Source organism: Actinacidiphila alni, from assembly GCF_900112845.1.
In the GTDB taxonomy this organism is placed as follows: Bacteria; Actinomycetota; Actinomycetes; order Streptomycetales; family Streptomycetaceae; genus Actinacidiphila; species Actinacidiphila alni.
Genome location: NZ_FONG01000003.1, coordinates 56,080 through 509,055 on the forward strand (window position 1 = coordinate 56,080; position 452,976 = coordinate 509,055).

Below are 452,976 nucleotides of genomic sequence, written 5' to 3' on the forward strand. Positions count from 1 at the left end.
TCCACGGCGGGCGCTCCGGGGGTCCGCCGCGCCAGGTCCGCGAAGAGCGCGGGCACGGAGGTGTCGCGCGGATAGTCCGCCCCGGTGCGGTTGATCAGCCGGTGCGCCGCGAGCGCCGTCGCGGACGCGGTCACCCGGCGCAGCGCCGACACCCCCGGACGGCGGCGGCGCGGCGTCGGCGGTCTGCTCGACGAACCATCACGTCCCGTGCTTCTCCAGGTTCGGCTCACTCTCACGGGCCGGCCCGCGGGCCGGGGCGGAACGCGGCGCGGGGACGGCCCGGGCATCGTAAGCCGCGACGCCGACCGGGCGCGCGCCAATTCCGATACCCGGACCGCCCCGGGTCCGAGCGGCCGGGCGCCCCTGTGAGGGCGCCGGGGGCCCTACTTGAGCAGGCTCTTGTACTTCGGGCAGAGATAGGTGATCGCGTCCTTGGCGTCCGCGATCTCGCCGTCCGCGATGGCCTGCTTCGCCAGTTTCGGGCTGGCGTCCGCGGTGTTCGCGATCCGGTCGCAGGACTCCTGCCCGGTCTGCAGGACCGCCGCCGGGTCCATGCCCTTGGGCACCTTGCCGACCAGGTAGTCCTTCTGCTGGTCGGTGAACGTGCCGGTGGCCGGGGTGAGTTGGGACTTCGGCAGTGTCGCCTGCTTCGAAGAGCCGGAGGAGCCGGACGTGTCGGAGGAGCCGGACGAGCCGCCGTCCTTGCCGCCGCCGGTCGCCGTGTCGGTCGGTTCCGCCGTGCCGTCCGGGCCGATCGCGGGCGCCGAGACGGCGGGCCGCTCACTGGCGGTCGCGCGGTTCTCGCCCCCGTGCCCGCCACCGCCGCAGCCGGCCAGGACGGCCGTGGCCGCCGTCATCATGACGGCGGCCACGGCACGCCGGGCCATCGGCCCGGTCACGGCTGTCCGAAGGTCAGGACGAGCTGCGGGTGTCCCGACGTGCCGGGCGCGTCCTTCGACCAGAACCACGCGTTGTCCGTACCGGTCGACGTCACCGCCAGGTCGTACGTGCCGCCGAGTCCCGCGGCCAGCGCCGAGGTCGTCAGCGTCGCGGTGTAGTCGGTCTGCAGCGCGCTCGGCGCGGGCAGGGTGCCCAGCACCGTCGGGTCGAGCGCAGGACGATTGCTCCAGGTCGCCCCGGTCTCCGTCCAACTCCCCGTCACGTGCTGCACATCGAGCGTGTCGGTGGACGTGGCGATCGCGTCGGAACTGGTGCGCAGCGTCAGGTGCGCGCCCTTGAGCACCATGCCGCTGGGCGCGGCCGGCAGGGTGAACCGCAGATACGTGTTGTACCCGGAGGTGCCGCGCACCGCGAGCTGCTGATTGGTGCCGTAATTCACCGACGGCGCACCGGCGTTGACGTAGGTGTCGGCGGTGGTGTCGAGCGTCACCGTCGAGGACGTCGGAGTGCCGGGCGTCGTGACGCTCGCCGCCGCCGACTTGGCGCTGGTGTTGCCCGGCGCGTCACCGGCCGTCACCTGGTACGCGTAGGTCGTCCCCGGCTGCGCGGTGGCGTCGGTGAAGGTCAGCGTCGGCCGGATCCAGAACTTGGAGTCGCCGCTGACCGTGCCGACCTGGGTGCCGTCGCGGTAGATCTTGTACGTCAGCGTCGTGTCGTCGAGGTCGAGGCTGGCCTGCCAGTTGACCCGGACCTTGCCGGAGACATTGGCCGCGGTGACCTGGAGCGGCACGGACGGGGCACGGGTGTCGGGGCCGCTCGGGAAGCGGACCAGGCCCTGCTGGAGCCGGTTGCCGTTGCTGGCGATCCGGGTGAATTCGCCGCCGACCCACATGTAGTCGGTGCCGCCGCTGGAGGCGGTGGTGATGGTGCGCGGGCCGATCTGCTCGGTGCCCGCCGGGCCGTCGTCGGTGTCGGGGAACCAGCTCAGGAGCGGCTTGGGATTGTTCACCGACTCCGCGAGCAGGTGCTGCCGGTCGTTCTTGAGCTGCGGGAACTGCTGCATGCTGGAGCAGTCGTGGGCGTGCGAGCCGCTGTACAGCACGCCGTTGTACACCGTGACGGCCTGTGTCGCGCCCAGGCAGGTGTCGCGCCACCGCTGGTTGAGATCGCTGAAGTTGAGCGCTATCCGGCCGTCGAAGACGCCGCCGCCGGTGCCCTCGTTGCCGGTGTAGAAACCGGTGGCGTCCTCGGCGAGGGTCTGCACGGTCGACGTCGCGGATATGAAGCCCGGGTAGGTCTTCACATTCGCGCCGGTCGTGGCGTTGACCACCGCGAGCGCGTGCGAACTGGCGCCGTTGACGGTGTTGAAGTCACCGCCGATGACGACCTTGGTGCCGTCCGGGCTGACCACCAGGGCCTTGCCCGCCTTGTCGGCGTTGGCCGTGAACGGCTTGAGCGCGCCGGTGGTCGACACCGCGGCGAAGTGCTGCCGGGTCTGGCCCGCGACCGTGGTGAAGTTGCCGCCGAAGTACACGGTGTCGTCGGTCACCGTGATGCCGCGGACCTGCGCCGAGACCGACACCTTGAAGGTGGACTTCACCGAGCAGGAGGCGATGTCGATCGCCGCCAGATTGCTCGACGGCACGCCGTTGACCGAGCCGAAGGTGCCGCCCGCGTACAGCGTGGACTGGTCGGGCGAGACGGCCAGCGCCCGCACCGTGGCGGTGCCCGAGCCGACCGTGAAGGACAGCTTGCACGCGGTCGGCGCGCCCGTCGCGGCGTCGAACGCCTGGAAGTTGAGTGCCTGCTGCTCGCCGGTGCCCGCCGCGGCGCCCGGCGGCCGTACCGCCGAGAAGGTGCCACCCGCGTAGACCACGCCGTGCGCCTGGGCCAGCGCCCACACCACGCCGTTGGTCTGCCAGGTCGGCAGGTCGTCCGCGGTGATGCTCACCGGCGGTGTGAGCGCGCTCGCGGACTGTGCCGCGGTGAAACCGATCATCGACCCCGCTGCCAGTGAGAAGGCAGTGGTTATCGCTCCAGCTCTTCGCATGAGCCCCCCTGAGCCCTGTGCCGTTCCCCCGCGGCCCCGAACGGCCGCCACGTGGGGCAAGGCTAACGTTCCGGACACAGCGGGGTGCGCTCCCCGTAACGACTGTTGCAGTCCTGTCACCCGACGGCCGGGGAGAGGGACGCGGCGGGTGCGCAGTGGCGCCCGCGGGTTCCGCTTCGGCCGGATCCGGTCCCCACCGGTCGGTCCGGGCGGGCCGTGCCGCGTTGCCAGGACGACTATGACCCCGTATGACCAGCGCGCACAAGGGCCCGTAGGCACCGCGTGCGCCGACCGGGGCGTGGCGCGCGACACGTCGGGCGGACTCCGCTTCGCCGCGCGAACACCGCCGCGGGGCCGCCCCGGCGGCTGTGCGACAATCCGCCGATGACCTCGGACAAGACGATCACCGCGGACGCCGCGGGCACCTGGACACTCGGCGATCTGACCGTCAACCGGATGGGCTTCGGCGCCATGCGGCTGCCGCAGCAGGGCACCGCCTTCGCCGCGGGCAGCGCGTCCGGCGACCGCGAGCGGGCGATCGCCGTACTGCGGAACGCGGTCGAGCTCGGGGTGAACCACATCGACACCGCAGCTTTCTACTTCTCGGCGCTGCGCTCGGCGAACGAACTGATCAACAGCGCGCTCGCGCCGTACGCCGACGACCTCGTCATCACCACCAAGGTCGGCCCCGGCCGCGACCCGTCGGGCGGCTTCCTGCCGCCCGCCACCCCCGGGCAACTGCGCGGCCAGGTCGAGGAGAATCTGCGGCAGCTCGGCCGCGACCACCTCGACGTCGTGAACTACCGCAATCAGGGCGCCGATTCGATCGCCGAGCACTTCGGCGCGCTCGCCGACCTGCGCGAGGCGGGGCTGATCCGGCACCTGGGGATCTCCAACGTCCAGGCCCGGCACCTCACCGAAGCGCTCGCCATCGCGCCCGTGGTGTGCGTGCAGAACAAGTACGCGCTCGGGCTGCCCGGCCAGGACGACGCGCTGCTCGACCTGTGCGGCGACAAGGGCGTCGCCTTCGTGCCGTTCTTCGCGATCGCCGGGGCGGGCCGGGAGTCCGGCGCGGGCGCCGCGGAGAGCGAGGAGGTGCTCGCGGTGGCCCGCGCGCACCGGGCGACCGCCGCGCAGATCCGGATCGCCTGGACGCTGCGGCGCGGCCCGCACGTGCTGGCCATCCCCGGCACCGGCAACCCCGACCACCTGGTGGAGAACGTGGCGGCGGGCGCGATCCGGCTCACCGACGACGAATGGGCCGCGCTCAACGCCCTGCACCGGGCCGCGCCCGAGGTCTGACCGGGCCCGGCCCCGTGGGCGCGACGCCTCGCAGGGCCCGGCCCCGGACCAGGCTTGGGCCGGCGCCTGACCGGAGTTGGCCCGAGCACAACGACACGGCGATCACCCGGCACAACATCGCCTACTGGCGGGAGGAGTCCGAGGTCGTGACGCTGCGGGTGCGACGCGACCCGGCGGGCTGAGCCGTACGGGCCGAGTCGTACATGCCGGGCCGTACGGGCCGGCGCGCGGGTCAGCCGACCGTCACCTTCACGCCCGCGGCGGCGATCCCGGCCAGCTCGGCGTCGGGCGCGGTGCCGTCGGTGACCAGGTCGTCGATCCCGGTCAGCGGGCAGATCTTGGCGAGCGTGGCCCGGCCGATCTTCGTCCGGTCGGCGACCACCACCGTACGGCCGCTGTTGTCGGCGAAGGCGCGGTCGGTGGCGGCCTCCAGTTGGTCGTGGGTGGTGCAGCCGTGCGCCGCGCTGATGCCGTCGACGCCGAGGAAGGCGATGTCCGTGTGATAGCTGGCGAGCGTCTTCTCGGCGATCGGGCCGACCAGTTCGTAACTGGCGTTCCTGGCGTTGCCGCCGATCACGATCAGCGTCACATGCTTGTGCAGCACCAGCTCGGCGGCGATGTTCACGGCATTGGTGACCACGGTGAGCGGCCCGCGGGCGGCCAGCAGCCGGGCCACCTCGGTGACGGTGCTGCCCCCGTTCATGCCGACCACGGCGCCCTCCGGCACCAGGGCGGCGGCGGCCTCGGCGATCGCCTGCTTCTCCGGCCTGCTGCGCCCGGCGCGGTGCTGGAGCGGCATCTCCAGGTCCATCGGGCCGACCGCGGCGCCGCCGTGGGTGCGGCGCAGCAGCCGCAGCCCGCTCAGGTGCTGGAGGTCGCGGCGTACGGTGGCCGTGGAGACGTCGAGCAGCCGGGACAGCTCGTGGACCTCGATGCCGCCCCTGGCGGTGACATGCTCAAGTATGCGCGCATGACGCTCAGTTCTCAGCATGCGTGCAGCATAATGCGCACTCGCCCCGAGAAGTGAGCATTAATTGAGCAGAAGAGGGCTGTTGACATGACGAATTCTGCGCGGTTAACTCCTGGCGAACGCCGGAGTTGAGCACCGGCGTCAGAGGTACGCCTAGCCGGTGGGCGGCCGTGAGCGCCGCAAGCCCGGACAAAGTCGCCAGGATCGCTGTCAGCGTCCGAGGCGGGGACGTACCCCCCATCATCAGGAGCTCGATGATGCGCATCAACCGTGTCAGAACCCGTCGATGTCTGGCCGCCGCCGCAGCCGTCGGCGCGATCGCACTGGTCCCCTCACTCGCACCCGACTCCGCAGGGGCCGCGCCCCAGTCCGTCTCCCCGCCCCCGGCCCACGCGGGTTTCGACTACCAGATCGGGGGCCCCTACACCCCGCCCGCCGGTGTCTCCGTGGTCAGCCGGGACCACTCCGCGTCGCCCGCCGCCGGCCTGTACAACATCTGCTACGTCAACGCCTTCCAGACCCAGGAGGGCGCCGAGGGCGAGTGGGACTCCGACCTGCTGCTGCGGGATTCCAACGGCAAGGTCGTCAAGGACGACGGCTGGGACGAGGCCGTCCTCGACATCCGCACCGCGAGCAAGCGCCAGCGGATCGCGGACAAGGTCAACGGCTGGATCGACGACTGCGCCGCCAAGGGCTTCCAGGCCGTCGAGCCCGACAATTTCGACACCTTCGACCGCTTCCCCGACTACCTCACCCAGGGCCAGGCCGAGTCGTACATCAAGCTGCTGTCCGCGCACGCGCACAGCAAGAACCTCGCCATCGCCCAGAAGAACACCGCCCAGCTCTCGGACGACCGCACCGCCAACGGCCTGGACTTCGCCGTCGCGGAGGAGTGCGCCGACTACAACGAGTGCGGTGACTACACCGCGGCGTTCGGCAATCACGTGATCGTCATCGAGTACAGCGCCAAGGGCCTGAAGAAGGCGTGCTCGAACTGGGGCTCCCAGCTCAGCGTCGTCCGCCGCGACCTGGACGTGGTGCCCAAGGGCACCTCGGGATACCTGCGCCAGACCTGCTGACCGCCGGGCGCGGCCCGGTGCGTCCGCCGCTCCCCGGCGGCGCACCGGGCCGCGCACCCGCCGTCCCGCCCTCGCTCCCCGTCCAGCCCAGCACACCCCGCCTTCCGGAGGCACCGATGACTGAAGGCCCCGCCATGCCCGGCGGCCCCCCGCCACCCGCAGGACCCGCCCGCCCCGCCCGCCCGTCCCGCCGGGACGTGCTGCGCGGCGGCACCGGACTGCTCTCCGGCGCGGCGGCGGCCACCCTGCTCGCCGGGTGCGGCAGCGGCGGGGGAGACGGTGTCGGCGCCGACGGCCGGGTCACCGTCGAGCTGTGGCACGGCCAGACCGACACCGGCCGGGCCGCGATCCAGAAGCTGGTGGACGAGTTCAACCGCACCCACCCGAAGATCCGGGTCGACCCCGGCGGCGGCGTGCTGTCCGACGCGATGCTGCAGAAGGTCACCGCCGCGCTCGCCTCCGGCTCCTACCCGGACATCGCCTACATCTTCGGCTCCGACCTGGCCAGCATCGCCCGCAGCCCCAAGGTCGCCGACCTGACCGCGACCGTGGCGCACGGGCCCACCCCGTGGCGGCAGTTCTGGACCCCGGCACGCGAGGCGGTCACCGTCAACAAGCGGGTGCGCGCCGCGCCCGCGCTGATCGACTCGCTCGCCGTCGTCTGCAACAAGAAGCTCTTCGCGCGGGCCGGGGTGCCGCTGCCCGAAGCCGGCTGGACCTGGGACGAGTTCACCGCCACCGCCAAGAAGCTCACCAGCCACGCCGACGGCACCTTCGGCACCGGCTGGCCCGGCGTCGGCGACGAGGACACCGTCTGGCGGCTCTGGCCGATGATCTGGGACCTCGGCGGCGAGGTGATCGCCGCCGACGGCCACGGCATCGGCTTCGAGGACACCGGGGTGCGCGCCCTGGAGACCGTCGCGCGGCTCGCCGCCGACAAGAGCGTCTACATCGACCCCAAGCCCGGCAGCGAGCAGATGTACCAGGTCTTCCTCTCCGGCCGGATGGGCATGGTCGTCACCGGGCCCTGGCAGCTGCCCGACATCGCGCAGGCCAAGGTCGACTACCACGTGGTGCCGCTGCCCAGCTACAGCGGCAAGGCCATCACGATCTCGGGACCCGACACCTGGACCGTCTTCGACAACGGCTCGGCGCGCGTCGCCGCCGCCCGCACCTTCGTCGAATGGCTGATCCAGCCCGCCCAGGACGTGCGCTGGGACATCCAGGCGGGCAGCCTGCCGCTCAGCCGCAGCACCCAGGCGCTCGGCGCCTGGCGGGACCGGACCGCCAGTACCGAGGGCCTGTCGGTCTTCACCCAGGCGCTGGAGACCGCCCGCGTACGCCCCGCACACCCCGCCTACCCGCAGATCTCCGAGGCGCTCGGCCAGGCGATCACCGCGGTGCTGCTCGGCCGCAGCACCCCCGCCAAGGCGCTGCGCGGCTGTGCGCACGAAGCCAACGCCGCGCTGCTCATCCCGCGTTGAGGAGACGACCATGTCGAAGACCACGCCAAGAACCGCGCCGCGGCAGCGGCCGGGACCTGCCGCGCCGCGCCGCCCCGCACCCCTGACCCTGTCCGACCACGACCAGGAGCGCTCCTACGAGCACGCCAGGCAGCTGCGGGCGCGCCGCCGCCGCGCCCGCGGCGAGACCGCCACCGCCTGGGCGTTCGTCTCGCCGTCCATCCTGGTCATCCTCGGCCTCAGCGTGGTGCCGGTGATCTGGTCGCTGCTGCTGTCCTTCCGGGCCGACGACCTCGTCACGCCCAGCCGCTGGGTGGGCCTGGCCAACTACCGGGCGCTCAAGGAGGACCCGCACTTCAGCCAGGCCGTCCGCAACACCCTGGAGTACACCGCGCTGTACGTGCCGCTGAGCATGCTGCTCGGCCTGGCGCTGGCCCTCGCGCTGAACCGCAGGATCAAGCTCGTCGGCCTCTACCGCACGCTGATCTTCGTGCCGTTCGTCATCTCCGCGACCGCGCAGGGCGTGCTCTTCTCCTTCATCCTCGACCCGCAGTTCGGCGCGGCCAACTCCGTCCTGCACTCGCTGGGCATCTCCCAGCAGGGCTTCCTCACCGACCCCGGCCAGGCCCTGCTGGTGCTGGTGGCGATCTCGCTGTGGAGCGGCACCGGCTTCTGCGTCGTGGTCTACCTCGCCGCGCTCCAGGACGTGCCGCAGTCGCTCATAGAGGCCGCCCGCCTCGACGGCGCCGGCCGCCGCCAACTGCTGCGCCACGTCGTCCTGCCGACCCTCACACCGGTCAACGTCTTCCTGCTGCTCTGGCAGATCATCAACTCCCTCCAGGTCTTCGACCTGGTCTACGTCACCACCAAGGGCGGGCCGCTCGGCTCCACCACCGTCATCGTCTACTTCATCTGGGAGCAGGCGTTCAAGAACTTCACCGCCGGATACGGGGCCGCCGCGGCCTATGTGCTGGCGCTCGTCCTGCTGGTGATCGGCGTCGGCCTGCGGCTGCTGCGCCGCCGCGGGCCCGCCGGCCTGGAAGGAGCCACCCGATGACCGCGACCTCCACCCTGCCCGACGCGGCGCCGCCCGGCTCCGCGTCCGACGCCGGCGGACCGGGAGTCCGGTCCCGCACCGGACGCCTGCGGCTGCCCTTCAGCGGCTGGCACCTGCTGCTCGCACCACTCGCGCTGCTCTTCGCGATCCCGCTGATCTGGCTGCTGATCAGCTCGGTGATGAGCAACGCCGAGATCAACCGCTTCCCGCCCGCCCTGTGGCCCTCGCACATCGACCTCGGCGGCTACCGCTATGTGCTGGGCAACGCGATGTTCCCGCGCTGGTTCGCCAACTCGCTGATCGTCTCGGTCGTCGCGGTCGTGTCCAACCTCGTCTTCGGCGCGCTCGGCGGCTACGCCTTCGCCCGGATGCGGTTCGCCGGGTCGCGCACCTTGATGGTGCTGATGCTGGCCACCATGGCGATCCCGTTCCAGCTCACCATGATCCCGACCTTCCTGGTGATGAAGCGGCTCGGCCTGATCGACACCCTCGGCGCGCTGATCGTGCCTTCCCTGGTCACCCCCTTCGCGGTGTTCCTGCTGCGGCAGTTCTTCCTGTCGCTGCCTCGGGAACTGGAGGAGGCCGCGTGGATCGACGGCTGCTCGCGGCTGCGCGTGCTGGTGCTCATCGTGCTGCCGCTGTCGCGCCCGGCGCTGAGCACGGTCGCGGTGCTGACCTTCCTCAGCACCTGGAACGACCTCACCTGGCCGCTGATCGCCATCAACCACGACACCCAATACACCCTGCAACTGGGCCTGACCACCTTCCAGGGCCAGCACCACACCCGCTGGTCCGCGGTGATGGCGGGCAATGTGCTCACCGTGCTGCCGGTGCTGCTGGCCTTCCTCGCCGCGCAGAAGTCCTTCATCCAGTCGATCACCTCCAGCGGCCTCAAGGGCTGACGCGGACCGTCGCCCCCTGCTCGCCACCACCACCACAGGAAGCCAGCTCATGCCGGACACCTTCGACCTGCTCGTCATCGGGGACGCCAACCCCGACATCGTCCTCGGACCGCTGGACGCGCCGCTCGCCTTCGGCCAGCGCGAACAGCTCGTCCCCACCGGCCTGCTGACCCTCGGCGGCTCGGCCGCCATCATGGCGTGCGGCGCCGCCCGGCTCGGTCTGAAGGTCGCCATCGCCGGACGGATCGGCGACGACGACACCGGCCGGTACGTGAGGACCGCCCTCGCCGAGCGCGGCGTCGACACCGGCGCGCTGCGCGTCGATCCGGCCGCGGCCACCCCGCTGACCGCCGTGCTCACCCGCGGCGACGACCGGGCCATCCTCACCGCGCCCGGCACGCTGGCCACCACCCGGGGCGAGGACGTACCGTCGGAACTGCTCGGCGCCTGCCGTCATGTGCACGCCGCCTCGTACTTCCTGCTGCCGCAGTTGGCGGGCGCGCTGCCCGACCTCTTCCGTACCGCCCGCGCGCACGGCGCCACGACCTCCCTCGACACCAACGACGACCCGGCCGGTGCCTGGGACCCGCGGGGACTTGCCGCGCTGCTGCCCGTCACCGACATCCTGCTGCCCAACGCGCGCGAGGCGTGCGCCCTCGCGGCGAGCACCGACCCGGGCGCGCCCGTACCGGACGGCGACCCGAAGCCCGCCGACGTCGAGCGGGCGGCGGGTGCCCTGACCGCGCGCGGCCCGCTGGTCGTGGTGAAGAACGGCGCGGACGGCGCGCTCGCCCACGACGGCCGCGCCGCGCTGCACGCACCGGCCGTCCCCGTACGCCCGGTGGACACCGTCGGCGCGGGCGACAGCTTCGACGCCGGATTCGTCGCCGCGACCCTCGCCGGCCTGCCGCTCGCCGACGCCCTCGCCTTCGCCGCCGCCTGCGGCGCCCTGTCCACCCGCGCGCACGGCGGCACCCCCGCCCAAGCCACCTGGGACGACGCCATGAGCCATGTCGTCACCACCCGCAATGGAGAGAACCCGTCATGAGCACCACCAAGATCGCCTTCATCGGCGCCGGCAGCGTCGTCTTCACCCAGGGCCTGCTGGCCGACCTCTTCGCCTTCCCCGAGCTGAAGGACGTGCACATCGCGCTGCACGACATCGACCCGGAACGGCTGGAGACCGCGTACGGCGCCGCCCAGCACATCGCGGCCGAGCGCGGCGCGGCCCCGCGGATCACCGCGCACGCCGAGCGCCGCGCCGCCCTGGCGGACGCCGACTTCGTCATCAACATCATCCAGGTCGGCATGGGGGAGGCGACCCGCACCGACTTCGAGGTGCCCGCGCGGTACGGGCTGCGCCAGACCATCGGCGACACCCTCGGCGTCGGCGGCATCTTCCGCGCCCTGCGCACCTTCCCGGTCCTGAGGGAACTGGGCCGGGACATCGCGGAGGTCTGCCCGGACGCCTGGCTGCTCAACTACACCAACCCGATGGCGATGAACGTGCAGTACCTGGCCCAGGCCACCGGCCTGACCCGGGTCGTGGGCCTGTGCCACTCGGTGTACTGGACGATGCACGACCTGGCGGAATTGCTGCGGCTGCCGCTGGAGGAGGTCACCTACCACGCGGCAGGCGTCAACCACCAGGCGTGGGTGCTGCGCTTCGAGTACCAGGGCGAGGACGTCTACCCGCGGCTGGACGCGCTGATCGAGAGCGACCCGCAACTGCGCCGCCGGGTCCGCGTCGACATGTACCGGCGGCTCGGCTACTACCCGACCGAGACCAGCGAGCACTCCTCCGAATACGTGCCCTGGTACCTGCACCACGACAGCGAGATCGAGCGGCTGCGGCTGCCGGTCGGCGCGTACCTCGGCATCGTGGACGAGAACGTCGCCGCGTACGAGAAGACCCGCGCCGCGCTCGCCGCCGGACTGCCGCTGCCGGTCGAGGGCACCATGGAGTACGCGCCGCAGGTCATCCACAGCATCACCACGGGCACCCCCCGTACCGTCTACGGCAACGTCCCCAACCACGGCCTCATCGACGACCTGCCCGCCGCGGGCACCGTCGAAGTGCCGTGCCTGGTCGACGGGCTGGGCGTGCAGCCGACCCGCGTCGGCGCGCTCCCGGCGCAGTGCGCCGCGCTGAACCGCACCTATCTGAGCACCACCGACCTGGTCGTCCGCGCCGCCCTGGAGGACGAGCCCCGGCACATCCGGCACGCCGCCATGACCGACCCGGCGACCGCCGCGTCCCTGCCGGTGGAACGGATCTGGGAGCTGTGCGACGACATGGTGCGCGCCCACGGCGACGCGCTCCAGCCGTCGCTGCGGGCCGTCCTGGGTACCTGATCCCGCGCACGGCAGGTGACGCACGAACGGCGTGCGGCCCGGCCCGCACCGGATACGCGGGCCGCACCGAACGTGCGGCCCGTACCGGACGCGCCGCGTACGCCGGCCCCTTGCGCGCGCCGGCCGAGCGACGTACGCCGGAAACGCGGGGGGCCGCCGCACCGTTCACGACAGACAAGGATTCCCATGCCAGAAGTGACCCTGGCCCTGGTCGGAGCCGGACAGCGCGGAATGACCTACGCGCGGCACGCCGTCGCGAGCGGCGCGGGCCGCGTCACGGCGGTGGCCGAACCGGACCCGGCCCGCCGCGCCGCGGCCGTCGCCGAATTCGGTGTCGCACCCGGCCGGGCGTACCCCGGCTGGGCGGAACTGGCCGCCGCGGGCCGGACCGCGGACGCCGCGATCGTCGCCACCCAGGACCGGCAGCACCGCGACCCGGCCGTCCGCCTGGCCGACCTCGGCCACCACCTCCTGCTGGAGAAGCCGATGGCCACCAATGAGGCCGAGGCGGTCGACATCGCGGAGGCCGCCGAGCGCAACGGCATCCTGCTCGCGGTCTGCCATGTGCTGCGCTACACGCCGTACACCGAGGCGCTCAAGCGCGTGGTGGACGAGGGCCGGATCGGCCGGCTGATCAGCGTCGAGCACCTGGAACCGGTCGGCTGGTGGCACCAGGCCCACTCCTTCGTCCGCGGCAACTGGCGGCGGCAGGACACCTCGGCGCCGATGCTGCTCACCAAGTCCTGCCACGACGTGGACTGGCTGATGCACCTCTTCGGCCGGGCCCCGGCCCGGGTCGCCTCCTTCGGCAGCCTGTCCCACTTCAGGGCGGCGGACCGGCCGGCGGGCGCGGCGGCGTGCTGCGTGGACTGCCCGGTCGAGCAGAGCTGCGCCTACTCCGCCAAACGCCTCTATCTGGACTGCCTCGGCGACCCGGGGCGGGAGTCCTGGCCGCTGTCGGTGGTCACCGACGCGCGCGACGAGGCCGGTGTCCTCCAGGCGCTGCGGACCGGACCGTACGGCCGCTGCGTGTACGACTGCGACAACGACGTGGTCGACCACCAGGTGGTGTCGATGGAGTTCGCCGACGGCGCCACCTGCTCCTTCACCATGAGCGCCTTCACCCCGATGGACCACCGCAAGACCCGGCTGATGGGCACCACCGGTTTCGTGGAGGGCGACGGCAGCACGCTGCGGATCGTCGACTTCCTGACCGGGCGCGAGCAGGTGCTCGACCCGCTGACCGGAGCGGGCCCTTCGGCGGGGGACGGCCACGGCGGCGGCGACGAGGCGCTGACCGACGCCTTCCTGACGGCCGTCGCCACCGGCGACCGGGACCTGCTGCACACGGACGCGGCACGCAGCCTGGCCAGCCACCGGGTGGTCTGGGCGGCGGAACGCGCCAGGACGACGGGCACGGTGGTGACGCTCCAGGGGTGAGCGGGCCGCGTCGCCGGGGGAGTCGGGGGAGCTGAGAGCGTCGGGGAGTCGGGGGATCAGTGCCGGAGCGACGCCATCAGGGTGCGCATAGTCGGAACGAGGGTGCGGCGCAGCGCGGTGGTGTCGGCCGGGGCGGTGCGGATCGGGGAGCCGTCGGTGTTGACGGGGCCGCGGCCCGCGCCGTCCCACTGCTTGACGCCCTGGATGCTGAGCGAGAAGACGGCCCCGCCGTGCCGCACGGTGAGCGCCTGCCGGGTCGTGCCGTAGACCGTGTACGCCTCGTCGCCGATGCCGTCCAGCGGCCTGGTGACCTCGTGCGAATCGGACATGAAGCCGAAGTCGGCGGAGTCGACGGGCGTGGGCGCCGGCACCAGCACATGGGTGAGGTCGGCGAATTCGCCGCCGACGCCGGACCTCTTGTGGAGGTCGACGGTCAGGGTGAGGGTGTCGAAGGTGTCCCAGCCGGTGTTGTCCGTCGAGCCGGTGGCCATGCTGCACGAGACATGGTCCAGGCCCGGGCCCTTGGTGATCACGGGTGTGCTCGGGTAGAAGCCGTCGCCGACCGATGTGGTGAGCGGTTCGAGCCGCGCGATGGTGCAGGGATTGCCGGTGACGCGGTAACCGTGCAGATCGGGACGGTCGCGGTCGCCGATGCCGGTGAGGGCGAGGACCGCGACCCAGACCGCGGACGCCGTGACCAGGCCGACCAGCGTCCACACGACACGCGTGCCGCGGCCCTCGGACCGCGGACGCCACGGACGGCCGCCCGGCGGACCGGACCGCGGGTCCCCGGGACCGCCCGGGTCACGCGGATGGTACGTGTCGGGGGTGCGCGGCAGCGGCAGCTGCATCCGCAGCCGGGAGAGCGCCGAACGCAGCGCCGGCGGGACGGGCTCGGCGCCGCTGAGTACCTCGCGCGCGGGATCCGGGTCGGGCTCCCCGACCAGCTCCGGTTCGGTGATCATGCCGATCCCCTCCCTCGTACCCGTCGTCGCGGCGCACGGCCGGTCCGCCGCAACTGTACGGCGCGCCGGCCCCGCCGGGACATGGCTCAGCCGCCGGCCGCGCCGCCGTCCCCCTCGGGGGTGACCTCCAGCGCGACACCGTTCGCGTGGGCGATCCGCAGCGCGTCGTCCAGTTCGTCGGACGCCACCGCCAGCGCGTACGCGTCACCCGACCGCCGGGCGGCGGCCACCGCCTCCTGAGCCACGCGCACCCGCTCCAGCATCGCCTCGGCGAATCCGTCCACCCGGACCTCCATCCGACGTCATCGGCCGGTCCCCGCCCGCTCCCTCCCGTCGCCGCGCGAGGGCGGCCGGAAGCGCGGGGGAGATCGTGGATCACCGTCCATGCTAACGAGGCCCCCGGGCCGTCGCGCCACCCGAACCCCCGTATGGCGTAAGGAGGTTCACGGCCCGTCAGCCACGGGCAGGGGGTTGCCGGCGGTCGGTGGCGGACCGCACGGGGAGGCGGCGGAAGACCGCACGGGGAGGCGGCCCGCGGAGGCGGGGGCGGGGGCGGACCGTGCGCGGCGGACATGATCGGATCGGCCGCCGATAGGAGAAGTCGATCAGCTGGCCGGAGTGCGCCGGTCCCAATCCGCGCCGCGCCGGGGTGAATTGACAGTGTTAGGCATGCCTAACTTAGGCTCGTCGCACCCCAGGCCACCGGTCCTCCGCGGACCGTCGGCCGACGACCGCACGCCCGGAAAGTGGTCCCTCTCATGCGGCTCCATGTGCTGGCTCTGAACCCGACCGACTCGGTCACCGAGGGATTCCTCCCGGCCGCCCGCCGCCTCGGCCTCGACGTCACCCTGCTCACCGACCAGCCGGCCGCGCACCGGGCCGCGTACGGCGCGGACACCTCCGTGCGGATCCAGGAGTGCGACGTCCGCGACTTCCGCGCGGTCGTCTCCCGGCTGTCGGCGGGCCGGCCGCCGGACGCGGTCTTCACCAACAGCGACCACCTCCAGGTCCAGGCGGCGCTCGCCGCCGACTACTTCGGGCTGCCCGGCAAGGACTGGCGGGCAGCCCTGCGCTGCAAGGACAAGGCCGAGACGCGGCGCCGTCTCGCCGCCACCGGCGCCGACACGGTGTGGTCGGCAGAACTGCCCGCCGACCGGGACCCGGCCGACACGCTCGCCGGCCTCGACGTGCCCTTCCCGTGCGTGATCAAGCCGCGGGAGGGCGTGGCGAGCGAGGACGTCGTACGCGCCGAGGACCCGGCCGACCTGGCGGCCCGGGCGAAGGAGATCCGCGCCAACCGGCCGGGCGACGCACTGGTCGTGGAGGAATTCCTGCCCGGTGAGCTCCTCACCCTGGAGACCCTCGGCGACGGCACGGTCCGCCATGTGCTGGGCGGCTTTCGCACCACACTGTCCCCGCCGCCGTACTTCATCGAGGAGCGGCTGACCTTCGTCCCCGCGCACCCCGCGCCCGTCGTGGCCCAGGTGCTGGCCCAACTCGACGCGCTGGGCGTCGGATTCGGCGCCTGCCACACCGAATTCGTGCTGCACGAAGGGCGCGCGCGGATCATCGAGGTCAACTACCGCGCCATCGGCGACCAGTGCGACCTGCTGCTCGCCGAACTGCTCGGCCTGCCGCTGTTCGAGTACATCCTCCGAACCCATCTGGGTGAAGCTCTCCCGGCCGTCCTGCCCGCCGCCACCGGCCGTGCCGCCCGGCTCGACTACCCCTACGCGCGGCAGGCGGGTACCCTCACCGCCGCGCCGGACCCGGCCGACCTGACCGTGGACGGCGTCCGCCTCGCCTACCGCCCGCTGCGCGCCGTCGGCGAGCGGCACCCGCTGCACCGCACCAACCGCGACCTGCTCGGCGTCGTCCGCGCCATCGGCCCGGACGACGACACGGTGGAGCGGGCCGTCACCAGTTTCCTCGCCGGGCGGACCTGGGAGATCACCCCATGACGGCGACCGACTCGGCCCCTCGTACGGCCGCCGACGCGACGGAACAGGCCCTGCTGCGGGACGTGTTGAGTGCCCTGCTGCGCGAGGACGTCGCCGGGCTGCGCACCCGCGGCACGCTGCTGCACCGCCCGGACGGCGACTGGCTCCGGCTCGCCCCCGAGACCGCGACCGGCACCGCGCTGCTGCTCCCGGTCGAACCGGACGGCTTCCAGTACGCGTACGCCGCCCGCCTGCCGCTGCTGCGCGAGGAAACGGCGCGATCGGCAGGCGAGGCGTCAGGACGCTCGGCGTCCACGGGTGACACGTCCAGGGGTGACGCCTCCATGAGCGCCGCGTCCACCGGAGAAGCGGCTACCGGAGAAGCGGCTACCGGAGAAGCGGCTACCGGAGAAGCGGCTACCGGAGAAGTGGCTACCGGAGAAGTGGCTACCGGTGAAGCGTCCACCGGCGCCGTGCACCGCGACCTGACCACAGGCGAAGAGGTTCTGGCGGCGCTGCGCGCCCTCGCCCCGCCCGAGGACCGGGCGGGCCACGCCGCCTTCGCCGAGGAGTACCGCGACGCCCTCACCGCCCTGCGGCTGCGCGCGGACTGCCGCGCCGCCACCATGGACCGGCTCACCGCACGGCACGGCGCCGACCCCGCCGGGTGGACCGGACCCGTCGGCGCCCTCGCGTACGAGACGCTGGCCGCCCGTACCGACCACCCGGTGCACCCCACCGGCGCCGGCCGCAGCGGACTGACGGCACGTCAACTTCGCGCCTACGCACCGGAATTCGCGCCGCGCTTCACACTGCGCTGGCTCGCGTTGCCTGCGGGCGCCGTCGTCACGCACGGCCCCGACGCCGACCTCGGTCTCGGCGCGCTGCGCCCGCCACCGTCGGCGCTCGGCCTGCCGCGAGACCTCGACGTGAGCCATGTCACGCTTCCCGTGCACCCGTTGACGGCGGACGGGCCGTTGCGCGAGGCGCTGCGCGCCGCGGGACTCGACAGCGGGGCGCTGCTCGCGGACCGCCCCTGGCTCGATGTGGCGCCGACACTGTCGATGCGCACGGTCGCGGTGCTCGCCGAGCCCGGCGTCCACCTCAAACTGCCGCTCGCCACCTCGACGCTCGGCCTGCTCAACCGGCGCACCATCAAGCCCGGCAGCCTGACCGACGGCGCCGCGGGCCAGCGCCTGCTGGCCGAGGTCGCCGCGCGTGAACCCCGGCTGCGCGACCGGGTCCTGCACGCCGACGAGAGCCGCTTCGTGCACGCCGGGCACGAGTTGCTCGCCGTCCTCGTCCGGCGCCACCCGCCCGGCCTCGACGGCGCCGCCGTCCTGCCACTGGCCGCGCTGCTCGCCGACACCCCCGACGGGCGGCTCGTCCTGGACCACCTCGCCGACCGCTACTACGACGGCGACCCGTCGGCGCTGCTGACCGCGCTGCTCACGCTGCTTTTCGACTGGCAGACCACGCTGTTCGGCTACGGCATCGCCCTGGAGTCCCACCAGCAGAACATCTCCCTGCTGCTGGACGACGCCGACGGCCGTACCCGGTTGCGGCTGCTGTTCAAGGACGACGACGGGCTGCGGGTCCACCGGGCCCGGCTGCGCGCCGCCCTCGGCCCCGACGCGCCGGAACGCGCCGGCTTCGACGACCCGCGCATCCTCGTGGACGACGACGCGGCGATCGCCGACCTGTTCACCACGATCACCGTCCACCTGTGCGCGGGCGCCTACGCCTTCGCCCTCGCCCGGCTCGGCCGCGCCCCACTGGTCGATCTGCTCGGCCTCGTCCGTGAGTTGCTCGACCGGGCCGTGCGACGGCTCGGCACCGGGCCGGGCGAGGCCGGCGCCGTGCTGCGCGACCGGGTGCTGGACGCCCCGTACCTGCCGATCAAAGCGATGGTGAGCGCCGGGACGCTGCTCACCAAGAACCGCTCAGGAGCCACCGACATCAACAAGCACTACACCACCGGACCCAACTACCTGCCGCGGAGCCGCTGATGACGCTGCCCACCATCACCGGTCCCGCCGACTGCGCCCGGCACGCCGGACTCCCCGACGCCGACCGCGCCGTGGCGCACACCCTGCTCAACTGCCTGCTCCGCGAGGTGTCGGGGCCCGGGCACCGGACCGCCGTCATCGACGGCAGCCTGCTGGTACGGCTGCCGCGTGCCGGAGTCAGGCTGCGGGTCGCACTGCGCCGCACCTCCCTGCTCGGCGCGCACCGCTTCGCCGGACCGGTCACGGAACAGGCCGCCGACGGCGACTGGACCGAGATCGGCTGGCAGCGGCTCGCCGACCACATCCACACCGAACTGTCCGCGCTCACCGGTGTGCCCAACGACGAATTCCTCGACCAGGTCCGCTCCAGCCACCACGGTGTCGCCACCGCGCTGCGCGCCCCGCGCCCCGTCACGGCCGGGGTGCCGCTGGCCGGCTACCTCGCCTCGGAACGCTCCCTCGTCTACGGCCACCGCTTCCACCCCGCGCCCAAGGCCCGGGGCGGCGACCCCGGTTCGTGGGCGGCCTACGCCCCGGAGACCTCGGCGTCCTTCCCGCTGCGGCTGCTCGCCGTCCGCGAGGAGCTGACGGCGCAGGAGTGCGCGGAGCCCGGCGCCGCCGACCCGCTGGACCGGCTCGCGCCCGTCCCGGCCGGCTACCGGCTGCTGCCGGCGCACCCCTGGCAGTACGACCTGCTGCACCGGCACCCCGGCCTGCGCGCCGCGCTGCGCCGCCGGGACGTGCTCGACCTCGGCCCCGGCCGCACCCGTTTCGCCGCCACCGCGTCGGTCCGCACCCTCTACGACGGCGACACCTTCCTGAAGTTCAGTCTGAACGTACGTATCACCAACTGCCTGCGGAAGAACGCCCGTTACGAACTGGCGGGCGCCGTCGCGCTGACCCGGATGCTGCGGCCCGCCTTCGCCGACCTCGCCGCCCGCTTCCCCGGCGCCGATGTGCTGCGCGAGCCCGCCTACCGGGCCATGGCGCTGCCCGGCCGCGACGGCCGCCCCGACGTGTCGCTGCTCGAAGGCTTCGGTGTGATCGTCCGGGAGGGCCTGGACCGGCGGCTGGCACCCGGCGCCACCGCGCTGCTGGCCGCCGCCGTCGCCGACGAGTACCCGACCGGGCCCGCGCACATCTCCCGGCTGGTCGCCGGCGGCGGCCCCGCGGCGGCGCTGCGCTGGTGGCGGGCGTATCTGCGGCTGCTCGTGCCGCCGGTGCTTGCCGCCTACTTCGACCACGGCGTGGTGCTCGAACCCCACCTGCAGAATGTGCTGCTCTGTGTGGACGCCGACGGCAGCCCCGTGCAGGTGCTCTTCCGCGATCTGGAGGGCACCAAGCTGCTGCCCGGGCACCACGCGCGGGCGCTGGCCGCCCTGCCGCCCGATGTCGCGGGCCCGCTGAGTTACGACGCCGACCGCGGCTGGGACCGGATCGTCTACTGCCTGCTGGTCAACCACGTCGCCGAGATGCTGGCCGCCCTCGCCGATCTGCACCCGGAGACCGAACCCGCGCTGTGGGCCGAGGTGCGCCGGGTGATCCGCGAGCACGCCGACACGCACGGCGGCCACCCCCGGCTCGACGCGCTGCTGGCCGGCGCCCCGCTGCCCGCCAAGGCGAATCTGCTCACCCGCTGGGAACGCGCCGCCGACCGCTTCGCGGGCTACGTACGCCTGCCGTCCCCCCTGGCCGAGGACGTCTCGCCCGCCCCGCCGAAGACCCGTATCCCGCGCCCCTCCCCACCCCGCTCCGACGGCACGAGGAGCCCGCGATGACCACGCCACTGCCCGTGCCCCACGCCGTAGGCGATGTCGCCGGCCACGCCGACGGATCGGATTCCGCACGCCGCGCCGCCCCGGTCCGACAGGAGGAGGAGCCCGCGATGACCACGCCACTGCCCGTGCCCGACGCCGTACGGGACGCCGCGCGTGCTCAGCCGGACGGTCAACTGCCGCTGTACGTCTACGACCTGGGCGGGCTGCGGGGGCACGCGGCGGCCGTACGGGCGGCGCTGCCGGAGCGGGTCGAGTTGTACTACGCCGCCAAGGCCAATCCGGAGCCGCCGGTCCTGGCGGCCCTCGGGCCCTTCGTGGACGGCTACGAGGTGTCGTCCGGCGGTGAGAGCGCCCATGTCGCGGCGGCGGTGCCCGGGCGGCCCCTGGCCTTCGGTGGCCCCGGCAAGACACCCGGGGAGATCGCTGCCGCGCTCGACCTCGGTGTGAACCGCTTCCATGTGGAGAGCGCGTACGAACTGCGCATGCTCGCGCACCTCGTGGCCGCCCGCGGCACCCACGGCAACCCCGTCAAGGTGCTGCTGCGCTTCAACCCCGCCGTCTCGGCGGGGGAGGTGGCGACCGGCGCGCTGGCGATGGGCGGCGGCCCCTCGCCGTTCGGCCTCGACCCGGCGCAGGCCGACGACACCGTCCGCGCGCTCACCGACGGCAGCCATCCGCAGCTGGAATTCCTGGGCGTGCACGCCCACTTGGCGAGCGGTCTCGCGGCGCCGCAACTGCTCGCCGTCGCCGGGTCCGTCGTCGCCTGGGCGACGGAGCTGGCGGGCCGGCACGGTGCCGCGCTGCGCGAGGTCAATGTCGGCGGCGGCATGACCGTCGACTACCGCCGTCCGGCGGACCGCTTCGACTGGGCCGCCTACGGCGCCGGCCTCGCCCGGTTGCTCGACGAACACCCCGGCCTGCGGCTGCGGATCGAGCCGGGCCGCGCCCTGACCGCCTACTGCGGCTGGTACGTCACCGACGTGCTGGACGTGAAGCCCAGCCACGGCGAGGAATTCGCCGTACTGCGCGGCGGCACCCACCATCTGCGCACGCCCGCCGCCAAGGGCCACGACCAGCCGTGCGCGGTGCTGCCCGTCGCGGACTGGCCGCACCCCTGGCCCCGGTCGGCAGCGTCGGGCGAACTGGTCACGCTCACCGGCCAGTTGTGCACACCCAAGGACGTACTGGCCCGGCGGGTCCCGGCGGCGGGACTGCGCGCGGGCGACCGCGTGCTGTTCGGCCTCGCCGGTGCCTACGCCTGGAACATCTCGCACCACGACTTCCTGATGCACCCCGGGCCGGCCGTCCGCTTCGTCTGACGGCCCGTCCCCTCCCGGCCCGGCGGGTGCCGGGGCGGGAGGGGACGGGCGATGCCATGACCGGGTGGAGTCAGGAACCGTCCACCGTGATGGTGTGGCTGCCCGCCTTCACGCCGTGCAGCGTGACCCGGCCGTCCTTGGCCGCGGCCTGGAAGCCGTGCGCCTTGGACCCGTCCCAGACGACCTTGCCGTCCACCCGGACGGTGACCCGCGACCCGGAGGCCGGCACATCGATGTCGCCGGACGTCCCCTTGGGCGCGGTCACGTTCAGCGTGAACCGCTTGCCGCCCTTGCTCTGCTTCCAGTCCACCGTCAACGGGCCGTGCGGGGTCGGCAGTTGGCCCCGCGCCCAGGTGACGGAACCGGGGTGCGGCGCCACGTTCCAGGTGCTGAAACCGGGGCCGGTGGGCGTCGCGCCGAGCAGGTCGTTGGTCAGCGCGGGCACGACACCGGTCGACCAGCCGTGCGCGGCCGACGTGAAGCCGCCCTCGTACATCGAGCCGTTCGGGCCGATGCCCTCCCAGTCGGTGACGCCGGGGCCGTGCGTGGCCATCCAGCCGTACAGCCGCTTGATCTCGTCGATCGCGGAGTCCGCCTTCCCGGCCAGGAAGCGCGCCTGGATCTCCGGGTAGGAGGTGAAGGCGTAGACCCGCTGGGAGCCGTCGGAGACCAGGGTGTTGTTGTCCATGAAGGCGTTGCCGTACGGCTGGGCCGTGGTCTTCGACAGGTGGTCGAGCGCCGAGGACGCCCTGTTCGGGTCGGCGACACCGGCGACGACCGCGAGACCGTTGCCGTCCTGCCCGTGCCGGACGTCGCCGGTGGCCGAGTCGAGGTAGGCGCCCGCGTCGCTGTCCCACAGATGCGCGTTGATCGCCGCGCTCACCGTGCCGGCCCGCTGGGTCCAGCGGTCGGCGTCCGCGCCGTGCCCGAGCGCCGTCGCCATCGCGGCGGCGTCCTTGAGCGCCTGCACGTACAGGGTGTTGTAGTACGTGACCTCACCGCTGCGCGGCAGGAAGGCGTAGTCGCCGTAACCGCCGGTCCCGTTCAGGCCCTTGGAGAGCAGGCCGTTGGAGTCGGTGACGCTCGGGTACCAACTGTCCAGCGTCTTCACGAGGTTGGCGTAGTAGTCACGGGCGTAGTCGGTGTCGCCGGTGTACAGCACATAGTCCCAGCTGCTGGTCACCCACCACAGCGGGTAGTCGAAGAGGTGGAGCGTGTAGTTGTTGATCGAGGCGGGCGGGATCCAGCCGTCGTCGCGCTGGTGGTCGGCGAGGTCGGCCAGGACGTTCTTGGCCGCGACCGCCGAGTCGTGGGTCAGATACGTGGTGCGGCCGGAGACCGCCACATCGCCCACGTACGGGTCGCGGTCCCGCTTGGCGCCGTCGTGCAGCACGAGCTTGCCGTCCAGCGTCGGGCTGTCGGCGTTGCGCGGGTCGACGTCGTCGGAGCGGAAGGTGTCGGTGACCAGCTCATTGGTGTACGAGGCGTCGTACCAGTACTGATTGAGCTTGGTGTCGGAGGACTCGAACCAGCCGGTGTAGGAGTCGGGCGTGCCGAGGAAGGGCGTGAAGTCCAGGGACACGCCGTCGATCCGGACCGTGCCGGACGGCTGGGTCAGCGGCGCGTCGGAGGCCAGCGCGTCCAGGCTGATCTTCATGTAGCGGAAGCCGTGCAGCCCGTCGGAGCAGACCTTCGTACCGCTCAGGCAGTTCTTGGTGTCGGTCCAGATGCCGCCCTGCTGCGGGACCGCGTACTGATCGGTGCCGGGGCCGCCGGAGACGTCGGAGCGGGTGTAGTCGGACCGGTCGGTGAGGTAGTCCAGCGTCTCGGAGAAGGCCACCCGCACACCGGGGTTGTTGCCCGAGGCGCCCGCGAAGCTGATCCGCGGATAGCCGGAGACGACCTTGCCGAAGTCCAGCGTGACGCTGGGCACGTCGTCGCCGCTGACCAGGCCGGGCCACACCTCGTTGACCCGGGTGAACTCGCCCTTGCCGGACGGCTGGTCCTTGGTCACGGTGATCCGCACCTTGGCGGTGGTGACCGTGGAGGGGAAGGCGACCGCCCGCTGGACGGCGGTGTTGCCGGTCACCGTGGCGCGCGTCGTCCAGGCCGAGCCGTCCCAGGTCTCGACGGTGAAGTCCTGCGGTACACCGTCGGCGTTGGACAGCACCGTGATGCCGGGCAGCGGGACCGCGCTGGGGCTGGTGATCTCCAGCCAGGCGGGGTAGGTGGCGGCGTTGGCGTCGTTCCAGAAAGTGTCGGTGTCGCCGTCGACCGCGTTGCCCGCCACATAGGTGCGGGGCTTGCCGTCGTTGCCGTTGTTCCCGTCGTGGAAGGAGGAGGCCGCCGCCGTGGTGCCGGCGGGCCACTTGGGCTTGGGCGCGGGCGTCGGCCGCTCCAGGGTGGCGGTGCCCTTGCCGAGGACGCCCTGGGGGTGGGTCACCCGGCCGGTGGTGGAGACCACCGACACCGGCCGTACGTCGCGGCTGGAGGGCGCCTGGACGTACTTCTGCCAGGAGGCGGAGTGCGGGGAGCGGGCGGAGGCCGGGCCGGTGACGGCCATGGCCGCGGTGAGCGCGCCGACGACGGCGACGGCCTGCGCGATGCGGACCGAACGGCGGGACAGGCCCCGGGAAATGGGTGCGCGGGGCACCGAGCTACGAGAGGGATGCGCAGAGGACAAGGAGGGCTCCAGGGGTTTCACGAGCCGCGTCCCGCAGCCCGCACCACTAAGAACGATTCAATTCGGCGCCGCCGAACCTAAGGGTCAACTGAGCTGGGGGTCAAGGGATCTGTCAGCCCGGCCCCCGCTTTTTGCCGACCCTCGAATTGAAACGTCATTGAAACGCCTCGGGCGCCGGGCGTCCGGCGGTCGCAGCCGGGTCGGGCGCCGGATCCGTGCCGACGCGCCGCCGAAAGTGTCGAAGCCGCCACCTGCTCGGTTCGGCGGCCCGATCGGCGCAGGGATCACGCTTTGGTAACCCGCAGCAGGAGGCTTGACCCCTCAACAGCCGCACTTTAACGTCGCAGCGCGCAGCAAATTTCGGCGACGATGCCGAATCTTTCGAAAGGCTGGACGATGATGAAGCGCGTATTGCTCCCACGTGCCGTGGCCGGCGGCGTGGCGCTCGTGCTCGGGCTCTCCCTGGCGGCCTGCGGCGGCAGCGACTCCGGCAGCGGCGGTTCCGGCTCGTTCAAGGTGCTGGTCTACGGGGACGCCTCCAACAAGGTCGAGAAGCAGATCGTCGCGACGTTCAACAAGACGTCCAAGGTCAAGGCCGTGCTCCAGACCATCCCCGGCGCGGACTACCAGCAGAAGCTCCAGACGATCATCAACACCAAGCAGGCGCCGGACGTCTTCTTCAACTGGGGCGGCGGCAGCATCCAGCCCTTCGTCAAGGCCGGCCTCCTCCTGCCGCTGAACGACATGATCGCCAAGGACCCGCGGCTGAAGGCCGACTTCCTGCCGTCGGTGTTCAACAGCGCCGTCGTGGACGGCAAGCCGTACGGCATCCCGATGCGCGGCACCCAGCCGGTCCTGCTCTTCGACAACAAGAAGGTGCTGGCCGACGCGGGCGTCTCGGAGCCCAAGACCTGGGAGGACCTGCTCAGCGCGGTCAAGGTGCTCAAGGCCAAGCACATCACGCCGATCGCGCTCGGCGGCGGCGACCAGTGGCCGACCCTGATGTGGTACGAGTACATGTACGACCGCATAGCGGGCCCCGGCCTGTTCGACAAGGCGATGAGCGGCGACAAGAGCGCCTGGGCCGCCCCCGAGAGCCGTACCGCGCTGTCCAGGCTCAAGGAACTGATCGACGCCGGAGCGTTCGGCAGCAACTACGACTCGGTCAAGTACACCGACGGCGGCTCGGTGGCACTGGTCGCGCAGGGCCGGGCCGGGTTCGAGCTGATGGGCTCCTGGTACTACTCCCAGCAGCAGCAGGACAACCCCGACTTCGCCAAGACCGGCCTGGGGTACACCTCCTTCCCGACCGTCAGCGGCGGCGCGGGCGACCCCAAGGACATCGTCGGCAACACCAACAACTTCTACTCGGTGCTGAAGAAGACCAAGTACCCGGACGCCGTGGCGCAGTTCCTCAAGCTCATGTACTCCGACGAGTTCGTGAAGGCGCACATGGCGATCGGCAATCTGCCGACCACGACGAACACCACGAACTTCCTGAACACCGCGACCGATCCGGCCTACGCCAAGTACCAGTACGACCTGGTCAAGGCCGCGCCCTCGTTCCAGCTCTCGTGGGACCAGGCGTATCCGCAGTCCGCGAGCGAGGCCATGCACACCGCCGTGCAGCAGTTCTTCGACGGCAAGCTCGACGCCGACGGCTTCATCAAGGCCATGCAGGCCCTGCCCACATCCTGAACCGGGACCTCACATGACCACCACCGCTGAACCCAGGGTGGCGAGGCGGCGACCGGTACGCCGGACCGGCGCCGCCGTGGTCCGCCCGGGCTTCGTCTGGGCCGTGCCCGCCACCTTGTTCTTCCTGATCTTCGCCGTCCTCCCGCTGATCCTGGTCGCGGTGCTCTCCTTCGCCAGCTGGGACGGCATCAGCGCGCCCCGGTTCGCCGGCCTCGACAACTGGCGCACGCTGATCCACGACCACGTCATGATCCAGAGCCTGTGGCTCAGCGTGCTGATCACGGTCCTCGGAGTCGTCGTGCAGACCCCGCTGAGCATCCTGCTCGGGGTGTGGGCGGCCGGACACCAGCGCAACCGTGCGGTGCTGTCCGCGATCTATTTCGTACCGCTGCTGCTGTCCGCGACCGCGGTGTCCATCCTGTGGCGGGCGCTGCTCGACCCGAACTTCGGCGTCCCCGCGCAGGCGAAGTGGCTCTTCGGCGACGGCAATCTGTTCGGCAGGCAGACCAGCGCCATCGGAGTGCTGGTGTTCGTGGGGGCCTGGCAATACACGCCCTTCCACACCCTGATCTACCAGGGCGCGGCCCGCGCGATCCCGCAGGTGCTCTACCAGGCCGCGGAGATCGACGGGGCGGGCCGCGTACGGCAGTTCTGGCACATCACCCTGCCGCAACTGCGCAACACCATGATCACCTCGATGATCCTCATGGTGGTCGGCGGCCTCACCACCTTCGACACCGTGCTGATCCTGACCCAGGGCGGGCCCGGCACCGACACCACCATCAGCGCGTACTACATGTACCAACGGGCGTTCAAGAGCTTCGACTTCGGCGGCGGCTCGGCCATCGCCCTGGTCCTCGTGCTCATCGCCACGGTCATCTCGCTCATCGTCGTCAAGGTCTCCGGCTACGACAAGATGCGCGGCACCACGGAGGGCCTGTGATGAAGCGCCGTCCCAACTACCTCGCCGGCCTGGGCTCCCTGGTCTGGCTCTTCCTCATCGGACTGCCGCTGTACGTGATGCTGGCGGCGACCCTCCAGGACCGCGCCGACTACTCCGCGAACGGTCCGCTGGCCTTCCCCGAGCACGTCACGTTGCACAACTACACGCAGGACTTCTCCAACGGCTTCGGCCACTTCTTCCTCAACACCCTGCTGGTCACCCTCGCGGTGGTCGCCATCGTGCTGCTGCTGGTGCCCCCGCTCTCGTACGCCATCGTGCGCAGCCGAGGCCGGATCACCACCGGCGTCTTCCGGCTGTTCCTGCTGGGCCTGGCCATCCCCGCGCAGGCCGTGATCGTGCCGATGTTCTACGTCATCAGCAAGGCCGGCCTCTACGACAACCTGATCGGCGTCATCCTGCCCACCGCGGCCTTCTCGCTGCCGGTGTGCGCCCTGATCCTCACCGGGGTCATGCGGGACATCACCCCCGATCTGTACGAGGCCATGGCCATGGACGGCGCCTCCCCGTGGCGGGTCTTCTTCCAGCTGGTGGTCCCGCTGTCCAAGGGCGGGCTCTCCACGATCATGGTCTTCTCCGCGCTCCAGGCGTGGAACGGCTTCCTCTTCCCCCTGGTGCTGACCCAGTCCGACTCGTCCAAGGTCATCACCCTCGGCCTGTTCAACTTCCAGACCGAGCACGGCATCGACATCCCCGGCCTGCTGGCCGCGGTGGTCCTGTCGATGCTGCCCATCTTCGTCGTCTACCTGTTCGCCCGCCGCGCCCTGGTCCAGGGCCTCATGGGCGTCGGAGGAAAGTGACCGGCACCGTGGTCGAAACGACAGAACCCGTCACCCCGCCCTGGCGCGACAGCGCGCTTCCCCCCGAGACCCGGGCGGACGCGCTGATCGCCGCGATGACCCTGCGCGAGAAGGCCGCCCAACTCGTCGGCGTCTGGGTCGGCGCGTCCGACGACGGCGGCGAAGTCGCCCCGTACCAGCACGAGATGGAGGAACCCGTCGCACTGGAGTCGCTGCTGCCGCAGGGACTCGGCCAGCTCACCCGGTCGTTCGGCACCGCGCCCGTCGACCCGGCGCTCGGCGCGCTGTCCCTGCTGCGCACCCAGCGCGCCATCGCCGCCGCCAACCGCTTCGGCATCCCGGCGCTCGCCCACGAGGAGTGCCTGGCCGGCTTCGCCGCCTGGGGCGCCACCGCCTACCCCGTGCCGCTGGCCTGGGGCGCCACCTTCGATCCCGCGCTGATCCGCCGGATGGCCCGCGCCATCGGCGACGACCTGCGGTCGGTCGGCGTCCACCAGGGACTCGCGCCCGTGCTCGACGTGGTGCGCGACGCCCGCTGGGGCCGGGTCGAGGAGACCATGGGGGAGGACCCCTATCTCGTCGGCACGCTCGGCACCGCCTACATCCAGGGCCTGGAGTCCGCGGGGATCGTCGCCACCCTCAAGCACTTCGCCGGATACTCCGCCTCCCGGGCCGGCCGCAACCTCGCCCCGGTCGGCATGGGCGCGCGCGAGCGGGCCGACGTGATGCTGCCGCCGTTCGAGATGGCGGTCAGGGAGAGCGGCGCCCGCTCGGTCATGCACGCCTACACCGACACCGACGGCCTGCCCTCGGCCGCCGACGCCGGGCTGCTCACCGAACTCCTCCGCGACACCTGGGGATTCACCGGCACCGTCGTCGCCGACTACTTCGGCATCGCCTTCCTCAAGACCCTGCACGGCGTGGCCGGCACCCTCGGCGAGGCGGCCGGCGCCGCCCTCGCGGCGGGCGTGGACGTCGAGCTGCCCACCGTCAAGGCGTACGGCGAACCCCTGCTCAAGGCCATCACCGACGGCGTGGTCCCCGAGGCGCTCGTCGACCGCGCGGTGCGCCGCGTCCTGGTCCAGAAGGCGCAACTGGGCCTGCTCGACGCCGACTGGGACCCGGTACCCGCGGCGCTCGCCGGACTCGGCGTACGGTCCGCGGACAACGCCGCCGACGGCGCCCGTACGGCGGAGGAGGACGGTACCGACACCGGGGCCCTGCGCGGCCGGGTCGACCTCGACCCGGCGGGCAACCGGGCGCTCGCCCGGCAGGTCGCTGAGCAGAGCGTCGTCCTGCTGCGCAACGACGGCACCCTGCCGCTCACCGCACCGGCCACCATCGCCGTCATCGGGCCCAACGCCGACACCCCGACCGCCGTCCTCGGCTGCTACGCCTTCCCCGTGCACGTCGGCGGACAGCACCCCGAGGTCCCGCTCGGCATCGAACTGCCCACCCTGCGCGAGGCGTTGACCGCCGAATTCCCTGCCGCGCGGATCGTCTCGGTGCCCGGCGCGAGCGTGGACGGCGCCGACACCTCGGGCTTCGCCGAGGCCGTACGGGTGGCGGGCGAGGCCGATGTCGTGGTGCTCGCCCTCGGCGACCGCTCCGGGCTCTTCGGCCGCGGCACCAGCGGCGAGGGCTGCGACGCCGAATCACTGGCCCTACCCGGCGTCCAGGAACAGCTCCTCGACACCCTCCTGGACGCGCACCCCGGCACCCCGCTGGTGGTGACCCTGCTCGCCGGACGGCCGTACGCGCTCGGCCGCGCCGCCACCGAGGCGGCGGCCGTGGTGCAGTCCTTCTTCCCCGGCGAGGAGGGCACCACGGCCATCGCCGCCGTGCTCAGCGGGCGGACCGAGCCCTCGGGCCGGCTGCCGGTGAGCGTCCCGGCCCGCCCCGGGGCCCAGCCGTCCACCTACCTGGCGGCGCGGCTCGGCCGGGCGAGCGAGGTCTCCAGCATCGACCCGACCGCGGCCTTCGCCTTCGGCCACGGCCTGACGTACACCCGCTTCCAGTGGACCGACCTCGACGTGCCCCGGCTGCACACCGCCACCGACGGCGGGATCGACCTCGCCTTCACCGTCCGCAACACCGGTGACCGGCACGGCACCGAGGTCGTCCAGCTCTATCTGCACGACCCGGTCGCCTCCGTCGTACAGCCCGTGCAGCGGCTGATCGGCTACCGGCGGGTGCCGCTCGCGCCGGGCGGCGCGGCACGGATCCGGGTCACCGTCCCCGCCGATCTGGCGAGCTTCACCGGGCGCGACGGGCGGCGCGTGGTGGAACCCGGCGAGCTGGAGCTGCGGCTCGGCGCGTCCTCCACCGATCTGCGGCTCACGGTCGTCTGCACCCTGACCGGCCGGGCCAGGACGGTGGACCACACCCGCAGGCTGCACCCCGAGATCACGACGGTGCCCCAGCCGTAGCGGACCGGCGGCGGCGCGGGTACGGGCCCGCCGTGTTCCCCCGACGACGGGGACACGGCAGGCCCGCCTCTTCCTACGCGGACGTGGGCCCAAGGCGTCTCGCCGGGGGAGCGGCGGCTTCTTCGCGCAGGGGCGCAGCCGGACCCTCCGCGGCGGCCCGGGCCTCCAGGTGCCGCCACATCGCCGCGACGTTGAAGGCCGAGCCGAGGTCGGGGAGTTCGGCCAGATCCTCGTCGGGGATCGCCCGCAGCGGCGCGCCCGTGGCGGCCACCGCCAGGGCGATCCGGGCGAGCGATTCGACGGCCAGCGCCCGGGTGACGGCGGCGGCCACGGCGTCCGCGGGATCGCCGGTGCCGACGCTGACCAGGCCGTGCCCCCGCAGCACGACCACCGGTCGGTCGCCCATCGCCGCGACCATCGACTCGGCCAGGTCCCAGCGGCGCACCAGGGCCGAGCGGGGCCAGACGGGAATGCCGTCGTGGGCCAGGCGCGCGGCCGGAATGTCGTACGAGCCCACCAGCGGAAGCCAGGGCAGACCGGCGACGGACGCGGCGACCACCGCCGGGGGATGGGTGTGCACGACGGCGGTGACCTCGGGCCTGGCCCGCAGGACACCGGTGTGGATGGGCAGTTCATTGGGCGCCGACCAGCCGGCGGGTACGTTCCCGGCGCCGTCGAGATCCACCCGCTGGACGTCGGCGACGGTGGTGAAGGCGAGACCGCGTTCGCGCGGGCCGCGCCCGCGCACCAGCAGCGCGTCCGGCCCGACGCGCGCGCTGACGTGCCCGAGGATGTGCTCGACCAGACCGGTCACCGCCAGCACCCGGCAGGCGACGGCGATCCGCTCGCGCAGGGCCGCCGTGTCCGTGGTCTCCGCCGTGCCGGCGGCGCCCGCCGCGGGCCGTGCCGCCGACCCCGAAACCACGGCGCCACCCGGACGCGGACCCGTACCCGTGTCCGTCATCGCGCCGCCCGGGCCGGTCCGCCCGCCGTCAGGGCCGGCGCGGTCAGCTCCGCGGCGGCCTCCTCGGCCGCCGCGTACAGATCCGCCGCCGTCAGCAGCGACGGATCGCGCGCGGTGGCCAGTCGCAGGGCGAGGGCGCCGTGCACGGTCTTGCGGATCCGCCGCCCGTCGAGCCCGCGGAGCAGCTCGCCCATCCGGCCGTGCACCGCGTCGTCGGCCGCGAGTGCCGCCAATTCCGGCCACTGCGCCGCCAGTTCGCGCAGCGAATCGGCGACGATGAGCGGGATCACCTCCTTGTCGGGCAGTTCGGTGCGGACGATCAGATCGGCCCGGGACAGAAAGGCGTCGTCCACCGCCTCGGCGAAATTCGTGGTGACCACCAGCAGCGTGCCGGGACGCTGCGCGCGCAGCACGTCGAGACCGCTGAGCACCGCGTCCGTGGCCCGGTGCACATCGACCGGATTGGTGTCGAAGGACGCGGCCTGCCGCCGTACCGCCAGGGCCTCGACCTCGTCCACCAGCACCAGGGTGTGCGGGCGGCGCGCGGCCAGTTCGGGCAGCGACTCGCGGAAGAGCCGGGACACCGCCCGCTGGCTCTCGCCGAGCATCTCGCTGGGGAAGGCGTGCGGATCGACCTCGACCAGTGTCGTCGCGCCGTGCGGTGCCAGGGCCCGCGCGGCGGCCTGGGCCAGGCCCTGCGCGAGCGTCGTCTTCCCGGTGCCCGGCGGTCCGGCGAGCACGATCAGGCCGTGCGGGGCGACGGCCGAGCCCGCGAGCCGCCGCCCGTGCCGGAGCACGAGCACGGCGGTCGCGAGCAGCCGCTCCTTGACCGCGGGATCGGTGACGACCGCGTCCCAGGGGCCGTCGTGGTGGTCGGCGGGGAGCGCGTGGACCGCGGCCACGCCCTGCGGCAGCGCGCTGGTCACGGCGTACGGCCCCCGCTCACGGCCACGTCGGGCGGTCGAGCGCCGGCCACTGGATCGTGGTCGGATCACCGGCCTGCGCGTCCCGGATGTGCTCCGGCGGCTCCTCGAAGAGCACCAGCGGATCGGCCAGCACCCGCATCGTCTCCAGCAGGCTGTCGAACATGTGGATGCGGACCACCTTCGCGGTCTTCTCCGGGTCGGTGTTGAAGTGCTGGTGCCACAGGAAGTGGTCGACGACGATGATGTCGCCCTTCTTCCACGGGTGCCGCTCGCCGCCCTCCGGCTCGGTGCCGAGATAGCTCTCCCCGCTGCCCTCCACCACGTACAGCCACGCCTCGCCCGGATGGCGGTGCATCGACTGGCCGCGCGCCGGGCCGATCTCGAACATCGCCATGGTGATGCCCGACGCCTGGTAGCCGATGGCACGGTCGAGCAGGAAGGTGGTGCGGGTGCCGCGCGGGGTGTTGCGCAGTTCCAGCTCGTCCCAACTGGTGTGCAGCCGCCCGGAGCGGCGCGCCTCCTGCTCGCGCGCCAGCCGCCGCAGCCGGGCCGCGTACGGATCGGCGCCGTCCCGGCCGGGCGAGAAGGGCGGGCGCGGCGGAAGTTCGGCGACCGGGGTGTCGCCCGCGTCCTCCAGTACCGCCATGCCCATCGTCTCCAGCATCGGCTGGCTGGAGAAGGTCAGATAGCGGGCGGTGACGTCGCCGTCGTTGCCGCTGCGGTGCCAGGACCAGGCCGGCAGGTGCAGCGAGTCGCCGGGACCCCAGTCGATCCGCCGCCCGTCGATCTCCGTCCAGCCGCGGCCCGCGACGACGAAGACCATCGCGTCCCAGGAGTGCCGGTGCACCGTGGTGGCGGTGCCGGGGTCGAACTCGTGGGCCAGCGCGTCCATCGTGCGGGTCGGCCGGTCGCCGTCCGCGCCCGCGTACACCCCGATCCGGCTGCGCCGCTCGGTGGGGTGCATCGTCACGTCCTCCAGCGCGACGACGGTGCGGTGATTGTCCCGCCACTGTTCCAGGAATGCGGCGCGGCGCTGTTTCTGCACGTGGTAGTGGGTGACTTCGGTGGTGGTACGGGTGCTCACGGTGCCTCCAGAACGGCGTCGTGCGGGGCGGCGGTCGGGGTGCGGGTCACGCGCCGGGGACGAGGGTGACCTTCTCGGGGGCCACCGACAGATGGACCTCGGTGCCGGGCTGGATCGACACCGTCGGGTTGGAACGGCAGTGGATCTCCTGCTTGCCGACGGCCACGATGTGGTCGACGACATCACCCATGAAGGCGCGGGTCACGACGGTCCCGGTCCACTCGGTCGGCACGTCGCCGCGCCGGGTGGTGGAGATGTCCACCGACTCCGGCCGGATCGACACCAGCACCGAGTCGCCGACCGCGGGCGGCGACTCCACCTGCCGGGCCACCAGCCGGCCCTGGGCGCAGTCGACCACCACCTCGTCGCCGGTCACCGACAGCACGGTCGCCTCGATGAAGTTGGCGGTGCCGATGAATTCGGCGACGAAGCGGCTGGCGGGCCTGGTGTAGATCTCGCGCGGTTTGCCGATCTGCTCGATCCGCCCCTTGTCCATCACCGCGATCCGGTTGGACATCACCAGCGCCTCGGACTGATCGTGCGTCACATAGATCGCGGTGAGGTTCAACTCCCTTTGCAGCCGCTTGAGTTCGAAGCGCATCGTCTCGCGCAGCTTGGCGTCCAGATTGGACAGCGGCTCGTCGAGCAGCATCAGCTCGGGCTGGGTCACCAGCGCGCGGGCCAGCGCCAGGCGCTGCTGCTGGCCGCCGGAGAGCTTGGTCGCGGGCCGGCGCGCGTACGAGCCCAGCTCGATCACGTCGAGCACCCGCTCGACGCGCTCCTCGATCTCCTTGCGGCCCGGCCGGCTGGCCCGCGGCATGACCTCCAGCGGGAAGGACACGTTCTTGAAGACCGACAGGTGCGGCCAGATCGCGTACGACTGGAACACCATGCCGAAACCACGGCTGTTGGCCTTGAGATTGATGCCCTTGCCCGCGTCGAATAGCACCCGGCCGCCGAGCGTCACCCGGCCCTTCGTCGGGCGTTCCAGGCCCGCGATCGAGCGCAGCGTCGTGGTCTTCCCGCAGCCGGACGGGCCGAGCAGCGTGAACAGTTCGCCGTCGTGCACCTCGAAGTCGACTCCGTCCACGGCGAAGTGACGGGTGGTCCCTTCCGCGGCGCGGCGGGATCTGCGGCCAGGGGAATCTTCGTAACTCTTGGCGAGGGATTCGACGGTCAGCATCCCCGACACCCTTTCCTCTCGTGCGTGCGGTTGCGCGCGGGTTGCGCGCGGTGGCGTACGGCTAGTTCGTGGAGTCGCCCTGGAGGCCGAAGCGCGCTCCCAGGCGGTAGGCGACGGAGACGAGCAGGACGAGGATCACGACCATGCAGACACCGAGCGCGGCGAGCGTGGTGAACTGCCCGTTCTCGAACTGCTCCCAGATCAGCACCGACAGCACCTCCTTGCCGGGGCTGTAGAGCAGGATCGTGCTGGACAGTTCGCGGAAGGACACCACGAGGATGTAGACCCACCCGGCCAGGAAGCCGCTGCTCATCAGCGGCAGTACCACCCGCCGGAAGGTCTGGAACCACGAGGCCCCGGACACCGCCGCGGACTCCTCCAGCTCCGGCGAGATCTGCGCCATCGCCGCCGAGGAGTAGCGCATGCCGTACGGCAGATAGCGCGTGCAGTACGAGATCAGCAGGATCAGCAGCGTCCCGTAGATCGGCAGTGAGCTGCGCAGATAGACGAAGGACAGCGCCAGGCCGAGCACCAGCCCGGGGATCACGATCGGGGTGAAGGCCAGCATGTCCAGCAGGCGCCGCCCCGGCGCCTTGGTGCGCAGCACGACCCAGGAGACGATCGCGGTGAGCAGCATGACCACCGTGGCCGCGCCGACGCCGAGGACCAGCGAGTTCTTGAGCGCGGTGAAGGCCAGCGGGGTGTGCAGCACCTCGCGGTAGTTGTTCAGCGACATCGTCTTGATCGCCTTGCGCGACGGCACCGCGTAGTACTTCAGCAGCGAGGCGTAGATGAGCACCGCGATCGGCAGCACCACGGTGAGCAGGAAGTAGCCGATCACCGCGGCGCCGGCCAGCGGCCTGGCCCGGCCCAGCTCCACCGGGCGCGGCCGGAACGCCTTGCCGGTGACCGTCTGGAAGTTGCGCGAGGAGCGTTGCAGCCAGGCCGACAGCAGCACACCGGCCGCCGCGATGGCCAGCAGACCGATGGCGTACGCGCCGGCCGCGCCGTAGTCGATCGGGTAGGCGCGCAGCACGAAGTAGATCCGGCTGGTGAAGACGTAGGTGCCGTTCTGCAGTCCGAGCAGGCCCGGCACCTCGAAGCTCTCCAGCGACTGGACGAACATCAGCAGCGCGCCCGAGATCATCGCGGGCCGCACCAGGGGAAGGGTGATCCGCCACAGGATCGTGCCGCGGCCCGCGCCCGACATCGCGGCCGACTCCTCCAGCGACGGGTCCATCGCACGGAAGGCCGCCACCATCAGCAGGAACGCCACCGGCGCCAGGTGCAGGCCCTGCACCCAGATCATGCCCCACACACTGAAGATGTTGATCGGCGACGCCCCGAACAGCGGCTTGAACACCAGGGTGTTGAGCAGCCCGATCGTCGGGTCGCCGAGGAAGATCCAGGAGGTGGCGTAGAGGATGCCGGGAATGATCAGCGGCACCAGCGACGCCGCGAAGAACAGCCCCTTGAACGGGGTGTCGGTGCGCACCTGGACGTACGCCAGCGCGGTGCCGAGCAGCAGCGCGAGCGCGGCGGAACCGAAGGCGAACCAAAGCGAGTTGAGCATCATCGAGCCGGACTGCGAGTCGCCGCCGTAGGCCCGGCTGAAGGCGTCGAAGGAGAAGCCGCCGCCGCTGAGGAAGGTGTCGTGGAAGAGGTAGCCGAGCGGGACGAGCGCGAGATAGCCGACCACCACGACCGAGCCGCCGACCAGCAGGGTCTGGAAGGTCAGCAGCCGGCGCAGCAGCCGGACCGCGCGGCCGGGGGTGGCGGCGCCGTCTCCGGCCGGACCGTCGTCGGGCATCGGTTCGCCGCCGCGCGGCGCGGTGGGAGCGGGTGCGATCGCCATCGACGCCTCACTTCCCCGCCGACGCGCCGCGCAGCAACTGGTCGTACTTCTTGTCCCAGTCGGCGCCCTCCTTGGTCAGCCCCGTGACGTCGAACGGGACGAGCGTGGTGCCCTTCAGGCTCTGGTCGCCGGGGATCTTCGTGGACGGCGTGAGACCGAGGTCCACCAGCTCCTGCTGACCATCCGTCAACAGCCAGTCGTAGAAGAGCCAGGCGGCGGCCGGGTGCTTGGCGTCCTTGATCATGCCGACCCCGTTGGGCCGCGCGAAGGCCGGGATCTTCGAGACGCCGTCGGCCGGCAGGTGCGTGACCGGCGCGCCCTTCTTCTCGGCGCGGTCGGTGATGTACGTGTAGTTCATCGCCTCGATCGGGCTCTGCCCCGCGCTGAGGAACTGCATCATCGTGGTGTGTCCCTTGGACACCTTGGAATTGCCGATGATGGCCTTCCACAGGGCGTCCACCTGGGCCTGTGTCTTGCCGTGGTCCAGCCAGTACTTGGTGAGGTTCTCGTACCAGTCGCTGTCGCTGATCTCGACGGTCAGCTTGCCCTTGTACTTGGGGGAGGCCAGGTCCTCCCAACTGTGCGGCTCGTCCGCGGGCTTGATCAGATTGGTGTTCCAGGCCGGCTGGAAGACGTTGAAGCGGCTGGCCGTCCAGTGGGTGAACCTGCCGCTAGGATCGACCTTGTCCAGACCGGAGCCGGCGTAGTCGGCGAGGAATCCGTTCTGCGCCATGGCCGCCATCTCGACGAAGTCGGTCTCCACCGCGTCGCCGCCGGGCCGGCCCGCCTGCTCCTCCTGGGAGGTCCGCTGAAGGACCGTCTCGGAGTTGGCGCGGAAGACGCTGACGTGGATGTCGAACTTCTTCTCGAACGCCTTGGCCACCGGGGTCGCCACGTCCGCGGTCATGGAGGTGTACAGCGACAGCGTGTTGCCCTCCTTCTTGGCCAACTCCTGCGCCTTGGCGCGCTGCTGGGCCTTGGGCAGCGCGCTGATCTGCGAGTAGGCGGAATTCGCGGTACCGGACGAGGCGCCGGGCGAGCTGCCGCCGCAAGCGGTGACGAGGGCCGCGGCCACCAGGGCGGACACGGCGAGCGCCGCGTTACGGGTGGTTCTCATGAGGGTGCGCTCCTGGGGAGACTGTGGTGAGGTGTCGGGACCGGCCGGAGGGGCCGGCCGGTGGGATCAGCTGGTGGGACCGGCCGGAAGGATCGGATGGTGGGACCGGCCGGAGGCTGGCCGCGGGGATCGGCCGGGGAGGATCAGCCGGTCTTGGCGACGCCGCGCAGAAGGGCGTCGTAGGCGGCGTTCCACTTGGCGCTGTCGGTCTCGGCGGATTCGGGGACGTTGTAGGTGGTGGTGCCGGCCGGGATCGGATCGGTGTAGCCCTTGACGGTGGTGGCCGCCGGGATCCGCAGGGACTTCGCGATCGCCTGCTGGCCCGCGCTGAGCACCCAGTCGGTCCACAGCAGGGCCGCGGCCGGGTGCCGGGCGTGCGCCATCAGGCCGACGCCGTTGGGGCGCAGGATCACCGGCTGCACGGTGGGCCGCCACGCCACCGGCGCGCCCTTCTTGGCCGCCTTGTCGATCGTGTGGCTGTAGACCGACAGGGCCACGCCGAACTGCCCCGCGCTGAGGAGTTCGCCCTGGACGGTGTGGCCCTTGGTGACCTTGCTGTTGGCGACGATCTTCTTGAAGAGCGCGTCCACGTCGGCGGCGCTCATGTGCTGATTGTCCGTCAGATAGGTGTGCATGGAGGCGTACCAGTCCCAGTCGCCGACCTCCAGCGACAGCTTGCCCTTCCACTTGGGATCGGCGAGGTCGGCGAAGGTCTTCGGCGGCTGCCCCTGCGGGATGACGTCGGTGTTCCAGCCGACGACGAAGGCGTTGAAGCGTTCCGCGGTCCAGCCGCCGAAGGTGGTCGCCGACGGCCGCAGTCCCGCCTTGGACGGGCCGTCGTAGGGGGTGAGCACATGCTGCTTGTCCATCGACCGCAGTTCGGAGTCATTGGTGTCCACGACGTCGTTCTGCGGTTTGCCGGCCTGGTCCTCCTGGAGCACGCGCTGCAGCACGGTCTCGGAGTTGGCCCGGAAGGCGTTGACCTTGACGCCCGGATACGCCTTCTTGAAGCCGTCGACCAGGTCCTGGATGTCGGTGTTGGAGGTGTAGAGGTCGAGCACGCCGCCCTCGCTCTTGGCGTCGGCGAGCAGCTTCTGGGTGCGCTGCGCACCGGTCAGCGAGGCGTAGGGGGCGTACGGATCGGAGGCCGCCTTGCCGGAGCCGCCGCTCGAGGCGGGCGAGGAACCGCAGCCCACGAGGACGAGACCCGCGGCGAGGAGGCCGGCGGTGAGGGCACCTGGACGCATCGCACACTCCTGAAGCGAGAGCCGGACAGGATCCTCAAGAGGCGGACGGCATCGGAGCGGTGGCTGTCCCGTCGGGGTGTCATCGTCCGGTGGCCGCGTTGAAGGTGACTGCATGAAACACGACCATCGGTCTTATGGTCTAACCATGGAACAGGAGTGTTACCGCATCGTTACCCATGGGCGAATCGATGCCGTATCACCCGATTCGTCGGGGAATCGCAAGCGGACGGTGGAACGGTCTCCGGTAATCCTGTGCGAAGCATTGCGCCATGGGTCGAATGGACCTACCTTTTCGCACCACCCGCTCACCGTGAGGACCCCGATGACGCTGTCCCACTCCACGGATCGACCACGGAACACCCCGCGCACCAGACCATCGCGGCGCCCGTACCGGACCCGGCGCGTCCTGGCCGGCGCGTCCGCGCTCACCCTGTTACTCACCGCCGTCGGTGCCTGCGGCCACAAGGACGCCGGCGCCGCCGAGGCCGCCGACAGCGCGCGCTCCTTCTACAACGGCAAGATCCTCCAGGTGATCGTGCCGTACGGACCCGGCGGCGGATACGACCAGTGGGCCCGCGCCCTCGCGCCGTACCTGCAGAAGTACCTCGGCGTCGCCACCGTGCACGTCGACAACAAGCTGGGCAGCGGCGGACTGCTGGGCACCAGTGAGATCTACGACGCGGAGCCCGACGGCCTGACCATCGGCGACACCAACGCCGGCGGCGACGTCTTCAACCAGATCGACGACACCCTCGGCCTGCACCTGGACATGTCCAAGGTCAACTGGATCGGCCGCCCGGACGGCGACCCGCATCTGATCGTCACGCACGCCGACGGCCCCTATCCGACCTTCGCGAAACTCGTCGACGGCGGCCACCGGATCACCGCGCTCGCGACCGGCAAGGGCAGCGCCGACTACAACGCGACCGTGATCGTCTTCAACGCCTTCAAGGTGCCGTTCAGGATGAGCGCCGCCTTCACCGGCAGCAGCGACGAGAAGGAGGCATTCGTCGGCGGCAAGGGCGCCACGGCGTCACTGTCCGCCTCCGACGCCCTGGAGATCACGGACAAGGCCAACAGCGTGCTGCTCATGTCGGAGACACCCTTCGACGAACTGCCGCACGTGCCGACCGTCATCCAGGAGGCCGAGAAGCGCGGCGTCGACAGCGGCACGCTCCGGGCGCTGCACGCGCTCAGCGACGTCATGGACCTCGGCCACGCCTTCTTCGCCCCGCCCGGTGTGCCGCCCGCCCGGCTCGCCGTCCTGCGCGACGCCTTCCGGCAAGCGGTCCGCGACCCCGGATTCGCCGCCGCGGTCAAGAAGGCCGGCCTCTTCCTCGAACCGGAGTCGGACGCCTTCCTGACCAGGACCGTCGACACCGCCCTCGGCCAGCGCGCCCTGTTCGAGGAACTGCTCCGCACCGGCTGACGCATGCCTGACGCACCGTCACCAGCCGTCCGTGGTACGGCGGAACGCCGCCATACGCCTGCGCCGCCCGACCCCCTGCGGATAGCCTCCGAAGGAGTCACGCACCATCGACGCACCGTAAACCCATACGGACGGGGGCAGTTCACGTGTCGAGCTACAAGGACACGAAATACCGTGCGATCTCGGCGTTCCAGCGCACCCTGGAGAATCCGCTCTTCCGCCGGGTTCCGTTCCAGACACTGGTGGAGACCACGGGGCGCAAAACAGGGCTGCGGCGCAGCACCCCGGTGGCAGGGCGGCGCGAGGGACGCGTGTTCTGGTTCGTCGCCGCGCACGGCCCCCGGGCGCAGTACGTGCGCAACATCGAGGCCGATCCCCGGGTGCGGGTGCGGTTCCACGGCCGCTGGTACACCGGCACCGCCCAGTTGCGGCCCGAGGACGACACGACGCGGCGGCTGCGGACGATGCCGCGCCTGAACACCGCGCTGCTCCTGCTGCTCGGTACTGACGCGATGACGATCCGCGTCGACCTCACCTCGCGCGAGGACCGGAAGTGGTCGCTCGCCGCGGTGGGCGGCGGCAGCAAGTAGCGGCAAACGCCGGGGCCTTCGGCCGGATCGGACGATCCGGCCGAAGGCCCCGGCGCACGAGCGGCCCTGCTTCTTAGGGCACCGCCCGGTCGGGGCGCCTCAGCGGCGCAGCGACAGCCGGTGCACACCGCCTTGCGTCGTGCCCACGTACAGCGCGCTGCCGTCGGCCGGCGCGGCCAGCGACAGCACATCGGTGTTCCGCAGCCCGCCCGAGACGCTGTGCCAGGTGCGGCCCCCGTCGGTGGAGCGGAGCACGCCCCGCGCGCCGTACGGGACTTCGCCCGGTACCCAGCGGCTCGTGGTGCCCGCGTACCAGTCGCGGCCGACCTTCAGCAGGTCCGAGACCTGGATCCGCAGGTCCCCCGAGTCCGCGTCGTGGAAGGTCCGGCCGCCGTCGGAGCTGTAGCGCAGCGACGTACCGCCGACGATCAGCGTCGAGCCGGTGAAGGACAGCGCCGAGACCTCGCCGCCCGCCGCCTTGGTGAGCGTCGCCCCGAAGTCGTCGGAGTAGTAGACGCCGTTGTAGCCGCCGAGCCAGATCCGGCCCGGCCTGTTCGGGTCGGCCGCGCAGGCGCGGAAGACGTCGTCCTTGCGCAGCCCCTTCCAGTGCCCGCCGCCGTCGGTGGTGGTGTAGAGACCCACCGCGTCCAGCCGCTGGTAGCCGACCGCCACCTTGTCCGGGTCGTCCTTGTCGATCAGCAGCGAGGTCGCGGTGCCGTCGAGGGTGCCCCGCGACTCCCACGTCCGGCCGCCGTCCACGGACTTCTGCAGGTCCAGGCCGAAGAGGTTCTCGAAGACCCGCCACACGATCCGCGGGTCCTTGGCGTACGTCCGCAGGAAGGAGATGCGGGTGCCGGTCGTGCCCTCGTTCTCCGCCGCGCCCCACTCCGGGCTCGTGGCCGGCAGCCGTGTGGAGTACATCCCCACCGAGGTGCCCGCCATCAGCCGGTCGCCGGAGACCGCGAGCGACGGCACGCTCTCGCCCTGCACACCGATCCGCCGGTAGCCGCCGTCCCCGGTGGACCGGTAGACGCCCGAGGCACCCGCGCTGACGGTGTACGAACCGTCCGCCCAGCGGTCGTAGTCGAAGACGACCGACGTGGCGTTGGGCTGCGTCACCGGGGTCCAGGTCGCGCCGCCGTCCCTGCTGATCCGCGCGCCGGACGACAGCCCGTCGTAGTAGATGTCGCCCTGCGCGACCTTCACCAGGCCGCCGCCGCTGCCGTACGGCGCGGCCCATGTGCGGCCGCCGTCCTTGCTGACGATGACGCCGCCGCCCTTGCCGAGCAGTTGCACCGCGACCAGCTGGTCCTCGGCGGAGAAGCCGGCGATCACCTGCGAACGGTCGCCGGGCAGCGTGAAGACCGGCTGCGCGGGCCGCGGATGCGCGCCCGACATGCCGCGCACCGCCCAGACCGACTGTCCGGCCCACACATAGAGGTCGTCGCCGCCGAAGGCCACGGACAGGATGTCGCCCTGGATTCCGAGGTCCTCGGCGGTCCAGGTGGCACCCGCGTCCCTGCTCACGTACAGACCGTCCTCGGTCTGCGCGACCAGCACCTTGGTGTCCTTGTCCGCGACGAGGCCGCGGTAACCGGTGTCCGGGGCGTTCAGCCGCTGCCACGTACGGCCGTTGTCGTCGGTGCGCATGATGCCGCCGGCGTTCACCGACCAGGAGGCGGCGGACAGCGCCGACCACCAGCGCTTCGGGTCGTGCGCGTCGATCACGACACTCGGTGTGTCGGTCGCGGCGCCCGCGAAGGGCGTGCGGGTGATCTGCGACCAGTCGCGTCCGCTGTTCGTGGTCAGCCAGGCGCCGGTGTCGCCGCCCTGCGTCATGACGGCCTCGCCGGGCGCGCTCGGCGCCAGGGTCACAGGACCCGAGGCGCTGTTCGGGCCGACCGGCTTCCAGTCGGCGCCGCGCGAGTCCGCCGGGGTGACCTCGTAACCGCCCGTGCCGTACTGCCGCGCTCCGGTCGTCGCGGTGCCGCGCGCGGTCAGCCGGTAGACACCGGACGCCGTGCCGGTGAGCGCCGCGGTGAAGTAGTGCGGGTCGGCGGTGGGGCGGGTGGTCACGGTGTACGTCCGGCCCGCGGGCGGGTCGACGGTGAGCAGCGGCGGCGTCGCGAGCGGGGCGCCGCTGTAGACGTACGCGGTCGACGCGCCGTCGGACGGGTCGGGCGTGGCGTCCACGTGGAGCGGGATCGCCTCCAGCAGATACGGAACGGCCAGCGGGTGGCCCGTGGCCGGGGTGACGGTGATCGCGCCGCTGAAGTGCGTGGTGGCCTCCGGGCGCCGGTCGCTCACCGTCAGCCGGACGGTCGCGGTGCCGCCTGCGGGAATCCTGACCCGGCCCGGGGAGACCCGGGCGCCTGGCCCGTCCACGGTGACCCGGCCGGTCACCGTGCGCGGGCCGTCATTGTGCAGGGTGACCGTCCGGCTCGCGCCGATCCGGGACGAGCCCATGTCGGCCAGGCCCAGCGAGACGCTGGTGGGGGAGGCGGTCAGGGTCTGCGCCGCCGCGGCGGGGACGTCAAGCCGCCCCGCGCCCTGCGCGATCCGGTCGACCCCCGGCAGCTGCTTCGCCGAACCGATCAGATCGGCGCTGATCGCCGCCGCCGACCGGTCCGGGTGCAACTGCCGCAGCAGCGCGGCGGAACCCGCGACCAGTGGCGAGGCCATCGAGGTGCCCGACATCTTCCAGACGCCGGAGGGCACCATCGCGGTGGGCACGGTGGAGCGGATGTCGACACCCGGTGCGACGATGTCCGGCTTGAGGTCGAAGTCCGCGTCGGGGCCGCGCGAGGAGAAGGAGGCGATCTGGTCGGAGGAATCGCGGCCGGAGAGCGTCAGCTTCCGGTCGGTGCCGGCCAGCGCGGCCAGGTCCTGGCCCTGGAAGCGGTCCACGCCCAGGACGACCAGGCGGTCCATCCACGGGTAGTCGTCGCCGGTCTCCGAGATCGTCATGCCGCTGCTCGCGCCGACCCTGACCTCGCCCTGTCCGATCGCACGGGTCGTCAGGTCCGGTGCCTGCGCGCGGTCGCCGAAGACCACAGGGCCGCCGCCCCCGCCGCCGGAGGCGCCGCCGACCAGGGCCAGCGCGCCGCGCTTCTGCGCCTCGCGGTAGACCGCCAGATCCTCCGGGTAGAGCGGATCGGCGTCACCCGCGGCCGGCGGATACGCGTACAGCACGATCTTGCCGCTGACGTCGCCGACCCGCTCCCAGTCCTCGGGGGTGCCCGCGCCGATGTCCACGACGGTGCCCGAGACCGGGGCGGCGGGCGGATTCGCCGAGACCAGGCCGCGGTAGGTCTGGAGCAGCTCGGACCGCCCGGCGGGCCGCAGTTCGGGAATCCGGATGCCGCTGGTGGAGGCGCCCACCGCGATCACACCGCGGGCGGCCGCCGGGGCGCCGACCGTATATGGCCCAGGCCCCTCGTTGCCCGCCGCGGTGACCACCACGACGCCCGCGTCCACGGCCGCGCCCGCGGCCAGGCTCAGCGGGTCAGAACCGTCGCCGGGGCCGCCGATGCTCATGTTGATGACGTCGGCGCGGTGCGGATTGGCCGGGTCGACGGCCGCCTCGATGCCCGCGATGATCGTGGAGGTCAGGCCGGAGCCGTCGGCGTCCATCACTTTGTACGCCAGCAGTTGGGCGTCCGGCGCCGCCCCGGTGACGCCGCCCTTCTCGGCGGCCTTGCCCGCGATGATGCCCGCGACATGCGTGCCGTGCGCGTTGTCGTCCATCGGGTCGGCGTCGCCGTTGACGAAGTCGTAGCCGCCGACGACCTTGTGGCCCTCGCCGAAGCCGCCGCCGAGGTCGGGGTGGGTGTAGTCGACGCCGGAGTCGATCACGGCGATGGTCGTGCCCTTGCCCGTCACATTGGCGCCGGCCGGGTCGTGCTGCTTCCAGACCTGCGGCACACCCGTCAGCGCGTTCGCGTCGTCGTCGGTCACGTGCATCACGGCGTCCGGCACGACGGCCTTCACGCCCGGCATGGCCTTGAGCTTGTCCACATCGGCCGCGGGGACGGTCATCGCCACCGCGTCGACCAGCAGGCCCAGTTTCCGTACGGACTTGGCGGCGGGCTCGATGCCCGCCCGGTCCGCCGCGGCCAGGAAGTCCCGCTGGCGGTCGCCGACGGCGCGCCGGCGCTCGGCCAGTCGCGCGGTCGCCGCTCCGGTGCCCGCCGTGCCGGACGCGGCGGCCGAGGGGGTGGCGGCCGGCGCGACGGCGGGTGCGCCGTCGAGTTCGACGATGACGTGCCGGGTGCCGCCCGCCTCGGGCGCCGCGCCCGCGCTGCTCTGCGGGACGGCTATCAGCAGGCCGCCGAGCACCGAGGCGGTGAGGCCGACGTGCAGTGTTCTTCGGGAGGGACTTCTGGAGGACCTTCGCAAGGAGTACGCCATGCACCGAGGTCCTATCGAGGCCGGTGAGGGATCTGCAACGATTCAGGACGGCCCATTGCTGCCGCTGGCACGAGTGGGCCACGATCCGCGGTATGACCCATGACCTGGCGGCGGTCGGTATCGACCGGTTCGACGAGACCGTCTACCGCGCGCTGCTGGCCCGGCACGCCGCCGCCCCGGCCGACCTGGCGGCCGAACTCGACTGCTCCGCCGACCGGGTGGGCCGCGCGCTGGCCCGGCTGCACGACCGCGGTCTGGTGGGCCGGATGGCCGGTACGCGCCGCCGGTACGCCGCGATCGAGCCGCAGCACGCGGTGGAGACGCTGGTTCGCGCCAGGACCGCGGAGCTGGACCGGGTCCGGGTGGCCTCCGCCGAGTTGTCCCGGCTGTTCGCCGCCACCCAGCACGGCGACGCGGAGGCGGTCGAGATCATCCAGGGCAGCGAGGCGCTCGGCCGCTGGTTCGTCCGGCTCCAGCAGGAGGCCCGCGAGGAGGTGCGGACGCTGGACCGGCCGCCGTACGCGCTCACCACCAGCAATCCGGTGGAGGAGAGCGCACTCGGCAAGGGGGTCAGCTACCGCGTCGTCTACGCGCCCGAGGCGCTGGAGTGGCCCGGTGTGCTGGACGACATCCGGCATCTGGTCGCCCGGGGCGAGCAGGCCCGGGTGCTGCCGGGCCTGCGGGCCAAGATCGCCATCGCCGACCGGCGGATCGCCCTGATGCCGCTCTCCCTCGACCTGACCGACGTCCGGGCCGCGGTGATCCACCGCTCGGCGCTGCTGGACGCGCTGGTGGACTACTGGCAGTTGTGCTGGCAGCAGGCGACCCCGCTGAACGCCCCGGCCGACGACCCGCTGTCGCAGGAAGACCGCTTGATGCTCTCCCTGCTGGTCGGCGGCCTCAAGGACGAGGCGATCGCCCGCCAGCTCGGCTGGTCGATCCGTACGATGCGGCGGCGGATGAGCCGGCTGCACGAACTGCTCGGAGTGACCAACCGCTTCCAGGCCGGGGTGGCGGCGACCCGGCGCGGCTGGATCTGACGGGCCGTCAGGAGGGCGTCGCCGGCTCGCGTTCCGCGTCGTCCAGGGCGCGCAGCCGCTCCAGTGCGGGGACGGCCGCGGCCAGCGCTGCCGCCTCGTCGGCCGGCAGCCGGTCGACCAGCCGGGCGAAGACCTCGACGCCGGAGCGGCGCCGCTCGGCGAGGTAGTCGAGACCGGCGTCGGTGAGCGCGACCAGGACGACCCGCCGGTCGGCCGGGTCGCTGCGCCGCTCGACCAGGCCCGCCCGCTCCAGCGAGGTGACCAGTGCGGTCACCGACGGCTGCGTGACGCCCTCGATCGCGGCGAGGTCGGTGATCCGGCGCGGGCCCGTACGCCGCAGGGTGGCCAGCGCGGACGCCGAGGTGAGGCTCACGTCGCGGCGCGAGTGCCGGACGAGCGTGGACACCAGTGCGTACACCGCGTCGGCGGGACCGACAGCGCCGTCCTCGGGACCGGCCGTGTCGTCTTCGGGCTCGACCACGCCGTCCTCGGGGTGGTCCGCGCCCGTCCTCGTGCCGGCCTTCGCGCTGGTCCCCGTGCTGGTCACGGCGGTGGATCCGGTCATACGCGCAGCATAGCCGCGGTCGCGCCAGGCAGTCCATTGACCATCTATATAGATGGTCGATACAGTTGCTCCCGTTCCTACGGAGGAAGACCTATGACGCACATCGAACCGACCACGGCCACCGCGACCCCCAGCCCCTTCCGCCAGCCGAAAGCGGTCTGGGCGGTGGCGTTCGCCTGTGTGATCTCCTTCATGGGCATCGGTCTGGTCGACCCGATCCTGCCGTCGCTCGCCACCAAGCTGGAGGCGAGTCCGAGCCAGGTCGAACTGCTCTTCACCAGCTATCTGGTCGTCACCGCGATCGCGATGCTGGTCACCGGCTGGGTCTCCAGCCGGCTCGGCGCCAAACGCACCCTCATCACCGGTCTGGTGCTGATCGTGGTGTTCTCCGCGGTCGCCGGGGCCAGCGGCAGCATCGGCGAGATCGTCGGCTTCCGGGCCGGCTGGGGCCTGGGCAACGCGCTGTTCATCGCGACCTCGCTCGCCGTCATCGTCGGCTCGGCCAGCGGCGGCTTCGCCGGGGCGATCGTGCTCTACGAGACCGCGCTCGGCGTGGGCATCGCGTGCGGCCCGCTGCTCGGCGGCCTGCTCGGCAACGTCAGCTGGCGCGGACCCTTCTTCGGCGTCTCCGCCCTGATGCTGATCGCCCTCGTCGCCACCGCCGTCCTGGTCCCCGCGACCCCGCGCCCGGAACGGCCGTCCTCGATCAGCGAGCCGATCAAGGCGCTGCGGCACCGGAGCCTGGCCACCACCAGCGTCACCGGACTGCTCTACAACTGGGGGTTCTTCACCATCCTCGGTTACGCCCCCTTCCTGATGCACCTGTCACCGCTGAAGCTCGGCGGCGTCTTCTGCGCCTGGGGCGTGCTGGTCGCACTCTTCGCCGTCTTCGGCGCCCCGATGCTCAAGTCCCGGCTCGGCACCGCCCGTACGCTGTACGCCACCATGCTGCTGATGGCGCTCGACACCCTGGTCATCGGCATCTTCCCCGACCACCGCGGGGTCGTGATCGGCGCGACGATCGTCTCCGGCATCTTCATCGGCACCAACAACACCCTGGTGACCACCGCCGTGATGAGTATCGCCCCGGTGCCGCGCCCGGTCGCCTCGGCCACCTACGGCTTCGTCCGCTTCATCGGCGGCGGCCTCGCCCCTTACGTGGCGGGCAAGTTGGTCGAGCACTACAACACGCATGTGCCGTTCGTGCTCGGCGCGGTCGTGGTCGCGGCGGGCGCCGCCGTTCTGAGCACCGTCCACCGCGCCCTGGACGCGGCGGACAAGGAGGAGGCCCACGCGGGCCCGTCCCACGAACGCGCCGACGCCGAGGCCGCCGTCCGCGAGACGCCCGGCCTCCCGGAGGAGGCGGTGCTGGCCGAACTGGCCCTGGCCGAGGACCGGTCGGCGGCCGACGACCGCGCGGCGGACACGCCCTAGGATCTGCCCGGCACCCGCCCGCCGTCCGCCCGCCCGCCGCCCGCCCGCCCGCCGTCCGCCCGGCGCCGGCCGTGCCAGGCGCTGTCGCGCAGCAGGCGCAGCCCGTTGAGACCGACGATGACCGTCGAACCCTCGTGACCGAGGACGCCCAGCGGGAGCGGTAGCGTGCCGAGCAGGTCCCACAGGACCAGCGCGGTGATGAAGACCGAGGCGACCACGAGATTCTGCACCACCAGGCGGCGGGCGCGGCGGGAGAGGGTCACGAGAGCGGGGACGGCGGCCAGTTCGTCGCGGACGACGACCGCGTCGGCGGTCTCCAGCGCGAGGTCGGACCCCGCGCGGCCCATCGCGAGGCCGGTGAAAGCGGCGGCCAGCGCCGGCGCGTCATTGACGCCGTCCCCGATCACCATCACCTTGCCCCCGGCCGCCTGCCGTTCCCGCACCGCCGCCACCTTGTCCCGCGGCAGCAGCCCGGCGCGTACGTCGGTGATACCGACCTCGGCGGCCACCAGCGCGGCGGCGCGCGGATTGTCGCCGGTGAGCAGGACGGGCGCGGCGCCGGTGAGCGCGGTCAGGTCGCGGACGGTCGCCGCGGCGTCGGGCCGGAGCCGGTCTGCGATGCCGAGGACGCCGACGGGCGCCCCGTCGCGGAGCACCACGACCGCGGTACGGCCGCGGCGCTCCAGGTCCGCGGCGGCGTCGGCGGCCGCGGTGCCGCCTGAGGCGGTGGTCTGCACGGCGGTGGTCTCCGAGGCGGTGGTCTGCGCGGCGGTGCCGGTCGGCCGGGGCGGGGCGCCGACCGCGATCGTGCGGCCGAGCACCGTCGCGGTCACCCCTTCGCCGGGGGTGGAGGCGAAGTCCGTGGCCTCCGGGACGGCGACGCCCTCCTCGCGGGCCGCCGCCACGATCGCCCGGGCCAGCGGGTGCTCGCTGGACCGCTCGGCCGCCGCCGCGAGGGCGAGCAGCCCGGCCCGGCCGAGTACGGGCCCTCCGGAGCGGGTGCTTCCCGGGCCGGTGTTTCCCGGTCCCGCGCTTTTCGGTCCGGACAACGCGGGCCCTGCGCCCGGCAGTTCGACGACATCGGTGACCCGCGGTGTGCCCTCGGTCAGGGTGCCGGTCTTGTCCAGGGCCACGGCGTCGACCCGGCCGAGACGCTCCATCACCACCGCGGACTTCACCAGCACGCCGTGCCGGCCCGCCGTGGCGATGGCCGACAGCAGCGGCGGCATCGTGGCGAGCACCACCGCGCACGGCGACGCGACGATCATGAAGGTCATGGCCCGCAGCAGCGCCCCCGTCGGGTCCGCGCCCAGGGTCAGCGGGACAAGGAACACCGCGAGCGTGGCGGCGACCATCGCCAGCGAATAGCGCTGCTCGACCTTCTCGATGAACAACTGCGTCGGCGCCTTGGTGCGCGACGCCTCCTCGACCATCGCCACGATCCGGGCGATCACGGAATCCGCGGGGTCCCGGCGTACGGCGATCCGCAGTGCGCCGGTGCCGTTGAGCGTCCCGGCGAACACCTCGTCACCCGGCCCCTTGGCCGCCGGCAGCGGCTCGCCGGTGATGGTCGCCTGGTCCACCTCGCTCGCCCCGGCCAGCACCATGCCGTCGGCGCCGACCCGCTCGCCCGGCCGGACGAGCACGGTGTCGCCGATCCGCAACTCCCGACTGTCGACGGTCTGTTCACCGCCGTCGGCGGTGATCCTGACGGCCGTGGCGGGGGCCAGGTCGAGCAGCCCGCGTACGGAGTCGGCCGTACGTGCGGTCGCCAGCGCCTCCAGCGCGCCGGAGGTGGCGAAGATGACGATCAGCAGCGCGCCGTCCAGCACCTGCCCGATGGCGGCGGCGCCGAGCGCCGCGCCGATCATCAGCAGGTCCACGTCGAGGGTGCCCGACCGCAGCGACCGCAGCCCGGCGAGCGCGGGCTCCCAGCCGCCGGCGGCGTACGCGACCGCGTACAGCGGTCCCCACCACCAGGCGCCGAGGCCGGACAGCTGCAGCGGCAGCGCGAGGAGGAACGCGGCGGTGGCCGCGGCCGCCCACCGGGTCTCGGTCAGCGCGAAGGCCGGGGTACGGCGCCGGGGGAGTGCGGCGGCCCGGCCGGTGGCGGCCGGCGCCGGGCGGTCGGCGCGCTCGTCGAGCGTGGGCGTGGAAGTGGAGGTGGACGGGGACGGGGACATGGTCACGGTGGCGGTACCTCCTGCGCGTCCGGGCACGGCGGCGCGCCCGCGATCGGGGAGCGCGGACGATGCGACCGGTCCACCGTACAGGAACAAATGAACAGGTCTTCATGTGTCATCGCTACGATGAGGTCATGGGTCACGGAGTCGAGGACAGGAACCGCGTCAGCGCACGCGAACGGCTGGAGACCGTGGGCGCCGCCGATGTCGCCGCCACGCTCCAGGCGCTGGCCACACCGTCCCGGCTGCGGATCCTGGCCAGGCTCCAGGAAGGGCCGTGCGCGGCGACCGACCTCGCGGCGGCGGTCGGCATGGAGCAGTCCGCCTGCTCCCACCAACTGCGCCTGCTGCGCAATCTCGGCCTGGTCACCGGCGAACGCAGCGGCCGTTCCGTGGTCTACAGCCTCTACGACAACCACGTCGCCGAACTCCTGGAACAGGCCCTCTTCCACGTCGAGCACCTGCGCCTCGGACTGCGCGACGCGCCCGGGAATTCCATCGCCTCCGGCTGATATGGCGCAGGTCACATTCACGGGCTGAAATAACCGGGGACCCCATCCCCGTTTGCACCCACGTGGCCGTAAGCGGGGAACGGATCCCCGCTTGTGTCCGGCGGACGAACGCGGGATATCGCGGGCCGCGCATCAGCTCGGAAGGAGGGTCTGTCGTGACTGTCGTCACCGACGCGCCGGAATCGGCCGTAGCGGCCGGACCGGCGGTGCGCAAAGCTCCGCGGACACGTGCGGACGCCCTTCGCAACCGGGAACGGATCGTGGCCGCGGCGCGGGAGATGTTCGTGGAGTACGGGCCCGAGGCCCCGCTCGACGAAATAGCCCGCCGGGCCGGCATCGGGAATGCCACGCTCTACCGGCATTTCGCCGACCGGCAGGCACTGCTGCACGACGTCCTGCTCTCCGTCATGGGCCGCACCATGGAACACGCGGAGCGGGTCGCCGTTCAGCACAGCGATCCCTTCACCGCGCTGCGCGACTTCGCACACATGGCGGTCGACGAACGCGTCGGCGCTCTGTGCGGGATGCTCGTCGGCGGCCCCGAGCGCGATTGCGCGGAGCTGGCCGCCAAGGGCGAGCGCCTGGAGCACGCGGTCGAGGCGCTGATGGAGCGCGCACGGCAGGCGGGCCAACTGCGTCCCGACGTGACCGTGGGCGATCTGCTGATCGCCCTGTCGCTGCTCACCCGCCCGCTGCCCGGCCTGGACTGTCCGAACGTCGACGAGGTCGCCCACCGGCATCTGCAACTCTTCCTCGACGGCCTCCGTTCGTCCACGCCGTCCGAACTCCCGGGCACGGCAACAGTTCTGGAGGATCTGCGCCGACGCGCCTCATGACCGCCGACCGCGTACGCCCCCGGACGCCGGTCCCCACGCAACCGGTCCCAGAAATTCAGTCCCAGGAAATACGTCCCAGTAATACGTCCCCGTAAAGCGTCTCGCTTTTCCGTCCCGTAACACGTGTGTCCCGCAACACCTTCAGACGTCCGGCGTGCCCACAACCGCGCCCGCGTTTCTCCGCACTCCCGAAGTGGATACCCTCATGTCTCGAACGGTCGACAGCCGTCTTCCGGATCCCAGCCGCTGGAAAGCGCTGGTATTCATTTCCCTGGCCCAGTTGATGGTCGTTCTCGACTCCACGATCGTGAACATCGCGCTGCCCAGCGCGCAGCGCGATCTCGGAATCTCCGACGCCAACAAGCAGTGGGTCATCACCGCCTACGCCCTCGCCTTCGGCGGTCTGCTGCTCTTCGGCGGCCGGATCGCCGACCTGTGGGGCCGCAAGCGGGCCTTCGTCGTCGGCCTGACCGGTTTCGCCCTCGCCTCCGCGATCGGCGGCGCCGCCGCCAACCAGGCGATGCTGCTCGGCTCCCGCGCCGCCCAGGGCGCCTTCGGCGCGCTGCTCGCGCCCGCCGCCCTCTCGCTGCTCGCGGTGACCTTCACCGACGCGCGCGAACGCGCCAAGGCGTTCGGCATCTTCGGCGCGATCGCCGGTGGCGGCGGCGCGGTCGGACTGCTGCTCGGCGGTGTCCTCACCGAGTACCTGAACTGGCGTTGGACGTTCTTCGCCAACATCCCGTTCGCCATCGTCGCGGCCCTCGGCGCGTACTTCGTGATCCGTGAGCCCGAAGGCGGCCGGAACCGTTCCGCGCTGGACATCCCCGGCGTGGTGCTCTCCACCCTCGGCCTGGTCTCCCTGGTGTATGGCTTCACCCGCGCCGAGACCAACGGCTGGTCCGCGCCGTCCACGATCGGCCTGTTCGTGGCCGCCGGCGTGCTGCTGGCCGCCTTCGGTCTGGTCGAGTCCAAGGTGAGGGCCCCGCTGCTGCCGATGCGGGTGGTTACCGAACGCAACCGCGGCGGTGTCTACGCCTCGCTGGGCCTGGCCATCATCGGCCTGTTCGGTGTGTTCCTCTTCCTGACGTACTACCTCCAGGTCGTCCAGGGCTACTCGGCGATCAGGACCGGTTTCGCCTTCCTGCCGATGGTCGCGGCCTTCGTGGTCGGCTCGACGCAGATCGGCACCCGGCTGGTCACCCGGGTCCCGGCCCGCCGGCTGATGGCGCCCGGCTTCGCCGTCGCCGCCGTCGCGATGCTGCTGCTGACACGGCTGGACATCGGCTCGTCATACCCGGGCGTGATCCTGCCGGGCCTGGTGCTGCTCGGCGGCGTTGTCCCGACCGCGCGGCGCACGCGGACCGGCCCGAATGCGACAACCTAGACGCAAGCCGCCGCAACCCATAGCGACCTGTCTGTACCCGGCGTAGACTCGCACCTCCTCGCGTCGCTCCCGTATCGCTACATCTCGGAACGCACGCCAGAGGTCAGTGCGCAGGTTGACCCGTCTGGACGGAAGGCGCCATGTCTACCACCGAAACGCACACGACTACGTTCAGTGCCCGTCTCGATCTCCAGTGGACCGCGAGCATCCGCCCCGGACTCCTCCACGCCCACCCCGACGACTTACCGAGCCTTCTCGGCCCACGCGACTGGTCATCACGCCGATTACCGATCATCGATGAGCACGTGCATGCGATCTACGGCGAGCAGATCCGCGCACTTCTGGCCCGCTACGGCATAGACCACCCTGACCCCCTCGTGTTACCGGGCGGCGAGTCCGCGAAAACCGCAGACACCGTCGAGCGCATCCATCGGTACATGGAGACGCACGGCGTGCCCCGCTTCGCGGAACCCCTGCTCGTCTGGGGTGGCGGCGTCGCCCACGACGTGGCCGGATACGCCGCCGCGACGTACCGGCGAGGAGTTCCCTACATCACGTTCGCCACTACGCTCGTCAGCGCCATCGACGCGATGTTCGCGCTCAAGGTGGCGATCAACTCGCAGTACAAGAACCGCGTTGGCAGCTACCACCCGCCCGCCACCGCCTACGCCGACCCGGCGTTCTTCTCCACCCTCGACCGTGGCCAGATCCTCGACGGCACAGGGGAAATCCTCAAGATCGCCATCGCCCTGGACGGCGGCCTCTTCCCGGTCCTAGAGCAACACGGCCCGCGAGCGGTGGCCGAGCACTTCCAGGGTCGCGACCCCGCCACGCTGGCGATCCTCCATCGCAGCGTCTCGGCGATGGGCGAAGAGCTGAGCAACAACCCATTCGAGCACGATCCCCAGCGCGCCAGCTACGCGGGGCACGGCATCTCTCCCGGTATGGAGCCCGAGGTCAGCCATGGAGTCGCGGTCGCGCTGGATCTCCTCGTCACGACGATGATCGCGTGGCGGCGGGGCGCTGTTGCTACTCCCTACCGAGACCGGATCGTGCGCCTCGCCCACGCCCTGGGCCTGCCGCTATGGCACCCCGTGCTCGAACGGCCACAGGTCCTCTTCGACGCGCTCATCGACACCGCCCGCCATCGCGGCGGCCGACAGCGCATCCCGGCCCCCGTGCATGAGCCCGGCCGCGTTCGCTACCTCGACGGAATCGACCTCGCCGAGTTGCACCGCGCGCTCAACGACCTCCACCACGCCGCATCTCACGACCGAGCCCGGAGGACCCAATGGACCTCGACCACCGGAGAATGACGCCACCATTCATCCGCGAATCGCACCGCGCTAGGTCGGGCGAAACAGATGTGATCGTGTGGGATCTCCGCATCGGACAGCCCAACGTCAGCCGGGTGCCTGCTCCCGTCATGCACTCGATGGAGCATGCGCTGATCGCCTATCTCCGCCGGGACGGTCCGGCCGTCATCCACGCCGCGCCGATGGGGTGCGGCACCGGTCTCTATCTCGTCACGTTCGTCCTCGACTTCGAGGAGATCGCCCGACTCGTCGCGAGTGCCCTCGAATCGCTCTTGCGCGCAACCGAGGTGCCGATGGCCGACACCGCGCAGTGCGGCGCTGCCGAGCACCACACGCTGAGTGGCGCGCAGGAGGTCGCCCGATGGCTTCTGCGTCATCGCGCCGAATGGGCGCAAGCGCTCGACCACCCCGACGACGACCGCTGAGGAGCCCCGGTGTCGATCCACGCCCAGCACTACACGCGCTATACCGAGTCCGCGACGATCCTTCAGCGCGCGCTGAAAGTCATTCCCGGCGCGGCCAACTCGTGGACCAGATGGACGGACATCCCGATCAGCCCCGCCCGCGCCCAGGGCGCGCGCCTGTGGGATGTGGACGGCCGTGAGTACCTTGACTTCCACGGTGCGTTCAGCGCCATCGTCCTTGGCCACGCATATCCCGATGTCGCTCAAGCTCTGACCGACCAGGCTCACGGGCTCGTGCTCGCGGGCATCGGCCGGACTCCTGCCGAGGTCGAGTTGGCGGAACGGCTCGTGCGCCACATCCCCAGCGCCGAGCAAGCGTTGCTTGCGCCATCTGGATCGGATGCGACGTATAGCGCGCTCCGCCTCGCCCGCGCCGTCACCCGGCGCGACTGCATCGTCAAGTTCGCCGGGAGCTTCCACGGGCCGCATGACTACGCGCTGCGCAGCGCCAACGACGCGGGCGAGGGGGGCACCGTTGGGCCTGACGGCGTGCTCAGCGCCGCCGCCCGCACCGTCATCACGTGCGAGTACAACGACCTTGAGGCCGTGGCAGACCTGTTCGCCCGGCGCGGCGAGGAGATCGCGGCCGCGATCGTAGAGCCGATCGCGTTCAACGCGAGCCTGCATCCCGAACCTGGGTTCCTCGATGGGCTCCGCAAGCTCACGACCGAGCATGGCGCGCTGCTCATCTTCGATGAGGTGATCACGGGCTTCCGCCTCGGGCTTGGCGGCGCGCAAGCGCAGTTCGGCATCACGCCGGACCTGACGACGCTCGGCAAGGCGCTCGGCAACGGCGTGCCTGTCGCGGCACTCGTCGGCCCCGAGCGCCACATGTCGCGCTTCGGCACCACGCCACATGGCACGGTGCCGTACTCGGGCACGCACAACGGCAACGGGCTTGCCGTAGCGGCGGCGAATGCGACCCTCGGCGTGATGGAGCGCGAGCCGGTTCATGAGCATCTAGCCCGGCTCGGCGACCGGATGCGCGCGGGTCTCCGCGAGATCGCGCAGGACTGCGACGTGCCCGCCGTGGTGACGGGCTCCGCCTCGATCTACAACCTGCTCTTCACCGACACGCCGCCGAGGACGTTCGCCGACATCCTGAGCGTGGACGAATCGCTGTTCCTCGCCTACCGCAACGAGATGGTCAGGCGCGGAATCCTGGAGATGCCTTTACCACTGATGCGCGCTCAGGTCACCTACAGCCATACCGACGCGGACGTTGACAGAGCCCTGGAGACCGCGCAGGTCGCGCTTAGGGCTGCGCGGGACCAAGCCGTGAACTCATGACCTCAGACCGGAGGGATCGCACCGATGGACAGCTTCGAAGCGACGCGCGCCACCCAGGGGCGGGCGTTACGAGCCCTCGCCCGGACGCTGGGGGCGGCCTCGCCTGGCGCTACGACGTACGACAGTGACGGCGTCACGGCATGCATCGTCCCGGCAGCGAAGAACGATGCAGACGCGAACTTCGCCGCCTACACGGCACCCGCTGCCCTCGCCTCCGCGCTTCCCGAGATCGCCGAAGCGTACGAAACGGCCGGCGTCGGGTCATGGGAGATCTACGTGCCCGAATCCGACGATCAGACGGCGCGTGGCCTTGCCGCCGCCGGATACCGCAGACGTGACCGGCTCCCCGCCATCATCCTCGACCTGGCGACATTCGAGCCGCGCTCGATCGGGGACCTGGACTACGACGTACGCGGCGACGTTGCCACCCTGGGCCGCCTCAACGCCGCCGCCTACGACCGGCCCGAGCTGGCGCGGGCATTCGCTCAGACGCCAGACGTTCCTGGGCTCCGCGTCTACCGCGCCCGGCTCGACGGTGAACCGGCGTGCGCGCTACTGACGATCGACGTGCCCCACGCCGATGGCCTCGATTGCGCGGCGTACTTCCTGGCGACCGTGCCGAACGCGCGTCGCCGGGGGCTCGCTCCCCGACTGTTCACCGCCGCGTTGCTCGATGCCCGCGAACGTGGCTGCGACACATGCTCGGGGCAGGCGTCGCCCATGGGTGCGCCGATCTACGCCCGCATGGGCTTCCGCACGGCCTTCCACTTCGACCGGTACGAGAAAGGCTAGCCACGTGTCCAACGTTGCTCGGCAGCTTCCCGAATCCCAAGGCTGGTCGCTCGATCGCGCTATTCAGCTGCTACCAGCGCAGTTCGCAGCTCGCCTAGACCTACGACGGCCGCACCTGTATCAGACGGAGGGTGGGCCGATGAATGGGCAGACAGGACGACAACAGATATTCAGGGAACTCGTCCGGACAATCGACTTCCAGCAGGTGATTGAGACGGGGACACATCGAGGGGCCACTACGGAGTTCCTCGCCGCTATCACCGGGGTGCCCGTCGCAACCGTTGAGTTGGCAGACCGCTACCGTCAGTTTGCGCAGGCCCGCTTCGCGAGCAACCCCAACGTGCAAGTCTCTGATGGCGATTCCCGCGATTTCCTGCGGCGGCTAAGCGTGACGCGATCGGATGCCCTCACGCTGTTCTACCTCGACGCACATTGGTTGGACGATCTACCGCTCGCCGACGAGTTGCGGATCATCTCGGGTTCGTGGTCGAAGGCCGTCGTCGTGATCGATGACTTCCAGGTACCCGGCGATGCCGGATACGCCTACGACGACTACGGCCCCGGCAAGGCGTTGGCGGCGGACTACCTGCCCGACGAGATCCGGTCTTGGACGCTCCTCTATCCCGCGATGGAGTCGGCTTCCGAGACTGGCGCCCGCTGCGGAGCCGCGTTTCTAGCCAGCCCATACCTCGCTGACGTAGTCGGCAAGCTTCGGACGCTGCGTCGTGCCCCGACGAGCCCGCCTGCCGGAACCCGCTCCCCTTCCGTCTAGTCTGTGGCGCGGTCGCGGCGGTCGGAGCCGTGGAGGCTTCGACCGCCGCGACCGCGCCTTGACCGGCGGTGTCCACCGACTACGGCGGTGCCGTAGTCGGTGGCGTGGGAAGTAGCCGCTACGGCTTGGGCTGCGTCCGTTCGCGCGCGGTGGCATACGGTCCTTCTAGCGGACGCCAATTCTCCGGAGCGCGGATCTCACCGGAGTCCCATAGGGCATAGCACTGGTTCAGCCACTCCCTTGCACCCTCGACCGTGCCCCGCTCGATGTACCAGCCGGGCCCGCCGGGCTGGCGCGGGAAACCGCAGAACTCTCGAAATCGTCGGTCGTACACCCCGAACGTGCGGCCGGGCCTGATCCGCGCGACGACGTAGCGACTGGCCGACGCGCTCATAGGACCACCTGATTCGACTCCCAAGGAGACCAGGTGCGCCACTCGTCCGGTGCCGGAGTCGTGCCGCTCTCCCACCGCTGATAGCACTTCTGAAGCCAGGCTTCGGCGCCGTGTGGAGAGCGCCACTCCAACGGCAGCAGATTCGGGTGTGGCTCGGCCGGGTCATCGGGCAGAGCGCAGAACGCGTCTGCGGCTCGGTCCAAGATGACGTACCGGGTGGTACTACCGGGCAGGTTTACGACGGAGTATCGCGCCATTCCACAGGCCCTTTCGTCTGCGTCCCCTGAGGGACCGCGCGGTGATAACGAGTGTCAGCGGTACCGTGTCGAGCGTCATGCGCCATGAACCTGACGTCTCGATCGTCACGCGCGTCATGGGATCGAGCAGCGCCTGACGCAGCCTCGGTACATCTAGCTCGTATGCCTGCTGCTGAGCCTCTTCGAAGTCGCCCAGAGCATCTTCGACGGCATCTCCGACAAATGCGCGTACCTCGGACCACCCGGTGACCGCCCGCTCGCGTGGCGACTCATCGTCGCGCAGGATCGAGATCCGATAGCGCGGCGCGGACCTCCAGGGGAAGGCAGGCACGTTGCTCCTACGGTGCTAGATGAACACTCCTGGCCTCTAGCCTAGTCCCGAAGCGGCCCCCGGTGCACTTAGATCGACACCAAGAAGTCCGTCCAGGCTGGTGGACTATCCGCCATCCGTCATACGTGGGGACATCCCCTGCTCGGCCTCGGCATGGGCACGGCCTTCATGCCCGCCATGTCCCTGGCCACGCACGGCATCCAGCCGCAGGACGCGGGTGTCGCCTCCGCGATGGTGAACACCTCGCAGCAGGTCGGCGGCGCCATCGGCACGGCGCTGCTGAACACCGTCGCCGCCTCGGCCACCACCAGCTACCTCGCGGCGCACACCGCGGGTGCGGGCGGTCCGAAGCTGCTCCAGGCGCAGGGCCTGGTGCACGGCTACACGCACGCCATCTGGTGGGCGGTCGGCATCGAGGCCATCGCGGCCCTGATCGCCCTCACCTTCATCAACGCCGGCCGTCCCGGCTCCACCCGCGTCGCCTCCAGCGACGGCGACGGTGCGGGCAGCGCGGCCACCCAGGACGAGGCGGCGGTGCCGGTCGTCATGCACTGACGACACCCCGGCCGTACGGCCCGTCGCCGTACGAACCGTCAACCGCCCCGGTTCCACTCGCAGACGAGTGGGGCCGGGGCGGTCTCGCGTGCCGGCCTCCGTGGCCGTGTGCGATCACCGTCACGCCCGCGGGCATTGTCCGTACGGCGGGCGCCGGTTACCGTAATGGCTGTTCCATGGCGGACCGAGGAGAACGGGAGGGCGGACGATGAGCGCGCACGAGCACCGCAGTACGCCCCGTCCCGGCGGTTCCTTCCACCTCCAGGTGGCCCGGCGCCATGTCGACCTGCTGCGGGTGAGCAGCGCCCTGTGTCCGGAAGTCCTCCCGGCCCGCTGACCGACCGGCCGGGCGCCGACGCGCCCGCGCGACGCCGTAGCGGCAGCGTTTCCCCGTAGTAGCAGGAATCGACTCTTCCCCCGCGCCAACATGCCCGCCGTACCGGGCCGTTGACGTCGTCCCACGCTGCCGCGACCACCGCCAGACGGGAAGCACCGACCATGGAGCCCCACCGTACGTTTCCGCGTGCCCGCGCGGTCCCCGACCATCCGCCGCACACCGCCGACGCGTTGGTGAAAGCGCCGGGGCCGCGGGGCCCGTCCGATCCGCCGCCGTCCGCCGATGAGCCGCGCATCCCGCGACCGCTCGATGTCCGCCCCACCGACCGGGAGTTGCTGTCCGCCCGGCTCGTACCGCTGCGCAGGCCCGGCCAATGGGCGTCCGCGCTCGTGCTGTTGGTACTGTTCGCGATGCTCGTGCACACCCTGCTGACCAACAAGCGGTTCGAATGGGGCACGGTCGGCGACTACTTCCTGCGCGGCTCGATCCTGCACGGCCTCGAACTCACCCTGTGGCTGACCGGCGCGGTCATGGCCAGCGGCTATCTGCTCGGCATCGGCATCGCCGCGATGCGACTGTCCCGCAACCCCGTACTGCGCGCCCTCAGCTTCGGCTACGTCTGGCTGCTGCGCTCCGTACCGCCCCTGGTGCAGCTGCTGTTCTGGTATGAACTCGCCTCGCTGTACCCGCGGATCTCGCTCGGCATCCCCTTCGGCCATGAATTCGTCACCGTCAAGACGGCGCACCTGTTCAGCGGCATCCTCGCCGCGTACGTCGGACTCACCCTCGACGTGGCCGCCTTCTCCTCCGAGATCGTCCGCGGCGGCATCCTGTCCGTCGACCCCGGACAGGCCGAGGCGGCCCAGGCACTCGGCCTCGGCAACGGGCGGATCTTCCGGAGGATCGTGCTCCCGCAGGCCATGCCCGCGATCATCCCCGCCTCAGGCAATCTGCTGATCGGCATGCTCAAGGCGACCTCCATCGTCAGCGTCATCGCGGTGCAGGACCTCCTCTACTCGGCCCAGCTGATCTACAACCAGAACTTCCTGATCATGCCGCTGCTGCTGGTGGCGACCGTCTGGTACGTCATCCTCACCACACTGCTGTCGGTCGGTCAGTTCTACGTCGAGCGGTACTACGCCCGGGGCAGCGGACGCGGCGGCGGGCGGGACGGCGGCCGGTCGGCCGGGGCCTCCGGGCGCCGGCTGTGGCAGATCGCCCGCGGTAACATCCCGCTGTTCGGCCGCACCAGGACCGACCTGGCGGGGCTGTCATGACCGGGGCCGTCACGACCGGCGCCGCGCCGGCCGGGGAGAAGCGGGACCGGCCGCTGGTCAGGATTCGCGGCCTGCGCAAGAGCTTCGGCGGCCACCTGGTGCTGGACGGCATCGACCTCGATGTGCGCGAGGGCGAGGTCACCGTCCTGCTCGGCCCCTCCGGCTCCGGCAAGTCCACGCTGCTGCGCTGCGTCAACCACCTGGAGCGGCCCGACGCGGGCTTCGTCGAGCTGGGCGGCGAGATCGTCGGCTACCGGCCGGGCCGCGGCCGGCTGCACGAATTGCGTGCCCGCTCCCTGACCCGGCAGCGGGCCCAGGTCGGCATGGTCTTCCAGCAGTTCAACCTCTTCCCGCACCTGACGGTGCTGGAGAACATCACCGAAGCGCCGGTCGCCGTGCGCGGCGTGCCCCGCAAGGAGGCCGCCGCCCGGGCGCGCACCCTGCTGGAACGGGTCGGCCTGGCCGGCCGGGAGAACTCCTATCCCCGGCAGATGTCCGGCGGCCAGCAGCAGCGGGTCGCCATCGCCCGCGCGCTGGCGATGGAGCCGCGGCTGCTGCTCTTCGACGAACCCACCAGTGCCCTCGACCCCGAACTCGTCGGCGATGTGCTCGCCGTGATGCGCGACCTCGCCGTCAGCGGCATGACGATGATCGTCGTCACGCACGAGATCGGCTTCGCCCGCGAGGTCGCCGACACCGTGGCCTTCCTGGACGGCGGCCGGATCATCGAGTCCGGCACGCCCGCCGACGTGCTGGCCGACCCCCGGCACCCGAGGGCGCGGGCCTTCCTGTCGGCCGTCCTGTAGCCCCCGCGTCCCGAATTCCGCCGGCCGTCCGGCTCGCGCCCCGTGCCCTCTACCCCATGCCCCTCGGCCCTCGGCCCTCGGCCCTCGCCATCGCCCATCGCCCCTCTCCTCTTGCCTCCCGCCGACCGGTCGCGCGCGTCCGCGCACCGGTCCCCGTACCAGCGCTGAGAAAGGCCCACCGTGACCACCGAAAGACGCCCCGCCCGCCGCCTCCCGCGGCCGCTCGCCGCCACCACCGCGACCGTGCTCGCCGCGGCCCTCGGTCTCGCTCTGCTGACCGCCTGCGGTGACTCGTCCGACTCCGCCGGCACCTCGGACTCCTCCGCCTCCGACGCGGCGGCCGGCGGCGCGTCGCCGAAGGCCGCCGGATCGCCGGGTGCCGCGGACCCCGAGTCATCGACGGCCATACCGACCGAGGACGTCGTGTCGGGCGTGACCGCCGACCCGGCGCTGGCCGCCGAACTGCCCGCGGCGGCCAGGAGCAGTCACACCCTGACCCTCGGCACCACCCGCGCACCCGGCACCACCGGCCTGCCGCACGGCGGCGAGGACGCCAAGGGCACGCCCATCGGTCTCGACGTCGACCTGCGCGATGCCGTGGGCAAGGTGCTCGGCATCACCTGGAAGGTGCAGTACGGGACCTTCCCGACCGTCATCCCCGGTGTGCAGAACGGCCGTTACGACGTCGGCCAGGACAACTTCGGTGTCACCAAGGCGCGCGAGCAGGTCGTGGACTTCGCGACCTACCTCAACGACGGCCAGTCCTTCCTCGGGGCCAAGGACGTCCCCGTCGACTCGGTGACCGCGCTCACCGACCTGTGCGGGCTGACCGTGGCCACCAGCCCGGGCTCGACCTTCCAGCAGATCCTCACCGACGGCGCCTCCAAGTGCGCGGGCGCCGGCAAGAAGCCGTACAAGGTGCAGTACTTCACCGACACCGCGCCGATCTTCCTCGGCCTGGCGAACGGCAAGGTGGACGTGTTCTTCGGCCCCACCCTGGGACTGAAGTACGACGCCACCCATGTGCCGAACACCAAATTCCTCGGCGAGATCAGCACCACTCCGGTCGGCTTCGTGACGGCCAAGGGCTCACCGGTCGGCAAGGCGCTGAGCGACGCGGTGAACAAGCTGATCGCGGACGGCACTTACGCGAAGATCTTCGCCAAGTGGGGTGTGCCGGGAACGGGGATCACCAAGTCCGAGGTCAATCCGGCGGCCACCTTCTGACCCAGGGCTGACACCACGTCACATCGCCCCGCCACGGCCCGGTCCCCGCGCGCGTTCCGCCCGGGGACCGGGCCGAACGCCGTGCCCGGGCGGTTCCGCGGACATGCCGACCACCACGAACACCTCCGGATCCAGAACCGTCTCGTCCCGCCGCCACCGCGTGCCGAATTTCCCACGTTGTAAAGCACGTTGGACCAGCATCCGGGAGCTGTCAAGCGTCCGCGCATGTACGGGCCGCGCTCGGCGGTACGGCCGACTCCGCTCGTCCGGCGACAGGATGAATCCCGTCCGCCCCGGAAAGGCCCAGGTCGCAAGGCCCTTGGTGAACGCGCCGACACCGGCGGCTGCGGTCACCATCACGGGAGCCCGCTGTGAGGATGTGCGCGAAGTGTGGACAACGCGGTGGCGCCGTGCTCTCATTCCGATGCCGAATTCCAACGTTGTCATGGCGGCGCCGCCCCGCAGTCACACACTCTCGGCTCCACATACCTCTTCAGGAGGATCTGATGTCCGACACGATCAACACGCCCGCGGAGCCCGGACCGGAATCCGGCCGACTGCCGTCGTCCGGCGGCGGAGTGAGCCGCCGGGGCCTGCTGCGGAGCACGGGCGTGGTCGGTCTCGGCGCGGCCGGCGTCACCCTGCTGCCTGGCATGGCGCAGACCGCCCGGGCCGAGCAGCCGAACGGCGTCCCCGGGTCCGCCCCCGCCAACAGCGGCCACTCGGCGTCCGGTTCCGTTCTTCCGGTGTTCGACCCGATCCGCCCGCCGGCCGTGCCGCTCGCGGTGCGCTCCCCGTACCTGAGCACCTGGCTGGCGGGGGACCTGCTCGCCGGGCGCTGGCCGTCCTTCTGGACCGGCCGCACCACCGCCATGACGGGCCTGGCCAGGATCGACGGCACCGACTTCCTGTTCATCGGCGCGCCCAACATCCCCGACCACCCGCTGCCGCGCGGCATGGCGCAGCACTCGCTGACCCTCACCGCGACCCGCTCGCAGTACGTGCTGGCCGCCGGCGGCGTGGAGCTGACGCTCACCTTCCTGTCGCCGATCGAACCCGGCGACCTGCGGCGGCAGTCGATGCCGCTGTCGTACATCACGGCCGAGGTGCGCAGCACGGACGGCGCCGCGCACGACGTCGGGCTGTACTTCGACATCTCGGGGGAGTGGCTGCACGCCGACTCCGGCACCAAGATCCGCTGGGCGCGGGAGGAGGTGCCGGGCACCGCGGGCGGCCCGTCCCTGACGTCGCTGTCCTTCACCCCGGACACCCCGCGGGTGCTCGCCGAGAACGGCGACATGGCCACCTGGGGCACCACGGTGTGGAGCGCCGCGCAACAGCCGGGTCTCACCTGGCAGATCGGCGCCGACACCGTCGTACGCAAGGCGGTGGTCACCGACGGCAAGCTCGGCAACGTTGTCGACGACGGGCAGCCACGCGCCATCAACGACCGCTGGCCGGTCTTCGCCTTCCACTTCGACCTCGGCTCGGTGCGCCGCTCGCCGCGCACCGCGACACTGTCGGTCGGCCATGTCCGCGAGCCCGCGGTCAGTTACCTCGGCACCCAACTCCCGCCGCTGTGGCGCTCGTACTGGCCGGACTGGCAGCACATGGCCGCGTACTTCCACGCCGACGCCGGCGCCGCGGCCCGGCGTACGGACGCGCTCGACCGGAAGATCCGGAAGGACGCGACCGCGGCCGGCGGCGCCGAATACGCGGCGCTGTGCGCGCTCTCGCTGCGCCAGGCGTTCGGCGGCACGGAACTGGTGAGCAGGGACGGCAAGCCCTGGGCGTTCCTGAAGGAGATCTCCAGCGACGGCAATGTCTCCACCGTCGACGTCACGTATCCGGCGATGCCGGTCTTCCTCTACCTGGACCCGGCGTATCTGGGCCTGCTGCTCGGCCCGTTGCTGGACTACGCGGAACACGGCGGCTGGCCCAAGGAGTTCGCCGAGCACGACCTCGGCTCCAGCTATCCGAACGCCACCGGGCACAACGACGGCAACGAGGAGTCCATGCAGGTCGAGGAGTCGGCCAACATGGTGCTGATGAGCGCCGCGTACATCGCGCGCGTCGACTCCGCCAAGGCCCGCGCCTTCGCCACCGACCACTACGCGATCCTCAAGCAGTGGACGGACTACCTGGTCACCAACGCGCTCGACCCCGGCTACCAGAACCAGACCGACGACTTCACCGGCTTCATCGCGCACAGCGCCAACCTCGCGCTCAAGGGCATCCTCGGCATCGGCGCGATGAGCCGGATCGCCGCCGCCGCGGGCAACTCGGCCGACGCCACCCGCTACCGGGCCACCGCCCGCGACTACATCGGGCAGTGGGTGACCAAGGCCCAGGACACCACGCCCGACCACCTCAAGCTCGCCTACGACCAGCCCGGCACCTGGAGCCTGAAGTACAACGGCTACCCCGACGCGCTGCTCGGCCTCGGCCTGGTCCCCGCCGCCGTCGCCCGCGAGGAGGCGGACTGGTACGCCACCCAGGTCAACCAGTTCGGGGTGCCGCTCGACCCGCGGCACTCGTACACCAAGGGCGACTGGGAGATGTGGACCGCCGCGTGGCTGCGCGACCACCCGGTCAGCGACCGGCTGATCGGCGCGCTCTACGCCTTCGCCACCTCCACACCGTCCCGGGTGCCCTTCACCGACCTCTACGACACGGTGTCCGACAACCAGTCGGGCTTCCAGGCGCGGCCGGTCGTGGGCGGCATCTTCGCGCTGCTGAGCCTGGACAAGTAAGGGGCGCGACGGGGCCGGCGGCCGTCGGCGGACGGGCGGAACACTCGTACGGGCGACGCCCGTGACATCCCGCCGACGAGCCGCCGACACCCGGCCCTACCGCGTGCTACGGTCCCGAAGTCCCTTCGCCACAAGAGGATTTCGATGCCGTATCAGCCGCCGGTGTGGCCGGTGCACGTGAAGGCCGTGGTGCTCGACGCGGAAGGCCGCGTCCTGCTGTCGAAGAACGACCGCGAGGAGTGGGAACTCCCCGGCGGCCCGCTGGACAGCGGCGACGCGGAGACCGGCAGGAGGCCGGACGCCTCGCCCGAATCCGCCGTGGAACGCCATGTGCTGGAGCGCACCGGCCTGCTGGTGGAGGCCGACGCGCTGATCGACGACGGCGTGTGGATCCTGGAGACCACACCCGTCGAACGGTCCCTGATCGTCACCTACGGCTGCTCGCTGCTGCCGCCGGACCAGCCGCCGCCGGACCCCGAGGACCGTATCGGCGACGACCACAAGGGACACGCGCTCGTCCGGCTCGACCGGGTGCGGGACCTGGAGATGGCCGCCCCGTACAAGCGGGCGATCCTGTCCTGGTCCCGGCGCCGCTAGGCCGCGCGAGGCGCCGCGAGCCAAGCGCGACATTGCGGACACGCCCTAGCGCCCGGACCCGCCGCGGACCCTACTGTTCGTCGTTCCGGTCGGCGGCGCTCTCGTCGGCGGCGCGATTGGCGCGGTCGATCTCCGGCATGTGCTGCTCGGCCCAGGCGCGGACCGCGGCCAGCGGCGCGTCCAGGGACAGGCCGAGCGGGGTGAGGCGGTAGTGGACGCGCGGCGGCACCGTCGGTTCGACGCGGCGCGCGACCAGACCGTCCCTGGCCAGGCTCTGCAAGGTGGCCGAGAGCATCTTCTGCGAGACGCCCGGCATACGGCGGCGCAGTTCGGCGAAGCGCACCTCGGCGGGGTCCGCCTCCGCGAGCACCTTCACCACCATCGAGGTCCACTTCGTGCCGATCCGGTCCAGCAGCCGGCGGGTCGGGCACAGCGGGTCGAAAAGGTCGCCGCGCGCGCCCACGGCGTGCGGGGCGGGGTCCGGCGCCGCCGGTGAGGAGGTCACCTCGGGCTCACCACCTGTCGGGGAAGTGCGGTCTTGGCAGCCTCGACGCCGTTTCCTAGCGTGAGGTGGTCACCAATCGTAACCCGGGAGGCCACCGTGACGAACAGGCAGAGCACCACCGAGCGGACCAGCGCCCCGACCCCGGCTCCGCCCGCGCCGGACGTCGAACTGCGCCGTGTCGACGTCAACGGCGTCACCTTGAACGTCGCCCTCGCCGGGGCGGGCCCTGCCGTCCTGCTGCTGCACGGCTTCCCGCACACCTGGCGGCTGTGGAGCGACGTACTGCCCGACCTGGCGGCACGGCACCGGGTGATCGCCCCGGACCTGCGCGGCTTCGGGGACAGTACGCGGGCGGCCGACGGCTACGACGCGGGCACGCTCGCGTCCGACGCCGCCGCGCTGCTGGACGCGCTGGGGGAGACCTCGGCGTCCGTGGTCGGCATCGACGCGGGCGCACCGCCCGCCTTCCTGCTCGCCATGCGCCGGCCCGGGCGGGTGCGGCGGCTGGTGCTCATGGAGTCGCTGCTCGGCAGGCTGCCGGGCGCCGAGGAATTCCTGGTCGGCGGCCCGCCGTGGTGGTTCGGCTTCCATGCCGCGCCCGGCCTCGCGGAGTCCGTGCTCACCGGGAACGAAGGGGCGTATCTGGACTGGTTCCTGGACAACGGCACCCTCGGCGACGGGGTGCGCCCGCAGCTGCGGGACGCCTTCGTCGCGGCCTACACCGGCCGCGAGTCGCTGCGCGCCGCCTTCTCGTACTACCGGCAACTCCCGGTCAGCGCACGCCAGATCGAGGCCGCCGACGCGTCCGGCCGGCTCACCGTGCCGACGCTGGCGATCGGCGCGCACCCGGTGGGCGCCGCACTGGAACGCCAACTGCGCCCGCTGGCCGACGACCTGACGGCACATCTGATCGAGGACTGCGGGCACATCATCCCGCTGCACCGCCCGGCCCAACTCCTCGCCCTGATCCGGCCGTTCCTCGCGGCCGGCTGAGCGCCGCAGTGGCGGGGCGGCAGTGCCGTTCCTGCGTACTCCCGACCGTCCGGCGGCCTGGCCGGGCGCGGACGACGCCCCCGCTGAACTGTGGGCGCGGCACCGGCCGGAGGTCCGGGAGGGGGCGCTGTGGGTGAAGAGTCCGAAGCCTGGCGCCGCCTTCGAACCAGCCGTCTCCGGATGTGGGTTCCGGCAGGTCGGCGGCTGTGCGTCCGCGCGTTCCGCGCCTGCGATGTGTGCCATGTTGCCCCGGTGTGCCGCCCGTTCCTGGCTCATTCTGCGAATTGCACTCTGTGGCTTGCGAGTTGGGGGTGGCGACACCATAGTGGTGACGGCGGCGCAGTCGGTCGGCCAGATGACTACGTTGTCAGGACCCCTCCGCGCGCCCGGTCGTTCGTCACGTCGTCATCGCGGGAGCCCCCGACCCACGCGATGGCGGCGCAGGCCGAATCCGGTGGCAACGCCGCCGGGCGTGCCACCGCGACCCCACATACGCGGCCCCCACGAGAGGTGACGGCCATGGCATCTTCGACGGGCAGACCATCGGTCACCGGCACACCGCGGATTCCGGCTCCGCGCCGCGCCGACGAGGCGCACACCGTCCTGCGCGCCGCCGCAGGCGACCGCGCCGGGGTCGCCGCCGTACGTCACCGGGCCCGTGCCGAACTCGGCCGCTGGGGGCTGCCGGAGGGCGTCGCGGACGACGTCGTGCTCGTCGTCTCGGAACTGGTCACCAACGCCGTCGTGCACACCGTCGGCGACGGTGTGGTCTGCTCCCTGCGGCGCGCCGGGAACGAGGTCCGGGTCGAGGTCGGCGCCGAGGGGCACAGCGAGGCCCGGGCCGATGCCCGCCCGCCGGACGAAGGTGGGCGCGGCCTGGTGGTCGTGGCGGCACTGAGCACGGCATGGGGCGCGGGACCAGCGGCGCCCGGCGGCGGCTGGGCGCCCTGGGCGGCCTGGGCGGCCTGGGCAACGATCGCGGTGCCGCCCGCGGCGGTGCCGGCCGTGCCGCCGACGGCGTCGGCGCTGCCGGTCGGTCCGTCCGCGAGGGCCGTGCCCGTCGCACCGGTCGGACTGTCCGTGAGGCCCGGGCCCGTGGCGCCTGGCGGGCCGTCCGCGAAGGCCGCGGCGGGCGTGCCTGCGGTGCCTTTGGTGCCGGTCGATCCGTCCGCGGCCGTGCTGCCGTCCGTACCGGCTGCGCCCGCCGGGCCGGCCGCGCCCGCCCTGGAGGCCATGCCGTCGGCGGCGGTGGTTCCAGCCGCCCGGCGCGCCGGCCCTCGCGGGCCGCGTCTGGTCGCGGGGGCGGTCCGATGAAGCGGATTCCGCCGCCGGAGCGGCGGGCCGCCGCCGCGTCGTGGAATCTGCGCCGCGACAGGCTGCCGCTGGACGCCGGGGACGCGGCGGCCGCGCGCGAGCGGATCGCGGTGCCGACCGTCGGCGGCTTCCCGCCGGGCCTCGGCTGCGACGTGGTCGAGACGTCCGCCGAGCACGGCCTGCGGATCCTGGACTGCCTGCCCAGCTCCGGCTGCGTCCTCGCCCGCGGCCGGCAGTGGTCCTGGATCGTGCCCACCGGCTCCGACATCGACGTACAGTGGCCGCCCGCCACCCGCTATCTGCCCGACGCGGCCGTCCTGGTCTCCGCGTACGAGCCGCGCGCCGCGGGCGCCACCCACAGCCTGGTGCACCTGCCGGACCAGGCTGTGCCGTACACCCACCCGATCCTGCTGTACTTCGCGGCCTGCTGCATTTCCGGTGTGCAGCCCGCGATGACGGTCGAGTAGCCCGCGGCGCGGCCGGCGGCGTACGGCCGGCCCGACGACTCAGTGGCCGGTCTCCTCCGGGGCGCGCCTGGGCATCAGCGCGACGGCCGGGAGGCAGGCGGCGCCGAGTGCCAGGACGACGATCAGGCTGATCGTCATGGCGTGGCCGAGACCGGCGCCGGCCGTGGTGAAGAACACCGAGGTGACGGCCGCCGAGCCGATGCCGGAGGCGAGCTGCTGGATCGCCGAGAGAGAGCCGCTGGCGCTGCCCGCCTCGTCGGGATCGATGTCGCCGAGCGCGATGTCGAAGATCGTGCCGTAGCAGGCGCCCATGCCGAGGCCGGTGACGAAGACCGGCGCGGCCAGCGTCCACAGCCCGAGGCCCGTACCGGAGTGGACGACCAGCGCCAGCAGCCAGCCGCCGCCCGCCAGGACGACCGCGATCCCGGCGAAGATCAGCGTCCGGCCGAGCTTCTTGATCAGCGCCATGCAGGCGCCCGCCGCCACGATGATGCCCAGCGTCAGCGGCAGCAGCGCCAGCGAGGCGGTGCGCGGCGAGGCGTGCAGACCCTCCTGGATGAACAGCGACAGGACGTAGATCAGGCCGCTGGTGCTCGCGAAGACCACCAGGCCGACGACGAGCCCCGAGCCGAAGCCCCGGTTGCGCAGCAGCGACGGCTTGAGCAGCGGGTCGGACGCGGTGGTCTGGCGGCGCGCGAAGGCGGCGAAGGCCGCCAGGCCCACGGCCAGCGAGGCGATCGGGGCGGCCGTCCAGCCGTTGGTGGAGCCCTCGACCAGACCGAAGAGCAGGCCGAACATGGTGAGGCCGAGCAGCGCGGAACCCCGTCCGTCGACCACCACCGTACGGTCGCCGTCGTCGCGCGGCAGCAGCCGGAAGGCCAGCGTGAGGCCGATCGCGCCGAGGATCAGATTGATCAGGAAGACCGGCCGCCAGGAGAGGCCGAACAGGTCGGCGTCGATGATGAATCCGGCCAGGATCGGGCCGCCGACCGAGGCGATGCCGAGCAGCGGCCCGAAGAAGGCGAAGGCTTTGCCGAGCATGTCCCGGGAGAAGGTCTTGGTCATGATCGCCATGCCCTGCGGGATCATCAGCGCGCCGAAGGCGCCCTGCACCACGCGGGCGACGATCAGGAGCGCGGGATCGGGCGAGAAGCCGGCGACCGCCGAGGCGAGCGTGAACCCGCCCATGCCGATCAGGAACATCCGGCGCTGGCCGAATTTGTCGCCGAGCCGGCCGCCGACCACGAGCAGCACGCCCATGGCCAGCATGTAGGACGATCCCAGCCACTTGATCAGGCCCTCGCCGCCGTGCAGATCGGCGCTGATGGTGGGGGCGGCGATGTTGGTGACCGTCGAGTCGATCATGTCGAGGGCGTCGGCCAGCAGCACCAGCCCGAGAATCGCCCACATCAGGCGGGTCGATGCGCTGGTGCCCGCCGAGCGGGTGGGAGTGGGTGTCGTGGCGGTCATGGCGGGACCTCCTTCCGGCGTGGGGTCGGGTCTGTCGCCCGGTCCGGCCGGGCATACCCCCACCGTACACGAACATGTTCGTCACGAACATGTTCAGATCGCTGCCGCTCGCCCACGACAAGGCAAACCCGCAGGTGGGAGTGGTGCGGAGCGCGCGGAATGCGGCGATTTTCTGACGAACGTGTTCGTTCCCGTTCGTTATGCTGGAGCGATGACGCCTGGGAAGACCGCTCCGATCAGCCGCCGCGAGCGGCCCGCCAAGCCCGCGCTGTCCCTGGAGGGCATCGTCGCCGCCGCCCTGGGGATCATGCGGGCCGAGGGCCTGGAACGCGTCACGATGCGACGGCTCGCGCAGGAACTGGACACCGGTCCCGCCTCGCTCTACGTCTACGTCGGCAACACCGCGGAGCTGCGCGCGTACATGCTCGACGATCTGCTCGGCGGCCTCGACCTGAGCCCGGTCACCGCGCCGGGGGACTGGCGCGAGCGGCTGGTCACGGTGCTCTGGTCGTACGGCAGCGCCCTGATGGAGTATCCGGGCCTCGCGCAGTCCGCGCTGGTCACCCGGCCGGCCGGTCCCGGCTATCTGCGGATGGTCGACGGGCTGCTCGCGCTGCTCGCCGAGGGCGTCCCCGAGGACCGCACCGCCTGGGCCGTCGACCTGCTGCTGCACTTCGTGACGGCGACGGCCACCGAGCAGGGCACCCGGAAGGTCGCGGACGACGCCCGCCGTGAGGAGAGCGACCTCACCGCGGCCATCCTGGCCGCGACGCCGCGGACGTTCCCGCGGATCGCCGCCCTCGGCATGGACCTGGTCAGCGGCACGGGCGAGCAGCGGCTCGGCTGGGCCTTCGACGTCCTGCTCAACGGCATCCTGGAGACGCCGCGGCCGGAGGGCTCACAGGATGTGCCGGGTGCGGACGGGGCACCGTAGCGCTCGTGGCTACGGGTACGGGTACGGCTACGGCTCGGACAGCCGGTGGTCGCCGACCGCGTCGTACGTCTCCTTCAGGGCGCGCCGGGCGCTGTCCTGGTGGCGCTGGGCGACACCGATGAACAGGCAGTCGATCACGGTGAGTTGAGCAATCCGGCTGGCGGTGGCGCCGGATCTGAAGGTCGTCTCGGGGGCGACCGTGGTCAGCAGATGGTCGCTCACCTCGCGGATCGGCGAGCGGGGGAAGCTGGTCAGCGCCACGGTCGTCGCACCGTGCCCGCGCGCCACCCGCAGCGCCTCGACGGTGTCGGCGGTGGCCCCGGTGTGCGACAGGCCGATCGCGACATCGCCCGGGCTGAGCACGGCGGCCGACGTCAGCATGATGTGGGTGTCGCTCCAGGCGAAACTGATCCGGCCGATACGGTGCAGCTTCTGCTGGAAGTCGGCCGCGACCAGGGCGTTGGCGCCGACGCCGTAGATGTCGACCCGGCCCGCGGCGGCGACGGCCGCGACCACCCGGCGCAGCGTCCCCACGTCGAGCTGCCGCGCGGTCTCCTCGACCGCGCGGGCGTCGGCGAAGGCGACCTTGCCGACCACCTCGGACAGGTCGTCGCTCGGCGTGATGTCGCTGCCCAGGTGCCGGTCGTCGCGGGCCTCGGCGCGTGCCGCGGCGGCGGCGAGCGCGATCCGCAGCTCCGGGTAGCCGCGCAGGCCCACCGACTTGCAGAAGCGGATGATCGTGGTCTCGCTGGTGGCGGCGGCCTCCGCCAGCTCGCTGATGCTGCTGCGCGCCGCGAGCGCCGGATTGGCCAGCACCGCGGCGGCCACCCGCCGTTCGGCGGGCGCGAGGCTCGGCAGCAGCGACCTGACCCGCGTCAGGGGGCTCGCTTCGGGGGAGTCGCTGTCGGAACCGGCTGGCACGGGGGAAACGTATCCACCGTGATCGCCGGGGTCAACGCCGCCTCGGGCGGCCCGGTGCGGGCCGCCCGAGGCGGGACGTGCTCGGGCTGCCGGCGTGACTGTCAGCGTGCGGCGGGCAGTTGCCGCCAGGCGCCGGACGGCGTGAGGCCCGCGGACCGCAGCAGATCGTGGTGGCCGGAGGTCACCGACAGGGCCGCGAGGTCCACACCGCGGCCCTCGTAGACCGGGTCGGTGGTGTACCGCCAGCGCAGCAAGGTGCTTGCCGCCTGCGGGAGTTCGGCGTGCACGTGCCACCAGGCGCGGACCGACTGGCCGGACAGCGCGGTCGGGCTCCCGGCCGGCGCCCCGCTGCCGGTCACCCGCAGCGGCAGCGGCTGCCAGGTCGTACCGCCGTCGGTGGAGGACTCCACGGAGAGCAGGTCGGTGGACTCGGTGTTGACGAAGGCGGAGAAGTCGACGTCCACGGGGCCGGTGGAACCGAGCGCTCCGGTCGTGAGGGTGCTGGTGGTGCCGCCGCCCTGGCCCGAGTACCAGGCCGGGCCGCGGCCGGGCGCCCGTACGGGGATCGCCTGCGCGAGGGCCGTGCCGATGGCGCGGCGCGGCGGATTCGTGGACGGCGTGTTGCGCGTCGGGTGCACCCGGTTGCTCAGCAGGATGGCGAAGGACCGCGACTGCGGGTCGATCACCAGCGAGGTGCCGGTGAAGCCGGTGTGCCCGAGGGTCTGCGGCCCGGACAGGCCGCCCATGTACCAGATCTGGTCCAGTTCGAAGCCCAGGCCGTGCGAGTCACCGGGGAACGCCTGGTTGAAGTTCCGCTCCATCAGCGTGACGCTGTTCCGGTCAAGGATCCGACGGCCCTTGTACGTACCGCCGTTGAGGATCGTCTGCGCCAGTACGGCCAAGTCGTCCGCCGTGGAGAACACGCCCGCGTGCCCCGCGACCCCGCCCATCGCCCAGGCGTTCTCGTCGTGCACCTGCCCGCGCACCATGCCGCGCGGCGGGCTCGCCTCGTACTCCGTCGCCGCGATCCGCGGCAGCTTCGAGGCCGGCGGGTTGTAGCCGGTGTCGGTCAGCCGCAGCGGCCCCGTGATGCCGTCGCGCACCAGCGTGTCCAGCGGCTTGCCCGTCACCTTCTGCAGCACCAATTGCAGGCTGAGCATGTTGAGATCGGAGTACAGATACGTGGTCCCCGGCGGGTTGATCGGCTTCGCGTCGAGGATCGCCTTCTCGCGGGACGGCAGGTCCGGGTAGCCCTGCCACAGCGACGGCACCGGGTCGGCGTCGAACCCCGAGGTGTGCGTGAGCAGTTGCTCGATTGTGATGGCGCCCTTGCCGTTGGTGGCGAACTCCGGCAGGTAGTGCGCGACCGGAGTGTCCAGATCGATCCGGCCCGCCTCCAGTTGCTGCATCGCCACGATCGAGGTGAACAGCTTCGACAGCGACGCCAGGTCGTAGATCGTGTCCGTCCGCGCCGGCACCCACTGATCGGCGGGCAACTCATGCGTGGCGTCCGCGTACTTGACGGCGTATCCGCCCGCGCCGCGCTCCACCACCACACCGTCGTGCGCCATCAGCGTCGTCGCCCCGGGGAAGAGGTAGTTCGCCCCCGAGGCCGGGTTCTCCCACTGCGCCATCTGCTGCTCGAAGGCGTCGATCGGCGCCGCGTCCAGCCCGGCGGACCGCGGCGTCCCGCGCCGCAGCACCGTCCCCGCGGGCGCGAACCCCGTGTACGGCCGGTCGAACCCCCGCCCGGCCGGCCCGTGCCGTCCGTGCCCCCCGTCCGCGCCCGACGCCGATACGGGCGCCGCGCCGGCGCTTCCACTGAACACAAGGGTGAGAGAGGCGAGCAGCGCCGCGGCTGCCGTCAGTGCAGGGGTCCGCATGGAAACCTCGTCCGGGTCGGATCCGCAAGGGGGCTGGAGCAAGCGCCCGGTGAAGGATTCCTACCGTGCGCCATCTGGCGTCGGTAAGTTACTCACCACCGCGTGCACAGGTCAACCATCCTGCGACGTGCGGCAGTTCCGGCGAGGTTGGTGCCGGTCCGGGGCGGCAGACCGGCCTGACCCAGTCTGCTGCGCCCCGGACCGGGGCTCGGTGTCCGGCCGGTGCGGCCGGTGGCGGGGGTCAGGCGGGGACGACCTCCAGGCTGACCAGGCGGGCGTCCGTGGCCCGTCCGCCGGAGACGGCGAGGGCCACGTAGCGGGCGGTGGCGTCGGTGCCGAGGGTGGCGGTGCGGCCGCGGCGGCGCAGTTCGCCCGCGCCGCTGTACGTGAGGCCGTCGGTGCTGAACTCGATCGCCGCCGCCGGTACCCGGCCGCCGGTCCAGGCGGTGCGGATCTCCCGGACGGCGACCGCGGCGCCCAGGTCCACGACCATCCGGCCGTTCGCCGAGCCGGGCCGCCAGGAGGTGGCCGGATCGCCGTCGACCGCGGCGGCCGGGTCGGACATGCCGGCGGGCAGCGGCCGGGTCGGGAAGGTCTCCCGGCCGCGGGCGATGTCGGCCAGCGGATACGGTGTGGCACCGCGCACGGTCACCTGCGCCGTACGGCCGGCCCGTACGTCCACCGCGGCGCTCGCGCCCGACGGCGTGCGGACCAGCAGCCGGGCGGCGGGGCCGCTGACCCGGACGGTCGCGGCGTCCACCACCTCGATCCGCAGCCCGGTGGGGACCGGACCCCAGGCACGGGAGGTCAGGGTGAAGCGGGCCGGGGCGACGGCGGCGGACGCGGCGGCCAGCTCGACGCTCACCTCGGTGCCGTCCGCGGTGACGCGCTGCGTGCCGGCGTACAGCGTGAGCCGGGACCGGCTCTGCGGCACCGACACGGTGGTCGCGACGGCCTCGGCCGAGAGATTGAACAGGCTCAGGTGCCCGCCCGCCGTGCTCGCCCGCACCGCCGCGCTGCCGGCCCGCGGCGCGGGCAGCGCCGCGGCGGCCCGCACCTTCCGCGGGTCGCCGGACGGCAGGCCCTCCACCAGCAACGGCTCGGCGGGACCGTCGGACAGCAGCACCTGATCGCCGTACACCGACAGCGGGTTGGCGGCGCCCCGTACGACCAGGCCGGCGCGCCCGTCGACCGACAGCCAGCCGCCGTGACTGGTCAGATCGGCCTCGGGGAAGCGGACCAGATCCGTCCAGGTCTGCCCGTCCGCCGAACCCTGCACACGGTAGGCGCGCGCCGCCGCCGTCTCCCAGCGCAGCGTCACCCGGTCGAAGGTGCGCGCGGCACCGAGATCGACGGCCAGCCAGCTGTCCGCGCGGCCCCGGTCGCCGACCGACACCGCCCAGCGGGTGGTCGCGTTGCCGTCCACGGCGAGCGCGGCGCCCTTGCCGCTGTCGGCGGACGAGGCCGTGGCCGTACCGCCCTGCGCGAGGTCGGGTCCTGACGCGCCGTCACGGACCTCGAAGGCGTACAGCGAGTAGCCGTAGGTGGTGTGGCCTGCCACGCCCAGCATGCGCACATAACGCCAGGAGCCGCTCGGCACCGACAGCTCGTCGACCCGCGGCCCCGGGCCGACACCGGCGTTGCCGCTGTCCTGCGAGGCGACGGTGACGCTGCCCTCGGCGGCGGTGTACGTCCGCCCGCCGTCGAGCCCCGCGACCCCGGGCATGGTCAGATTCTGCACCCGCAGCGAACCCTCGCCGGCCGCCGTACCGCTGGTCGCGTAGACCACCTCGCCCGACGGCAGGGTGGTGAAACCGGCGGTGCCGGAGTCCAGGGTCAGTACGGTCGCGGTCGCGTCGAAGCCGTCGCGGACCGCGCGATAGGTCGTCACCGACCGCTTGAGCACCTTCGCCGCCGTCGCGGGCAGGAACATCGGCGTCGGACCGCTGAGCGCGAACAGCCAGTCGTCGTGCGCCGGCTGCCAGGCGAACTTCACAAAGCCCGGCTTGCTCACCGCGCCCGCCCAGGCGGCCGGGGTCTGGTGCGCCACCAGGCCGGGGCCGGTGCCGAAGTCCTGGAGCCCGGAGGCCCGTTGGAACATCTCGGTGTCCGACAGCGGCCGGACGACACCGCCGTGCGCGGCCCGCCACTCGTGCAGCAGATAGCTGATCGCCACCTCGGCGCGGGCCTCCGGCTCGTACTTCGCCTCGCCCGAGAACTTCGCCAGCCGGTAGAGCGGCGCGTACGCCTGGTACGGCGCCAGCCGCGCCGCCATCGCGGCCTCGCCCCACGCCGCCGTACGGTCGCCCGCGACCTGGGCGAGGAACGCCAGCGGGATCACGTCGCGGCCGTACAGATGCTCCCGGTCGTTGACCATCGGCATCAGCGGCTCGCCCGCGTCGCTCATCACCATCAGCAGAGTGCGCCACAGCTGATCGGCGTTCGGCTGCGCGGTCAGCACCTCCGGCAGCGGCCGGCCCGCGGTGATGAAGTGCGCCGAGTTGCGGCCCGAGGTGCGCCACAACTCCTGCTGGTAGTGCGGCCCGAAGGAACCGTGATTCTCCACGATGAAGGTGTCGTACAGATTCTGCGCGGTGTTCTCGCTGACCGCGACACCGTCCACCACCGCCGGATTGGCCCGGTCGGCGGCCGGGAGCCCGGTCTCGTTGCGGCTCCACCGGCCGTACGCCGCGCTCCAGTCGGCGTGCCGCGGGTCGTCGGCGGCCCACGCGAGACCGGGCGCCAGCGACTGGGCGTAGACGCCCATTTCCTCCAGCTTGGTGTCGCCGACGAAGCCGCCCTTGAGCCCGTTGGGCGTCCACGTACCGGACGCCGGGTCGTTCCCGGTGCCCAACGACGTGGTGAAGGCGGCCTGTTCGCGCACGATCGTGTCGATGTACCCCTGCGTCTGCGCGTCCAACTGGTCCCAGAGCAGCCGCGCGGCGAGCACGAAGTAGAGCTGGAAGGTGGTGTCGAAGAAGAGGGTGCGGCCCCATTCGGTGCCGCCGGTCAGCCGGTTGGACGCGGCGAAGTGCTTGATCGTGGCCAGCGTGTGCGAGCGCAGCGTCTCCTTGTCGACGCCAGCGCTGTCCGCGTCGTACGTGCCGCGGGTCAGCAGCACCGCATTGCCGAGGACGACGACGAAGTTGTAGTCGGTGCGGGTGTAGTACCCGGCCTTGGCGTCCCACTGCGTCTCGGCCCAGCGGGTGTGGGTGAGCAGCGCCTGGTAGTACGCGGCGGCGACGTCGTCGTCCGGGGCGTGGCCCGGCCCGTGGCCCGGCGTCCATCCGCCGGGGGAACTGTGGCCCGCGGGCGCGGCGTCTGCCGAGGCCGCGCCGACCGACAGCGGGGTGGCGACGGCCAGCGAGGTGAGTGCGGCCAGTTGGGCGAAACGCCGACGGCCCAGTCCTGCGGGGTCAGTGGCCACGGTAGTGCTCCTCGTTTAGACAACGTTGTCATCCCGTTGCCCGTCATTCTTTGCGGTCGTGGTCGCGCGCGTCAAGACATGAGGGGCAGCGGATCGGTGTATCCGCCCGCCGTCACCCGGCAGAGACCGGACTCAGGTGGCGGTCGGGATGCACGGGGCTGCCGGGGCGGCTGTGACGCTACGGCGCCGGATCCGCGCGCCCGGACGTCCCGGCATAGGGTGCGCTGGTGATCTCCTCCCCGCGGCCCCCGGCCGGCGCCGCTCCCGTCACCCTCGACGACGTCCGTGACGCCGCCGCCCGGATCGCCGGTGTCGCGCACCGCACCCCGGTACTGCGCTCGCGCACCCTGGACGCGCTCGTCGGCGCCGAAGTCCATCTGAAGTGCGAGAATTTCCAGCGCATCGGCGCCTTCAAATTCCGCGGCGCCTACAACGCCGCCTCCCGGCTGTCACCGCGGCAGCTCGCCAAGGGCATCGCCGCCTACTCCTCGGGCAATCACGCCCAAGCCGTCGCGCTCGCCGCCCGCGAACTGGGCAGCAGCGCCGTGATCCTCATGCCGGAGGACACCCCGCGCTCCAAGCGGGAGGCCACCGAGGGCTACGGCGCCAAAGTGGTCACCTACGACCGTTACACCGGTGACCGGGTCGCCATCGGCGAGGCGCTGGCCGCCGAACGCGGCCTGTCCCTCATCCCGCCCTACGAGCACCCGCACGTCATCGCGGGGCAGGGCACCGCGGCGCTCGAACTCCTCGACGAGACCGGCCCGTTGGACGCCCTCGTCGTCCCGGTCGGCGGCGGCGGACTGATCGCGGGCAGCGCGACCGCCGCCAAGGGACTGCACAGCGGCATCCGGGTGATCGGCGTCGAGCCGGAGGCGGGCGACGACACCCGCCGCTCCCTCGCGGCCGGCCGGCGCGTCTCCATCCCCGTCCCGCGCACCATCGCCGACGGCCAGGCCGCCGACATCCCCGGCGAGCTGACCTTCTCTGTCAACCGGCGGCTGGTCGACGACATCGCCCTGGTCACCGACGACGCGATCCGCGCGGCCATGCGCTTCGCCTTCGAACGCCTGAAAATCGTCCTCGAACCCAGCGGCGCCTCCGCACTCGCCGCCCTTCTCGCCCACAGCGTCACCCCGCTCCCGCCGCGCGTCGGCGTCATCCTCTCCGGCGGCAACATCGACACCGGCCGCTTCGCGGAGCTGTGCGGGACGCCCCCGGCGCAGGACTGAGGACCGGAGACCACGGTCTTTCGGACCGGGAGCACAGCGGTACGGGCCCGCACGCGGTCGCGTGCGGGCCCGTCACTCCGGGGAGGGGATTCAGGAGCGGTAGCCGATGGCCACCGGCGCGTGCACACTGCGGGACGGCAGGGTGACCGTCAGCGAATGGGCGGCGCTGTCGTAGTGGTAGGCGTCAGGACGCAGGGTTCTGCCGCCCGCGGTGACATGACCCGGATCGGTCACGCCGAGCAGCGTCACCGTCCATTGGCGGCTCGTGACCTGGCCGCGGAAGGAGCCCACGGCCGGGCCGATGGTGACGGTGTGCCGTGAGCCGCTCTCGCGGTACTGGATCCTCGTGGTGGCGCTGCGGCCCGGCCCCGTCGAGACGCCGTTGTCCTCGTAGAGGGTCGAGGTGCCGGAGGCACCCGCGGCGACGGTGAGCGTCACCTTGTTCAGCGGCGCCTTGTCGTTGGCGGTGACATTGCTCGTGCGGGTCGGGATGGTGGCGCCCGCCTTGACGAAGACGGGCATCCGGTCGAGGCCGGTGGTGATGTTCTGCGTGGTGCCGCCGGCGTAGGTCTGCCCGGTGAAGTAGTCGGTCCACTGGTGGCCCGGCGGGAACCACACGGACGTCGTGGCGGTGTCGCCGGGCGACGTCACGGGGGCGACGAGCATGTCCGAGCCGTAGAAGTACTCACTGCCGGCCGTGCTGTACGCCTGCGGCTCGTCCGGGTACTCCAGATAGGTGGCGCGGACCACCGGCACACCGGTGGTGGCCGCCTGCTGCGCGAGGGAGTAGGTGTAAGGCACCAGATTCTCGCGGAGGTTGAGGAATTTGTCCGCCGACTGCCGGGCCTGCGCGCCGTACTGCCAGGGCAGCCGGTCGCTGTGGTTGGAGTGCAGCCGGTCGATCGGCTGGAAGGTGCCGAGCTGCACCCAGCGGGCGTACAGATCGTCGGGCAGCTTGTGCGTGGTGTGCGTGCCGCTGCCGTCGGTGTACGTCTCGGAGCCGGTGAGGCCCGTCATGTCGTTGTGGCCGCCGATGTCGTGGCTGACCGCGGACATGCCGGTGGCCGCCGACTCGCCGGGCGTGTAACCGACTTCGGAGCGCAGCGTGCCCCAGTCCGAGGCGGTGTCACCGGTGAAGTGCACCGTGGTGCGCTTGTCGGCCCACGGCCCGGTCGGCAGTCCCTGCTGGCCGCTGTAGCCGCCCGCCTGGAGCGAGCCGTACGCCCGGGAGGTGACGAAGCCGCGGCCGATCGCCGGAGCGGAGTCCAGGGCGTAGGCCTGGTTGATCCACGCGTCGGGCGTGACGCCCTGGAGCGAGGACTGCGAGTTGTCGCAGCACCAGTCGAGCCACCAGAAGTCCACGCCCTGCTGGTCCATGGTGCGGTGCAGGTCCATGTACGCCTGGAGCTGGTTGGGGTCGCCGAAGTCGAAGGTGTAGCAGTCGCCGCCGGCGCTCGCGCCGCCCGCGCAACCGCCCTTGGACAGCTTGCCCTTGGCGGTCGCCTGCGCCTGCGCGAACCGCGGGTCGGAGGCCAGGATGCTCGGGTGCGTGTTGAGCGTGTTGTGCAGGCCCTGCGACTGCGACCAGTCGAAGAACGCCTTCGGGTCGGGGAATTTGGCCGGGTCGATCTCCCAACCGCTCCAGGTGTTGGGCGACTTGAAGTCCGTGTCGGTCACCAGCACGTCCAGCGGGACGCCTTCGGAGCGGAAGGCGGGCAGGATCGTGTTCTCGTAGTCCGCGGCCGTGCGGTCGATGTACTCCGAGTACCAGACGCCGTACGCCCACTGCGGCAGCAGCTCCGGCGGACCGGTCAGCGTGGCCAGATCCGTCAGCGCCCGCTTGTAGTCGTGGCCGTAGCCGAAGACATAACCGTCCTGGTACGGGGCGCCGCCCTGCGTCGCGCGCTGGGTGACCTTGCGGGTGGCCGGGTCGTAGAGCGCGGAGGAGGTGTCGTCCAACAGGTACCAACCGTCCTTGTAGAGCAGGCCGGGCGTGGTGGTCGGGTCGCCGTTGTCACCGTTGAGCCCGTCCAGGCTGCGCCGGTAGCCGCCCAGCGCGAGGTGCGGCTGCGGGGCCGCCGCGCCGGACGCGGTCACCGACACGGTGTCCAGATTGATGTGGCAACTGGCCGCGTCGGGGCAGCCGATGGCCAGGTCGTTGTCGCCGGCCTTGAGCGTCACCGGCACCGAGGCGGTCTGCCAGGTGTCCCAACTGCCCGTCGCGGGAAGGGACAGCGTGCTCGTCGTACCGCCGGAGGTCACCGACGCGGTACGGGTCTGGTTCAGGCCGTCGCCGCCCGTGGAGTTGGCGTACCGCACCTGGAGGTCGTACGTGCCGTCGGCCGGCACACCGACGACGTGCGTGGTGACGCCGGAGCCCTGGTTGAGTTCGGCGAGGAAGCCGCTGCCGGAGTAGCCACGGTGATCGGTGGCGATCTTCGCGGAGCCCGCGATCCTGGTCGCCTCGGCCTCGCAGCTCGCGCCGTAGGCGCAGTCGGTGATCGCGGTCGTCGCGGTCGACGGGAAGCCGCCGCCCGGCGTCACGAGGGCGACGCTGTCGACGTTGACATTGCCGGAGTCCGCCGCGGCCTTGGTCAGCGTGATCGAGTGGTGGCCGGCAGGAAGCTGCACCGAGCTGCTGACCTGGCCCCAGGTGTCCCAACTGCCGGTCACCGGCAGGCTGAGCGTCCTGGCGGCGCCGCCGTCCACGGTCAGGGTGAGGGTGCGGGTGGTGTTCTGGCCGTCGCCCGCCTGGGAGTTGGCGTACCGCGCGTCGAATTGGTAGGTGCCCGCGGTCGCGACGTCCACGTCGGCCGACATCGAGCTGCCGGTGCCCTGGAAGCCGGCGAGGAAGCCGGCGCCGGTGTAGCCGGTGTGGTCGGATGCGACGCCGAGCCCGCTGTACGACAGGCTCTCCGCCTCGCACAGGGCGCCGACCGCGCAGCTGATCCGCTGCCAGGGCGCCGCCGTCACCGGCATGGAGCCGGCCGTCAGCCGCACCGACAGATTGCGGGCGGTGAAGGGACCGGAGCCCACCTGGTAACGCAGCGTCAGCGCACTGGTCCTGACGGTCAGCCAGCCGTTGGCGGTGCTCGAGGTGTACGAGGCCGGGGTGAAGTCGCCGCGGCCGATCGCGTTGAAGGTCGCGCTGTCGGTGAACTTCCCGTTCTGGGCGTATTCGGTGCGGATCAGGGTCGGGGACAGCACCTGGAAGCGGGCGTCCCCGGAGGTCACCGTCGGAATACGGTGCCCGGCGGAGTGCCCGCCCGACCCCGCCGACGCCTGTCCCGTCCCGGCCACGGTCATGGCCGCCGTGCACGCGGCGAGGGCGACGACGGTGAGGTGCCGCCGTATCCGCATGCCGTGCGTCCCGCGCCACGCTGGTCTTCTTCTCACGGACAACTCCGTCCTGAAGCGGGCCTCTCGGCCCGTCGTGAGGTACCGCCGGTCGTCCCGGTCGCTCGGCCCGCACCGTCCTGACACCGTTGTCAGCCCCGCCCCTCGCGGGGCGGCGGACGCAGGCGGCGCAATCGGCGGAACGGCTGTACGGGGAGGTGCAGCGGACACCTCCCGGGCCCGTTCCATCGTTGGAAACGATGCCCGAGGCATGACAACACAGCCGCAGGCGGGTGTCCAGGTCCCGGGCGGACAACGTTCCGCTCGCGCGGGGCGGTGCCGGATCCGGGGTGCGCCCCGGGCTCCGGGCCTTCGCGCGGGCGGTGCCGGATCTGGGGCGCAGCCTGAGCGCGGGGCGGTTGCGCGGGTGGTGCCGTATCCGGGTGGGCGCCGGGCGCCGGTCGCTCGCGCGGGTGTGCGGATCCGGGACTCCAGGCCCGGCCCGCCTGTTCGGCTGCCGCAGGACCCGAGCGGGCCTCGTATGCCAGCCGCTCGCGGGTGGTGCGGATCTGGGCCCTGGGCCGGGCGCGCCTGTTCGGGTGTCGCAGGACCCGAACGGGCCTTGTATGCCGGCCGCTCGCGGGTGGTGCCGATCCGGGGCCCCGGATCGGGCGCGCCTGCTCGCGTGTTGCCAGGCCCGAGTGGGCCTCGGACATCGGCGGCTCGCGCGGGCGGTGCCGGATCTGTGCGGGACCGGGGTGGCTGCGCGGGTGTCGCGGGATCCGAGTGGGCTTCGGGCGCCGGCCGCTCGCGGGTGGTGCGGATCCGGGGCGCCGGGTACGGCTCGCCTGTTCGGGTGTTGGAGGACCCGAGCGGGCCTCCGCCGCCGGCCGCTCGCGCGGTCGGTGCCGGATCCGGGGCCCCGGAGCACGGTGCCTGCCCGGGTGTTGCCGTACCCGAGTGGGTCTCGGACGCCGGCCGCTCGCGCGGTCGGTGCCGGATCTGTGCGGGCCTGGCGGCGAAGGCCGTCAGGCGATTCCGTATTCGGCGGCGTATGCGGTGAGGTGGTCCGACAGTTGGTGGGGGTGGCTGAGGGCGGGGGTGTGGCCGCCGGGGAGGACATCGGGGGTGAGGGACAGGCGGGTGCGGGTGACGCGGTGTTGGAAGGCGACCGGGAGGAGGCGGTCGTCGCGGCAGATCAGGACGCGGGTGGGGACGTCGGGCCAGGCGCGGAACGGGGACGGCTCGGCCATCCGGGCCTCGGACTGGCACCGGCCGCGGCGGAGCGCGGCGGCGGCCAGGTCGGGCGGCACGTCCTGGTAAAAGAGTGCGACCGTGTCGTCGAAGCCCACCCGGGCCTCCTGCTCGTACGCGGTGTGCGCCCAGAAGTCGGCGGGCGCCTCGCCCGGCGCGGGGATCATGGGCGCGACCAGGACCAGCAGGCTCACGGGCAGCCGCTCGCAGACCAGCGGCGCGGTGAAGGCGCCGAGGGACTGCGCGACGACGACCGGCCGCGGCAGGTCACCGATCGCCTCGGCCACCGCATCCGCGTACTCCGGCAGGCCGGCCGCGTCGTCCTCGCAGGGCAGATCGGGCGCGACGGTCAGGTGCCCGCGCGCCCGCAGGTCGGCCTCGACCAGATGCCAGTACCAGCCGACGTCACCTGCGCCGTGGATGAACGCGAAGACCGCCATCCTCGCCACCTCCCGATCAGGGTCCTCGTCACGACCCTAGGCGACCCCACCGACAACGGCCGTGACCAGGCCGGACGTCGGCGCCGCGCCGCAATTCGATTGCGGCCGGGACCATGGCTTGGCAGCCTTCGAGGCACCGTCCGACCCCCGGGCGGCCCGAGGAACGGAGGCGCGGCGCGATGGTACGTCCGGAACGGCGCCTGGCCCTGCTCGGCGGCGGCTTCTCGAGCGACGACGACGGTCTGCTGGACGACTGGGTGCTCGGCGCCGCCGCGGCGCCCCGCCCCGCGGTCTGCTTCGTCCCGACCGCCAGCGGCGACGCGCCCGCGTACGCCGAGAGGTTCCTCGCGGCCTTCCGGGACCGGGCCTGCGAGCCGAGCGTTCTGCCGCTGTTCCGGCGGGAACTGGACGACGAGGGCCTGCGCGACTTCCTGCTCGCCCAGGACGTGGTGTACGTGGGCGGCGGCAACACCGCGAATCTGCTGGCGGTGTGGCGCGCGCACGGCGTGGACCGGCTGCTGCGCGAGGTGTACGACCGGGGCGGACTGCTCTGCGGCATCAGCGCGGGCGCCAACTGCTGGGCCGACGGCTCGCACACCGACTCCTTCGGGCCACTGGCTCACCTGCCCGACGGTTTGGGGCTGTTGACCGGTTCCGTCTGCCCGCACTACGACAGCGAGCCGGGCCGCCGCCCCTCGTACCGCGCGGCGGTGGCCCGGGGCGCGCTGCCGGCCGGCTGGGCGGTAGAGGACGGCGTCGGCGCCCTCTTCGCGGACGGCGCGCTGACGGACACGGTGACCCGCACCCCGCACGCGCGCCTGTACCGTGTGGCGCCGGACGGCGCGGGCGGCACGTCCGAAATCCCGGTGCCGTGCCGCCTGTTGGGCGGGCCGGGGCGGACGGCCGGGCCCGCGTGAGCCGTTGCCGCGAGCCGCGGGACCCACGGCCGTTCCGTAGCATCTGACGATGCGTCAGGGGCGGTTGAGCGAGATCGAGTTCACCGGGGTGAGGTTCTCGATGTACGCGGCTCCCTCGGGAAGGACATCGAGCGCCGAGCCGGTCGCGTTGTAGCCGCTCCACAGCGTCGCCGAGGCGCCGCCGTATTGATTGTTGACGACCATGTGACTGCCGAACTGGCCGCTGAGATTGTGCGCGCCGTAGCTGTAGAGGGCGAGCGACGGATGGTCGTTGTTCCAGCCGGTGCCCGGGTAGACGCAGACCGCGCCGGTCGGACAGCCGTGCACGCCCTCGGCGTGGGCCTGCGTCGCGCCGAGCACGGACACCGTGGCAGTGGCGGCGGCGAGGACCGCGGCACTCCGCGTGATCTTGCGCATGGTCGTATCTCTTCCTCTTCGCGTGGTGGCCCGGCCGGGCCACCACGACCGTAGGAGCGGCGCCCGGGCCCGCGCTCCTGACGAATGACAGGGACGCCGGAGCCCACCGCGTACGGGCCCGTGCCGTACGGGAGTTGGCGCATGTGACGCGGGCGGACCGGATGGACCGGCTGCCCGGTACGGTCGGTGCCCAGGGCCTGCCGGCGGGGCGGGTGCGACGGCGGGGAAGAGGCGGTGCGGCGGTGGGCCGGCTCAGCGACCGGCGCGCTGAACGCGACCGGCGGAATGCCGAGGCGGGACCCGACGCCTATCGGGGCGAGGCCGTCGAGATCCGCCGTATCGGCCGCGGCCTCTTCCACGAGGGCGGCGGCCTGTGGATGGTCGCCGTCGCCGCACGGACGACCGAACTCCACCCCGTCTCGACCAGCCGGATCACCGCCGCCTGGAAGGGCATCGGCGACTGGTGAGCGGCTGACGCGGGCCCCGGGCGCGGGACCGCGTACCGGCCGGGGCCCGTGACGTGCGCCATACGGGGTGTATACGGCCACGTGGACGCACGTCGGCGGCCCGCGCGGCGGCCAGGCGGTTTTGATGGTGCGACATGCCATGACCACCGCTGCCGGAAGGTCCGTGATGCAGGAGTCGTCGACGAGCGAACCCGGTGCCCTGCTGCTGCGGACCGGCCGCTGGTTCCGGCGCGGGACACCGGCCGCCGACCTGCACAGCGTGCGGATCACCGGCGGCCGGCAGGGCGACACCTTCTACCGCGACCGCTGGAACCACGACAAGGTCGTCACCTCCACGCACGGCGTCAACTGCACCGGATCCTGCCGCTGGAAGGTGTACGTCAAGGACGGCGTCATCACCTGGGAGACCCAGGCCACCGACTACCCGTCCGTGGGCCCTGACCGCCCCGAGTACGAACCGCGCGGCTGCCCCCGCGGCGCTGCCTTCTCCTGGTACACCTACTCCCCGACACGGGTGCGCTACCCGTATGTGCGCGGCGTGCTCCTGGAGATGTACCGCGAGGCCAAGCGGCGGCTGCACGACCCGGTGCTCGCCTGGGCCGACATCCAGGCCGACCCGGAACGGCGCCGCCGCTACCAGTTGGCGCGCGGCAAGGGCGGCCTGGTGCGCGCCGATTGGGACGAGGCGGTCGAGATCGTCGCCGCCGCACATGTGCACACCATCAAGGCGTACGGCCCCGACCGGATCGCCGGCTTCTCGCCGATCCCGGCGATGTCGATGGTCTCGCACGCGGCCGGCGCCCGTTTCCACTCGCTCATCGGCGCGCCGATGCTCTCCTTCTACGACTGGTACGCCGACCTGCCGGTGGCCTCCCCGCAGGTGTTCGGCGACCAGACGGACGTACCGGAGTCCGGCGACTGGTGGGACGCGGCCTATCTGATGATGTGGGGGTCCAACGTCCCGGTGACGCGGACCCCCGACGCGCACTGGATGGCCGAGGCCCGCTACCGCGGCCAGAAGGTCGTGGCCGTCGCGCCGGACTACGCCGACAACGCCAAATTCGCCGACGAGTGGCTGCACCCGCACCCCGGCACCGACGGCGCGCTCGCCCTGGCCATGGGCCATGTGGTGCTCAAGGAGTTCTTCGTCGACCGGCAGGTGCCGTTCTTCACCGACTACGTCCGCACCTACACCGACCTGCCGTTCCTGGTCACCCTCGACGAGAAGGACGGCGCTTTCGTGCCGTCGAAATTCCTGCGCGCGGCCGACCTCGGGGACACCGGCGAGGGCGCCGAGTGGAAGACCGTCGTCCTGGACGAGACCACCGGGCAGGCGGCCGTGCCCAACGGCTCGCTGGGCTTTCGCTGGACGGAGTCCGGCAAGGGCAGGTGGAATCTCGACCTGGCGGAGCTGCGCCCCCGGCTCTCGCTGCACGGGCTCTCGCTCCATGGCGCGGACGTCGTGGCGCCGGTGGAGGTGCTGCTGCCGCGCTTCGACACCGAGGGCGGCGACCACGGGCAGGGCCGCGGCGACGTGGTGCGCCGTGGTGTCCCCGCCACCCGCCTCGGCGGCGAGGAGGGACCGCTGGTCACCACCGTCTTCGACCTGCTGCTCGCCCAGTACGGGGTCGGCCGCGACGGACTGCCCGGCCGCTGGCCCGAGTCCTACGAGGACGCCACGACACCCGGCACCCCGGGCTGGCAGGAGGCGCACACCTCGGTGCCCGCCGCCAGGTGCGTGAAGATCGCACGGGAGTTCGCGCGAACGGCCGAAGAGTCCAAGGGCCGCTGCATGATCCTGATGGGCGCGGGCACCAACCACTGGTTCCACTCCGAGACCATCTACCGGGCCTTCCTCGCACTGCTCCAGCTCACCGGCTGCCAGGGCCGCAACGGCGGCGGCTGGGCGCACTACGTCGGCCAGGAGAAAGTCCGCCCCTTCACCGGCTGGTCCACGCTCGCCGCCGCCACCGACTGGTCACGGCCGCCGCGCCAGATGATCGGCACCGCCTGGTTCTTCCTCAACACCGACCAGTGGCGCTACGACCGCTTCGCCGCCGATGTGCTCGCCTCGCCGCTCGGCGAGGGCCGCTTCACCGGCATGACCGGCGCCGACCTGCTCGCGCAGTCGGCGCGCGCGGGCTGGATGCCGTCGTACCCGACCTTCGACCGCAATCCGCTGGACCTGGTCGACGAGGCCCGCGCCCTCGGCAAGGAACCGCGGCAGCACATCGTGGACGAACTCACCGCCGGGCGGCTGCGGTTCGCGTGCGAGGACCCCGACGCACCGGCCAACTGGCCCCGGGTGATGACCCTGTGGCGGGCCAATCTGCTCGGCTCCTCGGGCAAGGGCGCCGAATACTTCACCAAGCACCTGCTCGGCACCCAGTCCTCGCTGCGCGCCGAGGAAGCCGCCCCGGACGAACGCCCGCGCGACGTCACCTGGCACGAGCGCGCACCCGAGGGGAAACTCGACCTGCTGCTGTCGATGGACTTCCGGATGACGTCCTCGACGATGCTGTCCGACGTGGTGCTGCCCGCCGCCACCTGGTACGAGAAGCACGACCTGTCCTCCACCGACATGCATCCGTACGTGCACGCCTTCACCCCGGCGATCGACCCGCCGTGGCAGGCGCGTACCGACCACGAGACCTTCCACACCATCGCCGGACGGTTCAGCGAACTCGCCCGCGGCCACCTCGACACCCGGCACGACCTGGTCGCGACCGCGCTCCAGCACGACACACCGGGGGAGATCGCGCAGCCCGGGGGAGTGGCCCCCGACTGGCGGCGCGACGGCACCGCGCCCGAGCCCGGCAGGACGATGCCGACGCTCACCGTGGTGGAACGCGACTACACCGCGATCGGCGCCAAGATGGCCGCGCTCGGTCCGCTCGCCGAACAACTCGGCCTGCCCGTCAAGGGCATCGCGCTCCACCCCGACCAGGAGATCGAGGACCTGCGGGCGATGGGCGGCGTCGTACGCGGCGGACCCGCGGACGGCCGCCCCGCCATCGACACCGAGGTCAAGGCCGCCAACGCCATCCTCACGCTGTCCGGCACCACCAACGGTCGGCTCGCCACCCAGGGCTTCCGCACCCTGTCCGAGCGCACCGGCCGGGACATGGCGCACCTGGCCGCGGAGCAGGAGGGCAAGCGGATCAGCTACGCCGACACCGAGGCCGCGCCCGTCCCCGTCATCACCTCGCCCGAGTGGTCCGGCAGCGAATCCGGCGGACGGCGCTACGCCCCCTTCACCCAGAACACCGAACACCTCAAGCCCTGGCACACCCTGACGGGCCGTCAGCACTTCTTCGTGGACCACGACTGGATGCACGAACTCGGCGAGGCGCTGCCGGTCTACCGGCCGCCGCTGGACATGCACCGGCTCTTCGGCGAACCCGTCATCGGCCCGGACGGCGAGAAGGCGGTGACCGTCCGCTATCTCACCCCCCACAACAAATGGTCCATCCACTCCGAGTACCAGGACAACTTCTTCATGCTGGCGCTGTCCCGCGGCGGCCAGGCCATCTGGATGTCGGTCGAGGACGCGGCGGCCATCGGCGTCAAGGACAACGACTGGATCGAGGCGGTCAACCGCAACGGCGTCGTCGTCGCGCGGGCCGTCGTCTCGCACCGCATGCCGGCCGGCACCGTCTACATGCACCACGCCCAGGAACGCACGGTCGGCGTGCCGAAGACCGAGACCACAGGCCGGCGCGGCGGCATCCACAATTCGCTGACCCGGATCCTGCTGAAACCGACCCACCTCATCGGCGGCTACGCCCAGCTCTCCTGGGCCTTCAACTACCTCGGCCCCACCGGCAACCAGCGCGACGAGGTCACCGTCATCCGCCGCCGTTCGCAGAATGTGGAGTACTGACATGCCCTCAGGCGCGGCCCCGGTCGGCCGGGTGATGGCGCAGCTCGCCATGGTGATGAATCTCGACAAGTGCATCGGCTGCCACACCTGTTCCGTCACCTGCAAGCAGACCTGGACCAACCGCTCCGGCATGGAGTACGTGTGGTTCAACAACGTCGAGACCCGGCCGGGCCTGGGCTATCCGCGCCGCTACGAGGACCAGGAGCGCTGGCGCGGCGGCTGGAAGCTCAACCGGCGCGGAAAGCTCCAACTGCGCCAGGGCGGCCGCCTGTTCAAAATGGCGTCGATCTTCGCCAATCCGGTGCTGCCGGTCGTCAAGGACTACTACGAGCCCTGGACGTACGACTACCGCAATCTCACCAACGCCCCGCTCGGCGACGACTATCCGGTGGCCGAACCGCGGTCGCTGATCACCGGCAAGCCGATGAAGATCGTATGGTCGCCGAACTGGGACGACAATCTCGGCGGCGGCCAGGAACACGCCCCGCGCGACCCCAATGTGGAGAAGATGCGCGCCGAGGTCGGCGAGAAGATCCGCTTCAGCTTCGAGCAGACCTTCATGTTCTACCTGCCGCGGATCTGCGAGCACTGCCTCAACCCGGCCTGCGCGGCGGCCTGTCCGTCCGGCGCGATCTACAAGCGCACCGAGGACGGCATCGTCCTGGTCGACCAGGACCAGTGTCGCGGCTGGCGGCAGTGCGTGACCGGCTGCCCGTACAAGAAGATCTACTTCAACCACCGCACCGGCAAGGCCGAGAAGTGCACCTTCTGCTACCCGCGCGTCGAGGTCGGGCTGCCCACCGTCTGCTCCGAGACCTGCGTCGGCCGGCTGCGCTACCTCGGCGTCGTGCTGTACGACGCGGACAAGGTCACCGCCGCGGCCTCGGTGAAGGACGAAAAGGACCTGTACGAGGCCCAGTTGGGGGTCTTCCTCGACCCCGAGGACCCCGAGGTGCGGCGGGCCGCGGAGCGCGACGGCATCGCGCACGACTGGATCGAGGCCGCCCGCCGCTCCCCGGTGCACGCCCTGATCAGCACCTACAAGGTGGCGCTGCCGCTGCACCCGGAATACCGCACCATGCCGATGGTCTGGTACATCCCGCCGCTGTCCCCGGTCGTCGAGGCCGTCAGCGAGAGCGGTCACGACGGCGAGGACGCGGGCAATCTCTTCGGCGCCATCGACGCCCTGCGCATCCCGCTGGAATACCTCGCCGAGCTGTTCACCGCGGGCGACACCGCACCGGTCAGGGCGTCACTGGACAAGCTGGCCGCGATGCGCTCCCACATGCGTGACGTCAACCTCGGCCGTACGCCCGACGGTTCGGCCGCGGAGGCGGTCGGCATGACGCCGTCGCAGATCCAGGAGATGTTCCGTCTGCTGGCCGTCGCCAAGTACGAGGACCGGTACGTCATCCCGACCGCCGCCCAGGCCGACGCCCGCCGGCTGGAGGAGTCGGCGGTGCCCGACCAGTGCAGCCTCGACTACGAGGACGGCCCCGGCATGGGCGCGCAAGGACCGGCCGACGCGGACGGCCCCTTCGGCGCCGACTCCGGCCGCAAACCACTGCCCCTGGTCACCATCGAGAACTTCCACGCGATGCGCAGACGGCAGACCGCGGACGAGGAAGAGCCCCTGTCATGACCGGACGACACGCACCCGAGGCCCCTGCGGACACCCGGGTCCTGCACCAGGCCGCCGCGATCTGCCTGGCCTACCCCGACGCCGCCTTCCGCGCCGGACTGCCGCTGCTGCGCCGCGCGCTGGCCGCCGTACGCCATGACGCAGGGCTGCCGCTGCGGGAGTTCACCGACCACGCGGCGGGGGAGCCGGAGGCTGCGCTGACCGCGCACTACGTGGAGACCTTCGACTTCACCAACCGGCATAGCCTGCACCTGAGTTGGTGGACCGACGGCGACACCCGGCGGCGCGGCGAGGCGCTGCTGCGCTTCAAGGACGCCTACCGGGAGCACGGCATGGAACACGCGGGAGAGGACCTGCCGGACTTCCTGCCCGCCGTCCTGGAATTCGCCGCCGCCACCGGCTCCGACGCCCTGCTGCGCGACCACCGCCCTGCCCTTGAACTCCTGCGGCTCGCGCTCACCGAACGCGGCACCCCCTACGCCCGTGTCCTCGACGCGGTCTGCGCCACACTGCCCGGCGCCTCGCCCAAGGACCGCGCCGCCGCCCACGCGCTGGCCCGCGGCGGCCCGCCCCGCGAGGACGTCGGCCTGGACTCCGCCCCCTACGGGCACCTCGGCATGCTGCCCGTCCTGACCGGAGAGCGGTGACACCGCGATGAACACCTTCCTGTGGGGCGTACTGCCCTACGCCGTCTTCGTCCTCCTGGTCTCCGGCCTGGTCTGGCGGCACCGCTACGACAAATTCGGCTGGACGACCCGCTCGTCGGAGGTCTACGAATCCCGGCTGCTGAACATCGCCTCGCCGATGTTCCACTACGGCATTCTCTTCGTCCTCGTCGGCCACCTGATGGGCCTGTTCGTCCCCGCCTCGTGGACGGACGCGGTCGGGATGAGCGAACACACCTACCACCTGCTGTCGCTGTTCGGCGGCTGCGCGGCAGGACTGCTCGCCGTCACCGGCATCCTGATGCTGATCTACCGCCGCCGCACCAACGCCGCGGTGCTGCGCGCCACCACGCGCAACGACAAGCTGATGTACGTCGTGCTGCTCGCCGCGATCGTGATGGGCATGACCGCCAAGCTCATGCACTCCGACATCCACAGCGGCTACGACTACCGCACCACCATCGCGCCCTGGGCCCGCAGCCTGTTCACGCTGCACCCCAGGACCGGGCTGTGGGCGGGAGTGCCGCTGGCGTACCGGATCCACGCGGTGATCGGCATGGCGCTGTTCGCGCTGATCCCGTTCAGCCGGCTGGTGCACATGTTCAGCGCGCCTCTTCAGTACTTCTTCCGGCCGTACGTCGTCTACCGCAGCCGTGACCCCGAGCAGCTCGGCGGCCGCGCTCCACGCAGGGGCTGGGAACGTGTCGACTACTGAGCGCGGGGCCGGCCCCGCACCGGCCGCCGCCGCGCCCCGCCGGCCCGCGGTGCCCCCGGCGGCCGGCGCCATCGTCATGGCGACCGGCATCATCTCCGTCGGCTTCCACCTCATCGGCGACGACACCCTGTCCGCGATCCTGCTGGCCGTCGCGGCGGCCGTATGGGTGTGGCTGGCCGCGACCTTCGCGGCCACGCTGCTGCGCGACCGGGCCCGCTGGCAGGCGCAGGCCGCCAACCCGCCCGCCCTGACCGCCGTCGCCGCGACCTGCGTACTCGGCACCCGGCTCTCGCTGTCGGGCCACCGCACCATGGCGCAGGCGCTGCTGGTCATCGCGGTCGCGGTCTGGCCCTGGCTGCTGGTGTCAGTGCTCCGGCACTGGAAACGCCCGGCGCCCGGCGCCGCCTTCCTCGTCTGCGTCGCCACCCAGGGCCTCGCGGTCCTGGCCGCCACCCTCTCGCTCGCCGACGGCACCGCGTGGCTCGGCCGCGCCGCGGTGATCGCCTTCTGCCTCGGCGTCTTCCTCTACGGCGAGGCGCTCGCCCGCTTCGACATCCGGCAGGTGCTGACCGGCTCCGGCGACCACTGGATCGCCGCCGGCGCGCTGGCGATCTCCGCGCTCGCCGGCTCCAAACTCACCGCGTCCCCGCTGTGGTCGGGCGGCACCCACACCACCTTGAAGATCGCCACGCTGGTGCTGCTGAGCCTGGACTTCGCCTGGTACGCGGTGCTCGCGGTCTGCGAGATCCTGCGGCCGCGGCCCCGCTACGACATCCGCCGCTGGTCCACGGTCTTCCCGCTCGGCATGACCGCGGTGGCGACCCTCTCCACCTCCGCCGCCGCGGACCTGCCGGGCCTGCACGGCCTCGGGACGGTCCTGTTGTGGATCGCCGCCGCCGTCTGGCTGCTCGTCCTGCTGGGCCTCGGCCGCTCCCTGGCCGCCGCCGCGCAGCGCTGAAAACCATCGCCTACCTGGGGTGATATGCCAAACGCATTGCTTGCTGCGCAACAGGTATTGGACCGCGCCGATCACCCGCTCCGACGATGGAAGCGCCGCACGGACACCGGTGAACGTCACGGGCGGCGCCGCGCACGAGCGCGGCAGGACCACGCGGATGTGTGCGGCGGAGAGGCAGTGCGATGCGGGAGATCTGGATTCTCGGGGCGACGGGCCGGACGGGGCGGTCGATCGCCGCGCTGCTCGCGGCCGAGGGCGAACCGCTGGTCCTGGTCGGGCGGGACGCCGGACGCCTCGGCGCCGCGGCCGGGACGGTCACCGCGGTGGGCGGCACCGCGCGGACCGTGGTCGCCGGATCGGTCGAGGAGACCGCGGCGGCACTGCGCGGGGAGACCCCGGCCGTGGTCGTCAACACCATCGGACCGTTCGCCGAGACCGCGCCGCCGATCGTACGGGCCTGCCCGCCCGGCACCCACTACGTCGACCTGACCAATGAACTGCGGTCGGTCGCCGCGACCCTCGACCTGCACGAGGCGGCCGTGGCCGCCGGGCAGACACTGGTGGCAGGCGCCGGATTCGGGGTGCTCGCCACCGAGAGCGTGGTGCTCCGGCTGTGCGAGGGCCGGCCCCCGGCGGAGCGGGTGCGCGTGGACGCCCTGGCCGCCGTCGGAACCGAACCCGGCCTCATGGGGTACGCGCTCGCGGCGGCCCTGGTGGACGGCGTCGCGGCGGGCGGCGGGCGGTACGCGGACGGCCGGTTCGTACGGGACCGGCTCGGTGGCGCCGTCGAGCGGTTCGCGCTGCCGGACGGCACGGCGGTCTCGTCCGGCAGCGCGCCGTCCGGTGAGCTGGAGGCCGCGCGGCGGGCCAGCGGGGCGGGCACCGTGACCGCCGCGTCGGGCGCGATCCCGACCGGGCGGGCGGCCCGCGCCGTGCTGCCGCTGGCGTCGCTGCTGCTGGCCAGGCCGGCGCTCGGCGGGGCGGCGAAGCGGCGGCTGGCCCGGGTGAAGCTGCCGGAGCGTCCGGCGGCCAGGGAAATCTCCTGGGCGCGCGCCCGGGTGGGCTGGGCCGACGGCAGTGTCCGGGAGGGCTGGCTGCGGGCGGGGGACGGGATGGACTTCACGGCCGCGGTCGCCGCGGAGACGGCCGGCCGGCTGGCCCGGGGAGAGGGCCGCCCCGGTGCCTTCACGCCCGGCGCGCTCTTCGGCGCATGTCTGGCGGAGAGCGCGGGCGGCAGCTTCGTCATGCCGTCCGGGGTTTCGTGACGGCTGAGGTTTCGTGGCGTCCGAGGGTCCTGGCGTCCGAGGTGTCCTGACCGGCCGACGTCAGTGGGCCGGGGCCGTCACTCGTCCTCCGTCGTGTCGCCCTCCGGTTCCGGGACGGTCGGTACGGCCGGGGCGGGCTCGTCGGCGCGCGGCGGCCTGATCACCACCGAGCCGGAGTCCAGGTCGATCATGCCGCGCCCGGGGTCATTGCTGCCGGCGTCCTCGCGGGTCAGCTCCAGGCGGTTGCGCTCGTCCTCGGTGTGCTTGCGGCCCGGCACAAAAAGCTCATCCATGAAGTTGAACATGCAACTCCTCTTCGGCTTCTCGGCGCACCGCGTCCCGGACCGTCGCGGCTCCACTTCAGGCTACGCCCGGAATCCCCCGAATGGGTGACGGGTACATGCGTCTTCCGACAACCGGGGGTTGACACTGTCAACCCCCGGTTGTCAGGATGGTGGCATGGCGACATCCCGAGATCTCTCGACGCACGAAGCGGCCTTCACCCGGATCAAGGAGGCCCGCGCCCAGGCCCTCCACCACGCCCGCCTGGCGCAGCAGTACGCGGCCGAGCGTCGCGAGCTGATGCAGCAGCTCATCGACCAGGGCGTCACCCAGTCCGACATCGCCCGCGAGCTGGGGGTGTCCCGGCAGGCGATCCAGAAGATGCTCGCTGTTTAGGGCCGCCTAGGGACGTCTGGGGCCTTCCGGCGTCGCAGCCGCTGGCGGACGGCGTCCGCGATCGCCGGGCCGAACCAGCGTTCCGCCGCGGCGCGCAGCTTCTCCAGCGCCTCCGGACCCGGACGCGGCTCGTCCGAGGCCCAGGCCACGTACGCATCCGGCCGGATCAGAAGGGCGGCGGGACCGGGGCGGCCGGACGGCGCGGGCCGTGCGGTGACCACCTCGACGCGGCCGCCCCACGGACCGAGTGCCGCGGCGGCCGACGCGTCGTCGGTCAGGTCGAGCAGCAACGGCCGCGCGGACCGCGCCAGTTCGGCCAGCCGTACGGCGCCGCCCGTGGTCACCACGTCCAGGTCCGGCGCGAACCGGCCGACCAGTGAGTGCGGTTCGGGTTCGCCCATGTCGTAGCGGACATCGGTGCCCGCCGTCAGATCCGCGAGGTGCTGAACGGTGGCGGGCTGCGTGAGGAGTTCGCCGAACAGCTCCCGAAGCGCCGTGACGTCCTGGCCCGGTGCGGTCAACGCGGCCTGGGCCTGGGCGTAGACGACCATCCGCCGCGCCGCCTTTCCGCGCTCCGCCTCGTAACTGTCGAGCAGACCCGCGGGTGCCTCGCCGCGGATCTCGGCGGCGAGCTTCCAGCCGAGATTGACCGCGTCCTGGAGTCCGAGGTTGAGGCCGGGACCGCCGCCCGCGGTGTAGACATGGGCGGCGTCCCCGATCAGGAACACCCTGCGGTCCCTGAACCGTTCGGCGACCCGCGTATTGCCGCCGGTCAACCGGCGCAGGACGTACGGGCCTTCACCGGCCGGCGGGCCGAGCGGCACGTCGCACCCCAGCACCCGGCGGATGCTCTCGGCCATCTCCGTCAGGCTCATCGGCGCCGCCGTCTCCGGCTGGTCCCACTCCGTGGTGCTGACCAGCGCCGGGCGGCCGGGGAAGGGCGCGTAGGAGAAACCGCCGCGCTCGGTCCGCAGCGGCAGGAACGGCAGGACGGGACCGTGTCCCGGCACGTTCAGCGCGCCGCTGGCCGGATCGATCCACTGCTCGGGGACGGCCGCGTGCGCCGTCCTGCTCGTCCTGCGGTCGTAGCTGACACCCGGGAAGCCGATGCCCGAGAGCTTGCGGGTGACGCTGTGGGCGCCGTCCGCGCCGACGACGTAACGGGCCCGCAGCCGGTGGCCGCCGTCGGGACCCGTGACGTCCAGCGCGACGGTGTCGGCGCCGGCCCGCTCCCCGGCCGGCTCCTGCGCGAGGGCGACCACGTCATGACCGCGCCGGATCTCCACGCCCAGCTCCGTCGCCCGCTCCTCCAGGACCGCGACGATCCGCTGCTGCGGCGCCGCCAGGGTGTGAACGGGGCTGTCCGGCAACAGACTCAGGTCGAGCGGCAGCGCGGCGAACATGAAATACGCGGAATTCGGCCGCGGCGGTCCCGGCACGCCGCCGATCCGCTCGTACAGCCCCCGGCGGTCGATCAGCGGCACGACCTGGCCGAGCAGACCGTTCGCCTTGGGTTCCGTGCTCGGCTCCGGCAGCCGCTCCAGGACGAGCGGCCGCACCCCGGCCAGTGCCAACTCGCAAGCCAGCATAAGGCCGTTGGGGCCGCCGCCGACGACGACAACATCCGGTATGTCGGTCGCGTCCATGGATCGGCGGGGCGTCATGCGGTCCTCCGGGGCGGTACGGGCAGGCCGTGCGCGAGCGCGTCGAACGCCTCGCGCAGGACATCGGCGAGCGGGGCCGGCGGGTCGGCGTTCATCGCGTGCTCGACGGCCACGGCGCTGCACGCGCCGACCACGGCGGCGAGCAGCTTCGGATACAGGTCCCGCGCGGCGTCGGTGCCGGTGCGCTCGGCGATCGCCGCGGCCAACTCCGCCTGCGCGACGGCGTTCGCCTTGACGATCTCGCCGTGCAGGGCCGGTTCCGCCAGCATCAGGCGGAGCCCCTCCGCCCAGCGCTTGCGGTCGCGCGCCGGCCCGGCGCCGGGTGTGCCCCGCGGCGCGAACTGCTCCTCCACGGCCCGCACCACCGAGTTCCAGAGCGGTTCGTCGTCCGGCCGCGCCCGCAGCCGGTCCGCGACCCGTCCCATGCGCTCCAGATGGCTGGCCGCGATGGCCTCCGCCTTGCCGGAGAAGTAGTTGCGGAAGGTGCGCTCGGAGACATTCGCGGCGGTGGCGATGTCCTCCACGCTCACATTCGCCCAGCCGCGTTCCACGCAGAGGCGGATCGCCGCCTGGCTGAGCGCGACCCGCGTCTCCCGCTTCTTGCGCTCCCGCAGACCGGGACCGGGGTCAGAAGCGGGGTCAGAACCGGCGTTTGCATCCGTCGTCATGCGGCCCACCGTAGGAGAAAAATGCCGGATCGGCAAGATTACGTATCCGGCAATATTGCTGATCCGGCACGTATCATGGCGCTGTCGAGGCGCGGGTGCTACCGGCGATGATGGCGGGCATGACCTTGTCGACGCGGTTCACGCGGATGTTCGGGATGCGGCATCCGATCGCGCTGGCCCCGATGGGAGGTTCGGCGGGCGGTGAGCTGGCGGCGGCCGTGTCGCGCGGCGGCGGCCTCGGCCTGGTCGGCGGTGGCAGCGGGGAACGGGCGTGGCTGGCGCGGGAGTTGCCGATCGCGGCCGGGAGCGGGCTGCCCTGGGGTGTCGGCTTCCTGTGCTGGGCGGCCGAAGTGGCCGCCGTCGAGCGGGCGTTGGAGTACGGCCCGGCCGCGGTGATGCTGTCCTTCGGGGACCCGGCGCCCTTCGTCGGGCTGGTGCGGGACGCCGGGGCCGCCGTGATCGTGCAGGTCACCGATGTCGCGGAGGCCCGGCGGGCGGTGGCGGTCGGCGCCGACGTGATCGTGGCGCAGGGCACCGAAAGCGGCGGGCACGGGGCGCGGCGGGGGAGGTCCACGCTGCCCTTCGTGCCGGTGGTCGCCGACCTCGCCGCCCCGATTCCGGTGCTCGCGGTGGGCGGCATCGCCGACGGACGCGGTGTGGCCGCCGCCCTGGCGCTGGGCGCCGAGGGCGCGCTGATCGGCACCCGCTTCCAGGCGACGGCGGAAGCGCTGGCCGACCCCGCCGCCGTCGAGTCGATCGTCCGCGGGAGCGGCCAGGACACCGAGCGCACCAGCGTGCTGGACATCGCCCGTGAGTCGCCGTGGCCGAGGACGTACACCGCCCGGACCCTCGGGCATCCGTATCTGGACCGCTGGCGCGGCCGGGAGGCGGAATTGGCCGCCGATCCGGGGGCGCGCGCGGAATACCGCGCCGATGTGGCGCGCGGCGCGGCGCGGTGCCGGTGCTTCCGGTGTGGGCCGGTGAGGCCGTCGATCTCGTCACCGATGTGCCGCGCGCGGCGGACCTCGTCGGCGCGCTGGCCGCGCAGGCGGAAGAAGCCCTCGGCCGGGCGGGGCGGACCGGCAAGCACTGACGGCGCGGAGCCGAGGCCAGGTGTCCCCGGCCCGGGGTTCGCCGACCGGTGGCAGGATACTTGCGGCAGGGGTGAGTGCCGCCAGGCCCGTACGGCACGGGCCGCCGGGGCGGCGGGATCCCCCTCAGCGGCGGACAGCCCGTACGCGGCCGGCAACCGTACGCGTACGGCAGCCCGTCACGGGCGCGGCGGAAAGGGAGCGATCCGATGAGCCGGAAGAACCACCAGGTGGCCGTCCTCGTGCTGGAAGGCGCGAAGCCGCTGGACGTCGGCATCCCCGCGCAGGTCTTCTCGCGCCGGCCGAGCATGCCGTACGAGGTACGGGTGTGCGGGGCCGCGCCCGGTCTGGTGACCGGCGGCGACGGCCTGTCGTACCACGTGGCCGACGGACTCGACGCGATCGGCGAGGTGGACACCGTCTTCATCCCCGGCTACCGCGAACCGGCGGTCACCGAGCCCCCGGCGGCGGTGGTCGACGCGCTGATGGCGGCGCACCGGCGCGGTGCGCGGCTCGCGGCGATCTCGACCGGCGCCTTCGCCCTGGCGGCGACCGGACTGCTGGACGGCAAGCGGGCGACGACCCACTGGCACTACACCAAGGCCCTCGCCGAGCGGCATCCGCTGGTGCGGGTGGACGAGAATGTGCTGTTCGTGGACGAGGGCTCCGTCCTCACCTCGGCGGGCGCGGCCTCCGGCATCGACATGTGCCTGCACCTGGTGCGGCGCGACCACGGCGTGGGCCTGTCCCACCATGTGGCCAGACGGCTGGTGGCGGCGCCGTACCGCAGCGGGGGACAGGCGCAGTACGTGCCCAGGAGCGTCCCGGAGCCGCTCGGCGACGTCTTCGCCAGTACGCGCGAATGGGTGCTCGCGCACCTCGCCGAGCCGTTGACGCTGGACGCGCTGGCCCGCAACGCGCGGGTGTCCGCGCGGACCTTCTCGCGGCGCTTCGTGCAGGACACCGGCTACACGCCGATGCAATGGGTGCTGCGGGCCCGGGTGGACCTGGCGCGCGAGCTGCTGGAACGCACCGACCTGGGTGTCGAGCAGATCGCCGACCGCGTCGGTCTCGGCACGGGCGCCAATCTGCGGCTGCACTTCCAGCGGATTCTCGGCACCTCGCCGACGGAGTACCGGCACACCTTCTCGGCGTGAGCGCGCCCGGGTTCCCGGTCCGGGCGCGCCCCGGGCATGTAACCGATCGCCAGGTGGCGGGATCCTTGCGGCCGATGGCGGAGAGTCTGGCGAGACACTTGCGCACACTGGCATTCAGGCCACTGTCCGCGCGGCCGGCGGCTGCCGACCATGGAGGAAGTGACGAAAGGAGTCCCCCCTCATGACCCGCATCGCCGTCAATGGATTCGGCCGCATCGGCCGCAGCACCCTGCGTGCCCTGCTCGCCCGCGACACCGACCTCGACGTGGTCGCCGTCAATGACCTCACGGCGCCCGAGACCCTTGCCCAGCTGCTGGAATTCGACAGCACCCTCGGCCGGCTCGACAAGGCCGTCGAGGTCGACGGCACCGACCTACTGGTCGACGGCCGCCGGATCAAGGTGCTCGCCGAGCGCGAGCCCGCGAATCTGCCGTGGGCCGACCTCGGGGTGGAGGTCGTGCTGGAGTCCACCGGCCGCTTCACCTCGGCGGACGCCGCCCGTGCGCACCTCAAGGCCGGCGCCAAGCGCGTCCTGGTGAGCGCGCCGTCCGACGGTGCCGACGTCACGCTCGCGTACGGCGTGAACACCGCCGATTACGACCCCGCCGCGCATGTCATCGTCTCCAACGCCTCGTGCACCACGAACGCGCTGGCGCCGCTGGCGTCCGTGCTCGACGACCTCGCCGGCATCGAGCACGGCTTCATGACGACGGTGCACGCCTACACCCAGGAGCAGAACCTCCAGGACGGTCCGCACCGCGACCTGCGCCGCGCCCGCGCCGCGGGCGTCAACATCGTGCCGACCACCACGGGCGCCGCCAAGGCCATCGGCCGGGTGCTGCCGAGGCTCGACGGCAAGCTGTCCGGCGACTCGATCCGGGTGCCGGTCCCTGTCGGCTCGATCGTGGAACTGAACACCACCGTCGCCCGCGAGGTCACCCGCGACGAGGTCCTCGCCGCCTACCGGGCCGCCGCCGACGGCGCGCTCAAGGGCATCCTCGAATACACCGACAAGCCGCTGGTCTCCTCCGACATCACCGGCCGCCCCGTCTCCGCCGTCTTCGACTCGGCGCTCACCCGCGTCGACGGCAAGCACGTCAAGGTGGTGGCCTGGTACGACAACGAGTGGGGCTTCTCCAACCGCGTCATCGACACCCTCGAACTCCTCGCCCGCGCCTGACCGTTGCCGCCCCCGGGCGCGGCCGTCCCGGACCGCGCCCGACCCGCCCCCCCCCGTGCCGCCGTGAGGAACGCCTCCGGCGGCCGCGTCGTTGACGAGACATGTCACCCCGTCGGCCTCTTCTTCATGAATGCCGCGGGGCAGCCTCCGGCACCGAAGGCACCGAAAGGGGCCGGGGATCTACGGGCCGGAGAGCCGCCGCGTTCACCGCGAAGCCGCACTTCAGCGGCCGACTTCGTCACATTGACGCGATCAGTTAGGCATGCCTAACCTAACGCGCCCCCTGTTTCGAAGTTCTCGTGCGAGGACGGATTCGTCATGCCCCTGCCCAGCCAACTCCCCGGCCACCTGCTGCTGTCCGCGCCCTCGCCGGCCGCGCCCTCCACCCCGCTCGGTCCCTTCGAGGACAGCGCCGTCGCCTGGACGACCTGGGTGACCCTGATGGGCTTCGTCGGCGTCACCGCGCTCGCGGTCATCGCCGTCGGTCCCGTCGCCCGCCGCATCGGCCCCGGCGCGCTCGCCGTCACGACGGCGCGGCTCGCCCGGGTGGCCGTCGCGCTTGGTGCGCTGGCCGTCCCCGCGATCCTCACCGACCTCGCCCACTCCGCCTCGCCGGACGGCGGCTACGACTACGGCGCCGCCTGGAACACCCTCTACGACGGCAGCAACAGCGGTCGCCTGGCCGGACTCGAAGTGACACTCGTGGCCGTCGGCGCCGTGCTCCTCGCCCCGCTCGCGGCGCGCAGGACCGCGGCCGGCGCCGCCCGCCCCTGGCTGTCGGCCGCCGCACTCGCGGCTGGCGCCGTCGCGCTCGGCACCACCAAATTCCCCGACGCCGTGCCCGACGACTGGGGGCGTACGACGTTCGAGACGGTGATGTGGATGCTGCACCTGATCGGCGGGGCCGTCTGGCTCGGGGGAGTGGCCGGGCTCGCGGCGCTCGCCCTGCCCGGCGGCACGGCAGACGCCGACCGCGGCGCCTTCTGGTCGCCGGTCATCCGCCGCTTCTCCGCCGCCGCCATGAGCTGCGTCGCGGCGATCACCCTGTCCGGCCTCTTCCTGTACTGGGAGCACGTCGACGGCCTGTCGCAGCTGGTCTCCACGATGTACGGCCGGGTCCTCGGCGTGAAGATCCTGATCTTCGGCACACTGCTGCTGCTCGGCGCCTTCAACCAGTTCTGGCTGCACCCGCGGGTCGAGGCACTGCGGGCGGCCGGCGACGAACGGCCGCTGCGTACCCTCCTGGTCCGTGAATTCCCGGTACTGGTCGGCGCCGAGGCGGTGCTCGGCATGGCGGTGGTCTTCGTCGCGCCCTTCCTGCACGGCTCCGCCCGCAACCAGGCGTTCCAGGCCGACGCCGTCAAGCACGTCGGCGCCTCGCTGGACGCGCTGCCCAAGCTGCCCGCCAAGGACGTCTCGACGGCCACCTGGGTCTGGGGCACCGGCGAGACCCTGCTCGTGCTCGCCGTGATGATCGCCGGCTACTGGGCCTCCGGTGTCCTCGCCCGCCGTCAGTCCGCCGCGAAGGCGTCCACCAGCAGGTCGGTGAGGAGCGCGGCGCCCGCGCCGTCCGGGTCGAGATCCGGGTCGTAGATGGTGACATTGATGCCGACGCAGCGCTGCGAGCGGACCAGGGTCCGCAGCAGCGCCGCGAGTTCGTCCGGCAGCAGGCCGCCGGGGTCCGGGCTGTCGACGGCGGGCATCACGGTCGGGTCGAGCACGTCCGCGTCCAGATGCACCCAGAAGCCCTCGGTCACGGGCACTTCCAGCGTCTGGAGCACGGCCCGCGCCAGCTCCGGCGCACCCCACTCGCGGATCTCGCCGACCGTGGCGTTCATGATCTTCAGCCCGGCCAGCTCGGCCCGCTCGGTGTCATAGTCCCGGATGCCCATGACGCGGACGTCGTCGTCCCGCAGATACGGGCGCAGCCCCTCGATGTCGGTGAGATCCGGCTGGCCGCGGCCGGTGCCGAGCGCCAGCTCCTCACCGCCCGCGGCGCCCACATGGTCGGCGTTGCCCGGGTGCCGGAAGTCCGACGACCCGTCGAGCACGGCCAGGCCGTACCGCCCGATCCGGCGCAGTGCCAGCGAGGCGCCGAGCTGGATCGAGCAGTCGCCGCCCAGGACGACCGGGAAGTCCCCGGCCCGCACGTGGTGTTCGATCCGGTCGGCCAGCTTGCGGGTGTAGCCGGCGATGGCCGCCGCGTTGAACACCCCGTCCCCCGGCCGCCATCCGGCCCTGTCGTACCGGGGCGGTACGACCACCCCGCCCTCGAACGCGCCGAGCCGCCGCGGCAGACCCTGCTCGCGCAGCGCGCCCGCGAGCTTGTAGCAGCCGGGCACGGTGCCTTCGGCGGGCGGCCGGAGACCGAGGTTGGACGGGGCGTCGATGATCACGAGGCGGCGCATACGGACAGTCTGCCAGCGGGGTACGACAGCCGTCGGACCATGAACGGTCGGAACGGTCGGAAGGGCCCGTGACGGTCAGAACGGCTCGTGATTGGCCCAGACGACCTGGTACGGATAGCGGGCCTGCCAGCGGCCGATCAGCTCCTCGACGCCGGGCACGGCGAAGGCGGCGTCGAGCGCGGCGCGGTCCTCGACGTCGATCCGGACGATCGCGGTGGCCGCGAAGACGGGGCTGTGGTCGTCGGCGGCGACCCGAATGTGGCGCCGGGCGGCGAAGGAGCCGATCCGCCCGGACTCCCGCATCACGGCTTCGATGTCCTGGAGATATTGATCGAGGTCGGCGTCGGGGATGGTCGGGGGGAAGGAGACAATCATCGTGTGGCTGATCATGGCTCCATCGAACCGCCGTCCCGCGCCGGTGTCCAAGACCGATCGGATCTCCGGCGATAACCTGGAGGCATGAGTGAGCTGGAGACGCGGGAGCTGGAGTATTTCGTCGCAGTGGCCGAGGAACTGCACTTCGGCCGGGCCGCCGTCCGGCTGTCGATCGCGCAGCCCGCGCTGTCCAAGGCGGTGCGGCGGATCGAGTCGCGGCTCGGCGTCCTGCTGCTCGTACGGTCCAGCCGCCATGTCTCGCTCACCCCGGCCGGGGAGGCGCTGCTGCACCACGGCAGGCACGCCATCAACGCGGTCGGCGCGGCGGCCGAGGCCGCCCGCAGGGCCGGTGCGCCGGAGGAGCACCTGCGGCTGGTGATCAAACCGGGCGGCGACGCCGATCTGCTGTCCGCGATCCTGGCGGGCTACGCGGAACGGCCCGGCGCCGGCCGGGTGGACATCCTCTTCGGCGGCGCCACCGACCGGGCGGACCACCTGCGCGACGGCCGGGCCGATGTCGCCCTGCTCTACCGGCCGTTCGACGATCTGACCGGCCTGGAGTCGCGGACCCTGGTGGTCGAGGACCGGGTCGCCGTCCTGCCGCGCGGCCACCGGCTGGCCGGGCGCGACCAGGTGCGGCTGGCCGACCTCGCGGGCGAGGCGCTGCCGCGCTGGAAGGGAGTGCGGTGGACCGGCGTGCCCGGTGAACCGACCGGGCCGGAGATCGAGGACGGCCCGCAGATGGTCCAACTGATCCTGCTGGGGCGGATGATCGCCGTGCTGCCGCGCTCGCTCGCCGGCCCCGGCCACCCGGACCTGGTGCGCGTACCGGTGGCGGACGCGCCGCCGAGCCGGCTGGTGATCGCCTGGTCGCGGCCCGACGAGCGGCCGCTGGTGGCCGACTTCGTGGCGGCGGCCGTCGCCGCGAGTGGGCGGGCGGCGGCGTGATCCGGCCGGGCCGTGCCCCGGCAACGGCGAACCGCCGCCCCCGCCACGACGGGCGGGGACGGCGGCCGTGCGCGGCGCGGGCCGCGCGGTGCCGGACGGGCCGGCGGGGTACGACGAGTGGTCAACGGCCCACGCGCGGCAGGCTGTTGAGACGGCCCGGCAGGACGGTGTTCGTCTGCTGCGCGCGCATCAGCGCGATGACCGCGCCGACACCGGCGAGGATCAGGCTGATCCAGAAGCTGAAGGCGTGGCCGCCCGCGGGACCGAAGTCGGAGTGGGCGAAGATCGCGATCAGGTAGAGCACGAAGCCCACCGCGAAGCCGACGAAGGACAGCATCCTGGGCGGCGCGGGCAGCGTGACGGTCGGCACGAACAGGCTGACCGCGAGCACCGCCGCGCTCAGCACGGTGATGACCATCGCGAACCAGGCTATGAACAGCCCGTGGCTGAAGTGCCAGGCGCTCCAGCTCTGGCTGACGTTGATCCCGTACCCCTTGAAATCCCAGGAGTAGTAGTCGAAGAACGAGAAAATGAGAACGACGGCGCCGATTCCGAGAATCGCCCAGTCGAGTTTGTTGACCGAGGCCGGATCGAAGGAACCCCTGGACGGGCCGCCGGCGTAGGGCGGCTGACTCGGCGGGCCGGCCGGCGGCACATCGTGTGACATGGCTACTTGTCTCCTAGCTGACGTTGCTCGACAAACATTCGGAGGGAGAGCGTAGCGGTACGCCGACCTGCGCCGTAACCAACTTGGACCGCTTTGGATCGGGTGGGTCCAATTCGTTGTCCTGATGCGTGTGGGGTTTGCGGCTCTTCTGCTCAGGCGGGCGGCGGAGTGACGCCGTAGGACCAATTGCGGCCGAGTTCCGTTTCGCGCTCGCCGACGACGGTGAGATCGTCGAGGCGCTTGATCTCCTCGTCGGCGAGGGCGAGTTGCGCGGCCGCGGCGTTCTCGGTCAGGCGCGAGACATGGAGGGTGCCGGGGATCGGCACCACATCGGGCGCCTTGGCCAGCAGCCAGGCCAGGGCCACCTGGCCCGGGGTGGCGCCGTGCGCGGCGGCGATGTCCCGCACGGTGCGCACCGCGGCGAGATTGGTCTCGAACGTCTCGCGGGAGAAACGCGGCATCCGGCGCCGGTAGTCGTCCGCGGGCAGGTCGTCGTAGGACGTGAGGGTGCCGGTGAGCATGCCGCGCCCGAGCGGGCTGTACGGCACGATCGCGATGCCCAGGTCGCGGCAGAGCGGGAACACCTCGTCCTCGATGTCGCGCGACCACAGCGACCACTCGGTCTGGACCGCGCTGATCGGGTGGACGGCGTGGGCGCGGCGGATGGTGTCGGCGGCGGCCTCGGACAGCCCGAGGTGGCGCACCTTGCCCTCCTGGACCAGTTCCGCCATCGCCCCGACGGTCTCCTCGATGGGCGTGTCCGGGTCGACGCGGTGCTGGTAGTAGAGGTCGACATGGTCGGTGCCCAGCCGGGTCAGCGAGCGCTCGATCCGCTCGCGGACGTACTCCGGACGGCCGTTGATCACCGGTGGTCCGTCCGGGCCCGGGCCGCGCACGATGCCGAATTTGGTGGCCAGCACGACCTGGTCGCGGCGCCGCGCGACGGCCTTGCCGATGACCTCCTCGCTGCTGCCGTAGATGTCCGAACTGTCGACGAGCGTCACGCCGAGGTCGAGGGCCCGGCCGATCAGGGCGTCGCCGGAGTCGTCGGTGGTCTGCTCGGCGGTCTGGCCGTACGGGCGTGCGAAGCCCATCGCGCCGTAGCCGACGGCGCCGACGAGCGGACCGTCGGTGCCGAGCCTGCGCTGGGGAAGAGACATGGAGAGGTCCTTGTCCGCGGGGGATCCGCAATCGGCGAACCGGTAAGTCCGCACTTGAGGACAACCGTAAGTCCACGGGTGAGGACATGCAACCGCGCAGGTGGGAGCGGTCCGCGGGAAGGCGGCGGGTCCTGTGAGGCCGGCCCTAGGCGCGTACGGGGGTGGGCAGCGGCATCGGCGGCACGCTCGGGCGGGCCGGGGCGCCGGACTCGATGGCGGTGATCAACTCCCGCAGGGCGATGGCGATATCGGGGTTGTACGCCTCGCCGTGCAGCGTGGCCAGCGCGCGCTGGGCGCGGCGCCAGGCGCGGCCCGAGCGGCCCAGGCGGTGGTCGGCGAGCGCGGCGGCGTAGCGCGCCAGGACGGCCGCCCACGCGTCGCCGCGGGAGGCCGCCTCGGCACAGGCCAGCCGGGCGCTGCGCTTGGCGGCGGCCGGCGCGAAGCCGGACTGGGCGAGCGCGAGCGCGGCCAGGCTGAGCGCGGGCGACGGGCCACCGGGGGAGCCGGGCGGCACGGTGCTCGCCGCCTCCTGGAAGTGCCCGGCGGCGCCCTCGGCGTCCCGGTCGTCCATGGCGAGCAGGCCCTGGACGTGCGCGATCCGGCCCACGGCCGCGTCGTCGCCCGCGAGGACGGCCGCGGGCCACGCGCTGCGCAGCAGTTCGGCGGCGCCGTCCGGATCGCTGCCCGCGGTCAGCCAGGCCGCGAGCCACAGCCCGCGCGCGACCAGCGGATGCTCCGGCTCGCACAGCGGCAGCAGTTGCAGCAGATAGCCGCGGCCCTCCTCGGCGCGGCCGTACACCGCCCACAGGAACCACAGATTGACCACCGTCTCCAGTGCCGCCTCCACCTGGTGGCCGTGCTCGACGGCGTACCGCATCGTGGAGTCCAGGTCGGCCAGTTCCTCCTCGGCGAGCCACACCGCCTGCGGCTGGGAGCCGGTGCTCCACAGGTTCTCCGCCACCGTGGCGACACTGCGGCAGTGCACCAGCCGGCGCTCGGCCGCGACCGGGAACTCCCCGGCCTGGCTGAGCCGTTCCGCGCCGAATTCGCGGGCGGCCCGGGTCAGCCGGTAGCGGGCGCGCCGCGCGCCGCCCGGCTCGCCCGGGCAGTCCAGCACGCCCATCGCGGTCAGCCGGGCCAGACAGCCGGGGATCAGCGCGGGATCGACACCCTCGCCGCCGCACATCAGCACCGCCGTGCCCTCGGTGAACCAGCCGTTGAGGATGCTGATCCGCCCCCACACGATGCGCAGCACCGGCTCGCACAGCACGTACGTGGCACCGATCGCCTCCCGCAGCGACCGGTGCCTGCGCAGCACCGGATACGGGCTGCTCAGCCAGCCCTGGTGCTCCTCCAGGCGCTTGGCCAGCTCGCTCAGCGTGAAGTGGGCGGTCTGCTCCGCGGCCAGCTCGATCGCCAGCGGCACACCTTCCACGGCCCGGCAGATCGCCGTCGCGTGGTCGAGGTCGGCGCTGTCGACCGGGAAGTCCCGCACGGCGGTCCGCACCCGGTCCACGAAGAGGTCCACCGCCGGCGCGCGCCCGTCCCCCGTGCCGCCGGTGCTCAGCGGCGGCAGCCGCAGCACCCGCTCGTCACCGAGACCGAGCGCCTGCCGCGAGGTCACCAGCACCCGCAGGGTGGGCACGGCCATCAGCACCTGCTGCACGATGCCCACGCACTCCGGCTGCACGGGATCCACATCGTCCAGGAACAGCAGCGTCGGCGCCGCGGCCAGCCGCCGCAGCACGCCGGCCATGCCCATCGCCTCGCCGCCGAGCGCGCCGCCGGACAGCGTCCTCGCCAGCTCGGTGAGCAGGGCGCCCGGCTCGGCCGCGCCCGGACCGTGCCAGCGCACCTGCACCAGCGATTCCCACAGCCCCATCGGCATCGGCAGGACGACCCGGGCCGCCAGATGGCTCTTGCCGACCCCGGCAGCGCCGGTCACCGACACCAGGCGGTTGCGCGCCAGCAGCCCGCGCAACGCCGCCGACTCCTGCTTGCGGCCGATCAGATCCCTGGAGCCCCAACTGCGCGACCGCGGCAGTGATCGGGGGCTGCCGAGGCTTGTCCACACGTTTCGTCACTCCAGTTATGTCGAGCAGAACCGTTCCTGCTGCGGTCCTACGGGAGTTTCAACTCCCCGCCGACCCACCTGGTGGCGCGCTCGCGGAACGGATCACCCGCCACGACGACGGCTCGAACGGCCGTCCGTTCAGCGGCCCTTGACGCGGCCGGACAGACGGAAGGGGCGAATCCGCGCCGACCCGCCCCTTCCGTCCTCGCGCGGGCGGCTCAGACGGTGTGGACCGTCCCCGCGTACCGCCGCGCGAAGCGCGTTCCGGTCGTCGCGGTGACCGTGACGTCGTAGCGGCCCTGGCGGTCGGTGCGCCAGGACGCGGTCTCCCGGGTGCGCGGCTTGACCCGCACGGTCTTGGCGTCGTCGCCGAAGTCGTTGGCGGTGAGCGTGAACCACACCTCGGTGTCACCGTCGTTGACCAGCCGCAGCTCGACCTTCGCGTCCTTGGGGTCCTGGGCGCCGGTCAGCTTGGCCGTCACCGACGGCAGCGCCACATCGGTCTGCCCGTCCGGGATCACCGTGCCGGCGAACCGCGACACGAAACCGTCGGCGCCGTACAGCGAGAAGTCGTACCGCCCGTCGGTCGCCGTGGTGTCCCAGACGTAGGTGCGCGAGGTGCCCGGCGCGACCAGGAACGGGGTGCCGGTGAAGGGCCGCGCGATGTTGGGCAGCAGCGTGAAGACATAGGCGGCGCTGCCCTGATTGGTCATGGTGCAGGTGACCTTGCCGGTGCCGCGGTCGACCGAGACGTCCGCCCACGGCCGGTACGGCAGCGGGCGGTGCGGGCGCTCGCCGGGCTCCTGCGCGGGCATCGCCTGCTCGCCGTCCGCGGGCGCCTGTACGGCCGGAAGGCCGTGCTGGGCGGTCGCCCGCGCCTTCAGCTCGTCGGTGTCCGGCAGCTTCGGGATGCTGAAGTCCGGGTCGGCGAAGTCGAAGCAGGTGGTGAGGTCGCCGCAGACGGTACGCCGCCAGGCGGAGATGTTCGGCTCCTGGACGCCGGTGACGACCTCCAGGAAGCGCAGCACCGAGGTGTGGTCGAAGACCTGCGAGTTGACGTAACCGCCGCGCGACCACGGGGAGCACACCCACATCGGCACCCGGCTGCCGAGCCCGATCGGCTTGCCGCCGACGAATTCGTCCGCGGTGCCCGCCTCGGGGTACGGCGGCACGACGTGGTCGAAGAAGCCGTCGTTCTCGTCGTACATCACCAGGAAGACGGTGTTCTTCCAGACGTCCGGGTTGGACATCAGCGACTGCAGCGCCTTGTTGACCCACCACGCGCCCCAGTCCGGGCCCGCGCTCGGGTGTTCGCAGTAGTTGAACGGCGCCACCAGCCAGGAGACGGTCGGCAGCGCGCCGCTGCGGCAGTCCGCGTCGAAGGCCGTCAGATCGTGCTTGGTCATCGCGTTGAGGTACAGCGGCGAGTCCTTCGGCGCGTTCGCGAACTGCCGGAAGTACGACAGGGCGTTGTCGTCGTAGTCGCCGTTCTCATTGTCCGAGCCATTGGGATTGTGGTAGACGCGCCAGCTGACCCCGGCCGCCTCCAGCCGCTCGGCGTACGTCGTCCAGTCGCCCACCGGATTCTCGGTGACGATGCTGTTGTCGGTGAACGGGCCGGTGGTGCCGTCCGTGCCGGGGCCCGGCGTACCGGTCCACAGATACAGCCGGTTGGGGTCGGTCGGGCCGTTGAGCGAGGTGAAGTAGCTGTCGCAGACGGTGAAGGCGTCGGCCATGGCGTACTGGAAGGGAATGTCCTCCCGGGTGAAGTACCCCATGGTGTAACGGCCCTTGGCGGCGACCCACTGATTCTGCGCGCCGTTGTTGACCGCCTGATGGCCGGAGTCCCAGCCGTGGTCGAGGCCGCCGAAGTCCTGCGCCTTGAAGGTCTCGGTGTCGAAGCGGAAGGGCAGCGAGTAGCCCTCGGCGCGGCCCGCGTCGGGCTGCCGGAAGACGGACGTGCCGTTGGGGAACACGACGCCCTGCTTGTCGTCGAAGCCGCGGACACCGCCCAGGCTGCCGAGGTAGTGGTCGAAACTGCGGTTCTCCTGCATCAGGACGACGACGTGCTTGACGTCGGCGATGCTGCCGCTCGGCCGGGGCCTGGCCTGCGCGGTGCCGGTCAGCCCCGGCAGGCCGACGGCGGCGGTGGCGCCGGCCGCGGCGGCGGTCCCGACGAAGGTGCGGCGGCTGATCGGTGTCATGGGTGCGAGTCCTTTGCGGTCGTGCCGGTCCGTCGTACGGAGCCGTCGGGCGGTGGCGGCGTCATGGGCGCCGTGGGGCGGGGTCGTCATGCGGGGTCCCCTGCCGCTCAGCGCATGCGCAGCGAGAAGGTGACGACCGCCGCCGCGTGGTCCGAGGGCCAGCCGTTGGCACCGGTGCCTGGCACCGGCTGCGGCCTGCCAGTGGTGAGGCTGTGCGCCTCCACCACCTCCAGCCGGCCGGCGTACTGCACCTGGTCGATCCGGTCCCGCGGCTCCGCGCCGCCGCCGTCGTGCACCGGCCGCACCGGGGACCAGGTGGTGCCCGGCGCCTTCACCGGATCGGGGTGGGCCTCCCGGAAGGCGTCGGTCAGACCCGCCTTCTGCAGCGCCTCGGTGACCGGCCAGGCCACCGCCCCCACGCCGCCGTGCGCCGCCGCCGTCCGCGCGGTCCAGTCCAGGTGCGAGGGCGAGGCGAGCCCGGCCGCGAGGATCACCGGGGTGGCCGCCGCGAGATCCCGCTTCATGGCCGCGGCCAGCCGCTGCGCCTGCTGGAGGCGTACGGTCGTCCGCTCGGCGGCGACGAGCCCGGCCGCGTCCAGTCCGGCCGCGACGCCGTACGGCCCGTAGTCCGCCTCGTCGAGCTGCGCGACCCACAGCCGTACGGTCCTGCCGCCGGGCAGCCGGACCGTCGCCGACAGCGCGGGCAGGTCCGCGGTGGCCTCGGTGACGTCCTCCAGCGGGTGGCGGCTGACGACGCCGAGACCGTACGCACCCTGATGCGCGCTCCAGCCGAGCGCCTGGCCGAGCGCGGTGGCGGCGCCGGTGCCGCTCTCCTGGAGGGCCACGATGTCCAGGTTCTGGGTGAGGACGACCCGCGCCTGCTTCTCCAGCGGGCCGTCGATGTGCGTACCCGCGTCCCACAGATTGAGCGAGGCGACCTTGAGGACGAGGTCGTCGCGGACCGCGCGCACCGGGACCTCCACGGTCACCGTGTCGAGTGCGTTGCCGCTGTCCTCGACGGCGGTGACGATCCGGCCCGGCTTGCTGGAGGCGGTCGCGGGCGCCCGGCCGGTGACCGTGCCGTCACCGCTCACCGACAGCCAGGAGTCGCCGGAGACCCGGCGGTAGGCGGGCGCGCCGGGCCGGTTGCCCTCGGGCCGTATCCACAGCCTGCCCAGCGGGACGCTGATCTCGTCGCCCACGGTCGCGGGCGCGATCACCGCGTCGACCGCCTCGTGCGGCGGCTGCACGGCGGCGAAGCCGAACGGCTCGGTCTTCGCGAGGATCGCGTACCGGTCGTCGTAGAGCAGATAGGCCGTGTACGGGCCGCCGGTGAGCCCGGAGGTGTCCAGGGTGAGGGTGCCGGACGCGGCGGCGGAGTACGCCCACACGATCGAGGTGCCGGTGCCGGGGAGTCGGTCGCCGTCGTAGACGCCGATCCAGTTCTTGGCCTTGGGCGTCCCGGTGCTCCAGGTGAAGGTCAGCTTCTGGCCCTCGCGCGGCGCCGTCGGCGAGGCGAGGACGAGGCTGTCGCCGGAGCCGGCGGCCGCGAAGGTGACCGGCGCGGCCCGGGCGAGGATCTCGTGCCCGTCGTCGTGGAGCAGATAGGCGGTGTACGGGCCGCCGGCCAGCGTCGAGGTGTCGACGGTGGTGGTCCCCGACGTGCCCGCCGATATGTAGGCCCACACCCAGTACGTGCCGCTGCTGGGGGAGGTGCCGGGACCGTAGACGGCGATCCAGTTCTTGGCGTTGGGCCGGTCCGTCGTCCAGTCGAAGGTCAGCCTGTCGCCGGCGTGCGGTGCCGCGGGCGAGGCGAGGGCGAGGGTGCTGCCGGTGGACGCCGCGGCGGGTTGGGGTGGCATGGGGCGCTGGTCCTCTCCGTCCGGTCCGGGCCCGGGAGGTTCCCGGCCGGATAGTTGGCTATACAACTCTGTCGGGCCGCGCTCATGAAGCGGTGCGCGCGGGAAGATTCCGTGAACAGCGCGTGCCGGGCGTTCCGTCGCCGGCCCCCTCAACCGCCCGCACCCGGAAGCCCGTTGGGCGACCGGGCTCGCGGTCAGTGCGAACCGTGCACATTCAGCACGACCACACCGACGATGACCAGCGCGATACCCAGCCACTGGAGCGGGCCCAGCGCCTCGCCGAACGCGACGGCGCCGATGGCCGCGACCGCCGCGGTGCCCGCGCCCGACCAGACCGCGTACGCCACCGACACCGGGATGTCCTTCAGCGCCCTTCCGAGCAGCACGAAGGACACGACGTAGCCGACCGCGACCGCGATCGTGGGCAGCAACCTCGTGTAGCCGTCGGTGAGTTTGAGGCAGCTGGTGGCGCCGACCTCGGAGACGATGGCGAGGGCGAGTAGCAGATAGGGCATCGGGACTCCGCGGGCGTGGACGTGCGGGGGACAGGCGGCAGGGCGACCGGGCGGCCGGTGCCGCGCTCAGGCCGGGGCGGCGGCGAACGCCGACAGCAGCACGAGGTCGACCTGCTCCAGGCTGGGCAGCACCATGATCCCCGGCGCCCGCGCGATGGCCACGGTCGAGGGCACCGCGACCACCGGGCAGCCCGCCGCACGCGCCGAGTCGACGCCCAGCGGACTGTCCTCCACGGCCACGCAGTCCCCGGGCGCGACCCCGAGCCGCTCGGCCGCCGTCAGATACGGGTCGGGCGCCGGCTTGGTGCGTACGGTGTCCTCGGCCGCCACCGTCAGCGTGAACCACCGCTCGCCGAGCGTGCGCAGCACCACCTCGACCACCCGCCGCGGCGAGGCCGTGACCAGCGCCACCGGCACGGCGGCGGCCCGCAGTTCGGCCAGCAGCCGCAGCGCGCCGGGCCGCGGCCGTACCTCCGCGGTCACCTTCGCCACGAAAGCGGCGTCCAGGTCCCCGGCGATCCGCGCCTGCGGCACCCCGGGCCCGGCGGCGCGCCGCAGATGGCCCGCCGTGTGCGCGACCGGCCGGCCGAGCACCTCCGGCAGGTCGGCGTCGGTCACCCGGTAGCCAAGACCTTCCGCGACCTCGGTGACGGCCTGCCACCACAGATGCTCGGTGTCGACGAGAGTGCCGTCCATGTCGAAGAGCACGGCGGCGGGTTGAGCGGGACCGGGGGCATGACGGGGGTGCACGGGCGCCTTTCGTCGGGGGAGTGCGCCGCACCGGTCCTGACCGGCCGGTACGGCACCGCGGGCGGGCACGGCCGGGCGCGGGTCCGCGCCCGGATCGGGACACGGACCCGGGCCGCGGCCGGCCGGGGGAGTCGGGTCAGACGCTGCTGCGGCGGTCCACCAGCACCGGGCGCTCCGGGAGCGTCAGTGCCGCCGAGGCGCCGACCGGCAGACCGGCGGCGGCCTCGGTGGGCACATCGGCCTTGACCTCGGTGCCGTCGGCCAGCCGCAGGGTGATCCGGGTGACCGCGCCGAGGAAGGACGCGGCCACCACGATGCCGGGACCCTTCGGATCGGCGGTGACGCGTACCGCCTCGGGCCGTACCAGCGCGTCGAGTTCGCCGTCGGCGGGCAGCTCGCCCTCCACCGGCAGCCGCAGTCCCAGCACATCCACCCGGCCGTCGGCGGCGCGCACCGCCGGGACCCGGCTCGTCGTGCCGACGAATTCGGCGACGAAGACGGTGGCCGGACGGGCGTACAACTCGGCGGGAGCGGCGACCTGTTCGAGCCGTCCGGCGCGCAGCACCGCGACCCGGTCCGCCATCGACAGGGCCTCCTCCTGGTCGTGCGTCACGAACAGCGTGGTGATCCCCAGATCCTGCTGGAGCCGGCGGATCTCCTCGCGCAGCGACAGCCGCACCTTGGCGTCCAGCGCCGACAGCGGCTCGTCCAGCAGCAGCACCCGGGGTTCGAGCGCGAGCGCCCGAGCCAGGGCCACCCGCTGCTGCTGGCCGCCGGACATCTGGTGCGGGAAGCGGTCGGCGAGCGCGGAGAGCCCCACCAGATCCAGCAGTTCGCCCGCGCGTCCGGTCCGTGCCGCCTTGCTCCTGCCGCGCATCCGCAGCCCGAACGCCACATTCTCGACGGCCGTCAGGTGCGGGAAGAGGCTGTAGGACTGGAAGACCATGCCGGCGCCGCGCCGGTGGGCGGGCACGGCTGTGATGTCCTCGCCGTCGACCAGCACGTCGCCCGCGTCGGGGTGCTCGAAGCCGGCCAGCATGCGCAGCGCGGTGGTCTTGCCGCAGCCCGACGGGCCGAGCAGCGCCAGCAGTTCGCCGGGGTGCGCGGTCAGGTCGAGCCCGTCCAGCGCCACCGTGGCGCCGAACCTCCGGTGCAGGCCGCGGAATTCGACGGTGGCGCCCGCGGCGCCGCGGACGGCCGCGGCCGTGCTGACGGTGGTGGTGGTCACGAGTTCTCCTGGACGGTGACGGTGACGGTGACGGTGACGGGCGCGGTCGCGGCGCCGCCGCGGGACGTGCGCGGGCTACGGTGCGAACGGCCGCGCCCCGCGGCGGCGAGCAGCAGCAGAAGGACCCAGGTCAGGACGAGGCTGAGCACCGAGACCGCCACCGACAGCTGCGCGTTGCTGCCGCCGACGGACACGATCCACACCGCGAACGGCTGGAAGCCGAGAATCGAGGCGACGGTGTACTCGCCCAGCACCAGGGCCAGGGTCAGGAAGGCGGTGTTCAGCAGCGCCGCGCGCAGATTCGGCAGCACGACCCGGAGGACGGTGCGCGGCCAGCTCGCCCCGCAGTTGCGGGCCGCCTCGACCAGTGTGGCCAGGTCCAGCGCGCGCAGACCCGCGTCGAGCGTGCGGTAGGCGAGCGGCAGCGACATCAGCACATAGGCGAGCAGCAGGACGACGGGGAAGTCCGGATTCTGGATCGAGTTGAAGGTGTCGAACAGCGGGGTGTTCGCGAAGTCGTCGGGCCCCCACTGGAGCACCGAGCCGATACCGGCCGTCAGCGCCACGGCGGGCACCACCAGCGGCAGCGAGCAGAGCACCTCCAGCAGGATCCGCAGCCGGGGCGCGGTCAGCCGGACCGCGATCATCGCAGGCACCAGCAGGAGCAGCGTCAGCGCGATGGTCGCGCCGGCCAGCTCCAGGGTCAGCCGCAGACTGTCCCAGAAGCCGTCGGCGCCGAGGATCCCGGTGTAGGAGCCGAGCGTGAAGCCCTCGCCCGGCACCTTCACGGTGAAGATCACCGAGAAGACCATCGGCCCGAGGAAGTACAGCGCCGCGATCAGCCCGACGGCGCCGCGCCACACCCGGGGACGGGCGCGCCGCCGTACGGACTTCGGCCCGGGCGCGGTCGGTACGGCGCCGGTGGCGGGCGGGGTCAGTGCAGCCATCGTGCGCTCCTGCGCTGGAGGGGGAGGTAGAGGGCCATCACGACACCCGCGATCACGATCATGTCCAGGCTCAGCGCGAGCGCCACATTGCCCTGCCCGGCCAGCACGTTGCCGGACAGCGCGTTGGCGATCTGGAGGGTGATCAGCGGCACCGAACTGCCGACGATCGCGGCGGCGGTGGCGTACGCGGCGAAGGCGCTGCCGAAGAGCAGCACGAATCCGCCGAGCAGTGACGGGGTGAGGATCGGCAGGGCGACGTGCAGCCAGTACTGGCGGGTGGTCGCCCCGTTGTTCTGCGCCGCCTCGCGCCACTGGGTGCGCAGGCCCTCGAGGGCCGGGGTGATGGTGAGCACCATCAGCGGGACCAGGAAGTACAGATAGACGACGCTCAGGCCGGTGAAGGAGTACAGGCTCCAGCCGTGGTCGCCCAGATGCAGCGCCCTGGTCAGCTCGCCGGAATTGCCGAGCGTGGCGACGAAGGCGAACGCCAGCGGCACACCGCCGAAGTTGGCGAGCACACCGGAGGCGGCCAGCACCGCCTCGCGCAGCGCGCGGAAGCGCGAGGTCACGACGGCGTGGGCCAGCGGAAGACCGAGCAGTACGCCGATCGCCGCGGTGAGCGCGGACAGTTTGACGCTGCCCCACAGTGCGGTGAGGTAGGCGCCGTGCACCGACTGGCTGATGTTGCCGGTCGTCCAGTGCACACCGCCGGGCGCGCCCGGCGCGGTCTTGAACGCCTTGGTGACGATCGCGAACGCCGGCAGCCCGAAGACGACGGCGACGAAGACGATCAGCGGCAGGACGGCCAGCCAGCCGGCCGAACGCGGCCGGCGGCGGGTGGTGGTCCCGCTCGGGGTGGGGGTGAGGGCGGTCCCGGCGCCGCCGGCCGCGTCCGAGGACGGGCCGGCGGCGGTGGACGGTGCTGTTTCGCGAGCCGTGGTCATGGGGACGGTCAGCCGATGGCCTTGGCCCAGCCGGCGAGCACGGCCTTCTGGGCCGCGTCGACCTGTGCGGTGGTCGGGAACGTCGGGCTGCCGGTGACCGCCGGGAGCGCCGCGGCGGCGGCCTTGTCGACGGTGCCCTTCTGCGTCATCGCGGGCAGTTCGACCGGCCGCGAGAAGCCCTGGAGCCACAGATTCTGGCCCTCGGTGCTGTACAGGAACTCCTCCCACAGCCGGGCCGCGGCCGGGTGCGGGGCGTACTTGTTGATCGCCTGGCTGTAGAACTGGGCGTACTGCCCGTCGCTGGGCACCGCCACCTTCCAGTCCAGGCCCTTGGCCGAGAACTCCTTGGCGTAACCGGCGTTCAGGTAGTCCCAGTCGATGCTGATCGGCGTCTCGCCCTTCTCGACGGTCGCCGGGGTGGACTCCACCGGGTTGAAGTTGCCGTTCTGCTTCAGCTTGTGGAAGAAGTCCAGGCCGGGCTTGATGTCGTCCAGCGAACCGCCGTTGGCCAGCGAGGCGGCGTAGACACCGCCGAACGCCGAACCCGACTTGGTCGGGTCGCCGTTGAGCGCGACCTGGCCCTTGTACTGCGGCTTGAGCAGGTCGGCGAAGGTGGTCGGGCACTGCTTGACGCGCTTGGCGTCGCAGCCGATCGACACATAGCCGCCGTAGTCGTCGTAGCGCAGGCCGGTCGCGTCCTTCTGCCCGGCCGGGATGTCGTCCCAGGTCGCGACCTTGTACGGGGCGAGGATGCCCTGCGAGGCCGCGTTGAGCGCGAAGGAATTGCCGAGGTCGACCACGTCGGGGGCGCGCTTCTGCCCCTTGCGGGAGGTGATCGCGTTGATCTCGTCCTGGCTGGCGCCGTCCGGATTCTCGTCGGCCACCTTGATGCCGTACTTCGTCTCGAACGCCTTGATCAGAGCACCGTAGTTGGCCCAGTCCGGGGGCAGGGCGATCGCGTTGAGCGTGCCCTCCTTCTTGGCCGCGGCGATCAGCGCGGTCATCCCGCCGAAGTCGGCGGCGGAGACGGCGGTCGCCGCGGACTTCTTCCCGCCGTCGCTGCCGGCGGCCGTCGTGGAGCCGGAGGAAGAGCCGCAGGCGGTCAGGGCGAGGGCCGCGGCGGTGAGCCCGGCAGCCACGGCGGCGGCGCGGGCACGAGGGACTATCACGGAATTCCTCCTGGAAGAACGGCTGATCGGCGCGGCGGGACCATGGCGGCACCGCCGTCGCTGTGCCATGTTGGCTATACAACTTCCGTCAGTACGCCCGATGCCGGTGACCAGGAGGTGAACAGTGCGCCGACTGCCGGGGGATGGCGTCGGAATCTCGGCGTCCACGGGGCGCCGCGGAGCGGGCGCGGCGGACGGGTGGGAACGGAGAGCCGATAGTGTCCAGCGGGACGCGCCGGGCGCGGCCGTGACGGTGCGAGGGCGGACGAGGAGGGACGTTGCTTGACGACGGTGCGCAGCCCCCGGGGGGCGCGCTCTACCGCAAGGTGGCGGCGGACCTGCGCGAGTCCATAGCCGCGGGGGAGTACGGATCCGGCGGCAAGCTCCCCGCCGAGAGCGCCCTCGCCGAACGCTACGGGGTCTCCCGCGGCACGATCCGGCAGGCGCTGTCGGCGCTGCGCGCGGACGGCCTGGTCACCTCGCGGCGCGGCACCCGGCGGGTGGTGCTTGGCACCACCCGGGTGCAGAGCTTCGCCGAACTGGTGAGCTTCACCAACTGGGCCAGATCGCTCGGCGAGGAGCCCGGCGGCCGGGTGGAACTGCTGGAGCGGCGCCCGGCGGACGCCGAGGAGTGCGAGCAACTGCGCCTGGACGACGGCGCGGACGTGGTGCTCGTGCTGCGGGTGCGGACCCTGACGGGCCGGCCAGTGATGGTGGAGCGCAGCGTCTACCCGGTGTGGGTCGGCGAGTTGCTCACCGGGATTCCCGCCGACGCGGTCTCGCACACCGAGCCGCTCCAGGAACAGGGCGTGGTCTTCGCCGACGCCGACCACACCATCGATCTCGTGCTGGCCGACGAGGAGGACGCCCGGCTGCTCGGCTGCCGCGCAGGGGAGCCGCTGCTGCGCGAGCGCCGCCGCTCGACCGACCCGGTCGGCGCCCCGCTGGAATGGTCGGAGGACCGCTATCTGCCGGGCACCGTCGCCTTCACGGTGCACAATTCGATCGGCCGCTCCGCACTCTCGCGGCGGCACCGCAGCGCGCCCTGACAGACGGCCGGCGGGCGCGTACGGCCGGTCCGTACGGGCGGTCCGTACGGTCGGTGCTCAGTCCCCGTACATGTCGTCGGAGTCCGGCACCGCTGACGTGGAGCAGCCTGGCCTGCGGGCAAGGAGAACGGCCTCAGCGGAAGCGCAGGCGGACGACGAGCCCGCCACCGGGACCGGGGGCGGCCGTCAGGGTCACGTCGTGGGCGGCGGCGATGGAGGCCGCGATGGACAGGCCGAGGCCGTGGCCCTCGTCGCCGGTCCGGTCGGGGGCCAGGCGCCGGAAGGGCTCGAACAGATCCGGGATCCGGTTGGCGGGCACCCGCGGCCCGGTGTTGGTCACCGTGACGGTGCGGTCCTCGCACCGCACGTCGACCCGGCCGCTCCGGTGGTTGTACTGGACGGCGTTGCGCACCAGGTTGGTGAGCAACTGCCGCAGCAGGACGGGGTCGCCGGGCACGGTCAGCGGGGCGTCGGCCGCGATCCGTACGTCCACGCCCGCACGTGCTGCCCGTTGGGCGGTCTCGGCGGCGACGAGTCCGGCCACGGCGGTCAGGTCGACGCTCTCCGTACGCTCCAGGCCGCGGTCGCTGCGGGCGAGCAGCAAAAGAGCGTCGATCAGCAGCTCGGCCTCGCGATTGGTGGTCAGCAGATCGTCGCGGACCTCGGCGAGGTGCTCGGGCAGCGGACCGGCGAGGCCGACCTGGACGGTGGCGCGCTGCGCCGCCAGCGGGGTCTTCAGCTCGTGCGAGGCGTTGGCGATGAAGCGCCGCCGGCTGTCGAACGACTTCTCCAGCCGGTCGAGCATCGCGTCGAAGGTGTCGGCGAGCCGGTGGAGTTCGTCGTCCGGTCCGGTGAGCGCCAGGCGCTGGTGCAGATTCTGCTCGCTGATCCGGCGCGCGGCCTCGGTCATCCCGGTGACCGGGCGCAGCGTCCGCCCGGCCAGCCACCAGCCGACCAGACCGGCGAGCAGCGCCATCAGCAGCAGGCCGACCGACGACCACAGGACCATCTGACGCAGCGCGGTGTCCTGCACGGCCCGCACCGTCTCGTCGATCTTGCTGATCTCGATGCTCCGGGGGAGCGCGCCGGGCGAGGCGGGGCCGCCCACCGCGGGCCGTACGGTCGCGAAGGGCCCGACCGGGCCGGTGGGTGTGTCGGCGTACTTCACCGCGAGCCCCTGGACCTGCCGGGCGGTCCCGTCCCGGGCCAGCAGGACCACGAAGGCCAGCAGCGCGAGCCCGGAGAGCAGAAACAGCGCGGAGATCGAGGCGGCGAGGCGGGCCCGCAGTGGCAGCCGGCCGGTGAGACGGGCCCGCAGCGGCGGGCGGCCGGCGGGCCTGCGGGGCCTCAGTCGCACAGCCGGTAGCCCCGTCCCGTGTCGGCGCTGATCAGACCGGGATCGCCGAGCTTGCCCCGCAGCCGGCTGACGGTGGCGCGGACCGCGCTGGTGCGCGGATCGAGATTCTCGTCCCACAGGGTGCGCACGATCACGTCGTGCGGCACCGGCGCCCCGCCGGCCTCCAGCAGCAGGTGGAGGACGGCGAATTCCTTCGGCGTCAGATCGAGGAGCCGCCCCTCGACGGTCGCCTCGTGCCGCGCCTGGTCCAAGGTGACGCCGCCGTGCCGCAGTACGGGGGAGGAGGACACCGCGGGCGTACGGCGGCTCAACGCGCGGACCCTCGCGATGTGGCTGATCGGCCTCGCCGGCGCCGCCGTCCTCGCCCTGCTGATCAATCTCGCCGTCAAGCAGCGGCGCAGGGAGTACGGCGTCCTGCTGGCCATGGGCGAGAAGCGGGGCAGGGTCATCGGCCAGCAGGCGCTGGAGATCATCGTGGTCGCGGCGCTGGCGATCGTCCTGGGCTCACTGTTCGCGCCGGCCCTGACCCAGCACACCGGTCAGTCGCTGCTCGGCAAGGAGGCCGGTTCCGCCCGGCACAAGCTCGACTCCTGGAAGCCGCCCGCACCCGGCAGTACGGGCCTCGGCGAAGGCATCGACCAGGACGACAAGCCGGTGGAGAACGCCGATCCCACCGACCGCATCACCGTGACGCTCGCCCCCTCCGACCTGATCACCGTCGGCGCCGTCGGCCTCGGCATCGGTCTGCTCGCCACCGCGATCCCCGCGGCCTCGGTGCTGCGCCTCAGCCCCCGCACCATCCTCACGAAGGGCAAGTGATCCCGCCATGGCCCGCGCCACCGACACCCCCGACACCACCACCGACGCCGCCGTGCTGCGACTGCGCCGCGTCAGCCACACGTACACCGGCCGGCGCCGCAGGACCACCGTCCTGAAGGACATCGACTACGCCTTAGAACGCGGCACGCTCTACGCGATCCTGGGCCCGTCGGGCTCCGGCAAGACCACCCTTCTCAGCCTGGCCAGCGGTCTGGACACACCCACCAGCGGCACCGTCAGCTTCGACGGCCGGGACCTGAAGGAACTGGGCCTCGGCCGCTACCGCAACAAGCACGCCGCCACCGTCTTCCAGCAGTACAACCTGCTGACCTACATGACCGCCCTGCAGAACGTCACCTGTGCCATGGAGATCACCGGCACCAGGCCCACGTCCGGCAGCCGCCGGGCCCGGGCTCTCCACCTGCTCGAGCAGTTCGGCATCGACAGGGCGATGGCCACCCGCAACGTGCTGCGCCTGTCCGGCGGCCAGCAGCAGCGGGTCGCCATCGTCCGGGCGATCGCCTGCGACGTGGACATCCTCTTCGCGGACGAACCCACCGGCAGCCTCGACGAGGACACCGCACAGGGCATCATCGACACCTTCCGTGCCCTCGCCCACGACGAGGGCACCTGCGTGGTCGTCGTCACCCACTCCCAGGCGCTGGCCGCCCGGTCCGACCGCACCCTGGTCCTGCGCAAGGGGCGGCTGACGGAACAGCCGAAGACCCGCTGACCGGCCCGTTGCCCGCTCGGCCTGCGGGCGGCCGGGAAGGAGCGGACGGGCACCGGCGCCCGTAGCCGTCACGCGGGGCGGGCGGTGGGGCGGAGGCCGTCCATCAGGAGGTCAAGCAGGCGGGCGGCCTGGGCCTCCCGTTCGGGGCGGGGCATCACGGTGTAGATGCCGATGAGGGAGGCGGCGATGTCCTCCGCGAGGACGTCGGAGCGGAGGTCGCCCGCCGCGCGGCCGGCGTCGAGGATCGTGGTGATGGCCGCGAGCAGTTCGGTACGGGTCCGCGCGTGGGCGATCTCGCCCGACTCGATCATCGCGAGCAGGGTGTCGAGCATCCCGTTCTTGGTCGCGATCCAGTCGCCGAACAGGTCCATCCAGCGCCGCATCGCGGCGGCCGGCGGCAGGTCGCCGAGCAGTTCCCGGGCGCCGGCCGTCAGCCGTACGACCTGGCCCCGGTAGACCGCGTCGACCAGCGACTCGCGGCTCGGGAAGTGCCGGTAGAGCGTGGCGATGCCGACCCCGGCCTCGCGGGCGATCGCCCGCATCGACGGCTCGGCGTCGGCGTCGGCGGACGCGAAGACGCGGGTCGCCACCGTGAGCAGTTGGTCGCGGTTGCGGGCCGCGTCCGCGCGCGGCGCGCGGATCTCCCCCTCGGTCAAAACGGATCACGCTCCGGTTGTGTGTTACGGTCGTTCCGGTAAACGGAGCATAGTCCGTTTCCGTGCTTTCCCTCGACCCCAAGGAGACCGGCGTCCATGCAGCAGCACAGCGATCAGCAGCCGACCGACACGGGCAGGGCGGTCCGGCTCGACACCTTCGGCGGCCCCGGCGTCCTGGACGTCCGCGAGATCCCCGCTCCGCAGGCCGGTCCCGGGCAGCTCCGCGTACGGGTCGCCGCGGCCGGTCTGAACCCGATGGACTGGATCATGACCGCCGACGCGGACACCGCCGCCAGGTTCGGCCTGAGCCTCCCGGCCGGATTCGGCACCGACTACGCGGGAGTGGTCGACCAGGTCGGCGACGGTGTGACCGGCTTCGCCGTCGGCGACCGGGTGTTCGGAGGCGCCCTGTCCCGCGCGGTCGCCGACTTCGTGGTGGTCGACCCGGCCGGGTCGACCGCGGCCAACGAGGCCCATCACACCCCCGACGACGTCGACGACCGTACGGCGGCCACCCTCACGATCGCCGGCCGTACGGCATCCGCCGCCCTCGCCGTGATCGCCCCGGGCCCGGACGACACCGTACTGATCGGTGGCGCGGCGGGCGGGGTCGGCGTCTTCGCCGTCCAACTGGCCAGGATCGCCGGGGCCCGCGTGATCGGCACCGGATCGGCGACGTCGGCCGACTTCCTCCGCGATCTCGGCGCTGAGCCCGTCACCTACGGGGACGGCCTCGTCGAGCGCGTCCGGGCCCTCGCCCCGGACGGTGTCACCGCCGCCCTCGACCTCCACGGCACGGACACCGTGACCGCCGCCCGCGCACTCGGCGTCCCGGACGACCGCATCTGCGCCATCGCCGCGCAGATCGACGGCATCACGTCCGCGAACGGCGCGAACGCCGTCCCCGGCGCCCTGGAGGACATCGCCCGCCTGGTCGCCACGGACCGGCTCCGCGTGCCCGTCGCGGCGACCTTCCCCATCGACCGCATCCGCTCCGCCGCCGAACTCCAGGCCGCCCGCCACGTCCACGGCAAGGTCGTCATCGACCTCTGAAGCGCGTCGGCGAGCGCGTCGCCCTCGCGGGACCGCCGACGTGCCGTCAACTCTCCGCGTCCCCTGCCTGCTCGTCTCCCGCCGTTTCGGTGCGCATCTCCTCCGCCCACCGCCGGCTCCAGGCGGTCAGCGGCCCGAGCGCGCCCATGAGATCCTCGCCGAGCCGGGTGAGGTGATAGGCGTCGTCGTGCAGGGTGAGCACGCGTGCGCCGGTCAGTTCACCCAGCCGGGTACTGAGGACGCTCGACGACATAAGCTCACAGCGGCGCTGCAACTCCCGGAAGCCCACGGGGCTTTGACTCAGCTCCCACAGGATGCGCAGCGTCCAGCGCCTACCGCGCCGTCTCCGACCCCGAGAAGCTCGCCGCCTACAACAAGCTGGCCGGCCCCGCCGTCCGCGCCGCGGGCGGCCGCACCATCGTCCGCGGCGGCCGCACCGTCGCCCACGACTCCGGAATCGCCGAGCGCACTGTCCTGGTCGAGTTCGACACCTTCGAGCAGGCCGTGGCCGCCCACGAGAGCGCCCCCTACCAGGAGGCCCTCGCCGCCCTCTCCGACGGCGTCGAACGCGACTTCCGCATCGTCGAAGGCATCGACTGACCGCCGGGCCGACGCTCGTGCCGGGGCTTGGCCGAGATCGCCGTCACTGGGTACGGACCTGCCGCGGCTCGGCCCCGTGCCGTCAACCTGCCGGGAAATAGTGGCCGTTGTCCAGGTCGGCGAGCAGGCCGGGGCGGGTAAGGTGCCGATGGCCTCGGCGACGTCGCGGATGTGCACGGCGTTCCACAGGTTCGTGCCGTCGCCGGGGTAGCCGACGTAGCCCTTCTCCTTCGCGAGCGCGATCAGTTGCACCAGGAAACCGGCGCGACGGTCGTACTGTGCGCGATGTTGGCGATGCGCACGACCCAGGACCGCACTCCCCGGTCGGCGAGGCCGATGACGGTGGTTTCCACGACGTTCCTGACCCGCAAGGCGCCCTGATACGCGGCGCCGCCGGGAAGGGCCGGGTCGTCCTCGGTGACCGGGCGGCCCAGATCGCCGGGTGAGCCGATGCTCCCCGCCGCGACCAGCGGCTTCCCCGTGCCCGCCAGCGCCTCGCCGTACGCGAGCATGATCGGGAGTTCCGCGGCGGCCCCGCCGCCGCGCACCGCGACTGAGCGACCCGGCCGACAGCGGCGCCGATTACCGGCACGCGTTCGGGGCACCGCTGTGGTGGCGGTGCCCCGGGGGTGGTCTGGCGGTTCGTTGGGGTTACTTGAGCCAGGGGTTGTGGGCGACGAGGGGGATGCGGTTCCAGAGGCGGCCGAGGCCCCAGGTGGTGCCGGCGGCGGTGAGGGCGAAGGCGATCATCGCGAGGGCGTAGAGGAGGTGGTAGTCCATGAAGGGGTTGGAGGACATGCTGGGTTCGCCGGTGGTCAGGTGCTGGGCGGGGGGCCATTCGGCGGCCCACATCATGGCCATGAGGATGGTGCCGGCGGCGGCGGTGAGGCGCAGGGCGATGCCGCTCATCAGGGCGACGCCGATGCCGAGGAGGGCGAGCATGAACAGCCAGTCGGTCCAGCCTTTGCCGGCGATGTCGTGGAAGAAGGTCTGGAGGGGGCCGGCGGAGACGCCGGACAGGAAGCCTTTGGTGGGGGAGCCGCCGTCGGTCCAGCCTTTGCCGGAGGCGGTGGCGTAGTGCCAGCCGAAGGTCTTGTCGAGGAAGGCCCACAGGAAGATGAAGCCGGTGGCGATCCGCAGGACGGCCAGGGACTTGGCGGCTGCCCCGGCGGTGGTGGTGGCCGTGGTGGCGTCGTGGTGGTCGGTGGCGGGCGTCTTGAGCCAGGCAGGGAGGTGGATTCCCGTGTGCTGCCGGGTGGTGGGGTGGACGGCCATGACGGCTCCCTGGTGGGTGGTGTGTCGTTCGGTGACGTGATGACTGTCCCGCGGGGCGGGTGGGTGGCGCTGGGGGCCTGCGGCCCGTATCCGCGGGGCCGACCGGCCCTTCCTCCGGGCCCGCCAGGACCCGCGACCGCACGGCGGCCTACGGCTCCGGCACCGGTACGACGGCCACCGGGCAGTGCGCGTGGTGCAGCAACGCCTCGGTGACCGGACCGAGTTGAATGCCCGGCCGGTGGGCCCGCCGATGAGCGGCGATCACCACGAGCTGGGCGCCGGACGTCGCCGCGATGAGGGCACGGCAGGGCGTGGAACGGACCGACCGCGTCTCCACGGCAAGATGCGGGAAGTGCCGGCGCAGCGGCGCGACGAAGCCGCGCGGCAACTCCGCGGCGGCCGACGCCTGGCGGGCGACGGCCTCGCGCACAGGCTCATGCACGGGCTCATGCACGGCCTCGCCCACGTGCTCGCGCACCGGCTCGGCGGCGGGAGCGCCAGGGGAGGGCGGCACCGCCTCCCGGTAGGTCCAGGCGTGCAGCACCTCAAGCCCGGTGCCGCGCAACTCCGCCTCCTCGAAGGCGAAAAGAGCCGCGTCCAGGTCACCGTCGCTCTCCAGCCCGAGCAGGACCGGGCCCGTACCGCGCCCCCTGGCGGCGTCCCGCGGGTCCGTACCGCGTACGACGAGCAGCGGCGCTCGGGTGCGGGCCGCCACCCGGCGGCTCACCGACCGCATCAGCAGGGCGGCGACACCGCCGATCCCCCTGCTGCCGACCACGACGAGGCCGGCGTCCCGGCCCCGGTCGACCAGCACATCGGCGGGATCGCCGACCGCGGGCCACAGCCGTACCGTCAGCCCGGGGTGGCGCACGGCCATCCGCTCCTGGGCGGCCCGCAGCACGGGACCGGGTTCGTCGAGACCTCCGACGCACGTGATCACTTCGAGGGATCCGGCACGGCGTCCGGCCTCCGCGGCCGCGGCGTCCAGCGCCGCGAAGGACACCGGTGAACCGTCCACCCCGACGACTACTCGTTGCGTGCTCATGCTCGCCTCCGTCCGGCGACGGGTGCTCCCGTACGCCCGTATTCAGGTCCTCCCGCCGATCCTTCGACCGCCCCCGTCCGCCGGCCAGGGCCCTTCGTGCCCCCGCGCGAGGACACCCGCGGTCCACCCATGGGGCCGTTCGGCCCTAGTGCGTACGGGACGTACGGGCCATGATCGAAGACCTGGGACCGCATGCGACGGGGCGAGGGAACGGCGGAGATGACCGAAGCACGAGAGTTCTCGGCACAGGCACCGATCAGGGTGTTCCTGCTCGACGACCACGAGGTCGTACGGCGCGGTGTGCACGATCTGCTGGACGCGGAGCCGGACATCGAAGTGGTCGGTGAGGCGGCGACCGCGGCGCAGGCCGAGGCGCGGGGTCCGGCGCTGCGGCCGGATGTGGCGGTGCTGGACGTACGGCTGCCGGACGGTGACGGGATCACGGTCTGCCGTGAGCTGCGGTCGCGGATGCCGGGACTGGCCTGTCTGATGCTGACGTCGTTCGATGACGACGATGCGCTGCTGGACGCGATCATGGCCGGTGCGGCGGGTTATGTGCTGAAGCAGATCAAGGGTTCGGACCTGGTCGCGGCGGTGCGTACGGTGGCCTCGGGTCAGTCGATGCTCGACCCGGCGACCACGGCGCGGCTGATGAGCAGCCTGCGCGGGGCGGGCGAGGCCGACGCGACCGCGCAGCCGGAGGCCCAGGCGCTCGCCTCGCTGTCGCCGCGTGAGCGGGAGATCCTCGTGCTGGTCGGCGAGGGCCTGACCAATGGGCAGATCGGCAAGCGGCTGTTCCTGTCGGAGAAGACGGTCAAGAACAACGTGTCGCGGCTGCTGGCCAAGCTGGGCGTGGAACGCCGTATCCAGGCGGCCGTCATCGCCACCCAGGGGACCGCACAGCACGGCGACACCGGCCACGGCCAAAGCCACCGCTGACCGCTCCCCGGACCGTGGAGCCTCGGCCGTGGAGCCCCGACCGTGCAGCACCGCCCATGGGCACCGACCGTCCGGGGCCGCCGCCCGGTAAGGGCCGCCCAGGTCCCGCCAGGCGCGGCCGGCTCCGTGGAGCGCGCGCCGACCATGACCGACCAGGGCCGACCGGCCCCGTACGGGGAACGACCGGCCCCTCCCGTCGGCCGTCCCGCGCCGCGAACCTGGGGAAAGACAGCGGCCGGCGGCCGGGAGGAGAAGGACATGCGGACCACAGCGCTGGACGCGGCGACCCTGGAGAAACTCGTCTCCGCGGCCATTGCGGCGCCCTCGATCCACAACACCCAGCCGTGGCGGTTCCGGCTCGACCCGCTCACCACCACCGTCGAGGTGCGCGCGGCCACCGAGCGGGCGCTGCGCACCACCGACCCGCTGGCCCGCGCGCTGCACCTGTCGGTGGGCGCCGCGGTCTTCAACCTGCGCGTCGCCGTCGCCCACTTCGGCTGGGAGCCGGTGCCGCGGCTGCTGCCCGACCCGGCCGAGCCCGGCCTGCTGGCGTCCGTACGGCTGGCGGGACCGGTGCCGGGCGACCGGTCACCCGGCGGCCCGGACGAGCACCACCCGGCCCACCGTCCGCCCCACCGGCCCGAGCTGTACGACGTGCTGTGGCGCCGGCACAGCAGCCGCCTCCCCTTCTCCGACCGGCCGCTCCCCGCCGACGTGCTCGCCGAGCTGACCGAGGCCGCGCACGCCGAGGGCGCCCGGCTGACGCTGCCCGACGCACTCGCCACGGAACGGCTGATGGAGCTGACCGCCGAGGCCGAACGGCGCAGCGTCGGCGACCCGGCCCGCCGGCAGGAGAGCCGCCGCTGGATCCGCGAGGGCGCTCCGGACGGCATGCCCGGCCGGGTCCTCGGGCCGCAGGACGTGACCGGCCGGGTGCCGCTGCGGGACTTCTCCGCGCTGCGGCCCGAGCACTACCGGCCCGCCGTCGCCTTCGAGCGGAATCCGGTGATCGCGGTGCTGTCCACCGCGCACGACCGCCGCGCGGACTGGCTGCGCGCCGGCCAGGCACTGGAACACGTCCTGCTGGTCGCCACCGCGCACGGCGCCCGTACCTCGCTCCTCCACCAGGCCCTGGAATGGCCGGACTTGAGGTGGGTGCTGCGCGACCCGCGGGACCGTATGGAGCACGTCCAGATGCTGATCCGGCTCGGCTACGGCCCCGACGGCCCGGCGAGCCCGCGCCGTCCCGCGGCCCAGGTCACGGACGAGGCCCGCGGCACCGCCGCCACCTGAACCGTCCCGGCCTGAACCGTACCGGCGCGCCCGTACGGCTCAGGCGGGCGGCCCGGCCGACGGCGGCGTGGCGGGGACGCGCCACGTCAGCCGGGTGCCGCCGGGCGCGCTCTCGGTGACGGTCAGTGTGCCGCCGTGCCGCTCGGCGCGTTCCGCGAGATTGCGCAGCCCGCTGCGGCGGCCGTCACCGGACGGAATGCCGACGCCGTCGTCGTCGACGGTGACCGTCAGGGTGCCGCCGCCGACCGCCAGGGAGACTTCCGCGCTGCCGGCACGGGCGTGCCGGGCGATGTTGGAGAGGGCCTCGACCAGGACGGCGACGGTGTCCTCGGCGACATCCGCCGGGACATCGGTGTCGATCAATCCCTCCATGCGCACGGCCGGCGTGAAGCCGAGCGTACGGGCGGCGTCCGCGACGGCCGTGGACGCCCGGACCCGCAGGCTCTGGGCGGCGCGGCCGGGATCGTGGGACCGCAGACCGAAGATCGTGGACCGGATGATCTTGATGGTCTCGTCCAGGTCGTCCACCGCCCGCAGCAGCCGTTCGCTGGCTTCGGGCCGCTGGACGAAGCGGACGGTGCTCTGGAGCGTCATGCCGGTGGCGAACAGCCGCTGGATGGCCAGGTCGTGCAGGTCGCGGGCGATCCGGTCGCGGTCCTCCAGCAGTGCGAGCTGCTCGGCGCCGCGGCGCTGCTCGGCCAGTTCCAGGGCGAGGGCGGCCTGCGCGGCGAAGGTGAGCAGCGGAGCGGACTCGGCGTCGGTGAACGGCGGCGAGCCGTCCTCACGGGCCAGCAGCAGCACGCCCCGGACGGTGGCGTCGGTGACCATCGGCACCGCGACCGCGGGACCGAGCGCGTCCCAGCGTGGTGGGCCCGCCGTGACACGGGGATCCTTGGCGATCTCGGTGGTGGTGATCGGGTGGCCCGCGGTCATCGCGGCGCCCATGAAGGTGCCCTCGCGCGGCAGGACCAGGCCGCGGTGCCGGTCCGCGTCGGTACCCAGCGCGATCATCACCTGAAGGTCCCCCGCGCCGGAGCCGGTGAGCGCGACGACGCCGAGATCGGCGTCCAGGATGCTCCGGCCGTGCTCGACGATCAGCTCCAGCACATCGCGTTCGTCGGCGCCCGACAGCAGGGAGCTGACGACCTCCGCGTTGGCGGCCATCCAGCGCTGGCCCTCGCGGGCGGCCTTGTACAGCCGGGCGTTCTCCACCGCGACACCGGCGGCGACGGCGAGTGTGGACAGCAGTGTCTCGTCCTCGCCGTCGAATTCCCGGCCGCCCCGCTTCTGCGTGAGGTAGAGATTGCCGAAGACCTCGTCACGGACCCGGATCGGCACACCGAGGAAGGAGTGCATCGGCGGGTGGTTGGCGGGGAAGCCGTACGACGCCGGGTGCTCCGACAACTCCGCCAGTCGCAGCGGCTGCGGGTGCCGGATCAGTTCGCCCAGGATGCCGTGCCCCGACGGCAGCGGCCCGATCGCCTTGACCTGCTCCTCGCTGACGCCGACGGTCAGGAATTCCGACAGCCGCGCGTCCTCGCCGATCACGCCGAGCGCGCCGTACTCGGCGTCCACCAGCACCACCGCGGTCTCCACGATCCGCCGCAGCACCTGCGCGAGGTCCAGCTCCCGGCCCACCGAGAGCACCGCCTCCAGCAGGCTGTGCACCCGGTCCTGCGTGCCCCGTACGGCGTCGATCCGCACCTGCAACTCGTCCAGCAGCTCGTCGAGTTGCAGCCTGGGCAGGGCGCGCTCCGCCCCGTCGCCGTCCTCACTCACCGGAAACCACCGGAAATCACCGGACCTCCACCACGACCCCGCCGCCACGCCGGCCCGTGCATGAGCCTGTGGCATCCACCGTATCGGTATGCCGCGCGCGTCGCCCATCGGTTCGGGGCAATCCCCGTCCTGCCGTCAGCCGGCCAGGCTGCCCGACTCCGTCCTGAGCAGGTAGCCGCTCACCGCCGCCACCAGCCGCTCCACCGCCGCGTGCGCCTGCGGCCCCTCGGCCACAGGCGCGCCGACGGCTCCGACGGCTCCGACGGTGAACACATTGGGCGCGGTCCCGGACACCGGCACCCCGGGCCGCGCGCCGGTGGCGACCACCAGGACGTCGTAGCCGAGCGTGGTCCCGTCGCCCAGGCAGACCTCCTGCCGGGCCGGGTCGACGGCACCGATCTCCGCGCACCGGAAATCGATGCCCGCGCGCAGCCGCCGGTCCTCCGGCGGGAGCAGGGCGTGCGGTCCCATCACCCCGATGGCGACGAGGAGTTCGACCTCCGGGTCGCGGTGGTCGTCCCTGTCGACCACGACGATCCGGACGTCGTCGTCGAAGTGCCGGCGCAGCCTGTTGGCCGCCAGCGTTCCGGTGCTGCCGTTCCCCAGGATCACGATGCGTCTGTTCATGCCTCCACGGTCGCGCCGGAACCGCACCGCCCCCATGGGCCGACCGGCCCACGGCGGCGGGTCCCTCGGGCACAACCGCCGACTGCGCACCGGGGCGCGCCACTTGAGACCTCCCGCCGTCGGGCCCGCGACGACCAGGGGCGGCACGGCCGCGGGACCACCGCATCGGCCACTCAGCTGGGGCGGGTGACGAGCCGGGTTCGCATGCGGGCTCCCGGGAGTGGGGTGGGCCGCCGATCCCAGTGCGTGCGTCGAGAGGCGTTCAAGGAACGGATGTTACGGGCGTGGCGCGGGCGGCGGCTCGGACGACTCCCGAGCCGACCGGGACGGTGAAGCCGTCCGGATGGCGAGGAGTTCGAGCCGGTCCTCGGACGCGGTGCCGGGCTCCGCGGTGTAGGTGATCAGCTCGTGCACGGCCCGGCCCGGCCGGGGGAGTTCGAGGGACTGGAAGGTCAGTTCCAGCCGGCCGACGTCGGGATGCCGGAGCAGCTTGACACCGTCGTGGTGGATCAGCACGTCGTGCGCGGCCCAGTGCCCGCGGAACTCCGGGCTGAGCGTGGACAGTTCGCCGACGAGTTCGCGCAGCGCCCGGTCGTCGGGCTCGCGCCCCACCTCGGCGCGCAGCAGGGCGGCGGTGGCGGCGCAGGCGGCGTCCCGGTCGACGAAGAAGTCGTGTGCGCCGCGGTCGAGGAACGAGCAAGGCGTTGAACGTACCGTCGGTGGCGCTGGGCACCTGGGCCTGGGGGGACAGCGGCGAGGCGGGCGACGGCTACTTCGGCAGCCGGCTGACCGAATCCGGGCTGCGCGAGGTGGTCGAGAAGGCGCAGGCGAACGGTTTCACCTTGTGGGACACCGCCGTCGCGTACGGCATGGGCCGCTCGGAGAGCGTCCTCGCCCGGGCGCTGTCGGGTTTTGACCGCGGCGAATACCAGCTCTCGACGAAATTCACCCCGCAGATCGCGGGCGACGGCGACGACCCGGTCGCGGACATGCTGGAGCAGAGCCTCGACCGCCTGCGTACGGATTATGTGGACCTCTTCTGGATCCACAATCCCGCCGACGTGGCACGGTGGACGCCGCCCCTGATCCCGCTGCTCAAGAGCGGCACCATCAAGCACGTCGGCGTCTCGAACCACAGCATGGAGGAGATCGCCCTCGCCGACCGGATCCTCGGTGAGGCCGGCTTCCGCGTGGAGGCGGTCCAGAACCACTTCAGTCTGCTGTACCGGCCCTCCGAGCGCACCGGCATCCTCGACCACTGCCGCGACCACGACGTGCGCTTCTTCGCGTACATGGTCCTCGAACAAGGAGCACTGACGGGTACGTACAGCCCGGTACATCCCCTCCCGGATGGGAGCAGCCGGGCGGCCGCGTACAACCGGATCCTGCCCCAACTGCGCACCCTGACGGACCGCACGGCGGCGATCGGCGACGCCCATGGCGCCTCCACCGCCGACATCGCCACCGCCTGGGCCCTCGCCAAGGGGACCACCCCGATCATCGGGATCACGAAGGCGTCCCACATCGACGGCCTGATCCGCGCCCGCGACCTCGACCTCGCCGCCGAGGGGATCGCGGACCTGGAAACACTGGCGGACGCGGCGGACGTCGACACGCGGGGGTGGTGGGAACGGGAAATGCGCTGACCGACCCGGCTCGACCGCTGTCGGCGTCCGGCCGGGGCGTCAGGGCCTGGTCGGTGGGGCGCTCACGGCTGCGGTGAGGAAGGTGAGGGCCCAGTGCCGGGCCGCTTCGCCCGGGGTGGGGGAGTCGCAGCCGGGGGTGGGGTGCTGGTGGACCTGGAGGCGGTCCACCGACGTGACGGCGAGGATTCCGCGCATCCGGAACCACAGCTCCTGCGGGGACAGGCCGGGCAGCGCGCGGGCGAAGGCGGCGAAGTAGCGGTCGCGGACCGTGTCCTCGGCCGGGCCGGTCCAGCCGCGTGCCGCCTCGGCCGGGTCGCTGAGGATCATCACGATCAGCCGGGATCTGCGGGCGCCGCCTTCGTCGCCGCCCGGCAGCGCGTCGAAGAGCGGCCCTGCGAATGCCTCGACCAGCTCGCCGACCGTCGGGTCGGGCGTGCGGGCGAGGAGTGTGTCGAGGCCGGCGCACTGGGCGGCGTTGATGGGCTCGGTCGCGCGGCGGGCGACGGCGCCCATCAGGTCCGCCTTGGAGCCGAAGTGGTAGCCGACGGCGGCCAGATTCGCCCCGGCGAGCTTGGTGATCGCGCGGATCGAGGTGCCGCTGTATCCATGCTCGGCGAAGAGCTGCTCGGCCGCGTCGAGGATCTGGGTGCGGGTGTCCGGGGTCGCCACACAAGGGACTCTACATATGTTTGAATGAAACGAACGTATGATTCAAGCGAACGTATGAAACGAACGCATGGGAGAGGACCGCCATGAAGCTGCTCGTGTACGGGGCCGGGGTGTGCGGCACCCTGATCGCCGCCCGCATGCACGAGGCCGGCCACGACGTCTCGCTCCTCGCCCGGGGCGAGCGCCTGACCGCCCTGCGGCAGCGGGGAGTGCTGCTCGCCGAGGAGGGCGACCCGGCTGTCCGGCGGATACCCGTACCGGTGGTCGAGGAGCCGGACGGCGCGTACGACCTCATCGCCGTCATCGTCCGCACCCACCAGGTGGACGAGGTGCTGGAATCACTCGCCGGTGTCCGGGGCGACGTGCTGTTCATGCTCAACTGGGCGGCCGGCCCGGCGCCGTTGGGCGCGGTGATCGGCCACGAAAGGGTGCTGCTCGGCTTTCCCGCGACCGGCGGCACGATGGACGGCGACGTCGTCCGCTACCGCAAGGCCAATGCCGTCACCCGCCGGGTCGCGATGCCGGTCGGCGAGCCGGACGGCCGCGGCACCCCACGCCTGGAACGGATCGTGGACGCCTTCCGCGCCGCCGGGATCAACGCCAAGGCCGAGCCGCGGATGGACGCCTGGCTCCGGACGCACGCCGCCTTCGAGGTCCCGCTCGGCCAGGCGGTCCACACCGCCGGCGGCCCGGCGGCGCTGGCCGAGTCCCCGGACGCGGTCCGCGCCATGCTCCACCTCATGCGCCGGAATCTCGCCGCCCTGCGAACCCCGCCGGTCCCTCGCGCGTTCGCCGCGCTCCGCGTCCTGCCGACCGTCCTCCTCGTGGCGGTACTCCGCCGCTTCCTCAAGAGCCCGACAGCCGTCCACAGCGGCCTCAGCAACCGCTCACCGGCGACGACGGCCGAACTCGACCGCCTGTCGGAACAACTCCGTTCCCCCGCGGGAGCCGACGGTCCTGGTGCGCCCGGGCCGGCGTCCGGTGGCGCTCCGCCCGGGGACCAGGGGGCGGAGCGCCGGGCGGGGCGTCAGCAGTTCTTGTAGTCGACGCGGGTCGAGTTGTACGAGCAGACGTCCACCTTCGTGCCCGTCGACTTCCGCAGGGTGGCGGTGTCCTTGTCGTTGTTCCACACGTACCAGGACCGGTTCTGGTAGCGGTTCGCGGCGGTGTTGGTGCCCTTGCCGGTGTGGACGGTCACCGTCTTGTGAGCGCCCAGGGTGTAGGCGCCGAAGGTGTAGCGGTGGTTGGAGGCGTCGGTCAGTGTCCAGCCCTTCAGGCTCACGCCCTTCGCGGTGGTGTTGGCTATCTGGACGTACTCCGCGTTGAGACTCGCGTTGGATCCGCGGTCGGTGCCGGGGCTGTCGTAGTAGATCTTCGCCAGGTGCACGGATCCGGTGGCGGCACTGGCGTGGGCCGGCGCGAGAACGACGGCGGTTGCGGCGGCCACCGCGACGGCGGCGGCAGCGGTCAGACGTGTACGGCTCATGAGCATCCCTTGAACGAGGCCGGGCACCCCCCTTTGTCGGGCCCGGCGGATCCGTATTTCATCAGACAACACGGCATACTCGTGGGGGTTTTGCGCGACCCGGACAGATCGTCACCACCGCGCGGCGCGCTGTCCGGGTCGGGCAGGGTCCCGGCGCCGAGCCCATTCGGTGGCGGCCGCGGACCGGCGGTGCCTTTCGGACGGGGCTCAGGTGCCTCGGTGGATCAGCAGGTGCCTTCGTCCTGCCAGACGCCCCACTCTCCGGTGGTGCCGGGCTCCTCGTTCTGCGTCCACCACTTGGCCTTCCACTTGTGGCTGTTGTGGGCGACCTCGTTGCCGCTCACGTAGACCGTCGAAGCGGTCCACTGTGCCACCGTGCAGGTGCCGCCGGGCGGAGTGGTGGGTGGGGTCGTCGGCGGGGTGGTGGGCGGCGTCGTGGGCGGTGTGCCCGGGTCGGTCAGGCCGCCGACCGTCTGGTCGATCCACTGCCGTACTCCGCCCTTCTCCGTGGTGTCGGCGTAGATCGACGGCGCGGCGCCGCAGTCGGTGTTCTCGGTGCCCCAGCCATTGCCCACGCCGACGAGGATCCACTCGCCCTGGTCCGTCTTCTGCAGCATGGGACCGCCCGAGTCGCCGTAGCAGGCTCCCGCATTACCGGGGTTGCCGACGCAGATCTCGGTGTCGCCGTGTGTGATCGCCGGGCACTTGGAGTCGTCGACGACGGTCGTGTCGAGTTCCTTCGCCTTGATCGTGGTGTCGCCGCAGCCCACGAGCGGGCACTCCTGCCCGAACCCGACGATCCGGGTCGCGGTGCCCGCCGCCGGCGATGTCCGCGCGATCGCGACCGGCTGGACATTCGTCACCGGGGTGCTGAGGTGCAGCAGCGCCACATCGGCGTTCCCGCCGGTGAAGAAGACCCGGCGATCCGTCGCCGTTTCCGCCACCGGAGCGCTCCGGTCGGTGCCGATGGTCACGCCCTCGGTGCGCCATGTGCAGTGCGACGCGGTGAGCAGCCAGTCCGGTGCGATCAGAACGACGGTGCAAGCGTTCCAGAATCCGACCGGGTATTCCTGAGTGGTCTGCTGGCCGCCGACGATCATCGGCGAGTTCGCGTCCGGTGACGGCGCGGGCGCCGCCGTGGCGGCGCCCGACAAGGTCACCAGCCCCGCCGCGGCGACCAGCACGGCGAGCCACACGGCCACCAGCTTGGAGATTCTCTTCATGCACACTCCTCAGCTCAGAACATTGCATGGGCATGACATGCGGCGGTCTCGATGCCCGCCGTGCGTCGGTGGCGCTCCGTGCAGTCGCTTTGCGTCGGTCGTCCAGGGCCTGGCAGGGGGTGCCGTACGGACAGGGAACGACAGAGGGCTGGTGAAATGGATAACCCCTCGTCAGGTGCGCGTCAATGGTCTGTACCAGACTTAGGACTAGACCAATCCTGCGGCGGGCCGGGCTGTGCGGCGCGCCGCGCGGCCCAGGTTCGCGGCGCCGACGCCCCGTTGACCACGGTCGGATTCGCGCCGGCGGAGGGTGGAGATCCCGGTCATGGCGTGGCCGACCACCGCAGGCGCGCGGTGAGAGAGTGCCGTGAAGAGCGCCTCGCGGTCAGCGACCGCGGGCGGACGTCGTGGCGCAGGCCGCGCAGATTCCGAAGATCTCGATGCTGTGCGAGATGTCGACGAAGCCGTGCTCGGCGGCGACGGACGCCGTCCACTTCTCGACGGCCGGTCCGTCGACCTCGACGGTCCTGCCGCAGTCGCGGCACACCAGATGGTGGTGGTGGCCCTTCGAGCAGCGCCGGTACACCGACTCGCCGTCGTCGGCGCGCAATACGTCGAGTTCGCCCGCGGCGGCCATCGACTGCAAGGTTCGGTAGACGGTGGTCAATCCGACGGAATCGCCGCGGAGTTTGAGAATGTCATGCAGTTCCTGGGCGCTGCGGAACTCCTCGGTCTGCGCCAATGCGGCTTCCACGGCTGTGCGCTGCCGTGTCGACCGACTCCGGCCCGGCTGTCCTGCGACGTTCATCAAGCTCCTCCGTGCCGTGCGGCCGGTGCGGGCCGCGCCCCGGGCCTGCGGCTGCCGCTCACTCCTGCGTGTGGCGGATCGCGCTCAGCACGATCTCCGCGACATGGTCGTCCGCCAGCGAGTAGGTGATCTCCCTGGCCGTGCGGTGCGAGACCACGATCCGCGAATTGCGGAGGATCCGAAGGTGCTGGGACACCAGGGGCTGGGTCACGCCCAGCGCTGCGACCAATTCGGAGACCCGGCGGTCCCCGTCGGCCAGTTCCCTGACGATGCCCATGCGTACCGGTGAGGCAAGTGCCCGCAGTAGTTCTGTGGCGGCTTGCAGATCAGGTGCCGGGGCGTCGTCCCGGGAGATCATCACATGCAGACCGTACCATATGAGAATCAATCTCATCTGGCTGTCGGTCGGCGTCGGCCCTCCGCCCCCTTCCGTTCCGCGGCTCCGCGCGCCGGAGATCGCCCGTGTCTGGAATTCCCGGATTGCCATATGAGAATATAGTGACCTCTGCATGTATGATCTTCCGGCGGGGCTGGTCGTCTTCTCTGCGCGGACGGCCGGCGGAGCTCCCCTTGGGAAGGTTGCTCACCCGTCCGTGGGGCGGCCGGGGTTGGTGACCGAGGCCGCTCCACGGTTGACCCCGGGGGAGTCCGTGGCAGATGCCGGCCGTGCGTGCCGTTCAGCTGCTCTTGCCGACCGCGTTCACCGCGTCCGCCGCGCGCGTGCGGCCGACGGGGGTGAAGAGCGCGGCCAGGACGGCGGCGGCGAGGACGAGCAGCGCGGTGACCTGGAATGCCCGGTCGTAGCCATGCACGATCGCCTGCAGCGAGCCGCCGTGGCCGGCGCCGTCGGCCGCGGAGACCGCGACGGTGGACAGAGCGGCCAGGCCGATGCTTCCGCCGCACTGCCGGCTGGTGTTGAGCAGTCCGCTGACGAGTCCGGCTTCGTGATGGGCCACACCGGACGTGCCCATGGTCGTGTTCGACACCATGCAGGCGCCGATGCCGATCGAGGCCAGCACGGAGGGCAGCAGGAATCCGGACAGGAACGTCGAGTCGGCGTGCAGACGGCTGAAGAGCAGCATCCCGACCGCGCCGAGCACGAGGCCGCCGGAGATCGTGACGCGGTTGCCGAAGCGCGCCGCGATGGTGCTGCTGAAGCGGGCGCCGACGACGATGCCGAAGCAGAACGGCAGGAACGCGGCACCGGCCTTGATCGGGCTGTAGTGCAGCACGTCCTGGAGGAACAGCGAGGCGAAGTAGAACCCGGCGACGGTGGCGGCGCCGATGAACACGACCACGGCGTTGGCGACCCAGACGGTGCGGACGGTGAAGATGTTCAGCCGCACCAGTGGCTCACGGGTGCCCCACTGCTCCCATGCGACGAAGGCGGCGCCGAGCACGGCGGCGCCAACGAGGCCGACGACGGTGCCCGTTGAGGTCCAGCTGTGATCGCCGGCCTGCACCATGGCGTAGACGAGCAAGGTGATACCGGCCGTACCCAGGATCGCCCCCGGTACGTCGAGACGCCGGCGGGCCAGGGCCCGGGTCTCGTGGATGCTCCGCCAGGCCAGTGGCGCGGTGACGGCCACGATGGGCACATTCACGAAAAGCACCCAGCGCCAGTCGAGCAGGTCGGTGAGCAGTCCGCCCAGCAGTACACCGAGCGCGCTGCCGCCGGCGGCGACCATCGCCCAGATGCCGACGGCCCGGTTGCGTACCGGTCCTTCGGGGAAAGTCACCATGATCACGGTCAGGCTCACCGGTGCCAGTACGGCGCCGGCCAGGCCCTGTCCCGCGCGGGCCGCGATCAATTCGCCGGGGCTCTGCGCCAGTCCGCCGAGCACGGAGGCGAGCGCGAACAGCCCGAGGCCGGCCAGCATCGCGCGGCGATGGCCGATCAGGTCCGCGATCCGGCCGCCGAGGAGCAGGAGTCCGCCGAAAACGAGCGTGTAGGCGTTCACGACCCACGACAACGACCCTTGCGAGAAGCCGAGATCCGTGGCGATCGACGGCAGCGCGACATTCACGACGCTGATGTCGAGCACCACCATGGCCTGGCACAGGCATACCGTCGCCAGCACCAGTCCGGCGTGCGGCGGAGCCGCGGCCGGAGCCGGGCCGTCGGTGACTGCCCGCCCCGGCCGACCCTCCGCGGACTGCGAGTCCCTCATCGAACCTCCACGTGGTCGGTACGAACGTCCGATCCGTACGCCCGATGCGTACGCTGTTCGCGTAAGGTAACCCTAACTTGAAAGGGATGTCGATATACGCGGCTGCGTCGGATGGCACCATGGGCGAATGCGACCTGCCGTGACCGCCGCTTCCGTGCCCGCCGCCGATCATGACGGCGAGCAGGAGACAGGCAGGTACGGGCGGCGCCGGGTGCGGCCGGGGCTCACCCCGGCGGCGATCGTCACAGCCGGCCGACGGCTCATTGAGCGCGAGGGCCTGGAAGCGCTGACGATGCGGGCGGTCGCCGCCGAACTCAACACCGCACCCGCGTCGTTGTACCGGCACGTCGCCGACCGGGACGCGCTCCTGCTGGCGATCCTGGAGCAGATCGCCGAGGGCCTCCCGGTGGAGGTGCCCGGCCGCACTCCCCGGACGCGGCTGCGGCGCCGTTGGCTGGCGGCGCACACCTATATGGCCGACCACGTATGGGTGCTGCACATTCTCATCCGCGGCGAGATGGTCGCCGAGACCGCTTTCCGGTTCACCGATGCCTGCCTGGCCGACTTCCTCGCCGCCGGGCTGTCGCCTGCCAAGGCGATGCGCGCCTTCTACGGCTGCTGGCACCTGACCATCGGTGAACTGCTCGACGGCCACCCGCTGAAGCCACCCCGAGAGCCCAGCCAGCGGCAGCGGGCCGTGGCCCGGGTCGACCCCGAGCAGCTTCCCGCACTGGCGCGGGTGACCGCGGCGCTGCCACCGCGCGAGCACCGCCGGGACGACTTTCCGGGCGTCCTCGACACCCTGCTGTCAGGATTTCTCGCCGAGGCCCGGACGCCTACCGTGAAGAGTAGGGGAGCAGGGCCATCTCGCGGGCGTTCTTGATCGCCCGCGCGACCTGCCGCTGCTGTTGCGCGCTGATCCGGGTGACGCGGCGGCTGCGGATCTTGCCGCGGTCGGAGATGAACTTGCGCAGCAAGTCGGTGTCCTTGTAGTCGATGTACTCGATCTTGGCGACGTCCAGGGGATTCGGGCGGGGCTTGGGCGTCCTGCGGGGGTCGGACCGTCGGGCCATGGGATTTCCTCGGGTGGTGGGGGACGGCGATTCGGCCGTCCTGGGGAAGTTCGGGTGACCGCGTCGGGCGGTGTTGAGCAGGTGGCGGAAGCCGCCGGCAAGACGGGTCGGACGGGCCGTTCAGCCCTTCGGGTCGAGCAGCCCGCGCTCGTACGCCTTGGCGAGGCGGCGGGGGAGCAGATACGCGACCCCGTCGATCGTGACGGGGACCAACTGCGGCGCGGCGGCCTTCCATTGGGCACGCCGGTGCCGGGTGTTGCTGCGGGACATCTTCCGTTTGGGAACAGCCATGACGGTCCTTCGGTGCGGAGGGGTGAGGTGGATGGGGGTGTGGACTACGCGCGGTGGCGGAGCCGCCGCCTGGTCGCGACGACCGCTCCGGCGCCGACGGCGGTCAGCGCGGCGCCCGTTGCGGCCAGGGGGAGGACCGCGGAGGAGCCCGTACTCGCGAGCGCTCCGGTTCCGGTGTTCTGCGGGGTCTGCCCGCTCGCGGGATTGCCGGCGGGCGTGAGGACGGAGGCGGGGGAGGGGGAGGGGGACGGGGACGGTGAGGCGTCCGCGCCGCCGTCGGCGCTCCTGGCCGGGCCGGTGGGTGACGTCGGCGGCGGGGGCGGGGCCGTGGAGTTCGAGGGGCGGGGACTCCCGGTCGTGCTGGGCGTGGGGGAGGTGGTCGTGGGGTCGGGTGTCGGGGACGTGGTGGTCGGGTCGGGCGTCGGCCCGTCACCGGGAAGGGTGATCGTGGAGGTGTCCACGTCGCCCACGGCGAAGGTGTAGACGGCGCTGTCGCTCACCGGACCGCCGTCGACGAGATCGGCGGACCAGGTGAACTTCAGCCGGTACACGCCGGGTTTCGTGAACGCCCAGTTGGCGTGCTGGTGGGTGAAGGTCGGGACGGTGTACGAGGCGGGCAGCCCCGCTCGTCCGTCGATGACCATGTCGGGTTCCCCGAAGGGCGACCACTCCCACAGCACGACGTCGCCGGGGCCGTCCACGTCCTCAAGCGTCAGCTTCATGTCGCCCCGGACGTTGTCCGAGGTGAAGGACTGGGTGCTCCAGCCGGCCCAGATGACGGCCGGGTCCTGGGTCTGGGGGATGGTCCAGACCGTGCTGCCGGGGTCGCCGAGGAAGAAGAATCCCGGGGTGTCGTCGGAGATCGGGACGGCGCCGGCCTGGGTCAGGTGCAGGATCACCGATCCCGGGGTCCGCCACACCGGCGCCAGCGCGTCGCGGTCGTCGAGCAGCAGCGTACGGAAGGTGCCGGAGACCATCCGGGGGGATATCGCGTCGACATGCCCGACGTCGATGACGGTGCGGTCGGCGACGACCGGTGCTTCGGTGGCGGCCGGCGCCGCGTGCGCCGACGGGGCGGCCGGGGCCGAGGAGGCGGCCGGGCCTGACGGAGCGTCAGCCGCCCATGTCACGGGGGCGACCAGGAAGCCGGCGGCGGTCAGTGCGGCGGTCGAGGCCGCGACGGCCAGGCGTGGCCCGCGGCTCGGTCGCACGGCGTTGCCCATGGGAAGTCCTTTGCTCGGTGGGCGGCGGGAGGCCGTCACCGTATACGAATATGGAAGCCATTTTCAATAACTTGGCCACCCCATGGCTTGCGTCACCCCGGCGTCGCGGTGCGAAGGCCGCGTAACCCGACCTTTCCGGCAATGCTCCGCGCGCTCTTGCTTATCGAAAATGAAAACGGTTATCGTCCCGACGTCGGAGCTCACCCGAGCACCGGAAGGGAGTTACTGTGCGTCACTCTTCGCTGCGGGTCCTCACCGGAGCCGCCGCCATGACGGCCGTCCTGATAGCCGCAGGCCCCGCCCGCGCCGCCTGCCCGATCGTCCTCGACCACGGCCATGTCGACGTCGTCGGCCTGTCCTACGAGGACGACACGCTGGAGATCGCGGTCCACGACGAGAGCGGGGCCGAGGAGGTGGAACACGCCCCGGAGGACGTGGTGCTGCGCGCGCTGCCCGCGTCCCGTACGACCGTTCCCGCCGGCTCCGCCTACTCCTTCCTCGGCGCGGCGGGCGCCCCGGTGTGGATCCTCCCCGAGGTGCAGAACCCCGACCTGCTGTGGGCCGGGTTCGGCGCGGAGGAGCTGGAGCCGGGGATCTTCCAGGACGACGCGGTAAACGTGAAGTTCCTGTCGCTGTCCGGCCCCGGCCGGGTGGCGGTCTACACCGACGACGTCTTCGGCGACCCGGAGACCGTCCTGGTCAACAGCGCCGACGGCCTGCCCGACACCGTCGGTCTGCACGCCGGTGACCACACGCACGCCAACTGGGCGTTCTCCAAGGCCGGCACGTACACGCTCCGCGTCCAGGCCGGCGGGCAGCTCGCCTCCGACGGACACACCGTGCGGTCGCGCACGGTCACCTACACCTTCGAGGTCAAGAAGTGAGGAACACCGCCATGCGCCGTCGCGCCCGACTCGTCGGTCCCGTCGCCCTCGCCGCCGCGCTGCTCGCCGCCGTGGCCGCACCCGCCCAGGCCGCACCGGTCACCTTGTCCAGCGGCCATGTCGACGTCCTGGACGTGGACTACGCGAGCGGCGCCATCACGCTCGACCTGCTGGACTCCACCACGACCACCAGCATCGACCGTGATCCCGCCGACGTCACACTGAGCGTGCCGGTGGCCGCCAAGCACACCAACGTCCCCACCACACCCGCCTGGTCCTTCCTCGGGACCAACGGCACGGCGTGGATCCTCCCGCAGAGCCAGACCTCCGGCCTGCTGTGGGCCGGCTGGAACGCCACCGACGTACCGGCCGGGATCTTCCAGAACGACACGCTGACCTTCCAGCTCACCTCCGTGACGGCCCCGGCCGGTTTCAGCGTCTACACCGCGGCGGGCAGCACGCCCACCAAGCTCTTCGACAGCGGCGACGGCCTGCCCGACTCCTTGTCGGTCACCGCCGGCGCCCACACCCACGCCAACTGGGGCTTCGACGCGGCCGGTACGTACAAGGTGACGTTCAACGTCAGCGGCGTGCTCGCCGCCACCGGCCAGACCATCAGCACCGGACCGAAGACCTACACCTTCCAGGTGCTGAACAGCTAGACCGCCGGCGCCCGTGGCCCGGTCCCCCGTCGAGGGAGGGACCGGGCCACGGACCGCCCGATCATCCCATCCCACCCACCCCGTGCAAGGAAGAGCGATCGCGATGAAGAACCCGACAGGACTTCGGGCCGCGGCGGCAGGGTCGGCTGTCGCGCTGATCTGGGTGGTGGCCGGCGGCGCCCACGCCGACGCGCCCTCCGACACCGCGGACGCCGCCCGGCATACGACCCCTGACGACGTCGTGCTCGCGCTGCGGGAGGGCGCGCTGGCGTTCCGTACGCCGCCCGCATCCCCAACCAACCCCGCGGACAAGGCCGTTGTGGACCTGTGGCTGGACTCCGCCGCGCGGACGACCGTCCCGGACGATCCGGGCTACGCCTTCCTCGGCGCGCCCGGCGAAACCCTGTGGCAGACCGGCGCCGCGCCCGGGGGACAGGGCGCCTGGTGGGACACCACCGAGGTCGCTCCCGGCGACCTCGGCCCGGACGGCGTCCACTGGTCGCTGTCCGAGGCCGACGGCCCCGGAGCAGTCGTCGTCTACGCCCCGGGGGACGCGACCGACGCCGGTACGGCCGCCGCTCCCACCGAACTGTTCAACAGCGCGGACGGCCTGCCCGACGCGAACGCGCTTCCGGCAGCGGCGTCGGGTCCGCTGGTGTGGGCCTTCACCCGCCCCGGCGACTACACCCTCACCCTCGACGCCACGGCCGAACTCGCCGACGGGAGCACCGTACGGACCACGGTGCGGCGCGCCGTCCGGGTCGGCGACACAGCGGCCCCGGCCGGCCCGTCGCCCTCCGCCGATCCCGGACCGTCCGGTCCGCCGGCCGCACGCGCGGCGCGGACACTGCAGGCCCCCGTCGCCTCCGACGCCTTGCGGTCCGCACCCGTGACCATCGGCGACGGCCACGTCGACGCGCTGGCGGGCCGGATCGTTGACGGCCGGCTCCGGCTGGTGTTCAAGGACAGCCGTGCCGCCGACGACATCGTGTGGCGGGAGCCGTCCTCGGTCGTCGTCCACGTCAACGACAAGGCGATCGAGCATGTCCCGGCGGGCTCCGCGTACTCCTTCCTCGGCAAGCCAGGGAGCGCCTTCTGGCTGATTCCCCAGGTGCAGAAGCCGGGTGTGGTGTGGGCCGGCTGGAACACCGAGGAACTGCGTCCGCCCGGTCTCAAGGGGCCGGTCGACCTGACGCTGACCTCGGTGTCGGGACCGGGTTCCGTCACCGTGTGGCAGACCGCGGGCCTCGGCGGCTCGCAGGTGATCTACAACAGCCGGGACGGCCTGCCCGACACGCAGAAGGTGAATCTCGGCGTCCACGCCCACGCCAACTGGGGATTCAGCGCCCGGGGGACGTACAAACTGACCTTCCGCCTGAAGGGCACGCCGGCGTCGGGGACGGCACAGACCGACACCCGGACGTACACCTTCACCGTCGGGGACGGTACGGCCGACGGGTCCTCCCCGGGCGGCACCGGAGGTACCGGCGGCACCGGCGGAAGCGGCGGGGGTACGGGCGGCGCTCCGTCCGGCGGACCCTCGTCCTCGGCGTCCGCCGCCGCTCCCTCGGCGACCGACGGCCCGCGGGGCCGGCAGGCGGCACCCGGCGGCAGCCTGGCGCACACCGGAGCCGACGGCACCCCCGCACTGGCGGCGGGCGCCGCGGCGCTGCTCACCGCCGGCGGCACCGCCGTATGGCTGACCCGCCGCACGAGCCGTCGGGCCGTGGGCTCCGGCAGGTGACCGGGACCTCCGCCCGCCGGGGCTCCCACCACCGGAACTCCTGCCACCTGGCCTCCCTCACCCGACCTCCTGCCACCCGACCTCCCGCCACATGACCGTTCTCATGACCTGGAGACCATTGATGCGTGCGCCCAGCCGCCTCGCCGGAGTCCTGGCCGCGACCCTCGTCGCGGGCCTGGCGCTCACGGCCTGCGATCCGGCAGGCAGCCCCGGGGGACGATCCGATGCCTCGCTGAAGGTCGTCACCACGACGGAGATCCTCGCCGATCTCGTCAAGCAGGTCGGCGGCGACCGGGTCTCCGTGGCCTCCATCGTGCCGCCCGGCGGAGACCCCCACTCCTACGAGCCGACCCCGCGCGACGCCGCGAAAGTCGCCGCCGCGGACGTCACCTTCACCAATCACCTGCTCCTCGAAGAGCACGCCCTGATCAAGACCATCGACTCCAACGCCCGCAAGAACACGCCCAATGTGTCGCTGGCCGAGGCGTCCGAGACGTACGGGGCCGACGTCATCCCGCTGGTGGAGAACATCGGTCTGGACGTGCTCTGGCTCGGGCTGCGCGTCCGCGGTGAGGGAACGGCGCTCGGCGCCACCCGCGCCTCCGACATCCAGCTGTCCGCCACCGCCGTGCGGGGCCCCGGCAGCCTGATCGCCTATCTGACGGAGTCCCTCGGGCAGCCGGTCGTCTATTTCGACTCCGCGGACGGCCTGGACGCCAAGGACACCACGACGCTGCCACCGGCCGCACACACCCACCTGAACTGGGCCTTCACCAAACCCGGCGTCTACCGGCTGACGCTCAAGGCCCGGCTGAAGAACCTCGACGGGCCGGCGCGCGACCTCGGCAGCGGCACGTTCACCTTCGCCGTCGGCGTCGACCCGCACACCGTGGCCGGACCGCGGACCACCATCCTGGACAACGGCCACACCGACCTCACCGTCGATCTCGACACCGGCGCGCTGTCCGCGTTCACCGACCTGCGGACCAAGGGCCGTACGCAGGAGGAGATACCGCCGGACGACGTCGTCATCGACGTCCCCAACAAGGCGCTCGAACACGTCCCGGGCGACAAGGCGTTCTCCTTCCTCGGCACCCCGGGCGCGGAGATCCACCAGCTGCCGCAGGCCGTACTCGGCAAGCATGTGCACGGCGAGATCGACCCGCACCTGTGGCAGGACGCGGAGAACACCAAGGCGTACGTCCAGCTGATCCGCGACACCCTCAAGAAGCAGGATCCGGACGGCGCGGCTGTCTACGACCGCAACACCCTTACGTACGAGGCCGAGTTGGACGACCTGGACGCGTATCTCACGCGCAGGATCGGCGGCATACCGGCGGACCGGCGCCAACTCATCACCACGCACGATGCGTTCGGCTACCTCGCCAAGGCGTACGGCATGACGGTCGCCGGCTTCGTCGTACCGAACCCCGCGCAGGAACCCAGCGCCGACGACGTCCAGCGGCTCACATCCACCATCCGCAACCTTCACGTACCGGCCGTGTTCATGGAACCCAACCTCGCGCAGCGCGCCACCGTCCTCACCCAGGTGGCCAAGGACCAGCACGTCAAGGTCTGCACCCTGTACGGCGACGCCTTCGACTCCCACGTCCGCCACTACCTGGACATGATGCGGCACAACGCCGACGAACTCGTCTCCTGCCTGGGCGGAGCCGCCCGGTGAACCCGCTCCGCCCACGGCCGCGGCGTACGACAGCCGCAGCACTGCTGCTCGCCCTCTGCGTCGTCGGCACCGGCGCACTCCCCGCGCGGGCGGAGGGGCCCGTGCCCACCGCCACCGGCCGCACCGTGATCTCCGACGGCCACATCGACATGGGCCCCCGCCTCGACCACGGCCGCTGGATCATCGGCATCCGCGACGACAGCGGACCCTCACCGGTGTGGCGCGACCCGGACGACACGGTCCTGCAAGCCGTCGACGCCGCCGCGGTCACCGTCCCCGCCGACAAGAGATTCTCCTTCCTCGGCCGGGCCGGCAACCAGGTCTGGCTGCTGCCGCAGGTCCAGCAACAGGGGGTGCTGTGGCCGGGCTGGAACAGCCAGGACCCCAGCATCGTCCACACCGTCGACCGAGAGGTCACCTGGAAACTCGAAAGCGTCCGTGGGCCGGGCAGATTCCTGCTCTTCGTCAACGAGAGTTTCGGGACGCCGACGATCCTCTTCGACACCGCCAGGCGGCTGCCGCAGGAGACCGGCATCGACATCAACAGCCACGTCCACGGCAACTGGGCGTTCAGCGCGCCGGGTACGTATCTGCTCGGCATCCGCATGAGCGCGCGGTCGCTGAGCGGAACGGCCTACGACACCCGAGCCACCCTGCGCCTGTCCGTCGGCCCGCAGGACCCCCGGCTCGCCTTCGCCACCGAGAAACCCGCCACCGCCCCGACCACCGCCTCGACGGCGCCCACCGCCGGCGCGAGCGGCTCGTCGGACGGCGGGATGTGGATCGCCGACGGCTGCGCGGCGGTTCTCCTCTCGGTCGGCTGCGCCGTCCTGCTGGTGCGCCGCCGCCGTACGACCGCGTCCGCGGTTCCCGCAACGGATCTGGAGGAGCCGCGTGTCTGAACCCGGCGCATCCCACGGCCTGTTGAGCATCCGATCGCTGTCCGTACAGCTGGGCGGCCGGGACGTGCTGCACGATGTGCGGCTTGACGTGTCCGGCGGCGAACTGGTCGGCCTGATCGGTCCCAACGGCGCCGGGAAGACCACGATGCTGCGCTGTGTCCTCGCGCTGCTGCCCCACCACGGCGGGACCATCACGCTGGACGGGGAGCCACCTGTCAAGCGGCGCGGCACCATCGGCTACGTGCCCCAACGCCATGAATTCGCCTGGGACTTCCCCACATCCGTGGAGAAGGCGGTGATGAGCGGAAGGGTCCACCGCGTCGGCTGGCTGCGCCGTCCGGGCGCGGCGGACCGGGACGCGGTCGCCCAGGCGCTGGAACGTGTGGACATGACCGGCCTGCGCCGCCGCCCGATCGGGGAACTGTCCGGCGGCCAGCGCCAGCGGGTCCTGGTCGCCCGCGCCCTGGCACTCGACCCGCGACTCCTGCTGCTGGACGAACCGTTCACCGGACTCGACGTCCCCACCCAGGAACTGCTCACCGCCCTGTTCGGACAACTGCGCCAGGAGGGCAAGGCATTGCTCATGACGACGCACGACCTGCCGGCCGCCGCCGCGATGTGCACCCGGCTGTGTCTGCTCAACCGGACCGTCGTGGCCGACGGCCACCCCTCGGACCTGCGGGACCCCGACATCTGGCTGCGCGCCTTCGGCGTCACGCGATCCGACCAGCTCCTGCACTCCCTGGGTGTGATCCGGTGAACGGCCTGCTCGGTTACCTGGCCGATCCCTGGCAGCACGTCTTCATGCAACGGGCCTTCCTCGTCGCCGCGATGTCCGGCATCGTCTCCGGCGTCATCGGCACCCATGTCGTCCTGCGCGGCATGGCCTTCATCGGCGACGCGGTCTCCCACGCCGTCTTCCCCGGTGTCGCCATCGCCTTCGTCCTGCACACCAGCCTGGTGATCGGTGGCGCCGTCACCGGACTGCTCACCGCGATCGCGGCCGCGGTCTTCTCCCAGAACCGCCGCCTGAAGGAGGACAGCGTCATCGGCGTGTTCTTCGCCGCCGCCTTCGGCCTGGGCATCGTCGTCCTGAGCACCGCGCCCGGCTACAGCGGTTCGCTGGAGTCCTTCCTCTTCGGCCAGATCCTCGGCATCAGCGACCGCGACGTCACCACCGTCGCGGTGACCGGCGCCGTCCTGCTGGCCGCCGCGCTGCTGCTCCACAAGGAACTCGTCGCGGTCAGCCTCGACCGCGAGACGGCGCGTGCGCTGGGCCTGCCCGTCTTCGCCCTCGACCTGGTGCTGTACGCGCTGGTCACCATCACGGTGGTCATCTCGCTCCAGGCCGTCGGCAACGTCCTGGTGCTCGCCCTGCTCATCACACCGGCGACCTGCGCCCGGCTGCTGACCGACCGCATCGGCGTGATGATGCTGCTGGCGCCGGCCATCGGCACGCTGTCCGCGGTCGTCGGGCTGTACCTGTCGTACACCTACAACCTGGCGGCCGGCGGTCTGATCGTCCTCGTCGCCACCGGGGTGTTCGTCGCCTGCTGGTTCCTGGCCCCCCGTCACGGACTCCTGGCGGGCCTGCGCCGCAGAAGGAGCGTCGGCCCGGCCGCCCGACGCCCGGCGGCGGTGGGGTCGTAGGTCACGCAATGGTAATGATTTTCATATGTAGTTGTTTATGGAAGTCGTTTCCATTTAGCGTAGCCGACATGGACCGTGCCGGCCCGACGAGCCCTTCCGAAGCGGCGCCCTTTGGCCGTCGCACCCAGCAAAGAGCCACCGTGCTGGCCGCGTTGATCCGTGCCGCCGACTTCACAAGTGCCCAGAATCTGCACCAGCGCCTGGTCGAGGCGGGGGAGCGCGTGGGTCTGAGCACCGTCTACCGGACGCTGACCGCGCTCGCCGACGCGGGCCGCGCCGACGTCGTCCGCGAGCCCGGTGGGGAACGCCTCTTCCGGTACCGGCCGAGTCAGGAGCACCGGCACTACCTGCTCTGCCGGATCTGTGGTCTGGGGATGCCCGTCGACGCCGAGGCGGTCGAGGTGTGGGCCGCCCGTACCGCCGCCACCTCGGGCTATGCCGATGTCCAGCACACCGTCGAGCTCACCGGTACATGCCCCGCCTGTGCGGGCGGGGATCACTCTTCGTAGCCGGTAAGTCGCTGTTCCCGGAGGCGGGCGTCAAAATTTGGCAACGATTTTCATGTTGCCGTGAGATCGCTATGGTGGCGATATTCATTTCCATCTAGCGTGGTCGCTGTCCGGTGTCGGCCGAGCCGAGCCGACTACCAGCGCATACGTTTCGTTCGACCAGTCGTGGAGGACCCCATGCACCCGTCCCCGTCCCGCAGCCTGGCGCTCGTCGCCGGCGCCTCCTTGGTCCTGCTGGCCGGTTGCGGCAGCTCGTCGGACTCAGGAAGCGACAGCCCGTCCGCCTCGGCCTCGGCTTCCACCGCCACCTCTTCCGCTGCCTCCGCGGCGAAGATCTCCGTGGTCGCCTCGACCAACGTCTACGGGGACATCGTCGGGCAGATAGGCGCCGACAAGGTCGACGTCACCTCGATCATCAGCGACCCCGACCAGGACCCGCACTCGTACGAGGCCAACACCCAGAACCAACTCGCCCTGTCCAAGGCGAAGGTCGTCATCGAGAACGGCGGTGGCTACGACGACTTCATCGACCGGATGCTGAAGAGCGGCAACTCCTCCGCCGAGGTGATCAACGCCGTCAAGATCTCGGGCAAGACCGCCCCGAAGGGCGGCGAACTCAACGAGCATGTCTGGTACGACTTCCCCACCGTCGGCAGACTCGCCGACACCATCGCCGCCGCACTTGGCAAGGCCGACCCGGCCGACGCCGCCACGTTCACCGCGAACGCCGCAACGTTCAAGTCCAAGCTCATGCCGCTGGAGGCGAAGGAAGCGGAGATCAAGAAGGAACACAGCGGCGAGGGCATCGGTATCACCGAGCCGGTTCCGCTGTACATGACCGACGCGAGCGGCCTGGTCAACAAGACGCCCGGGGAATTCAGCGAGGCCGTCGAAGAGGGCAGCGACGTCTCCCCGAAGGTGCTGCAGGAGACCCTCGACCTGTACAGCGGCAAGCAGGTCAAGGCGCTGGTCTACAACGCACAGACCTCCGGCCCGCAGACGGAGAAGGTCAAGAACGCGGCCAAGGCCGCTGGGATCCCCGTGGTGCCCGTGACCGAGACCCTGCCCGACGGCAAGGACTACCTCGGCTGGATGACGGCGAACGTCGACGCGCTCGCGAGCGCGCTCGCCAAGTGAGACGAGCGGCTGTGGCTCCCGTACCCCTGGCCCGCCGGACCGGATCCGGCGCGCCTGACGACAGCACACCGCTGCTCAGCCTGCGCGGCGCCGCCGTCTCCTACGGTGAGCGAACGGTGTGGCAGGGACTCGATCTCGATGTGCGGTCCGGTGAATTCCTGGCCGTGCTGGGACCGAACGGATCGGGCAAGACGAGCCTGGTGCGTGCCCTGCTGGGGCGGCAGCCGCTCTCCGCCGGCACCCTCACCGTCCTCGGCCGGCCGGCCGGGAGAAGCGGCCGGCACATCGGCTACATACCGCAACAAGCCGCGCTGTCCGCCCAGGCGATGCTGCGCGCCCGCGACCTCGTGCGCTTCGGCATGGACGGACACCGCTTCGGGCCACGGCCGCGCAGCGGCGCGATCCGCCGCCGGGTGGACGACATTCTCGCCTCGGTCGGAGCGTCGTCCTACGCCGACGTCCCCCTCGGCATGCTCTCCGGCGGCGAGCGGCAGCGCGTACGGATCGGCCAGGCCCTCGCCACCGACCCGCGGATCCTGCTGTGCGACGAGCCGTTGCTCTCCCTGGACCTCAACCACCAGCGGGCCGTCACCGAACTCGTGGACGCCCGGCGCCGCTCCCACGGCACCGGAGTCGTCTTCGTCACCCACGAGATCAATCCCGTACTCGGCCTGGTGGACCGGGTGCTGTACCTGGCACGGGGCGGCCACCGGATCGGGACACCGGAGGAGGTCCTGTCGTCCGAGTCACTGTCGGAGCTGTACGGCACCCAGGTCGACGTGCTGCGCGTACGCGGCCGGGTCCTGGTCGTCGGGGCGCCGGACGAGATCGCCCCACCGCACCACGACCCCGCCCATGACCCCGCCCACGAGGCGGCCGCATCCCCCACGATCGACGGAGTCCGGCCATGACGCTCGCCGACGGGATCTGGCACCAGATCTTCGCCTTCGACAACTACGGCGAACTGCTGGCCCTGGTCCGCAACTCGCTCATCGCCGGCGCCGCGCTCGGCCTGGTCGGCGGCCTGGCCGGGGTGTTCGTCATCATGCGCGACCTGCCCTTCGCCGTGCACGGCATCAGCGAGCTGTCCTTCGCGGGCGCGTCGGCGGCGCTCCTGATGGGGGTCAACATCGTGGCGGGCTCGATCGTCGGCTCGCTCGTGGCGGCGGGGGCGATCGGCATCCTGGGCGCCCGGGCACGTGACCGCAACTCGGTGATCGGCATCCTCATGCCCTTCGGGCTCGGCCTCGGAGTCCTCTTCCTGGCCCTCTACAAAGGCCGGGCGGCCAACAAATTCGGGCTTCTCACCGGGCAGATCGTCGCCGTCGACACCCCCGAGATGACGTGGCTGCTCGGCACCTCCGCCCTCGTCCTCGTCGTCCTGACCCTCATCTGGCGCCCACTGGCCTTCGCCAGCGCCGACCCGGACGTCGCCGAGACCCGCGGCGTACCCGTACGCACGCTCTCCCTCGTCTTCATGCTCGTGCTCGGACTCACCGTGGCGCTGTCGGTGCAGATCGTCGGCGCGCTGCTGGTCCTCACCCTCATCGTCACCCCCGCCGCGGCCGCCGCCCGCGTCACCGCCTCACCGGTTCTGCTGCCGGTCCTCAGCGTCGTCTTCGCCGTCGCCTCGATCGAGGGCGGCATCCTCCTCGCGCTGGGCAGCAGCATCCCGATCAGCCCGTACGTGACGACGATCTCCTTCACCATCTACGTCATGTGCAGAGCCGCGGGCCGCTATCGGACGCGGCGATGGGGCGCCCGGAGCACCACCCCGCAGACCGCGTGACGACCAGGGAAGGGGGCAGCGGCCGGACGTTTCCGTAGCAGGAACGCCGGACCGGGCAATCGGTTGATCGTGAGGCGGCCCAGAGGCCATGGGGACAGCTTCGGTCACCGGCCCGTGACGACCACTTTGCCGATCGTGCGTCCGCTCTCCACCAGTGCGTGGGCCTGGCGGAGGTTTTCCGGTGTGAGTCCGCTGATCTCCCTGGTCAGAGTGGTCCGCAGGTCGCCGGCCTCGAACATCGCCGCGGCGCGGTCGAGGATGTCCCGCTGGGCGCTGATGTCGTGGGTTCCGTAGAAGCTGCGGGTGAACATCCACTCCCAGTGCCAGCTGATGCTCTTGCGCATCAGCGGCTGAAGGTCGAGGCCGGCGTGCCCGTCGATCGCACAGATCTCGGCGAAGGCTTTGCCGATCTTGGCGTAGTTCTCGACGTTGTTCTTCGAGTAGGGGCTGAAGATGTAGTCCACGCCGTCCGGCACCTGCGCCAGTGCGTTGGAGACGAAGTCACCGCTGTGATCGACCACGGCGTCGGCTCCCAACGCGGAGGCCCATGCGCGGGATTCCTCGCGCGAGGCGGTGGCGATCACGGTCATGCCGGTCAGTTTCTTGGCCAGCTGGATCAGCATCGACCCGACTCCGCCGGCCCCGGCGACCACCAGCAGTGTGCCGGTGCTGGTGGAGGTCAGTTTGAACTTGTCGAACATGGCCTCCCACGCGGTGATCGTGGTCAGCGGCACGGCGGCAGCTTCCGCCCACGTCAGGTTGGCGGGCTTGCGCCCGACGATCCGTGAGTCGACCGCGTGATACTCCGCGTTGCTCCCCGGGCGGCTCACGTCGCCCGCGTAGTAGACCTCGTCGCCGACGGCGTACCCGGACGCTTCGGGGCCGAGTGCGACGACCGTCCCCGCGGCGTCGAAGCCCAGCACGGTCGGTTCGCCGGTATCGGGCGCGGAAGCGCGGCGCGTGACGTCGGCAGGATTCACCGAGACCGCGGCGACCCGGACGAGAATGTCGTGGGGGCGCAGAACAGGAAGAGCCATTTCCACGTTCACCATGCTCTCGGGATCAGCGACGGGAAGTCCCCGATAAGAGCCGATCGCGGTCATGGAGGCGGGGAGTCGCACAGCGTTCGACATGCGGGAGAGATTAGCCGCCCGTCGATGCTGCCCGCAAGATAATCCGGCCTTTCTTATGCGCGAATCCTGCGAGGTGAGGGCCGCGTTGCCCTCATGTTTGTAGTGGCGTTACATTATGGCGATGCCACGGAACAAGGCGGGTTCGGTCCGCGAACGACTGCTTGCCGCCGCCTTCGAGATCGCCACGCGTGACGGTGTCGACGCGGTGTCCACTCGGGCGGTCTGCGCCGACGCCGGTGTTCAGGCGCCTTCGCTCTACCACTATTTCAGCGACCGGGCGGGACTGATCCGCGCCGTGGTGGATATGGCGTTCGAGGAGTATTTCCACCGTAAAGACGCCTCGGCGTTGACGGACGCCGCGGACCCGCGCGCACGCGTCGCGGCCGGATGGGACGCGCACATCGCATTCGCGCTCGCCTATCCGGGCCTCTATCCGGCGATGTATCCGACATCGGGTCCGCTGTCCGGACAGGTTCAGCAAAGCGGCGCGCTGCTGCGCGCCGGGTTCGACGAGTTGGAACAGGCGGGCGCCCTTCAGCCCGGGGTCACTGCGGAGGTGGCGGCGGACGCGCTTCGCGCGGCTCTCCGCGGTGTCGCCCTGGCTGTCGTCGCGGACCCCGGGAACGAAGCGATATCCCCTGTCGTGCGGGACGCGCTCGTCCAGGCGCTCGTCGCAGACCGGGCGCATGCCTGACCTTCCGCTGGCCCAGGCCCAGGCCCAGGCCCAGGCCCGGAGCCGGCCCGGGCCCGTACCGGCCGGCGATCCGACCGATGGAACGACCACCCACGACCACGCCGTGCGAGCGGCGCACCGCGGCCGGTGTCGACGGCCGATCCCCGCGGTGTGTCAGGCGACCTCACGGATGCCGTTCCCGGCGAGGCAGTCCGACACTGCCGCGGCGTCGCCGGTGTCGGAGATCAGCGCGATGTACCCGTCGGGGCGGATCAGCACGAGGGTGCGGTCCGTCGCGCCGTACGCGGCGGCGAGGTGGCCCTCGGTGTCGGCGATCTCGCCGGGGCCCGCCGGTTGCGTGACCACGCGGAGGGCGCCGGGGACGGCCGCATCGCCGAAGTCCAGCACCGTGAAGCGCCCACCGCGAAGCAGGTCGAACAGCCGGAGTTCCCCGTCCACCGTGGTCAAGCCGGTCGCGTCCGGTGCGCGGTCGCCGGCCCGCAGCGAGGCGGTGTCGTCGCGATCATCACGCGCCAGGGCCGAACCGCGGTAGTTCACCCCCAGTTGCAGCGTGCTCGCGTCCCGGCGGGTGGAAATTCCCTTGTCGCGCATCGTCTGCTGAAGGCGGGCGTTCGACAGGGCGAGCACGTCGGCCGCCACCGGCCGCCGCTCGGCCTCGTAGGTGTCCAGCAATGCCGATGGCGCCCCGTGGAGGACGGCGGCGAGCTTCCAGCCAAGATTGTGCGCGTCCTGGATGCCGGTGTTCATGCCCTGCCCGCCGGCCGGTGAATGGATGTGCGCCGCGTCGCCCGCGAGGAACACGCCCCCCTCGCGGTAACGGTCGGCGAGGCGGATGTTGGCACGCCACAGCGAAGCCCACTCCGGCGCGCGCAGCCGGACGTCGGTCCGTCCGCTGCGCCGGTCGAGGATTGTCTGCAGGTTCGCCGGGCTCAACTCCGGATCCTGACCGGGGGCGATGCTCGCCTGGTACTGGAACACCCCGGTCGACGGCAGCGGACACAGCGTGACCAGCCCTTCCTCGTGCCGCCACATGTGCCAGGCGTCGCGGTCGAGCCCGTCGACCTCGAGATCCGCGACGATCATGCGCAGCTCTTCCCGGGTCTCGCCTTCGAACGCGATCCCGGCCTGCTTGCGGACCACGCTGTGGCCGCCGTCGCAGCCGACCAACCACCGCACGGCGACCGTCTCCGTACCGCCCTCCGCGGCCAGCACAGCCGTCACCGTGCCATCGGACAGCGTGAAGCTCTCCAGCGCGGTGCCGAACTCGACCGTGCCGCCCAGCTCGGCCAACCGCAGCCGCAGCGCCTCCTCGATCCGCCACTCCGGCGTCAGCAGGCTCGTCGTGTACGGGATGTCGGGTCGGTCCCTCAGCTCTTCCGGCTCGCCGCCGCCCGTCGTGACCGCACCGTCGGGTGCGACGGACCGCAGCGGCATCGCCATCCGGCCGTGCGCCAGTACGCGGTCCACCACGCCGATGCTGTCGAACACCTCCAGCGTGCGCGGCTGCACGCCCTTGCCCCGCGATCCCGGCTGTGGGCCGGGAGCCGCCTCGACCAGGCGCACCGGCACGCCCCGGCCTGCCAGCTCGCACGCCAGCATCAGCCCGGTCGGGCCCGCTCCAACGATCAGCACCTGCGCCTGGCGCACCATGTCAGCCCCTAAGAAAGGAATCACTTCTTTAAGTAGCGTACGACGCGTTGCCAAGAAAGGAAAGCCTCTCTACCGTGTGGTGGATGGTCACCACGGACACCCCGCGCCGGCGCCGGGGCGCCGCACTGGAGTCAGCGCTGCTCGCGGCGACCTGGGTCGAGCTGGTCGAAACCGGATACGCGCGGTTGACCATGGGCTCGGTCGCCGAGCGGGCCCGCACCAGCGAAGCCGTGCTGTACCGCCGCTGGGCCAACAAGGACGAACTCGTACTCGCCGCGTTCGAGCACCACCGCAGGGCCAATCCCGTGCCGGACCCCGACACCGGCTCCTTGCGCGGCGACCTGATCGCTCACCTGACCGCGCTGAGCCACGCCATGGCGGGCTACTTCGCCATCGCCATGGCGACGGTGTTCTCCGGTCTGGCGACCGGAGCCGGGCTCACGCTCGCCGAGGGGCGGGACAAGGTCATGGCGGCCCAGCAATTGCCCCAGGTCCGACCGCTGTACCAGCGCGCTCACGACCGCGGCGAACTCGACCTCGCCCGCGTCCCGCCCGCGGTGCTGGCCCTGCCGTTCGACCTGCTGCGACACGATCTGCTCATGAACACCGAGCCGCCCTCGGCGGACCGCATCCATTCGATCGTGGACGAACTCTTCCTGCCGCTGCTGCGGAGCCGGCACGAGCACTGACCTCCGCCGGCGCGCCTGGCCCCCTTGGTGTCCTCGGCGGAATCGGTGCGCGCCGCGCGCGACCGCCCGCACGTACTTCCCGCACGCGAAGCCCGGGCGCGCCGTCTCGGACCCGCGTCGGCCGACGAGGGAATCCCCATCCCTGCCCCGCACGCCGTCCGGTCGCTGCCGGCGGAGCGACAGTACCTGTACCGACGATAATCAGCACCGCTACTCTGGTGTACCGTCAGTACATGACGTCAGGTCGTGACCGTTTGATCGAGGCCGCAACGCGCCTGCTGACCGAGTCGCCGGATCGCGAGCCGAGCAATCGCGAACTGTGCGACGCGGCGGGAGTCGCCGCTCCATCGCTCTACCATCACTTCGGGACGAAGGAAGGGCTGCTCGACGCGGTCGTCGACCGAGCGTTCGGCGCTTATCTCAAGCGGAAGCGCGGGATGCTCCGCACGGGCGATCTTGTCGCCGACTTCGCGGCGGGCTGGGACCTGCACATCGAGTTCGGGGTACAGAACCCGGTCCTCTACGCCCTCATGTACGGGACCCGGGCGACGAGCAGTGCCGCGCGGACCGCGGATGACCGTCTCAGGAAAGCACTGCACGGACTTCGTGACGCGGGCCTGCTGCGAATCGACGTCGATACGGCGGCGGCGATGACCACGGCCATGGCCGTCGGCTGCGTCACGCAGCTCAACCGCGAGCGCCGCCGCGCCGACGACCCGTTCGCAACCGCGATGCGCAGCACCCTCCTTGAGACGGTCACGGGCCTCCCCGCGTCTCCCTCCGAACCCGAGTTCGCCGCCCGCGCGCTCGTCGCTCATCTGGAAGCCACCTCGGAGGGCTTCACCGCTCCCGAACGCGCGCTGTTCCAGCAATGGCTCCGGACCATCGCCGACACCACCCGAACCGTCCAGGACGGACAGCACCAATGACGGACTCGACCCCGCCCCAACCCTTCGACCCCGCTTTCAGGCTCGGCGGTGCCGACGCCGTACCCCGTATCGGATACGGGGCCATGCAGCTCGCCGGCCCCGGCGTCATCGGGCTCCCCGAGGACCCGAACGCCGCGATCAGACTCCTGCGGCACGCCGTCGAGGCCGGTGTCCGCTTCTTCGACACGGCCAACGCCTACGGACCGCGCACCGTCAACCAGCTCCTCGGCCGCGCACTGAGCCCTTTCCGCGACGAGGTGATCATCGGCAACAAAGTCGGCGCGACCCGCGGCCCTCGCGGTGAATGGCTCACCGACAGCCGCCCCGAGACGATCCGCGCCCAGGTCGAGGACGCGCTTCTCGACCTGCGCACCGAGACCAGCCCGCTGACGTATCTGCGGCTGTGGGGTGACAGCCCCGACCGCGCCGGCGCGATCGGCCGGGACGTCCCGCTCGAGGACTCCCTCGGCACCCTGGTCGAGCTTCGGGACGAGGGGAAGATCCGGCACATCGGCGTCTCGGGCGCCGGCCCCGAGCTCCTTGACCGTGCTCGTGGGATCACGCCGATCGCGGCCGTGCAGAACCGGTACAACCTCATCGACCGCTCCGGCGTTGAAGTCCTCGACGACTGCGAGGCGCACGGAACCGCGTTCGTCCCCTATTTCCCCCTGGCCACCGGCCAACTTGCCGAACTCGACGCGCTCGCGCGTCCGGCGACGCGGCTCAATGTGTCGCCCGCCGTGATCGCGCTCGCCTGGCTGCTGCGCCGCTCGCCCGTCATCGTCCCGATCCCGGGAACCACATCCGCCGCCCACCTCGACGACAACCTGACCGCGACCGCGGTCGCCGCGGAGCTGACCGAAGACGAACTGACGGCGCTCACCGCCGCGGAGGACGAGCGCACGGCGCGAGTCTCACTGATGCCCCAGCGCATGCTCGACGCACTTCGCCGCACACGCTGAACCCGCACTCCTCCGAGTCGTTATGGGGCCGCGGGCGGAGAACCGGGGGAGCGGAGCTTGCCGCGGTGCTGGCTGCCCACTGTGCGGGCAGCCACCGACCCGGACACCCGCAGCTGTCCGCGCCACTGTTGAAGGGGCCGACGTCAGCCGAGGTCGTTCTCCAGCTCGGCGAGCAGTCGCCGGCCGCAGGCTCCGGGGCCGTCCACGAGATCGACGAATTCGGCGGTCAGCGCGAGCGCGGCTGTCATGGCATGGTGCTCGCCTTCGGGGACGGGGCCGAACTCGTCGCGCCAGGTGAGGAGATCGGTGTGTCCGGCCATGGCGAGGCCGACGACCTTGTGCACCATCGGCAGATCCGCCGCCTCGACCAGGTCGGGCCACGTCTCGGTCAAGCCGGTGAGCTTGTCCGCCAACGTCTTCGTGAAGCTGCTGACCAGATGTGCGCGGCGATCCGCGGCAGGACCGGTGCCCATGCTGCGGACGGCTTGGCCGAGGAGTACGACGGTGCCGCGACCGAGCTGGTCTGAACCGTACCGGACGGTCGCTTCCGCGATCCGTGAGACAGCGTCCGCCGCTTCTTTGACGCCGTAGCCGGAGTCGGCCGTCGTGTCGAAACCCGCCCGGACGACGCACGCCTGATCCCAGGCGGCGAGCATCGCACCGACCTCAACTCGCGATCCTGTAGCGGCCATGGTGACAGACTAGGCGGTGCCCGGGGCCGGAACCGTCGAGCACATCGTTGAGGGAATGCGCGGGCACGTTCGCGGTCAGGGCGTGAGCGCGGTTGCGCCACGGTGGGGGACACCGGACCAGCCGTCACGGAGGGGAGCCGCGGCCGCTGACGCCGCGTCAGAACGGCTGGTCGGTCGGGCGGATGACGATTTCGTTGATGGCCCGGCGGCGCGGACTGGTGGCGACGTACGCGATGGCGTCGGCGATGTCCTCGGGGTGGAGCTTCTCGATGCCCGCGAACAGCTTCTCGTCGCTCTCCTGGACCTGCGGCTGCTGGTGGCCGAACAGTTCGGTGTCCACGGCGCCGGGGCCGATCACGGCGAAACGTACGTTGCGCTGCGTGTACTCCTGCCGCCAGGCGTCCGTCGCCGCGGTGACGCCGAATTTCGTGGCGTTGTAGATCGCCACGGTCGGCGCGGTGTTGCGGCCGGCCACCGAACTGATGTTGATCACGTCGGCGACCTTCCGGTCGGCGGTCTCGGCCGCCTTCAGCAGATGCGGCAGAGCGGCCTTGGTGAGGTACATCAGCCCCTTGAGGTTGACGTCCACCATCCGGTCCCATTCCTCGACCGTGGCGGCGACCGAGTCGCCGTTGAGCATCACCCCGGCGGCGTTGACCAGGATGTCGAGCCGTCCGAAGCGGTCGACGACCTCGTCGACGACACCGGCCGCCGCCCGGGGAGCGGTGATGTCGGCGGTCACCGCCAGCGCCCGGCCCCCGGTGCCCTCGATGTCCCGGGCGAGTTCCTCGGCCCGGTCACGGCGGCGGGCGACCAGTGCGACCGCGGCGCCCTCCTCGGCCAGCCGCAGTGCGGCCGCACGGCCGATTCCGCTGCTGGCGCCGGTGACGACCGCGACCGTGGCACGCAGTTCCGCAGACATAGTCCGCTCCTCCATCGAGTCCATCAAGACGAATGCACAGGTCCCACTGATGTAGGAGACCTCTCACATTGAATGTAAGAGCAGTCTTGCATTGAGTCAAACCCCGGGGTGCGGGACACTGGTGTCGCACCGGGTCGGTCCGCGGTATCGATGTAAGATTTGTCTTACATCGGCGAGAGGGGCTGCGGGTGCCCAAGCGGAGCACGTACCACCACGGTGATCTCAAGGCGGCGCTGGTCACGACCGCCCTGCAAGTGATCGCCGAGCAGGGCATCGGCGCGCTGTCCGTCGCCGAGGCCGCGCGGCGGGCGGGCGTCAGCGGTGGGGCTCCCTACCGCCACTTCGCCAGTCGTAAGGATCTGCTGATCGGATGCGCCGTGTCCGCCGCGCGGCAACTGGCGGACGAGCTGAAATCGGCGGTCGGGGCCGAGGCGGGTGCGGATCCCGCTGAAACCACTGCTGCCGCGGCGGCGGCCTATGCGCGGTTCGCGGCGCGCAACGGCTCCGGCTTCGACCTGATCTTCGCCGGGGAACTCCAGGACGCCGGCAGTCAGGAACTGCTGGACGCCGGCCGCGATGTGATGGACGCCCTGCTGCCGGGCGCCCTGGCCGTCACCGGCGGTGACGCGAAGCAGGCCCTCGAACTGCTGGAGCGCCAGATCGCCGCGGCCCACGGCTACGCGGCTCTGCTGCGAAGCGGCTTCCTCGCGCGGCGGCACGCCACCGTGGACGACATCTCCGCGCAGGCGGCGGCGATCGCCCGCAGCCTCTCCGGCGACGCCCAGCAGGAAGCCCCCACCGCGCCCTGACCGGCACACCGCCTTCGAGGTCCCGCTCTCCTCGCCGGGTACGGCACGCCGCGGTGGCGGAGGCCATCACCTGCCGGAGGCAGCGGGAGCCGGCGGTCCACCGTTGATGTCCGCCGCTCCAGCGGATGGCGTGCCAACTTCCTGTGCGGAAGGATCCGCTGGATTGCTGCGCCAGTTGGACCACCCGCGGTGTCCTGTCGCTCTCGCCCGGGACCTTCGTCCGGGGTGTGTGTTCGGTCAGGCGGACGGTTCGCGGTGGTGTTCGTCGTGGAGGCCGGCGGCGTACGCGGCTGCGAGGACGACGAGGGTGACGGGCAGCCCCAGCGCGATCTTGACGGTCAGCAGCCAGGCCACCGGTTCGTCGTTGAGGTAGACGACAGCGAGTGCGAGTGCCCGGAGAGCCAGGGCTGTTGAGCCGAGGGCGGTGGCCAGGATGTAGGCGCGGCGGGCGGAGGGGTCGGTGCGCCAGAGGAGGGGTTCGCGGCGTGCGACGCTCCACAGGACACCGACCAGGGGGCGCCGCACGGCGAGGGAGACGGCCAGGACGGCCGCGATCGAAAGGTCGACGACGATGTCGGTGAGCAGGCTGTCGGCGGCCGATCCGGTCTGATGGGCAATGATGGCGGCCACCGCGAGGCCGACGGTCCCGCCGATGACGGGGCGCATCGACAGCCTGCGCCGGATGCGCGAGGCAAGCACTACGGCGACGGTGAGCACGCCGGTGCCCAGGCCCCACCAGAAGCCCGTGCCGGAGGCCGCCGCGACGAAGACGATCGCCGGGAGTTCGGGGGCGACGGCTCCCGAGCGCCGTATCGACTGCCACGCCGAGCGCACCGCCTGACGCGTGGTGTCCTCGCGGGCGGTCGCGCCGGCCGGCTTCATCGGTCCGCGCCCGGGGCCGGGAGGGCATGGTCCAGGGAGCGCCGGGCGGCAGCCGGGTCGTCGCCGTAGCCGATGAGCAGGCGCAGGGTCATGTCGGACAGGACGAGGCGTGCTTGCGGCTCGGGCAGGGCGCCGGACAGGACCATGGTGACGATTCCGTGCCGCATGCTCCACAGCTGCGCGGCCCACATCAGCACCATGGTCGGCTCGACACCGGGCAGCCGCTCCGCGTCGATGCAGCGTCGTACCGCGTCCGCGATCCGGTCGAACGCGGCCGCGCCGGCGTCGTCGTCCCGCACGGGACGGTCGATGAACATCGCCCGGTACAGGTGTGGTTGGCCGAGCCCGAAGGAGAAGTAGGCGTCGCTGACGCGGGCCAGGTCCGCCACCGGGTCCGGCGAACGGGGGATGGCGTCGGCCACGGCGGCCAACCGGGCGAAGCCTTCGACCCGCACCGCGTGCTGGACCTCTTCCATGCTGCCCAGATGGGTGTAGATCGCCATCGTCGAGCGCGATGTCTCCGCGGCGAGCCGCCGAGTCGTCAAGGCGGCCGTGCCGCCCTCGGCGAGGATGCGTGCGGCCGCGTCGATGAGCAGAGCACGGACGGCGGGATCGCGTCGCTGCGGGCTCACCCGTCCACTTTTGCATAACAGCGATATATATTCAAGGCGCGAGTAACTCCCCGCCGTGTACCTCGACCACGACGCTGACGTGGGTCTATGGGCGGCCGTAGGAGCGGACGGCCGAGCAGGCAGGGCGGCCGAAGCCGTTCACGGGGTCGGGTGGGTCTCGGGCCGCGGTCGGCCCGGTCATTGGACGAAGCAGGTCTTGGGCCGGTCCGGCGCGGGATCGCCGAAGACGGCGTTGGTGCAGGCCGTGCCGCCGGTGAAGGTGCCGTAGGCGTAGCGGCCTGCGGCTCCGAAGGCGACCTCGTGCGTTCCGGTGAAGACGCAGCCGGCGGTCTCCGCCGCGCACGGCGTCCATGTGGTGGCCGCCGGCGGCGGTGCGGTCAATGAACAGGACTTGGACACGTTGGTGATGGGGTCGCCGAACACCGTGTTGGTGCATGCGACGCTGCCGGTCGCGGTGGTGTAGGCGTACTTGCCTTGTGCGCCGAAGGCGACGGTCTGGGTGCCGCTGAAGGAACAGTTTCCCGTCTCGACGGCGCAGGACTGCCAGACCCCGGTGGCGGGTGGCGCGGTCTGTGCGTAACAGACCTTGGACACACCCTGGTCGGGGTCGCCGAACACCGTGTTGGTGCATGCGACGCTGCCGGTCGCGGTGGTGTAGGCGTACTTGCCTTGTGCGCCGAACGCGACGGTCTGGGTGCCGCTGACGGCACAGGTGCCCGTTTCGGCGGCGCAGCGCGTCCAGGTGCCAGGCAGCGACGAGGTCGCGGCGGGTACGAGCGAGCCGGTGAAGTGCCAATTGCCGGAACCGACGGCGTACGTGGTGTCGGTGCCGGTGGTGTTCTGCTGCGTGGCACCGCCGGCGGGGCTGACGGACGTGGCGCCGCCCTGCCCGAAGTGCGGGACGTGCACGGTCGCGGTCGCGCCGACCGGGACGGTGACGTCCAGTGCGATCCGGGTTCCGGTGACCGTCCAGGAGGAGGCGACGGTGCCGCGTACGGTGTCGACGGAGGCCGCCACGTGCTGCAGCCCCTCGGGAATGCGGGGGTTGACGTCCACGGTGGCGTAGCCGGGTGCGGCCGGCTGGATCCCGGCGAGCCGGGTGTAGAGAGAGGCGTTGATCCCGCCGAACATGGCGTGGTCATGGGTCTCCATGGACGAGGCGTACGTCCACTCCTCCCAGTCCGTCGTCGCGCCCTTGCCGATTTCGTAGCCGAAGCCCGGGTAGCTCGTCTGGTCCAGGACCGTCATCGCCACATCGGTGCGGCCGATCTCGGTGAGCGCGTCCATCAGGTAACGGGTGCCGAAGATCCCGGTGTTGAGATGACCGCCGTTGGTGGTGAGGATCGTGTCGACCAGCCGCGCGCCGACGGCCGCGACGTCGGCGGCGGGCACCATGCCGAAGGCGAGCGGAAGGATGGCAGTGGTCTGGCTTCCGTCGCCGTAGCTCGCGCCGTCGGCGTTGAGGAATCTCTGGTTGAACGCCTGCTTGATGGCGTCGGCGACCTGCGCGAAGTGCGTGGCGTCGGCGCTCTGACCGAGCGCGGTCGCCGCCTTAGCGACGTCCTGCGCCTGGACGTACGACAACGCCGTGTTCACGATGGGGACTTCGCTGGTGCAGTTGCCGGCACCCGGGCTTCCCATGCCGCCGTTGGCGTTGCCGCTGAGATCGGGTGGCCACCAGTCGCCGAAGCCGGTGGTCCAGATGTGGCCGGGCACGGCCGCCGCACCGTCGTCCACGAACTTCTTCATCAGCGGATACGTCGCCGCGAGCGTCGCCCTGTCGCCGTACTGCTGGTAGAGGGTCCAGGCCAGGGTGATCTGGTCGCCGCCCATGTCGGGTTGCAGGGCGTTGCCGCCGTCGCTGGGCAGCGCGGTGCCGGGCGGCATGTCCCGCAGATAGTTGATGTAGTAGGTGTCCATGCCGAATTCGACGGTGGACGCGTCGTGGTACGCCTGTACGTCCATGCCGGGCGGTGTCCGCTCGTCGCGCACCGGATTGTCGGTGGGCGTGCTCATCGAATTGTTGAGGATCGTCCAGCGGTTGTTCTGCCAGATCCTGTTGAGCAGCGCGTCGGAGGAGGTGAAGGTGCCGGTGGAGGGGACGGAGGCGTGCACGACACGCGCCTGGACACTGCTCAGCGTGGGAGTCTGCGGGTCCCCGGTGACCTGGAGATAGCGGAAGCCGTGATAGGTGAAGCGCGGCTCGTAGACCTCCGTCGATCCGGTGCCGGCCAGCGTGAAGGCGTCGGTGGAGCGGGCGTTGCGGTTGGTCGTGGTGTCGATCGTGCCGTTGCCGAGCAACTCTTCGGCGGTGCGCATCGTAACGGTCGCGCCTGCCGGACCCTGGGTGCGCAGCACCTCCCAGCCCGCGATGTTCTGGCCGAAGTCGTAGACGTAGACGCCCGGTTGCGGCTGGGTGAGCTTCACCGCGCCGAGGGTCTGTGCGACGGTGATCGGCGGCATGGTGTCCGCCTGGAGCGCTCCGCTGGGTGCGGCGACCTGCCGCACCTGCTGCCAGCCGCTGTCGTCGTAGCCGGGCCCGTCCCAGCCGGTCCGCTCGAGGCGGGCGTCGTAGGACTCGCCGTGGTAGATGCTGTCGCCGGTGATCGGTCCGGTCGCCCACTTCCACGTGCCGTCGGTCGTGATCGCCTGGTGGCTGCCGTCGGTGTAGGTGACGTCGATGTACAGCAGGGCCTGTTTGGGGCCGGTCCACCGGAAGCCGTACGGGCTGAAGTTCGCGTCGTAGCCGTTGCCGAGCCACAGCCCGGCGGCATTGGCGCCCTGCCGGAGATCGCCGGTCACGTCGTAGGTCGCGTACAGATCGCGCTTGTCGTACGGCGTGCTCGCCGGGGTGAGCACGCGGTCACCGACCTTGGCCCCGTTGAGGCGCAGTTCGTAGAAGCCCAGCCCGAAGGCGTACGCGCGGGCCTTCGCGACCGGCTTGGCCAGGGTGAAGCCGGTGCGCAGCAACGGGGCGGTGACCGTACTGGAGGAGGGACTGATCCACTGTGCGCCGTGCCAGTCGGCGGCGCTGAGCAGGCCCGTCTCCCAGTGCGCGGGAGCGCTCCACGCGGAGGCGGCGCCGTGCACGTCCCGCACCCGCACCGCCCAGTAGTAGGTGCGCTGCGACACGAGCGCGGGCCCGCCGTAGGCGACGGCCACCGAGTTGCCCGACGCGACCTCGCCGCTGTCCCACACATTGCCGTTCTCCGCGGTCAGCGCGCTGACGCTGTCGGCCACCAGAATCCGGTAGGACGACTGCTGTTCGCCGTTGACGGGGGAGGTGAGCCGCCAGCTCAGCGCCGGACGCGGATCGTCGATGCCCAGCGGATCGGTGGTGTTGTCGGCCTGGAGGCCGCTCACCGACACCTCGCCGGCGGTGGGTGCGGCCGACGCGGATCCGGGCAGCACGACACAGGCCAGTACGAGGCCGAGGAGCGCGGCCAGCCGTACGCCGGCCGCACGTACGGGGCGTCGGCGCCCGTTCACGCCAGGCTCCACTGCTGGTTGGTCCCGCCGTTGCAGTCCCACAGCTGGAGCCGGGTGCCGTCGGCGGTCGAGAAGGCCGGGTCGTCGAGGCACCGCCCGGAGGCGGGGTTGCGCAGACCGCCGTCGTACGGCTGCCACTGCTGGTTGCCGCCGCCGTTGCAGTCCCACAGTTCGACCGGGGAGCCGTTGTCGGTGGCGGCGCCGGTCACGTCCAGGCATTTGCCCTGCGCCCGTACGGTGCCGTCCTGCCCGGAGGTCCACACCTGGGCCACCGTGCCGTTGCACGTCCACAGCTGGACGGGCGTACCGTTCGCGGCCGAACCGGCGTTCAGGTCCAGGCACTTGCCCGCCATGCCCGACTTGAGGACGCCGGTCACGGGCTGCGGAGCCCGCAGCCATCCGGCGTTTGCCGCGGCCCGCACCCCGGCGTGCCACGCGTCGGCCATCTTCCGGTAGCCGGTGTCATTGGGGTGCACCTGATCGGCGAGGTCCGCGGTGGTGAGGGCGCCCATGTCGACGAAGCCGACGTGCCGGCCCGCCGCCTGTTCGCTCGCCACGATGTCGCGCACCGCCGCGTCGTACGCCGGCTCGGCCTGCGCGACCTGCGGCGACGTCGAGGGCGGCAGATCGGCGAGCAGGACGGTCGCCGTCGGATCGTCGGCGAGGACCCGGTCCACAAGGGCGTGCAGCCGATCGGGCGCGGTCGCCACCTGGTACCCCTGGATCAGGTCGTTGGTGCCGAGCATCAGCGTGACCAGATTCGGCTTGTACGTGGACAGCGTCGTATCGGCGAGGGCGGCGATCTGGTCGATGCGCCAGCCTTGGTGCCCTTCGTTGTCCGGATCGGACATGGTGCCGCTGCGCATCGAGCCGACGAAATCCAGGGTGTACCCGTCACCGGTCAAGTCCCCGGCCAGCGCGGCGCGGTAGCCGTTGCCGGTACTGCTGGCCTCGCCCCAGGTGATGGAGTCACCGAGCGGTTCGAGACGCAGCGGTACGGTCGTGGCGTCGGCGGCGGTGACCGTCGCGGGTCCGGACCGTACCGCCCGCGCGGGAGGCGTGTCCGCCGCATGCGCGGAGGGGGCGGCGCCGCACAGCACACCGGCGCCGGCCAGCGCGGCGGCCATGACCGCCGACAGAGGGCCTCTTCTCATGTCGCGTACTCTCCTCGGGCTCAGGGAGGTTGGGGGGAACGTGACAGGCGCCGCCGGGACGGCCGGCGGTCGGCCGGGCGTCAGTGTGAGGTCGTGTTCGGATCCGAGTCAATGACTCACGCAAGGCCACTTTTCCGCACGGGATGCCACCGCTTCACGGTCATGTCGATGACCGGCGGTTTTGATCGATTCATTGGATCAGCGTGCGAGAAGAAATCCGCAAGCTGGCTGAATGGTGAGGTCGTGACCGGAGTGAGCGTGCTCAATAATTGAACGATTCAAGGCCATCCCGCCGCGGTTCGCGGGTCGGACGCGGGCCGGGTTCTGGACCAGCCGCAGGGCCGCTCCGCGATGTCGGTCGACGACGTACGGCGACCAACGGTCGGACGATCCGAAAGCCGCGCCATCGCGTCGACCGTGTCCTCGACCGGGCCGTCGAGCATGTCGACGGCGGTCCATAGTGTGATGCCAAGAAGCTAACAATTGTGCCAGCAACATCTAACGACTGTTATGTTCTTGATGGAGCGACGCGTGTCCAACAGCCCTTCCTTGCGGGGCTCCGCGTGTCGGCCGGGGGTGATCAGGACGTGTGGGTCATGGCGATGCCGGACCTCGACCCTGCGCCGGTGTCGGGGACGGAAGCGTGAGGGCGGCCGGCCCCTCGGCTGCCGCCGACATTCCGGTCGCGGGGCCCGCGATGTCGCCGTGGCGTTTCGTCGTGGCCTTCGGCACGGTCAGCATGCTGGCCGACTTCGTCTACGAGGGCGCGCGCTCGGTCACCGGTCCGCTGCTCGCGTCATTGGGGGCCTCGTCCCTGGTCGTCGGCGTCGTCACCGGCGTGGGCGAGGCAGCGGCCCTGGTGCTCAGGCTCGTGTCGGGTCCGTTGGCCGACCGCAAGCGGAGATTCTGGGCTTGGACGGTCGCCGGATACGTCCTGACGGTCGTCACGGTGCCGGTCCTCGGTCTTCCCGGAACGCTGTGGGCGGCGAGCCTGCTGGTGATCGCCGAGCGCGTCGGCAAAGCCGTCCGCAGCCCGGCCAAGGACACCCTCCTCTCGCACGCCACCGCCGTGACCGGCCGTGGCCGCGGCTTCGCCGTGCACGAGGCGATGGACCAAGTCGGCGCTCTGATCGGCCCGTTGGCCGTGGCCGGTGTACTGGCTGTCAGCGGTGGCCGGTACGGCCCGGCGCTCGGCGTGCTGGCCGCCCCCGGCGTCGCAGCGCTGGCCGTACTGGCGTGGCTGCGTGCTCGGGTGCCGGAACCTGTTGCGTACGAGCCGATGGGCACCGCGCCGTCCACCGGGGCCGGGCAAGGTGTCGGCCTGCGGCTGCCACGGGAGTTCTGGTCCTACGCCGCGTTCACCGCGGCCACGCTCACCGGCTTCGCGACCTTCGGAGTGCTCTCCTACCACCTCGTCCAGCGCCACCTGGTGCCCACCGCCGGGGTGCCGGTGCTGTACGCCGCCGCGATGGGCGCCGACGCGCTGGCGGCGCTCGGGACCGGCTGGGCGTACGACCGGGTCGGCCCGCGGACCCTGGCGGTGCTTCCCCTGCTGGCCGCCGTCGTACCCGTGCTGGCGTTCACGAACACCGTCGCCCTGGTGGTGATCGGCGCCCTGCTGTGGGGCGCGGCGATGGGGGTCCAGGAGTCCACTCTGCGTGCCACCGTCGCCGACCTGGTGCCGCCCGGCCGACGCGCGACCGCGTACGGGCTGTTCGCCGCGGTCATGGGCGTAGCCACCGCGCTCGGCGGCGTCCTGGCCGGTGCTCTCTACGCGTACTCGATTCCCGCCCTGATCACGGTGACCGTCGCCGTCCAGGCGGTCGCCCTCGGCCTGTTCGCCATGGCCGGGCCGCGCCATGGGTGAGCCGACGCGCGGCAGTACGCGTAGTGCAGATGGCACGAGATCGTCGCAGAATTGCAGGAAAGCTGCGTAAGCGGCAGATGAATGGAGGAGGCAGGACGACGTGGCGCACGACGACGAACTGCTCGCACGGACGCGACACGATCTCGCACGGGCCGAAGAACGGCTTCGGCTGCTGTCCGACGCCAGCGTGGCGCTGGCGAGCATCCTCGACGCGGACGAGGCGCTGCGTCGGCTGGCGAGACTCACCGTGCCCTCGGTGGGGGACGCCTGCGTCATCGATCTCGTCGAGGAACGCCAGGTGCGGCGCGTCGCCGTCGTCCATCGCGACTCCGGCGGGCCGCCGCCGGAGGGGCTCGGCGCTCCGACGCCCTGGCTCGACGACTCGGCGGCTCCACTGGCCAGGGTGCTCCGCGGCGCCGGCCCGGTGGTGGTGCACGATGTCTTCGCCCTGGAGCAGCCGGGAACCCTCGGGCGGAATCAGGACGACCTGTACCGTCGCCTCGACGCGCGGTCGGCCCTCATCGTGCCGTTACAGGCGCGCCGTACCGTCCTCGGTGCGCTGAGCGTGTTCCGCGCGGCCCGGGCCGCGGAGTTCGACCGGGAGGACGTCGCCTTGGCGTCCGATCTCGGGCATCGTGCCGGACTCGCGTTGGAGAACGCGCGCCTCTACGCCTTTCAGCGGCACACCGCCGAACAACTCCAGCGGTCGTTGCTGCCCGACCTGTACGGACTCGGCCACCTCGAACTGGCCGCGCGCTACGTCCCTGCCAGAGAAGGTGCCGAGGTCGGCGGGGACTGGTACGACGCCTTCCCCCTCACCGACGGCTCCGCCGTCCTGGCCATCGGCGACGTCGTCGGCCACGATCTGACGGCCGCCGTTCGCATGGGTCAACTGCGCAACATGCTGCGTGCGTTGGCCTACGACAGCGGCGACTCGCCGGCCGGGGTGATGCGCCGGCTGGACGGGGTCATGCAGGGATTGAGCACCACGGAGCTGGTCACCTCGGTCATCGTCCGCGTGTACGCGCCGCCTGCAGGACCGTGGATCGCCCAGTGGACGAACGCCGGTCACCCGCCGCCTGTGCTGGCCGTTCCGGGAGCGGGCGGCCGTCTCCTGGAGGAGGGCCTGGCACCGGTCCTGGGGGTGGATCCCGCACTGGAACGCGGCGACGCCCTGGTGGTGCTCCCCGCGGGGGCGACCCTCCTGCTGTACACGGACGGGCTGATCGAGCGGCCGGGCGAGGACATCGGCCGGGGGCTGACACGGTTGCGCCAGCAGGCTGCCGCCCTGGCGGACCTGCCCTTGCCGCGGTTCTGCGAGGAGCTGCTCGCGCGGCTCACCGACGGCCATTACGACGACGTGGCGATTCTGGCGCTTCGGGTCCCGGGCCGTGCAACGACCGCGAGCTGATGCCTCGTCCGGGGCAGGTACGGCACACGGTCCGGAGGACGGGATCGCTCTCCTGACCGTTCGCTACCTTCTCCGCCGGGAGCGCTCCGCGGGTTGCGTGACGACCGACAGCCAGGAGATCGCCCCGACGGCGACGGCGATGATCACGAGGGAGCCGAGAGGAAGAGGCCACACGAGTGCGACGACGCCCGCCAGTAGCGCACCGCCGAGAAGACAGAGGACCAGCATGGCGAGCATCGCCCCGAACTGACGCAGGCGGCGTGCCGAACCGGTGGGAGGCTGTTGCGGTCCCTCGGGCGACGGGGTCCGTGCGGGGCGTCCGGACATGGCTCTCCTACCTTTGAAGGTAGGGACCGTTGGCGGCCGTCTGCCGCGGATGTCGGCGAGCCCCTCCGCCGCACAACGGCACGAGGCTACCGGATCCGGCGTGACAACACCGGCTTTCCGACGTCGACGGGTCATGGTTCGGCCGGATGCGTCATGACCGGTGCGGTCCGTGGGTCAGCGAGCCGCGGGCGTGTTCCACTGAGTGATCACCGGCCGGCCGTGTTCGCGGGTCAGCACGCTGAAGGACCCGACGGACAGTGAGAGCAGGCGGCCGGACTGCGGAGGCATTCCCAACCAGCGGGCCGACAGGATCCGCAGTATGTGGTCGTCGGCCACCATGGCCACATGACCGTGCTCCAGAAAGCGGCGTGCCCGAGCCAGCACGCGATCGGCCCGGGCACCTACGTGGGCGAGACTCTCGCCGGGTGTACGGCCGGGGACGACACCGTCGTCCCAGAGCAGCCAGTCCGGATGGCCGGCGCGTTCCCTCGTCTCTGCGAGCGTCAGGCCCTCGTAGCCCCCGAAGTCCCATTCGGCGAGGTCGGGGTCGATGCATGTCTCGTGCCATCCGGCCAGCGAGGCGGTGTCGCGAGCCCGTGCCGGCGGACCCGTGAAGACGCTCAGAAAACGCCAGGCCGACAGCGCACGGCCCAGGGCGAGGGCCTGATTGGTACCGGTCGAGGTGAGCATCACCTCGCTGACCCCGGTATGGCGACCTGCTCTGCTCCATTGGGTCTCGCCGTGGCGTACGACGACGATGGCACCCACAGCACTGTGCGGCAACGCGGCCTCCCTACCTTTCGGTAGGGACCGTTGGCGGTTGCTCGTCCGCGGTTGTCGGCGGGCCCCTCCGCCATCGCGGGAACTGTACCTGAACCCGGTGCGCGTCAGGCACCGCTCGGCCACCGCGAGGTCCGCATATGAAGGGCCGGGAGGCCGTCATCGCTTACGGAGGACGGCAGGAGCTGTCGGTAAGGTGAGCGCGTGACCACGACAGGGAAACCCGGCAAGGCGGCGAACGGCCATGCCCCTGACGTGGACGGCCTTCGCTGGCTGGTGCTCGTCTACAAGATCCCGGCCGAGCCCAGTCGCCTGCGGGCCGGGGTGTGGCGCAAGATCAAGAATCTTGGCGCCATCTATCTGCAGAACGCGGTCGCGGCCCTGCCGCACAGCGCCGGCGGGGAACGGGCCTTCCGGATGCTCCGTAACGAGATCACGGAGATGGGCGGCAGCGCCTTCCTGCTCGAATCCGACGTACTGTCCGGGAGCGCGGACGCGGTCGACGCATTCAACGCCGCCCGGGACACCGAGTACGTCGAGATCGTCGACAAGTGCCAGGATTTCCTCAAGGAGATCGAGAAGGAGGAACGCGCCTCCCATTTCACCTTCGCCGAGCTGGAGGAGAACGACGAGGACCTGACCAAGCTGCGCACCTGGCTCGGCAAGGTCGAGGCGCGTGACCTGCTCGGTGCCTCGGGCCGGCCCGCCGCCAAGGAGGCCCTGCTCGCCTGCGAGCAGGTGCTCGAACGCTATGCGGCCCGCGTGTACGCCGAGGAGGAAGGCGCGCACTGACCGGCTGGTTCACCGCCGTGATCGTGCCGAGCAGGACGAGGGGGCGCCGGTTGACGTGGCGGCGCCGTTCTTCACGGCCTGAGGCATGCGCCGGGCTCGGCCCGCCTTCACCGGGTCGCGGTGGCGCTCACCAGGAGAACGGGCAGATCGGTGTCCTGGACCATGGCGCGGGCGACCGGGCCGAGGCCCGCGATGCGCAGGCGGCTGTCCTCGCCATGGCGCCCGACGACGACAAGATCGCAGCCGTGGTCCGTGGCGCAGGTGCGCAGATCGTCGGGGACATCGGTGTGCTCGCCCCATTCGAGGCGGACATGGGCGCCACGAGTCGGTGCCGTGTGGACGCTTCGTGTGAACTGGTCCTCCAACCAGTCGCGTTGGGCCTCCATGTCGCGGCGCTGTTCGCCGCGGGTCTCGGCATGCTCCGGCGGTGTGAGGACTGCGCGGGCGATGACGGTGCCCTGGCCGTCCGCGAGGGACAGGGCTGTGACCAGGGCGGTATGGGCGGCCGGGGAGGCGTCCCAGCCGACCAGGATTCTGTGGAACGGGCCTGCGGGCATCGCGGGGTTCTCCTTCGTACCGGGCCGCGCGGGCGGTCCGGAGATCATGCCAGGCCCGCAACGACTGCGAGCAGGGCGACCAGGACGATGAGCATGTAGGCGAGATAGGCGTCGAGGTGTCCGGACTGGAGCCGTTTGACGGTGATCACCAAGGCACGCAGAGGACGCAGAAGCGGACGGTAGACGTAGGTCTCGACCACTTCCACCACGTCCGACGAATAGTGGAGCACGCCGCTGGTCGCGACGGTCGTGGTCGGTTCGGGCGGTGCGGACGCGGGGGCCTTCGTCGGGCCGGCGCCCGTGCTGGTGCGGGTGCGGAGGACCCCCGCCAGGACACGGCGGGTCGGATTGGCGTATCCGAAGGGGGTGTACTGGTCGTCGCCGTGCACGCCACTGCTCGCCGAACGCCATGCGGGGGTGCGCCGTACGCGCAGCGCCGATCCGCGCGAGGCACCGATCAGCAGGACGGCCACGACGGCGAGCAGCAGGGACGGCATCATGATCCACAGCCAGGTCGGGGAGAGGATCGAGAAGTCGGCGAAGACCGGCTGGACGACCCAGGGCGATTTGAGCGCGCCCCGGCTGGTCGGCGCGGCCACCAGATCCCGCAGCCCGCGGGCCAGGACCCGGATCTCCAGGGGAGTGAGCGCGGCCAGTGCCAGACCGCCGACGGTCAGGACCAGCACACCGGCCCGGCCGGTCGGGCCCAGGTCGGCGTGGCGGGAGACCGCCCCCTTCGAGTCCTCGGTTCGTGGGCCGAGCACGATCATGCCGACGACCCGGACGAAGGTCACCGACGCGAAACCCGCCGTGAGAGCGACGAGCGCGCCCGCGACGGCGAAGGCGAGCGCGTACGGGAGGTGCGGCAGCCGGAACTGCTGCATCAGGGATTCGAGCAGGAACCACTCGGAGACGAATCCGGTGGTCGGTGGCAACCCGGCCAGCGTCACCGCCCCCGCCGCGACCGCCACCCCGGACCACGGCGATCGGCGGCCGGCGCCGCGCAGCCGTTCCAGGTCGCCTGTCCCGGTGTCCGACTCCAGTCCGGCCGCCCCGGCGAACAGCAACGTCTTCGCGACGGCGTGGGCGACGATCTGCAGCGTCGCGGCGATCAGCCCGACAGCGGTGAGCCTGGCGTTGTCGCGGCACGCACCGATCAGCGCCACCGCGTAACCCGTGCAGATCAGCCCCGCGTTCTCCACGCTGGAGTACGCGATGACCCGCTCCAGGCGGCCCTGCACGGCGGCGTGGGCGATTCCCAGCAGCGCGGTGAGCGAGGCGAGGATCAACAGGGTGACGGCGAGCCACACCGGTGGGCGGCCCAGCAGTTCCAGGGTGCGCCACAGCCCGTAGAAGCCGGCGTTGACCGCGACCCCGGCCATCAACTGCCGGAGCCCGGCAGGAGCGGCGGCGTATCCGCGGGGCATCCATACCTGCACCGGGACCAGCCCGACCTTGATCACGAAGCCCGTGACCAACAGCACCCACACCGCACTGTGTACGGCGCCGGGTTGCAGATGGGTGAAGCCGGGCAGGGCGAAGCTCCCAGTCCGTGCCGACGCCAGCAACATCCCCAGCATCAAGGCGGCCCCGGACGCCTTGCCGAAGCCGACGGTGGCCAACGCCGCGCCTGTACGGCGCCGTTCGGCCGCCGTGAGCAGATAGAAGGCGAGCGTCAGCGACTCCCATGCCAGCAGGAACAGGAAGACATTGTCCGCACTCTCCACCACGGCGACCGAGGCGAGCAGCAGTGCCGCGTACGCGGCAGGCCCCCGCCCCGCGGGCCTGCCCGGTGCCCAGCCTCCGGCGGTCAGGCAGGCGCCGACCGCGACGGCGAAGGTGAGCAGCCAGAACAGCCCGGAAAGCCGGTCCACCGCGAGCCCGCTGTCGCCGAAGCCGAGCCACTGGCCGAAGCCCAGCCGTGGGATCTCCTGTTCGCCCCGTAGCGCGAGCGCGCCCACGGCGGCGAGACAGCCCGAGCCGCCCGCGCACAGAAGGTAGGGGAGGGCCGCGTGCCAAGCGCTGCCGCGGACAGGTCTCGGCAGCAGATCAAGCACGGCCGCTGCCGCGAACAGCAGCATTCCGACAAGGATCGCAGTGTTCATCGCGCCGCCTCCGACCCGCTGAGCCGGCCGGTGGCAAGGAGCAGCGCGTGCAGCAGCGAGAAGGGGCTGGGCGGCGATCCGGGCACCCAGATGTCCACGTCCGCCAGCGGCGCCACACCCCCGTGCGTGGCGTAGGAGTCGGCGAAGACACCGCCGCCGCACGCGTCCGTGCCGGCGGCGATCACCACGACCGGTCGCGCCGTCGCCTCGTAGGTGCGGCGCAGCGGGGCCGCCATGCCGCGCGCCCCTGCGCCGGTGACGAGCAGCACGTCGGCATGGCGGGGGCTCGCGGTGAAGAACATGCCGAGCCGGTGAATGTCGTAGACCGGATTGGTCAGGGCGGCGATCTCCCACTCCTCGCTTCCGTCGGAGCCCGCGTCGACGTGCCGGATGTGCAGGGAACGCCGGAACCGCGCGGTACGGGCGGCGAGTTCGGCGCGCGTCCGTTCGAGCGACGCTTCGTCCTCCTCCGCACGAGGTACGACCAGGGCGGTACGGGCGATGACGGCGGTAGCGGTCCCCGCCGCCTCGGCGAAAGCGTCGGGTCGCAGCCGGATGCAGCGGCGGCACATCACGCAGCGCCCGCGATCGACGCGCGTCCCGTCGGCGCCGGAGGCGATTGCGCCCGTCGGGCACAGGGCCGCGGCCTCGGCGGGGTCCGGTGGCGGGAGACCGGGACGTACGGCGACGGCGGCGGGAAAGCCGTCGGCGTACGCGTCCGGCCGGGCGGGGTATCGGGTCGTGACCACACCTTCGCGCAGGCCGCGCAGGAACCAGGGCATCTACACCGCCACCCCTGCGATGGACAGGCCGAAGCTCGCCTCGATGAACGGGAAGTCGGTGAGGATGTCGCCGGCGAACACCTCGTGGAACAGCACGAGATTGTGGAAGGACGCCGAGCGCGGGGCGCACCGAACAACCCGGCCCCGGTCGAAGCGCAGCACGTACAGGGTTTCGCCCTGCGGCCCCTCGGCCCACCCGGCGCTCTCCCCGCTGAGGTCGTCGGGAAGGGGGACGGACAGCGGTGAGCCGTCGGGCAGAGCGCGTAGTTCGTCCACGACTTGGCTCAACAGCGCGAAGGAATGGGTGAGTTCGTGGCCGCGAACCCGCGTGCGGGCCATCACATCGCCTTCCGTGTATTGCGGTGGCGGCCCGAGCGCCAGCGAACCGTAGGCGTCGTACGGGCGGTCGGTCCGGGCGTCCTCGGCGCAGCCGGACGCCCTGCCGATCGGGCCGAGGGCGCCGTGGCGGCGGGCGACCGGCATCGGGAGCGGACCGGTTCCGCGCAGCCGGTCGAGGAAGGACGGCGTGCCCATCGCGGCCCGCCAGTCGGCGGTGACGGCCGAGTGCAACCGGTCGAGTTCGGCCCCGAGTTCACCGGGCGGGACTGCGGGCAGCGCCCGTACGCCGCCGGGCATGACGACGCTTCGGCCGAAGCGGCTGCCGCACAGCCTGCCGTTGAGCCGCAGCACGCGCTCTTTGTGCACGCCGAAGCGGGCGGTCGCCACAGCGAGCCCCGCGGCGTCGGTGAGTTTGAGCATGACGTCGAGGTGATTGGCGATCCGTTCCAGTTCGGCGTAGAGGACCCGTACGAGTCGTCCGGCCCATGGCACATCGACGCGGGCGCAGGTTTCCGCGGCATGGCAGAAGGCCAGCGCGTGGGCGACCGACGCGATGCCCTCGACGCGTTCGGCGATCAGCACGCCCTCGTCCACCGTGCGCCGCTCGAATGCCTTGGACACTCCGCGGTGCTTGTGGAAGACCCGGATCTGCACCCGCGGGATGTCTTCACCCGGGGTCTCCACGAGGTACTCCACCGACTCCAGCACTCCGGAGCGGACCGGGCCGTGCGGGATGGTGAAGACGCCGGGCCCGGTGAGGGCCCGGGGGAGGGCGCTCTCCTCCGGGTCGATCGGTTGCGGACGGTGCGCGGTGCCGGGCAGCGGCGCGTGCCCGGGGTCGCGCAGCGGCAGCAGCAGGGGATCGAGCCGGGGGTGTCCTTGAGGGACGACGCCGAACAGATCGTGCAGGACCCGCTCGTACCAGAAGGCGGCGGGCAGGTCGGTGGTGAGCGCGGGATATTGGAGTCCACCCGCCGCCAGGTCGGTGTGCAGGACGAGCGGTTCCGGCGCCTGGCCGGGAAAGAGGTAGGCGGAAAGGCGTACTCCGCCATCGCTCTCGGCGGAGCCGAACAGCCCCGCGAAACGTGCTCCTTGGTCCCCGGCGACCAGTCGTGTCACCTCGTGGCGCCACCGGTCCGGCGGAAACGAGGTGGCCGGGGACGTCTGCCGCGGTGCCGTCATGCCCGCCCTCCCAGTTCGGCCGCGCCTCGTGACAGCAGGTGCGCGAGGTCTGCCGGCGGATGCAGCCCGAGTACGACGAGCGCGATCACCCCGGCAAGCACCGGCGCCACCATCCACACGCTCGGTTCGCCCCGGTCCGGCCGCCCGGAGCCTGCCGTCGCCGGGGTCATCACGATGCGGGTGGCGGCGACCGCGAGCCCCATGAAGGCCAGCGTCACCAGGACGACGAGGACGGCCGCGGGACCGTAGCGATCGGCCCGCAGCCCGCCGGCGACGATCTGGAACTCGCTGCGGAAGATGCCGAACGGCGGCATCGCCGACAGGGCGAGAATCGCGGCGAGGAACAACGGCGCCGACCAGGGCAGCAGTTCGGCGCCGCCCCGCAACTGCCCGATTTCCTTCGTGCGGTACTTGCGCACCAGCGCGCCGGCCCCCATGAAAGCGTTGCCCTTGGCCGCAGCGTGCGCCAGGACGTGCAGCAGCACTCCTGCCGAGGCGAGCGGTGCGCCGAAGCTGACGCCGATGGCGAGGATGCCCATGTGCTCGACGCTGGAGTACGCCAGCAGCCGTTTGATGTCGTGCTGATCGAGCAGGTAGAGCGCGGCCAACAGCAGCGAGGCGATGCCGAAGACCAGGAGGACCGTCTGCGGGAAGCGCGGTCCCAGGCAGGCCGTGGCGACCTGGAAGTAGCGCAGCACGGCGTAGAAGCTGACGGCCAGCAGCGAACCCGACAGCATCGCCGAGACGGGGGTGGGCGCCTCCGCGTGGGCGTCCGGCAGCCAGGTGTGAACGGGCACCAGGCCGACCTTGGTGCCGAAGCCGAGGACGGCCAGCACGAAGGACAACCGTACCGCCGTGTGCGGCAGGTGCGGGGCCGCGTTGAGGAGCGGGGGGAACGCCAGGTCGTAGGTCTGGCCCAGTTCCTGCGCGCCGGCGTAGTACATGAAGATGGTCGCCAGCAGCGCCACGCCCAAGCCGACGGAGGCGATCAGTACGTACTTCCAGGCCGCCTCGGTGGCGCCCTCGGTGTTCTCCACGGCGACCAGCAGTGCGGAGACCACCGTGGTGATCTCGACCGCGACCCACAGCAGTGCCAGACCGTCGACCAGCGGCGCGCAGAGCATGGACCAGGCGAAGAGATTGAAGCCGAGGTAGAAGCGGCGGGCGTAGCGGGGGAAGTCGTGCGCCTTCTCGTCGTGGCGCAGATAGCCGATGCTGTGCGCGCCGCAGGTGGCGTAGACGAACGCGGTGGCCAGGACGAACACCGTGGACAGGGCGTCGGTGCGCAGGATGCCGATGTGCACGTCACCGTGGGAGGCGTGCGGCACGAGGGCGAGTGCGAGGCCGAGACACACGATGCCCGAGGCCACGGTGAGGCCCTGAACGATCCGCGGTGGCGCGATGAGGGCAGCGGCGGCCGGAAGGAGCGGCACGAGGGCCAGCAGGACGAGGACGGTGGTCATGCCCGCTCACCCGCGCAGACTGGTCAGCGAGGCGGTGGACAGGGACGACGTTCTGTGGTGGTGGACACGCATCAGCACGCCGAACACCACGACGGCCACCAACAGGTCGAAGAGGAACGCCACTTCGATGATCAGCGGCATTCCGGCGGCCACCACGAGCGAGGCCAGGGACACCCCGTTCTCCAGCGAGAAGAAGCCCACGGCCTGGGAGACGACGTCCCGGCGGACGATCATCAGCACGAACGCGACCAGCACGATCGACATCGACAGGCCGAGCGCCGCCTGCGGCAGATACGGGCTGCTGATGTCGAGCGAACCGACGGCGAAGAACCCGACACCGGCGAGCGCCAGGGACAGCAGCGTCGCACTCGCCGCGCCGATCGCCCCGGAGCCCGCGATCTCCGCCCCCGCGTCCCGCAGCAGCCGGGTGATCACCCACGGCACGGCGATCACCTTCAACGCCAGCGACACGGCGGCCAGGGCGTACAGTTCCGGCAGCTCCCGGTCGGCTGCCACGATCGCCGCGAGCCCGGACACCAGCAGCGACTGCACCGCGTACAGCCGCACCTGGGACCGGGACAGGGTCGCGCGGAGCATCGCGAATTCGGTGAGCAGCAGCAGGACCGCGACGGTGTTGGTGGCGCCCTCGAAGGTGGTCGGGGCACTGTCGGCGGCGAGCGGGACGGGCATCAGCCGCCTCCCAGATAGAGGGTGAACACGGCCAGGACCGCCAGCAGGAACGCCGCCGACACGAATTCGGTGATTTTGAACAGCCGCAGTTTGGCGAAGGTGTTGTCGATGACCGCCACGACCAGGCCGAGCACGAGTGCCTTGCCCAGCAGCGCGAGGACCGCCAGCGCCACGGGTCCGGCCGAGGTGCCGGAGGCCAGGCCCCAGGGCGCCAGGAACACATCGATGAGGATCGTGTAGAGGATGAGTTGCTTGCACGCCGAACCCCACTTGAGCAGGGCGAAATACGGCCCGGAGTGCTCCAGGGCGCGGGCCTCCTCGATCATCCCGAACTCGTTGGTGCCGGTGTGCGTCTCCACCGGGATACGGGCGGTCTCGTAGAGGATCACCAGGAACAGCGCGGCGCTGGCCAGCAGATGGGCCGGTCGGATGATCTGATCCGCCGAGGACCGTACGGTGGCGGCCTGCGCGTACGGCAGATCCGTGGTGGTGACCAGCGCGACGGTGAAGACGACGAAGAGCACAACGGGTTCGGTGATCGCGCCGAACGTCTTGGAGCGGCTCGCGCCGAGCTGCGCGTAGGGCGCGCCGGTTTCGGCGGCGGCGACCGCGACGCAGAAGCTCGCCAGTGACAGCAGGAAGCCGCCGCCGATGATGTCGCCCATGTAGCCCAGCGGGAGCCCGAACGAGGTGAGGACCGGAATCAGCAGCGGCACCGTGAGATAGCAGGTCATCGCGATGACCGGTGCCAGCAGAAAGAAGCGGCTCGCCCCTTCCGGCGCCAGCGACTCCTTGCCGAACAGTTTGGCGAGGTCGTAATACGGCTGGAGTACGCGCGGGCCACGCCGCCCCTGCATGCGCGCCTCGGCCTTGGCGATCGCACCGGACAGGCCGGGGGCGGCGACCAGTACGGTCAGCGGTTGGAGAACCTGTACCAGGGGAACGGGCAGTACAGCGCTCATTCGCGGGCCTCCACCGGACACGGGCACCGGAGATCCGGTGCGGATTTGTCGGTAGAAGCCATCAGCGGCGCACAACCGCGGTTGAAGGCGAGCCTCATCGCCTGGGTCCCATGGTGGGCGCACCCCCGTCACCCGTCAACGGGCCGCGCGGCACGTCACCCGATCGCCTACGAGACGTGTCGCCGGACCGTGGTCATGAACGTCGGGGGCTGCCGGCGGCCACCGGGGCGGTGCCGAACACCTGCTGGTACAAGTCCTCGCCGTGGCTGGTGGGCTCCGGCTCGCCCTCGACCAGACGGAAGGTGCGAGTGCCGTCGTCCCGCCGTTGGGCGCGCAGGAAGAGAGCGTCGGCGTGATGCTGCTCGTACAGGCTGTGCGCGAGGTCGTAGAGGTGCGTGACACAGAGGATCTTCACCCCCGATTCCAGGAGCGCCCGGAAGATCTGGCGGGCGATCTCGGATCCCTCGCGTTCGTTGGTGGACGCGAAGGACTCGTTGAACAGCACGAAGCCGCCGCGCGTGACGCGTTGGGCGATGTCGTCCATACGGGCGAGCTCCTCGTCGAACTTGCCGCTCACCATCTCGTCGTCCTCCTCACGACGGCAGTGCGTGAACACGGCGTCGCGTACGTCGCAGACGTACTCCCGCGCGGAGACGAACATGCCGGCCTGCGTCATGAGCTGCGCCAGACCGACGCTGCGCAGGAACGTCGACTTGCCGCCCTCGTTCGCTCCCGTGACCACCAGCAGTGCGCGGTCGTCGGCGTCGACGTCGTTGCCGGTCACCGGCTCGTCCTGGCGCAGGGCCAGGCAGGTGTCGTACAGCCCGCGGCAGGACAGCCTCGGACCGGTGCCGGAGAACGGTTCGGGGAAGCAGACAGGTGCGTCCTTCGCCGTCAGCCGCTCATGGAGATTGAGGCAGGCGAGGTAGAAGCCCAGCTCGCGGCGGAGCATGACGAAGAAGCCCAGGATGTGATCGGCGGACTTGGCCAGGGCATCGGCCGCGAGATTGATGCCGCGGCCACGCAGCTCCGCGAGGTCGTGCTCACCTGCCTCGTCGCGGTCCGGGACGCGGTAGGTGTACGAGGTGGGGGCGTTGCCGGTGAGCCGGTCGAACCAGCCGAGCCGGGACGGCGGCTCGCGCAGGACATAGCCGGTCCCCTTGGCTCCCCGGCCGAGGTTCGCGCTGATCTGCACACCGCCGCGGAATTTCAGCCGGGTGAGGTGGTCCTCCACGGTCTGGAAATAGGCGTCGTCGAGTTCCGTCTCCAGCATCCGGAAGAAGCGGGCGAATCCCGGCGAGGTGAATTCCGCGGCGTGCTCGTCCGCCGTCCGGCGCAGTTCGTGCAGCTGTCCGACGAACAGGTCCAGTACCTGCACGGCTCGGTAGAGGATCGAGTCCGGGCTGCGGCTGAAACTGCCGAAGATACGGCGTTCTCCGCCGATGGCGGTGACGGCGATACCGTACAGCTCGCGCAGCACCTCGGGGTGGCCGAGGCAGTCGCGGAGGACTTCCTGCCGGTAGACGATCACTCCGGGGTCGTGCAGCCCGAGCAGGACGACTCGCCGCGCGACGTCGTTGAGGAAGGCGTCGTCCGCGTCCATGGCGTCGAAGAGCGTCTCCAGACCCAGATCCCGTGTCAGATCCGGTTCATGGGAGGGAAGTTCGGCCTGCCAGTCGAAATCCTCGTACGGATGGAGGAGGAAGGCTTTCATGACGCGATCCGCTCCTTGAGCTGCCGGTAGGTGAGTGCGTACTTCTCCGCGATGGCAAGGGCGTGCGCGAGGCCGTCGGCCGGCTTTCTGACCACGCGATAGGTGCGGGTGGCGGGATCGTCCGGGACGACGGTGCTGACCATGCTGACGGTGCTGGGCCCGAGGGATGCCAGCTCGTCGACGAAGGTGACGCACACGCACAGCAGATCCCGGTCGATGACGCTCTTGAGGACGCGGGTGCCCAGAAGTACGGCGTCGCTGAGTGTGGTGGAGGTGAAGACCTCGTTCATGACGACGACGCTGGACGACGTCGCCCGGTCGAGGATGTCGTGGACGCGGATCAGGTCGTCGTGGAGCTTGCCGCTGAGGTCGGTGAGATTCTCGCCGCGTTCGAAGTGTGTGAAGAGCTGGTCGCACAGGAACAGCCGGGCGCGGCGGCCCGGGACCGGACAGCCGAGGGCGGCCAGATGGTGGAGCTGACCGAATGTGCGGGCGAAGGTGGTCTTGCCGCCCTGGTTCGGACCCGAGACGACGATGACCCGCTCCGGTCCGGAGAGCTCGAAGTGATTCGTCACGACCGGCGTTCGTTCCTCGACGAGCTTGGCCGCCAGCGCCAGGTCGAAGACGTCCTCGCCGTACTCCTCCTTGGACGCGTCCTCGACTCGCGGACGGCAGAACGGCAGACCGGCGTCCTCGAGCGGCGCGATGAACTCCAAATAGGCCAGATAGAACTGGATTTCGCGGTCGAACGCGACCACGGTCGGATCGAGGCAGTCCCGGTGGCGCTCGCAGTAGGTGTCCAACTCGGCGAAGACGTCGGGAAACAACCAGGCGACGCGATCGAGCACCGCTTCCTCGACGTGATTCATGTCGACTGTGGACCGGTACGCGACGCGGTGATCCTTGGCCTCTCCCTGCTGGAACTTCTCGAAGACGCCGATGACCTCGGCGCCGTAGTCGGCCTGGTCCTGATAGGCACTGACCCTGATCCGGCTGCCCGTGATGTGCAGGTTGTACTGGATCTCGGAGAGCCGGGTCCGTAGGTTCCGGGCGCGCTCGGTCGATTCGGTGAACGCGTCACCGGTCCGGTAGCCGGTCAGGAAATCCCGGAAGGCAGTGAGGCCGGCTGACGCGGGCGAAAGGCGTTCGAGACTGTCGGCCAGATTCCCTACGGCGTCGCCGTAAGTGGCCACGGCATCCAGGAACCATGTCTCGCGCTGATAGGGGTGACGGAGCTTGTCCGCCTGGGCGAGTTGCCGCCGCATCTCGCGCATTCGGCCGGCGAAGGCGCCGATCTCCCGCACCAGCTCCGGGTCTTCGAGATCCCGGAACACCTCGTGCCGGTGCCTGATGGTGGCCGCGTTCCGAATCGGGGTGTGGAAGACGGCTGCGAGGTCGTAATCCTTGCGGCCGGAGGTCAGAGCACCGACGACCTGATCGAGGTTGAGATCGGTGAAGAACGGCGGCTGCTCGTCGGATGTCGCGTCCGCGTCCCGCGGATCGGTGAACAGAACGCTGGGCAGCGAATCGGTCATGGCGGACGTCCTCCTCGGGAAAGGAGAGCAGGAGCCATTGGCCGGTTCGGCGGTTCGACCGCACGGACCAGCGGTCACGGCGAGTTCCACCGCCGTACGGTGGCGTGCCACCGCTCCTCCACCGTAACGCGGCGCAGGAGCGGGCGACAGCCGGGGCGCCGCCGCGTGGGCCGCGCCCGGGGCCTCCACCGCGGCTGCCGGTGCCGTTTGACAGCCTCGGCCGCCTGACCGAACCTGGAGGCACAGTGCACAGGTGATGGGGCTCACCTCGAACGCGGAATTCCGCTGACGGTCCCTGGAAACGTCCGATGCCGAATCGGGGACCTGTGACTGCTCACCCTTCGTACCTGTCACGCGCACGGCTGCCGCGGCCGTCCTGGTCGCCGCGCCGCGTGGGCGTGTTCCTGGCGGTCGCCGTGGCGCTGCTCGGCGCCCGGGCCCGCGGCGCCGTCGGTCTCGACGCCCGGCCCCGGCGGCTCTTCGGCGGTCCGGCCGTCGGCATCGCGCTGGATGCCGCCGGCCTGACCGTGGGTGTTCTCGCCTTCGTGCTGCCGGTGGCCACCGCGATCGCGCTGTGGCGGCGCTCGCGCAAGGCGAAGGACGCCGCGCAGCGGGTGGTGGAAGTGCCCCGCGTCGGATGGGCCACGAGGCTGTCGGCGCTGGTGATCACGCTCGCCGCGGTCGGGGGAGTGGCTGGTCTCATGGTGCTCGCCGCCCGGCGCGGCGGCGGCCACGCGGCGGTGGAGCCGACGCGGTCCGTCACACACCACCACCCTCCGGCCGTCCCTGACAACCACTCGGTTCACTACACAACCTCCTACGGGATGCTCCCGACCGTCGCCGTAACGGTCCTCGTCGCGCTGACCGCTGCCGCTGTCGTGATCGTCGTCCTGCGCCGCAGGGCCCGGCGCCCCGGGGCGGACGGACCCGCGGCGCGGCCCGGACCGGATTCCGTTCGGGCGGGCCGGTCCGCGGCGCCCGGTACGCCCATGTCCGGCCCGCGGGCGGAGATCATCGGCTACTACGCCGACCTGGAGACGTATCTGGCCGCGCGTCACGTGGCGCGGACGCCCGCCGAGACCCCGGAGGAACTGCTCGACCGGATCGGCGCCCACGGCGTGGACACCGCTGCCGCCCGCGGCCTGGCCGAGCGGTATCTGTCGGCGCGCTACAGCGCCCGAGCCGCGACGCCGGAGGACAGTGCCCAGGCCGCGCGGGCACTCGCCGAGGCCCGCAGACGCATGGACGCCGCGCACACGCGCACCGCTTCGGGGAAGTCGTCATGAGCCGCGGCGTGTTCCTCGCTGTCGTGTGCGGCAGCGCGGGACTGTGCGGGGCTGGCTGGGGGCTCGCCGGTCCCGCGGGCGTGCTCGCGGCCGGCATCTGCGCGACCGTTGCCGCAGTGACGGCGCTGCGGTGGTCGAAGGTCCCGCCGGGGCCGCGTACACCGAGCCCCTCGCCGGGGGCGACACCTTTCGAGAACGCGGAGTTCGCCCGCTACCGGAAGGTCGGCGGCGCCCTGTCATGGAGCCAGGTATCCCTGCGCCACTTCGACCACGCACTCCGGCCGATTCTGGAACGGATCACGGCCGCCGTACTGCTGGAGCGCGCCGGTGTCGACACGGTCGCCGAACCACAGGCCGCGCGTGATCTGCTCGGCCCCGACCTGTGGAAGCTGGCGGACGCCACTCGGCCGCGCAGCGACGACTCCTCGGCCGAACCTCCGCACCTCGATGATGTGGCGCGCCTCCTGCGCCGACTGGAGGACCTGTGACCGCTTTCGTCGACAAGGACCCGACTGTCAGGCAGTGCGCGGACTTGGCGGGCGCCGTCCTGGACGAGATCGAGAAGGCCGTCGTCGGCAAGCGCGGTGCGCTCCGTACGGTCCTGCTCGGCATGCTTGCCTCCGGCCATGTGCTGCTGGAGGACCTCCCAGGTGTCGGCAAGACGCTGATGGCCCGGTCCTTCGCCACCGCGCTCGGACTGACCTGCACCCGCGTCCAGTTCACCCCGGACCTCCTGCCCGCCGACCTGACCGGAGCGCCGGTGTACGACGCACGCACCGGTGACCTGTCGTTCCGTCCCGGACCGGTGTTCACGCAGCTCCTGCTCGCCGACGAGATCAACCGCACACCTCCCAAGACACAGGCCGCGCTTCTCGAAGCAATGTCGGAGCACCGGGTCAGTGCGGACGGTGAGACGCGCGAACTGCCGGACCCGTTCATCGTCCTGGCCACCGACAACCCCATCGAATTCGAGGGCACTTACCCGCTGCCCGAAGCGCAGCTGGACCGGTTCATCGCCCGGGTCGGCATCGGCTACCCGGCCGCGGCGGACGAGGAGGAGCTACTTCGCCGCCGTGTGGCGGCCGGGTCGCCCGAGCCGCCGTCCGTCCGGCAGGTCGTCGAGCCCGCCGGCCTGCCGGCAATGCGGCGCGCGGTGGAGAAGGTCGAGGTCGACGACGACCTGTACCGCTACGTTGTCGCGCTGGCCGCCGCCACCCGCCGCCATCCGCACTGTGCGGTGGGCGCCAGCCCGCGGGCCTCATTGGCCCTGCTGCAGCTGGCCCGTGCGCATGCCCTGGTGGAAGGCCGGGACTTCCTCGCGCCCGGGGACGTCAAAGCGGTGGCGGTGCCGGCGCTGGGGCACCGGATCGTCGTGAAGCCGGAGTTGTGGGCACGGCGCGTGACCGGGGACCAGATCGTCGGCGAGGTGCTGGGTGAGGTGCCGGTGCCGGCCACAGTGCCGGCGCGGGTGCGGGAGAGCGCACCATGATGCCCGGCACTGGGACAGAGGTCACTGTCGGGCCCCCGTCCGCGCTGCGGTGGCGGCCCTCACCGCTCCTGCGCAGGCTCACCGCCGTATCCGTACTCGCCCTGTGTCTGGCCGCGGTGCTCGGGAGAGCCGAACTTGTCCTGGTCGCCACGCCGTTGCTGTGGTGGCTGGCCTCCGCGGACCGGACCCTGCCGACCGATGTCCGTGTGGGCACGCGTGGCGATCCGGACCGTTGTCAGGAGGGCGAAGAGGTCACCGTGTCGTGTGTGGTGCGGTTCGACGGGCTGGTGAACATCTCCTCGGCCGTGCTGCCGCTGCCCGCGGGTCTCGAACTGCTCCACGCACCGGAACTTCCGGCGTGTGCCGTGGACCGGGTGACCCTGACCTGGCGGCTGCGAGCGGTGCGGTGGGGACGCCGGCGCACCGGATCGCTGTCATTGGCCGTACGGGGGCCCGGCGGTCTGTGCCTGGCCATCGTCAACGGTCCCGTCGCGGAGGTGATCGTGCTGCCCGCACCCGCCGCGACGGATGCCGTGCTGCTACCGGCCGAACTTCCCCGCCGCGTCGGCGAGCACCCGGTGGCGTCGCCCGGGTCCGGGCTGGAATTCGAAGGACTGCGGCCGTACCGGCCCGGTGACCGGCCGCGTCAGGTGAACTGGGCGGTCAGCGCACGCCGGGGCGAGCTGTTCGTGACGACCCGGCAGGACGAACGTTCTTTTGACCTGATCGTCCTGATCGATGCCTTCCTCCGCGTGGGCCCGTTCGGGCGCGACTCGCTCGACCTGTCCGTACGCGGGGCCTCCGGTCTGGCGCGGGCCCATCTCCGGCACGGTGAGCGGGTCGGCGTCGTCGCGGTGGGCGGGTCGCTGCGCGGACTGGCACCCGGAGTCGGAGCCCATCAGTTCCACCGCGTCGCCGAGGCCGTGCTCGACGTTCGGCTCAACGACAGCTTCGTCGACCCCGACGTGAACACGCTGCCGCCCACGGTCCTTCCGCACGGCGCGCTGACGGTCTTCTTCTCTCCGCTGCTGGACGAGCGCGCACGGCTCACCGCGCGAGAACTGCGGCGCACAGGACACCCCTTGACCGTGGTCGACGTCCTGAACGCCGCCCCGCACACCGCCCGGCGCAGCTCCCTGGACTCGACGGCGGTACGGCTGTGGCGGCTGGACCGTGCGGCCGACCGGTGGGAACTCCGGCAGTCCGGGGTGCCGGTCGTGCTCTGGGACGAGCTCGTGCCGTTGTCCGCGGCTCTGAGACCGGTGCGGGGTCACCCCATTCCGGGTCGGTGGCCGTGATGACCTCCGGGCCGGCGGCGCGGACGGCGGTGTCCGTGAGCGGTGGCGTGCTGCTGGTCGTGGCGGTGGCCGGGCTGCCCCGCGCCATCGCCGGAGCTCTGCTCATCATCGGCGCGGCACTGCTGATGCGGACGGTCGCCGGTGATCGCGGCGGCGACACCGTGGCGGGGCTCGCCGTGGTGTCTTTCGCCGCGGCTTTCGTGGTGCCGGGCGGACACTCCAGTACGGCCCAGGCTCTGGTCGTCTCCGCGGCCACGATCACGTACATCGCCGCGCTGGACGTGCAGGAGGTCCGGTCCCGGGCGTCCGCAACGTGCCGGGCGGTCGTTGGGGCCCTGGCCGTGACGTGCGTTCTTGCCGTTGTCCTCCTCCTTCCGTCGGCCGACGCCGTATGGGCGGTCCCTGTCGGCCTCGCCGCGCTGGTGACGGCTTTTGCCGGGGCAATCACCGGGACGGGTGGGAGGAAGTGACGGCCCGGCGGGCGTCGACCGTTTGGCCGAATCGGCGTGGCGTGTGCTATCCATGGCTCTCGTGCGCAGGCACACTGGAAAGGAATCTCCAGCAGTCCGGTGATGGGGCTCACCGAAACCGCGGCATCATGCCGCTGACGGTCCCTGGTTGACATCGCAACCAGGAGGAGTCATGCCCGCAGCCGCTCTGCCGCCCCCCACCCCGCGCCATGTGCCGTTGCGGGGTGTGTTCGGAGGCTGGGCGCGCGCCCTCCACCGGCGGCAGCGGCGGCCGGAGGCCGACGCGAACACTCCTCAGGTGCGGCTTGCCGCACTGATCGCGCTGCTGGACGACGCCGTCGGCGCCCAGACCGCGGCGGACCAGGCGATCGCCGTCTGCGGCGAGCCGCTGCTCCTCGTCACCGCTCAGCAGCAGGTGGTCCGCCAGACGGAGGTGTACCACCAACTCGTCGTACGGCTGCGTGCCCTGAATCCCGATGAGACCTGCGCTCCGCTGCACCGCCGTGCGTCCCGGCTCCTCGCATTCCACGAAGCCCTCCTCCAGGAAGCCTTGAGCCGCGTGTCCGCAGCCCCGCACGGACCGGCCGAGGAGCGGGCCCGACAGCAGTTGCTCGGCCTGGGCGCGCCGGCCGACGCGCTGCGCCGACTGCGTGACGAAGTATCCGCCCTCGCGGACCGCTCCGACGCCACGGGGGACCGGTCATGACGTCCGCCGGACAAATCGGTGACCCGCACGGCGGCGCCGTGCCCCGGCACGACAGCGCCTGCCGAGATGGACGGCGGCCGGCGTGCAGCCACGTGGATCGACGGCCGGATCTTCTCCGGCCCGCGTTTCAGGGAAGACGCCGCACTCATGGAATCTCCGGAGGCGGACGACGATATGGGACAGAGGAGTCTGTAGTGGAATTCGACGTGGTAGTGGAGATCCCGCAGGGATCCCGCAACAAGTACGAGATGGATCACGAATCGGGGCGGATCCGGCTGGACCGGATGCTCTTCACCGCCACCCGGTATCCGGCCGACTACGGGTTCGTCGAGGACACCCTCGGCCGGGACGGCGACCCGCTCGACGCCCTGGTGCTGGTCGGCGAGCCCACGTACCCCGGATGCGTCATTCACTGCCGGGCCATCGGCGTCTTCGTGATGGCCGACGAGAAGGGCCCGGACGAAAAGGTCCTGTGCGTGCCCGCGCACGATCCGCGCTACGCCGCGCTTCAGGACATCACGGACGTACCGACATTCGATCTGCTGGAGATCACCCATTTCTTCGAGGTCTACAAGGACCTTGAACCCGGCAAGTCGGTGGATGGTTCGCACTGGGACGGCCGGGACGCCGCGTATGCCGAGATCGAGGCATCCCGCAAGCGTGCTGTGCACCATCAGTCGTGACTGTCGACGCCACCCTTCCGTAACCCACGAAAAGGAATGCCATGAATTTGCGCTTCTCCGCCGTACACGCCGTCGAAATCCTCGATTCGAGGGCCCGACCGACCCTCTCGGTCACACTGACGTGCGACGACGGAAGGACAGTCAGGGCGGGCGTGCCGTCCGGCGCTTCCACCGGCAGCCGGGAAGCCGTCGAACTGCGTGATGGTGACGCGGCGCGTTTCGCGGGCCAGGGAGTCAGGAAGGCCGTGGAGAACGTCAACGGCGAGATCGCCGACGCTCTCATCGGCAGGGATTTCACCTCCGCCGTCGAGGTCGACGGGGCACTGATCGTCCTGGACGGTACGGACAACAAGTCCCGGCTCGGCGCCAACGCGGTCATCGGCGTCTCCCTGGCGGCAGCGCGGGCCGAAGCCGCGGTCAAGGGCGTCGGCCTGTGGGAGTCGCTCTCGGTCGTGGCGGGGACCTCGCCGCGCCTTCCCGTACCGCACTTCAACGTGGTCAACGGCGGAGCACACGCCGCGAACGCTCTGGACTTCCAGGAGTTCATGCTCGCCCCGCTGGGCGCGCCGTCGTTCACCGAGGCCGTACGGGCGGGCGCGGAGGTGTACGGGCGTCTCAAAGCGCGGCTGGCCGCGGGCGGACACGCCACCGGGCTCGGGGACGAAGGCGGCTTCGCCCCGGCCATCGACCGGCCGGAAGACGTCCTCGCCCTGCTCGTCGAGGCAATCACCGACGCCGGATACACACCGGGCCGCGAGGGAATCGCCATCGCGCTCGACCCGGCCGCCAGCGAATTCTGGAGGGACGGCCGGTACACCGTCGCCGGTGACAGCCTGACGTCCGATCAACTCATCGACCGGTACGAGGAGATCATCGAGCGCTTCCCGGTCTGGAGCATCGAGGACGGACTCGGGGAAGGCGACTGGGACGGCTGGACACGGCTGACCGCCCGCCTCGGCGACCGGGTCCAGATCATGGGCGACGACATCTTCGTCACCAACCCCGCCATCATCACCGAAGCCATCAGCCGCAAGGTCGGCAACTCCGCGCTGATCAAGGTCAACCAGATCGGCACCGTCACCGAGACGCTCGAGGCCATGCGCATCTGCCGGGAGGCCGGATACACCCAGATGGTCTCGCACCGGTCCGGAGAGACCGAGGACGCCTTCATCGCCGACCTCGTCGTCGCCACCGGCGCCGGCCAGATCAAGTCCGGGGCCCCGGCCCGCGGTGAGCGCGTCGCCAAGTACAACCGTCTCCTCGAACTCGCCGATGCCCAGCCTTCGCTTCCGTACGGCGTCCGCTGAACAACGCTCTGTCGCGGCAGCCTGCCGCGACAAGCACATGGGGCACAGGTGGGTGAGGCTGCGGCCGGGTACCCAGGCCGCTATCGTTGGTATCACGGCTTCGTACGCGAGGCCGTACGGCGGTGGGGCCCGCCGTACCCGAACCACGGCGTCCGCGCCGTCAACGGTCCCTACTTGCGACGTACACACGGTCGACGACCGTGCCGTGCCGACGGCGAGTAGGAGATGAATGTGGCGAAGGCCCGGTCCCCCATGCTGAACGACGAACCGGTCGATCCCGATATCGACTTGCACATCCCCGCCCAACGGCAGGAAGCCCGGCAGAACCAGCGTCCGGTCATCGCTGTGGTGGCGGTGGGCGGCGCTGTCGGCGCCTGCGCCCGTTACGGCGCTTCACTCGCCTGGCCCACGCCGCCGTCCGCGTTCCCGTGGACCACGCTGACGGTCAACGCGGTCGGCTGCGCCGTCATCGGCGTCTTCATGGTCGTGATCACCGATGTGTGGGCGGCACACCGGTTGGTCCGTCCGTTCTTCGGCACCGGCGTCCTCGGAGGCTTCACCACCTTCTCCACCTACGCCACCGACATCCGTCGGCTCGTCGACCGGGGCGAAGCGCGAACGGGCCTCGCCTATCTCGTCCTCACCCTGGTCGTGGCGATAGCCGCCGTCTGGGCCGCTTCTGTACTGACCCGTCGAATAGTCCAGTGGAGGCAGCGGTGAAGGCCACCGGTTCCGCTCTGCGTCTGACCATCCTCATCAACGAAAGCGACACGTGGCACCACAAGCCGCTGTTCCAGGAGATCGTGCACCGGGCACACCAGGCCGGCCTCGCGGGTGCCAGCGTTTTCCGCGGAATCGAGGGATTCGGCGCGTCGTCGCTGATCCACACCACTCGGCTGCTGTCGTTGAGCGAGGATCTTCCGGTCGAGATCGTGATCGTGGACGCCGAGGATCGGATCAGGGCGTTTCTCCGGCAACTGGACGAGCTGCTGGTCGGCGGAATGGTGGTCCTCGACGAATGCCAGGTCACCCGGTATTTCGCTGACGACGCTCCGCAGGGAGCGGACGGATGAACTGGCTCCTGGTGATCTGCGGCGCGATGGTCGGGGCGCCTTTGCGCTATCTCACCGACCGTACGGTGCAGACGAAACACGACACCCAGTTCCCCTGGGGCACCTTCACCGTCAACGTGGTCGGAAGCCTCGTTCTGGGCCTGGTCACCGGTGCGGTCGCCGCCGGCGGAGCCTCGTCCAATATCCAGCTGCTCATCGGCACCGGACTGTGCGGCGCCCTCACCACGTACTCGACCTTCTCGTACGAGACCCTTCGACTGGCTGAGGACGGCGCCCGCTTCTACGCCGCTGTGAATGTGGTGGGCAGCGTGGTCGCCGGCCTCGGCGCGGCCTTCACGGGAACGGCCTTCGCCGAAGCCATCTGGACCTGAGCCGGCCCGGCATCCACAAGGAGGTGGACATGCTGTCCGAGGGAATGGCTTCGCGCCTCACCTTCCACGTATCCGGATCCGCACAGTGGCACCACCGGCCGGTGTACGCGGAAATCGTGCATCGCGCCCGCCACGCCGGTCTGGCAGGCGCCAGCGTCCTGCACGCCGTGGAGGGCTTCGGCGCCCACCTGCGCGTCCACGAGGACCACGTCTCACGTCTGTCCGAACACGGCCCGTGCGTGGTCGTCGTCATCGAGGAGAAGCAGAAGCTGGACGACTTCGTCGCGAGCCTTGCCGACATCCTCAGGGTGTGCGGCGTGGCCATCGTGGACACGGTGGAGATCCACGTGCCACGGGCGGAGAGCTGAGTCCAGCGCCCGACACGACCGGGGCCTTTCTCGGGCCGTTGGCGGCCTTCGGGCTGTTGATGCTCACGCCCGGCCACTACGACACGGTCTTCGTGGCCAGCTTCTGCACCGCCAGGTGGGGCCTGCACAACGCTCTCACGGTGGCGCTGGCCGTCCTTGCGGCCGCCGTCGTGGTGGCGCTGGCCGTTCTTCCCCTGCGTGAGGAGCGTTCCGCGTGAACTCCAGGAGCCGGCTGCTGATCCTGCTGGTGGTCACCCTCGTCAGTGCCGTCGCCGTCAGCGGATACGTCCTGCGCGTCCGCGCGGGCGGCACCGATGACGCCGGCGCGACCGTACGGCTGGACACGGCCGGGCAGATCCTCTTCCGTGACACCGCCGCGGGCTCGGGCTTCGGCCGTATCGCCTCGGCGCCGCTTGACCACCCGGGCGCGCCCCGGACCACCGGGCATCTGCTGTGCGACCGTCTCTATGCCGCCCACGGCACCGGGATCTGCATGCAGCGCAAGGGACCGGTGCCGTCCACCCATGTCACGGTGCTCGACGCGGCCCTGCGGCCTACACGCGAGGTCAAGGCCGAGGGCTTCCCCAACAGGGCGCGGGTCTCGGCCAGCGGGGCCATGCTCTCCTGGACCACATTCGTCCAGGGGGACTCCTACCTGCGCGACGACCCCTCCACCCGCACGTCCGTGCTGGACACCAGAACCGGCCGGCTGGTCGACAACATCGAGCGGATCCCGCTGACGCTGAACGGAAAGCCGTACCACGCGGCCGACGTGAACTACTGGGGTGTCGGCTTCGCGGCCGACGACAACACCTTCTACGCCACCGTACGCACCTCCGGCCGTACCTACCTGGTCAAGGGGGACCTCGCCGCGTGGACCGCCCGCACACTGCGGACGAACGCCGAGTGCCCCTCCCTGTCGCCCGACAACACCCGCATCGTCTTCAAGAAACGGGTGAGCGCGAGCGCGAACCGCCCCTGGCGGCTGTTCGTGCTGGATCTCGCGACCATGCGGGAGACACCGCTGGCCGAGGAGCGCAGCGTCGACGATCAGGCGGCCTGGCTGGACGACCACACGGTGATGTACGGGCTGCCGCGGCACGGCGGTGGATGGGACGTGTGGGCGGTGCCGGCGGACGGGAGCGACGCGCCCCACCTCCTGATCCGCGACGCCAACTCGCCCGCCGCGGTGCGGTGAGCCGCCCGGCCGCCGCTGAATCCGAGGCACGTGCGGGCTGCCGGCTCCATCGCGAGCCGGTCCACGCGTCGGCTCCTCGCGGTGCCGTTGTCACCGAGCGGCCTCCCAGGCCGTCCACAACCCGGCGTACACACCACCGGCGTCGATCAGCTCTCCGTGGGTGCCGGTCTCGATGATCCTGCCGCGCTCCATCACCATGATCCGGTCGCACGTTGCCGCTTGGGAGAGACGGTGCGCGACGACGACCGCGGTACGCCCGGCGAGGACGGCATCAGCAGCGCGGTCGAGATGCCCGGCGTAGGTGGAGCCGGCCTCGGCGGTCGCTTCGTCGAGGATCACCAACTCGGCGTCGGTGAGCAGCAGGCGGGCGAGGGCGAGTTGCTGCGCCTGCGCGTCGGTGAGCGGGTATCCGCCGACGCCCAGCAGGGTGTCCAACCGGTCGGGGAGGACATCGAGGATTGACGCGGCTCCGGTGGCTTCCAGCGCCGCACGGAGGTCGTGGTCGGTGGCCCCGGGCGCGGCGAGGGTGAGGTTGTCACGCAGGGTGCCCGCGAAGACGTGGACCTCCTGGGTGATCATCGCGGTACGGCTGGGGCGAGTCACCCTCCCGGCCTCGGGCAGGTGGGTGCCGGCGACCACGCCGGCGAGCGTGGTCTTGCCCGCCCCGGACACGCCGACGACGGCCACGCGCTGACCGGACGGGATGCCGAGGGTGATGTCGTCGAGCACCCGTGGCCCTTCGCCGTAACGGAACGAGACCTCGTCGAGTCGTACGTCGGTGCTCGCGGCCTGCGCCGGTACATCCGGCGAGCCGCGCGGAATCGTGACGACCCCGATCATGCGGCTCAGCGATGCGAGGGCGGACTGGAGGGTGTCGATCACCAGCAACAGCTGGTTGACGGGTCCGAGCAGGCGCAGCACGAGCAGCATGGCGGTGGTGGCGCCGCCGACGGTCGATGCGTCGTGGTCGACGAGGACGAAACCGACGACGAGTACGGCGGCCAGGCTCAGGCATTCCCCGAGGTTGAGCCGGGCATTGAGCATGCTCAGCACGGTGCGTGCGCGCAGCGTCTGCCGCGCGACGCGCCAGGAGTTCGTCATCACGGCCCGGTGCCGCTGCTCGGCGAGTCCGAAGCCGAGCACGGTGGCATAGCCGCGCTGGGACTCGAGGATCTGCTGGGCACGCGCGCTCATCGCCGTGCGCTCGGCGCGGTAGACCCCCAGCCCGATGCGCAGGTACCACCGCACGGCCAGCACGTAGACCGGCAGCACGACCGCGAAGGCGGCGGCATAGGGCCATTCCAGTGCCGCGAGCCCGCCCAGCGACACGACGATGGTGAAGGCGGTGACGGTGAGCACCGGGATCACCGCGGGGGCGGCGTCGGCGACCGCGGTGACGTCGTCACTGGACCGCGAGATCAGGTCTCCGGTGCCGACACGCTCGACGAGGTGCTGCGGGAGCGTCATCGCGTCGTCCACGAGCTGCTCGCGCAGCGCGGCGAGGATGGAGTGGTAGACGCGGGTGGCGAGCACGATCGTCAGCGCGGTGCCCGCGGCACCGAGGACCGCCGAGAGCGCCATGACGGCTGTGGCCGTCAGCACGGTGGTGAGGTCCGCGGTGCCGGCCTGCACGCGGTCGACGAGGAATCCGATGACCACGGAAACGATCAGGTCGACTCCGGTGCTGACGATCCCCAGCACCCCGGTCGCGGCGAGCCGGAGCCGGTACCCGCGGCTGAGCCGCCACAGCTCCCTGGCCGTCTCGCTGCCGCTCGCGACCGGCAGCCCGGGCGGACCGGCGTCGGAAGCCGCGGTCCCGGGCTCGGCGGAAGTGCCGTTCACTGTGCCGTCCTTGAGGTCGCGGGTACGGTGTCGGGCAGCTCGACGACGCGGTCGCAGGCGGCGAGCAGCGCCGGGGTCGAGGCGATCAGCAGCGTCGAGCGGCCTGCCCGGACACCGCGCAGCCGGCCCGCGATCCTGTGCTCGGTGACCGAGTCGACCGCGGTGGTCGGGTCGTGGAGCACGAGCACCGGTGCGTCGCTCGCCAGGGCGCGGGCGAGTGCGACTCGCTGGCGCTGGCCGCCCGAGAGCCGGTTGCCGCCTTCGCCGACCGGGAGGTCGAGGTCGGCCGCGAAGTCGTCGCAAGCGGCGGCCCACACTGCCGCGTCCACCCGGTCGGGCGCGCCTGCGATCACGGCGACGTTGTCGCGCAGGGTGCCGCTGAACAGTGTGGCGCGGTGCGGTGCGACGGTGACCCGGGAGCGGTAGTCGCCCGGGGACAGCTGCCGCGCCGCGATCCCGTCGAGCCGTGCCTCGGCCCCTCCTTCGGCCCGCGGGTCCAGCAGCGCCTCGACGATACGGGCGGCGGTCCGGTCGTCGGCGCGCACGCCCAGGAGTTCGCCGGGCTCCACGCGTATCGTCACTCCGGGACCGGAGTTGCCCGGCACGACCACGTCCAGCCCCGGCGGTGCGGTGACCTCCCGCTGGGCCGCGTGATCGGGCTCAACCGTCGCTTCGGGCTCGACCGTCGACGGGGCGTTGTCCCGAAGCACGTCGAGGACACGTACGGACGAGGCGCGGGCGCCGGCAAGGTTGGGGACGGACGTGCTCGCGATCGCCTGGATCTGCGGCAGCAGCGCCTGGGCGAGGCCGATGGCGGTGATCAGCCCACCGACGCTGAGCTGCCCGTCAACGGCGAACCAGCCCGCCAGGCCCAGCACCGCGGCGACGAATGTGCCGCTGACCACGCCCGAGCCCACGAGGAACCTCCCCAGCAGGCCCGCGTTGCGTCTGGCGCCGGCCAGGGTCTTCCGGCTTGCCTGCCGGTACCGGCTGGACGCCTCGGCCTCCGCCCGCATCCCTTTGATCACCCGGTAGCCGGCGACCAGGTCCGTGGCCTGCGCGACCGTGGAGGCCAGCAGCTCCTGGTACTCGCGGGTGTCCCGGGAGAGACGCCCGCTGAGCACGCTCATCGACCAGACCGCGACCGGCGCCCCGAACAGCACCACGAGCCCGAGCAGCCAGTGCGTCGCCAGCAGCGATACCGCAATGAATCCGATGGCCGTGATCCTCGAGATCGGGATGATCGTCAGGATCACCGCGTTGGACAGCCGCGCGACGTCGCTCGTCATTACCGACACCACGTTGCCGCCCGGCGCACGGGCGGCGCCGCCGGCCGGGTGCAGCACGCCCGTGGAGAGGGCGCCGCGGAGCCGGTGCTGTACCACCTGCACCGCATAGGCGGTCAGTCGCAGTGAGAGCCTCGCCGCCGCTGTCAGCGCGACGTAGAGGGCCACCAGCACGCCGAGCCACAGGATCAGCTGTCCCCCGTCCCCGGTGGCAACCGCCCGGTCGATCGCGAGTCCCATCACCACCGGGACCGCGGACTCGCCCACCTGCCAGACGATCGCCAGCAGCATCGCGGGAACGCTGACCCGCCTCACCGAGAAGATCACGCGCAGCAGGAACCGGCCCGGGGTTGTCCCGGGCCCGGACTCCAACGGCCGGGCGCCGGGCGGCTCGGCGGGAGCGAGCAGGAGTACGGGCAGTCGGCGGGTCAGCGGCCCTCGCCCCAGTCCTTCGGTGTCGGCGCCCGGGAGACGCGGCGAATTCCTCATACCTGGCTCCGGTCCACGCTGCTGAACGGGAAGCACCAGAGCAGGGCGTCGGCGAAGATTCCTCGCCACCACGCGTAGTCGTGTCCGCCGGCGAACTCTCTGTAGAGGGTGTCGTAGCCCTTCGCGGTGAGTACGTGGTCCAGCCAGCGGCTGTGGGTGTTCGAGCTCTCCAGCTCACCGACGTCGTGGAAGACGCGGATCGGCGCCGTCTCCGCGGCCAGGCAGTCGGCGATGAGTGTCGGTACGGGGGAGCGGCGCAGCAGTTCGGCCGCCCCGGTGCCCCACGTGAGGTCCGGGTGGTATCCGCATGACGGGGACTGGAGGATGGCGTTGCCGAACGTCGTCGGGTGGTGGAGCGCTGTCCAGCCGGCGCACAGACCGCCGAAGCTCTCGCCGGCCAGCGCGACGTCACCGGGGTCCCGTGAGAGCGGATACCGGTGGTGGAGCCACGGCAGCAGTTCCTGGACCAGCATCCGGGAGAACGCCGGGTTGCAGAGCAGTTCCTTGTCGCGCCGCGGTGCGGGCTGACTGACGAGGACCACCACGCAGGGCCGGACCAGTCCCGCCCGGACCAGGGCGTCACGAACGCTCGGCGCGCTGTGATCCGGCGTCCCGTCCAGGTGGATCACGAAGGGCAGCGCACTTCCGTCCGGGAACTCGCCCGGGGGCATCGAGACCCAGACGCGGCGTTCGTCTCCCAGGAGTTGGCTCGCCAGCACGGCGGTTTCCGCTGCCTGGGCCGGTCGTGCTTCGGCCTGATCGAGCCAGGGCAACGGCGCCGCGTCGGGGAGCGCTGCCACCGAGGCCCCGGAGAACCGCTCCACCGAGCATTCCGAGAACCTCGGTGGCGGGTTGAACGGGTCCGGGACCCGTACGCTCTCACCGGTCGGCCCATGTCGTACGAACATGTACGAGAAGCGCAGGTCGGAACGCATCCGCAGCGTGAGAACGCGGAACGGCGTCCCTGCCACCGGGGCGAACTCACCCGCGATCGGGTTGAAGCCGGCTCTGGGGCCGATCACCACCGAGAGGGTGACCATCGCGTCGTCCCCGGGCTCGTCGACGAACGTCACCTCCACCTCGTCCGCGGAGACCCGCTCGACAAGCGGCGCCCCCGTCTCCTTGAGGTGCCGTCTGAACCTTTCCGGGCTCCACTCACCGGTCGACAACTTCTCGACCAACGGATCAGCCATTTCTCGCGCTCTCCACGTCGACCTTGTCAGCGGACCTTCGGGGGGTTCGTTCGCGGCCGAGCGGCACCACTTGGGGACTGCCGGCCACGGGATCGGGCACCACCAGGCAGCGCAACCCGAACACCTCCTCGACCAGTTCGGCCGTGACGACCTCGTCCGGAGAACCCTCGGCGACGACGGCGCCGTCCTTCATGGCGATCAGATGCGTTCCGTAGCGTGCGGCGTGGTTGAGGTCGTGCAGTACGGCGACCAGGGTGTGGCCGGCGTGGTGCAGATCGGTGAACAGCTCCATCAGCTCGATCTGGTGGGTGATGTCGAGGAAGGTCGTCGGTTCGTCGAGCAGCATGATGTCGGTGTGCTGGGCGAGCGCCATCGCCACCCACACGCGCTGGCGCTGCCCGCCCGACAGCTCGTCCACCAGGCGCCCTGACAGGTCGGCGACCGAGGTCTGGCGCATCGCCCTGAGGACGGCCTGCTCGTCGTCCCCGGTCCACTGCCGGATGAACCCCTGGTGGGGGTACCGTCCCCGGGCCACGAGGTCGGCGACGGTGATCCCGTCCGGGGCGATCGAGGTCTGCGGCAGCAGTCCGACCCGCCGCGCCACCTCTTTGGTCTTGTACGAGTTGATGTCGGCGCCGTCGAGGACGACCTGCCCGGCCGACGGCTTCCGCAGCCGGGACAGGCTGCGCAGCAGGGTGGATTTGCCGCACGCGTTCGGGCCGACGACGACCGTGAACGACTCGTCGGGGATCGCCACCGACAGGTGCTCGGAGATGATCCGCTTGTCGTAGCCGATCGTCGCCGACTCCACACGAAGGCGCGCGGTGCCGGGCGGGGTTGCGCTCACAGACGTCTCCTGGCTTCGGTGAACAGCAGGTATCCGAGGTAGCCGCCGCCGAGGATGACGGTGATGATGCCGACGGGCAGCGGGGTGGGTGCGATGTGCTGGGCGAGGTAGTCCGACACCAGACACAGCAGTGCGCCGACGAAGGCGGCGGGGGCGAGGGTGATCCCGGCGGTGCGGGTGAGCCGTCGTCCGATCTGCGGGGCGACCAGCGAGATGAACGCGATCGGCCCCGACGCGGCTGTGACCGTCGCCGTCAATGCCACTCCCACCAGGATCAGACCGAGGCGCGCGGGCGAGACCCGGACCCCTTGCGAAGCGGCCGCGTCGTCACCCAGCTCCAGCTGCCGCATCGGCCGGCCCAACACCCCGGCCAGCAGCAGGAGTCCGGCGATGCAGGCGCCACCGATGGCGACCTGGTTCCAGGACACGCCGTTCAGCGACCCGACGCCCCACGCCGCCGCGGACATCGCCTGGTCCAGGTCGGCCTTGAGGATCAGCCACGTGTTGAGCGATCCGAGCATCGCCGAGACGCCGATGCCGACGATGATCAGCCGGAATCCCTGTACGCCCCGCCGGTAGGCGAGCACGTACACCGCCACGGCGGTGACCATGCCGCCCAGCAGCGCCCCGCCGACCAGCTGCGCATAGCTGCCGTTGACGACCAGGATCACGATCAGTGCCCCGGTGTAGGAGCCTTGGGAGAAGCCGACGATGCCGGGGTCGGCGAGCGGGTTGCGCAACAGTGACTGGAAAACGGCCCCGCTCACACCCAGAGCCGCGCCGAACATCAGCGCCGCGGCCACCCGGGGCAGCCGCCACTCGACCACGATGTCGTGGACGATGCCGGTCTCCCGGCCGGTCAGCGCGGCGAGCACCTGCCCGGGGCCCAGCGCGTACGAGCCGGTCATCAGCGCGAGCACCGCCGCACCGGCGATCACGACCGCGAGCACCGCGCAGACGACGACCGAGCGCCACTGGAGCCGTACCGCGATCCGCCGGCGCCGCAGCACCAGCATCCGCCGCCCGAAGTCCACCGGCGGAATGTGCGTGTTCACAGTCCGCTCGATTTCTTCCGCCGCACCAGCGCGACGAGAACGGGAGCGCCGACGAAGGCGGTGACGATACCCACGGGGATCTCGCCGGGTCTCGTCACGACGCGGCCGAGGATGTCGGAGACCAGCAGCAGGCTCGGGGCCAGGAGGGCGCTGTAGGCGAAGATCCAGCGCTGGTCCGGGCCGACGATCCAGCGGGCCACGTGCGGCACCATGAGCCCGACGAATCCGATGGGTCCGGCGATCGCGGTGGCGCCGCCGGCAAGGAGGGTGAGTGCGATCACCGCGAGCACACGGGTACGTACCAGCCGGACCCCTTGGGCGACTGCCAGTTCGTCGCCCAGAGCCAGAGCGTTGAGCGGTCCGGACACCACGAAGGCCAGGACGAGTGCCACCGCGAAGAACGGCAGGACCGGCCACACGACCTCCAACGGGCGGCCCGCGATCGACCCGGCGTTCCAGTTCCGCATCGCGTCGAAGGCGTCCGGGTCGGTCAGTTGGAGCGCCTCCCTGAAGCCGCCGAGCACCGCGCCGACGCAGACCCCCGCGAGCACCATGACCACCGGCGAGGAGCCCTGCCGTGTCGACCCGAAGGCGAGCACCAGGAGCGTGACGATCAGCGCACCCGCGAACGCGAACCACATGTAGCCCTGTACGTCGCGGACTCCGAGCAGCCCCACGGCGACCGTCACCGCGAAGGACGCACCGGCGTGGACGCCGAGGACACCAGGATCGGCCAAGGGATTACGGGTGAGCGCCTGGATCAGCGCGCCCGACAGACCGAGGGCGGCGCCGACGACCAGACCCACGACCGTGCGCGGCAGCCGGAAGTCGCGGATCGCGAACTGATCGGTGTCGGCCGAGGAGTGGAACAGCGCGTCCCACACCACGGACGGCGCGATCGCCGTCGACCCGATCATGACGCTCAGCATCAGCAGGACCGCCAGCACCACCAGCACGACGAGCAAGCCGAGCAGACGACGACGCGGTCGGGGCACCGTCTCGGTGCTCCGACCGTGCTGTCGCAGGGCAAGGGCTGTCACTGCTTGCCCGAGAGGGTCGCCAGCGCGCTGTCGAGCGAGTCCAGATACCTGTTGACGGGCCCGTAGGAGTTGTTGCCGGGGCAGAAGAGCCCCAGCGCCCGGCCGGACTTCACGGCGGGCAGCGCCTTCCAGGTGTTGGTCTCGACCACCGGCTTGAAGGGCTTCGTCGGCACCCCGTCGGCGTCGACGGGGTAGGTGATCACGTCATATTTGGACAGGCCACGGATCTGCTCGAACGGCAGGGACGCGTACGCCAAGGGGTCCTTGCCCTCGGCCGCCTTGGGGAGGTCCAGGCCGATGTCGTCCCGGGCGATCTCGGAGCAGCCGATGTCCGCTATATAGAACGTTCCGGGATCGTTCCAGTTTCCGCGGGAGACGTCGACGAAGGAGGTCGTGTCGATGATCTTGCCGTAGGTCGCCTGAATCTTGGCGACCTTCTCCTTGAACGCCGTCTTCTGCCGGCTGAGCGCGTCCGCGACATTGCCGACCTCCGCGATCGCGTCGGCGAACGCCTTCCATTCGGTGTCGAGCCCCCAGGACACGGTCGGCGCGATTGCCTCGAGTCGCTTGCCGACCTTGTCCCAGTCCTTCGAGGAGAACTGGACCAGGATGAGGTCCGGTTTGAGGGCGGCGAGCTTTTCGAGATCCACCTCACCACCGCTGCTGCCGATGATCTCGGCTGCCTCGTACGCGGTCCTCTGTTCCTTCGGCAGCACGTCGAGGTCGGAGTCGGACGCCTCGGTGACGCCCACCGGCTTGCCGCCCAGATCGATGAAGGGAAGGCCGGTGTTGCCGATCGTGACGACGCGCCGGGGGGCGGCGGGAACCTTGACGGTGCCGTTCTCGGCCGTGACGCTGCGGGTCTCGGCGGGCTTGTCGCTGTGGGCCGTGGCGGCCTTGTCGCCGGTGTCGTCGCCGTCACTGCCGCAGGCGGTGAGGACGAGCGACGCGCTCATCAGCGCGGCGGCAAGGGTTGCGCCGCGTCTCAGCAGGGGCGTGTTGCTCATGGGCGTTCTCTTCTTCTCGGTTTGGAGGGGGTCAGTCGGCGGTGGAGCGGAGCAGCTCATGGACGGTGGCGCCGAGGCCGACGGTGTGCGCCGCCTTGCGTGTGAGGCCGGCCCGGACGATGACGGCGTCCAGTTCCGCTCCGGTGCGAAGGCCGGAGCCGTGGCAGACCAGGCAGATCAGGTCTTCCTCGCCGTCGTGCTCGTCGAGGGCGTCGGTGTCGAAGACCTCCTCGATCAGCAGCACCCGTCCGCCGGGGACGAGGTTCTCGGCTGCCCGGCGCAGCGCGTGAGCGGCGTCGGCGTCGGGCAGGGTCTTGAAGGCGCGGCTGATGAGTACGGCGTCGGCCGCCGGGCCGGGCTCGAAGACGGACTGCTCCAGCACGCCGACCCGCGCGCGTTGCTGCTCGTCGGGAATCGTGGCGGGCAGGTCACGGCGCAGCCAGTCGGCCTGGGCGGGCAGGGCGCAGATCGTCACGCGCAGCCTCTCGTGGGCAGCGACGTACTCACGGGCGTGCGCGCCGGCACCGCCGGAGTGGATCACCAGGTGCTGCACTCCGGCGAGCAGGTCGGACGTGGCGATCGGTTCGGCCAGCGCGGGCTGGAACTTCGCCAGGCGCTCCAGGTGACGGTCCTCGTAGTCCTGCTCGGCTCGCACGTCGGCAAAGGTCTGGCCGGTGACCGAGGCGTATGCGGGCCGGCCGGTGCGGACCGACTCGGTGAGGCCGTGGATCCCGAGCATCTCGCGACCGATCACCCCGGCGGGGTGGAGGCGGTCGGCGATGAACTCAAGAGTGAGGACGTCGCCGACCGGGGTCAGGGCGTAATGGCCCGGCTCGGTCTCGGTCACCACGTCCAGGGTGTGCAGATAACGCAGCAGTTTGCCCAGGGCACGCTCGTCGGCACCGGCCTTGGCGGCCAGTTCGGTCACGCCGGTCACGCCGCGGGAGACCAGATCGGGAACACCCAGTTCGACGGCGGTGCGGATCGCGATCGGCGCGACGAGTTCGGTCAGGTCGTGGAGCTTCTGGAACGGGGTGACGGTCCGCTCCGGGTCGGGTACCGCTCCGTCGTTCTCCAGCGCGACGACCTCGGCGCGACGCCAGTAGCCGGCGAAGTCGATGTCCTCCTTGGGTACGCCACGGTCCTCGACCAAGTGCCGGCGGATGTCCCGGACGGCGGTGTGTTCGCCGGCCAGCCACGCGAACACCTGGCCCGGCCACCACCGCGCACTGCGTACGGTCTCGGTGAGCGGCGACACGGTCCCGGCTGTTGCGCCCGGGCGGACCAACCACGTCACGTCGACCCCGGGCAGCTCGCGCAGCTCCTGGCGGTGGGCGTCCTCCGCGATCTCGATGAACACCTGAGCCCGGGCGTCGGGCGGGAGCTCGTCGAGCAGGCGGCCGATCGCCGGGAGTGCGGTGTCGTCGCCGGCCACGAGCCACCAGTCGGCGCCGGTCGGGAACGCCTTGGACGTGCTCGGGCCGCTGAAGTGGATCCGGTCACCCGGCTGGGTGCGGTAGGCCCATGCCGTTCCCGCGCCCACCCCGTGCTTGACGAAGTCCACGTCCAGCTCACCGGCCTCGGGGTCCCACCGGCGGACCGTGTAGGCCCTCGACAGCGGTCGAGGATCCCTGGGCACGATCAACTTGGCCCGGTCCTGGACCGGGAGCACCGGATCGCGCCGGCCCGGGTACGGGAAGTAGAGCCCGAGGTCGTCGTCGAAGCCGGGGGACACGAAGGCCGGCTGCTCGAAGCCGTCCGCAGTGGTGAACGCGCGCAACTGTGCACCGCCCAGCGTGATCCGGCGCATGCCCGGGGTGATGTCGACAGCCCGCACCACCTCGACCTCTCGCAAGGTCGGCGGGTGCACGGTGAGTCGGCGCGAGGTCTTGGGCATGCGCGGAACGGACCTTTCCGGTCGCTTCGAGGGCGGGAGTCGCGCACCGCCGTCGGGAAGGCGCGCACTGCTAAAGTTAGGCAAACCTAACCTACGATGGTGTGCGCAGACTGCCGCATAGTTAGGACATGGTGGTGCCCTCCTCGTTCGCCGCGGGCGCCGGCGACCCGCCGCCGATTCCCGCCGCGCGGTTGGGCTCGGCGCATTCGCCCGTTCGACCGCTGCTGCTCTGGGTCCGTACGGGCACGGCGCAGGTGCGCCTCGACAGCGGCCCGGTGCTCCGCCTCCGGGCCGGCGAAGGCGCCTGGATTCCCGCGGAAGGCTGGGCGGAACGAGCGATCGTCACCGAGCCGGGCACTGTCGCTTTTCCGCTGTGGCCTCACGCCGGCGTCGGCTCTTGGGGGCTGTCGGAGTTGACGCGGTTCGACGTTCCCGGCGGCTGGCAGGACTGGTTGATCCAGCTCTTCAACCTGCAGGTCACTCCGTTCAACGGCCGCGGATACTCCCCGGAGGCGATCGAGGAGCTGCTCCGGCGCCCGGGCTCGCGCTCGACGGCGCCCGTCGGGGCCGGGCGAATTCCGAGCTCAGAGAGGTCCGCCGCGGCGACGATGCCGCGAGCCCTCGGCGCCAGGGCAGTCGCCGAGGAACTGATCCGCGACCCCGCGCTCGACCTCACGGTCGAGCAATGGGCCGTGCGGGTGCTCTGTGGAGCGCGAACCCTTCGCCGCGACTTCCTCGCCGACACCGGGCTCACGTTCGAGCAGTGGCGGCTGCTCTGCCGGCTCGGCGCTGCCGTGGAGTTGCTCGCCGCCGGTTACGACGTGGACCAGGTGGCCGCCCGAGTGGGCTTCGCCAGCCGCAACGGCCTCACGCGGGCCTTCAAGGGACGGTTCGGACTGACTCCCCACGAGTTCGGACGGCAGCTCTCCGCCGGACCTGGAGTCGGCGGGCTGACGCAACGGGCAACGGCGGCACGACAGACCGACGACCTGATCCGGATGATGCGCAGGACGGACACACCCACCGCGCCCGAGATGCTGCCAGCGGCCAGCACGCCGTCGCACGCCAACGAAATCCACGTCCTCAGCTGGATGTATCGAGGCAGCGGATACCTGGACATCGGCAACCAACGCTACGAACGGGAGCGAGGGGCGGCGACCTGGATCCCCGCAGAGGTGGAGCATGTCACCGGCCTCCGCGAGAACTCCGTCTCCCTGCCGCTCGGCAACGCGAGTACCGCCGACCTCCAACTGACAGTGCCTCTGCAAGTGCGGTTCTCGCCCGCATGGGACGACTACTTGATGTTCTGCTCGATCAGCGCCCGGTCCGGACTGCGCCCTGACGACCACAACCCCCGCCGCATCCTCGACCTGTTCGCGGAACAGGTCGCCGCGCAGCGAGCGCTGTCGCTGCCGATGCCCACCGATCCGCGCGCGCGTGCTGTCGCGTTGGAGTGCTTGCGTCATATCGGTGGGCCTGGCGGGACACGCGATGGTGATGTCGGTGCCGAGATCCACAGGGTCTTCCGTGACGAGACAGGTATGACGCTGGGGCGCTGGCGCTACGCCGCACGCATGCGCATCGCCCGCGACCTGCTCGCCGGCGGCGCCCCGCCCAGCGCCGTCGCACGCCGGACCGGGTACGCCCACCTCTCCACGTTCAGCGCCGCCTTCTCCCGCTTCCACGGACTGTCTCCACGCGACTTCCAGCAGCGCGAGTCCGAGCCGAGTCAATAGTTCAGTCGCGGAGATGTCCCTGCCGGTCGCGATGATGGCCAAGGAAGCGGTGTCCCGCGCCGGCGACGTCCGCGCCGGGCGGGCTGCCGCCGTCGCGCGAGTCACGCTGCCCGGCCCGCGTACGGCCGGTTCGTGGCCTCCCGATCATGCGATCCCTCTTTAGACTGTGCAAAGGTTTTCGGGGAAGAGCGTCCCGTACCGGATCGGGAGTCACGGCAAACCGACCGGAGCAGACGGACGCGCGGGCACGCGGATCGGGACGGGCAGCTCTCCGTCCTCTCCTTTGCGGCGCCGCATGTCCGCGGTGTCCGGACGGTCCGCGCCCTTGCGCCGCTGTGCCGCGCCGCCGTACGAGGATGGGAGCCATGCACGCCGTTCTGCACGCTTTGTCCATCACGGGATCGATGGCTTGGGAGATCACGTGGGCGCTGATCCTGGGCTTCGCGCTGTCCGCGGTCGTGCAGGCCGTCGTACGCAGGTCGACGATCGTCCGGCTGCTCGGTGACGACCGGCCGTCGACCCTCCTGCGGGCGTCCGCGCTCGGCGCCGCGTCGTCGTCGTGCTCGTACGCGGCCGTCGCACTGGCCCGCTCGCTGTTCCGTAAAGGAGCGGATTTCACCGCCGCGATGGCCTTCGAGATCGCCTCGACCAATCTGGTGGCCGAGCTCGGGGTGATTCTCGCGCTGTTGATGGGCTGGCAGTTCACGGCCGCCGAATTCACCGGGGGCCCGGTCATGATCATCGTGCTCGCGGTTCTGTTCCGGCTGGCGCTGCGCGACAAGCTGCTGCGACAGGCCCGTGAGCAGGCCGATCGTGCTGTGGCGGGTTCCATGGAGGGGCACGCGGCGATGGACATGTCCGTCCGGGGGCAGGGTTCCTTCGCCCGGCGTCTGCTGTCGGGCGACGGTTTCACGGCGGTCGCCCACGTCTTCGTCATGGAATGGGCGGCGATCGTGCGGGACCTGGTGATCGGGCTGTTCGTCGCCGGCGCGGTGGCCGCATGGGTGCCCGATTCCTTCTGGCGGTCCTTCTTCTTCGACGGTCACCCGGTGGCGTCGAAGCTGTGGGGGCCGCTGGTCGGCCCGATGGTGGCGGTGCTGTCGTTCGTCTGCTCGGTCGGCAACGTCCCGCTGGCGGTGGTGCTGTGGAAGGGCGGCATCAGTTTCGGCGGTGTCGTCGCCTTCCTCTTCGCCGACCTGCTGATCCTGCCGATCCTGAACATCTACCGCCGCTACTACGGCGCCCGCATGGCCCTCTTCCTGCTCGGCACCTTCTACGTGGCCGCCGTCGTCGCCGGTTACGCCGTGGAATTCGCCTTCGGCGGCTTGGGTCTGATCCCCGACCAGGCCGACGCGACAATTCCCACGTCACCGGCGGCGTACGCGGAGGTGACCGCACTGTGATCCGACCCCGACTCCGTATCCCCGACGCGGGCCGGCCATGGGTCCGCCGCGTCCGGAACGCCGTCCTGGGCGTGCTCGTCCTCCTCGCGGTCTGCCTGGGATCGATCTGGCTGGCGGTGCGCCTCACCCCGATGCAGACCGTCACCGCGGCCGGCCAGACCGTCGAGGTCGGCGCTGTCGCCCCCGACCTGAGCCTGTCCGGGCCCGGCGAACTCGACCTGTTCGGCGAGGCCCTGGCGACCCGGCCGCACTTCCAGGGGCCGATCCGGCCCCGCCTGAAGCTCGCCGACATCACCCTCGACTCGCAGGTCGGCGACATCGTCAGGTCCGGGGACCACGACACACTGCGCCTGGACCTGAGCCACCAACTCGCGGCGGGCTGGACCCGCTACTGCGCCTGGGAGATCGTCGTCGCGGCGGGCTGCGCCGCCGTCGTCGCGGTCGCGGTGGCCGGCATCCGGCGCGCGCCGCGCCGCACCACGCTCGTGGCGACCGCGGTGAGCGTACTGACGGTGTGTGCTGTCAACGTCCTCGGCGTGTATCTCCTGGCGTCCGGCACGCCGCAGGCGCTCAAGCAGGTCCGCACCCTTGACGACCTGGTGGGACGTACACCGGCGCAGCCGGTCGCCCCGGCCAAAGGCCCGGCACTGACCGGTGTCCACGCCGTCGTCCTCGGTGACTCCACCGCCGCCGGCATCGGCAACCCCCTGGTCGAGGACCCCACCGCCCTGGACAAGACCTGCGGCCGCAGCTCCGACGCCTACGCCGAAGCGCTCGCCCGGGTCAACGACTGGAACGTGCTCAATCTCGCCTGCCAGGGCGCGACCGTCACCGACGGCCTCCTGGGCGTACAGCTGCGCGGCGAGCAGGCCGTGCCGCCGCAACTGGCCCTGGCGCAACGTGCCTCCGGCGCCTCGGTGTTCATCGTCAGCATCGGCGCCAACGACATGAACTGGGCCGTGCTCACCGGGCTGTGCGCGAAGGCGCCGGTCTGCGACGACAAGGCGTCCACGGCCTACTTCAAGGAACAGCTCGCGACCTTCTCCCAGAACTACCTCGACCTGCTCCAGCAGCTCACCGACCTCCCGCACCACCCCGACATCCTCATCAACCAGTACTACGACCCCTTCGGCACTGACACGGCGTGCCTCGCCAAGGACGGTCTCACCAAAGCCAAGGCCAAAGTCCTCAAGTCACGGCTCGCCGACCTCAACGCCGTACTGCGCAACGGAGCGGACGCCTTCGGCTTCACCACCGCCCGGCCGGATTTCGAAGGCCACGGGCTGTGCAGCCCGCAGCCCTTCGTCCAGAACACCGCCGACCAGGCGCCCCTGCACCCCACCGCCGCCGGTGAACTGGCCATCGCCCTCGCCGACCAACAGGCACTCGCCCGCCTCGACAGCAGGCGTGCCGCCACGCCCACCCCCGGTGGCACAAGCGCGCCGACCGATTCACCTGACCTTACGCAAAAGCCGTCGAGCGGCTGACAACCCGCGCGCCCCCGCCTTCGCGGACACGAGCCCGTCGGGTCGGGTCCGTGACCTCGCCGGAGGGGATCATCGCCTCGTCGCCGCGGGCACCTTCGCGGCGAAGTCCGGCGATGTGGCCGACGCCGGCAGCTGAGTCGGGGCCGGGACCGGGGCCGCGGTGGGTGGCTCGGAGGCACGGTCGGAGGGGATGGCGGGCCAGGGGGTGGCGAGCCACTTCCTGAGGCGGCGGGCCACCGGTTCCTCCACCAGACGGTGGATGAGGTACGCGCTCAGCAGGGCTCCGCCGACGAGAAGGCCCAGCAGCAGATAGGGCGGCAGCGCGTTGTGGTTGTGGAGGATGATCTCCAGGCCGATCTTCTCGTGGATCAGATACAGCGGATACGTCATGGCGCCCGCCACGGTGAGCCACCGCCAGTTGAGGAACTCCAGCTTTCCCCGCGCCACCGCGATGAGCACCGCGTAGAACAGCGCAAGCAGGACGACGCAGACGGCCCAGTAGACGGGGGTTCGGGCGTGGCCCTCGGCGGTGTCCGACAGGTCGTCCAGCTGGAACTGCCCGTCGAGCCAGGAGGCGGCGATGAGCAGCCAGATCTCCGGGCGCGGGCCGAACCGGTACATCAGGAAGATGCCGATGCCGCCGATGAAGAAGGGGGCGTAGGTGGGTTCGAAGACCTGGTTCAGGAAGTCGTTGTCCCCGCTCGTGGTCATGATGCAGGCGGCCATCCAGATCACGCAGAAGGTCATCACCCGGCGATAGGTCACCCCGAAGGCGACGACGACGGCGAAGAGCATGTAGAAGCGCAGCTCCGCCCAGAGCGTCCAGTACACGCCGTCGACGTAGGGCACGCCCATGCCGCGCTCGAACATCGTGAGATTGGCCAGCGTCTCCGGGGGCGACAGCCGTCCCGCCTTCGGCGTCAGGAAGACGACGGCCGAGGTGAGGATGACGGCCGCCCAGTACGCGGGGTACAGGCGGGTGAAGCGCGAAAAGAGGAACTGCCGGGGGGTGCGGTTCCAGCTCGACATGCAGATCACGAAGCCGCTGATCAGGAAGAAGAGGTACACCCCCAGCCAGCCGTAGCTGGTGATGCCGTGGATCGCCGGGAAGACCTCCGCGTCGGAACGGCCCCAGTAGTTCGTCGGGTTGTAGCCGGTGTAGTGGTAAAAGACAACCATCAGGGCAGCGATCAACCGGAGTCCGTCGAGGACGTAGAGCCTCCGCTTGACCGGCTGGGGCGCGGCGGCGCTCTCCTCACGAAGTGGTGACAATGTCTCCTGCGGAGGCAACCCCATGCTCAATCTTCCCGTCTTGATCAGATACGCCCTGCCCCCCCAAGCGGCTACCCAGCCCAAGCTAACAAGTGGCAAAACGCGTTGGTGAAGGAATGGTGAAGAACTCCTATGAGTCCGCACGCCGCCGGGAATCCGCGGCATGCGGGTCCGCTGGACGTCGGCGGGCAACCTTTTGCCGTCCGCTCCTATCTATCCAGGTGTACGTCTGCCCTCTGGAGGACTGCACCTCATGACCAGCCCTCTCACCGCGTTCCGGGTGCCGGCCCGAGTCCTGTCCGACCGTCGCGGCACGCAGCGCTCAGCGCCGTTGCTGGGCGCGGTCTGCGTGGCGTTCTTCCTGCTCCAGGTGACGCTGACGGTGCACGGCACCGGCCTGGGCTGGGACGAGACGGTCTACACCAGCCAGGTGAGCGGATCGGTCCCGGCGGCGTTCTTCAGCGCGCCCCGGGCCCGCGGCATCTCGTTCCTGGCGGCGCCCGTCGCGGAGCTGACGACCTCGACGACCGCCCTGCGGCTGTGGCTCGCGGCGCTGTCCTGCCTGGCGCTGTACGTCGCGCTGCGCGTCTGGCGGAATCTGGTGCCGGCCCCCGTACTCGCCCTGGCCGGCGGCCTGTTCGCCACACTGTGGATCACCATCTCCTACGGCCCCCAGGTGATGCCCAACCTGTGGAGCGCGTACGGGGCACTGGCCGCGGTCGGCTGCTTCCTGCGGGCCGCGCGTGACCGCACCGACCGTGCCGCACTGGCCGGGCTCTGCCTGGCGGTGGCGCTGACCGGACTGATGCGGCCGCCCGACGCGGTGTGGCTGGTCGCCCCGCTGGCCGTGGCCGCACTGTTCGTCCCCGGCGGACGCCGCCCGCTGCTGTGGGCCGTCCTCGTCGCGGGCGTGGCCCTGGGCTGCGGTGAGTGGGTGATCGAGGCGTACACGCGCTACGGCGGTCTCACCGAGCGCCTCCACCGCGGAAGCGCCATGCAGGGCGGCACCGGGTGGAACTTCGCGGTGGACGACCAGATCCGCGCGCTGGACGGCCGGACCCTGTGCCGCCCGTGCGACGTGCCGTGGACCCATCGGCGCACGGCGCTGTGGTGGTTCGTGCTGCCGCTGCCCGCGATCGGCGGCGCGGTGGCCGCGGCCCGCGCCGGACGGCGGGACACGGCGCTGCTGCCACTGCTCGTCGCCTCCAGCCTCGCCGTTCCCTACCTGTTCATGATCGACTACGCGGCGCCGCGTTTCCTGCTGCCCGCCTACGCCCTGCTCGCGCTCCCTGTCGCGTACGGCCTGTGGGCACTGCTCACCGCTCCGGCCGGGCGCCTCCGCCCGGTGCTGGTCGGCCTGGTCGTGGCCGCGCTCTGCTGCCACATGGCGATCCAACTGAGCGTCACCGACCGCGTGGCCGCCACCAGCCGGGCGATGCGCACCGCGTACGACGGCTTCGCCGACGACCTGCACGCCCACGGGGTGCGCCCGCCGTGCCTGCTCACCGGCGACCACGCCGTACCCATGGCCTTCTACGCCGGCTGCGCCTCCCGCCAGACCAAAGGACAGGACACCAGCATCACCCCGGCCGGGGTGGTCGCCGCCGCCCGGACCAGACCCGTGGCCGTCCTCGTCCCCACCCGCCACCGCCCACCTTCCTACGCCCGCACCTGGCGCCGCGTCCATCTCCCCGACTCCCGGCACACGCCCGGCTACTACGCCTACATCAAGTCCCCCACCGCTCCTGCCCGTTGACCACGCCGTACCGGCCGTCCGGCCGGGAGGAACGGACAGTGGCCCACGCACGGGCGGTCATCCGGCCCCGCCCGATCAGCGGTTCACCGCTGTCCACCGGTGGGTACGGTTCCGCGTGCGGCGGTGTGCATGGCGCCGAGGACGGCCTGGTGGGTGATCCAGCCGACGAGGCGGTCGTGGCCGGGATCGAGGACGCAGTCCCGCGCCCTCGGCAGTGACCAGGGCGTCGAGCGCGGTGGACAGGTCGGTGCCGGTCGCGACTCCACTTCGCCGGCATCTTCATCTGGTCAGCCCGATGATCCAAACGAAACGGCCCAGGTCCCGGTGCGCGGGTGGGTGACGGGAGGCTTCCGGCTCTCATCGTGGACCGCGACCCTACGGGTTGTCGGCGAGGTACGTTCCGGGGGTCTGACCGGTGGCTCGCCGGAAGGCAGCGATGAAGGCGCTCGGCCTGCGGTAGCCGACCGCACGTGCCGTGGTGTTGACAGGAGTGCCTGTCGCGAGTTTCTGGATCGCCGCGTGCACCCGGACCTGGGTGCGCCATTCGGCGAAGCTGAGGCCGGTCTCGTCGCGGAAGAGTCTCGACAGGGAACGCACGCTGGAATGCGTGAAGTCGGCCCAGGCGGCCAGTTCACGCTGGTCGGACGGGTCGGCGATGAGCCGCTCCGCGATCGTGCGCACGCGCGGGTCGGTGGGCATCGTGATCGGGATGTCGTGCGGCGGCAGTGGGCGGAGCAGCGTGAACATGAGCGCCTCGGCCGCCGGACGGCTCGGGTCGCCGGGCTCCACGCGGCGCAGGTGATTCATCAACTCGGCCAGCAGCGGGCTGATGTGGACGCCGGCGACGTCCGGCCAGGCGATCGTGCAGTGCTCGGGGTCGAAGGTCATCGACGAGCCTTCGCCGTCCCGCAGAATCCAGCCCGCATGAGGAACGCCGGCGGGAATCCAGAGTCCGTAGCCGGGCGGGATCAGCCAGTCGCGGGATCCGGTGCTGATCGTGACGGTGGCGGTCGAGGTCCAGAGGAGTTTGGGGCCGTCGTGCGTGTGGATGCCGGCGACCGGGGCGCGCTCGTAAGACGCGCCGTGTTCGATGGTGAGAATCGGCGTCGCGTCGGTCGTCATGCCTGCCCGGCCTGTTCGGGCGGCCAGGCAGCCGTTTCGAGGTATCCGATGCCCGTCGTACGCACAGCAGTGACTCTAGTGCTTTGACCGGGATGGAGGGAAAGTCCCCACGGCACCTCGACGAAGGCGCGCTCCTCGGTGGACAGCACCGAGCGTTGGCCCGGCGGGCCGGGGCCCATGTATCCCGTCTCCCGGCCGCCCATGGCGTTGGGTCGGCCGGTGAGCGAGGAACCGATTCGCCTTGTCGGCAGTCGCCTTCAGCACCGTGCGACGTCCGTCAGGACCGGCACCGACGTCGAGCATCATCCCGCAGCCGACACCGCAGTACGAGCAGACCGTCCGTACCTGCGTGATCGTCATGGTCACGGTTGGCCCCCAAACGTGATCGAATCCTTCCTCGGGCGGCGCTACGGAGGGCCCGTTGCGCCGTTGTCACGTCCCGCGACCGTCCGGGGTCACGCGCTCTGCACACCGGGGATCCGGTTGCCGTGCCGAGGGGCCGCACCTACCGTGAGCGGTGTGACGGACGAATCCACGCGCGCGGCACGGCTGTTGGACGCGCAGGCCAAAGCGGCGCGGTTGTTCGACGAGATCGAGGCGCGCCGTCTGGTCGCCGCGGGCGAGAGCGAACGCGCGGTCAGCGACCGGATCCGCGACGTGGCCAATGAACTGTTCGGCACCACCCACTACTGGCACAAGCGGATCGTGCGATCCGGGCCCAACACCCTGCTGCCGTACCGCGAGAATCCGCCGGACCGGGTCATTGGCGCTGACGACATCGCGTTCGCCGACTTCGGACCGATCTTCGAGGATTACGAGGCCGACTTCGGGCGGACGTTCGTCCTCGGCGACGACCCGGTCAAGCATTGCCTGCGGAACGACCTGCCGGCCGTCTTCGCCGCCGGGCGCCGCGCCTTCGAGGCGGACCCGGACATCACCGGCAAGCAGCTGTACGCCGAGGTGGAGCGGCTCGCGGCCGAGGCCGGCTGGCGGCTCGGCGGCTGGCACGTCGGTCATCTGGTCGGGGAATTCCCGCCCGAGTACAACGACTGGGAGGACGTGGACTCCCGCATCCTGCCCGCCAACGACAAGCCGCTGCGCCGTACGGACGAGGCGGGACAGCTCCTGCACTGGATCCTGGAAGTCCATCTCGTCGACCACGAGCGCGGCTTCGGAGGCTTCTACGAGCAACTGCTCGACCTCTAACCCGCGCGCGCCGTACGCGACGAGGCCGTGCGCGACATCCTTCAGGCGAGCGGCACCGCTTGGAATGGCCACCTCCCCGGCCTGGCCGCCGCCGCCCGCCGCGCGATGGACCACCTACTCCGGATGCTCGCACCCGGGCTGCCCAGGACGCGGCTTCGGGTGCCAACCCCTGGGGTATCCGTCCAGCTTCGACTCAGCCGCCGGGCAGCGCCGCAAGTGCCTGGCCGCCCGCCCCCGCAGAGGCCAGCAGTCCTGCCACCGCCTCAGCGTCCCGCAGCGTCTGCCGCAGCCGGGCCAATCGTCCTGGCGAGGCGTGGCCGGTAACCATGATCTCCTCGCCGAGGCCATGAAGACCGCCTCGACCGTCGCGGAGATGTCCCTGCCGGTCGCGATGATGGCCAAGGAAGCGGTCGCCCGCGCCTTCGAGACCGCCCTCGCCGAGGACGTCCGCTTCGAACGCTGCCTGTTCCACGCGGTGTTCGCCACCGCCGACCAGAAGGAGGGCATGGCGGCCTTCGTCGACGAGCGGCCACCGGACTTCACACACCGGTGACGTGTGCCGGGTCCGCCCGTACCGGTGCGCGAGGTCCGGTCCGACAGCGGGCTCACGCACCGCTGCGCGGCTCCTCGGTGCGGGTGCGTTGGTCGAGGGCGAGCCAGATGCGGTCGCGGCTCAGGGGGAGTTCGGTGAAGCGCAGTCCTGTGGCGTCGCGGATGGCGTTGGCCAGGGCGGGGGCGACCGGGTTGAAGGGGCTCTCGCTCATCGATTTGGCGCCGAGCGGGCCGATGGCGTCCGCGGTCTCCATGAAGTGGACCTCGGTGCGCGGCACATCGGCGTAGGCGGGCAGCCGGTACTGGCGGAAGGCGACGGTGGTGACCCTGCCGGTGTCGTCCAGGCGTACGTTCTCGAAGAGCGTCGCGCCGAGCGCCTGGGCCACGCCGCCCTCGACCTGGCCGCGGCATTGCATCGGGTTCATGACCTTCCCGGCGTCGGCGGCGTGCACGCTGCGCAGGATGCGGATCTCGCCGCTGCCGGGGTCGACGGCGACGCGGAACCACTGGGCGTTGAAGGCGACCGATCGCGGGGTGCCGCCGAAGTGACCGTCGGCGGCCAGTTCCCGGCCCGCCGCGCGGGCCGCCGCGTGCAGTTCCTTGAGCGGGAGCCGCCGCCCGCCGGGCGCCGTGACGGCCTCGCCGGTCAGGACGCACGTCCCCGGGGCCACGCCCAACTGCCCGGCGGCGAAGTCCAGGATCGACGCCGCGAGCGCCTGGCAGGCGCGCAGGGACGCCTTTCCCGCCACCACGACGCCGGTGGAGGCGAACGCGCCGGTGTCGTGCCGTACGACGTCGGTGTCCGACTGGCGGATGGTGATCCGGTCCGATGTGGTGCGCAGTTCCCCGGCCGCGATCTGGCTGTGCACGGTGGTGGTCCCGTTGCCGAATTCGGCGGTGCCGACCGCGAGGTCGTATGTGCCGTCGGCGCGCAGGGTGACGCGGGCGTCGGCGATGTGGCCGCCGGGCGGTCCGGTGGCGATCATCGCCAGCGCGGCGCCCTCGCCGACGAGCCAGCCCGCGGGCGCCTCCGCGGCGGGTTCGGCGCGCGCGGTGCGGACGATGTCAAGGCACTGGTCGAGGCCGTAGCTGGCGATGTGCAGGTCCTCCTCCTCGCCGCCGGGGGTGACCATGGGCTCGTCCGGCCCGATGATGTTCTTCTGCCGCAGGACCAGCGGGTCGATGCCGATCCTGCGGGCGAGTTCGTCCAGCGCCGACTCCATGGCGAACGTCACCTGGCCGAGGCCGTAGCCGCGGAAGGCGCCCGCGGGGACGGTGTGGGTGTAGACGGCGAAGCCGTCGGCCTTCTTGTAGGGGCAGCGGTAGACCGACAGCGACTCGCCGCAGGCGTGGAACATCACCGCCGGGCCGTGATTCCCGTACGCCCCGGTGTTGGAGACGACGCGGAGCTGCATCGCGGTGAGGACGCCGTCCCGGCGGGCGCCGAGCCGGACCGTGATGAGGAACGGGTGCCGGGTGGTGGCGCCGTAGAACTGCTCGGCGCGGGTGTACTCCAGTTTCACCGGCCGTCGCAGCCGCAGTACGGCGAAGGCGACGATGTCCTCCACCAGCATCTCCTGCTTGCCGCCGAAGCCGCCGCCGACCCGGCCCGCCACGACGCGCACCCGCTCCTCCGGCAGGCCGAACAGCGCGCACAGAGCGCGCCGGGTCAGGAACGGCGTTTGCGTACTGGAGCGCACCGTCAGCCGCTCCTCGCCGTCGTCGCCCTGTTCGAACCAGGCGACCGCGCCGTGGGTCTCCAGGCTGGCGTGCTGCACCCGCTGGGTGCGGAACGTCTCCTCGTAGACGACATCGGCCGCGGCGAATCCGGCCGCCACGTCACCGATCTCACCGTGCACCTCGCCGACGACGTTGTTCATCGGCCGTGCGATCCTGGCCACGCCGGCGTCCTTGCGGTGCACGACGGGCGCGCCGGGCCGCATCGCCTCCTCCGGGTCGAGCACGGCGGGCAGCACCTCGTAGACCACCTCGATCCTGCGGCACCCTTCCTCGGCGGCGGCCTCGCTGTCGGCAACGACGGCCGCGACGCGCTGTCCGACGTAGCGCACGGTGTCGTCCAGCAGCCGGGTGTCGTCCGGGTCCTCCTCCGGGTGCTCGTGCCGTGCGGTGGAGTAGAGCCGGTCGGGCGCGTCGTGATGGGTGAAGACGGCGTGGACCCCGGGTACGCGCAGGGCCGCGGTGGTGTCGATCGCGGTGATCCGCGCGTGGGCGTGCGGCGAGCGCAGCAGCTTCATGTGCAGCAGGCCCGGCACATCGATGTCGAAGGTGTAGCGGGCGGTGCCGGTGACGACCTTCGGCCCGGCCGGGGCGGGCAGATTGCGGCCCACCTCCGCGCCGGCGTCGGGCGCCTCCACGTGCTTGACGCCGCGCAGCGCGTCCTCGATCGCCCGGTAGCCGGTGCAGCGGCACAGATTGCCCTTCAACGCCCTGGGCAGGTCGGCGAGTTGGTCCTCGTCGAGGGCTGCGGAGGTCATCAGGAAGCCCGCGGTGCAGAAGCCGCACTGGAAGCCCTGGGCGTCGAGGAATTTCTGCTGGACGGGGTGGAGTTCGCCGTCCCTGGACAGCCCTTCGACGGTGGTGACGGCCCGGCCCCCGGCGCGCACGGCCGGGTAGAGGCAGCTGTGGACGGGCTCGCCGTCCACGTGCACCGTGCACGCCCCGCAGTCCCCGGCGTCGCACCCCTTCTTCACCCCGAACCAGCCGCGCTCGCGCAGATACGTGCGCAGGCACTGGCCGGGGCGCGGGCGGGTGTCGAAGCGCTGCTCGTTGACGTGGATCTCGAAGCCGGTGTCCTCGTCCGTCACCGCGCACCGCCCGAGGCGAATCGCCCGCCGTCCCCGGCGAGTTCGGCCCGGATCTCCTCGGCCAGCCGGAACGCCATGTGGCGGCGCCAGGCGGGCAGCCCGTGGATGTCGTCGTACCAGTCGCGGTCCTCGACGGCCGCCCCGATCGCCGCCCGCAGCGCCTCCGGCCCGGGCACGTCGGGGAAGCGCAGCCGGAAGGGGCGTACGGTCGCGGCCGTGATCGTGACGGCGAAGGACGCGTCCACCGGGTCGACGGCGCCGATGACCAGGGCGCCGGAGCGGCCCAGACCGTAGAGCGACGCCTGCCGGAACGCGGTGCGCGAGCCCAGGGCACGCGGGGAAAGGGTGACCGCGCGCAGCAGTTCGCCCTCGGCCAGGACCTTGGTGCCGGGACCGGTCACGAATTCCGCGACGGACACGGAGCGTACGGAGCCGTCCTGGGCGAGCAGGGTGCAGCGGCCGTCCAGCGCGGCGGTCAGCGAGATCATCGGCCCCGCGGGCAGGGCGTTGCACAGATTGCCGCCGACGGTCGCCATGTTCCAGATCTTGAACGAGGCGAGGAAGGCCCGGCAGCACTGCTCGACCAGCGGCGCCGCGACGGCCTCCAGCTCCTTCCCGTACCGGGACAGCCGGGCGATGGTGCACGTGGCGGCGATCTCCAGCGATCCGTCGGGCAGCCGGCGCAGCGGCTCCCAGCCCATCCGGCTCAGGTCGCGCAGCCGCCGCAGATGCGGCTGCGGCTCGGAGAACAGATACGTGCCGCCGCCCAGCCACGCGTCGCCCGCCCGCCACGGCACCCGGTCGCGGCCGTCACACACCTCCACCACCGTGTTGAGGTCCATGCCGTTTCCCCACTCTCCGTCCTACGGGTCCGGCTCCGGCCGGGCCCTGACCCGGTCAGTGAAACAACCCGTCCGCGGCGCCCACTACTGGCGGGGGAGACGGAAAAACACCACGGGCGGGCCCGTGCGCTGGAGGATCACACAAGAGGGTCATCGTCGCATTGCGCTTGCATTTACGATGCATGAACTCATCCTCGCCTGGTGAATGTGAGAAGTCCGCGCACTCGCCCGGTGACCGCGCAAGGAGTCGGCCCATGCACGTCCACGACCTCCTCCAGCTCGACAGGCTGGGCCTGACCCTGCTGTGGGGCGACCGGCAGCAGCTCGACCGGGAGATCAGCGGAGTGACGGCGACCGACCTGGCGGACCCGCGGCGGTTCCTCCAGCACGGCGAGATCGTGCTCAGCGGACTGGTCTGGTGGCGGCCGCAGGACGACCCGGCGAAGGCCGACCGCTTCGTCACCGCGCTGCGCACCGCGGGCGCCGTCGCACTGCTGGCCGGCGAGGAGACCCACGGCGCCGTGCCCGACGTGCTCGTACGGGCCTGCCGCGCGGGCGGCGTCCCCGTCATCGCGGTCCCCGCGCGCACCAGTTTCCGGGCCATCACCGAGGTCGTCTACCTGCGCCAGTGGGGCGACCTCAGCCGCCGCCCCCACCAGCACTACGCCCTGCCGGAGCACGTCCGTACCGAACTCGGCCGGCTGCTGGCCGCCGACGCCGAACCGGACGTCCTGCTCGGCCGCGGCTTCGCCGACCTCGCAAACCCCGCCTGCTATCTGCTGACCGCGAGCGGGCGCACCGTCGCGCGCACCCCGGGCGCCCCGGTCCTGCCGGCACCGCGCGCCGCCGAGCACCTGGCACGGTCCGCGGGAGCCGTCCTGCCGGTCGCGGCGGACAGCACCCCCTTCGACGCCTGGTGGCTGCACCTGCCCGACGCCACGGCGGTCCCGCCTCGCGTCCTGGACGAGATGGCCGACGTCCTCGGCCGGCACCGGCGCGACCGCGCGCACCGGGAGAGCGCGGCCGTGGACAGGGGCAGCGAACTCGCCGCGCTTCTCGCCGCACCGGCCGGGGACGGCCCGGCCCTGCGCGCCGCGCTGCGGGCCTGCGGACTGCCGGAGAACGGGCCGTATCAGGTGGCCGTCGTCGCCGCTCGCGCGACCGCCGACGCGGGTACGCCCCCGGATCCGGAGCCGGGGGCGGAAGCGGGTCCGGACGGTGCCATGGCCGTGGCGGCGCTGACCGAGGCGCTGCGTCACCACGACGGCCCGCCCTTCGCCGTCGGGCGGCTCCCCGGCGACGAAGCCCTGGCCGTGGCGGTCGTGGCCTCGACGGGCCGGTCGGACGCCGCCGGTGACATCGAGGCCCAAGTGCGCGAGACATGGCCGTGGCTGACCGACCGTCAGCCGGCCTTCGTCGCGCAGTGCGGACTCGGCTCCGTGGTGTCCGCACCATGGGAGCTGGCCGGCAGCCTGGTCCAGGCGCGCTACGCCCTGACGGTCGCCCGGACCTCCGCGCCCGGCTCGTCACACGTGATGTCGGCCGCCGACCTGAGCACCGCGCGGGCGCTGCTCGGCGGCGTCCCGGCGACCGTACGCGCGGCCTACCGCGCCCGGGTCCTGGGACCGCTCGCAGACGGGCGGACGGCATCGCACCGCGTGCTTCTGGAGACGCTGGAGACCTTCCTCGCCAACAGCGGTTCCTGGGCCCGTACCGCCGAGGTCCTGCACCTGCACGTCAACACCGTGCGCTACCGCGTCCAGCGCATAGAAGCACTCACCGGCCGCGACCTGAGCAAGCTGGAGAACAAGCTGGACCTTCGGACGGCCCTGCTCTGCGGCTGACCTGCCCGGCACGGGGCTCAACTCCCGTTGCCGCCGGGGCGGTCGACGTGCACGCTGGTCGACTTCACGCGCGCCGTGACCGCCATGCCCACCGCGATCCCCAGCTCGTCGACCGCCTCACGGCTCACCAGCGACACCAGCCGGTGCGGTCCCGACTGCACCTCCACCTGCGCGATCACCTCGTCCGACCTGACCGCCGTGACGATCCCGGCGAACGCGTTCCGTACCGACGTGGCGATCTCCTCGGGCGCCGCCGACAGGGCCGTGGCCCGCTCCGTGGCGAAGGCCGCCAGACTCACCCCGTCAATCGTCCGGTTGCCCCCGCCCTCCCGCTCCATCCGCAACTGACCACCGTCCGCCCACCGCCGGACCGTCTCCGAACTCACGCCGAGCAGCCGGGCGGCCTGACCAATGCTGTACGAGGGCATCCCAGGACTCTAACGGGACGGCGCGGACTCGACCGGATACGGCACGTAGGTGCGGCGGTCGGGGTCGACGGACAGGCGGCCGCCGGCCGGGGGGCGGGCGCGCTGGGCGCAGTCGCGGCGTTCGCAGATGCGGCAGCCGAGGCCGATGGGGGTGGCGGCGCGCGGGTCGTCCAGGGCGATGCCCTCGGCGTAGACCAGGCGGTGGGCGTGGCGCAGCTCGCAGCCGAGGGCGACGGCGAATTCGGCGCGCGGGGCCCGGTGGCCCGCGCCGCCGCGCGTGACGGTGCGGGCGACCCAGAAGTAGCGCTTGCCGTCGGGCATTTCGGCGACCTGGGTGAGGACGCGGCCGGGGGAGGAGAAGGCGGCGTAGACCGTCCACAGCGGGCAGGTGCCGCCGAAGCGGGAGAAGTGGAAGTCGGTGGCCGACTGGCGTTTGGAGACGTTCCCGGCCCGGTCGACGCGCAGGAAGGAGAAGGGCACGCCGCGGGCGCCGGAGCGCTGGAGGGTGCTGAGGCGGTGGCAGACGGTCTCGAAGCCGACGCCGAAGCGGGCCTGGAGGAGTTCGATGTCGTAGCGCAGTTCCTCGGCGGCGGCCCGGAAAACGGCGTAAGGCATGAGGACGGCGCCGGCGAAGTAATTGGCGAGGCCGATCCGGGCCAGGGCGGCGGACCGGTCGGAGGTGAAGGCGGCGGAGTCGGCCAGCGTGTCGAGCAGCGGGCGGTGCTCCAACAGGGCGATCTGGGTGGCGAGTTGGAACGCCTGGCGGCCGTCTTCCAGCCAGGGGGAGAGGAAGAGCAGACGGCGCGCGGCGTCGAAGCGGCGGACGTCCGCCGACCGTTCCGGGGCGGCGTCCACGACGGTGACGCCGTGACGTTCGGCGAGCCGGCGGCGCAGGACGTCCGCCGTGGTGCGCGCCGAGTCCAGGCCCCAGTCGCGTACGGCGTCCTCGGCGGCGCTGTCGAGCTGTTCGACGTGATTGTGGTGGGCGTAGAAGAAGTCCCGGACCTCGTCGTGCGGCTCGGCCGGGGGCAGGGCGCTCAGCGGTGCGCCGGGGGCGTCTGAGGAGGCCAGCGCGGCGACCTGTTCCGCGGCCTCCCGGTAGCGGCGGTGCAGCGCCACGAGGGCGCGGGCGACCTCGGGGTGGTCGCGGACGACCTCGGCGACCTCCTCGACCGAGACGGAGGTGTCGGTCGCCTCGTCGCCGAGTGCGGCGCGCAGGTCGGTGGTGAGGTGTTCCTCGGCGGCCTCGGAGAAGAACTCCGGGTCCACACCGAGGACTTCGGCGATCCGCAGCAGCACCTGGGCGGTCAGCGGGCGCTGATCGTGCTCGATCTGGTTGAGATAGCTGGTGGAGATGCCGAGCGAGCGGGCCAGCTCGACCTGGTTCATGCCGCGCTCGGCCCGCAGGCGGCGCAGCTTGGCGTGCGCGTAGATCTTCTGTCCGGCCATCGCGCCCCGCCTCCGTCCCCGCCCTGCCCCGCCCGTGAGTCGTGGCCGTTGTCGGCCACTCCTTTGTGAAACTATCATCCGCAGATTTCGCAAAGTTCGCAGATTCGCAGGCCGCGGGCGTACGGATTCCGCAGCGTGGAGCCGTCGCGTCCGACGCGGATCGTGGGAAAACTCGGTGCGTAGAGCCCGTACGAGGCCCGGATGAGCAACGTGCGGGAGTCGTACGAGAGCCGTACGGCGAGCACCGCGAGGAGTCCCGTGATCGACCACCAGGTACGTGTCCATTCCAGTGCCGACCGGCTGCCGCGCGAGGAGCAGCTCGCCTGGAAGTTGGCCGCCGTCGCCACCGGCACCCAGGAGGCCGCCGGGCTGGACCCGGAGGCTGCCGCGATGGCCGTCAACCGGGTGATCGACAACGTCTCGGTCGCGATGGCCTCGCTGCGCCGGCGTCCGGTCGCCGTCGCCCGCGCCCAGGCCGTACCGCACGCCGCGTCGCCCGGCGCTTCGGTGTTCGGCGCGGACCCCGGCCACCGGGTCTCTCCCGAATGGGCGGCCTGGGCCAACGGCACCGCGGTGCGCGAGCTGGACTTCCACGACACCTACCTCGCCGCGGACTACTCCCACCCCGGCGACAACATCCCGCCGCTGCTCGCCGCCGCCCAGCACACCGGGCGCTCCGGCGCCGACCTGCTGCGCGGCATCGTCGCCGCCTACGAGATCCACGTCGCCCTGGTGAAGGGCATCTGCCTGCACGCCCACCGCATCGACCACGTCGCGCACCTGAGCGCCGCCACCGCCTGCGGTCTCGGCGCCATGCTGCGGCTGCCGACCGAGACTGTGTACCAGGCGGTCGGCCAGGCGGTGCACACCACGACGGCGACCCGGCAGTCCCGCAAGGGCGAGATCTCCTCCTGGAAGGCGTTCGCGCCGGCCTTCGCGGGCAAGGCCGCGATCGAGGCGGTGGACCGGGCGATGCGCGGCGAGGGCGCGCCGGCGCCGATCTACGAGGGCGAGGACGGGTTCCTGGCCTGGCTGCTCGACGGGCCGCAGTCGTCGTACACCGTGACCCTGCCGGAAGCGGCCGAGGCGCGGCGCGCGATCCTGGACACGTACACCAAGGAGCACTCCGCCGAGTACCAGGCGCAGGCGGTCATCGACCTGGCGCGCGGGCTGCGCGAGAAGGCCGGACCGCTCGCGCGGGTGCGGGACATCGTGCTGCACACCAGCCACCACACGCACCATGTCATCGGCTCCGGCGCGGGCGATCCGCAGAAGTACGACCCCGAGGCCAGCCGCGAGACCCTCGACCACTCGGTGCCGTACATCTTCGCCGTCGCACTGGAGGACGGCACCTGGCACCACGAGCGGTCGTACGCGCCCGAGCGGGCCCGGCGGCCGGAGACTGTCGCGCTGTGGCGGAAGATCTCCACGGTCGAGGACCCGGAGTGGACCAGCCGCTACCACGACCCGGACCCGCGGCGCCGGGCCTTCGGTGGCCGAGCCGTGATGACGCTCACCGACGGCACCGTGATCGAGGACGAGCTGGCCGTCGCCGACGCGCACCCGGCGGGCGCCCGCCCCTTCGACCGCGCCGGTTACACCGGCAAATTCCGCACCCTCGCCGAAGGCGTCGTCGCCACCTCCGCGCAGGACGCCTTCCTCGACGCGGCGGGCCGCCTCGCCGACCTCGACACGGCGGGACTCACCGGTCTGTTCCCGGCCGTCGACACCGCCGCCGTCGCCGCGTACGACGCCCGGCTCCCGAAGGGCTTGTTCTGATGCTGCACACCCGCACCACACCCGCCGAGCGACGGACCCTGTTCCGTCAACGCCTCGCCACTGGACGGCTGTTGCAGATGCCGGGCGCGATCAACCCGTACTCCGCCAAGCTGATCGAGAACCACGGCTTCGAGGCGGCGTATCTGTCCGGCGCCGTACTCGCCGCCGAACTCTGCCTGCCCGACATCGGGTTGACGACGTCGACCGAGATCGCCGCCCGCGCCCAGCAGGTCACCCGGGTCACCGACCTGCCGGTGTTGATCGACGGCGACACCGGCTTCGGCGCCCCGGTCAACGCCGCCCGCACCGTCCAGCTCTTCGAGGACGCGGGCCTGGCCGGAATGCACCTGGAGGACCAGGTCGCCGTCAAGCGCTGCGGCCACCTCGACGGCAAGACGCTCGTGTCCCGGGACGAGATGGTCCAGCGGGTACGGGCCGCGGCCGACGCCCGGCGCGACGACGGCTTCCTGCTGATGGCCCGCACCGACGCCCGCGCCGTCGAGGGGCTGGACGCGGCGATCGAGCGCGCCAAGGCGTACGTGGACGCGGGCGCCGACGCGGTCTTCCCCGAAGCGCTCGCGGACGAGGGCGAGTTCGCGGCCTTCCGCGCCGCCGTGGACGTGCCGCTGCTCGCCAACATGACCGAATTCGGGAAGAGCCGGCTGCTCACCGCGGCCGAGCTGGAGAACCTCGGCTACAACATCGCCCTCTACCCGGTCACCCTCTTCCGCCTCGCCAACGGTGCCATCGAGGAGGGCTTGCGCACACTCGCCGCCGACGGCACCCAGGAATCCCTGCTGCCGCGGATGCAGACCCGCTCCCGGCTCTACGAAGTCCTCGGTTACGAGGACTACACGGCCTTCGACTCGGCCGTCTTCGACTTCACGCTGCCGCCCGGCGCCTGACACACCGTCACCCCCCCGGCGCCTGACGGCATGTCAGCCGCCCTGCCCCCGCTCCGTACCGGAGGACACCCATGACCAGCGCCCCGACCGTGCCCCCCGAGATCCACCGCGGCCTCGCCGGTGTCGTCGTCGACACCACCGAGATCTCCACCGTCATCCAGGAGACCAACTCCCTGACCTACCGCGGCTATCCGGTGCAGGATCTCGCCGCCCACCGCTCGTTCGAGGAGGTCGCGTACCTGCTGTGGCACGGCGACCTGCCCGACGCCGCGCAACTGCGGGAGTTCACCGCCCGCGAGCGTGCCCTGCGCCCGCTGGACCGCACCACCGCGGAATTCCTGGTCCGGCTGCCCGAGACCTGTCATCCGATGGACGTGCTGCGGACCGCCGTCAGCTTCTTCGGCGCCGAGGACCCCACCGAGGACGACGGCAGCCCGGCCGCCAACCGTGCCAAGTCCCTGAGCCTGCTGGCGAAGCTGCCCACCGTCGTCGCCGCCGACCACCGCAGGCGGCGCGGACTCGACCTGATCCAGCCCGACCCGGCCCTCGGCTACGCCGAGAACTTCTTCCACATGTGCTTCGGCCGCGTCCCCGAGCCCGAGGTCGTCCGCTGCTTCGAGATCTCCCTCATCCTCTACGCCGAACACAGCTTCAACGCCTCGACGTTCACCGCGCGCGTGGTCACCTCCACGCTCTCCGACCTCTACAGCGCGGTCACCGCCGCCATCGGCGCCCTCAAGGGCCCCCTGCACGGCGGCGCCAACGAGGCCGTGATGCACATGCTCAACGAGATCGGCGACCCGCGGCGGGCCGCCGACTGGCTCGACGAAGCCCTCGCCTCCCAGCGGAAGATCATGGGCTTCGGCCACCGCGTCTACAAGAACGGCGACTCCCGCGTCCCGATCATGCAGGAGGCCACCGACCGCCTCGTCGCCCGCGCCGGCGACCCCGAGGCCGCCCGCCTCGCCACCCTGCACGCGGCGCTGCGGCACGCCATGCTCACCCGCAAGGCCATCCACCCCAACCTCGACTACCCGGCCGGCCTCGCGTACCACCTCATGGGCTTCGACATCCCCACCTTCACGCCGATCTTCGTGATGAGCCGCATCACCGGCTGGACCGCCCACATCACCGAACAGCTCGAACACAACGCCCTCATCAGGCCCTTGGCGTCCTACGACGGCCGGGACCAGCGCCCGGTCCCGGCCGGGGCCTGATATTCCGTCCGATCCCGGGAATCGGTGGCGCGGCGCCCGCGGCCGTCCCTACGATGCGGGCTGGACAACGGATCTGACGGTCCGACAACTTCATGCGTCGACGGGTGGGGGAAGCCGGTGCGAATCCGGCGCTGACCTGCAGTCGTGAGCGGCACCGCGTGGTGCCGCGAGTCGAAATGCCCACCGGACGACGCGTCACGCTTCCCACTGCCACGGTCTGCAGCGCGGAGCCCGAACCCTCACCGGGTTCACCCGGAACCGCGCGCTGCCCCGTGGGGGCGTGAGGAGGCGGGTGGCCGGGGAGCGCGGGGACCCGGTGCGGACCCCGTCCGAAGGGTCGTATCCCTGTGTTTCGCACCCGTACTCCGCGTATCGCCTTCGGCGTCGCCGCACTCGGCCTGGCCGCCGTCGGCGCGACCGCCGCTCCGGCCGCCGCCGAGCCCAGCGCCGCGAGCGCGGCGCCCGCGCTGGTCCAGTTGAGCGTCGTCGACGCCACGCACACGGTGTTCAAGGGCCTCGTCCTGACCAACGGCCACACCGTCACCACCGCATCCGGCGGCACCCACGTCTGCGACGGCACCAACGGCGGCGCGAACCCCAGCCGCGTCCCCACCCCGACGGCGGCCCTGGACACCGCCGCCCGGCTGACCCACTCCAGCTGGGACGGCCCCTGGTACGACTCGTTCAGCGACTACAACGTCACCACCATCGCCGGGGAGACCGCAGGCCCCGGCACGTACTGGAACATCTCCGTCAACGGCGTCTCGATCCCGGTGGGCGGCTGCCAGTTCCGCATCAGGACAGGGGACAAGGTCGCGTTCACCATCACGCCGTTCTAGAGCGCTCTGCCCAGGCTGTCGGGCGGCGGCTTACGGTGACGGTATGCGCATCGTCTCGCTGCTGCCCGCGGCCACCGACATCGTCGTCGAACTCGGTCTCGGCGACCGCCTCGTCGGACGCACCCACGAGTGCGACTGGCCGCCGGAGGTCGTGGCGCCGGTGCCGGTGGTGACGCGCGCGGAGTTCGACGCCGACGCGCTGAGCAGCCGGGAGATCTCCGAAGCGGTGGGCGGCGCCGCGCACCGCGGCTCCTCCCTCTACACCCTGGACGCCGAGGCGCTCGCCGACCTGGCGCCCGACGTCATCCTGACCCAGGACCTGTGCCGGGTCTGCGCAGTCTCCTACCGCTCGGTCGCCGACACCGTACGCGTCCAGGACGGCCCCGGGCCGACCGTACTCAGCCTGGAGCCGCACACCCTGCCCGATGTCCTGGCCTGTCTGCGCGAGGTGGGCGACGTCCTCGGTGTCCCCGAGACCGCCGCCGGCCGTGTGACCGAACTGGAGCAGCGCCTCGCGGCCGTACGGGACCGGGTCCGGGGCGTGCTCCGGCCGCGCGTGGCCGCGGTGGAATGGCTGGACCCGCTGTGGCCGGCCGGGCACTGGGTGCCCGAGCAGATCCGCTGCGCGGGCGGCGAACCCCTGCTCGCCGCCCCCGGCGAGCACACCACACCGATGACGTGGCCCGACCTGCGCGACGCCGATCCCGACGTCGTCCTCCTGCTGCCCTGCGGCTTCCCGCCCGACCGCACGGTGAAGGAGGCCGGCCTGCTGACCGCCCTCCCCGGCTGGCCCGAGCTGACCGCGGTCACCATGGGGGAGGTGTGGGTCCTCGACGGCCCCGCCTACTTCAACCGGCCCGGCCCGCGCGTCGTCCGGGGGGTCGAAGTCCTCGCCCACGTCCTGCACGGCGCCGGCGTCGGGGAGCCCGTCCACCACGGCGAGGCGCACCGCCTGTCGTAGCCGGGGAGTCGCGGTGCTGTCGTCGCCCTGACTTACCCGCGGCTTTCGAACATCTCCCAGACGATCCGGGCAGCCGACGATTCAGGGGTGAGGGTGATGTGCCCGTCGGCTTGGAATGTGTAGAGGATGACGCTGTCTTCGCAAGGAGACGGTTGGTGGAGCGGGGGCGTCAGGGGTGGGGGCGTCACCGTGGCGGTGACGCCCCCTGGTCCTGTGCAGCCGTAGGCGAGCCGGCGCGGTGCGGTGGCCCCCGGCCGTAATTGGATGGAGACAGGACGGCCTGGTGCTCCGACGCCGTGGGCGAGGAGCTTGGCGACCCGTGCGGTGCGCAGCAGGCGTTGGTGAAAGTCGTCCCGGATGGTGGTGTCGTTCGCAGGGGCGGGCCGCGGGCGGTGGGAGGTCCTGGACTCCACGAGGTCGGGGTTGTGCTTGGCGGTGAGCATGCCGGAGTGGGCCAGGGCCAGTCCGCCGAGAAGAGCGAGCGTGCCCAGCGTCAAGGCGGCGCGTATGAGGCATGACCTCTGCGTTTGTGCGGGTTGCGGTAATCGAGGGCTGGGCACTGGTTCCCTTCCATGGAGCGGACAGTGCGAACCCGACGCGGACCAGCCCGTCCGCCGATGGTCACTTGGCGAAGGCGGCCAGCGCGGTGGCGATCAGAGCGATGGCGCGGGCGCCGTACACGGCGTGGCGGTCAAGGGCGGCGAAGGCGTTGGTGTACTGCGTGACCTCGCGGGTTTGCTTCAGAGTGAGGAAGGCGGAGACGAGTTCGACGTGGACCTGGCGGTCGTCGAAGAGCCAGAAGTCCTCGACGGGCCACATGTCGTACCGGCCGGCGTCGCGGGGGATGACCCCGAGGCTGACGGTGGGCAGGACGACGATTTCGAGCAGTCGGCTGAGCTGTTCGACCATGAGGTTGTCGTCGCCGAGCCGGTAGTGCAGGACGGACTCCTCCAGCACGATGGCGAACTGCTTGCCCGGGGTCGACAGAACCTTCTGCTTGTTTATGCGGGTCTGTACGGCTTGGTCGATGTCGTTGGGCACCTCGCGGCGGTCCCTGATCGCCGAGAGGACGGCCCGGGTGTACGCCTCGGTCTGGAGCGGGCCGGGGACCATGCAGTGGGCGTAGGCCTTGAAACGCTGGGTCTGCTCCCACAGCGGGAGGACGGAGTCCTGCGCGCGTTTGAGGCCGGCGCGCTCCATCGTGCGCCACTCGATGTACATGCCGGAGATGCCGCGTGCCATGGCGAGCAGTTCGTCCGTCTGCTCCTCCGCCTCGCACGTCGTGGTCCAGGCGCGGATGTCGGCCGGCGTCGGTGCGGAGCGGCCCAGCTCGATCCGGCTGCATTTGGACTCGTGCCAGCCGCAGCGTTGGGCCAGTTCACGGGCGGTGATCCCGTATTCCTGGCGGAGTGAGCGTAACCGCTTGCCCAGAGTGAGCCTGGCTTCCCTGAGCGTGGAGGAGTCTGACATGCAGACAGTTTGCAGGGTGCGCGCCCGGACCGCGAATCCGGGTGCGCACCTCAACTAGCAGCGAAATACCGCTCCTTGGTCTGGTTAGACCGCCTTCCGGCGTGCGCGAACGTGCACCTCGTCTGCGGTACGAGGGAAGAGGGAGAGGATTCGCTTGGGGAACTCGATGACCGTTTCGTGCTCCGGGACCGTGATGGCGGTCAGCCGGCTCGCGTCCACCACCTTCCATGACTGGAAGAGGAACGTGTCCGTCTCGTCGTCGTAGTACAAGGTCGGACTGTTGTTGTCCGGGCTTTCCGGGTCCCTGAAGAGCTCATGCAGCGACATCTGTACCCTCCCGTTGTGATCTACGAACTCACTCAGGCAAGGTTGCTCGATTACGGAACGCCACCGAAAGGTGCTTGCGGATACTTGCGGCGACTTTGATTGATCATTCCGAAAGGTGCGGCGACTTGCGCGGAGCGGCCTGACCGGCTGTGGATCATGGCGGCAGGCTTGAATTCCGCGCACGCGACCCCTGGGGCATTGACAGGTACATGCCTGTAGATGATTCTGTACTGCCGCCCCACGCCGGCCGATCGGCCGCCCAAGGGCGGCGCTTTGAGCATCCTGATCCCCCATCAAGGAGCCGGCGTGCGCAAATTCCTGACCCGCGTTCCCGTCACCGCTGTAGCGGTGGCCGCCTTCACCGTCCCCGGGATCGTTCTGCCGGTTGGTGCCGCGACAGCGACAGCGGCGTCCTTCCGCCCCGTGCACTACAACATCAACGGTTACAACTGGGGCGGCTACGCCGCTCAGGGCAGCAACTTCACCTCGGTCTCGGCGACATGGACCGAAGCGAACGCGACCTGCAATTCGCGGAACGACCTGTATGCCCCGTGGGTCGGCATCGACGGGTACGGCTCGTCCACCGTCGAGCAGACCGGGGTGGCGACCGACTGCTCCACCGGCAGGCCGGTGCACCAGGCGTGGTACGAGATGTACCCGGCCAACCCCGTCTATCTGAGCACGAGTTCGTATCCGGTCTCGGCCGGCGACCACATCACCGCCTCGGTGACCTATGCCGGAAGCAGCACATACACGCTGAAGCTGAACGACTCCTCACGCGGGTGGACCTACACCACCACGAAAACCCTCTCCTCGCGCCGGGCCAGCGCCGAGGTCATCATCGAGTCGCCGACCGGGGCGTACCCGAACTTCGGCACCCTCAACTTCACCTCGGCCACCGTCAACGGCTCTTCCCTCGGCTCTTTTGGCCCGGTCGCGCTCGACCCGTCGAACGGTGCCTACGAGGCCCGGACCAGCACACTCGGATCAGGCGGCACCAGCTTCAGCGAGACCTACCTGCGTGAATAGCACCGGTCCGCAAACGCCGTTCACCGTCCACCGCCGGCGAAACGCATGAAGCAGGCGACGGGCGACGCCGGGGCCGGGACACGCGTCATGACCACGCACGACGACCGGCCGGCCCCGGTCACCCGGCTCCGTAAACCGGGCGTCAGCAGGGAACACCGCCTCGCCGGCGTGGCGCCGGGCTATTCGCCCTGACGGCGGGTGGGGCTGGTGGCGGTGTGCAGGAAGAACGCGTCGATGTTTTGGACGGCCTTGAGGAAGTCGTCGAGGTTGACCGGCTTGGTGACGTACGCGTTGGCGTGGTGCTGGTAGGCCGCGTCCACGTCCTCCGGGGCGTTGGAGGTGGTCAGGACGACGACCGGTACGACTTTGAGCCGGGGGTCGCTCTTGATGTGGCGGAGGAGCTCGCGGCCGTTCATGCGCGGCATGTTCAGGTCGAGCACGATGATGTCGGGCAGTTCGGCGGTCTCGTCCTGAAGGTGTTCCAGGGCTTCGAGACCGTCGGTCGCCCGGGTGATGCTGCGGGCCAGACCGCCTTGTTCCAGGGCCTCTTCGATCAGCAACGGCAGCCATGCGCCGTGGACGAGCTTGGTGAGGCTGGCCGCCACGAACAGCAGGTCGATGACGAGCAGGACCGTCGCCCCGGTCGCGACCAGCCACATCAGCGTGTTCCATCTCGTCCGCGCGACGTAGAAGACGCGACGTAGAAGAACAGCAGCGTCACGCGCCCCGGACCGCTGCACGCATCCGGGGCTTCACTCCTTGGGGACCACCTCGAGGGTGTTGCGGCGTACGGGCTCGGTCGACATCGTCACCGAGTACTCGCTGTCGGCGTACTTCTCCAGGTAGGAGGCGTCGACGGCCTGGTTGGTCTCCTCGTCGTCGGGGTCGACGGGTACGGAGCGCACGGGCTTGTCGACCCCGCCGGCCGAGATCCGGCCCCGGCCGGTCTTCAGGGCCGGCCCGTACCACTTCCCCTGCGTGCCGTTGTAGGAGCGGATGAAGATCCGGTTCCCGACGGGCACGGACCAGATGTCGACGGTCTTGGGGGTGGTTCCGTCGGGCAGGGTCGCCCCGACGGTGAGGTAGGTCTCGGCGTTGATGCGGTCGAGCTCGTCCGGGGTCCATGCGGTCATGGCCGGTCTTCCTTTCGCGTCTGCGGTCAGGCTGTCCCGCGTGATCGGTGCGGGGCAGCGACGACTGCCTGGGTCAGAGCTTGTCGGCGAAGAACGGGGCCAGCTTGCTGACGGCCTCGGCGACTTCCCTCTCGCCGTCATAGAGCTCCATGTGGTTCGATCCCTCGACGACGTGCAAGGACTTGTCCTTGCTCGCGGCGCGCGCGAACAGGTCATCGCTCATCCACCTCGATCCGGCCTCGCTGCCCGCGATCACGAGCAGCGGCTGCGTGAGGAACGCCTCGGCCTTGTGGAAGGCGTCGTAGGTGATGATCTGGCTCAGGCTGCGCGCGGTCATGAAGCCCGGCGCGTTGGGGTGCTCGCAACGGGGCGTGTGGTAGTACTCCCACGCCTGGCGCAGCTCCTCGTTCGGCGCGTCTTCCTCGCGCATCGGTGCGAGCGGGAAGGGGTTGTCCTTGTCCTGGACATCGGTGGTGCGGGCCTCCGCGCCCATCGCGAGCAGGGGAGCGGCGTCGGCGTCGGCGACGTCGTTCGTCCAGCCGTTGCGGAACATCTGGCCGATGTTGACGAGGCTCACGGTGCCCACGGCCTTGATACGGGGATCGTTGATCGCGGCGTTCGCGGTGTAGCCGGCCCCGGCACAGATGCCCATCGCGCCGATGCGGTCGCTGTCCACGTAGCCGAGCGTGGTCAGGTAGTCGACCACGGCGCTGACGTCCTCGGTGCGGATATGCGGGTTCTCCAGCTGCCGCGGCTCCCCGGTGCTCGCGCCCTGGAAGGAGGCGTCGTAGGCGACGGTCACGAAGCCGTGCTCGGCGAGCTTGCCCGCGTACAGGCCGGCGGCCTGCTCCTTCACGCCGCCGCCCGGGTGGGAGACGACGATCGCCGGGTAGGTCCTCGACGCGTCGAAGCCTTCCGGGAAGTTGATCACCGCGGCGAGGGTGGTGCCGTAGCCGTTGAGGGTCTTGATGCTGATGTTCTCGCTCATGACATTCCTCCGGTTCGCTGTCGAACGGGTTTCCGGGTGGGTGTGGCTCACAGATGGGCGCCGAAGAATTCCGTCGCGGCTTCGATGGCCTGGCGCGTCGGCTCCGGCCGGTCGTAGAGGTCGTAGTGCGAGGTGTCCTCCACCATGAGGAGCCGCTTGTCCTTCGAGGCGGCGCGGCCGTAGATCTCCTGGCCGTCGCGGTACGCGCCGAACCCGGCGCGCCGATCGGGTCGTAGCCGCCGAACGACTCGCGGCTGAGGCGTCCGAAGTTGACGCCGGTGATGCTGGTGACGGCCTTGATCCGGCGGTCGGTCATGGTCGCGTTGACGACGTAGCCGCCACCGCCGCAGACCCCGATCCCACCGATGCGGTCCGCATCGACGTACGGCAAGGTCACGAGATGGTCGACCGCGACGCGGACGTCCTCCACCCGCTGCGCGGGATCCTCGATCAGACGCGGCTGCCCGCCGCTCTCACCCTGGTAACCGGCGTCGAAGGCCAGCACCACATAGTCGGCCTCCGCCAGCGCCTTCGCGTACACAGTGCCGGCGGTCTGATCCTTGCAGCTGCCGATCGGGTGAACGCTCACGATCGCCGGACAGGAGCCGTTCTCGTCGAAGTCCGCGGGCAGGTGGAGGATTCCCGCCAGATCCCAGGCCATCCCCGGGGAACGGAAGCTCACGCGCTCGGTCCGTTCAGTCATGATTCCTCCTGGCTGTCCCGCTCATCGTCGTCCGGGCCGCGGGCCGCGGGTCGGCGCCCGTCGGCTCTCTCGGCATCAACTGTGGTCGCCCTCGATCGAGGGCGGAAGGTTGCGATAGAACCCCCCTCGAAGGGGGGTCTGGCGGAACCTGGCCCGTGGCCCCGATCGCCCATAGCGTGAGGTCATGGCACCGAAGGACGAGCGCGTACGGGACTTCCTGGCCACCCGCCGCGCGAAGATCACCCCCGACATGGCCGGCATCCCGAAGGGCGGCGGAGCACGCCGCGTCCCCGGCCTGCGCCGGGAGGAAGTCGCGATGCTCTCCGGCGTCTCGGTCGACTACTACACCCGGATCGAGAAAGGCGACCTGACAGGGGTCTCCGACGAGGTCCTCGACGCCCTTGCCCGTGCCCTGCAGCTGACCGAGGACGAGAGCGCGTACCTCTACGACCTCGCCCGCACCGCGCGCCGCCCCTCACGGGCGAGGAGACAGCCGAAGGTCGCGGCGGCCGTGCCGCAGCAGGTACAGCTGCTCATCGACGCGATGAGCGCCACCCCCGTCATCGCCCTGAGCAGGAGGCTCGACATCCTCGCGTCGAACGCTCTCGGCCGGGCCCTGTTCGACATGGCCTTCACCAGCCCGACCCGGCGCTCGTCATCCTCCCCTCCGAACCTGGCCTCCGTCGTCTTCCTCGACCCCGCCGCGGCCACGTTCTACGACGACCTCGACGATGCGGCAGCCGCGTGCGTGCGCATCCTCCGGGCCCAGGCCGGCGCGACACCGCACGACAGGCAGCTGATACAGCTCGTCGGCGAGCTGTCCACGAGAAGCACCGACTTCAGATCCCGCTGGGCCGCTCACGATGTCGGCGTCCACCGCGCGGGCAGCAAGACCCTCCACCACCACCAGGTCGGAGAGCTCGTCCTGGGCTTCGAGGAACTGACCCTCGACTCCGCTCCCTCCATCACCTTGTCCGCGTACATTGCCGAGCCCGCCTCGCCGACCGCCGACCGCCGAGCGCCTGCAACTGCTGGCCAGCTGGGCAGCCACGACCGCGGCGGCGCACCCGTGAACCGTGCTGAGCCGCCCGCCGACGCGGAGGGTTGATCGACGAGGTTGAGGGTTACCGCTCGTCCGCGTGCCCGCGGCGGGATCGCGAGGTCGTCCCAGGCCGAAAGCATGCTGCGTGATCCGTCGCCAGGGTCCGCGGCGGCGCCGTGGATACTGAGGGTCATGCGTATGGACTTCGACCCTGATGGGCTTGACCGGAACACTTTCTACCGGCTGCTGACGGCCACCGTGGTGCCGCGGCCGATCGCTTGGGTGTCGACGACGTCGGCGGCCGGCACGGACAATCTGGCGCCGCACAGCTTTTTCACCGTGGCCTGCGTGAGTCCGCCGGTGGTGCAGTTCACGTCGGTGGGGCGGAAGGACTCGGTGCGGAACATCGAGGAGACCGGGCAGTTCGTGGTGAGCCTGGCGCCGGAGCACCTGTTCGAGCAGATCAACGCGACGGCGACCGATTTCCCGCGCGGGACGAGCGAATTCGACGCGGTGGGGATCGCGCGGGAGCCGAGCCTGCGGGTGAAGCCGCCGCGGGTGGCGGCGTCGCCGGTCGCGCTGGAGTGCGAGCTGCACAGCATGGTGCGGCTGGGGGACTCGACGGTGGTGTTCGGGCGGGTCGTGCACGCGGCCGTGTCCGAGGCGGTGCTGGTCGACGGGCACCCGGACATCCGCAAGCTGCGCCCGCTGACGCGGCTCGGCAAGGACGAGTGGGGCACGCTCGGCGACGTGCTGGAGATCAAGCGGATTCCGCTGGCGGAGTGGCCTGGCGGTCCGGCGATGTGACCTCGGCCTCGGAAGGGGCGTCGGCCGCCCGGGCGGTACGCGTACGGCGGGCCACCATCGCCGCCGCCACCCCCGTCACCCCCAGGAAACCGAGGGCGCCGAGGAAGACCGGCGAGGTCGGGGAGGCGGCGCGGCTGCCGGCCACGACGTAGGCCGCGGTGTTGGCCGCGCTGCCCGCGGCGGTCGCGGTGAGGAAGGGCAGCAGCCGGATCCGGGAGATCGCCGCCGCGTAATTCGCGGCGGCGAACGGCACCCCGGGGAAGAGCCGCAGCGCCAGGGTGCTGCGGAAGCCGTGCCGGCTGAGCTGCCGGTCCAGCGAGAGCACGATCCGGCCGCGCAGGAACGGCCGCAGCGCGTCCCGCCCGAGCAGCCGGCCCAGCAGGAAGGCGAGTCCGGCGCCCAGCACCGTCCCGGCGATCGCGGCGGGCAGCCCGGCGTGGATGCCGTAGAGCGCTCCGGCGGCGGCGTTGAGCAGCGGGCGCGGAACGAAGGCGACGGTGCACAGACCGTACGCGAGCGCGAACAGCACGACGGCGGTGGTGCCCGACGTACGCGGCAGACCGTGGATCAGCCAGTGCTGCGGCTGCCACGCCAGCACCACCCCGGCCGCGCCCGCGAGCAGGACGACCAGCAGCGCGAACCGCGCCCACGGCGACAGCAGCAGCCGCGAGCACCGTACGGCGGCGGCGTACGGAAGCGGGAGACGGGGAACGCGCGGCATGCGGTCGAGCACGCAGGGAGCCTAACCGAGGCGCGCCCCCGACGGCCCCCTGCCGTACGCCGGGAGACCGTCGGAACAGCGCGTCGTACGGCAGGTCTCAGGCGTTCTCCGCCGCCGCCAACTCGTCGCCGCCCTCCGCCTTCCGGCACACCGGGCCGCCCGCCGTCACGACCGGCGAGACGGTGTGCGGCGCGCCCCGGTCCATGATCCCCGCGGTCACCGCGATGCCGAGGCCGGCGACGGCCAGCACCGCGCCGACCAGCGCGGGGGAGGTCCAGCCCCAGCCCGCGGAGATCGCGACGCCGCCGAGCCAGGCGCCGCCGGCGTTGGCGAGGTTGAAGGCGGAGTGGTTGGACGCGGAGGCCAGCGTCGGCGCGTGCCGGGCCTTGTTCATCACCAGCATCTGGAGCGGTGTGGTGGTCATGAAGCCAACGGCGCCGAGCACGACGACCGCGATCGGCGCGGCGGTCTTCGACCCGGCGGCGAAGTGGAAGCCGACCAGGACGACGGCGAGGGCGCCCAGCGAGCCGTACAGGGTGGGCCGCAGCGCCCGGTCGGTGAGCGGTCCCGCGGCGAGCGCGCCCAGCGTCATGCCGATGCCGAACAGGGCGAGCAGCAGGGTGACCGAGGAGTCCGCGAAACCGGTGACCTCGGTCATCATCGAGGCGAGATAGCTGTAGACGGCGAAGACGCCCGCGAAGCCGAACACCGCGGTGAGCAGCCCGAGGAGCACCTGCGGCTCGCGCAGGGCGCGGAATTCCTGGCCGACACCGGCCTGTTCGTCGGTCGGCAGCCGGGGGATCAGCAGCGCGAGCGCGCCCAGCGCCAGCAGCCCGACCACCGAGACCACCAGGAAGGTCGCGCGCCAGCCGAGGTGCTGGCCGAGCGCGGTCGCGGCCGGTACGCCGACGATGTTGGCGATGGTCAGGCCGAGGAACATCGCGGCGACCGCGCGCGCCCTGCGGTCCTCGCTGACCAGCCGGGCCGCGACGACCGCGCCGACACCGAAGAAGGCGCCGTGCGGCAGGCCGGCCACGAAACGGCCGACGAGCAGCGTCGCGTAACCGGGGGCCACCGCGCTCGCGGCGTTGCCGAGGGTGAACAGCGCCATGAGCAGCAGGAGCATCCGCTTGCGCGGCACCCGGGAACCGAGCGCGGTGAGCAGGGGCGCGCCGAGGACGACACCGAGGGCGTAGGCGGAGACGAGATAGCCCGCGGTGGGCACCGACGTGCCCAGGTCGTCCGCGACATTGGGCAGCAGGCCCATCATCACGAACTCGGTCGTACCGATGCCGAAGGCGCTCACCGCCAGAGCGAGTATGGCCAGGGGCATGGAGCAGCATCCTTCGTCAAAGTTCCGTCGCGGAACAAATTCTCGCACGCCGTTGCTTCGCATACATCACCGCCGGGTGAAGTCGCGTCGACCATCGCGTCACACGCTCCCGGGGGCGACGCAGACGCCAGGGAAAACCCTTCGACGTAAGACCCGACAACCAAGGATGATCACCCCATGTTCCGGTTCACCTGCTCCGCCGACGCCACCGCAGCAGCGGTCGCGGCGAAGAAGGCTGCCCGGAACGCACGGGACACCTTCTTCGACGGCGCACGACGCTGACCCTCCCCGGACAGACGGACAGATCTCCGGCGGACCCCGCAGGGGGAGGGTCGGTCCGGTCCACGGGGTCCGGCCACCTGTCGGAATCGTCAGAGGAAGCGAACGGCGAAGTCATGTCCAAGCAGGCGTACGTACGCACCAAGCCGCATCTCAACATCGGCACCATGGGTCATGTCGACCACGGCAAGACCACGCTCACCGCGGCCATCACCAAGGTCCTGGCCGACCGCGGCACCGGCACCTTCGTGCCGTTCGACCGGATCGACCGGGCGCCGGAGGAGGCGGCCCGCGGCATCACCATCACCATCGCGCACGTCGAGTACGAGACCGCGACCCGGCACTACGCGCACGTCGACATGCCCGGCCACGCCGACTACGTGAAGAACATGATCACGGGCGCGGCCCAGCTCGACGGCGCGATCCTGGTGGTATCGGCGCTCGACGGCGTGATGCCGCAGACCGCCGAGCACGTGCTGCTCGCCCGGCAGGTGGGCGTCCGGCACATCGTCGTCGCGCTCAACAAGGCGGACGCCGGTGACCCGGAGCTGACCGACCTGGTGGAGCTGGAGGTCCGTGAGCTGCTCACGGCGCACGGCTACGACGGCGACACCGTCCCCGTCGTGCGCGTCTCCGGGCTGCGGGCGCTGGAGGGCGACCCGCGGTGGACCGCCGCGATCGGTGAGCTGCTCGACGCGGTCGACAGCCATGTGCCGGTGCCGGTCCGGTACACGCAGGCGCCGTTCCTGCTCTCGGTGGAGAACGTCCTCACCATCACCGGGCGCGGGACCGTCGTCACGGGCGCGGTCGAGCGCGGCACGGTGAAGCCGGGGGACCGGATCGCGGTGTACGGCGAGCGGCAGGGCGACACGCCGCTGCTGAGCGTGGTGACCGGTCTTGAGACCTTCGGCAAGCCGATGGAGTCCGCGCAGGCGGGCGACAACGTGGCGCTGCTGCTGCGCGGAGTGCAGCGCGACCAGGTGCGGCGCGGCGACATCGTCGCGGCGCCGGACAGCGTGGTCACCCACCGGCGCTTCACGGCGCGGGTCTACATGGTGCCCGCGGCCGAGGGCGGCCGGCACACGCCGGTCTCCACCGGCTACCGGCCGCAGTTCTACATCCGCACCGCGGACGTGGTCGGCGACGTGGACTTCGGTGGCCCCGGCGGCATGGCGCTGCCCGGGGACACCGCCGACATCACCGTCGAGCTGGGCCGCCCGCTGCCGCTGGAGCCCGGCCTCGGCTTCGCGATCCGCGAGGGCGGGCGCACGGTCGGCGCGGGCACGGTCTCCGCGCTGGGCTGAGCGTGCTCGGGCGCAGCCACCGCGCCACGGGCCCGGCCCCGTCGGACCCCGGTGAATCCGGGGACCGGCGGGGCCGGGACGCGTCACCGGTGCCGCGGGGCGCTGCTCCGGGTACGGCCGGGGCCGTGCGCCTTACGCGTACGGCCGCGTCCGGCTCCCGGCACGACCGGGCCGGGACGCGTCACCCGCGGCTCGCGGATCCGCCGATCCGGTGTACGTGAGCGGCGGCCCGCGGGGCTCCCCGCCCGGGGGAGAATGTCCTCGTGAACGACGCCCCCGACACCGCGCCGGATTCCGCCGCCCCGACCCCCGGTGAGGCGGTCCCCGTCGTCCGCTCCGTCGACTTCGGCGAGGCGCGGCTGCTGCCCGACGTCGACCGGCCGCGCGCCTGGCTGCTGACCGTGGACGGAGCGCCGCAGTCCTACGTGGACCTCGACGATCCCGGGCACCTGGAATTCGAGTACGTACGGCGGATCGGCCACGTCCTGGAGGCCGGCTTCCCGGTGCGGGAGCCGGTGGCGGCCGTGCACCTCGGGGGCGGCGCGATGACGCTGCCGCGCTGGCTGGAACGGTCGCGGCCCGGATCACGGCAGCAGGTCGTGGAGGCCGACCGGGGCCTGGCCGCGCTGGTCGCGGAACACCTGCCGCTGCCGCCGCACGCGCCGGTGACGGTGCACACCCAGGACGCGCGCGCGTGGCTGGCCGGGGCGGAACGGGGGAGCGCGGACGTCATCGTCGCGGACGTCTTCGGCGGCTCCCGGGTGCCCGCGCACCTCACCTCGGTGGAATTCGTCCGCGAGGCGCACCGCGTCCTGCGTCCCGGCGGCCGTTATACCGCCAATGTCGCGGACGCGGCGCCCTTCGCCTTCCTGCGCTCCCAACTGGCCACCCTGCGCCAGGTGTTCCCCGCGTCCGCCGGGATCTGCCTGCTCGCCGAGCCGGGCGTGCTGCGCGGCCGGCGCTTCGGCAACGCCGTCCTGGTCGCGAGCGACGAGCCGCTGCCGGTGGACGCGCTGGCCCGGCTGTGCGCGGCCGACGCCTTTCCCGCGCGTGTCGTGCACGATGCGGACCTCGACCGGCTCGTCGGCCGCGCCGGCCCCGTCTACGACCGGTCGGCCGCGCCGTCCCCGACCCCGCCGGACGGCGCCTTCACCGTCGGCTGAGCCGGATCGGCCACCAGCGCCGCCGCGATCAGCGCCGCCTCGGCGTCCCGTCCGCCGGCGGACCCCGCCGCCCCGCCCGTACTCGGGCCCGTCCCCGCGGTCGCCCCGGCCACCGCCCCGCCGTCGTGCCGTTCGAGGCGCCGTACGTCCGGGATCGTCAGGACGGCGCCGGTCAGCACCACGACCAGCGCGGAGCAGCCCCACAGCGCTTGGGTGCGGCCGAAGAGTTCGGCGGCGGGGCCCGCGAGCGCCATCGCGATCGGGGTCATCGCGACCGAGCCGAACCAGTCGTACGCCGACACCCGCGACATCTTGTCCTCGGCGATCTCCTGGTGCAGCGCGAGCATCCAGCCGACCGCGAACACCTCGATGGCCACGCCGGTGACGAACATCGCGAGCGACAGCGCCCACACGGGCGCGACCAGGGCGAGCGCCGCGCAGGGCAGGGCCAGCGGGAAGACACCGAGCGTGCCGACCAGCAGCATTCGGCGCGGTTTCCACCGCATCATCAGCAGGCCGCCGCCGACCGTACCGATGCCGAAGGCCGCCAGTGCCAGACCCCAGGGCCCCGCGCCGCCCAGCTTCTCGCGGGCGACCAGCGGCCCGTAGACCGCTTCGGCGGCGCCGACCGCCGCGTTGACCACAGCGAACTGCACGACGATGCCCCACAGCCAGGAGCGGGAGGCGAATTCCCGCCAGCCCTCGCGCAGGTCGCCGATCATGCTCGACGACGTGGTGGGCCGCGCGCCGTCGGCGACGTCGAGGCGGGAGCGCATGGCGGCGGCGACGGCGAAGCCCGCCGCGTCGACCGCCAGCACCCAGCCGGGGCCGATCGCGGCGACGAGCGCGCCGCCGACCGCCGCGCCGCCGATGGTCGCGCCGTTCATCGACAGCCGGAAGACGGAGAAAGCCTTGCCCGCATGCGCAGTCTCGACGGTGGAGAGCACCATGCCCTCGGAGGCGGGGGAGAAGAACGCGTGCGCGCTGCCGCCCACCGCCGTGAGCGCCGCCATCTGCCACAGCGCGGGATGCCCGGCGAGCACGAGCAGCGCGAAGGCCGCCTGCGAGACCGCGTTGACCGTGTTGGCCGTCACCATGACCCGCTGGCGCGGGATGCGGTCGGCGACGGTGCCGCCGATGAGCAGGAAGACCACCATGGCCAGGGTCCGCGCGGCGGCCACGAGACCGACGCCGGTGGCGCTGCCGCCGGACTCGATGACCGCGTACGCGGCGGCGATCAGCGCCCCGGAATTGCCGAGGTTGGTGATGAACGAGGCCCCGACCAGCAGCCGGAAATTCCGTCCGGCCCAGGACGGCAGGCGCCCCCGCAGGCCGGACGGTCGGGCGTCGTCGAAGGCGGCGCCGCTGCGGGCCTGGTCGTCGGGGGTCACCCCGGGACTATGCCCGCAGTGCGTGCGTCACGCAAACGAATTCGCCCGCGCCCGCACGCACCGCCCCCATGGCCTCTTTTCGAGCTACTTCTTCAGCGGCCGGATGCTGCTCTTGATCTTCTCGATCACCGAGTCCGCGAGCTGGTCGGGCACCCCGCGGTCCGCGTACAGCACCCACACCACGAGCTTCTTGGACGGGTCCGACTGCGTCGGGTCGGTCCAGGCGACGGTGTACGCGGCGCCGTCCGCCGAGCACTTGCTGGTCTTGGGGATGTGGGAGGCGGTGGCCGAGGCCTGCCAGCCGGAGATGCCGTGCGCGTTGTGAAACGCCTTGCTGTTCTGCACCTTGGAGAAGGTGCCCTTGCCGTTGTCCTGGTAGGCCCAGTAGGCCCAGGACGTGGCCTGCACCTCGGCGGCGTCGCGCACGCTCTTGGCGCCGTTGGCGCCCTTGGTGCCCACCGTCGCGCGGTCCGCGGTGCTGTTCCCGACCTTGCACCAGTCGTGCTTGTAGTACGCGGGCGCACCCATCGCGACGGCCGGATTGCCCTTGTTGTCCTCGAAGCCGATGGTCAGGCCCTCGCTGCCCACGGTCCAGTCCGGCGGGACGTCGAAGGCGACATTGCGCTCGTCGCGCTTGACGACCTTCCAGCCCGGGATGACCGGCTTCACGTCGAGCGCGTCCGGCGCGCCGCGCGGCGAGTCCGCCGAGTCGTCGGAGGACGGGGTCGAGGTGGGGGAGGGCGCGGTGGTGGTCGGGGTGGCCGTGGGCGACTTGGGCGCCGTCGCGGTCGGACTCGCGTCCTTCGCGTCGTTGTCCTTCTTGTCGTCCCCGATGAGATAGACCGCGCCGACGGCGATCGCGGCGATCACCGCGACGGACGCCGCGATCGCGATGGCGATCGTCTTGCGGTCCCGGCGCGGCGGCTGCTCCCCGGGCCCGCCGGGCACCGGCGGACCCCAGTTCTGCGGGGTCGGGTAGCCGCCGGGCGGCTGCTGCGGCGGGTAGCCCGGCTGCTGGTACGGGGACGGCGTGCCGTAACCGGGCTGCCCGTACGGCTGGGTCGGCGCCGCGTACGGGGGCGTGGGCGGGCCGGGCCGGTCCGGTGGCGCGGGCGGCTGCGCGGGCTGGCCGTACGGCTGGGTCGGCGGGTACTCCGGCTGCTTGTTCAGGTCCGGAGGCCCGGACTGGCCCGGCTGCTGCCCTGGCTGGCCCTGCTGCGGCGGGTAGCCGGGCTGAGCGTACGGCGAGGGCGTGTCGTACGGCGCCGGCGAGCCGTACGGCCCCGGCGGTGTCGGCGGGGGGGCGCCCTGCGGGTTCTGCTCTCCCCCGTTGTGCTGTTCTCCTGGCCACATGGCTGGAAACACTAGGGGAGGACGTCCGCCGGTTCCATGCCGGATGGCGCTACTCGCTGGTAACATCGCGCCATGTCCGAGACCTTGCCCTCCATAGGCGAACTGATGGCGGCCACCGTGCCGATGGCCCGCACCCTCAACCTCGAATATCTGGAGACCACGGCCGAGCGCGCCGTGGTCGTGCTGCCCGACCAGAGCGACTTCCACAATCACGTCGGCGGACCGCACGCCGGCGCGATGTTCACCCTCGCGGAGTCCGCGAGCGGCGCCATCGTGCTCGCCGCCTTCGGCGACCAGCTGGGCCGGGCCGTGCCGCTGGCCGTCCGCGCGGAGATCGCCTACAGCAAGCTGGCCATGGGGCCGGTGAAGGCCACCGCGGAACTCGGCAGGGCCGCCGCCGAGGTGGTCGCGGACCTGGACAAGGGGGAGCGCCCCGAATTCCCCGTCGAGGTCTCCATCACCCGGGAGGACGGCGCCGAGACCGCGCACATGACGGTCGTCTGGACGCTGCGGCCCAACCGCTGACGCGGGAGGCCAACAGAGGACCCGAGAACCGGCACGGGCCCCGAGTACCGGTCGCCCGCGTCTGACCGGCCGCGACGGCGGTTCGGTTAGGCTTCGACGATGTGTGCCGCGTGCGCACAACCGATCGTTGTCCAGGGGAGGAACCGGCTGTGCACGTGCAGGAATGGCTCGACGGCATCCCACCGGTCCTCGTCTATCTGATGGTCGGTCTGGTCGTCGGGGTGGAGAGCCTCGGCATCCCGCTGCCCGGCGAGATCGTCCTGATGAGTGCCGCGCTGCTGTCCTCGCAGGGCAACGTCAACCCCTGGCTGGTCGGCACCGCCGCCGTCATCGGCGCGGTCGGCGGTGACTCGATCGGCTACTCCATCGGCCACAAGGGCGGCAAACCGCTTCTGGACAAGCTCGGCGCCCGGTTCCCCAAACACTTCTCGCCCGGCCATGTGGCCACGGCGGAACGCTCGTTCCAGCGCTGGGGCGTGTGGGCGGTCTTCTTCGGCCGCTTCGTCGCCCTGCTGCGGATCTTCGCCGGGCCGCTCGCGGGCGTCCTGAAGATGCCCTACTGGAAATTCCTGATCGCCAACGCGCTCGGCGGCCTGGTCTGGGCGGGCGGCACCACCGCCGTCATCTACTACGTGGGTGTCGTCGCCGAGCCCTGGCTCAAGCGGTTCGGCTACTTCGGCCTCGCCGCCGCGGTGCTCTTCGGCATCGGGTCCTTCCTCTTCGTGAAGCGGCGCGCCGCCAAGGCGCAGGCCGAGATCGAGGCGCGGGACGTGACCGCGGGCGTGGAGCCCGAGGTCGCGGTGGCCCAGGGGGAGTAGCCGGAGAAAACCAGGGGGAGTAGCCCGAGATAAGGGGACCGGCCGGTCGGGCGGTCAGGGGCGGTTCGCCGCCCGGCGCAGCGACTGCCGGTGCACCTCGGCGAGCGCCACGTAATGCTCGGCGTTGAGCCGGACCGTGGCCCGCTCCTCCTCGGTCAGTTCCCTGCGCACCGTGGCGGGCACACCCGCCACGAGCGACCCCGGCGGCACCCGCATCCCCTGCGGTACGAGGGCCGCCGCGGCGACCAGCGAACCGGCGCCGATGTGCGCCCCGTTCAGCACCGTGGCGCCCATCCCGATCAGGACGCCGTCCTCCACGACGCATCCGTGCAGCACCGCGTTGTGCCCGACCGAGACGCCCTCGCCGACGACGGCGGGGAAGCCGGGGTCGGCGTGGACGGTGCAGTTGTCCTGGATGTTGGAGCCCGCGCCGATACTGATCGACTCGCAGTCGCCGCGCAGCACCGCGTGGTACCAGACGCTCGCGTCCGCGGCGAGCGTCACGCTGCCGAGCACCACCGCGCCGGGCGCGGTGAAGGCGGCCGGATCGATCCGCGGCGTGCGGTCCAGGATGTCGGCGACCAGTGGCCGCGGTGCGCCGTCGCCTGCCGGGCCCGAGTCCGCGGCCGCGCCCGTATCCGTACCGTCCGCCCGTGTCCCGCCCGCGCCGCTCGTACCCGCCGGGTCCGTCATGCCCACCGCCCTCGTCCGTCCGTACGGTCCCGCGACGCTCGCCAGCCGCCGGCGCGGCCGGCTCGTCCCCGGGTGCCCGTCGCGGGTCCACCGCTGTCCACCCGCACCGTATACGGTGGCCCCGTGCCCAAGAACGAGAACGTGTTCTCCTCCGCGACCGCCGCCGCCACGGCCTGGCGGCGGCGCGCCACCACGCGTCTGGTGCACCGCGGCTGGCGCTGGGTGCAGAACGCGGGCGCGGTCACCGCCGCCCGCCCGGGACCGCTGCGCTTCGGCCGGATCGGCGAGGGCACCCGGCTGGCCTTCCCGCTCGGCACCGTCTTCGGCGAACGCTGGATCCAGCTCGGCGACCACTGCATCATCGGCGAGCAGGTCACCCTCACCGCCGGAATGATGCCGGACCTGGACCTCGGCCCCGACCCCGTCCTGCGCCTGGGCAACGGAGTCGTGCTCGGCCGCGGCAGCCATGTCGTGGCCTCCGTCCCCGTCGTCTTCGGCGACAACGTCTACTGCGGCCCGTACGTCTACGTCACCAGTGACAACCACTCCTACGACGACACCACGACCCCCGTCGGCAAGCAGTGGCCGCGTACCGCGCCCGTGACGATCGGTGCCGGGAGCTGGCTCGGCTCCGGCTGCGTGATCCTGCCCGGCGCGCGGCTGGGCCGCAATGTGGTGGTGGCCGCGGGCGCCGTGGTCCGCGGCGAGGTGCCCGACTTCGCGGTGGTCGCCGGCGCGCCCGCCCGGATCGTACGGCGCTGGGAGCCCGGCACCGGCTGGCAGCCGCCGCTGCGCACCCCCGCGCCGCTGCCCGTCCCCGAGGGCGTCACCCCCGAGCAACTGCTCGCCCTCGCCGAACTGGACGACCCGGCCTGACCGCCCGCGGCCGCCGCGCCTGCCCGGCAAGGGCCGCGCCGGAGCCTGTTACGTTGCCCGTATGCGCGCACCGATCGGCAACTTCGACGAAGCCCACCCCGCTACCGACCGCCGGGAGTTGCTGCCGCCGCCGGTCGCCGCGGCCGTCACGCCCGACATGCTCTACGTCGACACCGACCCGGCCAAGGCCGACACCGCCGTTTTCGTGGAGACCTACGGCGCCGACCTGCTGACGGCCTCCGCGAACTGTGTCGTCGTGGCGGGCAAGCGCGGCCAGGACGTCACCCTCGCCGCCTGCCTCGTGCTCTCCACGACCCGCGTGGACGTCAATGGCGCGGTGCGCCGCCACCTGGGCTCCCGGAAGGCGTCCTTCGCCCCGATGGACACCGCCGTCGGCGAGACCGGCATGGAATACGGCGGCATCACCCCGGTCGGACTGCCCGCCGGCTGGCCGCTGCTCGTCGACGCGGCCGTCGTCGAGGCGCCGCACCTGGTGATCGGCAGCGGCGCGCGACGCGGCAAGCTCATCGTCCCCGGCAAGACCCTGGCCGCCCTGCCGGGCGCGGTCGTCCTGGAAGGACTCGGCCTGCGCATCGAGACGCCCTAGGACCTGTTCTGACGGTCCTCCAGCCGGCGGTGCAGCGCGCGTCCGCCGAGCACGACCGCCGCGCCGACGGCGACGCCCGCCAGGACGGCGAGGACCACCCACGCGCCGGACAGGACGCCCGCCAGCGCGACGGTCACCACGAGACCGAGGACGAAGGCGAGCACCGGCAGCGCGTAGAACCACAACTGCGCGTAAGTGCGCTCGTCCAGGCCGAAAGGGGGCGGCGGCGCTTTGCGTCCCATGCCCCAACCGTAGCCCGGCGGGCGCGGAACCACAGGTCAGGGCAGCCGCGGGATCTCGATCGCGGGGCACCGGTCCATGACCATGTCCAGACCGGCCGCGCGCGTACGGTCGTACGCCACCTCGTCGATCACGCCGAGCTGGAACCAGACCGCCTTGGCGCCCGCCGCCACCGCCTCGTCGGCGACACCGCCCGCGAGGTCGGAATTGACGAAGACGTCGACCACGTCGACCGGGAACGGGATGTCCGCGAGCGAGGCGTACCCCTGCTCGCCGTGCACGGTCTCGGCCTTCGGGTGCACCGGCACCACGCGCTTGCCGAAGCGCTGGAGCACGGCAGCGACACCGTAGGCGGCCCGCGAGGTGTTGCTTGACAGGCCGACCACCGCCCAGGTGTCGCCCGTACCGGTGAGAATCCGCCGTACCGTCTCCGCGTCGCCGTACACGCCGTCCTCCAGCCGCTCGCCGCACCGCCGCCCGGCGCCGACGCGCCGCACAGCTCCTGCCTGGCAGAACACGGGTCCCGGGCCCGCCATTCCCCGGGCCTGCCCGTACGCTGAACGCATGGTCGACCGGTATCTGACGGTGGCGCGCGCGGGCGTGCACGAGAGCGAGATCAAGCGCTCGCGGTTCCTGTGCGCCCTCGCGCCCGCGGACAGCGAACAGACCGCCCAGGACGTCGTACAGGCCGTCCGCAAGGAACACCCCGGGGCCACGCACAACTGCTTCGCGTACGTCATCGGCCCGGACGGCCGGCTGCACCGGGCGAGCGACGACGGCGAACCGGGCGGCACCGCGGGCACACCCATGCTCCAGGCCCTGCTCGGGCGCGAAGTGCGCGACACCGTCGCGGTCGTCACCCGCTACTACGGCGGCGTCCAACTCGGCGCCGGCGGCCTGGCCCGGGCCTACGGCGGCGCCGTCACCGCCGCCCTCGACGCGATCGGCACCATCGAGCGGCGCCGTCTCGCCCTGGTCACCGTCACCGTCGACCACCAGCGGGCCGGCCGCCTCGAGAACGAGCTGCGCGCCGCCGGTCACACCGTCCGCGGGGTGGACTACGGCGCCGCCGTCACCATCGACCTCGGCGTCCCCGACGCCGAACTGCCCGCCTTCCGCTCCTGGCTCGCCGACGCCACCTCGGGCGCCGCAGCGATCACCGTCGGCGGCAGCGCCTACGTGGACGTCCGCCGGGGCTGAGCCGGACCCGCGGAAGCACCGCCGGGCGCGCGCCGGATGGCCGGCCACGAGGGGCGCTGTCGGCCTACGGACAGACCTCCCGGCTCATGCGCGTACGTCCCCGGGCCGAAGGGGCTCAGCCCGTACCGTCGGCCGCGTCAACGCGTGCCCGCTCGGCGAGTGACGTCCGCAGCCGGATGAGCCGTTCGATCTCCGCGTCGAGCAGGGCGAGCCGCCGCTCCACGACGTCGGCGAAGGCGCCGGGCGGGTCGCCGCTGTCGCAGCGGGCGGGCGGATCGGCGGCGAGCAGATGGAGCCGGTCCGCACGGCCGCGCAGATCCTCCACGGTCAGCCCGAGGGACAGCAGTTCGCGGATGACGCGGATCAGGGCGACCTCGCCCGGACCGTACTCGCGCTGCCCCGAGCCGGTGCGGTCCGGCGGCGGGAGCAGGCCGCGCTGCTCGTAGAAGCGCAGCGCCCTCGGGGTGGTGCCGGCCGCTGCCGCCGCGTCACCGATCCGCATCCGTCCCCCTCACCTGCGGCACGTCGCGCCAGACGCCGACCGCGGAGGACCGGGCGCATGGCTGTTACGGCTCCACTATCGCAGCCCCGAAGTGCCGCCCGGCGATCAGTTCGGGCAGTACGTGCGGTGCGCGCCCGATGCCGCCGACCGTCGTGTGCGGGAAGCGGATCTCGCCCGCGCGCAGCCACGCGCCGAAGCGCTCGGTCCACTCCGCCTCCACCTCCGGGTGGTCGCCGCCCGCGTAGCCGCGGACCGAGACGCCCTTGACGACCAGGCGGTACGAGTCGATCGCGGCCGGTGCGCTGCCGCCCGCCCGGTCCGCGGCGAGCTGCCCGGACAGGGCGCCGACCAGCGCGAAGCGCGCGCCCTGCCGGGCGGCGCCCACGGCGGCGGCCAACTGCTCGCCGCCGACGGTGTCCAGCAGCACATCGATGCCGTCGGGCGCCGCCTCCGCCAGCCGGTCGGCGAACCGCCCCTGCCCGCGCGGCACCACCGCGTCGTAGCCGAGTTCGGCGGTCAGCCGCTCGGCCTTCCACGGCGAGCCCGTGCTGCCGAGCACCCGGCCCGCGCCCAGCAGCCGGGCGATCTGCCCGGCCAGTGAACCGACCGCGCCGGCCGCACCCGTCACGAGCACGGTGTCACCCGGCCGGACCGGCGCGAGCCGGGTCAGCGCGCCGTACGCGGACGACCCCTGCGCGAGGTACGCCACCGGGTCGGGCAGCGTGCCGTCCAGCACCTCGCACTGGTCGGCGGGCACCAGCGCCCAGTCCCGCCAGCCGAGCAGGTGCCGCACGGTGTCGCCGGGGCGCGCCCCGGCGCCGTCCGGCGCGGCGACCACCTCGCCGACCGCCGGCCCGAAGAGCGTGTCGCCGGCCCGCAGCGGCGGCAGCGGCACACCGTCCGTCTCGCCGCCGAGCAGCGTGCGCAGGCCCGGGAAGACCAGGAAGTGGCTGTTGCGGACGAGGAGTTGACCGGGGCCCGGCGCCGGCAGCGGCGCCCGCTCGACCGTGAAGTCCCCGGGCACGGGCAATCCGCGCGGAGCGCGGGCGACCCGCACCTCGCGCGCCGAACGCGGCGGGGTCTGCGGGGCGGGGGCGGCGGAAAGCGGTGCGGACATGTGCGGTCTCCCGATGGCATGCGCGGTACGGGGGCGGCGGCCGTCCACCGGCCGCCGCCCGGAGCGCGGTGACGCTAAGCCCTGACCCGCGGGTCAGGGTCAAGCCCTGTCCCCTTTCGGGTTTCGGGGGATTTCCCGGGACGCGCCGCGGCTCCCGGCGCCGCGATCACCGAACCCGGCCGTTCGCCGACGGGCGACCTTCTACACTCCAGGACCACCGCGGGAGTTCGCGGGAGGGTCGCGGCGGGCCCGCCGGGGACGCGATGAGAGGATCATGGCGGGACATGTCCGGACGCCGTCCGAGGGGACGGGCGCCGGGCGGAACGGTGACAGCGGCGAGGAACGGCGAGGGCGAACGTGCGGTTCGGAGTGGGCGCGTGAGATTTCTGCACACCTCGGACTGGCACCTGGGACGCTCCTTCCACCGGGTGAGCCTGCTCGACGCGCAGCGCGCCTTCCTCGACCACCTGGTGGACACCGTGCGCGACCAGCGGGTCGACGCCGTGCTCGTCGCCGGGGACATCTACGACCGGGCAGTGCCGCCGCTGTCCGCCGTCGAACTCTTCGACGACGTCCTGCACCGCCTCGCCGACCTCGGGGTGCCCGCCGTCATGACCTCGGGCAACCACGACTCGGCGCGGCGCCTGGGCGTCGGCGCCCGCGTCATGGGCCGGGCCGGCATCCACCTGCGCACCGACCCCGCCGACAGCCACCGGCCCGTCCTGCTCGCCGACCCGCACGGCGACATCGCCGTCTACGGGCTGCCGTACCTCGAACCGGCGCTGACCCGCGAGGAGTTCGCCGCCGACCGGGCCGACCACACCGCGGTGCTCGGCGCCGCCATGGACCGGATCCGCGCCGACCTCGCCGAGCGCCCCGACGGCACCCGCGCGATCGTCCTCGCGCACGCCTTTGTCACCGGGGCGGCGGCCTGTGACAGCGAACGCGACATCACCGCGGGCGGTGTCGAGGCCGTGCCCGCCGAGATCTTCGACGGCGTCGACTACGTCGCCCTCGGCCATCTGCACGGCTGCCAGACCCTCACCGACCGGGTCCGCTACTCCGGCTCCCCGCTGGCCTACTCCTTCTCCGAGGAGCACCACCGCAAGACGATGTGGCTGGTCGACCTCGGGCCCGACGGCACCGTCGCCGCCGAACGCGTCGACACCCCCGTACCGCGCGCGCTCGCCCGGATCCGCGGCGGTCTGGACGATCTGCTCGCCGATCCGGCGCTGGAGCGCCACGAGGACTCCTGGGTGGAGGCCACCCTCACCGACCCCTTCCGGCCGCACGAACCGATGGCCGCCCTCGCCCGGCGGTTCCCGCACATCCTCAGCCTCGCCTTCGAGCCCGAGGGGGGCGACGACGACCCGCTCGCCTCCTACGCCCGGCGGCTGCGCGGACGCACCGACCAGCAGATCGCCGAGGACTTCATCACCCATGTCCGCGGCTCCGCGCCCGCCCCGCACGAAAGCGCCACCCTGCGCGACGCCTTCGACGCGGTACGGGCCGACACCGTACGGACGGAAGGCGCCTGATGCGACTGCACCGCCTCGAACTCACCGCCTTCGGCCCCTTCGCCGCCACCCAGAGCGTCGACTTCGACGAACTCTCCGCCGCCGGACTCTTCCTGCTGCACGGCCCCACCGGGGCCGGCAAGACCTCCGTCCTCGACGGCGTCTGCTACGCGCTGTACGGGCAGGTGCCCGGCGCCCGCCCGGCCACGCGGCTGCGCAGCGACCACGCCGCGGCGGGCACCCCCACCGAGGTGATCCTGGAACTGACCGTCGGCGCACGGCGGTTGGAGATCACCCGGCGGCCCGAGCAGCCGCGCGCGAAGAAGCGCGGCACCGGAACCACCATGGACAAGGCCGTCACGCTGCTGCGCGAGCACAAGGACGGCCAGTGGCAGGCGCTGTCCAAGTCCCACCAGGAGATCGGCGAGGAGATCAAGCAGCTCGTCGGGATGAGCTGCGAACAGTTCTGCCAGGTGGTGCTGTTGCCGCAGGGCGAATTCGCCACCTTCCTGCGGGCGAGCGCCATGGAGCGCGCCGCGCTGCTCGGCCGGCTCTTCGACACGCGCCGCTTCAAGGCCGTCGAGAACTGGCTGCGCGAGCGCAAGCAGGAGGCGGCGGAGCGGCTCGCCGCCGGCGGCCAGAGCCTGCTCCAGCTCGCCGAACGCATGCGGCAGGCCGCCGGCGGCTCCGCGTCGGAGGCGGAGGACGCCTTTGACGCGGAAAGCCCTTCGCCCGGTGGGCTGTTGGAATGGGCCGCCGTGCTGCGCTGCGACGCGCGTGAGGTCGCCGACATCGCGGGACAGGCGCTCGCCCGCGCCGAGACCGAACACCGCGCCGCCGCCGCGGACTTCGATGCGGCTCGCGACCTCCACACGCTCCAGGCCCGGCACGCCGACGCCCGCCGCCGGGCCGCCGAGGTCGACCGCGAACGCGAGACGCGCGCCGCCGCGCGCGACCGCCTCGCCCGCGCCCACCGGGCCGGCACCGTCGAACCCGCCCTCGACCTCCGCGAGAAGGCCGCTCTCCAGCATCGCGACGCACTCGCCGCCGAACACGCCGCCCTCGCCGACCTCAGGTCCTCCGGCGAACTCCCGCCGCCCACGGTCCCGCACGACCGCAGCTCCACGGAGACCCGCGCAGAGCGGACGGCCCCGGCCGCCGCCGGGGCGGCGCCGTCCGATCCGCAAGCGGCGGCCTTGAGGGGGAAGCGCGACGCTGGGAAGGACGGCTCGGCGACTTCATGGGCGGAGGCGAGCGGGGGAACGCCGGGGCCGGGCGACGCCGCGAGCGGCGTCGGTGCCGAGCGGGACGGCGAGGCGGGTGGACCGCGGTCGGCAACTGGGCCTGCGGGGCGGCCGGTTCGGGCTGACGGGCTGATGTCGGGGCCGGACGGTGCTGCGGGTGGTGTCGGTGCCGAGCGGGATGGTGAGGCTGGCGGGTCGTCATCGGTGACTGCGTACGCGGGGGATCAGGTTCGGCTTGGCGAGCTGGCACCGGGGCCGGACGGTGTCGCGGGTGGTGTCGGTGCCCAGGGAGACGGCGGGACCGGCGGGTCGTGGTCGGCAGCCGCACCCGTGGGGCGTGGGGTTCGGTCCGTTGGGCTGCACGGCGGGCCGGGCGCGCAGTGGTCGGGTGGCACCGGTGCGAGCGGCGACGGGCGCGCCGCCGGACAACAGCCGTGGCGCGCCGAGGCGTTGGTGCGGCGGGTCGGGGAGCTGCGGGAGGAGATGGGCGGGCTCGCGCGGGCCGGGGAGGCCGAGGCGCGGGTGCGGGAGATCGCCGAGCGGCGGGTCCGGCTGGAACGCGAGGAGCGGGCCGACGAGGGAGCCGTACGCGACGCCGATTCCTGGCTGGAGGAATGGCCCGCCGTGCGGGCGGCGTTGCAGGCCCGCGCGGACGGCGCGGCCGAAGCGGCGGCGAAGGCGGCGGGACTCGCGGCCGAGCTGGAGACCGCGCGGCGCCGCAGTGACGCGGCGGCCCAACGCGACCGGTTCGCCGCGGAACTGACGCACGCTCAGGACCGGGCCCGCGACGTCAGGGACCGGGCGGCGCAGGCCAGGGAAGCCTGGCAGGACCTGCGGCAGGCGAGGATCGACGGCATCGCGGCCGAGCTTGCCGAGCAACTGGCCGACGGCGAGCCCTGCCGGGTGTGCGGCTCGGCCGAACACCCCGCCCCCGCCCGGCCGGTGGGCCGGCAGATCACCCGCGCCGACGAGGACGCGGCGGGCGCCGCCTATGAACGCGCCGCGCAGGCCCACGAAGCCGCGCGCCGCGAGGCCGACCGGCTCGCCGCCGCCTTGGAGGCGGCCACCGCCACCGCGGGCGACGAACCGCGCGCCCGGCTGGCCGCCGCCTGCGCCGTACTGGAGGGCGAGCACGCCGCGGCCGCGCGCGAGGCCGCCGATCTGTCCGAGGCGCGCCGCGCCGTGGACGCCGCGGAACAGGAGCGCGACCGCCGCACCGCACAGCGGCACGCCGCCCAGAGCAGGACCGCCGCCCGCACCTCGCGGCGCGAGGAACTGGACGAGCAGCACCGGCGGTTGAGCGCGGAACTCGACCGGGCCCGGGCCGGGCACGCCAGCGTCGCGGAGCGGCGCTCCCGGCTCGCCGCACGGATCACGCTGCTCGACCGCGCGGCCGGGGCCGTCCGCGACCGGGCGGAGAGCGCGCAGCGCCTCGCCGAGGCCGACGCGGCGCTCGCCGAAGCGGCGGCCCGGGCCGGATTCGCCACGCCCGCCGACGCCGAGGCCGCCCTGCTCGACCTGGAGCGGCTGTGGCGCGCGGAGCGGCAGGCCGACGCCTGGGCCAAGGAGGAGGCCGCGCTCGAAGCCGACCTCGCCGCGCCGGAACCCGCCGCCGCGGCCCAACTGCCGCCCGCGGAACCCGCCTTGGCCCAGGCAGCGCTCGGCGCCGCCACCGACCGGCTGCGCGCCGCCTCGGCCGCCGAGGCCGCCGCCGCGACCCGATGCGCCGAACTCGACCGGCTCTCCGACCGGGCCGCCGCACTGACCCGGCACCTCGCCCCGGCCCGCGCCGACTTCGACGCCATCGCCCGGCTCTCCGACCTGGCCTCCGCGACTACGGCGCAGAACCGGTACCGGATGGAGCTGGAGACCTATGTGCTGGCCGCCCGTCTCGAACAGGTCGCCGCGGCCGCGGCTGTACGCCTCCAGCGCATGTCCGCGGGCCGCTACACGCTGGTGCACACCGACGCGCGCGGCGGCGGCCGGTCCAAATCGGGCCTCGGCCTGATGGTGGTCGACGCCTGGACCGGCACCGAACGCGACACCGCGACCCTCTCCGGCGGCGAGACGTTCTTCGCGTCGCTGGCGCTCGCGCTCGGCCTGGCCGATGTCGTCACCGACGAGGCCGGCGGCGCCCGCCTGGACACGCTCTTCATCGACGAGGGCTTCGGCAGCCTCGACGACCAGACCCTCGACGAAGTGCTCGACGTCCTCGACGGCCTGCGCGAACGCGACCGCGCCGTCGGCATCGTCAGCCATGTCGCGGACCTGCGGCACCGCATCCCCGCGCAACTGCGCGTCGTCAAGGGCAGGGACGGCTCGACCGTACGCATGCGGACCGGCGGCACACGGGCCCCCGCACCGGCCTGATCCTGAGTCCCGAATACGAGTGCCGGTCAGAGCGTCAGCGGGCGCCGCTCCAGCGGCGAGGAGTAGACGATGCTGGTCGTGACGGCGCCGAGCCCGGCGATCCGCCCGGTCGTCTCCTCCAGATGCCGCATCGACCGGGCGGCGACCTTCATCACGAAACAGTCGTCGCCCGTCACATGGTGCGCCTCCAGCACCTCGGGCGTGGTCGCCAGCATGTCGTGGAACGGCCGGTAATTCCCGGTCGGATAGCGCAGCCGCACCATCGCGAGGATCGGCAGACCGATCCGGTCGTGGTCGATGACCGCCGAATACCCGGTGATCACCCCCGCCTCCTCCAGCCGCCTGACCCGCTCGGTGACGGCGCTCGGCGACATCGAGACCGTACGGGCCAGCTCGGCGTAACTGGCGCGGCCGTCGCGTTGCAGTGCCTCCAGCAGCCGCCAGTCGGTGGGGTCCAGGGAAAATGCGGTCATGGTCGATGGATAGCAGGGGAAAGCCCGGCCGATCAAGCCTTCTGCAAGGGAAGACCACTTCACGGCGGGGGAGGCGGACCATAGATTTTCGGCCATGACACAGCAGACAGCGCAGCTCAGCGCCCCCGCCGCCGCGAACCCGGTCCTGCGCGTGCCCCCGGCCGCGCCGGCCGACGCCGCCGCCTACTTCGCCGCAGCCCTGGCCTTCCACACCGATGTGTCCGATGTCGCCGCCGCGCTCGACGGGGCGGGCCACCCCGGCTTCGTCGTGGTCGACACCCGCTCCACCCAGGCGTGGGACCAGGGACACATCCCCGGCGCCGTCCACCTGCCGACCGGGCAGATCCCGCAGCTGGCCGCCGCGTTCCTCGACCCCGGCACCCCTGTGGTCGTGCACTGCTGGGGCCCCGGCTGCAACGGCGCCACCCGCGCCGCCCTCGCCCTGGCCGGCCTCGGCTTCCAGGTCAAGGAAATGCTCGGCGGCATGGAGTACTGGATCCGCGAGGGCTTCGCGTACGAGACGGCCGACGGGCCGGCGCGGCGCGACGCCGACCCGCTCACCGCGCCGGTCGGCGCCGACGACTGCGGCTGCTGACCGGGGCCGGCCCGGCCGGCCCCAATGAACCGGCTCGGTCAGCCGAGCCCGGTCGGTCGAGCCCCGTCAGCCGAGCCTCGTCAGTCGGGCCCCGTCAGGCGAGCTCCGCCAGCCGGGCCCCGGTCAGTCCGGGAGCGACGTCAGCTCGTACGCCCACAGCTCGCCGCGGTCGGCGACGCGTACGAAGCCGACGCGCTCCAGCACCGCCTGCGAGGGGCGGTTGTCCGGCTCCGTGGTGGCCAGCACCACCAGCACACCGGGCTGGCCGAGCGCCCACTGGCTCAGCGCCCGCGCCGCGTCCGTCGCCCAGCCCGCGCCGCGCGCGGACTCCGACAGGTCGTAGCCGATCTCCACCGCGCCGCTGTCCGGCGGACCGTGGAACCCGGCGCCACCGACCGCCACCAGGTCCTCGCTCCGCTGGATCGCGAAAACGCCCCACCCCGGCCGGTAGACGCCGGCCGCCGCCGCGGCCACCGTCATCGAGGCCGCGCGCACGGTGCCGTCGCCCGGCACCCCGTCGATCCACACCAGGCCGGCGGGCTTGCCGTCGCCCAGCAGCGCCGCGTCCTCGGGAAGCTGCTCGCGCAGCGTCAGCCGGCCCTGTGTCAGGACCAGCCGTCCCCCGTCATGCGAAGCGTGCAACGTCATCGAGCCGTACCGCCTTGTCCAGGACCTTGAGTTGCGACAACGGAAAGCCAGCAGCGTATCCGCCCCCACTCCCGCGCGGAGGTGGGTGCCCCAGGAGGGGCACCCCTTGCGGGATCAGAGGGCCGAGATCTCGGCCTCCAGGTCGTCGAGGCCGAGGGAGCCGAGGGAGAGGGCGGCCATGTGCCACGCCTTGGCGTCGAAAGCGTCGCCGTGCGCCGCGCGCGCGGCCTCGCGGCCGGCGAGCCAGGCGCGCTCGCCGAGCTTGTAGCCGATGGCCTGGCCGGGCATCCCGAGGTAGCGGATCAGTTCGCTGTCGACGAAGTCGGCCGGCCTGCCGCTGTGCTGCCCGAAGAACTCCCGGCCCAGCTCCGGCGTCCAGCGCTCGCCCGGGTGGAACGGCGAATCGGCCGGGATCTCCAGCTCCAGGTGCATGCCGATGTCGATGATGACGCGATTGGCCCGCATCATCTGGGCGTCCAGATAGCCCAGCCGCCGCTCGGGGTCGGTCAGGAAGCCCAGCTCGTCCATGAGCCGCTCGGCGTACAGCGCCCAGCCCTCGGCGTTGGCGCTGACCATGCCGACGGTCGCCTGGTAGCGGGAGAGGTTCTCGGCGACGTGCGCCCACTGCGCGATCTGGAGGTGGTGACCCGGCACCCCTTCGTGGTACCAGGTGGAGACCAGGTCGAAGATCGGGAAGCGCGTCTTGCCCATGGTCGGCAGCCACGTACGGCCCGGGCGGGTGAAGTCCTCGGACGGACCGGTGTAGTACGGGGCCGCCGCGCCACCGGGCGGCGCGATACGGGACTCGACGCGCTTGACGCGCTCGGCCAGCTCGAAATGCGTGCCGTCCAGCGCCTCGATGGCCTCGTCCATCAGGCCCTGGAGCCAGTCGCGCACCTCGTCCACGCCCTCGATGGCCGTGCCGTGCTGATCCAGGTGCGCCAGCACCTCCCACGGCGACTTGCCGGGCAGGATCTTGGCCGCCTCGGTGACCATCTCCGCGTGCAGCCGGTGGTATTCGGACCAGCCGTACGCGTACGCCTCGTCCAGGTCGAGGTCCGTGCCGTTCCACAGCCGGCACCAGCGCGCGTAGCGCTCGCGGCCCACGGTGTCGGACGCGCCCTCGACGGCGGGGGCGTAGACGTCGCGCAGCCAGTCGCGCAGGGCCGCGTAGGCGGCGGTGGCCTCCGCGGCGGCGGCGTCCAGCTCACCGCGCAGTTCCTGCGGGCCGTCGGCGGTGAGACCGGCGAACCAGCTGTCGCCGCCGTCGTCGCCCGTCCACTCGCCGAGCTGGCCGATCACCGTGGCCACCTGGCGCGGGCCCCCGTACAGCTTGCGGGACAGGCCCTCGGCCAGGGCGGCGCGGTAGCCCTCCACGGAAGCCGGGACGGCGCGCAGCCGGGCGGCGAGATCCGCGTAGTCCTCGGCGGTCTCGGTCGGCATCAGCGTGAACGCCTCGCGGATGCTGTGCGCGGGGGAGCTGATGTTGCTCACCGTGCGCAGGTGCTCGTCGGCCTCGTGCACGGCCAGTTCCGCGGTCAGCCGCTCCCGCAGCAGCCTGCCGCAGCGTCGCTCCGCGTCACTGTCACCGCCGGGCCGTGCCTCCGCCTCGGTCAGCCGGTCCAGGGTGTCGCGGGCCAGCGCGGCCAGCGCATCCGCCCCCGCCGGTGAGAAGTCCGGCAGCCGGCGGGCGCTGCCCGGGGCTCCGAGGTACGTGCCGAGGATCGGGTCGAGTTCGAGGAGACCGTCGACGTAGGTGTCGGCGACCTGGCGGGGCAGTGGGCTGCTGGTGATAGTGGACATGCGGCCATCCTGGTACGTGACCGGCCTCCGCGTCACCACCATTGTGCTCGTGATGCCTTACGCCGGTCGCGTACGCCTGACAAGGGGGCGTGCGCCCGGGCCGCGCGCCCTCCGTGACGTGCGTCACGCGCCGCGTTGGGGCCTCTCCCGCGCCTTACGCGGCCGGTGGCAGCAGCGGGCCGCAGTCCCACTGCTGGAAGATCAGCCGGGTCTCCACCCGGGCCACCTCGCGCCGCGAGGTGAACTCGTCGATCACCAGCCGTTGCAGATCGGTCGCGCCGGTCACCGCGACATGCACCAGATAGTCGTCGGGGCCGGTGAGATGGAACAGCGCGCGGGACTCCGGCAGGGCGCGGACCCGCTCCACGAACGGTGTGATCAGCTCCCGGCGGTGCGGCCGCACCTGCACCAGCAGCAGCGCTTCGAGGCCGCGGCCGAGCTTCGCCGGGTCCAGCCGCAGTTCGTGGCCGAGGATCACCCCGCCGCGGCGCAGCCGCGTCACCCGGTCGAGACAGGTGGACGGCGCCACACCGACGGCCGCCGCCAGGTCGCGGTACGTCGTCCGGGCATCGTTCTGCAGCAGCCGGAGTATCTCCAGATCCACCGGATCCAGCACGACGGAGTCGGTCATCGGCCGAACGTAGCACGGGGGATTCCCCGTTCCGTCCGGTGGGCGTTCAGCCTTGGTGGCATGGAGACGACAGCAGGAACGACCCCGTCACGGCCCCGCCGCACCCTGGCCACCGAGGCCGTGCACGCCGGACGCGAAGACCTCGCCGCCCTGGGTGTGCACGCCGTACCGCTGGACCTGTCCACCACCTACCCGTCCTCCGACAGTCGCGCCGAGGCCCGGCGCATCGACGCCTTCGCCGCGACCGGCGGACGCCTCGAAGGACCGCCCGTCTACGCCCGGCTGGACAATCCGACGACCGCCCGCTTCGAGGACGCGCTCGCGCGGCTGGAGGGCACCGAGACCGCGGTGGCGTTCGCCAGCGGCATGGCGGCGCTGACCGCCTGCCTGCTCGCGCGGTCGGCGGCCGGACTGCGGCATGTCGTCGCCGTACGGCCGCTGTACGGGTCGAGTGACCATCTGCTCACCGCCGGTCTGCTCGGCACCGAGGTCACCTGGACGGACCCGGCCGGCATCGCCGACGCGATCCGGCCCGACACCGGACTCGTCATCGTCGAGACGCCCGCGAACCCGACGCTCGCCGAGGTCGACCTGCGGGCCGTCGCCCACTCCTGCGGCACCGTGCCGCTGCTCGCCGACAACACCTTCGCCACACCCGTGCTCCAGCGGCCCGCCGAGTCCGGGGCCCGCATCGTGCTGCACAGCGCCACCAAGTACCTCGGCGGGCACGGCGACGTGCTCGCCGGTGTCGTGGCCTGCGACGAGGAGTTCGCCGGGGCACTGCGGCAGGTCCGGTTCGCCACCGGTGGCGTCCTGCACCCGCTCTCCGGCTATCTGCTGCTGCGCGGTCTTTCCACGCTGCCTGTCCGGATGCGGGCCGCGTCCGCGACGGCCGCGGAGCTGGCCCGGCGGCTCGCCGCCGATCCGCGGGTCGGTGCCGTGCACTATCCGCAGATTGGCGGGGCGATGGTGGCCTTCGAAGTCCTCGGCGATCCGCACGCCGTCATCGGCGGCGTACGGCTCATCACCCCCGCGGTGAGTCTCGGCAGTGTCGACACGCTCATTCAGCATCCGGCGTCCATCAGCCACCGTGTCGTCCCCGAGGCCGAGCGGTCCCGCTCCGGCGTCAGTGAGAAGTTGCTTCGCCTCTCGGTCGGGCTGGAAGACGTCGACGACCTCTGGTCGGATCTTTCGCTCGCGCTGGCGTCACCCGACTCGACCCGCGCCTCGACCCCCGGCTTCCGCACCCCTGCGGAGGGAGGGCGCTCTTTCGCCTGACGGCGAGCGAGGTCTTTTCAGGGGCGCGGGGAACTGCGCGCTCAGCCACTGCGGTGGCGCGGCTTACAAACCGCCCCCAGCGGGGCAGACGCTGTTGTTTTGCGACCACCGGCCCGGTGGGGGCTCGTCGCGCAGTTCCCCGCGCCCCTATCGGGCACCCTCGTCCGCACGGTGCGGGTCACGGGCCCTGCCCGGAAGGGCATCACGCGCCGTCGTCCGTCTGGAGGACCGGATTCTCCGAGAGGGAGGGGTGGGGGAGGGTCGCGGTGATGACGAGGGTGCCGTCCTCGACCTGGTAGTCCAGGGGGAGGGAAAGCTCCCTCATGGCCGCCACCATCGCGGTGTTCGTGGCCTGCGTCACCGCGTACACGCTGTCCCGCCCGGCCTCGACGGCAAGCCCGACGAGTCGGCGCAGCAGAGCGCCACCGATCCCGCGCCGCTGCCACTCGTCCTCGACGAGCAGCGCGACCTCGTTCTCGTCGCCGTCCCACAGGAGGTGGCCGAGGGCCACGAGGCGGCCGGAGGCTGTCTCGACCGCGAGGGACTGCCCGAAGCGCGGGCTGAGCAGGTGGGCGAGGTAGCGGTCGGCGTCGCCGACTGGGCCGTGGTAGCGCCGGGCGAGCGTCCCGGCGGAGCAGCGCGCGTGCATCGCGAGCGCCGCCTCCCGGTCCTCGGGACCCGCGCGGCGCACGGTGATCTCGTTGCCCTCGGGCAGGGTGACGACGTCCTTGGCCGCGGGTGTCCGCGCGCCGAGCCGGGCGTCGAGTTCCAGCAGGGCCCGCGCCCTGGCGAACTCGGTGGGCGTGAAGGGGAGATGGTCACGGCGCACGGTGATCGTGCCGCCCGACGGATCGCGCAGCCGCATCTCCGTACCGGCCAGCACGTCCTCCGCGGGGCCGTCGGCGCCGTGGGACGCGCCGTCGGCGGCGGGCGCCGGCGTGGACCGTATGGTGCACCGGCCGAACAACTGCCGCAGCGCGAGCGGCAGTTCCGCCGCGTCGAGCGCCGTACGGGTGGCCAGGGAGAGGATGCGGGCCGGAGTGTCCACCAGGTCGTGGGCGTCCGCCCGCTCCATCCAGGTGTCGGTGCCGCCCGCCTCGGTGACGAACCGGGCGAGCACGGTGGCGGGCAGGTCGGCCGGGGCACGCAGCAGGAATTCGTCCACGGTGCCGTCGGCCAGCGGGTGCGTCTGGAGGGTGATGATGTCGACCCGGCCGCCCGCGAGTGCCGTGCACACCGCGCCCAGGGAACCGGGCGTGTCGCGGACGGTGGTCCGCAGCCGCCACAGCGTCGTCGCGGCGGACTCCGCCTCGGGTCCCGAACGCGGCGCGAGCACCGGTGGCGCGTGACTGTGGCGGCGCGCCCACCAGGAGTGGTGGCCGGCCACCGCCCTGAACAGCGCGGCCACTTCGACGCATACGCGATGCCAGTGGTACCGGCGTGATCCGGGGTGGACGCGGGTCGAATGAGACATACATCTAGCATGCCGAAGATGTGTTGCGTGATCACGAACGTCCCGTGACCGGACGGTAAAGGGCGGATCTTTTCGGTTAACTTACGTTTTCAACCTTTTTGCCGAGTGCGCCCCGCTCGCGCCGGACCCCGGTACGCGCCGCGGAGCGACCCGGCCCATGGTCAACGAGCCCCCGCGCCGCCTACGATGGCCCGACCTCAGCCCGCCGCGGACCAGAGCCGCCCTACCCGCGCCGCAGCTTCTCTCCCCACCGGCGCAGCGACGATGACTGCAGAACAGACACCGCACACGTTCCAGGTCGACCTGCGTGGCCTGGTGGATCTCCTCTCCCACCACCTCTACTCCAGCCCGAAGGTCTATCTGCGCGAACTGCTGCAGAACGGCGTCGACGCGATCACCGCGCGCCGCGCGGCGGACCCGGAGGCACCCGCGCGCGTCCTGCTGCACACCGGACCCGGCACGTTGCGCGTCGAGGACACCGGCATCGGCCTCACCGAGGACGACGTCCACAATCTGCTGGCCACCATCGGACGCAGCTCCAAGCGGGACGAGTTGGAGACCGGCATCGCGTCGGCGCGCACCGAATTCCTCGGTCAGTTCGGCATCGGCCTGCTGGCCTGCTTCGTCGTCGCCGACACCATCCGCGTCGTCAGCAGGTCCGCGCGTACACCGGACGCGCCGCCGGTCGAGTGGTGTGCGCGCGACGACGGCTCGTACACCGTACGCACCCTGCCCGCGGCCGCCAGGGCCGAGCCCGGCACCACCGTCCACCTCACCGCGAGGCCCGGCGCCGCCGACTGGTTCGAGCCCGGCCGGGTCGCCGCCGTCGCCCGCGACTTCGGTTCGCTGCTGCCCTACGACGTACGGGTGGACGACGCTCCCGTCACCGACCGGCCGCCGGTGTGGGAGCGGCGGTACGCGGGCGCGAGCGCCCGCCGGGTCGAACTGGCCCGGCACTGCCAGGAACAGTTCGGCTTCCTGCCCCTGGACGCCATCGACCTCGACGTGCCCCTCGCCGGGCTGCGCGGCATCGCGTACGTGCTGCCGTCCGCCGTGAGCCCCGCCCAGCGGGCCGGCCACCGGGTGCACCTCAAGGGCATGCTGCTCACCGACCGCGCCGACGAACTCCTGCCGGACTGGGCCTTCTTCGTCCGCTGCGTCATCGACACCGACAGCCTGCGGCCGACCGCGTCCCGCGAACACCTCTACGCCGACGAGACGCTCGCCGCGGTCCGCGACGCGCTCGGCGACCGGATCAAGGAGTGGCTGACGGCACTGGCGGCGGGTGAGCCCGACCGGCTCGGCCATTTCCTGGCCGTGCACCACCTCGGGGTCAAGACCCTCGCCCGGCACGACCCCGAACTGCTGCGGGTGATGCTGCCCTGGCTGCCGTTCGAGACCACCGACGGACAGCAGTCGCTCGACGAATTCGCCCGCCGCCACCCGACCGTGCACTTCACCCGCACCGTCGAGGAATTCCGGCAGGTCGCCGCGATCGCCGCGGCCCAGGGCATGGGCGTGGTCAACGGCGGCTACACCTACGACGCCGAACTCGTCGGCCTGCTGCCCCGGGTGCGGCCCGGCACCCCCGTCGCCGAACTCGACGCCGACACCGTCACCGCCCATCTCGACCCGCTCGACCAGGCCGAGGAGCTGGCGCTGTCCGGCTTCCTGGCCGCCGCGCGCGCCGTGCTCGAACCGCTCGACTGCGACGTCGTCCTGCGGACCTTCCACCCCTTGTCCGTACCGGCGTTGCACCTCGACGACCGCGCCGCCCGGCACGAACGCGCCCGAGAGGAGGAGCAGGACCGGGCCGACGACCTGTGGGCGGGCATCCTCGGCTCGCTGCGCGGCAGCGCCCCCCGGGCCCGGCTGGTGCTCAACCACCTCAATCCGCTGGTCCGCAGGATCTGCGCCGTCGAGGCCCGCGAGCTGGTCGGCACCTGCGTCGAAGCGCTGTACGGGCAGGCCCTGTTGATGGCGCAGCGCCCCCTGCGCGCCGCCGACACCGCACTGCTCAACCGGGCCTTCCTCGACCTGCTGCAATGGGCGACCGAACACCCGGCGGGGCAGGGGGAGGGCCGATGACCACCGAGCCGCGTACGGTCGACGCCCTGCGCAGGGCCATCCAGGAGAACGGCGCGGAGCCGGAAGGCGCCGCGCGCAACGCCCGCGCCGAGCGCATCGCGGAGGAGGCGGACCGCACCGCCGACCGGCGGCTGATCATCGAGTCGCTGTTCAACCTGCTGACCGCGTACAACTACAGCTCCGAGTCCGACAAGAAATTCGTGCCCTTCGCCAAGGCGCTGCGGATGTGGGACGAACAGCCCGGCGACTTCGACGAATTCGCCACCCACAGCCTGCACTGGTACTTCAAGTGGGTCTCCAGCGGCATGCTCGACCAGCCGCACATACCGCTGGCCGCCATCGAGAAGTGGCAGGCCGAGATGGAGCACCGCTACCGGCTCGCCGGACACTCCGAACGGGCCGTCCGGCAGGGCGAGTTCAGGATCGCCCGGCACATCGGTGACCTGGCTCGCGCCGAACGCGCCTACGCGGCCTGGCTCGCCGCCGACCGTGACGTGATGAGCGACTGCCACGCCTGCGAACTGCACACCCAGGGCGGCTGGCAGGTGCGGCTCGGCGAGGACGCGGCGGCCCTGGAGAGCTGGCAGCCGGTGCTCGCGGGCGAGCTGACCTGCGCGCACGAGCCGCACGGTGTGCTCGCGTCCTCACTGCTGCCGCTGCTCAGGACCGGCAGGACCGACGAGGCGCGCGCCCATCACCTGCGCGGCTACCGGATGGTCCGCACCATGGAGAGCATGCGGGCCGCCGTCGCCCAGCACGTCGAATTCTGCGCCCTGACCGGCAACGAGGCACGCGGCCTGGAGATCCTGGCCCAGCACCCGGCGTACTTCACCGCCGCGGGCGACCCCGACAGCCTCATGGACCACCTCGCCGTCACCGCCCTGCTCACCGGCCGGCTCGTCCGCCTCGGCCACGCGGAGCAGCCCGTGCCCGGACCGGAGGGCCGCGACTGGACGGCCGCGGAACTCCACGACCACGCGCGGACGCGCGCCCTGGAACTGGCGCACGCCTTCGACGCGCGCAACGGCTCCGACGCCGTCTCCGCCGCCGTACGGGACCGGATGGCCCGTCAACCCCTGCTGGAACGGCTGCCGTTGGGGATACGCGCCGCCCGGCTCGGCGGTGCGGCCGTACGCCCCGCGCAGCCGCCCGCGCCCGCCGCCGACCGCACGGCGGACGATGTGCCCGCGCTGCTCGCCGAGGCGCGGCGGATCAGCGAGACCGGCGACCCGCGCGCCCACCAGGCGTGGGCGGACGTGGCCGCCGCCGTCGAGCGGACCGGCGCGGTGATCGACGCCAAGGCCCGCGCGGAGATCACGGACCACGAGGCGATGACGGCGATCGCCGACCCGGCCCGTTCCCAGGAGCTGTTCCAGCAGGCCGCCGCGCTGTTCGCGGACGCGGGCGAGCCCGGGGAGGCCGCCGCGAGCCGCACCCGCGCCGCCTACGCGCTGGCGCTCACCGGAGAGGTGGACGAGGCGCTGCGCGCCGCCGGCGAGCAGTGCGCGCTGCTGCGCGACCTGCACGACCGGGCGACGGCCACCGCCCGGCAGGCGGCAGGGGTCGAACTGCTGCGCTGCCGGATCCTGTTGGTGGCCGCGGCCGACGACGCGAGCGCCGCGGGTCAGGACGCGCTCGCGCGGGCCGAGCAACAGGCCGCGGAAGTGGCCGCCTTCGGCGAGAAACACCAGGACGAGCCCGGGATGACGGGACGGCTCGCCGACGCCCGCGTCATGCTCGGGCGGCTCGCGGCGGGGCGGGGGGACACCGACTCCGCCGTCCGACTCCTCGGTGAGGGCGCGCAGTTGCACCACGCGGCGGGCCAGCCGTGGTACGCGGCCGAGCCCGAGGCGGCGCTCGCCGACCTCTGCCTGCGCGGCGGCGATCCTGAGACCGCCGCCCGCTGCGCGCGCGCCGCGCTCGACCACGGCGACGACATTCTGGAAGCCCCGCACCGTGCCCATCTGCATCTACTCGTCGCCCAGGCAAGCGCCGAGGTGGGTGACGACGAACAGGCCGCGGCGCAGGCACTCGAATCCGCGCACTGGGCCGACGAGGCGGGCCACGGCGACGACCTGGGCGCCTCCGCGCGGCTGCTGTTCGGCGGCGCGCTGCGCAGGCTCGGCCGGTCCGCCGAGGGCGCCGGCGTGCTGGAGGCCGTGCTGCCCGACCTCGAACGCGGCGGCGTCGAGGGCCGGATCGTGCAGGCCCGCTGGTGGCTCGGCGAATGCCAGCTCGACCTCGGAGAGGCCAGGGAGGCCGCCGAGCAGTTCCTGCTCGGCGCCCGGATCGCCGAGGGCTGGGACGACCCCTGCGACCACGCGATGCTCGCCAACCTCGCGGCGGACGCCCTCAACCGGGCCGGCCTCTACGACGAGGCGGTCCGTGCCTACGCCGGCGCCGAGCAGCTCTGGCGCACCGTCGGGGACCCGCACGCCCTGATCCGTACGCTGCGGGCCCGCGCCTGGATCGAACTCCGCGACGGCCGCGCCGGCCTGTCGGCGGCGCGTCCCCTGATGTCCGCGGCGCTCCGCGTGGCGGAGGAGGCCCTGGCCTCGGTGACCGCCGACGCGTCCGCGGCGGACGGCCACACCGCCACCACGCACCTGCGGATCGACCTCGCCGACACCTACCGGCAGACCGCCGAGATCGTCCTCCGTTCACTCGCCAACACCCCTGTCCCGGAAAGCCCGGAAGCCCCGGAAGTCCCGGAAGTCCCGGAAGTCCCGGAAGTCCCGGAGGCCATGGAAGGACCGGAAGCCCCGGAACGTGCGGACGGCCCGGGTGGCCAGGAGGCCGCCTTCGCCGAAGCCCTCACCCTCACCGACCGCGCGATCGCCGTCCTCGCGACCCTCGGCCCCGCCGCCCGCGACGACCGCACCGCCGCCACCCTCACCGCCGCCTGGCTGGAGGCCGACCTCGACCGCCCCACGGCCGCGGCCGCCCGCGCCCGTGCCGTCCTCGCCGAATACGCCGACGCCACCGGCGACCTCGCCGACACGCGCCGCGCGGAAGCGGCCTCGGTCCTCGACCACACGGCCGGAGTCGCGGCCGCCGACGACGCCTGAGTCCCCGCCCCGCGCGGACGCGCCGCCGACCGGCCGGGCGCGGGGCCCGTGTCCTCAGCGCGGTGCGGCCGCCTCCGCCGCGGCCAGCAGGCCGACCGCACGGGAGATCGCTTCCGGCGGGAGATGGGCGTAGCCCATGACGAGGTCGATGCGGGAAGCGGCGGCGGGCGTGGGGGAGTGGCGGTAGTCGGACAGCGGGCGGAGGGTGATGCCCGCCGACGTGGCGGCTGCCAGAAGGCGGGACTCGGGGCCGTAGCGCGGCGGGAGCGAGACGATGGCGTGCAGGCCGGCGGCGATGCCGGTGACCGCGGCGCCGGGGAAGTGCTCGGCCAGGGCGCCGGTGAGGATGTCGCGCCGACGGCGGTAGAGCCGCTGGCAGCGGCGCAGATGGCGGTCGTAGTGGCCGCCGGTGATGAAGTCGGCGAGCGCGGCCTGCTCGGTGACCGGATTGCCGAGGTCCATCGTCCGCTTGCGGCGTGCCGCCTCCGCGACGATGTCCGGCGGTGCGACGAGCCAGCCGAGCCGCAGACCCGGGGCGAGCGTCTTGCTGACCGACCCGGTGTACGCGACATGGCCGGGCGCCAGCCCCTGGAGGGCGCCGACCGGTGCCCGGTCGTACCGGAAGTCGCCGTCGTAGTCGTCCTCGACGACCAGACCGCCGACCGTACGCGCCCAGTCCGTGAGCAGGGCGCGCCGCCGCGCGGAATAGGCCACGCCCGACGGGAATTGGTGGCAGGGCGTGACGACGGCCGAGCGCACACCCGTGGCGGCCAGCGCCGGCACGCAGAGCCCGTCCGCGTCGACCGGCACGGGCACCGCCGCCAGACCGACCGCGCCCAGGAGACCGGTGTGCTCGGGACTGCCCGGGTCCTCGACCGCCATGGCGCGCTCACCGCGCGCGTGCAGCACCATACCGAGCAGCGTGTGCGCCTGCGCCACACCTGAGCAGACCATCACCTGGTCGGGTGCCGCCGCCACCCCGCGCCGCCGGGCCAGCAACTCGGCCAGCGCCTCCCGCAGTTCGGGAAGACCGCGCGGGTCGGGGTAGCCGAAGGCGCGGTGCGGCAACCGGCCGAGCACCCGGCGGTGCGCCGCCGACCAGGCGGCCCGCGGGAAGAACGACAGATCCGGAAGGCCGGGCCTGAAGTCCGTGGGACCACCGCGGTCGTCCGCGGGCGGCGGCGCCGTCGCGGCGGCCGCGTCCGCCGTGCCCGCGGCCGTCACCCATGTGCCCGAACCCTGCCGCCCGCTGAGATAGCCCTCGGCGGTGAGCTGCGCGTACGCGTCGGTGATCAGCCCCCGCGACACCCCGAGATCGGCGGCCAGTTCGCGGCTGGCGGGCAACTGGGTGCCGGGCGCCAGCCGCCCGGAGCGGACCGCGTCCCGCAGCGCCGCCTGCAATGCCCGGCCGCGCCCGCGCGCCGGCGCCGCGGCGGTCGGCAGCAGCAATTCCCACGCCGCCGGCCAGCCCGGAGACGGCGACGCCGTACCGTCCGACACGTCACCGTCCGCCGCCGTACCGTCCGGCGCCGCACTGGGCGCACCGTCCGACGAACCTCCCTGCGCATCGCTGGACGGCTCCGCATCCGAATTGGTCCTCTTGGCTCCCATGGGAATGGACCTTAAACCGGACCGCTTTCCTTCATAGCGTCGCCGTATGAACTCCTCTCCACGCGCCGGTTTCGTCCTCACCGCCGTCGCCTGCGTCCTGGTGGGCGCCTCCTTCACCGCGGGCGGCGCGCTCGTGGACTACCCGCACGCAGGCGGCCAGGCGCTCCGCTACGGCTCGGCGTGCCTGCTCCTGCTGTGGCCCGCCCGCAAGCAGGCGGGGCGGCGGCTGCGGGCGCTGACCGTACGGCAGTGGGCGCGGGCGGCGGCGGTCGCCGCGGTCGGCATGGTCGGGTTCAACCTGGCGATCCTGGCCGCGGAGCGGACCGCGGAACCCGCCGTGCCCGGCGTCCTGGTCGGCTGCGCGCCCATCGTGGTCGCGGTCCTGGTCCCGCTCGGCGCCGGGCGGCGCCCGACGGTGACCGTGACCGGGGGAGCGCTGCTCGTCGCCGCAGGCGCGTTCGTCGTCCAGGGCTGGGGCGGTACGGACGGCGCCGGCCTGTTCTGGTCGGTGCTCGCCCTGGCCGGCGAGGTCGGCTTCGCGCTGCTGGCCGCCCCTTTGGTACGGCCGCTGGGGCCGCCGCTGCTCTCGGCGTGCGTCTGCGCGCTGGCCGCCCTGGAAGCGGGCGCCGTGGGTATGGCGACGGACGGGAGCGCGGCGCTGCGGATGCCGACCGGGTCCGAGGCACTGGCGCTCGGCTGGCAGTCGGTGGTGGCCACCGTGATCGGCTTCGTCTGCTGGTACGCGGGCCTCCAGCGGATCGGCACCGAGCGCGCCACCCTTTTCTCCGGTCTCATCCCGGTGGCTGCCGCGGTCACCGCGCCCCTGGTCGCGGTCGGCACCTTCGGCACCGGGCAGCTCCTGGGCAGCGTCCTGGTGGCGTGCGGCGTCGCCGTGGGCTCGGGCGCGCTGCGGCGGCGCCGGGCGCGCGACGGCGCCCCGGCACCGCGGACCGATGCCGCGCCCGTGCCGGCGGCCACGCCCGGTCCCGCCGCGCACCACGCGGGACCCGGGCCCGCGACGGCCCGCGCGGAACCGGCCGCGGAGGCCGCCGCGGCGCCGTGACCGGCCCGGCGGAACGTGCTTCGTAAATTCTCCGGGAGCCGGGAACTCCCCGCGTATGGGGCGAGTTGTCACAGTACGGGCCGGTGCACAGCGCCGGTCCGGCCAGCAGCCCCGACCGGGCGCCCCCGTCCCGGTCGGGGCGTCGTGACCGCGCTCGGCGCCGACGCGTCCCGTACGCCGCCTACTTGGCGCCGAGCAGTTGTTGCAGCGGATCGATCGCGAAGTAGGCGAGGAAGCACACCGACACACCCCACACCAGGGGATGCACATCGCGCGCCTTGCCCAGGACGAGCTTGATCGTCACGAAGGACAGGAAGCCCGCGCCGATGCCGTTGGTGATGCTGTACGTGAAGGGCATCACGGCGATGGTGAGGAAGGCCGGGATGCCGATGTCGTACTGCGTCCAGTCGATGTTGCGGACCTGCGCCATCAGCAGGAAACCGACCGCGACCAGCGCGGGCGCCGCCGCCTGCGAGGGCACCACTCCCGCCAGCGGGGTCAGGAAGAGCGCGACGACGAAGAGCGCGCCCGTGACGACGCTCGCGAGCCCTGTACGGGCGCCCTCGCCGACACCGGCGGCCGACTCCACATAGGCGGTGTTCGACGAGGCGGAGGCCGCGCCGCCCGCGACGGCCGCGGCGCCGTCGATGAAGAGCACCCGGCCGATGTTCGGCACCCGGCCCTGCTCGTCCAGCAGCCCGGCCTCGTTGGAGATGCCGACGATCGTGCCCATCGCGTCGAAGAAGTCCGACAGCACCAGGGTGAAGACGAACAGCGCGGCGGTGACGACGCCCGCCTCCTGGAAGCCGCCGAAGAGACTGAAGTCCCCGATCAGCCCGAAGTCGGGTGTGGCCGTCACATGATGCGGCACCTTCGGCACCGTCAGGCCCCAGGCCGCGTCCGGCAGGTCGGCGATCTTGTTGACGATGATCGCCACGATCGTCATCACGACGATGCTGATCAGGATCGCGCCCTTGACCCGGCGCGCCAGCAGCGCCACCGTCAGCAGCACGCCGAGGCAGAAGACCAGCACCGGCCAGCCGGTGAGCGTCCCGGTCGCGCCGAGCTGCACCGGCACCGTCGTCTTGGCCGCGTCCGGGATGCGGCTGGCGAAACCGGCGTCCACGAAGCCGATGAAGGCGATGAACAGGCCGATGCCCACACTGATCGCCTGCTTGATCGGCTGCGGAATCGCGTTCATGATCGCCTCGCGGAGCCCGGTGGCGACCAGCACGCAGATCAGCAGGCCCTCCAGGACGACCAGCCCCATCGCGTCCGGCCAGCTCATCTTCGGCGCGAGCTGGAAGGCCACCACGGCGTTCAGCCCGAGGCCGGCCGCGATGGCCAGCGGCAGATTGCCGCCGACGCCCATGATCACCGTCATCACCGCCGCCACCAGGGCGGTGGCGGTGGTGAGTTGGGCGACCGAGAGGTGGTGCCCGAACTTGTCGGTCGCGCCGCCCAGGATGATCGGGTTGAGCACGAGGATGTACGCCATGGTGAAGAAGGTCGCGAGACCGCCGCGTATCTCCCGGCCCGGCGTGGAGCCACGTTCGGAGATCCGGAACCAGCGGTCCAGCGAACCGCCGGCGGGAGGCGGTGGTGACGTCGGCTTCTCGGTGTCGACGACGGGTCCTGGCATGGCGCTCCTCAGTTGTCTGCGCACGGTGAACGGGTACGGGGCACACGGATTGTGTCCGTAAGTCGAGCCCCGCGGGTTTCCGTGGCGTTACCCCGTATCACCGTCGGGTTTCAGCCATGCTCAGGTCAACACCTGTGGCGTCACGCGCTGTTGCGGATCCACCGGACCGGCCGTATCCGGCGAGGCGCACGACGGGAGGAGCCCGCGGCCTCAGAGACCGCCGGTCACCCGCAGCACCGCGCCCGTGGTGTACGACGCCTCGGGCGACAGCAGCCACGCCACCGCGTGCGCGATCTCCTCCGGCTCCCCGGGCCGGCGCATCGGGATGCGGTCCGGATTGCGCCACGGCCGTTCCGGATCGCCCATCGCCGCGTGGATCTCGGTGACGACCATGCCCGGCTGCACCGAATTGACCCGGACGCCGTCCGGCGCCAGCTCCTTGGACAGCCCCACCGTCAGCGAGTCGACCGCCGCCTTGCTCGCCGCGTAGTGCACGTACTCGCCGGGGCTGCCCAAAGTGGCCCCGCCCGACGAGATGTTGACGATCGCGCCGCCCGCGCCCCCGTACCGGGTGGACATCTCCAGGGCCGCGCGCCGCGCGCACAGGATCGCGCCCATCACGTTCACGTCCACGACGCGGCGCATCACCGCGACCGGCGTCTCGGTGAACCGGCCGAGCGGTCCGGTGATCCCCGCGTTGTTGACCAATCCGGTGACCGGACCCAGCTGCTCCTTGACGGTGTCGAAGAGCGTGTCGACCGCGGCCTCGTCGCTGGTGTCCGCCTGGACGGTCACGCAGCGCACGCCCGCCTCGCGGACCCGTGCGGCGGCCTCCTCGGCCGCGTCCCGCGCCCGTTCGTAACCGATGCCCACGTCGTGCCCCGCGGCCGCCAGCCGCAGTGCCACCGCCGCGCCGATACCCCGGCCGCCACCCGTCACCACGGTGACTGGACTCATCGATCCGCTCCTCTTCGTGTCCTCTTCGTGCCGTACCTGTCGTGCATCCCCGCAGCTCCACCCCCACAGAGATCACGAACGCTATCTCAGCGCACCGTCAACAACACATGAACGTCTCGCACAGCGGGCCCATAGCACGGCGCACCGACCGAGGATTGGTCTTGACCAAGTTCACGACCCGGCTCTATCGTCGAGTCGTAGTAGTGCAAGGACCTTTAATAAATAGTGGTTCGGAAACAAGGCTGAACAAGCCGAAGGCTGGCCCACAAGGCCCGCCCCGGACCTGGTGATTGCGAGGACAGGGTGGGGACCACGCAGCTCGAATCGGTGCAGGAGCCGAAGTACTGGCACCTCAAGACCGTGCTGAACGACGCCCTCGATTCGGAGTTCGAGGTCGGCGAGATCCTGCCGAACGAGCGGGACCTTGCCGCCCGTTTCGGTGTCGCGCGCGCGACACTGCGGCAGGCGCTCGAACAACTGGAGCTCGAAGGCCGCCTGCAGCGCCGCCGGGGCGTCGGCACCACCGTGGCTCCGCCGCGGATGGGTGTGCGCGTCGGACCGGTCGCCAACACCTGGCCCGGCTCCACGCTCGACTCCTGGAAGACCGTCGGCTGTGTCGAGGCCGTCGCGCCGCACGCGATCGCGGCCCTGCTCGGCACCGGTTCCGACGCGGCCGTGCACACCGTCCGCCGCGAGCGCGTAATGCGCGGCCAGCACGTCGCCACCGAGCTGCTCTACGTACCGCCGGCGTCCGTGCCCGAGCTGTCCACGATGCTCACGCCCGCGAACCACGCCCCCGCCGTGCTGCGGGAGCTGCACACGCTGGAGCTGGAGGGCGAGGACCGGTCCGTGGAGCTGGGCTCGGCGAGCGCCGAGGACGCCAAGCAGCTCGACCGGCTGCCCGGCGCGCCCGTGCTCGTCGTCACGACCCGCTACTTCTCCGCCGGCCGGGTCGCCGCCGCCTCCGTGGCCACCTACCGCGCCGACACCTGCCGGCTGACCTTCGGCGACTCCGGCGCCCTCGAGGTCACCCACCACGAAGAGGAGAGCCGTCAGGCCTCCTGACCGACGACCCCGCGCTGTCCCGGCACATCAGTGCCGGGACAGGTCTGTTCGGTGTGCCGGGACAAGCCCGGTCAGGGCCGGGACAGGTCCGGTAAGGGCGGCGACGAGCCCGGTCAGTGCAGGGACAGCGACGTCTGCTCGACCGCGAAGAGCTGCTCCTCGACGTGGTCGAGCGCCAGCCGCAGCGCCCCCGTGGCGATCGCCTCCTGGCCCAGCGCGGAGAGCGTCACCTTCGGCGGTCGCAGGCAGTAGCGGGCCAGCTCCGACCTGAGCGGTTCCAGTACCCCGTCAAGACCCGCCGCCCAGCCGCCGATCACCACCAGCTCCGGGTCGATCGCCAGCACCAGCGCGGCGACGTCGTGCACCAGGCGGCGCAGGAACCGTTCCACCGCGTCCTTGGCCTGCACATCGCCCTGCTTGGCCAGCGCGAAGACCCGCGCGACGGCCGGTTCGTCCAGCGGATGCAACGGCTTGCCCGTGGTGGACAGCAGATATTCGGGGGTGACCTCGCGGCCCAGCAGATGCAGGGCGCCGATCTCTCCGGCCGCGCCGCCGAAACCGCGGTGCAGCCGCCCGCCGATCAACGAGCCCGCCCCCGGGCTCAGCCCGGCCAGCACGAACACCACGTCGTCGGTGCCGACCGCGACACCCTTCCAGTGCTCGGCGACGGCCGCGACATTAGCGTCGTTCTCCACCAGCACCGGGCAGCGGAAGGAGCGCTGCAGCCGCTCGCCGAGCGGGAGCCCCGTCCAGCCGGGCAGCGCCGTGCTGAGGACCACCTCGCCGTGCGCCTCCACGATGCCGGGACTGCCCACGCCGACCGCCCACAGCGTGCTGCGCGCCACGCCCGCCTTGCGCAGCAGCTCGGCGACGGTGCCGCGGACCCGCTCCAGCCGGTCGTCGGCGGACGCGGCCTCGTCGACCTCGCGGCCGTGCGAACCCAGCACCTGCCCGCTGAGGTCCGACAGCACCACCCGTACCTGATGCGCGCCGATCTCGATGCCGAGCAGATGCCCGGCCTCGGCGTGGAAGCGGAACCGGCGGGCGGGGCGGCCCTGCTTGCGTCCGTCGGTGGCCTCGGGCGCCACCTCGACCACGAGGTCCGACTCGGTCAGGCCCTCGATGACGCCCTCGACGGTGGGCCGCGACAGACCGGTGGTGTGCACCAGCTCGGTCAGCGTCGGGGTCTGCGCCCCGCGCAGCGCGTGGAGGACGACCGCGGAATTGATCCGCCGTAGCAGGGATGGATCCCCGCCGGTGAGCCGCCCCAACGTCTGTCCTCCCAGCCTGTACCTGTGTGTGGCGGATCGTACCCGGCCCGGGGCGTTACGGCGAGTGCTCGCCCGAACCGGTCCCGTCGCATACGTCCGCGAAAACGCTGACGGGCCGCCAGTTGTCATCCGGCGGTGCTCCGCGCGACACACACGGGGCCGGACGACAGGGGGCGCGTACGGTTCCGGAATCCGGCCGGGGCCGCTACCTTCCGCGGCCGTCCGCGGGTGCGGGGACCTCCGCGGCGCCGTGGTCGGCCGCTTCCCGCAGCCGCGCGAACTCCTCGGCGAGCGCGGCCGGTGACCAGTGGGCGTTCAGTCCGCTGGGGCTGGGCAGTGCCCAGATCCGGGTCGCGCCGATCGTCCGCTCCTGCGGGCCGACCCGCGCGTGCTTGTCGGCGAAGGCGACCCGGTAGGCGGTGACGCCCAGCACCGCGAGCCAGGCCGGGCGGTACTCCTCGACCTTCGCGGTCAGCCGCCGCCCGCCCTCGACCAGTTCGTCGGCCGTCAGCTCGTCGGCGCGCGCGGTCGCCCGCCCGGCCACATTGGTGATGCCGAGGCCGAGCGCGAGCATCTCGTACTGCTCGGCCGGGGCGAAGCGGCGCGGGGTGAAGCCGGAGGCGTGCAGCGCGGGCCAGAAGCGGTTGCCCGGCCGGGCGAAGTGCTGCCCGAGGTGCGCCGACATCAGGCCCGGGTTGATCCCGCAGAACAGCACCCGCAGACCGCCCCCGATCACATCGGTCAGGGTGCGGTCGCGGGCCGCGGCGAGCTGTTCCGGCGTCATACGGCGGACCCTCCCACTGCCACGGGGGTCAGAGGATCGCCCCCGGGCGGTACGCCGCGGCCTGCGGATGCGCCTTGGTGACGTCCTCGATCCGCCGCACCACCTCGGCGACCTGCCCGGACGCCGCGCCGGTGAAGGACAGCCGGTCGGCCATCAGCGCGTCGAGCCCCGCCCGGTCCAGCGGAATCCGCTCGTCGGCGGCCAGCCGGTCGAGCAGCTCATTGCGCTCGGTGCCCTGCTCGCGCATCGCCAGCGCCGACGCCACCGCGTTCTCCTTGATCGCCTCGTGCGCGACCTCCCGGCCGACGCCCGCGCGCACCGCGCCCATCAGTACCTTCGTGGTGGCCAGGAACGGCAGGTAGCGGTCCAGTTCGCGCGCCACGACCGCGGGGAAGGCACCGAATTCGTCGAGCACCGTGAGGAAGGTCTCCAGCAGCCCGTCGAAGGCGAAGAAGGCGTCCGGCAGCGCGACCCGGCGCACCACCGAGCACGACACATCGCCCTCGTTCCACTGGTCGCCCGCCAGCTCGCCGGTCATCGACGCGTAGCCGCGCAGGATCACCATCAGGCCGTTGACGCGCTCGCAGGAGCGGGTGTTCATCTTGTGCGGCATCGCCGAGGAGCCGACCTGCCCCGGCTTGAAGCCCTCGGTGACCAGCTCGTGGCCGGCCATCAGCCGGATCGTCTTCGCCAGCGACGAGGGGCCCGCCGCGAGCTGCACCAGCGCGGTCACCGCGTCGTAGTCCAGCGAGCGCGGGTAGACCTGGCCGACGGAGGTGAAGGCCCGGGAGAAGCCGAGGTGGTCGGCGATCCGGTGCTCCAGCTCGGCGAGCTTGGCGCTGTCGCCGCCCAGCAGGTCCAGCATGTCCTGGGCGGTGCCCACCGGGCCCTTGATGCCGCGCAGCGGATAGCGGCCGAGCAGGTCCTCGACCCGCTCGAAGGCCACCAGCAGCTCGTCGGCGGTGGTCGCGAACCGCTTGCCGAGCGTCGTCGCCTGCGCGGCCACATTGTGCGAGCGGCCCGCCATCACCAGCTCCGCGTACTCGCCCGCGAGCTGACCCAGCCGGGCGAGCACCGCGACCGTACGGTCCCTGACGTGCTCGAGCGACAGCCGGATCTGGAGCTGCTCCACATTCTCGGTCAGGTCACGGGACGTCATGCCCTTGTGCACCTGCTCGTGCCCGGCCAGCGCGTTGAACTCCTCGATCCGCGCCTTCACATCGTGCCGGGTGACCTTCTCGCGCTCGGCGATCGACCCGAGGTCCACCTGCTCCAGGACCCGCTCGTAGTCCGCGAGCGCCTGGTCCGGCACGTCGATGCCCAGATCCTTCTGGGCCCGCAGCACCGCCAGCCACAGGCGGCGCTCGAGCACCACCTTCTGCTCGGGGGACCACAGGGTCGCCAGCTCCGCCGAGGCGTAGCGGCCGGCCAGGACGTTCGGGATGCGCGGCTTAGCAGTCACGTGTGGAGATTCTACTGGTCGCGGCGGTGCCGCTGGTCCGGGCGACGGCCAGGGCGTGCGGCGGGACGGCGGTCAGTCCTCGGACGACGGCAGCGGCGCGTACGGCAGCAGGTCCGGCCGTTTGGCCGGGCGGCCGTCGCCCGAGGAGCGGCCGGTGAGCCGGCGGGCGATCCACGGGAGCAGATGCTGCCGGGTGAAGCGCGCGTCGGCGGTGCGGCGGGCCGCCCAGCCGGGGCGGACCGCGGGCGGCAGGCCGACCGTCCAGTCCGACTCGGGCGGCAGGCCGAGGGTCTGCCACACCGCCTCGGCGACCCGCCGGTGGCCCTCCGCCGTCAGATGCAGCCGGTCGTCGCCCCACATTCGCTGGTCGCCGAGCACCTCGGCGCCGTGCAGGTCCACCACGAGGGCGCCGTGCCGGGCCGCGAGGTCGTCGAGGAAGGCGTAGAGCTGCTCCATACGGGGCAGGAAGCGGGCCGCCACCGGGCCGCGCCTGGCCGGGCTGCGCATCAGGACGAGTTGCTCGCAGGCGGGCGCGAGTCGCTCCACCGAGCTCTCCAGCGCCGCGCAAACGGCGTCCACGTCGCATTTGGGCCGCAGCACATCATTGAGCCCGCCGACCAGCGTGATCAGGTCGGCGCCCATCGCGGCGGCGACATCGACCTGGTCCTCGGAGATCTGCCGGATCAGCTTGCCGCGGACGGCGAGATTGGCGTAGCGGAAGTCCTGGCCGGGCTCGGCCCGCGCGGCCAGGCGGGCGGCGAGCAGATCGGCCCAGCCCCGGTAGGTGCCGTCGGGCAGCAGGTCCGACATGCCCTCGGTGAAGGAGTCCCCGAGGGCGACGAAGCTGGTGTACGTGGCGGGCGTGGAGCCGCTCGCGGTGGTCTGTGCGTCTGTCTGCATGGCGCGGGTGATCCTATGCGACCGCTCAGTCCGGCCGGTCACGAGGGGCGCCCCGCGGGTCGGGCGGCCCGACGCGTATGGCGAGGGCGTCCCGCGGGTCGGGCGGCCCGGCGCGTACGGCGAGGGCGTCCTGGTGCGTCGGGCCGGCCCGGCGGCGTCACCGGCGCGCAGACGGTCTCACGGCCGGCCGCGGCCGACCAGTTCCTTGAGGACGTCCTCCATCGTCACCAGGCCGATGCCGCGGCCCTCCTCGTCCACCACCGCCGCCAGATGGGCGCTGCCCGCGCGCATCGCGGTCAGCACGTCGTCCAGCGGCGTGGCGGCGCCGACCCTGGTGATCCGGCGCAGCGCGGGCAGCGGGAAGGGCGCGTCCCGGGGATCGGCGTCCAGCGCGTCCTTGACGTGCAGATATCCGCGCACCCGGCCGTCGGCGTCGGCGACCGGGAAGCGCGAGTAGCCGGATTCTGCGGCCAGCGCCTCCAGACCCTCGGGCGTGATGCCCAGCGGCGCCCGTACCACCCGCTCGGGCGGCACCACGATCTCGCCGACCGGCCGTCGTCCCAGTTCCAGCGCGTCCCGCAGCCGCGCGGTGGCCCGCTGGTCCAGCAGGCCCGCCGCCTCCGCGTCCACCACCATCCGCGACAGCTCGTCGTCGGAGAACACCGACGCCACCTCCTGGCGCGGCTCCACCCGCAGCATCCGCAGCAGCGTGTTCGCGAACGCGTTGATCGCGAAGATCACCGGCCGCAGCGCCCTGGTCAGCGTCACCAGGGGTGGCCCGAGCAGCAGCGCGGAGCGCACCGGATCGGCGAGCGCGATGTTCTTCGGCACCATCTCGCCGAACAGCATGTGCAGATACGTCGCCACCGCCAGCGCGATGACGAACGCGATCACATGGATGGCGCTGTCGGGCACATTCACGGCGTGGAACACCGGTTCCAGCAGATGCGCGATCGCGGGCTCGGCGACGATGCCGAGCACCAGCGTGCAGACCGTGATGCCGAGCTGCGCCGCGGCCAGCAGCGGCGACAGGTGTTCCAGCCCCCACACCACGGCGCGGGCCCGCCGGTCACCGCCCTCGGCGAGCGTCTCCACCTGGCCGCGGCGCACCGAGATCATGGCGAATTCGGCGCCGACGAAGAAGGCGTTCGCCACCAGGGTGAACGCGCCGATCAGCAACTGGACGACGGTCATCGGCCGCGGCCCCCGTCCTCGGCCCCGCTCGGGCCGGGCGCCGGGTCCGGCTCGCGCGGCGGCGAGACCAGCCGGGCCCGGGACGCGCGGTGGCCGCTCGCGTCGGTGACCTCGATCCGCCAGCCGTCCAGCTCGACCACGTCGCCGCGCTCCGGGATCCGGCCCAGGCGCTGCGCGACCAGACCGGCGAGCGTCTCGTACGGGCCGTCCGGGGCGTGCAGCCCGATCCGCTCAAGACGGTCCTCGGTCCGTGTCGCGCCGTCCGCGTCGTAGATGCGGCGCCCGTCCGGCGCCTCCCGCAGGAAGAGCAGGTCGGGCAGCTCCTGGGGGTCGTGCTCGTCGCGCACCTCGCCGACGACCTCCTCGACGATGTCCTCCAGTGTCACGACCCCGGCGGTGCCCCCGTACTCGTCGATCACCACCGCCATGGAGCGGCGCCCCGACAGCCGGTCGAGCAGCTTGTCCACGGTCAGCGTCTCCGGCACCAGCAGCGGCTCCCGCAGCAGTTCGGTGACCGGCACCCGGGCCCGCCGGTCCGCGGGCACGGCGAGGACGTCCTTGACGTGGGCCGTGCCGATCACCGAGTCCAGGCTGCCGCGGTAGACGGGGAAGCGGGACAGGCCGGTCGCGCGGGTCGCGTTCGCCACGTCCTCGGCGGTGGCCTGCGCGTCCAGCGCGGTGACCTGGACGCGGGGCGTCATCACGTTCTCCGCGGTCAGGTCGGCGAGGCTGAGCGTCCGTACGAACAGCTCCGCCGTGTCCGCCTCCAGCGCCCCCTCCTTCGCGGAGTGCCGTGCCAGCGCGGCCAGTTCCTGCGGCCCGCGCGCCGACGCCAGCTCCTCCGCGGGTTCCAGGCCCATCGCCCGCAGGATCCGGTTGGCGGTGTTGTTCAGGTGGTGGATCAGCGGGTGGAAGGCCGTGGTGAAGGCGCGCTGCGGCGCCGCGACCGCCTTGGCGACGGGCAGTGGCCGGGAGATCGCCCAGTTCTTCGGCACCAGCTCGCCGATCACCATCAGCGCCACCGTGGAGATCGCCGTGCCCAGTACCAGCGCCACCGAGGACGCCCCCGTGTCGGGCAGTCCGACCGCGCGCAGCGGGCCGCGCAGCAGCTTCGCGATCGAGCCCTTGGCGAGCATGCCGATGACCAGGCCGGTCACCGTGATGCCCAGCTGGGCGCCGGACAGCTGCACCGTCAGCGTCCGTACGGCGGCGAGCGCCGCCGCGGCCCCCCGTTCCCCCTCCCGCTCCGCGCGCTCCAGCTCGCCCCGCTCGATCGTCGTCAGCGAGAACTCGGCCGCGACGAACAGGCCGCAGGCCAGGGTGAGCAGTACGGCCACCACCAGCAGCAGTGCTTCAGTCATCCCGTCACCTCGGTCCCATGATCAACCACGACGGGCGGCGGCGCGCGGCATTCAGGACGAGAGGGTGGACGCCCACCCCCGGGCGCCCGCCCCGCCCGGACTCCACCCCAGGCTCGCTTCAGCCGAGGCTCTTCGTCCACCTGCGCCACCGCGCCTCACGGACATAGCCCGCGGCCGACCACGCGCCATGGGCGGTGACATTGCGTTCCAGGACCATCGCGTCGCCGCGCCGGCCGCCGAGGGCGGTGAAGCGCCGTTCGGCGGCCGAGAGCAGCGCGGTGGCGACGCCCTGACGACGGGCGGCGGGGTGCACGGCCAGGCGGTAGAGGTGGCAGCGCCAGCCGTCGAACCCCGCGATGACGGTGCCGACCAGCGTGCCGTCGCGCTCGGCGAGCAGCAGGGCCCCGGGGTCGCGGGCGACCAGCCCGGCCACGCCCGCCTCGTCGTCGCTGATGCTGGTGCCCTCGGCCGCGACCCGCCAGAAACCGAGGACGGCCGGGACGTCCGACGGATCGGCGGACCGTATACGAAGATCGCTCATGTCCTCATCCCATCACCGTGCCGCGGGGCGTACGCGGCATTCCGGCATGCGAGACGCCGTATGCGGCTGCCCCCTCCTGGCCGTCGGCGCGGCGCCGTCCCGGCAAAAGCGCTCTTGCCGCTACTAGCGCCACGGCGCTAGCGTGGACACATGCCGAAGACCCAGTTGAACGTTCGGGTGGACGAAGCCACGGCCGAGACGGCCAGGCAGCGCGCCTCGCAGCGCGGCATCAGTGTCAACCGCTACATCGAGGAACTCGTCCGGCAGGACGAGGGGGAGAACGGCAAGGCGTTCGTCGAGGCCGCCGCCGACTTCATGAAGCGCTACGAAGAAGTGTTCGCGGAAGAGTTCGGTACCCGGGACGGCAAGGACATCCGGGACGGCAGGGACATCCGCGGCGAAGGCGCGCGTTGACCCTTCGGATCAGTCTCTCCTGGCTGCTGATGGTCGCGGAGCGCTACACGCCGGGCGATCCGCAGGTGACCGACTGGGGCGCGCTCGTCGCCGCGGTCGGCAGGCACGACGCGGAGATCTTCGGCACGCCCGTGTACACGGACACGCACACCAGGGCCGCCGCCCTGCTCCAGCTGCTGGTGCACGTACCGGCCCTGGAGGAGAGCAACGCGCTGTACGCCTCGGCCGTCGCCTACGCGTATCTGGTCGCCAGCGGCCTCAAGCCCGCCATGACCCCGGAGCAGGTCCGCGATCTGGCGCGGCTGGTCAAGGACGGCACCGCGCCGCTGGAGAGCATCGCCGACGAGCTGCGGAGCTGGACGACCGAGCCGCGGCAGGGCTGAGGCCCGCGCCGCGCCGCGGACGTCAGGCGCCGTACGGCTCCGGCGCGTACACCTCGGCGAAGGCCGCCGCGTCCCAGGTCCCGCCGAGCTGGGGGGCCAGCCAGTCCGGGGCGGCGGCGCGGAAGGCCGCGGGGGACAGCGCGCCGGCGGCCTCGGGGAGCGCGCCGAGCAGCGGCGCCTTGGCGGCCTCCTGGAGATCGGCGATGTTGCAGCGCTCGGCCAGCTCGGGTTCCGACCGCCAGCTGCCGATGATGACGCCGATGCAGTCGACCTTGCGGGCCTCCAGCGCCTCCACCGTCAGAGCGGTCGAGTTGAGGGTGCCGAGCCCGGCGGGGGCGACCAGCAGCACACGGGCGCGCAGCAGCGCGGCGGCGTCGGCGAGCGTCGAGCCCTGTTCGTCGTAGCGCACCAGCAGGCCGCCCGCGCCCTCGACCAGGACGACATCGTGCACGGCGGCCAGCTTGGCCGCGGCCTCCGCGATGTCCTCCGGGCCGACCGGCCGGATACCGGCCCTGCGGGCCGCGGTGGCCGGCGCCAACGGCTCGGGATAGCGGGCGAGTTCGGCGGCCGTGACGGCGCCCGCCAGCCGGGCCACCTCGGCGGCGTCGCCCGGCTCCCCGTCGGCCACGCCCGTCTGCGCGGGCTTGAGCACGGCCACGCTCAGCCCCTGGGCGAGCGACGCGGCGGCCACGGCGGCGGTCGCCACCGTCTTGCCGACCTCGGTACCCGTTCCGGTGATGACCACGATGGCCATGGTGTCGCTCCGATCCTCGTTGCTGTCCCTGGTGCGTGCTGCCCGTGCGTTGTCCGTACGCACCACCGTACGGAAAACCGCGGGAGCGCTGTGCGTACGGTCGTACGGCGGCCGTACGCCTCAGCCCGCGACGGCCGCGTCCCGTACCGCCGCGCAGATCCTGGCCACGTCGTCGTCGCCCGTCACATAGGGCGGCATCGTGTAGACGAGGTCGCGGAAGGGCCGCAGCCAGACGCCGGCGCGCACCGCCGCGGCCGTGGCCGCCGCCATGTCGACCGGGTGGTCGAGCTGCACGACGCCGATCGCGCCGAGCACCCGTACGTCACGGACGCCGGGCAGCGCGGCGACGCCGTCGAGACCCTCGCGCAGGCCCGACTCGATCCGCTTGACCTCCAGCGCCCAGTCCTGGTCGAGCAGCAGGTCGAGACTGGCGCAGGCGACGGCCGCGGCCAGCGGATTGCCCATGAAGGTCGGGCCGTGCGCGAGCACCGGGACCTCGCCGCGCGAGATGCCGTCGGCGACCTTTCCCGTGCACAGCGCGGCCGCCATCGTCATATAGCCGCCGGTCAGCGCCTTGCCGACGCACATCACATCCGGCGCGACACCGGCGTGGTCGGCGGCGAAGAGGGTGCCGGTGCGGCCGAAGCCGGTGGCGATCTCGTCGAACACGAGCAGCACGTCGTGCTCGTCGCACGCCTCGCGCAGCACCCGCAGATAACCGGGGGAGTGGAAGGACATGCCGCCCGCGCCCTGCACCACCGGCTCCACGATCACCGCGGCCAGTTCGTCGGCGTGCCGGGCGATCGTCTCCCGCAGGTGCGCGACGTAGCGGGGGTCGGGCGGCGCGTCGAAGCCGGGCGGCGGCGCGCCGGCGAAGACCTGCCGGGGCAGGACGCCCGACCACAGGTCGTGCATGCCGCCGTCGGGGTCGCACACCGACATCGGCTGCCAGGTGTCGCCGTGGTAGCCGCCGCGCCAGGTGAGCAACCGCTGCTTTCCCGGCCTGCCCAGCGAACGCCAGTACTGCAGGCACATTTTGATCGCGACCTCGACCGACACCGAGCCGGAGTCGGCGAGGAAGACGTGCCGCAAAGGCTCCGGGGTGATCTCCACCAGCCGCGCGGCAAGGCGCACGGCGGGCTCGTGGGTGAGCCCGCCGAACATCACGTGGCTCATCCGGCCGAGCTGGGTGTGCGCCGCCTCGTCGAGCACCGGGTGCCGGTAGCCGTGGATCGCCGACCACCACGACGACATGCCGTCGACCAGTTCGGTGCGGCCCTCGGCCGGTTCCGCCAGCCGCAGCCGGACACCGGACGCGGAGGCGACGACCAGCGGCTGCTGCCGGCCGGGCATCGGACCGTACGGGTGCCAGACGTGCTGCCGGTCGAGCGCCAGCAGCACGTCCGGGTCGAGCGGTACGTCCGCCGACGGGAGGCCGCCGGGGGACAACGGGCGGGGTTCAGGCATTGGGCGGCAGATCCGTTCCCGCGCCGCGCCGCCGTACCGCCACCAGATCCGTACGCGCGCCCTCCGCCGTCTCCTTGCGCGCCGCCGTCTCCGTACGGGCGGCCGGGACCGCGTCCTCGCCGTGGCCGCCGCAGGGTCCGCAGCCGCCGTCGTGCGAGCCGCACCCGGAGCCGGCGTCGGCGGCGTGCGAGCCGCAGCCGGCCGCGGCCACGTCGGCGCGGTGTGCGGGCAGCGTCGTGGTGCCCGCGCCCTCCACCTCGAAGCCCGCGTCGGCGATCATGTCGAGGTCGGCCTGACCGGCCTGGCCCTCACTGGTCAGATAGTCGCCGAGGAAGATCGAGTTGACCAGGTGCAGGGCCAGCGGCTGCATCGTGCGCAGGTGCACCTCACGGCCACCGGCCAGCCGCACCTCGACGTCCGGGCAGACGAACCGCACCATCGCCAGGATGCGCAGGCAGCGCTGCGGGGTGAGGTTCCACTCCTTGGCCAGCGGTGTGCCCTCGAACGGGATCAGGAAGTTGACCGGCACCGAGTCCGGGTCCAGCGCGCGCAGCGAGAACACCACGTCCACCAGGTCCGCGTCGCTCTCGCCCATGCCCGCGATCAGCCCGGAACAGGCGGAGAGCCCGGCGGCCTGGGCCTGCTGCACGGTGTCCACGCGGTCGGCGTAGGTGTGCGTGGTGGTGATGTCCCCGTACGTGCTCTCGGAGGTGTTGAGATTGTGGTTGTACGCGTCGGCGCCGGCCGACCGCAGCCGCTCCGCCTGGCCGCCGGAGAGCAGACCGAGGCAGGCGCAGACCTCCACGTCCTCGTTCTGGTCCTTGATGGCGGCGATGGTCGCCGAGACCCGGTCCACGTCACGGTCGGTCGGGCCGCGTCCGCTCGCCACCAGGCAGACCCGCTTGGCGCCGCCCGCCACCCCGGCGCGCGCGGCGGCGGCGGCCTCGTCCGGCTTCAGCCAGGTGTACTTGAGGATCTCGGCCTTCGAGCCGAGCCGCTGCGAACAGTACGAGCAGTCCTCGGGGCACAGCCCGGACTTGAGGTTGACCAGGTAGTTCAGCTTGACCCGGCGCCCGAACCACTGGCGGCGCACCCTGCCCGCCGCGGCCACCACGTCGAGCAGGTCATCGTCGGAGGTCGCCAGGACGGCAAGCGCCTCGTCCCGGGTGGGCAGCTCGCGCCGCAGCCCCTTGTCCACGAGAGTGGTCAGCAGATCCATAGGGGCGATCCTCGCGCACCGGGGCACCCGGGGCCAATGGCGGACCGCACAACTGCGGTGGCTACAGGTGTGTGCATCACCACACCCTGTGCAGGTGTGATGCGCGGGTACGTTGCTGACGACGACCGACCGCTGTTTCGGGCCGTCCCCGTGATCCGCCCGCCGACTCCCAGGGAGCCCCGTGAAGAGCACCCGTGCCGCCGACCCCGCCGCGGGGACGGACCAACCCGACGTGGAGACGGACGGCCTCGCCGCGTTGACGGATGACCTCGCGGCGGGGACGGACGCGTCCGGCGCCGGGGCGGATCGTACGGCCGACGGCCGGCCGGGACCCTTCGGCTGGCTCGCCGAGCAGTCGCGACTGCGGCGCGCGGCCGGGCTGCGCCGGGAACTCCGGCCGCGCCCCGCGGACTGGGAGTTGCTGGATCTGGCGGGCAACGACTACCTCGGCCTGACCCGGCACCCCGAGGTCACCCGGGCGGGCGCCGACGCCTGCCTGCGCTGGGGCGCGGGAGCCACCGGCTCCCGGCTCGTCACCGGCAGCACCGCGCTGCACGCCGAACTGGAGGCGGAACTGGCCGACTTCACCGGCTTCGAGGCGGCGCTCGTACTGGCCTCCGGCTACGCCGCCAACCTCGCGGCGGTCACCGCGCTGACCGGACCCGGCACCCTGCTGGTCTCCGACGCCGCCAACCACGCCTCGCTGATCGACGGCTGCCGGCTGTCGCGCGCCACCACCGAGGTCGTTCCGCACGCCGACCCCGACGCCGTCCGCAAGGCGCTCGGCGCGCGGGCGCGGCGCGACGGCGGCGCCGTACGGGAGGACGGCGGGGGAGTGGGCGCGGTCGTGGTCAGCGACTCGGTGTTCTCGGTGGACGGGGACGCGGCGCCGCTGCCCGCGCTCGCCGCCGCCTGCCGCGACTTCGGCGCCGCGCTGCTGGTCGACGACGCGCACGGCCTCGGTGTGCTGGGCGAGGGCGGGCGCGGCGCGCTCGCGGCGGCCGGACTGGCCGGCGCACCCGATGTGGTGGCCACCGCGACCCTGTCGAAGTCCTTCGGCGCGCAGGGCGGCGTGGTGCTCGGGCCCGCGGAGGTCATCGAGCACCTGATCAACGCGGCCCGCACCTTCATCTTCGACACCGGACTCGCCCCGGCCGCCGCGGGAGCCGCGCTCGGCGCGCTGCGGCTGCTGCGCCGCGAACCCGAACGCGCGGGCCGCGCCCTGGACGCGGCCCGCACCTTCCACCGGCTGCTGACCGCGGCGGGGCTGGACGCGACCGCGCCCGACGCCTGCGTGGTGTCGGTCCGCGCGCCCTCGCCGGACGCGGCCGTCGCCTGGGCGGCGCGCTGCCGCACCGAAGGTCTGGCCGTCGGCTGCTTCCGCCCGCCGTCCGTGCCCGACGGCGTGTCCCGGATGCGGCTGACCGCCCGCTGCGACCTGACTGACACCCAGATCGCGGGCGCGGTCGACACCATCGTCCGTACGGCGCCGCGCGGCTGAGACGGTGGCGTGCGGTTGAGACGGTGACCTGCGGCCGGTACGGCGACGCGGCGCCGTCGTGACGGCGCCGCGCGGCTGAAAACGATCCCTTACGCCGGGCCGAGGTCGTCCCTGCGGACCGCATGGACGAAGTGGGCCCAGGACGCGGCCGGGAAGAGCAGCGCAGGACCCGTGACATCCTTGGAGTCGCGTACCGCGAGCAGACCCGCGGTGAGCGCGGCGGTCTCCACGCAGTTGTTGGCGGCGGTGCTGTGACTGCTCCGCCGCCATGTCACGCCGTGAATCGACGCACTCGAGGAAACAAACCCGGACTGTGCCGCCATGGTGGCCTCCTTTACGCGCCTGCGAATCGCGACATCTCCTCGGCGATCCTACGGATCAACGCGACGGACTCGTCGCGAGGAAGGGCGATGTTGCTCAATCGAGTGAACGCGGCGCCGTATGCCGTGATGTCTTCTTTTCGATCGACGTAGAGACTACTCGTCAAATGATCGATAACAACCACATCGAGATCGGCGATGCGCGGAAAGGAGAAGATAACGAACGAACCCGTAACTCCTATGTGCCCGCCGGCGCCGAACGGCAGCACCTGGAGCCGGATCCCGGGTTCGGTCGCGGCCCGCTCCAGTGACCGGAGCTGTTCGGACATGACCGCGGGGCCGCCGACCGCCCGGCGCAGCACCGCCTCGTCCAGCACTGCCCACAGTTCGAGCGGCGCCTTCTGCCGGAGCACCGCCTGGCGCGCGATCCGCACGTCCACGAGCGCTTCGACCTCGCGCGCCGAGAGCTGCGGCATGACGTCACGGGTGAGCGCCAGCGCGTAGGCAGGGGTCTGCAACAGCCCCGGGACCACGCTGTTCTCCATCGAACGGGCCCGGCTGGCGCCCGCCTCCAGGCTGATGAAGTCCCGGTACTCGACCGGCAGTACGTCACGGAAGTCCTGCCACCAGCCGCGCTGCCTGCCCTGTCCCGCGAGCGTGGCGAGCAGATCCCGCAGATCGCGGTCGCGCACCCCGTAGACGTCGAGCAGCACCTCGACGTCCTCGGCGCTGACACTGCTGGTGCCGGTCTCGATCCGGCTGACCTTCGACTGGTGCCAGCCGGCCGCCTCGGCCGCCTGTCCGCTGGTCATTCCCGACAGGTCGCGAAGTCGGCGCAGTTCTCCACCGAGCTTGCGACGGCGTACGGCGGGGACCCGTTCCATGGCCTCTCGGACCTCCTGAAGCGATAGATGCCGACCTGTAGACGGTCATTACGACAGTCTGCCGACCAAATGCGTATCCACGTAGCAGAGTTCACCGTTTTGAGCGACAGATATATGCATTGCGCGGTGCGGAAGCGGTGACGGCGGCACGATTAGTGGCAGTCTGGCGCGAACCAGCCACTTCCGGGCCCCGTCCGACAGTTCGCGCCGGCACCCCGGTTCACGGTGGGAAAGGGACGACGTCGCCATGGCAGATCTCCAGGAAGCCTCCGTCACGCTGCCGAGCGACCCCGCCTCGGTACCGGCGGCGCGGCGCTATGTCTGCGCGCAGCTCGCGGAATGGGGTCTGCCGCCGGACGCCCCGTCGGTCGACTCGGTGCGGCTGATCGTGTCGGAACTGGCCACCAACGCGGTGCTGCACACCTCGGGCCAGTCGCCGACCTTCACCGTGGACGTCCGGCTGGAACGGCAGGAGCAGCTGGTGATCGGTGTCACCGACAGCCACCCGCGGTGGCCGCAGCGGCTGCCCGCGGCCGTCCAGCAGGACAACGGGCGGGGGATGGTGATCGTCCGGCACCTCGCGGCGGAGTCCGGCGGCAGACTCCGGATCACGCCCACCGACGAGGGCGGCAAGCGGGTGTGGATCTCGATCCCGTGGGCCGTTCCGGTGCCCTGACGGCACGTCAATCCGCCGCTCCGCAGGGGGCGTTCAGACCCGCGGGGTCCGCGCCGGTGCCTCGGGCCCGCGCCGGTAACCGGCCAGCAGCAGGGCGCGCAGCGCCGCCGCCGACGGGCCGCGCTCCTGCTCGCGCCAGCCGAGTGCGATCGTGCGGCGGATCCCGGGCGCGGCGAGCGCCCGCACCCCCAGCGGCACGGCGGCGGCGTCCGCCACCATCCGCGGCACGAGCGCCACCCCGAGCCCGGCGCTGACCAGCGCGCACACCGTCACATAGGACGGCGTCTCGCAGACCACCGGCATCCGCGCCCCCACCGCGTCGAGTGCCACCTCGATGGCCCGCCGGTTCGGATACGTGTCCGGCGAGCTGACCAGCGGCTGTCCGTCCAGCTCCGCGAGGGCCAGCGGCGCCGCGGAGGCGGCGAGCGCCTGGCCGGGCGCGGTGATCAGTACCAACTCCTCGACCAGCAGCGGCTCCACGGTCACCCCGCCCGGCGCGCCCGCGTCCGGCGCGCCGTCGTAGACATGGGTGAGCGCCAGGTCGGCCGCGCCTTCGGCGACCGCCACCAGACCGGCCGGCGGCTCGTACTCGGCGACGATCAGCCGTACGGCCGGGTGCGAGCGGCGGAAAGCGGTGAGCACCGGTGGCAGCAGATGCATTCCGGCCGTCGAGAAGGTGCCGACGCGCACCCGGCCGCCCGACACCCCGGCCAGCTCGGCCAGTTCGAGACGGGCCCGCTCCATCTGGTCGAGCACCAGCCGGGCGTGCGGCACCAGCACCTCGCCCGCCGTGCTCAGCACCGTCCCGCGATGCGTCCTGACCAGCAGTTCGGCGCCCGCCTCCCGCTCCAGCTTGGCCAGTTGCTGGGAGAGCGCGGGCACGGTGTAGCCGAGCCTGGCGGCGGCCCGGGTGATCGAACCCGCCTCCGCCACGGCGACCAGCGCGGCGAGTCTCGTCGGATCGTACATAAAGCACTCCTTGAGGCTGATCCCAGTAACTCTACATACATGCTGAACCCCTCGGCGCGGCAGAGTGGAGGCGGCGGAGGCCGGCCCGAGGCCGCCCCGGCGGGGACGGACCCGTGCGGGGCCGGGCGGCGACGACGGAAGCGGGGACGGACGGGATGGACACCGGATTGTGGGCGTTCGCGGCGGTCGCCGCCGGGATGATCGTGCTGCCGGGCGCGGACTTCGCCGTCGTCGTCCGGGGCGCGCTGCGCTCGCGGACCGACGGGGTGGCGACCGGCGTCGGCATCGCGGCCGGACTGCTGGTGCACACCACACTCGCCGTCGTGGGCCTTGCCGCGGTGCTGGTCGCCGAGCCGCGGCTGTTCCACGCCCTCCAGGTGCTGGGCGGCGGCTACCTCGCACTGCTGGGCGTACGGTCGCTGCGGGCGGCGGCGCGGCCCGCAGCCGGGCCGGTGCCCGATGGCGCGGGCACGGCCGCCGCGCCGGACGGCCGGCTGCGTGCCCTGCGGCACGGCTTCCTCACCAATGCCCTCAACCCCAAGGCCCCGGTGCTCTTCCTGAGTCTGCTGCCGCAATTCGTGCCGCCGGGACACGCGGCGCTGCCGCGCACGATGCTGCTCGGCGCGATCGTGGTGGCGATGGGCCTGTTCTGGTTCCCCACCGTCGCCGTCTGCGCCGACCTGCTCGGCAGATATCTGCGCCGCCCGGGCGCGGCCCGGCTGATCGAGGGACTGTGCGGCGCGATGCTGCTGGGGCTCGGCGCGGTGCTGCTGGTCGAGTCGCTGACGCGCTGATCGGTCGACATCCTGCCCCGATGCCTCGGCGACCCTGCATCGCCGATCGCCGATCGCCGACCCGTTGACGCGCCGACCCGTGCGCGTCGCGAGAATGGGCCGATGACCTCGACCCTGCGCGGGCTGCTCGACGACGTGGCCCGGGGCACCTTCCCGCCCGCCGACGGCACCGTCACCTTCGTCCCCCAGCCGTCCGCGCGGGACGCCGGCGTCATCGCCTTCACGGCGCACACTGTCGTCTTCGCGGATCCGGCCGACACCCCGGGCGACGGCGGCGGTGCGGACGGGCGGACCCCCGACGCCGGACTGCGCGCCCTGCTGCCGCCCGGCGACCTGTCCGCGCCGCTCAACCCGCCCTTCCTGGCAGCCCTTTGCGCCAGGACCGGACGCGCGGTCAACAACATCGACCTGCTGGCGCTGGCCGAGCCCCTGCCCGGTCCGCCGCCGCTCGCGCTGACCGAGACCACTGACCGGTTGCACCCGCGGCTCGTCCGCGCGCTGCGGCACCGCGACGACGTCCGCGCCTGGACCGTACCCGGCGGCACCGTACTGATCGGCCGTGGTGTCGCGGGCCGTTGGGAGGCCGCGGTCGAGGTGGACCCCGGCGCGCGCGGCCGGGGTCTCGGCCGCGGCCTCGCCCGCGCCGCCCGCCATCTCGTGCCGGACGGTGAGCCGTTGTGGGCGCAGATCGCCCCGGGCAACGCGGCCAGCGTCCGTGCGCTGCTGTCGGCCGGCTTCGTACCGGTCGGCGCCGAGGCGCTGCTCGTACGGCACGAAGCCTGCTGACGGCACACCACATCGCCAACTGCCGCATTACCGTCAAGAGGGCAACGCCCCCCTCGCGTCACCGTGACGCGCCTACGATCGGGTGACGTGCGACGGAACGACGGGCCGGTCCCACGAGGCTGTCGTTCATGATCAAGAACCGAGTCCGGTCGCTCTTCGCGACCGGCGCGCTGACCCTGACCGCCGTCATCGCCGCGCAGACCGCGGCCACACCGCAGACCGCGTCGGCCACGCCCGCCGTCCCCGGCGCCACGGGGTCCGCGTCCTTCACGCCCGCGGCCGGCTGGTGCCCGGTGGTCCACGACCCGCTGTTCGCCGCCGCCGACCGCAGCGTCGACATCGACCGCGTCACCCCGGAACCGTCCTACCGCCACACCTGCGAGGAGCTGTACCGCTCGGACGGCCGTGCCCCGGGCGTCGTCTTCGAGGAGGGCTTCCAGCCCAAGGCCGCGCAGACCGGGCAGTACGACCTGGCGGCGTACGTCCTGAAGAACCAGCCCTCGCCGTTCGTCAGCACCACCTACGACCACGACCTGTACAAGCAGTGGAAGCCCGGCTTCAACTACTACGTGGACGCGCCCGGCGGCATCGACGTCAACGCCACCATCGGCGACACCCACAAGTGGGCGGACCAGCACGAAGTCGCCTTCCCCGGCGGCCTCGACCGGCGCTTCATCGTCGGCGCCTGTCCCGTCGACAAGGCCACCAAGGACGAGGACCTGTCCGGCTGCGTGCGCAATCCGTACTACGTGCCGTGGCGCGGCATTCCGGCGGCGCTGCCCGCCGCGCCCGTGCTGCTGCCGGCGGGCTGACCCGCCCGCCCGGCCGGGAGCCGTCAGTGCTCCCGGCCCGAGCGGCGGCACCCGGCAGCGCTCCCGGCCCGAGCGGCGGCACCCGGCGGCGGCACCGGGCGGCGCCCGTCGCCCGCCCGTCGGGTCCGCGGCGCACCACCACGGCGCCACCGGATGGGGTACGGCGGCGGCCCCGGTCGGCGTCACGCCACCCGCCCGTACCAGACCCCGCCGGACCAGATCCGCTCCAGACGGACCCGGGCGCCGGTCTTCGGCGCGTGCCAGATGCGGCCGTGGCCCGCGTAGATCCCCACGTGGTAGACGGATCTGCCGGTGTGGAAGAAGACCAGGTCGCCGACGCGCCGGGCCTTGGCGGAGATGTGCCGCGAGGAGTTGTACTGCGCGGCGGCGGTGCGCGGCAGCTTCTTGCCCGCCCGCTTGAACGAGTAGAGCGTCAGTCCCGAGCAGTCGAAGCGACTGGGCCCGGTGGCGCCCCACTGATACGGCGAACCCTTCTTCGACGCCGCCACATTCAGCGCCTTCACGGCCGCGGTCGCGGCCTCCGCCGGCTGGGCGGTGCCCGGCAGCAGCGTCGGCAGGGCGACCGCGGTGGCGGTGAGCACGGACGCGGTCCCGAGCCGGGACAGCCGTGCGGAGACGCAGTTGAGCACGGTCATGCGTAACCCTTCGTCATCAGCCTGCGAAGGATGACCTGTCGGGTTCGGGCTGGCGAAGATGCCCGGCCGCATACAGCGGCTTCACCCCAAGGGACGGTTCGGGCTCTGTCCGGAGCCACGGGACCGACCCGTCGTGCCTGGGTCCTCCGCTCCCGCCGGTGCACTCATGTCGACCTGGCATCCGCACGGCGGCGGGACTGGGCGTCCGCGCGGACCGCCCCGCCACGGCGGCGGGGGCTTGTCGTCACTACGGATAGTGATGCACGGAACCGGCCATGAGTGGGCGAGAAACGCGCGGTGTGAGTCTGGTCACGGATCGCCTATTCGGGTGGCGCAGGAGCGGAAATACCCGGTCCGCCCCTGCGATCGCATGATCTGACCTGCGGATATCCGACCCGTGATGATCAGGCTGTGGCCGCGCGGCGCAATTCGGCGGGGGACGGCCGATTGACGTCGGCTACGCCGATGGGATGAGCCCCTTTGGTGCGGCGCCGACGGTTTCGACCGCGAAGCGTCACCGATTCGGGTGTGATCCGCCGGCCGGACCCGCGCCGGCCTCCGGTGCCAGCGCCACCAGACCGGTCCGCCGCTCACCGTCCAGCACCCGCAGCGCGCGGGCCAGCGTGGCGTGGTGCAGATCCGTCTCGCCGCGCAGATGCATCACCGTCAGCGCCTCGCGCAGCGCGCTCGCCCGGCTCACCAACGCCTGCGCGGCCCGCAGCGCGCTGTAGGTGTCGGTGGTGCGGGACGGATTGATCCGGCCGAGCAGATCGACCACATCGAGATAGGAGTCGATCAGCTCACCCTCGGAGCGGGTGAGCGCCGGAAGCGGCGGCAGTTCCGGAACCACCCCCGGTCACCGCAGGCCGTACGCGGGGGTGTTGGTCTTGCGGCTGGTGGTCGCCTTGTCCACCAGGCCGTAGGCGACGGCGCCCTCGGCGTCGAAGATCTTGTCCCGCTCGATGTCGGTCCTGATCCGCTCGATGTCCTGGCCGGTGTGCCGCACCAGCAGCGTCTCCAACTGTTCACGGGTGCGCAGCAGTTCGCGCGCCTGGATCTCCAGGTCGGAGATGTCACCCTGGGCCACGTCGCCCAGCGACGGCTGGTGGATCAGCACCCGCGCGCCCGGCGTCATCATGCGCTTGCCCGGGGTGCCCGCCGCCAGCAGTACGGCCGCGGCCGAGGCGGCCTGTCCGATGCACACCGTCGCAACGTCGCAGGTGACGAACTGCATCGTGTCGTAGACGGCGGTCATCGCCGAGAAGGAGCCGCCGGGGGAGTTGATGTAGATGCTGATGTCCTGCTCGGGAGCAGCGCTCTCCAGGTGGATGAGCTGGGCCATCACGTCATTGGCCGAGGTGTCGTCGATCTGGGTGCCCAGGAAGATGATCCGCTCCTGGAGCAGCTTGGAGTACGGGTCCATGGTGCGGACCCCGTTGCTGCTGCGCTCGGTGAACTCGGGCAGGACATAGCGGGCGGTGGGACGGAACACGGCGGACACCTCCGGTTGCCACAGGTCAAAATGTACAGGACGTACATCTCGTTATGATGGGGAGCATGACCCATGACGTCCCCGTGACACAAGCGCGTGCGGAGCTGGCCGACCTGATCAACCGCGTGGTCTACGGCGGCGAACAGGTGGTGCTGACCCGGCACGGCAAGCCCCTCGTCGCCCTGGTCTCCGCCGCTGACCTGCAACGACTGCGCGATCTCGACGCGCAGCCGGAGGAGCAGGTGATCAGTACGGTCTCCACCGTCGGCCCCGGCTCGTCCGCCACGGGCGAACGCCGGCGTTTCGGGATCGCCGCGGAACACCGGGGCCCCGCCGCGGGTGACCGCCGCCCGTAACAGGCGTTAACGCAGTCGAAACCCCGCCGAACTAATCTCGCGGGTCCTGACGACTGTGAGGTGCGGCTGTGCAGTTGACCCCCCATGAGCAGGAACGCCTGCTCATCCATGTCGCCGCCGATGTGGCGGCCAAGCGGCGCGCCCGCGGGCTGCGGCTCAACCACCCCGAGGCGGTCGCCCTGATCACCGCCCACCTGCTGGAGGGCGCGCGCGACGGCCGCAGCGTCGCCGAACTGATGGAGTCCGGGCGCGCCGTGCTGACCCGCGCCGACGTCATGGACGGGATCCCCGAGATGATCCCCGACGTGCAGGTCGAGGCGACCTTCCCGGACGGCACCAAGCTCGTCACCGTCCACCAGCCGATCGTCTGACGGGGGAGCCGCCATGATTCCCGGAGAGATCCTCCCGGCCGGCACTCCGGTGCCGCTGAACGCTGGCCGCCCGGTCACCCGGCTGACCGTGCTCAACGCCGCGGACCGGCCCGTCCAGGTCGGCTCGCACTACCACTTCGCCGAGGCCAACCCCGGCCTGGAATTCGACCGCGCCGCCGCCCACGGCCTGCGGCTGAACATCGCCGCGGGCACGGCCGTACGCTTCGAGCCCGGCATCCCCGCCGAGGTCGAACTCGTCCCCATCGGCGGCCTGCGCGTGGTGCCGGGCCTGCGCGGCGCGATCGCGGGAGACCTCGATGGCTGACCTGTCCCGCACCGTATACGCCGACCTGTACGGCCCCACCACCGGCGACCGTATCCGGCTGGCCGACACCGACCTCGTCGTGGAGGTCGAACGCGACCTGGCCGGCGGGCCCGGACTCGCCGGTGACGAGGCCGTGTTCGGCGGCGGCAAGGTGATCCGCGAGTCGATGGGCCAGGCGCGCACCAGCCGCGCCGAGGGCGCGCCCGACACCGTCATCACCGGCGCCGTCGTCCTCGACCACTGGGGCATCGTCAAGGCGGACATCGGCATCCGCGACGGCCGGATCACCGCGCTCGGCAAGGCCGGCAACCCCGACACCATGGACGGCGTCCACCCCGACCTGGTGATCGGCCCGGAGACCGAGATCATCGCGGGCAACGGCCGGATCCTGACCGCCGGCACCATCGACGCCCATGTCCACTTCATCTCGCCGACGCTGCTGCCGCAGGCCCTGTCGGCGGGCGTGACCACGGTGCTCGGCGGCGGCACCGGGCCCGCCGAGGGCAGCAAGGCGACCACCGTCACGCCCGGCGGCTGGCACCTGGCGCGGATGTTCGCCGGGCTGGAGGCGTATCCGGTCAACGTCGGACTGCTCGGCAAGGGCAACACCGTCAACCGGCAGGCACTGCACGACCAGCTGCGGGCCGGAGCCGTCGGATTCAAGATCCACGAGGACTGGGGCGCCACGCCCGCCGCCATCGACGCCTGCCTGACGGTGTGCGAGCGCAGTGGCGCCCAACTGGCCATCCACACCGACACGTTGAACGAGGCCGGTTTCGTCGAGGACACCCTGGCCGCGATCGCGGGCCGCGGCATCCACGCCTATCACACCGAAGGTGCGGGCGGCGGGCACGCGCCCGACATCATCACCGTCGTCTCGCAGCCGCACGTCCTGCCGTCCTCGACCAACCCGACCCGGCCGCACACCGTCAACACCGTCGAGGAACACCTCGACATGCTGATGGTCTGCCACCACCTCAACCCCGCGGTGCCCGAGGACCTGGCCTTCGCCGAATCCCGCATCCGGCCGTCCACCATCGCGGCCGAGGACGTCCTGCACGACCTCGGCGCGATCAGCATCATCAGCTCCGACTCGCAGGCCATGGGCCGGATCGGCGAGATCGCGCTGCGCACGTGGCAGACCGCGCACGTGATGAAGCGGCGGCGCGGCGCGCTGCCCGGCGACGGCGCCGCCGACAATCACCGCGCCCGGCGCTACGTCGCGAAATACACCATCAACCCGGCGGTCGCGCAGGGCCTCGACCACGAGATCGGCTCCGTCGAGCCCGGCAAGCTCGCCGATCTGGTGCTGTGGGAACCGGCGTTCTTCGGCGTCAAACCGCAACTGGTCATCAAGGGCGGGCAGATCGCCCACGCCCAGATGGGCGACGCCAACGCGTCCATCCCGACGCCGCAACCGGTGCTGCCCCGGCCGATGTTCGGCGGCGTCGGCGCCGCGCCCGCCGCCAACTCGGTGAACTTCGTCAACGAGGCGGCCCTCGCCGACGGGCTGCCCGAACGCCTCGGTCTGGGCAAGGAGTTCGTCGCCGCACGCGGCACCCGCGCCGTCACCAAGGCCGACATGCGCGAGAACGACGCGCTGCCACGGGTCGAGGTCGAGCCCGACACCTTCACCGTACGGATCGACGGCGAGGTCGTGGAGCCCGCACCCGCGGCCGAACTGCCCATGGCGCAGCGCTACTTCCTCTTCTGAGATCATGATGACGACCACTTCGGAACTCCCGACCACGGCCCCGGCCATGACTCCCGCCACGACCCCGGTCACGGCGGCGCCCGGCGCATCCGACGCCCAGGGCGCGGCGCGTACCGCGCTGCTGCTGCTCGCCGACGGCCGTTTCCCGGCCGGCGGCCACGCGCACTCCGGCGGCGCGGAGGCCGCGGTCGCGGACGGGCGGGTCCGGGACGCGGCGACGCTGGCGGACTTCTGCCGGGGCCGGCTGCACACCACTGGACTGGTCGCCGCCGCACTGGCCGCGGCGGCGACCTTCGGCCTCGACCCGCTCGCCCTCGACGACGCGGCCGACGCCCGCACCCCCTCGCCCGCGCTGCGCGCCACCTCGCGCAAGCTCGGCCGCCAACTGCTGCGCGCCGCCCGCGCCGTGTGGCCCGACCCGGCACTCGACCGGCTCGCCGCCACCCGGCCGCGCGGCGCCCACCAGCCCGTCGTCCTCGGCCTCACCGCCCGCGCGGCCGGACTGTCGCCGGCCGACGCCGCACAACTGGCCGCGTACGAGTCGGTGAGCGGGCCCGCCACCGCCGCCGTACGGCTGCTGAGCCTCGACCCCTTCCACGCGGCGGCCGTCCTCGCCCGGCTGGCCCCGGACGTCGACGCGGTCGCCGCCGAGGCGGCACGCACCGCGTCCCTGGCGGTCGCCGAGGGCCCGGGGGCCCTGCCCGCCTGCTCCGCGCCACTGCTCGACCTCGGCGCCGAGGAACACGCCGGATGGCCCGTCCGCCTCTTCGCTTCCTGACCGCCGCCCGCACCAACGGAGTTGACCATGCACCTGGACCATCCCGAGACCTTCCCCGAGCGCTACGCGCACTCCTCGCCCGCCCTGCGCGCCGACGGCGGGCGCCGCGCCCTGCGGATCGGGCTCGGCGGCCCGGTCGGCTCCGGCAAGACCGCGACGGTGGCGGCGCTGTGCCGCGCGCTGCGCGACCGGCTGTCCATCGCCGTGGTCACCAATGACATCTACACGCGCGAGGACGCCGAATTTCTGCTGCGCAACGCGGTCCTGCCGGCCGAACGGATCACCGCCGTGGAGACCGGTGCCTGCCCGCACACCGCGATCCGCGACGACATCTCCGCGAATCTGGAGGCTGTCGAGGATCTGGAGGACACGGTCGGCCCGCTCGACCTGATCCTCGTCGAATCCGGCGGCGACAATCTCACCGCCACCTTCTCCAAGGGCCTGGTCGACGCGCAGATCTTCGTGATCGACGTCGCCGGGGGCGACGACATCCCCCGCAAGGGCGGCCCCGGCGTCACCACCGCCGACCTGCTCGTCATCAACAAGACCGACCTCGCCCCGTACGTCGGCGCCGACCTGACCCGTATGGCCCGCGACGCCGCAGAGCGCCGCGGCCCGCTGCCCGTCGTCCTCACCTCCGTCGCCGCCGCGGACGGCATCGCGCCCGTCGCCTCCTGGATCGGCGAGCGCCTCGCCGAGTGGACCGCCGCGCACGCGGCGCGCGTGTGAACGGCCTGGCCGGTCCCGCTTGGTCCGCGCCGGTCGCGGACCGCGGGGGAGCGGCGGACGACCCCGGCAGCACGCCGCGGCTCCCCGTCGGCGGCCGGCCGTCCGGCGGCGCGACCCGGAGCGGACCCGGGGCGACGACGAGCGCCGCCGCGCGGATGCACGCCGTCGCGGACGGGCGCGGCGGCACCGCGCTGCCGGTGCTCGCCGGGGAAGGGCCCCTGGCGCTGCGGAGCGGCAGACCCGACGGCGGGGGCGCCCGGGTCATGGTGGTCGGAGCCATGAGCGCCCCGCTCGGCGGTGACCGGCTGCGGATCACCGCCGAGGTCGGGGACGACGCCCGGCTCACGGTGGGTTCGGCCGCCGCGACCGTCTCCCTGCCGGGCCGGGACGGCGAACCGGCCGCGTACGACGTACGGCTGACCGTACGCGCCGGGGGCACGCTGCACTGGCTGCCGGAACCGGTGATCGCCGCCCACCGCAGCGACCTGCGGATGACCACCCGGGCCGACCTCGCCCACGGCGCCCGGCTGCTGCTGCGCGACGAACAGATCCTCGGCCGCCATGCTGAGCCCCCGGGCCGTCTCACCACCCGGCTCACCGTCCACCTCGACGGCCGCCCCCTCCTCGACCAGGCCCTCTCCTTCGGACCCGGAGCCCCCGCAGGCTGGAACGGCCCCGCGGTCCTCCACCACTACCGCGCCGCGGGCCAACTCCTGCTCGTGGATCCGTCGTTGACACCGGATACCCTCGCGTCCCGGCCGCTCCCCGCCGATCCCGCCCACGGCCGCGCCGCCATCACCCCACTCGCGGGACCGGCCGTCCTGATCACGGCCCTGGCCGTCGACGGCCGCCGCCTGCGCCGACTGCTGGACGCGGGCCGGGCGGAGATCGAAGAGGCGACCGGCTCCTGAAACGCCGCCGCTCAGTGGCCGAGCGGCGCCCCGAGCAATTCGGCGAAGAGGGCCGCGGCGGGCGTGGGGGACGGCGGGCGGACGATCTCGACGCGGTGTACCAGGCGCGGCGCGGTCAGGGGCAGCGCGCCGGGGCCCGCCGCCGAAGCGGGCAGGAGAGCGAGGCCGTGACCGGCCCGCACCAATTCGTGCAGCACACGGGCGTCACCACCCGCGTAACGCACCGCGGAAGGGAATCCGCCGCCGACCGCGGCGCGCAGATCGTCCAGCGGCACGGCGGCCGCGGGCGCGTCGAGCCACAGCGCCTCGCTGAGGTCCCCGAGCCGCGCCCCGCCGGTGAGCGGGTGCCCCGGTGGAAGGAGCACGGCCAGCGGCTCCTCGCCCGCACCCAGCGGTGACAGGCCGGTGGCCTCCGGCAGGGGCAGCGGATCGGTGGGGGCGACCGCCCCGTCCACCAGGCCGAGATCGACATCGCCGCCGGCGACCGCGGGCACCACTGCGGCCCGGTCCAGCAGCCGCACCGTCACCTCGGTACGCGGCAGCCTCCCCCGTACCTCGGCGAGCGCCCGTGCGGCGCGCGGCCCGAAGGCGGTGCCACTGGTGCCGACGACCAGCCGGGACACGGGCGTACGCGCCACCCGGACGACGTCGGCGCGCGCCGCGTCCAGCCGCAGCAGCAGCGGCCCGACATGGTCGAGGAGGCGGGCACCCGCCTCAGTGGGGGCGACCGGGCGGCGGCTCAGCAGCTCCACCCCGAGGTCGGACTCAAGCGCCGCGATGTGCTGGGAGACGGCGGACTGGGTGTAGCCGAGTTCGGCCGCGGCGGCCGAGAAGGACGCCAGGCGCGCCACGGCGCCGAACGTACGCAGCAGGTGCGGATCCATGGTGCATCAGTATCACTGATGTCAGCACCACTGATCATCGTTGGACGCGATGCGGCGTCGGTCGCCAGGATGACCCGTATGACCACATCGGACGCACCCGAGCCCCCCGCCGCCACCGTCCCCGCGCGCATCGCCCTCGTCGGCGACCGCTCCCCTTCCGTCCGCTCGCACCAGCGTGTGCCGGGACTGCTGGCCGCGCTCCGCGAGCGCGACGGGCTGCCGGTCGAGGCGTACTGGATCCCGTCGGCCGACGCGGAACGGCCCGGCGCGGTCGCCGGCTTCGACGCGGTGTGGCTGCTGCCGGGCAGCCCGTACCGCAGCGAGGCGGGCGCGCTGGCGGCCGTGCGCACCGCCCGCGAAGGCGGCATCCCCTTCCTCGGCACCTGTGGCGGCTTCCAGCACGCCCTGCTGGAATTCGCCCGCAATGTCTGCGGTCTCACCACCGCCCGCCACGCCGAGAACGACGCCGCCGAATCCGGTCCTGACGACCCGTCACCCGGTGCGGACGCGGACCGGGAGCGCCAGGCAGAGATCCTGATCGCCCCGCTCGCCTGCTCCCTCGTCGGGCACGAGGGCCGGCTGCGCACCGTACCGGGCAGTCTCGCCGAGCGGCTGCTCGGCAGCCGCGAGAGCGTGGAGCGCTTCCACTGCGCCTACGGTCCTGTGCCCGGTCTGTTGCTCCGACTGGCGGCGCACGGACTGCGGTTCACCGCGCACGACACCGAGGGCGCCGCCCGGGTGGCCGAGCTGCCCGGCCATCCCTTCTACCTCGCCACCCTCTTCCAGCCCGAGCTGGCGGGCGACGGCACGGTGCCGCACCCCTACATCCGGGCGCTCGCCGAAGCCGCGCTCACCCGTGCGGCGTACGCCAACTCGGGGGCGGATTCACGCCTTGACGAAGAATCACCCGCCTGGCCTGTTCACAGGTGACCCACAGGGGAAGGTATTCGCTCCTCATCACTGTGTCCCCCGTGGCCACACACCACGGTCCAGGAGGGGAGTTTCCGCCTTGCGACGTACGATCGTGCTCGTCTGCGCCGGCGCTCTGGTCGCGGGCGCCGTCGCCGCGGCGCCGGCGGCCACCGCACAGTCGCACCGCCCCGACCCCACCGTCACACCCGCCGCCGTACGGTCCGTCACCGTGCCCGAGTCCGTGGGTGTGGTCATCGCCGCCGCGAACGCCGCCCGTGCGGGCATCGACTGGGCGGCCTGCCCGGACGACTGGGGCCTGGCGGCCGGCGTCAGCTGTGGCCGGGTGACCGTACCGGTCGACTACCGCAAGCCGTTCGGCGCCACGGTCGAGCTGGCCGTGGACCGGGCCGCGAGCACCGGCACCCCGGCGCAGCGGCAGGGCTCGCTGATCTACAACCCCGGCGGCCCCGGCGCCTCGGGGCTGCGCTTCCCGGTCCGCGTCACCAGCTCGGCGGCGCTGTGGAAGGCGACGGCGAAGGCGTACGACTTCGTGGGCTTCGACCCGCGCGGTGTCGGGCACTCCGCCCCGATCTCCTGCGAGGACCCGCAGGAGTACGTGAAGGCGCCCAAGGCCGACCCGGTGCCGGACAGCGAGGCGGACAAACTCGCGCAGCGCAAGCTCGCCGCCGAGTACGCCGCGGGCTGCGTGGAACGCACCGGTACCCGGATGCTGTCGCAGATGACCACCCCCAACACCGCCCGCGACCTGGACGTCATCCGGGCGGCGCTGCACGAGAAGAAGCTCAACTACCTGGGCGTCTCCTACGGCACCTACCTCGGCGCGGTCTACGCGACGCTCTTCCCGACGCATGTGCGGCGGATGATCGTGGACAGCGTCGTCAACCCGGCACAGGACCGGATCTGGTACCGCAACAACCTCGATCAGGACGTGGCCTTCCAGGGCCGCTGGGACGACTGGGAAGCCTGGGTCGCCAAGTACGACTCCGTCTACCACCTCGGCGACACCGCCGCGAAGGTCGAGACGAAGTGGCTCGCGCTGCGCGCCGCCGCCAAGAGCCACCCGATCGGCGGGGTCGTCGGCCCCAACGAACTGCTCGGCTTCTTCCAGAACGCGCCCTACTACGACTCCAGTTGGGCGACCGTCGCGAGCGTGTGGAGCCGCTACGAGGCGGGCGACACACAGGCGCTGCTCGACGCCGCCGCCCCTGACCTGTCCGACACCGCGGGCAACACCACCGCGGAGAACGGCAACGCCATCTACACCGCCGTGGAGTGCACCGACGCCAAGTGGCCCACGGACTGGCGGATCTGGGACCGCGACAACACCGCACTGCACGCGAAGTACCCGTTCCTGACGTGGGAGAACGCCTGGCTGAACCTGCCCTGCGCCACCTGGGGCGTCCCGCAGCGGCATCCGGTCGACGTCCGCTCGCACCGCGGACTGCCGGACGTCCTGATCGTGCAGAGCACCCGCGACGCGGCGACCCCGTACACCGGTGCCCTGGAACTCCACCGCAGGCTGGCCGGATCCCGGTTGATCACCGAACAGGGCGCGGGCTCGCACGGCGTCACCAATCTGGTCAACCCGTGCATCAACTCCCGCGTCGACGACTATCTGCTGACCGGCCGGACCGACGCCGCCGACGTGGTGTGCGGTCCGCACGCCACCCCCGTACCCGCCGCTTCCTAGCGTCCAGGGTCACCGCACGCCGAAGGGCGGCCCACCCCGGGGTGGGCCGCCCTTCGGCGTGCGCGCGGGCCGTGTCAGCCCGCGACGGCCTCGGTGCGGGGCGCGGCGATCCGCACGTAGTCCTTGGTGGACAGTGCGAGCGAGCGGTCCAGACGGGCCGCGTTGAAGAAGATCTCCTCGTGCTCCAACAGGGCCGGGTCCACGACCAGTTCGAGCTTCTCGTCGAAGGAGAAGGGCAGTACGGTGCCGCTGACGCTCCCCGCGAGGCGCTCCGCGATGTCCCGCGAGGCGAAGGACACATAGGTGCCTTCCAGGAGCGCCTTCACCGCGTTGAGGTCGACCCGGCGGTCGCCGGGGACCACGGCGAGCACGTAACGCGTCACCTTCTTGCCGACCTTGACCATCACGACGATGCATTTGGCCGCCTGGGCGAGGGAATTGCCGCGCAGTTCACTGACCACCTCGGTCGCGCCCTCCGGCGCGTGGTCGATCAGCCGGTACTGCGCGCCCTCCGCGTCCAGCAGGGCGATCAGCCGGTCGTACGTCTCGTGCTCGCTCATGTCCGTCATCTCCGGCAGGTGAACTGCCTTGTGCTGCCTATGGTGTGCGTGTGCCGAAGGCGGTCGCGAAGGCCGCCCGCGTCGGGGAGTCCTGCCGCCGGTCGAGGACCGCGAAGACCACCTCGTCGAAGGCGCCGGCGAACCGGCCGCCCCCGGTCAGCAGCCGCGCGAAGGCCGCCGCGACGCGGGCCGGGTCGTTCATGAACACCCCGCACCCCCACGCGCCGAGCACCAGCCGCCGGTAGCCGTGCGCCGCGGCCACTTCCAGCACCCGCTCGGCGCGCGTGTCCAGCGCGGCCCCGACGCGGTGCGACTCCTCCGGCATCGTACGCGCGATGACACCCGCGTTCGGCGCGGGGGAGGTGAGGAAACCGACCGCGTACGGCGCGTCGAGCAGGGCGCCGCGGTCGTCGCGGAAGACGGGGACGGCGGGGGAGTGGATGACGCGGTCGCTGTAGAACACGTCGCCGTGCGCCCGGTGGTGGGCGTAGAAGTCGGGCGCGCGCAGCAGGCAGGTGTAGAGCGCCGACGAGCGGCAGAGCGCTTCCTCCTGCGCTTGCGCGCCGTTGACGTAACCGCCGCCCGGATTGCGGGCGGAGGCGAAATTCAGCACCGCGACCGGGCCGGGGCCCGCCCCGACCAGCCTGCGCGCCGCCTCCATGCTGCTCTCCGGCGTCACCGCGCACGTCACAGGACCCGCGCCCCACCCGGCCTCGCCGGGGACGGCGACCGGCTCCGGGCCGTACACCCGCGTACCGTCCGCCGCCGCGGTGATCGCGTCCGCGAGGGGGACGCGCCGCCCGCCGGGCGTATCGTACCAGCCGTCCGCGGAGATCCTGCTGTTCTCGGTGGCGATGTTCCGCAGACGAGCACTCATGCACCGCAGGCTAAGCCGTCGGCGGCGGCCGGCGCGAAGCAAATACGGCCGTGGGCCCCGCCGTACGGACGCGCGGGTGCCGGTGTCAGGCGCCGTTCGCCGCGAGCCAGTCGTCCTCGGCCGCGTAGTCGAACCAGTCGCCGTGGTCCGCGGAGAGCCGGGCGGGGAGGGGGAAGAGGTCGCGCCAGTCGGCCTTCGCCAGCTCCGCCGCCAGCCAGGCGGCCGTTTCCGGTACGGAGTCCTCGTAGGTGGTGACCGGGCGGTAGCCCAGTTCGCGTTCGGCGGCCGACATGTCAAGCACCATCGGATGCGGCGTGCTCCACGGGGTGTCGCCCACGGTCGGGGCGGGCGGCGGCCCGTCGATGAGGACGGTCTCGCTGGTGACACCGAGGGCGCGGTCCACCGTGGCGGAGATCTCTGCCACCGTCGGCGCCTGCGGATCACCGGCGTTGAGCACCCGGGAACCGGGCTTCGCCGCGGCCAGCCGGACCAGCTCGGCGACGTTCGAGGCGTGCACCGGGTGGAAGCGGCTGGCGCCGCCGTACGCCAGCACCCGCACCGGACGGCCGTCCAGCGCCCGTTTCACGAAGTGCAGTTCGCGCGGCAGCGGACTGTGCGTGCCGTGCACGGCGCCCGCCCGCAGCAGCGTGGACGGCAGCCGGTCCCCGGCCGCGAGCAGCGTCTGCTCCAGCTCGACCTTGCGGGTGCCGTACGTCGCCGGGCCCGGCGCGACCGTCGCGCAGGTCTCCGGCAGCGGCAGCGGATAGCGCGGCGCGCCGTCCGGCTCGCCCTGGGTGTCGAAATTCCGGCCGCGCTCGTCCTCGTAGACCGCGGCGCTGGAGATGACCACGGCGGAGCCGATCCGGTCCGACAGCGCGAGCAACTGCCGCGCGTCGGCGGCGTCGTAGGCGACGCAGTCGAGCAGGACGTCGCAGCCGTCACCGAGGGCGGCGGCGAGCGCCGCGGTGTCCGACCGGTCCACCCGGACCGTCCGCACCCCCTCCGGTGGGCGCTCGTCGGCGCCGCCGCCGCCGCGGCGCGAGGCCGCCGTCACCCGCCAGCCGTCCGCGGCGAGCGCGCGGACCGCCTGCCGTCCCATCTGTCCCGAAGCGCCGATCACGAACGCGGTTCCCGTCATGACCGGGACGCTATGCGGGCGGCCGCCACCGCGGCCAGAGCGGTTCGCCCTGCGCGGATTCGCGCTCGGCGCAACGGCCGCGGGCGCGGTCCGCGCGGGGAACGGCCTCGATCTCCGGCGGCACCTTGCGGGTGCCGCCCGCGCGGGGAACGGCCGGTCAGTGCGGTTTGCGGCGCAGCCGGCCTCCGCCGGCCTGCGCGAGCGCCGCCTGCTCGGCCTTCACCTCGCCCGCGTACCGGTCGACGTACTCCTGGCCGGACAGCGCCATGATCGCGTACATGATCTCGTCGGTCACCGACCGCACCACGTACCGCTGTTCGTCCATGCCGAAGAAGCGGCTGAAGTCCAGTGGCTCACCGAAGCGGATGGTGACCCGACCGATCCGCGGGAAACGGCGTCCTGGCGGCTGGAGTTCGAAGGTGCCGAGCACCGCGCAGGGGATCACCGGGGCCTGCGCGCGCAGCGCCATCACGGCGACACCGGTCCTGCCGCGGTAGAGCCGTCCGTCGTGCGAGCGGGTGCCCTCCGGATAGATGCCCAGCAGCTCGTCGCGCTCCAGCACCTCGATCGCCGCGGTGACCGCGGCCTGGGACGCCTTGCCGCCGGACCGGTCGACCGGGATCTGGCCGACGCTGCGGAAGAACGCCGCCGTCAGCCGCCCCTTGAGGCCGGGGCCGGTGAAATACTCCGCCTTCGCCAGGAAGGTGATCCGGCGCGGCAGGATCGCGGGCATCACGAAGTGGTCGGTGAAGGACAGGTGATTGCCGGCGACGATCGCCCGGCCGCTGTCCGGGATGTGCTCCATCCCCTCGATCCGCGGCCGGAACATCAGCCGCAGCAACGGCCCGAGGAACACGTACTTCAGCAGTCGGTAGATCACGGCGGCTGCCTCCCCCAGATGCGTCCCGGCGCGCCCGGGGAGCGGTGCCCCGATGCCCGGTGCCCCGGCAGAGTAGTGCCCACGCTTCCGTGACGCGAGCCCGCACACGCCCGCGACCCGCGCTTATGCGCCGTGCGGCGGGCTCGGGGGGCGGTCCGTGCGGCGCCCGGAGCGGGCGCGGGGCCCGGGTCCGGCCCGGACACGGGCCCGATACCGGTCGCGATCCCGCCCGGACACCGGTCCCGGTGCCGTCAGGGCGGTGTCCCGGTTACGGTCAGCGGGGCACCCGGATCGCCGCCGCGCCGGCCGTGCACAGACCGAGGACGACCCAGCCGAACCAGAGCCAGCCGTTCGACCCCAGGGCCACGGTGTAGGCGACCACGGCCACCAGGCACGCGACCGTGGTCAACGCCATCGCCTTGACCGGTCCCGGCATGGCACGCCCTCCTTCCGACCGGGCGCGTGCGCGCGGCCGCCGCCGAGGCGGACGGCGCGGTACTGCCCCGTCTTCAGAATGACCCCGCGCCGTCACGGGCGCTACCACTCCCCGTCGGTCACCCGGCCCGAGTCGTCGCCCAGGTGCGTGATCTGCGTCGGCGCGGGCGGCACCCACGGCTGCTCGTCGTCGCCGAGCCAGTCGCCCACCGGCTTGACCCCGGCCAGCGGCCCGGCGGCGGGCAGATCGTCGCCCTCCGCGTCGTAGTAGTCGAACCAGGGCAGGCCCGCCGCGTTGTAGGCTGCGCGGTCCACCGGGGACGGCGGCGCCGGCTCACCGGTGATCGCCCGCCACTGCGGTGCCGTCGCGAGGTGCGCGAAGACCCGGCCGGACGGCTCGGTCCGCCAGTCGTCGAGCGGCCGGTCGTCGCCGTACACCTCCTGGTGCATCCGGCCGCCCGCGCCGAGCCCCATCGCGGGCGCCGACCTGGCCGCCGTCGGCGCCGGCGGCGGGACCGGGCCCGCGCCCGGCGCGCTCGGCGGGAAGGCGGGAGCGCCGCCGTGCCCCGCGGCGGCCGACGCCGACACACCCCACAGGCCGCTGGTGGAGACCGCACGCCGGCTCTGTTCGGCCCGCCACCGCGCCAGCGGCTCGTCCCGCAGCCCGAAGACCTGGAGCTGCACCCCGCCCCAGACCTCCGCGCCGGAGACCTGTCCCTCGACGGTCGCGCCGAGGCCCAGCGGCACGGCCACGAACTGCCGGATCGTACCGGCGCCGGAATTGATGCCGTCCAGCCACGGCTGACGCGGCAGCACCACGTAATTCTGCGGATCGCGCGACAACCGGTCGCTCCACGGCCGCCCCGAGACCGCGCACACCTTGCCGACCCCCACCTGGAGCGCGGCGGGCACGGCCGAGGAGAAGCTCAGCCACATCGCCTCGCGCTGGTGGACCGGCAGCAGCACCCCGCCGCGCGCCCGCCACTGCTCCGGCGCCCGGCCGGCGAAGTCGCTCACCCTGCGCAGCGGAAAGGCGCCGAGACCCGGCGGCAGTGGGTGCGTGCCCTGTTCCGGCAGCCGCAAGGTCCGCATGAAGCGGACCGTCACGCCGCCCGGCAGCTCGAGAGCCGCCCCCGATATCCGTACCCCACCGCCCATCCAGGGCCCCCCTCCATCAGCGGCCGCGCGCCTCCAACGAGGCCAAATACGCGTTGTACGCGACCAGTTCCGCGTCCCCGTCGCGGTCGGCGGCCCGGTCGCTGCGCCGCGCCTGTCGCTGCTCGGAGGTGTACCACTGGAAGAGCAGCGCGACCAGCACGAGGACCGACGGGATCTCACTGAACGCCCAGGCGATGCCACCGGCCGCGGTCTGGTCGCCCAGCACATCGATGCCGAGCGAGGCCGGCGGGTGCTTGAACGTGCTGAGCATCGGCTCGCTGGCCATCATCACGGCGATACCGAAGAAGGCGTGGAAGGGCATGCCCGCGAACAGCTCCAGCATCCGCATCACATAGCCGGGGCGGTGCGGGCCCGGGTCGACGCCCATGATCGGCCAGAAGAACAGCAGTCCGACCAGCAGGAAGTGCACCATCATCGCGACGTGCCCGGTCCTGCTCTGCATCAGATGGTCGAAGATCGGCGTGAAGTACAGGCCGTACAGGCTCGCGATGAACAGCGGGATCGTGAACGCCGGGTGGGTGATCACCCGCAGATAACGGCTGTGCAGCAGCTTCACCAGCAGCTCGCGCGGGCCGGTGTGCCCGCGCTCGGCGGCGGGCAGCGCGCGCAGCGTCAGCGTCACCGGGGCGCCCAGCAGGATCAGGATCGGCGAGAGCATGCTCAGCACCATGTGCTGCACCATGTGCACGCTGAACATGACCATGCCGTAGTCGTTGAGCTTGGTGCACATCGTCAGCGCGACCGTCAGCACACCTGTGACGAACGCCACCACACGGCCGGCCGACCAGGAGTCACCGCGCCGCCGCAGCCGCAGCACGGCCCAGCCGTACAGCGCGAGCGCCAGCAGGCAGCCGACGAGGAAGAACGGATCGCCGCCGCTGTACGACAGCCCCCGGCCGAGGGTGAACGGCGGCAAGTCCATGTGCATGCCGTGTCCGCCGTGGTCCATCCGTCACTCTCCTGTCGCGCGCCGACCGGCCGGTGCCGATTCGACCGTTGTGCCCGCTCCAGAGTAGAACCGCCCCCGGACGCCGATTCGGCCGGGGGCGGGCAGCGCGAACGCCCGCGGTACGGCGCTGTTCAGAGCGCCGCGCGGGCACGCAGGAGGGGGCGGCATACGCACCCGGCCTCGGCGCGCGCGAGGGGTCAGAGTACGCACTCGGCCTCGGTGTAGCGCTCGGCGGGCACTGTCTTGAGCTGCTCGACGGCCTCGGCGAGCGGGACGAGCGTGATGTCGGTGCCGCGCAGCGCCGTCATCATGCCGAACCGGCCGTTGTGCACGGCCTCGACGGCGTGCCAGCCGAAGCGGGTGGCGAGCACCCGGTCGTACGCGGTGGGCGTGCCGCCGCGCTGCACATGGCCGAGGATCACCGGCCGGGCCTCCTTGCCGAGCCGCTCCTCCAGCTCGACCGAGAGCTGGTTGGCGACACCGCTGAAGCGCTCGTGGCCGTAGATGTCGGTGGCGCCGGAGGTGAAGTCCATGGTGCCCTCGCGCGGCTTGGCGCCCTCGGAGACCACGACGATCGCGAACTTCTTGCCTGCCTCGAAGCGTTCGCCGACCACCCTGGCCAGCTCCGCCACGTCGAACGGCCGCTCGGGCACCAGGATCGCGTGCGCGCCCGCCGCCATGCCGGAGTGCAGCGCGATCCAGCCCGTGTGCCGTCCCATGACCTCCACGATCATCACCCGCTGGTGCGACTCCGCGGTGGTCTTGAGCCGGTCCAGGGCCTCGGTGGCGACCATCACGGCGGTGTCGAAACCGAAGGTCACGTCCGTGGACGCGATGTCGTTGTCGATGGTCTTGGGCACACCGACGATGGGCAGGCCGGCGTCCGACAGCAGCCGGGCCGCCTTGAGGGTGCCCTCACCGCCGATCGGGATGATCGCGTCGAGACCGAGGTCGGCCACATGGCCCCTGGCCTGCTCGACCCCGCCGCGCAGATGCGCCGGCTGCACCCGGGACGAGCCCAGGATGGTGCCGCCGCGGGGGAGGATGCCGTTCACGGCGTCCAGGTCCAGCTTGCGGTAGTCGCATTCGAGCAGGCCCTTCCACCCGTCGTGGAAGCCGATGACCTCATCGCTGTGGTCCACCACGGCGCGGTGCACGACGGACCGGATGACGGCGTTCAGCCCGGGGCAGTCGCCGCCGCTGGTCAGCACACCAATACGCATTGCTCTCGATACTCCCGCAACTCGACCGGACGGCCGGACCCCGTCGTCCGGATGGAACGCGGCAAGCTTACCGAGAGCGGCTGTCACGCCTCCACGGCGACCGAACTGCGGACACCTGACGATTACCCGAACACCGGGCAACGACTGCGCCGCGTGACGGCGACCGGAACGGACCGGACCGGTGACGTGCGACGGTGACGCGTGACGGCGACCGGACCGGACGTGCGGCTCAGGCGGGCTGCACGGACGCGGCGATCCGCTCCGAGCGCAGCGCCTCGAACCACTGGTCGTCGACCGGCGGCAGCGCGTTCACATCGAGGGCGAGCTTGATCAGCAGATCGGCGATCTGCGGATTGCGGGCCATCACAGGCCCGTGCATGTACGTGCCGAAGACCGTGTCGTTGAACGCGCCCTCGGTGCCGTCCCCGGTGCCGTTGCCCTTGCCCATCCGCAGCCGGGCGAAGGGCCTGGCCTGCGGGCCGACATGGGTGACGCCCTGGTGGTTCTCGAAGCCGGTCAGCGGCGGCAGGCCCAGCTGCGGGTCGATGTCGGCCAGGACGTCGCCGACGCACCGCTCGCCCTCGCCGCGCACGCTCACCACGTCGAGCAGTCCGAGGCCCGGCTCGGGGCGGCCCAGGTCGTTGACGAATTCGTGGCCGAGGATCTGATAACCCGCGCAGACCGAGAAGACGATCGCGCCGTTGGCGACCGCGCGGCTCAGGCCGCCGTCGCGCCGCAGCCGCTCGGCCGCCAGCCGCTGCGGCCGGTCCTCGCCGCCGCCGATCAGATAGATGTCCCCGGAGGTCGGGACCGGCTGGTCGGAGCGGACGTCGACCCGGCTGACCGGCACCCGGCGCTGCGTGGCGCGGTGCTCCACGACCAGCGCGTTGCCCTGGTCGCCGTAGGTGCTCAGCAGGTCGGGGTAGACCCACACCAGCCGCAGGCTGGACTCACTCATGCGTGCTTCTCCTTGTCCGTGGTGTCGGCGACGTGTCCGTGGCGGTCGGCGGGCCGGCCGCGGTCAGTTGCCGACCCGGCGGCGCAGGTCCTGGAAGGCGGTGTAGTTGGCGATCGCCTCGATCCGGCCGGGCGGGGCGCTGCGCACCGCCTCGTCGAGATTGGCGCAGACCCGGAACTGCAGGCCGGCGACTTCGAGCCGGACCGCCAGGTCGAGCTTGCGGTCGCCGATCACCATGATCGGGTGCCCGGCGAGCCGGGTGTAGTCCACGTCCCACAGCCAGGAGGTGTCGGTGCCGTCGGCGCCGCGCGCGTTGACCGACAGGATCACCGGGGTGGGCGGGCCGTCGATCAGCGAGAAGGTCTCCAGCCAGCCGGCCGGGTTCTTGGCCAGCAGCAGCCGCAGCTCGCGCTGCTGGAAGGTCACCACGTCGTAGCGGCCGGCCACCGCCTGCACGGAGTACATCCGCTCCAGGGCGACCTTGGGGTCGATGCCGAAGGCTGCCGCGGCGGCGGCGGACATCGCCGCGTTGGACTTGTTGGCGCGGCCGGGCAGTTGGAGCTGGATCGGCCAGGCGGAGCCGTACGGGTCGACCACGTGGTCGCCGGACAGCGCCCAGGTGGGGGTGGGGCGGCGGAAGCCGCACTCGCCGCAGAACCAGTCCTCGGACGGGCGCTGGAGCACACCGCCGCAGGACGGGCAGGACCAGGCGTCGTCCTTCCACGCCTGGCCCGCCGCGACCCACACCACCGTCGGGCTGGAGGAGGCGGCCCAGGTGATCAGCGGGTCGTCGGCGTTGGCGATGATGATCGCCTCGACCCCGGCCAGGCCCTCGCGCCACTTCTCGGCGAGCATCCGGGTCTCGGCCGCCCGGTCCAGCTGGTCGCGGGAGAGGTTGAGCAGGGCGATCGCCTTGGGGGCGACGTCCCTGGCGACTCCGGCCAGATACTTCTCGTCCACCTCGATCACGCCGAAGCGGGCCTCGGAACCGCCGGCCAGCGCGGAGGTGATGCCGGCGGGCATGTTGGCGCCGAGCGCGTTGGAGACCACGGGGCCGCCCGCGCGCAGCGCCTCGGCCAGCAGCCGGGTGGTGGTGGTCTTGCCGTTGGTCGCCGACACGAGGATCACGTCGAGGTGCCGGGCGAGCCGGGCCAGCAGATCGGGGTCGAATCTCAGCGCCACCTTGCCGCCGATCACCGAGCCGCTGCCACGGCCCGCCACGCGCGACACCGCCGCCGCGGCCTTGCCCGCCGTCACGGCCAGCTTCGCCCGCGGCGACAGCGGCTCCGAGTTGCCTGCCATCGTCTGCCTTCCTCCTCGACTGCGACCGGCCCCGCGCTGCCCCGTGGCGGCTGGTTGTGCGCCCACGAGAGCCACTTGGGCGGCCGGCAGGGTCCGTTCCGGGTCAGCCTATCCACTCCGGGGCGCTGGCCTGCACCGCGCCGCCGTGTCCGCGCCGCTGTGATGTCCGCGTGGCGGCGAGGCCGGTACCGCTGTGCTGTCCGTGTGGCGGTGAGGCCCGTACCGCCGTGATGTTCCGTGCTGCTGTGCGGCCGGTGGCCGTCGTGCCGTCCGTGCCCGGGACGGCCCTTCAGAGCCCGGGGCTGCCCGCGCGGTCGCCGGCCGCGGCCAGCCGTCCCCACAGCAGGTCGGCCAGGTGCCGCACCAGCAGGTCGCGGGAGAACGGTCGTTCGCCGAGCCACCAGTCGCCGGCCGCGTACATCATGCCGACGATGCCGTGGCCCCAGGCGCGGGCGAGCTGGGCGGAGTCCGGGCCGAGGTCGAGGCGTTCGGCGATCACCTCGGCGAGGTCCTCGCCCATCCGGCGCAGCAGCGGTACGGAGTGCCGCCCGGCGTCCAGGCCCTTCTCGCCGTCGGCGGGCGCCTCGGCCGGATGCATCAGGAAGCGGTAGACCTGCGGGTGCGCCTCGATGGCCCCCAGGTACGCGTGCAGCGTGGCCTCGACACGGTCGCGGCGGTCGCCGGGGGAGTCCAGGGCGGTGCGCAGGGTGGCGAGCAGCGCGTCGGTGTGCCGCTTGGCCAGGGCCCGGTACAGGCCGCTCTTGTCGCCGAAGTGCCGGTAGAGGATCGGCTTGGTGATGCCCGCCTCGGCGGCGATGGCGTTCATGGACGCCTCGGGGCCGTCCCGCAGCACGACACGGTCGGCGGCTTCGAGCAATTCCGCCCGGCGCCGCTCCGTGGCCGTCCGCCGGTCCTCCCGCTGGCCGGTCTCCACCCGCGCCTCCCCGGTTGTTCGATTGCTGGTGGTCAGCGCAACGTAACACCCCGCCGACCGCGGTCCACGCGCAAACGGAATGAGTTGACATTGTCTACCGATGGGTAACAGACTGCTGTTACCGCTAGTAACCGGCACGTGGAGGGGACCATGGGCGACTTCACGCTCGAACTCAACGACGACCAGCAGTCCGTGCGCGACTGGATCCACGGTTTCGCCGCCGATGTGATGCGCCCGGCCGCCGCCGAATGGGACGAGCGCGAGGAGACCCCCTGGCCCATCATCCAGGAGGCCGCCAAGATCGGTCTGTACTCCCTGGACTTCTACGCCCAGCAGTACTTCGACCCCACCGGCCTCGGCATCCCGCTGACGATGGAGGAGCTGTTCTGGGGCGACGCGGGCATCGCGCTGTCCATCGTCGGCACCGGACTCGCCGCCGTCGGTGTCCTCGCCAACGGTACCGAGGAGCAGATCGGCACCTGGGTCCCGCAGATGTACGGCGACGTCAACGACGTCAAGCTCGCCGCCTTCTGTTCCTCCGAGCCGGACGCGGGCTCCGACGTCTCCGCGATGCGCACCCGCGCGGTGTACGACGAGGCCACCGGCGAGTGGGTGCTCAACGGCACCAAGACCTGGGCCACCAACGGTGGTATCGCCAACGTCCATGTGGTGGTCGCCGTGGTCGACCCGGAGCTGGGCACCAAGGGCCACGCCTCGTTCATCGTGCCGCCCGGCACCCCCGGTCTGTCGCAGGGCCAGAAGTTCAAGAAGCACGGCATCCGCGCCTCGCACACGGCCGAGGTGGTGCTGGAGGACGTCCGGATCCCGGGCGACTGCCTGCTCGGCGGCAAGGAGAAGCTGGACGAGCGGCTGGCCCGCGCTCGCGAGCGCGCCAGGAGCGGCGACAGCGGCGAACGTGTGAAGAACGCCGCGATGGCCACCTTCGAGGCGTCCCGTCCCGCGGTCGGCGCCATGGCCGTCGGCACGGCGCGCGCCGCCTACGAGTACGCCCTCGAATACGCCACCGGGCGCGAGCAGTTCGGCCGCCCGATCATCGACAACCAGGGCGTCGCCTTCCAGCTCGCCGACATGCGCACCCAGGTCGACGCCGCCCGGCTGCTGGTGTGGCGCGCCTCCTGGATGGCGACCGCCGGCCGGCCCTTCACCTCCGCCGAGGGCTCGATGTCCAAGCTCTTCGCGAGTGAGACCGCCAAGAAGGTCACCGCGCAGGCCATACAGATCCTCGGCGGCAACGGCTACACCCGCGAGTACCCGGTGGAGCGGATGCACCGGGACAGCGCGATCTACACGATCTTCGAGGGCACCAGCGAGATCCAGCGCCTGGTCATCGCGCGCACCCTGTCGGGGATGCCGATCCGGTGATCCGGCGCGCATGACCAGGCGGCACCACGGTCGTTGACAGGGCGTACATCATCCGATGCGCGCCCTTTCGGCGCCCGCCCGGGGGAGGGCCGATGGCCGACCCGCAGTGGAAACGCCTCGTCGAACACGTCATGGCGGTTCCGGAACGTGTCTACGAGCACTGGAGCAGCACCGAAGGCTGGGACAACGACACCGAATTCGGCAAGGAGTACGGCGAGAACCGCGTCTCCTGGTGCGTGATCTTCGACTGGGACATGTACCACGACGTCGGCCTCGACAAGGTCGTGCCGAAGACCGACAACGTCACCGCGTTCAGCAAGTGGGCCCGCGAGAAGGGCGCCTGGTCCGCCTACCCGAGCATCGGCGCCTGGGTGAACCTGGACAACGGGCAGCACACCGAGATCGTCACCGGATTCGACGAGCGGTACGTCCACACCAAGGGCGGCAACAGCGTCAAGGCCGGCTCGACCGACAACGGCCAGGGCAACGGTGTGTGGTCGCACCGGGAACTGCGCCGCGCGCAGAGGGTCAGCGGCTACTTCGCGCCGCGCTTTCCCGACGGGATCTGCCCGCCGACCGCGGACCCCGCCGATCCGCGCGGCGGCCGTGCGGTGGACTCCTACCGGGCGCGCGCGGCCGCGTCGCACACGGCGCCCGAATTCCCCGGCCGGAAGTACTTCGTGCTCGGCGCGGTCAGCGACCACGCCCTGCTGCTCCAGACCTGGCTCCAGCGCGGGAACTGGGGCCCGCCGTACAAGGTCGGCCCGTCGCGCACCATGACCGCGCTCGACTTGGAGAAGGTGAGGGCGCTCCAGAAGCACTACCCGGCGCTCGCCCCGGCCGACGGCCTGACCGGGCCGCTGACCTGGAGCTACGCCTACGAGGTCGCGTACGGTCTGCGCGCCCGCTAGCGGGCGGTGATCACTCGCCGCCGCCGCGGTAGCCGCGCAGCAGGAACCAGGCGAGGAAGGCGACACCGAGCACCGAGATGACGATCACACTGCGCATCACCGGACCCGGTCCTGGCGAGTCCGACAGCGCGAGCGTCGTGAGGTCGTGGAAGGCGCCGAGATCCGTGTGGCTCTGCATGGGGGTACTCCTAACGGTCCGGTTGCCCAGACTAGACCCGGGTGCCGGGCCGTCCGCGCCCCGGGTCGGTGCGCGCGTCGGCGTGGCGGGCCGGCCGGGAGGGCGCGGTACGAAAACCGGACAAAGCGGGGCCGTTCTGTTCGGGGCCCGCACGCGGCCGTACCGCGTCTGCTTCAATGGTGCACATGGCCAGCATCACTGACTCCGGGACAGGTCGCGACGACCTCGAGCCCTTCTGGCCGTCCCGGCAGGAGCACCACTTCGACCGCTGGTGTTGCCGCGCGATCCCCGCGCGGACCCGCGTTTCGAGCTGACCGCCGCGGCGGCCCCCGAGCCGTCGCCACCAGCCACCGGTCCCGCGCAATACGGCGTCCTGACGACCCCATCGCGCGAAAGAGCCGAACGATGTCGAATCTCCCGCACATCCACTCCGTGCCCACTCCTGCCACCACCCCCGCCGGCGCCGCACCGGCCGCCAACAGGCAGCGGCTGCGCGCCGTACGCCCCGACGAGGTGCCGCCCGCGCCGGACTTCCTGCCGCCGGGCGCCACCTGGCTGCCCGCGCCGGGCCATGTGCTGCCCGCCGTCCCCGGCGGCGCCCCGATGGTCGGCTATCTCGTCCTGGTCCCCGCGGACCAGGTCCCGGCGGCCGTCCAGGACCGGCCGCTGCCGATCGGCGCGGCCGGCCGGACCGCCCTCGCCGTCCCGGCGGACACCGTCCACCCGCTGGACGGTGCCGACCCGCTGGACGGAGCGCCGATCAGCATCGACGGCGAGCGCCGTACCGCCGCCGTCGAGGGCCGCCGGCTCGACCTCACCTACCTGGAGTTCGAGCTGCTGGCCCATCTGGTCGCGCATCCGCACCGGGTGCACTCGCGCGACCAACTGGTCACCACCGTCTGGGGATACGGGCACGTGGGCGACGGCCGTACCGTCGACGTCCACATCGCCCGGCTGCGCCGCAAGCTCGGCGCGGAGCACCGCGCCAGCATCGTGACCGTGCGCCGGGTGGGCTACAAGTACGCCCCTACGGCACGACCGTGACCGGCCACCGTCCGGCCTTGACCAGCCGGACGGCGACCGAACCGACGAAGCGGTGGCCGGCGCGTTCGGACGCGCCCACCACCACGGCGTCCGCCGTGAGCTGTTCCGCGGCGGCCGTCAGGCCGTTGTAGGGGTCGCCGCGGAAGGTGTGGAACTCCCACCGCACCGTGAAGGTCCCCTGCAGCCGCTCGACGGACTCGCGGATCTCGGCCATCAGCTGCTCGGCGATCCCGGAGTCGATCTCCGACACCGGGACGCCGAGTGCGGCGCCGGTGGGCATGTACGGCTGCACATAGACCAGGGCGAGCAGTGCGTGCTGCCGGCGAGCCAGCCCCGCGGCGTAGGCGGCGGCCCGCCAGGACGTCTCGGAACCGTCCAGTCCGGCGAGGATGACCTTCGGACCGTCCGTGCCGCGTTCGAAGTGCGCGGGCAGCTTCTGCTCTTCCACGCGGGCCAGGCTATCGGCCTCCGGCCTGCGGTTTCAGCCCCCGGCACGCAGCGTTCTCACTCCAATGGCCGCATTGCCACGACATGTACCGGTTTGCGGTGCACGCTGTGCGAGAGGAGTGAAACAGGCGGCGGTACCGCGCCGGAGCGCGCACCCCAGGGTGCGGTCGGCGTCCGCGCGAAGGGTCGCCGTCCACGCCGCTACCGGGGAGGTTTGTGATGCCGAGCGTGTCCACGCATGTGTACGTGGCGAGGCCGACCACGGAGGTTTTCGACTTCCTCGCAGACGCCCGCAATCTCGCCCTGTGGAGCTCCGGGGTGGCCCATGTCGATCCCGCGCCCGTCGCCCCGGGGGTCGGCGCGGAGTACCGCTACCGGTACCCCGGGCGGCACCGCCCGCACCGGCTGGTGTGCGCGGCCTTCGAGCCGGGGCGGCGGATAGTGTTCCGCGGCCAGCGCATGTGGTGCCCACTGGGCACCCAGGTGCCGGAGTACGGCTTCGACCTCGTCCCGTACACCGGCGGCACCCAGGTGCGGCTGTCGGTCACCAGCTCGCTGCGCGCGGCGCTGCTGCTGCTCGCCCCGGTCGTCGCGATGGCCTGGCGGCGCGACCTGCCCGCGGACGGCCGGAAATTCTGCGATCTGCTGGGCGGTCCGCTTGCCCCGTCGGCCCCGCTGCACGCTCCTGTCACGGCCCGCGCGCTGCCCGCCGCGTCCGAGGGGCAGGTGCGGCCGACGTCGGCGCCGAGTGGCTTCGACTTCGCTCATTGAGTGTTAAACTAATAATGTGAAGGCGACGCACACGCGTCCTTCACCCTTTACCGCCCCGGCCAGGTCCCCCCGTCCCGGCCGGGGCTCCTTCACGTCCGGACGCGCGAGCCGGTTACCGCCCCCGCACCGGGCCGTTGTCGTACCCCCGTCGTACGGTGCAGGGATGAACGACACTCCAGAAACCCGCGTCCGCCTGGAGCGGTGGTCGGCGGACGACCTGCCGCTGCTCCGCAGGATCAACGCACCCGAGATGACCGACCACCTGGGCGGCCCGGAGACCGAGGAGCAACTGCTCGTCCGGCACCGGCGCTATCAGGAGATCGACGGCAGCCGCGGCCGGATGTACCGCGTCGTGCTGCTCCCGGGCGGCGAGGTGGCCGGCTCCATCGGCTTCTGGGAACAGACCTGGCAGGGGGAGAAGGTCTACGAGACCGGCTGGGCGGTGCTGCCCGAATTCCAGGGCCGCGGCGTCGCCGCTGCCGCCGCCCGCGCCCTGGTCGAGCGGGCCGCGGCGGAGGGCGACCGCCGCGTGCTGCACGCCTTCCCCTCGGTGGACCACCCCGCGTCCAACGCCGTCTGCCGCAAGGCCGGCTTCCGCTGCGCGGGCGAGGTCGACTTCGAATACCCCAAAGGTCATCCGATCAAGTCCAACGACTGGGTGATCGATCTGGGGCCGGACACCGGGGACACCGCCTAGGGCCCGTCGGCCTGTCCCGCGCGGTCAGTCGCCCGCGGCCCGCAGTTGCGGCACGATCCGCTGCCGTACGTAACCGCGGACGTCCTGGCCGCGCATCGCGCCCTGGATCACCGTCACCGACCGGCGCGCGGCGGCCCTGCGCAGCTTGCGGCGCGCCAGGGGGCCGACCCCGCCGCCGATCACGAGCGCGCCGGCCCCGCCGCCGTCGATCAGTTCGATCGCGGCGCCCGTGCCGGTGACGCCCCGCGCGTCGAAGCCCTCCTCGCGGAGCACGGTGACCGCGGAGCTGACAATGCTCTCCATGCGGCCGATCACCACTACGGTCATGCTTGGCTGCTGCCCATTCACGGCCCGCGCACACCCCGATGGCGCCCATCCGCCACCGCCGTACCGAGGAGACCCCGTGCACCCGCTGATCCCGACCGCCGTGGCCACCGCCGCCGCCCTCGCCACCACGCTCGCCGTGGGCGGCCCGGGTCCCGGCCCCGGCACGGCGCAGCCGAAGCCGGTCGCGGCGCTGCCGCAGATCATGAAGAACACCGGCGGCGGCACCCAGCTCATCACCGCGACCGCCGACTCGCTCGGCTCCACCACCGGCACCCTCGTGTGGTGGGAGAAGAAGGACGGCGTCTGGAAGTCGGCCGGGTCGGCACCCGCCCGTTTCGGGGCGCGCGGCCTCGCCGACGGCGCCACCCGGCAGCAGAACACCAGCACCACTCCCACCGGTCTCTACGGGCTGCCGCTGGCCTTCGGCAACGCCGCGGCGCCGGCCGGCACCGCGCTGCCCTACCGGGCGGTGACGCCGACCGCGTGGTGGTGCGAGGACACGCGGTCGACCTCGTACAACCGCTGGGTCGACCCGCTGCCCAAGGACTGCCGGGGCAGCGAGTCCGAGCGGCTGGCCGACTACCCGACGCAGTACGCGCACGCCGTGCTCATCGACTTCAACTACGCCAAGCCGGTCAAGGGCCGCGGCGCCGGGATCTTCCTGCACGTCAACGGCGCTGGCGCGACCGCCGGTTGCGTCTCGGTGCCCGCCGACGCGCTCAACCGGATCCTCGCCTGGCTGCGGCCCGCCGCCCAGCCGCACATCGCGATCGGCACCACCGGGGGCAGCACGGCGGTCGTCGGCTACTGACCCGTACCGCCGCACCCCGGCGTGCTGTTGGGTGACGCTACCGGCCCGTACCGTAGGGCACAGGCGCAACACCCGTGACGCGAAGGGGATTTGCCGTGTCGTTCGCAGAGGACCGCTCCGAGGCCGTGGCCGACGTCGCCCACGCGCGGAGGTACGGAGGCGAGTGCCTGGTGCGCGAGGCCGACGGCGGTTCGGGGGAGACGGTCGGCACGGAGACCGGGCCCAGGATGCTCTCGCACGCAGAAACGGTCCAGATCGTCCACGCCCAGTTCGTGCTGATCGCGCTCGGGGCCGACCTCGGCCGCCTCCAGACCGCGGGCCGCAGCTGCTACCGCACCGCCGTCGCCTTACAGCGGGAGCGCCCCGCGGACTCCCGCGCCTACGCCAGGGCCGCCGATCTGTGCGAGCGCGCGGCCCGGCTGGTGGTGGCGGCCGGCGCCGCGGCCGACGAGCGGGCCCGGCGCCGGCTGCTCGCCGTCGCGGAGCACGACACCGCCGTGGCGACCGGCGCGGTGGACCCCGAGGTCGCCGACCGCGCGCGGCGCGTCCTGGAGTCCGCGCTGGCCGGGGCCGACTCGCTGCCCGACCGCCCGGGAGGGGAGGACCCGGCCGGCGCGACGCCACCGGCCGGTGCCACCGGCCGGCGCGGCCCGCGCTATCCGGGACCCACCTACGACGCGGCGACCGGACGGCACCGCGTCGGCGTCGGCGCGGCGGGCGACCCCGCGCACTGGCAGCTCAACACGCCCGGCGTCGGCATGGAGAACGGCCTGATCTGCGGCGCCGCGGGCAGCGGCAAGAGCAGCTTCCTGCTGATGGTGCTCTACGAGGCGTCCTGCCGCCCGGAGTTCGAGCTGTGGCTGGCCGAACCGGCCGGCCGGCGCGCGCTGCCGGAACCCCTCACCGGCGCCGCCGCCCGTACCGCCGCCACCCGCCAGGAGACGGTGGACCTGCTGCGCGACGCCGTCGGGGTGATCGCGGAACGCGCCCGCGCCCACGGGCCCGTGCCCGACCCCACCCCCGACCTCCCCGGCATCCTGCTGGCCGTCGAGGACTGCGCGCCGGTCTTCGCCGACGACCCGGAGGCCACCCGGCTCGCCGAACGCGTCGTCGCCGTCGGCGGCCGGTTCGGCGTGGCGCTGGTGGCGACCGCGCCCGACGCCGGCCTCGCGTCCTTCGGCGGCAGCCGCGCCCTGCGGACGGGGCTCGCCCGCACCAACTGCTTCCCGCTCGGCCCGGACGGACGGCGGACCCTCACCGAGGTGCGCCGCGCGGGCTGAGCGCACAGCCTCCCCGGCGGCGCCCCACCGTGCCGAACGGCCCCCGGCACCACCGGATTTGACACTCCCGTGACATGCGCCTTGCCGTCCCCGGAAGGTCGGGCGGTGCATCTGTCGTTCCCGACGCAGTTCTGAAACCGGGGATCTTGTGACGAACCGGCGGACCGAAGAAGGTAGTGGTCAGGATCCGGTGCGGTGTGGGCGAAAGCCCCCGACGTGGTCCCTTTCCCCGAACGTCCGGCTCTGTGGTGTGGGAGGTGTGGACGATGGCAAGTGCGACGTCGTCGAAGGCGGTGGCACCGCCGGGACAGCAGGCGGGCGCGCGGAGTCCGGCGGGCGGCCCGATGTCGCTGCATCAGGCGCATCCGGTGGACGGCCGGTCGCTGCGGACCGTGTGCGGCATGTTCGTCACCGGAGTGACGGTGATCACCAGCGGTGAGGCGGGCAACGCCGAGGGCACCACGGTGAATTCGTTCACCTCGGTGTCGCTCGACCCGCCGCTGGTGCTGTTCTGCCTGCACAACGAGTCCCGACTGCGGTCCGTGGTCAAGGAGTCGGGGAAATTCGTCGTCAACTTCCTTCAGGGACAGCAGGAGGGCGTCGCTCTCGCCTTCGCGGGCAAGGGCACCGCCGAGATCCACGACGTGGCCAACCACCCGTCGGTGACCGGCGTCCCGGTGCTGAGCGAGGCGCTGGCGTTCCTGTCCTGCCAGGTGGCCGACGAGTTCGACGGCGGCGACCACACGATCTTCGTCGGACGCGTGGTCGAACTCGGCGTCCCCCGGCAGCACCAGGAGCCGCTGGTCTTCTACCGCGGCTGGCTCGGCGCGCTGGAGGAAGAACTGCGCGGCGTGCACCCGATCTTCGACGGCTGACGGCTGACGGCGCCGGCCGCGGGCGCGGCACGTGCAACAGCGGGTCCTGGGCAGTGCGGAAACCGACCGTGGAGGGTTGTGGTGAGCATGGATTCCGGCAAGGTCGTCCGACTTGAGGACGTCGTACCGATCACATACGGCGGAGGTGAGGAGACCCGCTTCCTGCTGCGCGGCTCCGACACCAGCGGCCGCTCCTCGTTCTACGAGGTACGGATGCCGGCGGGGGAGGGCTCGGTGTGGCACGTGCACCACGACACCGACGAGTCCTTCTACGTCCTGGACGGCGAGTTCGAGATCAAGGTGGGCGAGGAGATCCACAAGGCGTCGGCTGGCACGATGGTGCACGGCCCCCGCGGTGTGTGGCACTCCTTCTTCAACGTCGGCGACTCGACCGGCCTGATGCTGTGCACCATGACGCCCGGCGGCATCGAGCTGTTCTTCGAGGAGCTGAGCGCGCTGCTGACCCGCCCCGAGCGGCCCGACTGGGACACGATCAAGGCGGTCGGCGAGCGGCACGGCATCACCGCGGCCAAGCCCCAGGGCGGCCCGCACGGCGGTCCGCCGGTCGGGTCGGGAGCCGCCGGATGACCGGCGCCCTGCTCGCCGTCGGGTGACGGGGGGCGGCCGGTCCGGGGGATCACCCGGCGGCTCCCGGGTCTACGGGGCGTCCGCCTCGGGGTCGAAGTCCAGCTCCAGGTCCGTTTCCGGGGCGAGCCGCGGCACACCGGTCGGTACGCCGTTCTCGTCGAGGCGGACGCGGGAGAGCTTGTCGGGGTTGGTGACCAGGTAGATGTCGGTGACCTGGTCGTTGCTCGGGTTGAGGTCCATGACCATGACCGCGTAGGGCGAGTCGCCGGAGAAGACCACCGCGGAGGGGTCACCGTTGACCTGCTGGTAGCGGATGTCGAGGGTCTCCGGCAGCCGGCTGGTGGCGTAGCCGTTGAGGAAGCGGGCGACCTTGTCGCGGCCGGTGACCGGGCGCAGCGCCGAGCGGACCTTGCCGCCGCCGTCGGTCCACATCGTCACATCGGGCGCGAGCAGGCTCATCAGCTCGGCGATGTCACCGCCAAGGGCCGCGGCCACGAAGCGCTCGGTGACCTGCTGCTGAAGGTGCGGATCGGCCTGGTAGCGGGGCCTGCGGGCCTGGACGTGCTCACGGGCCCGGTGGGCGAGCTGCCGGACCGCGGACGGACTGCGGCCGAGGATCTCGGCGATCTCCGTATGCGCGTAGCCGAACACCTCGTGCAACACGAACACCGCGCGTTCCAGCGGTGTCAGCGTCTCCAGCACCACCAGCAGCGCCATCGACACGGACTCGTTGCGCAGCGCGGACTCGGCCGCGTCCACGGCCTGCGCGCCCTGCGGGGTGTCGCGGGCCTCCGGGGTCTGGGTGATCAGCGGCTCCGGCAGCCAGGGACCGATGTACGTCTCGCGGCGCCGGCTGATCGTCGCCTGCCGGGCCAGCGCCTGATTGACGGCGATCCTCACCAGATACGCGCGCGGGTTGTCGATCTCCTCCGCGTCCGGCTGCCGGACCCTTCTGGCCCAGGCCAGCCAGGTTTCCTGAAGGACGTCCTCGGTGTCCGAGACACTGCCGAGCAGGTTGTAGACCACCGAGAACAGAAGTTCCCGATGACCGACGAACTCCTCGGTCGCACGGTCACCAGCAGCCGAGGGAAGCTGAGCCGATGTGTCGGACACGATAGTGAGCCTCCTGTGATGCGTTTGCCCCTATGAGGTACCGCGGACCCGAAAGCGTGACACTTCCACCGTAAAATGTGACGCGCGTCTCTTTCATCTGCGCAATCGCGTTCCCGGCCACCGCTCTCCTTGAGTGCTGGGATGATCACACCGCGCCACGATGTCACATTTTCCGTGGCCGAAAGCTCATTGATGCCGCGGGGCCAATGGCGGTCTGGCGGTGGCCCGGACACCGGGCCCGGAGGGGAGCCCGCGGACCGCCGGGGCTCCTGGCGGCACTCCCGAACCCCGGGAGGCCGAATATCGACATACGCACTAAGAAAGTGGTGGGCCGTCGTGGCCGAGTCGAAAGATCCGAACGTGGACATCGATTTCACCGTGATGTACGCGACGCACAAGGCGTTCCGGCGCGACCTGCGGCGGCTGGCGGCGGCCGTCGCGGCCGGGCAGGCCGACAAGCCGCAGGTGCGTGCGGGGTGGGACAACTTCAATCACCAGCTCCACAACCACCACTCGGTCGAGGACCGCGCGCTGTGGCCGCAGGTGGAGGCGAAGATCACCGACCGCCCGGACGACCAGCGGCTGATGAAGGAAATGGAGGACGAGCACGCCGAGTTGGGCCCGCGGATCGAGGCGGTGGACACCGCGATCAAGGGCGGCGGCGGTGACCTGGCCGCGCTCATCGAGGACCTCTACCAGGTGATGGACGGTCACTTCACGCACGAGGAGGAGGCGGCGCTGCCGCTGATCCAGGACGTGCTGTCGCCCGCCGAATGGCGGACCTTCGGCCTCGCCAACGCCAAGAACCTCGGCATCAGCGGTGTCAGCGTCTACATCCCCTGGGTCATCGACGACGCCACCCCGGACGACCAGAAGGCGTTCCTCGGGTCCTTCCCGCCGCCGCTGCGCGTGGTCAACAAGCTGATCTGGCAGCGCGGTTACGCCAAGAAGGAACTGTTCAAGGTCTGACCGGACCCGGGCACCGACGACCGGGCGGACGAACGGTCGGAAACGGCGGGCACCGCGCCACCGGGCGCGGTGCCCCGTGTGCTCGGGCACTGTGAAGGGGCATGGCCATGGACAGCACAGCGATCGCGGCGCGGGCCCGACCGGCCACCGCCGCCCGCCGTACCGGGTGGACACCCGGCACGGCCGAGCCGCGGCGGAGGACGTCGTGACCGGCTCCGTGGTGGTGACCGGCCTCGGCATCGTCTCGCCCACGGGCCTGGGCGCCCGGGACTACTGGGCGCAGGCGTGCGGCGGCGGACCGAACGCGGCGCGCCGGGCCGGGCCGCGCGGGCGGACACGGGCCGCGGCCGGTATCGCGTGGCCCGCCGCCGCGCTGCTCGACCCCGCCCCCGGCGACCAACTGTGGGGCAGACCCGCCCCGCAGGCCGACCGGATGGCCCGGCTCGCGCTGGCCGCCGCCGACTGGGCACTGGCCGACGCGGGCATCCGGCCGCAGGACCTGCCCGACTTCGGGCCCGACGCGGTCACGGCCGTCACAGCGGCGGCAGCCGCCGCCGGACGGTACGGCGAGGGCCGCCGGCCGGGCTTCGGCACCGGCTTCCGGGCCGGCCGGCCGTACGGCGGACCGCGCGGCCGGACGGGCGGACAGAGCGGTGCATACCGTTCCTTCGCCTGGTTCTACGCCGTCAGCAGCGGCCAGATCTCGATCCGCGACGGCATGAAGGGCCTGGACGCCGTGGCCCACGCCCGGCGGCAGATCCGGCAGGGCGGACGGCTGATCGTCTCCGGCGGTGTGGACGCTCCCGTGTGCGCCGACCGGTCGCACGACGGCGGCGCGCCCCCGGCCACGGGCCCGGCAGGACCCGCCACTGCCGCCAGGCCCGGCGGCGGCGCCCTGCTGGTACTGGAGACCGCGGGCGCGGCACTGGCCCGCGGCGCCACGATCTACGGCGAGGTCGCCGGCTACGGCGCGACCTTCGACCCCGACCCCAGCGGCGGGCGCGAACCCGGCCTGCGACGCGCGGTGGAACTGGCACTCGCCGACGCGGGCGCCGTCCCCGGCGAGGTGGACGCGGTGTTCGTGCCGGGTCTCGACGCGGCCGAATCCGCCGCCGTCACCACGGTGTTCGGCGTGCACGCCGTCCCGGTCACCGCGCCCCGCACCATGACCGGGCACCGCTACCCGGGCAGCGCGGCACCGCTCGACCTGGCCGCGGCGCTGCTGGCGATGGAGGAGGGCCTGATCCCGCCCACCGCCGACATCCTGCCGTCCCCCGGCTACGACCTGAACCTGGTCCTGTCGCCGCGCACCGCGGAACTGCGCACCACCGTGGTGGTGGCCCGCGGCCACGGCGGCTTCAACTCGGCCGTGGTGCTGCGCACCCTGGACTGACCGCACTCCGGACCGACCGCACCACCCGTGGACCCGCGCGTCCCCCTCTCCCGCACCCGGGAGACGGGGACGTTTTCGCGTGCCCCGGCACATTCCTACCCCGGCACATTCCTACCCCGGAGGGACGAAGCAGCATGAACACAACCGCCCAACAGGCCACGTCCGGCGAGAAGTACGACGTGGCGATCCTCGGCGCGGGTATGGCAGGCGGCCTGCTGGGCTCGGTGCTGGCCCGTAACGGGGTGAAGGTCCTGCTCATCGACGCCGGGGTGCATCCGCGCTTCGCAGTGGGGGAGTCCACCATCCCGTACACCTCCTCGATGACCCGGATCCTCGCCGAGCGCTACCAGGTGCCCGAGATCGAGCCGCTGGCCAGCTTCAAGGGCATCCAGGAGAAGATCGCCCCGATGTGCGGCCGCAAGCAGAACTTCGGCTTCGTGCACCACGTCGAGGGGCAGCCGCAGAATCCCGAGCACATCAACCAGCTCGTGGTGCCCGAGTGGCAGCGCACCGAGACGCACCTGTTCCGGCAGGACGTGGACGCGTATCTGTTCAACCTCGCGGTGAAGTACGGCGCGGTGCCCAAGGTCGCCACGAAGATCGCCGACATCGAGGTGTACCCGGAGCACGGGGTGCTGCTCCGCTCCGACAAGGGCGAGGAATTCCACGCCAGTTACCTCGTCGACGGCAGCGGCTTCCGTTCGCCGGTCGCGGAGAAGTTCGGGCTGCGCGAGACGCCGACCCGGGCCAGGGCGCACTCGCGCTCGATGTTCACCCACATGGTGGGCGTCACCCCCTTCGACGACGCCAAGGCCGGCCGGGCGCACAAGAAGCCCAGCCCCTGGCACCACGGCACGCTGCACCACGTCTTCGACGGCGGCTGGCTGTGGGTGATCCCGTTCGACAACCACGACGACGCCCTCAACCCGCTGTGCAGCGTCGGCCTCCAGCTGGACGAGCGGAAGTTCCCGGCCGAGCCGGGGGAGAGCGCGCAGCAGCAGTTCGACCGGTTCCTGGAGCGCTACCCCGAGATCGCCGAGCAGTTCAGCGGCGCCACCGCCGTACGCCCGTGGGTGTCCACCGGCCGGCTGCAGTACTCCGCGACGCAGACCGTCGGTGACCGCTACTGCCTGACCGCGCACGCCGCCGGTTTCATCGACGCGCTGTACTCGCGCGGGCTGACCAACACCATGGAGGTCGTCAACGCGCTCGCCTGGCGGCTGATCGAGGCGTCCAAGGACGGCGACTGGTCCACCGAGCGCTTCCAGTACATCGACAGCCTCCAGCAGGGCCTCTTCGACGTCCACGACGACATCGTCTACTGCTCCTTCGTCGCCTTCCGCGACTACGACCTGTGGAACGCGGTCGTCCGCGTGTGGGAGTCGACCAGCATCCTGCCGACGGTCACCATCGACCGCGCCTACCGCGCCTTCATGGCCGACCCCGAGCGTGACCCGCAGGTCTTCCTCGACCTGGAGAAGCGTGACGCGCCCGGCCTGCCCGCCCCGGTCGGCCAGGACATATCCGAGCTGCTCGCCTTCGCGCGCGGCGTCTGCCAGCAGGTCGAGGCCGGCACGCTGGAGGCCAAGGCCGCCGCGGCGCAGCTCTTCGAGCGGCTGCAGAATTCCGCGTTCCTGCCCGCGCCCTTCGAGCTGGGGAACCCGGACAACAGGTGCTTCGAGGCGACCCCGGCGATCATCCAGAGCGCCGTGGAGTGGGCGGGTACGGACGCCGCCCCCGCGCACATCGCGCAGCTCTTCGGGCGCTGAGCGCCCGGCCGCGTCACAAGCGCCACCACACGCGGCGCCGCCCGTACGACTGCGTTGCCCGTATCACCGCGTGCCCGTACGACCGCGTCGCCCGTACGACCGCGCCGCCGGCCGCCTCCTGACGGGCGGTCCGGCGGCGCGCCCCGCCCGTGGCCCCGTGCGCCGGCGGCGTCTTCCCGCAGCTTGCCCTCAGATCATCCTCAGACAGGAGTTCGGACGTGGACGAGAAGGACGACAAGGCCGCGGGCGGAGCCGCTGCCCTGGACACCGATGTGATCATCGTGGGCGCCGGCCCCACCGGGCTGATGCTCGCCGGCGAACTGCTGCTGGGCGGCGCCCGGGTGATCGTGGTGGAACGGCTGACCGAGCCGACCGGACAGTCCCGGGGTCTCGGCTTCACCGCCCGCGCCATGGAGGTCTTCGACCAGCGCGGGCTGCTGCCCGCCTTCGGCGGCCCCGACGGCAGCCTGGAGATCTCGCCGGTCGGCCACTTCGGCGGCCTGGTCTTCGACTACACGGTGCTGGAGGGCGCGCACTTCGGCGCCCGCGGCATCCCGCAGAATCTCACCGAGTCCGTACTCGAAGGGTGGGCGAAGGGCCTGGGCGCCGACATCCGGCGCGGCTGGGAATTCCTGGACGTCGACAACGGCGAGCACGAGGTGACGCTCACCGCGGGCACCGCCGACGGCGTACGGCACCTGCGCGCGTCGTATCTGGTGGGCTGCGACGGCGGCAAGAGCGCGGTCCGCAAGACCGTCGGCTTCGACTTTCCCGGCACCAACCCGACCCGCGGCATGTACCTCGCCGATGTCGTCGGCTGCGGACTGCGCCCGCGCTTCCTCGGCGAGCGGCTGCCCGGCGGCATGATCATGGCGGCGCCGCTGGGCGAGAACGTCGACCGGGTGATCGTGGTGGAGAACGGCACCCCGCCGCCGGACCGCACCGAGGAGCCCACCTTCGAGGAGGTCGCCGGCGCCTGGCAGCGCATCACCGGCGAGGACATCAGCGGCGGCACCGCCGACTGGGTCGGCTCCTTCACCGACGCCAACCGACTGGTCACCGAATACCGTCGCGGCCGGGTGCTGCTCGCGGGCGACGCCGCGCACATCCACCTGCCGGCCGGCGGCCAGGGCCTGAGCACCGGTGTGCAGGACGCGGCCAACCTCGGCTGGAAGCTCGCCGCCGTCGTGGCCGGCTGGGCGCCCGAAGGGCTGCTCGACACCTACCACGGCGAGCGCCACCCGGTCGGCGAGCGGCTGATGATGAACACCGCGACCCAGGGCATGGTCTACGTGGGCGGGCCGGAAATGGACCCGATCCGCGAGATGTTCGCCGAGCTGATCGACTACGACGAGGTCAAGCGGCACCTCGCGGGCACCGTCAGCGGACTGGACATCCGCTACGACTTCGGCGCGAAGGAGGACGGCCACCCGCTGACCGGCCGCCGGCTGACCCGGCTCGCGGTCACCACCGACGGCGGCGACACCGACACCACGCAACTGCTGCACACCGCGCAGGGCGTCCTGCTCGATCTCGCCGACCGGTCGGCGGCGCGCGCGGTCGCCGCGCCCTGGAAGAGCCGGGTGCTCACCGTCAGCGGCACGGTCGCCGACCCCGAGAGCCTGGCCGCGCGCGAACTGGCCGGGGCCACCGCCGTCCTGCTGCGGCCGGACGGACATGTCGCCTGGGCGTCCGCGGAGGGTGACGAGGGCCTGGCCGAGGCGCTCCAGCGCTGGTTCGGCGCGCCCGAGACGGGCGCGTGAGGCACCGGACCCGACCGGAAGGCGCCGGTCCCGCGCGGACCGGCGCCCTCCGCCGGCCGAAAGGCGGCTTCGGGGTGCTGCCGTCCCCGAGCGGCGCCTTCCGGTCGCTGTACGTCCGCAATTTCCGGCTCTTCGCCTTCGGCCAGGTCCTCTCCGCCGCCGGCACCTGGATGATGGTGGTCGCCCAGGACTGGTCGGTGCTCTCGCTCACCGACAACTCGCCCACCGCGCTGGGCCTGGTGACGGCCCTTCAGTTCACCCCGGTGCTGCTGCTCGCGCTGTACGGCGGCCGGCTCGCCGACCGGCACGACAAACGGACCCTGCTGATCGCCGCCAATCTCGTCTGCGGGGTGCTCGCCGCTTTGCTGGCGCCCCTGATGCTCACCGGCGCGCTCCGGCTGTGGCACCTGTACCTGTTCGCGCTCGGCCTCGGCACCGCGAGCGCGGTGGAGATCCCCACCCGCATGTCGTTCGTCCGGGAGATGGTCGGCCCCGAACTGCTGCCCAACGCCTCGGCGTTGAGCGCCGCCTACTTCAACATCGCCCGCGTCGCGGGACCGGCCGTCGGCGGACTGCTCGTCGGCCGGTTCGGCACCGGACCCGTCGTCCTGCTCAACGCCGTCAGCTATCTGGCCACGGTCGTCGCGCTGCGGATGATGCGGCCCGCCGAACTCCACCGCGGCCCGCCGGGCGCCGCCCGGGCGCGGGTCGTCGACGGACTGCGCTACACGATGAGCCGCCCGGACCTGCTGTACCCGCTGGCACTCGTGGCGGCGGTCGGGCTGCTCGGCTTCAACTTCCAGCTCACACTGCCGCTGGTCGCCAAGACGGTCTTCCACACCTCCGCGGCCTCCTTCGGACTGCTCACGACGGCACTGGCCGCCGGTTCGCTGCTCGCCGCCCTGGTCACCACCTCGCGCACGACCCGGCCGAGCGGGCGTCTGGTGACCGGCTCCGCGCTCGCCTTCGGCGTCGCCGAGACCGCGGCGGGCTGGGCCCCGACGTACCTCAGCGAGATGCTGCTGCTCGCCGTCACCGGCTTCACCACGCTGTACTTCGCGCAGGCCGCCAACCACCGTATCCAGCTCGGCGCGGACCCCGCCTTCAGCGGGCGGGTGCTGGCCATCTACGCGCTCATCCTGCAAGGCACCACACCACTGGGCGCGCTGCTGGTGGGCTGGCTCACCGCGCACTGGGGCGCCAGATCCGGACTCTACGCGGGTGGCATCGGCTCGCTGGCCGCCGCGGCCCTGGTCATGCTGCTCGACCGGCCGCGTACGGCCGGTGCCGAACTGTCCGCGGTCGGCTCGGGCCCCGCGCACGTCGCTGACGCCGCGGATGCCGTGGACGGTGCGACCTCCGTGGACGGTGCGCGCTTCGCGGATGCCACGGATGCCGCGGACGTCACGACCACCGCGGACGCCGTGCCGGAGCCCGCCGGCGGACCCGACCCGGCCCGCTCCTGAACCGACGGCGCGACCCTGAACCGACCCCGAACCGACCCCGGAACCACCGGCGTCGCGCCGCGCCCACGCGCGGCGGCGCCGGTCCGCGCACTACCGATGGAAGGCGGTAAGCCGTGATGGAACAGACGGTCCCTCTACACCTGAGGGGGCTGCCCGACCCCGACGTCCTGCGTGCCGCGGGCATCGACGTACGGACCAGGATCATCGAGCGCTACATCTGCCGACAGCTGGAGCCGTACCTCCATGTGCCCCCGGCCCACCGGATCAGCACCGACCGGTCGCTGCGCAGCCAGGGCGTCGACTCGATCACCGCGCTGGCGCTGCGCCGCCGGCTGGTCACCGCGCTCGGGGTGGACGTCCCCGCCGCCGACCTGCTGCGGGACGACTCGGTCACCGAAGTGGCGGCACTGCTGGCCGGGTTGGTGACCCCGGCGCAGGACGTCCCGGCGGCGCGGCCGGCACCCGCCGTACCGGGCGCCGCCCCCGTGTCCGTACCGGCGGCGCGCACCGCACCCGCGGCGGAGACCGGGCACGACACGCCGGCGGAGAGGCCGCGGCTGACCGCCGTGGCACGCGCCGTCCGGTGAGCGGCGCGGTGGAGCGTACGGGGGCCGCCACCGCACCGGCTCTGACCCTGGCGCCGGGGGACCTGCACATCTGGGTGCTGCCCCGGCCGTGGACCCACACCGACCCGGCACCGCTGCCGGTCGGCGAACTCGACGACGGCGAACGCGACCGCGCCGCCGGCCTGACCCGCACCGGCGACCGGGTGCGCTACCTGTCCGCGCACGTCGCCCTGCGCCGCCTGCTGTCGGCCTACACCGGCATCGAGCCGCAGGCGCTGCGGCTCGGCCGGGACCGCTGTCCCTGCTGCGGCGGCCCGCACGGCCGCCCCGTGCTGCTCGGCCGCGGGCGCGAAACGGCGCAGGACTGGCCGCAGTTCTCGCTCTCGCACAGCCACCAGGTCGCGGTGGTCGCCCTCGCCGGCGCCACAGTCGGCGTCGATGTGCAGCGGGTGCCGCCCGCCAACGCCGTACGGCTGTGCCTGCCCGATCTGCACCCGGCGGAACAGGCGGAGCTGGCCGCCGTGCCCGGGCGCCGCAGGCCCGCCGCCTTCGCGCGGCTGTGGACCCGCAAGGAGGCGTATCTCAAGGGCCTCGGCACCGGGCTGCGCCGCGACCTGGCCGCCGACTACCTCGGGACCGGCGCCCCCGGGCCCGCCCGGCGCGGCACGCCGCACCGGCCCGCGGGCTGGTCGGTCACCGATGTACCGGGGCCGCCCGGCCACGCCACCGCGGCGGCCGTCCGGACCCCGCACCACTACCGCACCGTTGTCCGCACCCTGACCGCCGACTGCCTCCACGCCGAGGACGCCACGGAGCTGATCGCCGATTCACGCGCGCGGGTGCACCGCGTACCGCAGACCGCCGCCCGGCGGTCGCAGAAGTGATCGACATGAACCCGAGCAAGGGAGAGTGGAGCGCCATGTCCAACGCGGAGTCCCAGGCCCCCGACCGGCTGGAAGAGCTGAGCAGGCTCAAGGAACTGGCCCGGCAGGGGCCCGACCCCAAGGCGACGGAACGCCAGCACGCCAAGGGCAAGCTGACGGCCAGGGAACGGATCGACCTGCTGCTGGACAAGGGCAGCTTCACCGAGGTCGAGGCGCTGCGCCGGCACCGGGCCAGCGGTTTCGGCCTGGAGGGCAAGCGCCCGCACACCGACGGTGTGGTCACCGGCTGGGGCACCGTCGAGGGCCGCACGGTCTTCGTGTACGCCCACGACTTCCGGATGTTCGGCGGCGCGCTCGGTGAGGCGCACGCCGAGAAGATCCACAAGATCATGGACATGGCCATCTCGGCCGGCGCGCCGCTGGTGTCGCTCAACGACGGCGCCGGCGCCCGTATCCAGGAGGGCGTCTCCGCGCTCGCCGGCTACGGCGGCATCTTCCAGCGCAACACCCGCGCCTCCGGCGTCATCCCGCAGATCAGCGTGATGCTCGGCCCGTGCGCGGGCGGCGCCGCCTACAGTCCGGCGCTGACCGACTTCATCTTCGCCGTCCGCGGCATCTCGCAGATGTTCATCACCGGGCCCGATGTCGTCCAGGCCGTCACCGGCGAGGAGGTCACCCAGGACGCGCTCGGCGGCGCCGATGTGCACGCGGGCGTCTCCGGCGTCGCGCACTTCGCCTACGACGACGTGCACACCTGCCTCGCCGAGGTGCGCTACCTGCTGTCGCTGCTGCCGTCCAACAACCGCGAACTGCCGCCGGTCAGCCACGGCGACGACCCGGTGGACCGGCCCGGCGACCGGCTGCTGGAGATCGTGCCGGACGACGGCAACCGCAGCTACGACATCAGGGATGTCATCGAGGAGATCGTCGACGACGGCGACTCGATGGAGGTGCACGCCGCCTGGGCGCCCAACATCGTCTGCGCGCTGGCCAGGCTCGACGGCCAGACGGTCGGCATCATCGCCAACCAGCCGTCGGCGATGGCCGGAGTGCTGGACATCAAGGCGTCCGAGAAGGGCGCGCGCTTCGTGCAGTTCTGCGACGCCTTCAACATCCCGCTGATCACCCTCGTCGACGTCCCCGGCTTCCTGCCCGGCGTCGACCAGGAGCACGAGGGCATCATCCGGCGCGGCGCCAAACTGCTGTACGCGTACTGCAACGCGTCCGTGCCGCGGATCTCGGTCGTGCTGCGCAAGGCGTACGGCGGCGCGTACATCGTCATGGACTCGCAGTCCATCGGCGCCGACATCGCGCTCGCCTGGCCCAGCAACGAGATCGCCGTGATGGGCGCCGAGGGCGCCGCCAATGTCGTCTTCCGCCGGGAGATCGAGGCGGCCGACGACCCCGAGGCGATGCGCCTGCAGAAGATCGAGGAGTACCGCAGGGAACTCGTCCACCCGTACTACGCCGCCGAGCGCGGCCTGGTGGACGACGTCATCGACCCGCGCGACACCCGTGCGGTGCTGATCCGCTCGCTGCACATGCTGCGGACGAAGGACGCCGATCTGCCGCGCCGCAAGCACGGCAACCCGCCGCAGTAGCGCGAGCCGTACGGCTTCTGGACCTCTGCGACTGCCGGACCCGACCGACTGCCGGACCTCTGCGACTGCCCGCCCCGCACGATGGCCGGACCCGCACGATGGCCGGACCCGTACGACTTGCAGACCCGTACGACGGCGTTCCGTCAGTCGCTCCCATCCTTCCCACCGTTCCCACCCGAAGGGGATCCCGCCATGCCTGCCGCCATCACCGCCGCCCCCACGCCCACCGCGCCCCACCTGGTGCGGGTGGGGACGGTGACCATCCCGGCGCAGCCGGGACAGCCCGACATGGAGACGATCAACGCGGCGCCCGCCGTGCTGCCGCTCGCCGCACCCGAGTCGGCGCCCGCCGCGACACCCGGGGCACCCGAGACGCTGGTCCGCGTCGAGCGCGGCACCGCGACGGCCGAGGAGATCGCCGCGGTCACCGCGGTGCTGCTCGCCCGCGCCGCCGCGGTCCGCGCGGCGGCCGACGCCGGTCAGGCGTCCGCCTCCCGCCGCCGCGCCGCCGCCCGCTGGCGCTCGCACGGCTTCGCGGGACCGCGCGCCTGGACAACCGGCACCCGCGATCTGCTGGCGAGCTGAATCCCGTAGTCCGCCCCCGACCTCACGACAGCACCGCCTCCGGCCCCACGCGCTCCGGCGCGTGGGGCCTTTTCGCGTTCCCGCGACCGCTGTTGACCGCCGGTCGGGGACCCTGACAGCCGGTCGGAGCCCGCGGCGACCGGTCAGATCATCGGCAGCACGACAGGACCCCGGCAGTGCGGGCACTCGCTGAGCCGCGGATTGTCGCCGACCGTGCAGTCGTGGCAGAGCAGCCGGCCGCACGCGCTGCAGATCATGATGACCTCGCGCAGGACATCGGTGACCGCGACGATCACCTTGGCCCGCGGTTGCAGACCCTGCCGGCGCTTTCGGCGGAAGATCATCGGGCGCCCCATCCGGTCGACTGTTCCGACCCCGCAATGGTGGAGCAAGGCCGCCGGGACCGGTCCCGGCGGCCGAATCCCCCGGGTGCGCGGCGAGGCCCCGCTGCCAGGAGGCGGGCGGGAGACGTAGCGTGGCGGGACGTACGGACAACGGATCATCGGACCGCACACCCGAGGTGAGACCGCATGTGCTTCAGCGCCACGGCCGATCTGGCGGCGGGCTCGCTGATCTGCGCGCTCGGCGTGGCGTGCGTGGCGCGCGTACGCCGGGTGCGCGATCTGCCGCTGGCCGCGCTGCCGTTGCTGCTCGGCGCGCATCAGCTCGTCGAGGCCGCGGTGTGGCACCGCGGCGGCGGCACCGGCGTCGCCACCACCGCCTGGGCGATCATCGCGCTGCCGCTGCTGGCCGCTTATGTGCCGCTCGCCGTGCTCGTCGCCGCGCCGCCCGGCGCGCGACTGCGGCTGGCCGTCCCCGTCCTGGCCGGACTCGGCACCGCCGCGGTGCTCGGCGCCTGCCTTGCCGACCGGGCGCCGGTCGCCGACATCCGCGGTCACACGGTCGGTTACGCGGTGGACGTGCCCGCCGTACCGCTGCTCATCTCCTGCTATCTCCTCGCGACCGTCGGCTCCCTGCTGATCACCGCGGACGCGCGGCTGCGGCTGCTCGGCGGCCTCACCGGCGCGGGCGCCGCGATCTGCGCGGCGGTGTGGCGGACCGAATTCGTCTCCACCTGGTGCGCGTTCGCCGCTGTGGTCTCCGTCGTACTGCTGCTGTGGGTACGGCGGCCCGCCGCCGGGGCCGCGCCCTCCGCCGTACCGCTGACGTAGTCACGAACGGCCCGCCACACTGGGCACATGCGTACTCACCGTACGGTCACCGCGGCCGCTCTCACCCTCGCCCTGGCCACGCTCGCCCCGGTGCTCGCCGCCTGCTCGTCGTCGGACTCGCCCGCGGACAAGGACGCCGTGCGCGCCGTCGACCCCAGGCCCTCGGGCAGCACCGCGTCGGGACGGACCGTCGCCACGTACACCCCGGCGACGGCGATGAGCGCGAGCGACCTCGCCACCACGGTGGAGCGGCTCAAGGCGCGCGCCGCCGCCTTCGGCCTCGACGGGACCCGGATCGAGCGGCACGGCAGTCTCATCACCGCCGACGCGCCGGGTGACAGCGGCGACCGGCTGCGGCAGCTGGCCGCCACGGCCGAACTCACCTTCCGGGCCGTGAAGGGTGACCGCGCCGCCAGACCCGCCGATGTGCGGCAGCGGTTCAACGCGCTCACTTGTCCCGCCACCGGTACGCCCCCGCTGTCCGAGCCGCTGGAGCCGATGCCCGCCTGCGACAGCGACACCGGCAGGAAACTCCTGCTCGGCCCGGTCGTGCTCGACGGCGAGGACGTCAAGAGCGCGAAGTCCGACCTCAACACCGGCGGCGGCACCGACTGGGTGATCAATCTCAGCTTCACCGACCGCGGCGCACAGGACTTCGCCACCGTCACCACGGACCTGTCGCAACAGACGCCGCCCGCCGACCAGTTCGCGATCCTGCTGGACGACAAGATCCTGTCGGCGCCCACCGTCCAGCAGGCCATCACCGGCGGCGAGGCCCAGATCACCGGCGACTTCACCCGGCAGCGCGCCGAGAACCTGGCCGCCCTGATCAGCACCGGCGCGCTCCCCGTACGGCTCACCGTCAGCGACGTGGCGCGGCAGCCGTAGCGCGGGCCGGCCCCACCCGCCCGGTGCCGGGCGGTCAGTAGCGCAGCACCGCCGCGAGGTGGTCGCTGTCGGCGAGGGTGCCGTCGGGGACGAAGTGGACGCGGGCGCCGGTGTCGAGGGCCTGTTCGGCGATCTCGTCCACGATGTCGTCACGGGCGCCGGGATCGCCGGAGGCGGCCGGGACCAGGTGGTCGGCGTCGTCGCGCACCGTGGTGCGGAAATTGTCCTCGATCACCACCACCGCGGCGCGGCCCTCGACGACGGACTGCCACACCTCGTCCACACCGGCGGCGAAGGCGCGCCGGCCCCGGGCGGCGTCCAGCTCGCCGAGCACGTCGGCCACGTCCTGCTCGGCGCGCTCGCGCACGGCGTCCTCCACGGCCTGCCGGACGGCTTCCGCGGGCCCCTTGGACAGGCCGCCCTGGAGGACGTGGGCGGCCTCCTTGGCCGCCGGGCTCATGTCGTCGAGCACGGTCAGCGCCTCCGCCTCGGCCACCACGTACAGCGGGCGCGGCTCCGCGGCGAGCACCGAGCCGAGCGCGTCGGCGACCTCGCGCATGTAGCGGCGGGTCTCCTCGTCGTTGAAGGTGCTCGGCCGGTCGCCGATCTGCTCCTCGCGCTCGATGTCCGGCTCCGGCAGCGAGCGGGTCATCGGGAAGGCGCCCGCGGTGTGCGCGGTGACCCGCTCCCGGCCGCCGTTCCACAGGCTCGCGTGGTCCGCGGAGACGGCCAGCACCCAATACGGCTGGTCCGCCGCCTGGGCCGCGATGAGATTGCGGGTCAGGAAGGTCTGCGCCAGCAGCACCCGCTCCGGCACCGTACGGTCCAGCGACCACACCTGGTGCTCGCCGGGCGCCGCGAAGATCGCGAGCCCGTCCTCCGCGTGCACCAGATCGACCTCCGTCAGCGCCTTGTCGAGGTGCTCCACGACATCGATCCGGTCGGCCCGCGACACCTCGGGGTCGGACTGCACCGCGTCCTTGGCCCGCGCGATCAGATTGCGCAGCCGTACGGCGTCCTGCGCGTTGTCCGGTTCGCGCCGGTGGGTCGGCATCAGGACGGAGACGGCGGGGTAGTGCCGCGGGCGGCGCAGATCGGCGAGGGTGGCGGGGCTGAGAGGCGAGTGCATGGCAAGCCCTTCCGACGAGGTCCCCCCGGACATGACATCCCTTTGTCTCTTTATGGATATATCAATGTGGAAGTGATCGCAGCTCGTGCAGCAGCGCCTCCTCCGCCCACGCCAGCGCCTCCTCGCGGCGCGCGTGCCGCACCGCGGCGCCGCCCCAGGCGTCGTCCGCCGCGCCGACCGCCGACCCGCCGACCACCGCCACCCGGTGGCCCGACGCCGCGATCCGGTCGAGCGCCCGGCCGAGCATCAGCCCCGCCACCGGATTGACGGACGTGACCTGGTCCAGGTCGACCACCACCCACCCGGGCACCACCGGCACCGCCCCGGCCAGCGCGTGCAGCAGCCGCTCCGCCGCCGGGAAGTCCACCTCGCCCCTGGCCGCGACCAGCGCGACCCGGTCGCCCGCGCCCGCCAGCAGCTCGCGGTCGGCCGCCGCCCGCTCGCGGCCCGACGCGGCGCGGGCCCCGGCGCCGGCCGCCGTCACGGTGTCCGCGCCCGGCGCCGGGTGGTGCATCAGATGCATGCCGAAGCGTCGCGACAACTCGCGCAGCGCCACCACGCCGCGCACCGAACTGCCGGTGCGGTCCAGCGGCGGGCTGTAGCAGGCGATCCCGAAACGGGCCGGGCTGGCGGCGGTCAGGCCGCCGGACACCCCGCTCTTGGCGGGCAGCCCGACCCGCACCAGCCAGTCACCGGCCGCGTCGTACATCCCGCAGGTCGCCATCACCGACAGCACCTCGACGGCGACCTGCTCGGGCACCACCTGTTCTCGGGTGACGGGATTGACCCCGCCGTTGGCGAGCGTCGCGCCCATCACCGCCAGGTCCACGGTGTTCACCAGCACCGAGCACTGCCGGAAGTACACCTCGGCCGCCTCCACCGGATCGGTGCGCAGCGAGCCCGCGGCGTGCATCAGATAGGCCAGCGCGCGATTGCGGTCGCCGGTGGCGGCCTCCGAGCGGTAGACCTCCTCGTCCACAGCCAGCCGACGCCCGGCGAACGCGCTCAGCGCGTCGAGGATCCGCGCGGACCGCTCGGCGGGCGAATCGGCGGGCACCAGATTGGTGGTCGCGATGGCGCCCGCGTTGATCATCGGATTGGCGGGGCGGCCGGTGCCGTGCTCCAGACTGATCGCGTTGAACGCGTCGCCGCTCGGTTCGTTGCCCACCCAGCGGCTCATCTCGTCCAGCCCCAGCTCGGCCAGCGCCAGCGCGTGCACGAAGGGCTTGGACACCGACTGGATGGTGAATTCGGTACGGGAGCTGCCCGCCTCGTAACGGTGCCCGCCCATGCTCACCAGGGCGATGCCGAAGTCGTCGGGATCGGCCAGCGCGAGCTGCGGGATGTACGAGGCGACCTCGCCGTCCGTCACCGGCAGCAGCCGCCGGTGCACCTCCGCGAGACCCTCGCTGACCACGTCGAACGCCACCGGATCGGTCATGGCCTCATGCTCGGCCCGGGCCGCCGCGCCCGCAACGCGGAGCCGGGACGGGTGGGGCGTGACGGCCCGGGTCACCCGTACGGCGCCGCGCACCCTGCGCGGCCGGGCCGCCGCCCGCAGGGTGGGGGAGGACGGCCCGAGCCCGGCCGCCGCCCGCGACGACCGCGACCGGAGCACGACCGGAGGCGACACCCGTGAGACGAACCCGTACAGGCCCCGCGGCGACCGGACGCCGGCTGCGCTCGCTGACCGCGGCGGCCCTGGTCGCCACCACCGCCGGCGCGCTCGCCCTGCTGTCGGCGTGCGACAGCTCCTCCGACAACGACTCGTCACGGCCGACGACGCCGGGCGGCCCGCCCAGCACCGAGAACTTCTCCGGCTCGCTGCCCTCGCCGCTGGACTCCCTCGCCTCGGCCGCCCAGCAGACGGCCTCCGCCGCGCAGTCCTCGGCCAAGGCCGCCGCCTCCAGCTTCGAGGCGTCGGTCGAGGCCGCGGTCGGCGGCGCGACCGACGAGGCCAAGAAGGAGCTGGCCAAGGTCGACGGCCAGGGCAACGCCGTGAAGGACGTCCAGCTCACCGGCTTCCCCCGGGCCAAGACCGGCGGCCTCAACGCCGTCCTGGTCAGCATCACCAACACCAGCGACCAGAAGGCGTCCTTCGCCGTGAAGGTGGAATTCGCCGACTCCTCCGGCGCCGTGGTGGACTCCACGGTCGTCGGCGCCCGCGATGTCGAGGCGGGCAAGCGCGCCCAGCCGGTCGCCTTCAGCACCAAGGACCCCGGCAAGACACTCTTCCCCCGCGTGGCACAGGCGCAGCGCTACTGACCCGCGGGGCGTTCCGGCCGCGGTGGCCGGCGCGCCCGGTCGGGCACCGCCGGTTTCGCGGACGCCCGCGTCCTCCGCTTGGCGGCCGGCCCGCCGCGCCCCGGCCGCCACCGGCCTGGGCGGCGCAGAGCCCGGCGCCGGCCCGCGGCGGATTCCGCCTCGGCCCGGCACGGCCGACCCGCGCCGCGTCCGGCGCGGGGGCCGTGCTGACAGGCCAGGACTCGTGTGCGAAGCTGCCGTCCGCGACATGGGGAGGTGGCGGTGAGCGGGACGGGGCGGCGCGGGGGCGCACAACAGATCGACGGCGCGCGGGAAAACGGCGGGGGCACACCGCGCCCCGGCGCCCCGGCACACGGCGACGGTACGCAACAGGCGCGCGGCAGGGCCCGGTTGGCGCTCGGCGTGCTCATGGTCGCCGGGACGGCGCTGAGCGCCCTTCTGCTGCGGCCCGAGGGCAGGCTGTTCCACGGGACGACCGGCCCCCTCGGCGGAAATCTGCCGGTGCTGCTGCTCGCCGCGGCCTGGTTCGCGGTCGGCCTGATGGTCAACAACCACTATCAGAGCCGGATCGACTACGACAACGACCTGAACCCGCTGGAACAGCGCCTGGTCGACATCGTCCGGATGGTGCTGCTCGCCGCCGTCTTCGTCGTCCCGTTCCTGCTGATCGTCCTGCACCGCTTCCGTGCGAGCGGCCACGCCTCCGGATCGATCCGCGATCCGAAGGACCGGGAGCTGCCCCAGGCGACGGCCACCGCCACCACCAGGGCGGCGAAGCCGCACCATGGCAAGGACGTCAACTTTCCCCCGTTGCTGCAGCACATCCTCATCGGTGTGGGCATCGGGCTGCTCGCGCTGCTGCTGGTCGTCGCGGCGGTGCGGCTGCTCCGCTATCTGCGGGTGCCGCAGGCGGGGCGGGTCGTACCCGGCTACGAGGCGATCGACGACGACCGCGAACTGCTCGCCGAGGCCGTCGAATCCGGCCGGCGGGCGCTGCGCGGCGGTCTGGACGCGCGCGCCGCCGTCATCGCCTGCTACGCGGCCATGGAGGAGTCGCTCGCCGCGTCGGGCGTCGCCAGGCGGGCCTCGGACAGCCCGCGGGACCTGCTCCAACGGGCCGTGGCGGCAGGCGTGTTGCACGGGCCGAGCGCGGAGGCGCTGACCCGGCTCTTCCGCGAGGCGCGCTACTCCACGCACCCGATGGGGGACGACCACCGGGACCGCGCCGCCGCCGCGTTGAACGACATCGCCGCCCAACTGGCCGCGCGCGAGCAGGCGTTGGGCGACAGTACGGGGCAGGGGCCGGCCGGAGAGTCCGGCGACGGCCGGGGCGGAGCACCGGATCAGAATCAGAAGGGCGCCGCGCGGAACGGCGGGAAGAGCACGGACCGATCCGCGGGAGCCGCCTCGTGAAGGACCGCCTGCGCGGGGCCATGGGCACGCCGCACACCGTCCGGCACTCGCTGACCATCCTCGGCCTGCTGGTCGTCGCCGCCGAACTGCTGCTCGTGCTCACCGACGGTCCGGTGGCCGCGGCGACCGGGCTCGCGCTGATCACCGTGGCCGCCCTGTTCATCGGCCGCTACCTCGGCGGGGCGGGCGCGCACGACAGCGGCCACCGCGGCTCGGTGCGCCTGCTGGGCAGCCGCGCCCCCGCGCTCGGCGACTGGCCGCGGGTGGTGCGCAAGGCGCTCGGCGAGGACGGCGCCATCCACTTCGCGGTCACCCTCAGGCCGCAACTGCAACGGCTGTTCGCGGCGCGGCTCGCCGAGCGGCACGGCGTGCTGCTGCACCACCGGCCGGACCGGGCCGGCGCGATCGTCGGCCCCGAACTGTGGCCGTGGATCGACCCGCGCGGCACCCCGCCGCAGTCCGCGATCCCCGAGCCGGTGCTGCGCGCCCTGCTCGACCGGCTGGAGACCCTGTGACCCACCGCCGTACCCGTACCCGTTCTCTTGCCCGTCCCCGTCCCTGCGCCCATTCCCTTCCCCGTCCCCCGCTCCGTTTCCGCCCCCGTACCCGATCCCGTTCCGCGACGCTCCACGACCAGGCAAGGTGAGGACCGCAGTGACGAGCCCCGAGCACACACCCGAGCACGACGCCCTCACCCCGCGGCAGGCGGGCGAGCGGGCCGCCGCGGTGCTCGCCGAGATCCGCAACGCCGTGGTCGGCAAGCCGGAGCCGTTGCAATTGGTGATGCTCGGCGTGCTGGCCGGCGGCCATGTCCTCATCGAGGACCTGCCGGGCCTCGGCAAGACCCTGCTGGCCCGGTCCTTCGCCACCACCCTCGGACTGGACTTCCGGCGCATCCAGTTCACCCCCGACCTGCTGCCCTCCGACGTCACCGGCGCGCCCTTCTACGACCAGCACAGCGGTGAGATGGTCTTCCGCCCCGGCCCCGTCTTCACCCACCTGCTGCTCGCCGACGAGATCAACCGCACCCCGCCCAAGACCCAGGCCGCGCTCCTGGAGGCGATGGCAGAGGCGCAGGTGTCCATCGACGGCAGCACCCGGCCGCTGCCCGCGCCCTTCGTGGTGATCGCCACCGCCAACCCGATCGAGTACGAGGGCACGTACACCCTCCCCGAGGCACAGCTCGACCGCTTCCTGCTGCGGGTACGGATGGGCTATCTGTCGCCGTCCCAGGAGACCGGCATGCTGCGCTCGCGGATCGACCGGGCCGCGCCGGAGGCGGTGCTGCGGGCGCTCGGCGACCCCGCACAAGTGGTCGCGATGCGCGCCGCCGTGGAACAGGTCGAGGTCGAGGACGACCTGCTCGACTACATCGTCGCGCTGGTCGGCGCGACCCGCGAGCACCCGCAGATCGAGGTCGGCTCCTCCCCGCGCGGCGGCCTCGCTCTGGTCCAACTCGCCCGCGCCCGGGCCGTATTGGAGGGCCGCGACTACGTCACGCCCGAGGACGTGAAGTGGGTGGCGATCCCCGCGCTCGCGCACCGCGTCACGCTCAGCCCGGAACTGTGGGTCCGGCAGATCAACGCCGACGACGTGATCCGCGAGATCGTGCAGTCCGTCCCCGCGCCGCGCACCGTGCCGCTGGAGTCGCGCGGCGTCGTCGCGTCATGACCGACGCCTCGGCCGCCGTCGACCGCGCGCTCGGCGGACCGCAGCCGCCGCCGGGCACGCGGTCCGCCACCCAGTCGGAGCCGCCGCCCCCGCCGCCGCCCGGCTGGCGGTCCGGCGAACGCGCCCTGCGCTACGGGACGGTCGCCTCGGTGGCCGCCGCCGCTGCCCTGATCACCGGGCGGCCCTGGCTGCTCGCGCTCGCCGCGGGACCGCTGGTGCTGCTCGCGCTCGCGCTGCCGCTGGGCGGGCGCGCCACCCGGATGGAGGCCACGGCCGACGTCGTACCGCGGCGGCTGTTCGAGGGCGAGACCGTCACCGCGCGGATCGCGGTGGCCTACGACGGGGACCGCGGCCGGCTCGACCCGGGCATCACGCTCGGCCCCGGCGTACGGCTCGACCACCTCACCGTCGGCGCCTCCCACCTGGAGCTGCGGTTCACCGCGGAACGCTGGGGCCGCTGGACGCTGGGCACCGTGGACATCGATCTGTACGACACCGGTGGCTCCGGCCGCCGTTCGCTGCGGGTGGACCTCGGCGAGGTCGCGGTGTTCCCCGTACCGTCCCGCGCCGGAATGACGCCCATCCCCGTACGGCTGCCGCAGCGGCTCGGCGAGCACACCGCGATGCAGCGCGGCGAGGGCGTCGAGGTCATCGGCGTCCACCCGTACATCCGCGGCGAGCGGCAGCGCCGTATCAACTGGCCCGCCACCACCCGGCGCGGCAGCCTGCAACTCCACCAGTACGCGGCGGAGCGCGCCGCCGACACCGTCGTGCTGCTCGATGTGCTCGGCGACATCCTCGACCCTGCGACCGGCACCTCCTCGCTCGACGAGACCTTCCGCGCCGCCGCCGGCCTCGTCCGCGCCTACCTGCGCACCCACGACCGGGTCGGCGTCGTCTCGGTGGGCGGCGCCACCCGCTGGCTGCAACCGGGCAGCAGCGACGGCTACTTCTACCGGATCGTCGAGACCGTCCTGGAGGTCCGCAAGGACGTCGCCTACCGCACCGCGGGCGTCAGCAGCCTGCCGCCGCCCGCGCTGCCCCAGGGCGCGATCGTGTACGTCTTCACACCGCTCACCGACCAGCGCATCCTCGACGTGCTGCACCAGGTGTCGCGGCGGGCCCTGGCACTGGTGGTGATCGAGATCGCGACGGCCGACCCGTACGTCGAACCGGGCGACACGATCGCGGAGCTGGCGCTGCGGCTGTGGCGCTCGGACCGGGACGCGATGCGGTTCGCACTGAAGGAACGCGGCATCGCCGTGGTCACGCACGAGCGCGGCGAGGCACTCGACCTGGCGATCGCACCGCTGATGCGCACCCGGATCCACGGAGGACGGCGATGAGCGGGACGACCGGGCGGCGGCTGTCGGAACAGGCCGCGAGAGCGGCGGCGATCACCGCGGCCGAGCAGTCGTGGCGGCCGCCCGAGGTCCCGCGGTACCGGACGCTGCTGCGGATGCCGTCCCAACTGCCCGCCCGGTTCCTGGGCACCGCACTCGCGCTGGCCGCGTGCGACCTCCCGGCGGCCACCGGCACCTCCCCGGGTGCCCGGGTGTTCCTGCTGGTCGTGGTGGGGTGCGCCGCCTGGTGGGCGGCGCCGATGACCGACGCGCGGCCGGCGCAGTATGCGCTGCGCCGCCGCGGGATCGCGGCCCGCCGCCGGCCCACGGTGCTGGCCGCGGCGTCGGTCGTCGCGGCCGCCGCCACCGACCCGCCGACCTGGCTCGCGGTTTGCGTCGCGGCGCTCTTCCTGGCGTACGTGCTGATCACCGACGACTGGATCATGGGCTCCACCGCGCCGCGCGCCGCTCGCGCCCCGGCCCCGCTGCTGACCGCGGCGGCGGCCTCCGCGCTGACCTTCGTCTGCGCCACCGTCCCGGTCGCCTCGACCAGTTGGGCCCGGCTGCCCGCCGCGCTCGCCCTCGCCGCGACCGCGGCCTGTCTCGCGATGGTGATGCGCGGCCGGCGCACCCCGGAGTGAGCGCGGCCCGCACCACTGAACCTCACCTTTATCGGTTCAGCAATATTCAGTAGGCCCACTGAACGGGCCTGCGTGCTTGAGCTTTACCGATTAATGGACACATGGCGGGCGGGTCACTTAGGTTGGGCGGCGCAGGTGCCCCGGATGCCGTGTGCGGCCCGCCGGAGCGGAGCGAGCGCGCAAGGAGCAGGGATGAAGGACGTCACGCCGATCGCCGACGGCTGGAGGCTGCGCCTTCCCGACGCCGGAGCCGAAGCGGGGTCCGAGGGGGGATCCAACGGGGTGCCCGACGCCGTACGCAACGCCGGCACTGGCACCGTCCCGGCCGTCGTCCCCGGCTGCGTCCACACCGACCTGCTGGCCGCCGGACTGCTGGAAGACCCCTTCCTGGACAGCAACGAGACCGCGGCCGCCTGGGTCGGACGCGCGGACTGGACGTACGGGACGGAGCTGCCGCCGCGCAGCACCGCACACGAGCGCACCGACCTCGTCCTCGACGGCCTCGACACCGTGGCCGAGATCAGGCTCGGCGACGCGCTGCTCGGCCGCACCCGCAACATGCACCGCGGCTACCGCTACGACATCACCGACCGGTACGGGAGGGACGACGGGACCGCGCTGACGGTCGCCTTCACCTCCGCCTACACCGAGGCGGAACGGGTCCGCGCCCTGGTCGGCGACCGGCCCAACTCGTACACCGAGCCCTTCCAGTACATCCGCAAGATGGCCTGCTCCTTCGGCTGGGATTGGGGGCCGACCCTCGTCACCGCCGGTATCTGGAAGCCCGTACGGCTCGAACACTGGTCGACCGCCCGGCTGGCCGCCGTGACACCGCTGGTCACCGTCGCGGACGGCGCCGGCCGCGTCGAGGTCCGGCTGGAGATCGAACGCACTGCGTCCGGCCGGGGCCGCCCGCTGACCGTACGGCTGCGCGTGGGGGAGACCCGGGTGGCGGCCGAAGTCCCGGCCGGCACCGACCGGTTCACCGTCACCGCCGACGTGCCGGACCCCGAGCTGTGGTGGCCGCACGGCTACGGCGACCAGCCGCTGTACGACTGCGAGGTCACCCTTCTCGACGGCGGGACCGACGACACCTCCGCCGATGCGGGCGCCGCGCTCGACCGCTGGCAGCGCCGTATCGGCTTCCGCACCGTCACCCTCGACACCGCGCCCGACGAGCACGGCAGCGCTTTCACCCTGGCCGTCAACGGCGAGCCGATATTCGCCCGGGGCATCAACTGGATCCCCGACGACGTCCTGCCCACCCGGATGACCCCCGACCGCTACCGGCGCCGGCTCCAGCAGGCCAAGGACGCCGGCGTCGACCTGGTGCGGGTGTGGGGCGGCGGACTGTACGAGAGCGACGACTTCTACGACGTCTGCGACGAGCTGGGCCTGCTGGTCTGGCAGGACTTCCTCTTCGCGTGCGCTGCCTACGCCGAGGAGCAGCCGCTGCGGTCGGAGGTGGAGGCCGAGGCACGGGAGAACGTGGCCAGGCTCGCACCGCACGCCAGCCTGGTGCTGTGGAACGGCAACAACGAGAATCTGTGGGCCTTCCGCGACTGGGACTGGGAGCCCGAACTGGCCGGCGCCTCCTGGGGCGAGGGCTACTACCTCGGCCTGCTGCCCCGGGTCGTCGCGGAGACCGACCCGACCCGGCCGTACTGGGCGGGCAGCCCCTGGTCGGGCTCCTGGCGGCACCACCCCAACGACCCGGCGCACGGCACCGCCCACTCCTGGGACGTGTGGAACAGCCGGGACTGGACCGGCTACCTGGACGACGTACCGCGCTTCGTCGCCGAATTCGGCTGGCAGGCGCCGCCCGCGTACGCCACGCTGCGCCGCGCGCTCAGCGACTCCCCGCTCGCGCCCGACTCGCCCGGCATGCTGCACCACCAGAAGGCCGCCGACGGCAACGGCAAGCTGGAGCGGGGCCTGGCCCACCACTTCCCGCCGCCCGCCGACTTCGACACCTGGCACTATCTGACCCAGGTCAACCAGGCCCGCGCGATCGCCTGCGGCATCGAGCACTGGCGCTCGCACTGGCCGGTCTGCGCAGGCACCGTCGTCTGGCAGCTCAACGACTGCTGGCCGGTGACATCTTGGGCGGCCGTGGACGGCGACGGCCGGGAGAAGCCGCTCTACCACGAGCTGAAGCGGCTCTACGCGGACCGGCTGCTCACCGTCCAGCGGCGCCCCGACGGGCTGGTCGCCGCGGTGGTCAACCAGAGCCGCGAGGAGTGGTCGGGCACCGCGGTGCTGCGCCGGGTCGCGGTCGACGGCGCCGTACTGGCCGAGGCCCGGCTGCCGTTCGGGGCCCCGCCACGCGCCGTCGCCGAGATCCCGGTGCCCGCCGGGCTGCTGCCGCAGGCCGGCAGCGACAGCGAACTGCTCACTGTGGACGCGGAGCTGCCCGGCGGCGCCGCGCCCGCGCGCGCCCTGTGGTTCCCGGTCCGCGACAAGGACTTCGCCTATCCGGCGCCCGGCTGGGACCTGGAGCTGAGCACGGACGACGGCGTCACCCGGGTGACCGTCACCGCCCGGACCCTGCTGCGTGACCTGCTGCTCCAGGCCGACCGGCTCGATCCGGCCGCCACCTGCGACCGCGGTCTGATCACCCTGCTGCCCGGCGAGCGCGCCACGATCACCGTACGGGGCTGGGACCGGCCGGAAACGGCGGCCGTGGACGCGGCGCTGTCCTGTGTCAACTCCGCGGTACGGGCGGCGGCGCGGGCGGGGGAGCCGGTCGGACCCGGGGCGCGCTGAACCGTGGGGTAGGGTCGGTGCCGTCAGTGCGGACCCCGCGAGAGCCGGGGTCGCAGGACCAGCCGAGGAGGTGGGACCGATGACCGCAATCGCAGGCCGGGTGCTCCCGCCGTACGGCCGCGCGGTCTCGCCGACGTAGGCGAGGCCGGGGGAGTGCCCGTGGGCTTCCCGAAAGGCTGTTCATGTCGCACTTCGTCACCCCCGCACTCGAATCCTCCGTCGTCGCCGCGCTCCGGGCCGCGGGCTGCGTCTTCGCCGAGGACGAGGCACGGCTGCTCATCGCGGCGGCCGGCACCCCGGACGAGCTGTCCGCGATGGTCGCGCGCCGCGCGGCCGGGCTGCCCCTCGAACACGTCGTCGGCCGGGCCGACTTCGCCGGTGTCCGGATCGAGCTGGACCCCGGGGTCTTCGTGCCGCGCCGCCGCACCGAATTCCTCGTCGAGGTCGCGGTCGGCCGCACCGCTCCCGGTGACCTCGTGCTGGACCTGTGCTGCGGCTCCGGCGCCGTCGGTGTCGCGGTGGCCACCGCGCTCGGCGGCGTACGGCTGCACGCCGCCGACCTCGACCCCGCCGCCGTCCGCTGCGCCCGCCGCAATGTCGCGGCCGTCGGCGGCCGCGTCCACGAGGGCGACCTCTTCGCCCCCGTTCCCGCCGACCTGCGCGGGCAGGTCCGGCTGCTGGCCGCGAACGTCCCCTACGTACCCACCGGCGACGTCCCGCTGCTGCCGCCGGAGGCCCGCGAGCACGAGGCGCTCATCGCCCTCGACGGCGGCCCGGACGGGCTCGACGTCCTGCGCCGCGTCCTGGCGGAGGCTCCGCGCTGGCTCGCGCCCGGCGGCTCCCTGCTGGTCGAGTCGAGCGAGCGCCAGGCACCCACGGCGGTCGCCCTCTTCACCGCCGCGGGCCTGCGCACGCGCGTCGCCACCTCGGCCGAGCTGTACGCCACGGTGATCGTCGGCACCCGCCCGCCCGAGACGCACTGAGCCCGGCCCGGCCGCCGTCAGCCCGGTGGTGGGTCCTGAGCCCCGCCGTCGGCCCGGTGGCGGGTCCGAGCCCGGCCGCCGTCAGCGTGGTGGTGAGTCCCGACGCCTGCCCTGCCGCCCGGTGGGTCGTACGACCGTCCGGGCGGGGTCAGATCTCCGTCCGGGCCTCGTCGATCGAGCGGCGGATGCCGTGGGCCGCGGCGCCGTCGGCGAGGTCCGCGGCCTCGTCGAGGAGGGCGAGGGCGCCCTCGCGGTCGCCCTCGGCGGCGGCGATGTAGGCCAGGCCGATGAGATTCGCGGCCACGCCCGCCGGGAAGCCGACCTCACGGCGCAGCCGGTTCGACTCCTCGAACCGCTCGCGCGCGACCGGCAGCCGGCCCGCCATGTGCGCGACGAAGCCGAGGTGCCGCAGCGCGTACGACATGGTCAGCCGGTCGCCCGCGCGCTCGGCGAGTGCCAGCGACCGCTCGAACAGCGGGACGGCGGTCCCGGTGTCGTCGCCCACCACCTGGTGGAAACAGCCGGTCCAGAACAGCGCCTCGGCCGGCGCGTCGGTGTCACCGCCGAAGACGGCCCGCTCGTAGAGTTCCACCGCCCGCTGGATGCGGTCGTCCGTGGTCATCGTCGCCCCCGTCCGCGCGGCCCCCCGGCCGCGCCTGTGCGCAGGATCCTACGGCCGGGCGCCGCACCCCGTGCGCGCGAGCGTCTCAGTCGGCCTGCTGGTCGGCGGTGCGCAGGCCCGCCGACCACTTCTCCTCGATGTTGCCGTACCGCCAGACGGCGAAGGCGACCGCCCAGGTGAAAAAGAAGAGGCCGACGATCACATAGCCGATGATGTTGAGGTCGAGCCCGCCGACCCAGTCCCAGAAGGCGCCGTGCAGATGGGCCTTCTCGGCGACCAGGCCGAGGAGTTCGACGGTGCCGATGATGAGGGCGACCGCGACGGACAGGCCGGTGATGGTGAGGTTGTAGTAGACCTTGCGGACCGGCTTGGAGAACGCCCACTCGTAGGCGAAGTTCATGAACGAGCCGTCGATGGTGTCCAGCAGCGACATGCCCGCGGCGAACAGGACGGGCAGGCACAGGATCGCGTACCAGGGCAGCCCGCTCGCGGCGCCGGAGCCCGCCAGCACCAGCAGCGCGATCTCGGTGGCGGTGTCGAAGCCGAGGCCGAACAGCAGCCCCAGCGGGTACATCTGCCACGGCTTGGTGATCGACTTCATGACCCGGCCCAGCAACCGGTTCATGAAACCGCGGTTGTTGAGCTGCTCCTCCAGCGCCGCCTCGTCGAACTTGCCCTCGCGCATCTCGCGGAAGACCTTCCAGATCCCGGCCAGGATCACGAGGTTGATGAAGGCGATGACGTACAGGAAGGTGCCCGAGACCGTGGTGCCGATCCAGCCGGTGACGTTGTGGAGCTGGGAATCGTCGTCCTCGACCGGGCTCGCCAGCGCCTTGACGCCGAGCGACAGCAGGAAGGCCAGGCCGAAGACGATGCTGGAGTGGCCGAGGGAGAACCAGAAGCCCACCGACAGCGGGCGCTTGCCCTCGCCCATCAGCTTCCGCGTCGTGTTGTCGATCGCGGCGATGTGGTCGGCGTCGAAGGCGTGCCGCATGCCCAGCGTGTACGCGGTCACGCCGATACCGATGCCGAAGGACTTGGTGCCGAGGCTGTAGTGCTCGGGAGCGACGATCGCCACCAGGGTGAACCAGCCGATGACATGCAGCGCGAGGATGAAGGCGAACATGCCGCCGACCCTCGTCCACTCGGCGCGGGTCATGGACGCCGATATGCGGCGCCAGCGGGACCCGGCCGGTGTCGGAACGTCCGGCGTGGTGGCGGTGGTCATTTCATCAGTCCTTTGTCGAGGCGGGCGATGCCAAGCTAGACGCACCTGAGTCCTTATTGCAAGATACTGGCAATAAGACTGCCCGCTGGGGCCGGGCCCAAGCTCAGCGGGGGTGGCCGCCCGGCCGTCTCACAGGGACGGGGGTACGCCGCGCCGGACGGACGCGAGAGCGCCGCACCACAGGGACGCGAGCGGGCCGCGTCACACGGACGCGAGAGCGCAGTCGCCGCAGAGCGCGCCCGCCCGGCCGGGCGCCGCCCGGTAGATCAGACAGCAGCTACGGCGCCTGAAGCGGTACGCGCCGGCCTCCGCCGTACCCTCCCGGGTGCTCGTACCCCGCAGCGGCGGCCGGTCCAGCAGCGCGGCGGCCAGCGACCGTACGCGGCCGGCGTCGGCGGGACGGGCGGCGGCGAGCATGCCCGCGGCGCCGTTCAGCGCGGAGGCGGTATTGCCCCGGAGAATGTGCGGGGACACCCTGAAGGGCGCGAAGGCGTCCGTGAGTTCCCGTACCGGACCGTCGAGCAGGTCGCGGGCCAGCGCCGCGGCGAGCGCTTCGAGAGGCGCGCCGGACAGGTCGTCCCCGGGCGGCGGGTCGGGCAGCGACAGCGGGAAGGGCCCGCCCAGCACCGGCCGCCAGCGCAGGTCGGCCAGGCGGAGGCCGGAGGCGACCTCGCCGCGCAGCACGGCGAGCGCCAGCATCGGCGACAGCACCCGCGCGACCAGGCCCAGATGAGCCACCGATGCCGCGACCCGTGTCTCGACCGTCTCCGGCGGCCCGCCGCCCATCGCCGCGAGGTAGCGGCGTACGCCCGCCACCCGCTCCGCGAGCGCGGGGCCGCCGTCGGCCAGCTCGCCCATCGACCGCCAGGCTTCACCGCCCGGGGCAGGATCGGGCAATCCGGCGCCGGGTGCGAGGGGGGAAGCGGAGTGTCCCTCGGCCGCGAAGAACGGGCCGAGGGACATCAGATCCGCCGTACGCGACCGCCGTACCGAACGGGTCATCCGGCCGTCACGCGCCGACCGGTTCCGCCCGGCCGACGCTCGGGGCGGGGGCGCTACGCGGTGCGAGCAGCCGTTCGGCGAGCGGGCCGAAGCACAGCCCGATCACCGCCCACAGCAGGAGCTGCGCGGCCACCGAGTAGAAGCGGAAGGAGAACAGCACGTCGGCGGGGAAGCCCGGATAGACGATCCGGCCCTTGTCGTCGGTGAGCGGCAGCGGCGTCTCCGTCGCGTGATTGCCGAAATTCTCCTTGTTGTACGCGAGATGACCCAGCTCGGGCAGCAGCGCCATCACCACACCGATCGCGACGACGAAGGCGCCCGCGGCCAGCAGCGTGGCGTTCCAGTTCCCGAACCGGGACCGCAGCCGCCTGCCCAGGACGGCCGCGCCGACCAGAAAGGCCAGCGAACACACGACCATCACCAGATAGAGCCCGGTACGGTCCTTGATGGTGTCCTCGTGCCCGATGGCCGGCGGATTCGCCGGGTACTTCAGGAACGGCACGAGATAGATGCCGAGGAATCCGCCGCCCGCGACCAGCAGCGCGAGATTGCGGGCCCGCAGATTGCCGACCCTGCCCAGGCAGACCGCGTAGGCGACCGCGAACAGCGCCCCCATGGCCATCCCGAAGAACACCATGCCGACACCGATGCCCACGTCCGCCTGGACGGTACGGCTGAACAGATCGGGGTCGGCCGCCGCGGCCGGCAGTCCGGCCGCCTTGTCGAGCGCGGCCTGCGCCGCGTCCCGGCCGCTCTCGTAATCGATCGCCTTGTTGATCTGCGGCTCGGCGAAGATACGGGCGAAAACGAATGCGAGCAGCCCGGCGAATGCGCCGACAATTATGCCGCGCAGAATGAGTTTCTTTTCCATGGCGTGATCGGTCAGTGGCAGGGGAAACCGAGGAAGTGCCGGGCGTCGTGGACGAACTCGTGGATGTGCATGTCCTTGCCGAACACGCTCACCGCGCCCTGGTCGACACCGATGAAGTAGTAGACGGCGAACGCCAGGACGGCGGTGCCTACCAGCCACATCACCGCCTTCGAAACCGGCAGGACAACCGGTGTGGCGGTGCTGGTGGGAGCGGACACAGAACTCACGGGTGGGGCCTCCTTCAGGGATTCAGCGTCCCTCGATCAATTGGGGCGTCGTGACGGCTGAGTATCTGACTCGCCGGACACCCTCCGCGGTGACCGGCTCCACAGTGGCGCGACCGTGCTGGATTTTCACCAGCTTCCTCACGCCATCACGCAATTGAGCGTAGAGGCAGCAGAACGCGCACGTCAATCAGGCCCGCACCGTTGTGACATACGCCCCTGGCCGCTGTGCCAGAATCCGGATCGTGAAGCAGATCTTCGTCATCGGTATCGGCGCGGGCGACCCGGACCACCTCACCCTCCAGGCGGTGCGGGCGATCGCCCGCACCGAGGTGTTCTTCCTGCTCGACAAGGGCGAGGAGAAGGCGGATCTGGTCCGGCTGCGCGAGGACATCTTGCGCGAACACGCGGCGCCGTCGCACCGCGTCGTGGTCGCCCGCGACCCGGAACGCGACCTGAGGACTTCAACGCCCGGCTACGCGCCCGCCGTTGACGACTGGCGGCAGCGGCGCGCCGAGGTGTACGAGCGGCTGATCGCGGACGAGGTCCGAGGCGACGGCACCGGCGCGTTCCTCGTGTGGGGCGATCCGGCGCTGTACGACAGCACGTTGGGCATCCTCGACGAGGTGCGGGCCCGTGGCAGGGCCGCCTTCGAGCGGACGGTGGTGCCCGGCGTGAGCAGCGTCTCGGCGCTGGCCGCGCGGCACCGTATCGGGCTCAATCAGGTCGGGCGCGCCGTCCAGATCACCACCGGACGCCGGCTCGCCGACGGCGGATGGCCGGACGGCGTGGACGACGTCGTGGTGATGCTGGACGCGCACCGGACCTTCGGCCGCTTCACCGGCCGGGGGCTGCACATCTACTGGGGGGCGTATCTGGGCACGCCCGACGAGATCCTGCTGTCGGGACCGCTCGACGACGGCCTCGCCGAACGCATCGCCGTGGTACGGGCCGAGGCCAGGGAGCGCAAGGGCTGGATCATGGACACCTACCTGCTGCGGCGCGGCATCCCCGCGTGACCGGTCCCGGCGGGCCGCCGCGCCACGTGCTGATCCTCGGCGGTACGGGTGAGGCCCGGCGGCTCGCGGAACTGCTGGCCGAGGACGCGAGTTGGGCCACCACCACATCGCTGGCCGGGCGGGTCGCCGCGCCGCGACAGCTCCCGGGCCGGGTCAGGACCGGCGGCTTCGGGGGAGCGGACGGACTGGCGGACTGGCTGCGCGAGCACCGGGTGGACGCGGTGGTCGACGCCACGCATCCGTTCGCCGCCACCATCACCGCCCATGCGGCCGAGGCGGCCGGCACCACCGGCCTCCCGCTGGTCGTGCTGCGCAGACCAGGATGGACGCCCGGTCCCGGCGACCGCTGGCACTGGGCCGACTCCGTCGCGGACGCCGCCGCCCTGCTGCCGGAGCTGGGCACCCGGGCGTTGCTGACCACCGGCCGGGGCGATGTGGCGGCCTTCGCCGCTGCCGCGCCCGGCCTCTTCCTGCTCGCCCGCTCGGTGGACCCCCCCGAGCCCGCACCGCCCCCGCACGTCCATGTGCTGCTCGCGCGCGGCCCGTTCACCGTCGAGGGCGAGCGGGCGCTGTTCGGCGCACACCGCATCGACGTCCTGGTCACCAAGGACAGCGGCGGCGCCGCGACCGCGGCCAAGCTCACCGCCGCCCGCGAGGCGGACGTCCCCGTACTGATCGTCCGCCGCCCGCCGCCACCCGCGGATGTCCCGGTGGTGAGGACACCGGCCGGGGCTGTGGTCCGCCTGCGCGCGATCGCGGGGGAGTGACGTACGCCCGTCGTACCCGCGGGGAGTGACGGCCGCCGACCGTTCCCGGGCGGAGGGCCGTACGCCCGATCGGGGCGAACGCGAGAGGATCGTGCAAGAGTGCGCGCGGATCGGTCTACCGGCGCCCACCCGCCCGGCGGTTCGATGGAAACACCGGAAACGGACTTTCGGCCGTACCGGACCGACCTGCGGTCGGACCGGACCCGAGGCCCGGCCGGCCACGATCCGCACCTCGTTGGGAGACCGCTCATGCCGCTCGACCACTACCTCACCCTCGGCCGCTCCGGCCTGCGCGTCAGCCCGTTCGCGCTCGGCGCCATGACCTTCGGGGAGGATCCCGGAGGCGCCGGATGCAGCGTCGAGGAGTCCGAGAAGATCCTCGCGACCTATCTCGACCTCGGCGGGAATTTCGTCGACACCGCGAACTTCTACACCAACACCCACTCCGAGAAGATCCTCGGCGACTTCTTCGCCGCCCGGCCCGGCCTGCGCGACCGGGCGGTGCTGGCATCAAAGTTCTTCTTCAACCTCTTCCCCGGCGACCCCAACGGCGGCGGCGCGGGCCGCTCGTCGATCATCGCGCAGCTCGACGCGTCGCTGCGCCGGCTGCGCACCGACCACCTGGATCTGTACTGGCTGCACAACTGGGACCGGCAGACCCCGATCGAGGAGACGATGCGCACCCTGGACGACCTCGTCCGGGCGGGCAAGATCCGCTACGTCGGCTTCTCCAACACCCCGGCGTGGGTCACCGCCCAGGCGCAGACCATGGCCCTGCTGAAGGGCTGGACACCGCTGATCGCGCTCCAGGTCGAATATTCGCTGCTGGCCAGGACCGTCGAGGGCGAGGTCGCGCCGCTCGCCCGCGACCAGGGCATGGCGCTGGTGCCGTGGAGCCCGCTGAAGAACGGTTTCCTGTCGGGGAAGTACCGGCGCGGCGGCGAGGTCGCCGACTCCGCGCGCTCCGCCTTCGTCGGCGGCCCGACCGAGGAGGAGTTCACCGTCATCGACGCGGTCACCGCCGTCGCCGACGAGCTGGGCACCAGCCCGACGGCGGTCGCCCTGGCCTGGCTGCGGGCACGCGAAGGCACCGTCGTGCCGATCCTCGGTGCCCGGCGGGTGGACCACCTGACGACCAATCTCGCGGCTCTCGACCTGGAGCTGACGCCGGATCAGCTCCGCGGCCTCGACGAGGTGTCGGCGCCGACGCTCGACTACCCCGCCGCACTGCACGGTTCACTGCGCCGGATGCTCCAGTTCGCGGGCACCACGGTGGACGGCGAGCCGTCCGAGGTCTATCCGCCGCTGCTCCAGAGCGACGTCCGTTACTGAACCGGCCCGTCGGCCGGCGCCGCGCCCGTACCGTCCTGCGGCGCCATCGCCACCGCGTCAAGTGCCTTGTGCAGATAGGGGATCAGCCGCTCGGTCTCCTCGGCGCTGTTGAGCGCGGTGTGGCCGAGCAGCATCCGGTTGAGCAGCACGCCCGCGCAGATGGCGATCAGCAGGGCCGAGCGGCCGGTGGTGTCGGTGCCGGGGAGCGCGGCGGCCAGCCGGGCCTGGTAGTTGCCTTCGATGCTGTCGCGCATGACGGCCGCCGCGCGGGGATTGGCGGCCGAGCGCAGGGCGAGCAGCAGACCGTCGTAGGTGTGCTGGTCCTGCGCGGTGAGCAATGTCGCGGCCGCCTCGCCGTTCAGCTCGGGGGTCATCATCATGGACTTCTCGAAGGCGATGTCCACGACCTCGGCGAACAGCCCCTCCTTGGAGCCGAAATACCGGCCGATCAGCCGGGCGTCCACCTCCGCCGCGCGGGCGATCTCCCGCACTCCCGCCCCGTCGTAACCGTGCTCGGTGAAGGCCGTCCGCGCGGCCTTCAGGATCGCCGCGCGGGTGGCGACGGCGTCCCTACGGCGCGGGGCCGGTGCGGGGGAGGCATCAGGACTCATGGCGACCAGCGTACGAGGTCGGCCGGGCCCGGCCCGGCGCGCGATCCCCGGTGGGTCGCAGTCGCGGGCCGGCCGCTCAGTCCTGCGGGACCGGGGCGCGGAAGTGCCGGTCGCGGTACTCGCGCGCCGTGTCCATCAGCTTGTCGAGCGTGTCACGGGTACGGACCAGGTCGTCGATGTGCGCGGAGAGCCGGTCGCGCTCCTGCGCCATCCGCTCCAGCGCGGCCTCCGAATGCTCCTCGCTCGGCGAGTCGACGCACGGCAGCAGTTCCGCGATGGTGCGGCTGGACAGGCCCGCCGAGTACAGCCGCTGGATGAACGCGACCCGCTCGACCTCCTCGTCCGTGTAGTGCCGCTGACCGCTGCCGCTGCGGACACTGCTGAGCAGCCCCTGCTCCTCGTAGTAGCGCACGGAGCGGACGCTCACCCCGGCCCGCGCCGCCAGCTCGCCGATGCGCATCGCGTCCTCCTCCTACCGTGAGCAGCAACGGTGAGCCCCAGCCATGAGCTGCGTCACAGAGCTTGCCTCTGACGTCAATGTCAGGTTTTAGCGTAGCAGCCGTGCCCGATCCCCGGGCGACACGGACTGTGAAGGAGCCCGACGTGACCACCCTCTTCACCAGCTACCGGCTGGGCGGACTGACCCTGCCGAACCGCCTGGTCATGGCCCCGATGAGCCGGGTGCGCGCGGCGGCCGGAGGGCTCGCGACCCCGTCGATGGCGGCGTACTACGCCCAGCGGGCCACGGCCGGGCTGATCGTGAGCGAGGGCGTGCAGCCGAGCGCCGTCGGCCAGTCCAACCCGGGGACGCCCGGCCTGCACACCGACGAACAGGTCGCCGCCTGGCGCCCGGTGACCGACGCCGTGCACACCAACGGCGGCCGGATCTTCGCCCAGCTCATGCACGGCGGCCGGGTCTCGCACCCCGACACCATCGGCACCCTGCCGGTCGGCCCCTCGGCGGTCGCCGCGGTCGGCGAGGTGTTCACCCCGTCCGGGCCGCAGCCCGCCCCGGTGCCCCGCGCCCTGGACCTCGCCGAGATCCCCGAGCACGCCGGGTCGTACGCCGACGCCGCCCGGCGCGCGGTCGACGCCGGCTTCGACGGGGTGGAACTGCACGGCGCCAACGGCTATCTGATCTCGCAGTTCCTCTCGTCCAACGCCAATCTGCGCACCGACGGCTACGGCGGTCCGATCGCGCACCGCATCCGCTTCGCCGTGGAGGCGGTCGCCGCCACCGCCGAGGCCGTCGGCGCGGACCGCGTCGGCATCCGGCTGTCGCCCGGCGCCACCTTCTGGGGCGTCCAGGAGACCGAGGTCCGTGAGCTGTACACCGCGCTGCTCACCGAACTCGCCACGCTCGGCCTCGCGTACGTGCACCTGGAGGCCACCTCGGACGAGGACGTGCTGACCGCCCTGCGCCGTGCCTGGCCCGGCACCCTGATCATGAACCCGGTGCTGCCGATGGGACCCAAGCAGGCCGGCCGGGACGACGCCGACCACTGGCTCGGCCTGGGCGCCGACCTGATCAGCTTCGGCCGCGGCTTCCTCGCCAACCCCGACCTGGTCGAGCGGCTGCGCCGGGGCCTGCCGATCGCGCCGGTCGACGAGGCCACCTACTACCAGGGCGGCGACGCGGGCTACCTCACCTACCCGGCGCACCAGGACGTGGCCTGACCCGCCGCCGGGCCGTACGGTCTCAGGCCGCGGCGACCGCCGGCCTGAGCACCTCCTCGCACCACTGCCGGAGCGTGGTGGGCGTCTCGACCGCGTGCCGCGGGGTACGGGTGAAGCCGTCGTCGAGGCCGTGGTCCTTGGCGTCGATCATGTCCGCCATGCTCCGCGCCATGGCCTCGGGCATGCCGTGGCCGGTGAGCTGCTTCCTGAAGTCGTCCGGCGGCACCTGCCGGCAGGCCCGTACGGTGCTGCCCCGGCTGTTCCGCGCGCTGCTCGCAGTCGAGGAGGCGGTCAAGGAGATGCCCGACGACGCCGTGCTCGCCGACCACCCCGACCTCCCGGCGATCCGCCGCCGTGTCGCGGCGGCCCTTGTCGGGCGCGTGCCCGCGTCCTAGTGGTGCGGGGCGCGCCCAGGAGCCTGGTGCCGGGTTACGCCGAGCAGTCGGGGCACAGGCCCCGGTAGGTGACCTCGAACGCGGAGACGGTGAAGCCGAAACGCTCGGCCGCCGGGAGGTCGGACAGCGGATCGCCGGTCGGGTGGACGTCCCGGATGGTCCCGCAACTGGTGCATACCAGGTGCTGGTGCGCGTGGTGCGCGTTGGGGTCGTACCGCTTGGCGCGGCCGTCGGTGGAGACCTCGATGATCTCGCCGAGCGCGACCATCTCGCCGAGCGTGTTGTAGACCGTCGCCCGGGAGATCTCCGGCAGCCGGCCCGCCGCACGGGCGTGCACCTCGTCGGCCGTCAGATGGACGTGGTCGCCGTCGAGGACCTCGGCGACGACGCGCCGCTGCGAGGTCATCCGCCAGCCACGCCCGCGCAGCCGTTCCAGCAGGTCACTCATATCGGTTCACCTATTCAGGTTCGGCGGGATGCCCGAAGTTTACCAAGGGACGTCCGGAGTCTGATGGGATATGAACTTGGCCCGCTTCTTGACTTGGACACAGTCCATCGTAGGATCGTTTCCGGCGATAACCAAGGGACAGGAAGCCACCAGCAGTGCAGGAGACGGAGACGTGACGGGACCACTCGCCGCGAAGCCGCGGCGCAGGTCCGTGGGTGAGGACCGCCCACGGGGCCGTCGCCAGCCTGCCCGACCGTGTCCGACGGCCGCCGTGCGTCGTTCGACCTGTCGCCGCCCCACCGCGGCCGTCCCCCGGGGCCGGGCGCCCCGACTGTTCCACCCAGCCCCGCAGTTCCTGAGCACCGTGATCCGCCAGGTCCGGAAGGATTCCCATGTCTGAGAACCATGATGCAATCGTCACCGACGCGAAGGCGGAGGGTGCGAGCGGCTGCCCGGTCGCGCATGACCGCGCACCGCACCCCACGCAGGGCGGCGGAAACCGCCAGTGGTGGCCCGAGCGGCTCAATCTGAAGATCCTTGCCAAGAACCCGGCGGTCGCCAACCCGCTGGACGAGGACTTCGACTACGCCGAGGCGTTCCAGGCGCTGGATCTCGCCGCCGTCAAGCGGGACATCGCCGAGGTGCTCACCACCTCGCAGGACTGGTGGCCCGCGGACTTCGGGAACTACGGCCCGCTCATGATCCGGATGGCCTGGCACAGCGCGGGCACCTACCGCATCAGCGACGGCCGCGGCGGCGCCGGCGCCGGCCAGCAGCGTTTCGCCCCGCTCAACAGCTGGCCGGACAACGTCAACCTGGACAAGGCCCGCCGCCTGCTGTGGCCGGTCAAGAAGAAGTACGGCCAGAGCATCTCCTGGGCCGACCTGCTGATCCTCACCGGCAATGTCGCCCTGGAGACCATGGGCTTCGAGACCTTCGGCTTCGCCGGTGGCCGCGCCGATGTCTGGGAGGCCGACGAGGACGTCTACTGGGGCCCCGAGACCGACTGGCTCGACGACAAGCGCTACACCGGCGACCGTGAGCTGGAGAGCCCGCTCGGCGCCGTCCAGATGGGTCTGATCTACGTCAACCCCGAGGGCCCCAACGGAAACCCGGACCCGCTGGCCGCGGCCCGCGACATCCGTGAGACCTTCCGCCGGATGGCGATGAACGACGAGGAGACCGTCGCCCTGATCGCGGGCGGCCACACCTTCGGCAAGACCCACGGCGCAGGATCGGCCGACCACGTCGGCGACGACACCGAGGCCGCCCCGATCGAGGACCAGGGCTTCGGCTGGCGCAACACCTTCCGCACCGGCAAGGGCGCGGACACCATCACCTCCGGCCTGGAAGTCACCTGGACCTCCACGCCCACCCGCTGGAGCAACGGCTTCTTCGACAACCTCTTCGGCTACGAGTGGGAGCTGACCAAGAGCCCGGCCGGCGCCCACCAGTGGAAGCCGAAGGACGGCGCGGGCGAGGGCACCGTCCCGCACGCCCACGACGCCACGAAGAAGATCGCGCCGTCGATGCTCACCACCGACCTCGCGCTGCGCGTCGACCCGATCTACGAGCCGATCTCCCGCCGCTTCCACGAGAACCCGGCCGAGTTCGCCGACGCGTTCGCCCGCGCCTGGTACAAGCTGACCCACCGTGACATGGGCCCGAAGTCGCTGCTGCTCGGCCCGGAGGTGCCCGCCGAGACCCTGCTGTGGCAGGACCCGCTGCCGACCGCGGACTACGAGACCATCGACGCCGCGGACGTCACCGCCCTCAAGGCGAAGATCCTCGCCACCGGCCTGTCCGTCTCGCAGCTGGTCTCCGCCGCCTGGGCGTCCGCCTCGACCTTCCGGGGCAGCGACAAGCGCGGCGGCGCCAACGGCGCCCGGGTCCGCCTCGCGCCGCAGAGCGGCTGGGAGGTCAACAACCCGGACCAACTGGCCTCGGTGCTGCGCGCCCTGGAAGGCGTCCAGCAGGAGTTCAACGCCGGTTCCGGCGCGAAGAAGGTCTCGCTCGCCGACCTGATCGTGCTCGGCGGCGCCGCCGCGATCGAGAAGGCCGCCAAGGACGGCGGTCTCGACATCGAGGTGCCCGTCACCGTGGGCCGCGTGGACGCGACCGACGAGCACACCGACGCCGAGTCGTTCCAGGCGCTGGAGCCCGTCGCGGACGGCTTCCGCAACTACGCGGGCAAGGGCAGCCGGCTGCCGGCCGAGTACCAGCTGATCGACCGCGCCAACCTGCTGACCCTCAGCGCCCCCGAGACGACCGTCCTGGTCGGCGGCCTGCGCGTGCTCGGCGCCAACTACGACGGCTCCAAGCTGGGTGTGCTGACCGAGACGCCCGGCACCCTGACGAACGACTTCTTCGTCAATCTGCTGGACCTCGGCACCACGTGGTCGGCGACCTCCGCGGACGCGAACGTCTTCGAGGGCCGCGACGCCGCCGGCGCCGTCAAGTGGACCGGCACCCGCGCGGACCTGGTCTTCGGCTCCAACTCCGAGCTGCGCGCCCTCGCCGAGGTGTACGCGAGCGACGACGCGAAGCAGAAGTTCGTGAACGACTTCGTCGCGGCGTGGACCAAGGTCATGGACCTCGACCGGTTCGACCTGGCGTAAGCGCCCGGTTCCGGCGAGGAACACGAGGATCACCCCGGCGCGCCCGGGCCTGCGAAGGCCCGGGCGCGCCGGCGTTCACCCGCGGTCGGCGAGCACCGCCCTGATCACCTGCCGGGCGCCCGCGGCCATCGCCGGATTGGTCTCCCGGTAGTACGGCAGCGCGATCAGCGCCTGCGAGAGCGTACGGGCCCGGCCCGTACGCCAAGCCGCGTCGTCGGCGTCCAGCGCCGCCCGGAACACCTCGCGTGCCTCCGGTGGCAGCAGATTCCACGCCGGGAACAGGTCGCAGGACGGGTCGCCCACCCCGGCGCACCCGAAATCGATCACCGCTGCCAGCCCGCCGTCCGGGGCCACCAGCAGATTCCCCGGCATCAGATCGGCGTGCAGCCACACCCCGGGCCCGTCGTACGCAGGACCGGCCAGCGCGTCCTCCCACACGGCGGTCACCGCGTCGCAGTCGACGCCCTCCTGCGGGATGCCGCGCAGTTGCCCGATCGCCGCCCGGGTGTCGGCGTCCAGCCGCACCAGCGGCCCGCCGCGATGGGCCGGCGGCGCGCCGGTCGGCGTGACGTCCCGCACGGCGGTGACGAATTCCGCCAGGTCCCGCGCCAGCCGCACCGGATCCACCAGCGCCCCGGGCTCCGGTGTCCGCCCGTCGAGCCAGCGGTACACCGACCACGGCCACGGATACCCCTCGGCGGGCCGGCCCGCGGCCAGCACCTCGGGAATCGCCCGGGGCAGCAGCGGCGCCAGCCGCGGCAGCCACTCCCGCTCCCGCGCGACGTCCCCGGCCCCGCCCGCCACCAGCGGCAGGCGTACGGCCATGTCGTCGCCGAGCCGGTACATCGCGTTGACGGTGCCGCCGGACGGGAACCGCCGCACCTCAAGACCCGCCCACCGCGGGAACTGCCCGGCGACCAGCCGCCGTACGAGGTCCTCGTCGATGGGGTGCGGACCGGGGTGGATGGGCGCGCTCGTCATGGTCCGCCATCCGATCCCGCACCCGGCGTCCCCGTCAAACCCGTTTTCGCGGGCCTCATGGACGTCGGCCCGCCGCCCGCGGAAAAGGAGTTGGCGCGGCGGTGCCGCCTTGGTAGCGTCCCGGTCACCGTGACACCGACGCAGGAGGTGAGACCCATGACCGCAGGAACCGTATGGGTGCTCCGCCTCGCCGTCACGGCCGGGCGACCGACGTAGGTGTCGCCGGGAGCGCCACAGAAAGCTGGGCACTCCCGAAGGGCAGCACCTCATGAACACTCTGCGTTTCACCGCCGAGACCGTCGCGGACGGCGTCCTCGAACGCGACTTCACCGTCGACGGCATCGCCGGGAACAGCGACGACGCCGGCATCCCCGGCGTCCTCTGGTCGCCGGACCCCGGCACCTACCGCGCCCCGCTGGTCCTGATGGGCCACGGCGGCGGTAATCACAAGAAGCACCCCGCGATGGCGGGCCGCGCGCGCCGACTGGTGGACGGCTGCGGCTTCCATGTCGCCGTCATCGACGCGCCCGGCCACGGCGACCGGCCGCGCACCGCGCACGACGAGCGGGAGATCGCGGTGATGCAGCGGGCGATGGCGACGGGTGAGCCCGTCGGCCCGGTCGTCGTCCGCTACAACGCCCATCTGGCCGAACGCGCCGTCCCCGAGTGGCGGGCGACGCTGGACGCCCTCCAGGGCCTGCCGGAGATCGGGACCGGGGGACCGGTCGGCTGGTTCGGCCTCAACATGGGCACCGCGATCGGCGTGCCCTTCGTGGCGGCCGAACCCCGGATCACCGCCGCCGTCTTCGGCCAGCACTGGCCCGAGGCGCTGGCGGAGCAGGCGCGGCGGATCACCGTGCCCGTCGAGTTCGCCATGCAGTGGGACGACGAGCACATCCCGCGGTCGTCCGCGCTGGAACTCTTCGACGCCTTCGCCTCGCGGGAGAAGACGCTGCACGCCAACGCGGGCCGGCACAAGGAGCTGCCGAGGTTCGAGGCGGACAGCGCGGTCCGCTTCTTCGCCCGCCACCTCGGCGCCCGCGGCACCGCCGCGAGCGCCGGCCGGGCGCCCGGCGTGAGTGCCGTCACGGCAGGCTGACAGCCCCGCCGGTCCTACCCGCCCCCGTCGTCAGGCCCCGACGTACGCCGCCAGGTGCTCACCGGTGAGCGTCGTGGGCTTGGCGACGAGGTCGGCGGGCGTGCCCTCGAAGACGATCTGTCCGCCGTTGTGTCCCGCGCCGGGGCCGAGGTCGATGATCCAGTCGGCGTGCGCCATCACCGCCTGATGGTGCTCGATGACCACGACGGACTTGCCGGAGTCCACCAACCGGTCGAGCAGCCCGAGCAGTTGCTCGACATCGGCCAGATGCAGACCGGTGGTGGGCTCGTCCAGTACGTAGACGCCGCCCTTCTCCGACATGTGGGTGGCCAGCTTGAGACGCTGCCGCTCGCCTCCCGACAAGGTGGTGAGCGGCTGGCCGATGCCCAGATAACCGAGGCCGACGTCCTTGAGGTGGCCCAGGACGGTGTGCGCGGCCGGAGTGCGCGCCTCGCCCGACCCGAAGAACTCCTCCGCCTCCGCCACCGACATCGCCAGCACCTCGCTGATGTCGCGCCCGCCGAGCCGGTGGTCGAGCACCGACGCCTCGAAGCGCTTGCCCTCGCACTCCTCGCAGGTGCCGGCCACCCCGGCCATCATGCCCAGGTCGGTGTAGACGACGCCCGCCCCGTTGCAGGTCGGGCAGGCGCCCTGCGAATTGGCGCTGAACAGCGCCGGCTTGACCCCGTTGGCCTTCGCGAACGCCTTGCGGACCGGGTCGAGCAGCCCGGTGTACGTCGCCGGATTGCTGCGCCGCGAGCCGCGGATCGGGCTCTGGTCGACCGCGACCACCCCCGTACCGTCGGCGCCGGGTCCGCCCACCAGCGAGCCGTGGACCAGCGAGCTCTTGCCGGAGCCGGCGACACCGGTCACCACCGTCAGCACCCCGAGCGGGATGTCCACGTCGACATCGCGCAGATTGTTGGTGCGCGCGCCGCGGATCTCCAGGACCCCGGTCCGCTCGCGCACCGACTCCTTGAGCGCGGCCCGGTCGTCGAAGTGCCGGCCGGTGATGGTGCCGCTGCCGCGCAGCCCGTCGAGGCCGCCCTCGAAGCAGATGGTGCCGCCCGCCGACCCTGCGCCGGGCCCGAGGTCCACCACATGGTCGGCGATCGCGATCGTCTCCGGCTTGTGCTCCACGACCAGCACCGTGTTGCCCTTGTCGCGCAGCCGCAGCAGCAGGTCGTTCATCCGCTGGATGTCGTGCGGGTGCAGACCCGCGGTCGGCTCGTCGAAGACGTAGGTGATGTCGGTGAGCGAGGAGCCCAGGTGCCGGATCATCTTCACGCGCTGTGCCTCACCGCCGGACAGGGTGCCCGCCGGGCGGTCCAGTGCCAGATAACCGAGGCCGATCTCCACGAAGGAGTCCAGGGTGCGCAGCAGCGCGGCGAGCAGCGGTGCCACCGTCGGCTCGTCGAGACCGCGGACCCACTCCGCCAGGTCGCTGATCTGCATCGCGCACGCGTCGGCGATGCTGATCCGCTTGATCTTCGACGACCTGGCGCCCTCGCTGAGCCGGGTGCCGTCGCACTCGGGGCACGTGGTGAAGGTGACGGCCCGCTCCACGAACGCCCGGATGTGCGGCTGCATCGCCTCCTTGTCCTTGGCGAGCATCGACTTCTCGACGCGCGGCACGAGCCCTTCGTACGTCATGTTGATGCCGGCGATCTTCATCCGGACCGGCTCGTGGTGCAGGAAGTCGTGCAGTTCCTTCTTGGTGTACTTGCGGATCGGCTTGTCGGGGTCGACGAAGCCCGACTCCTTGTACAGCCGCATGTTCCAGCCGTCGGCGCCGTAGCCGGGGATGGTGATCGCGCCGTCGTTCAGCGACTTGGTGTCGTCGTAGAGCTGGGTGAGGTCGATGTCGGAGACGGCGCCGCGGCCCTCGCAGCGGGTGCACATGCCGCCGGTGCGGTTGAAGGTCGCCTTCACGGCCTTCTTCGCGCCGCGCTCGACGGTGATGGCGCCGCTCGCACGGACCGAGGGGACGTTGAAGGCGTACGCGCTCGGCGGGCCGATGTGCGGCGTGCCGAGCCGGCTGAACAGGATGCGCAGCATCGCGTTGGCGTCGGTGGCGGTGCCGACCGTCGACCGCGGGTCGGCGCCCATCCGCTGCTGGTCCACGGTGATCACCGTGGTCAGTCCGTCCAGCACATCGACCTCGGGCCGCGCCATGGTCGGCATGAAGCCCTGGACGAAGGCGCTGTACGTCTCATTGATCAGCCGCTGCGACTCGGCCGCGATGGTGCTGAACACCAGCGAGCTCTTGCCGGAGCCCGACACACCGGTGAACACCGTCAGCCGGCGCTTCGGGATCTCGATGCTGACGTCCTTGAGATTGTTGACGCGAGCGCCGTGCACCCGGATCAGGTCGTGGCTGTCGGCGGCATGCGGTGCGGTCGGCCGCGCGGCCTGCTTCCTGGCGGTGCTCATCGTCTCTCCCCGTGGTTCGGTGGTGCGCTCGCGGATGTCGGCGGACGGCGGCCGGATCGCCCGTTCGGGGCGGCCGGCCGCCGGCGGTCAGCGGTCCTGGAGGATGCCCAGGACATTACCGTCGGGGTCCGTCACCGTGGCCACGAGCCGGCCGCCGCCGACGTCGGACGCGGCGTCCTTCACGATCGCGCCCGCCGCCGTCAGCTCCGCGAGCTTCGCCTCGATGTCGGTGACGTGCCAGTACGCGACCGGTGACGTCAGCCCCTGCGGGCCGCCGCCGGGCACCAGCCCGATGTGCTGGCCCGCGGCCTCGAAGCCGACGTAGTACGACTCGTCGGTGGACGGCTGCGTGCCGAGCAGCGCCGCGTACACGGCCTTGGCCTTCGCCAGGTCGCTGACGGGGTGCAGCACGGTCTTGATCCCCAGGGTGGTCGACGGGGTGGAGGAGGAGGTGGACGAGCTGGTCATGACGGTCGCTCCTGAGGTGAGAGGGGGTGCCGGCGCCGATCCGCCCGGCACGTTTCACGCTAAGGGCGGCGGCCGGGAAGCGCTTCTCCATTCCTGACCGGTGTCGGGAGCGGCCGGCGCCCCTCAGGCGTGGGCGGCCGGGGTCATGTTCCAGGGGGCCTGGGGGAGGACGTCGCCGGTCTCCAGCAGCGACTTGATGTTGGCGAGCACCGCGGGCCAGCCCTGCGAGATGCCGTGGAACATGTCCATGTTGGCGAGCTTCTCGTGGGTCACGGTCAGCCGGACGATGTCCTCGTGCGGCTCGACGAGGAAGGTGACCGTCGACGGTTCGCGCGGCGGCTCGGTGCCGGCGGAGTCCTCGAAGGTGATCACCAGCCGGGTCGGCGGCTCGGCGGCCAGGACGTGGCCGACGACGTCGACGGCGCCGGAACCGTCCACCCGCCGGTGCTCCCAGGCCGAACCGGGCTGCCAGTCGGAGACATTGGCGTGCCCCCAGAAGCGCGCCGTCAGATCGGCGTCGGTCAGGGCGTGCCACACCTGCTCGGCGCTCGCCTTGATGTAGGTGACGTAGACGTAGGTCGGTACGGACGGTGCTGCCGTCGCTTCGGTCATGGCGTACTCCTCAGCCTGGTGCTTGATGGCGCTGATCATGTCCAGCCGGGGCCGGTCGAACCCGGAGATCCAGCGCTGTTCGATCTCGTGGATGGGACCCGGATTCAGGTAGTGCAGCCGCTCGCGCCCACGCCGGACGACGGTCACGAGGTTGGCCTTGCCGAGCACGTCGAGGTGCTGGGTCACCGACTGCCTGGCCATGCCGAGGCGCTCGCACAATTCGCGCAGCGTCTGGCCGCCGCGCTCGCGCAGCCGGTCGAGCAGCAGCCGCCGGGTCGGGTCGGCGAGCGCTTTGAAGACCTGGTCCATCGCTGTCGCTTCGGGGCTCACCTCTCAATTATGCAGGCATTTGCCTGCCTATTGTCAACGCGCGCTCCGGAACGGCTCAAGTAAGCCTTACCTTGTTTGATAGTGACGGCCTGTTGTAAAGTCTGGCCGGTCCCGCTTCACCCCTCTGAGGAGTCGGCCATGAGCCGTGCACCGGCGAGCGCCCGGAGCAGAGATTTCCGCGTCCTGACCGAACCCGTACGGCCGGCCCTGCGGACGGCGGGAGCGCTCCAGGCGGTCGCGGCCGTCCTCGCGCTGGTGCCCTTCGCCGCCGTGTACGAACTGGCCGACCACTTCGTGAGCGGATCCCGCGACGACGCCCGCGCCTGGACGATCGTCGCGGTGGCGGCGGGTGCCGCGCTCGCGCAGTTCCTGATCGGCGGCGCCGCCGTCGCCGTGAGCCATCGGGCCGACGCGGACCTGGCGCTCGCCCTGCGCCGGCGGATCGCCGACCGGCTGCGCCGGATGCCGCTGGGCCGGTTCGCCCGCGGCGGCAGCGGTGATGTGATGGGCGCGCTCCAGGACGACCTCGACGAGATGCACTACGCCGTCGCCCACGCCCGGCTCGACCTGACCGCCGCCATGGTCGCCCCCGTCGCCGCGCTGATCTGGCTGGCCACCGTGAGCTGGCAGCTCACCCTTGTCACCCTGGTGCCCACCGCCGTCTTCATGGCGATGCAGAAGGCGATCATGGCCCGCGCGGGCGGCGGCGCCCAGGACGTCGCCGTCGCCATGCGCTCGGTGCACTCGGCGACCGTCGAATTCGTCCAGGGCATCGCCGTGGTGAAGCTCTTCGGCAGGACCCGCCAGGCCCACAAGCGGTTCGCGGAGGCCGTGGACGACTTCCACCGCACCTTCAGCGGCATCAACGGCCCCGTGCTGCGGCTGATCTCCTTCGGCACGGCCGCGGTGGCGCCGGTGACGGTGCTGGCCGTCGTCCTGCTCGGCGGCGCCGGACTCGTGGCCGCCGACGTCGTCGCCCCGGTCGACGTCCTGCCCTTCGTCCTGCTCGGCCTCGGACTCGCCGCACCCGTGCAGCACCTCGGCCAGGCGGCGGGCAGCCTGCGGTCGGCGCAGGCCGCGGCCGGACGCGTACGGGAACTGCTGGAGGCGCCGGAACTCGCCGTGCCCGACCACCCGCGCACCCCGGCCGACGCCCGCGTCTCCTTCGACGCCGTCACCTTCGCGCACACCCCCGGCACGCCCGTCCTGCGCGAGGTGACCGCCGTACTCGAACCCGGCACGCTCACCGCCCTGGTGGGACCCTCCGGCGCGGGCAAGTCGACGCTCGCGACCCTGGCCGCCCGCTTCCACGACGTCGACGAGGGCGCGGTCCGCGTCGGCGGCGTCGACGTACGGGAAATCGCTCCCACCGACCTCTACCGGCACGTCGGCTTCGTCTTCCAGGACGCGCCGCTGCTGCGCACCACCGTCGCCGACAACATCCGGCTCGGCCGCCCCGACGCCACCGACGAGGAGGTACGTGCCGCCGCGCGCGCCGCGCGGATCGACGACGTGCTCGCCGCACTGCCGCGCGGCTACGCGTCGGTCGTCGGTGACGACGCGCGGCTCAGCGGCGGCGAGGCCCAACGGCTGGCCGTGGCACGGCTGTTGCTCGCCGACCCGCAGGTGCTGATCCTCGACGAGGCCACCGCCTACGCCGACCCGGGCGCCGAGGCGGCCGTGCAGCGGGGCCTGTCCCGGCTGGCCGCCGGACGCACCGTCCTCGTCGTCGCGCACCGGCTCGCCACCGTCACCGCCGCCCACCAGATCCTGGTCATGGACGAGGGCCGGATCGCAGAACGCGGCACACACGAGGAGCTGCTGGCCGCGCACGGCCTCTACCGGCGGCTGTGGGACGCCCAGCACGCGGACGAAGCCGCGCCCCCGGACGAGCCCGATCACCCACAGGACGCGGCGGCCGTCGCCGCGGCCGGACCGGCGCGTACCGCGGAGGTGCCCCGATGAGTTCCCCGACGACCCCCGCACCAGGCCCGGCCCTGGACGGGGCCGCGACCCCGCTGCCGCGCTCGGTGCTCGGCAGGCTCTTCGCCGTGGTCGGTCCCGCCGCCGCCCCCGCGCTGCGCCGGCAGATCGCCCGGGTCGCCGCCTACTCGGTGCTCCAGGGCGTCACCTTCGTCCTGTCCGTACCGGCGCTGCGCGCCCTGCTCGACCACGACACGACCGCCGCCTGGTGGTGGGCGGCCGCCGTCGCCGTGAGCGCCGCCGTCACACTGGCGGCCCGGCACGCCCAGTCGATGGGCGGCTTCAGGGTCGGCCTCGCGACCATCAACGCCCTGCACCACCGGCTCGGCGACCACCTCGTGACGCTGCCGCTCGGCTGGTTCTCCGCCAAGCGCGGCGACCGGCTGACCCGGCTCGTCGGCCAGGGCACCAAGGACGCCAGCGGCATCGTCGCCCACTACCTGGAACCGTTGCTGACCGGGGTGCTCACCCCGGCCGTCGTCCTGATCGGCGTCCTCGCCTGGGACTGGCGGCTCGGCCTGACCCTGCTGGTGTGCGCGCCCGTGCTCTACGCCGTCCACCGCTGGAGCGCGGCGCTGGCCGCGACGGTGGACCGGAGACTGGACGAGGCGGCCGCCGAGGCGAACGGCCGCGTCGTGGAATTCGCCCGCGCGCAGAGCGTGCTGCGGGCCGGCGGGCCCGAGGGTCTCGGCTGGTCGCTGCTGGACGGCAGCCTCGCCGCCCAGGACCGCGAGACCCGGCGCAGGTCCCGCGCCGACGCGCCCGCCCGGCTGCTGTTCGGCATCACCGTCCACCTGGGCGTCGCCGCCGCCCTGGTGGTCGGGACGAGCCGCCTGCTCGACGGCGCCGACACGGCGGTCCTGATCGCGCTGCTCGTCCTGACCGTCCGCTTCGCGGAACCGGTCGCCGCCGTCGCCAACCTCTCCACCACGCTGCGCGGTTCGGTGACCGCCCTGGAGAACATCGTCGAGGTGCTCTCCGAACGCCCGCTGCCCGAACCCACCGAGCCCGCCGCGCTCACCGAACCCGCCGACGGAAAGCGCGGGTTGGCGGTCGAACTGCGCGACGTGCGCTTCGGCTACGAGGCGGACCGCCCGCCCGTACTGGACGGGGTGAGCCTGCGCGCGGCCCCCGGCTCTGTGGTCGCCCTGGTCGGCGCGTCCGGCGCCGGCAAGACCACGGTGACCCGGCTGGTGGCCCGCTTCGCCGACGTGGACGCGGGCCAGGTGCTCGTCGGCGGGCACGACGTCCGCGATCTGACGGCGGATCAGCTCGCCGGACTGCTGTCGGTCGTCTTCCAGGACGTCTACCTCTTCGACGACACCGTTCTGGAGAACATCAGGGCGGGCCGACCCACCGCCACCGACGAGGAGGTCGAACGGGCGGGCAGGCTCGCCCGGTTGGGCGAGGTCGTGGACCGCCTCCCGGACGGCTGGCACACCCGGGTCGGCGAAGGCGGTGCCGCGCTTTCCGGCGGGGAACGCCAACGCGTGTCCCTGGCCCGGGCCCTGCTCAAGGACGCGCCCGTCGTGCTGCTGGACGAGGCGACGGCCTGGCTGGACGCCGGGAATCAGGCCGCCGTGCAGCGCACCCTGGCCGAACTCTCCGGCCGCTGCACCTTGTTGGTGGTCGCCCACCGGCTGGAGACCGTCGTCGGCGCGGACCTGATCGTTGTCCTGGACGAGGGCCGGGTCGTCGAGACCGGCACCCATGAGGAGCTGCTGGCCAGGAAGGACGGCCGCTACGCGGCGTTCTGGCGGGAACGCACCGCGGTCGGCGGCTGGCGGCTCGACCCGGCGCCGGCCCCGGAGTCCGGGGCCGCCGGGCCGGCCGTCCCCGGGCAGGCCGATGCGCCGACCGACGCACCTGCTGAGGCACCGACCGATGTGCCGACCGGGGCACACGCCGCAGAACAGGTCTCCGAGGAGGCCGCGAAGGAGGTGCGGACGCCATGACCTTCGTCGAGGAGCGGACCGGGGAGCGGCGCCCGGAACAGGCGACGGCGGCCGTCGTCGCCGAGGACCTGCGGCTGTCGTACGGGACGCACACCGCGCTGGACGGGCTGTCCCTGACCGTCGGCGCGGGCGAGATCGTCGGCCTGCTCGGACCCAACGGCGCGGGCAAGACCACCACCGTCAACATCCTGTCGACGCTGGAGCCGCCGGACTCCGGCACCGCCCGTGTCGGCGGCCACGACGTACGCACCGCGCCCGCCGATGTCCGCGAGGTCATCGCCCTCACCGGCCAGTACGCCTCGGTGGACGAGGAGTTGACCGGCCGGGAGAATCTGGTACTCTTCGCCCGGCTGCTCGGCCTGCGCAAGGCGGCGGCCAAGGAGCGCGCGGCGGAACTGCTGGCCGCCTTCGACCTGCTGGAGGCCGCCGACCGCCGCGCCGCCACGTACTCCGGCGGCATGCGGCGCAGGCTCGACCTCGCGGCCGGACTGGTCCGCGACCCCGCCGTGGTCTTCCTGGACGAGCCCACCACCGGGCTCGACCCGCGCAGCCGTCTCGCGCTGTGGGCCGCCGTCCGCGAACTGCGGGCCAGGGGAGTGGCGGTGCTGCTCACCACCCAGTACCTGGAGGAGGCCGACCGGCTGGCGGACCGCGTCGTGGTCATCGACCGGGGCCGCGTCATCGCCACCGGCACCCCGCAGCAGCTCAAGGAGCAGGTCGGCGGCACCTTCTGCGAGGTGACCCCGGCCGACCCGGCCGACGCGCCCCGAGTGCTCGCCGCACTCGCCGACCTCGGCGCCGACGCCCGCGAGGACGCGGTGGCACTGCCCGCGCCTGACGGCCCGGCGACCCTGGCCACCGTCGTCCGGCGGATGGAGGACGCCGGAGTCGCACTCACCGACATCGCGCTGCGCCGCCCCTCGCTGGACGAGGTGTTCCTCGCGCTGACCGGCCGCCCCGCCGAGCACCGTACGGCGGACGACCCGGCCGTCCCCGGGCCCGTATCCGTCCCCGGGCCCGGGGACGCGGATTCCGGTGCCGATGCGGCCGGGACGGGTGGTGTACGCGACGGCCGGGAGGTGGCCGGAGCCGGTGACGTACGCGACGGCCGGGACGGGCCCGGAGCCGGCGACGTACGCCACGACAATGACGGGGCCCCGGGAAGCGGCACGCAGGGCGGTGCCGGATGACCGCCACCGCGCCGGCCACGGCGACCGCACCCCCGGCCGCGTCGCGGCTGACCCAGTCATGGGTGCTCGCCCTGCGCGCGGTCACGCTGCTGCGGCGGGACACCGCCGAGATCTCCGGCGCCGTCCTCGCACCCCTGGTGTTCTTCGTGGGCTTCTACGTGCCCATGCGCGGCGTGATGGCGGACCGGGGCGTCGACTACGCGCAATGGCTGCCGCCGATCGTGGTGCTGCAATCGATGCTTTTCGTGGCGATGTCCTCCGCCGACGCGATCGCCGCCGACGTCCAGCAGGGCATGTTCCGCCGGTTCCGTACGATGCCGCTGGCCCGGCTCGCACCCGTCGCGGGACGGCTTGGCGCCGACCTGTGCCGTGCCCTGCTGGCCTGCGCGGCGGCCGTCGCGATCGCCACCGCCTTCGGCTTCCGCTTCCGGGCCGGTGCCGGTGCCGCCGCCGGATTCGTCGTCCTGGCCGTGGCCTTCGCGCTCTGCCTGGCCGTCGGATGCATCGCGCTCGGCCTCGTCGTCGGCAATCCCGAGCACACCGCGTCCGCGATGCTGGTGCCGCAACTGCTCCTGACGATGCTCTCCACCGGCTTCACGCCGGTGAGCGGATTCCCCGGCTGGATCAGGCCGTTCGTCCGCAATCAGCCCGTCTCGCAGGCCGCCGACGCGCTCCGCGCACTGGCCGCGGGCGGACCGCCCGCCCGGCCGGTGCTCGTCACCACGGCGTGGCTCGCGGGGCTGCTCGTCGTCTTCACCCTGCTGGCGGGCCGCGCGCTCGGCCGCTCGAAGGGCGGTCCGCGATGACCACCGCGAACACGTCTGCCGGGCCGTCCGCCGAGCGGACGCGCGGCAGCGCCCTCGCCCAGGGCGGCCTTCAGGCCGGCCGGCTGCTGCGCCGCTGGTCGCGGTCGCCGATCGTCTTCGTCCAGGCCCTGGTCTTCCCGGTGTTCCTGCTGCTGGTCTTCCGGCTGGTGTTCGGCACGACCGTCGCCGCCTCCTCCGGCGGCGACAGCCTCAACCGCTTCCTGCCGCTCGCGACCCTGGTCGGTACCGTCTTCGGCGGCGTCGGCAGCGGCGCGTCCCTGATCCGGGAGCGCGAGACCGGGCTGCTCGACCGCTTCCGCGCCATGCCCGTGCACCGCTCGTCGCTGCTGATCGGCCGGCTGGAGGCGGAACTGATCCGGGCGCTGCTGACGTCCGTGGCCTTCCTCGCCGTCGGCTACGCGCTGGGCTTCCGGGCCGACGGCGACGCGGGCGCGGCGGCGCTGCCGCTCTTCCTCGCCGTGCCGCTGCTGCTCGGCGCCGCCTTCGCGGCGCTGGTCTGCGCGGTGGCCGCGCACGCCCGCAGTGTCGCCTCGCTCAGCGGCCTGTCGATGCTCTTCACCCTGATGCTCTTCTTCAACACCGGCTTCGCGCCCGCCGATTCCTACCCGGGGGCGCTGCGTCCGCTGGTCCGCGCGCTGCCGCTGAGCTGCGGCGCGGACGCGATGCGCGGCCTCGCCGACGGCGGCGCCGTCCGTACGCCGCTGCTCGGTGTGCTCGCCTGGACGGTCGCCATGGTCGCGGTCTTCGGCGCGATCGCCGTCCGCGGCCTGTCGGGCTCCGCCCGGCACGACAGCACCTGACCGCCCGCCCCCGCACCGAATCGCCCAACACCCCGCGGCAGCGTCGCCGCACCAGGACCCCACACCCCCACACCCGTCCCGCGGCGCCATGCCCACGGACCGGCTCAACCCCCGCTCGAATCGCGCACAACCGGAGGCACCACGTGTTCCGCACCCTCAGACCCGGACGTCCGAACCGTACGCTCGCCGCCGCGGCGGCCGTCGCCGGACTGCTGCTCACCGCCGCGGCCTGCGGCTCCGACTCCAAGGACGACAAGGACGCCAAGGCCACCCCGGCCGCGTCGTCCTCCGCGTCGGCCTCGGCCTCGTCGGCGTCCACCGCGGCCTTCCCGGTCACCGTCAAGGACTCGCAGGGCAGCGTCACGATCAAGGCCGAGCCGAAGCGAGTGGTCGCGCTCAGTTCCGTCGACCTCGACGCCTCGCTCGCGGCCGGCGTCGTCCCGGTGCTCGCGACGAAGAACTTCTTCTCGCCCGACGGCACCTACCCCTGGCTGAAGGACAAGATGACGGGCGACACCAAGCTCGTCGCCGTCACCGCGGCCCTGCCCTTCGAGGAGATCGCCGCGCTCAAGCCGGACCTGATCCTCGACACCGGCGACTACACCGCCAAGGACAACTACGCCAAGCTGTCGAAGATCGCCCCGACGCTGGCGCCCATCACCTCGGCCGCCACCGACTCCTGGCAGGACCGGCAGAAGCTCGTCGGCCAGGCGCTCGGCCGGGTCACCGAGTCCGACGCGTCGATCAAGCAGTCGCAGGACGCCGTGACGGCGGTCAAGGCGAAGTACCCGGGCCTGGCGGGCAAGACCTTCAGCGTCACCTACACCGCCGCCGCCGACCAGATCGTCACTCTCTCCTCGCCGAACGACTTCGCCGTGGGCTTCCTGGAATCGCTCGGCCTCAAGCAGGCGCCCAAGCTGACCGCGCTCGCCAAGAACAGCCGCGGCGTCGGCACCGTCAGCCAGGAGAAGCTCGACGTGCTGTCCGCCGACCTGATGATCGGCGCCTACCAGACGCCTGACCTGGAGAAGCAGATCGGCAAGTCGCCGCTGATGACGGCGGCCGCCAAGGGCCACACCCTCCAGGAGGTGGACCTGACGACCATCACCTTGCTGCGCAACCCGTCGACGCTGGGGCTGCCGTGGGTCCTCGACCAGCTCGACCCCGCCTTCGCGAAGGTCGCCGGCTGAGCCGTCGCCCGTAGTCGCCCATAAAAGAGGTGGGGAGGGAGCGGCCGCTCCCTCCCCACCTCCTCTTTTTCGTTCAGTGCCCGCGGGTGCGTGCGGCGGCCTTGAGCCGCCGCTCGGCGCGCGACCTGCCGCGCCCACCCGCCGCCGGGGCCGCGGTGCCCGCCGGCTCCAGCGCCTCGGCGAGGGCCCGGACAGTCGGCCGGCGGAACAGCTCCACCATCGGCAGATCGCGGCCCAGCCGCTCCTGGAGCAGGCCGTGCACCCGTGTCGCCTGCAAGGAACCGCCGCCCAGGTCGAAGAAGCTGGACTCCCGGGTCACGTCCCGCACCCCCAGCACCTCCGTCCAGGCCGCCGCGATCACCTCTTCGAGGCCGGCACGCGGCTCCGCGTCGGAGGCCGTCGCCTGCGCACCCGCCCCGGCGGCGAGACGCGCCCGGTCCACCTCACCGGTCGCCGGGTCGAGCGGCAGCGTGCCGAGCACGGCCGGCCGTACGGCGGTCGGCGTACCGAACCGGTCGACGACAGTCTCGCCCGCGGCCGTCTCCGCCTCGGCGTGCACGGTCAACTCCCGCAGCGCCCGCGCCGGTTCCGCCAAGTGCGCCGCGATCCACGGGCGCGCCGGGTCGAGACCGATCAGCTGGTGCGGCGCGTCCCGCTCCAGCGCCACGGTGAGCGACGCCAGCGCCTCATCGGGCGGCAGGACGCGGTAGCCGCGGGCCCGCGTGAGCTGCTTGAGCGGGTGACCCGCGCTCATGCCCGTCTCGTCCCACATGCTCCACGCCAGGCTGTACGCGTCAAGACCGGTCGCCTGCCGCTGGTGGACGGCCAGCGCGTCGAGAAACGCCGAGGCCGCCGCGTAACCGGCCACCGAGGCGCCGCCGAAGAAGCCGTTCACGGAGGAGAAGGAGACGAAGAGCAGCCCCGGCCGGTCCCGCAGCAGGCTGTGCAGCACGCGGGCCCCGCCGACCTTGGCGTCCAGCGCCTCGTCCAACTCCGCGGCCGTGCACGCCGCGAGCGGCGCCTCACGGTAGGAGCCCGCCAGATGCAGCACCCCGTCCAGCGGCGCGCCCCATTCCTGCTCGGCCGCCCGCAGCGCCCCGCCGACCGCGTCCGCGTCCCGGACATCGGCGACGGCGTACGCGATCCGCGGGTCGTCCGGCTCCGCACGCGCCGTGCGGCCCAGGCACAGCACGCGGGCGCCGTACTCACGGGCCAGCACGCCGGCCAGCAGGCGACCGATGCCGCCCGTGCCGCCGGTCACCAGATAGCGCCCGCCGGGCACGAAGGACACCGCGCGGCGCGCGGGCGCGGCCGGCGCGAGGCGCCGCACCAGCCGTCGGCCGTCCCGGTGGGCGACGACCGTGTCCCGGGGCAGCCGGGCCACTTCCCCGGCCAGCAGCGCCGCCACGGAATCCGCGTCCCCGGGCGGCACGTCGACCTGCACCACCCGCGCCCCGTCCCGCTCATGGCCGAGCGTCGCCACCAGCCCGGCGACCGGCGCCCGCTCGTACGCGACCGGGTCGTCCGGACCCACGGACACCGCATGACTGGTCACGACGTATACCGCCGTCGCGTCGGCGCTGTCCCCGAACAGCCCGAGCAGGGCGTGCAGTTCGGCCCGCGCGGCATCGGGCGCTATAGCGACACCGCCGCCGTACGCCCGCAGGTCGACCACCGTCGTGGGGCGGTCGTGAGCCGTGGCCGCGCCGGTTGCCTGCGACCGTGCGTGACCACTCGCCTGTACGTCGGACCGGGAGGCGGCCTGCGCGCCCACAACGCCGCCGTGGGGTCCGCCCGTGTCCGCCGTGGTCCGGGCCGCAAGGGTGGGGCCGTCCGTGCCGGTGGCCGTCGCCGCGTCGCCGTCCTTCACCAGGACGCAGCGCCGCCCCGCCGCCTCCAAGGTGCGGGCCAGCCGTTTGGCGACGCCCTCGGTGTCGGCGAGTATCAGGACCGCGCCCCCCGCCGGGGCCGAGGCCGTGGTGAGCGCACGGGGTACCCAGACGGGGCGGTGGAAGTGGTCGGGCACCGTGCCGTCGTCCGGGTCCGGGCCGGACGCGGTGAAACCGCCCGCCTCGAAACGGGCCCGGATCGCGGTGCGTTGGATCTTGCCGATCTCGGTCTTGGGGATGTCGGACGGCTCGACGGCCAGCACATGGCGGGGGTTGACGCCGATCCGGTCGAGCACGGCGCGGCGGACGGTGCGGATCGCGTCGTCCCGGTCGGCGCCGTCACGCGGGTGGAAGAAGACGGCCAGTTCGTCCGTGGTGGCGGCGGCCGTCCGCACCGCGACGGCGGCGGTGAACGACGGCTCGACGCAGGCCAGTTCGTCGACCACGGACTCGATCTCGTGGCTGTGGTAGTTGACGCCGTTGAGGATGACGACGTCCTTGGCGCGGCCGGTGAGGGTGAGGCGGCCGCCCTCGACCCGGCCCAGGTCACCGGTGTCGAACCAGCCGTCGGGCGTGAAGGCGGCGGCGTTCTGTTCCGGCGCCGCGTCGTAGCCGGTGGTGACGGTGGCGCCGCGCACCTGGAGGCGGCCGATGTCGCTCTCGCGCAGCACGCGCGGCTCGGCGTCCGGGCCGTCCACGATGCGCAGCGCGCACCCCGGCAGGGGGGCTCCGACCTCCACGAAGGCGTCCTCGTCCGCGGTGGTGGTGAGCGTGAAGCGGTCGGAGTAGACCATCGCGGAGGACGTCTCCGACATGCCCCAGGCGGGCCGCATCGCCGTGCCCGGCAGACCGTACGGTGCCAGCAGCCGCAGCCAGCGGCGGGCCACCCGGGCGACGATCGCCTCACCGGCGTTCATCACGAAGCGCAGCGGCGACAAGTCCCAGTCGGCGCCGCGCCGTTCGAGGTCGGCGGCGCGGTCGTCGACAAGGCCGAAGGCGAAGTTGGGCGCCCAGGTGGTGGTGGCCCGGAAGCGGTGCGCCAGGTCCAGCCAGCGCAGCGGATCCTGGAGGACCCAGCGGGTCGGCGCGTGCACCTGGCGGCAGCCGAGGAAGACGTCGCGCAGATGGAACATCACCACACCGCCGACATGGTCCAGCGGCAGCCAGTTGACCGATACGTCGTCGCGCCGCAGCCCGTTGACGGCGGTGGTGGCCGCGCAGCGGGACAGGACATTGCGGTGCCGGAGCACCACGGCCTTCGGGCGGCCGGTGCTGCCGGAGGTCAGCATCAGCAGGATCGGGTCGTCGGGTTGCGCCGGATGCGGCTCGGCGGGCACGGCCGCCGCGCCGATCGCGTCGGCACCCGCGGTACGCAGCCCGGGCCAGTCCTCCGCCGCTGCTTCGCGCAGCTCGGCGAGCCGCCCGCCGGCGGTGACCACCAGCGGCTTCCCCAGCAACTCCCAGGCGCCCCGCAGCCGTTCACCGGCAGCGTCGCGTACGCGGTAGTCGGCGGGCACGGCCAGCGGCACCGCGACCTGGCCGCCGAGCAGGCACGCCCACAGGACGGTCACGAAGTCCGTGTGGTCCTCCAACTGGAGGATGACCCGGTCGCCGGCGTCGAGCCCCAGCTCCCGCAGCCCGGTCAGGGCCCGCAGCGCCCGGTCGTGCAGTTCGGCATATGTCAGCCGGGTCTCGCCGCCGTCCTCGCGCAGCAGGACGAGGTCGCCGGTCGCGGTCCCGGCGGCCCGCAGCAGCGTGTCGACCAGGGTGCGGTCGGCGATCACCGGGGCCGGGCCGCCGTCCACGAGGGCGGCGGGGCGCTCGTCCGCGTCACTCTCGCCCTCTGGTTTCGCGACGCGCGCGGAATCCGAGCCGTGACGCACCAACGCGTCCCCGCCACCGGACTCATGCGTCCCGTCGGGACGCTCCGGCGCCGGGACGGGCACGCGCGCCAACGGCGTCGGCACGGCCTCGGTGGGCAGCACCGCGATCCGCGTGTCCGGGTGGGCGTCGCGCAGGCGGGCCTCAAGACGCCGCGCCTCCTCCCGGTCCGCCACCGGCAGCCGCAGCAGTTCGGGGACGTCCACCTCGCCGGACGGCGTGAGCGGCAGCCGGGACACCGGCAGCACGGACCCCGGCACGGGCAGCAGCGCGCCGAGCGCGTCGGGATCGACCGGCCCCGACGGTACGACATAGGCGAGCAGTTCGGGTGCGCCGCCGTCCGGGGCGTCGGCCGCGAGCCGCGGCACCACCGCGACGTCCGCCAACGCCGGTGCGGCCAGCAGCAGTCGCTCCTCGATCTCGGCCGGCCGGACCGTCACCTCACCGATCCGTACGACATCGGGCACGCGCCCGTCCGGCCCGACCGCGTTGAGGACCCGCACACTGCCGTCGGCCCGGACGAGTCCGCGCTCCCCGGTCGGCGTGCCGTCCTGCGCGGGATCGGCCGTACTGTCCGCCGCGTACACCTGTCCCGCCACGCCCTCCGGCGGCACTCGGCCCGCGCGGTCCAGCACCAGCAGCGGGCCCGCGGCCCGTATCCGTGCGCGCAGCGCCCGCTCGTCCTCCTCGGAGCGCAGCGGCAGCGTGTCGAGGGGGGCCTTGGGATCACGGACGGCGGCGGTCAGCAGATTGCGGAAGTGGGCGACGATGCGGCGCGCGGTGGCGGCGTCGAACAGGTCGGTGTCGTGGACGAGGGAGCCGTGCAGCCGGTCCGGGTGCTCCCACACGTGGAGTTCGAGGTCGAAGCGGGTGGACTCCTCCTCGTCGTCGATCCGTTCGACGTCCAGGCCGCCGAGTTCCAGCCGTTGGTCGGCGAAATTCTGCAGTGCGAAGAGGACTTGGAACAGCGGATTGCCGCCGCCGTCCCGGCCGCCCGAACCGCCGCCCAGCGTACGGACGATGCCGTCGACGGGCGTGTCCTGGTGGGCCAGCACGTCCATCGAGGCGGTCCGCGTCCTGGCGAGCAGCTCCGCGAAGGACGACTCGCCCGCGACGTCGACCCGTACCGGCAGTGTGTTGACGAACAAGCCCATCAGCGGCGCGAGTTGGTCGTTGTCGCGGTTGGCGAGCAGGGTGCCGACGACGATACGTTCGCCCGCGCCGTAGCGGTGCAGCAGCGCGTTCCACGCGGCCAGCAGCGTCATGTGCAGCGTGACGCCGTAGCGCGCGGCCAGGTCGCGCACGGCGCGGGCGGTGTCGGGCGGCAGGTCGAAGTCGACGCGCGCGCCGTTGAAGGAGGGGCGGGCGGGGCGCGGCCGGTCGGTGGGCAGCGTGATCCGCGGCGGCCTGTCGCCCAGCACGTCGCGCCAGTGCGCGAGCCGCTCCTCCAGCACCTCGGGCGTCAGCGTCGTGCGCTGCCACTCGGCGTAGTCCGCGTACTGAATGGGCAGTTCCGGCAGCTCTGCCCTGGCGCCGGAGATCTCCGCCCGGTAGTACGCGTCGAGTTCGCTGACGAGCAGGCCGAGCGACCAGCCGTCGGTGGCGATGTGGTGCAGGCAGAACACCAGCAGGTGGTCGTCGTCGGCGAGCCACAGCAGCCGCGCCCTGACCGGTGGCCCCGCCATGAGGTCGAAGGGCGCGCGGATCACCTCGCGCAGGCTCGCCGCCACCCGCGGATCGGCGGTGGCGGGTTCCGCCGGCGGCGGTCCTTCCAGCGCGCTGACCTCCAGCGGGACGGCCGCGTCCTCGTGCACGAACTGGCTCAGCGAACCGCCGGGCCCCGCCGCGTAGGTGGTGCGCAGGATCTCGTGCCTGGCCACCACCCGGTCGAGCGCGCGGCCCAGCGCCCCGGCGTCCAGGGCGCCGCGCAGCCGCAGCACCAGCGGCACGTTGTACGTCGGATTCCCGGGGTCGAGACGGTGGAAGAACCACATGCGCTCCTGGTCGAAGGAGGCCGGGAATTCCAGAGGTGCGGGCATGACTCAGTCCTCCGCTGCGGGACGGGTGGTACGGGCGGCCCGGCGCGGGCTCGGCGCGATGGCGGCGGTGCCGGGGCCCGCGGTACGGGACTCCTCGACCAGTCCGGCGAGCACCGCCACCGTCGGTGTGCCCGCGTCGAAGAAGGACCGCACCGACAGGGACACGCCCAGCTCCTCGCGGAGCCGGGTGATCAGCTGCATGGCGAGCAGAGACTCGCCGCCGAGGTCGAAGAAGTCGTCGTGCGCGCCGACCCGGTCGATGCCGAGGACGGTGGCCCAGGCCCGCGCGACCGTACGTTCCAGGTCGTTGCGGGGTTCGGCGTACGGGGTGGCCAACGCAGGGCGCTGGTTGAAGGCCGAGCCGCCGCCGTACAGGCCGCCGCCGGCTTCCGGCCGGTCGTCGTCGGGCGTGTCGGACGGCCGCTCGCGGTCGGGCGCGGGCGTGTCGACCAGCTTGAGCACGAGCGGCCCGGAGCCGTCCGTAAGGGCGCCGGCGACACCGGCAAGCGCGGCGGCCGTGTCCGGCGGAAGGATCTCCACGCGTCCGCCCGCCGCCTCCAGCCGCCGAATTCGCTCCGCCGTCTCGGTCGATACGGCCCCCGGGCCGTCGCCGGGCGCACCCGCCGGCCCGGCGCGGCGGGCGGTCAGCAGGGCGTGGTCGGCCTCGCGCAGCCGCTCGCCGTCCCCCGGATACACCTCGAGCGCGTCGTAACCGGAGTCCGCGAGCAGCGCGCGCCAGCCGGCCGGCGGCAGCAGCGGGGAGTGTTCGCGCAGGTCGTCGGAGAAGTACCACCAGCCCTCGAAGAGCCCGGCGGTCAGCATCGACGGCCGCCGCTGCGAGGTGGCCTCCAGCAGGAACAGCCGCCCGCCCTCGCCCAGCAGCGACCGGACGTTCCCGACCGTGGTGCGCAGATCCGGCGTCGCGTGCAGCACATTGAACGCGAGCACCACGTCGAAGCCGCCCGCCTCGTACCCCTGCGGCGCCGGGTCCGCGGAGATGTCCAGCACCCCGAACCGCATGAAATCGATGTCCTTGGCGGCGGCGGTGCGCTGGCCCGCCAGCACGAAGGACCTGCCGAGGTCGGTGAAGTGGTATTCGACACCGGGGATGCCCTTGAGCGCGTCGGCGACGTCCCAGGTCAGATAGCCGCGCCCGGCGCCGACCTCCAGGACCCGGAGACGCCCGCCCTCGGCCTGCCGGGCCAGGCGCGCCACGGCCTGCGCGACCAGCCGGGTGTGCACGGCCACATCACTGGTGCCGACCCGCTGGTCCACCACCTCCTGCGAGATGTCGTCCGAGCCGTCCGGCAGCAACACCTGATGCCCGGGCACCGTACCGCCGAGCACCTCCGGGTAGCGGTCGGCGCAGCGCCGCAGCAGCGCCAGTTCGTCGGCGCGGTCCGGGTGGCGGGCCAGGACCGCGGCCTCCAGCGCGTCGATCCCGGCCTCCGCGTCCGGGTCGGGCGCCTGGCCGGGTGCCTGGCCGGGCGGCGTACGGAAGGTCACGGCGCCGTCGGCGTCGCTGACCAGGTGGCCGTCCTCCGCGAGCACGGCGAGCATCGCGTCGAGGAACGGCCGGTAGGCGGGCACGACGTCGACGGTCTCCGCGATCGCGTCGGCCGTGCTGCGCGCGCCGTCGCCGGTACGGACACCGGCGCCGTGCAGGAAACGCAGGATGTAGCGCGCGCACAGGGTGTCCAGGTCGCGCTGGAGGTCGGCCGGCGGGTGCTCCACCTTGATCCGGCCGCGCAGCAGCTCGTCGTCCTCGGTCAGCAGACCCGCCTCGCGGGCCGCGTCGATGTGCGCCACTGCCGAGGACCTGACCGCGGGGGTCGCGGCGCCCGGACCGGTGACCGTCGGGCCGGAGAACGCCGGATCGGCGGCCACCGGATCGGAGATCGCCGGATCGGTGACCAGCAGGCGGCTGCCCGCCGCGGCGAGTTCCAGCGCGCGGCCGAAGGCCGGCTCCCGCAGCCCGTCCGGTACGAGATACGTCCCCGACTCGACGGTACGGCGCGGCGCGTCCATCCAGAAGCGGCGCCGCTGGAAGGCGTAGCCGGGCAGCGGGATCCGCCGGCGCGGGCGGTCGTCGTACGGCGCGTGCCGGCCGATCGTGCCGCCCGCCGTCCACACATTGCCGAGCGCCGCCAGCAGCGCCTCGGCGTCGCCGTAGCCGTCCCGGGGGTGGCGCATCGCGGAGACGGCGACCGCGTCGCGGCCGAGCTGGAGCCCGGCCAGCCGGGTCAGGCCGCGCCCCGGGCCGACCTCCAGCAGCACCGGGCGGTACGCGTCGTGCAGGGCGGCCAGGCCGTCGGCGAAGCGGACCGTCTCCCGGGTGTGGCGCAGCCAGTAGCCGGGGTCGGTGGCCTGGTCGGCGGTGAGGGGCGCGCCGGTCAGATTGGAGATCAGCGGGGTGCGCGGCGCGCGCAGCGTGACGCGCGCGAGCGCCTTCGCGTACTCGGGCAGCATCGCGTCCAGCACCCCGGAGTGCACGGCGGTCGCCAGTCGCAGTCGCGAATGGTCCACACCCTCGGCGATGAGCTGCCGCTCCAGCGCGTCGATCTCGTCGGCGGGTCCCGACACCGAGCAGTGCAGCGGACCGTTGACCGCCGCGATGCCCAGACCACCGGTCAGCCGGCCCCGCAGCTGCTCCTCGGAGAGCAGCATACTGAGTGTCGCGCCGCCCGCGAGCAGCATCAGCCGCTCCCGTTCGGCGACCAGCGGCAGCACGTCGTCCAGCGAGATCACCCCGGCCAGGCAGGCGGCGGTGTACTCACCGAGGCTGTGCCCGAGCATGGCCACGGGGGTGACGCCGTACGCGGCGAGCTGCCGGGCGATCGCGTAACCCGTGGCGACGACGCCCACGAAACCGCCGCCGTCCGCGGCGAGTTCGGCGTGCAGATCCCGGCCGTGACGGGCCATCACCGAAGCGCATGCGTCGAGCGCGGCACGGAACTCCGGCTCGGACCCGTACAGTTCGGCGCCCATGCCCGCGAACTGCGTGCCGCCGCCCGGGAACAGCAGCGCCACCTGCCTGCCGTCGGCGGCCTCTCCCGCGCTGCCCGCGCCCTCGCGCAGCGCCCGCACCGCCGTGCCCAGATCCGGCGCGGTGACCGCGCGCCGGTAGGCGAACTCCTCGCGCCCGGAACGCAAGGTGTGGGCCACGTCGCGCGGGTCGAGCCAGGGCCTTGCCACCAGATGGTCGGCCAGCTCGGCGGCGCTGTCGGCCAGCGCCTGCGGCGACTTGGCGGACAGCGTGAACAGGTGGCGGCGGGTGTCGGACGCGGCCACCGCCGACGAGGGCGGTCCGGTCCGGTGGGCGGCCTGTACGGGCGCCTCCTGGAGGATCACGTGCGCGTTGGTGCCGCCGATGCCGAAGGAACTGACGCCCGCGCGCCGCGGCTCGCCCGGCACCCGCTGCCAGGGAGTGCGGCCCGTGGCGACCCTGAACGGGCTGCCGTCCAGCGGGATCAGCGGATTCGCCCGCTCGAAGTGCAGGCTCGGCGGTATCGCCTCGTGCTCCAGCGCGAGCACCGTCTTGATCACCCCGGCCACGCCCGCCGCCGCGTCCAGGTGACCGACGTTGGTCTTGACCGAGCCGATCGCGCACGCGCCCGGCCGCTCCGCGGTGTCCGGATCGGTCGCGAACGCGTCGAGCAGCGCCTGGAGTTCGATCGGATCGCCCACCGGGGTGCCGGTGCCGTGCGCCTCGACGTACGAGATCGCGCTCGCCGCGACACCCGCCGCGGCGTGGGCGGCGAGGATCACCTCGGTCTGCCCGGCCGCGCTGGGCGCCGAGAAACCGGCCTTGCGGTCGCCGTCGTTGTTGACCGCGGAACCCTTGACGACCGCGCGGATCGTGTCGCCGTCGGCCAGCGCGTCCGCGAGCCGCTTCAGCACCAGCACACCGACGCCGTCGCCGGGGAACATCCCGTCGGCCGCCGCGTCGAAGGAACGGCAGCGCCCGTCGGGGGAGAGCGGGCCGTCCGGCATGTAGTGATAGCCGGTCCTGGGCGACGGGTTGAGCGACGCGCCGCCCGCGAGCGCGACGTCGCAACTGTGGTCGAGCAGGTCGCGGCAGGCCAGGTGCAGCGCCACCAGCGAAGTGGAGCAAGCCGTCGAGACGCTGATGCCGGGTCCGGTCAGGCCCAGCTCGTAGCAGACTCGAGTGGCGAAGGAACTGGGGGAGTTGGCCGAGATCGCGGGCAGCAGGGCCATCGAGTTGGGCGCGTCGGCGATGTGCGGGTGCACCTTGTCGAGGAAGTAGCGGCTCTGGCTCGCCCCTGCGTACACCCCGATCAGGCCGTCGTACTCGCGCGGCGCGCACCCCGCCTGCTGGAGCGCGTGATAGGCGCATTCGAGGAACAACCGCTGCTGCGGGTCCAGGAGTTCGGCCTCGGTCGGGCGGAAGCCGAAGAAGTCCGCGTCGAAGAGGTCGATGCCGTCCACGGCCGCCTCGACCTTGACCAGATTCGGGTCCGCCAGCTCGCGCGGGTCGTTCCCGGCCGCCACGAACTCCTCGTCCGTGAAGGGCTTGGCGGCCTCGCGGCCTTCGACGAGCCCGGCCCAGAAGTCGTCGAGCGACGAGGAGCCGGGGAAGCGCCCGGCCATCCCGACGATGGCGATGTCGAGTTCCGGGTCGTAGTCGGGTCCGGGGTCCGCGACGGCGTCCACGGCGTCCGTGACTCGCGCGGTGTCCGTGGCGGGGGCGCGGTCCGGGGCGCGGCCGTGCTCGGTGGCGGGGCCGGGTCTGGTGTCCGCGCCGGGAGCGAGGCCGGGCGCTTGGTGGGGCGCGGGGGCCGGGGCGGGGGTCTGCGGAGTACGGGAGTCGGGTGCGGACATGGTGGGTGTCCCTTCCTGGCGCGGCAGGGCCGGCCGGGCATCGCCGGCCGGTCGGGGGAGGCGTTGCTGGGGTACGGTCCCCGCCAGCCGCGGCGGGGCGGCGTCGTGCGGGACCGTTTCGTACGGGGCGGTGCGGGAGGCCGGGGACGGGACGGCTCCGTGCGGGGCGCCCGCCGCCAGCTCCTCGATCAGGGCGGCGAACCGGTCCGCCAGCCGCTGCGTGGTGGACGCGGTGAACATGTCGGTGCGGGCGGTCACGGTGACCGTCATCGCACCCGTGCCGTCCGCGTCGTCGGCCACATCGAGGACCAGGTCGAAACGCGCGGTGCCGGGGTCGAGCGGATACTCGGCGCAGCGCACCCCCGGCAGGTCCAGGCCGCTGAGCAGGCTGGAACGGTAGGAGAACATCACGTCGAACAGGCGCGGCGCCCCGCCCCCGCGGTCCGGGCGCGCGTCCTCCACGACCGTCTCGAAGGGCACGTGCTGGTGCGCGTACGCCTCGGCGCACAGCGCGCGGACCCGGGCCAGCAGTCCGGTGAAGGCGGGGCCCTCGCCGCCGGGCGGACCGACGTCGACGGGCAGCACCATCACATTGCCGAAGTTGCCGATCAGCGGCTCGAATTCGGGCCGGGGCCTGCGCACCACAGGTGTGCCGAAGGGCACCCGCCCGCTCGCGCCGTGCCGCCGCAGCAGCAGCGCGGCAGCCGTGAGCAGCACCATGTACGGGGACGCCTGTTCGGTACGGGCCAGCGCCCGTATCCCCTCGGCCGCCTCGCGCGACACCGCCGCCCTGCGCCTGACCCCCTGCCGGGGCGCCCGCGCCGGGCGCGGCTGGTCGGCGGGCAGACGGACGGCGCCGCCGGGGCCGGCGAGCAGCCGCCGCCAGTAGCCGCGCGACTCCTCGAACGCGGCGCCGCGCAGCTCGTCGGCCTCCCAGCGCGCGAAGTCGGCGTACTGCCGGTCCACGGGCGCGCCTGCGTCGTCGCGGTAGGCGGCCGAAACCTGGCCGAGCAGGATCTCCCACGACAGGTCGTCGCAGGCGATGTGATGGATCGTCAGGAACAGCAGGTGCTCGCGCGGCCCGCTCCGCAGGAGCAGCAGCCGCAGCGGCAGATCCTCGGCGAGGTCGAACGGCGCGTCGGACCAGGCGCGTACGGCCGTCTCCGCCGACGCGTCCGGGCCCGTGCCCGGCGGAAGGTCGCGAATCTCGAAGGGCAGCAACGCGCTCTCGGGCGCCGCCACTTGGACGGCGGTGTCCGGTTCGTCGCCCCGGTAGACAGAACGCAGCACCTCATGACGCCGCGTCACGTCCTCGAAGGCGGCCCGCAGCCGCTCCGACTCCAGCTCCCCGGACAGCCGCACCCCGATGGTGAGGTGATACGCCGGGTCGTCGGGCGCGAGCCGGTGCAGGAACCACATCCGGCGCTGCGCCGAGGACAGCGGGGCGGGCAGCCGCGGCCCCCGGGCGGGCGCGGCGGCCGGCCCGACGGCGGTGGCACCGAGCCCGCGGTCGGCCAGCGCGCGGCGCAGCAACTCCTGCCTGCGCGCGGCCAGATCCGCCGCCCCGGCGCCGTCCGGCGCGCTCATGACGCCGCCGTCCCGTGGGTCTGTCCCGCGGCCAGCTCGGCGTCGATCTGCTCGGGGCTGAGATCGGCCACATACAGATGCACCGCCGCGATCTGCGCCATCCGGCCCGGCTGCGCCTCGTCCTGCGTCAGCACCTCGGCCATCCCGGCCACGTCGGAGGTCGCCATCAGCGCCCGCGCCGACAGCGACTCGTCGGGGAAGGTCTCCCGCAGCCGCGCCAGGATGCGCGCGCCGACCAGCGAATCGCCGCCCAGGGCGAAGAAGTTGTCGCGCGGCCCCACACGCGGCAGGCCGAGCGCCGCCGCCCATGTCCTGGCCAGCAGCTCGACCAGCGGATCGTCCGTACCGCCGGTGCTCTCCTCGACGGGCTCTGGCGGTGCCACCGCGGCCGTATGCGCCAGGGCCTCCCGGTCGACCTTCCCATTGCGGGTCAGCGGCAGGTCGGCGCGTACGGTGATGCCGCCGGGGACGAGATACGCGGGCAGCAGCCGGCCGAGATGGGCCCGCAGCTCCGCCTCGTCGGGCGCCGGCCGGCCGGGCGCGGGCACGACGAAGGCCGCGAGGCCGCGATGGCCCGCGAGGCCGTCGCGCCGCACCGGCACCACCGCGGCCCGGCCGACCCCGGGGTGCGCGGCCAGCGCCGCCTCCACCTCGGCGGGCTCCACCCGGCGGCCCGCGATCTGCACCTGCCCGTCCCGGCGGCCGACGAATTCGATCACCCCGTCCGGGCGGTAGCGGCCCAGATCACCGCTGCGGTACAGCCGTTCACCGGTCCGCGGATGGGTGACGAAGGCCGCGTCCGTGGCCGCCTGATCACCGAGATAGCCGCGGGCGACCCCGGGCCCCGAGCAGTACAGCTCCCCGGCCACCCCGTCCGGCCGGTCCCGCAGCGCGCCGTCCAGCACGTGATAGCGGGTGTTGGCCAGCGGCGTCCCGTACGGCACGGACGACCACTGCGGGTCGATCCGCTCGACCGGATACCAGATGTTCCACAAGGTGGTCTCGGTCGGACCGCCGACCGAGACGAGCCGGGCGGCCGGGAAGCGCCGCTCCAACTCGCGTGCGGTGGGCAGCGGGATCCAGTCGCCGCCGAGGAACACCAGGCGAAGCGCGTCGGGTTGGGGACCCGAGGGCGCATCGGCGCCGGTGGTCGCCTCGGTGTCGGAGATCCGGCCGAGCAGCATCTCCATCATCGCGGGTACGGAATTCCACACCGTCACCCGGTGACGGTCCATCAGATCGAGCCAGTGCGCGGGATCCGTACGGCGGTCCGCTTCCGGCAGCACCAGCGTGCCGCCCGCGCCCAGCACCCCGAAGACGTCGAAGAGCGACATGTCGTGGTGCAGCGCGGTCAGTCCGAGGCAGCGGTCGCCCGGGCCGATCCCGAAGCGTTCGACGGTCTCCCGCAGGCAGTTCACCACGCCCCGGTGCTCGATCATCACGCCCTTGGGCGTGCCCGTGGTCCCGGACGTGAACAGCACATACGCCAGATCGGCCGGGCCGCGCGAGGCCGGCGGCGGCTCGGTGGCCTCCGGCGTGGGACCGTCCGCGCGCAGCACCCGCCACGGGCCGTCGGGTACGGCCCCGGCCAGCGGCGTATGGGTGACGACGGCCGTGGGCGCGGCGGCGTCCAGCAGGGTGCGCAGCCGGCCCGTCGGGGACTCGGGGTCCAGCGGCACATAGGCGCAGCCCGCCAGGAGCACCGCGAGCGCGGCGACCACCTGCTCCTCGCCCTTGTCGAGCAGGAGGGCGACCAGGTCACCCGGCCGCACCCCGGGCTCGGCGCGCAACCGGTGCGCCAGTCCCGCCGCCCGCGCGCACAGGGCGCCGTAGCTGAGTGTCCCCGAGGCGCTGACCAGGGCCGGGTCTGCCGGCCGCGCGGCGGCCTGCCGCAGGAAGGCGTCCTGCACCAGCTCGTCGGGGACCGGCCGGGGCGCGCCCTGGGCCGCCTCCCGGCGGGCCCGCTGGTCGGCGGGCAGCAGCCCCGGATCGTCCAGCTCCCACACCTCGGGCTCGTCCGCGAGGCGGGTCAGCAGCGTCGTCCACGCCTCGAACATCGCGTCCAGCACCTCGGGCGCGAACAGCTCCTCGACCGCGTCCCAGTTGCAGGACAGGGTGCCGCGCCGCTCCTCCACCTGCGCGTCCAGGTGCACCTGGGGCGTCTGCGTGATCCCGTACACCTGGGTGAGGGCCCGCTCCAGGGCGTGCGGCACGGGCTCGCTCAGCGCGAGGGTGCTGGTCAGGACGACCGGCAGCCGGGCGCGCTCACCGCCGCGCGCCGCGGTGAGGCGGCGCAGCAGCCGTACGCCGCTCAATTCGCGGTGCTCCAGGCCCTCCAGGAGACGGCGCTGCAACGCCCTGGCGCGCGCCGCGAAGCTCCCCGGCTCGCGGTGGTCGGCCTCGACCAGGGTGAAGGAGGCGAATTCGCCGACCAGGTCGGCCGCGCCGGGCACGCCCGGATCGCGGTTCATGCTGGGCACATTGAGGGTGAAGCGGTCCGTGGCGCTCCACCGGGCGATCACCTCGGCGTACGCGGCGAGCACCACACCGGTCGGTGTCAGACCGGCCGCCGCGGCGCGCTGCCGCAGCCGCGCCCAGGTGTCCCGGTCCAGGACGGCCTCACGGCGGACGAAGCGGGGCGTGCGGACGGCGTCCGGGTCGGTGCGCAGCGGCAGTTGCGGGGCGTCGGGCAGGTCGCGCAGCCGCTCGTCCCAGAAGTCCTCGGCCTCGCGCACCGCCGCGTCGTCGACCAACTCGGCGGACTCCTGTACGTACCGCGCGAAGTCACCGCGCGGCGGCGGCAGTTCGGCGTCGGGCCGCTCGTAGAAGGCGGACAGGTCGCGGTACATCACATGCCAGCTCGCCCAGTCCACGGTCAGCCCGTCGAAGCCGACGTGCACCCGGCACACACCGTCGCCGAGCAGGCAGACCGCGACGGAGAACAGCGGCCAGACGTCCGCGGGCTTCACCTCGTGCGACATGCGCTGCCGCAGCGCCGCGAGCGTCGCCCGGACCTCCTCCTGCGGCCGGTCGCGCAGATCGAGGATCTCGACCGGCGGATCGGGGACCTCGGGCAGCTCCCGCTGCTCCTGGCGGTCCGGGTCGACGACCGTGCGCAGCATGCCGTGCCGGTCGACCAGCAGCCGCCACGCGTGCACGAACCGGCCGACGTCCAGCGGGCCTTCGAGCTCCAGATAGGCGTGCGTGCTGACGTTGCCCAGCGGATACAGGTCGCCGCGGCCGACGAGATACGCCTGCTGGGTGTCGGTGAGCGGGAAGGCCGGCGAGGCGGCCGTGCCGGGGGTGGTGGCGCTCATCGGGCGGCCTCCTCGTCGGGACGGGCCGGTCCGCCGTCGGCGGCGGGCGCGGACCCGGGCAGAGATCCGGGTACGGGGCCGCCGGGCGGTGTGCGGTCCGGGCCCGCACGGCGCGACCTGCGCAGCGTCAGCGCCTCGCGCCCGCGCATCGCCCGCGCCCTGGCCCGCGTCTCGGCCTCGGCCGGCGCGGTCTCGCCCGCCGCCCCGTCGCCGTCACCGGACTCCAGATACGCCGCGAGCCGCGCCACCGTCGCGTTGCCGAACAGGGCGAGCAGCGGCACCTTGCGGCCGAGCCGCTGCTCGATGAGCGTCTGCACCCGGATCACCAGCAGCGAATGGCCGCCGAGGTCGAAGAAATTGTCGTGCGCCCCGACCTTCTCGGCGTCCAGCACCTCCGCCCAGATCCTGGCGATCTCGTCCTGGGTGCCCACCGCGGGCGCCGTGTAGCCGCCGCCCGCGCCCGCCGTCGGCAGCGGCAGCGCCATGAGCGCCTTGCGGTCGACCTTGCCGGCCGTGGTCAGCGGCAGCTCCGGCAGCACGAGTACGGTCCTCGGCACGGCGTGGGCGGGCAGCAGCCCGCCGAGCCAGCCGCGCAGCGCCTCCCCGTCCGGCTCCGGCCCGTCCTCGTCCGCACCCGCGACCAGCGCGCAGTAGCCGATCAGCTCATGGCCGCCGCCCGCGGCGGCCCGCGCCAGCACCGACGACTGCCGCACCTGCGGATGCCGGGCCAGCACCGCCGCGACCTCGCCCGGCTCGACCCGGAAGCCGCGGATCTTCACCTGGTCGTCGAGCCGCCCCAGGAACTCGATCTCGCCGTCGGCCCGGAAACGCGCCAGGTCCCCGGTCCGGTACATCCGCCCGCCCGGCACATCGGCGTACGGGTCGCCGATGAAGTATTCGGCCGTCCGCGCCGGGTCGTTGAGATAGCCGCGCGCCAACGGCAGCCCGCCGACGTGCAGTTCGCCCCGTACGCCGACCGGCACCGGGCGCAGCGCCGGATCGAGCACGTACAGGCGGGCGTTGGGGTTGGGGCGGCCGATCGAGATGCGGCGCGCCTGCTCACCGGGTTCGAAGACCCGGCAGCTCACGCCGATGGTCGTCTCGGCGGGGCCGTAACCGTGGTACATCCGGGCGCCGGACGCCTGCCGGAAACGCTCGTAGAGGTCCCCGGTCAACGCCTCGCCGCCGCACCACAGATGGCGCAGCGAACGGATCCGCTCCGCCGCGTCGGCGCGCTCCAGCAGCACGTCCAGCATCGAGGCGACGATGTACAGGAAGGTGACGCCGTGCCGCTCGACGGTGGCCAGCAGCCGGTCCACGTCACCGTCGTCACCGGGCTCCGCGACGACCAGCCGGGCGCCCGCGACCAGCGGCAGGAACAGCTCGTTGATGGAGATGTCGAAGCCCAGCGGCGCCTTGTGCAGCACCGCGTCGTCGGTACGCAGCCCGAGCTTGCCGATCTGCCAGATCATCCGGTTGCAGATGGCCTGCTGACGGATCATCACCCCCTTCGGGGTGCCCGTCGAGCCGGAGGTGTGGATCACATAGGCGATCCGCTCCATGTCAGTTGCGGCGGCCCGTACGGGCGTCTCGCTGGTCACTTCGGTGGCGTCCTCGTCACCGGCCGGCGCGTCGGGACGCAGGACACGGATGTCGGTGCCGGCGAGCAGCCGGTCGGCGTCGCCTTCGCCCACCACAAGACGCAGCCCGCAGTTCCCGGCGATGTCGCGCACCCGCGCCGCCGGCCAGGAGACCTCGAGCGGCACGAAGGCGCCCTGCGCCTTCAAGACCGCGAGCAGCGCCACGACCAGGTCGACCGAGCGCTCCAGCAGCACTCCGACCAGCGTCTCGGGGCCCACGCCCTGCTGCCGCAGCCGGTCCGCGAGCGCCTCGGCGCGCGCCTCCAGACCGCCGTAGGTGAGGACGGCCGCACCGCACTCGACGGCGACCGCGTCCGGGTCGCGCAGCGCCGCCTCCCGGATCAGCGCCGCCAGGTCCCGGTCGACCAGCGGGTCGTCGCCCTCGACGGGGTGGCCCCAGCGCAGCAGCAGCTCCTTCTCCTCGTCGGGCACGATCTCCAGCGCCGCCACCGAGACGTCCTCGCCGCCCGACGCGACCGACTCCAGCAGCCGCACCAGATGGGCGGCGGTGCGGGCGACGGTCTCCGCGTCGTACAGATCGGCGTTCCCGGTCACCGCGCCGTGCAGAGTGCCGTCGGACTCCCAGCAGTTGAGCACCAGGTCGAAGCGCGCCGAGTCCACCTCCTGCTCGACCGGCTCGGCCCGCAGCCCGGCGATCTCCGCGCCCTGCGGCGGGGTCTGCATCACCGCGAGCACCTGCGGCAGCGGGCCCGCGCTCGTGGAACGGTCCCAGCGCAGCTCCGAGGCGATGGCGTCCAGCGACACCTCCTGCCGGGCGTACGCGTCGTGGCACGTGCCGCGCACCCGGTCGAGCAGCGCGCCGAAGGACGTGGCCGGCTCCACCTCGGTGCGCAGCACCAGGGTGTCGGCGAAGCAGCCCACGGCCTGGTCGAGTTCGGGGCGCTCCCGGCCGTGCACCACGGAGCCGACCGTGATGCCCTGCTGCCCGGTGTAGCGGTGGAGCAGCGCGGTCAGCGCGGCGACGGCGGCCATGTACGGGGTCGCCTCGTGCTGCCGGGCGAGCCCACGGACCGTGGTCCAGACGTCCGGGGCCACCGTGAAACGGTGCGAGACGGCGAGCGAGCCGGGTACGGCAGGCCGCGGCCGGTCGGTCGGCAGGTCGAGGCGCGGCGGCTCGTCGCCCAGCACCTCCCGCCAGGCGGCCAGATGCTCGGCGTACTCCGGGCCCGCCTCGTGCTCCGCCCGCCAGCGCGCGTAGTCCCGGTAGGAAACCCCGGGCGCGGGCAGCGGATTGGGCAGGCCCGCGCCGAACGCCTCGTACAGCGCGTACAGCTCGCGCAGCAGCACACCGAGCGACAGGCCGTCGGCCACCGCGTGGTGCACCACGATCATCAGGACGTGCTCGCCGTCGTCGTGCCTGAGCAGTCCGAAGCGGACCAGCGGGCCGTGCGCCAGGTCGAAGGGCGCCGTGTCGAGGCCGGATATCCACTCCGCCTCGCCCGCCCGGTCGCCGCCCGAGTCCGCAACGAGCAGAGGGAGTTCGAGCCGGTCGGCGACCGTCTGGTGCAGGGTGCCGTCGCTGTCGGCGAAGGTGGTGCGCAAGGAGTCGTGGCGGGCGAGGAGTTCGGTCAGCGCGGCCCGCAGCGCCGCCTCGTCCAGCGGCCCGGTCAGCCGTACGGCCTGGCCGATGTTGTACGCCGCGGTGCCGGGGTGCAGTTGGCCGTGCACCCACATCCGGCGCTGCGCGCCGGTGGCCGGTACGGGACCCGGGTCCTCCTGGTGGACGATGGCCTGCGGACGGGCGGCGCCTGACAGCCAGCGGTCGAGGAGTTGCCGCTTGGCCTCGGACAGCGTGTCCTGGGCGGGCGCGGACTCCTCGGCGGTGCGGGGCTGCGAGAGGGCGTCGGTCATGGGGTCTCCCGGCTTCCGTTCGTATTCCGTGCGGGTGGGGTGCGGAGCGCGCCGTACGTGATGGGCGGTCGGTCCGGGCGCGGGCGGTCGCGTACGCCCCGGTCGCGGGTCGGGCCCGTCCCGGGCGGACCTGCGAACAGCCGTGGCGGTGGGGCCTGTTGTGCGGGCCGGGGCCCGGCACCGGTCTTGGTGGTCCGGCCGGGTCCGCGCCTGGTGCTATCCGAGTTCGGCGGCCAGGGCCGCGGCTTCCTCGTCGGTGAGTGCGGCGAGCTTGTCGTGCAGGCGGCGCCGGAGGCGGTCGGCGTGCCCGGCCGCGGTCGGCGGGGTGTCCAGCAGATCGGTGAGGTCCGTGCTGACCGGGAGGATCGCGCGCAGCGTCGTGGTGACCCGCGCGGCGAGCAGCGAATGGCCGCCCAGGTCGAAGAAGTTGTCGTCCCTGCCGACCCCCTCGATCCCGAGCGCACTGCCCCATGCCTCGGTGACCAGCCCTTCCAGCCGGTCGGCCGGCGGCGCGTACGCCGTCTCCAGCGGGGGCCGGGGATGCGGCGCCACGGCGAGCGGCGTACCGCTCCCGGCGGCCGGCCCGCTCTCCGCGAAGCGCGGCGGCGCCACCCAGTGACGGGCCCGCTCGAAGGGGTACGTGGGCAGCGCGACCCGCCGCGGCGGCTCGGCCACCGGTTCGGCGGGCGGGGTGTCGCCGCCCTCCGCCCAGGCGCGGGCCCGGGCGAGCAGACCGGCGGGTACACCAGAGGGCTGGTCGCCCGTGTGCGCCGCAGCGTCGTGGGGCGTGGGCCGGTCCGCGGCATCGGGACCGGATCCCGAGCCGTCGGCCGGATCAGCGGGGGAGTGGACCGCGCCGGCCCCGTTCGCGTCGGGCGCGAAAGCCCCGTCCTGGCGCGTACCGCCGCCCCCGGCAGCGGAGCCGGACACCGGCCGGACGACCGACCACCCCGGCCCGGCTGCCTCCGTACCCTCGTCGGCCACCGAGCGCAGCGCGGCCAGGGCCTCGCGGCGGCCCCGGGCCAGGACGACCGCGCGGCGGGTGAAGCGGGCCCGGCCGGTCAGCAAAGTGTGGGCGACCGCGTCCAGAGCGAGGTCCGGCCGCTCCTCCAGGTGAGCGACCAGCCGGGCGGCCTGGGCGCGCAGCGCGGGGTCGGTACGGGCCGACAGGGGCAGGACGTGCCAGCCGCCCGCGCTCGCCGTCCGCCGCGCCGACAGCGCCTGCCCGGGCGCCTCCTCCAGCACCACATGGGCGTTGGTGCCGCCGATCCCGAAGGTGTGCACGGCGGCGCGGCGCGGCCGGTCGCCGCGCTTCCACGAGGTGAGCGAGGTGTTCAGCCGGAAGGGGCTGGATGCGAAGTCGATCTCCGGATGGGGCTCGGTGGCGCCCACCACGGGCGGCAACTCCTCGTGCTCCAGGGCGAGCAGCACCTTGACCAGTCCCACGGCCCCGGCCGCCGCCCAGGTGTCACCGACATTCGGCTTGGCGGTGCCGAGACGGCAACTCCCGGTGGGCGCACCGGCGTAGCCGTCGGTGAGCGCGGTGATCTCCAGCGCGTCGCCCATCGGTGTGCCCGTGCCGTGCGCCTCCACATAGTCGATGTCGGCGGGCGCGACCCCGGCCACGGCCAGGGCCTCGGCCGCGACATCGCTCTGCGGATCCACCGCGGGCGCGGTGAAACCGGCCTTGGCGGCGCCGTCGTTGTTGACGGCGGTGCCGCGGATGACGCCGAGCACGGGGTCGCCCGCGGCCAGCGCGTCCGACAGCCGGCGCAGCGCGAGCACCGCGACGCCGTCGCCCGGTGTGGTGCCCGCCGCCTTGGCGTCGAAGGCCCGGCAGCGGCCGTCCGGCGAATTGACCCCGCCCTCCCGGTACACATAGCCCGAGCGCTGTGGGAAGTAGATAGTGGCGCCGCCCGCCAGGGCGAGGTCGGACTCCCCGCCGAGCAGGCTCTGCACCGCCAGGTGCACGGCGACCAGCGAGGTCGAGCACCCGGCCTGCACGGTGACGCTCGGCCCGGTGAGGTCGAGCTTGAAGGACACGCGCGAGGCGAGGAAGTCGCCGCTGTTGCCGAGCAGATTCTGGAACGGCCCGGCGCCTGGCCCTGCCGCCGCCTGGTGCGGATGCAGATGGTGCAGGAAGTAGCTGTCGGGCCCGGTGCCCGCGAAGACGCTCACCGCGTCCTCGGCGAAGCCGCGCGGATCGTGTCCCGCGGACTCCAGCGCCTCCCACGCGCACTCCAGGAAGAGCCGGTGCTGCGGGTCGGTGGCGGCGGCCTCGCCGGGGCTGTAGCCGAAGAAGGCCGCGTCGAACAGCTCGGGTCCTTCGATCACCGGCCGGGTCCTGACCCGGGCAGGGTCGTCCAGGGCGGCCGGCGGCAGACCGGACGCGAGCAGGTCGTCGTCGCTGAAGGTGCTCAGCGATTCGACACCGGCCCGCAGATTCCGCCAGAACGCCTCCGGTGTGTCGGCGCCGGGCAGGCGGACCGCCATACCGACGACGGCGACGGCCTCCGCCGCGTCGGGCGGTGCGGGTATGCCATGGGCCACGAAAGGTCAACTCCCTTGTGGGGTGCGGTGGGGACTGTCGGCCGCACGCGGTGCGGCACTCGTGCCGGCCGGCCCGGGCAGGCGCGGCGAAGGGCGACGGCGGGGCATGGAACGGCTCGGCGGCTCCTGCCGTACGGACGTGCCGCGGGCGTCGTGCGGAGGTCGTGCGGATTCCGTAGCGACGCGGTGCCGGCCGCCGTACGGAATCCGGTGCGGGCGCTACCGCCCGGCCGTGCCGTCCCAGCCGAGCCGGCCGATGACCAGGGACGTCACCTCGGCGGGCTGTTCCAGCAGGTAGAAGTGCCCGCCGGGGAAGGTGAGGTGTTCGAAGGACCCGCTGGTGGTGCGCCGCCAGCCCTCGACCTGGGCGGTGGACACCGTGCCGTCCTGCTCGGCGGCGATCGACACCATGCCGGTGCGCAGGGGCGGGCCGGGGGAGGGGACGTAGGTCTCGATGAGCCGGTAGTCGTTGCGGACGATGGGCAGCAGATACGCGCGCATCTCGGGGTCGTCCAGCAGCGCGGGCGGGGTGCCGCCGGTGTCGCGCAGCACATCGGCGAACCGGTCGTCGTCCAGCAGGTGCCGGTCCCTGCTGGTCATACCGTGCGCGGCGGGAGGGTGCCGGGCGGAGACGAACAGCCGCTCCGGCTCGGCGCCGAGCGCCTCCAGACGGCGCGTCACCTCGTAGGCGACGAGCGCGCCCATGCTGTGGCCGAGGATCGCGAACCGCCGGTCGAGCAGCGGGAGCAGCGCGTCGGTGGCGAGATCGGCGAGTGTGTCCATGTCGTCGATCAGCGGCTCGCCGGCGCGTGCCTCGCGGCCCGGGTACTGGACGGCCCGCACCTCGACGTCGACGGGGAAACGTTCCGCCAATGAGCGGTAGAAGCCCGCGCCGCCGCCCGCGTGCGGAAAGAGCACCAGGGTGGGCGGACGGTCGCCCGCGGCGCGGAAGGTGCGCAGCCAGGGCGACTTGGTGACCGGAGTGGAGGTCATGAGGCGGCCCGCCCCTCCTCGACCAGCCGCCACCACGCGAGCAGCGTCGGCTCCTCGATCATGCGGGCGAAGCTCACCCGTACCCGGTGTCTGCGCAGGTGCGCTGAGATGGTCATCACCTTGACCGAGTCGACCCCGGCGGCGACGAGATTGTCGTCCTCACCGAGCCGTTCCGGATCGATGCCGAGCACCTCCGCGACGGTACGGCGCAGGCCGTCCGGGTCGAGATTCCCGGCGGCCCCGATGGCCCCGGCCTCCGCCGCGGTCCCGGCGGTCCCGGTCGTCGTGGACGGTGCGTCAGGGCCTGTCGCGGTGGCGGACGGCCCCACTGGATTCGGCGTCACTGTTCCCCTCGCTCGTTCGGTGGCACCGCCGCCCGGCCTGCCGTAGGGGCAGCTCCGGGACGCGGTGCCGGCTTCGGATCACACGTGGACACACCGGCGGATGCTAGCTAGGCTCATCACGCTTAGGCAAGGCTACCCTAAGTATTTTGCGACATCCCGTCATTCACCTCACGTTTCACTTACCTGCTCACGTCCCCCGTCGTTGACACCCAGGACGGTTCTCCGTGACCACTCACGCCCCTTCCGCCACCGGCCCGCTCGGTGCCGCCCCGCTCCGCTATTTCCGCACCCGGGCCGCCGGGCCCCGCGACCCGCTCGACACCGCCGTCCGGCTGGCCCGATCCGGCCTGTTCGACCGGCACGCCGTCTACGAACAGGACGGCAGATGGTGGTTCGCGGGCGGCGAACTCGGTTCTGTGACGGTCCGTCAGGAATACGTGACCGCCGAGTGGCACGGCGTCCGGCAGGTCACACCGCGCACCACGGAGCATGCGATACGGGAGCTGGGCGCGGCGCTCGCGGACGTGCCCGTGGCCGACTGGCGCGGCTACGGCTGGGTCGCCTTCGAGAGCGCCGCCGCCGCGGCCGGGCGCCCGCCCGCCGACCCCGACCAGGTGCTCGCGCAACTCTTCGTGCCGCGGGTCGAGGTCGAGATCGGCGCGGGATCGCTCGATCTGCGCTGCGCCGACGCCGAGTTGCTGCAACGCGTCCTCGCCGCCGCCGGCGCCACCTCCGACGACGCGCCGCAGCCCGCCGTACGCCCACTGGACGTGGAGGCGGAAGGTCCCGCCGCGTACGAGGCCGCCGTCGCGGACGCGGTGGCCCGGATCGGCCGCGGCGAACTGGAGAAGGTGATCCTCTCCCGCCCGGTCGAGGTGCCCTTCCCGCTGGACTTCGCGGCCACCTACGCGGCCGGCCGCCGCGCCAACACCCCCGCCAGGTCCTTCCTGTTGGACCTCCCGGACGTGCGGGCCGCCGGATTCAGCCCGGAGACCGTCGCGGAGGTCACCGCCGACGGCTGGGTCACCTCGCAGCCGCTGGCCGGCACCCGCGCCCGGCACACCGACGACCCCGAGCAGGACGCCAGGACCCTGGCCGAACTGCGCACGGACGTCAAGGAGATCTACGAGCACGCCGTATCGGTGCTGCTCGCCGACACCGAGATGCGCGCCCTGTGCGCGCCCGGCTCCGTCGCGGTCGACGAATTCATGGCGGTCAAGGAGCGCGGCAGCGTACGGCACTTGGGCTCCCGCGTACGCGGCAGGCTGCGGGCCGACCGCAGCCGGTGGGACGCCTTCGCCGCGCTGTTCCCCGCCGTCACCGCCTCCGGCATCCCCAAGCCCGCCGCCTACGAGGTCATCGCCGACAACGAACCCGGCACCCGCGGGCTGTACTCCGGCGCCGTGCTGCGGGCCACCGCGGACGGCGACCTGGACGCGGCACTCGCCCTGCGCACCGTCTACACCCACGAGGGCCGGACCTTCGTGCGGGCCGGCGCCGGCATCGTCGCCGTCTCCGATCCGGCCCGCGAATACCGCGAGACCTGCGAGAAACTCGCCAGCGTGGCCCCGTACCTGACGCCCGATCAGGAAGAAGACGCCGCACGGTCGCGGACCACCGCCCGGCCGTAACGGCGCGCCCGCCGGGCCCCGTGCGGCCCGCCCCGCCCCGATCACCCCGCCCGCGAGGAGAGGACGACCCGCATGCAGCCCGGATGCGTACCGTGGCCACCCGACGAAGCCGCCCGCCACCGCCGCGACGGCTACTGGACCGACGAGCCGCTCGACACGCTGCTGCGCCGCTCCGCCGCCGAGCACGGCGACCGTACGGCGGTGGTCGGCGGCGGAGCGCGGATGACGTACGCGGAACTGGACGCCCGCGCCGACGACTTGGCGCGCGGCCTGCTCGCGCTGGGCCTTGCGCGCGGCGACCGGATCGTCGTCCACCTGCCCAACCGCCCGGAATTCGTCATCGTCACCTTCGCCCTGCTGCGGATCGGCGCGCTGCCCGTGTACGCGCTGCCCGCCCACCGCCTGCGGGAGATCGGCCACTTGTGCGCCTTCTCCGGCGCCCGCGGATATGTCGTCCCCGACCGCTACCTGGGGCACGACTACCGCGCGGACGCCCGGGGTCTGCTCGCACGGCCGGACATCGACCTGCCGCATGTGCTGGTCGCGGGCGACGCACAGGAGTTCACCGCGCTGGACGCCGTGGAGGCGGCGGGCCGGGACCGGAGCGGCGAACCGCTGCCCTTCGCGGGACCGGCCGACGACGCGGCGCTCTTCCTGCTGTCCGGGGGCACCACAGGGCTGCCCAAGCTCATTCCGCGCACCCACAACGACTACACCTACAACGCCCGCGCCTCCGCCGAGGTGTGCGGCTTCGACCGGGACACCGTCTACCTCGCGGCGCTGCCCGCCGCGCACAATTTCGCGCTGGCCTGCCCCGGGGTGCTCGGCACGCTCGCCGTCGGCGGCACCGTGGTGCTGCCGGACGACCCCAGCCCCGACGAGGCGCTGCGGCTGATCGCCGAGGAGCGGGTGACGGCGACCGCCCTCGTACCATCGCTGCTCGGCCTGTGGCTGGACGCCCAGGAATGGCTGCCCGAGGACGTCTCCAGCCTGCGGCTGGTCCAGGTCGGCGGCGCCAAACCCGACGCCGCGACCGCCGCGCGGGTCCGCCCCGTGCTCGGCTGCGCGCTCCAGCAGGTGTTCGGCATGGCCGAGGGGCTGCTCAATCTGACTCGCGCCGACGACCCCGAGGACATCGTCCTGACCACCCAGGGCCGGCCGCTCAGCCCCGCCGACGAGGTGCGGGTCGTGGACGACGAGGGGCACGACGTACCGCCGGGCGCCGTCGGCCAGTTGCTGACCCGCGGCCCGTACACGCTGCGCGGCTACTACCGGCTGCCCGAGCACAACGCCCGGACGTTCAACGAGGGTTGGTACCGCACCGGGGATCTCGTACGGCGGCTGCCGAGCGGCCACTTGGTCGTGGAGGGCCGGATCAAGGAAGTCATCAACCGGGCCGGGGAGAAGGTGTCCGCCGAGGAGGTCGAGGAGCAGCTCGCCGCGCACCCGGCGGTCCGGCAGGCGGCCGTGGTCGGCGAGCCCGACCCCGTGCTCGGCGAGCGGATCGCCGCCTTCGTGGTGCTGGAACAGGGCCTCGGCTGCCCGAGCGCGGCCGAGGCCGGGGAATTCCTCCGGGCGCGCGGTCTGGCCGGATTCAAGGTCCCCGACCGTCTGACGGCGATCGGCTCCCTCCCGCTCACCGCGATCGGCAAGGTGGACCGCAAGGCCCTGCTGGGTGCGGCGACCCCGCCGCAGCCCGTCCCGCCCGCCGGGTGACGGCGGGCACGACCGGGAGTCCGGGCCGCCGGGCGGCGCGGCGCACGCCCGGCGGCGCCGTCCGGCATGCACCACGCGGCGCCGTCCGGCATGCGCCACGCGGCGCCGTCCGGCATGCGCCACGCGGCGCCGTCCGCCCGGACGGCGCCGCCGATGTGTTGAGGCTCCCGATCGCACGCCTCGCCGCCGGCCTACGCCAGGTCGGCCTCGGTGGTCAGCGCCGGGTCGTCAGGGTCGCCGCCGGCGGCCACCGCCGCCTGGTAGGCGGCGAAGACCTCGATGTCGCGCTGGTCGCTGGTGAGCGACCGCTTCCAGTACGCCGCCGCCTGCAACTGGGGCCTGGGCAGGCCGCGTTCGTCCAGCAGATGGCGGCGGACCGACCGTACGGCGGCGGCCTCGGCGCCGATCCAGACCTGGGCGTCGGCGAACGGCCGGTCCAGGCCGCGTACGGCCTTCTCCAGCAGGCCGCTGCCGGCCTCGGGCGCGCCGCCCCGGTACAGCCAGTGCACCTCGGCGCCCGCGGGGGCCGCGATGTCGATCCGGTCCGCCTCGTCCCGCACCTCGATGAGGGCGACGACCGGGGTGTCGGCCGGCAGCGACTCGATGATGGTGGCGATCGCGGGCAGCGCCGACTCGTCGCCGGCCAGCAGATGCCAGCCGGCCTCGGGGGAGGCGAAGAATTCATGGCGCGGCCCGGCGAGGCCCACGAGGTCGCCGGGTGCCGCGTGCCGCGCCCAGACGGTGGCCGGGGTGTCGCCGTGCAGCAGCACGTCCACGGTCAGCTCGTTCGCCGCCGGGTCCACCGAGCGGACGGTGAACGCCCGCATGATGGGCGGCACCGCTCCGGGCTCGTACCCCGGCATGCCGTCGGCGCCGATCACCGGCAGGTGTACGGGGCCGCGCCCGTCCGGCGGGAGCAGGAATTTCCAGGCGTCGGCGGGCAGCGCGCCGTCCGCGCACCCCGCGAGATCCGGTCCGCCGATCGTGATCCGGCGGATCCGCGGGGCCGGTTCCGCGGTCCGCACCACCTCGGCGCGGCGTATCCGGACCTGCGGGCGGCTCAGACGGGTACGCCTGCGCAGCTCCTCCTGGATCGGGGGCATGAGCACTCCTTGCGAAGAACATCGGGCGTCGAGCCGCGACATCGGATCGTGGCATCGGACCGTGACATCGGGAACGTAATGAAGGTATGCCTAACCAAAGTTATTGACAACATGATGTCGCTAAAGGGGCGCCGGGCACCGGACGCGGCCTCTCGCGGTGGGGGAGAATAAGGCCCATGACCAGGAACAGTGAGCCGGTCGAGTCGCGCCGGCCGGCGGAGCGGCCGGGGGCCGTCCGCGGTCTGCGCACGCCCCGGCTCGGCCGGCCGCCGCAGGTGGACCGCGAGGCGATCATCAAGGCGGCGCTCACCGTCGGCTTCGGTCAGCTCGGCATGAGCAGCGTCGCGCAGGAGCTGGGGATCAAGCACTCCACGCTCTACCGCTACTTCCCGACCCGCGACGCGCTGATCTCAGCGGCCGTGGACGCCGTGGTGACGGACACGCGGTGGCCGGAGCCGAGCGGGCAGTGGCGCGGCGACCTGGGCGACCACGCCTGGGCGACCTTCCACCTGCTCGACCGGTACGCGGGCCTGGCCGGACACATCGTCTCGCTGCGGATCGACTCCGCCGCCTACGGCGAGGTCAGCCACCGGATGGTCACCCACCTGGTCGACCTCGGCTTCACCGCCGAGAACGCGATACTCGCCTACGACCTGGTGCACGAGCAGGTGCTGATGTTCTTCCTGGCCGGGCAGCGCAGGGACGAACCGGCGAAGACCGCCGACCAGGCGGCCGACCTGCGGCGCGAGATGCTGCCCGACGCGCTGCCGTCGGTGGACCCGCGGCTGCGGGAGGCGCTGACCGGCATCGTCAACGGCAGCCCCGGCGACTGGTTCGCGCGCAAGCTCGATGTGCTGCTCGACGGCCTCGTCGTCCTGGCCCCAACGCGGTAGTGGGCGCCGCCCCCGAAGGCGGCGCCCACTGTCCTGACGGCGGGCGTCCGTCATCACACCGCGAGTCGGCTCACACCGGTTCGAGGCTCCGCCGCCGCGAGGTCGCCGGGCGCATGTCGGTCCAGGCGTGGGCGACCTGCGCCAGGCACGCCGACCGGTCGCCACTGATACCGGTCTCGCGCCAGTGGTCGGGCACGGGTACCGTCGCCGACCACAGCGAGAACTGGCCCTCGTCATTGATGAGGACGGACCAGGTCTCGTCCGGCGAGGCGGCCTTCGCCGCGCCCGCCGCCGCGGTGCGCGCGCCGGCCCGCGCCAGGAACGGGCAGGCCGGAGTCGACCCCTCGGCGCTGTCGGGCAGGAAATACTGCCGCCACTCCCGGTTGCCGTCCTCGCCGTGATTGCCGAGTTCGACCGCAGGCTCCATGCCGTCGAACCGCCGGATCCGGTTGCGGATCACCTGCCGGGCCTTCGCCCCGCGCGGTGTGTCGGCCTCCAGGCCCTCGAACACCCAGCGGGGCTGGAAGGTGATCATGAAGCCCGGATTGTGGCGGCTGTGCCGGGTCGTATGGGCCGGGGTGTTGCAGACGACGAAGATCTCGGTGCCGCCGTAGCTGAACTCCCACCACAGATCCTCGGGATCCAGCGGCGTCGACTCCGGCCAGGGCTCGGTGTCGCCGTCGTGCAGATACTGCAGCACCGCCCAGAAGCGGTGGAAGTACTCGTCCAGCGTGCGGGGTTCGTCGTCGGGCCGGAAGAGCACCACGAGCGAGGTGTCCTTGCCGAGCTGCCGGTAGACGTCGAGGTATTCGCGGAGGATGTCCGCGAGCGGCGCCCAGGTGCTCTCGTCGTGCGGGCTGTCGACGAAACCGAAGCGCAGCGACTGCTTCTTGGCCGCGGCCACGGCGAAGGTGCAGGGGAAGGGCCGCTCCTGGTCGAGGAGCGTCTCCAGCAGACCTTCCGCTGCGGCCGTACCCCATGACGGGGTGCTGCCGATGGTGCGAACGGCGGGCAGGGCGGCGGGACTTCGGGACATGTGCGGGGACTCCGTCCGGAGGAGGGAAACGGGAGACGGTCGACGGGCGGGCGGCGTGCCGGGGTCCGGGGGCCGAGCGCCCCGGACCCCGGCGGACGCCGTCAGAACCGCTGGTACATCTCCTCCGGGATGATCGGCTGGTGGTAGGTGCACTCGCCGGACAGCACCGTCGAACCGTGCAGCCGCGACACCGGGATCAGCACCTTGTCGCCCTCGTGCAGGTCGATCTTGTGCGTGACGTTGTTCCAGAAGTGCATCTCGCCCTTCTCGATCATCACCAGCCGGTGCTCGTTGTGCACATGAGTGGTCGAGGTCTCCTCGTTGCTCTCGACGAAGGTGTCGAGGTCGACGGTGATGTTGTTGTCCTCGATGTAGCGGTGGATCGCCTCGGCCTTCTTCTGGTGAGCCGGTATGTCGTCGGCCCACGCGAGCTGCAGCGCCAGGTCCTCGTCCCACAGCTGGGCCAGCCACGCGGCGTCCACGAAGCCGTTGTGGAAGCGGCCGACCGCCTCGGGGCCGTAGAGCCTGCTCAGTGGCGCCACCCAGCGGTCGGTCAGTTCGCGCAGGTGGCCCGAGTCGCGGCCCAGGTGGTCGAAGAGCGAGGACCGCACCCCGAGCCCGTCCTCGAAGACGTCGGCGAAGCGGCCCGCGGTGACCGCCTGGTCGATGCCGTGGTGCAGCAGCGCGCCCAGGAACTCCGGGTACTTCTCCCGGTTGCGCGACAGCCAGTGCAGGTGATTGCCGCGAGCGAGCGACGTGCCGAGGTAGAGCTGCCAGTAGGCGCCGGTGGTGGTCCGCAGGCCCGCGCCCTCCATCAGCGAGCGGTACTCGTCGTGCAGCCCGGCCCAGGTGCGGTAGTCGTCCAGCAGCGTGATCCGCGCGCCGGGGTGCTCGGCGTCGTACTCGCCGAGCGCGGCCCGCCCGATCGCCATGCGGCTCGCGGGCAGGTACGCGCTCAGCTGGAGCAGCGTGAAGGTCGCGGACGCCCTGCGGTCCTGCGTGGACAGCGCGGCGACGAACGCCTTGCCCGACTCCTCGCGGCGCCGCTCGTGGTACGCCTCGATGTCGGCGACGACCTGGTCCTGGCTGTAGCCGGCCAGCGGCTTGCGCTCGGACTCCAGCAGCCCGAACAGGTGCTGTTCGAGCACGGGGGCGGCGAGCGCGCCCAGTACGCGGTTCTCCTCGCTGTAGAACGTGGCCGCGTCGGTCGCGGCCGGGCCGTCTACCCCGCCCGACGGCGGCAGGAACAGCAGCTCGGTGTCGTAGACATTGCGCAGCATGCGGTGGCCGAGCAGCGCGCTGAGTTTGAGCGCCTTCGCGACGGGCATCTGCTTGCTGTAGTCGAGCCACGCCAGATCGTCGGGCCGCACCGGCCTGCGGTACGGATTGTCCTCGGTGGTCAGCTCCTCCCATTCCGCGGCTCTGAACGCCGGGTTGGCCGCGAACGCCTTGACGACGTCGTGCAGTTCCCCGGTGGCGAGACGGGCGAAGGTCTCCGAGTACTTCACGGGCATGACGGGTCCTCCAGAGGAAGCGGGCGCGGGCATGCGGAGGCGGCGCGTGCGGGGCACACGCCGACCGCACGCGTCGCTGAACTTAGGTAAGCCTTGCCTTACTTCCTCGGCACGTCAAGACCACTTGCCGTCACATGCGTCACGGTCGTACGTTCCGCGCCGTCCTACGGTCCCCGCGGCGGCCCTTCCGTCACCGCGGTCCGTTCGTCACCGCGGCCCTTCTGTCGCCGCGGTCCCTGCGTCATGGCGTCAGGACGATCCGCCCGAACACCTCGCCCGCGTCCATCTTCCGGTGGGCCAGCTCCGCCTGATCCAGCGGCAGCACCTCGTGCACCACGGCGGGCAGCTCCCCGCGGCCCGCGGCGGCGAACTGCTCGGCCCGTACCGCCTGCCGGTCCGCGAGCGGCACGACGTCGGAGCTGAAGGTCGCGAAGGACAGCGACCTCTGAAAGGCGCCGATCAGCGCCGAACCGAAGTCCGCGGGCGGCGGACCCGCGACCATGCCGACCGTCACCATGCGTCCGCCGGGCCGCAACAGGCCGAAGAACGCGGGCAGTTCGGACCCGCCGACGATGTCCACGATCACGTCGTAGCCGGTTGGCGCCGCCGGATTCCCCGCACCGGCGAGATCATCGCCCGAGCGGTCCAGGACATGCGTCGCGCCGAGCGCGCGCAGCCGCTCGCCGCGCTCGGCCGACGACGTCGTGACGGCGACCGCGCTCGCGCCCGCCAGCGCCGCGAGCCGTACGGCGAGGATGCCGATGCTGCCCGCCGCGCCCCGCACCAGCACCGATTCGCCCGGTGCGAAGTGGGCGTGCGCCAGCGCGAAATGGGCCACCACGCCCGAACTGCCGAGCGTCACCGCGTCCACCGGGGACAGGGAGTCGGGCAGCGGCAGGATCTCCTGCGCCGAGGCGAGCGCCCGCTCGACATAGCCGCCGCCGGTCCCGGTGAACGCCCACACCCGGCGGCCCGCCCACGAAGGGTCCACCCCGGCGCCGACCGCCGTGACGGTGCCCGCCACCTCACTGCCGGGGATGTGGCCCTCGGTGAATCCGTACCCGGACAGGATGCCGCTGCGGATCATGACGTCCACACCGCCGACACCGATCGCCTCCGGAGTGATCAGCACCTGGCCGGCGGCGGGCGCGGGCTCGGGGAGATCGGTGACCTCGAGGCCCTCGGGGGCGCCGAACGTCCGGATCGTGACTGCCTTCACGTGCGTGTCTCCTTGTGCGCCGGGAACACCCGGGCCTGCGGCGTCCGGGGATGATCGCGACGTTAACGGACGCCCCCGTCCGTTTGGCTAAAGTGAGAGCGGTGACCGATCGTTTGCCTCATACGCTGCGTTCCGACGCCCTCGACAACCGCGAGCGGATCCTCGAGGCGGCCCGCGCCGTCTTCGCCGCGGACGGCCTGAACGTGCCGATGCGGGAGATCGCCCGGCGCGCCGGAGTCGGCCCCGCCACCCTCTACCGGCGCTTCCCGACCAAGGAGGCCCTGGTCACCGAGGCGTTCATGGAACAGCTCTCGGCGTGCCACGCCATCGTCGACGAAGGGCTCGCCGATCCCGATCCCTGGCACGGCTTCTGCCTGGTGATCGAGAGGATCTGCGAGCTGCACGCGCGCGACCGCGGCTTCACCGCGGCCTTCATGTCGGCTTTCCCGCACGCGATCGACTTCGCGACCGGACGCGACTACGCGATGAAGGCGATCGGCGAGCTGGCCCGGCGGGCCAAGGCCGACGGACGGCTGCGCGACGACTTCGTCCTGGACGACCTGATCCTCGTCCTGATGGCCAACGGCGGCATCCACGCCGCCTCGCGCGCCGCCCGGGTCGCCGCCTCCCGCCGCTTCGCCGCCCTGGCCGTCCAGGCGTTCAGCGCCGCGCCCGAACACGGCCCGCTGCCGCCCGCCGCCCGGCTCGCGCTCGCCGTACGGCGCGGTCTCGTCTGACGGGCGGCGGGGCGGCGACGTCTGTGGCAGCCGCGGTCAGCCGGCGGCCGGGCCGCGGACATGGTGCCGGCCGATCGGCAGCACCAGCGGCGTCGCCGAGACCTCGTCGGTGACGATCCGGCACTCCATGCCGAAGATGTCCCGCACCGCCTCCTCGGTCACCACCTCCGCGGGCGGGCCCTCCGCCGCGATCCGCCCGTCCTTCATCGCGATGAGGTGATCGCCGTAGCGGCACGCCAGATTGAGGTCGTGCAGCACCGTGACGACGGTCGCGCCGCGCTGCCGGTTCAGATCGGTGACCAGGTCGAGCACCTCCACCTGATGCGGCAGGTCGAGATACGTCGTCGGCTCGTCCAGCAGCAGCACGCCGGTGCGCTGCGCCAGCGCCACCGCGATCCACACCCGCTGACGCTGCCCGCCGGACAGTTCGTCCACCGACCGCTCGGCCAGATCCAGCGTGTCGGTCGCCGCCAGCGCTTCCGCGACGGCCTCGTCGTCGGCGGCCGTCCACCGCCTGAACCAGCCCTGATGCGGGTAGCGGCCCCTGCCGACCAGATCCACCACGCGGATGCCGTCCGGCGCCACCGGCGTCTGCGGCAGGATCCCCAGCCGCGCCGCGACCTGACGCGTCGGCAGCCGGTGGATGTCCTGCCCGTCAAGCAGCACCTCGCCCGCCGCCGGCGTCAGCAGCCGTGCCAGGCCCCGCAGCAGCGTCGACTTCCCGCACGCGTTGGGCCCCACGATCATCGTCACCCGGCCGGTGGGCACCTGCGCGGTCAGCCCCTCGACCACGGTCCGCCCGTCGTAGCCGAGCCGCAGCCCGCGCGCGGCGAGCGTACTCGGCGCCTGCGCCGGTTCGCACGGGGGCTTCGCCGCGCCGGCCGCCTCGGGCGACGGGTGGTCGGCTGCGGGGCGCGGGGATGTGCGGGTGTCGGGCTGGGGCATCGGGGGACTCAACCTCCCTGGCCGACGCGGTTGGCGCGGGCCAGTAGCAGGAGCAGTGCGGGGGCGCCGAGGACGCCGGTGACGACGCCGACCGGGAATTCGGTCGGGCCCAGCAGGTGCTGGCCGGTGAAGTCGCAGGCGAGCATGGTGACCGCGCCGGTGAGCGCGGACAGGGTCAGGGCGGGGCCGCGGCCGTGCACGAGGCGGCGGGCGAGGGGCCCGGAGAGGAAGGCGACGAAGGCGACTGGCCCGGTGGCGGCGGTGGCGACGGCCGCGAGACAGACGGCGAGGCCGATCAGCACCAGGCGGCTGCGTTCGACCCGGACACCGAGCCCGGTGGCGGTGTCGTCGCCGAGGGAGAGCACCGGCAGCGAGCGTACGGCGAGGCAGACCGCGGGCAGCAGCGGTGCCAGGCACAGCAGCAGCGCGCGGGCCAGCGGCCAGTCCGCGGCGCCGAGGCTGCCGGTCAGCCAGAGCAGCGCCTGCTGCGCGGTGTAGACGTCGGCGCGGGTCATCAGGAAGGACACGATGCTGGAGAGCCCGGCGGCCACACCGATGCCGACGAGGACCAGCCGGTATCCCGTCACCCCGCGCCGCCAGGCCAGCAGATAGATCGCCAGCGCCGTGACCAGGGCGCCGGCCACCGCGAGTCCGGACACCGCGGCGCCGCCGAGCCCGAACACCACGATCGCCACCACCGCCGCCGCACTCGCGCCGGACGTGATGCCGATGACGTCCGGGCTGGCCAGCGGATTGCGGATCAGCGTCTGGAAGACGGCACCCGACAGCCCGAAGGCGGCCCCGGCCGCGAGCGCGGTCAGCGCCCGTGGCAGCCGTACCTTGAGCACGATGAAGTCGGTGGCGCCGTCCCCGTGCCCGGTCAGCGACCGCAGCACATCGGGCAGCGGCACCGAAAAGCTGCCGACGCACAGCGACGCGCAGAACAGTCCGGCCACGCACAGCACGAGAGCGAGCGCCACCGCGCCGGTCCGGGCCCGCGGCCGGGTACGGGCCGCGCGGACCGCCCGTACGGCCTCGACTTCCTTGCCGGTCTTGCCGGTCTTGCCGGACCCGGCGGGCCGCGCGACGTCGGCCGCGGGCGCCGCGCTCACAGCCTCGCCTGCTTCCCGCGCCGGACCAGCGCGATGAGCACCGGCGCACCGAGCACCGCGGTGACGATGCCGACCTGGATCTCACCCGGCCGCGCCACCACCCGGCCGACCACGTCGGAGACCAGCAGCAGCGCCGGGGCGACGAGCATCGAATACGGCAGCACCCAGCGGTGGTCGGGCCCGGTGAAGGACCGCACGATGTGCGGCACCGTGAGCCCGACGAAGCCGATCGGCCCGGCCAGCGCGGTGGCCGCCCCGCACAGCAGCACCACGGACGCCGCGCAGAAGACACGCGCCGCGGCGATGTTCTGGCCGAGGCCGCGGGCGGTGTCCTCGCCCAGGCTCAGGGTGTTGAGCAGCCGCCCGGACCCCAGCGCGCACACCGCGCCGACCAGCAGGAAGGGCCCGGCCTGGCCGGCGACGGACAGTTCGCGGCCGGCCAGCGAACCGACCTCCCAGAACCGGAAGCGGTCGAAGGTCGCGGTGTCGGTGAGCAGCACAGCGGTGGTCAGCGAGGTCAGACCCGCGCTGACGGCCGCGCCCGCGAGCGCCAGCTTGACCGGTGTCGCGCCCTCGCGGCCCAGCGACCCGACGAAGTGCACCAGCAGCGCGGCCACCGCGGCGCCCACGAAGCCGAACCACACATAGCCGGTGAAGGACGTGATGCCGAAGACGCTGATCGCGGTCACGACGGCGAGCGAGGCGCCCGCGTCGACCCCGAGCAGACCGGGATCGGCCAGCGGATTGCGGGTCAGCCCCTGCATCACCGTGCCCGCGAGACCGAGCGCGGCGCCCGCCAGCAGACCGACGACGGTACGCGGCAGCCGCAGCGAGGTGACGATCGTCTGGTCGGCGTCGCCGGAGTCGTGATGGAAGACGGTGTCCAGAACGGTGCCCAGCGGCACGGACTTCGCCCCGACCGCCAGGCTCAGGACGACCGCCACGGCGAGCACCGCGACCGCCACGACCAGCCCGCCGCCGAGCACCGCCGTACGGTCACGGCCGGGTGCGGGGCGCGGCGCGCGGACCGGTCCGCCCGGCGGCGCGGCATCGGCCGCGGCCGGTGCCGGGGCGGGCCCGCTACGGGCTCGCAAGACGTTCATGGACCACTCCTCGGCGCACGTCACCCGGGTGAAAAGTAAGGGCAGGCTAACTTAAGAGGTGTGGCCGTTCTGCCGCCCCTTGCGGCGAATCGCCCTGCCGGGGTGCGGCAGGTCAGCGGTAACAAGACATCTTGTGTCGCTGTCCGGACATCCGGAGCGGCCTCTCCCGCGGGCGTCCCGACGCCGTCCCGGACGGTCGCGCGGCCGCTCCGGAGTGCCGAATTCCGGGCCGGGCGGGGGAGTTGACCGCGGGCGGTTCGCGCGGCCGACCGACGACATCGCCTGCCGCCGCTGACCTGTTGCCGATATCTGGTGACCGGGCCTCGAATCCACTGCGGAAAGCCGCGCTTAGGGTAACCAAAGTTAGGTGAACCTAAGTTTCCGCTCGGAGGTCCCCATGTCCCTGCCGCCCGGTCCCGGTCCGTCGCGCCCCGCCCGCCGCACCCTGCTCGGCGCGGGCGCCGCAGGCGCCGCCCTCTTCGGGCTCGCCGCCTGCGGTTCCGGCGGCTCGGACTCCGACGCCGGCCCAGGATCCAGTGGCACGGCCGGCACCAAGAGCGGTGCGAAGGACGGTGCGAAGGGCACCCGTACCGTCGACTCCGCCAAGGGCCCGATCAAGGTCCCCGCACAGCCCAAGCGCGTCGTCGCCATCAACGACTTCCCGATGTCCGCGATGTTCGACCTCGGGCAGACCCCGGCGGGCGTGTTCAACGCGGGCGAGGAGTACGTCCCGCAGCGCGACCTCGACCGCTGGAAGAAGATCCCCAAGGTCTCCAACGGCGTCGGCGGCGCCATCGAGGTCGAGAAGGTCGCCGCCCTGCGCCCCGACCTGATCATCGGCATCGATGTGCAGGCGAATCTGCCGTACAGCCAGCTGAGCCAGCTGGCGCCGACGGTGCTGCTGCCGTTCTCCAAGTCCAAGGCGCCCTGGCGTGACATGGCCGACCAGACCGCCGCCGTCCTCGGCGTGCCGACCGCGCTCGACCAGCTCAAGAAGCGCTACACCCAGCGCGTCGCCGACATCAAGCAGAAGTACGCCGCCGTCCTCGGCCGCGTCCACTGGGACCTGCTCCAGGGCGGCTTCGACGAGGGCCAGTGGTGGCTGTACGGCGCCGGGTCGCCGATCGGCGGCATCCTCGCGGACGCGGGCGCCCAGTTCGCCACCGCGAGCAAGCGGCTCGCGGTCCAGCAGGCCGTCTCCTACGAGCTGGTCACCGGCAAGCTGTCGGACGCGGACGCGATCTTCTACTACACGACCAACGACGGGAAGCCCGCCAACCTCGGCCCGAAGCTGTTCGCCCAGAAGTCCTTCCAGCAGCTCCCCGCAACCAAGGCCAAACACCTGTTCGGCAGCATCTACTTCCTGCCCGGCGGCTACGAGGACGCGATCGGCGCGCTCGACGACTTCGAGAAGGCGCTCTCCGCGCTGTGACGGCGGCCGGGACCGGGGACGACGTGCGCGGGCGGGCGGTTCAGGGCGCCGACGCGGCGAAGTACGCGCCGGGCGTACGGCCCGTCTCCTGCCGGAAGGCCGCGATGAAGGAGCTGGGCGTGGAGTACCCGACCTGGAGGGCCACCGCGGCCAGCGGCCGGTTGCCCGCCATGTGCTCCAGGCTCGCGCGCAGCCGCGCCCTGGTCCGCCAGCGGCCGAAGGACATCCCCGTCTCGGCGCTGAACAGCCGGGCCAGGGTGCGGGCACTGGCCCCCACCTCCCGGCCCCAGTCCTCCAGCGGCCGGTGGTCGGCGGGCACCGCCAGCAGGGCCTCGGCCACCCGGCGGGCCCGGCCGTCGCGCGGCATCGGCAGGTCGATCGTCGTCACACCGACCGGCCGCAGCAGGTCGAACATCACCGCCTCCGCCCGCGTCCTGGGGTCCGACTCCAGGTCCGGGTCGGCGAGATGGGTGATCAGCTCGCGCAGCAGCGGCCCCACGGCGACCACCGTCGGCTGCGCCCACGTCACCGGGCAGCGGTCGGGCTGTACGTACACGCTGCGCATCCGGGCCTCGCGGCTCGCGCTCGTGGTGTGCGGCACCGCGGCCGGTATCCACAGCGCGAGCGTCGGCGGCAGCACCCATGAATGCGCGCCGATGTCGACGGCCAGCACACCGGTCGGCGCCCACACCAACTGGTGCACGTCGTGCTCGTGCTCGCCGAAGCGCTGGCCGCGCGCCATGTCGAAGTTCACCACGCGCAGCGCTTCGGCGCGGGCGGGCGGCGGCGCGGCGCGCTCCGCGGAACGGTCGACGGCGGCTTGTCTGTTGGGCGACATAAGTGTGCACGATAGCCCATTTACGCCACCGCGCCTGGCGCGTACTGTCGCGGTGGCCGCCGCACGGCCCGCCGCGGAGTCCCCGTCACTTCTACGACGGCCACCCCGTGGCGTATGAACCACCCGCACCGCAGAAGGTCCGTCCCGGGCCAGGAAAGAGCGAACTCCTCCCCATGCCCGAGACGCCACCGCCCGCCCCTGCCGGTCCGTCCGGCACCGTCGGCCCGCTCCGCGCCGCCGTCCGCCAGGTCCGTGGCAGTCTGACCGCCGCGGTGCTGCTGCGCAGCGGCCACCAGGCGGGGGAGGCGCTGGTGCCGGTCGTGGTCGGTGTGGTGGTCGACCGGGCCGTGGACGGCGGCTCCGGCCGGGAGCTGGCCGCCTGGCTGGCCGTGCTCGCCGCGGACTTCCTCTTCCTGTCGCTCTGCTTCCGCTACGGCTCCCGGGCCACCGTCGCCGCCGCGGAACGCTCCGCGCACGGCATCCGCGTACGCCTCACCGACCGGATGCTCGCGCCCGACGGGACCGCGGGACGCGGCCGGATGCCCGGCGAACTGATGTCGGTCGCCGTCTCCGACGCGCAGAACGTCGGCCGGTTCACGACCTCCATCGTGCAGGCGGTGGCGTGCGCGGTCGCCCTCGTGCTCGGCGCGGTCCTGCTGCTGCGGATGTCCGTGACGCTCGGTCTGCTGGTGCTGCTCGGCACGCCCGCCGTGCTCGTCGCCGTCCATCTGCTCGGCCGGCCGCTGGAGCGTCGCGGCGCGGCGGAACAGGCCGCAGCGGCCCGCGCGTCCGGCACCGCCGTCGACTTCGTCGCCGGGCTGCGGGTCCTCAAGGGCCTGCGCGCGGAAGGCCCCGCGTACGCCCGCTACGTGGACGCCAACCGCACCAGCCTGCGGGCCACGATCGCCGCCGCCCGCTTCGAGGCGCTGATGGACGCGGCGGCTGTGCTGCTCGGCGGGGTGCTGGTGACCGCCGTCGCCCTGGTCGCGGGCCGGCTCGCCGTCCAGGGCCGGATCAGCCTCGGCGACCTCATCGCCTGCACCGGGCTGTGCCAATTCCTTCTCGGCCCGACCCAGGGACTCATCTCCGTCGGCCCCGACTTCGCCCGCGCCCGCGCCTCGGCCGGCCGCGTCCGCGCGGTACTGGACGCGGCGGCGCCGAACGTCGCGGGGCGCGACGCGGCCCTGGCGGACGGCGGTCCGACCGCTCGGGGCGCCGGGGGCGTCCCCGGCGCGTCAGCGGTGCCGGATGGGTCGGTGCCGGATGGGTCGGCACGGCACATGGCGGAGCGTGACGCGGTACCAGCGGGCGGCGGTCAGGCGGTCGTCGCCCCGACCGCTTCGGGCGCCGCGGGTGTCCCCGGCACGTCAGTGATGCCGGACGGGTCGGCGCCGAATGTTGCGGGGCGCGACGTGGCCCTGGCGGACGGCGACTTGGCAGCCGCGGACCCCGCAAGCGTCCCCGGCACGTCGTGGACGGATGGGAGCCCGACCTCGTCGGGCGGCACGCCCGTGTTCGGCGGCGGACCGGCTCGCGCGCTCGAACTGCGGGCGCTGACCTACGGAAAGCTGCGCGGCATCGAGCTGACGGTGGCGGCGGGGGAGCACGTCGGCCTCGTCGTACCGGATCCGTCGGCCGTCGCCGATCTGATGGCCTGCCTGAACGGTGAGGCGCGGCCCGAGAGCGGCGTCGTGCTGCTCGACGGAGCGGCGGCCAGTGACGCCGGCGCGGCCGGGCTGCTCGTCGCCCCGCACCACCCCTTCCTCTTCGACGGCACGATCCTGGACAACCTCGACTCAGGACCCGAGGGCAGCACCCGGCGCCCCGCGGCGGACGGCCTGCTGCCCGCCGCGCCGGACACCCGGGTCGGCGAACGCGGCGCCTTCCTCTCCGGCGGACAGCGGCAACGGGTCGCCCTCGCACGGGCGTTGGCCGCCGACCCGCCGGTCCTCGTGCTCGACGAGCCGACCACCGCCATCGACTCGGTGACCGAGGCACGGATCGCCCGCACCGTCACCGAGGAGCGGGCGGGCCGTACGACGCTGATCGTGACGACCTCACCTGCACTACTCGCGGCCTGCACACGCACGGTCCTGATCGCCGACGGCGTCGTGGCGGCCAGCGCCCGCCACGCCGAACTCGCCGCCGCCGAACCCGCCTACCGCGCGGCGGTGTTCGCATGAGCGCCCGTACCGCGACGGCGGCGGACCGGCAGGACACGGCCGCGGACCTGCTGCCCACCGCGACGCCCCGCAGAACCGCCCGCGCCGTCGTCGAACTCGTCGGGCCGCACCGCCGACTTGCACTGGTCACGGTCGCGGTCTTCGTTGCCGAATCGCTGGTCGGCCTGGTCGGGCCGCTGGCGCTCGGCCGGATCGTGGATGCGGTCCAGCAGCATCGGGGCGACCATCCGGTCGTCGTGGCCTCCGGCGTGCTGCTCGCCGCGGTGCTGGCCCAGGCCGTCCTGACCGCGCTCGGCCTGCGGCTGACCGCGCGGGTCGGCGAGACCGCGCTCGCCCGGCTGCGCGAGCGCGTCATCGCGAGCGCCTTCGCGCTGCCCGCACAGCGCGTCGAGCAGGTCGGCGCGGGCGATCTCGCGGCGCGGATCGGTGACGACGCCACGCTGGTGGCGGGCGCGCTGCGCAATGTGCTGCCCAATGTCGCGGGCGCCGCGCTGACCATCGGCTTCACCGTCCTCGGACTGACCGCGCTCGACTGGCGGTTCGCGCTCGCCGGGCTGTGCGCGCTGCCGATCCAGATCGTCACCCTGCGCTGGTACCTGCGGACGTCGGGACCGCTCTACGCCGCCCAGCGGATCGCGGGCGGCGAGCGGACCCGGCAGATCCTCGAATCGCTGTCGGGCGTCGACACCGTACGGGCCTTCCGGCTCACCGAACGGCAGACGGCGCGCGTCGCGGACCGCTCGGCCGCCGCGATGGACTATGCCCTGCGCGCCGTCACCCTGCGCTCGCGCTTCTTCGGCCGGCTCAACTCGGCCGAATTCACCGGCCTCGGGCTGATCCTGTGCGTCGGCTACTGGCTGGTGCACTCGGGGCACGCGGGCGTCGGCGAGGCCACCGCCGCCGCGCTCCTGTTCGTCCGGCTCTTCGACCCGGTCAACATCCTGCTCGGCCTGGCGGCGACCGCCCAGGAAGCGGCGGCGGGCCTGGCACGTCTGGTCGGTGCGGCGGACCTGGGCGCGGCGGACGCCACCGCCACGGCCCCCGCCCCCGCGAGGCCGGGCTGTGCGGCTCCCGACCCCGCCGATCCTGACCCCGCGAATTCCGCGACCGTCGACCCCGACACAGTCCAGGCACCGGCGGGCGTCGCGCGCGGGTCCGTATCCGGCCCCGACGGATTGGCGCGGCTCACCGCCGTGCCCGCTCCCAGGGCGGCGGAGGCCGAATGTCCGGTGGAGGCCGTTGACGTCCGGCATGCCTATGTCGAGGGCCGGCCCGTGCTGCACGGCGTCACGCTCCGGCTGGCGCCGGGGGAGCAGGTGACCCTGGTGGGGACGACAGGGGCGGGCAAGAGCACGCTGGCCCGGATCGTCGCGGGCGTCCATCCGCCGACCGCCGGGCGGGTGACCGTCGGCGCGCGGGGCCGGGCGGGACGGCCGGCGGTGCTGCTGCTCGACCAGGACACGCACGTCTTCGCCGGTACGGTCGCCGACAATCTGCTGCTGGCCCGCCCCGACGCGGACGAAGCGGCGCTCGAGGCGGCGCTCGACATGGCGGGGGCCCTGGCGTGGGTACGGGCGCTGCCGCAGGAGTTGGCGACACGGATCGGTGCCGGGGGAGCCGCGCTCACCCCCGTACAGGCCCAGCAACTGGCGCTGGCCCGGCTGGCGTTGGCCGACCCGCCGGTCGCGGTGCTCGACGAGTCGGCGGCCGAGGCGGGCAGCGAGGGCGCCAGGACGCTGGAGGCCGCGGCCCGTACGGTGCTGGCCGGCCGGACGGCACTGGTGGTCGCGCACCGGCTCGGTCAGGCCGCGGCGGCGGACCGCGTCGTGGTGCTGGAGGACGGCCGGATCGTCGAGGAAGGCCCGCACGACGACCTCGTGGCGGCGGGCGGCCACTACGCCGAACTGTGGAGCGCCTGGTCCGCCCGGGCGGCCGTCCCACCCGGGGCATGAACCCCCGGATAGAACAAGGGAGTTCGCGCTCAGCCCGCGCCGCGTACGTCCCGGCCCGCCGCGGCCCAGTTCTCCGTCAGGTGGTCCAGATACGACTGGGCGAGTGGTCCGAGGGTGACACCGCGGGCGAAGGCCAGCATGTTGCCGGGGCCGGTGTTGTAGCCGAGAGCGAGCAGCTGATCCTCCGTCAGGGACGTGGCGCGGTGCGCCGGAAGCTGCGCGGCCAGGTCGTGCAGATACCAGGCCGCCGCCTCGACGGCCAGCCCCGGATCGTCGGGCAGCTCCTCCCAGTCGCGGTCGGCGAAGTCCCGGCCCCGCTTGGTCTGGTCGAAGGCGGCCTTGTGCATGTTGGCGATGCCGAAGGCGGCGTCCGGCTTGAGCTTCTGCCAGGCCCGTTGGAGTGCCGGGTCGTGCGGCTTGTAGTCCTCGTTGTAGAGGATCGCCATCAGCACCTGAGGGTCGATCCCGGCGCGCGCCGCGTACCGCTTCACCTGTCCGGCGTATTGTGCCACCCCGTCGCCCGCGCCGGCCGACGGTCCGGGCGGCCCGGTCGTCGCGCCCTCCGAGGGCCCGGCGGACGCGGAGGAGCTGGGCAGCGTGGTGGCATCGGTCGCCGTGCGGCTGCCGACGCCGTCCGAGTCGTGGCCCCGGCCCCCGGCGGCCCACCCGGCCACCACCAGCGTCGCCAGGACGACCCAGGGCCATCGCGCCCGAGGCTTGTCCACGTCGCACCGCCTTCCCGTCCCGGCCACGGCGACTCCGCCGCCGCCCGTCGGGTCCCGCTGAGACCTGCCGCCACCCGCTGTCACCGTACGGGCTGCGCGCCCGGCCCGCCGTTCCGCGCCGGCCCGGCGCGGCCCGGGCCGGCCACCGCGAGGAACACTTCAAAGATTGCGCAATCGTGGAACCACGTCCCCCGAATCCACGTTCTTACCGGCAAGAAGCACAAGGAGCGGCGGACGCAGGCGGAAAGAGGAGACGGCTCGTGGGTGTGACTCTGTCCAAGGGTGGCAATGTCTCGCTGAGCAAGGAGGCGCCCGGTCTGACGGCGGTCACCGTCGGCCTGGGCTGGGACGTGCGCACCACCACGGGCGCCGATCACGACCTGGACGCCTCCGCGCTGCTGTGCGACGCGAACGGCAAGGTGCTCAGCGACCGGCACTTCGTGTTCTTCAACAATCTGGAGAGCCCGGACGGCTCGGTCGTGCACAGCGGCGACAATCTGACCGGCGGTGGTGACGGCGACGACGAGCAGATCAGGGTGAGCCTGGCGACGGTCCCGCTCCAGGTCGACCGGGTGGTCTTCCCCGTCTCCATCTACGAGGCCGAGAAGCGCGGCCAGAGCTTCGGCCAGGTGCGCAACGCCTTCATCCGCATCGTCAATCAGGCCGACGGCAGGGAACTGGCCCGCTACGACCTGACCGAGGACGCCTCCACGGAGACAGCGATGATCTTCGGCGAGCTGTACCGCAACGGCGCCGAGTGGAAATTCCGCGCCATCGGCCAGGGGTACGCCTCCGGCCTCGCCGGAATCGCGACCGACTTCGGCGTCAACGTCTGACACCGCCGGTCCGCCCGATGAGCCGGGGCCGCCCCTCCCACCCCCCCGGGGGCGGCCCCTCCCCCCTCCGAGAGGGGGCGGGTTGTGAGATGACCCACCCGCGAAACGGTCATTACGCACAGATACGTCGGTGAGAATGCTGAGTGACGGTTGTCGCTTTGCGCAACCGTGCAAGCGGTACGGGTGGCCGCCCGACGCAGGACACACGGCCGCCCGAGGCGCTCGCGCCGAGCCCGGCCGCTGCCCGAGCGGCCCGGCGGCGGGCCGCCCCCGCACACCGCACCCGCCCGCGCGGCCCCGCGCGGGCATCCAGGAACCATCGCCGGCCCCCGGGCCCGCCCACGCGAGGAGAGCCAGATGACCGACCCGCGGGAGAGCGCCGACGGCGCACGCCCCGGCGACGGCCCGGCGCCCGCGCCCGGCGGCCGGGCCGCCGCACGCGCCGCGGCCCGCCGGGCCGGCCGCCGCTCCTCGCGGCGCGGACGCCGCAAGCCGGTCTCGCGGCTGCGCCGTGTGCTGCGGACCACGGCGATCTGCACGGCCGTGACGGTCGTGGTCGCGGCCGGCGCCGGCGCCTGGTTCTACGAGCACCTCAACGGCAACATCCACAGCGTCTCGCTCAGCGACGGCGCCAATGGCGACGTCGGCGGCAAGGAGAAGGCCGACGCCTTCGGCCGTACCCCCATCAACATCCTGGTGATCGGCTCCGACGGCCGGAACAACGCCACCGACTGCAAGCTCGGCGGCGGCTGCGGCTCCGCCACCTCCACCTCGGGCCGCAACGCCGACGTGGAAATGGTCGTGCACGTCTCGGCCGACCGCAGCAACGCCACCGTGATGAGCATCCCGCGCGACACCATCACCACCGTCCCGGCCTGCAAGAACCCCGACACCGGGGCCGCCACCCCCGGCTACCGGGGAATGATCAACAGCGCGCTCGCGTACGGCCCCGCCTGCCAGGTCGCCACCGTGCACCAGCTCACCGGCATCCCCATCGACCACTTCGTGATGCTCGACTTCTCCGGCGTGGTGAAGATGTCCGACGCCGTCGGCGGGGTCTCGGTGTGCGTCAGCGACGACGTCTACGACACCTACTCGCACCTGAAGCTCGCCAAGGGCCGCCACACCCTCAAGGGCGAGGCCGCGCTCGAATTCGTCCGGTCCCGGCACGGCTTCGGCGACGGCAGCGACCTCGGCCGTACGTACGCGCAGCACACCTTCCTCAGCGCGATGATCCGCAAGTTCAAGAGCGCGGGCACGCTCACCAATCCGGCCGCCGTCTACCGGCTCGCGGACGCGGCCACCAAGGCGCTCACCGTCGACACCGGCCTCGGCAGCGTCAACCGGCTGATCGGCCTCGCCAACGACCTGGACAAGGTCCCGTCCAAGCGGCTGATCTTCACCACCATGCAGACCGGCCCCGACCCGACCGACCCCAACCGGGTCGTGGTCGGCAAGGGCGCCACCGAACTGTTCGCGACCATCGCCGACGACCAACCGCTGACCACCGCGGACGGCGCGAAGACCAAGCCGTCGGGGGCCGCGACCTCCGCGGCGCCCAGCCCCACCGTGCCCGCCGCGCAGATCACCGTCCGGGTGCAGAACGGCACCGGCATCGGCGGACGGGCCACCGCGATCGCCGCCGCGCTGACCGCCAAGGGCTTCGCCCCCGGCACCTCGGCCGGCAACGCGCCCGCGCCCGCGGCGAGCACCACCCTCACCTACGGCCCGTCGCAGAAGGACCAGGCGCAGACCGTGGCCCGCGCGCTCGGTCTGCCCGCCGCGCATCTGAAGCAGGGCGCGGTCGCGGGCCTGACGCTGGTGATCGGCGCCGACTGGCGCACCGGCTCCGCTTTCCCCGGCGGCACCGCCGCCGCCACCCCCGCCGACACCAAGGCCGCCGTCTCCAACGCCCATGCCCAGACCGCCGACCAGGGCTCGTCCTGCGCCCAGGTGAGCCACTTCAAGACGGTCAGCGTCGGCGGCGTCCCGATGACCCCGAGCCAGGCGTACGCCGTCTCCACCAAGAAGAAGGACTCCGCGCCCTGAGCGCCCGGCCGTGCTGCCGAGCGCCGGTCCGTGCACCGGGAAACCGGCCCGATCCGTACCCCGAGAACACTTCACCGGTTGCGTAATCGCTAAAGTGTCACGCATGGAGACAGCACGGAACGGCGCCGCGGCCACGGTGACGCAGACCTGGGACACCTGGGAAGAGGCGGTTCTCGACGGCGGCCCCGCACACGGCCTTCGGGTACGGGTCGTCGGACGGCCCCGGGTGCTCCAGGTCACCCACCCCTGCCTCGTCGACCAGGACACGCCCGCGGCACCGGCCGGTGCCGCGCCCCCACGGGTCGAGGCGCTGCACGTCTACCGCCGCGATCCGCAGACCGCCGGTGCCCCGCTGCGCTACGGCTTCGACCCTGCCAGTCCCTGACGGCCCACGGGCCCGGCATCGTAACGGGTCTTGGCCATCACCAGCGCCGTCCCGTATGACATCAGCACCGCCGCCAGCAGCGCGTAGTAGAACAGCGGCAGCGTGGTGAAGCCGAGCGCGGGCGCCAACGGGGTGAGCGGCAACAGGATGCCGATCACCGCGAGCGCGCTCGTGGTCAGCCGGATCGGCCCGGGCGCCCGCCCCTCGGCGACGCCCCGGCCGGTCCGCAACAGCACCATCACCAGCGCCTGCGTCAGCAGATTCTCGGTGAACCAGCCCGACTGGAACGCCGCTTGACCGTCCCCGGTGGCGAAACCCCGTACCGACAGGGCCAGTACGCCGAAGGTGGCGATGTCGGCGAGGGCGTTGATCAGCCCGAAGCCGGTGACGAACCGCAGGATCGCACGCGGCCTGAGCACCGCGGGCCTGGCCAGGTCGGCCGCCGCCGGCCGGTCGTAGGCGAACGCGAGCTGCGCCGCGTCGAAGCACAGATTCTGCACCAGCACCTGCACGGGCAGCATCGGCAGATACGGCAGCAGCAGCGCCGCGGTGAGCATCGCGATGACATTGCCCAGATTCGACGACAGCGCGATCCGCAGATACGTGGCGATGTTCGCGCTGCTGCGCCGCCCGGCGACCACGGCGTGGTCGATCGCGGTCAGGTCCTTGGACGCCAGCACCACATCGGCCGCCTCGCGCGCCACGGCCGTCGCGTCCCGCGGGCAGATCCCGACGTCACAGGCGTCCAGTGCCGGCAGGTCGTTGACGCCGTCGCCGAGGAAACCGGTGACATGCCCGCCCGCACGCAGCGCCCGTACGACCCGGGCCTTGTGCGTGGGAGTGCAGCGGGCGAAGACGGTGGTGGTCGCGGCCAGTTCGGCCAGCGCGTCGTCGTCCAGGGCGTCGACGGTGTCCCCGGTGACGACCTCGCCCGGGTCGAGCCCGATGTCGCGGCAGGCCCGCGCCGCCGTGCCCGGATGGTCACCGGTGAGCACCTTCACGGTGACCGAGCGCCGCGTCAGCGCCGTCACCGCCGCCGCCGCGGTGTCGGCGGCCGCGTCGCGCAGTCCGACCATGCCGAGGAGGGTCAGCCCGTACTCGTCCGACTCCGCGTACGGCGAGGAGCCGGGCTTCGCCGGCCGCTCCGCCGCCGCCACGGCCAGCACCCGCAGCCCCTGCTCGGCCAGTTCCGTACTCGCCGACAGCAGCTCGTCGCGGGCCGCGTCGTCCAGTTCGCCGTCCCGGCCGTCCGCCCGCCGTTTCACGCACCGGGCCAGCACCGCCTCCACCGATCCCTTGACGACCAGCGTGTGCAGACCGGGCCCGCCGGGGGTACGGAGCACCGCGGTGGCCAGCCGGCGGACCGGGTCGAAGGGCAGCGCGGCCACGGCGTAGTGGTCCAGCAGGCCGTCACCGCGCTGTTCGACGGCCTCCAGCAGCGCCTCGTCCAGCGCGTCGGGCATGGGCAGTTCGGCGAGCTGGAGCGTCCAGAGGCTGTTCACCGCCGCCCAGTGCAGCACATCGGGATCGTCGCGCCCGCCCGCGTCGACATGGCACGCGACGACCGGCCGGTCCTGGGTGAGCGTGCCCGTCTTGTCGGTGCACAGCACATCCATGGCGCCCAGGTCGTGCAGCGCGGGCAGCCGCTTGACGATCACCTCGCTGGTACGGGCCAGCAACGACGCACCCCTGGCCAGCGTCGTGGTGACCACCACCGGCAGCATCTCCGGGGTCAGCCCGACCGCCACGGCGACGGCGAAGGGCAGCGTCTCCACGCCCCGCCCGCGCAGCCCCGCGTCGGCCAGGAACACCAACGGCGGGGTCAGCAGCATGAAACGGATCAGCGACCACGAAATGCCGTGCACCGAACGGTCGAAGGCGCTCGCCCGCCGCCGCGGCGACGGCCCGCGCAGGCCCGCCGCGAAACGGGTGCGCTCCCCGGTGGCGACCACCACCGCCGTGCCGCTGCCGGAAGCGACACTGCTGCCCTGGAGGCACAGATGCGGCCACGCGTCACGATCAGCGCCGCCCCGGTCGGCCGCCGCGCCGAGCAACGCGGGTGTCTCCACCGGGTACTTGGCGACCGGCGCCGACTCACCGGTCAGCGCCGCCTGATGCACCGTCAGACCGGTGGCGCGCAGCAGCCGCAGATCGGCCGGGATCAGATCGCCCGGCCCCAGCAGTACGACATCGCCCGGCACCAGCTGGTCCACCGGGACCTCGCGCGCCACCGCCGGGCTGCCCGCGTCCGCCCGGCGGCGTACGGTCGCGGTCGCGGCGACCAGATCGCGCAGCGCCGCCGCCGACCGGTCCGCGCGGTACTCCCCGCTGGACCGCAGCACACAGCTCACCACCACCAGCGCCATGATCACGCACGCGGTGGTCCACGCGGTGACGGCCGCCGACACCAGCGCGAGGCAGAACAGGACCGCGGTGAAAGGGTCCCGCACACTGCGCAGAAAACGCCGCGGCCAGGACACGGAGCGCTGCGCGGGCAGCACATTCTCGCCGTACCGCGCCAGCCGCTCCTCGGCCTGCGACTCCAGCAGGCCGCGCGGTCCGCCGCCGATCAGCCGCAGGAAATCCAGCGTGGGCAGCCCGGCGGTCTCCCGGCCGCCGCCGAAGTCCTCGACGGCTCCGGGCCACGCGTCCGGCTCCGGCTCGTCGTCGGCCCCGGGCCCCGCCGTCCGCGCGAGGGGACGTGGACCGCCGTCAGGCGCCCAGGTCATGGACGCGTCCAGGGGCCATCGGCTGCCCGTTGCGGTCGGCGAGCTGCCGCAGCATCCACCGCACCATCGTCTCCACATCGGGATTGTCGACGAGATACACCACATGCCGTCCCTCGCGGCGGGACCGCACCAGGCCGGCGAGCTTCAGCTTCGTCAGGTGCTGGCTGACGGCGGGCAGCGCGCCGCCCACCCGTTCCGCGAGCGCGCTCACATCGCTCTCGCCCTGCATCAGCGCCCACACCAGGTGCAGCCGCGCGGGCGAGGCCAGCAGACCGAAGGCGGCGGCGGCCTGGGTCAGCACCTCGACGGGCAACTCCTCGAAGTCGCCGCCCCTCGTCACCACCGCGCTCCCTCCGCCCCCACCGCCCACCGGTGGCGCGAACGCCCAGTCTAGGGCTTGATCCGCGCGCCGTGGCCGCCGTTGCGTTCAGGGCGGCCGCAATTCACGCGACAGAGCGGGCGGGCTCTGTAAGGCTGCCCGCGACATGGCACGACGCAGGGCGACGGCGATGACGTTCACGGGGGGATGGCGATGACGTTCACGCTCGAAGGGCCGGTGCTCGAAGGCGGGCGGGTCCGGCTGGAGCCGCTGGGCCACCGGCACGCGGCGGATCTCGCGGTGGCCGCCCAGGAGGACCGCGGCTCCTACGGCTACACCTGGGTGCCGGGCGCGGGCGAGGTCGCGCGCTACATCGACGCCCAACTCGCCCGCGCCGCCGCGGGAAAGCTCGCGCCGTACGCACAGGTGGACCGGCGCACCGGGCGCCCGGTGGGTGCCACCGCCTACTGGGACCCGCGGCTGTGGCCGGACGGGGAACGGCTGTGCGCGATCGAGGTCGGCTTCACCTGGCTCGCCGCGTCCGCGCAGGGCACCGGGCTCAACACCGAGGCGAAATACCTGCTGTTCCGGCACGCCTTCGAGGAGTGGGAGGTGGCCCGCCTCGATCTGAAGACGGACGCCCGCAACAGCCGGTCGCGCGCCGCCATCGAGAGCACCGGCGCCCGCCTCGAAGGCGTGCTGCGCAACTGGTCCCGGTCCTGGGCACCCGGTGAGGACGGCCGGCTGCGCGACTCCGCGATCTTCTCCGTCACCGAGCGGGAGTGGCCGGCCGCGCGCGCCCGGATGGAAGAGCGCCTGGCCCGTTTCGCCCCCGCGTGAAGGAGGCGCGGGCGGGGTGAGGACGTGAAGAGCGGGTGAGGACGTGAAGTGCGAGCGGGGGCATGAGGAACGGGCGAGGACATGAAGAAAGGGCAGAAAGCCGCGCGCTTCTTGCCCTTCTCAACGTATAGCGCACAGGGGGCCTTGCGGCAAGGCCCCCGCTGTGCCGCACAATGTTCCGCCTGGGCCGGAAGCTGCCGAAATTCAGCATTCGCGCGAAACGTACGCCTTTGCCGCGGCGGGACGGCCGGCCCACGGCCGATTCCCCTATCAGAGGTTTGTGGATGACTGACGTGATCATTGCCGGCGGCGGGCCGACCGGCATGATGCTGGCCGCGGAACTGCGCCTGCGGGGCGTGGACGTGGTCGTACTGGAAAAGGAGCGGGAACCGGCGGGGGAGGCGCGCGCACTCGGTCTGCATGTGCGCAGCATCGAAGTGATGGATCAGCGCGGGCTGCTGGAGCGTTTCCTCGCCCTCGGCACCCGCTACGAGCGGCGCGGTTCCTACGCCGGCATCCAGAAGCCGTGGCCGCGGCGGATGGACACCGCCCATGAGTATCTCCTCGGCATCCCGCAGCAGCTCACCGAACAGCTGCTGACCGAGCACGCGACGGAACTGGGCGCCGACATCCGGCGCGGGCAGGAGCTGACCGGGCTGCGCCAGGACAGCGACGGGGTGAGCGTGGAGACGGCCGGGGGCGGCGAACTCCGGGCCCGCTGGCTGGTCGGCTGCGACGGCGGCCGCAGCACCGTGCGCAAGCTGCTCGGCATCGGCTTCCCCGGCGCGCCCGCGCGCAACGAATGGCTGCTCTGCCAGGTCGAGGTGACGGCGCCGGAAGCCGAGATGAGGGCCGCGGTGGCCGAACTCCCCGACAAGACCGTGCAGTTCGGGCCGACCCCGCAGGCGGAGGGCACGTACACCTTCGTCGTGCGCGGCGCCGCGGTGGCCGAGGACCGCACCGACCGCCCCACGCTGGACGACCTCAAGCGACGGCTGTGGGAACTGGTGGGCACCGACTTCGGCGTGCGCGCGCCGCGCCGGCTCAGCCGGTTCAGCGACGCCACCCGGCAGGCCGAGCGTTACCGGCAGGGCCGGGCGCTGCTGGCCGGGGACTCCGCCCATGTGCACCCGCCGATGGGCGGGCAGGGCCTCAACCTCGGTATCCAGGATGCCTTCAACCTCGGCTGGAAGCTGGCCGCCGAGATCCAGGGCTGGGCCCCCGGCGGGCTGCTCGACAGCTACGAGGCCGAGCGGAGCCCGGTCGCCGCCGATGTGCTGGTCAACAGCCGTGTCCACTCCGAGCTGATGTCCGAGGAACCCGGGCCGCGCGCGGTGCGCCACCTGCTCACGGAGCTGATGGACATCGAGGACGTCAACCGGCTCCTGATCGAGAAGCTCACCGGCATCGGCATCCGCTACGACGTCGCCGACAGCGCCGAGCAGGCCGCCGCCCAGCCCCTGCTCGGCCGCAGGCTGCGGGACATCCCGGTCAAGGACGGCCGGCTCTTCGCCCTCATGCGGTCCGGCCGCGGCCTGCTCCTGGACCGCACCGGCACGCTGTCCGTCACCGGATGGGCCGACCGCGTCGACCATGTCGTGGACCCGGACGCGGAGGTGGACGCGCCCGCGGTGCTGCTGCGGCCCGACGGCCACGTGGTGTGGACCGGCGACGGCGGTACGAGCCTGGACGCCTGCCTCGCGCGGTGGTTCGGCGCGCCGGCCGCCTGATCGGGCGCATACGTCATCGCCGGAATCTGCGTCAGGACCGCGCCGGCTTCAAGCGCTACTGCTGAGACGCGGCCCGGCACGTCGGCGGACGGCCGTCGGGCCGGGCCGCGTCGGGGGCGTCAGAGGGACTTCGCCCACGCGTCGACGGTGGTGACCTCGGCCTGGTTGAGGAAGACCTTCTCGGTGAGGATGCGGTGCACCTCGGGGTCGTTGTCGGCGCAGGCGTCGGAGAGCACCGTGAGGCGGTAGTCGAGGTCGGCGGCCTGGCGGACCGTGGACAGCACGACACCGCTGGTGGACAGGCCCGCGAGCACCAGCGTCTCGGCGCCGGCCGCGCGCAGCAGCACCTCGAGGTCGCTGCCGGTGAACGCGCTGACCCGACGCTTGACGGTCACCGCCTCGTCGGCGCGCGGCGCGAGCGCCTCGATCACCTGGGTGGACGGGTGGTCGGCGGTGAAGGAGTCCCCGGCCTGACCGAGTGCGGAGAAGGACCGGTTGGTGGCGGCGATCTCGGGATAGCCGGGCCGGAAGGCGACACGGACGAAGATCACCGGGATGCCGGCGGCACGGGCCGCCTCGACGGCACGTCCGGCCGCCGCCACGACGTCCTCGCTGCCGATGCGCTCCACGATGGCCGCCTGGAAGTCCATGATCAGCAGCGCCGTGCGGGATGCGGACATGTGGGTCCTCTCGTCGTTCGTCGGTTCGCCGGCCGGGCCGGATAATCAACAGTCATAACTGAACAGTTGAAAGTTAACAGTGTAGGCTGAGGATATGCAAAGCGAGGTCGAGCCGGTCACCCCGGCGACGCTCCAGGCGTCATGGGACATGCGGGTGATGGTCAGCAGACTGCGGCGGCGCATCCTCCAGGTGACCGACGGGCAGGATCTGACCCCGTCCCAGGCATCGGTCCTGATGCGGATCGGCAAGGGCGACGCGGTCACGGCCGCGGCACTGGCGCAAGCCGAGCGCGTACGGCAGCAGTCCATGGCCGTGACACTGTCGTCCCTCGACCGGCAGGGGCTGATCCACCGCACCCCTGATCCGGTCGACGGCCGCCGCCAGATCGTGGAGCTGACGGACGCGGGGCGCGAACGCGCCGAGGGTGTGCGGCAGGCGGGCGTGGAGTGGCTGGCCCGCGCCCTGGCGGAGCGGTACGACGACGCGGAGCGGTGCACCCTCGCGGAGGCGATGCGGCTGCTGGGCCGGCTGACCGACTGACCGGCGGGCGCCAGAGGACGTTCGCGGTCCGGGTCGGCCGGGCTCAGGATGTCGGGGCGGCCGGTGCCTACGGGGCGTCCGGTGTGTTCGGGGTGTCCGCCGCGACGATGCGGGCGAGCAGTTGGGTGAGCTGTTCGAGGTCCCGCTCCGGGACGGACGCGAGCGCGGTCGGCGGGCGCAGGAGGATCGCGTCGGCGGTCGCGACGGCCCGCCGCCCGGCGGCCGTGAGGGCGACCAGCTTGCGGCGCCGGTCGTCGGGGTGCGGCCGCCGCTCCACGAGGCCGTGGGCTTCGAGCTTGTCCACCACGACGGTGGTGTATGGGGCGTCCGCGCCGATGAATTCCGCGAGTTCACGGAGCGTCAGGGGCCCCTGTCGGAGCCGGAAGAGCACCTTGCCGCGTCCCGCCCCGAGCCGGAAACCGAGCGCGTCGGCCAGATCGCCGTGCCGATTGTGGGCCTCGACGAAGCCGTGCATCAGCGCCCAGGCGCGCTCGGCGGCGGTGGCGGCGGGGGAACCTTCCCGCGCGCCGTCCGCGGCGCCCTCCTCAGGGCTGTCCTGCGTGCCGTCGCGCGTGCTGTCGTGCGCCGTCACCACGGCACCGTCCGGCCCAGATAGTCCACGTAGTGCAGGCCCGGCCGGTCCGCGAGCGCGTCGAGCGTCCGGACGACGTTCGGGATGCTCTCCTCGACCGACAGCCGCGCGCCGTCACCGCCGAGCTCGGTGCGGACCCACCCGGGGGCCATGAGAACCAGCGGCCTGCGGTCCTCGCTACGCCGCGCGGCGTAGCTGCGCATGAAGGTGTTGAGGGCGGCCTTGCTGCCCCGGTACACCTCGTGGCCGCCGCGCTCGTTGTTGGCGACGCTGCCCTGGCCCGAGGACATCACACCGATCGTCCCGTCCGGTGCCACGAGGTCGTCGAGCGTCTCGACGACCCGCAACGGGCTGAGGGCGTTGGTCACCATGACGCGGACGAATTCGTCGGTCGAGGTCTCCGCGACCGTGCCCTCGGGCTGATTGGTGACGCCGGCGTTGACGAAGAGCAGGTCGAAGGTCCGCCCCGCGAGCCGGTCGCGGAGCGCCGAGATCTGCTCGGGCACCGTGACGTCGAGGGTTTCGATCTCGATGTCCGACGGGTGGGCGTCGGCGAGGTCGTGCAGCGCCGTACGCCCCGTGCCGCGCACCGTGGCGACGACATGCCGCCCTCGGCGCTGCCATTCCCTGGCCAGCGCCAGCCCGAGGCCGCGGGACGCGCCGATGAGCAGGATCTGCCCGCCGGAGTCCGGGGGCGCCTCGCTGTGACCGCCTGAATTAGTTGTAGTCATAGCAATGATTGTGCGACGCACAACTGTCCGCGTCAAACGGGCCCCGTGGGCCCGGCCGGACGTCCCGGTCCCGCCCGCGCACCGGGATCAACCGGCGGCTAGCAGTGCCCCCGCCGTGATCAGCGCCGCGACCTTGGCGGTCTCCAGGGCGATGTAGGCGTAGTGGGCGCGCGACCGTGGCGGGTCCTCGCCGGCCAGTACGGCGTCCGAACGGCGCGTCAGCAGCGGCCGTACGGCGACGAGTTGGACGAGCAGCAGCGCCATCGCGGCGATCAGCGCGGCGACTGCCCGGCCCGGGAGGTCACCGGCGACGACCAGTACCACCAGCGCGACCGCGAAGGCCGCCTCCACCGCGTTGAGCGCGCGGAACACCATCCGGCCGATGCCCAGGCCGATCGCGATGGTGACGTGCGGGGCGCGGAATTTGAGCGGCGCCTCCAGGAAGGAGATGGCCAGCACCATGCCGAGCCAGGTGAAGACCAGGGCCATCGCCGCCGCCGACGACGCGTTCAACGTGCTGCCTCCTCAAGGGTGGCCGTGGTCCGGCCGAGATGGATCACACACAGTCCCGGCTCGACGAAGGGCTCCAGTCGGTCCGCGGTGAGCGCGCCGTTCATCGTCGTCAACGCGCCCTGGATCAGGCCGAGATGGACCGGGCACACCACGTCCGGCCGGCCTTCCGCCAGATCCAGGAAGGGGCAGTGCCGCAGCCCGATCCGGTCCGCGCCGCCGGGCGCCGGGTGCTCCGGGGCGAAGCCCCACTCGTCGAGCAGCCGCAGCAGCGCCCGGACCGTCCGGTCCTCGGTCAGCGGCCCGGGCATCGGTCCGGACGCCGCACCGTGCGGCGGTCCGGCCAGCCGTTCGCCCCAGGCCCGGCCCGCCGCGACCGCGGCCCGCCCGGGGCTGCGCCGCTGGGCCAGCTCGCCCACGAGGATCGAGGCCAGCAACCGGTAATTGCGCGGTCCCGCCGGATCCATCCCGGGCCGGGCGCGGAACATCAGCGGCGGCCTTCCCGGCCCGGTGCGCACGGCGCCGACCTGCTCGGCCAGGCCCTGTCCGACGAGGGTGTCGAGGTGGAATCTGACGGTGTTGGGGTGCACGCCGAGGTCCCGGGCGATGCCGGCGATGCTCAGCGGCGCGGCCGACCGCCGGAGCGCGTCGAGCACGTCCCGCCGTCGCCCGACGGGTGCTTCCGTGCCGTCGGGCGACGGGTCCGCGGGACCGGTGGGTTTCGTCATGCGTTAGAGTTTACACAAGTAGAACTTGTATAAATAGAAGGGCCGCAGGCCATGACGGGAACGGAACTCGACGTACGGGCGCTGCCCAAGTCCCGCAAGCATCCGGCCGTCTTCGCGGCGTTCGACGGGCTCGCGGTGGGGGAATCCCTCGTCCTGGTCAACGACCACGACCCGCGGCACCTGCGGGACGAGTTCGAGACGGAGCACCCGGGCGGCCACGGCTGGGAGTGCGTGACGAAGGCGCCGGGGGAGTGGCGGATCAGGATCAGCCGGCTGGCGTCGACCCCGCTGCCGCGGGTGCTGACCGACACCCGACCGGCGGGCGCGGGGAGCCCGGCGGGCACAACCGGTGCGGCGGGCCCGGGGGGCGCAGCGGGCGAGCCGGACGCGGCCGGTGCGGTCTGGAGGCTGCGGATGCGCGACCGCGACTTGGACTCCAACATCATCCAGCTCCCGCCGGGGGCGGGCATCGAGCCGCATGCCGGTCCCGACCTCGACGTCCTGGTCCATGTCCTCGGCGGCGACGGCCGCCTCACCACGGAGGTCGGCACCGTCGACCTGGCGCCGGGCGCCCTCGTCTGGCTGCCGCGGCGGTCGTTGCGCGGATTCACCGCGGGCGCCGACGGGCTGCGCTATTTGACGGTGCATCAGCGCCGGACGGCGCTGGTCCTGGAGCCGCCGAGCGCGCGCGGCTGACCGGCGCGGTCGGAACCGGGCCCGGATCGGGCAACCGAAGGTCTGGAGGCCGACCGTATCGACTCCGTATTATCGGCTGTCTGCGTGCTGCCTGCGCGCCGACGCGGCACCTCGTCGTACCTAAAACGCTGTAGTAGCATGCGGGACCCGAGGTCGGTTTTCATTGGCGCCAGGCGACTAAACGGGCACAGTCCGCTCGTGGCGACGAGGAGGACGACCCCGGGCCCGCGTGGTGTGCCGGTCCGACGACGCGCCGCCCGACCGCCTGTCCGCCGTGAACGGAGACCACGCCCATGGCCACTGATGCCGCGCAACCGTCCCTGCTTCTGCCCGAAGCGGGCGGGGGGCTGCTGGCCGCCCTGGACATCGGGGGCACGAAGATCGCCGGCGCACTGGTCGACGGCGGCGGGACGGTACGGCGCCGGGCGCGCCGCCCGACACCCGCCGGCGGTGACACGGCCGTGCTCGGCGCCGCGCTCGACGTACTGACAGAGCTGACGACTCATCAGGAATGGCGTTCCGTCGCCGCGTTGGGCATCGGCAGCGCGGGCCCGGTCGACATCGCGGCGGGCACCGTGAGTCCGGTGAACATCCCGGCCTGGCGCGGCTTCCCGATCGTGGAACGGGTACGGGCGCACCCCGCCGTCGCCGGGCTGCCGGTGGTGCTCTGCGGCGACGCCGTCGCCATGACGGCCGCCGAGCACTGGATCGGCGCGGCCCGTGGCTACCGCAACGCGCTGTGCATGGTGGTCTCCACCGGAGTCGGCGCCGGACTCGTCCTCGACAACGCTGTCCGCAGCGGCCCGACCGGCAACGCGGGGCACCTCGGGCACATCACCGTCGATCTGCTCGGCGAGCCCTGCGTGTGCGGATCCCGCGGCTGCGTCGAGCAGTTGGCGAGCGGCACCTCCATCACACGGCATGCTGTCGCGCAGGGCTGGCAGCCCGATGAGGGACCGGCGGACGCGGCGGCCGTCGCCGTCAGCGCCCGGCGCGGCCATCCGGTCGCGCTCGCCGCCTTCGACTCCGCCGCGCGGGCGCTGGCCGCGGGCATCGCCGCCGTCGCCACGCTGGTGGAGATCGAGGTCGCGGTGATCGGCGGGGGAGTCGCGGAGGCGGCCGACGTGCTCTTCCCGCCGCTGCGCGACCACCTGGCGGGCTACGCCACGCTGCCCTTCGCCGCGGGCGTCCGGGTGGAACGGGCCGCGCTGCGCGGCGACGCGGGTCTGGTCGGCGCCGCGGCCATCGCGGGCGCGGCCACGGCCGGCGCCCGATGAGCCACTGCCCGCTGAGCGGTCGGCCGATGGAGCCGCGCCCGATGAGCCTCCGGTCGATGAGGCCGCGGCGGACGTACCGGCGTACCGGTGCCGTGTGCGCGTGCGCGCCGGCGGCGGGCCGACAGCCGGTGGGCGGACCGCCGCTGCGCGGCGATGTGCCGGCGGCCCGTCCCCCTGCGCCCCGTACGCCGCCCGCCGGTTGGCCCGCCGCCGGGAGCGACCGGCTACCGGCGCGTATGAAACGTTTGAGTGTACGCTGAGCAGGCGAGGCGGCCCGGGCGTACTCCCGCGTCCTCGGCCGCAACGGCCGCGGACCGGACTCCGGCGCGGAGCCAAGGGGCGCGGCCGTGCCGCACGACGCGGCACGACGACGTACGACGAAGGCGGACATCCGGGTGAGCCAGACGGCAGAAGCGGGCGGCGGCGGGCGCAAGGCCACGATCAAGGACGTCGCCAAGCGCGCGGGTGTCTCGCCGTCCGCCGTGACGATCGCGGTGCACAACAAGCCGGGGGTGTCGGCCGGCACCAAGGAACGCATCCTCCAGGCCGCGCGCGAGCTGGGCTGGAGTCCTAACCAGGCGGCGCAGTCGCTGTCCGGCCGCGCTCTGCACACCGTGGGCCTGGCGATCGCCCGGCCGGCGCGGATGCTGGGCCTCGAACCCTTCTACATGGAGTTCATCTCCGGCATCGAGAGCGTGCTCGGGCAGCACTCCTGCTCGCTGCTGCTGCGGCTGGTGGAACCCGCGGAGGAGATCGAGGTCCACCGCGAGTGGTGGCAGGGCAACCGCGTCAACGGCAGCATCCTGGTCGACCTGCGGGTCGACGATCCGCGGGTGCCCGCACTGTCCGCGATAGGGCTGCCCGCGGTGGTCGTCGGACATCCGTCGCTCGCCGGGCCCTTCACCTCGGTGTGGACCGATGACGCGGCCGCCACGGTCGAGGCCGTCCGTTATCTGGCGGCGCTCGGGCACCGCAGGATCGCCCGGGTCTCCGGCCCCGAGGAGCTGGGGCACAGCGCCATCCGCACCCGCGCCTTCAGCGACACCGCACAGGAGTTGGGCCTGTCGGCGCGGACCGTCGTCGCCGACTTCTCCGCCGACCAGGGCAGCCGGGCCTGCCGTACGCTGCTGCTCGCGGCGGAACGGCCCACCGCGATCGTCTTCGACAACGACATCATGGCCGTCACCGCCCTCGGTGTGGCCGCCGAGTTCGGCCTCTCCGTCCCGCACGACCTGTCGCTGCTGGCCTGGGACGACTCGCAGCTGTGCCAGCTCACCCGGCCGATGCTGTCCGCGATGCGGCACGACATCTTCTCCTTCGGCGCGGACGTCACCGAGACCCTCTTCGACGTCATGACGCACCGCAAGCCCACCTCGCACGCCGCCCAGATCCCCAGCCTGGTCCCGCGCGGCTCCACGGCCCCGCCGCCCCGCGGCTGACCCGCCGCCCCGCTCAGGCCCCGAACTCCCCTGCGCCGGCCGTGAATCGGCCCCGACACGACATCGTGTCGGGGCCTCTCGCTTGTGTCACTCGCACGTTTTAGAAACTTCTGCCGCGTTCATTGACATGGCCTGGACCAGAGTCCTAGCGTCCAGACGTCGGTCTTTCGGCCGCATTCCCGCGATCACGATGAGGAGCCACTCGTCGTCGCGGACGAGCGGCATGCAACGTTCCATCAGTGTTTCCGATCAGCGGTTCCATCACCGTTCCACCCCCATGGGTCACATGAGAGGGTCCAATGAGAGCGAAGATCTTCACGCGCAAGCGGGCCGCCGTGCTCGCGGCGCTGCCCCTGCTGGCGGGGGCATGGCTGGCGGGCGCGCCGCCCGAGGCGACAGCGGCCACGCCGGCCGCCGCGTCGGCGACCGGCACCGGCCCGATCACGGGCGTCGGCGGCAAGTGCGTGGACGTGGCCGCCGCCGGCACCGCCAACGGCACGGCCGTCCAGCTCTACGACTGCAACGGCACCAACGCCCAGTCCTGGACGGTCGGCAGCGACAGTACGGTCAAGGCGCTCGGCAAGTGTCTGGACGTGACAGGACAGGGCACCGTGAACGGCACCAAGCTCCAACTGTGGGACTGCAACGGTTCCGGCGCCCAGCAGTGGGTGGCCGAGGCCGACGGTCACCTGAAGAATCCGCAGTCCGGCCGCTATCTGGACGCCCCCGGTGGCAACACCGCCAACGGCACCCGGTTGCAGATCTGGGACCGCAACACCAACCCCTGGCAGACCTGGCAACTGCCCGGCGGGGGAGGGACGCCGCCCGGCGGCTGCACGCCCGCGCTCGGCAGCGGGCAGTACGACACCCCGGTGTCCTTCGGCGGCACCACCTACCAGGTGCTCGTCCACATCCCGCCGCGGGCCGCCGGCGCGCGGCTGCCGATGGTGCTGAATCTGCACGGCAGCCAGGGCACGGGCGCCGGCCAGCTCGCGTACAGCGACATGGCCCCGACCGCCGACGCCAACGGCTTCATCGTCGCCGCCCCGACCGGCGTCGTCCGCAGCGGCAGCGGCTACATCTGGAACGTGCCGTACGTGACGCCGTCCGGCACCCGCGACGACGTCGCCTTCCTGCGGCAGGTGATCAGTACGCTCACCGCCTCGGCCTGCGTCGATCCGGCGCGGGTGTACGCGACCGGCTACTCCGGCGGCGGCCGGATGACGTCCGCGCTCGCGTGCATGCTGTCCGACAAGATCGCCGCCGTCGCCCCGGTCGCCGGCATCCGCGCGGGACGGCCCGACCCGGCCGACGGCACCCGGCCCGACCCCGCGTCCTGCGCGCCCGGCAGGGCCGTACCGGTGATCGCCTTCCACGGGCAGCAGGACAACACCAATCCGTACTACGGCGGCGGTGACAGCACCGCCTGGCACTACTCGGTGCCGGTCGCCCAGCAGCGCTGGGCAACGCTCAACGGCTGCACCACGGGGCCGACCACGACGCAGACCACCACGCACGTCCAGCACACCGTCTACGGCGGCTGCCGCGACGGCGCGAACGTCGAGCTGTACTCGGTCTCCAACGGCGGCCACACCTGGCCGGGATCACCGCAGGAGTCGGCGGGCAACGGCACCACGACCCGGGAGATCAGTGCGAACTCCCTGATGTGGCAGTTCTTCCAGCAGCACCCCATGCCGTCCGCCGCGTCCTGACGCACCACCTCACCGACGCACCACCAACGCACCACCTCACCATCCCCACCGACCCGCCGGGCGGTGCGGTCGCCGGCGCCTGTGCGACCCCACCGCCCGGCGGTTCCCGTTCAGTGCCACAGAAGTTAAGTAAAGAAACAGCAATATGCCGTCGTTCAAGCCCTCGTTGACCACGTCCACAGATTACTAGACCGTTCTATAGACAGTGGTGCCAGGTTGCGTCTACGTTAAGCAGCCATCAGCCGCTCCGCCCCGACGACGAGACGTCCGTCGCTGCGGCCCGCAGTGCGGCGTTTCCGGTTCACAGACGAGGGAGTGGTTCCGCGTGCGCAGAAGCAGAACGGTCCTGGCGACCAGCGCGGTGGCAGTGACGATGGCGATGACGCTGGCCGCCTGCGGCAGCAGCGGCGGCGGCAGCGGTTCGTCCGACACGGCGACCGCGCCGAAGGACCCGTCCAAGGTCTTGGGCACCATCACCGTGCTCACCAACCGCACCGACCAGGTGCAGGACGGCACCGCGAAGCGTTACGCGGCCGAGTTCAACAAGATCTACCCGCACGTGACGGTGAAGTTCCAGGGCCTCACCGACTACGAGGGCGACGTCAAGATCCGGCTCAACAGCAAGAACTACGGCGATGTGCTGTCGATCCCCAACTCGGTGCCGCTCAAGCAGTATCCGACCTTCTTCGCACCGCTGGGCACGGCCGCGGACCTGTCCAGGACCTACGACTTCACCGACCACGCCACGGTCGGCGGCAAGGTCTACGGCATCGCCAACATCGGTACGGCCAACGGCTTCGTCTACAACAAGGCGGTCTGGAAGCAGGCCGGCGTCACCGACTGGCCCACCACACCCGAGCAGTTCATCACCGACCTCCAGGCGATCAAGGCGAAGACCGGCGCGACCCCGTACTACACGAACTACCACGACGGCTGGCCGCTCACGAACTGGGGCAACGCCCTGGGCTCGCCGAGCTGCGACCCGGCCGCCAACGACAAGCTCGCCTCCACCAAGGAGCCCTGGGCGCCCGGCCAGGACCTCTACACCACCGACAAGCTGCTCTACGACATCGTGCACAACAAGCTGTCCGAGGCCGACCCCAACACCACCAACTGGGAGAATTCCAAGACCCTGATCGGCACCGGCAAGATCGCCACGATGTGGCTCGGCTCGTGGGCCGTGGTGCAGATGCAGGACGCCGCGAAGAAGGCCGGCAAGGACCCGGCCGACATCGGCTTCATGCCCTTCCCGGCCCAGAAGGACGGCCACTTCTGCTCGGTGGTCAGGCCCGACTACCAGTACGCGATCAACACCCATTCCAAGAACAAGGCCGCGGCCCGCGCCTGGATCGACTGGTTCATCACCAAGTCCGGCGACGCGCAGGCCGCCCTGTCGATCTCCTCGGTCAAGGGCACACCGCTGCCCGCCGACCTCAAGCCGTACCAGGACGCCGACGTGCAGTTCGTCCACCCCACCAATGACAAGACCGCGCAGGTCGACGAGATCGACAAGGCGTCCGAGATCGGCATCAACAACCAGGACTACCCGCAGCACATCGTGGACGTGGCCCGCGGCGCGGCCGGCGGCGACATGAACAGCGTCTTCAAGGACCTCAACAAGAAGTGGTCCGACGCCCAGGGCACCCTCGGCTGACCGGAGAGACGGACCCATGAGCGCACCGCAGACGGCGGGCACCCGCGTGCCCGCCCTGCCGTCACCGCCCGACGACGCCCCCGGCCGCCGCCCGCGCGGCCGGCGGGCCCGCCCCGGCGGCGGCACGGAACCCCGCCCGCGCCGCCGCACCCGCAGGTCGCGGTGGTTCACCCCGTGGCTGTACCTGCTCGCCCCGCTGACCCTGCTGGTGGTCTTCACCTACCTGCCGGTGGCGGACATGATCTCGTACAGCTTCACCGACTGGGACGGCATCAGCCCCACCCGCAATTTCGTCGGACTCGACAACTACACCGACCTGTTCACCCGACCGCAGCTCTTCCAGGTGTTCTGGGTCAGCCTGTTCTACCTCGCGGGTTCCGTCGTGCAGATCGCCGCCGCGCTGTACTTCGCGACGATCCTCAGCTTCAACACCCGGCTGCGGAATCTGTTCAAGGGAATCCTGTTCTTCCCCTATCTCATCAACGGCGTCGCCATCGGCTTCGTCTTCCTGTACTTCTTCCAGCCCGGCGGCACCCTGGACAGCATCCTGAAGGCGTTCGGCGTCGGACCGCACCTGTGGCTCGGCGATCCGCACCTGGTCAACACCTCGCTCGCGGGCGTATCCGTATGGCGCTTCATGGGCCTGAACATGGTGCTGTTCCTCGGCGCTATCCAGTCCATCCCACCGCAGCTCTACGAAGCCGCGGCACTGGACGGCGCCAGCCGCTGGCAGCAGTTCCGCTATGTCATCGCGCCCAGCATCCGGCCGATCATCAGCCTCAGCGTCATCCTGGCGATCTCCGGCTCGCTGTCGGTGTTCGAGATCCCGTTCATCATGACCGGCGGCTCCAACAACAGCGAGACCTTCGTCATCCAGACGATCAAACTCGCCTTCAACTTCAACAAGACCGGACTCGCGTCCGCCGCCGCCGTCGTGCTGCTGGCGATCGTGCTCCTGGTGACCTGGCTGCAACGCCTGCTGTTTCCCGACGAGAGGGTCGAACAGTCATGACCGCACTCACCGGCCCCGCCGCGGTCAAGGCGCCCCGGCCCCGCAGCGGCGGCACGCGGTCGCTGCGCGGCGCGACCGCGGTGTTCCTCAAATACCTCTCGCTCGTGCTGGCCAGTGCCGTCGTGCTGATCCCGCTGCTGGCGATCCTGCTCACCTCGCTGCGCACAGCTAAGGAAATGGGCAGCGCCAACCCGCTGTCCGCGCCGCACCATTGGCTGAACTTCCACAATTACGTGACGGCGTTCAACGACGGCCACATGATGCGGGCGCTGTGGAACACGTCCTTCATCCTCTTCTTCTCCGTCCTCGGCACCGTGCTGATCGGCTCGATGACGGCCTACGCGATCGACCGCTTCCACTTCCCCTTCAAGCGGCTGATCCTCGGGCTGTTCCTGATCGCCTCGCTGGTGCCGAGCGTGACCACACAGGTCGCCACGTACCAGATCGTGAACAACCTCGGTGCGATGGACACCCGTTGGGCGCCGATCATGCTCTATATGGGCACCGACATCGTGTCCATCTACATCTTCCTGCAATTCATCCGCTCGATCCCCGTCTCGCTCGACGAGGCGGCCCGGCTGGACGGCGCGAATTCCTTCACCATCTACTGGCGCATCATCGTGCCGCTGCTGAAGCCGGCGATCGCGACCGTCGTCATCATCAAGGGCGTCGCGATCTACAACGACTTCTACATTCCCTTCCTCTACATGCCGGACGACAACCTCGGCACGATCTCGACCTCGCTGTTCCGCTTCAAGGGCCCGTACGGGGCGCACTGGGAGGTCATCTCCGCGGGGGCGGCGCTGGTGATCATCCCCAGCCTCGTCGTCTTCCTCGCCCTCCAGCGGTTCATCTACAACGGCTTCGCCTCCGGCGCCACCAAGTGAGCGCACCCGCGCGCGACCGACGCACCCATGCACAGGATCAAGGAGCCCGAATGAAGGTCCGCAAGCCGCTCACCGACGCGTGGACGCTGCACCTGGACACCGCGCGGCACCGGCCGGAACAGGCACCGCCGGCGCTCGCCGACACCGCCGTGCCCGCGCGGGTTCCCGGCTGTGTGCACACCGACCTGCTGGCCGCGGGGCTGATCCCCGACCCCTACCTCGACCGCAACGAGGAGGAGGTCGCCTGGGTGGGCCGCGCCGACTGGCGCTACCGCACCCGGATACCGGCCGCCCCGGCGGGACACGAACGCGCCGACCTCGTCTTCGACGGCCTCGACACCGTCGCCGACATCAGCGTGGCGGGCAAGCCGCTGGCCGCCACCCGCAACATGCACCGCGGCTACCGCTACGACGTCACCGGACTGCTGCACCCCGCCGACGGGACACCGCTCGACATCCGCTTCACCTCCGCGTACGAAGAGGCCGAGACCGTACGCGCCGCCACCGGGCCGCGGCCCAACGCGTACGCCGAACCCTTCAACTTCGTCCGCAAGATGGCCTGTTCCTTCGGATGGGACTGGGGTCCCACCCTGGTGACGGCCGGCATCTGGCGCGAGGCGCGGATGGAATTCTGGTCCACCGCCCGGCTCGCCGAGGTCCGCCCGCAGGTCACCGTGGACGACGGCACCGGGCGGGTCACCGTGCACCTCACCGTGGAGCGCGCCGCGTCCGGGCAGTCGCGCACCCTGCGGGCCGCCGTACGCGTCGCGGGCGTCGAGGCGTCCGCGGACCTGCCCGCCGGACAGGACACCGCGACCGTCGAACTGGCCGTCCCCGACGTCGAATTGTGGTGGCCGCGCGGTTACGGCGAACAGCCCCGCTATCTGTGCGACGTGACCCTCGCCGCGCCCGGCGCCGACACCGACCCGGACACGGGTGGCGGCGCCGACACCTCCCGGGTCCTGGACACCTGGGAGCGCTGCGTCGGTTTTCGTACCGTGGAACTGGACACCACCGCCGACGAGTACGGCTCCGCCTTCACCCTCGTCGTCAACGGTGTCCCCGTCTTCGCCCGCGGTGTGAACTGGATCCCCGACGACGTCTTCCCCAGCCGCATCACCCACGCCCGCTACCGGCGCCGCCTGGAGCAGGCCGCGGCGGCCGGGGTCGACCTGGTCCGCGTCTGGGGCGGCGGCATCTACGAGAGCGACGACTTCTACGACCTCTGCGACGAACTGGGCCTCATGGTCTGGCAGGACTTCCTCTTCGCCTGCGCCGCCTACCCCGAGGACGAACCGCTGCGGTCCGAGGTCGCCGCCGAGGCCGAGGAGAACGTCGTCCGTCTGATGTCCCACCCGTCTCTCGTGCTGTGGAACGGCAACAACGAGAATCTGTGGGGCTTCACCGACTGGGACTGGCAGGACGATCTCAACGGCGCGGCCTGGGGCGAGGGTTACTACCTGCGGCTGCTGCCGGAGACCGTGGCTCGGCTCGACCCGACCCGGCCGTACTGGGCGGGCAGCCCCTGGTCCGGCTCCTGGGACGCGCACCCCAACGACCCCGGTCACGGCACCAGCCACTCGTGGGAGGTGTGGAACCGCCGCGACTACAGCGACTATCTGGCGGACGTCCCGCGCTTCGTCGCGGAATTCGGCTGGCAGGCACCGCCCGCCCGGGCCACGCTCGACCGCGCGCTGAGCGACACGCCGCTCGCCGCCGACTCCCCGGGCATGCTGCACCACCAGAAGGCGGAGGACGGCAACGGCAAGCTCGCCCGCGGCCTCGCCCCCCACTTCGCGGTCCCCGACGGCGACTTCGCCACCTGGCACTACCTCACACAGCTCAACCAGGCCCGCGCCATCGCCACCGGCGTCGAGCACTGGCGCTCGCACTGGCCGCGCTGCGCCGGCACGGTGCTGTGGCAGCTCAACGACTGCTGGCCGGTGACCTCCTGGGCCGCCGTCGACGGCGACGGACGCGAGAAGCCGCTCTACCACGAGCTGAAACGGCTCTACGCCGACCGGCTGCTGACCTTCCAGGAGCGTGACGGCCGCCTCGTCCTCGTCGCCGTCAACCAGTCGGCCGACGCCTGGAGTTGTCCGGTCCTGCTGCGCCGGATGGACGCCGAGGGCGCCGTGCTCGCCGAGCACCGCCTCACCGTCGCCGCCGGGCCGCGCACGGTCGCGCTGCTGGAACTGCCGCCGCGGGTCGGCCGCATCGGCGATCCCGCACGGGAGTTCTGGGTCGCCGACGGCGACGGCCTGCGGGCGCTGCGCTTCGCCGCCGCGGACAGCGCGTTCGCGTACCCCAAGGCCGACATCAGGACCGAGCTGCGCGTCGTCGGCGATACGGCGGAGGTCATCGTCACCGCGCACACCCTGGTCCGCGACCTGCTCCTCCAGGCCGACCTGCTCGACCCCGGCGCGAGCACCGACCGGGGCCCGACCACACTGCTGCCCGGCGAGAGCGTCACCTACCGGGTACGGGGCTGGGCGCGGCCTGCTCCGGAAACGCTGCCGGGGGCGCTGTACTGCGTCAACGCCGACCGGTCGGCGGCGCCGCACAACGCACCGGACCCGTCGGCGGGAGACCGTACGGCGGACGCCCCGGTCGACGGCGGCGCCCGGTCCACGGCGGGCACCGCGGCCGGTTCCACGCGGTGACGGGCACCGGCGCGGAGGACGGTCCTCCGCGCCGCGTCACCATCAAGGACGTGGCCCGCCGGGCGGGCGTGTCACCGGCGGCCGTGTCGCTGGCCGTCAACGGCCGACCCGGGCTGTCGCCCGCCACCCGGCGACGGGTCCTCGACGCGGCCGAGGCGCTGCGCTGGGCGCCCGACCCGCTGGCCCGCACCATGGCCCGCCGGTCGGTCACGGCCTCCGACGCCATCGGGGTCGCGCTGCCCGGCGGCGCGGGACACCCCGCCTCGCGGCAGCTGTCCGGAGACCTCCTCGCCGGGATCGCCGCCGTCCTGGCACCCGGAGGCTGGTCCGTACTCCCGGCCCTGACCGACGGCGCGGGCGGCGCCCCGCAGGACCGGCTGCTCAAGTGGTGGCAGGCGGGCCGGATCACCGGGGCGGTCGTCGCCGACCTCCGAAACGACGGCGCCGCCCTGCGCCGGCTCGCGGACGCCGGACTCCCGGCCGTCGTCATCGGCCGCACCGGGCCCGGCGTCCCCTTCCCCGTGGTCCGGACCGACGACGAAGCCGTCGCCGACGCGGCCGTACGGTGGCTCGCCGCCCTCGGCCACCGGGACATCGGCTACGTCGGCGGCGACTCCCCGCTGTGGCTCGGCGCGGCGCGGGCCCGGGCACTGCGGGCGGCCTGCGCGCGGGCCGGCCTCACCCCGCCCCGGACCGTCGCCGCCGACCCCACCACCGGCCGGGCCGCCCGCGCCACCCGCGCGCTGCTCTCCGCGCCGCGACCGCCGACCGCGATCGTCCACGACGATGGGGTTGGCGCCGCGGCCGGCCTCGCCGTCGCCCATGAGATGGGGGTCCGGGTGCCGCACGAGCTGAGCGTGCTGGCCTGGTACGACTCCGACCTGTGCCGCCTCCCTCGTCCATCGCTGACCGCGCTGACCTGCGGCGCCGACACCCTGGGCGGGCGCGCCGCCCGTACTCTCCTCGCCCTCCTGCACGGCCTGCCGACGCCGGAACCGACCGATACGGAAGGGCAGTTGAGGCAGCGCGACAGCGCCGCGCCCGCCGCACCCCGCGCCGCCCGCTGACCAGCAGGTCCGGCGGCCCGTCAACCGATCGGTGGATGCCCCGGGTCCACCGGACCGGCCGCAGAAGGAGCCCGCAGGCCGATCCGTACGGCACGCCCCGCGCGGGAGTCTGGACGGCGTACGGCACAGAGCGCCGGACAGCCGACGAGAACCCACGGGGAAGCCGAGGAGGGACCGCGACCATGACGGTCATCGAGGTCGATCACCTGCACAAGCGCTACGGAGACCTGGTGGCGGTGGACGACGTCTCCTTCACCGTCGGCGAGGGCGAGATCTTCGGCATCCTCGGGCCCAACGGCGCGGGCAAGACCACCACCGTGGAGTGCCTGTCGGGACTGCGGTCCGCCGACCGCGGCAGCGTCCGCGTCCTCGGCCTCGACCCGCGTGCGGACCGGGAGGCACTGCGGCAGGTGCTCGGCGTCCAGCTCCAGGAGAGCGGGCTGCCCGACCGGATCACGGTCCGCGAGGCCCTCGACCTCTTCGCGTCCTTCTACGCGCGCCCCGTACCGGCGGCGCCGCTGATGGACCGGCTCGGCCTGACGGAGAAGGCCGGGGCCCGCTACAAGCAGCTGTCCGGCGGCCAGAAGCAGCGGCTCGCGATCGCGCTGGCGATGATCGGCGGCCCGCGTGCGGTCATCCTCGACGAGCTGACCACCGGACTCGACCCGCACGCCCGCCGCACCACCTGGGACCTGGTCGAGGGAATCCGGGACGAAGGAGTCACCGTCGTCCTGGTCACCCACTTCATGGCGGAGGCCGAGCGGCTGTGCGACCGGGTCGCGCTGATCGACTCCGGGCGCGTCGTCGCCGTCGACACCCCGGCGGCCCTGGCCGCCTCCGCCGGACAGACCCAGCGGATGCGCTTCCGGCCGTCCGCGCCGCTGGACGAGGCCGCGCTGCGGGCGCTGCCCGAGGTGGTCTCCGTGGTCCGGCGCGGCCCGCAGGTCGAGATCAGCGGTACCGGCAATCTCGTCCAGGCCGTCACCTCGCTGCTGGCCCGCCGCCAGATCATCGCCGCCGACCTGCGGGTCGAGCAGACCACCCTCGACGACGCGTTCGTCGCCCTGACCGGCCACAGCCGATCCGTCTGAACCGCGGCATGCACCCCGAACCCGGCCCCGCCCCGCTGTGAGGAGAACCGCCATGAGTGCGCTTGCCCTGCCCGCCATGAGGATGACCACCAAGGGCTTCAGGACCCTCACCCTCACCCAGGCGCGCCTGCTGCTGCGCGAGCCCGCCGCGCTGGTGTGGCTGCTGCTGCCGCCCGCCCTGGTGGTGGTCTTCGGCAACATCCCCGCCTTCACCACCGACCAGAAGGCACTCGACGGCCGCAGCGTCATCGACGTCTATGTGCCGACGATCGCCGCGATGGTGCCCCTGCTCGTCGCGCTCACCGCGCTGCCGCTGACGATGGCGTCCTTCCGCGAGAAGGACGTGCTGCGCCGGCTCGCGGTCAGCCCCGTACCGGCCGCGGGCATGCTCGCGGCCCTGCTGGCCGTCATCGCGGCGATCGCCGCGCTCGGCGTCGCCCTGATCATCGCCATCGGCGCCCTCGCCTTCCATGTGAAGGCGCCCGCCGACCCCGCGAGCGTGACCGCGGCCTTCGTGCTCGGCAGCGGCGCGGTGTTCGCACTCGGCCTGGTCGTCGCCGCGCTCGCCCGCACCTCAGGCGCCGCCAGCGGCGCGGGCGTCCCGCTGATGGTGCTGAACTTCTTCTTCAGCGGCCTGTACTTCCCGGTCGCCGAAATGCCGCGGGCGCTCCAGCGGATCGGCGAATACGTCCCCTTCGGCGCCGTCATGGCCGCCTGGTCCGGCGACGGCCCGCTGTGGCGGCACCTGACGGTGCTGGCCGCGTACACCGTGCTCGGCAGCCTGCTCGCCGCCCGCGTCTTCCGTTGGGAATGATGGACGGGTGAACGCAGACGACGCGACCGAGCGCCGCAGGCAGCTCCACAACAATCTGCCGTACATGGGCCTGGCGGTGTCCCTGATCGCCACGCTCGTCCTCGGCGCGCACACGGCCGCCGCCCTCGCACTGGCCTGCGGCCTGTCCCTTGCGGCGGCGCTCTGGCTGCGGCTGATGGGCGTGACCTTCCCCGTGCCCGCGGGCCGCGAGCGCCGGGCGGTCGTCTTCGTCGCCGGAATCCTCGTCCTCATCGGGGCGCTGGTGGCCCTCAACCCGCTCTACGGCTTCTTCGGCTTCACCGGCTACCTCCAGGTCGCGCTGCTCCCGCGCGCGCTGTGGCTGCCGGCCGTCGCGGTCAATTCGGCGCTGATGGCCACCACACAGGTCGGCGGCGTCGGCAATCTGCACGGCGGCGTCGTGACCGTCTACGCCGGACTCGTCCTGATCAACATGCTGGTCGCGGGCGTCATCACCTTCCAGAGCATCGAGGAGGACCTGCGCAGCAGACAACGCGCCCGCAACATCGAGGAGTTGGCGCAGGCCAACCGGCGGCTGCGCGAGACGATGGAGGAGAACGCCGGCCTGCACGCCCAACTGGTGGTCCAGGCAAGGGAAGCCGGTGTCCTCGACGAGCGGCAGCGGATGGCGGGCGAGATCCACGACACCATCGCCCAGGGCCTGACCGGCATCGTCACCCAACTGGAGGCCGCCGAGCGCTTCGACGCCGACCCCGAACGCCGCGCCAGGCACCGCGACCTGGCCGCCCGGCTGGCCCGCGAGAGCCTGACCGAAGCGCGTCGCTCGGTGCAGGCGCTGCGCCCGGGACCGCTCGCCGAGGCCCATCTGCCCGAGGCCATCGGCGATCTGGCGGACCGCTGGTCGCAGACCTCGGGCGTACGGGTACGGGTCGAGGTCACCGGGACGCCGGTGCCGCTGCCGCCCGCGCTGGAGGTCGTGCTCTTCCGCACCGCGCAGGAAGGACTCGCCAACATCGCCAAGCACGCCGCCGCCTCCCGCGCCGGACTGACCCTCTCCTACACCCACGAGGTCGTCGTCCTCGACGTGCTGGACGACGGCAGCGGCTTCGACCCCCGCCGGGCCGGGGCCGCTCCGGATTCCGTCGGCGGTACGGCCGCCGCCGGGAGTGCGGGCGAGGGGAACGGCTACGGCCTCACCGCGATGCGGCAGCGGCTGCGGCAGGTCGGCGGGGCCTTGGAGATCGAGAGCGGCCCGGGCGACGGCACCGCCATCAGCGCCAGTGTCCCCGCGGTCCGGCGCGCACCCGAACCGGTCGCGGGCCCGGCGGGGGTGGAGAATGCCGTGTGACTATTCGCCTGCTGATCGTCGATGATCACCCCGTCGTACGCGACGGCCTGCGCGGAGTCTTCGACGGCGACCCGGACTTCGAGGTCGTCGGCGAGGCCGCGGACGGCGTGGAGGCGGTGGAGCGCGCCGCCGCGCTGCCGGTGGACGTGGTCCTGATGGATCTGCGGATGCCGCGGATGGGCGGCGTCGAGGCGATCCGGGCGCTGCGCGACCGGGCACCCGATGTCCGCGTGCTGGTCCTCACCACGTACGACAGCGACGCCGATGTACTGCCCGCGGTGGAGGCCGGCGCCACCGGATACCTGCTCAAGGACGCGCCGCGCGACGAACTCGTGCGGGGCGTGCGCGCCGCCCACCGCGGCCAGGCCGTCCTCGCGCCGACCGTCGCGCAGAAGCTGCTCGGCCATGTCCGCGGCCCCGCCGTACCGGCCGCGGAGGCGCCGACCGAACGCGAACTGGAGGTGCTGCGGCTTGTCGCCGCCGGCTCCACCAACAAGGAAGCCGCGAAACAGCTCTTCATCAGCGAGGCCACCGTCAAGACCCACCTGCTGCACCTGTACGCCAAACTCGGCGTCCGCGACCGCGCCTCCGCGGTCGCGGCGGCCTACAAGAGCGGGCTGCTGGACTGACGCGCCGCCCGGCTCCCCGCAGGCGCGTCCGGGCGGTGCGAGGGATGATGGGCAGGTCTGGAGGACTGCCCATGGACTACCCGCAGACGTACGAGCTGGTCTTTCACGCGCCCTCGGTGGAGGACGACGTCGTGCACGTCCACCGGACCGAGAAGTCCGGCGCCGGAGGCTACCCGATCTACGAGGACGAGACCGGGATCGTGCGCGCCGAGATCAGCGCGGACGGCGAGGTCCGGATGATCGCCAGCGGCGGCCATCAGGCGCCGGGCGTGCCCCGCGCGGTCCGCTCCCTGCACCCCTGACGGCTCCCCGCACCCCCGACGACCCCCGCACCCTGACGATTCCCCGCACCCGGACGAGCGCGGACCACCCTCCGTCACATGGACTGCTCGATCAGCGCCCGCTCGCGCGCCGCGATGACCGCCTCGGAGAGGCTGTCGATGTCGTACGCGCCGTGGTGGCGGCGCCCGTTGATGAAGAAGGTGGGCGTGCCCGACACCCCGCTGAGGTCGGCGGACTCCACGTCCTTGGCGATCCGGTGGGCGCCGCGCCGCTTGTGCAGCGACTCCTTGAACGCGGGCACGTCCAGACCGATCTCCCGGGCGTGCTCCAGCAGATCGCGGATCTTCAGCGCGTCCTGCCGCTCGAAGAGCAGATCGCGCATCTCCCAGAAACGGCCCTGCTCGGCGGCGGCCTCAGAAGCCTCCGCGGCGAGCTGCGCGTGCGGGTGCACATCGGTGAGCGGCAGATGCCGCCACACATAGCGCACACTGTCGCCGAAGTCCGCGAGCAGCTCGCGCACCACACCCTCGGCCTGCCCGCAGAACGGGCACTCGAAATCGCCGTACTCGACAACCGTCACCGGTGCGTCCAGCGGCCCGCGCACATGGTCACGGTCCGGATCGACCGGCTCCACCAGGTCCACCACGGACTCGGCGGTACCCAGCAGCGCCCGCGCCCGGCGCGATTCCGGCAGCCGCCCGGCGACCAGCGCCACCACGGTGGTGAGCAGCATCGCGAACACCACCGCGCTCAGCACACCGATCTTCGCCTCGGCGAGCTGGTCGCCGTCGAAGGCCAGCGTCGCGATCAGCAGCGACACCGTGAAGCCGATGCCCGCGATGGAGCCGCCGCCCAGCACCGCGGCCCAGCCGACCGACGGCCGCATCCGGCCCTTGCTCAGCCGCGTGGCCAGCGCGGACGCGCCGACGATGCCGACCGGCTTGCCGATGCCGTAGCCCAGCAGGATGCCGAGGGTGATCGGCGAGGTGAAGGCGTCGGCCAGCAGCGAACCGTTGATCTCGATGCCCGCGTTGGCCAGCGCGAACAGCGGCACGATCACATAGCTGCTCCACGGGTGCCACAGCCGCTGCAGCCGGTCGTTGGGAGAGACCGCGGAGGCCAGACCGAGGCGCGCCTCCCGCTCCAGCTCGGCGGTCGGCTGCTCCCGGAAGGAGCGGAACAGCCCCGTGGCGCGTTCCAGCGCGTCCCGGGAGGCGGGATAGGCGTACGAGAGCAGGCCCATGATCAGGCCGACGACCAGCGGATCCACCCCGGAGTGCAGGAACGCCACCCAGGCCACGACGCCCAGCACCGCGTACACCGCGCCGCGCCGCACACCCGCGCTGCGCACCCCGTACACCAGCAGCAGCACACCGATGCCGACCAGCAGCGGCGTCCAGGAGATGTGGTCGCTGTAGGCCACGGCGATCACGCCGAGCGCCAGGAAGTCGTCCACGACGGCGACGGTCAGGATGAAGGTGTGCAGCCGCTCGGGGAAGCGCGAGCCGAGCAGGGCCAGCATGCCCAGCGCGAAGGCGGTGTCGGTGGACATCGCCGTACCCCAGCCGTGGACCGAGGACCGGCCGGAGTTGACCGCCAGGTAGATCGCGACCGGCACCACCATGCCGCTGACCCCGGCCAGCATCGGCAGCGGGATACGGCGCCGGTCGCGCAGCTCGCCCATGTCGAATTCGCGCCGCGCCTCCAGCCCCACGACCAGGAAGAACAGCGTCATCAGCCCGCTGTTGACCCACTCCCGCAGATCCAGGTCGAGGCCGTGGTCGCCGAAGCGCAGCGACAAGTGCGTCGCCCACGCCGAGTCGTAGCTGCCGGGCGCGATGTTCGCCCAGGCCAGCGCCACCAAGGTGGCCGCGAGCAGGACGGCGGCGCTGCCCGTCTCGGTACGGATGTACGCCAGAGCGGAGGCGGCCGCCCGGCGGTCGCGCTCGGTCTTTCCCGACAAGGGCACGGCGAAGCCCCGGAACATCCAGCCTCCCAGCAGAGGAACGGTCTGAGGGACACCCTGACACGACCGGCGTCCGGCTGGCGTGTCCATAACCGACCAACGGCTGCGCCGCCGGCCGAACCGCCCCGACGCTTCCGGGTCACGGAAGTGACGCACCCCCTGTTTGGTGCGGACCTGTAACGGACCGGAAAGGCCCGCCGGTGGGAGGATGAACGCGGTCGGGTGATCCAGGACCGACAACGGACACATGAGCGAGGGGCGGCCGGATGGCGCGGGACGAAGCCGTGATCGGCTGCACGGGGGAGCTGCTCGTCGGCACGCGTGGCGCGGCCGGACCGGGCGAGGTCCACGTACGGGTCAGAGGCGGCACCGAAACCTTCCTCGCCTGGTCCGAGGAGCCCCTGCCGAAGGGGGCGACCGTGCTGGTGGTGGACTCGCGCGGCACACGCCAGGTGGATGTCATCGAGTGGGTCGACCCGTTGGACGCGCTGGCCGACTGAGCCGGCGCACGTGAAGGAGACAAGGATGTTCGGTTACCGCGTTCCCGCGCCGGACGAGGCGATGTTGATCTCGGGCGGTCGGCGTGGACTGGGGGGTGCGCCGTTCCGCGTGGTCACGGGCCACGGAAAGTTCGTCCTGCCGGTCTTCCGCAAGACCCGGTTCCTGACGCTCGCGATGTGCGAGGCGGAAGTCGCCGAGACCTGCGTGACCAAGCAGGGCATCGCGCTGACGGTCAAGGCCGTCATCGCGTTCAAGGTCGGCAACGACCACGAGAGCATCGTCAACGCCGGGCAGCGCTTCCTGTCCGACCAGGACCAGATGGCGGTGCTCACCGGCCGGATCTTCGCCGGCCACCTGCGGTCCATCATCGGCTCGATGACGGTCGAGGAGATCGTCACCGAGCGGCAGAAACTGGCCACCGAGGTACTGGAGACGTCCAAGACGGAGATGGCGAAGATCGGCCTGAGCGTCGACTCGCTGCAGATCCAGTCCATCGACGACGGCGAGACCGGCTACATCGAGGCCATGTCGGCGCCGCACAAGGCGGCGATCCAGCGGCAGGCGCAGATCGCGCAGGCCCAGGCCACCCAGGCGTCGGTGGAGGCGCAGCAGGTCGCGGCGCGCAATCAGGCCGAGTACGCGCGGCAGACCGCCGTCGTGCAGGCCGAGTACAGCGCCGAGGTCGACCGCGCGCAGGCGCAGGCGGCGCAGGCGGGCCCGCTCGCCCAGGCGCACGCGCAGCAGGAGGTGCTGGCCGCGCAGACCGAACTGGCGCTGCGCGCCGCCGAGTTGCGCCAGCAGCAGCTCGTGGCGGAGATCGTCAAGCCCGCCGAGGCGGAGGCCGAGCGGATCCGGGTGCTCGCTGTCGCCGACGCCGAGCGGATGCGCATCCAGGCCGCGGCCGCGGCCTCGCACGACCGGGTGGCGCTGGACCGGATGCTGATCGACCAGCTCCCGCAGATCGTGAAGGAGGCGGCGGGCGGCCTGTCCGGTGCCAACGTCAATGTGCTCAACGGCGCAGACGGCCTCAGCGAGATCGCGGCGGGCCTGGTCAGCCAGGGTCTGACGATCCTGGACTCGGTCCGCAAGAATCTCAACGGCGGCGAGGGCGGCGACGGGTCCGGCGAGGAGTCGGACAATCTGCCGGCGCTGCGCGGCCTGGTCAACCCCGGCGGTGACCGGGGCGGCAAGGGCAAGGGCGGCCGGGGGACGACGGACGGGCCGATCGACATCGACTAGGTGTATTGATCATGAGCGTTGTTGACGCTCGTGGGTCTTGATCATGGCGAAGACCTCCGGTGTGGTGGAGCTGTCTAGGAACGCACCGCCCGGAGGTCTTCGTGTCTCACCGTAATGCCCGGCTGACCGTTCATGGCAGACGAATCCTGATCGAACGTGTGCTGTCGGGTCGGCCGGTCGCCCATGTCGCTGCTGAGATGGGCATCTCACGGGCGACCGGGCACAAGTGGGTGGCCCGCTGGCGGGCCGAGGGGGATGCGGGCCTGGCCGACCGCCCCAGCCGGCCGCATACGACACCGCACCGCACCCCGGCCGCAGTGGAGGCCCGGGTCTGCGAACTGCGCCGGACACGCAAGCTGGGCCCTGCCCGGATCGGGCCGATCCTGGGTCTGCCCGCCTCG

At 72.4% G+C, this 452,976-nt stretch carries 400 protein-coding genes, 7 pseudogenes and 4 riboswitches (1 of these 411 only partly in view); of the genes and pseudogenes, 215 read left to right on the top strand and 192 right to left on the bottom strand.

All coding sequences use genetic code 11. The features are described 5' to 3' along the window. The 3 genes from BM076_RS05920 to BM076_RS05930 all read right to left on the bottom strand — a co-directional run. Nucleotides 1–134, bottom strand: the beginning of a protein-coding gene (locus BM076_RS05920) for an amino acid adenylation domain-containing protein (protein ID WP_245795761.1). Its footprint begins 1,456 nt before the window's first position; the window shows 134 of its 1,590 coding nt (coding positions 1–134); the start codon lies at nucleotides 132–134; the stop codon falls past the left edge of the window. A gap of 249 nt (nucleotides 135–383) precedes the next feature. Further along, nucleotides 384–899, bottom strand: a complete 516-nt coding sequence (locus BM076_RS05925; RefSeq protein ID WP_093712314.1) for a hypothetical protein — start codon at nucleotides 897–899, stop codon at nucleotides 384–386. Continuing rightward, nucleotides 896–2,950: a CBM96 family carbohydrate-binding protein gene (locus BM076_RS05930; protein ID WP_093712315.1), complete on the bottom strand. Its 2,055-nt coding sequence runs from the start codon at nucleotides 2,948–2,950 to the stop codon at nucleotides 896–898. Before BM076_RS05930 ends, BM076_RS05925 begins: the two co-directional genes overlap by 4 nt. A 384-nt stretch (nucleotides 2,951–3,334) precedes the next feature. Between BM076_RS05930 and BM076_RS05935 the strand changes: the two genes are divergently transcribed. Then, complete coding sequence (locus tag BM076_RS05935) at nucleotides 3,335–4,252, top strand: aldo/keto reductase (protein WP_093712316.1); 918 nt, start codon at nucleotides 3,335–3,337, stop codon at nucleotides 4,250–4,252. A gap of 232 nt (nucleotides 4,253–4,484) precedes the next feature. On the opposite strand, the gene BM076_RS05940 is transcribed toward BM076_RS05935, so the two are convergent. Beyond that, nucleotides 4,485–5,243: a DeoR/GlpR family DNA-binding transcription regulator gene (locus tag BM076_RS05940; protein ID WP_093712317.1), complete on the bottom strand. Its 759-nt coding sequence runs from the start codon at nucleotides 5,241–5,243 to the stop codon at nucleotides 4,485–4,487. Between the two features lie 236 nt (nucleotides 5,244–5,479). On the opposite strand from BM076_RS05940, the gene BM076_RS05945 reads away from it, so the two are divergent. The 7 genes from BM076_RS05945 to BM076_RS05975 all read left to right on the top strand — a co-directional run bounded on the left by BM076_RS05945 (nucleotide 5,480) and on the right by BM076_RS05975 (nucleotide 13,518). After that, a complete protein-coding gene (locus tag BM076_RS05945; protein ID WP_177246345.1) occupies nucleotides 5,480–6,301 on the top strand; it encodes an endo alpha-1,4 polygalactosaminidase in 822 nt (273 codons plus the stop codon). A 116-nt stretch (nucleotides 6,302–6,417) separates the two neighbouring features. Continuing rightward, entirely contained in the window at nucleotides 6,418–7,785 is a 1,368-nt protein-coding gene (locus BM076_RS05950; protein ID WP_245795764.1) for an ABC transporter substrate-binding protein, read from the top strand. Between the two features lie 10 nt (nucleotides 7,786–7,795). Continuing rightward, nucleotides 7,796–8,821: a carbohydrate ABC transporter permease gene (locus BM076_RS05955; protein WP_093712320.1), complete on the top strand. Its 1,026-nt coding sequence runs from the start codon at nucleotides 7,796–7,798 to the stop codon at nucleotides 8,819–8,821. Beyond that, entirely contained in the window at nucleotides 8,818–9,723 is a 906-nt protein-coding gene (locus tag BM076_RS05960) for a carbohydrate ABC transporter permease (protein ID WP_093712321.1), read from the top strand. Before BM076_RS05955 ends, BM076_RS05960 begins: the two co-directional genes overlap by 4 nt. A gap of 49 nt (nucleotides 9,724–9,772) precedes the next feature. Continuing rightward, nucleotides 9,773–10,771, top strand: coding sequence for a carbohydrate kinase family protein (locus BM076_RS05965; RefSeq protein ID WP_093712322.1), 999 nt, complete (start codon nucleotides 9,773–9,775; stop codon nucleotides 10,769–10,771). Further along, nucleotides 10,768–12,078, top strand: coding sequence for an alpha-glucosidase/alpha-galactosidase (gene melA, locus BM076_RS05970; RefSeq protein WP_093712323.1), 1,311 nt, complete (start codon nucleotides 10,768–10,770; stop codon nucleotides 12,076–12,078). Before BM076_RS05965 ends, melA begins: the two co-directional genes overlap by 4 nt. 186 nt (nucleotides 12,079–12,264) lie before the next feature. Further along, a complete protein-coding gene (locus tag BM076_RS05975; protein WP_093712324.1) occupies nucleotides 12,265–13,518 on the top strand; it encodes a Gfo/Idh/MocA family protein in 1,254 nt (417 codons plus the stop codon). 56 nt (nucleotides 13,519–13,574) lie between these two features. On the opposite strand, the gene BM076_RS05980 is transcribed toward BM076_RS05975, so the two are convergent. Both BM076_RS05980 and BM076_RS05985 read right to left on the bottom strand, forming a co-directional pair. After that, the gene (locus BM076_RS05980; RefSeq protein WP_093712325.1) at nucleotides 13,575–14,483 is read right to left on the bottom strand and encodes a hypothetical protein; all 909 of its coding nucleotides are present in this window, start codon (nucleotides 14,481–14,483) and stop codon (nucleotides 13,575–13,577) included. Between the two features lie 86 nt (nucleotides 14,484–14,569). Further along, the gene (locus BM076_RS05985; RefSeq protein ID WP_093712644.1) at nucleotides 14,570–14,767 is read right to left on the bottom strand and encodes a hypothetical protein; all 198 of its coding nucleotides are present in this window, start codon (nucleotides 14,765–14,767) and stop codon (nucleotides 14,570–14,572) included. A 474-nt stretch (nucleotides 14,768–15,241) separates the two neighbouring features. Here BM076_RS05985 and BM076_RS05990 point away from each other — a divergent pair, with 474 nt between their 5' ends. Beyond that, nucleotides 15,242–16,444, top strand: coding sequence for an ATP-grasp domain-containing protein (locus BM076_RS05990; protein WP_093712326.1), 1,203 nt, complete (start codon nucleotides 15,242–15,244; stop codon nucleotides 16,442–16,444). Nucleotides 16,445–16,719: 275 nt separating this feature from the next. Here the strand turns inward: BM076_RS05990 and BM076_RS38285 are convergent, their stop codons facing one another. Further along, nucleotides 16,720–17,157 carry a pentapeptide repeat-containing protein gene (locus BM076_RS38285; RefSeq protein ID WP_407640625.1) on the bottom strand — a complete coding sequence of 146 codons (438 nt, stop codon included), beginning with the start codon at nucleotides 17,155–17,157 and terminating at the stop codon, nucleotides 16,720–16,722. Between BM076_RS38285 and BM076_RS05995 the strand changes: the two genes are divergently transcribed. From BM076_RS05995 to BM076_RS06005, 3 genes are all read left to right on the top strand, one after another. Next, the gene (locus BM076_RS05995) at nucleotides 17,050–18,432 is read left to right on the top strand and encodes an IucA/IucC family protein (protein WP_407640626.1); all 1,383 of its coding nucleotides are present in this window, start codon (nucleotides 17,050–17,052) and stop codon (nucleotides 18,430–18,432) included. The genes BM076_RS38285 and BM076_RS05995 overlap by 108 nt on opposite strands. After that, complete coding sequence (locus BM076_RS06000; protein WP_093712327.1) at nucleotides 18,432–20,210, top strand: IucA/IucC family protein; 1,779 nt, start codon at nucleotides 18,432–18,434, stop codon at nucleotides 20,208–20,210. The genes BM076_RS05995 and BM076_RS06000 overlap by 1 nt, the downstream gene beginning before the upstream one ends. A 107-nt stretch (nucleotides 20,211–20,317) precedes the next feature. Next, nucleotides 20,318–21,529: a type III PLP-dependent enzyme gene (locus BM076_RS06005; protein ID WP_093712646.1), complete on the top strand. Its 1,212-nt coding sequence runs from the start codon at nucleotides 20,318–20,320 to the stop codon at nucleotides 21,527–21,529. Between the two features lie 70 nt (nucleotides 21,530–21,599). On the opposite strand, the gene BM076_RS06010 is transcribed toward BM076_RS06005, so the two are convergent. Further along, complete coding sequence (locus BM076_RS06010; protein ID WP_245795765.1) at nucleotides 21,600–24,182, bottom strand: alpha-L-rhamnosidase-related protein; 2,583 nt, start codon at nucleotides 24,180–24,182, stop codon at nucleotides 21,600–21,602. 426 nt (nucleotides 24,183–24,608) lie between these two features. On the opposite strand from BM076_RS06010, the gene BM076_RS06015 reads away from it, so the two are divergent. Genes BM076_RS06015 through BM076_RS06030 form a run of 4 tightly spaced genes read left to right on the top strand, consistent with a single transcriptional unit; the run spans nucleotide 24,609 to nucleotide 30,100 of the window. Further along, on the top strand, nucleotides 24,609–25,910 hold the full coding sequence (locus tag BM076_RS06015) for an ABC transporter substrate-binding protein (protein WP_093712328.1): 1,302 nt from the start codon (nucleotides 24,609–24,611) through the stop codon (nucleotides 25,908–25,910). A gap of 13 nt (nucleotides 25,911–25,923) precedes the next feature. Beyond that, complete coding sequence (locus tag BM076_RS06020; protein WP_093712329.1) at nucleotides 25,924–26,853, top strand: carbohydrate ABC transporter permease; 930 nt, start codon at nucleotides 25,924–25,926, stop codon at nucleotides 26,851–26,853. After that, entirely contained in the window at nucleotides 26,853–27,671 is an 819-nt protein-coding gene (locus BM076_RS06025; RefSeq protein ID WP_093712330.1) for a carbohydrate ABC transporter permease, read from the top strand. Before BM076_RS06020 ends, BM076_RS06025 begins: the two co-directional genes overlap by 1 nt. An 8-nt stretch (nucleotides 27,672–27,679) precedes the next feature. Continuing rightward, the gene (locus BM076_RS06030; RefSeq protein WP_456151205.1) at nucleotides 27,680–30,100 is read left to right on the top strand and encodes a beta-xylosidase/alpha-l-arabinosidase; all 2,421 of its coding nucleotides are present in this window, start codon (nucleotides 27,680–27,682) and stop codon (nucleotides 30,098–30,100) included. Nucleotides 30,101–30,173: 73 nt separating this feature from the next. Here the strand turns inward: BM076_RS06030 and BM076_RS06035 are convergent, their stop codons facing one another. From BM076_RS06035 to BM076_RS06065, 7 genes are all read right to left on the bottom strand, one after another. Further along, nucleotides 30,174–31,025 carry a class II aldolase/adducin family protein gene (locus BM076_RS06035; protein WP_245795767.1) on the bottom strand — a complete coding sequence of 284 codons (852 nt, stop codon included), beginning with the start codon at nucleotides 31,023–31,025 and terminating at the stop codon, nucleotides 30,174–30,176. A 35-nt stretch (nucleotides 31,026–31,060) separates the two neighbouring features. Continuing rightward, complete coding sequence (locus BM076_RS06040; protein WP_093712332.1) at nucleotides 31,061–31,990, bottom strand: AAA family ATPase; 930 nt, start codon at nucleotides 31,988–31,990, stop codon at nucleotides 31,061–31,063. A gap of 16 nt (nucleotides 31,991–32,006) precedes the next feature. Next, nucleotides 32,007–33,074 (bottom strand): cupin domain-containing protein, encoded by a 1,068-nt coding sequence (locus tag BM076_RS06045; RefSeq protein ID WP_093712333.1) that lies wholly within the window; start codon nucleotides 33,072–33,074, stop codon nucleotides 32,007–32,009. A 46-nt stretch (nucleotides 33,075–33,120) separates the two neighbouring features. After that, entirely contained in the window at nucleotides 33,121–34,257 is a 1,137-nt protein-coding gene (locus BM076_RS06050) for an ABC transporter ATP-binding protein (RefSeq protein ID WP_093712334.1), read from the bottom strand. 61 nt (nucleotides 34,258–34,318) lie between these two features. After that, a complete protein-coding gene (locus BM076_RS06055; protein ID WP_093712335.1) occupies nucleotides 34,319–36,112 on the bottom strand; it encodes an ABC transporter permease in 1,794 nt (597 codons plus the stop codon). Nucleotides 36,113–36,119: 7 nt separating this feature from the next. Further along, nucleotides 36,120–37,229: an ABC transporter substrate-binding protein gene (locus BM076_RS06060; RefSeq protein WP_093712336.1), complete on the bottom strand. Its 1,110-nt coding sequence runs from the start codon at nucleotides 37,227–37,229 to the stop codon at nucleotides 36,120–36,122. A gap of 143 nt (nucleotides 37,230–37,372) precedes the next feature. After that, nucleotides 37,373–38,476, bottom strand: a complete 1,104-nt coding sequence (locus BM076_RS06065) for an ABC transporter substrate-binding protein (protein ID WP_093712337.1) — start codon at nucleotides 38,474–38,476, stop codon at nucleotides 37,373–37,375. Nucleotides 38,477–38,798: 322 nt separating this feature from the next. On the opposite strand from BM076_RS06065, the gene BM076_RS06070 reads away from it, so the two are divergent. Both BM076_RS06070 and BM076_RS06075 read left to right on the top strand, forming a co-directional pair. Further along, complete coding sequence (locus BM076_RS06070) at nucleotides 38,799–39,905, top strand: Bug family tripartite tricarboxylate transporter substrate binding protein (RefSeq protein ID WP_177246347.1); 1,107 nt, start codon at nucleotides 38,799–38,801, stop codon at nucleotides 39,903–39,905. Nucleotides 39,906–40,051: 146 nt separating this feature from the next. Further along, nucleotides 40,052–40,495 carry a nitroreductase/quinone reductase family protein gene (locus tag BM076_RS06075; protein WP_093712339.1) on the top strand — a complete coding sequence of 148 codons (444 nt, stop codon included), beginning with the start codon at nucleotides 40,052–40,054 and terminating at the stop codon, nucleotides 40,493–40,495. 99 nt (nucleotides 40,496–40,594) lie between these two features. On the opposite strand, the gene BM076_RS06080 is transcribed toward BM076_RS06075, so the two are convergent. Beyond that, entirely contained in the window at nucleotides 40,595–44,905 is a 4,311-nt protein-coding gene (locus BM076_RS06080) for a S8 family serine peptidase (RefSeq protein WP_093712340.1), read from the bottom strand. A gap of 92 nt (nucleotides 44,906–44,997) precedes the next feature. Here BM076_RS06080 and BM076_RS06085 point away from each other — a divergent pair, with 92 nt between their 5' ends. Next, entirely contained in the window at nucleotides 44,998–45,945 is a 948-nt protein-coding gene (locus BM076_RS06085; RefSeq protein ID WP_093712341.1) for a helix-turn-helix domain-containing protein, read from the top strand. A 7-nt stretch (nucleotides 45,946–45,952) separates the two neighbouring features. Here the strand turns inward: BM076_RS06085 and BM076_RS06090 are convergent, their stop codons facing one another. Beyond that, complete coding sequence (locus tag BM076_RS06090; protein WP_245795769.1) at nucleotides 45,953–46,510, bottom strand: MarR family winged helix-turn-helix transcriptional regulator; 558 nt, start codon at nucleotides 46,508–46,510, stop codon at nucleotides 45,953–45,955. 93 nt (nucleotides 46,511–46,603) lie between these two features. Here BM076_RS06090 and BM076_RS06095 point away from each other — a divergent pair, with 93 nt between their 5' ends. Then, nucleotides 46,604–47,944: an MFS transporter gene (locus BM076_RS06095; protein ID WP_093712342.1), complete on the top strand. Its 1,341-nt coding sequence runs from the start codon at nucleotides 46,604–46,606 to the stop codon at nucleotides 47,942–47,944. Here the strand turns inward: BM076_RS06095 and BM076_RS06100 are convergent. Then, nucleotides 47,941–50,127, bottom strand: coding sequence for a heavy metal translocating P-type ATPase (locus BM076_RS06100; protein ID WP_093712650.1), 2,187 nt, complete (start codon nucleotides 50,125–50,127; stop codon nucleotides 47,941–47,943). The genes BM076_RS06095 and BM076_RS06100 overlap by 4 nt on opposite strands. Before the next feature lie 134 nt (nucleotides 50,128–50,261). Between BM076_RS06100 and BM076_RS06105 the strand changes: the two genes are divergently transcribed. From BM076_RS06105 to BM076_RS06140, 8 genes and pseudogenes are all read left to right on the top strand, one after another. After that, on the top strand, nucleotides 50,262–50,639 hold the full coding sequence (locus BM076_RS06105; protein ID WP_093712343.1) for an ArsR/SmtB family transcription factor: 378 nt from the start codon (nucleotides 50,262–50,264) through the stop codon (nucleotides 50,637–50,639). A gap of 155 nt (nucleotides 50,640–50,794) precedes the next feature. Then, the gene (locus BM076_RS06110) at nucleotides 50,795–51,475 is read left to right on the top strand and encodes a TetR/AcrR family transcriptional regulator (protein WP_093712344.1); all 681 of its coding nucleotides are present in this window, start codon (nucleotides 50,795–50,797) and stop codon (nucleotides 51,473–51,475) included. Nucleotides 51,476–51,680: 205 nt separating this feature from the next. Continuing rightward, nucleotides 51,681–52,823, top strand: a pseudogene (locus tag BM076_RS06115) (MFS transporter); the annotation flags it as partial. Between the two features lie 176 nt (nucleotides 52,824–52,999). Beyond that, nucleotides 53,000–54,175: a 3-dehydroquinate synthase family protein gene (locus tag BM076_RS06120; protein WP_093712346.1), complete on the top strand. Its 1,176-nt coding sequence runs from the start codon at nucleotides 53,000–53,002 to the stop codon at nucleotides 54,173–54,175. After that, the gene (locus BM076_RS06125; protein WP_093712347.1) at nucleotides 54,151–54,600 is read left to right on the top strand and encodes an S-ribosylhomocysteine lyase; all 450 of its coding nucleotides are present in this window, start codon (nucleotides 54,151–54,153) and stop codon (nucleotides 54,598–54,600) included. The genes BM076_RS06120 and BM076_RS06125 overlap by 25 nt, the downstream gene beginning before the upstream one ends. 9 nt (nucleotides 54,601–54,609) lie before the next feature. Next, a complete protein-coding gene (locus BM076_RS06130) occupies nucleotides 54,610–55,929 on the top strand; it encodes an aspartate aminotransferase family protein (protein ID WP_093712348.1) in 1,320 nt (439 codons plus the stop codon). A gap of 24 nt (nucleotides 55,930–55,953) precedes the next feature. Next, a complete protein-coding gene (locus BM076_RS06135; RefSeq protein WP_093712349.1) occupies nucleotides 55,954–56,721 on the top strand; it encodes a GNAT family N-acetyltransferase in 768 nt (255 codons plus the stop codon). A 139-nt stretch (nucleotides 56,722–56,860) separates the two neighbouring features. Then, nucleotides 56,861–57,493: a class I SAM-dependent methyltransferase gene (locus BM076_RS06140; RefSeq protein WP_093712350.1), complete on the top strand. Its 633-nt coding sequence runs from the start codon at nucleotides 56,861–56,863 to the stop codon at nucleotides 57,491–57,493. A gap of 616 nt (nucleotides 57,494–58,109) precedes the next feature. On the opposite strand, the gene BM076_RS35980 is transcribed toward BM076_RS06140, so the two are convergent. After that, nucleotides 58,110–58,475 carry a hypothetical protein gene (locus tag BM076_RS35980; protein ID WP_143120531.1) on the bottom strand — a complete coding sequence of 122 codons (366 nt, stop codon included), beginning with the start codon at nucleotides 58,473–58,475 and terminating at the stop codon, nucleotides 58,110–58,112. Between the two features lie 129 nt (nucleotides 58,476–58,604). Between BM076_RS35980 and BM076_RS06145 the strand changes: the two are divergent. The 7 genes and pseudogenes from BM076_RS06145 to BM076_RS06170 form a co-directional block, all read left to right on the top strand. Further along, nucleotides 58,605–59,030, top strand: a pseudogene (locus BM076_RS06145) (MFS transporter); the annotation flags it as partial. Nucleotides 59,031–59,238: 208 nt separating this feature from the next. After that, on the top strand, nucleotides 59,239–59,367 hold the full coding sequence (locus BM076_RS37925; RefSeq protein WP_265737081.1) for a putative leader peptide: 129 nt from the start codon (nucleotides 59,239–59,241) through the stop codon (nucleotides 59,365–59,367). Nucleotides 59,368–59,528: 161 nt separating this feature from the next. Further along, on the top strand, nucleotides 59,529–60,644 hold the full coding sequence (locus tag BM076_RS06150) for an amino acid ABC transporter permease (protein ID WP_093712351.1): 1,116 nt from the start codon (nucleotides 59,529–59,531) through the stop codon (nucleotides 60,642–60,644). Nucleotides 60,645–60,697: 53 nt separating this feature from the next. Beyond that, nucleotides 60,698–61,450: an amino acid ABC transporter ATP-binding protein gene (locus BM076_RS06155; RefSeq protein ID WP_218160055.1), complete on the top strand. Its 753-nt coding sequence runs from the start codon at nucleotides 60,698–60,700 to the stop codon at nucleotides 61,448–61,450. A 180-nt stretch (nucleotides 61,451–61,630) separates the two neighbouring features. After that, nucleotides 61,631–62,677, top strand: a complete 1,047-nt coding sequence (locus tag BM076_RS06160) for an ABC transporter substrate-binding protein (protein WP_218160043.1) — start codon at nucleotides 61,631–61,633, stop codon at nucleotides 62,675–62,677. Nucleotides 62,678–63,183: 506 nt separating this feature from the next. Further along, nucleotides 63,184–65,430, top strand: coding sequence for a glutaminase family protein (locus BM076_RS06165; protein WP_093712353.1), 2,247 nt, complete (start codon nucleotides 63,184–63,186; stop codon nucleotides 65,428–65,430). A gap of 144 nt (nucleotides 65,431–65,574) precedes the next feature. Then, the gene (locus BM076_RS06170; RefSeq protein WP_093712354.1) at nucleotides 65,575–66,027 is read left to right on the top strand and encodes an NUDIX domain-containing protein; all 453 of its coding nucleotides are present in this window, start codon (nucleotides 65,575–65,577) and stop codon (nucleotides 66,025–66,027) included. A gap of 70 nt (nucleotides 66,028–66,097) precedes the next feature. Here BM076_RS06170 and BM076_RS06175 read toward each other — a convergent pair whose 3' ends face one another. Beyond that, nucleotides 66,098–66,532, bottom strand: a complete 435-nt coding sequence (locus tag BM076_RS06175) for a winged helix-turn-helix transcriptional regulator (RefSeq protein ID WP_245795771.1) — start codon at nucleotides 66,530–66,532, stop codon at nucleotides 66,098–66,100. A gap of 168 nt (nucleotides 66,533–66,700) precedes the next feature. Here BM076_RS06175 and BM076_RS06180 point away from each other — a divergent pair, with 168 nt between their 5' ends. From BM076_RS06180 to BM076_RS06190, 3 genes are all read left to right on the top strand, one after another. Next, nucleotides 66,701–67,525 carry an alpha/beta fold hydrolase gene (locus tag BM076_RS06180; protein ID WP_245795843.1) on the top strand — a complete coding sequence of 275 codons (825 nt, stop codon included), beginning with the start codon at nucleotides 66,701–66,703 and terminating at the stop codon, nucleotides 67,523–67,525. A gap of 519 nt (nucleotides 67,526–68,044) precedes the next feature. After that, nucleotides 68,045–68,839 (top strand): ATP-binding protein, encoded by a 795-nt coding sequence (locus BM076_RS06185; protein WP_177246348.1) that lies wholly within the window; start codon nucleotides 68,045–68,047, stop codon nucleotides 68,837–68,839. Next, complete coding sequence (locus BM076_RS06190; protein ID WP_245795773.1) at nucleotides 68,836–69,306, top strand: hypothetical protein; 471 nt, start codon at nucleotides 68,836–68,838, stop codon at nucleotides 69,304–69,306. The genes BM076_RS06185 and BM076_RS06190 overlap by 4 nt, the downstream gene beginning before the upstream one ends. Before the next feature lie 39 nt (nucleotides 69,307–69,345). Here BM076_RS06190 and BM076_RS06195 read toward each other — a convergent pair whose 3' ends face one another. Next, on the bottom strand, nucleotides 69,346–70,776 hold the full coding sequence (locus BM076_RS06195) for an MFS transporter (RefSeq protein WP_093712357.1): 1,431 nt from the start codon (nucleotides 70,774–70,776) through the stop codon (nucleotides 69,346–69,348). Nucleotides 70,777–70,987: 211 nt separating this feature from the next. Here BM076_RS06195 and BM076_RS06200 point away from each other — a divergent pair, with 211 nt between their 5' ends. Continuing rightward, nucleotides 70,988–71,710 (top strand): TetR/AcrR family transcriptional regulator, encoded by a 723-nt coding sequence (locus tag BM076_RS06200; RefSeq protein ID WP_093712358.1) that lies wholly within the window; start codon nucleotides 70,988–70,990, stop codon nucleotides 71,708–71,710. Nucleotides 71,711–71,737: 27 nt separating this feature from the next. On the opposite strand, the gene BM076_RS06205 is transcribed toward BM076_RS06200, so the two are convergent. From BM076_RS06205 to BM076_RS06215, 3 genes are all read right to left on the bottom strand, one after another. Beyond that, nucleotides 71,738–72,631: a MurR/RpiR family transcriptional regulator gene (locus tag BM076_RS06205; RefSeq protein ID WP_218160044.1), complete on the bottom strand. Its 894-nt coding sequence runs from the start codon at nucleotides 72,629–72,631 to the stop codon at nucleotides 71,738–71,740. A gap of 101 nt (nucleotides 72,632–72,732) precedes the next feature. After that, the gene (locus tag BM076_RS37930) at nucleotides 72,733–74,514 is read right to left on the bottom strand and encodes a serine hydrolase domain-containing protein (RefSeq protein WP_093712359.1); all 1,782 of its coding nucleotides are present in this window, start codon (nucleotides 74,512–74,514) and stop codon (nucleotides 72,733–72,735) included. 241 nt (nucleotides 74,515–74,755) lie between these two features. Beyond that, nucleotides 74,756–77,941, bottom strand: coding sequence for a discoidin domain-containing protein (locus BM076_RS06215; protein WP_093712360.1), 3,186 nt, complete (start codon nucleotides 77,939–77,941; stop codon nucleotides 74,756–74,758). Nucleotides 77,942–78,168: 227 nt separating this feature from the next. Here BM076_RS06215 and BM076_RS06220 point away from each other — a divergent pair, with 227 nt between their 5' ends. Then, a complete protein-coding gene (locus tag BM076_RS06220; protein WP_245795774.1) occupies nucleotides 78,169–79,173 on the top strand; it encodes a pyridoxal-phosphate dependent enzyme in 1,005 nt (334 codons plus the stop codon). A 90-nt stretch (nucleotides 79,174–79,263) separates the two neighbouring features. Here the strand turns inward: BM076_RS06220 and BM076_RS06225 are convergent, their stop codons facing one another. Beyond that, nucleotides 79,264–82,479 carry a TIM-barrel domain-containing protein gene (locus tag BM076_RS06225; RefSeq protein WP_093712656.1) on the bottom strand — a complete coding sequence of 1,072 codons (3,216 nt, stop codon included), beginning with the start codon at nucleotides 82,477–82,479 and terminating at the stop codon, nucleotides 79,264–79,266. Between the two features lie 1,058 nt (nucleotides 82,480–83,537). Continuing rightward, nucleotides 83,538–84,203 carry an alpha/beta fold hydrolase gene (locus BM076_RS06230; RefSeq protein ID WP_093712361.1) on the bottom strand — a complete coding sequence of 222 codons (666 nt, stop codon included), beginning with the start codon at nucleotides 84,201–84,203 and terminating at the stop codon, nucleotides 83,538–83,540. A 179-nt stretch (nucleotides 84,204–84,382) separates the two neighbouring features. Between BM076_RS06230 and BM076_RS06235 the strand changes: the two genes are divergently transcribed. Continuing rightward, the gene (locus BM076_RS06235) at nucleotides 84,383–85,120 is read left to right on the top strand and encodes a Type 1 glutamine amidotransferase-like domain-containing protein (RefSeq protein WP_093712362.1); all 738 of its coding nucleotides are present in this window, start codon (nucleotides 84,383–84,385) and stop codon (nucleotides 85,118–85,120) included. A 54-nt stretch (nucleotides 85,121–85,174) separates the two neighbouring features. Here BM076_RS06235 and BM076_RS06240 read toward each other — a convergent pair whose 3' ends face one another. Continuing rightward, nucleotides 85,175–85,537, bottom strand: a complete 363-nt coding sequence (locus BM076_RS06240; RefSeq protein WP_093712363.1) for a hypothetical protein — start codon at nucleotides 85,535–85,537, stop codon at nucleotides 85,175–85,177. Nucleotides 85,538–85,671: 134 nt separating this feature from the next. On the opposite strand from BM076_RS06240, the gene BM076_RS06245 reads away from it, so the two are divergent. From BM076_RS06245 to BM076_RS06275, 7 genes are all read left to right on the top strand, one after another. Continuing rightward, on the top strand, nucleotides 85,672–86,004 hold the full coding sequence (locus BM076_RS06245) for a hypothetical protein (protein WP_177246349.1): 333 nt from the start codon (nucleotides 85,672–85,674) through the stop codon (nucleotides 86,002–86,004). Between the two features lie 139 nt (nucleotides 86,005–86,143). Beyond that, entirely contained in the window at nucleotides 86,144–89,887 is a 3,744-nt protein-coding gene (locus tag BM076_RS06250; protein ID WP_407640627.1) for a nitrate reductase subunit alpha, read from the top strand. Nucleotide 89,888: 1 nt separating this feature from the next. Further along, the gene (gene narH / locus BM076_RS06255; protein WP_245795776.1) at nucleotides 89,889–91,529 is read left to right on the top strand and encodes a nitrate reductase subunit beta; all 1,641 of its coding nucleotides are present in this window, start codon (nucleotides 89,889–89,891) and stop codon (nucleotides 91,527–91,529) included. Further along, complete coding sequence (gene narJ, locus BM076_RS06260) at nucleotides 91,526–92,176, top strand: nitrate reductase molybdenum cofactor assembly chaperone (protein ID WP_093712366.1); 651 nt, start codon at nucleotides 91,526–91,528, stop codon at nucleotides 92,174–92,176. Before narH ends, narJ begins: the two co-directional genes overlap by 4 nt. A 7-nt stretch (nucleotides 92,177–92,183) precedes the next feature. After that, entirely contained in the window at nucleotides 92,184–92,909 is a 726-nt protein-coding gene (gene narI, locus BM076_RS06265) for a respiratory nitrate reductase subunit gamma (protein WP_093712367.1), read from the top strand. After that, nucleotides 92,896–93,867 (top strand): tellurite resistance/C4-dicarboxylate transporter family protein, encoded by a 972-nt coding sequence (locus tag BM076_RS06270; protein WP_245795777.1) that lies wholly within the window; start codon nucleotides 92,896–92,898, stop codon nucleotides 93,865–93,867. The genes narI and BM076_RS06270 overlap by 14 nt, the downstream gene beginning before the upstream one ends. Nucleotides 93,868–94,049: 182 nt before the next feature. Beyond that, a complete protein-coding gene (locus BM076_RS06275; protein WP_093712369.1) occupies nucleotides 94,050–95,132 on the top strand; it encodes a saccharopine dehydrogenase NADP-binding domain-containing protein in 1,083 nt (360 codons plus the stop codon). Nucleotides 95,133–95,209: 77 nt separating this feature from the next. Here the strand turns inward: BM076_RS06275 and BM076_RS06280 are convergent, their stop codons facing one another. Further along, a complete protein-coding gene (locus tag BM076_RS06280; protein WP_093712370.1) occupies nucleotides 95,210–95,437 on the bottom strand; it encodes a DUF6191 domain-containing protein in 228 nt (75 codons plus the stop codon). 154 nt (nucleotides 95,438–95,591) lie between these two features. On the opposite strand from BM076_RS06280, the gene BM076_RS06285 reads away from it, so the two are divergent. Continuing rightward, nucleotides 95,592–95,810, top strand: a complete 219-nt coding sequence (locus BM076_RS06285; RefSeq protein ID WP_093712371.1) for a helix-turn-helix domain-containing protein — start codon at nucleotides 95,592–95,594, stop codon at nucleotides 95,808–95,810. Here BM076_RS06285 and BM076_RS06290 read toward each other — a convergent pair. Together BM076_RS06290 and BM076_RS06295 are read right to left on the bottom strand one after the other, a co-directional pair. Next, on the bottom strand, nucleotides 95,807–97,474 hold the full coding sequence (locus tag BM076_RS06290; RefSeq protein ID WP_245795779.1) for an FAD-dependent monooxygenase: 1,668 nt from the start codon (nucleotides 97,472–97,474) through the stop codon (nucleotides 95,807–95,809). The genes BM076_RS06285 and BM076_RS06290 overlap by 4 nt on opposite strands. Continuing rightward, the gene (locus BM076_RS06295; protein ID WP_093712373.1) at nucleotides 97,471–98,142 is read right to left on the bottom strand and encodes an acyl-CoA-like ligand-binding transcription factor; all 672 of its coding nucleotides are present in this window, start codon (nucleotides 98,140–98,142) and stop codon (nucleotides 97,471–97,473) included. Before BM076_RS06295 ends, BM076_RS06290 begins: the two co-directional genes overlap by 4 nt. Nucleotides 98,143–98,261: 119 nt before the next feature. On the opposite strand from BM076_RS06295, the gene BM076_RS06300 reads away from it, so the two are divergent. The 4 genes from BM076_RS06300 to BM076_RS06315 all read left to right on the top strand — a co-directional run bounded on the left by BM076_RS06300 (nucleotide 98,262) and on the right by BM076_RS06315 (nucleotide 103,163). Continuing rightward, on the top strand, nucleotides 98,262–99,446 hold the full coding sequence (locus tag BM076_RS06300) for a nitronate monooxygenase (protein WP_218160045.1): 1,185 nt from the start codon (nucleotides 98,262–98,264) through the stop codon (nucleotides 99,444–99,446). Continuing rightward, nucleotides 99,443–100,390, top strand: a complete 948-nt coding sequence (locus tag BM076_RS06305; protein WP_093712374.1) for a GlxA family transcriptional regulator — start codon at nucleotides 99,443–99,445, stop codon at nucleotides 100,388–100,390. The genes BM076_RS06300 and BM076_RS06305 overlap by 4 nt, the downstream gene beginning before the upstream one ends. 181 nt (nucleotides 100,391–100,571) lie before the next feature. Further along, the gene (gap, locus tag BM076_RS06310) at nucleotides 100,572–101,570 is read left to right on the top strand and encodes a type I glyceraldehyde-3-phosphate dehydrogenase (RefSeq protein WP_093712375.1); all 999 of its coding nucleotides are present in this window, start codon (nucleotides 100,572–100,574) and stop codon (nucleotides 101,568–101,570) included. 318 nt (nucleotides 101,571–101,888) lie between these two features. Next, complete coding sequence (locus BM076_RS06315) at nucleotides 101,889–103,163, top strand: copper resistance D family protein (protein WP_093712376.1); 1,275 nt, start codon at nucleotides 101,889–101,891, stop codon at nucleotides 103,161–103,163. Here the strand turns inward: BM076_RS06315 and BM076_RS06320 are convergent. Both BM076_RS06320 and BM076_RS06325 read right to left on the bottom strand, forming a co-directional pair. Beyond that, nucleotides 103,082–103,978, bottom strand: coding sequence for an arginase family protein (locus BM076_RS06320; protein ID WP_093712377.1), 897 nt, complete (start codon nucleotides 103,976–103,978; stop codon nucleotides 103,082–103,084). The genes BM076_RS06315 and BM076_RS06320 overlap by 82 nt on opposite strands. A 75-nt stretch (nucleotides 103,979–104,053) precedes the next feature. Next, complete coding sequence (locus tag BM076_RS06325) at nucleotides 104,054–104,368, bottom strand: hypothetical protein (protein WP_093712378.1); 315 nt, start codon at nucleotides 104,366–104,368, stop codon at nucleotides 104,054–104,056. Nucleotides 104,369–104,437: 69 nt separating this feature from the next. On the opposite strand from BM076_RS06325, the gene BM076_RS06330 reads away from it, so the two are divergent. After that, the gene (locus tag BM076_RS06330) at nucleotides 104,438–105,301 is read left to right on the top strand and encodes a LysR family transcriptional regulator (RefSeq protein WP_093712379.1); all 864 of its coding nucleotides are present in this window, start codon (nucleotides 104,438–104,440) and stop codon (nucleotides 105,299–105,301) included. 121 nt (nucleotides 105,302–105,422) lie between these two features. On the opposite strand, the gene BM076_RS06335 is transcribed toward BM076_RS06330, so the two are convergent. The 11 genes from BM076_RS06335 to BM076_RS06385 form a co-directional block, all read right to left on the bottom strand. After that, entirely contained in the window at nucleotides 105,423–105,968 is a 546-nt protein-coding gene (locus BM076_RS06335) for a hypothetical protein (RefSeq protein ID WP_093712380.1), read from the bottom strand. A gap of 152 nt (nucleotides 105,969–106,120) precedes the next feature. Further along, nucleotides 106,121–107,128: an aldo/keto reductase gene (locus tag BM076_RS06340; RefSeq protein ID WP_093712381.1), complete on the bottom strand. Its 1,008-nt coding sequence runs from the start codon at nucleotides 107,126–107,128 to the stop codon at nucleotides 106,121–106,123. Nucleotides 107,129–107,273: 145 nt separating this feature from the next. Then, entirely contained in the window at nucleotides 107,274–109,202 is a 1,929-nt protein-coding gene (locus BM076_RS06345; RefSeq protein ID WP_093712382.1) for an ATP-binding protein, read from the bottom strand. A 218-nt stretch (nucleotides 109,203–109,420) separates the two neighbouring features. Further along, complete coding sequence (locus BM076_RS06350; RefSeq protein WP_093712383.1) at nucleotides 109,421–111,406, bottom strand: phosphocholine-specific phospholipase C; 1,986 nt, start codon at nucleotides 111,404–111,406, stop codon at nucleotides 109,421–109,423. Nucleotides 111,407–111,513: 107 nt separating this feature from the next. After that, the gene (locus BM076_RS06355) at nucleotides 111,514–113,268 is read right to left on the bottom strand and encodes an endonuclease/exonuclease/phosphatase family protein (protein ID WP_093712384.1); all 1,755 of its coding nucleotides are present in this window, start codon (nucleotides 113,266–113,268) and stop codon (nucleotides 111,514–111,516) included. Nucleotides 113,269–113,462: 194 nt separating this feature from the next. After that, on the bottom strand, nucleotides 113,463–113,783 hold the full coding sequence (locus tag BM076_RS06360; protein WP_093712385.1) for a DMT family transporter: 321 nt from the start codon (nucleotides 113,781–113,783) through the stop codon (nucleotides 113,463–113,465). Nucleotides 113,784–113,849: 66 nt separating this feature from the next. Continuing rightward, nucleotides 113,850–114,491: an HAD family hydrolase gene (locus BM076_RS06365; RefSeq protein ID WP_245795781.1), complete on the bottom strand. Its 642-nt coding sequence runs from the start codon at nucleotides 114,489–114,491 to the stop codon at nucleotides 113,850–113,852. 178 nt (nucleotides 114,492–114,669) lie between these two features. Continuing rightward, nucleotides 114,670–115,761, bottom strand: a complete 1,092-nt coding sequence (locus BM076_RS06370; protein WP_093712386.1) for an ABC transporter ATP-binding protein — start codon at nucleotides 115,759–115,761, stop codon at nucleotides 114,670–114,672. Beyond that, entirely contained in the window at nucleotides 115,758–116,708 is a 951-nt protein-coding gene (locus tag BM076_RS06375) for an ABC transporter permease (RefSeq protein ID WP_093712387.1), read from the bottom strand. Before BM076_RS06375 ends, BM076_RS06370 begins: the two co-directional genes overlap by 4 nt. Next, a complete protein-coding gene (locus BM076_RS06380) occupies nucleotides 116,696–117,652 on the bottom strand; it encodes an ABC transporter permease (protein WP_093712388.1) in 957 nt (318 codons plus the stop codon). Before BM076_RS06380 ends, BM076_RS06375 begins: the two co-directional genes overlap by 13 nt. Nucleotides 117,653–117,660: 8 nt before the next feature. Further along, a complete protein-coding gene (locus BM076_RS06385) occupies nucleotides 117,661–118,890 on the bottom strand; it encodes an ABC transporter substrate-binding protein (protein ID WP_093712389.1) in 1,230 nt (409 codons plus the stop codon). A 209-nt stretch (nucleotides 118,891–119,099) separates the two neighbouring features. On the opposite strand from BM076_RS06385, the gene BM076_RS06390 reads away from it, so the two are divergent. Continuing rightward, nucleotides 119,100–119,870 carry a GntR family transcriptional regulator gene (locus tag BM076_RS06390; RefSeq protein ID WP_093712390.1) on the top strand — a complete coding sequence of 257 codons (771 nt, stop codon included), beginning with the start codon at nucleotides 119,100–119,102 and terminating at the stop codon, nucleotides 119,868–119,870. Nucleotides 119,871–120,003: 133 nt separating this feature from the next. Here BM076_RS06390 and BM076_RS06395 read toward each other — a convergent pair whose 3' ends face one another. Both BM076_RS06395 and BM076_RS06400 read right to left on the bottom strand, forming a co-directional pair. Continuing rightward, the gene (locus BM076_RS06395) at nucleotides 120,004–121,227 is read right to left on the bottom strand and encodes a sensor histidine kinase (protein ID WP_245795785.1); all 1,224 of its coding nucleotides are present in this window, start codon (nucleotides 121,225–121,227) and stop codon (nucleotides 120,004–120,006) included. Then, nucleotides 121,218–121,538, bottom strand: a complete 321-nt coding sequence (locus BM076_RS06400) for a winged helix-turn-helix domain-containing protein (RefSeq protein ID WP_245795786.1) — start codon at nucleotides 121,536–121,538, stop codon at nucleotides 121,218–121,220. The genes BM076_RS06395 and BM076_RS06400 overlap by 10 nt, the downstream gene beginning before the upstream one ends. 16 nt (nucleotides 121,539–121,554) lie before the next feature. Between BM076_RS06400 and BM076_RS06405 the strand changes: the two genes are divergently transcribed. Together BM076_RS06405 and BM076_RS06410 are read left to right on the top strand one after the other, a co-directional pair. Continuing rightward, on the top strand, nucleotides 121,555–122,046 hold the full coding sequence (locus BM076_RS06405) for an FtsX-like permease family protein (RefSeq protein ID WP_245795788.1): 492 nt from the start codon (nucleotides 121,555–121,557) through the stop codon (nucleotides 122,044–122,046). Between the two features lie 7 nt (nucleotides 122,047–122,053). Beyond that, complete coding sequence (locus BM076_RS06410) at nucleotides 122,054–122,779, top strand: ABC transporter ATP-binding protein (RefSeq protein ID WP_093712393.1); 726 nt, start codon at nucleotides 122,054–122,056, stop codon at nucleotides 122,777–122,779. A gap of 68 nt (nucleotides 122,780–122,847) precedes the next feature. Here the strand turns inward: BM076_RS06410 and BM076_RS06415 are convergent, their stop codons facing one another. Beyond that, nucleotides 122,848–123,420 (bottom strand): TetR/AcrR family transcriptional regulator, encoded by a 573-nt coding sequence (locus BM076_RS06415; RefSeq protein WP_218160056.1) that lies wholly within the window; start codon nucleotides 123,418–123,420, stop codon nucleotides 122,848–122,850. Nucleotides 123,421–123,531: 111 nt separating this feature from the next. On the opposite strand from BM076_RS06415, the gene BM076_RS06420 reads away from it, so the two are divergent. Then, nucleotides 123,532–124,488: an NADP-dependent oxidoreductase gene (locus BM076_RS06420; protein WP_093712395.1), complete on the top strand. Its 957-nt coding sequence runs from the start codon at nucleotides 123,532–123,534 to the stop codon at nucleotides 124,486–124,488. A 46-nt stretch (nucleotides 124,489–124,534) separates the two neighbouring features. Here the strand turns inward: BM076_RS06420 and BM076_RS06425 are convergent, their stop codons facing one another. Next, a complete protein-coding gene (locus BM076_RS06425; RefSeq protein ID WP_407640628.1) occupies nucleotides 124,535–124,777 on the bottom strand; it encodes a winged helix-turn-helix transcriptional regulator in 243 nt (80 codons plus the stop codon). A 38-nt stretch (nucleotides 124,778–124,815) separates the two neighbouring features. On the opposite strand from BM076_RS06425, the pseudogene BM076_RS06430 reads away from it, so the two are divergent. Then, nucleotides 124,816–125,088 (top strand): annotated as a pseudogene (locus tag BM076_RS06430) (DUF1330 domain-containing protein); the annotation flags it as partial. 242 nt (nucleotides 125,089–125,330) lie between these two features. Here the strand turns inward: BM076_RS06430 and BM076_RS37295 are convergent. The 3 genes from BM076_RS37295 to BM076_RS06445 form a co-directional block, all read right to left on the bottom strand. Then, the gene (locus BM076_RS37295) at nucleotides 125,331–125,636 is read right to left on the bottom strand and encodes a Rossmann-fold NAD(P)-binding domain-containing protein (RefSeq protein WP_245795790.1); all 306 of its coding nucleotides are present in this window, start codon (nucleotides 125,634–125,636) and stop codon (nucleotides 125,331–125,333) included. 103 nt (nucleotides 125,637–125,739) lie between these two features. Next, a complete protein-coding gene (locus tag BM076_RS06440; protein ID WP_093712398.1) occupies nucleotides 125,740–126,363 on the bottom strand; it encodes a hypothetical protein in 624 nt (207 codons plus the stop codon). A gap of 148 nt (nucleotides 126,364–126,511) precedes the next feature. Continuing rightward, on the bottom strand, nucleotides 126,512–127,408 hold the full coding sequence (locus BM076_RS06445; RefSeq protein WP_093712399.1) for a universal stress protein: 897 nt from the start codon (nucleotides 127,406–127,408) through the stop codon (nucleotides 126,512–126,514). A 219-nt stretch (nucleotides 127,409–127,627) separates the two neighbouring features. On the opposite strand from BM076_RS06445, the gene BM076_RS06450 reads away from it, so the two are divergent. Continuing rightward, on the top strand, nucleotides 127,628–128,347 hold the full coding sequence (locus tag BM076_RS06450) for a response regulator (protein WP_093712400.1): 720 nt from the start codon (nucleotides 127,628–127,630) through the stop codon (nucleotides 128,345–128,347). A gap of 258 nt (nucleotides 128,348–128,605) precedes the next feature. Next, on the top strand, nucleotides 128,606–129,640 hold the full coding sequence (locus BM076_RS06455) for an Acg family FMN-binding oxidoreductase (protein WP_093712401.1): 1,035 nt from the start codon (nucleotides 128,606–128,608) through the stop codon (nucleotides 129,638–129,640). A 39-nt stretch (nucleotides 129,641–129,679) separates the two neighbouring features. Here the strand turns inward: BM076_RS06455 and BM076_RS06460 are convergent, their stop codons facing one another. The 3 genes from BM076_RS06460 to BM076_RS06470 form a co-directional block, all read right to left on the bottom strand. Then, a complete protein-coding gene (locus BM076_RS06460; RefSeq protein WP_245795792.1) occupies nucleotides 129,680–131,419 on the bottom strand; it encodes a sensor histidine kinase in 1,740 nt (579 codons plus the stop codon). 135 nt (nucleotides 131,420–131,554) lie between these two features. Further along, nucleotides 131,555–132,046 (bottom strand): FAD-dependent oxidoreductase, encoded by a 492-nt coding sequence (locus tag BM076_RS06465; RefSeq protein WP_177246351.1) that lies wholly within the window; start codon nucleotides 132,044–132,046, stop codon nucleotides 131,555–131,557. Between the two features lie 276 nt (nucleotides 132,047–132,322). Further along, nucleotides 132,323–132,841: an MmyB family transcriptional regulator gene (locus tag BM076_RS06470; protein ID WP_177246368.1), complete on the bottom strand. Its 519-nt coding sequence runs from the start codon at nucleotides 132,839–132,841 to the stop codon at nucleotides 132,323–132,325. Between BM076_RS06470 and BM076_RS06475 the strand changes: the two genes are divergently transcribed. Continuing rightward, on the top strand, nucleotides 132,751–133,692 hold the full coding sequence (locus tag BM076_RS06475) for an aldo/keto reductase (RefSeq protein WP_177246343.1): 942 nt from the start codon (nucleotides 132,751–132,753) through the stop codon (nucleotides 133,690–133,692). The genes BM076_RS06470 and BM076_RS06475 overlap by 91 nt on opposite strands. 39 nt (nucleotides 133,693–133,731) lie before the next feature. On the opposite strand, the gene BM076_RS06480 is transcribed toward BM076_RS06475, so the two are convergent. Beyond that, on the bottom strand, nucleotides 133,732–134,361 hold the full coding sequence (locus BM076_RS06480; protein WP_093712404.1) for a TetR/AcrR family transcriptional regulator: 630 nt from the start codon (nucleotides 134,359–134,361) through the stop codon (nucleotides 133,732–133,734). Nucleotides 134,362–134,444: 83 nt separating this feature from the next. Here BM076_RS06480 and BM076_RS06485 point away from each other — a divergent pair, with 83 nt between their 5' ends. Then, the gene (locus BM076_RS06485; RefSeq protein ID WP_093712405.1) at nucleotides 134,445–135,404 is read left to right on the top strand and encodes a ketopantoate reductase family protein; all 960 of its coding nucleotides are present in this window, start codon (nucleotides 134,445–134,447) and stop codon (nucleotides 135,402–135,404) included. Here BM076_RS06485 and BM076_RS06490 read toward each other — a convergent pair. The 5 genes from BM076_RS06490 to BM076_RS06510 form a co-directional block, all read right to left on the bottom strand. Then, on the bottom strand, nucleotides 135,389–135,847 hold the full coding sequence (locus BM076_RS06490) for a lamin tail domain-containing protein (RefSeq protein WP_093712406.1): 459 nt from the start codon (nucleotides 135,845–135,847) through the stop codon (nucleotides 135,389–135,391). The two genes, BM076_RS06485 and BM076_RS06490, sit on opposite strands and share 16 nt — an antisense overlap. Nucleotides 135,848–136,071: 224 nt before the next feature. After that, entirely contained in the window at nucleotides 136,072–137,070 is a 999-nt protein-coding gene (locus BM076_RS38155; RefSeq protein ID WP_177246352.1) for a trypsin-like serine protease, read from the bottom strand. Between the two features lie 385 nt (nucleotides 137,071–137,455). Further along, the gene (locus BM076_RS06500; protein WP_093712407.1) at nucleotides 137,456–137,878 is read right to left on the bottom strand and encodes a Fur family transcriptional regulator; all 423 of its coding nucleotides are present in this window, start codon (nucleotides 137,876–137,878) and stop codon (nucleotides 137,456–137,458) included. A gap of 58 nt (nucleotides 137,879–137,936) precedes the next feature. Further along, nucleotides 137,937–138,236, bottom strand: coding sequence for an ArsR/SmtB family transcription factor (locus BM076_RS06505; RefSeq protein WP_093712662.1), 300 nt, complete (start codon nucleotides 138,234–138,236; stop codon nucleotides 137,937–137,939). A gap of 319 nt (nucleotides 138,237–138,555) precedes the next feature. Further along, entirely contained in the window at nucleotides 138,556–140,049 is a 1,494-nt protein-coding gene (locus BM076_RS06510; RefSeq protein WP_093712408.1) for an MFS transporter, read from the bottom strand. 127 nt (nucleotides 140,050–140,176) lie between these two features. Between BM076_RS06510 and BM076_RS06515 the strand changes: the two genes are divergently transcribed. Next, a complete protein-coding gene (locus tag BM076_RS06515) occupies nucleotides 140,177–140,932 on the top strand; it encodes a TetR/AcrR family transcriptional regulator (RefSeq protein WP_093712409.1) in 756 nt (251 codons plus the stop codon). On the opposite strand, the gene rpsR is transcribed toward BM076_RS06515, so the two are convergent. The 3 genes from rpsR to BM076_RS06530 form a co-directional block, all read right to left on the bottom strand. Beyond that, nucleotides 140,886–141,122, bottom strand: a complete 237-nt coding sequence (rpsR, locus tag BM076_RS06520; protein ID WP_093712410.1) for a 30S ribosomal protein S18 — start codon at nucleotides 141,120–141,122, stop codon at nucleotides 140,886–140,888. The genes BM076_RS06515 and rpsR overlap by 47 nt on opposite strands. 120 nt (nucleotides 141,123–141,242) lie before the next feature. Then, nucleotides 141,243–141,413: a 50S ribosomal protein L32 gene (gene rpmF, locus BM076_RS06525; RefSeq protein WP_093712411.1), complete on the bottom strand. Its 171-nt coding sequence runs from the start codon at nucleotides 141,411–141,413 to the stop codon at nucleotides 141,243–141,245. 44 nt (nucleotides 141,414–141,457) lie between these two features. Then, complete coding sequence (locus BM076_RS06530; protein ID WP_093712412.1) at nucleotides 141,458–142,636, bottom strand: choice-of-anchor M domain-containing protein; 1,179 nt, start codon at nucleotides 142,634–142,636, stop codon at nucleotides 141,458–141,460. A 227-nt stretch (nucleotides 142,637–142,863) separates the two neighbouring features. Between BM076_RS06530 and BM076_RS06535 the strand changes: the two genes are divergently transcribed. The 11 genes from BM076_RS06535 to BM076_RS06585 all read left to right on the top strand — a co-directional run bounded on the left by BM076_RS06535 (nucleotide 142,864) and on the right by BM076_RS06585 (nucleotide 153,597). Further along, the gene (locus BM076_RS06535) at nucleotides 142,864–143,520 is read left to right on the top strand and encodes a choice-of-anchor M domain-containing protein (RefSeq protein ID WP_093712413.1); all 657 of its coding nucleotides are present in this window, start codon (nucleotides 142,864–142,866) and stop codon (nucleotides 143,518–143,520) included. A gap of 11 nt (nucleotides 143,521–143,531) precedes the next feature. Beyond that, complete coding sequence (locus BM076_RS06540; RefSeq protein ID WP_093712414.1) at nucleotides 143,532–144,182, top strand: choice-of-anchor M domain-containing protein; 651 nt, start codon at nucleotides 143,532–143,534, stop codon at nucleotides 144,180–144,182. 103 nt (nucleotides 144,183–144,285) lie between these two features. Next, the gene (locus BM076_RS06545; protein ID WP_093712415.1) at nucleotides 144,286–145,926 is read left to right on the top strand and encodes a choice-of-anchor M domain-containing protein; all 1,641 of its coding nucleotides are present in this window, start codon (nucleotides 144,286–144,288) and stop codon (nucleotides 145,924–145,926) included. Nucleotides 145,927–146,047: 121 nt separating this feature from the next. Next, a complete protein-coding gene (locus BM076_RS06550) occupies nucleotides 146,048–147,610 on the top strand; it encodes an anchored repeat ABC transporter, substrate-binding protein (protein ID WP_093712416.1) in 1,563 nt (520 codons plus the stop codon). Further along, entirely contained in the window at nucleotides 147,607–148,512 is a 906-nt protein-coding gene (locus BM076_RS06555) for a TIGR03773 family transporter-associated surface protein (protein ID WP_245795794.1), read from the top strand. The genes BM076_RS06550 and BM076_RS06555 overlap by 4 nt, the downstream gene beginning before the upstream one ends. Before the next feature lie 22 nt (nucleotides 148,513–148,534). Then, nucleotides 148,535–149,272 carry an anchored repeat-type ABC transporter ATP-binding subunit gene (locus tag BM076_RS06560; protein ID WP_245795795.1) on the top strand — a complete coding sequence of 246 codons (738 nt, stop codon included), beginning with the start codon at nucleotides 148,535–148,537 and terminating at the stop codon, nucleotides 149,270–149,272. Then, complete coding sequence (locus tag BM076_RS06565; protein ID WP_245795796.1) at nucleotides 149,269–150,162, top strand: anchored repeat-type ABC transporter permease subunit; 894 nt, start codon at nucleotides 149,269–149,271, stop codon at nucleotides 150,160–150,162. The genes BM076_RS06560 and BM076_RS06565 overlap by 4 nt, the downstream gene beginning before the upstream one ends. Before the next feature lie 68 nt (nucleotides 150,163–150,230). Continuing rightward, nucleotides 150,231–150,671 (top strand): Fur family transcriptional regulator, encoded by a 441-nt coding sequence (locus BM076_RS06570; protein WP_093712417.1) that lies wholly within the window; start codon nucleotides 150,231–150,233, stop codon nucleotides 150,669–150,671. Nucleotides 150,672–150,848: 177 nt separating this feature from the next. After that, nucleotides 150,849–151,808, top strand: coding sequence for a metal ABC transporter solute-binding protein, Zn/Mn family (locus BM076_RS06575; protein ID WP_093712418.1), 960 nt, complete (start codon nucleotides 150,849–150,851; stop codon nucleotides 151,806–151,808). Between the two features lie 11 nt (nucleotides 151,809–151,819). Next, the gene (locus BM076_RS06580) at nucleotides 151,820–152,719 is read left to right on the top strand and encodes a metal ABC transporter ATP-binding protein (protein WP_245795799.1); all 900 of its coding nucleotides are present in this window, start codon (nucleotides 151,820–151,822) and stop codon (nucleotides 152,717–152,719) included. Next, nucleotides 152,716–153,597: a metal ABC transporter permease gene (locus BM076_RS06585; RefSeq protein ID WP_093712419.1), complete on the top strand. Its 882-nt coding sequence runs from the start codon at nucleotides 152,716–152,718 to the stop codon at nucleotides 153,595–153,597. The genes BM076_RS06580 and BM076_RS06585 overlap by 4 nt, the downstream gene beginning before the upstream one ends. Before the next feature lie 104 nt (nucleotides 153,598–153,701). Here the strand turns inward: BM076_RS06585 and BM076_RS06590 are convergent, their stop codons facing one another. Then, nucleotides 153,702–154,700 carry a zinc-binding alcohol dehydrogenase family protein gene (locus tag BM076_RS06590; RefSeq protein WP_093712420.1) on the bottom strand — a complete coding sequence of 333 codons (999 nt, stop codon included), beginning with the start codon at nucleotides 154,698–154,700 and terminating at the stop codon, nucleotides 153,702–153,704. Between the two features lie 151 nt (nucleotides 154,701–154,851). On the opposite strand from BM076_RS06590, the gene BM076_RS06595 reads away from it, so the two are divergent. Next, on the top strand, nucleotides 154,852–155,424 hold the full coding sequence (locus BM076_RS06595; RefSeq protein ID WP_093712667.1) for a TetR/AcrR family transcriptional regulator: 573 nt from the start codon (nucleotides 154,852–154,854) through the stop codon (nucleotides 155,422–155,424). Between the two features lie 153 nt (nucleotides 155,425–155,577). On the opposite strand, the gene BM076_RS06600 is transcribed toward BM076_RS06595, so the two are convergent. Next, the gene (locus BM076_RS06600) at nucleotides 155,578–157,128 is read right to left on the bottom strand and encodes an FAD-dependent oxidoreductase (RefSeq protein WP_245795801.1); all 1,551 of its coding nucleotides are present in this window, start codon (nucleotides 157,126–157,128) and stop codon (nucleotides 155,578–155,580) included. Nucleotides 157,129–157,157: 29 nt separating this feature from the next. Here BM076_RS06600 and BM076_RS06605 point away from each other — a divergent pair, with 29 nt between their 5' ends. The 3 genes from BM076_RS06605 (at nucleotide 157,158) to BM076_RS06615 (ending at nucleotide 159,654) form a co-directional block, all read left to right on the top strand. Next, the gene (locus BM076_RS06605) at nucleotides 157,158–157,763 is read left to right on the top strand and encodes a TetR/AcrR family transcriptional regulator (protein ID WP_093712422.1); all 606 of its coding nucleotides are present in this window, start codon (nucleotides 157,158–157,160) and stop codon (nucleotides 157,761–157,763) included. A 233-nt stretch (nucleotides 157,764–157,996) separates the two neighbouring features. Beyond that, nucleotides 157,997–158,692, top strand: a complete 696-nt coding sequence (locus BM076_RS06610; RefSeq protein ID WP_093712668.1) for a TetR/AcrR family transcriptional regulator — start codon at nucleotides 157,997–157,999, stop codon at nucleotides 158,690–158,692. Then, nucleotides 158,689–159,654, top strand: a complete 966-nt coding sequence (locus BM076_RS06615) for an aldo/keto reductase (protein WP_093712423.1) — start codon at nucleotides 158,689–158,691, stop codon at nucleotides 159,652–159,654. Before BM076_RS06610 ends, BM076_RS06615 begins: the two co-directional genes overlap by 4 nt. Nucleotides 159,655–159,797: 143 nt before the next feature. Here BM076_RS06615 and BM076_RS06620 read toward each other — a convergent pair whose 3' ends face one another. Beyond that, the gene (locus BM076_RS06620) at nucleotides 159,798–160,346 is read right to left on the bottom strand and encodes a hypothetical protein (RefSeq protein WP_143120532.1); all 549 of its coding nucleotides are present in this window, start codon (nucleotides 160,344–160,346) and stop codon (nucleotides 159,798–159,800) included. A 157-nt stretch (nucleotides 160,347–160,503) separates the two neighbouring features. Beyond that, nucleotides 160,504–161,268: an SDR family oxidoreductase gene (locus BM076_RS06625; protein WP_093712425.1), complete on the bottom strand. Its 765-nt coding sequence runs from the start codon at nucleotides 161,266–161,268 to the stop codon at nucleotides 160,504–160,506. 188 nt (nucleotides 161,269–161,456) lie between these two features. Between BM076_RS06625 and BM076_RS06630 the strand changes: the two genes are divergently transcribed. Then, a complete protein-coding gene (locus tag BM076_RS06630; RefSeq protein ID WP_093712426.1) occupies nucleotides 161,457–162,077 on the top strand; it encodes a TetR/AcrR family transcriptional regulator in 621 nt (206 codons plus the stop codon). A gap of 237 nt (nucleotides 162,078–162,314) precedes the next feature. Here BM076_RS06630 and BM076_RS06635 read toward each other — a convergent pair whose 3' ends face one another. The 4 genes and pseudogenes from BM076_RS06635 to BM076_RS06650 form a co-directional block, all read right to left on the bottom strand. Continuing rightward, on the bottom strand, nucleotides 162,315–162,959 hold the full coding sequence (locus BM076_RS06635) for a DUF3159 domain-containing protein (protein ID WP_093712427.1): 645 nt from the start codon (nucleotides 162,957–162,959) through the stop codon (nucleotides 162,315–162,317). Then, nucleotides 162,956–163,591 (bottom strand): TetR/AcrR family transcriptional regulator, encoded by a 636-nt coding sequence (locus BM076_RS06640; protein ID WP_093712428.1) that lies wholly within the window; start codon nucleotides 163,589–163,591, stop codon nucleotides 162,956–162,958. The genes BM076_RS06635 and BM076_RS06640 overlap by 4 nt, the downstream gene beginning before the upstream one ends. A 783-nt stretch (nucleotides 163,592–164,374) precedes the next feature. Beyond that, nucleotides 164,375–167,080 (bottom strand): annotated as a pseudogene (locus BM076_RS06645) (family 78 glycoside hydrolase catalytic domain); the annotation flags it as partial. Continuing rightward, nucleotides 167,077–168,234 carry an SGNH/GDSL hydrolase family protein gene (locus BM076_RS06650; protein WP_093712429.1) on the bottom strand — a complete coding sequence of 386 codons (1,158 nt, stop codon included), beginning with the start codon at nucleotides 168,232–168,234 and terminating at the stop codon, nucleotides 167,077–167,079. The pseudogene BM076_RS06645 and the gene BM076_RS06650, both read right to left, overlap by 4 nt. 643 nt (nucleotides 168,235–168,877) lie before the next feature. Here BM076_RS06650 and BM076_RS06655 point away from each other — a divergent pair. Beyond that, nucleotides 168,878–170,101, top strand: coding sequence for an MFS transporter (locus tag BM076_RS06655; RefSeq protein WP_245795803.1), 1,224 nt, complete (start codon nucleotides 168,878–168,880; stop codon nucleotides 170,099–170,101). 100 nt (nucleotides 170,102–170,201) lie between these two features. Continuing rightward, complete coding sequence (locus BM076_RS06660) at nucleotides 170,202–171,512, top strand: PP2C family protein-serine/threonine phosphatase (protein ID WP_093712431.1); 1,311 nt, start codon at nucleotides 170,202–170,204, stop codon at nucleotides 171,510–171,512. 501 nt (nucleotides 171,513–172,013) lie between these two features. Here BM076_RS06660 and BM076_RS06665 read toward each other — a convergent pair. Further along, a complete protein-coding gene (locus BM076_RS06665) occupies nucleotides 172,014–172,622 on the bottom strand; it encodes a histidine phosphatase family protein (RefSeq protein ID WP_322934425.1) in 609 nt (202 codons plus the stop codon). Nucleotides 172,623–172,823: 201 nt separating this feature from the next. Between BM076_RS06665 and BM076_RS06670 the strand changes: the two genes are divergently transcribed. Continuing rightward, the gene (locus BM076_RS06670) at nucleotides 172,824–173,411 is read left to right on the top strand and encodes a Chromate resistance protein ChrB (protein ID WP_218160048.1); all 588 of its coding nucleotides are present in this window, start codon (nucleotides 172,824–172,826) and stop codon (nucleotides 173,409–173,411) included. A 107-nt stretch (nucleotides 173,412–173,518) separates the two neighbouring features. Here BM076_RS06670 and BM076_RS36485 read toward each other — a convergent pair whose 3' ends face one another. From BM076_RS36485 to BM076_RS06715, 9 genes are all read right to left on the bottom strand, one after another. Further along, the gene (locus tag BM076_RS36485) at nucleotides 173,519–173,968 is read right to left on the bottom strand and encodes a universal stress protein (RefSeq protein ID WP_177246353.1); all 450 of its coding nucleotides are present in this window, start codon (nucleotides 173,966–173,968) and stop codon (nucleotides 173,519–173,521) included. 44 nt (nucleotides 173,969–174,012) lie between these two features. Continuing rightward, a complete protein-coding gene (locus BM076_RS06680; RefSeq protein ID WP_093712434.1) occupies nucleotides 174,013–176,073 on the bottom strand; it encodes a proton-conducting transporter transmembrane domain-containing protein in 2,061 nt (686 codons plus the stop codon). Continuing rightward, a complete protein-coding gene (locus BM076_RS06685; protein WP_093712435.1) occupies nucleotides 176,070–176,855 on the bottom strand; it encodes an NADH-quinone oxidoreductase subunit B family protein in 786 nt (261 codons plus the stop codon). Before BM076_RS06685 ends, BM076_RS06680 begins: the two co-directional genes overlap by 4 nt. Further along, nucleotides 176,856–178,376, bottom strand: a complete 1,521-nt coding sequence (locus BM076_RS06690; protein ID WP_093712436.1) for a hydrogenase large subunit — start codon at nucleotides 178,374–178,376, stop codon at nucleotides 176,856–176,858. It abuts the gene before it with no gap. Continuing rightward, nucleotides 178,373–179,839, bottom strand: coding sequence for a proton-conducting transporter transmembrane domain-containing protein (locus BM076_RS06695; RefSeq protein WP_093712437.1), 1,467 nt, complete (start codon nucleotides 179,837–179,839; stop codon nucleotides 178,373–178,375). The genes BM076_RS06690 and BM076_RS06695 overlap by 4 nt, the downstream gene beginning before the upstream one ends. Nucleotides 179,840–179,845: 6 nt before the next feature. Next, nucleotides 179,846–180,529, bottom strand: a complete 684-nt coding sequence (locus BM076_RS06700; RefSeq protein WP_177246354.1) for a hydrogenase — start codon at nucleotides 180,527–180,529, stop codon at nucleotides 179,846–179,848. Then, nucleotides 180,529–181,491 (bottom strand): respiratory chain complex I subunit 1 family protein, encoded by a 963-nt coding sequence (locus tag BM076_RS06705; RefSeq protein WP_093712438.1) that lies wholly within the window; start codon nucleotides 181,489–181,491, stop codon nucleotides 180,529–180,531. Before BM076_RS06705 ends, BM076_RS06700 begins: the two co-directional genes overlap by 1 nt. Before the next feature lie 45 nt (nucleotides 181,492–181,536). Continuing rightward, a riboswitch (Fluoride riboswitch) is annotated at nucleotides 181,537–181,602 on the bottom strand. A gap of 82 nt (nucleotides 181,603–181,684) precedes the next feature. Further along, nucleotides 181,685–183,205, bottom strand: coding sequence for a MutS-related protein (locus tag BM076_RS06710; RefSeq protein ID WP_093712439.1), 1,521 nt, complete (start codon nucleotides 183,203–183,205; stop codon nucleotides 181,685–181,687). After that, nucleotides 183,202–184,740, bottom strand: coding sequence for a MutS-related protein (locus BM076_RS06715; protein WP_093712440.1), 1,539 nt, complete (start codon nucleotides 184,738–184,740; stop codon nucleotides 183,202–183,204). The genes BM076_RS06710 and BM076_RS06715 overlap by 4 nt, the downstream gene beginning before the upstream one ends. A 392-nt stretch (nucleotides 184,741–185,132) precedes the next feature. Here BM076_RS06715 and BM076_RS06720 point away from each other — a divergent pair, with 392 nt between their 5' ends. The 14 genes from BM076_RS06720 (at nucleotide 185,133) to BM076_RS06785 (ending at nucleotide 194,989) form a co-directional block, all read left to right on the top strand. Beyond that, complete coding sequence (locus BM076_RS06720; protein WP_093712441.1) at nucleotides 185,133–186,026, top strand: DUF4129 domain-containing protein; 894 nt, start codon at nucleotides 185,133–185,135, stop codon at nucleotides 186,024–186,026. Next, nucleotides 186,023–186,514, top strand: coding sequence for a hypothetical protein (locus tag BM076_RS06725; protein WP_093712442.1), 492 nt, complete (start codon nucleotides 186,023–186,025; stop codon nucleotides 186,512–186,514). Before BM076_RS06720 ends, BM076_RS06725 begins: the two co-directional genes overlap by 4 nt. Continuing rightward, nucleotides 186,511–187,515: an AAA family ATPase gene (locus BM076_RS06730; RefSeq protein ID WP_218160049.1), complete on the top strand. Its 1,005-nt coding sequence runs from the start codon at nucleotides 186,511–186,513 to the stop codon at nucleotides 187,513–187,515. Before BM076_RS06725 ends, BM076_RS06730 begins: the two co-directional genes overlap by 4 nt. Next, nucleotides 187,512–188,813 carry a DUF58 domain-containing protein gene (locus BM076_RS06735; protein WP_093712443.1) on the top strand — a complete coding sequence of 434 codons (1,302 nt, stop codon included), beginning with the start codon at nucleotides 187,512–187,514 and terminating at the stop codon, nucleotides 188,811–188,813. The genes BM076_RS06730 and BM076_RS06735 overlap by 4 nt, the downstream gene beginning before the upstream one ends. Further along, nucleotides 188,804–189,283 carry a hypothetical protein gene (locus tag BM076_RS06740; RefSeq protein WP_093712444.1) on the top strand — a complete coding sequence of 160 codons (480 nt, stop codon included), beginning with the start codon at nucleotides 188,804–188,806 and terminating at the stop codon, nucleotides 189,281–189,283. The genes BM076_RS06735 and BM076_RS06740 overlap by 10 nt, the downstream gene beginning before the upstream one ends. Before the next feature lie 172 nt (nucleotides 189,284–189,455). Continuing rightward, nucleotides 189,456–189,989 (top strand): hypothetical protein, encoded by a 534-nt coding sequence (locus BM076_RS06745; RefSeq protein WP_143120534.1) that lies wholly within the window; start codon nucleotides 189,456–189,458, stop codon nucleotides 189,987–189,989. Nucleotides 189,990–190,183: 194 nt separating this feature from the next. Beyond that, nucleotides 190,184–190,672 carry an inorganic diphosphatase gene (locus BM076_RS06750; RefSeq protein ID WP_093712446.1) on the top strand — a complete coding sequence of 163 codons (489 nt, stop codon included), beginning with the start codon at nucleotides 190,184–190,186 and terminating at the stop codon, nucleotides 190,670–190,672. A 41-nt stretch (nucleotides 190,673–190,713) separates the two neighbouring features. After that, the gene (gene eno, locus BM076_RS06755; protein WP_093712447.1) at nucleotides 190,714–191,979 is read left to right on the top strand and encodes a phosphopyruvate hydratase; all 1,266 of its coding nucleotides are present in this window, start codon (nucleotides 190,714–190,716) and stop codon (nucleotides 191,977–191,979) included. Nucleotides 191,980–192,204: 225 nt separating this feature from the next. Then, nucleotides 192,205–192,699 (top strand): fluoride efflux transporter CrcB, encoded by a 495-nt coding sequence (crcB, locus tag BM076_RS06760; protein WP_245795804.1) that lies wholly within the window; start codon nucleotides 192,205–192,207, stop codon nucleotides 192,697–192,699. Beyond that, nucleotides 192,696–193,052 carry a DUF190 domain-containing protein gene (locus tag BM076_RS06765; RefSeq protein WP_093712449.1) on the top strand — a complete coding sequence of 119 codons (357 nt, stop codon included), beginning with the start codon at nucleotides 192,696–192,698 and terminating at the stop codon, nucleotides 193,050–193,052. Before crcB (BM076_RS06760) ends, BM076_RS06765 begins: the two co-directional genes overlap by 4 nt. Then, nucleotides 193,049–193,423 (top strand): fluoride efflux transporter CrcB, encoded by a 375-nt coding sequence (gene crcB / locus BM076_RS06770; RefSeq protein WP_093712450.1) that lies wholly within the window; start codon nucleotides 193,049–193,051, stop codon nucleotides 193,421–193,423. The genes BM076_RS06765 and crcB (BM076_RS06770) overlap by 4 nt, the downstream gene beginning before the upstream one ends. A 29-nt stretch (nucleotides 193,424–193,452) precedes the next feature. After that, complete coding sequence (locus BM076_RS06775) at nucleotides 193,453–193,791, top strand: DUF190 domain-containing protein (protein ID WP_093712451.1); 339 nt, start codon at nucleotides 193,453–193,455, stop codon at nucleotides 193,789–193,791. Between the two features lie 38 nt (nucleotides 193,792–193,829). Then, nucleotides 193,830–194,009: a hypothetical protein gene (locus BM076_RS36490; protein ID WP_093712452.1), complete on the top strand. Its 180-nt coding sequence runs from the start codon at nucleotides 193,830–193,832 to the stop codon at nucleotides 194,007–194,009. After that, nucleotides 194,006–194,989 carry a TolB family protein gene (locus tag BM076_RS06785; RefSeq protein ID WP_093712453.1) on the top strand — a complete coding sequence of 328 codons (984 nt, stop codon included), beginning with the start codon at nucleotides 194,006–194,008 and terminating at the stop codon, nucleotides 194,987–194,989. The genes BM076_RS36490 and BM076_RS06785 overlap by 4 nt, the downstream gene beginning before the upstream one ends. A 90-nt stretch (nucleotides 194,990–195,079) precedes the next feature. On the opposite strand, the gene BM076_RS06790 is transcribed toward BM076_RS06785, so the two are convergent. Genes BM076_RS06790 through BM076_RS06825 form a run of 8 tightly spaced genes read right to left on the bottom strand, consistent with a single transcriptional unit; the run spans nucleotide 195,080 to nucleotide 205,645 of the window. Further along, complete coding sequence (locus tag BM076_RS06790) at nucleotides 195,080–196,831, bottom strand: ABC transporter ATP-binding protein (protein ID WP_245795806.1); 1,752 nt, start codon at nucleotides 196,829–196,831, stop codon at nucleotides 195,080–195,082. After that, nucleotides 196,828–198,606, bottom strand: a complete 1,779-nt coding sequence (locus BM076_RS06795) for an ABC transporter ATP-binding protein (RefSeq protein WP_093712454.1) — start codon at nucleotides 198,604–198,606, stop codon at nucleotides 196,828–196,830. The genes BM076_RS06790 and BM076_RS06795 overlap by 4 nt, the downstream gene beginning before the upstream one ends. Then, on the bottom strand, nucleotides 198,603–199,799 hold the full coding sequence (locus BM076_RS06800; protein ID WP_093712455.1) for an alpha/beta hydrolase-fold protein: 1,197 nt from the start codon (nucleotides 199,797–199,799) through the stop codon (nucleotides 198,603–198,605). Before BM076_RS06800 ends, BM076_RS06795 begins: the two co-directional genes overlap by 4 nt. Beyond that, entirely contained in the window at nucleotides 199,792–200,646 is an 855-nt protein-coding gene (locus BM076_RS06805; protein WP_245795808.1) for an ABC transporter ATP-binding protein, read from the bottom strand. Before BM076_RS06805 ends, BM076_RS06800 begins: the two co-directional genes overlap by 8 nt. Continuing rightward, a complete protein-coding gene (locus BM076_RS06810) occupies nucleotides 200,643–201,662 on the bottom strand; it encodes a FecCD family ABC transporter permease (protein WP_093712676.1) in 1,020 nt (339 codons plus the stop codon). The genes BM076_RS06805 and BM076_RS06810 overlap by 4 nt, the downstream gene beginning before the upstream one ends. 35 nt (nucleotides 201,663–201,697) lie before the next feature. Then, a complete protein-coding gene (locus BM076_RS06815; RefSeq protein ID WP_245795810.1) occupies nucleotides 201,698–202,696 on the bottom strand; it encodes a FecCD family ABC transporter permease in 999 nt (332 codons plus the stop codon). A gap of 41 nt (nucleotides 202,697–202,737) precedes the next feature. Then, nucleotides 202,738–203,748, bottom strand: a complete 1,011-nt coding sequence (locus BM076_RS06820) for an ABC transporter substrate-binding protein (RefSeq protein WP_177246356.1) — start codon at nucleotides 203,746–203,748, stop codon at nucleotides 202,738–202,740. A 31-nt stretch (nucleotides 203,749–203,779) separates the two neighbouring features. After that, nucleotides 203,780–205,645, bottom strand: coding sequence for a siderophore-interacting protein (locus tag BM076_RS06825; RefSeq protein WP_093712456.1), 1,866 nt, complete (start codon nucleotides 205,643–205,645; stop codon nucleotides 203,780–203,782). A 128-nt stretch (nucleotides 205,646–205,773) separates the two neighbouring features. On the opposite strand from BM076_RS06825, the gene BM076_RS06830 reads away from it, so the two are divergent. The 3 genes and pseudogenes from BM076_RS06830 to BM076_RS06840 all read left to right on the top strand — a co-directional run bounded on the left by BM076_RS06830 (nucleotide 205,774) and on the right by BM076_RS06840 (nucleotide 210,271). Further along, nucleotides 205,774–207,381, top strand: a complete 1,608-nt coding sequence (locus BM076_RS06830) for an AraC family transcriptional regulator (protein WP_093712457.1) — start codon at nucleotides 205,774–205,776, stop codon at nucleotides 207,379–207,381. A 365-nt stretch (nucleotides 207,382–207,746) separates the two neighbouring features. Continuing rightward, nucleotides 207,747–208,781, top strand: a pseudogene (locus BM076_RS06835) (permease); the annotation flags it as partial. After that, on the top strand, nucleotides 208,781–210,271 hold the full coding sequence (locus tag BM076_RS06840) for a GDSL-type esterase/lipase family protein (protein WP_245795811.1): 1,491 nt from the start codon (nucleotides 208,781–208,783) through the stop codon (nucleotides 210,269–210,271). The pseudogene BM076_RS06835 and the gene BM076_RS06840, both read left to right, overlap by 1 nt. Nucleotides 210,272–210,340: 69 nt before the next feature. Here BM076_RS06840 and BM076_RS06845 read toward each other — a convergent pair whose 3' ends face one another. Next, nucleotides 210,341–211,567, bottom strand: a complete 1,227-nt coding sequence (locus BM076_RS06845) for an acyltransferase family protein (protein ID WP_177246357.1) — start codon at nucleotides 211,565–211,567, stop codon at nucleotides 210,341–210,343. 229 nt (nucleotides 211,568–211,796) lie between these two features. Between BM076_RS06845 and BM076_RS06850 the strand changes: the two genes are divergently transcribed. Further along, nucleotides 211,797–213,299, top strand: a complete 1,503-nt coding sequence (locus BM076_RS06850; RefSeq protein WP_245795813.1) for a hypothetical protein — start codon at nucleotides 211,797–211,799, stop codon at nucleotides 213,297–213,299. 83 nt (nucleotides 213,300–213,382) lie between these two features. Here BM076_RS06850 and BM076_RS35990 read toward each other — a convergent pair whose 3' ends face one another. The 3 genes and pseudogenes from BM076_RS35990 to BM076_RS06870 form a co-directional block, all read right to left on the bottom strand. Continuing rightward, entirely contained in the window at nucleotides 213,383–213,565 is a 183-nt protein-coding gene (locus BM076_RS35990; protein ID WP_143120537.1) for a hypothetical protein, read from the bottom strand. 109 nt (nucleotides 213,566–213,674) lie between these two features. Next, nucleotides 213,675–214,421 carry an AraC family transcriptional regulator gene (locus tag BM076_RS06860; protein WP_093712461.1) on the bottom strand — a complete coding sequence of 249 codons (747 nt, stop codon included), beginning with the start codon at nucleotides 214,419–214,421 and terminating at the stop codon, nucleotides 213,675–213,677. 239 nt (nucleotides 214,422–214,660) lie between these two features. Further along, a pseudogene (locus tag BM076_RS06870) lies at nucleotides 214,661–214,781 on the bottom strand (hypothetical protein); the annotation flags it as partial. A gap of 159 nt (nucleotides 214,782–214,940) precedes the next feature. On the opposite strand from BM076_RS06870, the gene BM076_RS06875 reads away from it, so the two are divergent. Next, the gene (locus BM076_RS06875) at nucleotides 214,941–215,627 is read left to right on the top strand and encodes a M24 family metallopeptidase (protein ID WP_245795815.1); all 687 of its coding nucleotides are present in this window, start codon (nucleotides 214,941–214,943) and stop codon (nucleotides 215,625–215,627) included. A 193-nt stretch (nucleotides 215,628–215,820) separates the two neighbouring features. Here the strand turns inward: BM076_RS06875 and BM076_RS37935 are convergent, their stop codons facing one another. Then, nucleotides 215,821–215,955: a hypothetical protein gene (locus tag BM076_RS37935; protein WP_265737082.1), complete on the bottom strand. Its 135-nt coding sequence runs from the start codon at nucleotides 215,953–215,955 to the stop codon at nucleotides 215,821–215,823. Here BM076_RS37935 and BM076_RS06880 point away from each other — a divergent pair. After that, nucleotides 215,956–216,180 (top strand): annotated as a pseudogene (locus BM076_RS06880) (enoyl-CoA hydratase-related protein); the annotation flags it as partial. It lies immediately after the preceding gene. 52 nt (nucleotides 216,181–216,232) lie between these two features. On the opposite strand, the gene BM076_RS06885 reads toward BM076_RS06880, so the two are convergent. Then, nucleotides 216,233–219,004, bottom strand: coding sequence for a molybdopterin-dependent oxidoreductase (locus BM076_RS06885; protein ID WP_093712463.1), 2,772 nt, complete (start codon nucleotides 219,002–219,004; stop codon nucleotides 216,233–216,235). Further along, on the bottom strand, nucleotides 219,001–219,846 hold the full coding sequence (locus BM076_RS06890) for an FAD binding domain-containing protein (protein WP_093712464.1): 846 nt from the start codon (nucleotides 219,844–219,846) through the stop codon (nucleotides 219,001–219,003). Before BM076_RS06890 ends, BM076_RS06885 begins: the two co-directional genes overlap by 4 nt. A 254-nt stretch (nucleotides 219,847–220,100) precedes the next feature. Between BM076_RS06890 and BM076_RS06895 the strand changes: the two genes are divergently transcribed. Then, nucleotides 220,101–221,690: a PucR family transcriptional regulator gene (locus tag BM076_RS06895; RefSeq protein ID WP_093712465.1), complete on the top strand. Its 1,590-nt coding sequence runs from the start codon at nucleotides 220,101–220,103 to the stop codon at nucleotides 221,688–221,690. A 17-nt stretch (nucleotides 221,691–221,707) separates the two neighbouring features. Here BM076_RS06895 and BM076_RS06900 read toward each other — a convergent pair whose 3' ends face one another. Both BM076_RS06900 and BM076_RS06905 read right to left on the bottom strand, forming a co-directional pair. Beyond that, on the bottom strand, nucleotides 221,708–222,118 hold the full coding sequence (locus tag BM076_RS06900; RefSeq protein ID WP_093712466.1) for a TOBE domain-containing protein: 411 nt from the start codon (nucleotides 222,116–222,118) through the stop codon (nucleotides 221,708–221,710). A gap of 9 nt (nucleotides 222,119–222,127) precedes the next feature. Next, complete coding sequence (locus BM076_RS06905) at nucleotides 222,128–223,567, bottom strand: short-chain fatty acyl-CoA regulator family protein (protein ID WP_093712467.1); 1,440 nt, start codon at nucleotides 223,565–223,567, stop codon at nucleotides 222,128–222,130. 258 nt (nucleotides 223,568–223,825) lie between these two features. Between BM076_RS06905 and BM076_RS06910 the strand changes: the two genes are divergently transcribed. The 5 genes from BM076_RS06910 (at nucleotide 223,826) to BM076_RS06930 (ending at nucleotide 229,268) form a co-directional block, all read left to right on the top strand. Further along, on the top strand, nucleotides 223,826–225,346 hold the full coding sequence (locus tag BM076_RS06910) for an MmgE/PrpD family protein (protein ID WP_093712468.1): 1,521 nt from the start codon (nucleotides 223,826–223,828) through the stop codon (nucleotides 225,344–225,346). Then, entirely contained in the window at nucleotides 225,346–226,251 is a 906-nt protein-coding gene (gene prpB, locus BM076_RS06915; RefSeq protein WP_093712469.1) for a methylisocitrate lyase, read from the top strand. The genes BM076_RS06910 and prpB overlap by 1 nt, the downstream gene beginning before the upstream one ends. Nucleotides 226,252–226,322: 71 nt before the next feature. Next, nucleotides 226,323–227,468, top strand: a complete 1,146-nt coding sequence (locus tag BM076_RS06920; RefSeq protein WP_093712470.1) for a bifunctional 2-methylcitrate synthase/citrate synthase — start codon at nucleotides 226,323–226,325, stop codon at nucleotides 227,466–227,468. A gap of 85 nt (nucleotides 227,469–227,553) precedes the next feature. Further along, a riboswitch (cobalamin riboswitch) is annotated at nucleotides 227,554–227,670 on the top strand. Nucleotides 227,671–227,815: 145 nt separating this feature from the next. After that, entirely contained in the window at nucleotides 227,816–228,307 is a 492-nt protein-coding gene (locus BM076_RS06925; protein WP_093712471.1) for a DUF4430 domain-containing protein, read from the top strand. Between the two features lie 43 nt (nucleotides 228,308–228,350). Then, the gene (locus tag BM076_RS06930) at nucleotides 228,351–229,268 is read left to right on the top strand and encodes a cobalamin-binding protein (RefSeq protein WP_093712472.1); all 918 of its coding nucleotides are present in this window, start codon (nucleotides 228,351–228,353) and stop codon (nucleotides 229,266–229,268) included. Between the two features lie 32 nt (nucleotides 229,269–229,300). Here the strand turns inward: BM076_RS06930 and BM076_RS06935 are convergent, their stop codons facing one another. The 3 genes from BM076_RS06935 to BM076_RS06945 all read right to left on the bottom strand — a co-directional run bounded on the left by BM076_RS06935 (nucleotide 229,301) and on the right by BM076_RS06945 (nucleotide 231,065). Then, the gene (locus BM076_RS06935; protein WP_093712473.1) at nucleotides 229,301–229,765 is read right to left on the bottom strand and encodes a hypothetical protein; all 465 of its coding nucleotides are present in this window, start codon (nucleotides 229,763–229,765) and stop codon (nucleotides 229,301–229,303) included. A 124-nt stretch (nucleotides 229,766–229,889) separates the two neighbouring features. Beyond that, nucleotides 229,890–230,738 (bottom strand): helix-turn-helix domain-containing protein, encoded by an 849-nt coding sequence (locus BM076_RS06940; protein ID WP_093712474.1) that lies wholly within the window; start codon nucleotides 230,736–230,738, stop codon nucleotides 229,890–229,892. A gap of 84 nt (nucleotides 230,739–230,822) precedes the next feature. After that, nucleotides 230,823–231,065 carry a hypothetical protein gene (locus BM076_RS06945; RefSeq protein WP_093712475.1) on the bottom strand — a complete coding sequence of 81 codons (243 nt, stop codon included), beginning with the start codon at nucleotides 231,063–231,065 and terminating at the stop codon, nucleotides 230,823–230,825. A gap of 306 nt (nucleotides 231,066–231,371) precedes the next feature. On the opposite strand from BM076_RS06945, the gene BM076_RS06950 reads away from it, so the two are divergent. Next, nucleotides 231,372–232,094 carry a G1 family glutamic endopeptidase gene (locus BM076_RS06950; RefSeq protein ID WP_218160050.1) on the top strand — a complete coding sequence of 241 codons (723 nt, stop codon included), beginning with the start codon at nucleotides 231,372–231,374 and terminating at the stop codon, nucleotides 232,092–232,094. Nucleotides 232,095–232,273: 179 nt separating this feature from the next. Here BM076_RS06950 and BM076_RS06955 read toward each other — a convergent pair whose 3' ends face one another. From BM076_RS06955 to BM076_RS06965, 3 genes are all read right to left on the bottom strand, one after another. Further along, nucleotides 232,274–232,834 (bottom strand): response regulator, encoded by a 561-nt coding sequence (locus BM076_RS06955; RefSeq protein WP_265737083.1) that lies wholly within the window; start codon nucleotides 232,832–232,834, stop codon nucleotides 232,274–232,276. A gap of 12 nt (nucleotides 232,835–232,846) precedes the next feature. After that, nucleotides 232,847–233,227, bottom strand: coding sequence for a DUF2255 family protein (locus BM076_RS06960; protein WP_093712478.1), 381 nt, complete (start codon nucleotides 233,225–233,227; stop codon nucleotides 232,847–232,849). A 73-nt stretch (nucleotides 233,228–233,300) separates the two neighbouring features. Further along, nucleotides 233,301–234,215 carry an alpha/beta hydrolase gene (locus BM076_RS06965; protein WP_093712479.1) on the bottom strand — a complete coding sequence of 305 codons (915 nt, stop codon included), beginning with the start codon at nucleotides 234,213–234,215 and terminating at the stop codon, nucleotides 233,301–233,303. Between the two features lie 887 nt (nucleotides 234,216–235,102). Between BM076_RS06965 and BM076_RS06975 the strand changes: the two genes are divergently transcribed. Beyond that, on the top strand, nucleotides 235,103–236,026 hold the full coding sequence (locus BM076_RS06975; RefSeq protein WP_107416941.1) for a helix-turn-helix domain-containing protein: 924 nt from the start codon (nucleotides 235,103–235,105) through the stop codon (nucleotides 236,024–236,026). Nucleotides 236,027–236,152: 126 nt separating this feature from the next. Beyond that, nucleotides 236,153–236,767, top strand: coding sequence for a flavin reductase family protein (locus tag BM076_RS06980; RefSeq protein ID WP_093712480.1), 615 nt, complete (start codon nucleotides 236,153–236,155; stop codon nucleotides 236,765–236,767). Here the strand turns inward: BM076_RS06980 and BM076_RS06985 are convergent. Continuing rightward, the gene (locus tag BM076_RS06985) at nucleotides 236,721–237,488 is read right to left on the bottom strand and encodes a TVP38/TMEM64 family protein (RefSeq protein ID WP_093712681.1); all 768 of its coding nucleotides are present in this window, start codon (nucleotides 237,486–237,488) and stop codon (nucleotides 236,721–236,723) included. The two genes, BM076_RS06980 and BM076_RS06985, sit on opposite strands and share 47 nt — an antisense overlap. A 97-nt stretch (nucleotides 237,489–237,585) precedes the next feature. Then, on the bottom strand, nucleotides 237,586–238,821 hold the full coding sequence (locus tag BM076_RS06990) for an MFS transporter (RefSeq protein WP_093712481.1): 1,236 nt from the start codon (nucleotides 238,819–238,821) through the stop codon (nucleotides 237,586–237,588). Between the two features lie 395 nt (nucleotides 238,822–239,216). Here BM076_RS06990 and tuf point away from each other — a divergent pair, with 395 nt between their 5' ends. Then, nucleotides 239,217–240,404: an elongation factor Tu gene (gene tuf, locus BM076_RS06995; RefSeq protein ID WP_093712482.1), complete on the top strand. Its 1,188-nt coding sequence runs from the start codon at nucleotides 239,217–239,219 to the stop codon at nucleotides 240,402–240,404. A 263-nt stretch (nucleotides 240,405–240,667) separates the two neighbouring features. Next, complete coding sequence (locus BM076_RS07000; RefSeq protein ID WP_177246358.1) at nucleotides 240,668–241,567, top strand: spermidine synthase; 900 nt, start codon at nucleotides 240,668–240,670, stop codon at nucleotides 241,565–241,567. Here BM076_RS07000 and BM076_RS07005 read toward each other — a convergent pair. Together BM076_RS07005 and BM076_RS07010 are read right to left on the bottom strand one after the other, a co-directional pair. Continuing rightward, a complete protein-coding gene (locus BM076_RS07005; RefSeq protein WP_245795844.1) occupies nucleotides 241,507–242,898 on the bottom strand; it encodes an MFS transporter in 1,392 nt (463 codons plus the stop codon). The two genes, BM076_RS07000 and BM076_RS07005, sit on opposite strands and share 61 nt — an antisense overlap. A 144-nt stretch (nucleotides 242,899–243,042) precedes the next feature. Next, complete coding sequence (locus tag BM076_RS07010; RefSeq protein WP_093712483.1) at nucleotides 243,043–244,311, bottom strand: hypothetical protein; 1,269 nt, start codon at nucleotides 244,309–244,311, stop codon at nucleotides 243,043–243,045. A 72-nt stretch (nucleotides 244,312–244,383) separates the two neighbouring features. Between BM076_RS07010 and BM076_RS07015 the strand changes: the two genes are divergently transcribed. Continuing rightward, complete coding sequence (locus BM076_RS07015) at nucleotides 244,384–244,836, top strand: DUF4442 domain-containing protein (RefSeq protein ID WP_093712484.1); 453 nt, start codon at nucleotides 244,384–244,386, stop codon at nucleotides 244,834–244,836. A 149-nt stretch (nucleotides 244,837–244,985) separates the two neighbouring features. Then, complete coding sequence (locus BM076_RS07020) at nucleotides 244,986–245,654, top strand: DedA family protein (RefSeq protein WP_093712485.1); 669 nt, start codon at nucleotides 244,986–244,988, stop codon at nucleotides 245,652–245,654. A 54-nt stretch (nucleotides 245,655–245,708) separates the two neighbouring features. Here the strand turns inward: BM076_RS07020 and BM076_RS07025 are convergent, their stop codons facing one another. Continuing rightward, nucleotides 245,709–246,347 carry a gamma carbonic anhydrase family protein gene (locus tag BM076_RS07025; RefSeq protein ID WP_093712486.1) on the bottom strand — a complete coding sequence of 213 codons (639 nt, stop codon included), beginning with the start codon at nucleotides 246,345–246,347 and terminating at the stop codon, nucleotides 245,709–245,711. Between the two features lie 123 nt (nucleotides 246,348–246,470). On the opposite strand from BM076_RS07025, the gene BM076_RS07030 reads away from it, so the two are divergent. Together BM076_RS07030 and BM076_RS07035 are read left to right on the top strand one after the other, a co-directional pair. Next, nucleotides 246,471–247,223: an acyltransferase gene (locus BM076_RS07030; protein ID WP_093712487.1), complete on the top strand. Its 753-nt coding sequence runs from the start codon at nucleotides 246,471–246,473 to the stop codon at nucleotides 247,221–247,223. A 61-nt stretch (nucleotides 247,224–247,284) separates the two neighbouring features. Continuing rightward, nucleotides 247,285–247,830: a YbaK/EbsC family protein gene (locus BM076_RS07035; protein ID WP_093712488.1), complete on the top strand. Its 546-nt coding sequence runs from the start codon at nucleotides 247,285–247,287 to the stop codon at nucleotides 247,828–247,830. On the opposite strand, the gene BM076_RS07040 is transcribed toward BM076_RS07035, so the two are convergent. Both BM076_RS07040 and BM076_RS07045 read right to left on the bottom strand, forming a co-directional pair. Beyond that, nucleotides 247,827–248,072, bottom strand: a complete 246-nt coding sequence (locus tag BM076_RS07040; protein ID WP_093712489.1) for a SoxR reducing system RseC family protein — start codon at nucleotides 248,070–248,072, stop codon at nucleotides 247,827–247,829. The two genes, BM076_RS07035 and BM076_RS07040, sit on opposite strands and share 4 nt — an antisense overlap. A 36-nt stretch (nucleotides 248,073–248,108) precedes the next feature. Further along, nucleotides 248,109–248,516 carry a CoA-binding protein gene (locus tag BM076_RS07045; RefSeq protein WP_093712684.1) on the bottom strand — a complete coding sequence of 136 codons (408 nt, stop codon included), beginning with the start codon at nucleotides 248,514–248,516 and terminating at the stop codon, nucleotides 248,109–248,111. Between the two features lie 118 nt (nucleotides 248,517–248,634). On the opposite strand from BM076_RS07045, the gene BM076_RS07050 reads away from it, so the two are divergent. Next, nucleotides 248,635–249,270, top strand: coding sequence for a YigZ family protein (locus tag BM076_RS07050; protein WP_093712490.1), 636 nt, complete (start codon nucleotides 248,635–248,637; stop codon nucleotides 249,268–249,270). 115 nt (nucleotides 249,271–249,385) lie between these two features. Here BM076_RS07050 and BM076_RS07055 read toward each other — a convergent pair whose 3' ends face one another. Together BM076_RS07055 and BM076_RS07060 are read right to left on the bottom strand one after the other, a co-directional pair. Further along, on the bottom strand, nucleotides 249,386–249,772 hold the full coding sequence (locus tag BM076_RS07055; protein ID WP_093712491.1) for a MerR family transcriptional regulator: 387 nt from the start codon (nucleotides 249,770–249,772) through the stop codon (nucleotides 249,386–249,388). A 64-nt stretch (nucleotides 249,773–249,836) separates the two neighbouring features. After that, nucleotides 249,837–250,889: an MDR family NADP-dependent oxidoreductase gene (locus BM076_RS07060; protein ID WP_093712492.1), complete on the bottom strand. Its 1,053-nt coding sequence runs from the start codon at nucleotides 250,887–250,889 to the stop codon at nucleotides 249,837–249,839. A gap of 377 nt (nucleotides 250,890–251,266) precedes the next feature. On the opposite strand from BM076_RS07060, the gene BM076_RS07065 reads away from it, so the two are divergent. Both BM076_RS07065 and BM076_RS07070 read left to right on the top strand, forming a co-directional pair. Next, complete coding sequence (locus BM076_RS07065) at nucleotides 251,267–252,427, top strand: exonuclease SbcCD subunit D (protein ID WP_093712493.1); 1,161 nt, start codon at nucleotides 251,267–251,269, stop codon at nucleotides 252,425–252,427. Beyond that, entirely contained in the window at nucleotides 252,427–256,020 is a 3,594-nt protein-coding gene (locus BM076_RS07070) for an AAA family ATPase (protein ID WP_093712494.1), read from the top strand. The genes BM076_RS07065 and BM076_RS07070 overlap by 1 nt, the downstream gene beginning before the upstream one ends. A 26-nt stretch (nucleotides 256,021–256,046) precedes the next feature. Here the strand turns inward: BM076_RS07070 and BM076_RS07075 are convergent, their stop codons facing one another. Next, nucleotides 256,047–256,493 (bottom strand): Lrp/AsnC family transcriptional regulator, encoded by a 447-nt coding sequence (locus tag BM076_RS07075; RefSeq protein WP_093712495.1) that lies wholly within the window; start codon nucleotides 256,491–256,493, stop codon nucleotides 256,047–256,049. 94 nt (nucleotides 256,494–256,587) lie between these two features. Here BM076_RS07075 and BM076_RS07080 point away from each other — a divergent pair, with 94 nt between their 5' ends. Then, complete coding sequence (locus BM076_RS07080; protein ID WP_093712496.1) at nucleotides 256,588–257,088, top strand: rhodanese-like domain-containing protein; 501 nt, start codon at nucleotides 256,588–256,590, stop codon at nucleotides 257,086–257,088. 123 nt (nucleotides 257,089–257,211) lie between these two features. On the opposite strand, the gene BM076_RS07085 is transcribed toward BM076_RS07080, so the two are convergent. The 3 genes from BM076_RS07085 to BM076_RS07095 all read right to left on the bottom strand — a co-directional run bounded on the left by BM076_RS07085 (nucleotide 257,212) and on the right by BM076_RS07095 (nucleotide 260,170). Further along, nucleotides 257,212–257,736: a GNAT family N-acetyltransferase gene (locus BM076_RS07085; RefSeq protein WP_093712497.1), complete on the bottom strand. Its 525-nt coding sequence runs from the start codon at nucleotides 257,734–257,736 to the stop codon at nucleotides 257,212–257,214. A 114-nt stretch (nucleotides 257,737–257,850) separates the two neighbouring features. Next, the gene (locus tag BM076_RS07090; protein ID WP_093712498.1) at nucleotides 257,851–259,539 is read right to left on the bottom strand and encodes a DUF885 domain-containing protein; all 1,689 of its coding nucleotides are present in this window, start codon (nucleotides 259,537–259,539) and stop codon (nucleotides 257,851–257,853) included. 154 nt (nucleotides 259,540–259,693) lie between these two features. Beyond that, on the bottom strand, nucleotides 259,694–260,170 hold the full coding sequence (locus BM076_RS07095; protein WP_093712499.1) for an Lrp/AsnC family transcriptional regulator: 477 nt from the start codon (nucleotides 260,168–260,170) through the stop codon (nucleotides 259,694–259,696). 60 nt (nucleotides 260,171–260,230) lie between these two features. On the opposite strand from BM076_RS07095, the gene BM076_RS07100 reads away from it, so the two are divergent. After that, nucleotides 260,231–261,448 carry a trans-sulfuration enzyme family protein gene (locus tag BM076_RS07100; protein WP_093712500.1) on the top strand — a complete coding sequence of 406 codons (1,218 nt, stop codon included), beginning with the start codon at nucleotides 260,231–260,233 and terminating at the stop codon, nucleotides 261,446–261,448. A gap of 202 nt (nucleotides 261,449–261,650) precedes the next feature. Here BM076_RS07100 and BM076_RS07105 read toward each other — a convergent pair whose 3' ends face one another. After that, entirely contained in the window at nucleotides 261,651–262,922 is a 1,272-nt protein-coding gene (locus BM076_RS07105; protein ID WP_093712501.1) for a GNAT family N-acetyltransferase, read from the bottom strand. Nucleotides 262,923–263,186: 264 nt separating this feature from the next. Here BM076_RS07105 and BM076_RS07110 point away from each other — a divergent pair, with 264 nt between their 5' ends. Next, on the top strand, nucleotides 263,187–265,010 hold the full coding sequence (locus tag BM076_RS07110; protein WP_093712502.1) for an HSP90 family protein: 1,824 nt from the start codon (nucleotides 263,187–263,189) through the stop codon (nucleotides 265,008–265,010). Then, complete coding sequence (locus BM076_RS07115) at nucleotides 265,007–268,078, top strand: hypothetical protein (RefSeq protein ID WP_093712503.1); 3,072 nt, start codon at nucleotides 265,007–265,009, stop codon at nucleotides 268,076–268,078. Before BM076_RS07110 ends, BM076_RS07115 begins: the two co-directional genes overlap by 4 nt. A 54-nt stretch (nucleotides 268,079–268,132) precedes the next feature. On the opposite strand, the gene pdxR is transcribed toward BM076_RS07115, so the two are convergent. Beyond that, nucleotides 268,133–269,689, bottom strand: coding sequence for a MocR-like pyridoxine biosynthesis transcription factor PdxR (pdxR, locus tag BM076_RS07120; protein WP_093712504.1), 1,557 nt, complete (start codon nucleotides 269,687–269,689; stop codon nucleotides 268,133–268,135). A 46-nt stretch (nucleotides 269,690–269,735) separates the two neighbouring features. Here pdxR and BM076_RS07125 point away from each other — a divergent pair, with 46 nt between their 5' ends. Further along, nucleotides 269,736–270,752 (top strand): DMT family transporter, encoded by a 1,017-nt coding sequence (locus BM076_RS07125; protein WP_093712505.1) that lies wholly within the window; start codon nucleotides 269,736–269,738, stop codon nucleotides 270,750–270,752. Between the two features lie 181 nt (nucleotides 270,753–270,933). On the opposite strand, the gene BM076_RS07130 is transcribed toward BM076_RS07125, so the two are convergent. Then, nucleotides 270,934–272,394, bottom strand: coding sequence for an NCS2 family permease (locus tag BM076_RS07130; protein WP_093712506.1), 1,461 nt, complete (start codon nucleotides 272,392–272,394; stop codon nucleotides 270,934–270,936). A gap of 210 nt (nucleotides 272,395–272,604) precedes the next feature. Further along, a complete protein-coding gene (locus BM076_RS07135) occupies nucleotides 272,605–273,351 on the bottom strand; it encodes an SDR family oxidoreductase (protein ID WP_093712507.1) in 747 nt (248 codons plus the stop codon). A 303-nt stretch (nucleotides 273,352–273,654) separates the two neighbouring features. Between BM076_RS07135 and BM076_RS07140 the strand changes: the two genes are divergently transcribed. After that, complete coding sequence (locus tag BM076_RS07140; RefSeq protein WP_093712508.1) at nucleotides 273,655–274,416, top strand: GntR family transcriptional regulator; 762 nt, start codon at nucleotides 273,655–273,657, stop codon at nucleotides 274,414–274,416. 113 nt (nucleotides 274,417–274,529) lie between these two features. On the opposite strand, the gene BM076_RS07145 is transcribed toward BM076_RS07140, so the two are convergent. The 7 genes from BM076_RS07145 to BM076_RS07175 all read right to left on the bottom strand — a co-directional run bounded on the left by BM076_RS07145 (nucleotide 274,530) and on the right by BM076_RS07175 (nucleotide 281,929). Continuing rightward, nucleotides 274,530–275,687 (bottom strand): ROK family protein, encoded by a 1,158-nt coding sequence (locus BM076_RS07145; protein ID WP_093712509.1) that lies wholly within the window; start codon nucleotides 275,685–275,687, stop codon nucleotides 274,530–274,532. A gap of 205 nt (nucleotides 275,688–275,892) precedes the next feature. Beyond that, a complete protein-coding gene (gene mug / locus BM076_RS07150; RefSeq protein ID WP_093712510.1) occupies nucleotides 275,893–276,471 on the bottom strand; it encodes a G/U mismatch-specific DNA glycosylase in 579 nt (192 codons plus the stop codon). Between the two features lie 28 nt (nucleotides 276,472–276,499). Then, a complete protein-coding gene (gene purB / locus BM076_RS07155; protein WP_093712511.1) occupies nucleotides 276,500–277,933 on the bottom strand; it encodes an adenylosuccinate lyase in 1,434 nt (477 codons plus the stop codon). A 72-nt stretch (nucleotides 277,934–278,005) separates the two neighbouring features. Beyond that, a complete protein-coding gene (locus BM076_RS07160; protein WP_093712512.1) occupies nucleotides 278,006–278,833 on the bottom strand; it encodes an SGNH/GDSL hydrolase family protein in 828 nt (275 codons plus the stop codon). A gap of 177 nt (nucleotides 278,834–279,010) precedes the next feature. Beyond that, nucleotides 279,011–280,027: a hemolysin family protein gene (locus BM076_RS07165; protein WP_093712513.1), complete on the bottom strand. Its 1,017-nt coding sequence runs from the start codon at nucleotides 280,025–280,027 to the stop codon at nucleotides 279,011–279,013. Further along, nucleotides 280,024–281,388 (bottom strand): hemolysin family protein, encoded by a 1,365-nt coding sequence (locus BM076_RS07170; protein ID WP_093712514.1) that lies wholly within the window; start codon nucleotides 281,386–281,388, stop codon nucleotides 280,024–280,026. Before BM076_RS07170 ends, BM076_RS07165 begins: the two co-directional genes overlap by 4 nt. Nucleotides 281,389–281,506: 118 nt before the next feature. Beyond that, nucleotides 281,507–281,929 carry a GNAT family N-acetyltransferase gene (locus BM076_RS07175; protein ID WP_093712515.1) on the bottom strand — a complete coding sequence of 141 codons (423 nt, stop codon included), beginning with the start codon at nucleotides 281,927–281,929 and terminating at the stop codon, nucleotides 281,507–281,509. 150 nt (nucleotides 281,930–282,079) lie between these two features. Here BM076_RS07175 and BM076_RS07180 point away from each other — a divergent pair, with 150 nt between their 5' ends. Together BM076_RS07180 and BM076_RS07185 are read left to right on the top strand one after the other, a co-directional pair. Beyond that, entirely contained in the window at nucleotides 282,080–282,343 is a 264-nt protein-coding gene (locus tag BM076_RS07180; RefSeq protein ID WP_093712516.1) for an antitoxin, read from the top strand. Beyond that, a complete protein-coding gene (locus tag BM076_RS07185; protein WP_093712517.1) occupies nucleotides 282,340–282,726 on the top strand; it encodes a fic family toxin-antitoxin system, toxin component in 387 nt (128 codons plus the stop codon). The genes BM076_RS07180 and BM076_RS07185 overlap by 4 nt, the downstream gene beginning before the upstream one ends. A 22-nt stretch (nucleotides 282,727–282,748) precedes the next feature. Here BM076_RS07185 and bioD read toward each other — a convergent pair whose 3' ends face one another. The 3 genes from bioD to bioB all read right to left on the bottom strand — a co-directional run bounded on the left by bioD (nucleotide 282,749) and on the right by bioB (nucleotide 286,166). Next, the gene (gene bioD / locus BM076_RS07190; protein WP_093712518.1) at nucleotides 282,749–283,480 is read right to left on the bottom strand and encodes a dethiobiotin synthase; all 732 of its coding nucleotides are present in this window, start codon (nucleotides 283,478–283,480) and stop codon (nucleotides 282,749–282,751) included. A gap of 120 nt (nucleotides 283,481–283,600) precedes the next feature. Beyond that, nucleotides 283,601–284,947, bottom strand: coding sequence for an adenosylmethionine--8-amino-7-oxononanoate transaminase (locus BM076_RS07195; RefSeq protein ID WP_093712519.1), 1,347 nt, complete (start codon nucleotides 284,945–284,947; stop codon nucleotides 283,601–283,603). Beyond that, nucleotides 284,940–286,166, bottom strand: coding sequence for a biotin synthase BioB (gene bioB, locus BM076_RS07200; RefSeq protein ID WP_093712520.1), 1,227 nt, complete (start codon nucleotides 286,164–286,166; stop codon nucleotides 284,940–284,942). Before bioB ends, BM076_RS07195 begins: the two co-directional genes overlap by 8 nt. Before the next feature lie 361 nt (nucleotides 286,167–286,527). On the opposite strand from bioB, the gene BM076_RS07205 reads away from it, so the two are divergent. Continuing rightward, on the top strand, nucleotides 286,528–287,667 hold the full coding sequence (locus BM076_RS07205) for an 8-amino-7-oxononanoate synthase (RefSeq protein WP_245795846.1): 1,140 nt from the start codon (nucleotides 286,528–286,530) through the stop codon (nucleotides 287,665–287,667). Nucleotides 287,668–287,756: 89 nt separating this feature from the next. Here BM076_RS07205 and BM076_RS07210 read toward each other — a convergent pair whose 3' ends face one another. Further along, on the bottom strand, nucleotides 287,757–287,990 hold the full coding sequence (locus BM076_RS07210) for a DUF397 domain-containing protein (RefSeq protein ID WP_093712521.1): 234 nt from the start codon (nucleotides 287,988–287,990) through the stop codon (nucleotides 287,757–287,759). An 11-nt stretch (nucleotides 287,991–288,001) separates the two neighbouring features. Further along, on the bottom strand, nucleotides 288,002–288,871 hold the full coding sequence (locus tag BM076_RS07215; RefSeq protein ID WP_093712522.1) for a helix-turn-helix domain-containing protein: 870 nt from the start codon (nucleotides 288,869–288,871) through the stop codon (nucleotides 288,002–288,004). A gap of 247 nt (nucleotides 288,872–289,118) precedes the next feature. On the opposite strand from BM076_RS07215, the gene BM076_RS07220 reads away from it, so the two are divergent. Further along, nucleotides 289,119–289,547 carry an ATP-binding protein gene (locus tag BM076_RS07220; protein WP_093712523.1) on the top strand — a complete coding sequence of 143 codons (429 nt, stop codon included), beginning with the start codon at nucleotides 289,119–289,121 and terminating at the stop codon, nucleotides 289,545–289,547. Nucleotides 289,548–289,580: 33 nt separating this feature from the next. On the opposite strand, the gene BM076_RS07225 is transcribed toward BM076_RS07220, so the two are convergent. After that, entirely contained in the window at nucleotides 289,581–290,516 is a 936-nt protein-coding gene (locus BM076_RS07225; RefSeq protein WP_093712524.1) for a LysR family transcriptional regulator, read from the bottom strand. Between the two features lie 155 nt (nucleotides 290,517–290,671). Between BM076_RS07225 and BM076_RS07230 the strand changes: the two genes are divergently transcribed. The 3 genes from BM076_RS07230 to BM076_RS07240 all read left to right on the top strand — a co-directional run bounded on the left by BM076_RS07230 (nucleotide 290,672) and on the right by BM076_RS07240 (nucleotide 292,908). Continuing rightward, complete coding sequence (locus BM076_RS07230; RefSeq protein ID WP_093712525.1) at nucleotides 290,672–291,310, top strand: LysE family translocator; 639 nt, start codon at nucleotides 290,672–290,674, stop codon at nucleotides 291,308–291,310. Nucleotides 291,311–291,412: 102 nt separating this feature from the next. After that, the gene (locus tag BM076_RS07235) at nucleotides 291,413–292,096 is read left to right on the top strand and encodes a GNAT family N-acetyltransferase (RefSeq protein ID WP_093712526.1); all 684 of its coding nucleotides are present in this window, start codon (nucleotides 291,413–291,415) and stop codon (nucleotides 292,094–292,096) included. 128 nt (nucleotides 292,097–292,224) lie between these two features. Beyond that, the gene (locus BM076_RS07240; protein ID WP_093712527.1) at nucleotides 292,225–292,908 is read left to right on the top strand and encodes an ADP-ribosyltransferase; all 684 of its coding nucleotides are present in this window, start codon (nucleotides 292,225–292,227) and stop codon (nucleotides 292,906–292,908) included. Nucleotides 292,909–293,090: 182 nt separating this feature from the next. On the opposite strand, the gene BM076_RS07245 is transcribed toward BM076_RS07240, so the two are convergent. From BM076_RS07245 to BM076_RS07255, 3 genes are all read right to left on the bottom strand, one after another. Further along, complete coding sequence (locus BM076_RS07245) at nucleotides 293,091–293,564, bottom strand: C40 family peptidase (protein WP_093712528.1); 474 nt, start codon at nucleotides 293,562–293,564, stop codon at nucleotides 293,091–293,093. 3 nt (nucleotides 293,565–293,567) lie between these two features. After that, nucleotides 293,568–293,754: riboswitch (cyclic di-AMP (ydaO/yuaA leader) on the bottom strand. 324 nt (nucleotides 293,755–294,078) lie between these two features. Next, nucleotides 294,079–294,414, bottom strand: coding sequence for a hypothetical protein (locus BM076_RS07250; protein ID WP_093712529.1), 336 nt, complete (start codon nucleotides 294,412–294,414; stop codon nucleotides 294,079–294,081). A gap of 6 nt (nucleotides 294,415–294,420) precedes the next feature. Further along, entirely contained in the window at nucleotides 294,421–295,056 is a 636-nt protein-coding gene (locus BM076_RS07255) for an ATP-dependent Clp protease proteolytic subunit (RefSeq protein ID WP_093712530.1), read from the bottom strand. Between the two features lie 65 nt (nucleotides 295,057–295,121). Between BM076_RS07255 and BM076_RS07260 the strand changes: the two genes are divergently transcribed. The 7 genes from BM076_RS07260 (at nucleotide 295,122) to BM076_RS07290 (ending at nucleotide 300,240) form a co-directional block, all read left to right on the top strand. Then, on the top strand, nucleotides 295,122–295,412 hold the full coding sequence (locus BM076_RS07260) for a type II toxin-antitoxin system Phd/YefM family antitoxin (RefSeq protein WP_093712686.1): 291 nt from the start codon (nucleotides 295,122–295,124) through the stop codon (nucleotides 295,410–295,412). A gap of 68 nt (nucleotides 295,413–295,480) precedes the next feature. Beyond that, nucleotides 295,481–295,783 carry an urease subunit gamma gene (locus BM076_RS07265; RefSeq protein WP_093712531.1) on the top strand — a complete coding sequence of 101 codons (303 nt, stop codon included), beginning with the start codon at nucleotides 295,481–295,483 and terminating at the stop codon, nucleotides 295,781–295,783. A 13-nt stretch (nucleotides 295,784–295,796) separates the two neighbouring features. Then, nucleotides 295,797–296,108, top strand: a complete 312-nt coding sequence (locus BM076_RS07270) for an urease subunit beta (RefSeq protein WP_093712532.1) — start codon at nucleotides 295,797–295,799, stop codon at nucleotides 296,106–296,108. After that, nucleotides 296,101–297,822 carry an urease subunit alpha gene (locus BM076_RS07275; protein ID WP_093712533.1) on the top strand — a complete coding sequence of 574 codons (1,722 nt, stop codon included), beginning with the start codon at nucleotides 296,101–296,103 and terminating at the stop codon, nucleotides 297,820–297,822. Before BM076_RS07270 ends, BM076_RS07275 begins: the two co-directional genes overlap by 8 nt. 46 nt (nucleotides 297,823–297,868) lie before the next feature. Continuing rightward, complete coding sequence (locus BM076_RS07280) at nucleotides 297,869–298,600, top strand: urease accessory protein UreF (RefSeq protein ID WP_093712534.1); 732 nt, start codon at nucleotides 297,869–297,871, stop codon at nucleotides 298,598–298,600. 27 nt (nucleotides 298,601–298,627) lie between these two features. Beyond that, on the top strand, nucleotides 298,628–299,329 hold the full coding sequence (gene ureG / locus BM076_RS07285; protein ID WP_093712535.1) for an urease accessory protein UreG: 702 nt from the start codon (nucleotides 298,628–298,630) through the stop codon (nucleotides 299,327–299,329). Between the two features lie 155 nt (nucleotides 299,330–299,484). Next, nucleotides 299,485–300,240, top strand: coding sequence for an urease accessory protein UreD (locus BM076_RS07290; protein WP_093712687.1), 756 nt, complete (start codon nucleotides 299,485–299,487; stop codon nucleotides 300,238–300,240). Nucleotides 300,241–300,251: 11 nt separating this feature from the next. Here BM076_RS07290 and BM076_RS07295 read toward each other — a convergent pair whose 3' ends face one another. Then, nucleotides 300,252–301,124 (bottom strand): LysR family transcriptional regulator, encoded by an 873-nt coding sequence (locus tag BM076_RS07295; protein ID WP_093712536.1) that lies wholly within the window; start codon nucleotides 301,122–301,124, stop codon nucleotides 300,252–300,254. A gap of 78 nt (nucleotides 301,125–301,202) precedes the next feature. On the opposite strand from BM076_RS07295, the gene BM076_RS07300 reads away from it, so the two are divergent. Both BM076_RS07300 and BM076_RS07305 read left to right on the top strand, forming a co-directional pair. Next, nucleotides 301,203–302,054, top strand: coding sequence for a glutamine amidotransferase-related protein (locus tag BM076_RS07300; RefSeq protein WP_093712537.1), 852 nt, complete (start codon nucleotides 301,203–301,205; stop codon nucleotides 302,052–302,054). Between the two features lie 79 nt (nucleotides 302,055–302,133). Continuing rightward, complete coding sequence (locus tag BM076_RS07305; RefSeq protein WP_093712538.1) at nucleotides 302,134–303,747, top strand: alpha/beta hydrolase; 1,614 nt, start codon at nucleotides 302,134–302,136, stop codon at nucleotides 303,745–303,747. A gap of 74 nt (nucleotides 303,748–303,821) precedes the next feature. On the opposite strand, the gene BM076_RS07310 is transcribed toward BM076_RS07305, so the two are convergent. From BM076_RS07310 to BM076_RS07355, 11 genes are all read right to left on the bottom strand, one after another. Further along, on the bottom strand, nucleotides 303,822–304,307 hold the full coding sequence (locus BM076_RS07310) for a YbaK/EbsC family protein (RefSeq protein ID WP_093712539.1): 486 nt from the start codon (nucleotides 304,305–304,307) through the stop codon (nucleotides 303,822–303,824). Nucleotides 304,308–304,344: 37 nt separating this feature from the next. After that, complete coding sequence (locus tag BM076_RS07315; RefSeq protein WP_093712540.1) at nucleotides 304,345–305,184, bottom strand: TIGR02452 family protein; 840 nt, start codon at nucleotides 305,182–305,184, stop codon at nucleotides 304,345–304,347. Nucleotides 305,185–305,269: 85 nt separating this feature from the next. Further along, the gene (locus BM076_RS07320; RefSeq protein WP_093712541.1) at nucleotides 305,270–306,322 is read right to left on the bottom strand and encodes an NAD-dependent epimerase/dehydratase family protein; all 1,053 of its coding nucleotides are present in this window, start codon (nucleotides 306,320–306,322) and stop codon (nucleotides 305,270–305,272) included. Between the two features lie 157 nt (nucleotides 306,323–306,479). Beyond that, entirely contained in the window at nucleotides 306,480–307,202 is a 723-nt protein-coding gene (locus BM076_RS07325) for a lysophospholipid acyltransferase family protein (protein WP_093712542.1), read from the bottom strand. Between the two features lie 274 nt (nucleotides 307,203–307,476). Beyond that, nucleotides 307,477–307,638 (bottom strand): hypothetical protein, encoded by a 162-nt coding sequence (locus BM076_RS36495; protein ID WP_177246359.1) that lies wholly within the window; start codon nucleotides 307,636–307,638, stop codon nucleotides 307,477–307,479. A 101-nt stretch (nucleotides 307,639–307,739) separates the two neighbouring features. After that, on the bottom strand, nucleotides 307,740–308,795 hold the full coding sequence (locus BM076_RS07330) for a hypothetical protein (RefSeq protein ID WP_093712543.1): 1,056 nt from the start codon (nucleotides 308,793–308,795) through the stop codon (nucleotides 307,740–307,742). 16 nt (nucleotides 308,796–308,811) lie between these two features. Then, nucleotides 308,812–309,765 carry a cytochrome c oxidase assembly protein gene (locus BM076_RS07335; RefSeq protein ID WP_093712544.1) on the bottom strand — a complete coding sequence of 318 codons (954 nt, stop codon included), beginning with the start codon at nucleotides 309,763–309,765 and terminating at the stop codon, nucleotides 308,812–308,814. A 197-nt stretch (nucleotides 309,766–309,962) separates the two neighbouring features. Beyond that, entirely contained in the window at nucleotides 309,963–310,988 is a 1,026-nt protein-coding gene (locus BM076_RS07340; protein ID WP_093712545.1) for a 6-phosphofructokinase, read from the bottom strand. 229 nt (nucleotides 310,989–311,217) lie between these two features. After that, nucleotides 311,218–311,946 (bottom strand): type 1 glutamine amidotransferase, encoded by a 729-nt coding sequence (locus BM076_RS07345; RefSeq protein ID WP_093712546.1) that lies wholly within the window; start codon nucleotides 311,944–311,946, stop codon nucleotides 311,218–311,220. Nucleotides 311,947–312,009: 63 nt separating this feature from the next. After that, on the bottom strand, nucleotides 312,010–313,248 hold the full coding sequence (locus BM076_RS07350; RefSeq protein ID WP_093712547.1) for a MurT ligase domain-containing protein: 1,239 nt from the start codon (nucleotides 313,246–313,248) through the stop codon (nucleotides 312,010–312,012). A 289-nt stretch (nucleotides 313,249–313,537) separates the two neighbouring features. Then, nucleotides 313,538–314,182 (bottom strand): TetR family transcriptional regulator, encoded by a 645-nt coding sequence (locus BM076_RS07355; protein ID WP_093712548.1) that lies wholly within the window; start codon nucleotides 314,180–314,182, stop codon nucleotides 313,538–313,540. Between the two features lie 150 nt (nucleotides 314,183–314,332). Here BM076_RS07355 and BM076_RS07360 point away from each other — a divergent pair, with 150 nt between their 5' ends. Both BM076_RS07360 and BM076_RS07365 read left to right on the top strand, forming a co-directional pair. Continuing rightward, nucleotides 314,333–315,565 carry an acyl-CoA dehydrogenase family protein gene (locus BM076_RS07360; protein WP_093712549.1) on the top strand — a complete coding sequence of 411 codons (1,233 nt, stop codon included), beginning with the start codon at nucleotides 314,333–314,335 and terminating at the stop codon, nucleotides 315,563–315,565. 92 nt (nucleotides 315,566–315,657) lie between these two features. Beyond that, on the top strand, nucleotides 315,658–316,476 hold the full coding sequence (locus BM076_RS07365) for a hypothetical protein (RefSeq protein WP_093712550.1): 819 nt from the start codon (nucleotides 315,658–315,660) through the stop codon (nucleotides 316,474–316,476). 10 nt (nucleotides 316,477–316,486) lie between these two features. Here BM076_RS07365 and BM076_RS36500 read toward each other — a convergent pair whose 3' ends face one another. Beyond that, nucleotides 316,487–316,654 (bottom strand): hypothetical protein, encoded by a 168-nt coding sequence (locus BM076_RS36500; RefSeq protein WP_177246344.1) that lies wholly within the window; start codon nucleotides 316,652–316,654, stop codon nucleotides 316,487–316,489. A 185-nt stretch (nucleotides 316,655–316,839) separates the two neighbouring features. On the opposite strand from BM076_RS36500, the gene BM076_RS37940 reads away from it, so the two are divergent. Together BM076_RS37940 and BM076_RS07370 are read left to right on the top strand one after the other, a co-directional pair. Further along, nucleotides 316,840–316,968 (top strand): hypothetical protein, encoded by a 129-nt coding sequence (locus tag BM076_RS37940; RefSeq protein WP_265737086.1) that lies wholly within the window; start codon nucleotides 316,840–316,842, stop codon nucleotides 316,966–316,968. 91 nt (nucleotides 316,969–317,059) lie between these two features. Continuing rightward, nucleotides 317,060–317,698 (top strand): winged helix-turn-helix domain-containing protein, encoded by a 639-nt coding sequence (locus BM076_RS07370; RefSeq protein ID WP_093712551.1) that lies wholly within the window; start codon nucleotides 317,060–317,062, stop codon nucleotides 317,696–317,698. On the opposite strand, the gene BM076_RS07375 is transcribed toward BM076_RS07370, so the two are convergent. Next, nucleotides 317,682–318,146 (bottom strand): universal stress protein, encoded by a 465-nt coding sequence (locus BM076_RS07375; protein WP_093712552.1) that lies wholly within the window; start codon nucleotides 318,144–318,146, stop codon nucleotides 317,682–317,684. The genes BM076_RS07370 and BM076_RS07375 overlap by 17 nt on opposite strands. A 218-nt stretch (nucleotides 318,147–318,364) precedes the next feature. Here BM076_RS07375 and BM076_RS07380 point away from each other — a divergent pair, with 218 nt between their 5' ends. Beyond that, on the top strand, nucleotides 318,365–318,916 hold the full coding sequence (locus BM076_RS07380) for an SRPBCC family protein (RefSeq protein ID WP_093712553.1): 552 nt from the start codon (nucleotides 318,365–318,367) through the stop codon (nucleotides 318,914–318,916). Nucleotides 318,917–319,079: 163 nt separating this feature from the next. Next, nucleotides 319,080–319,613, top strand: a complete 534-nt coding sequence (locus tag BM076_RS07385) for a GNAT family N-acetyltransferase (protein ID WP_093712554.1) — start codon at nucleotides 319,080–319,082, stop codon at nucleotides 319,611–319,613. A gap of 24 nt (nucleotides 319,614–319,637) precedes the next feature. On the opposite strand, the gene BM076_RS07390 is transcribed toward BM076_RS07385, so the two are convergent. Continuing rightward, nucleotides 319,638–319,940, bottom strand: coding sequence for a hypothetical protein (locus BM076_RS07390; protein ID WP_143120538.1), 303 nt, complete (start codon nucleotides 319,938–319,940; stop codon nucleotides 319,638–319,640). A 100-nt stretch (nucleotides 319,941–320,040) separates the two neighbouring features. Between BM076_RS07390 and BM076_RS07395 the strand changes: the two genes are divergently transcribed. The 4 genes from BM076_RS07395 to BM076_RS07410 all read left to right on the top strand — a co-directional run bounded on the left by BM076_RS07395 (nucleotide 320,041) and on the right by BM076_RS07410 (nucleotide 323,494). Continuing rightward, a complete protein-coding gene (locus tag BM076_RS07395; RefSeq protein ID WP_093712688.1) occupies nucleotides 320,041–320,751 on the top strand; it encodes a L,D-transpeptidase family protein in 711 nt (236 codons plus the stop codon). A gap of 95 nt (nucleotides 320,752–320,846) precedes the next feature. Beyond that, the gene (locus BM076_RS07400) at nucleotides 320,847–322,031 is read left to right on the top strand and encodes a hypothetical protein (RefSeq protein WP_093712556.1); all 1,185 of its coding nucleotides are present in this window, start codon (nucleotides 320,847–320,849) and stop codon (nucleotides 322,029–322,031) included. Between the two features lie 266 nt (nucleotides 322,032–322,297). Continuing rightward, entirely contained in the window at nucleotides 322,298–322,906 is a 609-nt protein-coding gene (locus tag BM076_RS07405; RefSeq protein ID WP_245795817.1) for a flavin reductase family protein, read from the top strand. An 87-nt stretch (nucleotides 322,907–322,993) separates the two neighbouring features. Then, nucleotides 322,994–323,494, top strand: a complete 501-nt coding sequence (locus tag BM076_RS07410) for a cupin domain-containing protein (RefSeq protein ID WP_093712689.1) — start codon at nucleotides 322,994–322,996, stop codon at nucleotides 323,492–323,494. 69 nt (nucleotides 323,495–323,563) lie between these two features. Here BM076_RS07410 and sigJ read toward each other — a convergent pair whose 3' ends face one another. Then, nucleotides 323,564–324,607 carry an RNA polymerase sigma factor SigJ gene (sigJ, locus tag BM076_RS07415; protein WP_093712558.1) on the bottom strand — a complete coding sequence of 348 codons (1,044 nt, stop codon included), beginning with the start codon at nucleotides 324,605–324,607 and terminating at the stop codon, nucleotides 323,564–323,566. A gap of 336 nt (nucleotides 324,608–324,943) precedes the next feature. Between sigJ and BM076_RS07420 the strand changes: the two genes are divergently transcribed. The 9 genes from BM076_RS07420 (at nucleotide 324,944) to BM076_RS07460 (ending at nucleotide 335,603) form a co-directional block, all read left to right on the top strand. Then, complete coding sequence (locus BM076_RS07420) at nucleotides 324,944–325,576, top strand: hemerythrin domain-containing protein (protein WP_245795819.1); 633 nt, start codon at nucleotides 324,944–324,946, stop codon at nucleotides 325,574–325,576. Nucleotides 325,577–325,781: 205 nt separating this feature from the next. Next, a complete protein-coding gene (locus BM076_RS07425; protein ID WP_093712691.1) occupies nucleotides 325,782–326,969 on the top strand; it encodes a beta-ketoacyl synthase N-terminal-like domain-containing protein in 1,188 nt (395 codons plus the stop codon). 134 nt (nucleotides 326,970–327,103) lie between these two features. Further along, nucleotides 327,104–328,738 carry an NAD(P)/FAD-dependent oxidoreductase gene (locus tag BM076_RS07430; RefSeq protein ID WP_093712559.1) on the top strand — a complete coding sequence of 545 codons (1,635 nt, stop codon included), beginning with the start codon at nucleotides 327,104–327,106 and terminating at the stop codon, nucleotides 328,736–328,738. A gap of 260 nt (nucleotides 328,739–328,998) precedes the next feature. Next, nucleotides 328,999–330,501, top strand: coding sequence for an FAD-dependent monooxygenase (locus BM076_RS07435; protein ID WP_093712692.1), 1,503 nt, complete (start codon nucleotides 328,999–329,001; stop codon nucleotides 330,499–330,501). A 74-nt stretch (nucleotides 330,502–330,575) separates the two neighbouring features. Continuing rightward, nucleotides 330,576–331,967 carry an MFS transporter gene (locus BM076_RS07440; protein ID WP_093712693.1) on the top strand — a complete coding sequence of 464 codons (1,392 nt, stop codon included), beginning with the start codon at nucleotides 330,576–330,578 and terminating at the stop codon, nucleotides 331,965–331,967. 116 nt (nucleotides 331,968–332,083) lie between these two features. Next, nucleotides 332,084–332,554, top strand: a complete 471-nt coding sequence (locus BM076_RS07445) for an acyl carrier protein (RefSeq protein WP_093712560.1) — start codon at nucleotides 332,084–332,086, stop codon at nucleotides 332,552–332,554. Continuing rightward, nucleotides 332,551–333,417, top strand: coding sequence for a 4'-phosphopantetheinyl transferase family protein (locus BM076_RS07450; RefSeq protein WP_093712561.1), 867 nt, complete (start codon nucleotides 332,551–332,553; stop codon nucleotides 333,415–333,417). The genes BM076_RS07445 and BM076_RS07450 overlap by 4 nt, the downstream gene beginning before the upstream one ends. A gap of 5 nt (nucleotides 333,418–333,422) precedes the next feature. Continuing rightward, nucleotides 333,423–335,018, top strand: coding sequence for an acyl-CoA carboxylase subunit beta (locus BM076_RS07455; RefSeq protein ID WP_407640629.1), 1,596 nt, complete (start codon nucleotides 333,423–333,425; stop codon nucleotides 335,016–335,018). Nucleotides 335,019–335,210: 192 nt separating this feature from the next. Continuing rightward, nucleotides 335,211–335,603, top strand: a complete 393-nt coding sequence (locus BM076_RS07460) for an acyl-CoA carboxylase epsilon subunit (RefSeq protein WP_407640630.1) — start codon at nucleotides 335,211–335,213, stop codon at nucleotides 335,601–335,603. Nucleotides 335,604–335,746: 143 nt separating this feature from the next. Here BM076_RS07460 and BM076_RS07465 read toward each other — a convergent pair whose 3' ends face one another. Beyond that, nucleotides 335,747–335,947, bottom strand: coding sequence for a hypothetical protein (locus BM076_RS07465; protein ID WP_093712563.1), 201 nt, complete (start codon nucleotides 335,945–335,947; stop codon nucleotides 335,747–335,749). A 186-nt stretch (nucleotides 335,948–336,133) separates the two neighbouring features. On the opposite strand from BM076_RS07465, the gene BM076_RS07470 reads away from it, so the two are divergent. Both BM076_RS07470 and BM076_RS07475 read left to right on the top strand, forming a co-directional pair. Beyond that, entirely contained in the window at nucleotides 336,134–336,775 is a 642-nt protein-coding gene (locus BM076_RS07470; RefSeq protein ID WP_093712564.1) for a DUF6629 family protein, read from the top strand. Nucleotides 336,776–336,802: 27 nt separating this feature from the next. Beyond that, nucleotides 336,803–337,663 carry a preprotein translocase subunit SecD gene (locus tag BM076_RS07475; RefSeq protein ID WP_093712565.1) on the top strand — a complete coding sequence of 287 codons (861 nt, stop codon included), beginning with the start codon at nucleotides 336,803–336,805 and terminating at the stop codon, nucleotides 337,661–337,663. 34 nt (nucleotides 337,664–337,697) lie between these two features. Here BM076_RS07475 and BM076_RS07480 read toward each other — a convergent pair whose 3' ends face one another. Then, the gene (locus tag BM076_RS07480; RefSeq protein WP_093712566.1) at nucleotides 337,698–338,792 is read right to left on the bottom strand and encodes a baeRF3 domain-containing protein; all 1,095 of its coding nucleotides are present in this window, start codon (nucleotides 338,790–338,792) and stop codon (nucleotides 337,698–337,700) included. 61 nt (nucleotides 338,793–338,853) lie between these two features. Next, on the bottom strand, nucleotides 338,854–340,233 hold the full coding sequence (gene glsA, locus BM076_RS07485) for a glutaminase A (protein ID WP_093712567.1): 1,380 nt from the start codon (nucleotides 340,231–340,233) through the stop codon (nucleotides 338,854–338,856). 194 nt (nucleotides 340,234–340,427) lie between these two features. Here glsA and BM076_RS07490 point away from each other — a divergent pair, with 194 nt between their 5' ends. The 8 genes from BM076_RS07490 (at nucleotide 340,428) to BM076_RS07525 (ending at nucleotide 349,874) form a co-directional block, all read left to right on the top strand. Then, a complete protein-coding gene (locus BM076_RS07490) occupies nucleotides 340,428–341,057 on the top strand; it encodes a hypothetical protein (RefSeq protein ID WP_093712568.1) in 630 nt (209 codons plus the stop codon). A 261-nt stretch (nucleotides 341,058–341,318) separates the two neighbouring features. Continuing rightward, nucleotides 341,319–342,470 (top strand): DUF4129 domain-containing protein, encoded by a 1,152-nt coding sequence (locus tag BM076_RS07495; RefSeq protein WP_245795821.1) that lies wholly within the window; start codon nucleotides 341,319–341,321, stop codon nucleotides 342,468–342,470. Then, nucleotides 342,467–342,985, top strand: a complete 519-nt coding sequence (locus BM076_RS07500; RefSeq protein ID WP_245795822.1) for a hypothetical protein — start codon at nucleotides 342,467–342,469, stop codon at nucleotides 342,983–342,985. The genes BM076_RS07495 and BM076_RS07500 overlap by 4 nt, the downstream gene beginning before the upstream one ends. A gap of 139 nt (nucleotides 342,986–343,124) precedes the next feature. Beyond that, entirely contained in the window at nucleotides 343,125–344,141 is a 1,017-nt protein-coding gene (locus tag BM076_RS07505) for an AAA family ATPase (RefSeq protein ID WP_093712569.1), read from the top strand. Beyond that, the gene (locus BM076_RS07510; protein WP_093712570.1) at nucleotides 344,138–345,487 is read left to right on the top strand and encodes a DUF58 domain-containing protein; all 1,350 of its coding nucleotides are present in this window, start codon (nucleotides 344,138–344,140) and stop codon (nucleotides 345,485–345,487) included. Before BM076_RS07505 ends, BM076_RS07510 begins: the two co-directional genes overlap by 4 nt. Then, nucleotides 345,484–346,125 carry a hypothetical protein gene (locus tag BM076_RS07515; RefSeq protein WP_245795824.1) on the top strand — a complete coding sequence of 214 codons (642 nt, stop codon included), beginning with the start codon at nucleotides 345,484–345,486 and terminating at the stop codon, nucleotides 346,123–346,125. The genes BM076_RS07510 and BM076_RS07515 overlap by 4 nt, the downstream gene beginning before the upstream one ends. Before the next feature lie 192 nt (nucleotides 346,126–346,317). Further along, nucleotides 346,318–348,891 (top strand): glycoside hydrolase family 2 protein, encoded by a 2,574-nt coding sequence (locus BM076_RS07520; RefSeq protein ID WP_093712571.1) that lies wholly within the window; start codon nucleotides 346,318–346,320, stop codon nucleotides 348,889–348,891. A gap of 182 nt (nucleotides 348,892–349,073) precedes the next feature. Beyond that, nucleotides 349,074–349,874 (top strand): putative protein N(5)-glutamine methyltransferase, encoded by an 801-nt coding sequence (locus BM076_RS07525; protein ID WP_093712572.1) that lies wholly within the window; start codon nucleotides 349,074–349,076, stop codon nucleotides 349,872–349,874. 148 nt (nucleotides 349,875–350,022) lie between these two features. On the opposite strand, the gene BM076_RS07530 is transcribed toward BM076_RS07525, so the two are convergent. From BM076_RS07530 to BM076_RS07550, 5 genes are all read right to left on the bottom strand, one after another. Beyond that, a complete protein-coding gene (locus BM076_RS07530) occupies nucleotides 350,023–350,496 on the bottom strand; it encodes a tetratricopeptide repeat protein (RefSeq protein ID WP_093712573.1) in 474 nt (157 codons plus the stop codon). Between the two features lie 85 nt (nucleotides 350,497–350,581). Next, nucleotides 350,582–351,655, bottom strand: a complete 1,074-nt coding sequence (nicT, locus tag BM076_RS07535) for a Nickel transporter NicT (protein ID WP_093712698.1) — start codon at nucleotides 351,653–351,655, stop codon at nucleotides 350,582–350,584. 270 nt (nucleotides 351,656–351,925) lie between these two features. Then, nucleotides 351,926–352,582, bottom strand: a complete 657-nt coding sequence (locus BM076_RS07540) for a (2Fe-2S)-binding protein (RefSeq protein WP_245795826.1) — start codon at nucleotides 352,580–352,582, stop codon at nucleotides 351,926–351,928. A gap of 151 nt (nucleotides 352,583–352,733) precedes the next feature. After that, a complete protein-coding gene (locus tag BM076_RS07545) occupies nucleotides 352,734–353,597 on the bottom strand; it encodes a CbtA family protein (protein ID WP_093712575.1) in 864 nt (287 codons plus the stop codon). 11 nt (nucleotides 353,598–353,608) lie between these two features. Next, nucleotides 353,609–353,824 (bottom strand): CbtB domain-containing protein, encoded by a 216-nt coding sequence (locus BM076_RS07550; protein WP_435822127.1) that lies wholly within the window; start codon nucleotides 353,822–353,824, stop codon nucleotides 353,609–353,611. A gap of 38 nt (nucleotides 353,825–353,862) precedes the next feature. Further along, nucleotides 353,863–354,010, bottom strand: a riboswitch (cobalamin riboswitch). Between the two features lie 56 nt (nucleotides 354,011–354,066). Between BM076_RS07550 and cobF the strand changes: the two genes are divergently transcribed. The 3 genes from cobF to BM076_RS07565 all read left to right on the top strand — a co-directional run bounded on the left by cobF (nucleotide 354,067) and on the right by BM076_RS07565 (nucleotide 356,939). Continuing rightward, on the top strand, nucleotides 354,067–354,840 hold the full coding sequence (cobF, locus tag BM076_RS07555; RefSeq protein WP_093712576.1) for a precorrin-6A synthase (deacetylating): 774 nt from the start codon (nucleotides 354,067–354,069) through the stop codon (nucleotides 354,838–354,840). After that, nucleotides 354,837–355,607: a cobalt-precorrin-6A reductase gene (locus tag BM076_RS07560; protein ID WP_093712577.1), complete on the top strand. Its 771-nt coding sequence runs from the start codon at nucleotides 354,837–354,839 to the stop codon at nucleotides 355,605–355,607. Before cobF ends, BM076_RS07560 begins: the two co-directional genes overlap by 4 nt. A gap of 249 nt (nucleotides 355,608–355,856) precedes the next feature. Continuing rightward, nucleotides 355,857–356,939, top strand: coding sequence for an aldo/keto reductase (locus tag BM076_RS07565; protein WP_093712578.1), 1,083 nt, complete (start codon nucleotides 355,857–355,859; stop codon nucleotides 356,937–356,939). Here the strand turns inward: BM076_RS07565 and BM076_RS07570 are convergent. Further along, complete coding sequence (locus BM076_RS07570) at nucleotides 356,933–357,550, bottom strand: TetR/AcrR family transcriptional regulator (RefSeq protein ID WP_093712579.1); 618 nt, start codon at nucleotides 357,548–357,550, stop codon at nucleotides 356,933–356,935. The genes BM076_RS07565 and BM076_RS07570 overlap by 7 nt on opposite strands. Before the next feature lie 76 nt (nucleotides 357,551–357,626). Next, a complete protein-coding gene (locus BM076_RS07575) occupies nucleotides 357,627–358,010 on the bottom strand; it encodes a MerR family transcriptional regulator (RefSeq protein WP_093712580.1) in 384 nt (127 codons plus the stop codon). 143 nt (nucleotides 358,011–358,153) lie between these two features. On the opposite strand from BM076_RS07575, the gene BM076_RS07580 reads away from it, so the two are divergent. After that, nucleotides 358,154–359,227, top strand: a complete 1,074-nt coding sequence (locus BM076_RS07580) for an alkene reductase (RefSeq protein ID WP_093712581.1) — start codon at nucleotides 358,154–358,156, stop codon at nucleotides 359,225–359,227. Nucleotides 359,228–359,249: 22 nt separating this feature from the next. Here BM076_RS07580 and BM076_RS35585 read toward each other — a convergent pair whose 3' ends face one another. After that, nucleotides 359,250–359,387 (bottom strand): hypothetical protein, encoded by a 138-nt coding sequence (locus tag BM076_RS35585; RefSeq protein ID WP_177246361.1) that lies wholly within the window; start codon nucleotides 359,385–359,387, stop codon nucleotides 359,250–359,252. Between BM076_RS35585 and BM076_RS07585 the strand changes: the two genes are divergently transcribed. After that, nucleotides 359,386–359,622, top strand: a complete 237-nt coding sequence (locus BM076_RS07585; protein ID WP_093712582.1) for a hypothetical protein — start codon at nucleotides 359,386–359,388, stop codon at nucleotides 359,620–359,622. The two genes, BM076_RS35585 and BM076_RS07585, sit on opposite strands and share 2 nt — an antisense overlap. Nucleotides 359,623–359,656: 34 nt before the next feature. Here the strand turns inward: BM076_RS07585 and BM076_RS07590 are convergent, their stop codons facing one another. Further along, entirely contained in the window at nucleotides 359,657–360,070 is a 414-nt protein-coding gene (locus BM076_RS07590; RefSeq protein ID WP_093712583.1) for a Fur family transcriptional regulator, read from the bottom strand. Between the two features lie 392 nt (nucleotides 360,071–360,462). Between BM076_RS07590 and katG the strand changes: the two genes are divergently transcribed. Next, complete coding sequence (katG, locus tag BM076_RS07595) at nucleotides 360,463–362,688, top strand: catalase/peroxidase HPI (protein ID WP_093712584.1); 2,226 nt, start codon at nucleotides 360,463–360,465, stop codon at nucleotides 362,686–362,688. Between the two features lie 75 nt (nucleotides 362,689–362,763). Here the strand turns inward: katG and BM076_RS07600 are convergent, their stop codons facing one another. Next, nucleotides 362,764–363,669 (bottom strand): aminoglycoside phosphotransferase family protein, encoded by a 906-nt coding sequence (locus BM076_RS07600; protein ID WP_177246362.1) that lies wholly within the window; start codon nucleotides 363,667–363,669, stop codon nucleotides 362,764–362,766. A gap of 268 nt (nucleotides 363,670–363,937) precedes the next feature. On the opposite strand from BM076_RS07600, the gene BM076_RS07605 reads away from it, so the two are divergent. Further along, the gene (locus BM076_RS07605; RefSeq protein ID WP_093712585.1) at nucleotides 363,938–364,768 is read left to right on the top strand and encodes an alpha/beta hydrolase; all 831 of its coding nucleotides are present in this window, start codon (nucleotides 363,938–363,940) and stop codon (nucleotides 364,766–364,768) included. Nucleotides 364,769–364,798: 30 nt separating this feature from the next. Here the strand turns inward: BM076_RS07605 and BM076_RS07610 are convergent, their stop codons facing one another. The 3 genes from BM076_RS07610 to BM076_RS07620 form a co-directional block, all read right to left on the bottom strand. After that, nucleotides 364,799–367,201, bottom strand: coding sequence for an ATP-binding cassette domain-containing protein (locus BM076_RS07610; protein ID WP_093712586.1), 2,403 nt, complete (start codon nucleotides 367,199–367,201; stop codon nucleotides 364,799–364,801). Between the two features lie 87 nt (nucleotides 367,202–367,288). After that, a complete protein-coding gene (locus BM076_RS07615) occupies nucleotides 367,289–367,669 on the bottom strand; it encodes a VOC family protein (protein ID WP_093712587.1) in 381 nt (126 codons plus the stop codon). Between the two features lie 123 nt (nucleotides 367,670–367,792). Beyond that, entirely contained in the window at nucleotides 367,793–368,590 is a 798-nt protein-coding gene (locus tag BM076_RS07620; protein WP_093712588.1) for an ArsR/SmtB family transcription factor, read from the bottom strand. 159 nt (nucleotides 368,591–368,749) lie between these two features. On the opposite strand from BM076_RS07620, the gene BM076_RS07625 reads away from it, so the two are divergent. The 6 genes from BM076_RS07625 (at nucleotide 368,750) to BM076_RS07650 (ending at nucleotide 376,556) form a co-directional block, all read left to right on the top strand. Then, nucleotides 368,750–370,576, top strand: a complete 1,827-nt coding sequence (locus tag BM076_RS07625; protein ID WP_093712589.1) for an ABC transporter ATP-binding protein — start codon at nucleotides 368,750–368,752, stop codon at nucleotides 370,574–370,576. Continuing rightward, complete coding sequence (locus BM076_RS07630; RefSeq protein ID WP_245795827.1) at nucleotides 370,573–372,549, top strand: ABC transporter ATP-binding protein; 1,977 nt, start codon at nucleotides 370,573–370,575, stop codon at nucleotides 372,547–372,549. The genes BM076_RS07625 and BM076_RS07630 overlap by 4 nt, the downstream gene beginning before the upstream one ends. Beyond that, nucleotides 372,546–373,739, top strand: coding sequence for an ATP-binding cassette domain-containing protein (locus BM076_RS07635; RefSeq protein ID WP_093712590.1), 1,194 nt, complete (start codon nucleotides 372,546–372,548; stop codon nucleotides 373,737–373,739). The genes BM076_RS07630 and BM076_RS07635 overlap by 4 nt, the downstream gene beginning before the upstream one ends. Next, the gene (locus BM076_RS07640) at nucleotides 373,736–374,545 is read left to right on the top strand and encodes an ABC transporter permease (protein WP_093712591.1); all 810 of its coding nucleotides are present in this window, start codon (nucleotides 373,736–373,738) and stop codon (nucleotides 374,543–374,545) included. The genes BM076_RS07635 and BM076_RS07640 overlap by 4 nt, the downstream gene beginning before the upstream one ends. Then, the gene (locus tag BM076_RS07645) at nucleotides 374,542–375,366 is read left to right on the top strand and encodes an ABC transporter permease (RefSeq protein WP_093712592.1); all 825 of its coding nucleotides are present in this window, start codon (nucleotides 374,542–374,544) and stop codon (nucleotides 375,364–375,366) included. Before BM076_RS07640 ends, BM076_RS07645 begins: the two co-directional genes overlap by 4 nt. Nucleotides 375,367–375,509: 143 nt before the next feature. Beyond that, nucleotides 375,510–376,556, top strand: a complete 1,047-nt coding sequence (locus tag BM076_RS07650) for an ABC transporter substrate-binding protein (protein WP_093712593.1) — start codon at nucleotides 375,510–375,512, stop codon at nucleotides 376,554–376,556. Between the two features lie 73 nt (nucleotides 376,557–376,629). Here the strand turns inward: BM076_RS07650 and BM076_RS07655 are convergent, their stop codons facing one another. The 7 genes from BM076_RS07655 to BM076_RS07685 form a co-directional block, all read right to left on the bottom strand. Further along, the gene (locus BM076_RS07655) at nucleotides 376,630–382,365 is read right to left on the bottom strand and encodes an SDR family NAD(P)-dependent oxidoreductase (RefSeq protein WP_093712594.1); all 5,736 of its coding nucleotides are present in this window, start codon (nucleotides 382,363–382,365) and stop codon (nucleotides 376,630–376,632) included. Nucleotides 382,366–382,368: 3 nt separating this feature from the next. After that, nucleotides 382,369–388,794: a type I polyketide synthase gene (locus BM076_RS37945; RefSeq protein WP_093712595.1), complete on the bottom strand. Its 6,426-nt coding sequence runs from the start codon at nucleotides 388,792–388,794 to the stop codon at nucleotides 382,369–382,371. Next, on the bottom strand, nucleotides 388,791–392,111 hold the full coding sequence (locus BM076_RS07665; protein WP_093712596.1) for a non-ribosomal peptide synthetase: 3,321 nt from the start codon (nucleotides 392,109–392,111) through the stop codon (nucleotides 388,791–388,793). Before BM076_RS07665 ends, BM076_RS37945 begins: the two co-directional genes overlap by 4 nt. Further along, complete coding sequence (locus BM076_RS07670; protein ID WP_093712597.1) at nucleotides 392,108–395,623, bottom strand: non-ribosomal peptide synthetase; 3,516 nt, start codon at nucleotides 395,621–395,623, stop codon at nucleotides 392,108–392,110. The genes BM076_RS07665 and BM076_RS07670 overlap by 4 nt, the downstream gene beginning before the upstream one ends. Before the next feature lie 216 nt (nucleotides 395,624–395,839). Further along, nucleotides 395,840–398,173: a polyketide synthase gene (locus BM076_RS07675; RefSeq protein ID WP_245795829.1), complete on the bottom strand. Its 2,334-nt coding sequence runs from the start codon at nucleotides 398,171–398,173 to the stop codon at nucleotides 395,840–395,842. A 219-nt stretch (nucleotides 398,174–398,392) separates the two neighbouring features. After that, entirely contained in the window at nucleotides 398,393–399,166 is a 774-nt protein-coding gene (locus BM076_RS07680) for a thioesterase II family protein (protein ID WP_093712598.1), read from the bottom strand. Next, nucleotides 399,163–399,510: a phosphopantetheine-binding protein gene (locus BM076_RS07685; RefSeq protein ID WP_093712599.1), complete on the bottom strand. Its 348-nt coding sequence runs from the start codon at nucleotides 399,508–399,510 to the stop codon at nucleotides 399,163–399,165. Before BM076_RS07685 ends, BM076_RS07680 begins: the two co-directional genes overlap by 4 nt. A 224-nt stretch (nucleotides 399,511–399,734) precedes the next feature. Between BM076_RS07685 and BM076_RS07690 the strand changes: the two genes are divergently transcribed. Both BM076_RS07690 and BM076_RS07695 read left to right on the top strand, forming a co-directional pair. Continuing rightward, nucleotides 399,735–401,141: a salicylate synthase gene (locus BM076_RS07690; RefSeq protein WP_177246363.1), complete on the top strand. Its 1,407-nt coding sequence runs from the start codon at nucleotides 399,735–399,737 to the stop codon at nucleotides 401,139–401,141. 72 nt (nucleotides 401,142–401,213) lie between these two features. After that, nucleotides 401,214–402,857, top strand: coding sequence for a (2,3-dihydroxybenzoyl)adenylate synthase (locus BM076_RS07695; RefSeq protein ID WP_093712600.1), 1,644 nt, complete (start codon nucleotides 401,214–401,216; stop codon nucleotides 402,855–402,857). Between the two features lie 191 nt (nucleotides 402,858–403,048). On the opposite strand, the gene BM076_RS07700 is transcribed toward BM076_RS07695, so the two are convergent. Further along, entirely contained in the window at nucleotides 403,049–403,960 is a 912-nt protein-coding gene (locus BM076_RS07700) for a siderophore-interacting protein (RefSeq protein ID WP_177246364.1), read from the bottom strand. Between the two features lie 176 nt (nucleotides 403,961–404,136). On the opposite strand from BM076_RS07700, the gene BM076_RS07705 reads away from it, so the two are divergent. Then, entirely contained in the window at nucleotides 404,137–404,853 is a 717-nt protein-coding gene (locus BM076_RS07705; RefSeq protein WP_093712602.1) for a TetR/AcrR family transcriptional regulator, read from the top strand. A gap of 70 nt (nucleotides 404,854–404,923) precedes the next feature. Here the strand turns inward: BM076_RS07705 and BM076_RS07710 are convergent, their stop codons facing one another. From BM076_RS07710 to BM076_RS07720, 3 genes are all read right to left on the bottom strand, one after another. After that, entirely contained in the window at nucleotides 404,924–405,889 is a 966-nt protein-coding gene (locus tag BM076_RS07710) for a YqcI/YcgG family protein (protein WP_093712603.1), read from the bottom strand. Between the two features lie 101 nt (nucleotides 405,890–405,990). Further along, nucleotides 405,991–407,403 carry a cupin domain-containing protein gene (locus BM076_RS07715; protein ID WP_093712604.1) on the bottom strand — a complete coding sequence of 471 codons (1,413 nt, stop codon included), beginning with the start codon at nucleotides 407,401–407,403 and terminating at the stop codon, nucleotides 405,991–405,993. Between the two features lie 241 nt (nucleotides 407,404–407,644). After that, nucleotides 407,645–408,622, bottom strand: a complete 978-nt coding sequence (locus tag BM076_RS07720; RefSeq protein ID WP_093712605.1) for a zinc-dependent alcohol dehydrogenase family protein — start codon at nucleotides 408,620–408,622, stop codon at nucleotides 407,645–407,647. A 101-nt stretch (nucleotides 408,623–408,723) separates the two neighbouring features. On the opposite strand from BM076_RS07720, the gene BM076_RS07725 reads away from it, so the two are divergent. After that, on the top strand, nucleotides 408,724–409,359 hold the full coding sequence (locus tag BM076_RS07725) for a TetR/AcrR family transcriptional regulator (RefSeq protein ID WP_093712606.1): 636 nt from the start codon (nucleotides 408,724–408,726) through the stop codon (nucleotides 409,357–409,359). Nucleotides 409,360–409,395: 36 nt separating this feature from the next. Here BM076_RS07725 and BM076_RS07730 read toward each other — a convergent pair whose 3' ends face one another. From BM076_RS07730 to BM076_RS07740, 3 genes are read right to left on the bottom strand one after another with little or no spacing between them, the layout of a single operon-like run. After that, nucleotides 409,396–410,304, bottom strand: coding sequence for an ABC transporter ATP-binding protein (locus tag BM076_RS07730; protein ID WP_093712607.1), 909 nt, complete (start codon nucleotides 410,302–410,304; stop codon nucleotides 409,396–409,398). Between the two features lie 8 nt (nucleotides 410,305–410,312). Then, nucleotides 410,313–411,416 (bottom strand): FecCD family ABC transporter permease, encoded by a 1,104-nt coding sequence (locus tag BM076_RS07735; protein ID WP_093712608.1) that lies wholly within the window; start codon nucleotides 411,414–411,416, stop codon nucleotides 410,313–410,315. Beyond that, a complete protein-coding gene (locus BM076_RS07740; RefSeq protein ID WP_093712609.1) occupies nucleotides 411,413–412,519 on the bottom strand; it encodes a FecCD family ABC transporter permease in 1,107 nt (368 codons plus the stop codon). The genes BM076_RS07735 and BM076_RS07740 overlap by 4 nt, the downstream gene beginning before the upstream one ends. A 397-nt stretch (nucleotides 412,520–412,916) precedes the next feature. Between BM076_RS07740 and BM076_RS07745 the strand changes: the two genes are divergently transcribed. Beyond that, nucleotides 412,917–413,951: an ABC transporter substrate-binding protein gene (locus tag BM076_RS07745; protein ID WP_093712610.1), complete on the top strand. Its 1,035-nt coding sequence runs from the start codon at nucleotides 412,917–412,919 to the stop codon at nucleotides 413,949–413,951. Nucleotides 413,952–413,991: 40 nt separating this feature from the next. On the opposite strand, the gene BM076_RS07750 is transcribed toward BM076_RS07745, so the two are convergent. Beyond that, nucleotides 413,992–414,789 carry an AraC family transcriptional regulator gene (locus BM076_RS07750; protein ID WP_407640631.1) on the bottom strand — a complete coding sequence of 266 codons (798 nt, stop codon included), beginning with the start codon at nucleotides 414,787–414,789 and terminating at the stop codon, nucleotides 413,992–413,994. Nucleotides 414,790–414,962: 173 nt separating this feature from the next. Between BM076_RS07750 and BM076_RS36000 the strand changes: the two genes are divergently transcribed. Then, nucleotides 414,963–416,972, top strand: a complete 2,010-nt coding sequence (locus BM076_RS36000) for an ABC transporter transmembrane domain-containing protein (protein ID WP_093712611.1) — start codon at nucleotides 414,963–414,965, stop codon at nucleotides 416,970–416,972. Then, the gene (locus BM076_RS07760; protein ID WP_093712612.1) at nucleotides 416,969–418,924 is read left to right on the top strand and encodes an ABC transporter ATP-binding protein; all 1,956 of its coding nucleotides are present in this window, start codon (nucleotides 416,969–416,971) and stop codon (nucleotides 418,922–418,924) included. Before BM076_RS36000 ends, BM076_RS07760 begins: the two co-directional genes overlap by 4 nt. 29 nt (nucleotides 418,925–418,953) lie before the next feature. Here the strand turns inward: BM076_RS07760 and BM076_RS07765 are convergent, their stop codons facing one another. Beyond that, nucleotides 418,954–419,649 carry a transglycosylase SLT domain-containing protein gene (locus BM076_RS07765; RefSeq protein WP_093712613.1) on the bottom strand — a complete coding sequence of 232 codons (696 nt, stop codon included), beginning with the start codon at nucleotides 419,647–419,649 and terminating at the stop codon, nucleotides 418,954–418,956. Nucleotides 419,650–419,909: 260 nt separating this feature from the next. Between BM076_RS07765 and BM076_RS07770 the strand changes: the two genes are divergently transcribed. The 3 genes from BM076_RS07770 to BM076_RS07780 all read left to right on the top strand — a co-directional run bounded on the left by BM076_RS07770 (nucleotide 419,910) and on the right by BM076_RS07780 (nucleotide 422,919). Further along, nucleotides 419,910–420,485, top strand: coding sequence for a TerD family protein (locus BM076_RS07770; protein WP_093712614.1), 576 nt, complete (start codon nucleotides 419,910–419,912; stop codon nucleotides 420,483–420,485). Nucleotides 420,486–420,842: 357 nt separating this feature from the next. Beyond that, nucleotides 420,843–422,534, top strand: coding sequence for an LCP family protein (locus BM076_RS07775; protein ID WP_093712615.1), 1,692 nt, complete (start codon nucleotides 420,843–420,845; stop codon nucleotides 422,532–422,534). A 103-nt stretch (nucleotides 422,535–422,637) separates the two neighbouring features. Then, nucleotides 422,638–422,919 carry a hypothetical protein gene (locus BM076_RS07780; protein WP_093712616.1) on the top strand — a complete coding sequence of 94 codons (282 nt, stop codon included), beginning with the start codon at nucleotides 422,638–422,640 and terminating at the stop codon, nucleotides 422,917–422,919. Here the strand turns inward: BM076_RS07780 and mgtA are convergent. Both mgtA and BM076_RS07790 read right to left on the bottom strand, forming a co-directional pair. Next, nucleotides 422,892–425,648: a magnesium-translocating P-type ATPase gene (gene mgtA, locus BM076_RS07785; protein WP_093712617.1), complete on the bottom strand. Its 2,757-nt coding sequence runs from the start codon at nucleotides 425,646–425,648 to the stop codon at nucleotides 422,892–422,894. The two genes, BM076_RS07780 and mgtA, sit on opposite strands and share 28 nt — an antisense overlap. Next, on the bottom strand, nucleotides 425,632–425,988 hold the full coding sequence (locus BM076_RS07790; protein WP_407640632.1) for an ArsR/SmtB family transcription factor: 357 nt from the start codon (nucleotides 425,986–425,988) through the stop codon (nucleotides 425,632–425,634). The genes mgtA and BM076_RS07790 overlap by 17 nt, the downstream gene beginning before the upstream one ends. A gap of 192 nt (nucleotides 425,989–426,180) precedes the next feature. Here BM076_RS07790 and BM076_RS07795 point away from each other — a divergent pair, with 192 nt between their 5' ends. Both BM076_RS07795 and BM076_RS07800 read left to right on the top strand, forming a co-directional pair. After that, entirely contained in the window at nucleotides 426,181–426,807 is a 627-nt protein-coding gene (locus BM076_RS07795; RefSeq protein WP_093712705.1) for a GNAT family N-acetyltransferase, read from the top strand. A 284-nt stretch (nucleotides 426,808–427,091) separates the two neighbouring features. After that, on the top strand, nucleotides 427,092–428,537 hold the full coding sequence (locus BM076_RS07800) for an FAD-dependent monooxygenase (RefSeq protein ID WP_093712619.1): 1,446 nt from the start codon (nucleotides 427,092–427,094) through the stop codon (nucleotides 428,535–428,537). 119 nt (nucleotides 428,538–428,656) lie between these two features. On the opposite strand, the gene BM076_RS07805 is transcribed toward BM076_RS07800, so the two are convergent. Next, nucleotides 428,657–429,217: a cysteine hydrolase family protein gene (locus tag BM076_RS07805; protein WP_093712620.1), complete on the bottom strand. Its 561-nt coding sequence runs from the start codon at nucleotides 429,215–429,217 to the stop codon at nucleotides 428,657–428,659. A gap of 94 nt (nucleotides 429,218–429,311) precedes the next feature. On the opposite strand from BM076_RS07805, the gene BM076_RS07810 reads away from it, so the two are divergent. Beyond that, complete coding sequence (locus tag BM076_RS07810; protein WP_093712621.1) at nucleotides 429,312–429,758, top strand: MarR family winged helix-turn-helix transcriptional regulator; 447 nt, start codon at nucleotides 429,312–429,314, stop codon at nucleotides 429,756–429,758. Nucleotides 429,759–429,825: 67 nt separating this feature from the next. Here BM076_RS07810 and BM076_RS07815 read toward each other — a convergent pair whose 3' ends face one another. From BM076_RS07815 to BM076_RS07830, 4 genes are all read right to left on the bottom strand, one after another. After that, nucleotides 429,826–430,350: a MarR family winged helix-turn-helix transcriptional regulator gene (locus tag BM076_RS07815; protein WP_245795832.1), complete on the bottom strand. Its 525-nt coding sequence runs from the start codon at nucleotides 430,348–430,350 to the stop codon at nucleotides 429,826–429,828. Beyond that, the gene (locus BM076_RS07820; RefSeq protein ID WP_093712622.1) at nucleotides 430,347–431,081 is read right to left on the bottom strand and encodes an SDR family oxidoreductase; all 735 of its coding nucleotides are present in this window, start codon (nucleotides 431,079–431,081) and stop codon (nucleotides 430,347–430,349) included. The genes BM076_RS07815 and BM076_RS07820 overlap by 4 nt, the downstream gene beginning before the upstream one ends. An 87-nt stretch (nucleotides 431,082–431,168) precedes the next feature. Beyond that, a complete protein-coding gene (locus BM076_RS07825) occupies nucleotides 431,169–431,594 on the bottom strand; it encodes a hypothetical protein (RefSeq protein WP_093712623.1) in 426 nt (141 codons plus the stop codon). Next, entirely contained in the window at nucleotides 431,591–432,319 is a 729-nt protein-coding gene (locus tag BM076_RS07830; RefSeq protein ID WP_093712624.1) for a helix-turn-helix transcriptional regulator, read from the bottom strand. Before BM076_RS07830 ends, BM076_RS07825 begins: the two co-directional genes overlap by 4 nt. Before the next feature lie 51 nt (nucleotides 432,320–432,370). Between BM076_RS07830 and BM076_RS07835 the strand changes: the two genes are divergently transcribed. The 14 genes from BM076_RS07835 to BM076_RS07905 all read left to right on the top strand — a co-directional run bounded on the left by BM076_RS07835 (nucleotide 432,371) and on the right by BM076_RS07905 (nucleotide 448,889). Continuing rightward, nucleotides 432,371–433,015, top strand: a complete 645-nt coding sequence (locus BM076_RS07835; protein WP_093712625.1) for a DUF2249 domain-containing protein — start codon at nucleotides 432,371–432,373, stop codon at nucleotides 433,013–433,015. Between the two features lie 293 nt (nucleotides 433,016–433,308). Beyond that, on the top strand, nucleotides 433,309–434,292 hold the full coding sequence (locus BM076_RS07840) for an ROK family protein (protein ID WP_093712626.1): 984 nt from the start codon (nucleotides 433,309–433,311) through the stop codon (nucleotides 434,290–434,292). 395 nt (nucleotides 434,293–434,687) lie between these two features. Then, the gene (locus BM076_RS07845) at nucleotides 434,688–435,731 is read left to right on the top strand and encodes a LacI family DNA-binding transcriptional regulator (protein ID WP_093712627.1); all 1,044 of its coding nucleotides are present in this window, start codon (nucleotides 434,688–434,690) and stop codon (nucleotides 435,729–435,731) included. Nucleotides 435,732–436,030: 299 nt separating this feature from the next. Beyond that, nucleotides 436,031–437,443 (top strand): extracellular catalytic domain type 1 short-chain-length polyhydroxyalkanoate depolymerase, encoded by a 1,413-nt coding sequence (locus BM076_RS07850; protein ID WP_093712628.1) that lies wholly within the window; start codon nucleotides 436,031–436,033, stop codon nucleotides 437,441–437,443. A 373-nt stretch (nucleotides 437,444–437,816) separates the two neighbouring features. Further along, a complete protein-coding gene (locus tag BM076_RS07855) occupies nucleotides 437,817–439,097 on the top strand; it encodes an ABC transporter substrate-binding protein (protein ID WP_093712629.1) in 1,281 nt (426 codons plus the stop codon). A 16-nt stretch (nucleotides 439,098–439,113) separates the two neighbouring features. Continuing rightward, nucleotides 439,114–440,109, top strand: coding sequence for a carbohydrate ABC transporter permease (locus BM076_RS07860; protein ID WP_093712630.1), 996 nt, complete (start codon nucleotides 439,114–439,116; stop codon nucleotides 440,107–440,109). After that, a complete protein-coding gene (locus tag BM076_RS07865; RefSeq protein ID WP_093712631.1) occupies nucleotides 440,106–440,996 on the top strand; it encodes a carbohydrate ABC transporter permease in 891 nt (296 codons plus the stop codon). Before BM076_RS07860 ends, BM076_RS07865 begins: the two co-directional genes overlap by 4 nt. Before the next feature lie 50 nt (nucleotides 440,997–441,046). After that, a complete protein-coding gene (locus BM076_RS07870; protein ID WP_245795834.1) occupies nucleotides 441,047–443,659 on the top strand; it encodes a glycoside hydrolase family 2 protein in 2,613 nt (870 codons plus the stop codon). Continuing rightward, nucleotides 443,656–444,726 (top strand): LacI family DNA-binding transcriptional regulator, encoded by a 1,071-nt coding sequence (locus tag BM076_RS07880; RefSeq protein ID WP_177246365.1) that lies wholly within the window; start codon nucleotides 443,656–443,658, stop codon nucleotides 444,724–444,726. The genes BM076_RS07870 and BM076_RS07880 overlap by 4 nt, the downstream gene beginning before the upstream one ends. Nucleotides 444,727–444,908: 182 nt before the next feature. After that, a complete protein-coding gene (locus BM076_RS07885; RefSeq protein ID WP_093712632.1) occupies nucleotides 444,909–445,817 on the top strand; it encodes an ABC transporter ATP-binding protein in 909 nt (302 codons plus the stop codon). Nucleotides 445,818–445,869: 52 nt separating this feature from the next. Beyond that, nucleotides 445,870–446,631: an ABC transporter permease gene (locus tag BM076_RS07890; RefSeq protein ID WP_093712633.1), complete on the top strand. Its 762-nt coding sequence runs from the start codon at nucleotides 445,870–445,872 to the stop codon at nucleotides 446,629–446,631. A 7-nt stretch (nucleotides 446,632–446,638) separates the two neighbouring features. Then, nucleotides 446,639–447,958 (top strand): sensor histidine kinase, encoded by a 1,320-nt coding sequence (locus BM076_RS07895; RefSeq protein ID WP_245795836.1) that lies wholly within the window; start codon nucleotides 446,639–446,641, stop codon nucleotides 447,956–447,958. Next, a complete protein-coding gene (locus BM076_RS07900; protein WP_093712634.1) occupies nucleotides 447,955–448,587 on the top strand; it encodes a response regulator in 633 nt (210 codons plus the stop codon). Before BM076_RS07895 ends, BM076_RS07900 begins: the two co-directional genes overlap by 4 nt. Before the next feature lie 71 nt (nucleotides 448,588–448,658). Next, nucleotides 448,659–448,889 (top strand): DUF6296 family protein, encoded by a 231-nt coding sequence (locus BM076_RS07905; RefSeq protein WP_093712635.1) that lies wholly within the window; start codon nucleotides 448,659–448,661, stop codon nucleotides 448,887–448,889. Between the two features lie 74 nt (nucleotides 448,890–448,963). Here the strand turns inward: BM076_RS07905 and nhaA are convergent, their stop codons facing one another. Continuing rightward, a complete protein-coding gene (gene nhaA, locus BM076_RS07910) occupies nucleotides 448,964–450,856 on the bottom strand; it encodes a Na+/H+ antiporter NhaA (protein WP_093712636.1) in 1,893 nt (630 codons plus the stop codon). Between the two features lie 245 nt (nucleotides 450,857–451,101). Here nhaA and BM076_RS07915 point away from each other — a divergent pair, with 245 nt between their 5' ends. The 3 genes from BM076_RS07915 to BM076_RS07925 all read left to right on the top strand — a co-directional run. Next, the gene (locus BM076_RS07915; protein WP_093712637.1) at nucleotides 451,102–451,335 is read left to right on the top strand and encodes a hypothetical protein; all 234 of its coding nucleotides are present in this window, start codon (nucleotides 451,102–451,104) and stop codon (nucleotides 451,333–451,335) included. Between the two features lie 25 nt (nucleotides 451,336–451,360). Continuing rightward, nucleotides 451,361–452,575 carry an SPFH domain-containing protein gene (locus BM076_RS07920; RefSeq protein ID WP_245795838.1) on the top strand — a complete coding sequence of 405 codons (1,215 nt, stop codon included), beginning with the start codon at nucleotides 451,361–451,363 and terminating at the stop codon, nucleotides 452,573–452,575. A 101-nt stretch (nucleotides 452,576–452,676) separates the two neighbouring features. Next, nucleotides 452,677–452,976, top strand: a 300-nt coding sequence (locus tag BM076_RS07925; RefSeq protein ID WP_143120539.1) for a leucine zipper domain-containing protein, incomplete at its 3' end; no start/stop codon positions are given.

Bases quoted from the DNA above. Each gene is read 5' to 3' on its own strand.
- BM076_RS06695 (WP_093712437.1), bottom strand. From the start codon at position 179,839: ATGACCACCGTCCTCGTCCTGCTGGCCCTCGTGCCGCTCCTTCCGGCC.
- BM076_RS07695 (WP_093712600.1), top strand. From the start codon at position 401,214: ATGCAGCCCGGATGCGTACCGTGGCCACCCGACGAAGCCGCCCGCCAC.
- BM076_RS07520 (WP_093712571.1), top strand. From the start codon at position 346,318: ATGAAGGACGTCACGCCGATCGCCGACGGCTGGAGGCTGCGCCTTCCC.
- BM076_RS07915 (WP_093712637.1), top strand. From the start codon at position 451,102: ATGGCGCGGGACGAAGCCGTGATCGGCTGCACGGGGGAGCTGCTCGTC.
- BM076_RS07745 (WP_093712610.1), top strand. From the start codon at position 412,917: ATGTCCCTGCCGCCCGGTCCCGGTCCGTCGCGCCCCGCCCGCCGCACC.
- BM076_RS07015 (WP_093712484.1), top strand. From the start codon at position 244,384: ATGTCCGAGACCTTGCCCTCCATAGGCGAACTGATGGCGGCCACCGTG.
- BM076_RS06250 (WP_407640627.1), top strand. From the start codon at position 86,144: ATGACCACCGCTGCCGGAAGGTCCGTGATGCAGGAGTCGTCGACGAGC.
- BM076_RS37925 (WP_265737081.1), top strand. From the start codon at position 59,239: ATGAGCGCGCACGAGCACCGCAGTACGCCCCGTCCCGGCGGTTCCTTC.
- BM076_RS07590 (WP_093712583.1), bottom strand. From the start codon at position 360,070: ATGAGTGACCTGCTGGAACGGCTGCGCGGGCGTGGCTGGCGGATGACC.
- BM076_RS06700 (WP_177246354.1), bottom strand. From the start codon at position 180,529: ATGCCCGTCCCGCTCGCCGCCGACAGTGCCCCGACCACCTTCGAGGGC.
- BM076_RS06375 (WP_093712387.1), bottom strand. From the start codon at position 116,708: ATGGCTGCACTGACCCCGCCCGCCACCGGCGCCGTACCGACCGCGCCC.
- BM076_RS06575 (WP_093712418.1), top strand. From the start codon at position 150,849: ATGCACCCGTCCCCGTCCCGCAGCCTGGCGCTCGTCGCCGGCGCCTCC.
- eno (WP_093712447.1), top strand. From the start codon at position 190,714: ATGAATTTGCGCTTCTCCGCCGTACACGCCGTCGAAATCCTCGATTCG.
- BM076_RS06005 (WP_093712646.1), top strand. From the start codon at position 20,318: ATGACCACGCCACTGCCCGTGCCCGACGCCGTACGGGACGCCGCGCGT.
- BM076_RS06825 (WP_093712456.1), bottom strand. From the start codon at position 205,645: ATGCCCAAGACCTCGCGCCGACTCACCGTGCACCCGCCGACCTTGCGA.
- BM076_RS06440 (WP_093712398.1), bottom strand. From the start codon at position 126,363: ATGGCCGTCCACCCCACCACCCGGCAGCACACGGGAATCCACCTCCCT.
- BM076_RS06120 (WP_093712346.1), top strand. From the start codon at position 53,000: ATGTCTACCACCGAAACGCACACGACTACGTTCAGTGCCCGTCTCGAT.
- BM076_RS06385 (WP_093712389.1), bottom strand. From the start codon at position 118,890: ATGGCACAGCGACGGCGGTGCCGCCATGGTCCCGCCGCGCCGATCAGC.
- BM076_RS07070 (WP_093712494.1), top strand. From the start codon at position 252,427: ATGCGACTGCACCGCCTCGAACTCACCGCCTTCGGCCCCTTCGCCGCC.
- BM076_RS06680 (WP_093712434.1), bottom strand. From the start codon at position 176,073: ATGAACACTGCGATCCTTGTCGGAATGCTGCTGTTCGCGGCAGCGGCC.
- BM076_RS07860 (WP_093712630.1), top strand. From the start codon at position 439,114: ATGAGCGCACCGCAGACGGCGGGCACCCGCGTGCCCGCCCTGCCGTCA.
- BM076_RS06465 (WP_177246351.1), bottom strand. From the start codon at position 132,046: ATGAACAGACGCATCGTGATCCTGGGGAACGGCAGCACCGGAACGCTG.
- BM076_RS07135 (WP_093712507.1), bottom strand. From the start codon at position 273,351: ATGAGTCCAGTCACCGTGGTGACGGGTGGCGGCCGGGGTATCGGCGCG.
- BM076_RS07095 (WP_093712499.1), bottom strand. From the start codon at position 260,170: ATGACCGACTCCGTCGTGCTGGATCCGGTGGATCTGGAGATACTCCGG.
- BM076_RS07220 (WP_093712523.1), top strand. From the start codon at position 289,119: ATGGCAGATCTCCAGGAAGCCTCCGTCACGCTGCCGAGCGACCCCGCC.
- BM076_RS07810 (WP_093712621.1), top strand. From the start codon at position 429,312: ATGCAAAGCGAGGTCGAGCCGGTCACCCCGGCGACGCTCCAGGCGTCA.
- BM076_RS07715 (WP_093712604.1), bottom strand. From the start codon at position 407,403: ATGCCCGTGAAGTACTCGGAGACCTTCGCCCGTCTCGCCACCGGGGAA.
- BM076_RS07295 (WP_093712536.1), bottom strand. From the start codon at position 301,124: ATGGATCCGCACCTGCTGCGTACGTTCGGCGCCGTGGCGCGCCTGGCG.
- BM076_RS06020 (WP_093712329.1), top strand. From the start codon at position 25,924: ATGACCACCACCGCTGAACCCAGGGTGGCGAGGCGGCGACCGGTACGC.
- BM076_RS36500 (WP_177246344.1), bottom strand. From the start codon at position 316,654: ATGCAGAGCCACACGGATCTCGGCGCCTTCCACGACCTCACGACGCTC.
- BM076_RS07025 (WP_093712486.1), bottom strand. From the start codon at position 246,347: ATGACGGACCCGGCGGGTACGAGCGGCGCGGGCGGGACACGGGCGGAC.
- BM076_RS07390 (WP_143120538.1), bottom strand. From the start codon at position 319,940: ATGACCGTAGTGGTGATCGGCCGCATGGAGAGCATTGTCAGCTCCGCG.
- BM076_RS06650 (WP_093712429.1), bottom strand. From the start codon at position 168,234: ATGAGAAGAGGCCCTCTGTCGGCGGTCATGGCCGCCGCGCTGGCCGGC.
- BM076_RS06940 (WP_093712474.1), bottom strand. From the start codon at position 230,738: ATGTCAGACTCCTCCACGCTCAGGGAAGCCAGGCTCACTCTGGGCAAG.
- BM076_RS06990 (WP_093712481.1), bottom strand. From the start codon at position 238,821: ATGCCCCTGGCCATACTCGCTCTGGCGGTGAGCGCCTTCGGCATCGGT.
- BM076_RS06305 (WP_093712374.1), top strand. From the start codon at position 99,443: ATGAGCCGGAAGAACCACCAGGTGGCCGTCCTCGTGCTGGAAGGCGCG.
- BM076_RS06285 (WP_093712371.1), top strand. From the start codon at position 95,592: ATGGCGACATCCCGAGATCTCTCGACGCACGAAGCGGCCTTCACCCGG.
- BM076_RS07870 (WP_245795834.1), top strand. From the start codon at position 441,047: ATGAAGGTCCGCAAGCCGCTCACCGACGCGTGGACGCTGCACCTGGAC.
- BM076_RS07670 (WP_093712597.1), bottom strand. From the start codon at position 395,623: ATGACCGACGCCCTCTCGCAGCCCCGCACCGCCGAGGAGTCCGCGCCC.
- BM076_RS07850 (WP_093712628.1), top strand. From the start codon at position 436,031: ATGAGAGCGAAGATCTTCACGCGCAAGCGGGCCGCCGTGCTCGCGGCG.
- BM076_RS38155 (WP_177246352.1), bottom strand. From the start codon at position 137,070: ATGAAGAGAATCTCCAAGCTGGTGGCCGTGTGGCTCGCCGTGCTGGTC.
- BM076_RS07335 (WP_093712544.1), bottom strand. From the start codon at position 309,765: ATGGACCACGGCGGACACGGCATGCACATGGACTTGCCGCCGTTCACC.
- BM076_RS06320 (WP_093712377.1), bottom strand. From the start codon at position 103,978: ATGCGCCGCCTCGTGATCATCGACGCCCCGTCCAACCTCGGTCTCCGG.
- BM076_RS06100 (WP_093712650.1), bottom strand. From the start codon at position 50,127: ATGTCCCCGTCCCCGTCCACCTCCACTTCCACGCCCACGCTCGACGAG.
- BM076_RS07710 (WP_093712603.1), bottom strand. From the start codon at position 405,889: ATGTCCCGAAGTCCCGCCGCCCTGCCCGCCGTTCGCACCATCGGCAGC.
- BM076_RS05995 (WP_407640626.1), top strand. From the start codon at position 17,050: ATGGACCGGCTCACCGCACGGCACGGCGCCGACCCCGCCGGGTGGACC.
- BM076_RS07225 (WP_093712524.1), bottom strand. From the start codon at position 290,516: ATGTACGATCCGACGAGACTCGCCGCGCTGGTCGCCGTGGCGGAGGCG.
- BM076_RS06585 (WP_093712419.1), top strand. From the start codon at position 152,716: ATGACGCTCGCCGACGGGATCTGGCACCAGATCTTCGCCTTCGACAAC.
- BM076_RS07475 (WP_093712565.1), top strand. From the start codon at position 336,803: ATGCGTACTCACCGTACGGTCACCGCGGCCGCTCTCACCCTCGCCCTG.
- BM076_RS06800 (WP_093712455.1), bottom strand. From the start codon at position 199,799: ATGGCTGATCCGTTGGTCGAGAAGTTGTCGACCGGTGAGTGGAGCCCG.
- BM076_RS07635 (WP_093712590.1), top strand. From the start codon at position 372,546: ATGACCTTCGTCGAGGAGCGGACCGGGGAGCGGCGCCCGGAACAGGCG.
- BM076_RS07855 (WP_093712629.1), top strand. From the start codon at position 437,817: ATGGCGATGACGCTGGCCGCCTGCGGCAGCAGCGGCGGCGGCAGCGGT.
- BM076_RS06775 (WP_093712451.1), top strand. From the start codon at position 193,453: ATGCTGTCCGAGGGAATGGCTTCGCGCCTCACCTTCCACGTATCCGGA.
- BM076_RS06570 (WP_093712417.1), top strand. From the start codon at position 150,231: ATGGACCGTGCCGGCCCGACGAGCCCTTCCGAAGCGGCGCCCTTTGGC.
- BM076_RS06135 (WP_093712349.1), top strand. From the start codon at position 55,954: ATGGACAGCTTCGAAGCGACGCGCGCCACCCAGGGGCGGGCGTTACGA.
- BM076_RS06190 (WP_245795773.1), top strand. From the start codon at position 68,836: ATGAAGCGGATTCCGCCGCCGGAGCGGCGGGCCGCCGCCGCGTCGTGG.
- BM076_RS07035 (WP_093712488.1), top strand. From the start codon at position 247,285: ATGCGCGCACCGATCGGCAACTTCGACGAAGCCCACCCCGCTACCGAC.
- BM076_RS07780 (WP_093712616.1), top strand. From the start codon at position 422,638: ATGGAGACAGCACGGAACGGCGCCGCGGCCACGGTGACGCAGACCTGG.
- BM076_RS06450 (WP_093712400.1), top strand. From the start codon at position 127,628: ATGACCGAAGCACGAGAGTTCTCGGCACAGGCACCGATCAGGGTGTTC.
- BM076_RS07260 (WP_093712686.1), top strand. From the start codon at position 295,122: ATGACCCATGACGTCCCCGTGACACAAGCGCGTGCGGAGCTGGCCGAC.
- BM076_RS06015 (WP_093712328.1), top strand. From the start codon at position 24,609: ATGATGAAGCGCGTATTGCTCCCACGTGCCGTGGCCGGCGGCGTGGCG.
- BM076_RS07075 (WP_093712495.1), bottom strand. From the start codon at position 256,493: ATGACCGCATTTTCCCTGGACCCCACCGACTGGCGGCTGCTGGAGGCA.
- BM076_RS06725 (WP_093712442.1), top strand. From the start codon at position 186,023: ATGAGCCGCGGCGTGTTCCTCGCTGTCGTGTGCGGCAGCGCGGGACTG.
- BM076_RS06735 (WP_093712443.1), top strand. From the start codon at position 187,512: ATGATGCCCGGCACTGGGACAGAGGTCACTGTCGGGCCCCCGTCCGCG.
- BM076_RS06330 (WP_093712379.1), top strand. From the start codon at position 104,438: ATGAGTGAGCTGGAGACGCGGGAGCTGGAGTATTTCGTCGCAGTGGCC.
- BM076_RS06930 (WP_093712472.1), top strand. From the start codon at position 228,351: ATGCGCATCGTCTCGCTGCTGCCCGCGGCCACCGACATCGTCGTCGAA.
- BM076_RS06355 (WP_093712384.1), bottom strand. From the start codon at position 113,268: ATGCCACCCCAACCCGCCGCGGCGTCCACCGGCAGCACCCTCGCCCTC.
- nhaA (WP_093712636.1), bottom strand. From the start codon at position 450,856: ATGTTCCGGGGCTTCGCCGTGCCCTTGTCGGGAAAGACCGAGCGCGAC.
- BM076_RS07615 (WP_093712587.1), bottom strand. From the start codon at position 367,669: ATGACCAGCTCGTCCACCTCCTCCTCCACCCCGTCGACCACCCTGGGG.
- BM076_RS37935 (WP_265737082.1), bottom strand. From the start codon at position 215,955: ATGGTTACCGGCCACGCCTCGCCAGGACGATTGGCCCGGCTGCGGCAG.
- BM076_RS07890 (WP_093712633.1), top strand. From the start codon at position 445,870: ATGAGTGCGCTTGCCCTGCCCGCCATGAGGATGACCACCAAGGGCTTC.
- BM076_RS07270 (WP_093712532.1), top strand. From the start codon at position 295,797: ATGATTCCCGGAGAGATCCTCCCGGCCGGCACTCCGGTGCCGCTGAAC.
- BM076_RS07775 (WP_093712615.1), top strand. From the start codon at position 420,843: ATGACCGACCCGCGGGAGAGCGCCGACGGCGCACGCCCCGGCGACGGC.
- BM076_RS06635 (WP_093712427.1), bottom strand. From the start codon at position 162,959: ATGAAGCCGGCCGGCGCGACCGCCCGCGAGGACACCACGCGTCAGGCG.
- BM076_RS36000 (WP_093712611.1), top strand. From the start codon at position 414,963: ATGCCCGAGACGCCACCGCCCGCCCCTGCCGGTCCGTCCGGCACCGTC.
- BM076_RS07605 (WP_093712585.1), top strand. From the start codon at position 363,938: ATGAACACTCTGCGTTTCACCGCCGAGACCGTCGCGGACGGCGTCCTC.
- BM076_RS07430 (WP_093712559.1), top strand. From the start codon at position 327,104: ATGAACACAACCGCCCAACAGGCCACGTCCGGCGAGAAGTACGACGTG.
- BM076_RS06485 (WP_093712405.1), top strand. From the start codon at position 134,445: ATGAAGCTGCTCGTGTACGGGGCCGGGGTGTGCGGCACCCTGATCGCC.
- BM076_RS06505 (WP_093712662.1), bottom strand. From the start codon at position 138,236: ATGATCTCCCGGGACGACGCCCCGGCACCTGATCTGCAAGCCGCCACA.
- BM076_RS06490 (WP_093712406.1), bottom strand. From the start codon at position 135,847: ATGAGCCGTACACGTCTGACCGCTGCCGCCGCCGTCGCGGTGGCCGCC.
- BM076_RS07080 (WP_093712496.1), top strand. From the start codon at position 256,588: ATGACACAGCAGACAGCGCAGCTCAGCGCCCCCGCCGCCGCGAACCCG.
- BM076_RS06235 (WP_093712362.1), top strand. From the start codon at position 84,383: ATGGTACGTCCGGAACGGCGCCTGGCCCTGCTCGGCGGCGGCTTCTCG.
- BM076_RS07740 (WP_093712609.1), bottom strand. From the start codon at position 412,519: ATGAACGTCTTGCGAGCCCGTAGCGGGCCCGCCCCGGCACCGGCCGCG.
- BM076_RS06905 (WP_093712467.1), bottom strand. From the start codon at position 223,567: ATGGCCGGACAGAAGATCTACGCGCACGCCAAGCTGCGCCGCCTGCGG.
- BM076_RS06065 (WP_093712337.1), bottom strand. From the start codon at position 38,476: ATGCGTCCAGGTGCCCTCACCGCCGGCCTCCTCGCCGCGGGTCTCGTC.
- BM076_RS06360 (WP_093712385.1), bottom strand. From the start codon at position 113,783: ATGCCCTATCTGCTACTCGCCCTCGCCATCGTCTCCGAGGTCGGCGCC.
- melA (WP_093712323.1), top strand. From the start codon at position 10,768: ATGAGCACCACCAAGATCGCCTTCATCGGCGCCGGCAGCGTCGTCTTC.
- BM076_RS07480 (WP_093712566.1), bottom strand. From the start codon at position 338,792: ATGCACTCGCCTCTCAGCCCCGCCACCCTCGCCGATCTGCGCCGCCCG.
- BM076_RS07645 (WP_093712592.1), top strand. From the start codon at position 374,542: ATGACCACCGCGAACACGTCTGCCGGGCCGTCCGCCGAGCGGACGCGC.
- BM076_RS07165 (WP_093712513.1), bottom strand. From the start codon at position 280,027: ATGACCGTCGTCCAGTTGCTGATCGGCGCGTTCACCCTGGTGGCGAAC.
- BM076_RS06420 (WP_093712395.1), top strand. From the start codon at position 123,532: ATGCAGCAGCACAGCGATCAGCAGCCGACCGACACGGGCAGGGCGGTC.
- BM076_RS06545 (WP_093712415.1), top strand. From the start codon at position 144,286: ATGAAGAACCCGACAGGACTTCGGGCCGCGGCGGCAGGGTCGGCTGTC.
- rpmF (WP_093712411.1), bottom strand. From the start codon at position 141,413: ATGGCTGTTCCCAAACGGAAGATGTCCCGCAGCAACACCCGGCACCGG.
- narJ (WP_093712366.1), top strand. From the start codon at position 91,526: ATGACCGGACGACACGCACCCGAGGCCCCTGCGGACACCCGGGTCCTG.
- BM076_RS06530 (WP_093712412.1), bottom strand. From the start codon at position 142,636: ATGGGCAACGCCGTGCGACCGAGCCGCGGGCCACGCCTGGCCGTCGCG.
- BM076_RS07195 (WP_093712519.1), bottom strand. From the start codon at position 284,947: ATGCCTGAACCCCGCCCGTTGTCCCCCGGCGGCCTCCCGTCGGCGGAC.
- BM076_RS07470 (WP_093712564.1), top strand. From the start codon at position 336,134: ATGTGCTTCAGCGCCACGGCCGATCTGGCGGCGGGCTCGCTGATCTGC.
- BM076_RS07130 (WP_093712506.1), bottom strand. From the start codon at position 272,394: ATGCCAGGACCCGTCGTCGACACCGAGAAGCCGACGTCACCACCGCCT.
- BM076_RS06025 (WP_093712330.1), top strand. From the start codon at position 26,853: ATGAAGCGCCGTCCCAACTACCTCGCCGGCCTGGGCTCCCTGGTCTGG.
- BM076_RS07630 (WP_245795827.1), top strand. From the start codon at position 370,573: ATGAGTTCCCCGACGACCCCCGCACCAGGCCCGGCCCTGGACGGGGCC.
- BM076_RS05940 (WP_093712317.1), bottom strand. From the start codon at position 5,243: ATGCTGAGAACTGAGCGTCATGCGCGCATACTTGAGCATGTCACCGCC.
- BM076_RS07455 (WP_407640629.1), top strand. From the start codon at position 333,423: ATGAACCCGAGCAAGGGAGAGTGGAGCGCCATGTCCAACGCGGAGTCC.
- BM076_RS37945 (WP_093712595.1), bottom strand. From the start codon at position 388,794: ATGAGCGCGCCGGACGGCGCCGGGGCGGCGGATCTGGCCGCGCGCAGG.
- BM076_RS06595 (WP_093712667.1), top strand. From the start codon at position 154,852: ATGCCACGGAACAAGGCGGGTTCGGTCCGCGAACGACTGCTTGCCGCC.
- BM076_RS07565 (WP_093712578.1), top strand. From the start codon at position 355,857: ATGCCGCTCGACCACTACCTCACCCTCGGCCGCTCCGGCCTGCGCGTC.
- BM076_RS07160 (WP_093712512.1), bottom strand. From the start codon at position 278,833: ATGCAGACAGACGCACAGACCACCGCGAGCGGCTCCACGCCCGCCACG.
- BM076_RS06975 (WP_107416941.1), top strand. From the start codon at position 235,103: ATGGCACCGAAGGACGAGCGCGTACGGGACTTCCTGGCCACCCGCCGC.
- prpB (WP_093712469.1), top strand. From the start codon at position 225,346: ATGCTGCACACCCGCACCACACCCGCCGAGCGACGGACCCTGTTCCGT.
- BM076_RS07820 (WP_093712622.1), bottom strand. From the start codon at position 431,081: ATGACTACAACTAATTCAGGCGGTCACAGCGAGGCGCCCCCGGACTCC.
- BM076_RS06335 (WP_093712380.1), bottom strand. From the start codon at position 105,968: ATGTCACACGATGTGCCGCCGGCCGGCCCGCCGAGTCAGCCGCCCTAC.
- nicT (WP_093712698.1), bottom strand. From the start codon at position 351,655: ATGACCCGCGCCGAGTGGACGAGGGTCGGCGGCATGTTCGCCTTCATC.
- BM076_RS05930 (WP_093712315.1), bottom strand. From the start codon at position 2,950: ATGCGAAGAGCTGGAGCGATAACCACTGCCTTCTCACTGGCAGCGGGG.
- BM076_RS37940 (WP_265737086.1), top strand. From the start codon at position 316,840: ATGGCCAGCATCACTGACTCCGGGACAGGTCGCGACGACCTCGAGCCC.
- BM076_RS07830 (WP_093712624.1), bottom strand. From the start codon at position 432,319: ATGACGAAACCCACCGGTCCCGCGGACCCGTCGCCCGACGGCACGGAA.
- BM076_RS07365 (WP_093712550.1), top strand. From the start codon at position 315,658: ATGGCCGACCCGCAGTGGAAACGCCTCGTCGAACACGTCATGGCGGTT.
- BM076_RS06850 (WP_245795813.1), top strand. From the start codon at position 211,797: ATGACCAGCCCTCTCACCGCGTTCCGGGTGCCGGCCCGAGTCCTGTCC.
- BM076_RS07320 (WP_093712541.1), bottom strand. From the start codon at position 306,322: ATGACGGGAACCGCGTTCGTGATCGGCGCTTCGGGACAGATGGGACGG.
- BM076_RS06170 (WP_093712354.1), top strand. From the start codon at position 65,575: ATGCCGTATCAGCCGCCGGTGTGGCCGGTGCACGTGAAGGCCGTGGTG.
- BM076_RS06080 (WP_093712340.1), bottom strand. From the start codon at position 44,905: ATGGCGTACTCCTTGCGAAGGTCCTCCAGAAGTCCCTCCCGAAGAACA.
- BM076_RS07210 (WP_093712521.1), bottom strand. From the start codon at position 287,990: ATGGCGGCACAGTCCGGGTTTGTTTCCTCGAGTGCGTCGATTCACGGC.
- BM076_RS07340 (WP_093712545.1), bottom strand. From the start codon at position 310,988: ATGCGTATTGGTGTGCTGACCAGCGGCGGCGACTGCCCCGGGCTGAAC.
- BM076_RS07010 (WP_093712483.1), bottom strand. From the start codon at position 244,311: ATGTGGCCAGGAGAACAGCACAACGGGGGAGAGCAGAACCCGCAGGGC.
- BM076_RS06050 (WP_093712334.1), bottom strand. From the start codon at position 34,257: ATGCTGACCGTCGAATCCCTCGCCAAGAGTTACGAAGATTCCCCTGGC.
- BM076_RS06685 (WP_093712435.1), bottom strand. From the start codon at position 176,855: ATGCCCTGGTTCCTGCGCGGCCTGCGCGAAGGTGTGGTCACGACCCGA.
- BM076_RS07240 (WP_093712527.1), top strand. From the start codon at position 292,225: ATGATCAAGAACCGAGTCCGGTCGCTCTTCGCGACCGGCGCGCTGACC.
- BM076_RS06165 (WP_093712353.1), top strand. From the start codon at position 63,184: ATGTCCGACACGATCAACACGCCCGCGGAGCCCGGACCGGAATCCGGC.
- BM076_RS06000 (WP_093712327.1), top strand. From the start codon at position 18,432: ATGACGCTGCCCACCATCACCGGTCCCGCCGACTGCGCCCGGCACGCC.
- BM076_RS06515 (WP_093712409.1), top strand. From the start codon at position 140,177: ATGCGACCTGCCGTGACCGCCGCTTCCGTGCCCGCCGCCGATCATGAC.
- BM076_RS07610 (WP_093712586.1), bottom strand. From the start codon at position 367,201: ATGAGCACCGCCAGGAAGCAGGCCGCGCGGCCGACCGCACCGCATGCC.
- BM076_RS06590 (WP_093712420.1), bottom strand. From the start codon at position 154,700: ATGACCGCGATCGGCTCTTATCGGGGACTTCCCGTCGCTGATCCCGAG.
- BM076_RS06550 (WP_093712416.1), top strand. From the start codon at position 146,048: ATGCGTGCGCCCAGCCGCCTCGCCGGAGTCCTGGCCGCGACCCTCGTC.
- BM076_RS07105 (WP_093712501.1), bottom strand. From the start codon at position 262,922: ATGTCTCATTCGACCCGCGTCCACCCCGGATCACGCCGGTACCACTGG.
- BM076_RS07370 (WP_093712551.1), top strand. From the start codon at position 317,060: ATGTCGAATCTCCCGCACATCCACTCCGTGCCCACTCCTGCCACCACC.
- BM076_RS07585 (WP_093712582.1), top strand. From the start codon at position 359,386: ATGCTCCGCGCCATGGCCTCGGGCATGCCGTGGCCGGTGAGCTGCTTC.
- BM076_RS07100 (WP_093712500.1), top strand. From the start codon at position 260,231: ATGGAGACGACAGCAGGAACGACCCCGTCACGGCCCCGCCGCACCCTG.
- BM076_RS07805 (WP_093712620.1), bottom strand. From the start codon at position 429,217: ATGTCCGCATCCCGCACGGCGCTGCTGATCATGGACTTCCAGGCGGCC.
- BM076_RS07360 (WP_093712549.1), top strand. From the start codon at position 314,333: ATGGGCGACTTCACGCTCGAACTCAACGACGACCAGCAGTCCGTGCGC.
- BM076_RS07290 (WP_093712687.1), top strand. From the start codon at position 299,485: ATGCACGCCGTCGCGGACGGGCGCGGCGGCACCGCGCTGCCGGTGCTC.
- BM076_RS05960 (WP_093712321.1), top strand. From the start codon at position 8,818: ATGACCGCGACCTCCACCCTGCCCGACGCGGCGCCGCCCGGCTCCGCG.
- BM076_RS06705 (WP_093712438.1), bottom strand. From the start codon at position 181,491: ATGAGCGCTGTACTGCCCGTTCCCCTGGTACAGGTTCTCCAACCGCTG.
- BM076_RS07345 (WP_093712546.1), bottom strand. From the start codon at position 311,946: ATGAGTGAGTCCAGCCTGCGGCTGGTGTGGGTCTACCCCGACCTGCTG.
- BM076_RS05935 (WP_093712316.1), top strand. From the start codon at position 3,335: ATGACCTCGGACAAGACGATCACCGCGGACGCCGCGGGCACCTGGACA.
- BM076_RS06325 (WP_093712378.1), bottom strand. From the start codon at position 104,368: ATGATCAGCCACACGATGATTGTCTCCTTCCCCCCGACCATCCCCGAC.
- BM076_RS05980 (WP_093712325.1), bottom strand. From the start codon at position 14,483: ATGATCACCGAACCGGAGCTGGTCGGGGAGCCCGACCCGGATCCCGCG.
- BM076_RS07115 (WP_093712503.1), top strand. From the start codon at position 265,007: ATGACCACCGAGCCGCGTACGGTCGACGCCCTGCGCAGGGCCATCCAG.
- BM076_RS07380 (WP_093712553.1), top strand. From the start codon at position 318,365: ATGCCGAGCGTGTCCACGCATGTGTACGTGGCGAGGCCGACCACGGAG.
- BM076_RS06230 (WP_093712361.1), bottom strand. From the start codon at position 84,203: ATGGCGGTCTTCGCGTTCATCCACGGCGCAGGTGACGTCGGCTGGTAC.
- BM076_RS06150 (WP_093712351.1), top strand. From the start codon at position 59,529: ATGGAGCCCCACCGTACGTTTCCGCGTGCCCGCGCGGTCCCCGACCAT.
- BM076_RS07465 (WP_093712563.1), bottom strand. From the start codon at position 335,947: ATGATCTTCCGCCGAAAGCGCCGGCAGGGTCTGCAACCGCGGGCCAAG.
- BM076_RS07085 (WP_093712497.1), bottom strand. From the start codon at position 257,736: ATGACGTTGCACGCTTCGCATGACGGGGGACGGCTGGTCCTGACACAG.
- ureG (WP_093712535.1), top strand. From the start codon at position 298,628: ATGCACCTGGACCATCCCGAGACCTTCCCCGAGCGCTACGCGCACTCC.
- BM076_RS07315 (WP_093712540.1), bottom strand. From the start codon at position 305,184: ATGAGTGCTCGTCTGCGGAACATCGCCACCGAGAACAGCAGGATCTCC.
- BM076_RS07575 (WP_093712580.1), bottom strand. From the start codon at position 358,010: ATGCGCATCGGCGAGCTGGCGGCGCGGGCCGGGGTGAGCGTCCGCTCC.
- BM076_RS06945 (WP_093712475.1), bottom strand. From the start codon at position 231,065: ATGTCGCTGCATGAGCTCTTCAGGGACCCGGAAAGCCCGGACAACAAC.
- BM076_RS06185 (WP_177246348.1), top strand. From the start codon at position 68,045: ATGGCATCTTCGACGGGCAGACCATCGGTCACCGGCACACCGCGGATT.
- BM076_RS07330 (WP_093712543.1), bottom strand. From the start codon at position 308,795: ATGGGCGGTGGGGTACGGATATCGGGGGCGGCTCTCGAGCTGCCGGGC.
- bioB (WP_093712520.1), bottom strand. From the start codon at position 286,166: ATGGATCTGCTGACCACTCTCGTGGACAAGGGGCTGCGGCGCGAGCTG.
- BM076_RS06820 (WP_177246356.1), bottom strand. From the start codon at position 203,748: ATGAGCAACACGCCCCTGCTGAGACGCGGCGCAACCCTTGCCGCCGCG.
- BM076_RS06280 (WP_093712370.1), bottom strand. From the start codon at position 95,437: ATGTTCAACTTCATGGATGAGCTTTTTGTGCCGGGCCGCAAGCACACC.
- BM076_RS07885 (WP_093712632.1), top strand. From the start codon at position 444,909: ATGACGGTCATCGAGGTCGATCACCTGCACAAGCGCTACGGAGACCTG.
- BM076_RS06445 (WP_093712399.1), bottom strand. From the start codon at position 127,408: ATGAGCACGCAACGAGTAGTCGTCGGGGTGGACGGTTCACCGGTGTCC.
- BM076_RS05990 (WP_093712326.1), top strand. From the start codon at position 15,242: ATGCGGCTCCATGTGCTGGCTCTGAACCCGACCGACTCGGTCACCGAG.
- BM076_RS06795 (WP_093712454.1), bottom strand. From the start codon at position 198,606: ATGAGGAATTCGCCGCGTCTCCCGGGCGCCGACACCGAAGGACTGGGG.
- BM076_RS06715 (WP_093712440.1), bottom strand. From the start codon at position 184,740: ATGACCGATTCGCTGCCCAGCGTTCTGTTCACCGATCCGCGGGACGCG.
- BM076_RS06300 (WP_218160045.1), top strand. From the start codon at position 98,262: ATGACCTTGTCGACGCGGTTCACGCGGATGTTCGGGATGCGGCATCCG.
- BM076_RS07405 (WP_245795817.1), top strand. From the start codon at position 322,298: ATGGCAAGTGCGACGTCGTCGAAGGCGGTGGCACCGCCGGGACAGCAG.
- BM076_RS06105 (WP_093712343.1), top strand. From the start codon at position 50,262: ATGGGTCACGGAGTCGAGGACAGGAACCGCGTCAGCGCACGCGAACGG.
- BM076_RS06900 (WP_093712466.1), bottom strand. From the start codon at position 222,118: ATGCCCTCGTACAGCATTGGTCAGGCCGCCCGGCTGCTCGGCGTGAGT.
- BM076_RS06960 (WP_093712478.1), bottom strand. From the start codon at position 233,227: ATGACCGCATGGACCCCGGACGAGCTCGACCGCATCAACGCCGAGACC.
- BM076_RS07620 (WP_093712588.1), bottom strand. From the start codon at position 368,590: ATGGACCAGGTCTTCAAAGCGCTCGCCGACCCGACCCGGCGGCTGCTG.
- BM076_RS07795 (WP_093712705.1), top strand. From the start codon at position 426,181: ATGACGTTCACGCTCGAAGGGCCGGTGCTCGAAGGCGGGCGGGTCCGG.
- BM076_RS07170 (WP_093712514.1), bottom strand. From the start codon at position 281,388: ATGACTGAAGCACTGCTGCTGGTGGTGGCCGTACTGCTCACCCTGGCC.
- BM076_RS07905 (WP_093712635.1), top strand. From the start codon at position 448,659: ATGGACTACCCGCAGACGTACGAGCTGGTCTTTCACGCGCCCTCGGTG.
- BM076_RS06060 (WP_093712336.1), bottom strand. From the start codon at position 37,229: ATGAGAACCACCCGTAACGCGGCGCTCGCCGTGTCCGCCCTGGTGGCC.
- BM076_RS06500 (WP_093712407.1), bottom strand. From the start codon at position 137,878: ATGAACGTCGCAGGACAGCCGGGCCGGAGTCGGTCGACACGGCAGCGC.
- BM076_RS07750 (WP_407640631.1), bottom strand. From the start codon at position 414,789: ATGTCGCCCAACAGACAAGCCGCCGTCGACCGTTCCGCGGAGCGCGCC.
- BM076_RS05945 (WP_177246345.1), top strand. From the start codon at position 5,480: ATGCGCATCAACCGTGTCAGAACCCGTCGATGTCTGGCCGCCGCCGCA.
- BM076_RS07040 (WP_093712489.1), bottom strand. From the start codon at position 248,072: ATGGGACGCAAAGCGCCGCCGCCCCCTTTCGGCCTGGACGAGCGCACT.
- BM076_RS07600 (WP_177246362.1), bottom strand. From the start codon at position 363,669: ATGACGAGCGCGCCCATCCACCCCGGTCCGCACCCCATCGACGAGGAC.
- BM076_RS07230 (WP_093712525.1), top strand. From the start codon at position 290,672: ATGGACACCGGATTGTGGGCGTTCGCGGCGGTCGCCGCCGGGATGATC.
- BM076_RS05965 (WP_093712322.1), top strand. From the start codon at position 9,773: ATGCCGGACACCTTCGACCTGCTCGTCATCGGGGACGCCAACCCCGAC.
- BM076_RS06275 (WP_093712369.1), top strand. From the start codon at position 94,050: ATGCGGGAGATCTGGATTCTCGGGGCGACGGGCCGGACGGGGCGGTCG.
- BM076_RS06200 (WP_093712358.1), top strand. From the start codon at position 70,988: ATGACGCCTGGGAAGACCGCTCCGATCAGCCGCCGCGAGCGGCCCGCC.
- BM076_RS07625 (WP_093712589.1), top strand. From the start codon at position 368,750: ATGAGCCGTGCACCGGCGAGCGCCCGGAGCAGAGATTTCCGCGTCCTG.
- BM076_RS07050 (WP_093712490.1), top strand. From the start codon at position 248,635: ATGGTCGACCGGTATCTGACGGTGGCGCGCGCGGGCGTGCACGAGAGC.
- BM076_RS06095 (WP_093712342.1), top strand. From the start codon at position 46,604: ATGACGCACATCGAACCGACCACGGCCACCGCGACCCCCAGCCCCTTC.
- BM076_RS06090 (WP_245795769.1), bottom strand. From the start codon at position 46,510: ATGACCGGATCCACCGCCGTGACCAGCACGGGGACCAGCGCGAAGGCC.
- narI (WP_093712367.1), top strand. From the start codon at position 92,184: ATGAACACCTTCCTGTGGGGCGTACTGCCCTACGCCGTCTTCGTCCTC.
- BM076_RS06125 (WP_093712347.1), top strand. From the start codon at position 54,151: ATGGACCTCGACCACCGGAGAATGACGCCACCATTCATCCGCGAATCG.
- BM076_RS06980 (WP_093712480.1), top strand. From the start codon at position 236,153: ATGCGTATGGACTTCGACCCTGATGGGCTTGACCGGAACACTTTCTAC.
- BM076_RS07840 (WP_093712626.1), top strand. From the start codon at position 433,309: ATGGCCACTGATGCCGCGCAACCGTCCCTGCTTCTGCCCGAAGCGGGC.
- BM076_RS07800 (WP_093712619.1), top strand. From the start codon at position 427,092: ATGACTGACGTGATCATTGCCGGCGGCGGGCCGACCGGCATGATGCTG.
- BM076_RS07385 (WP_093712554.1), top strand. From the start codon at position 319,080: ATGAACGACACTCCAGAAACCCGCGTCCGCCTGGAGCGGTGGTCGGCG.
- BM076_RS07545 (WP_093712575.1), bottom strand. From the start codon at position 353,597: ATGGAAAAGAAACTCATTCTGCGCGGCATAATTGTCGGCGCATTCGCC.
- mug (WP_093712510.1), bottom strand. From the start codon at position 276,471: ATGACGCCGGAACAGCTCGCCGCGGCCCGCGACCGCACCCTGACCGAT.
- BM076_RS06315 (WP_093712376.1), top strand. From the start codon at position 101,889: ATGCCCCTGCCCAGCCAACTCCCCGGCCACCTGCTGCTGTCCGCGCCC.
- BM076_RS07235 (WP_093712526.1), top strand. From the start codon at position 291,413: ATGACCTCGACCCTGCGCGGGCTGCTCGACGACGTGGCCCGGGGCACC.
- BM076_RS06225 (WP_093712656.1), bottom strand. From the start codon at position 82,479: ATGACCGTGGCCGGGACGGGACAGGCGTCGGCGGGGTCGGGCGGGCAC.
- BM076_RS06085 (WP_093712341.1), top strand. From the start codon at position 44,998: ATGACCCATGACCTGGCGGCGGTCGGTATCGACCGGTTCGACGAGACC.
- BM076_RS07510 (WP_093712570.1), top strand. From the start codon at position 344,138: ATGACCGACGCCTCGGCCGCCGTCGACCGCGCGCTCGGCGGACCGCAG.
- BM076_RS06625 (WP_093712425.1), bottom strand. From the start codon at position 161,268: ATGTCTGCGGAACTGCGTGCCACGGTCGCGGTCGTCACCGGCGCCAGC.
- BM076_RS05975 (WP_093712324.1), top strand. From the start codon at position 12,265: ATGCCAGAAGTGACCCTGGCCCTGGTCGGAGCCGGACAGCGCGGAATG.
- BM076_RS06920 (WP_093712470.1), top strand. From the start codon at position 226,323: ATGACCAGCGCCCCGACCGTGCCCCCCGAGATCCACCGCGGCCTCGCC.
- BM076_RS06510 (WP_093712408.1), bottom strand. From the start codon at position 140,049: ATGAGGGACTCGCAGTCCGCGGAGGGTCGGCCGGGGCGGGCAGTCACC.
- BM076_RS06690 (WP_093712436.1), bottom strand. From the start codon at position 178,376: ATGACGGCACCGCGGCAGACGTCCCCGGCCACCTCGTTTCCGCCGGAC.
- BM076_RS36485 (WP_177246353.1), bottom strand. From the start codon at position 173,968: ATGCCCGCAGGCCCGTTCCACAGAATCCTGGTCGGCTGGGACGCCTCC.
- BM076_RS07525 (WP_093712572.1), top strand. From the start codon at position 349,074: ATGTCGCACTTCGTCACCCCCGCACTCGAATCCTCCGTCGTCGCCGCG.
- mgtA (WP_093712617.1), bottom strand. From the start codon at position 425,648: ATGACCTGGGCGCCTGACGGCGGTCCACGTCCCCTCGCGCGGACGGCG.
- BM076_RS06985 (WP_093712681.1), bottom strand. From the start codon at position 237,488: ATGCCGCGCGTTCCCCGTCTCCCGCTTCCGTACGCCGCCGCCGTACGG.
- crcB (WP_093712450.1), top strand. From the start codon at position 193,049: ATGAACTGGCTCCTGGTGATCTGCGGCGCGATGGTCGGGGCGCCTTTG.
- BM076_RS06810 (WP_093712676.1), bottom strand. From the start codon at position 201,662: ATGCTGGTGCTGCGGCGCCGGCGGATCGCGGTACGGCTCCAGTGGCGC.
- BM076_RS07410 (WP_093712689.1), top strand. From the start codon at position 322,994: ATGGATTCCGGCAAGGTCGTCCGACTTGAGGACGTCGTACCGATCACA.
- BM076_RS06745 (WP_143120534.1), top strand. From the start codon at position 189,456: ATGCCCGCAGCCGCTCTGCCGCCCCCCACCCCGCGCCATGTGCCGTTG.
- rpsR (WP_093712410.1), bottom strand. From the start codon at position 141,122: ATGGCCCGACGGTCCGACCCCCGCAGGACGCCCAAGCCCCGCCCGAAT.
- BM076_RS07665 (WP_093712596.1), bottom strand. From the start codon at position 392,111: ATGAGCGCCACCACCCCCGGCACGGCCGCCTCGCCGGCCTTCCCGCTC.
- BM076_RS06070 (WP_177246347.1), top strand. From the start codon at position 38,799: ATGACGCTGTCCCACTCCACGGATCGACCACGGAACACCCCGCGCACC.
- BM076_RS07090 (WP_093712498.1), bottom strand. From the start codon at position 259,539: ATGTCCACTATCACCAGCAGCCCACTGCCCCGCCAGGTCGCCGACACC.
- BM076_RS06405 (WP_245795788.1), top strand. From the start codon at position 121,555: ATGTGGCTGATCGGCCTCGCCGGCGCCGCCGTCCTCGCCCTGCTGATC.
- BM076_RS07300 (WP_093712537.1), top strand. From the start codon at position 301,203: ATGACCACATCGGACGCACCCGAGCCCCCCGCCGCCACCGTCCCCGCG.
- BM076_RS07245 (WP_093712528.1), bottom strand. From the start codon at position 293,564: ATGACCGTGCTCAACTGCGTCTCCGCACGGCTGTCCCGGCTCGGGACC.
- BM076_RS06620 (WP_143120532.1), bottom strand. From the start codon at position 160,346: ATGGCCGCTACAGGATCGCGAGTTGAGGTCGGTGCGATGCTCGCCGCC.
- BM076_RS06890 (WP_093712464.1), bottom strand. From the start codon at position 219,846: ATGGACCTCAACACGGTGGTGGAGGTGTGTGACGGCCGCGACCGGGTG.
- BM076_RS06195 (WP_093712357.1), bottom strand. From the start codon at position 70,776: ATGACCGCCACGACACCCACTCCCACCCGCTCGGCGGGCACCAGCGCA.
- BM076_RS06455 (WP_093712401.1), top strand. From the start codon at position 128,606: ATGCGGACCACAGCGCTGGACGCGGCGACCCTGGAGAAACTCGTCTCC.
- BM076_RS07215 (WP_093712522.1), bottom strand. From the start codon at position 288,871: ATGGAACGGGTCCCCGCCGTACGCCGTCGCAAGCTCGGTGGAGAACTG.
- BM076_RS07700 (WP_177246364.1), bottom strand. From the start codon at position 403,960: ATGCCCCCGATCCAGGAGGAGCTGCGCAGGCGTACCCGTCTGAGCCGC.
- BM076_RS07275 (WP_093712533.1), top strand. From the start codon at position 296,101: ATGGCTGACCTGTCCCGCACCGTATACGCCGACCTGTACGGCCCCACC.
- BM076_RS07705 (WP_093712602.1), top strand. From the start codon at position 404,137: ATGACCAGGAACAGTGAGCCGGTCGAGTCGCGCCGGCCGGCGGAGCGG.
- pdxR (WP_093712504.1), bottom strand. From the start codon at position 269,689: ATGGGAGCCAAGAGGACCAATTCGGATGCGGAGCCGTCCAGCGATGCG.
- BM076_RS07445 (WP_093712560.1), top strand. From the start codon at position 332,084: ATGGAACAGACGGTCCCTCTACACCTGAGGGGGCTGCCCGACCCCGAC.
- BM076_RS07540 (WP_245795826.1), bottom strand. From the start codon at position 352,582: ATGGGCGAGCTGGCCGACGGCGGCCCCGCGCTCGCGGAGCGGGTGGCG.
- gap (WP_093712375.1), top strand. From the start codon at position 100,572: ATGACCCGCATCGCCGTCAATGGATTCGGCCGCATCGGCCGCAGCACC.
- BM076_RS07310 (WP_093712539.1), bottom strand. From the start codon at position 304,307: ATGAGCGAGCACGAGACGTACGACCGGCTGATCGCCCTGCTGGACGCG.
- BM076_RS06845 (WP_177246357.1), bottom strand. From the start codon at position 211,567: ATGGGGTTGCCTCCGCAGGAGACATTGTCACCACTTCGTGAGGAGAGC.
- bioD (WP_093712518.1), bottom strand. From the start codon at position 283,480: ATGGCCATCGTGGTCATCACCGGAACGGGTACCGAGGTCGGCAAGACG.
- BM076_RS06055 (WP_093712335.1), bottom strand. From the start codon at position 36,112: ATGGCGATCGCACCCGCTCCCACCGCGCCGCGCGGCGGCGAACCGATG.
- BM076_RS06350 (WP_093712383.1), bottom strand. From the start codon at position 111,406: ATGACACCGATCAGCCGCCGCACCTTCGTCGGGACCGCCGCCGCGGCC.
- BM076_RS07060 (WP_093712492.1), bottom strand. From the start codon at position 250,889: ATGTCCGCACCGCTTTCCGCCGCCCCCGCCCCGCAGACCCCGCCGCGT.
- BM076_RS06895 (WP_093712465.1), top strand. From the start codon at position 220,101: ATGCACGTCCACGACCTCCTCCAGCTCGACAGGCTGGGCCTGACCCTG.
- BM076_RS07865 (WP_093712631.1), top strand. From the start codon at position 440,106: ATGACCGCACTCACCGGCCCCGCCGCGGTCAAGGCGCCCCGGCCCCGC.
- BM076_RS06340 (WP_093712381.1), bottom strand. From the start codon at position 107,128: ATGTCTCTTCCCCAGCGCAGGCTCGGCACCGACGGTCCGCTCGTCGGC.
- BM076_RS05955 (WP_093712320.1), top strand. From the start codon at position 7,796: ATGTCGAAGACCACGCCAAGAACCGCGCCGCGGCAGCGGCCGGGACCT.
- BM076_RS07920 (WP_245795838.1), top strand. From the start codon at position 451,361: ATGTTCGGTTACCGCGTTCCCGCGCCGGACGAGGCGATGTTGATCTCG.
- BM076_RS06965 (WP_093712479.1), bottom strand. From the start codon at position 234,215: ATGAGCGAGAACATCAGCATCAAGACCCTCAACGGCTACGGCACCACC.
- BM076_RS07055 (WP_093712491.1), bottom strand. From the start codon at position 249,772: ATGCGGATCGGTGACGCGGCGGCAGCGGCCGGCACCACCCCGAGGGCG.
- BM076_RS06615 (WP_093712423.1), top strand. From the start codon at position 158,689: ATGACGGACTCGACCCCGCCCCAACCCTTCGACCCCGCTTTCAGGCTC.
- BM076_RS05950 (WP_245795764.1), top strand. From the start codon at position 6,418: ATGACTGAAGGCCCCGCCATGCCCGGCGGCCCCCCGCCACCCGCAGGA.
- narH (WP_245795776.1), top strand. From the start codon at position 89,889: ATGCCCTCAGGCGCGGCCCCGGTCGGCCGGGTGATGGCGCAGCTCGCC.
- BM076_RS07570 (WP_093712579.1), bottom strand. From the start codon at position 357,550: ATGAGTCCTGATGCCTCCCCCGCACCGGCCCCGCGCCGTAGGGACGCC.
- BM076_RS07175 (WP_093712515.1), bottom strand. From the start codon at position 281,929: ATGAGCGATCTTCGTATACGGTCCGCCGATCCGTCGGACGTCCCGGCC.
- BM076_RS07125 (WP_093712505.1), top strand. From the start codon at position 269,736: ATGAACTCCTCTCCACGCGCCGGTTTCGTCCTCACCGCCGTCGCCTGC.
- BM076_RS06240 (WP_093712363.1), bottom strand. From the start codon at position 85,537: ATGCGCAAGATCACGCGGAGTGCCGCGGTCCTCGCCGCCGCCACTGCC.
- BM076_RS07640 (WP_093712591.1), top strand. From the start codon at position 373,736: ATGACCGCCACCGCGCCGGCCACGGCGACCGCACCCCCGGCCGCGTCG.
- BM076_RS07280 (WP_093712534.1), top strand. From the start codon at position 297,869: ATGACTCCCGCCACGACCCCGGTCACGGCGGCGCCCGGCGCATCCGAC.
- BM076_RS06710 (WP_093712439.1), bottom strand. From the start codon at position 183,205: ATGAAAGCCTTCCTCCTCCATCCGTACGAGGATTTCGACTGGCAGGCC.
- katG (WP_093712584.1), top strand. From the start codon at position 360,463: ATGTCTGAGAACCATGATGCAATCGTCACCGACGCGAAGGCGGAGGGT.
- BM076_RS07515 (WP_245795824.1), top strand. From the start codon at position 345,484: ATGAGCGGGACGACCGGGCGGCGGCTGTCGGAACAGGCCGCGAGAGCG.
- BM076_RS07835 (WP_093712625.1), top strand. From the start codon at position 432,371: ATGACGGGAACGGAACTCGACGTACGGGCGCTGCCCAAGTCCCGCAAG.
- BM076_RS07350 (WP_093712547.1), bottom strand. From the start codon at position 313,248: ATGGCAGGCAACTCGGAGCCGCTGTCGCCGCGGGCGAAGCTGGCCGTG.
- BM076_RS06290 (WP_245795779.1), bottom strand. From the start codon at position 97,474: ATGACGCCCCGCCGATCCATGGACGCGACCGACATACCGGATGTTGTC.
- BM076_RS07460 (WP_407640630.1), top strand. From the start codon at position 335,211: ATGCCTGCCGCCATCACCGCCGCCCCCACGCCCACCGCGCCCCACCTG.
- glsA (WP_093712567.1), bottom strand. From the start codon at position 340,233: ATGACCGATCCGGTGGCGTTCGACGTGGTCAGCGAGGGTCTCGCGGAG.
- BM076_RS07110 (WP_093712502.1), top strand. From the start codon at position 263,187: ATGACTGCAGAACAGACACCGCACACGTTCCAGGTCGACCTGCGTGGC.
- tuf (WP_093712482.1), top strand. From the start codon at position 239,217: ATGTCCAAGCAGGCGTACGTACGCACCAAGCCGCATCTCAACATCGGC.
- BM076_RS35585 (WP_177246361.1), bottom strand. From the start codon at position 359,387: ATGGCGGACATGATCGACGCCAAGGACCACGGCCTCGACGACGGCTTC.
- BM076_RS06410 (WP_093712393.1), top strand. From the start codon at position 122,054: ATGGCCCGCGCCACCGACACCCCCGACACCACCACCGACGCCGCCGTG.
- BM076_RS07530 (WP_093712573.1), bottom strand. From the start codon at position 350,496: ATGACCACGGACGACCGCATCCAGCGGGCGGTGGAACTCTACGAGCGG.
- BM076_RS06295 (WP_093712373.1), bottom strand. From the start codon at position 98,142: ATGACGACGGATGCAAACGCCGGTTCTGACCCCGCTTCTGACCCCGGT.
- BM076_RS06605 (WP_093712422.1), top strand. From the start codon at position 157,158: ATGGTCACCACGGACACCCCGCGCCGGCGCCGGGGCGCCGCACTGGAG.
- BM076_RS37930 (WP_093712359.1), bottom strand. From the start codon at position 74,514: ATGCGGACCCCTGCACTGACGGCAGCCGCGGCGCTGCTCGCCTCTCTC.
- BM076_RS06380 (WP_093712388.1), bottom strand. From the start codon at position 117,652: ATGACCACGGCTCGCGAAACAGCACCGTCCACCGCCGCCGGCCCGTCC.
- BM076_RS07730 (WP_093712607.1), bottom strand. From the start codon at position 410,304: ATGCCCCAGCCCGACACCCGCACATCCCCGCGCCCCGCAGCCGACCAC.
- BM076_RS06540 (WP_093712414.1), top strand. From the start codon at position 143,532: ATGCGCCGTCGCGCCCGACTCGTCGGTCCCGTCGCCCTCGCCGCCGCG.
- BM076_RS07655 (WP_093712594.1), bottom strand. From the start codon at position 382,365: ATGCCCGCACCTCTGGAATTCCCGGCCTCCTTCGACCAGGAGCGCATG.
- BM076_RS06140 (WP_093712350.1), top strand. From the start codon at position 56,861: ATGAATGGGCAGACAGGACGACAACAGATATTCAGGGAACTCGTCCGG.
- BM076_RS36495 (WP_177246359.1), bottom strand. From the start codon at position 307,638: ATGCCGGGACCGGTCAAGGCGATGGCGTTGACCACGGTCGCGTGCCTG.
- BM076_RS06830 (WP_093712457.1), top strand. From the start codon at position 205,774: ATGGTGGTGCCCTCCTCGTTCGCCGCGGGCGCCGGCGACCCGCCGCCG.
- BM076_RS07680 (WP_093712598.1), bottom strand. From the start codon at position 399,166: ATGACCTCCACTCCGGTCACCAAGTCGCCCTGGCTGCGCACCTTCCGC.
- BM076_RS07180 (WP_093712516.1), top strand. From the start codon at position 282,080: ATGCCGAAGACCCAGTTGAACGTTCGGGTGGACGAAGCCACGGCCGAG.
- crcB (WP_245795804.1), top strand. From the start codon at position 192,205: ATGAATGTGGCGAAGGCCCGGTCCCCCATGCTGAACGACGAACCGGTC.
- BM076_RS06860 (WP_093712461.1), bottom strand. From the start codon at position 214,421: ATGACGACCGACGCGACGCCGATTCTCACCATCGAACACGGCGCGTCT.
- BM076_RS06610 (WP_093712668.1), top strand. From the start codon at position 157,997: ATGACGTCAGGTCGTGACCGTTTGATCGAGGCCGCAACGCGCCTGCTG.
- BM076_RS07760 (WP_093712612.1), top strand. From the start codon at position 416,969: ATGAGCGCCCGTACCGCGACGGCGGCGGACCGGCAGGACACGGCCGCG.